This is a genomic window from Leucobacter sp. USHLN154, from assembly GCF_037145595.1.
In the GTDB taxonomy this organism is placed as follows: domain Bacteria; phylum Actinomycetota; class Actinomycetes; order Actinomycetales; family Microbacteriaceae; genus Leucobacter; species Leucobacter alluvii.
Genome location: NZ_JBBCXF010000001.1, coordinates 230,687 through 684,500, shown reverse-complemented (window position 1 = coordinate 684,500; position 453,814 = coordinate 230,687). Strand labels below are relative to the sequence as shown.

Here is a 453,814-nt window from a genome sequence, read left to right as displayed (position 1 = left end):
TGCTCATCGGCGACCGCGACGACCAGCAGCTCCCGACGAACGCGCGCGCAGCTGTGGGCGAAGAGCCGCAGTTCGTCGTGCATCGTGTCGCGCCGCGCCGGCGGCTCCGGCGCACCGCCGCGCAGCCAGCGTTCGAGCGCCGTCGCACCGACCAGCGAGCCGCGCGAACGCAGATTGGGCCATGCACCGTCTTGCACGCCGATCACAGCGACCAGGTCGAACTCGCGGCCGATCGCGCCCTGCGGCGTCGTCACCGTCACCGTCGATCGTTGGCTCCTGCGGGCCAGCGAGTCCTCGGGCACGGCGCTTTCGAGGAGATCTTCGAGCAGCTCCGCGATCGGCTGCGCGCTGTCCTGCTCTTCATGGCGCTGCAGCGCGAAGAACAGTCCCATCACCGCGTCGAGCGAGCGACTCGCCTCGTCGGCCCGCGCGCCGCGCCCCGACAGTGCGTCGTCCTGCCAGCTCGAGGCGAGCCGCGCGCCGTCCCAGATCGCCCAGAGCGTCTCGCGCGGCGTGCCGCCTCCCTCGCGCACCCGCTGCGCCGCCTGCAGCATCAGGCCGATCTTGCGGAGCGCCCGTCCACCTGCGCTGTCGATCATCGGAGAGGTTCCTGGGAACGCGACCGCCTCGACCACGAGCTCGTCGATGCTCACCGGGTCGCGCCCGGCAGCTGCGGCTTCTCGCCGCTCGTGCAGGACGAGGGCTCCGCGCAGTCGGCGAACGGCCACCGGGTCGAGGCCGCCGACAGCACCGCCGACGAGGTGCAGGAGCTCTTGCGCGGATAGGGGCTCGATGCCGAGGGCATGCTGGAGCAGCCGCACCAGTTCACGCACGATCCGGTGCTCGCGCAGTACGATTCCCCCGGCTGCGACGCCCGTGGGAACCTGATGGACGGCGAGTGCGCGGGCCACGCGCGTGGCTTCACCGCGACTGCGGCAGATCACGGCCATCTGACTCCAGGCCGCCGGCTCGCGGCCGCCGAGGCCCAGATGCCGCGCGCGGAAGCGATGCGCGATGACGCCGAGCTGCTCCGCTGCCGACTCGACGCGGGCGAACTGCACGGCGTCGTCGTCTGCACCGCCCCCTCGAGTTCCCGGCGCTGCCGTTGCCTCCCGTTGCGCACCCGCCGCCGACGCACCGATGCGCCGCGTCAGCCCCTGCACGAGCTGACGCACCCGAGCGCCGTGCCGGTGCACGGTCTCCAGAGTCACGAGCGTCTCACGTGCTCCACCGAATCGACCGGCGCCGCCGACGGCAGCGGAGGGCTCGCGGCGGGCCAGTTCTCGGACGATCCCGGCGAGTATGCCCGTGCGTTCGCCGTGAAAGGCCCCCGTCGCGATGTCGGGATCGCCGAACGCGCGGATGCGGCTGCCTCGTGCGGCGCACGCCGCGAGCAGCGCGAGAGCCCCCTCGCCGAGCTCTTGCGCGTCGTCCACCAGGATGAGTCGCGGCACGGAGAACCCGTCGCCTGGCTCCGCGTCCGACCGCACCCCGTGATCGCGCACCGCTGCACTTGCCGCGCGAAGGATCGCACTCGGGCTGAGCTCCCCCGGCCGCTCTGCCGCTGCTCGCCGCATGGCCGCGCCGAGCAGCTCGAGCGCCGCCCGCCAAAGCCCGGCGAGATCGTCGCCCGGCCCCTCGGACACGGCGCGCGACGCCGCAGCTGCACGAGCCGCGTCGACCTCGGCGGCGAGCGCGGTCGGCGAGCGGTCGAAGTCGTCCAGCACGCGCCACAGGTCACGCAGCTCGGCGCGGAAGGCCGGTGTCCCGAGCACGTCAGCGCTGATGCCAACCGAACGCGCGAGAGCCGCGGCACTCCCCTCGGAGATGACATCTGCGAGGAGCTCGTCTTGCACCGTACCTGTGAGCAGACGCGGGGCGTCGGCACCCGCGAGCGCGTGTTCCCGCGAGAGCACCGCGAAGCCGAGCGACGCCGCCGTGCGCACGGGAGTTCCGCCGATCGCGCGTCCGACGGCGCGCTCGATGTGCCCGCGGAGGTCGGTGGCGGCGAGGCGACTGGGTGCGAGTGCGATCACATCCTGCTCCCCCCAGCCGGGCAGGTCGATTGCGCGCCGATACGTCTCGACCAGCACCAGCGTTTTCCCACTGCCCGGAGCACCGATCACCCGAGCGTGCGCGTCGACGTCGAGCGCGAGCGCACGCAGCTGCGACGAGTCGAATGAGGTCATATCGTCAGCCTACTGACGGCCGCAGACACTGCGGGCCTCGCGCGCCCCCTCCCCGCCCCGCGTGCGCTGCTGGCGAACGCGACGGCTCCGCACGACCCCGGGCCCCGCGGCGGCCGTAGACTCGACAGCGATTCGACCCGTGGCCGTGCGCCACTGAACTCAGGAGGCCCCGTGGAAATCCGCATCGGTATCAAGCATTCGCCCCGCGAACTCGCGTTCGACACGGACTCGAGCGCGGCAGACGTGCGCGGCGTGATCGAGGAAGCGATCGCGAACGACGCCGCCCTCGTCACCCTCTCCGACGTGAAGGGTCATCAGTACCTCGTCAACACCGAGTCCATCACGTACATCGAACTCGGCGGCGAAGGCGGTCGGAAGGTCGGCTTCATCAGCTGATCCACCGCTCCTCCACGCAGCCCCGCGATCCGATCAGGATCTCGGGGCTGCGTCGTTCTCGGGCAGCACGAACCTGAGAACCGCTCAGGAGTCCAAGGTCTCGCGCACCACGTCGAGCAGCGCATCCGCGACGACCCGCTTCGTGCCGCTCGCCACCGTCGCCGGGCGACCGTCGCTCGAGAGCACGTGCAACGTGTTCTCCCCCGCTTCGAAGCCCTCCGACCAGCTCACCGCGTTCACCGCGAGCAGGTCCGCGCCCTTGCGCGCGAGCTTTCGCCGCCCGCGTTCGACCAGCTCGTCCTCGTGCTCCACCGTCTCGGCCGCGAATCCGACGATCACCTGGCCCGGCCGTCGCTGGTGCACCAGCCCGACCAGGATGTCGGGATTCTCGACGAGTTGCAGTACCGGCGCCGCTCCGGCCGAGTCCTCCTTGCGAATCTTCTGCTCCGCCACGTCCTCCACGCGGTAGTCGGCGACGGCTGCAGCCATGATGATGACCTCGGCTCCGGCGGCGGCAGCTCGTGCGGCGCGTTCGAGTTCGGCCGCCGTGCCGACGGGTACCACGCGCACGGCGGCGCGATCCTGCACCTCGGAGAGCACCGCGGAGTCGATGTTCGCCGCGAAGAGCACCACTTTCGCCCCGCGGTCGGCCGCCGCAGCTGCGATCGCCACCCCCTGTCGCCCGCTCGATCGATTGCCGAGATAGCGCACCGGATCGATCGGTTCGCGTGTGCCGCCTGCCGTCACCAGGATGCGGAGCCCGGCGAGATCGGGCTCTCGCGCTGCGCCTCCCGTGTCCGCGCGAACGGAGTCGAGAGCCTCAGCAGCAGCGGTCTCCAACGGCACGTCGCCGGCTGCAGCGTCCTCGGCCTGCCGTGTCTCGTCGACAGGCCGCACCTCCTGGCCCGGGTGGCCTTGCGCGGTCTCCGGTTCCTCGCTCTCGAGCAGCGCGCGCACCCGTTCGGCAATGGTCTCCGGCTCGCTCATGCGCCCCGGACCGGTGTCGGCGCCGGTGAGCCGCCCCGATTCGGGGCCGACGAAATGCACGCCGCGCGATCGCAGGATCGCCACGTTGTCCTGGGTCGCTGGGTGCTGCCACATCTCGGTGTGCATCGCCGGGGCGACCAGCACCGGCGCACGGGTGGCGAGCAGGGTGGTGCCCAGCAGGTCGTCGGCGAGGCCGGCGCTCATCCGCGCGAGAGTATTGGCCGTCGCCGGAGCCACGACGATCAGGTCGGCTCGCTGACCGAGCCCGACGTGGCGCACCTCCGGCACGTCGTCGTGCACCGACGTGGTGACGGGGTTCCGGCTGATCGCCTCCCAAGTCGGCTTGCCGACGAAGCGCAGCGCCTCTGCAGTCGGAACGACATGCACGTCGTGCCCGTCCTCGACCAGGGTGCGGGCGAGCTGCACGACTTTGTATGCGGCGATGCCGCCGGTCACTCCGAGCACGATGTTCATGGGGACATCTTCCCATCACCGCGGCGAATGCGCGCGCCGCTCCGCGACCTCGATCAGACTCGGCGCTCCAGCAGCACCATGACCTCCAGATGGCGGGTGTGCGGGAACATGTCGAACACCCGAGCGCCGCGCACGCGCCAGGACGGCATCGCCGCGAGGTCGGCGGCGAGACTCTCCGGGTTGCAACTCGAGTAGATGACGCGGTGCGCCGGGGCGCGCTCGATCCAGGCAGCCAGGTCGGCACCGACGCCGCGTCGCGGCGGGTTGACGATGACGGTGTGCGGCGTCTCCTCCGCGGGAGCCCCAAGCGCGTAGGCCGTCGCGTCGGCGGCGACGAACTCCGCCGCGATCCCGGCGTCTGCCGCGCTGCGCCTGGCCGATTCGACCGCGCTTTCGCTGATCTCCACCCCGAGCACGCGCGGCATCGCGGCCGCTCCAGTGCGCGCGGCGGCGGCGGCGCAGTGCAGCGCGAACCCCCCGACTCCGCAGTACAGGTCCCAGATCGAATCGGGGCCTTCCGCGGCGACCCAGTCGGCGGCCTGCGCGTACAGCGCCCGCGCGACGGCGGTGTTCGTCTGGAAGAAGCTCTGCGGTCGCAGGTGCAGCGAGACGTCTCCCAGCTCCATCTCGAGAGATGACCCGAGCAGCAGCTCCTCTCGTTCCCCTTCCAGCACCGCCTTGTGCTCTGGCAGGAGGTTCACCGATACGACGGCGGCGCGCGGCACGCGTTCCAGCAGGTCGGGGAGCGCCTTCCGCAGCACGTGCAGCGCTTGCTCGGTGCGCGTCACGAACCGCAGCATCAGGTCGCCCGAGGGCGCGAGGGTCAGGTGCACGAATTTCAGCTCGCCCCGACGGCGCGGCACATCGTACGGCGCGAGCCCCGTCGCCTCGATGAACGCGGCGAGCTGCGGGATGGCGTGTCGAATGCCCGGCTCCTGTATCAGGCAGTCGCGCAGGTCGATCCCCTCGCCGTCCCGTCCGAGGATGCCGAGCGTCACCGAACCGGGCCGCCCGCCGACCACGAGCTTCGCCTTGTTCCGGAAGTCGGCGGTGCCGCCGCGCACACTCGGCAACCACAGCGCCTCCGGCACCTGGGGCAGCAGCTGCCGGCAGCGCCGCTCCTTGTCGGTGAGCTGCGCGGGATACGGGGTCTCGATGAGCACGCACGACCGGCAGCGCCCCGCCTCGAAGTACGCGCAGTGCGGAAGAGTCGACATCGGCGGCCTCAGGCGGTCAGCCCCAACCCGTCCATGCGGCGGATGTGGTCGGCGATCAGCTCGGTGAACACCGGTTCGACCTCGCTCGCGTCGAACTCGCGATGCTCGCTCAGCGAGAGGACGGCGCGGGAGACGAGCAGGGTGTCTCCGACCAGGCGCCTGCCCCAGACGGCGAGCCAGCTCGAGAGGAGTTCGTCGGCTGCGAGTGCATCCTCGAGCAGTGTCTTGAGCTCGGGTCGGCCCGTATCGTTGCGCAGGATCGCCGTCGCCTCACTGCGGTAGCCGTCCTTCAGCCCGCCGGCGAGGCTGGCGAAGAAGTCGTCGAAGAGCCCGCCCACCAGGTACAGGGAGAGCACGTGCTGATGCCAGTCGCCCGTGTCGATGCGTTCGACGTAGGAATCGATGACGGGCGAGAAGGGTTCCATGACGATGTGCGGCTCGTGCCCGCGTGATCGGATCTCGCCGGTGAGCTGCTGGTGCTTCGCGAGCGTTTGCCCGGCCACGCGAGCCAGCACGTCTTTCGCCTCGAGCGACGGCGCTCCCGAGACCGCGCGCGTTGCGGCTTCGTACAGCTCGAGCTGCAGGTAGGCGGTCAAGCCGAGGAACGGCATGATCCCCGGAGCGAATTCGGCGAGCTCGACCCGCTCGGCCTCAGCGGCGTCTCCGCGCGAGCGCATCTTGCGCGCGGGCGCGTTCTTCCGGCGCAGGCCCTTGATCCACTCGAACACCCTGCCAGCTTACCGTCGTCGCGCGTCCGCCTTGGAATAGACTGGCGCCGAACGTACATCACCGCCGGAGCCATCGGAGCGCCGGCCGCTGCGCCTACTTCGATACGCGCGCGCAGCACCGCACCCATCGAATAGGACGCACCATGACCACATTCCTCGAACTCGGCGTCGACCAGGACATGGTCGACTCTCTGACGGATCAGGGCATCATCGACGCCTTCCCGATCCAGGAGCAGACGATCCCCCTCGCCTTGTCGGGTCAGGACATCATCGGCCAGGCGAAGACCGGCACCGGGAAGACCTTCGGCTTCGGATTGCCGCTCCTGCAGCGCGTCGGGGCCGACCCCGTCGACGGGGTGCAGGCGCTCGTCGTCGTACCGACTCGTGAGCTCGCCGTCCAGGTGTACGAGGATCTGGAGCTCGCCGCCAAGAACCGGGCCGCGACCGTGGTTCCGATCTACGGCGGCAAGGCGTACGAGGGCCAGATCGAGCAGCTCAAGGCGGGTGCTCAGGTCGTCGTCGGTACCCCCGGCCGTCTCCTCGACCTCGCGAACCAGCGGCTGCTCGATCTGAGCAAGGTCCGCGAGATGGTGCTCGACGAGGCCGACAAGATGCTCGACCTCGGCTTCCTCGCCGATATCGAGAAGCTGTTCTCCCTCACGCCGCCAGTGCGCCACACGATGCTCTTCTCCGCGACGATGCCGGGAACGATCGTGACGCTCGCGCGTCGCTTCATGTCGAACCCGATCCACATCCGAGCGACCGACCCCGACGAGGGCGCGGCGCAGGCGAACATCGAGCACATCGTCTATCGCGCGCACTCCCTCGACAAGGACGAGGTGATCGGGCGCATCCTGCAGGCCGAGGGCCGTGGAAAGACCGTCGTCTTCATGCGCACGAAGCGCGCTGCGGCGAAGCTGCAGGAAGAGCTCGTCGATCGCGGTTTCTCCGCTGTGTCGGTGCACGGCGACCTGAACCAGGAGCAGCGCGAACGAGCCATGGCGACGTTCAAGGCCGGCAAGAAGGACATCCTCATCGCGACCGACGTCGCCGCCCGCGGCATCGACGTCGACGACGTCACCCACGTGATCAACCACACGGTTCCCGATGACGAGAAGACCTACCTGCACCGCGTGGGGCGAACGGGCCGAGCCGGACGCACCGGCATCGCCGTGACGTTCGTCGACTGGGACGACATGCACAAGTGGGCGCTGATCAACAAGGCGCTCGAATTCGGGATTCCCGAACCCCTCGAGACGTACTCCTCGTCGCCGCACCTGTTCGCCGACCTCAAGATCGCGGAGGGCACCAAGGGCCGACTCAAGGCGACCCCGGTGAAGGATCGCGCCCCTCGCGAGCGCTCCGAGTCGCGCGGCGGCCGTACGGGTGGCGCCGATCGCGCAAGCAGTTCGGGAGCGAGCGGTTCAGGAGCGAGCGGTTCGGGAGCGAGCGGTTCGAGAGCGAGCGGTGAAGGCGCCGGAGACGGCGCCCGCAAGCGCACTCGTCGACGCACGCGCAGCGCGAATCCCCTCGGGCAGGGCCGCCACGAAGCGCACGGACACGAGCAGCACGGCCACGACGCCGAGGGCGGCGGCGAGCCCGGCGCCCCGCTGACCCCGGCCGACGCGCTGGCAGCATCGGGCGAGACCGCGCCGCAGAAGCGCCGCCGCCGTCGCCGTCGTGGCGGCTCGGGCTCTGGTGAGAGCACAGCTTCGGTGACGACTGCGGACGCGACCGACGCCGAGGCGAAGCCCGGCGACGACGCCCCCGTGCAGGCGGGCGTCTCGGCCGAGTAACCCCGCCGGGCTGCGGGAGGGCTTTCGAGCTTCGCCCGCTGCCCGCGCGAGCGACCTCGATGCGGTCGGTGACCACCGGTCGCCGCCCGCATCGCGCCCGCGAAGCGCTACCGCGGTACGGCGAGCCCCTCGCGCAGACGGGCCACCGTATCGAGCTCCGTCACCTGCTGTCCGAGGAGGTTCGGTTTCCCGGCTCCGTGGTAATCGCTCGAGCCCGTCGCGACGAGGCCGAGCTTCGATGCAGCTGCGATGATGGGCGGGAGCCAGTCCTCGCGGTGCTCGGGGTGCCGCAGCTCGACTCCGAACAGACCGGCGTTCGCCAGATCCGCGAGCTCGCGCGGCGCGACCGGAGTGCGCTGCCGGAACGCTGCGGGATGCGCGAGCACCGCCCCACCGCCCGCCGCCCGCACCATGCGTATCGCATCGATGGTCTCGATGGCGTCCGTGCCGAGGTAGTAGGGCGAACGCGGGTGCAGCAGCTCGGAGAACACGGTGCTGCGATCCGGGAAGTAGCCAGCGGCCACGAGGGCGTCTGCGATGTGGGGGCGTCCCACCGTGCGCGCGTCCTCCTCCCCCATCACGGCTTCCCAGGTGATGGCGTAGTCGGCTGAGACGAGGCGCACCATCTCCCGCGCCCGAGTCAACCGGGAGCGGCGCACCTGCGCGAGCGCGTCGAACAGTTCGCCGGCGAGCGGAGCGATGCCGTAGCCGAGGAGGTGTCGTGACTTGCCGTTGTGCTTGGTCGTGATCTCGATGCCGGGGAGAAAGTCGATTCCGGCCGCCTCCGCGGCATCGCGCGCCTCGTCCCAGCCGTCGATCGTGTCGTGGTCCGTGAGGGCGAACCCCGCGAGCCCGAGGTCGGCGGCTTCCCGGGCGATCTCGCCCGGCCTGGTCGTGCCGTCGGAGAAGACCGAGTGCGTGTGCAGATCGAAGCCGGCCTGCGCCACCACGGATTCCGTCATCCTGTCATCTTACGGCTCGGCCGGAGGATGAGAGGATGGACGCATGACCGACAGCGCGCAGTCCACTCACGAGGTGGAGATCGACAACAGCAACCGGAGCACCACGCCGCAGAGCGACGCGTTCGTGGAGTACCTCTCGACGCAATGGGCCGATCGCCCGGAGACCCTCCCGGAGGCTTGGCCGGTGGCCGTCCACGCGGCAGCGCGGCGGCGGGCGTTCTCAGCGCACTTCCCCGGTGAGCGCGTCGTCGTCGCCGCCGGCGCCATGAAGCAGCGCTCGAACGACACCTTCTACCAGTACCGTGCGCACAGTGCGTTCGCGCACCTCACCGGCTGGGGCTCGGCGAGCGAGCCGGGCGCCGTGCTCGTGTTCGAACCGCGCGACGGCGGGCACGACGCCACGGTGTACTTCCGTGAGCGAGCGGGACGCGACAGCGACGAGTTCTTCGCGAATCCCGAGATCGGCGAGTTCTGGATCGGCCCGCGACCGTCATTGGAACAGGTCGCAGCCGCTCTCGGCGTGACCACCGCACCGCTCGACGCCTTCCTGGCGGGGCGCGATGACCGCACGCTGGACGACCACGAGGTGGCCCGTGTCGCCTCCGAGCTGCGCCTGGTCAAAGACGCGTACGAACTGGCGCAGATGCAGTCCGCCGTCGACGCGACCGCGCAGGGCTTCGACGACGTGCTCGCCGCACTGCCGAGGGCGAGCGCGCATCCGCGGGGCGAGCGCGTCGTCGAAGGCGTGTTCAACCAGCGAGCCCGCCTCGAGGGCAACACGGTCGGATACGAGACGATCGCGGCCTCCGGCCCTCACGCGTGCACGCTCCACTGGATTCAGAACGACGGCGCCGTGCGCGAGGGCGACCTGCTGCTGCTCGATGCCGGCGTCGAGCTCGACAGTCTGTACACCGCCGACATCACGCGCACGGTTCCGATCTCGGGAGCCTTCACCGACGTGCAGCGCCGCGTGTACGATGCGGTGCTCGAGGCTGCCGATGCTGCGCGCGCCATCGTACGGCCCGGTATCCGATTCCGAGATGTGCACGCCGCCGCGATGGAGGTCGTCGAGCGCCGCACCCGCGAGTGGGGATTCCTTCCCGAGGAGGACGGCACTGCCTACTACCGCCGGTACATGGTGCACGGAACGAGCCATCACCTCGGCATGGATGTGCACGACTGCGCGCAGGCCCGCCGCGACATGTACATGGACGGCATTCTGGAGCCCGGCATGGTCTTCACGATCGAGCCGGGGCTCTACTTCCAGCCCGACGATCTCACCGTGCCCGAGGAGTACCGCGGTATCGGCGTGCGCATCGAGGACGACATCGTCGTCACCGAGAGCGGCTGCATCAACCTCTCCGCTGGGATTCCCCGCACGGCGCGGGAGGTCGAAGTCTGGGTGCAGGGATACCGCGGATCGGGCAGCTAGACTCTGTGCCCATGGCTTCCGGTTCGGCGCACTCGGGCGATGCGCGGCGCACCCTCACTCGCTCCGCAGGCGCGACGATGACCGCGGCGCTGCTGCTGGGCACGACCGCCCTCGCCCCGTTCTCGATGACGGCGGCGTTCGCCGACGCCGGGGCGCCCGGCTCGGCCGCCCAGGAGCACGGGCAGTCGCTCGATTCGACAGTCGGGGTGAGCGAGACCCCGGCCGTCGGCGTGGACGTACCGGTGTCGGAGACCGCGCCGGCAGCTCAGGAGAAGCGCGGAACGGCCGAGAAGGCCGAGCGATCGGCGCTGTTCACCCTGGAGCAGTTCCTCTTCAGCGGAGTGATCAACTGGGGCGGGTACCGCTTCACCTTCTACAGCCAGAAGGTGCTCCCGGGGTCGGGTCTCGCGATTCCCGGTCGTCACGTCAACGAGGGCGGATACGTGAGCGACGCCGACGGCTACATCGTGCTCGCCGGCGACGCCCCCAAGGGGACCGTGTTCGAAACGCCGTTCGGGTACCAGGGCAAGATCTACGACCGCGGTACGGTCGGCAACCATCTGGACGTCTACATCGAGTGATGCCGCACCCCCCGACACCGCGCACGAACCACGGCGTCCTGGTGCGTTACAGCATGTCGCCATCCACGTAGACCCAGCGGTGATCCGGACCGGATCGGCGGAACCGGCTGCGTTCCCGCAGTTCGATCCGCCCCTCGGGCCCGCGCGCGACCGCCGTGTACGTCACCAGACCGGTGTCGTCGAAGGGTCCGCCGCCCGTCGTGTGCTCGACGAACAGCCGTTGCCAGACCGTATCGTCATCGAGATCCAGCGACGCCGGTCGGGTCGACGGGTCCCACGTCGTGAGCAGGTACTGCGCGTCTCCGACCGCGAAGGCGCTGTATCGCGAACGCATCAGCCGTTCCGCGGTCGGCACGCGGTCGCCCGCGAGCAGCGGTGCGCAGCATTCGGCGAAGTCGACCCCTCGGCCGCACGGGCAGGGCTGCGCCGTCACCCGCCGAGCCCGCCCCGCAGCGCCCGCTCGAGCGTGTCCAGCCGTACGCCGCCGAGCGCGAGGGCGTCGCGGTGGAAGGCGCGGATGTCGAAGGTCTCACCAGCGGTCGACGCGCGAGCGGCGGCTTCGTCGCGCAGGCGCTCCCAGATCCGTTGCCCCACCTTGTACGACGGCGCCTGACCGGCCCATCCGAGGTAGCGCAGCACTTCGAAGCGCACGAAACCGTCGTTCATGTTCACGTTGTCGGCGAGGAACCCGAAGGCGTACTCGCCATCCCATGTGCCCCCATCCGGGCGCCGCTTGCCGAGATGCACCCCGATGTCGAGCACGACACGCGCCGCACGCATGCGCTGACCGTCCAGCATGCCGAGGCGATCCGCGGGGTCATCGAGGTAGCCCAGCTGCTCCATGAGCCGCTCGGCGTACAGCGCCCATCCCTCGGCGTGCCCGGAGGTACCGGCGAGTTGGCGGCGCCACTCGTTGAGGGAGCCGCGATTGACGACCGCCTGGCCGATCTGCAGATGATGGCCGGGTACGCCCTCGTGGTACACCGTCGTCAATTCGCGCCAGGTGTCGAATTCGGTGACCCCCACCGGCACAGACCACCACATGCGGCCCGGGCGCGAGAAATCGTCGCTCGGCCCCGTGTAGTAGATGCCGCCCTCCTGCGTGGGCGCGATGCGGCATTCGAGGGTGCGGATCTCGTCGGGAACCTCGAATTGCGTACCGGCGAGTTCGGCAACGGCGCGGTCGCTGGTCTCCTGCATCCACCGCTGCAGAGCGGCCGTTCCGTGGAGCTTGCGAGACGCGTCTCGATCCAGTTTCGCAATGGCTTCGGCAACGATGCCAGGCCTCGGCACCCCGCCGACGATCTCGGCGGCGGCTCGCTCCTGCTCGGAGACCATTCGAGCGAGTTCATCGAGACCCCACGCATACGTCTCATCGAGGTCGATCTTCGCCCCGAGGAACGCCTCCGAGGCGAGCTCGTACCGGTCACGACCGAATGCGTCGTTCTCGGGTGCGTGCGGTGCGACCTCCCGCTCGAGGAAGTCTGCGAGTTCCGCATACGCGCTCGCTGCGCCCGCCGCCGCCGCTGCGAGTTCGATCGCCGATTCCGCGGGCGTGGCCGACGACCCTGCGAGTCGGCCGAAGAAGCCGAGGTCCTCAGGAGTCCCCGCCGTGCGTCGTGCCTGCGCAGCGACCTCCTCGACCTGGCGAACCGCCGGCACGAGACCCTGACGCACGCCGTCCGCGAGCGCTTCGCGGTATCCCGCGAGCGCCGCTGGCACCTCGCGCAGGCGGCTGGCGACGTGCGACCAGTCGGCCTCGGACTCGGTCGGCATGAGATCGAAGACGTCTCGAATGTTCTGCGACGGCGACGCGATGACGTTGAGGTCGCGGAGGTGCTCGCCGGCGTCGTGCTGCGTCAGCGCCAACCGCAGCTCGGCCTCGAGGTCGGCGCGGGTCACGGCGTCGACGGCATCGGCAGGGGCGACGGCGACGAGTTCTGCCAGTGCGCGGCGCTGGTCGGCTGCCAGGGCGTCGTGCCCGGCCGGGGAGAGATCGGGCAGACCATCGCCCGGCCGGCCGATGTACGTGCCGACCGTCGGGTCGTGCTCGACGAGGATGTCGACCCACCCCTCGGCGATGCGGTCGATCGCGGTCTGCTCGCGTTGTTCAGTCATGCTTCTACGCTAGAGCGTCACCCTCCGCTTATTCCGTACGACGCGGCGGTCGGGCGCGAACCCGTCCGGCCCTCACGCTAGACTGGTTGCATTCGCCGCGCAGCCGCGCGCCCGCACGCTTGAGGAGTATTCGTGAAGATCCGCACCCGCATCGCCACCGCCGTGACTGTCGCGCTCGCTTCGGTCTTCTTCGCTGCTCCCGCGTTCGCGAGCGGCGGCGGCGACAGCACCGACTCGATGCTGTCGAGTGCCGGAGATCCCGTGAACATCGCGGGGATCGCAGCCGTTGGCATCGTCCTGCTGCTCATCGTGCTGGTCAGCTCGAAGCTCGTGGGCGATCTCTTCGAGAAGAAGTAAGCGGCGACCCAGCCGTAGTCGCCGAAGGGCGGCGGTCCTCAGCGGGATCGCCGCCCTTCGGCGTCTCAGCTTGCGCGACGCGCGACGTTCACGACCGCACGACGCGGATGCCGGACACCTCCGCGTCGACGGCTCCGCGCACGTACCCCGTCGGGGACGCGGCGACGGCGCGCAGGAACGCGACGGTCTCCGCCGTGACCTCCTCTCCCGGCAGCAGGTTCGGAATGCCGGGAGGGTAGGCGGCGAGGGTGTCCGCGGAGACGCGTCCGACTGCTGCAGCTGCAGCGACGACTTCGCTGTCGCCGAAATAGGCGTCTCTCGGCAGCGCGCGGAGCGCACCCGGGGCGGGAAGCTCGGGGAACGGCTCGGCGACCCCCATCGGGTCGGGATCCGCGAGCGCCGCGCCGGCGACCTCATCGAGAGCGATGAGCACGCGATCGACGTCTGGAGTGGTCAGCGCTCCGATCACCGCGACGATGCTCGTCGCGGTCGACATCTCGACGAAGATCCCGTGCTGCTCGCTCAGGCGCGCCCGAACCCAGTGCCCGCTCCGGCCGAGCGCGGAGACATCGATCGGCACGCGCAGTCGGTCCGTCGCGATGATGTCCGGGTAGGCTCCGAACCCGTCGCTGATGATGCCGAACCGGTGGTCGCCGCGCAGACGCTCGCGCATCTCGTCCGCGGCCGCGAGGGCGTCGCCGATTCGGGCTTCCCCGAGCACGAGCGCTCGTCTCGCCTCGTCGAGAGACCCCATGAGGATGCTGCTCATCGACGTGGATGCGGTCATGGAATACGCCCGCTCGACGAGCGATTCGAGCCGATCCGCGAACGGACCGTGGCCGAGATGGAGCATCGCCGACTGCGTGAGCGAACCGGCGAGCTTGTGGGTGCTCGAGACCACGAGATCGGCACCGAGACGGGCCGGCGACTCGGGAAGGCCGGGGTGGAACCCGAAGTGCGCGCCCCAGGCACCATCGACGATGAGTGCTGCGTCGTGGGCGTGGGCGACGTCCGCTAGCCCGGCCACATCGGCCGTGGAGCCGAAGTAGCTGGGTGACACCACGTAGACGCTCGAGACCCTGCGACCAGCCTCCGCTTCGCGCGTCAGGGCAGCGTCGAGTGCGGACGGAGTCAAGCCGTGCGCAATACCGTGGTGCGCGTCGATCCCGGGTTGCACGAACGCCGGGACGAGGCCGGAGAGCAGCACGCCATCGGTGAAACTCGAATGCATGCTGCGCTGCACGAGCACGCGATCTCCGAGTCCCCGTACGGCGATCGCCGCTGTACGGTTCGCCTGCGAGGCCCCGTTCGTCAGGAACCAGGTGCGACGCGCGCCCCACGCGCCCGCCGCCAGCTGCTGCGCCTGAGCGAGCGGGGAGTTCTCTCCGAGGTCGATCCCGTCCAGCATCAGCGGGATGTCGACGGCCGCTGCGCGTTCGCCCAGGAGTGCAAAGAGGTGTTCCGATCCCCGCTCCGCGCCCGTGCCGTGTCCCGGCACCATGAGCGACATCGGCCGCTCATCCGCGAACCGGCGCAACGCGTCCGCGTAGGGTGCAGTCCGCTGCACGTCGGGAATATCCCGCCCGCGATTCGTGGCGCCGAGCGCTGCAGCGGCGCCGCCCGACACGATCGCGCTCGGCGACTCGTTGCCCAGCGGAGAATGACGGGGGTCGACTCGCGAATCCTGATCCAGCATTCCTCCAGACTGGCCGCTCGCGTCCGCGGCGAGAAACCCGCATTCGACTCCCGGGAGTCATAGACTGTATGGATCGAGGCCGGGCACGACACCCGGTGCGTTCCAGAGGATTCGAGGTGCCGGGTGATCGATTTCCGTCAACTGCAAGCGCTCAGCGCGGTCGCATCGGAGGGTTCGGTGGCGCGTGCCGCCAAACGGCTCGGATGGAGTCAGCCCACCGTCGACTATCACCTGCGCAACCTCGACCGGCTCGTCGGCACCGACCTCACGACGCGGAGCACGCGGGGCAGCAAGCTCACGACGGCCGGCCACCTCATGCTCGAGCGCGGGGACGAGATGCTGAGTCTGGCAGACCGCGCACTCACCGACGTGCGCGACCTCGCGCAGCTCGGGAAGATCCGCCTGCGCTTCGGTACGTTTCCCACTGCCGCGTCTCGGCTGCTGCCCGGCATCGCATCTCGCGTCGCCGAGCTCGGCATCGAGCTCGACGCAACGCTCGAGGAGCTGGCACCGCTCATCACACGGGTGAACCAGCACACACTCGATGCGGCGCTCGTCTATGCGGCGGGCGGATACCGGCTGCCGTTCAGGGCGGAAGTGCACACCACGCACCTGTTCACCGACCCCATGCTGCTCGCACTGCCGGCGTCGCATCCCGCGTCCGACCGATCATCGTTCGACCGCCGCAGCCTGCTCGCGCTCTCGGGCGACAGCTGGGTCATGGGCTCCACGCCGGGCGACACGCTCGACGACCTGGTGCGCGAGGTGTTCGAGTCGGAGGGGATCCAGATGAACGTCGCAATCCGCACCGATGACTACTCGGTGGTGCTCGGCCTCATCGCTGCTGGCATGGCGGTCGCCCTCGTTCCCAGCCTCGTGAGCTTCAACCCGCCGGAGGGCGTCGTACTGCGGCCGATCGACGACCCGATGTTCGCGCGCGAGCTCCTGCTCGCCGCGCCGGCCGGGCCCGGCGGCCCCTCAGCGGCCGTGCGTCAACTCGCTGAGGCGGTTCGCCGATCGATCAGCGCGCTCGGGTGAACCGACGCGCGGCGGCCGCCGGAGCTCTCGCTCCGCACGACCGCCGCACGCTCCTCCCCGGGGACGGGTGGCTTGCCGCCGCCTCAGTGCCCGACGTGCGCCGGAGCGTCGTCTTCGACCGGTTTGTTGATGAAGAACGACAGCGCGACCGGCACGAGTGCGATGCACGCTGCCGTGAAGAACGCCACGTTCGCCCCCGGCGCTCCCGCATCTGCGACTGAGAGGCCCTGGGCTTCGCCCGTGTGCAGCGCGCTCGAGTAGATCGAGATCAGTACGGCGGTGCCCGCGGCGCCGCCGACCTGCTGGAGCGTGTTCAGCACCGCAGAGCCGTGAGAGTAGAGCGACCGGTCCAGGGAGCCGAGCGACGCTGAGAACAGCGGCGTGAACGACCCGGCGAGTCCGAGCGACATCGCGATCTGCACGAGCATGAGGAACCACATCGGAGTGTGGGTGCCGACGGTCGAGTACACGAACATCGCTCCCGCAATCAGAATGGTGCCGGGAATCAGCAGGGTACGCGGGCCGCGGGCGTCGTAGACCCGGCCCATGATCGGGCCGAGCACTCCCATGAGCACGGATCCCGGCAGCAGCACGAGGCCGGCGGCGGTCGGGTCGAGCCCTGCGACGTTCTGCAGATACAGCGGCAGCAGCGAGAAGGTGCCGAACATCGCCAGCGAGATGATCGCCATGATGACGACCGCGATGACGTAGTTGCGCGACGCGAACACGCGCAGGTCGAGCAGCGCGTCGTTCTTCTTCTGCAGCATCAGCTGACGCCACACGAAGATCGCCAGGAAGAGCACGCCGATCCCGATGACCAGCGCAGGCGGCAGCCCGCCCGTCGCGCCATGGCCACCGAGTTGACTGAGGCCGAACACGATCCCTCCGAATGCTAGCGCGGAGAGCACGATGGAGAGCACGTCGATCGGCGCGTGCATCGTTTCGCCGAGGTTCGTCATCCACTTCGCTCCCAGCAGCAGCGCGACGACCGCGATCGGCAGGATGATGCCGAAGAGCCACCGCCAGCCGAGGGTGTCGAGCACGACGCCCGACAGGGTCGGGCCGAGCGCGGGCGCGAGGCTGATGACGAGGCCGACGCGCCCCATCATGCGTCCGCGCGAGCGTGCCGGAACGACGTTCATGACCGTGGTCATGAGGAGCGGCATCATGATGCCGGTACCGGCTGCCTGCACCACTCGACCGGCGAGCAACGCGGGGAATCCGGGCGCTACGAGGCAGATCGCCGTGCCGAGCACGAACGTTCCGATGGCCGCGAGGAAGACCTGACGGGTGGTGAAGCGCTGGAGCAGGAACCCGGTCGTGGGAATCACGACAGCCATCGTGAGCATGAAGGCGCTGGTCAGCCACTGGCCGAGCTCGGGCGGAATGCCCAGCGTCTGATTGAGTTCGGGAATGGCGATCGCCATCGTCGTCTCGTTGAGAATGGCGACGAATGCGGCGACGAGCAGCAGCCAGATCACCCGCATGCCTGCGGGATCGATCGGCTCATCGGCGGATTTCGGCAGCCGAATGGATGCGGTATCGGATGTCAAGAGTGAAGACTCCTCGAGAAGACGGACGCTGCCCCGGGCCAGGAGCTCGCGCAGCTCCTCGTAGGCAGACCTCACAGTCTAACGAAGATCTCCCCCGATCCATTCCCGGTTCGAGCAGTGTTTTCCCGTTCCGCTGAGCACGCCTGACCCGTGGCGAGCGCGGCCGGCAGGTCTACGCCGTGAACGGATCACTCAGTCGCGCGAGGAATTCACGCGTCTCCGGCCGCTGCGGGTGCTCGAAGATCTGCTCGGGCGTGCCCGATTCGATGATCACGCCGTCCTTGAGATACACGACCCGGTCGGCCACTCGACGCGCGAACGACATCTCGTGCGTCGCCATCACGATGGTGGAGCCGGCGGCCTTCAACTCGCTGACGAGGTCGAGCACCTCTCCCACGAGCTGCGGATCGAGCGCGCTCGTGATCTCGTCGAGCAGCAGCAGCTCGGGGTTCGTCGCGATCGCGCGCACGATCGCGACGCGCTGCTGCTGGCCGCCGGAGAGCCGGTCCGGGTACTCCCCTGCCTTGTCTCCGAGCCCGATGCGCGCGAGCAGCTCGAGGCCGCGCCGCTCGGCTTCGGCTCGCGACGTGCCGAAGACTTTGCGCATGGCGAGGACGACGTTCGCGAGCACCGTCATGTGCGGGAAGAGGTTGTAGTGCTGGAAGACGACGCCGATTCTGGCGCGCACCGCGTCGACGTCCGCCCGTGGGTCCGTGATGTCGTCGCCGGCGAGCACGATGCGTCCGTCGTCGACCTGCTCCAGCAGGTTGACGGTCTTCAGCAGGGTCGATTTCCCGGAACCGGACGCTCCGATCAGCACCACCGCCTCGTGCTGATGCACGGTGAGGTCGATGCCCCGCAGCACGTGCTGATCACCGAAGCGCTTGTGCACGCCCTGCACCTCGAGCACGGCACGGTTCCCGCGATCCTGCGCGCTCATACGACTCCCCCGATCTGCTCGCGCCGCTGCGCCCGAGCGGTCAGCCAGTCCGTCAACCGGATGAAGGGCAGCGAGAGCAACACGAAGAGCAGGCCGGCGAGCACGTAGGGCGTGAAGTTGTAACTCGACGCGACCTCGATCTGAGCGGCGCGGATCGCATCGACTGCGCCGAGCACCGAGATCAGGCCGACATCCTTCTGCATCGACACGAAGTCATTCATGAGCGCGGGGGTCACCTTGCGCACCGCCTGCGGCATCACGACGAGCCGGAGCGTCTTCGCGTGGCTGAGCCCGAGCGAACGCGCTGCGAGCCGCTGCGACGGGTGCACGGCGTCGATCCCGGCGCGCAGCACTTCCGAGACGTAGGCCGAGTAGCAGAGGATCAGCGCGACCGTGCCCCAGAACTGCGCAGGGAGGCGCCCCGTGAGTTCGAGACCCGGGATGCCGAACCCGACGAGGTAGAGCACGAGCAGTACCGGGATGCCTCGGAACAGGTCCGTGTACCCGGCCGCGACCAGGCGCAGCGGCGTGAAGACCGGCCCCTTGAGCGTCCGGGCGATGGCGAGCAGGGTGCCGAGAATCGCGACCCCGATCGCGGCGACGAAGAGCACCTGGATGTTGAGCCAGAGGCCCTTGATGACGCGAGGGAACGCCTCGACCGCGATAGCCGGGTCGAAGAACGTCTCCCGCACCGCGTCCCAGCCCGGGCTGTTGACGAGCACCAGAGCGAAGACGCCCGCGAACACCAGGGTGCTCGCGATGCTGACCAGGACCGACCGGCGCTTCCGGGCGTGCCGGTACCCGCGCCGCTCGAGCTCGATGGCGCTAGGGACGAATTCCGGTTCGGAGCGTTGCGTCTTCGCGGGAAGAGGGGCGTGGGTCACGTCGGGGCTACTTCAGGACCGGTGCGCCCTGATCGGCGATCCACTCGGCGGCGAGATCGTCGAGCGTGCCGTTCTCACGAAGGGTGTCGACCGCGGCGGAGACGTCTTCGGTCATCGACGAGTCCTTCGGCAGCACGAACGCGAATTCGTCGCCTCCCTCGGCCGAGTCGAGCTGACCCACGATCACTCCATCGTCGAGCTGGGCGTCGCGCACGTAGAAGGCGCCGGGCAGATCCGTGACGAGGGCGTCGATGGTGCCGTTCTGCAACGCGGCGACCGCGTCGTCGACACTGTTGAAGACCTGCAGATCTTCATTCGGCGCGATCACGTCTTCGGCGACGGTGAGCGAGGTCGTACCCGACGCGACGCCCAACCGGGCATCCTTCAGGTCGGCTACGCTCGTTGCCTTCGCCGCGTCGGTGCCGCCGGCGGCGACGACCGCCTGCGTCGTCTCGTAGTACGGAGTCGAGAAGTCGACCGCGCGCGCGCGCTCCTCGCTCACCGAGAACTGCTGGATGTTGAGGTCGAAGTCCTTCGGCCCCGGGGCGATCGCGGCGTCGAAGCTGGTGCGCACCCATTCCACGTCGTCCTTCGCGAAGCCCAGCTCCTCAGCGACGGCGTAGGCGACTGCAGCCTCGAAACCGTCACCGCTCTCCGGTGCGTCGTCGATGACCCACGGGGCGTAGGCCGGTTCGCCGGTCGCAATGGTGAGCTTGCCCTCGGAGACCGGGGCGGCTCCGGCGTCGTCGCCAGCGCCGCTCCCGCCGCTCGTGCACGCCGAGAGCGCGAAGACCGCTGCGGCACCAATGGCGACCGCCGCGGCAAGACGAGATGAACGGGACATGAGACTCCTTGGCTTCGAGGCGAGGGCGCAGGGTCGTGCACCGTCGAACGACGTTCATTATATGAGACATTGCGAGTGCCGATTCGCCGCACGTCATCGGGCGACATCCGCGTGCTGCGAGCGGATGGCTCGATGTCAGCGCCGGAACTTCTCGACGCCGCCGACCACCGTGCGCCGGGCACGACCGGCTCCAGCCTCGACGAGCTCTGCCAGAGACGCATCCGGATCGTGCACCGGCAGATCGAAGAACGCGAGATCGGCCATCGCGCCGACTCCGAGTTGACCGATCCGCCGCTTGCCGACGTGCAATCCCAGCGCTGTCGCTCCGCCGAGCGTCGCGGCCCCCAGAAGACGCTGGTGCAGGTCGTCGCCGCGGTATCCCTGGTCCCGCGCGACGCGATAGAGCTTGGCCACATCTGCGAGCAGGTCGAGCGAGGGAGACGATGACAGCGAGTCCGTGCCCACCGCGATCGCGTTGCCCTCCCGGAGGTAGGCGGCGACAGGAGGCATGTCGAGCCCGATGACCTCATTCGATCGAGGGCAGAGCGCGACGCTCGTGCCGCGGGCGCGGAGCAGGGCGCGATCCTCAGCGCTCACGTAGACGCCGTGAGCGATATGGCAATCCGGTCCGAGCACCCCCAGGTGATCGACGAACTGCGTCGACGAGACGCCGATTCCGTGCGAGCGGAGCGCGCGGAAACTGTCGGCGCCGAGCTCCGGCCAGGCTCCGTGGCCCCCCGGGCCGGCTCCGACGTAGCCGTCGATGCCGTCGAACTCGCGCTCCATGTGCGCTTCCGCAAGGTGGATGTGCAGGCGCAGCCCCTCTTCCCGCACGATGTCGGGGAGCTCGAGCAGCGGCTGGACCTCGAGGGAGTAGGGAGCATGCGGAGATACGCCGGCGCCGGGCGGCGTCGGGATCTGCCGGATCTGCTCGCGCACCGCCGCCTTCGCCTCCGGGGTCCAGTCGGTATTGCTGGCGCCGTACACCTCCCAGTAGGCGATGCCGTGCATCCCGGCATCGTGCAGCGCGCTGAGCGCCTCCCGATCGGTCACCACGTCCGCCGCCGCGGTGACGCCGGCCTCCAGCGACAGCTGCGTGCCCTCGGCGGCGGCGGCCTTCCAGTCGTGGGACTCGCGTGCGTAGACCGCGTCGAACGCGTCGCCCCAGTGATCGAACCCGGTGTAGTTGCGCGCTGCGACCTCGCGCATGCCGGTGTACTGCAAGTGCGTGTGCGCGTTGACGAGTCCGGGCACGAGCACCCCGTCCCAGTGCTCCTCGCGGAACTCCGCGCCGCGTTCGCCGAGCACGTCGAGCACCCACCGGCGGTCGCCGACGTGCAGAATGTGCTCGCCCTGCACCGCGACCGCGCCGTCGACGATGCGCGGGCTGGTGACGGGGAACACGAGTGCGGCGCTGTAGACGACGACGGGGGCTTCGGGGTTCACTCGCAAGAGTCTAGGGCTTCGGCGCCTCAGCGCTCGCCGCGCCCGGCTCCGGGCCCCGTGCGCGGTACCGGTGCACGGTCCAGGGCTGGGCGGCTCCCCCTGCACGCGTCGTTCCGGGCGACGGGTCGACCTCGCCCTGCAGCGCCGCGAGAGCTGCAGCGGCGACACGACGCTCGTCGGTCTCGGAGAGGCGGTGCACTCCCGGCTCCTGGGGGGTCTCGATCAGCCTGGCCAGCGCTGCGAGCTGCGTGGCGAATGAGAGATCCATCACTTCAATGGGGTTGCCCTCCCCCGCCGTGTAGTTGATGCCGCCGCCGCCGGCGAGCACAAGCACCGTCGGGGCGCCGGGGGCTGCCGGAGCGGTCCATGCCGTTGCGCTCGGCGCGATGAGTCGCTCACGCCAGCCGGCATCGCGCATCTCGTCGAGCGCGATCTCGTCATCGATACCGCCGGCGACCGCGACCACCGCGCCGTCGCGCAGCGTCGAGATCGCTGCCGCATCCAGGGTGTGCCAGACGCCCGTCGCACTCACCACGACGTCGGCCTCGGGAAGCGCGGTCGCGCGCGTCGCCGCTTCGTAGCCGTCGTGCAGGGCGGCGAGCGCGCGCACCGGATCCCGCTCCACGACGACGACGTCGGCTCCCAGCGCAGCGGCGAATCGGGCGACCCCCTGGCCTACGGGACCATAACCGAGCACGGCCCAGCGGGTTCCGGCGATTCCCCCGTACGGACGCCGATCGCGGGCGTCGTCGAGCACGTCCGCGATCGCGAACACGCACGATTGCCCGGTGCCCACCAGATTGTCGAAACCTGTCTTCGTGCGGGCGTCGTTGACGGCGATCACCGGAATGCGCAAGTCGCCGAGCGCCTCCATCTCATGCACGGGACGCACGCCGCTCGTGGTCTCTTCCGCCGCGCCTCGCAGCCGCGCCAGAGCCGCCGTGCGCTCGCTGTGCGCGAGACGGATGAGATGGGCACCGTCGTCGATCAGGAACTCCGGCCCCCAGTCGAGGATCCCGGCCGCGTGCTCGGCGTCCAACGATTCCGCGGATTGCTCCCGGTCGGCGGTGCGGGGTGCGAATACCGAGATGCGCTCGTCGCGGGCGAGCTCCTCCGCAACGGTCGGATCCGTCTCTGAGACCGCGCTGAACACCGCCACGGCGCAGCCGGCGTCGGCCAGCACTCTGGCGAAGGCCGCGGTTTTCGGTTCGAGCACGAGGCTCACAGCGACGCGCACGCCCGCGTGCGATCCACCGGCGACGAGGTGCTCCGCAAGCCGGGCGGTGGTCGGCATTCCCGCCGCGGCCCAGGCGATGCGAGACGCCGCGCTTCCGCCCCTCGGTGATCGCACCGAACCGTCCAAGCCCACGACGAGTGTCGGCAACCCGGCTCCCGGCTGGGGCACCGTGCCGAGAGCACTGCGGAGAGCACTGTCGAGGTCGCCCGTGACGCTCTCGACGAAGCTGAACTCCACCTCGTCACCGATGGGCCGCAGCCGGGCTCCCATCGCGCGCAGCGCCGTCACGAGGGCGGTCCGAACCGGACCTGGATCGAGGTCGACGGACGCCGTCGACGCCGCGATGAGGCGGTTTCCGGATCGCGCGGCCAGCCGGATCGCGCGTTCGACCGCCAGAGTCACCTTGGATGCGTTCGGCAGATCGTCGGGTGTCATCGCGTTGCTCCTCCGTCTTCCGCGGTGCCGGCATCGTCGTCGCTCTCCCGCCATGCCGCGCACGCGGCATCGGCGTCGGCCGGCAGGTCGAGCGCCGCACGGGCCTCCGACGCGGCGGCCCCGATGTCGTCCACGCCCTCCCAGCGGTAATCGACCGCCTGCGCGGCCGGGAGCGCGGCGACGCGTTTCGCCTGCGCCTGATCCGCCGCAAGCGTTTCCGCGACCGCGGCCACCGGATCGCGCGCCGCGTCGGGCCAGGTCCGCTCCTCTGAGGTGAGCGACGTCGCCGCGGTGCCGCTCCGCTTCGCCACTTCCGTCATCGATGCGGCGAAGGCGGCGGTGCTGGCCGATTCTCCGCGCGCTTCGGCGAGCCTGAGCCGGTCGAGCTCGACGTCGGCCTCGTCCCAGGCCTCGTTCACCGGGCATACGGCCTCGAGGTAGACGGTGGCGGCGCGCGTCGGGGTGAGGGTTTCCGGCTCTGGCGGCGGCTCCGGAGCGCACCCGCTCACTCCGAGCACGAGCGCGGCGAGGCCGAGCAGGGTCAGGGAACGGCGGGCGGTACGCATCCTCTGAGAATACCGGCGCCCCCTCCAGGTTCCGCCCGTTGCGGGATAGGGTGGCGGCATGGCCAGATATCTGAATGAAGCGCAGGCGGCTGCCGACGGATTCACCATCACGCACGAGCCCGAGCGCAGTCGCTACGCGATCACAGCGAGCGGACCAGACGGCGGGCGCGTCGTCGGCGAAGCCCACTACACCCTGCGGGGCGACGACGTCATCGATTTCGACCACACCGTCGTGGTCCCTGAGCTGCGCGGGACGGGCCTCTCCGGTCTCCTGGCGAACCGCGCCGTCACGGGTGAGGCGGTCGGCCAGCGCCGGGTGGAGGCGTCCTGCTCGTTCATCGACGGCTACCTGCAGCGCCACCCCGAGCTGCTCGGGACGTCAGAGGAGTCGTAGCTGGAGCCTCTGCGCTCCTCTTCGCGTCTCTGCGCGTCTCAGCGTGAGCGGCGCAGAGGAGGCACGAATCCTGCGACGATACGCTGCGATTCCGCGGCTCCGGCCCCACAGCCGCAACACGCACGGCAGTGCGTGTCTCGGTGCGGCGGTCAGAATGGGTGCCACCCAACGTCAGGACTGCTGCGCGCGGCGACGCGGCCCGGGCCCGGTGGCCCGGTCTCCGCGAACCTCACCCGGCTCGGTGGCCGGTCCACATGGGTGCGGCCCGTCGGACTCGTCCAGAGCAGATCCCCGCCACCCTTCTGCCGCACCTTCCACTCCGTGTGGTGCTTGAGCACGTGATGCCCCCGACACAAGTGCGCGAGATTCACCGTCGAGGTCGCACCGCCGCGAGCGGCATCGATGGTGTGGTCGAGATCGCACCGCGAGAGCGGCACGCGGCACCCCGGGAACCGGCAGTGCTGATCCCGGGCCGCGAGCAGGCGCCGCATCTGCTCGCTCGGACGATACCGGTCGACCTGCAGCACCGCCCCCGACTCCGCATCGACCACGACCCGCTCCCACAGCGCAGTCGCTGCGGCGATGCTCCGCGCGGCACTCACCGCGATCGGGCCCGCCCCGGAAAGCTCCGCCACCGGAACCAGGCCCCCATCAGCACGACCCATGCCAGCGCGACCCATGTCAGCGCGTCCCCCGGCAGCACTGCGCTCGGCGGTGACACCACCCGCCTCGGGCTCCAGGGCGGTGACCGGGACGACCACCTGCACCCGGGCACGCACCGCCTCATCCCTCGAGCATGCCACCGCGCTCGGCTCGGCACCGAGCAGCAGCTCTGTGAACACATCCGCCCGGATCTCATCCCGTGCACGCCGCGCCCCAGAACCCTCTACCCCGCCCGCGGCGCTTCCGTCACCCGCGGCATTTTCATCACCAGCGGCGGTTTCGTCGCCCGCAGCGCTTCCGTCACCCGCAGCGGTTTCGGCGCGTTCGACCTCGCGCGCGATCCGCGTCAACCGGTCGTGAATCGCGTACGCCTCCACTGTGGGCAGATACGCCCACAAATCCGACATCCCGTCCTCGCGCTCCTGCACCACCACCCGACGCCTTCGCACCTCTTCACGGTGCCGCTCATCGAGAGACTCCACAGCGTACTGCTCGGCGATCCTGCGCGCGATCGGCCGCAAACGGTTCACGGACTCTTGGCGCGCGAACGAGAGCACCTCGCGCTGATACGCCTCCCGCCGGGCCACGCACTCCGGAGACGACCCCGCCCCGATGCGCTGCCCCGCGTCGACGATGACCCGGGCGTGCGCGGCCGAGATCTCCCCCACCGAGAGCACCTCGTGCGTGATCGCGAACCTCGTGCGCAACGACCACGCCGCATCCAACTGGGACTCCGCGACACGCTCGCTCGCGCCCAGCACCGTTGCGAGCTCTGCCCGCAGCGACCGGTACGCGAGCTCCCGCTCACCCGACCCGGCATCGGCAGTCGCCATCTGGACCGCGGCCGAGAGCAGATCGGTGCGGATGGCGTCGAGCCCGCGCTGCCGGTACTCCAACTGCTCGATCAAGTTCACGACCTGATCGAGGGTGAGCGAATCGGGAACCTCCTCCGGCACCGGCACCCGAGCCAGCAGAGCCTCCGACGCAGAAGCCTCCGACGTAGGCGCCTGCTCCGGCGCACGCACCTGCGCCGGCTCAGGCGCCGGGCCGGATCCGAACGAGAAGGAGACCATGCCCCCAGTCAACTCGCACCCACCGACATTCATGACCCGAACGAGCCGAGCCGACGCAGCCATCAGAGAACCGGCATTGGTGCGAGGATCCGAGGTCGGAGTCAGGACTCCGGCGCGTCCCGGTCCTTGTCCTTGCGCTTGAACTTGCGCACCTTGGCCGGCGCCTCGGTGCGCTGCTGCACCAGAGCAGTCAGGTCCTTCTCGATGAGCTGCTGGATCCGCGCCTCGCGCTCCTCGCGGTACTCGTCGTTGTTGCCGCCGCTGTAGTACGGGTGCTCGGCCCGATCGGCGAGCGAGGTGCCGATCTCATCCCAGGCCATCTCGCGTGCGCGCTCAGCAGCAGCGGTCAGGTACGCGTCATCTGCGGCGCGATTGCGCAGCTCTTCGGCGACCTTCTCGTAGACTTCCTGGCGGTGGCGCAGCGTACGGTTGTCATCGTTGCCGTAATCGGATTCGCTCCACGAGCTCCGGCCCGTGTCGCGGATCTCTCCGCGCATCCGAGAGATGTGCTTCGCGTCGCGCTCCCGCTCCTCGGCGAGATCGATCGTCGTCTCGCGGACCATGTCGATGATCTGATCAGCGTCGTAGTCGACATGCCGTTTCAGCGCATTCATGATGATCGCGTTCTTCACCGTCATGCGCACCGCGACGTCGGCGACGAGCAGTCCCTGCTCCGTGATCTCCTCGACCGGCGCGAGCACGCGTCGAGGCAGTCGCCGTGGTGGGCGCGCTGATCCCCGCTTGCGCTTCTTCAGCCAGCCGAACACCGCACTCCTCTCGGGCCCTGACGGGCACCCCACCATTATCGCCTATGACGGGGCTTCGCACCGATCTGGCTTCTCCCCAGCGCGTGGTGAACCACTCTCGCTGGCTCATCGGGCGACCTGAGCAGCGCCTGGGCACTTCCGCGCTCGGATCGTGCGACACTGAAGACGACCCCGAGGGCAGGGGTGCGGACGAGGGAGCAGTACCCGCATAACGACGACTGCCAGAAAGACCGAACTCATGTCACTGGCATGGATACTGCTGATTCTGAGTGGAATGCTCGAAGCCGTGTGGGCGACCGCACTCGACGCTTCGAGAGGATTCCGCCGCTTCTGGCCGACCGCGCTGTTCGTGGTGAGCTACGTCGCCAGCATGGCGGGCCTGGCCTACGGCATGCTCGAGATCCCGGTCGGCACCGCGTACGCGGTGTGGGTGGGAATCGGCGCGGTACTCACCGCGGCCTGGGCGATGCTCACCGGCGCCGACCGGGCGAGCCTCATCCGCGTGGTGCTGCTCGCCGGGCTCATCGCCTGCGTCGTCGGCCTGAAGGCGGTGAGCTGAGATGGTACGCGCGATCCGCACCGCTTCACGTCGCGAGGCCCCTGCGCGCGCCCCGAAGGTCGCTCGACGAGCGCACTGGATCGTGCTGCTGGCGAGCGCGATCCTCGAATCCGTCTGGGCGCTCGCACTGCACGATTCCCGCGGGTTCACCGAGGTCGTACCGACGATCGTGTTCTTCGTCGCCAACCCGCTGAGCATGGTCGGCTTGGGCTACGCGATGCGCGGCATCCCCGTGAGTACCGCCTACGCCATCTGGACGGGGCTCGGGGCGGCGCTCACCGTCGGCGCGTCCCTGCTGCTCGGCACCGAGGCGCCCTCCGTGCTCAAGCTGGTGTTCCTCGCCGGGATCATCGGGTGCGTCATCGGGCTCAAGTTCGTGAAGGATCCGGCGTAGCCTCGAGCGACACCCAGACCGCTGCCGCCGCGGATGGTCCCAGACTCACGGAACCACCCGCGGCCGTAGCGTCGTCGCCGACGCGCACCGTGACCGTCTCGGAGTAGGGCTCGCCCGGCAGCACGTGCAGCACCGCATCGACGACGACGCCCCGAGCTGCGAAGAACTGCAGCATGCCGTTGTCGGCGTCGGAGATGCGCTCGACGCGCGCACGACTCGGCGCGGGGGCCGCAAGCAACTGCATCGCGTCGGGCCGATGCACGGCACCGGTCGCGCTCGGTATCGGATCACCGTGGGGGTCGCGCGTCGGATACCCGAGCACGCGATCCATGCGATCGATGAACTCGTCGGAAACGGCGTGCTCGAGGCGGTCGGCTTCGTCGTGCACCTCGTCCCACTCGTATTCGAGGTGACGCACGAGAAACGTCTCGAGGAGGCGATGCCGCCGAATCATCGCGACGGCATGGCCTCGACCGAGATCGGTGAGCGTGACGGTGCCGTAGCGGACGTGGCCGATGAGTTCGAGGTCTGAGAGCTTGCGAAGGGCATCGGAGACGGTGGAGAGCCGCACTCCAGCGGACTCGGCGATCGCGGAGTTCGACACGGGGGCGTCGGACCACTCCTGCAGCCCCCAGATCACCTTGAGGTAATTCTGCACGCTCGGAGACAGATCATCGACACTCACCAGCCCAGGATAACCGCCCGCACCTCGTTGCCAGCGCTCGCCGCGGAGCGTGCAGGTGTCTCGTGGGCCTCCGACCCCGCGGTGAGCACCTGCCGAATCGATTTGGCGCGTGTCCGGCGCGAACCATACGCTGGACGTGCACGAGACACCAGCAACCGGAGCGATGCACCGCACCCGAGACCGAGGCCAGATGAAACCCCGCCGCATCACCATCAAGGACGTCGCGAGAGAAGCCGGCGTATCGGTGGCGACCGCCTCCGAGGCGTTGAACGGCAAGGGCCGCGTCGCGGCAGCGACGAGGCAGAACGTCATCGATGTCGCTGAGCGTGTGGGATACACCGCCAACCGGCTCGCCAAGAACCTCAATGCGGGTCGCACGGGTTCCCTCGTGCTCGCGGTGTCGCCCCAGCCGCTCACGGAGGAGGGCTCCGGTCTCCAGCCGGAATGGGACATCGAGTACTACTTCCGAGTGCTGAACGGTGCGAGCCTGCAGGCCTTCCAGCGTGGCTTCCTGCTGTCGATGCTCCCCACGCAGACCTCGTCCCGGGATTTCCTCTCTGCGGCGGACGGCCTCATCGTGGTCGACCCGAGCGATGACGATCCGCTCATCGCCGAGGCGGTGCGCAGCGGCCTGCCCTGCGTGACCGTCGGCCGCAACTCGGGCGATCTCAGTTGGGTCGACAACGATTTCTTCACCGGCACGACATCGGCGCTCGCGCATATCGGCAACGACCGGCCGGCCCGGGTCGCGCTCTTTCTCAGCGAGACCGCTTCTTCATACGTGCGCGATGAGCTCTCCTCGTACCTCGACTGGTGCAGCGCCACCGGCGCCGCACCCATCATCTTGCGCTCCCCCGGCCCGCGCGTCGACGAGGCGGAGCCGGTGATCCACGCGGCGCTCGCTCGCACCGACCGCGAGTTCGACGCCGTGCTGACCACGCTCGACACCCTCGCGCACGCGACGGAGCGGGCGGCGCTGGCGCTCGACCTCGATGTGCCGGGCGATCTGCAGATCGTCAGCCTCGCCGACAGCCGGTATCTCGACTACGGGCTGCAGAAGTCGATCACCGCGCTCGATCTGCATCCCGTGCAGCTCGGAGAGATCGCGGTCGAACTGCTCATCGGCGCACTCGATGGTCACGGCGAGCGGCGCCGCGAGGTCGTGCCGATCTCCCTGAATGTGCGGGAATCGACCCTCGCCGACTGACACGGGCGACGCGGGTGCGGCGCGTGCGGCGCCAGCACCCGCGCCGGTTCACCTGCGTGCGGTTCGCGCGGGAGCGAAGTCCTCGCGATCGTCCTCGGATTCATCGCGCTCGAACACGACGATCGTGGATCCGGTGCTGGCCGCGTGCAGACGCTTGCGGTGCACCCAGGCCTCGATCGCCACGCCGAGCACACCGACCACGGCGACGCCGATCACCGTCGACCAGTCGGTCGCCCACCCGGCTCCCGATTCTCGAGGCCACGCGACGTTCACGATCTGGAACAGCAGCCACACGAGTGCGAGCCACCCGACGACGCGGCCGGCCCGGCCGAGGAAGAGACCGGGTTCGTCCCTCCAGGTGCCGCGAGCGCGTGCGATCGCCCACCCCAGTATCGGGAAGAGGAAGGAGATGAAGAAGCCGACCGACGAGAACGAGATGAGCGCCATCTGAATGCCCTCGCTCTGGAACGGCAGGAACAGCAGCGCTGCGATCACGGCGGTGATGAGAACGGCGGTGCGCGGCAGGCCCGTCTCTCCCGACAGCCTCGTCAGGGTGCGCGCGAACGGGAGCTCCCCGTTGCGCGCCGTCGCCCAGACGATGCGCGAGACGGTGATCTGGATCGTCATGAGGCTCGCCGCGAAGGCGATCACGAACAGCGCCAGGATTCCGCGGAAAATCGGTGCGGGGAATGATGCTGCGATGATCGCCACGGCCGGATCCGCAGCGTTCTCCGGGTCCTGCAGGAACGCGTCGCTCGGAACGGCGAGCGTGAACGCGAGCGTGCTGAGGAGCACGATGATCATGATGGCGAAGAACGAGGCGACCATCGCGCGCGGCACGGCGCGCTTGGGGCGCTGCACCTCCTCGGCGATCGAGCTCGCGCTCTCGAAGCCGATCGCGAAGTAGCTGGAGAAGGCGATCGCCATCACCAGCGGCGCTGAGAAGAACACGCCGCTGTAATCGGCGAGCGATGCCGGGGAGAGGTACTCGAGCGTCTGATGGCGCTCGAAGAACAGGAGCCAGATCGCCACGCCGACGGAGCCGACGGCCTCGGCGGCGATGACCGCGATCATGAGAATCTTGATGAACACCCGCCCCGCCAGATTCACCATCGTCGAGAAGGCGAGGATGCCGATCGCGAGCCAGGTGACCACCTGGTGGCCTGCGGCCGGGATGTCGAAGATCGGCGGGATGAGCACGGCTCCCGCGTACGCCACTGCTGGCAGGGTGATGAGCAACGTGCAGATGTACGTCCAGGAGGCGAACCAGCCGTATCGATGGCCGAGCAGTCGACGCGACCACTGATAGATGCCGCCGGAGTCGGCCCACTTCGATGCCAGCACCCCCAGCGCGAGGACGACGATCAGCTGACCGATGTAGAGGATGAGTCCGCCCCAGATGAAGGCGGGGCCAGAACTGGCGAGGCCGACGCCGAGAACGCTGTACAGCGCGACGATCGGCGAAACGAACGCGAACGCGACTGAGAGCGCGGAAAACATGGTGAATTCTCTCTTCATCACCGGTGGCGCCGTGGTCATGGAAACTCCTTTGCTTCGTGTACGGCGGCGGTTCGCGCCGTCATTGGCGCGAACCGTCGGGGAAGTGCTGCGGGCCACCCGCCGGTGCCCCTGCCCTGCTCGGCGCGAACGGCGAGAACGGCATCCGAGTCGTGCGCCTGCACCGTGCGTCGCCCGCCCGCCCGGATCGGCGGCGACCCGGGCGAGCGAGATCGAACCGTTGGTTCAGCCCACGTAGACCGGTGTGCGAGGCGCTCCGGCGTGCGACGCGAGGGCCTCCAGTGCGATGCGGCCCGCGACGAGCTGGGTCCGCGTCGAGTGGTCGAGCGACGGCGCGGGCTCCGCGATGTCCACCCCGATGAGGCCGGCGGGCGAGATGCCTCGCACGATCTCGATCGCCTCGCGCATGGTCATTCCGCCCGGGGTGGGAGCGCACGTGCCCGGCGCGAATGCCGCGTCGAGTGCGTCGACGTCGAACGTGAGGTAGAACCCCTCCTCGCCGACGCGTTCGAGGATCTGCTCAACGGCCCATGCCGTGCCGCGCTCCCAGATGTCCTCGAGCCAGATGACGCGAATGCCGTGGTCCCGGCAGTACTTGAGCTCGGTCTTCGGGTTCATCCAGCCGCTGATGCCGACGAGCACCATCTTTGCCGGGTCGTAGCCGTTGTCGACGGCCCTCGTGATGGTGCAGCAGTGATTGAGCTCCTCCCCTCCCACATTCGGTGCGGCATCGAGATGGGTGTCGAACTGCACCCACCCGGGGTTCGTCCCCTCCCGCTTGGCGGCCTTTCCGACGGGGATGCTCACGGAATGATCTCCGCCGAAGACGACCGGGATCGCGCCCGCCGCCACGATCTCTGCGATGTCGGCTTCGACGCGCTCGAACGTCTTCGGCGTGTTCCCGAGTGCGACGTGGCAATCGCCCCCGTCGACGAGCGGCAGGTGCGCGAACAGGTCGAAGTCGAACGTGGCTTGGAAGTTGGTGAACTGCACCGACGTCTCGCGAATGGCGCGCGGGCCGTAATTGGCACCGCTGCGGCTGATCGTCGTCGCGTCGAAGGGGAAGCCGTAGACGACCGCTTTCGCGCCGGATGCACAGATCGCCTCCCGGTCGAGCTCCACCTTCGGCACCCCCATGAACGTTCCGCCGAGCCCGCCGTGCAGCAGGCCGTTCCACATGGTCTCGTCGAAGGATCCCGTCGCCGTTTCAGTCATGATTTCTACTTCCCTCCCGCGGCGGACCGCGCGTCATAGTGTCGAAACGTTTAGGAAGCTGCCTGGTAATAACGACTACGCTGCCGAAACGCTTCGGCAATCGTACCCGCTGCATCGCACCGATGTCCAGACATCCGCGGCAGCTCGTCTCAGCGCGCGAGTGCGTCTCAGCGCATGAGCGCGGGTCGCAACGCGAGAGCGCCTGTCGGGGCGGGGCACCGTCGTGATGCCCGCTCGTCACACCTCGTCGAGGATCGCCCGGAGCTGCACGAGTGCCGCATCGAATGCGGCATCATCGTCACCGCCGACACCGATCACGAGGCCCGCCGTGCCGGTGCCGGAACCTGCCCGCTGCCAGTACCGCCCGAGGGCCTGAACACCGAGTGCGTCCACCGCGGGGTGCGCGACCACGGCTGCCTCCCGGCGGCGAGCGCGCTCGGGCTCGCCCGCGAACTCGATCACTGCATGCAGTCCGCCGTCCATGGGCCGTACGCGCGCGGCGCGTGCTCCTGCAAGTCGCTCGGAGACGAGATCGCGGCGAGCAGCGTACCGACGCAGCATCCGAGCGGTATGGCGTCGAAGCTCACCGCTCGCGAGATAGGCGGTGAGCGCCGACTGCACGACGGTCGACACCGTTCCGCCGAGGTCGCGCCGCACCGGCTCGATGAGCGCCCGCAACCCCGCCGGGGCGAGGAGGTATCCGGCGGAGAGCGCGGGCGTGATCGTGCGCGAGAAGGTTCCGAGCAGCACGACGACGCCGTTCTCCGGGTCGTCGAGGGCCGCAAGCGTGGGCAGCGGTGTGCCGGTGTATCGCAGCTCCGAGTCGAAGTCGTCCTCGATGATCACGACCCCGTTGCGCCTGGCCCAGGCGAGAAGGGCGCGTCGGCGGGCGAGCGGCAGCGAACCTCCCAGAGGGTATTGATGGCTCGGCGTCACGATGACCGCGTCGAGCATCCCGTCGGGAAGCCGACCCGTATCGAGCCCGAGACCGTCGGCGGGGAGTGCGACGATGGTCGCGCCCGCCCGGGAAGCGGCCCCGCGCAGAGACGGCAGACCCGGATCCTCGACGCCAACGACGAGGGTTCGCCCGCGCGTCGCGCCGAGCGCCGTGAGCAGCAGCCAGAGCCCGTCGCGCGTTCCGGCGGTGACGAGCACGTCCGCCGCCGAGCGGGAGGTACCGCGCATGCGTCGCAGGTGCTCCGCGATCTCGCCGCGCAGAGCCGGGTCCCCGAGCGGCGGTGCGACCACTTCAACCACCGCCACGTCGGCTGCGGCGGTGCGCCATGCGGCCCGCCACGCCGAGCCGACGACGCCGTCGGTGATCGGGGCGCCCGGGGCGAGGGGGGCGGGGCGTTCAGCGCCGACGGGCGCGTCCGCCGGCATCATCCGCGTGCCGGCCTCTGCCTGGCGGGCCGCGTTGCGGTCGCTGCGACTCGCGCGATCCTCGGTCTCGGTCTGGGTACGCGCCAGGTCCGGATGCACGAGCGTGCCCCGCCCCTGGGACGGCGACAGGTAGCCCTCCGCGATGAGCTGCTCGTACGCCGCGACGACCACGCCTCGCGCGACGCCGAGACGCCGGCTCAGTTCTCGCGTCGCTGGCACGGCCTCCCCCGGGCGCACCAGTGCGGCGTCGATCGCCTCGCGGAGTGCGCTGGCGATCTGCACCGGCAGTGGGAGGTTGGAGGCGCGGTCGATCTGCACCGGCAGACCGCTCGCGGCCCGGTTCCGAGCGAAGCCGTTCGGCTCCCCCGGGGCGCTGGCGGGTGTCTTCGCGCTCACGCGAACACCGCCCCCGTGGCGCTGAGTCGCCCGCGCATGACGTCGAGGGCCTCCGGGTTCTCGTCGATGAGGAGGAACTTGCGCTCGAGTCGCGCCGCCGCATCCCCGGTGGTGCCGCTGCCCGCGAAGGGGTCGAGCACCCAGTCGCCTGGCCGCGTGGACGCCTGGATGATGCGGCGCAGGATCCCGACGGGCTTCTGGGTCGGGTATCCCGTGCGCTCTCCCCCGGTCGGCGACACGATGGTGTGCCACCAGGTGTCGGTCGGAAGCTTGCCGAGAGCGGCCTTCTCCGCTGTCACGAGGCCCGGAGCCATGTACGGTTCGCGATCCACCGCATCGGCGTCGAAGTAGTACCAGTCCGGGTGCTTCGCGTAGACGAGGATGTTGTCGTGCTTGGCCGGCCACCGCCGTTTCGACCGCGCTCCGTAATCGTAGGCCCAGATGATCTCGTTGATGAAGCACTCCGGCCCGAAGAGCGCGTCGAGCAGCACCTTCGCATAGTGCACTTCTCGGTAGTCGAGATGCAGATAGAGCAGGCCGTCGGGCGAGAGGAGGCGCCAGGCCTCCTCGAGACGCGGTTCGAGGAAGTCCCAGTAGTCGGCGAATCGATCGTCGTAGCTGAGCGTCGTCTCGCGCGTCACGCGGTACCCCTGTCCGCGGAACCCCAGCCGGTCGCCCGCAGCGGCCTCGAGCGGACCCGCGACACGGGTGCCCCGGACGCGCTCGGCCTGTCGGGATCGCCCCGTGTTGAACGGCGGATCGAGGTAGGCGACGGCGAAGGCCGCGGTCGGCAGTGAGCGCAGGATCGGCAGATTGTCGCCCTGCATCACTCGACTCGGCCCGGTCGCGTTCCAGGGGTCACTCACCGTCTCAGGCTACCGGCCTTCGGCGGAACGCCGTAGCGTGGGAGGCGGCGTACGACGACGAACGGGGCGGGCATGATCGGTTTGAGCATGATCACGATGGATACGACGGATCCGCGCACGCTCGCGGGCTGGTGGGCGGAGCGCCTCGGCGGCGAGATCGTGCACGAGGCCGACGGGTGGTTCTGCATCGTGCGGGCGCCGCAGCTGCCCGCCGCACTCGGCTTCCAGAAGGTCGACGACCCGGGCGCGGGGAAGAACCGCTTGCACTTGGATTTCGACATCGACTCTTCGGTCGACCGTGCTTCCCTCGTCGATGAGTGGGTGGAGGCGGGAGCGACGCACCTCGGGCGCCGCGGCGAGGCCGGGCTCGCATGGGATACGTTCTCGGATCCCGACGGCAACGAGTTCTGCATCGGCGACCCCCACTAGCCCTGCCGAGGCGGGGAGGCGTGCGGGGTTCATCCACGAGGCCGGTGCACCGGCCTCGCCGCCGCCGGAGGGGTGCCGACCTCCGCTACCGAGTGCCCCGTGCAGTTCTCTCCGGTCACGCTGGCGCGCTCGATGCGAGTCACGGCGAACCAGCGCACGGCGTCGCGCAGACGACACCATCCCACCAGGTACCAGCGTCCGTTCGTCGACGCGAAGAGCACTGGTTCGACGTCGCGGGTTGTGGTGACGCCGTCGCCTGACACGTACGTGATCCTGAGCACGCGCTGATCGGTCATCGCCGCCTCGAGTGCTGAGGTGATGGCACGGGACCCCGCCGTCGGCGTGTCGACCCACACCCGGTGTGCGAGTTCGTCGACCCTCACCCGGGTCCGCGGATCGAGGACGTCGAGGATCTTCTGCATCCCGGCGGCCGCGAGATCGGCGTAGGGCGCGTCGGGTGCCGCCGACACCGCGGCGTGGAGCGCCACGGCCTGCGCCGGGGAGAGCATGACCGGCGGAAGGGAGGCCGCCGCAGCCCACCCGTAGCCTCCGCCCGGGCCTGGCCGGGACCAGATCGGGGCGCCGCTGCGCTCGAGTGCTGCGAGATCTCGCTTCACGGTGCGCACGGAGATCTGGAACTCCCGCGCCAGCCGCTCGGCCGTGCACCCTCGGGATCCGCCGCGCCGCAATGATTCGGAGAGGGCGTGCAGTCGCTCTGCTCGCTTCACGATTGCGCTAGGTTCAGATTCATGACACAAATAGTGACACACTGTTGCCCAGCGCGGGGTCGAGACTGATCGCATGACATCTCATGCAAGCACTCCGACCATCATTCTCATCGCCGGCCACTGGCTCGGCGCCTGGGCCTGGGACGACGTCCGCGCGCACCTCGGCACCGACGATTCGCTCGTCGCCGCGATCACGCTCCCAGGCCTCGAAGCCGGTGACCCCGGACGGACAGAGGCGACGCTCGACGATCAGGTCGAGGCGATCCGAAGGGTGATCGCAGAGCTCGGAGGTTCCCGGGAGCATCCGGTGGTGATCGTCGCTCACAGCGGCGCGAATGCTCCCGTGAGTCTCGTTCTCGACCACGATCCCGAGTTGATTCGCCGGGTCGTCTGGGTCGATTCGGGGCCGGTGGCACCGGGAAGCATCTTCGCTCCCGGACTCCCCGCTGAGGTGCAGGAGCTTCCGCTCCCGCCCTTCGAGGTTCTTGCAGAGCAGGCGAGTATCGCCGGCTTGAGCGCTGACGTGCTCGCGCGGTTCCGCGACCGTGCTGTCCCCCAACCCGGCACCGTGCTCCGCCAACCCGTCGTGCTCGTGAACGACGACCGTCGCAAGATCCCGACGACGCTGATCTGCTGCTCGATCTCGGGCGCGCAGGTGCTCGAACTTGCCCGCGGGGGCAACGCCATGTTCGCGGAGGTCGCGGCGCTGGAGCACTGCGACGTCGTCGACCTTCCGACCGGGCACTGGCCGATGTGGAGCCGGCCGCGGGATCTTGCCGTGGCGATCCGGTCAGCCGCGTCCCGCGTCAGCTGAACGAGGCCGGCGCACCTCCAGGTCGAGCGGTTGCTCGTCTGCGTGCGCCTCGGGGTCGAGGATCCGAGCGAGCACAGCGTCGTCGAGATCCTCGATCCGGGCCGGCGACCATTGCGGGTTGCGATCCTTGTCGATGACCTGCGCCCGCACGCCCTCCGCGAAATCGGGCAGCGCGGCGAGCCTTCCGAGGGTTCGCAGGTCGTCGGCCAGCACGTCAGCGAGCGAGAGCGCGCGCCGCCTGGTCCGGTCGAGCTGAGCGAGCGTGACCGCGACCGATGTGGGACTCATCGTGCGAACGACAGCGGCGAGGCGTCCCGCATCGGCGTCGTCGCTCGCTTCGAGTGCCCGGATCAGGCGGAGCGCGGCTCCTGCCGGATCCTCGGACGCCGGCGGTTCTTGGGCTCCGAACACTGACGCCGCGATGGGTGACCACCAGTCGCGGGCGTCGAGGATCGCCGAGGCCGGTGCTGGCTCCGCCACGCCGTCCACGGCGGCGTGCGGATCGGCCCCTGCGGCGAGCGCCGCCTGCAGCTGCGGCAGCCGCTCCGCAGGCACGAAGACGTCCGCGAACCCGAGGGCGATCGCGTCGCCCGCCGCCATGTCTCCCGCCGAGACGGCGAGCATCTCGCCGAGCCGCTCCGGGGCCGCGGCGAGCAGGAGGTGGCCTCCGACATCCGGCACGATGCCGATCCGCGCTTCGGGCATCGCCAGGCGGCTGCGCTCGGTCACGACGCGGATCGCAGCGTGCCCGGTCAGTCCGATCCCGCCGCCCATGGTGATGCCGTCCATGATTCCCACGACCGGGGTTGCTGAGGTGCTGATCGCGTAGTCGAGCCGGTACTCGTTCGCGAGGATCGTGCGAGCGGAGCCCTGCGACAGTTCCTTGACGTCTCCTCCACCGCAGAACCCGCGATCACCGGCCCCGTCGAGCAGGATCGCCTGCGAGCCGTCGTGCTGCGCCGCTGAGACCGCCGCCGCGAGCCGCGCGAACATGTCGCTGTTCAGGGCGTTGATCGCTCGCGGCCGATTCAGCGTGAGATGCGTGATCGCGCCGTCACGACGCACGAGCACGAGCGGTGTTTCATCGGAATCGAACGGATGCGACTGCGGTGCGGCACTCATTCCAGCACCGTATCACCGCCCCACCCCCGGCCACCGGCTCAGGGGGTGGGATGGCGCGCGTCGTATCGCTGGAATCCGGACGCCGTGCGGAGCAGCACCAGCATGACGCCGAGGATCACGATGCCTCCGAGGAGGGCGGGCGCCCAGAGCGCGACGAGCGTTGCGACGGCGCCCGCGAGCAGATCGCCGACTCTCGGGCCGCCGGCGACCACGACGTAGAAGATGCCCTGCATGCGCCCGCGAACGTCATCGGGGGCTGCCGTCTGGAGAATGGTGGTGCGGAACACGGCGCTGACGTTGTCGGCGGCACCGGTGCCCGCGAGGGCCACGCCGGCGAGCACGATGGCAGGGATGATCGGGTCGTCGCTGCGCTCGGAGATGCCCGAGGTCGACGCCGTGATGAGCAGCACGAGACCGAAGCTCGCGGTGCACGCCCCGAAGGCGGCGATGGCGAGCGTCACCGCGCGTCCCTGCCGCCTCACGGCGCCGAGCGGCCCGGAGAGGAGGCCGCTCAGGAGCGCTCCCGCGGCGAACGACGCGGTGAGCGCCCCCACGGTCACCGGACCGCCGCCGAGCACGAGGGCCCCGGCTGCGGGGAAGACGACGCGCGGGGTGCCGAAGATCATCGCGACGAGATCCCAGATGAAGGTCGCACGCACATTGGGCGCTCGCCTCAGGAACTTCAGGCTCTCGAGCACCCCGCCGAGGCCCGGAGCGCTGCGAGCGCCGTCCGGCGCCATGCGGGGCAGGCTGAGAATACCGACGAAGGCGCCGGTGAACAGCACGGCGTCGAGCAGATACGTCCACGGCACCCCGATGCTCGCGACGAGCACGCCGGCGACTGCCGGGCCGACGGTGATGGCGAGGCCCATCGTGATTCCGCTCAACGCGGCGGCGGCAGGCAGGAGCTGCGGAGGCAGCAGGCGCGGCAGGATCGCACCGCGCGTCGCCCCCATGATGGTGGCAGAAGCCGCGTTGACCGCGGCGAGTGCGTAGTAGGGCCACGTGGCCTGCACGTCGAGGAACGCGATCACGGTCATCGCGCAGATACTGGCCCAAGCCGCGATGGCGGTGACCAGGGCGACGAGCCGTCGATCGAACACATCGGCGAGCGCACCGCCCACGAATCCGGCCACGATCATGGGCCCGAGGGCCCACAGCGCGACGAGGGATACGGCGAGCGTGGACTGCGTGAGCTCGAAGATGTGCAGCCCCACCGCTACGATCGTCACCTGCGCACCGATCTGCGCGATCGACGTGCCCGTCCAGAGCTTCGCGAACGCGGGGCTCGCGCGGAGCGGAGTGGTATCGACGAGCAGCGAGCGCAATCGGGTGCGTCGGTCGCCGGCCTCGGGTGTCACCGCCCCAATCTATCGCGAGCGCCCGGCCACGACCGCGCGCCCGCCGCCGGTCGACGGTTTGCCGAATTTTCTTACGTGGTCTAAAGTCCATCGTGGCAGAAGCTTTGAGCTGCCGATCTTCTAGGGGAGTTCCTTCTCGCGGGCGACGTGTTGCGACACGAGAACCTGCGGGAGGGCATCGGGTGGTGCGATCAGCACGCGCGTGCGGATGTCGCATTGTTTGCAAACGAACCCCCTGGAGTAACTATGAAGTTCAGCAAGAAGCTCGCCGGTGCTGCGGCGATCGGCGCCGTCGCCGTCCTCACGTTCGGCGGCACGGCCGCGAATGCCGCTCAGGGCGACCCGGTCACCCTGACGCCGCAGATCACGCTGGGCGCGGAGTCGTTCACGGTATCGGGCGCCGACTGAGTCAGCCCCGACGGCACTCCCGGTGAGTTCGCCGTGCGCGTCACGGTCGGCTCGACTCAGGTCGCTGAGGCCGGTACGGCGAACGCTGACGGCACCTGGACGACGACCATCGCTTCACCCGCGGAGAGCGGCGTGTACCCCGTCTACGCGGAGTGCGATCAGTACGCCGAGAAGTTCTACTACGCGGCGAACGAAGCACTCGTGAGCAAGGCAGCGGGCGTTCAGCTGGAGGTGGCCGAAGCGAAGCACTTCCAGTACATCGACTTCTCGGGTGCCGGTTACACGCCGAAGGAGAACGTGCGTATCGAGTTCCGCCAGAACGGGGTGGTCATGGATTCCTCGAGCCTCGGAGCTGTGAACGCGGTCGGCGAGTTCGAGGGATGGGTGAGGCTCGGCAACACCCTCGCGGCTGGCGCGTACGACGTCGTCTTCGTCGGTGAGACGAGCGGCGCGGAGTACTCCGCGCCGCTGACGATCACGAGCGACGGCACGAGCAGCGATGATCCCGTCGCTTCGACGGCCGACACGAACAACGCTACCCCCGCCGCGAACATCGACCCGGCCGCCACCGGTGCGAAGGGCTCGCTCGCCACGACCGGTGGCGAGAACCTCGCTCCACTCGCGATCGCGGGTGGCGCCGCTGCGCTGGCGCTCGGTGCTGGCGCAGTCGCGCTCGGCCGCCGCAAGGCGCGCGCTTCCGCCTGACCGACTGCGGGCACTGCGCACGCAGCGCAGCGCCCGCGGCGCGGTCGCCCCGGGCAGACCACCCGTTCTGTCCGGGGCGCTCGCCCGGCCTCCGAAGAGATGTGCCGACGCGACAGAAAGTGAGCCTGAGTGCTTGCTCAATATGTAGCCGCCGTCTACCGTTGACCTAGGCTGACGCTCCAGTGCACCTGCTGTGGCGAACAACTGCGCATCAACGGTGACGTGTTTGCCGGATATGCACGGGAGCGGTGCCGGGAGCAACACCCTCGTATTGCCGTAGTCGCGAAACATCATCACCCCATTACCTCGGAGGCAACATGAAGTTCTCGAAGAAGCTCGCCGGCGCAGCGGCGATCGGCGCAATCGCCGCGCTGACGTTCGGCGGAAGCGCTGCAAGCGCTGCCGAAGGCGACCCCATCACCCTGACGCCGCAGATCACGCTCGGTGCAGAGTCGTTCACCGTCACCGGCGCCGATTGCATCAACCCCGGCGGCACCCCGGGCGAGTTCGCGGCAGTGCTCGCGACCGACGATGTCGAGAACCCCGTCGTGCAGACCGGGATCGCGAACGCCGACGGCACCTGGAGCGCGACGATCGCCTCACCCGCCGAGAGCGGCGTCTACGAAGTTGCGGCGTACTGCAACCTCTACGTCGACCAGTTCGCCTACGCCTCCTCCGATCTGCTCGTCAGCGCCGAAGCCGGCGTGACGCTCGACGTCGCAGAGGCTCAGCACTTCGAGTCGTTCGGGTTCAGCGGCGCCGGTTTCGCGCCCGCTGAGAACGTGCGCGTCGAGTTCCGCCAGAACGGCGCGGTCATCGAGTCGCTCGGCACCGTCGCGGCGAACGAGGTCGGCGAGATCGTCGGAGACATCACCCTCGGAAACACGCTCGCATACGGCGCGTACGACGTCGTCTTCGTCGGCGAGACCAGTGGCACCGAGTTCGCGGCCCCGCTGGCCGTGACCGACGGCACCGTAGCTCCCGGCGCACCCGCCGATCCGGGGAACGTCGGCGGCGGCGTGACGCCTCCCGCCCAGCCGGTCGGCTACACCCCGGGTGCGAAGCTCGCGAACACCGGTGGCGAGAACCTCGCACCGTTCGCGATCGCCGGTGGCGTCGCAGCCCTCGCACTCGGCGCCGGCGCTGTCGCACTGGGTCGCCGCAAGGCACGCGCTGCGGAGTAACAACTGAAGAGCACTGCATCGCGAAACGCCCCCGATCCGGACGGACATTCCCGTCCGCGATCGGGGGCGTTTCGCCGCGCCGCGCGCATCGCCGCAGTCATCGCGCTCGTCGTGGTGCTGGCGCTGGGCGCTGCAGCCGCGGTGATCGCGACGCGCATCGATGCGGTCACGATGCCGCAACTCGACAGCGAGCACCAGGCGCAACGGAAGAGTTCGGGCGACACGGTGTATCTCTTCGTCGGCGCCGACTCGGGTATCGAGCGGGCGGCGACCGACATCCAGCGCGACACGCCGGACGGTCAGGCGCGCGCCGACGCCCTCGTGCTCGTGCGACTCGGCGCCGACGGCACCGCATCAGCGGTATCGCTTCCGAGAGATCTGCTCTCGACGGACGGGTACTTCGGCTCCATCGCACTCGCGCTCCTCGACGGGCCGGATGTGCTGATGGAGAGCGTGTGCAGCACGACCGGTGTCGCAGTCGACCGGTACGTCTCGATCGACGGATCGGGTTTCGTCGAGGCGATCGACGCGCTCGGCGGCATCGAGGTGGACATCGAGTACCCGCTGCGCGATCCCGCAGCCGAACTCAGCATCGACACCGCCGGCACCCAGCGGGTCGACGGGGCGACCGCGCTCGGGCTCGTGCGTTCGCGTCACGGCGAGCAGTTCGTCGACGGAGCGTGGGTGAGCGTCTCCGAGAGCGAGGGCGCGCGGCAGCGCGCGCTCTGGTCGGCCCGTGTGCTCGACGGCGTGCGCTCTGCCCTCAGCGACGCCGACGTCGCCTCGTTGACGCGCGCCGTGTGGTCGGGCAGCGCATCCCTGAGCCTCGGCGGCGGCCTGCATCCCTTCGAGCTCGGACGTCTGGCGCGCGCGGAACTCGACATCCGCGAATTGCCTGCAGAGAAGATCGGTGACGGTCGAGCGCTGCAGATGAATGAGCAGAGCGCGTCCGTCCTCACGGACGCGGGCTTCCGCACGGACTGCTCGCTCGACTGACGGGGCAGGGTGCAGAGCGCTGCGATTCGACGGTCCTCTCACACGCGTGGCCTCGGTCGACAGCGATAAGCTCGATCGCATGTTCGACGACCGATACGATCTCGACCCCGTGGCGCGCATGAAGCCGCGGCGCGGTCCCGTTGAGCGGCGCGACGTGCCGCTCGCGAAAGGACTCGTGCTCGAGCACACCGAGTCCGAGTGGTGCGGAGCCGTCGTCGGTGCGCGCGACGGGCTCGTGCAGCTCGAAGACTTCCGGGGCAAGGTTCGAGCCTTCCCCCTCGCCGACGGGTTCCTGGTCGACGGCAAGCCGGTGCGCCTGGTGCGGCCGACGGCGCCGGCCGGCACGCGCAAGCGCACAGCGTCGGGCTCCTTCGCGGCGCCTCAGCAGCGAGCGCGGGTGGCGATGCCCAGTCGCATCTTCGTCGAAGGCAAGCACGATGCCGAGCTCGTCGAGCAGGTGTGGGGCGACGACTTGCGCGTCGAAGGCGTCGTCGTCGAACTGCTGCAGGGCGCTGACAATCTCGAGCAGGTGCTCGCGGACTTCGCTCCCGGCCCCGATCGCCGCGCCGGGGTGCTCCTCGACCATCTCGTTCGCGGCAGCAAAGAAACCAGAATCGCCGACACCATCGCACGCGGGCCCCACGGCAACCATGTCCTCATCGTTGGGCACCCCTTCGTAGATATCTGGCAGGCCGTGAAGCCCGCCCGGGTCGGCCTGCAGGAATGGCCGACGATTCCACGCAGCATCGAGTGGAAAACCGGCATCTGCCGCGCTCTCGGCTGGCCGAGCGAGGAGCAGGCGGACATCGCTGACGCCTGGTCGCGCATCAGATCGCGCGTGCGCGATTTCCGCGACCTCGAACCCGAGCTCGTCGGGCGCGTCGAGCACCTGATCGACTTCGTGACGGTCGACTGATCGCCTCTCAGTCACCGCTGCACGATGTTCTCGCACCGCGGAACTCGGGCACCCCTCCGAGCCGCGGGCGTATCCTGAGCAGCAGTCGAAGCAGTGAACCTGCGAGGAGGGCGCCGTGGCACACCCAATGTTCTTTCTGATGCCTCAGTGGCAGGGATCGCCCTCTGCTCGGGCGATGCAGCTCGCGGAGGGCGCCGATCTCCTCCGCGAGGATCTGCCGGCTTCCGCGCTGCGCGAGGTGCCCGTGCCTCTCGAAGCCGGTGATGCGATGGGCACGCCCGTGGCCAGGCTCAGCAGCCTCGTGCGAGCCCGCGAGGCGGCTCGCACGGCCATCGAGCCGGCACTCGCCGATGGGCGAGCCCCGATCATTGTGGGCGGCGACTGCGCGACCTCTCTGCCGGGGCTCGAAGCGGCGGCGCGCTCCGTCGACCGGCTCGCCGTACTGTGGTTCGACGCTCACGCCGATCTGCAGCATCCCAGTACGTCGCCGTCGGGAAGCGCATCGGGAATGACCCTGCGGCACGCGCTCGGCGACGGCTCCCCCGACCTGGTCGCAGCGCCCACGATCGCTGCCGACGACGTCACCCTCATCGGAGCGCGGGCGCTCGACCCGGAGGAGGCGGACGAGCTGGAGCGTCTCGGGATCGCAGTGCTGCACGCAGACGCCGCTGAGACGGGTGCCGACTCGCTGCGCTCCGCGATCCTCGAGCGCATCGCGGGAGCCGACGGAGTGTACGTCCACGTGGATCTCGACGTGCTCGACCCTGCCGAGTTCGGTTCGGTGCACTCCCCGGTCCCATTCGGGCTCTCCGTCGCGCAACTCACGGACGCCATTCGCGCGGCCGTCGCCGAGGTGCCGCTCGCCGGCGCCGCGATCTGCGAATTCGCGCCGGCGGACAGTCATCGAGCGGCCGAGGACCTGCCGACGGTGCTGCGCACGCTCGCCGCGCTCACCTCTGGCACCGGATCACGACCGGCACAGGCGGGCGCGGCGTGATGCCGGCGGGTCGCCCCTGGCCGTTCGCTCGCCTGGGATACGCATATGCGACCTGCGTCGGATTCGTGTGGGGCGCGATCTGGAGTCGCGGCCGCATCGAGCGCCACGACGGCCTGTGGGTGTTTCGCGGTATGCCCCGCTGGACCTTCGGACGCGGTGGGAGCTGCGTCGGAGCGTGCTACCTGACGAACCAGAACGTCTCGGCGCGCGTGCTGCGCCATGAGCGCGTGCACTGCGCGCAGTGGCGGCACTACGGGATGGCGCTGCCAGTGCTCTACGCGCTCGCCGGCCGTGATCCTCTGCGCAATCGGTTCGAGATCGAGGCGGGTCTGCGCGACGGAGGGTACGTTCGCACTCCGTAGACTGGCCGGATGACTGCAGCGGCAGCGCCTCCGGCGTCCGACGACGAGTTCCGCTTCCTTGACTTCGACGCTCGGCGGGTCGGACGCGCAGGGCCGCTTCCCGCGGTCGCGCGGATCGCGGCCGACGTCGCGGATCACCGCGCCGTCAGCGGCTTGGCCTTCGACGGTGGGCTTCCGCCGGAGATCGTCGCACTGCACGGCGCGGGCCTGAACGCGCACAGCTTCGATCCGACGCTCCTCGCCCTCGGACGACCGGCGCTGGCCCTCGACCTTCCCGGGCACGGGCGAAGCGATTGGCGCAGCGACGGCGACTATCGGCCCGATGCGCTGGCCGCAGACGTCGTCGACGTGCTCGAGCGCGTCGCCCGGCGGCCCGTCACCCTGCTCGGCCACTCCCTCGGCGGGTTGACCGCCGCGCTCATCGCTGCGATGCGGCCCGACCTCGTGCGACGCGTCATTCTCGTCGACATCACCCCTGGCGTTTCACCCGCTCGAGACACCGGTTCGGTGCGCGAGTTCATTCAGGGTCAGCGCGATTTCAGCAGCATCGATGAGATCGTGCAGCGCGCCCAGCGATTCGGCATCGGCCACGAGCGCGCTGCGCTTGAGCGCGGCATCGCGCTCAACACCCGGCTCCGCCCCGACGGACGTCTCGAGTGGGCGCACCACCTGGCGCACCTGGAGCCGGCGCCGCGCACGGCCGACGGCGAGGAAGCGCAACCGTATGCGCCCATCTGGGGCGCCCTCGAACGACTCCGGTCGCTCGATGTTCCGGTGGCGCTCATCGCGGCGGACGCGGGCATCCTGTCGCGGCAGCACATCGCGGAGTGGGAGGATCGACTCCCGAGCAGCGCGGTCGTCACCATCCACGGATCGCACAACCTGCACGAGGCCGCACCGCTGCGGCTCGCCGAGGTGCTCGACGGCCTGCATGCGAAGCGGAGCGATGCAGCGACCTGACGGTCAGCCGACGAGTCCGCGATCCTCTGCGCGCAGACTGCGGAGAATGGCCTCTCGCAGGTCGACCGGCGGGCAGTTGCTGTCCCGCTCCTCCTCGCACGCCCGCTTCACGACATTCGTGAGCTTCTCGCACGCGTTCCGCTCGTCCTGGCACGACGGGCACGCCGCGATGTGCGCCCGGATCGGCGCTGATTCCTCGGCGCAGAGCTCGCCTCGGAGCAGCTCGTAGACATTCGCCTTGGCCTGCTCGCACTCATTCATCGCGCTGCTCCCTTCTTGGTCGGTTTCTTTCCCGCATTGAGTCCAACGCCCTGCTCGTTCGCGTATTCCCCGAGCGCCTTGCGCAATCGGGCCCGGCCGCGATGCAGGCGGCTCATCACCGTTCCGATCGGCACCTCGGCGATATCGGCGATCTCCTGATAGCTGAACCCCTCGACGTCCGCCAGGTACACCGCGATGCGGAAGTCCTCGGGAAGCGCATTCAGCGCCGAGGTGACCACCGAATCGGGCGTGCGGTCGATCGCCTCGGCCTCGGCCGATTGCGACGACATCGCCGTCGTCGATTCGGCGCCTCCGAGTTGCCAGTCCTCGAGCTCGTCCACGGCGCCGAGGAAGGGCTCCCGCTGCCGCTTCCGGTACGTGTTGATGTAGCTGTTGGTCATGATCCGGTACAACCACGCCTTGAGGTTCGTGCCCTCCTGGAACGAGGCGAATGCCGAGAACGCTTTGAGGAACGTCTCCTGCACCAGATCCTGAGCGTCCTGCGGATTCCGGGTCATCTTCATCGCTGCGCCGTACAGCTGATCGAGCATCGGAAGCGCCTCCGACGTGAAGCGCTGTTCCAGCTTCGCCTGTGCTGCGGTATCACTCACGCCCTCGATCCTACTGTCGAGTGCTGCGGGTAGACTCGATCCCGATGCTGATCGCGAAGATGAACCAGGGCAAAGACGGCGACGAGACCGGCACCGGCGAGGGCGTCGGCGAGGCTGCGGCGCTGTGGCCTGCGCCGCAAGCGGAGCGCGCGATCGACGCGACCGTTCCCCTGCCTGGCTCGAAATCACTCACCGGGCGCGAGCTCGTACTCGCCGCGCTCGCCGACGGACCGAGCACGCTCCACGCTCCGCTCCAGTCGCGAGACGCGGCGCTCATGATCGACGCGCTGCGCGCGCTCGGCACGGAGATCGAGGCGCTCCCGCGCGGCGAGTCGGCGGATCCCGACCTTCGCGTCACCCCGGCGCCCGAGCTGACCGGGTCGACGACCATCGAATGCGGTCTCGCGGGTACCGTGATGCGGTTCGTGCCGGCGGTCGCCGCGCTCGCGCTCGGACCGGTCGCATTCGACGGCGACCCGTATGCGCGCAAGCGCCCCATGCGCCCCGTGCTCGACGCCCTGCGCGCGCTCGGGGCCGACATCGCTGACGAGGGCCGCGGCGCCCTGCCGTTCACGGTGCACGGCACGGGGTCACTGCAGGGCGGGCGGGTCGAGCTCGACGCCTCGCTGTCGAGCCAGTTCGTCTCCGCCCTGCTCCTGGCGGGAGCGCGCTTCGAGAACGGCGTGCACGTGGTGCACACGGGCGAACGCCTGCCGAGCCTCCCGCACATCGAGATGACGATCGCCACCCTCCGTGCGCGCGGCGTGCGGGTCGACTCCCCCGCCGGCGGCGAGTGGATCGTCGCTCCGGGCGCGATTCGCGCCATCGACGTGACCATCGAGCCGGACCTCTCGAACGCCGCCCCCTTCCTCGCCGCAGCGCTCGTCAACGGTGGTCGCATCACGGTGCCGAACTGGCCGAGCTCCACCACGCAGGTGGGAGATTCGCTCCGCACATTGCTCCCCGAGTTCGGCGCTGCGGCGCACCTCGATGACGCGGGAGATCTCACCATCACTGCGACCGGGGCGATCTCGGGCGTCTCGCTGCACGTGCCAGAGGCCGGCGAGCTCGCGCCGACCCTCGTCGGGCTCGCCGCGCTCGCCGCTCACGGCACCGACGGCACCGACGGTGCCGCGAGCACCATCACGGGCATCGGGCACATCCGCCATCACGAGACCGATCGCATCGCGGCGCTCGTCGCCGAGATCAATGCGCTCGGCGGTGACGCGGTCGAGCTCGATGACGGCATCGAGGTACGACCCGCCCCGTTGCACGGCGGCGTGTGGCACAGTTACGCCGACCATCGCATGGCGACGACCGGAGCGCTCATCGGATTGCGCGTCCCAGGAGTCGAGATCGAAGACATCGCGTCCACATCGAAGACGCTGCCCCGATTCACCGAGCTCTGGGCGCGCGCCGTCGCACCCCGCGAGGCGCTCGCCGAATCCTCGCGCGACGGCGTGGACGTCGCGTTCGAGCTCGGCGCCTCGGGCGGCGACGCCGCGGCGCACGACACGTCACTCGGCCAGGCCGCTCGCGGCTTCATCGCGGGGCTGTGAACGCGTGAGCTGGCTCACCCCCGACGAGGACGCCGACGACCCGTACGCCGAGTATGCCGACCTCCAGGTGCGTCAGCGCCCCAATCCGAAGGCGAACCGGCCGCGCACGAAGCGGCGCCCGGAGCACGCGGACGCGGTGACGGGCATGATCACGGCCGTCGACCGGGGGCGCTACACCGCGCTCGTGGAGACCGGCGCCGATCCGCAGGATCCGCGCGAGCGAACGGTTCTCGCCTCGCGCGCCCGGGAACTGCGCCGCACACCGATCGTCATTGGAGACCGCGTGCACCTCGTCGGCGACACGAGCGGCGATACGGGCACGCTGTCGCGCATCGTCGCCGTGGAGGACCGCCGCACGCTGCTGCGACGCAGCGCAGACGACAGCGACCGGATCGAACGGGTGATGGTCGCGAACGCCGACCAGATGCTCATCGTCGTCGCCGCAGCGAACCCCGAGCCGAGGGTGCGCCTCGTCGATCGCTACCTGGTGGCCGCATACGACGCCGGCATCTCGCCGCTCATCTGCATCACCAAGGTCGATCTCGCAGACCCGGAGCCGTTCCTCTCGCACTTCGCGGCACTCGAAGTGCCGGTGTTCCGCTCAGAACCGGATGCCTGGCCGCTCGCGGAGATCCGGGAATCCCTCGCCGGTCGCACGACGGTCTTCGTCGGGCACTCCGGCGTCGGCAAATCGACCCTCATCAACGCGCTCGTACCCGAGGCCGAGCGCGCCATCGGGCACGTCAACGAGGTCACCGGCCGCGGTCGCCACACGTCCTCATCCTCGGTCGCGCTGCGCGCTGCGACCCCCGGTGCCGCGAACGGCGCCGCCGGGTGGGTGATCGACACCCCGGGAGTGCGCTCCTTCGGTCTCGGCCACGTCACGACCGAAGGGATGCTGCGCGGGTTCACGGACCTGGCGGAGATCATCGAGGGCTGCCCGAGAGGGTGCACGCACCAAGACGATGCGCCCGACTGCGAACTGGACGCCGCGATTGCGGACGGCCGCCTCGACGCCGCCGGAGCGGCACGCGTCGAATCGCTCCGCCGACTGCTCAAGTAGCCGGCGTGCGCTGCTGCGCACCCTCCGGGCATGCCGAGGGAGCGCAGCGATAGGCTGGCCGTATGACTGATCGCGTAGTGCTCGAGCCCGGCCAAGAGGCCCCCGACTTCACCCTCCTCGACCAGGATGGCAACACCCGTGCGCTGGCGCAGTACCAGGGCAAGCGGGTCATCCTCTTCTTCTACCCAGAGGCCATGACCCCCGGGTGCACCACTGAGGCCTGCGACTTCCGCGACTCGACGCTGCCGCTCGAGGCCGCCGGCTATCACGTGCTCGGCGTGTCGCGCGACTCGGTGGAGAAACTGCGCCGGTTCGCCGACCGCGACGCACTCGAATACCCGCTCCTCAGCGACCCGGACGCCGCAGTGCACCGCGCATACGGCGCGTTCGGCGAGAAGAACAACTACGGGCGCATCGTCGAGGGCGTCATCCGGTCCACCTTCGTGATCGATGAGCAGGGCAGGATCGCCCACGCGCTCACCAACGTGAAGGCCACCGGGCACGTCGCGCGTCTGCGCAAGCTGCTCGACGTCTGACCCGCACGCGGCTCCTGTTACGCCCCGGAGGCGCCCTCGTCGATGACGGGGCGCTCGTCAGGGCGCGCGAGCACCGCCGCGATGAACCCCAGGAGAGCGCACGCGACGAGGGCGAAGCCGAACTGCCAGGTGCCGATGCCGAGCTGCAAGCAGCCGGTGCCCCCTGCGAAGAGCAGGACGTGGATGGTGAGGGCCGACCCGCGCACCCAGCTCGGACGCCCGCGCAGGGCCGCTACAGCCGTGATCGCCACCCAGGCCAGGGCGAGGACTGCCATGGCGACGATGCTGACGTTCTGCGCCACGGGTCCGACCGAGCCGAATGCCGCTGCGACGGAGAAGATCAGCACCCCGACGAGCAGCGCGCTCTCGAGCACCAGGAGCACGCGGAGCACCGCCCACCCCGCACGTGAACGAGGGTGATCGGGAGATGTCGGGGGCATTGCGGCTCGCTTTCCAGTCAATTGCGGGTTACCTATTGATTTGCATCTATTTCCGTGGAACTATATAACCCGTCGAGTTTCGCGCACGCCGACGTGAGCATTCTCAGCCACGTATTAGGTAGTTACGGCGCGAATTCTAGGCTATCCGGTCTCCGGATTGTTCGCGCGCGTGCGTTACAGAGGAGGACACATGGATTGGCGTGAACAGGCAGCTTGCCTCACCGTAGACCCGGAGCTTTTCTTCCCGGTCGGCAACACGGGGCCTGCGGTCGAGCAGATCGAACGGGCGAAGTCGGTGTGCGCTCGGTGCACCGTGACGGAGATGTGCCTGCAGTACGCGATGGACACCGGTCAGGATTCGGGCGTGTGGGGCGGCCTCAGCGAGGACGAGCGCCGCGCGCTCAAGCGCCGTGCGGCTCGCGCGCGTCGCGCTTCCTGAGCAGCTCACAGAGCCGAACGGCCCGTCCCCTCCTCGGAGGAGACGGGCCGTTTCTGTGTGTCGTGTCGTGGCCGCCGCTCGGGCAGCTCGACTCCCCCGGCCACCCGGCAGCTCACTCTCGTTCGCGCACGCGATCCGGCGTGACGCGGTGCACGCGGCGTGCACGCACCCGCTCCACACCGGATCCCCCGCAGGAGCATGGCGCCCCACGCACGAAGGGCCCATCCGTTCGGATGGGCCCTTCGGAGCTCAGCGGTGCGCGAACTCAGTCGGTGCCGGTGTCGAACGCCGCCGACAGGCCGAGCTCGTCCGCGTCCTCATCGATGCCGCCGACGGCGTTCGCGATCTCAGCCGCGCCGCCCTGCTCGAGCTGACCGACGAGCTCCGCGATGGAGCCTCCGACGAGCCCGAGCTGCGCGTACTGCTCGAGGCGCTGACGCGAGTCGGCGATGTCGAGGTTGCGCATCGTGAGCTGCCCGATGCGGTCGACCGGGCCGAACGCGGCACCGACCGTGCGCTCCATCGACAGCTTCTCGGGGTGGTAGCTCAGGTTGTCGCCCTCGGTGTTGAGGATCGTGTAGTCGTCGCCGCGGCGCAGCCGCAGCGTGACCTCGCCCGTGATCGCAGAACCGACCCACCGCTGCAGTGCCTCGCGGAGCATGAGCGACTCGGGGTCGAGCCAGCGGCCCTCGTACATCAGACGTCCGAGCTTGCGACCGTCCGTGTGGTAACTGGCGAGCGTGTTCTCGTTGTGGATCGCGTTGACGAGCCGCTCGTACGTGATGTGCAGCAACGCCATACCGGGCGCCTCGTAGATGCCGCGCGACTTGGCCTCGATGATACGGTTCTCGATCTGGTCGGAGACGCCGAGACCGTGGCGACCGCCGATCGCGTTCGCCTCCAGCACGAGGGCCACCGGATCGTCGTACACGACGCCGTTGATCGCGACCGGGCGACCGGCCTCGAAGCGCACGGAGACCTCTTCGGTCGCCACCTCGACGTCGTCGCGCCAGGCGGCGACGCCCATGATCGGCTCGACGATGTCGAGGCCGGCGTCGAGGAACTCGAGCTTCTTCGCCTCGTGGGTCGCGCCCCAGATGTTGGCATCGGTCGAGTACGCCTTCTCGGTCGCATCGCGGTAGGGGTACCCGTTGGCGACGAGCCACTCGCTCATCTCGTGGCGCCCGCCGAGCTCTTCGACGAACTGGTGATCGAGCCACGGCTTGTAGATGCGCAGCGCCGGGTTCGCCATGAGCCCGTAGCGGTAGAACCGCTCGATGTCGTTGCCCTTGTACGTCGATCCATCGCCCCAGATGTCGACGCCGTCTTCCTTCATGGCTCGAACGAGCAGGGTGCCGGTGACGGCGCGACCGAGCGGTGTCGTATTGAAGTAGGTCTTTCCGCCCGAGCGCACGTTGAACGCGCCCGTCTGCAGTGCGACGAATCCTTCTTCGACGAGCGGGCGCTTCGCATCGACGTGACGGGCGATCTCTGCGCCGTACTCTTTCGCTCGATCAGCGACGCCATCGATATCGGGTTCGTCGTACTGACCGATATCTGCGGTGTACGTGCAGGGCACTGCGCCCTTTTCACGCATCCAGGCGACTGCGCAGGAGGTGTCGAGACCTCCGGAGAAGGCGATGCCGACGCGCTCGCCCACGGGGAGGGAAGATAGAACCTTGGACATGCCCTCTATCCTAGGGCTCCTCCGAGCCTCCGAATTCCGCGGGTGAGCGCGCGGCGCGCCGGTCGACGCATCACGGGCGCCGTTGCAGCCGCGGGCGGCGACCGCGACCGCGCTCGGCTACGGGATCAGGCCGAGCTCCTGCACCGCGTCGCGTTCGGCGGCGAGCTCCGCGACCGATGCGTCGATCCGCTCCCGCGAGAACGCATCGATATCGAGCCCCTCGACCACGCTCCAGTTTCCGCCTGCGGAGGTCACCGGGAATGACGAGATCAGGCCCGCGGGTACTCCGTATTCACCGCGCGACACGACTGCGGCGCTGGTCCAGTGCCCCGCCGAGCGCTCCCCGGTGCCGAGAAGCCAGTCGCGGGTGTGCTCGATGGCCGCATTGGCGGCCGAGGCGACCGAGGATCCCCCGCGCACCTCGATGATCTCGGCGCCGCGCTGCGCGACGCGCTCGATGTAGGGCCCGCGCGCCCAGGAGGCGTCGACGATGTCGAGGGCCGGCCGCCCCCGAACCGTCGCGTGGCTGAGGTCGGGATACTGGGTCGCCGAGTGGTTGCCCCAGATGGTGACCCCCGAGATGTCGGCGACCGGGGTGCCTGCCTCGGCGGCGAGCAGCCCAACGGCGCGGTTGTGGTCGAGTCGGGTGAGCGCGGTGAAACGCTCCGACGGCACATCGGGCGCGTGCTGCTGGGCGATCAGCGCATTGGTGTTCGCCGGGTTGCCAACGACGACGACGCGCACGTCGTCGGCAGCGCGGTCGTTGATCGCCCGACCCTGCGGCCCGAAGATCGCTCCGTTCGCCGCGAGCAGATCTCCGCGCTCCATCCCGGCGGAGCGCGGGCGCGACCCGACGAGCAGTGCGACGTTCGCGCCATCGAACGCGACATTCGCATCGTCGGTGATCTCGACGCTCGCGAGCGTCGGGAACGCGCAGTCGGCGAGCTCGAGCGCAGCGCCTTCTGCAGCGCGCATGCCCTGGGGAATCTCGAGCAGTCGAAGCGCGACGGGCTGATCCGGGCCGAGGAGGTCGCCGGCCGCGATCCGGAACAGGGCTGCGTAACCGATCTGTCCGCCGGCGCCGGTCAGCGTGATGGTGATGGGTGCGTGGGTCACGTCGTGCTCCTATCGTCCGTCGAACGTGCGCGGATCCGGTCCGAAGTTCGTTCCGGCCTCGTAGGCGTCGATGGCCGCCATCTGCGACGGATCGAGCTCGAAATCGAACAGGTCGGCGTTCTCGATGAGGCGCTCCCGGCGCACGGTCTTCGGGAAGATGATGCGCCCCTGCTGCACATGCCAGCGGAGCACCACCTGCGCCGGGCTCTTGCCGTGGGCTCGTGCGATCTCGAGCAGTTCGGGCCGCTCGAAGAGGTCCGACTTGCCCTGCGCGAGCGGCGCCCACGCCTCGATCGCGATGCCGTGCTCCCTGCAGAACTCGACGAGTTCGCGACGCTGATGCAGGGGGTGCAGTTCGATCTGGTTGACCGCCGGCACCACGCCGGTCTCATCGATGAGCTGCTGCAGATCGGAGATCTCGAAGTTCGAGACGCCGATCGCCGAAGCCCGGCCCGACTCCGCGATCTCGATGAGCGCCCTCCACGCGCCCAGCGCCTCTCCGAACATCGGCTGGGGCCAGTGGATGAGGTAGAGGTCGACCCGATCGAGCGCGAGGCGGTCGAGGCTCTCGGCGAAGGCGTCCGCCGCGCGTGTCTGGTCGGTGTTCCAGAGCTTGGTGGTGACGAAGACCTCGTCGCGCGGGAGGCCGCTGCGCGCGACCGCCCGGCCGACCTCCGCCTCGTTGCCGTAGAGGCTGGCGGTGTCGATGTGCCGGTATCCGACCTCGAGCGCCGTGGTGACGACGTCCTCGGCCTCGCCGGGTTTCACGAGGTAGACGCCGGAGCCGAGCTGCGGGATCGACGTGCCGTTGTTGAGGGGGACATTCGGGATCGGGAGTGCAGACATCGTGCCCTTTCAAGTGGTCTCGCGGAACAGCCGCCGACCCAGCGATCGGCGCGGTCGGCGTCAGTCTACGCTCGGGCGACTGGGCGCGGGATAATAGGAGCATCATGACGTCGCCCCCGCTCCAGATCACGTTCCCAGAGGAGCTTCCCGTCTCGCAGATGCGCGAGGAGATTTCGGAGGCGATCCGTACGCACCAGGTCGTCATCGTCGCGGGCGAGACCGGCTCCGGCAAGACGACCCAGCTGCCGAAGATCGCGCTCGCGCTCGGGCGCGAACGGATCGCCCATACGCAGCCGCGGCGCATCGCGGCTCGCACCATCGCCGAGCGCGTCGCCGAGGAGCTGGGATCTGAGCTCGGCGGTCTCGTCGGCTACCAGGTGCGGTTCACCGATCAGGTGTCGGCCGAGACGCGCGTCCGCCTCATGACCGACGGCATTCTGCTCAACGCGATCCACCGCGACCGCGAGCTCTCCGCCTACGACACGATCATCATCGATGAGGCGCACGAGCGCAGTCTGAACATCGACTTCCTGCTCGGGTACCTGCAGACGCTGCTCCCCCGCCGCCCCGACCTGAAGGTCATCATCACGTCGGCGACCATCGACCCCGAATCCTTCGCGAAGCACTTCGCAGACGCGAAGACGGGCGAGCCCGCTCCGGTCATCGAGGTGTCGGGCCGCACCTACCCCGTCGAGGTGCGGTACCGCCCGCTGGTCGAGCAGATCGAGAAGCCCGATGCGAAGACCGGCGCTCCGAAGGTCACGACGATCGAGCGCGACCTGTTCGAGGGCATCGGCGACGCCGTCGACGAGCTCGCAAAGGAGGCGCCGGGCGACGTGCTCGTGTTCCTCTCCGGCGAGGCCGAGATCCGAGACGCCACCGATGCGCTGCAGGGGCGCCTGCGGAGCTCGGCTCGGAGCGCCCGCACCGAGATCCTGCCGCTGTACGGGCGGTTGAGCAGCGCCGAGCAGCATCGCGTGTTCGAGCGGCGCACGGGCGGCGCTCGTCGCATCGTGCTGGCCACGAACGTTGCCGAGACGTCGCTGACGGTGCCCGGTATCCGCTATGTCATCGACGCCGGCACGGCGCGCATCTCCCGGTACAGCGCCCGCAGCAAGGTGCAGCGTCTCCCCATCGAAGCCGTCTCGCAGGCGAGCGCGAACCAGCGGTCCGGCCGTTCCGGTCGCACCAGCCCGGGCATCGCGATCCGGCTCTACTCGGAGGAGGACTTCGCCTCGCGCCCCGAGTTCACGGAACCGGAGATCCGGCGCACAGGGCTCGCGTCGGTGATCCTCCAGATGCTCGCGCTCGGCCTCGGCGACATCGCCCGCTTCCCGTTCCTCACTCCGCCCGACCAGCGCGGCATCGCCGACGGTCTCGGCCTGCTCGCCGAGCTCGGCGCCGTGGAGGCCGCTCCCGCGAAGGGGCGGAACCGGGGCCGGGTCGGGCCGCGCGGCGGCGAGCGCGGCGCGACCCATCGGATCACGAGGATCGGCCGCGAGCTCTCCCGCCTCCCCATCGAGCCCCGGTTCGCCCGTATGGTCGTCGAAGCCAGGGCGCACGACGTGGTGCCTGAGGTGCTCGCGATCGTCGCCGGTCTCACGGTGCAGGATGTGCGGGAGCGCCCCCAGGCCGAGCGCGGTCGCGCCGATGAGCTGCACGGCCGGTTCTCCGACCCGCAGGGCGACCTCGCGACGCTCCTGAATCTCTGGAACTACCTGCAGGAGCAGCAGCGCGAGCTGTCGTCGAGCGCCTTCCGCAGACTCTGCAAGGCCGAGTATCTCAATTTTCTGCGAGTGCGCGAGTGGATGGACCTGTATCGGCAGCTCGCGAGGATCGCGAAAGCCCCGCGCGATGGCGCCGACCGGGGTGCGACCGGCGGTTCGGGTGAGGCGATCCATCGATCGGTGCTCGCCGGGCTCCTGTCGCAGCTCGGCGTCCGAGACGACCGGCAGGATCGCGCCGCGCCGGCGCGCGGCCGCTCTGCAGCGGGCGCGACGAGGCGCAAGCCGGCGCAGGAGTACCTCGGTTCGCGCGGCGCGCGCTTCGTGCTCTACCCGGGTTCCGTGCTCGCGAAGAAGCCGCCTGAGGTGGTCATGAGCGTCGAGCTCGTCGAGACCTCGCGCCTGTTCGCCCGCTCCAACGCGGTGGTGGATCCCGCGTGGGCCGAGGAACTCGCGGGTCCGCTCGCGAAGCGGCAGATCTCGGAGCCGCGATGGGAGAAGAACCAGGGGGCGGCAGTCGCCTACGAGCGGGTGACGCTCTACGGCGTTCCGATCGTCGACCGCCGGCGCGTGCAGCTCGCCCGGTACGACCAGGAGCACGCGCGCGAGCTCTTCATCAGGCACGCGCTCGTCGACGGGGAGTGGGATTCGCCGCAGGCGTTCGATCGCGCGAACCGCCAGCTGCGGCGCGAGCTCGAACAGCTCGAGGAGCGCACGCGACGCCGCGACATCGTGGGCGACGACGAGGCCATCTTCGAGTTCTACGATGCGCGCATCCCAGCTGACGTCGTTTCGACGCGCAGCTTCGAGGGGTGGTGGAAGCAGAAGCGCGCGACCGACCCGCAGTTCTTGCATCTCCGGCGCGAAGACCTCGTGGAGGACGACGCCGACTCGGTCGACGAGCAGGAGTTTCCGAGGCAGTGGTCGCACGGCGATCAGACGCTCCGCCTGAAGTATCGCTTCGATCCGACCGCTGAAGACGACGGCGTCACGGTGAACGTGCCGCTACCCCTGCTCCCCCGCCTCGACGGATCGGACTTCGAGAAGCTCGTGCCCGGGTTGCGGCACGAGCTGGTCACGGCCCTCATCAAGACGCTGCCGAAGGCCATCCGCAAGCACGTCGTCCCGGCCGCGGATTGGGCCCGGACGCTGCTCGCGACGGTGGGCCCGCAGCTCGACGCCCCGGTGGCGCCTGGCTCGACGCCGCCGGCGCTGACGCAGCTGCTCGCCACCGAGATCCGCCGCCGCACGAGCGTGCCCGTAGCGCCCGCGGACTTCGACCCCGACCGGCTTCCGGCGCATCTCACACCCACGTTCCGGGTCGTCGACGGACGCGGCCGCACCGTGGGAACCGGCAAGAACCTCGCAGAGCTCCAGACGGCGCACCGCGAGCGCGCGACCGAGGGCGTCGCGAAGGTCGCCGCTGCCGCACTGCCGAAGAGCGATCTCGAACGCACCGGTGCGACCTCCTGGACCTTCGGAGATCTGCCCCAGCACGTCGATTCGACGTACGCCAAGGGACGCGGATCCGCTGGCGCCGGCGTGGTGCGCGCGTACCCGGCGATCCTCGACCGTCGCACCGCTGTCGATCTGGTGCTCGTCGCCGATCAGGGCGAGCAGGAGCGCATCTCCCGGCGCGGCATCCGCCGCCTCCTCGTGCTGAGCTCTCCTTCGCCGGCTTCGTACGTGCGCGACCACCTCTCGAACCAGGAGAAGCTGCTGCTCGGCGCTGGACCCTACCGCACGCTCGACCAGGCGATCGCCGACGTGTCGCTCGCGGTCGCCGACCGTGTGATCCGCCGACACGCGGCGGACGGGCTCATCTGGAGAGAAGCCGAGTTCGAGGCCCTGGCCGACGACTACGCCCGGTCGCTCATCGACGAGATCTACGGTGCGATCTCGCTCACCGCGCGCGTGCTCGACGGCGCCCGCCTGGCCCGCAAGGCGATCGACTCGGCGAAGTCGATGCAGGTGCTCGGCCAGGTGGCCGATGCCGCCCGGCAGGTCGACGGCCTGGTGTTCGAAGGCTTCGTCTCGCGAACCGGTCTCGCACAGCTGGAACGCGTGCCGGTGTACCTCGAAGCGGTGCAGATGCGCATGCGCGCCCTCACCGAGCAGCCGGGCCGGGATCGCGCCTGGCAGAACGAGATCGACCGAGCGGCCGCTCTCTACACCGAGGCCGGCGGGGTCGTCCCGCTGCCGGTCGACGCACCGAAGCGGCACGTGCGCGCCCGGTGGCTGATCGAGGAGCTGCGCGTCAGCCTGTTCGCGCAGCAGCTGCGCACCGCGGAGCCCGTCTCGCTGCAGCGCATTCAGAAGGCGCTGCGCGACGAGTGACGCTCGGGCCGACGGTCAGGGCAGATCCCGCATCCGGTCGAGCGAGTAGGGGGCCTCGGCGTAGGGCCCGCCCTGGGGTGCGAGCGGGTCGAACGGGAGCGGGTCTCCCGACGCCGTTGCGTTGTCTTTCGGCGCGAACCCGATCGCCTCCCCCGCCGCCAGATCCCACCAGCGCGCCTCATTTGCCGAAACCGCATAGAACACGACCCCGGGTTCGGTCGTCGTCATCGCCGCGATGAAGGCCAGCACCGCGTCGGCTGGGCTCAGCCAGGTGCGCTGCTCGCGGGCCGACGTCGGCTGATCCTCGTAACTTCCGATGCGCACGGAGGCCGTGCACAAGCCGAACTTGTCGGCGTAGAGCCGGCACAGGGCCTCGCCGGCGACTTTGGACACCCCGTAGAAGCCGTCGGGGCGCGGCGGCATGTCGGGCGACACCATCGTATTCGCCGGGTACATCCCGGTCAGCCGATTGCTGCTCGCGAAGACGACCCGTGGAGTGCCTGCCCGTCGCGCAGCCTCGAGCACGTGGTACGTCCCGACGATGTTGACCTCGGCGAGGTCGTGGAAGTCCGCCTCGTCCGCGATACCGCCGAGATGGATCACGCCGTGGGCGCCTCGCAGCACCTCCGTCAGCGCGGTCAGGTCTGCGAGATCAGCCACCGCGAAGCGGTCGCGATCACCGACGACCTCGGCCCGACGCGCATCGGTCGAGGTCAGTGCGACCCCCCGATCGTGCAGCGCTCGCCGCAGCGTCGACCCGATGGTGCCCGCTGCTCCCGTGACCACCCAGTGACTGTTCTCGATCGCGCCCATGCTCGGATCCTAGCGGGGAGCGGCGCCCGCTCTCGCGCGCCTTCAGGAGCAGCCAGGGCCGCGTCAACCCCGCGACGCGGCGGCGGCCAGCTCGTAAACTGGCGCTGGCCGACCTCCCGTGCGCTCCGCGCCGTCGGATGCGGCCTGCGTCATCCCGACCACCGATCGAGCATTGGAGAGTGCCCCGTGAACGAGACCCCAGCCTCAGACCAGGAGATCGCCGACGCGATCCGCCAGTTCCACGAAGCACGCGCCGAGTCCGGTGACCTGGCGGCACGGGCGCTCTCATCGGTCTCGGCCGACGAAGGCATCGTGAAGGTGGTCTACGACGCGTCGCTCTCGCATCCCGACACCCGCGCCTGGCTCTCCGAGCACTCGATCGAGAACCTCGCCGAGTACGCCTGCACCCCGCTCGCCCAAGCGACGCCGGAGTCGACGCGCATGCGCATGTCGACGGTCCGCGTCGAGACTGAACTCGCGGATGGAACGCCGCTCGGCGCTCTCGAGAACGCCGGCATCCGGGCGCTGAACGGTCTCGAGAAGTAGTTCGGGATCGCGCGGGCCGGGCCTCGGTCCGCGCACGCGCGCTACTTCTCCACGGCCTCCGTGAGCACGCGCCGCGCTTCGTGCAGCAGCTCGGGTTCGGTGATCAGGTCGTATCGCGTCGCGACCATCTGCATCACCGACGAGAAGTCGCGGCGGTTGCGGTTCATCGCGTACGACAGCACGCCGAAGAGCATTCCGAAGCCCGCGCCGATGGCGATGGCCGCGGCGAAGACGCCGAGGATCGCGCCGTTATCCGGCTGGAAGATGAAGAGGAGCAGGCCGAGGAAGAGCCCGAGGTAGGCGCCGGAGAGCGCGCCCATGAGCGCGACACGGCCGTAGGTGAGTCGGCCGGTGACCCGCTCGACGCTGCGCACGTCGTTGCCCACGATGCTGATCTGCCGCACGGGGAAGCTCGCGCGAGCGAGCACGTCGACGGCGTGCTTCGCGTCCTCGTACCGGTCGTACGTCGAGACGATCTCGCCCTTCGGAATCTCGGGGACCAGCGGGAGACGCGACGACCGCATGGGTCCATCAGGAGTGCTCATAGTGCGATTCTCCCATTTTCGGCGACGAACGCGACGGAGGAGTCGGGGAATCTCACCCGGATTCAGCTCCGAGCGTACGAAACGAGGGCCTGCGGGTAGCCAGCGACGGGGAGCGCACGCGTTTCGAGCGAATCGAGTGATACCAGGGTGATGCCGTCCCACCCCTCGTTCCGCGTGTTCCCGCCCGCGACAGCCGCGAACTCGGCGCCCTCGGCGTCTCTCCACACCGCGACCGTCTCATGGGGGACGTCGAGCGGCACGACGCGCTCCTCCCCCGCACCCGCGCCGGTCACGCGGAGCAGCGACAGATTGGGGCCGCTCTGCGCGTTGCCGAACGCGCCGGTGCCGACCGTCATGAGCACGTCGCCAGCGAGCGCCGTGCCGTGGGCGTGGGAGTCCGCCGTGCTCGTGAGCGCGGCGGTCTCCCCGGTGCGAGGGTCGAGCTTGACGACGACCCGCCCCTGGTACGGGAGCAGGATCGCGCCTGCGGCATCGACCGCGCCGTAGTGCGGCTTCTCCCACGAGGCGAGCCCGCCCTCGGTGCCGAACGGCGCGACGGTGTGACTCGTCGGCACGAGTGCGGCCGCATCGACGACGGTCACAGTGAACCCATCGTGATCGATCGTCGCCGCCCACGTGCCGTCCGGCGCGACGACGACGTCGAAGGGGCGGAGCCCGACGGGAACCGAACCGACGAACTCGCCGACGCGCGTGTCGAAGACCTCGAGGGCGTACGCGCCATCACCAGGGGTCACTGCGACATAGACCCGATTGCCGTCGGGCGAGACCGCGAGACCGAGGCCGCCCGGCCGGTACTCGCCGAACTCGACGCGATTCGCCGGGTGCAGGAAGGGCACCAGGGCGGTGCGGGAGGCCGCACCGAGATCGATCACCGCCAGACCTTCGGCGGTCGCCGCGTACCCGGTGCGTCCGTCACCCGCGACGCCGACGCCCCAGGGCGCGGCTCCCACGGTGACGAGCTGCACCGCCTCCGCATCCGAGACGGAGGGGTCGATGATGGCGACGGCGTCGGACTGCGCGAGGGAGGCGAGCAGCAGCATCGGGGCCTCCTGCGGCGCAGACGGGGCGTCACTCTCCGGGGCGGGGGCGGGGTCGGGCGCACGGTCGCCTGGCGAGGTGTCTGCTCGCGGTTCCGGGGCGCACCCGACGAGCAGCGCCCCGGCCGCCGCGAGCGCGCCCCAGGCGGTGAGGCGCACCGCGTCTCTGCGCGACACGCGATGCTCGGTGTCCCTCCGAGTTGGGGCATCGGCTGGCTCCCACGGCGCTGACGGGCCGGAGAGCGAAGACGCTGGGTGCATGCCCTCAGTATCGCCGCACGTCGCTGAGCGGTACCGTAGTGGGGTGAGTACTTCGAGGATCTTCGTCGGTCGGCTCGCCGGTCGCGGCGTGTTCGATCCGGTCGGCGACCGTATCGGCAAAGTGCGCGACGTACTGATCGTCTTCCGGGCGACCAGCGCCCCGCGCGTCGTCGGCCTCATCGTCGAGATTCCCGGGAAGCGCCGCGTGTTCGTGCCGATCGGCCGCGTCACGTCGATCGGTTCCGGTCAGGTCATCACCACCGGGCTCATCAACGTGCGCCGATTCGAGCAGCGCGGGGGCGAGACCCGCATGATCGCGGAACTCATCGGGCGCGATGTGCAGTTGGCTCAGACGAACGCGGGTCCCACGACGACCGCGCGGATCGAAGACGCCGCGATCGAGCGGAGCCGCACGGGCGAGTGGCTCGTCACGGAAGTGTTCGTGCGCCTGCCGAAGCCCGCGGCCCCGTTCAGCCGAGGCGACGCCCGCATCGTGCGCTGGGGCGAGCTGCGACTTCCGAGTTCTGCCGAGGGCACGCGCACCGCCGAGCTGCTCATCCAGACACTGGTCGATCTGAAACCGGCCGACCTCGCGGAGGCGCTGCTCGAACTGCCTCAGCCGCGCATGATCGAGGTGATCGAGGAGCTGCCCGACGAGCGCGTCGCCGACGCGCTCGAAGAGATGAGCGAACAGGATCAGCTCGCCCTGCTCGCGCAACTGCCCTCGGGCCGCACCGCCGATGTTCTCGACCGCATGGAGGCGGACGACGCCGCCGACCTCATCTCAGCGCTGCCGGCCGCGCAGGGCGCCGAGCTGCTCGACCTCATGGAGCCGGAGGAAGCCGAAGACGTGCGTCGGCTGCTCGAGTACGATGCGGACACGGCAGGCGGGCTGATGAGCCCTGCGCCGATCGTGCTGGCCGGGGAGTCGAGCGTTGCCGAGGGTCTCGCGATGATCCGCAGGGCGGAGATCTCTCCGGCGATGGCGTCTGCGGTGTACGTGACGCACCCGCCCTACGAGACGCCGACCGGCGAGTACATCGGCCTCGCGCACTTCCAGCGCATGCTGCGGTTCCCGCCGCACGAGCGCATGGCTTCGCTGCTGGACGCCGAGATCGAGCCAGTGACGGTGCACGCGAGCGCGGCCGAAGTATCCCGCCGCCTCGCCAGCTACAATCTCGTCGCGCTGCCCGTGGTCGACGATCAGAACCGGCTCGTCGGAGTCGTGACCGTCGATGACGTGCTCGATCATCTGCTGCCCGACGATTGGCGGCACGCCGATGACGACGCCCCGGTCAGCACCGGAGCCGCCGGATGAGCGCGTTCAAGCGGGGCGGCGGGCTCGACGCCCCGCGTGCTGCGAGCGCGCGGGTCTCGGCGCGCGGTGAGGGCCGCTCGGGCAACAGCGAGCGCTTCGGCCGGTGGACCGAGAGCATTGCGCGCGGCATGGGTACCCCGTGGTTCCTCTTCGCACTCACCATCGTCTGCGTCGCCTGGCTGCTGTGGAACACCTACGGGCCCGAGTCCTTCCGGTTCGACTCTGCGGCGCTCGGATTCACTGCGCTCACGCTGATTCTCTCCCTGCAGGCCTCGTACGCGGCGCCGCTGCTCCTGCTCGCGCAGAATCGCCAGGATGACCGCGACCGTGTGCAGATCGAGCAGGATCGCCAGCGCGCCGAGCGCAATCTCGCCGACACGGAGTTCCTCGCGCGCGAGGTCGTCGCTCTGCGTCTCGCGCTCAAAGATCTTCCCGACCGCGACTTCCTGCGTGCAGAACTCCGGTCATTGCTCGCCGAGCTCGCCGACGACGAGGCATCGAGCGACGAACCGCGAGATCGCGGCACGAGGAGTCGCGCTCGGCGCGACGCCTCGCCGGAGCGGTCTGCGAGCTCGCAGGATGACTGAACGGCCCGCCGCCGGAACGGCGCGGGCCGTCTGGGATGCGCTCGATCGCGTCAAGGACCCCGAGATCCTCCGCCCGATCACGGAGCTCGGCATGGTGCGCGACGTGACGGTCGATGCGGCCGGGGGCGCCGAGGTCTCGATCCTGCTCACCATCGCAGGGTGCCCGGCGGCTCGGCGCATCGAGGCGGATGTGCGAGCGGCGACGGAGGCGGCGCCGGGAGTCACGGCGGCGGAAGTCATCGTCGGCGTGATGTCGACGCGGGAGCGCCAGGCGTTCATCGAACGCGTACGGGGGGATCGCGGTGCCCGGCCGCAGCAGTTCGGCCCGGACTCGCTCACCCGCGTCATCGCCGTGACGAGCGGCAAGGGCGGCGTGGGCAAGTCGTCGTTGACGACGGGGCTCGCCGTCGCGCTCGCCCAGCACGGCTTGGCGGTCGGACTCGTCGATGCCGACGTGTTCGGGTTCTCCATTCCCGGGTTGCTCGGACTGAGCCGCGACGGGCGCACCGAGCAGCCAACGCGGGTCGGCGAGATGATCCTGCCACCCGTCGCGCACGGTGTGAAGGTGATCTCCATCGGCATGTTCCTCGGTGACGCCGATCCGAGAAGCACGGCCGTATCCTGGCGGGGGCCGATGCTGCACCGCACGATCGAGCAGTTCCTACGCGATGTGTGGTTCGGCGACCTCGACGTCCTGCTCCTCGATCTGCCGCCCGGTACGGGCGACATCGCGATCAGCATCGGCCAGCTGCTGCCGCAGGCCGAGGTGCTGGTCGTCACCACTCCCCAGGAAGCGGCGGCGGATGTCGCCGTTCGCAGTGCGCTCGTAGCCCGGCAGACCGGTCAGAAGGTCATCGGCGTCATCGAGAACATGGCAGGGTTCACCCAGCCGGACGGGAGCGTGCTCGACCTGTTCGGGGCGGGCGGTGGCCGGTTGGTCGCCGAACGACTGAGCGACCCGGAGCACGGCACCGTTCCGCTCCTCGGAAGCGTGCCGCTGAGCCCCGTCTTCCGCGAGGGCGGCGATGCGGGGGCGCCGACCGTTCTCACCGACCAGGCGGACCCGGCCGCGGCCGAGGTGATTCGTATCGCCGCGGAGCTCGCCCGCAGCGGGCGCGGCCTCGCCGGGCGCTCTCTCGGTATCAGCCCGCGATAGCCGGCGCCTCGATGGGCTCGGGCCCGCCGAAGAGGTACCCCTGGAACGCGTCCACGCCGAGGGCGTGCAGGAGGGCGAACTGCTCCTCCGTCTCAACGCCCTCGCCGACGACCTGCAGGCCGAATATCCGGGCGAGGCGCACGATCGTCTCCGCGATCGCGGCCGTGCGATCGTCTTCGACGATCGACGAGACGAACGACCGGTCGATCTTCAACTGCTGCACCGGGAGCCGACGCAGATAGTTGAGCGAGGAGTAGCCCGTGCCGAAGTCGTCGAGCGAGGCGTGCACGCCGTCGGCGCGGAGGTGCTCGAGCAGCGAGATCGTGCGCGCGAGGTCGCTGTGGAGCACACTCTCAGTGAGCTCGAACTTGAGGCGTCCGCGTGCGATGCCGTATCGCGAGATCATCTCGCGCACGCGATCCTCGAATCCGTCGGCGTGCAGCTGGCGCTCGCTGAGATTCACGGCGAGGGTCAGCTCGTCGGTTGCCTCCGAAGCGGCCCAGTGCGCGAGCACCTGGCATGCGCGTTCGAGCGCCCAGTCCCCGATCTGCGTGATCAGGCCCGTCTGCTCGGCGATCGGGATGAACTCATCGGGTGGGATCAATCCGCGGGAGCTGTGCTGCCACCGAATCAGGGCTTCCTTGCCGATCACGCGGCGCTTCCGATCGACGATCGACTGCGCGTAGAGGCGGAGTTCGCCGCGTTCCACGCCCGCTCGCAGTTCGGAGACGAGCACCATGCGGTCGTGCACCTCGTCGAGCATCCGCTGCTCGAATCGCTGCGCGCGCCGTTGCCCGCTCATCCGCTTCGCCCGCTTCCGCGCGATCTCGGAGCATTTCATCACTTCATTGGCATCGTCCGACGCAATGAACGCGTCGGTCCCGCGCTCTGCGTCGACGCGAGCCGGGTCGCCACGGGCGCCGGGCGATGTCCAGAGCACGTGCCCCACGCTGACCCCGGCGCCGATGACGATGCCGGAGAACGTCTCACTGGCTGCTGAGAGCGCTTCGAACATGCGCCCGATGGTGGTCTGCACGGCGTCTTCGGCGGCGCCGAGCTCGACGCCCAGATCCTGCCGCAGCACTCCGTAGGTATGGGAGCCGATTCGGCCGACGCGGGTGACGCCGTCGGCCAGGCCCTTCAGCCGCAGCCCTGCGTCGAGGAGCAGGCGGTCCCCCGCTTCGAACCCGAACGCATCATTCACCGATGGGAGTTGGTCGAGGCTCACGGTCACGAAGGCAGAGAACTCATCGCTCGGCGTCCGACTCGACGTGATGCGCTCGATCGCGCGGAGCATGGCCGCCCGGTTCTCGAGCCCGGTCACCGGATCCACGTAGGCGAGACGTCGCACGGCGGCTTCGGCGTCCCGCCGCCGCTTCGCCTCCGTGCGCAGAGCCACGTAGCTGACCGGCAGGTCGCCGTCTCGCATGAGGGGGATGATGGTCGTATTGAGCCAGTACTTGGACCCGTCGCGAGCGCGGTTGCAGATCTCGCCCTGCCAGATGCGGCCTTCGGAGATCGTGCTCCAGAGGTCGGCGAAGAAGGCGGCCGGATGGTGTCCGGAGTTCACGACCCGGTGCGTGCGTCCGATCAGCTCGTCGCGCCGAAACTGCGAGAGCTCGCAGAAGCGGTCGTTGACGTGCGTGATGCGACCCGTGGCATCCGTCACGGCGACGATCGACCGCTCGTTCAGTGCGATCAGGATCTTGTCGGTGTCGTGCTGCGGACGCGCGACCCGCTCATGCGTGCTGCGCTGTTCATTCGAGATCCCCCCGACGGCACCATTGCCGTCGATCTCGTTCGCGGTCACCCGATGTTCCCGTCCATCACGTCGCTTCTTCGTCGAAATGCAGCACTCCTGCGGCGCCGCTCCCCGAGTCCGGCCTGATTCCGCGTCGGGCTTCGGCGTCGGCCATGTTCGACCGCCGAGCCGCGTCCCTGGCCTCGCGCTCGTCTTCGAGCAGCGCATCCCTGATGATGCGGCGCGGGTCGTACTGGCGGGGATCGAGCTGACGCCAGTCGACGTCGTCGAACTCGGGACCCATCTCGTCGCGCAAGCGATCTTTCGCGCCGTCCGCCATGCGTTTCACGTTGCGCACCAGTTCGCCGAGCTTCTGCGCATAGATCGGGAGTCGCTGCGGGCCCAGCACGAACATGGCGATCACGAGGATCACCAGAATCTTGTCGATCGTCAGGCCCACAACCGCTATCGTAGCGGTCACCACTGATCGCCGAGCCGAATTCTGAGCGGCGTCTCGCGCCCGCTTTCCCGCTGACCCGCGTGTGCTGCGAGAGGGATCGCACGGCGGCCCTACGCTGGTGATTCAGGATCGCTCCGCCTCGCCGTCATGCCGGCACGCCGGGGCGGAGCATCACCGGAGGAAATCGTGAGCAAGCTCGAACGCAACTGGCAGTACGCCGAGCAGTACCCCGGCGAGACGGAGGCGCTCGTCCGCGCCCGCCGCCTGTCCCTCGAGCTGGGCATCGAACCGGTGAGCCGCTCCGTCGGCGCGCAGCTCTCAGGATCGACCGTGCTCGCCCGCGCGCAGGCCATCTGCGAGGTCGGCACGGGTGTCGGCGTCAGCGGACTCTCCCTGCTCCGGTACGCCTCGGAAGCGACGCTCACCTCGATCGAGATCGAACCCGAGCACCTGCGGGAGGCTCGCGGGGTGTTCTCCGATGCGGGGATCGCCGCTGCCCGTCTGCGCCTCATCGAGGGCGACGCTCGGCACGTGATGCCGCGTATGAATCTGGCGGCGTACGACCTCGTGCTCATCGACGCAGAACCGGCCCAGCTGCTGGAGCACTTCGAGAACGCACTCGGAATCGTGCGGCCCGGCGGATGCATCATCGTTCCAGGCGCGTTCGCGCACGGCCGAGTTCCGGATCCCGCTGCACGGGACGAGGACGTTCAGGCGATGCGGGATCTCCTCGCGCTCGTCGCCGAGTCCCCTGCGATCGCTCCGATCCTGTCTCCGGCGGGCGACGGCCTCCTCACCCTCGTGCGTCTCGACGGCGACGCCCCCGGCACGCCGAACCCCCCGCGGCGGTAGCCGCAGGGGGTTCGATCCGGTACCGCTGAACGGGAAGCGAGAACGGCGCCTTAGCCGTCGAGCACGCCGGCGAGCACATCGCGCAGCTGTGCGGCTTCCTGATCGTTCACAGACACCACCAGACGTCCGCCGCCCTCGAGCGGTACACGAACCACGATCAAGCGGCTTTCACGCACCGCTTCCATGGGTCCGTCCCCGGTCCTCGGTTTCATTGCAGCCATGACGCCTCCTTGCAGGTTTGATGCACGGATTCCATTTTATCGGTTTCCGCCCAGGCAGGGCTAATTTCCGCCCCGCGTCGCGATACAGTTCAGCGCGAAATGTCGTGCGTCAACCATTCGCGAAGCGCAGTGGCAGTCGATTCGATCTGCGCGACCGGCACCCGCTCATCGTCCGCGTGCGCGAGCAGCGGATCGCCCGGTCCGAAGTTCACCGCGGGGATGCCGAGCGCCGAGAATCTCGAGACATCGGTCCACCCGAATTTCGCGTTCGGCGCCTCGCCGACCGCGGCCACGAAGCGCTGTGCGAGCGGTGCGTCGAGACCCGGGCGCGCGCCGGGCGCGAGATCGACGATCTCGACACGATCGGCATCGGCGAAGAACTCGCGCACGTAGTCCGCGGCCTCTGCACCGCTCCGGCTCGGCGCGAAGCGGTAGTTCACCTCGAAGGAGCACTCGTCCGGGATCACATTCCCCGCGACCCCGCCATCGATGCGGACCGCGTTCAGCCCCTCGCGGTACTCGAGGCCGTCGACCACGATGCGTTCCGGCTCGAACGCGGAGAGACGTTCGAGCAACGCGCCGGCCCGGTGAATGGCGTTCACCCCCATCCAGCTGCGAGCGGAGTGCGCGCGCTTGCCGTGCACGCTCACTCGAGCTCGGAGCGTTCCGTTGCATCCCCCCTCGATGGTCCCGTTCGATGGTTCGCCCAGAATCGCGAAGTCGGCCTCGAAGAGCCCTGGATGATTGCGCATGGCGCGACCGAGACCGCTCAGATCAGAGGCGACCTCCTCGTGGTCGTACCAGATCCACGTCAGGTCGACCGACGGCTCGACGAGCTCGACCGCGAGCGCGAGTTGCACCGCGACACCGGCTTTCATGTCAACGGTGCCGCGCCCCCAGATCATCGGCTCCGCCGACGCGTCGTCGACCTCGTCCCGCACCGGCAGGTTGTCATTGATGGGGACGGTGTCGAGGTGGCCGGCGATCGCAACGCGACGCTCGCGGCCGAGCTCGGTTCGGGCGACCAGCGTATCGCCGTCGCGCGTCACGGCGAGATGGGGGGCGTGCGACCTGAGTGCCGCTTCGACGGCGTCGGCGATCTCGCGCTCGTCGCCCGAGACCGACGGAATGTTGCAGAGCTGCCGCGTGAGCTCCACGGGACCGAGCGTCGGATCGAGTACGGGGTCGGGGGCGATGGGGGGCGTCGAGTTCGAATCACTGCTCACCCGAACCAGCCTATTGCCTCTCCGGGCGTCCGTGCCCGCGCACCCGATCGCGACGATACGATGGAACCCATGACTGCTTCTCGTTCCGCCTGGGCCGCCGGCATCGCCACGATCGCCGCCGACGGCACCGTTCTCGACGCCTGGTTCCCGTCACCCGCGCTCGGCGCGCGCCCCGACGATCGCGAACCGTGGATCGCCCCCGCCGAGCTCGCCGGGCTCACGGGAACCGACGAGTTGCGCGGCGTCGAACTGCGTTTCGTGGACGTGGAGATCGATCTCGACGCCGCTCCTGCATCGACGGAGGACGCCTACCTCAGGCTCCACGTGCTCTCGCACTGCCTCGTGCGCCCCAATGCACTCAACCTCGACGGCATCTTCGGGCGGCTCCCCAATATCGCCTGGACCACCGCCGGACCGATGCTTCCCGAGCACTACGCCGCCCGGCTGCCGCAGCTCAAGCGCGCCGGCATCACCGCGGTGGGAGTCGATAAGTTCCCGAGGCTCACCGACTACGTCGTGCCGAAGGGCGTGCGCATCGCCGATGCCTCCCGAGTACGCCTCGGCGCCCACCTCGCGCCGGGAACGACGGTGATGCACGAGGGGTTCGTCAACTTCAACGCCGGCACGCTCGGGGCATCCATGGTCGAGGGCCGCATCTCGCAGGGCGTCGTCGTCGGCGACGGCTCGGATATCGGCGGCGGTGCATCCATCATGGGCACGCTCTCGGGCGGCGGCACTGAGCGCATCTCCGTGGGAGAGCGCGCCCTCCTGGGCGCGAACTCCGGTATCGGCATCTCCGTCGGCGACGACAGCGTCGTCGAAGCGGGCCTCTACGTCACGGCTGGCACGAAGGTCGTGCTGCCCCACGGCACAGCCGAGTCGCCCGGCACCGCAGTCGAGGTGAAGGCGATCGAGCTCTCCGGGATCCCGAAGCTGCTCTTCCGTCGCAATTCGCGTACGGGCGCCGTGGAGGCGCTGCCCCGAGCAGGCGCTGGCATCGAGCTCAACCAGGCTCTGCACGCCTAACCGGATTCGGCGCATCACGGCCGCGCTCCTCCGCATCTGAGGGGCGCGGCCGTTGCGCTGCGCTCGGAGACATCGGCGATCGCGACGCGTCGGAGTCGCCCGTTCAATGGGAAGTTCTGGACGAGGCAGTCATGGCCGCGCAACACTGAATCGGTGTGATCCATGTCGCAGGGGGCTGCGTTTATCGCTGTAGTCACCTCACCACACAATGGAGTGCACCTTGAGTACGTCAACCCGCAGATGGGTCATCGGCCTGTGCTGGCTCACCGTCATGTTCGACGGCTTCGACATCGTGGCTCTCGGCGCCACGATCCCGATCATGACCAGCGAGAGTCATGGTCACCTCGGCGTGACGGTCGCCGACATGACCTTCGTCTCCACGATCTCCCTCGTCGGCGTCGGCATCGGCGCCGTGATCATCGGCACCATCTCCGACCGCTTCGGGCGACGCTCGGCGTTGATGGCCTGCATCTTCGTGTTCTCCATCTTCACGCTGGTCTTCCCGGTGATGCCGAACGTCGCATGCATGGGCCTCTCCCGACTGATCGCGGGTGTCGGACTCGGCGGCTGCATGCCGATCGCCCTCACGATGATGCAGGAATCGGCTCCCGACGGCCGGCGTGCCGGAGCCTCGACGTTCATGATGACCGGGTACCACGTCGGCGCAGTGCTCGCCTCCTTGGCGGCATTCTGGGCGCATGAGCACTGGAGCCGGCTCTTCATCTTCGGAGGTCTCCTCGGGCTGGCGACACTGCCGGTCATGTGGTTCAAGCTCCCCGAGACGCACGCGCCGGCGGAGCACGACGCCGGAACGCACGAGCGGGTGTACGGAATCCGCGATCTGTTCACCGAGCGGCGCGCACGCGCCACGGTGGCACTGTGGATCGCCGCCTTCATGGGTCTGCTGCTGGTCTACGGGCTGAACACCTGGATGCCGAAGATCATGGAACTCGCCGGCTACCCGCTCTCGAGTTCGCTCATCATGCTCCTCGTCCTCAACGTGGGCGCCGTAATGGGTCTGCTCATCGGCGGGCGAACCGGCGACGCGCTCGGGATCAAGGGAACGACGCTCGCCTGGTTCGCGGCGGCGGCCGCATTGCTCGCACTGCTCAGCGTGCAGATGTCGAACGTCGTCGCCCTGAATCTCGTGATCCTCGTGACCGGTGTCTTCGTCTTCTGCGCGCAAGTACTCGTCTACGCGTTCGTCGGGTACATCTACCCCCGAGCGCTCCTCGCGACCGGCATGGGCTTCACCGCGGGCGTGGGGCGGCTCGGCGCGATCGCGGGTCCGTGGATCACCGGTGCGCTGGTTTCAGCAGGACTCGCGTACCCAGGGGGATTCTACTTCTTCGCCGGCGTTGCGATCTTGGGGATGCTGGCGGTGGTGGTGATCCCGAGACCGGCACCGCGCCCGGCGGCCGACCGTCGCTCTCGATCGCTCGCAGCGGCGGAGGTCTGAGCGACGTGGAACGCCCCTGCGCTTCGGCTGGAACCCCGCGCACCGCAGCACCGGAGGGAGGCCGACGCCGTGGCGAACTCGGCGAGCGGTGAGTCGATGATCACGCGGATCGTGCGCGTCATCGAGACGTTCTCGGAGGATCGCACCTCGCAGACGGTCAGCGATATCGGACGACGCGCAGGGCTACCGCCCTCGACCGCGCACCGACTGGTCGGCGAACTCGTCGCGAACGGCATGCTCGAACGGGATGACGAGCATCGAGTCCGGCTGGGGCTGCGCCTCTGGGAACTGGCGCTTCGCGGCTCCACCGCGCACCGGCTCCGCGAGGTCGCCCTCCCGCACATGGAGCGGGTGCAGTCGGCGATTCGGGAACACACCCAGCTCGCCGTGCTCGAGCGAGACGAGGCGCTGTGCCTCGAAAAACTCTCGCACCCGCGTGCTGGCGCGAACATCGCGCGCGTCGCAGGCCGGCTGCCCTTGCACGCCTCGTCGTCCGGACTCGTGCTCTTGGCGCACGCCGACCCGAAGTTGCGCGAGCGCCTGCTCGCGGCCCCACTGCGCCGGGTCGGACCCGAGACGATCACCGACCCGGCGCACCTTCGACGCACCCTGATCGAGATCCGCCGCTTCGGGCGGGCGATCGCACCGGGGTCGATCGAGGAAGTCTCCACCGGCGTGGCCGTGCCGCTCCGCCGCGCCGGTGCTGTCGTCGCAGCGCTGTCCGTCGTCCTTCCGCGTGAGCACCCTCCCGAAGCCGCGCTCGAAGTGCTCGTGCGCGCCGCCCGCGGCATCGAAGGCGATCTGCGATCAGAACGCCGCTGATGCGATGCTTCTCACCCCTGCGACTTCACTCGGGCGAACAGGTCGGCGGCCTTCCGATCGAATATCGCCGCACCCCATCGCACGCCGCCCCAGCAGGCCGCGATGCCCGTCACCACGCCGACGGCGAGTGTCACCCACGCCCAGAGCGGTCGCCCTGTCACTCCAGCGGCGATCGTGCAGGCGATCGTCGGCAGCGCGAGTACCGTCAATGCGCCGTACGAACCCGCCATGCCGACCAGGCTCAGCATCCCGGCGCCCGGCTTCGAGGCGAAGGGGTTCTCACCCGCCTGCGGCACCGGCATCACGAAGACGGCGGATGCGACGCTCGCGACACCGAAGCCGCCGAGCGTGATCACGGCGGTCAACCCGGCGAGCGTGGGCAGCTGATCGAATCGGCCGACGAGTGCTGTGGTGACGACCGCGACGACCGCGATGAGCGGCACGGCTACGATCGCGTTGGCCCATACCCGGCCCAGCCGATCGTCGATCCCTCGCACTCCGCGCAGCACGTGCACGCTGAAGGCGGTGCCGTCATAGGAGATGTCCGTGAAGGTGCTGAGGGCGAGCAGCGCCGCGACGAGCACCGTGGAGCCCGGGAGCATGATCGGGAGGCTCGTCGAAGCCGCCATGAACCCGAAGACGATCGGCATGACGAGCACCACGATCAGGCTCTGCAGGTAGCGCGGATCGCGCAGCCAGTACGTGAGCGCGCGAGCAGCGACGGCACCGCGCGGGGAGGCCGGGAAGCGCCCGAGCCACCCCAGGCCCGACCGTGCGCTCGTGCGCGAGCCGCCCGCGACCGAGCCGAGGTTCGCGCGGTACAGTCCGGCCCAGGCGAAGCACAGGGCGACCGGCGTCAGCAGCGCCATGACCAGCTTCATGATCGCCGCCGGGAACGCGCCGGCCGCGATCTCCGCTGGCACCGCCCAGACGGCTCCGAGCGGCGACCACGAGAGCGCATCGGCGATCACCGGCAGGCGGTCGGCGATCGCCGCGACACCCTGGCTCGCGACTGAGAGCAGCGGCCCGACCAGCACGAGCAGCAGGAGCACCAGCGCACCGATGATCTCTCGAAAGCGTCGATGCCCGGCCGCCCGCGAGAACGCGGTCACCGTGAACTGACATGCGAGCACGCAGGTCGCCGCGGCGACCGGAGCGAGCACGACAGCCGCGATCATCGCACCGGGCGAGCGGAACCAGGCGATCGCGGTGCCCGCGGAGAGGAGCAGAGTGACGATCCCGGGGATGCCCAGCAGGCTCGCGACCGCGATTCCCGTCAGCTGCACCGCGGGAGGCATCGGCATCGAGGCGAGGCGCGCGGGATCGAGGGTGCGGTCCATCCCCGTGGAGAGTATCGGTGCGAGCGCCCACCCCAGGATGAGACCGGCTCCGGCGAGGATGAGCACCGTTCTCGCGAGGTCGGCCGCTCCGATGGCAAGAGCGACGAGTCCGAAGAGCACGAGCCCGAGCACGCCGAGCCCGTAGAGGGCGCCGATGATCGCGCCGACCAGCTGCCAGGGGTGACGGCGCACCGTGTTCCACATGACGACGAAGCGCAGTCGTATGAGGGTGCGGATGCGGGCGGCGGCCCCGGTGCGTGCAGCGGGCGCCGCGGGGCTCAGGAGCGGCTCAGCCACGACGGGCCCTCCACGTGCGCGCGACCCCCGACGAGTTCCACGAAGCGCTCCTCCAAGGTCGAGGAACCGCGCACCTCGCTCACGCTGCCTGCGGCGAGCACGCGCCCGGCCGCGATCACCGCCACGTGGTCGCACATGCGCTCGACCAGGTCCATGGAGTGACTCGAGACGATCACCGTGCCGCCGCCTCGCACGAAGCTCTGCAGGATGTCGCGAATGTTGGCGGCCGAGACCGGATCCACCGATTCGAACGGCTCGTCGAGCACGAGCAGCCGCGGCGCGTGCACCAGCGCGCACGCGAGCGCGATCTTCTTCGTCATCCCGGCCGAGTAGTCGACGACGAGCGTCTGCGCGGCGGCGTTGAGGTCGAGCATCGCGAGGAGGTCCGCGCACCGCCGCGCGACGGTCTCCCGGTCGAGGCCGCCGAGCAGCCCGGTGTACGTGATGAGTTGCTCGCCCGTCAGACGATCGAACAGCTTCACTCCGTCGGCGAGCACGCCCACGAGCTGCTTGGCCTCGGTCGGGTGCTGCCACACATCGACGCCGGCGATGCGCACATGCCCGGCATCCGGCCGGAGCAGACCGGTCGCCATCGACAGCGTCGTCGTCTTGCCGGCGCCATTCGGTCCGACGAGGCCGAAGCACGATCCGGTCGGAACGTCGAGGGAGATCCCGTTGACGGCGATCTTCTCCCCGAAGCGCTTGGCGAGTTCGCGGATCTCAAGGGCGGGCACGGTCACGGTCGCTTCCATGCCTTCAGCCTATCGAAATGACGCGGCCCCACGGGATCGCGGATTACCGATCGAGGTGGCGCTCCCCCGAGCCGACGTACAGCTGCTGGGGGCGACCGATCTTCGTCTGCCCGTCTTCGCGAGCCTCGCGCCACTGCGCGATCCAGCCGGGCAGACGCCCGATCGCGAACAGCACCGTGAACATGCGGGTGGGGAACCCCATCGCCTTGTAGATCACGCCGGTGTAGAAGTCGACGTTCGGGTAGAGCTTGCGCTCCTTGAAGTAGTCGTCTTCGAGCGCGATCTGCTCGAGCTCCTGCGCGAGGCCGAGCAGCGGGTCGTTCACGCCGAGTTCCTCGAGCACGCGGGCGGCGCTCTCCTTGACGATGCGCGCACGCGGATCGTAGTTCTTGTAGACCCGGTGCCCGAAGCCCATGAGCTTCACGCCGTCTTCCTTGTTCTTGACCTTCTCGACGAATGTCTCGACGCTCTGGCCCGAGTCCCGGATGCGGGCGAGCATGTCGAGCACGGCCTCGTTGGCTCCGCCGTGCAACGGGCCCGAAAGCGCGTTGATGCCCGCGGAGACGGAGGAGAACATATTCGCACCGGTCGAGCCGACGAGGCGCACCGTCGACGTCGACGCGTTCTGCTCGTGGTCGGCGTGGAGGATGAGCAGCTTGTCGAGTGCGTCGACGAGCACCGGGTTCATGTCGTACTTCTCGGCCTTGTTGCCGAAGTTGAGCCGAAGGAAGTTCTCGACGAAGTTGAGGTTGTTGTCGGGGTAGAGGAACGCCTGGCCGATCGACTTCTTGTGCGCGTAGGCGGCGAGCACGGGAAGCTTGGCGAGCAGCCGGATCGTATTCACCTCGACGAACTCCGGCACCGCCGTGTCGAGTGACGACTCGTAGTACGTCGACATCGTCTGCAGACCACCCGAGAGCACCGCCATCGGGTGCGCCGTGTGCGGCACGCCCTCGAAGTAGTACCGCATGTCTTCGTGCAGCAGGGTGTGCCGGCGGATCTCCTCATCGAACGCGCCCAGCTGATCCGCCGTGGGCAGCTCGCCGTAGATCAGGAGGTAGGAGACCTCGAGGAAGGTGGAGTGCCTCGCGAGCTCTTCGATCGGGTACCCGCGGTAGCGCAGAATCCCCTCTTCGCCGTCGATGTACGTGATCTTCGACTTCGTCGACGCCGTGTTCACGAACCCGTAATCGAGCGCCGTGTGCCCGCTCTGCTTGGTGAACGTGCTGACGTCGATCGCCGAGTGCCCATCGACCGCGTCGACGATCGGGAACTCGGCGGATCCGCCTGGGAAGGCCAGCTTGGCGGTGGCCGGGCCCTGCGTCGATTCGGTCACGTCGTCTCCTCGTGAGGTCTCAATGCTGGCGCTGCGTCGGGTATGACACGGCCATTCCTATCACCCTATCGGCTCCGAGGGGAACCGGGGGCTGCGGCACGGGGGTGCCGCACTCGGCTCAGAATATCTTGATGTGAAGCGAAATGTCGATTCGGACGACGTCATCCCGCGGTCGACGCCGAAGCGCGAATGCGCGCGGCGGCGGCGGCGATATCGGCGTCAGGGGCCGTCAGCGCCAACCGCACGTGCTGCGGCGACCGATCGCCGTAGAAGTGGCCAGGGCCGACGACGATGCCGAGTTCCGCGAACTGCGCGACGGCGTCCCAGGCGTCGGTCCCGCGCGTCGCCCACAAGTAGAGGCCCGCCTCGCTGCCGTCGATCGCGAAGCCGGCCGCTTCGAGTGCCGGACGCAGCATGTCACGCCGCTCTCGGTACCGCGCACGCTGCTCCTCGACGTGCGACTCGTCGGCGAGAGCCGCGAGCATCGCTGCCTGCACGGGCGCCGGAAGCATCAGGCCCGCATGCTTGCGCACGGTGAGCAATCGGGCGACGAGCTCCGAGTCACCCGCGAGGAATGCGGCGCGATACCCGGCGAGGTTCGACTGCTTGCTCAAGGAGTACACGCTCAGCACGCCCCGGTGGTCATTGCCGACGACGCGCGGATCGAGGATGGACGGGATCGAGCGCTGATCCCATGGCGCGTCCCACCCGAACTCGGCGTAGCACTCGTCTCCGGCGATCACCGCGCCCAGTTCGCGTGCCCGCTCCACCGCGGCACGCAGTGCATCGATGTCGAGCACACGGCCGTCGGGGTTCGACGGCGAGTTGATCCAGATCAGCTTCGTGTGCTCGGGCCAGGAGCCGGGATCATCGGAAGCGATCGCATCGGCGCCCACCAGCGCGGCACCCATTGCATAGCTCGGGTATGCGACGGACGGGAAGACGACCGTCTCGCCCGCGCCGATCCCGAGCAGGAACGGCAGCAGAGCGACGAGCTCCTTGGAACCCACCGTCGGCAGCACCGCATCGGCATCGACGGCCACCCCGCGCCTCCGCCCGAACCACTCCGCGATCGCCTCGCGTAGTGCGGACGAGCCGGCGGTCGCCGGATACGCGTGAGCGTCGGTCGCGGAGGCGAGCGCCTCGCGCACGGCGCGCGGCGTCGGATCGACCGGAGAGCCGATCGAGAGATTCAACGCCCCATCGGGGTGCTCAGCGGCCCGCGCAGCGTACGGCTGCATCGCATCCCACGGGTACTCGGGCAGTGCCTGACGCATATCGGGTCTACTCGCCCTGCGGCGGCAGCGCTGCGATGATCGGGTGATCGAAATCGTACGCCCCGGTCTTCGCGGCTCCGCCCGGCGAACCGATCTCGTCGAAGAACTCGACGTTGGCCTTGTAGTAGTCGGCCCACTCCTCCGGCAGATCGTCCTCGTAGTAGATCGCCTCGACCGGGCACACCGGTTCGCAGGCTCCGCAGTCGACGCACTCATCCGGGTGGATGTAGAGCGACCGTTCGCCCTCGTAGATGCAGTCGACTGGGCACTCGTCCACGCACGCGCGATCTTTCACGTCGACGCACGGAAGAGCGATCACGTACGTCACGGGAACCGCCTTTCGCTCGGGAGGCGCCGGGGAGACCCGGCTGCTTCCATCCTACTCTCGGGCGCGGGGCGCCTCGTCGGCGCCCCGCGGTCACCCGTCGAACGGTCGCGTGGGAATTGACGTCGTGACCACCGGGACCTCGAAGGAGAGCTCTGGCACCACGCCGGTGTCGCCCTCGCGGGGCAGCATCCCCGCCGACAGGCCCGCGAACGATCCCAGATTCGGCCCCTGGTCCGGCAGTGCGACCTCGACGGGCGCACCCGCGACGATGCGCACATCCTGCTCCCGCACCCGCACCACCACCGGACCTTCGCCCTCGAGGAGTTCGAAACGGATCCGATCGCGCTCCAGGCGCACCTCGAAGCGCTCCCCCCTCCACTCGAGCCGGAACTCGAGAGAGCCCCAGTGATCCGGGAGCCGCGGGTCGAAGGTCAGCTGGCGCCCGACGTCGCGCATGCCGGCGAAGCCCTGGACGAGCATCATCCACACCCCGCCGGTCGACGCGATGTGCACGCCGTCCGCCGCATTGCCGTGGAGGTTGTCGAGATCGACGCGCAGCGCATGATCGAAGTACCGATACGCGAGATCCCGGTACCCGACCTCAGCCGCGATGATCGATTGCACGACCGCCGAGAGCGTCGAGTCGCCGGTGGTGAGGGCGTCGTAGTAGTCGAAGTCGCGACGCTTCTCATCGAGCCCGAACTCATTGCTCGCGAGCAGCAGCGCCAGCACGACATCCGCCTGCTTGAGCACCTGGAAGCGGTAGATCACGAGCGGGTGGAAGTGCAGCAGCAGCGGCTTCTGCTCGGGCGGCGTGGCCGCGAGATCCCAGACCTCGCGATCCAGGAAGTGCGCGTCCTGCGGGTGAATCCCGAGCTCTGGCGAGTACGGAACGGTCATGCCCTCAGCCGCACGCTCCCAGGCATCGATCTCGTCATTGGTCAGCCCGAGGCGGTCGACGAGCACGCCGTAGTCGTTCGGCGCCTCGGCGGCGAGCCTCCGCGTCACCTCGACCGCGAAGCGCAGATTGAATCGTGCCATGACGTTCGTGAAGAGGTTGTCGTTGACGACGGTCGTGTACTCGTCGGGGCCGGTGACGCCGTGGATGTGGAAGCGATCCACCCCCTCGGGATCGCGCCGCCAGAACCCGAGACTCGCCCACAGGCGGGCCGTCTCCACGGCGATATCGGAGGCCCCGGAGAGCACGTATTCGAGATCGCCCGTCGCCGCGACGTAACGCGCGAGCGCGTAGGTGATGTCGGCGTTGATGTGGTACCCGGCAGTGCCGGCCGCGTAGTACGCGCTCGCCTCCTCGCCGTTGATCGTGCGCCACGGGAACAGGGCGCCGTCCTCGTTCAGCATCGCGGCCCGCATCCGCGCCTGGGGCAGCATTCGCTGGCGGGCGCGGAGAGCGTTGCGCGCCCAGAGCGGCGACGTGTACGTCAGGAACGGCAGGACGTAGATCTCGGTATCCCAGAAGTAGTGACCGCCGTATCCCGAACCCGTCAGACCCTTCGCCGCGATGCCTCGTCCGTCGGCTCGCGCGGATGCCTGGGCGACCTGGAAGAGGTTCCACCGGATGGCCTGCTGCACCCCGGGATCCGCATCGACGCGCACGTCGCTTCGATCCCAGAACGCTTCGAGGTACGCGCGCTGCTTCTCCCACCTCGCGTCGCGCGGCTCGGCATTCGAGCTGTTCAGCGAGTGGATGCAGCGGTCGATCATCTCGGAGACCACCGCCGTCGAAGAGTAGTGGTAGGCGACCGTCTTGACGAGGTGCACGGTGCGCCCCTGCTGCGCGGTGCCCTGGTAGACGTGGCGCACGCGATCCTGCGACTTGTCGATGCGGTGCCGCCAGTTGCCGTCACCGTCTTCGCTGTCGCCGCCGTCGAAGTGGTGCTCGACCCCGACGCCGAGCGTCATCCGCGAGTCGTGCACGCGGTAGCTGAGCACCGACCGCCCGCCGTCGTGGAGCACCTGGCCCGGGTCGAGGATGCGCTCGGTGAACTGCTCGGCCTGGCGAGGGTCCGAGGTGCCCTTCGCGGGCGTCGGCGTCTCCGTGTTGACCCGGCCCAGATCCTGGCGGTTCACGATGAGGCTGCTGACGGTGAGATCGGCGTCGGCATCCAGCACAGTGATGCGCATCTCGATCGTTGCGAGGTGACGATCCGCGAACGAGACCATGCGGCGGGTATCGACCCGGACCCGCTTGCCCGTCGGAGTGAGCCACAGCAGTGACCGCGTCAGCGTTCCGGCTCTGAGGTCGAGGATCCGCCGCATGTCGAGGATGTCGGAGGACTCCAGGTTGAGCCGCTCGTCATCGACGTAGATACGGATCGTCTTCGCGTCGGGCACATTCACGATCGTCTGACCGTGCTCCGCGAAACCGTACGCGTTCTCAGCATGCCTGATCTGCCAGGTCTCGTGCAGTCCGTTGAGGAACGTACCGTGGCTGCCGAGCGGCAGCCCCTCCTCATGGTTGCCTCGCATGCCGAGGTACCCGTTGCCGAGGGAGAAGATCGTCTCGTCCTCCCCCGCGCGCGCCGCGTCAATCTCGCGCACGACGATGCGCCACGGGTCGTCGCCGAAGTCACGGCGCAGTTCTTTCAACGGTCCGTCGAACGACTCGGGGCTCATCCCAGCAACTCCTCAAGATCGGAAACGACGATGTCCGCTCCTGCGGCGAGCAGCGCCTCGCGACCGGCGCCGCGGTCGACGCCGACGACGAGACCGAATCCGCCTGCGCGGCCGGCTGCGACTCCCGACGCTGCGTCTTCGAATACGACGGTGCGCGCCGGGTCGGCTCCGAGCAGCTCGGCGCCGCGCAGGAAGGTATCGGGCGCCGGCTTCCCCGGCAGCCCCTCGCGCGCAGCGACGACGCCGTCGACCACCGCACGGAAGCGGTCGGTCAAACCGGCCGCGCGCAGCACCGGTTCGGCGTTCCGGGAGCTCGAGACCACCGCGAGCGGGGCCCCGCGCTCCGCCAGGTGATCGAGCAAGCGCACCGACCCCGGGTAGGCCGCGATCCCGTCGCGCTCGAGCACCTCGACGAATGCGGCGTTCTTGCGATTGCCAACGCCGCGCACCGAGGTGAAGCCCTCGTCGAGGTCGGCGCCCTGAGGCAGTGCGACCCCGCGTCCGGTGAGCAGCGCTTCGACTCCCGCGAACCGGGGGCGCCCGTCGAGGAACGCGAAGTACTCGCGCCCCTCGTACGGCGCCTCCCCGCGCGATGCGAAGAACGCGTCGAACGTCTCCTGCCAGGCCCGTTTGTGAAGTTCGACGGTAGGCGTGATCACCCCGTCGAGGTCGAAGAGATACGCGTCGTACCGATCGATCACCCGGTAGTTTCCTTCCCGTTGCTACTTTTGCGAGCCGGCCAGGAGCGCCTGCACGAAATACCGCTGGAACGCGAAAAACACTATCAGCGGAACGATCATCGAGAGGAAGGCTCCCGCCGAAAGTACGTCGATATTCGCTCCGAATTGCCTGAGTTGCGATTGGATCGCCACGGTGAGCGGCTGCGAATCGGTATTCGTGAAGATCAACGCCACGAGCATGTCGTTCCACGTCCACAGAAACTGGAAGATGGCGAGCGACGCGATCGCCGGCAGTCCGAGCGGCAGCATGATCTTGAAGAAGATCAACCAGTCGCGCGCGCCGTCGATCCGCGCCGCCTCCAACAACTCCTCCGGCACCTGCGAGAAGAAGTTCCGCAGGAGGAAGATCGCGAACGGGAGACCGAATGCGGTGTGGAAGAGAATCACTCCGACGACGCTTCCGAAGATGCCCATCGCCCCGAAGAGGCGCGCCAGTGGGATCAGCGCGACCTGCAACGGCACGGCGAGCAGCACGATCACCGCGATGAAGAGCCAGTCCCTGCCGGGGAATCGCATCCACGCGAACGCGTACGCCGCGAGCGCGCCGATGATCACGACGAGCAGCGTCGTCGGCACGGCGATGATGATCGTGTTGACGAACGAGCCGGTGATCGTCGGATTCGTGAGGAGATTCCCGTAGTTCTCGAGTGTCAGCTCAGCCGGCTTCGTCAGCACCGTCCACCACCCGCTCGACGCGTTGTCGCCGGCGGTGCGGAACGACGTCAGCAGCAGGCCGATCGTCGGGACGAGCCAGAACACCGCGACGATCACCAGAACGGCATGCACGATACCGCTGCTGGCGACGCGCGCGATCCGCGACCCGAGGCTCTGCTTGCGCCGCTTCACCGGACCATCCGGCTTCGCGCCCGTGCGCCCCTCGGGCCGGACCGCGGCCTCATTGTGCACCTGCGACGTCATCAGCCACGCTCCGCTCTGAATCTGCGTACGTTCACGATCATCGAGGGCAGCACGAGGATCAGGAGCAGGATCGCGAGCGCTGAACCCAGACCCTGGTTGTTGCCGCCGCCGAAGGAGACCGTCCACATCTCGACCGCGATGACGTTCGCCGCCGGTTTCGACGCGCCGGGCGGTATCACGTAGACGAGATCGAAGATCTTCAGCACGTTGATGATCAGCGTCACGAAGACCACGAGGAGTACCGGGGCGAGCAATGGAGCGGTGATCTTCGAGAAGACCTGCCACTCGTTGGCACCGTCCGTGCGCGCCGCATCCTGCAAGGAGCGGTCCATCGCCGACAGACCCGAGGCGATCATCACCATCGCGAAGCCGGCCCAGATCCAGATGTAGGCCAGGATCACGACGACGTTGATCCACGAGGCGCTGAGCCAGGAGACACCGGCCGCGCCCTCGCCGAAGTTCGACGCGGGCAACGCGATGCGGTACGAACTGCCCGCATCCAGCCCGTCGATCGTGTACGTTCCCCCGGCACCCGTAGTGGCGTACCCGCGGATCGATCCATCGACGTCGACGGCGTCGACGCGCACGCCCTCGAGCCCCGTCTTTCCCGCTTCGAGCTCGCCGTCCGTGCCTCCGCCTCCGCGCACGACATCGAGAAAGACCGTGCCGGAGATCTGCGTGTCACCGGGAGCGCTCGCGGCCCGAGCCTCGCTCGAGCCTTCCGGGAGCGCGCTGCGTTTGACTCCGATGAGCGGGAAATCGACGATCTCCCCCGCCGTGACCTCCTGGGTCGAGGCGATGATGCCCTGGTCGGCTTCGATCCCGACGCCCTCGCGAGGCTTCGCGCCCGGATAGCTCGCCTGGTCGGTGAAGATGCTCTGCACCCCGGTGATCGCGGCGTTCACGACTCCGAGCTGCGGGCTCTCCTGGAACATGCCGCGGAAGATGACGCCCGCGGCGAGCATCGAGATCGCCATCGGCATGAACACGATGAGCCGGAAGGCGGTCTTCCACCCGATCTTGTCGACGAGCACCGCCAGCAGCAGACCGATGATGGTCACCGTGACGGGAGCAACGATTACCCACACGAGGTTGTTGCGGATAGCCGTGAACGTCGTGTCGTTCGTGAACATCGTGACGTAGTTCTCCCACCCCACGAAGCCGGTGCCGGAGCGGTCGAACAACGATCTGATGACCGTGTAGACGATCGGGTACACCACGAGAGCGCCGAGGGCGAGCAGGGCGGGGCCGAGGAACGACCCCACCAGCAACCACTGGCGCAGACGGCCCCGGTGGCGCACGCTCCCACTGCGAAGCGCGATGGGGACCGTCTGCGTGCGGCTCACTGCCCGCTACCCGTCGTACGCGGCGGCAGCCGCATCTTCGAGTCGCTGCGCGGCTCCGTCGACGTCATCCGGATTCTGGTAGAACGAGATCATCTCCTGCCAGAACCCCTGACCTGGGGTGCCGCCGAACTCGCTGGGCGCGAGATCGGAGAGATCGAAGCGGAGCGTCTCGGCTCCGGTCAGGGCCTCTGCGATCTGACGCGAGATGTCATCCGGGTACAGCGACGTGTCGACGCCGGTGTTGGGCGAGGTGAGTCCGCCGTTCGGCACCCAGACCTCGGCGGCCTCGGGTGATGCGAGGTAGGCCATGAGCGCCGAGGTGGCGGGATCCTCGTCGAACTGCACGGCGACGTCGCCGCCTCCGACCACCGCAGGAGCGGAGTCGTTGATCGCCGGGAAATCGTAGAACAGTGCGTTCTCACCGACGGTCGAGGTGCCGTCTGCCGTGATGTTTCCGGCGACGAAGTCTCCCTCGAAGACCGTGCCGGCTTGGGGGTCGGTGCCGAACACCTCGGTCACGCTGGTCGGGAAGTCCCGCTGATCTCCGCCGGGCTGCACGAGGTCACTGCCCCACAGCTCGCCCAGCACGGTGAGCGCTTCCTTGACCGAGTCGTCGGTCCAGGGGATCTCGTGGTTGGTGAGCTGGTCGTACTTCTCGGCTCCCGCGGTGCGCAGGTACACGTTCTCGAACCAGTCGGTCAGCGGCCATCCGACGTCGGCCCCCACCGAGATCCCGGCGTATCCCGAGTCGGTAATGAGCTCGAGCTGCTCCATGAAGCCGTCCCAGTCCTCCGGCGCCTCAGCACCCGCCTCATCGTAGATGTCGGCGTTGTACCAGACCGTCGACTTGTTGGCGGCTTTGAACCAGACGCCGTAGAGCTGGTCGTCGACCGTGCCGAGATCCACCCAGTCCTGCGAGTAGTTGTCGCTCACGGCCTGCTGCACGTCTTCGTCGACGGGCATGATGTCGCCGTCTTGGGCGAGCGATTCCATGAGCGCGGGCTGGCCCAGCACTGCGACGTTGGGCGGGGAGCCGCCTTCCAACTGGCCGCTGATGTATGTGGGGCCGTTGTCCCCGAAACTGGTGTACGAGACGGAAGCGCCGGTCTGGCGTTCGAACTCGTCGAGCACCGCTTCGAAGTTCTTCTGCTCTGCGCCCGACCAGGCCGCCGCGACGGTGAGGGATTCTCCGGCGAACTCGTCGCCGGCCGGGGCGTCGCTGCCGCCGTCGCCGCCGTCGCCTGAGCCTCCGCCAGCGCACGCCGTAAGCAGCAGCGCTGCGGCGGCGAGTCCGGTCGTCGCGCGGGTGATCCGAGACCGCGCGAATCGTGTGGTGTGCATGAGTACTCCATCCAACCGATCCGAAGCCGGAGCGGGCACCTCCCGATCCGAGGAACGCAGCGGCGCGAAGCGCGTCGATGCCTCCAGTGTGAATCTATCGATTCTGGACACCGTTCGAAAGGCCTTGCGCCGTCGTCCCCCCAGGGACTAGATGCACGCGATCGTCGCCCACGCCGAGACGAACAGGCATGGCGCGAACGGCACGGCCGACGCTTTCTCGAGCGCTCCGGGGCGACGCCGAGGTCTGCGGACGATGCTCCAGATCGCCGCGGCCGCGAACGCGCCGACGACCGTGAGGGTCGCCGCCGTCCAGCCGCCGGTGAACCCGACCGCGGCCCCGACCAGGGGGCTCAACTTGACGTCGCCTCCGCCGATCCCCTGTGGCGACCAGCGCCAGAGAGCCGCGAACACCGCCCCGAAGGCGGCCGCCACCAGTACGGTGTCCCAGATCAGCCGGCCCGCTGCGTCGCTCGCGATGGCGGAGAGTCCGCCCCTGTGGAACCCGTGGACGACCGCGCTCGCCAGGAGCAGCGGGATCGTCGTGCCGGAGGCCAGCACCAGAAGCCGATTCGGCAGCCGTCGCTCCCGGATGTCGATCACCGACAGCAGGGTCGACCACGCCGCGAACAGCGCGAGCCCAGCGATGGCGGAGGCGGAGGCGACGACTGAGGCGGAGGCGAGAACTGAGTACGTTGCTGTCCCGCTCATCGGCACCAGGGCTCCCGCTTCGCCAGGCGCGGCCGGCTAGGGCGTGACTTCCGTTCCGATTCCGCGTTCCGTGAAGATCTCGAGCAGCACCGAATGCGGTTCTCGACCATCGATGATCGCGGCCTTCGAGACGCCGCCCCGCACGGCGTCGAGGCACGCGTGCATCTTCGGGATCATGCCCGACTCCAGGCTCGGCAGCAGCTCTTCGAGTTCACCGGCCGTGATGGAGGAGACGAGGGAATCGCGATCCGGCCAGTCCGCGTACAGCCCGGCGACATCCGTGAGGATGACCAGTTTCTCCGCGCCGAGCGCGCTGGCGAGGGCGCTCGCGGCCGCATCCGCATTCACGTTGAGCGAGTCGCCCGGCCGGTCGACGTCGGGCGCGATTGAAGAGACCACCGGGATCAGCCCGGCGTCGAGCAGGGCGAGCACCGGTGCCACACGCACATCGATCACGTCGCCGACGAGTCCGAGATCGACGAGTTCGCCGTCCACCTCGATGGGCGGGCGTCGGCGGCCGACGAACAGCCCCGCGTCCTCCCCCGTCGTCCCGGCCGCCAGCGGGCCGTGCGCGTTGATCTGGTCGACGAGTTCCGGGTTCACTTTGCCGGTGAGCACCATGCGCACGACGTCCATCGTCTCCGGCGTCGTCACCCGGTATCCACCGCGGAACTCGCTCTCGATGCCGAGGCGAGCGAGCATCGCGTTGATCTGCGGGCCTCCGCCGTGCACGACCACCGGGCGAATGCCGGTGTGCCTGAGATAGACGACGTCTTCGGCGAACGCCTCCATCAGCCGGTCGTCGATCATCGCGTTTCCCCCGAACTTGATCACCATGATCGCGTCGCGGAACTTCTTCAACCACGGCAGCGAGTCGATGAGCGCTTCGGCGCGAACGGCTGCGTGCTCGTGATCGAGCGTCTTGTCAGTCGTGGACATCGATCCCCTAGCTCGAGTAGGCGCTGTTCTCGTGCACGTACTCGTGCGTGAGATCGTTGGTGCGGATGGTAGCGGTGTGGTCGCCGGAGAACAGGTCGATCTCGACGTGCGTACGACGCGGTGTGAGATCGCACTCCTCCACCGGTCGGTCGGGGGCGCCGGCGTGGCACAGCCGTACCCCGTTGAACGCGACATCGACCTCATACGGGTCGAACGTCGCTCGAGTCGTGCCGATCGCTGCCAGCACTCGACCCCAATTCGGGTCGTTGCCGAAAATCGCAGCCTTGAACAGGTTGTTGCGGGCGACGGATCGCCCCACTTCGATGGCCTCGGCGACCGAAACCGCGCCTCGCACCTCGATGTCGATGTCATGGCTCGAGCCCTCGGCATCGGCCTGCAGCTGAGCCGCAAGGCTGTCGCACACCGCCGCGAGCGCCGACGCGAACTCCGCCTCGTCGGGTGAGACGCCCGAGGCGCCGCTCGCGAGCAGCGTCACCTGATCATTCGTCGACATACACCCGTCGGAGTCGAGCCGGTCGAAACTGGCAGCGGTCGCGTCCCGCAGCGCGCGATCCAGAGCGCCGTCATCCAGTCGCGCGTCGGTCGTGATGACGACGAGCATGGTCGCGAGCCCGGGCGCCAGCATGCCTGCACCCTTCGCCATCGCTCCGATCGTCCACCCGTCGGCGCGATGCACGGCGGTCTTCTCGACGGAGTCGGTCGTGAGGATCGCGCTCGCCGCAGTCGCATCGTCATCGGTGAGCGCGGCGGCGAGCGCCGGCACGTTCTCCACGATCTTGTCGCGGAACGCCTGGTCGCCCGTGCCGATGAGGCCGGTGGAGCAGACGAGGATTCGCTCGGCCTCGTGCTCCCCGATCTCGTGCGCGACGGCCTCGGCGGTCAGGCGCGTCGTGTCGTACCCGAAGTCGCCCGTGAAGCAGTTGGCGCCGCCCGAGTTCAGCACGACGGCGCGCGCCGGGCCTCCGGCGATCGCCGTGCGACTCCAGATGATGGGGTTCGCCTGGGCGCGGTTGGACGTGAACACGGCAGCGCTCGCGCGCACCGGTCCATCATTGACGACCAGAGCGAGATCAGGTTTTCCCGTGCTCTTGAGTCCGACGGCGATGCCTGCTGAGCGGAATCCTCGGGGTGCGGTCACGGTCACGGTGCGACTCCATTCACGGAAAGTCCGGTGCGCTCGGGGAGGCCGAGCGCGATGTTCGCCGACTGGATCGCCGCTCCGGCCGTGCCCTTCGCGAGGTTGTCGAGCGCGGCGACGATGACGACGCGACCGGCGGCCTCGTCGACGACCACGCTCATCAGGCACGTGTTGGCGCCGATGGTGTCAGCGGTGCGCGGCAGCGCCCCGTCGGGGAGCAGCTGCACGAAGGTCTCATCCGCGTACGCGCGCTCCCATGCCGCCCGCACCTCGGCCGTCGAGACTCCGGGAGCGAGGCGTGCGGTCGTGGTGGCGAGGATGCCGCGGCTCATCGGTACGAGGACCGGCGTGAAGCTGATGGTCGGCTCATCGCGCGCGCCAGCAGCCCGCAGCGCCTGCCGGATCTCGGGGATGTGCCGGTGCGAACCGCCGACGGCGTAGGGATTCGCCGTTCCCATGAGCTCGGCTCCGAGCAGATGGGTCTTCGCGGCCTTCCCCGCGCCAGAGGGGCCGACCGCGAGGACCGACACGATGTCGCGCGCCTCGATCACGCCGGAGGCGATGCCAGGAGCGAGCGACAGCGCGACGGTCGAGGCGTTGCACCCGGGCGCCGCGATCCTCGTCGCTCCGACCAGCGCATCGCGCTGGCGTTCGACTGCGCCGCCCTCCCCCGCCACGATGAGCTCGGGAACACCGTACGTCCAGGCTTCGTGATGGTCGCCGCCGTAGAACGCCTCCCAGTCGGCGGCACTCGTGAGGCGATGGTCGGCACCGCAGTCGACGACGAGCCGCACGTGCTCGAGCTGCTCGGTGAGTGCTCCCGATGCGCCGTGGGGCAGGGCGAAGAACACGATGTCGTGGCCGTCGAGCGCCTCGGGCGTCGTCGGCTGCAACGTGAGGTGGGCGAGGGAGCGCAGGTGCGGTTGCGACTGCACGAGCGGTTGACCCGCGGTCGAGTGCCCGGTGACGGTGCGGATCTCGAATTCGGGGTGCCCGCTGAGCAGACGGAGCAGCTCGCCCCCCGCGTACCCGCTGGCTCCCGCAACAGCGACGCTGAATGTCATCGTCTCCCTCTCCCGCGGGCGCTCCGCACGCGTCCTCCTATTCAACCACTCGGCACGGGCACGCGTTCGCCAGGGCAGCATCAAACGTCACAACCTGGGGATTGCGGCGAGTTAGGATCGACTGTGAGCGAGCGGACTGCGAAGGAGAACACGCGATGACGCACGCGTCGAAGCACGCGGTGCAGGTGGTGCATGTGTTCTTCGACGGACCCGGCGGCGGGAATCCGGCGCCGATCGTGCTCGATGCGAGCGGGATGTCGCCGCTCGAGATGCAGCGGATCGCCCAGCAGTACGGCCATGAGAGCGGGTTCGTCGTCGCCGCGCGGGAGCACGAAGATGTCGACTATCACGTCACCTTCTGGACGCCCCTTCACGAGATGTCAATGTGCGGGCACGTCACCGTGGGAGCCGTGTGGCTGCTGCACCGTCTCGGACAGCTCGATGCTCCGACTGTACGCATCGGCACGGCGAGCGGCGTCGTCGAAGCGCGCGTAGATGCCACCGGTGCGGTCGAAGTCGCCCAGCCGGCGGGAACCATCGAGGCGGTCTCGCCCGACGTGGCGGCCTCGATCATCGATGTGCTCGGCATTGCGGAGGACCAGCTCGCGCCACTGCCGATCCGCAATGCGACGACGAGTCGGACCAAGACGCTCGTCCCCCTCGTCTCGACCGACGTCCTCGACGGACTGACGCCTGACCTGGAGCGCATCGAGGCCGTCTGCGCGCTCGCCGAGTCGACCGGTCTCTATCCATACGCCGTGACCGATACCACCGGCCTCGTCTTCGACGCCCGGCAGTTCCCGCGCTCCTCCGGCTACCCGGAGGACGCGGCGACCGGCGTCGCCGCCGCTGCGCTCATCACCAGTCTCGTAGCCGATGGATTGGTGGACCCGACGGCTGCGCGCGCGATCCGGGTGCGGCAGGGGCGCGCGATGGGCAGGCCGTCCGAGATCTCGATTCGCACGCGTGCGAGCGGCGGCGTCTGGCTCGGGGGCCGCGTGCGCTGACCGCCGCCACCGCATCGCCAGGAATCGCGCTCACCCAGGCCGGGCGCGCCTCGCCCGGCCTACCGGTGCCGGAAATCGGGCGTGCGCTTCTCGGCGAAGGCGCGCATGCCCTCCTTCTGGTCGGCGGTCGCGAACGCCGCGGCGAAGGCCTGCCGCTCGAAGCGGAGCCCTTCGGCGAGCGGCATCTCCTGGGCGGCCTGCAGTGCGTCCTTCGCGGCGTACACCGCTGGAAGCGACTTCGACGCGATGGCTTCGGCGACCTTGGCGGCTTCAGCGAGCAGCTCGTCCGCCGGCACGACGCGCGAGACGAGGCCGGAGCGCTCCGCCTCCTCCGCATCCATCATGCGTCCGGTGAGCACGAGGTCCGCCGCCTTGGCCTTGCCGATGGCCCGCGGCAGTCGCTGGGATCCGCCGAAGCCCGGCAGGATCCCGAGCGTGATCTCGGGCTGGCCGAATTTCGCGGTGTCGGCGGCCAGGATGATGTCGCACATCATTGCGAGTTCGCATCCCCCGCCGAGCGCGAAGCCGCCCACCGCAGCGATCAACGGCGTGCGCGTGCGTTCGAAACCGCCCCAACCCGGGAACGGCCCGTCGAGGTACATGTCGGCGTAGCCGAGCTCCGCCATCTCCTTGATGTCGGCTCCGGCGGCGAACGCCTTCGCCGACCCGGTGAGCACGATCGCTCCGATCCCCGGGTCGGCATCGAACCCCTGGACGGCATCGATGAGCTCGCGCACGAGCGTCCCGTTCAACGCGTTGAGCGCCTCCGGGCGGTTGAGAGTGATGGTCGCGACGCGTCCCTGCGCCTCGGCGATGATCGTCGTGTAGTCGCTCATGGCGTCAAGTCTGCCACGTGGCGCTCATCAGGGCCGTCGTACGCCGACAGCGGCCGGATCAGGGCGTTCGACGCGGCCTGTTCCATGACGTGCGCCGTCCAACCCGTGACACGGGACGCGATGAAGAGCGGTGTGAACATCGGGGTGTCGAAGCCGATGAGGTGATAGGCCGGTCCGGAGGGATAGTCGAGATTGGGATGAATCCCCTTGCGCTCCATGAACTCTCGCTCGAGGGCGTCGGAGAGATCGGCGAGATCGCGACGGTCGTAGTGGGCCACGAGCGCGTCGAGCGCGGCGCGCATCGTGGGCACGCGAGAGTCGCCGTTCTTGTAGACGCGGTGCCCGAAGCCCATGATCTTGCGCTTCTCGGCGAGCGCCGCATCGAGCCACGGCACCACGCGCTCCGCCGAGCCGATCTCGTCGAACACATGCATCACCGCCTCGTTGGCGCCACCGTGCAGCGGGCCCTTGAGCGCTCCGATGGCCCCGACGACCGCCGAGTACAGGTCGGAGAGCGTCGAGGTGATCACGCGAGCGGTGAAGGTCGAGGCGTTGAACGAGTGCTCGGCGTAGAGGACCATCGAGCGGTTGAACGCGTCGATGACAATCTCGTCGGGATCCTCGCCGAACGTCATCCAGAGGAAGTTCGCCGCGTAATCGAGATCATCGCGCGGCTCCACGAGCTCTTCGCCGCGTCGGCGCCGTTGCCCGTAGGCGACGATCGCGGGGAGCGCCGCGAACAGGCGCACGGATCGCGCCAGATTCTCCTCGGCGCTGCCCGTCGCGTCGAGCACCGATCCTGACCCAGCGAGATCGATCGCGCCCAGGGCGCTCACCGCGGTGCGCACCTCGTCCATCGGGTGGGCATCGTGCGGGAGGAGATCGATCGCGGCACGCACGGAGTCAGCGAGCGCTCGGTGCTCGCGCTCGGTGCGTCGGAGGTGCTCCAGCTCGTCGGAGGTGGGCAGCTCTCCGTGCCAGAGCAGGTATGCGACGGCCTCGAAGGGCTGCGTCTCGGCGAGCTCCTGCACGGGGTATCCCCGGTAGAGCAGGCTGTTCGTCTCGGGGTTGACCTTCGAGATCGCCGTCGTGTCGACGACGACTCCCGCGAGGCCCTTCTTGATCTCCTGCTCCATGTGCTGCGCTCCTTTGCGATGAACTGCGGTGGTGTACTGGCTGCGGCGACGGCGTGCCGCCTGCGGTGGTGGTGGGCTCCGGCCGCGTTACCGCTCGACCGAGAAGTTGAACACGCTCGTGTCGAAGCGGTTGTAGTCCTCGTAGTCGACGAGCTCGTAGAGGTCGGCCCGGTGCTGCATCTCGTCGAGCTTGCCGGTGAGGTGCCCGACGTCGTTCAGCTCATCGAGCGCTCGCTCGGTCGCACCCATCGCGATCCGCAGCATCGACACCGGCCAGATCACGATGTTCACCCCGACATCGGCGAGCTGCTGCGAGGAGAAGAGGTCGCTTTTGCCGAACTCGGTCATGTTCGCGAGAATCGGCACGTCGAGGGCCGCGCGCATCGCGGCGAACTCCTCGAGCGTGCGCATCGCCTCGGGAAAGATCGCGTCGGCTCCCGCGTCGACGAGGGCCCTCGCACGATCGAGCGCGGCATCGAGCCCGTCGACGGCTCGGATGTCGGTGCGCGCCATGATGAGGAAGTTCGGATCGCGCCGCGCATCGGCCGCCGCCCTGATGCGCTTGACCGCCGTTCCCTCATCGACCACGGCTTTGCCATCGAGGTGCCCGCAGCGCTTCGGGTTGATCTGATCCTCGATGTGCGCACCCGCGATGCCCGCGTCCTCGAGCGTCTGAATGGTGCGCGCCACGTTCATCGGTTCGCCGAACCCGGTGTCTGCGTCGACGATCGCCGGAAGCTCGGTCATGCGCGCGATCTGCTGCGCGCGCCCCGCCACCTCGGTGAGCGTCGTGAGCCCGATGTCGGGAAGGCCGAGGTCGGCGGAGAGCACCGCGCCCGAGATGTACACGCCGTCGAAGCCTTTGCGTTCGATGAGGCGGGCCGAGAGGGGGTTGAACGCTCCGGGAAAGCGCAGCAGCTCGCCGCTGGCGAGGCGCTCGCGAAAGAGGCGCCGCTTCTCGTGGGCCGGGGTCTGGGCGTACAGCATCAGAAGAGTCCCTTCGGTGCGGCGTCGAGTTCGATGAGGCCGCGTCGCGCGGTGATATTGATCTCACGCACCTCGTCGGCCGTGAGCTCGGGCAGCCGCTGCACGAGTTCGAGGAACCGCTCGATCTCGGCAGGTTCGAGCACCGGCGCCGCGAGCAACCGGAATTTCGCGATGTAGTCTTCGCGCGCGAAGGGTCGAGCACCAAGCGGGTGCGCGTCGGCAACGGCGATCTCCTCGACGATGGTGCGGCCGTCGACGAGCTCGATCTCGACGCGTCCGCCGAAGGCCTTCTCATCGGGATCCTCGGAGTGGTACCGGCGCGTCCACTCCGCGTCTACGGCGGTGATGACCTTCTGCCACAGCGCGACGGTGTCGGCGCGGCCCGCGCGCTCGGGAGTGTAGGAGTCGACGTGGTGCCAGCCGCCGTCTTGCAGGGCGACCGTGAAGATGTACGGGATCGAGTGGTCGAGGGTCTCGCGCGACGCCGTGGGATCGTACTTCTGCGGATCGTTCGCGCCCGACCCGATCACGTGATGCGTGTGATGGCTCGAGTGGAGCACCACGCGAGCGATGTTCTCCGGGTCCCCGAGCTCGGGATGCGCGCCGTGCAGCCGGCGGGCGAGGTCGATCCACGCCTGCGCCTGGTACTCGGCCGAGTGCTCCTTCGTGTAGCTGTCGAGGATCGCGCGCTTCGCTTCTCCTGCGGCGGGCAGCGGCACCTCGTACGCCGCGGTCTGCCCGTCGAGCATCCAAGCGATGACGCCGTCCTCCCCCTCGTAGATGGGGGCTGGCGATGTCTGCCCACGCATCGCCCGGTCGACCGCCTCGACGGCCATCTTGCCCGCGAACGCCGGTGCGTGCGCCTTCCAGGTCGAGATCTCGCCCTTCCGGCTCTGACGCGTAGCGGTCGTGGTGTGCAGAGCCTGCGCCACGGCCTGCGAGATCGTGGCGACGTCGAGCCCGAGCAGCGTGCCGATGCCCGCTGCGGCCGACGGGCCGAGGTGCGCGACGTGGTCGATCTTGTGCCGGTGCAGGCAGATCGCGCGAACGAGATCCATCTGGATCTCGTACCCCGTCGCGATACCGCGCACGAGCGCCCGCCCGTCGGCACGCACGTGCTGCGCGACCGCGAGGATCGGCGGAATGTTGTCTCCCGGGTGCGAGTACTCTGCCGCCAGGAACGTGTCGTGGTAGTCGAGCTCGCGCACGGCGACGCCGTTCGCCCAGGCGGCCCACTCGGGGCTCGACAGGATGCCGAACGGCGATCTTGACGGCAGCCCGAAGATCGTGCTGCCCGCACCGCCGTGCGAGACCGGGTGCGCGAGCGCCTGCGCCCGTGCCGCGACGATCGGCGCGCGCGTGAGCGACGCCGCGGCCACTGATGCGTTGTCGATGATGCGGTTGATGATCATGTCGACCACGTCGGCTTCGACCTCGACCGCGTCTGCGGCGACTTCGGCGATCTTCCAGGCGAGCTGCTGCTCGCGGGGCAGCGATTCTTCACTGCGGTGCACACGGACGTGGTGGGTGACGGTCATGCTGTGGCTCTCTCTTCCGAGTCTGCGATGGAGGTCAGGATCGACGCGAGCGCGCGATGCAGGTGGACGTGCGTGGCGTGCGCCGCGAGCTCGGGGTCGCCGTCTGCGATCGCCCTGGCAATGAGGGCGTGTTCGGCGACCGAGGCGCGGAGGCGGGCGTGGTGGTCTCTCGCCAGCCCGCGGGCGCGGGCGAGGTGCGTGCGCACGGGGCGGAGCGCCTGAACCAGGTAGGCATTGGCCACTGCGGCATCGATGGCCGCATCGAACCGGGCGATGAGGGCGTAGTAGTCATCGGCGCTCGAGGTGCCGGCGTCGGGGTGCGCTGCTTCGAATGCGGCCGCGATCTCCGCGAACACGGTCGGGTCTCCGCGGACGGCCGCGAGGCGGGCTGCTGTCTCTTCGAGCGCGCGGCGCGTCTCGAAGAGGGCGCGCACATCGGCTGCGTCGAAGCCCGACACCGTGATCACGCGGGCCGACTGCTGCGTGAGGAGACCGTCTGCGATCAAACGCCCGATGGCTTCTCGCATGGGAGTCCGACTGACGCCCCACCGCTGCGACTGCTCCACTTCGCCGATGACGGTGCCCGGCCGCAGCGCACCGGTCTGGATCTGCTCGAGCAGCGCGCGGTAGACGCGATCGCTCGTGCGCTCCCCGCTCGTTCCCGTGACCATAGCCCCAACGTATACACCAGAGCCGGTGAGCGCAAGGTTCACCCGTGATCCAGCCCCGTGTGTATACGCTGGGCTACCCGATGAGGCTCGGCTGCAGATCCTTCAGAGTGCGCGATCGCATCGTCTTCGCAACGCCCAGCGCCGCGACGAGCACCGCGATCACCAGCACGAGCGCGAGCTTCACCGCCTCGCTCGCGGCATCGGCGAGGTCGCCCCCGTACATCAGCTGTCGCAACCCGTCGACCGCGAACGACATCGGCAGGTAATGATGCAGGGTCGCGAGCGACGGTGGGAGCGTCTGCCAGGGGAAGGTGCCGCCGGCGGTGACGAGTTGCACCACCATGAGCACGAGCCCCAGGAACTGGCCGACGCTCCCCAGCCAGACGTTCAACGCCAGGATGATGGCTGCGAAGGTCGCCGACGCGAGCGCGATCGTCCCGTAGGCGGCGACCGGGTGCGAGAAGTCGAACCGGAGTGCGAAGGCGACGATCGCGAAGAGCGCGAGCATCTGCGTGGCTCCCAGCAGTGCGGGTGTCGCCCAACCGGCGAGGGTGACCCTCAGTGGCGTGTGCAGCGCGGTCACCGCACGGCGCGACACCGGCTTCAGAATGAGGAAGAGCGCGTAGATGCCGATCCACGCTGCCAGGCTCATGAAGAACGGTGCGAGGCCGGCTCCGTAGCTGCCAGCCGAGGTGACCCGGCTCGTCTGCACGTCGACCGGGCTCGCGATGTTCGAGGCCTGATCCCCTCGCAAGTCATCGGAGCTGTCGGGCAGCGCATCGACGCCCTCCGCGAGCGCGTCGCGCAGCTGCCCCGCACCGTTCGTCAGGTCTCCGAGCCCGCTCTGCAGCTCTCCCGAGCCCTCGACGAGCTGCGCGAGCCCGTCATCGAGCGCGACCGAGCCGTCCGCCGCTGTCGCGATGCCGTTCGTGAGTTGGGGCGTCGCGTCGGCGAGCTGCCGTGAACCGTCCGCGACCTGCTGCGCACCACCGGCGAGCGTGTCGAGTTGGGCACTGGCCCCCTGCACCTGCGCGTTGACGCTGGTGAGGTCACCGCCGATGCGATCCATCGCGCCGCTCACTCGGTCGATCACGGCCGGATCGACGTTCGCGTTCGCGAGATCCTGCAGCACCGCGGCTCGGTCTGCGGCCAGCGCATCGATCGCGCGCTGACTGACGTCCGCGGCTTCTCTGCCGTACTGGGCGACGGTCGCATTGCCAGCGGCGACCTGCGCGGCTCCGCCGGCGAGCGTCTCCGTGCTCTGCGGAAGCGACGCGGTCGCATCGCGCAGCTGCGAGAGACCGCTCGCCAGCCGACCCGACCCTTCCGCCGCCGTCTGCGTACCAGCGTGCAGCTCCCCCGCACCATCGCGGGCGGTCGCAGCCCCGTCGGTCAGCTCGCTCGCACCATCGGTCGCCTCGATGAGCGATCCGCGCACCTGAGCGATGCCGTCGAGAAGCGAACGCGCCGCTTCACGGTTCACCGACTGCACGATCTGCTTCTGGATGCGCTGCACCGCCTGCTCGCCGATGGTCGTCGCGAGGTAACTGTTCGCGTCGTTCGTGGTGAGCACCACGTCGGCCCGATGCGGGTCGTCCGTCTGCGACGATTGCAACGCCTCGGAGAAGTCCTTCGGCAACGTCACGGTGAAGTCGTAGACCCCGTTCGCGACGCCGCGCTCCGCATCCTTCGCACTGACACGATGCCAGTCGAAACTGCCGTCATCGATGAGATTCTGCGCGACTTCGTCCCCGATGACCCGCGTGCTCTCGCCCTCTGCGACGCCTGCATCGGACACCACGAGCGCTACGGGAACCTGGTCGAGCCTGGCGTACGGATCCTGGTTCGCCCAGAGATAGAGTCCGCCGTAGAGCAGCGGCACGCACATCAGGGCAGCGAAGGCGAGGCGCGCCATCTTGGTCGCCCAGAGGCGAGCGAACTCGGCCCGAATCATCTGCGGGATCTTCATGCCTGTTCCTCCACTGCTGCTGCGGCGTCGTCCGCGTCCGCATGGTCATGCAGCGGCATGACTTCGCCGGTTCCCCACCCTGCCGGATGCGCCGAGATCGCCGCGCGCGCCGCGCGACCCGCGATGACCAGCACCGCGGCTCCGTCCTCCGCCAGCTCGCACGCGATGCGCCACCAGTCCTCCGGCGCGCCGCCATGGCGATCCGGCGAGACGAGCACGAGCCCTTCGACCTCCGGGCGCTGCAGCGCCAATTCGCAGAGCGCGCGCACCCGGGCATCAGGGGCGAGATCGCCGATCGGCAACCGTGCATGCTCGCGCAGGCCCAAGCGCTCGAGTTCGTGCCGCACCGCGGTCGGCCCGCCGAATCTCCCCGCGAACATCAGCTCTTCTGCGACGACGTCGGAGAGCAGCACGTCGCCGTGCGGTTCGCTCACATCGGGGGCATCGACGAGAGCGAGTCTGCGCCGGAGTGCTTTGGCGTCGGGAGTGCCGTCGATCGAGACCTCCCCGGAGTCGGGCTTCATCCGGCCAGAGACGATGAGGCCGAGCACGGTCGGTCGCTGCGCCGTCTCGGCTTCGACGAACACCGCAGTGCCAGAGCTCATCGACACATCGATCGGCGGGAGCGCCCGCCCACCCGGTCCTTTACTGACCGCCGTCGCCCGCACCCGCATGAGTTCGTCCCCGCCCTACTCGATCCAACCCTGCGAGTGTAGTCCTCCTCTCACTGAACGCCGGGGCCGGTGAACGGGCGTTCGGGATCACAGGTCGTCGATGACGATTTTGTGCATGCCGAGCATGTGCTCGAACGCGTTCGGCCGCTCCATGAGCTCACCCATGTTGGCCGGGACGATCTGCCAGCTCACGCCGAACTCGTCGGCCAACCACCCGCACTGCTCGGCTTCCGGCACCGCCGACAGGGCCTCCCACAGGCGATCGATCTCGACCTGGTCGGCGCAGTGCACCTCGAGCGATACGCCGCACGTGAAGGAGAAATCCTGCTCCACACCCGAGTCCATCACCGCGAAGAGCTGATCCCGGATGCGGAAATCGCTGTACATCAGGGCCTCGGCGGTTGCGGGCCCGGTGGGCTCGCCGTAGGGGAACGATCCGATCAGCGCCGCGTCATCGAACACCTCGATGTAGCGGTCGCGTGCTTCTGCAGCCCGATTCTGGGCGGCTCCCCCGAACATGAGGGAGGGCATGACGAATGCTGCCTCAGCATCGATCTCGTCGTTGACGCTGAGCTGCCAGCTCATGCCGTACCGATCCTGCACCCACCCGTAGTAGGGGCTGAAGGGATACTCGTCCAGAGGCATGAGCACCGTCCCTCCCTGCAGCAGACCGTTCCACACCCGATCGAGCGCCGCGCGCGCGAGCTTCGGGCCGCCGAACCGCGCATCGCCGAACATCAGGAACATCGAGATCGATGGATTCGGGAAGAACTCCTCGCCCGCGTTGATCAGCGTGAGCCGATACCCCGCGAGGTTCACCGCCACGGTCAACGGCTCGCCGGCGAACGGCGCTTGGAAGTCGAGCAGGCCCGTCTGCGGGTACCGCGACTCGACCTCGGTGGTCGTGCCGGGGAAGACGTCCGCATAGAACCGACCGACCTCCTCTGCGTTCCGCTGGCACCAGATGTTGGGCACGATGTACTGGTCGGTCATGACTGCTCCTCTCGCCGGTGAGCTCGGCAGCACTGCCGGGTCCAGTGGTCGCTCGGGCGCCGGCACGGCGCGCCCGCTCTCAGTATCCGTCGCCCTCGCTCGCGCGACAAGAGTCAGGTCGATGACTTTTCACTCCTGCCGGTGCACAATGTCAGCAGAGGGGCCGGTCGCAGCTCCGCGAGCTCCGAGGAGTCCTCATGTCGATCAGCTTGAACCCCTACCTCAACTTCCACGGCAACGCCCGGCAAGCGCTCGAGTTCTACCACTCGGTGCTCGGCGGTGAGATCCGCCTCATGCAGTACGACTCCGTACCCGGCATGATGGGCGACCCCGCCGAATCGGAGAAGATCATGCACGGGCAGATCGACACGGAAGACGGTCTCACGATCATGGCCGCCGACTACCCGGCCTCCATGGCCGAGGCGCCGGACGCTGCATCGCTCGGGCACTCCGTGTGCGTCTCCGGCGACGACGCCGAACGCATCCGGGCGCTCTGGGAGGGCATGTCGAACGGTGCCCAGATCCGTGAGCCGTTCGAGACCGCGCCCTGGGGAGACACCTTCGGCATGCTCGCCGATCGATTCGGTGTTCCCTGGATGTTCAGCCTCGCGCCCTCCAGCCGGGGGTGACGCGCCCGATCCACTGCGAGACGAGCTCGTCTACGCCCCCTCGTAGCCGATCAGCCACCGTACTCCGTACTGATCGACCAGCTGTCCGTCGCTCGCGCCCCAGGCGCGGCGCTCCAGCGGAAGCAGGATGCGGCCGGAATCGGCGAGCGCCTCGAACCACCGGTGGAGTGTCGATGGCGCCGCTGCTCCGAGCAGGGAGAAGAACATTCCTCCGATGTGCACCGCGTCTTCGTCAGCACCGGCGTCAGCCCCGTAGATCGCCACCGGCCCGACGAGCGTGCCGTGCGCGACGGCGTCGTCCGGTCCGTCGACGCGCCCGAAGTCGGCGAAGGTTCGTATCTCCAGCGCACCCCCGAACACGGAGCGGTAGAACTCGAGCGCTTCGCCAGCGTTACCGGGAAACAGGAGGTACGGCGTGATTCCAGTCATCGGTCCTCCTGTCTCCCCAGGTCATCATTCCCGCAGCTTGGCGTCGAATGCGAGCGCCGCGGCTTCGACACCGGCGAGTTTCGCCGCGCTGGCCTCCTCCGCGGTGAGCGTTCGGTCTTCAGCGCGGAAACGCAATGCGAACGTGAGCGCCTTCGAGCCCGCCTCGATCCCGGCGCCGCGATAGTCATCGACGATTCGCGCACCTTCGAGCAGGTCGCCCGCGCCCGCTACGACCACGGCGAGCAGATCGCCCGCCGGAACGTCGTCGGCGACGACGAGGGTGAGATCCTGCGTCGCGGCGGGATAGGTCGAGAGCTGAGCGGTCTCCGGCAGGCGCGGTGCGAGCTCGATCAAGCGGTCGAGATCGAGCTCGAACGCTGCGACTCGGCCGGGCAGATGATGCTCGGCGACCAGCTCGGGCAGCAGTTCGCCCGCGACACCGATCACCACGAGACCGCCCTCGTCGCCGTCGGCATCCGCTCCGTCGTCGGCGACGCGGATGGCGAGCTCCGCCGTGCGGCCAGGGTGGAAGGCACGGTGAGCGCCCTGCGAGACGACGAGCTCCGCCGAGACCGCACCCGCGACCGTACGCGCCGCGTCGAGGGCATCGGCCCAGTCGTAGGCGCGGGCCGGCTCACCCGCCTGCTTCGGCACGGCATCGCCGAGCAGCAGACCGGCGATGCGGCGCGGTTGGTCGGGGATCGATGCGTTGAGTTCTGCGAGAACGGCGTCAGACGGCCGCTCCGCGAGCGGCGGCACCGTATCGGTGCCGAGCAGCGCGTCACCTGCACCGGGCGCGAACACGAGTCCCAGTTCGACGAGCGCGAGGTCGGTCAATCCGCGTGACGCGTTGCGCTGAGCGGCGGTGACGAGCCCCGGCAGCAGCGACCGGCGCAGGTACGGGGACTGCGCGTCGAGCGCATTCGCGAGCGCGATTGCCGCCACGGGCGGCGCCGCAGCACGAGTCGCCTCGCTGTCAGCCTCTGCGGCGTCGCCGGAACCGGCTCCCTCGGCACCCGCTCCGAACGCCTGCAGCTGCGACCGGGAGACGAACGGGTAGCTCTGCACCTCGTCGAGCCCGGCTGCCGTGATGATGTCGGCGACGCGACGGCGCAGGCGCTGGCTCCGCGTGAGTCCGCGACCGGCGGGAGCCACCGGCAGCGTCGAAGGGATGCGATCGTATCCGACGATGCGCGCGACCTCCTCGATCAGATCGGCACTGCGGGTGAGATCGGAACGCCAGCTGGGCGCGGTCACTCCGAGCTCGTCGCCGCCGTCGGCGACGATGGTGCAGCCGATCGTCTCGATCGCGCCGCGGATCTCGCCTTCGCTGTAGTCCGTGCCCAGAAGCCCGTTGACTCGCGCGATCGGCAGCCGCACCTCGATCGGCTCCCAGCCCGCCACGAGGTCCGAGCCGAGCTCGTCCGCCGTGCCGCCTGCGAGCTCGACGAGCAGGTCGACCATGCGCTGCGCCGCGGCGCGCGACACCAACGGGTCGACGCCTCGCTCGAAACGCTTGGAAGCCTCGCTCGGCAGCTTGTGCCTGCGCGCGGTGCGAGCGATCGAGACCGGATCGAACGTCGCCGCTTCGATCAGCACGTCGACGGTCGTGTCGTCAGCCTTGGTCGAGGCACCGCCCATGACTCCGGCGAGGCCGATCGCGCCCGATTCGTCGGCGATCACGAGATCCTCGACGTGCAGCTGGCGCTCCTGACCGTCCAGCGTGACCAGAGTCTCCCCCGGAGCTGCGCGGCGCACCGTGATACCGCCGGTGAGCTTGCGCAGATCATACGCGTGCAGCGGCTGACCGAGCTCGAGCATCACGTAGTTCGAGATGTCGACCTCGAGCGAGAGCGAGCGGATGCCGGCGAGCTGGAGCCGCGCGACCATCCAGGCGGGCGTCGGGCGCGACGGATCGATTCCCCGCACCACGCGAGTCACGAAGCCGGTGGCACCGGCGCGCCCGCGAATCGGAGCCCGGTCGTCGAGCGTGACCGAGAACCCGGTGCCGATCGCGGGCGACACGGCGAGGGCCGGATCGGTGAAGCTCGCACCGGTCGCGTGGGCGTACTCGCGCCCAACGCCCCGCACGGAGAACGCGTAGCCCCGATCGGGAGTCACGTTGATCTCGACCGCGGTATCCGAGAGGCCGAGCAGTGCTCGGGCGTCCGCGCCGACGACGGGATCGAGACCCAGACGGGAGAGCACGATGATGCCCTCGTGATCCTCACCGAGCGACAGTTCGCGGGCCGAGGCGATCATGCCGTCGGAGACGTGCCCGTACGTCTTGCGCGCAGAGATCGCGAAACCTCCGGGCAGCACCGCCCCTGGCAGCGACACGACGACTTTGTCGCCCGCGTCGAAGTTGTGGGCGCCGCAGACGATACCGCGCACGTCGGCTCCGCCGTCGGCGGCCTGCTGACCCTCGGGGGCGACGCGCACCTGGCACCAGTTCACCGTCTTGCCGTTCGAGTGCTCCTCGGGTTCGCGGGAGAGCACCTCGCCGACGACGACGGGTCCGGTCACATCGAAGCGTCGAATCGACTCCTCTTCGAAGCCGACGCGTACGAGGTCGGCGTGCACCGCTTCTGGGGTGACGTCTTCGGGCAGCGAGACGATCTCGCCGAGCCAGCTGAGCGGAATGCGCATTAGACCAGTCCTCCGAACTGACGATTGAATCTGACATCGCCTTCGACCATGTCGCGCATGTCGTTGATGTCGTGGCGGAACTGCAGGGTGCGCTCAATGCCCATGCCGAAGGCGAAGCCCTGGTACTCATCGGGATCGATGCCGGCAGCGGCGAGCAGTTTCGGATCGACCATGCCGCATCCGCCCCATTCGACCCAGCGCGCACCGCCCTTCGCATGCGGCTGCCAGACATCCATCTCGGCCGACGGCTCGGTGAACGGGAAGAAGTTCGGGCGCAACCGGATCTCCGCCTCTGCGCCGAACATCTGGCGAGCGAAGTGCTCGAGCGTGCCGCGCAGATGCGCCATCGTCAGGCCGCGATCGATGGCGATTCCCTCGATCTGACTGAAGACCGGGGTGTGCGTGGCGTCGAGCTCATCGGTGCGGTACGTACGCCCGGGCGCGACCACGTAGACCGGAAGCTCGCGGTCGAGCAGCGAGCGGATCTGCACGGGCGAGGTGTGGGTGCGCAGCACCAGGTGCCGATCGGCCGGTTCGATGAAGAACGTGTCCTGCATCGCGCGCGCCGGGTGATCGGGGTCGAACCCGAGCGCGTCGAAGTTGAACCATTCGTGCTCGACCTCTGGGCCCTCGGCGATCTCCCACCCCATTCCGATGAACACGTCGGAGACCTCGTCCTGCAACTGGGCGAGCGGGTGCCGGCTCCCGGCAGTGCGACGCACCGGTGCCGCAGTCACGTCGACGGTCTCGGCGACCAGCCGTGCCGCGGCCTCCTGCGCCGCGAGCTCCGACTCACGCCCGTGATAGGCGCCCTCGATGCGTCCGCGCGCCTGCCCCATGAGCTTGCCCGTCGCGGCCTTCTCGTCCTTCGGCACCGCGCGCATCTGCGCGTTGAGCTGAGCGATCGCTGAGCCGTCGCCCGCGTGCGCGGTGCGCGCGGCTTTCAGCTCTGCGACGGAGTCTGCCGCTGCGAAGGCGGCGAGCGCGGCCGTGACCGCTGCTTCTGCCGCTTCAGCGGTGATCGGATTCGATTTCGGGGCGCTGTCTGACACGAGTCCCTATCTTACCGGCAGCGGCGGCGGCCGAGGCCGACAGGATGTCGCGCAGCAGGGTCGCCACCGTATCTTCCATGAGGAGCCGCCCGTCGTCTCCGATGTCCGTCGCCGAGAGCCGGTCGAGCGCGGCGGCGAGCGCACCGGGAAGCGTGACGGCGACCCGCTTCCCATCGACTTCGAACGAGAGACGGACGGCCTCGGGAATCTCCGAGCGCGCGTCGGGACGGGAGCCGAGGTGCGGGTCGTCGGGATCGACGGGGACGAACCGCACGTGCGAACCGGGGCGCAGTTGCGCGGCGATATCGGTATCGGCATCGATCACAGTCCCGATGACGGGGTAGCCGCCCGTCACGGGGTGGTCGGCGAGGAAGAGCACGGGAAGGCCATTCGGAGGCACCTGAATGGATCCGCGGACGGTGCCCTCGCTCGGCAGCTCGTCGTGCCGCGCGCGCCGGAGCGGCGTCCCGTCGAATCGCGCGCCGACGCGATTCGACGACGCGCTCAGGCGCCAGCTCTGCGACGTCAAGGCGGCACGAGCCTTCGCGTCGAACCAGTCGCTCCTCGGACCCGGTACGAAGCGGAGCTGCGCCTCGTCGCCGATGGGACGACCATCCGACTCGGGCGAGTGCGCCGCCCGATCTGCCTGTCGAGGATCGTCGATCGCGAGGGCATCGCCCGCCGCGAGCGGAGCCGGGCCGATGCCCGACAGACTGTCGTGACTCGCGCTTCCGAGTACGCGCGGCACCGCGAAGCCTCCCCGTATCGCGAGCACCCCGCGCATTCCGCGCGTGGCCCGCCCGACGCGCAGCACCTCCCCTCGGCGCACGGTGAACGCTTCCTGACTCGAGGGCGGCGTCCGCCGCTCGTCGCCAGCGCCGACGATCTCAGCCGTGGCGTCCGTTCCGGCCAACGCGATAGAGACATCGACGTCGGCGCGCACGACGAGTGCCGCGTTCAGTGTTTCCAGCGCAGCGGCCCCGTCAGCGTTGCCCACCGCCCGGTTGGCGCGGCGCAGCGCAACGCGGTCGGCGGCGCCGGAAGGGCTCACACCGATCGCCGAGTGTCCAGCCCGCCCCGCGTCTTGCACGAGTGTCTGCATCCCCGGGTCGATCACCGTGATGGCGGAGCGCGACGCCGCCTCGGGCGGGACCGGCGACGCGTCCGGTACCGCCGAAGGCGCGTCCGTCGCGTCCGGCGCGTCGGGCACGGGCACGGGCACTGCGAGCGCGACCTGCTCGCGCACGGCGCGGAATGTCACCGTGTCGCCAGGTGCGATCAGCGACGCGCGTTCACGCGTCGCATCCCACAGTTGAGCGGTCGTGCGCCCGATCAGCCGCCATCCTCCGGGAGAGGCCCCGGGGTAGACCGCGGAGAACGCCCCGGCGAGCCCCACCGACCCGGGGGCGACGCGCTCGCGGGGTGACTCGAGTCGCGGCACGCGCAGCGCGGCATCACCGCCGGTGAGGTACACGAACCCGGGAGCGAAGCCGCCGAACGCCGCCGTCCATCGAGAGCCGGTGTGCGCCGCGACCACGCCGGCCGCGCTGAGCCCGGTCATCGCTCCGACCGCCTCGAGGTCCTCGCCGTCGTACACGACGTCGACGATCGCCACACGCGCCGACTCCCCCAGCATCGAGCGCGCGAAGCCCGCGATGCCAGAGGGGAGCCCGGCGATCTCATCGGCGATTCGACGCGCATTGGCGCGGTCGACGCACGTCACCAGGACCGTGCGCGCCGCCGGCACGATATCGATGACGCCGGGAAAGCCTCGTTCTCTGAGGATCGCGGCGAGCCCGAGCACCGTGTCGAGATCCGGCAGGTCGACGATGCACGCTCGATCGCCGACCGCGCGCACCGTGAACGGCGACGAACCTCCAGCCCCCGCCGAGCGCATCCGCTTCGAACCGCCCATCTAGACGAAGCTCCCGATCTCGACGCCGCAGCCCTCGAGCGCCGTGCGAATGTCGCCGGCCAACCGCACCGCTGCGGGATGATCGCCGTGCAGGCAGATGCTGTCGGCACGCACGGCGATCTCCGTGCCGTCGACGGCGAGCACCCGACCCGTCGTCGCGATCCTCATCGCTTGCGCCGTTGCGGCCTCGCCGGTCAGCACCGCCCCGGAGACGGCGCGCGGCACGAGGGAGCCGTCTGGTGCGTACGCACGATCGGCGAAGGCTTCGGAGAAGGTGCGCACTCCCGACTCCTCGGCCACCCGTTCGATCACCGAGTCGGGCGGCACCAGGAGCGGGAGCCCCGTGCCGGATTCGCGCAGGGCGCGCACGACCGCACGGGCCTGTCCCTCGTGATGCGCGATGGCGTTGTACAGCGCACCGTGCGGTTTCACGTACCGCACAGCGGAGCCGACGCTCCGCGCAAGCGCCTGCACGGCGCCGAGCTGGTAGATGATCTCGTCGGTCAATTCGCCCGGTTCGTACTCGATGAATCGACGACCGAACCCGGCGAGATCGCGGTAGCCCGGATGCGCGCCGATCGCCACTCCGGCAGCGTGCGCCGCCGCGCAGGTCGCACGTATGCCGCGCGGATCACCGCCGTGGAACCCGCAGGCCACATTGGCGCTCGACACGGATGAGAGCACCACGGTGTCGTCGCCGAAGGCGTAACTGCCGAACGATTCACCGAGGTCGCTGTTGAGATCGATACGGGGCATTCGCCCATTCTCGCAGGCCGAGTACGGCGGGAGCGCAGACCCGGACCGCGGCGTCTAGCGGCTGCGCTGCGCGAACGCCGTCTCGTAGAGCAGCACGCTCGCCGCCGTGGCGAGGTTCAGCGATTCCGCCGCGCCGTAGATGGGAAGCCGCACTGAGCGATCGGCGAGCACACGGTCGGCCTCGCTCAACCCTCGGGCCTCATTGCCGAACACCCACGCGATCGGACCGTCGAGCGCCCCCTCCGCGCGAGCTTCGAGCACGTCGGAGCCGCGCACGTCTGCCGCGAGTACCGAGAGATCCGATCCTCGCGCGGCTTCCACCGCCTCCTCCAGCGTCGACATCACGAGCACGGGGATGTGGAAGAGCGATCCCGTCGTGGAGCGCACCACCTTCGGGTGGAACGGATCGATGCTCTCCCCCGCGAAGATCACGGCGTCCGCCCCGGCGGCGTCCGCCGCTCGCAGCACGGTACCGGCGTTGCCCGGATCGCGGATCTCGTGCAGGATCGCGACGAGCCGTGCTTCCGCGAGTGCGCCCTCGGTCGGCTCGCCCCACGTACGCGCGACGGCGACGACGCCCTGCGGGTTGACCGTCTCCGACATCGCCGAGATGACTTCGGTGGTCGCTCGCTCCAACCGCACGCCCGCGTCCGAGGCGAGGCTGGCGATCTCGACTTGCCAGGTCTCCGCGCCGAGCGTCGCGTAGACGGTTTCGGTGAGCTCCGGACGATGCACGAGCAGCTCGCGCACCGCCTGCGGGCCCTCCACGAGGAAGCGGCCGTGCGCTTGGCGCTCCTTCTTCCGGGCGAGGGATGCGATTCGTCGCACGCGTTCGGACTTCGTGTTGCTCAGCATCTCGTCGGTCATGAGTTCAGCCTACTGGCGCAGCGGCTCACTCCCCCGCGCCAGCAGAACGCAGAAGACCCCCGCTCCCCAGGGGAGCGAGGGTCTTCGACAGGAAGAACTGCTTACGCGGCCTTCGGAGCCGAGGTGTCCTCGGGCAGCGCCGACTTCGCGACCTCGACGAGCGCGGCGAAGGCTGCGGGCTCGTTCGTGGCCAGCTCGGAGAGCATACGACGGTCGACCTCGACGCCTGCAAGGCCGAGACCCTGGATGAAGCGGTTGTAGGTCAGGCCGTTCGCACGGGCACCGGCGTTGATGCGCTGGATCCACAGGCGGCGGAAGTCGCCCTTCTTCTTGCGGCGGTCGTTGTACGAGTAGACCAGCGAGTGGATGACCTGCTCTTTGGCCTTCCGGTACAGGCGCGAACGCTGACCGCGGTATCCCTCGGCACGCTCGAGGATGACGCGACGCTTCTTGTGGGCGTTGACGGCCCTTTTGACTCTTGCCATTTCAGTTCTTCCTTAGAAAATTCTCAGATGAAAGCTATGCGCTCGCGCCGGTCAGTGACCGAGGAGCTTCATGGCCTGCTTGGCGTCGCCCTTGGCGAGCACCTGCTCGGCGTTCAGACGGCGCTTGCGCTTCGAGGCCTTCACCTCGAGGTTGTGGCGCATGCCGGCCTGCTGCTTCATCAGCTTGCCGGAGCCGGTGAGCTTGAAGCGCTTCTTGGCCCCCGAGTGGGTCTTCTGCTTGGGCATCGATTTCTCCTTGTTGTGTGCGAGCCTCACGGCCGCGGATTGCGGGGTGGCGCTGCGCTCGGCAGCGCACCGCAGTTCATTCGTCGTCCGAGTCCGTACCTGCGGTCTTGTCGGCCCGACGAGTGGCCTTCTCCTCAGCGCGACGAGCATTCAGCTCGGCTTTCGCTTCGGACTTGTTCTTGAGCGGAGCGACGACCATGACCATGTTGCGACCGTCGATGCGCGGGTTCGACTCGACGACACCGTATTCGGCGATGTCCTCGGAGAACTGCTGCAGCAGGCGCACACCCATCTCCGGCCGCGACTGCTCACGGCCGCGGAACAGGATCATCGCCTTGACCTTGTCTCCCTGCGACAGGAAGCCGACAGCGCGCTTCATCTTCGTCTCGTAGTCATGCGTGTCGATCTTCAGGCGGAAGCGCACCTCTTTGAGCACGGTGTTCGCCTGATTACGGCGTGCTTCCTTCTGCTTCTGAGCTGCCTCGTACTTGTACTTCCCGAAGTCCATGATCTTGGCAACGGGAGGCTTCGAGTTCGGGGCAACCTCGACGAGATCGAGATCGGCGTCCACAGCCATGCGGAGCGCAGTCTCGATCGGCACGACGCCGACCTGCTCGCCACTGGGTCCTACCAGTCGCACCTCGGGGACGCGGATTCTGTCATTCGTACGGGGATCGCTGATCGCCGGCTCCTCTGATCTCATGGGTGGGCGCTCCGGAACGGAGCCACGGAGCATCGAGATCAGGACCGCGCACGCGCCATCCCACACCCTTGTGCAGCTGCCGAGTGATCGGCGGGGTGTCAACTACCCGGTAACCTTGAAACGGTGCCGGGTGGGAGAATCTCCACTTCCGTGATCTCGGCAGAACACCGAGAACCGGATCAATCGTAGCACACCTACCGCAGCAGCAGACAGGACGTCATGAGCGAGCACACCGCCGACCAGCCCACCACCCCCGCCGCAGCAGCGGATTCCAGCGGAGACGACATCTCGCAGGCGACGCGGGACATCGCCGACGTCGCCGCCGTCGAGGTCATCACCACCGCCGCCGTGCACCTGCTGAGCGCTGCCGCGGTCAAGGTCGGACTCGCCGACGACCCCGAGACGCAGATCGACCTCGACGAGGCGCGCAAGCTGATCAACGCCCTCGCCGGCCTCATCACGGCGGGCGCTCCGGAGGTGAGCGACATGCATGCGCGCAGTCTGCGTGACGGGCTGCGCTCCGTGCAGCTCGCGTTCCGCGAGGCTTCGGTGATTCCTGATCCGATCGGCAAGGGACCGGGCGAGAAGTACACGGGTCCCGTGAACTGAGAGGATCCGCAGTGCCCCGCCCTCCCTCGGACGCCGCCCCAGCGCGAGCTCCCCGGCCGCCCAGGCGCGCCGAGATCGCTGCCGGCCTCGGCGACTCCTTGGGCGTCGGCATCGGAATACTGCCGCTCGGGGTCGCTCTCGGCGTCCTCGTGGTCCAGGCGGGACTCCCGTGGTGGCTCGCACCGGCGCTGTCGATCGGCATCTTCGCCGGTTCCGTAGAGCTGCTGCTCGTCAGCCTCATCGCTGCAGCGACACCGCTGGTCACCATCGCGATCACCGTGTTCGCGGTGAACTTCAGACACGTCTTCTACGCGTTCTCATTTCCGGTGTCGCGAGTGAGGCGCGGTCTGCCTCGCGCGTACTCGGTGTACGCGATGATCGATGAGGCTTACGCCACATACGTGCTCATGGACGAGAGCCGGCTGACCTCCGCGCGCATGGTCGCCGGGCAGCTCGCGATGCAGACCTACTGGGTCGTCGGCGGGCTCATCGGCGTCGCCCTCGCCACGGCGCTTCCAGAGCCGATCGAGGGATTCGAGTTCGCGCTCGTCGCCCTCTTCGTCGTGATGACGCTCGACGCCGTGCGCACCCGCCGGGAGGTGCCGTCAGCGTTGCTCGCAGCCCTCGCAGCGGCGATCGCGATCGTGACCGTTCCCGAGAGTGCGCTGCTCGCCGCGCTCCTCGTCTTCACTGCGCTGCTCGCGGGCCGGTATGCGGTCACGAGAGCCCGGAGGAAGTCCGTCGGGAGCGATGGGGACGGGCTCCCCGGCACGGACGACCCGACGGGAACGGCGGAGGAACATGCCTGATCTCGGGTACTTGATCGCAGCGGTCGCCGTCGGCGCCGTCATCACCATCGCCCTGCGCGCCCTGCCGTTCGCGATCCTGAAACCGCTGCGCCGCTCGAAGTTCGTGACCGCTCTCGGCCGATGGATGCCCGCCGGCATCCTCTTCATTCTCGCGGTCGTCATCCTGCGCGATGAACTGGCGGCGCGCCCGAGCCACTGGTGGGCCGTGCTCGTCGCCACGGCGGTGACGATCGTGGTGCATCTCGTCGGGCGGCGGCGGGCCGTACTCAGCGTCGCCGCCGGCACCGCTTGCTACATCGTGCTTCTCAATCTCGTGTGACGGGCGCTGCGGGCGCTCCCCGCGGCTACTCGCCCGCGACGGGTCTCAGCGTCAAGGAGTCGACGCGATCCGCCACGACCTCCGATGCTGCGATTCGGGCCTGCAGCGCTTCGAGCACCTCGCGTCGCGCGCCGGCGGCGCCTTCCGCGACCCGCACGAGCACCGTGACCTCCGGCTGGAGCAGGCGACTCTCGAGTTCTCCGGGAACGAGCCAGAGCTCTGCGATGCGCGGGTCGGCGGCACCGAGTCCTCTGAACTCCTCCTGCACTGCGGCGTCCGCCCACGCGGGGATCACGCGCCTTCCCAGGGCGAGGGCCTCGAGCGCGGTGCGACGCACTCCGAATTCACGCTCAGGGGTCCCCGGATCGATGATGATGAGCTCTGTCCCGTCTTGAGCCGCGGCCAAGGCGGTCTGCGCGCCGGGGACAGGAATCGGTCGCGCCTCCGGGTTCCAGCGGTTCAGCGTTGCAACGGAACTGAAGATCGGCAGTGCCTTCCTGCCGTCTGGAGCGGCGACCGCGACGATCGACAGTTCCTGCGATTTCTCGACCGTTCGCCCATCGGGAGTCTGTCCGACATCGCCCGCCTCTGCGAGCATCGGCACGAGAAACCGTTCGGTCGCGAACCCCGCGATCGCATCCGCCTGCGCGTCAGCGACCACGCGCACGGCGTCCCAGTACTCGGCCGAAGCTGCAGCGCTCCGCGCCGCAGCGGCAGCGTCGCGCACAGCGGTTACGAGGGCGATGTGCGTGGGTGATGCGCTTCCATCATCGCCGGAGAAAGCCGTGTCGTGATGGTCGAACGTGCGCCCTGCCCAGGGGAATCCCGCCGAGTCGGAGGCACCGCCGCCGACGAGACTGTCCGGAACTCCGGTGCTGCGGGGCGAATCGCCGGTAGAGGGGAGCTTCTTGATCGCCATGAGTCGCGGGATGTCCGCTCTAGCGCCCTGCGACGTCGAGAGCAGCGGGCAAGGAGAAGGCTCCGTCGTAGAGCGCCTTCCCGACGATCGCGCCTTCCAGACCGTCGTCGACGAGCTCTCGGAGCGCGGCGAGGTCGTCGAGGCTCGACACGCCGCCCGAGGCGACGACCGGGCGGTTCGTCCTGGCGCACACCCGCGCGAGCAACTCGATGTTCGGTCCGCGCAGGGTCCCGTCCTTGGTGACATCCGTCACGACGTACCGGGAGCAGCCCGCCTCCTCGAGACGGTCGAGCACCTCCCACAGGTTGCCGCCCTCTTCCGTCCAGCCGCGCGCAGCGAGCGTCTCTCCGCGCACGTCCAGCCCCACGGCGACTCGCTCGCCGAAACGCGCGATCACCGCCTCAGTCCACTCCGGGTTCTCGAGCGCCGCAGTGCCGAGATTGACGCGCGTGGCTCCCATCTCAAGGGCGGCTTCGAGCGACTCGTCGTCTCGTATGCCCCCTGAGAATTCGATCTTCACATCGCCTGAGCGCTTGATGATCTTGCGCGCGACCGCCACGTTGCTCCCCCGGCCGAAGGCCGCGTCGAGGTCGACGAGGTGGATCCATTCCGCGCCCTGATCGATCCAGTCGAGTGCGGCGTCCACGGGATCGCCGTAGTTCGTCTCGGTTCCGGCCTCACCCTGGGTGAGCCGCACCGCCTTGCCGTCGACCATGTCGATCGCCGGAAGCAGTTCCAGCTTCGGGCGTTCGGCGAGTTCAGTCATGGGGGCTTCTCCTTCTCGGGTGTGCGCGGTCGGGCCGCACCAGCTGCGGCCCGAGCGAGTGGGGATCCGGCCGCGTGAGGTCGGTCTCGATGGACTTACAGAGTGTCGATCCAGTTGCGCAGCAGCCGGATGCCAGCGTCCCCCGACTTCTCCGGGTGGAACTGCGTCGCACTCAGCGGACCGTTCTCCACCGCTGCGATGAACCGCTCGCCGTGCTCGGCCCAGGTGACCAGGGGGCGGGTGGCCGGGGTGCGCCCTTCGATGGACCATTCAGTCGCGGCATTGCTGTGCACGAAGTAAAAGCGCTCGGCTTCGAGACCGGCGAAGAGTCTCGATCCCTGAGGCACGTCGACGGTGTTCCACCCCATGTGCGGGAGCACTGGCGCGTTGATCTGACGCACGGTTCCCGGCCACTGACCGAGTCCCTCGGTTTCGATTCCGCGCTCGATGCCGTGCGAGAACATGACCTGCTCCCCGACGCAGATTCCGAGTACCGGCAGGCCTCCTGCGAGCCGACGGTCGATGAGCTCGTCTCCGCGGACGGCGCGCAGCTGTCGCATCACGGCGTCGAACGCACCGACGCCGGGGACCAGGAGTCCGTCTGCTGCCATGACGGCGCCCGGGTCGCGCGTCAGCTCGACGTCGGCTCCCGCGTGGACGAGCGCCTTCACCGCCGAGTGCACATTGCCAGACCCGTAGTCGAGCACCGCCACCGTCTTGCGCGGCGCGTCGGAGGGAGCGCTCACAGCGCGCCCTTCGTCGACGGCACACCCGAGACGAGCGGATCGAGCGACTTCGCCTCGCGGAAAGCTCGGGCGAATGCCTTGAACTCGGCCTCTGCGATGTGGTGCGGGTCACGGCCGGCGCGCAACTCGAGATGCACGGTCAGCCGTGCGTTCAGCGTCAGGGCCTCGAAGAAGTGCCGCACCATCGAACCCGTGAAGTGACCGCCGATGAGATGGAACTCGAACCCGGCAGGCTCTCCCGAGTGCACGAGGTACGGCCGACCGGAGATGTCGACGACCGCCTGTGCGAGCGCCTCATCCAGTGGGACCAGTGCGTCGCCGTAACGCGAGATCCCGGCTTTATCGCCGAGCGCTTCGAGAATGGTCTGGCCCAGCAGAATCCCGGTGTCTTCGACGGTGTGGTGGACATCGATGTGCACATCGCCGACCGCGTTCACCGTCAGGTCTGTGAGCGAGTGGCGGGCGAACGCCGTGAGCATGTGATCGAAGAACGGAACCCCGGTCTCGATCTGCGAAGACCCCGAGCCGTCGAGATCGACGCTGACACTGATCTGCGACTCGCTCGTGGATCGCTCGAGCGAGGCGGTGCGCGGTGCTGCAGTCATGGTTGTCAGTCTATCTGCGTTCCCCAGGAACCGACGGTACGCCGGGATCGATCAGGCGCCGCCCGGCCCGAGTGCCGTGATCGCCTCGATCACCGCACTCGTCTCGGCCTCCGTGCCTGCGGTGATGCGCAGGTGGCCTGGAATGCTGAGATTGCGGATGAGGATGCCGCGTGCGCGCAGCGCTTCGAACGTGGCCGACGGGTCGGTGAACCCGCCGACGAGCAGAAAGTTGGCTCCCGACGGGTGCACGACGTATCCAAGGGCGGTGAGGGCGTCCGCGAGACGATCGCGTTGCGCACTGATGTCGGCCACCGTGGCGAGCATCGCGTCGGCGTGACGAATCGCAGCTGTCGCGGCCGCCTGGGTGAGCGCTGACAGGTGATACGGCAGGCGCACGAGCCGCAGGGCGTCGACCACTGCCGCGTCGGCGGCGAGGTATCCGAGACGCACGCCCGCGAACGCGAACGCTTTGCTCATGGTCCGCGATACGAGGAGCCGGTGGCGTCCGGGGAGCAGCGACACCGCGCTCTCACGCTCGGTGTCGAACTCGTGATACGCCTCGTCGACGACGAGCATGCCGTCGAACGCATCGTAAGCGGCGAGGATCACCTCACGATCGAGCGACGTGCCCGTCGGATTGTTCGGACCGCAGAGGATCGCGACGTCCGGCTGGTGCTCGCGCAGCGCTTCGGCGACGCCCTCCGGCGTGAGCGCGTAATCTGCGGGACGCTCGACAGCGATCCATTCGGTATCGGTTCCGGAGGCGAGCAGCGGGTACATCGAATACGTCGGCGTGAAGCTCAGCAGTGACCGCCCCGGACCGGCGAATGCCTGCAGCACCTGCTGCAGCACTTCGTTCGATCCGTTCGCCGCCCATAGCTGTTCCACGCTGAGGCCGTGGCCGAGGTACCCCGCGAGGGAGCTCCGAAGCTCCGTGAACTCGCGGTCAGGGTATCGGTTCACACCGGTTACCGCTCGAGCGAGTGACTGAACGATGTCGATGGCGACGTGCTCGGGAATGGGATGCGTGTTCTCGTTGACGTTCAGGCTCACCGGCACCGCGTCTTGCGGGGCGCCGTAGGGCTCCTGGCCGACGAGATTGTCACGAAGAGGGAGGTCGCTCAAGCTAGTCACCCGACCAGTCTAAAGCCGGTGAGCCCCCCGACGATCAGTCGGTCAAGCCCCGAGTTCGTCGCCCGACACCACGCGCGGATGATCTGAGTACCGCAGCGGAACGGCGATCGCATCACCCGCCTGCAGCGATGAACCGTCCAGCTGGTTCAACTGCACAATCTCAGTGATGACATCGCGAGGGTCGGCCGTCGGGTCGAGATCAGTCGCCAGCGACCAGAGCGAGCTGCCCGGCTGCACCACGACGTAATCGAACTGCTCGCCGTTCGGCCCCTCAGCCGCGGCCATCGCCTCCGGAGCCGCGAGTGCCGCCATGAGAGCGAGAAGACCGGCGACGAGCACCGTGGCGAATCCACCGAACACGATGCGCCCGCGCCGGGTCAGGCGGAGCGAGCCCGAAGCTTCGGTCGACTCTCGTGATTCCCGGCCCAGAACAGCAGATGCGCTCATGATGACTTCTCCTTAGTCTTGCGATGACGCGGGCGTGGAGCCCATGCGAACATCTGTTTCGAATATATATTCGATGAATCGAAACCGCAAGCGTCTTTTCGAAGATACGTTTCGCTCTTTTTCCGCGACACTCGAACATATGTTTGTCGGTCTTCGAATGCTGCGGCTAGGGTTTCGGTCAACGGGATCACTGAATCAGCACCCACCGACATTCATGGATCGCGCCCCATCCGCATCGCCCCCTGGGGCCAGAAAGGACAGCGATGAGCGACGCAGCCGCGCCCCGATCCACGAAGCCGCTGAGCGAGAAGCAGCAGGCGATCCTCGAGTGCATCGCGCGTTCAGTGGAGAGCCGGGGGTATCCGCCGAGCATGCGAGAGATCGGCGACGCGGTGGGGCTCTCCTCGCTCTCGAGCGTCACGCATCAGCTCAGCAGGCTCGAGCTGGGCGGCTACATCCGCCGCGACCCCAACCGGCCGAGAGCCCTGGAGATCCTGGTCGAGCTCGCCTCGACCTCGTCGGCGATCGACGACGCCCCCGCGCAGCGCCCCGAAGAGGCGGCGTACGTTCCGCTCGTCGGTCAGATCGCGGCCGGCGTGCCGATCACTGCGGAGCAGCAGGTCGAGGAGATCGTGCCGCTCCCCCGCGCTCTCGTCGGCGACGGACAGCTCTTCATGCTGCGCGTCGTCGGCGATTCGATGATCGACGCAGCGATCTGCGATGGGGATTTCGTGGTGATCCGACAGCAGCGCGAAGCCGAGAACGGAGACATCGTCGCAGCGATGCTCGATGGAGAGGCAACGGTGAAGGTGTTCCGCCGCCGAGACGGGCACACCTGGCTCCTGCCTCGCAACAGCGCGTTCGAGCCGATCCTGGGCGATCACGCGGAAGTACTCGGGCGCGTGGTCGCGGTCTTCCGCTCGGTCTGATCGCAGGGCGCGGCGTCGCCGCGGCGCAGCACCGCTGGACACCGACGCGCGAGTGCTGGCACCCACCCGCAGCCCTTCGCTCGCTGCGGCGGTTGCTTTGTTGAACCGAGTCCATCTACAGTGATCGCATGGCCACTGCGTCGATGCCGATTCCATCCACCCGTTCTCGAACGCCGATGCTCGCGCTCGGATTCCACCCTGATTGCGTGCCGTACGAGCGCGGACTCGAGCTCCAGGCCGAGGCGGTCGACCGCATCGAGCAGGGCCTCGACCGCGGAACGGTCCTCTTGCTCGAGCACCCGCCGGTGTACACCGCCGGTCGCCGCGCCGAGCCGGATGAGTACCCGTCGGACGGCAGTCCCGTCGTCGCCGTCGACCGGGGCGGACGAGTCACCTGGCACGGTCCGGGCCAACTGGTGTGCTATCCGGTCGTCCGGCTGCGGTCCGGCGCCGGCGTCGTCGACTTCGTACGCGCCCTCGAGACGGCGATCATCGACACCGTGGCCGCATTCGGCGTATCGGGCACACGCGTGGAAGGCCGCTCGGGAGTATGGGTGCCCCATCCTGATCGTCCGCCGACGAAGCTCGCACAGATCGGCTTGCACGCCCGCGCCGGCATCATCACCCATGGAATTGCGATCAACTGCTGCAACGACCTCGAGCCGTTCTCCCAGATCGTGCCATGCGGGATTCCAGACGCCGGCGTGACCACGCTGAGCGCACTCGCCGGTCGGAGAATCCCGCCCGAGATCGTGGCACCCGACCTCCAGGTGCACCTCGCCCATGTGATCGCGGAGTTCACCGCATGAGCGCGCGTCGCCTGCCTTCGACCGGCACGCGCCCCGAGCCGGAGGGCCGACCGCTCCTCCGCGTCGAGGCCCGCAACGCCGAGACTCCGATCGAGCGGAAACCGGAGTGGATCAAGACGCGCGCCCGGCTCGGCCCGGAGTACCGCCAGGTGCGCGACCTGGTCGCAGGCGAAGGGCTCCACACGGTCTGCCAGGAGGCCGGCTGCCCCAACGTCTTCGAGTGTTGGGAGGATCGCGAAGCAACGTTTCTCATCGGAGGTTCGATCTGCACCCGGAGGTGCGACTTCTGCATGATCACGAGCGGAAAGCCGCTCCCGCTCGACCGCGACGAGCCGCGCCGGGTCGCAGAATCGGCACGCACCATGGGCCTGAGGTACGCCACCATCACCGGCGTGACACGCGATGACCTGCCCGACACCGGCGCTTGGCTCTTCGCTGAGACCATTCGGCAGGTGCGCGCCATGAATCCCGGCGCAGGCGTCGAGGTGCTCGTCGACGATCTCGGCGGCCGGCCCGAGGATCTCGAGCAGGTGTTCGAGGCGGCTCCGCAGGTGTTCGCCCACAATCTCGAAACCGTGCCCCGCATCTTCCGCCGCATTCGGCCCGGCTTCCGATACGAACGCTCACTGGGGGTCATCACGAGGGCGCACCATGCGGGAATGGTGACCAAATCGAACCTCATCCTCGGAATGGGCGAAACGCGTGCGGAGATCTCCGAGGCGATGACCGAACTCAGAGCCGCAGGGTGCGAGATCCTCACCCTGACCCAGTACCTCCGCCCCTCGGCACGGCATCACCCGATCGCTCGTTGGGTGCCGCCAGAGGAATTCGTCGACCTGCACGACGAAGCGGAGTCGCTCGGCTTCTCCGGCGTGCTTGCCGGCCCGCTCGTGAGGTCCTCGTACCGCGCTGGTCGCCTCTGGGCGCGAACGATGCTGGCGTCCGGCAGAACCGTGCCCGCGGCATTGCTGCACCTCGCGGAGCGCACCGCGGGCTCGTATCCTCAAGCACTTGCGGGCCTGCCGCCCACCGAGACAGGGACCGGACCGGGCGGCGCTCGATCCGCGTGACGGTGAGGGCCTAGTCGACCGGGTTCGGAGTCAGCAGACCCAGCTCTCGGAGCACGGCGAGCACCTGCTCGTGCCGATTGAACGTGTAGAGATGCACGGACGGGGCCCCTCCCGCGAGCAGCTCTCGCGCCAAGGCGACGGTGTGCTCGACGCCGAGTTCGGGTGCGTAGCCGCCCTCTGCGTCCAGTTCACGCGCGAGTTCGATCGGGGCCGGCTGCCCGGCGAGCGATGCGACCTTGCGCAGCTGCGCACTCGTCGCGACGGGCATGAGGCCGGGAAGCACGGGAATGCGAAGTCCAGCCGCGCGTGCGTCCTCGACGAACGACAGGTAATCGTCTGCGCGGAAGAAGAGCTGCGTGATCGCGAGATCAGCACCGCTCTCCTGCTTCGCGACGAGCCAATCGATATCCTCTGCCCGTGAGCGGGAGAGCGGGTGGCCGTTCGGGTAGGCCGCGACCGCGGTACGACCGACGCTGGTCAGCGCCGGTCGCTCCGCTCGGGCCTCTGAGATCAACCGCACGAGTTCGAGCGAGCTCAACGACTCCGAGACCTCCGCGTCGCTCTCCGTCAACCCGCGCGGTGGATCCCCGCGCAGCGCCAGGAAGTCGTGCACTCCCGCATCCATGATCGCGTGTATCGCAGCGCTCACCGCCTCGCGCTGCTCCCCCACCGTCGTGAGGTGGGCGAGCGGCAGCGCACTCGTGTGATCGCGCAAGTAGGTCACGAGGTCGAGCGACGCATCACGGTTCGACCCGTTCGCCCCGTACGTCACCGAGATGAAATCGGGATCCGCGGCGGAGAGGTGCTGCACGGCGTGACCGAGCGCGAGCGCAGCCGCTCCTGAACGCGCGGGAAACACTTCGAACGAGAATCGCGCGCGAGCTGCACCACGACTCGGAAGCAGGAACGAGTTCACCGGCGCCCCTCCTGCCGCTCCACGCCGGGTGCGGCGTCTGCGGAACGGTGCGCGGGACGCGCGGCCGCAACGCCGGTGCGACCGAATCCGGCATACGACGCCGGAGCAGATTCGGCGCCGGAGAACTCCTGCTGCGCGAGCTCGGTGCCGCGCACTCGCGCCGCGATCTTGGCGAACGCGACCTCACGGGCGAAGTCAGGCGTGCCGTGCTTGGGCTTCTCATCGATGAGATACGGCGAGAACCCGCAGTCATCGGTCGAGCCGAGCAACTCGGCGGGAATGAAGCGGGACGCCCGCACCAGCTGGTCGCGCACCTCGGCTGCCGTCTCGAGTTTCGGATTCATCGGATCGGTGACGCCGATGAGAACCCGCGGCACCGTCCCCGCCGCGCGCGAGCGCTGCCGCAGCTGACGGCCGACCAGGCGCGCCACGCGATCAGGATCCTTCTCGCTCGCAGCCTGGATGAGGAAGTACCCCGCTTCGATCTGGAACAGTTCGGGAATGAGAGCGGCGTAGTCGACGTCGGCACTATGGGCGGAATCGTGATCGTTGCCCGGGCAGGTGTGCACGCCCACGGCGCCGCGCTGTTCGGGAGCGAGGTCGGCGAGCACTCGGTTGATGAGATCGATGAAGCCTCCGAGCGCTTCCGGTCCCGCCCACGGGGCACGAAGATCCCGTCGCAGGGCGAGTCTCCCCTCCGTGAAGTCGATGGTGATGCGCGACGCGCCCGCGGCGAAGCTCCGACGGATGTCTTCGACGCAGCCGCTGACCACGTCTTCGAGGAACTGTTCCCGCGAGTACTCGCCGAGACCGTCGGGCGGCACCATCAACGACAGCATCGACGGTGAGATCACCGCTTGCTTCAGCGGCAGGTGCGTCAGGGGCCGCGCCGCGGCGACGTCGTCCGCGGCCCAGGATCGGAACCGGAACGGGCCGCGCGCGAGACTGGGGATCACGCGATGATGCCCGTCGGCGAACACCGCGAACACCGGGCCTGCCCTCACGTCGCCGTCGTCGAACGACGTGCCGAGCGGGTAGCTGGCGAAACTCTGACGGCGCTGCTCGCCGTCGCCCACGAGGGGCGAACCGGTCTCCGCGAAGCGGTCGAGGGTATCGCGCACCGCGCGGTCCTGTTCGCGCAGCAGTTCCTCGGAATCGATCAGCCCGGTTTCGGCGTCGAGCACCGCCCGCTGCAGGCTCGCCGGTCGCGGCAGGCTTCCCACCGCTTCCGTCGGAAGCTCGTCGGCGATCCAGCCAGAGGCGGGAGCGACGTGCCGCGCTGCCTCCGCCTCGATCCCGCCCGACGCGCTCACGCGCCCGCGCGCACCGCGCGAGCCGCGTGAACCAGGTTCGTCAGGCTCGCCACGGTCTCTTCGTAACCGCGCGTCTTCAGCCCGCAGTCCGGGTTCACCCAGAGCTGCTCGCCGGGAATGCGCGCGGCCGCGATACGGATCAGCTCCTGCTGCTCAGCGACGCTCGGCACCCGCGGCGAGTGGATGTCGTAGACGCCGGGCCCGATCCCGCGAGAGTACCCGTGCTCCCCCAGCGGCTCCACGACGTCCATCCGGCTGCGAGCCGCCTCGATGCTCGTGACGTCGGCGTCGAGCCCGTCGACCGCGTCGATGATCTCCCCGAACTCCGAATAGCAGAGGTGAGTGTGGATCTGCACATCGGCCGCGGCTCCACTCGTCGCGAGACGGAACGCTCCCACCGACCAGTCGAGATACGCCGCCTGACGGTCCGCATCGAGCGGCAGCAGCTCGCGCAGTGCCGGCTCATCGACCTGCACGATGCGGATCCCGGCATCGACCAGATCGTCGATCTCGTCGCGCAGCGCGAGCGCCACCTGCGACGCCGTGTCCGCGAGGGGCTGATCATCGCGCACGAACGACCATGCGAGGATCGTGACGGGACCCGTGAGCATGCCCTTGACCGGTCGGTCGGTCAGCGACTGCGCGTACGCCGACCAGGAGACCGTCATCGGCGCCGGCCGGGATACATCGCCCCACAGGATGGACGGGCGCGTGGCGCGGGTGCCGTACGACTGCACCCAGCCGTGCTCCGTGACTGCGAACCCGTCGAGCAGCTCCGCGAAGTACTGCACCATGTCATTGCGCTCGGCCTCGCCGTGCACGAGAACGTCGAGACCGATCTCCTCCTGCAAGCGGATCACGCGTGCGATCTCATCGCGCAGGAAGCCGTCGTACTCCTCCTGGCCGATCTCCCCCCTGCCGAACGCGGCTCGAGCCTTGCGGATCTCGACCGTCTGCGGGAACGACCCGATGGTGGTGGTCGCGAGCTCGGGAATGCCGAGCCCCTGCTGCGCAGCGCGGCGCTCACCCTCGTGATCGCGCTCCCGATCCGCGACGGTGACGGCGTCGACGCGGCCCCGTACCCCATCGACCCGTACACCTGAGGCCTGCGCTCGCGCAGCGAGGATCGCGTCGACCGCTGCGAGCTCCGCTTCGATCGCCGCGCCCCCGTCGGCGAGCCCCCGAGCGAGAATGACGACCTGCTCGATCTTCTGGTCTGCGAAGGCGAGCCAGGAGGCGAGTTCGACGTCGAGCCGGGTCTCATCGCGCACGTCGTGCGGCACGTGCTGCAGGCTGTTCGACGTGCAGGCGACGACGTCGATGCCGGCACGCTGGAGTCGCTCCAGTGCGCCGAATGCTGCGCGCAGATCCGTCTTCCAGATGTTGCGCCCATCGACGACACCCGCGACGAGCTGCGTCTCGGCGAACGCGGACGTGAGCGCACCCGATGCGAGGTCGGCTTCTGGCAGGCTGCCGCGCACGAGGTCTGCGTGCACGGCCTCGACCGGGAGCGACCCGAGTCGCGCGAGCGCGTCCGCCGCGTCGCCGTAGGGCGCCGTGAGCAGGATGCTCGGTCGTGCGGCGGCGCCGCCCAGGATCGAGTACGCCCGCTCCACGAGCGCGATCGTTTCGGATCGGGGCACCGGAAGAGAATCCGACACGAGCGCGGGTTCGTCGAGCTGCACCCAGCCGGCGCCCGCCTCGTTCAGCGCCGCGAGCAGTTCGGCATAGACCCCGACGACCTCGTCGAGACGATCGATCGGGCGGAAGCCTTCGCCGGCGCCGTCCGAAGCCTTCGCGAGCAGCAGATAGGTGACGGGGCCGACGATCACCGGGCGCGACTCGATGCCCTGCTCCGCAGCCTCCGCCAGCTGCGCGACGAGCTGCGCCGGGTTCGCCGCGAGCGGGGTGGTCTCATCGATCTCGGGAACGCTGTAGTGGTAGTTCGTGTCGAACCACTTCGTCATCTCGAGCGGCTGATGGTCTCGGTCACCCCGCGCGAGCGCGAAGTACGTGATGAGGTCGCTGCCCGCGATATCGGCGAATCGCTGAGGAATCGCGCCGAGGGCGAGGGTCGCGTCGAGCACCTGATCGTAGAAGCTGAAGCTCTCCGGTACTGCGCCGCCCTCGGCCGGGAGCCCCAGCTCGACGAGGCGTGCGCGCGTCGCGGCGCGCAGTTCGCCTGCCGTCTCCTGGAGCGCCGCTTCGTCGGTGTGCCCCTTCCAGAAGGACTCGATCGCCCGCTTCAGCTCGCGGCGGCGTCCGAGCCGGGGGTATCCGAGGATCGTCGCGGTAGGCAGGTGCGTCGTTGCGGTCATAGCCGTCCTTTTCGTGGGAACTCAAGGATCGCAGCTGCTGCTGCTCCCCGTGGAACTCCCCCAAGGTATCCAGCTGACGCCCGAACGACGAGCGATGTTGCTCCTTGTTACCCGAACCCAAGGTGGGCTTATGGAACGTATTGCTCCAGCTTCGATGCCATTTCCGCGGTCACGTACGCGCGCACTCGCGTGCCCGTCTCGACGTACTCCGTCTCGAGCACCCGATTGCGCTCGTGCAATTCGGCCACGAGCTCCCCGCGATCGTAGGGAACCACGACGGTGATCTCGCGTTCCGGCACCGGCAGCGCAGCATCGATGCGCCGCTTGAGCTCTTCGATGCCCTCGCCGGTGCGCGCAGACACGAATACCGCATCGGGAACGAGGCCGTGCAGCACGAGCCGCTGCGATTCGTCGAGCAAGTCGGCCTTGTTGAAGGCGACGAGTTCGGTGATGCCTTGCGCGTCGACCTCGGAGATCACGTCTCGCACGGTGCGCAGCTGCGCCTCAGGGTCGGGGTGCGAACCGTCGACGACGTGCAGGATCACCGAGGCCTCGCCGACCTCCTCGAACGTAGAGCGGAACGCCTCGACGAGCTGGTGCGGCAGGTTGCGCACGAAGCCGACCGTGTCGGCGTACGTGAAGCGGCGGCCGTCATCCGTCTCGCCATGCCTGATGGCGGTGTCGAGCGTCGCGAACAGCTGGTTCTGCACGAGTTCCTGCGTGCCGGTCAACCGGTTCAGCAGACTCGATTTGCCCGCATTCGTGTACCCGGCGATCGCGACCGACGGCACCTCGCCGCGCTTGCGATTCGCGCGCTTCGCCTCTCGCGCCGGAGCGAAGCCGGCGATCTGCTTGCGCAGCTTCGACATGCGGGTGTGGATCTTGCGTCGATCGAGCTCCATCTTGGTCTCGCCGGGGCCTCGCGACCCCATCCCAGCCCCTGCGGATCCCACCTGGCCGCCCGCCTGGCGCGACATCGACTCGCCCCACCCGCGCAATCGCGGCAGCAGGTACTGGAGCTGGGCGAGCTCGACCTGGGCCTTGCCCTCGCGGCTCTTCGCGTGCTGGCTGAAGATGTCGAGGATGACGGCCGTGCGGTCGATCACCTTCACCTTCACGACGTCCTCGAGCGCGCGGCGCTGACTCGGGGCCAGTTCGGTGTCGGCGATCACGGTATCGGCCCCCACGGCCGCCACCAGCTCGGCGAGCTCTTGCGCTTTGCCCTTTCCGAGGTATGTCGCAGGGTCGGGGTGCGCGCGGCGCTGGAGCAGCCCGTCGAGCACGCGGGCGCCCGCCGTCTCCGCGAGCGCCGAGAGTTCGCGGAGCGAGTTCTCCGCGTCTTCCGCAGTCCGCTGGGAGTACACGCCGATCAGCACGACGTTCTCGAGCCGCAGCTGACGGTACTCGACCTCGGTCACGTCCTCGAGCTCCGTGGAGAGCCCGACGACGCGCTTGAGGGACGCGCGGTCCTCGCGCTCCATCCGGATCGCGTCGAAGCCTCCCTCGAGACGATCGTGGTCGGCGTCGCCGAGCGCCTGCGCTCCGCTGGTGAGGTCGCGGATCACGGTGGCCGATCCGGCTCCGGCCGCGCGCGCGAGCACGCGGTCGAGGGGATCAGCGTGCGCAGCGGCTCCGGTCGCCGGGGCGTCGCTCACGACGGCGTTCTCGTCTGCGAGCACTGCATCATCTGCGTTACGTTTCATCATCTGGCTTCCAGTGTACGTGGGGTGCGCCCGGGCGCGTCGGCCGTTCGCCCTGGGCGCAGTGCGCGCTCGGAATCGCCGTCGGCGTCGGCCTGGGATACTGGGAGGCGTGACCCAGCACTACTTCTCCGAATCCCCCGACGGCGAACTGCGACCCCGCGAGATCGAGGTCGCGCTCGGGGGCGCACCTCGCACGGTCGTGACGGCCGGAGGGGTCTTCAGCCCGGAGCAGCTGGACCGCGGCACTGCGATCCTGCTGCGAGAGCTCCCCGAACGCGACGCGCTCGGCGCCGTTTCTTCCGGTCCGCTCCTCGACCTGGGGTGCGGCTGGGGCGCGATCGCGCTCGACGCCGCTCTCGACCAGCCGGAGCGCGAGGTCTGGGCCATCGATGTGAACGAGCGCTCGCGCGAGCTGACGCGCATGAATGCGGATCGCCTCGGCCTCCGCCATCTTCGGGTTGCCTCCCCCGATGAGGTGCCCGAGGACGTGCGTTTCGGGGAGATCCGCTCGAACCCCCCGATCCGCGTCGGGAAAGAGTCGCTGCACGGGATCCTGCGCCGATGGCTCCCGCGGTTGGCCGACGGGGGCGTCGCGCACCTGGTCGTGGCGAAGCACCTCGGCGCCGACTCCCTGCAACGCTGGATCGCGTCGGAGTTCACCGACCTCGACGTCGATCGCCCTGCGCGCGACAAGGGGTTCCACATCATCCGCGCGCGGCGCGCGTAGTCGCTCCTGCGCCGGATCAGGCGTCGGGGAGTTCGATCTCGCCCGAGTACACGAGCTCAGCGGGTCCGTTGAGCGAAACGTGCTCGCCCTCCTCCGTCGGGAACATGCGCACCGCGAGGCGCCCGCCGGGAACATCGACTCTCCAGTGGTTCGGCATCCCCTCGCCGCCCCAGTGGCGGAAGGCGAGCGCGGCAGCAGCCGTGCCCGTGCCGCACGACAGCGTCTCCCCCGAACCGCGCTCGTGCACGCGCATGCGGATGCGAGCGACTCCGTCTTTGATGAGCGGGTCCTCCGGAACGACGAACTCGACGTTCGCCCCGCCCTCGGCGACCGGTTCGAGGGCGGGCTCCCGATGCAGGTCGAGCCCGTCGAGCTCCGCCGGATCCGCCAGAGCCGCCACGACGTGCGGATTGCCGAGGTTGATCCCGAGCCCCGGGCGCGCGACGTCGAGTCCCTGCGCTGCGACGAGGCGCTCGCCGGCGAGTCGCCAGCGCCCCAGGTCGACCGTGTAGCCGGCGACGCCCGCGAGCACATCCTTCACCCCGGCGCGCGTGCCGATCGGCAGCGTGTCGCGCCGCTCGGGCGAGACGAGCCCCTGGGTGATCAGGTAGTGCGCGTATACGCGCGCGCCGTTGCCGCACATCTCGGCGGGGGTTCCGTCGGCGTTCCAATAGTCCATGAACCACTCGGCGTCGGGCTCCTCCGCGAGGCACGCGGCCCCCTCTGGGATGGATCGCGAACGCACCGCACGGATCACGCCGTCGGCGCCGACGCCGAACCGGCGGTCGCAGAGGAAGCGGATCTGCTCGGGAGTCAGGGTGCGCTCACCGTCGGGGTCGGAGAACAGCACGAAGTCGTTGCCCGTGCCATGGCCCTTGGAGAACGCGAGCGTCGTCATACGCCCAGTTTACGCGGGCATCTCCCCGGGATTCAGCCATTCGACCTCGGCGTACCGTTTGAACCAGCTCACCTGTCGCCGAGCGTATCGACGGGTCAGCACCCGCGTCTCCTCGATCGCCTCGACCTGCGTGAGGCGACCGTCGAGATGCCCGAGCGCCTGCGCGTAGCCGATCGCGCGGGACGCTGTCGGGCCGTCGCCGATCCCCTTCGGTATCAGGGCGCGCACCTCGTCGAGGAGACCGGCGCTCCACATCTGCTCGACACGTCGATCGAGTCGCTGCACCAGAGTGGTGCGGTCGACCTGCACGCCGAGGATGCGGGTTCCGCCGGTCTCATCGCCCTGCCAGAGCCGGGGCTCCGTCGGCAGCGTCACCTGCGCGTCGCCGCCCAGAAGCGCCACCTCGAGTGCACGCACGACCCGCCGGGGATTGCGTGCGTCGACGGCCGCGGCGGTCTGGGCGTCCAGGGCGCGCAACCGTTCGAGCAGCGCATCGACGCCGTCGCGTTCCGCTGCTGCTTCGAGCTCTGCGCGGAGCGCGTCGTCGCGCGGGGGGAATTGGAAGTCGAACAGCACGCTCGATACGTAGAGACCGGATCCCCCGACCAGGATCGCGTCGGCGTCTCGCGCGTGAATCCGCCGGATCGCGGCTCGCGCCTCGGCCTGGTACCACGCGACGGTGGCCTCCTCCCTCGGTGCGAGCACGTCGATGAGGTGGTGCGGTACTCCTCGGCGCTCGCGCTCCGGCACTTTGGCCGTGCCGATGTCCATGCCCCGGTACACCTGCATGGCGTCGGCGTTCACGATCTCAGCCGCGCGTCCGCTTTCGGCCAACCGCTGCGCGAGATCGAGCGACAGCTCTGATTTGCCGGTGCCCGTCGCTCCGACGACGGCCCAGAGCTTCGGGGGGCGCTGCTCGAGCGTTGACGAGCGTGCGCGGGCGGTCACGCGCTCGCGCTGGGCCGGGGTTCCGCGGTCAGCGGTCATCGGGGCCGGATCGCCGGGAGTCCGAGACTCACGACGCGCGGGGCGGTGTCCGCTGCTGCTGGGGTTGCCGGCACGCCGCAGCTCTCGGCCTGCCTTCGGTCCCATGCGTCACCGGCTCTCGTGCGTCGCACTGCGAAGAGGGGCGCACGGTCGAGGGCGAGCGCCGAGTCGGCGATGAGGAAGTGCGGGGCGGCGGCGGTGACGGCGACCGTGACGACGTCGCCGGGCCGAGGCTCGGCACCGCCTTCTGGCACGGCGAAGTGCACCAGCCGATTGTCCTCGCTGCGTCCGGAGAACCGCCGCGTGGCGGCATCCTTCTTCCCCTCGCCCGCTGAGACGAGCACCTCGACCGTACGCCCGATCTGCGCCTGGTTCTCTTCCAGTGAGATGCGCTCCTGCAGCGCTTGGAGGCGCTCGTAGCGCTCTTGCACGACTGCCTTCGGCAGCTGACCATCCATCTCGGCTGCCGGCGTGCCGGGCCGGATGGAGTACTGGAATGTGAATGCGCTCGCGAATCTCGACTCCTCGACGACGCGAAGCGTGTCTTCGAAGTCTGCGTCGGTCTCACCCGGGAACCCGACGATGATGTCGGTCGTGATCGCGGCGTTCGGGATGCGCTCGCGCACGGCGTCGAGGATGCCGAGGAACTTCTTCGACCGGTACGAACGGCGCATCGCCTTCAGCACGGCGTCGGAACCGGACTGCAGCGGCATGTGCAGCACGGGCATGACGTTCGGCGTCTCTGCCATTGCAGCGATGACGTCTTCGGTGAACGCCGCCGGGTGCGGGCTCGTGAAGCGCACGCGCTCGAGCCCCTCCACTCCTCCCATGGCGCGCAGCAGTTTGCCGAACGCCTGACGGTCGCCGAACTCGACGCCGTATGTGTTGACGTTCTGCCCGAGGAGCGTGACTTCGATCGCGCCGTCGTCGACGAGCGCCTGCACTTCGGCGAGGATGTCGCCCGGGCGACGGTCCTTCTCCTTGCCGCGGAGGGACGGCACGATGCAGAAGGTGCAGGTGTTGTTGCAGCCGACCGAAATGGAGACCCAGCCGCTGGAAGCGGAATCGCGTTTCGTGGGCAGGGTCGACGGGAAGACTTCGAGCGATTCGAGGATCTCGATCTGAGCTTCAGCGTTGTGTCTGGCCCGTTCGAGGAGGGCCGGGAGCGACCCCATGTTGTGCGTGCCGAATACGACGTCGACCCAGGGCGCCTTCTCGACGATGGCGCCCTGGTCCTTCTGCGCGAGGCAGCCGCCGACGGCGATCTGCATTCCGTCTCGCTCTCGTTTCACACCGGCGAGGTATCCGAGGTTGCCGTAGAGCTTGTTCGCGGCGTTCTCGCGCACGGCGCACGTGTTGATGACGATGACGTCAGCAGACTCCGGCGCCTCCGCTGCGATGTAGCCGGCGGCTTCCAATGAGCCGGAGAGCCGTTCCGAATCGTGCACGTTCATCTGGCATCCGAGTGTGCGGATGGAGTAGCTGCGCGGCGTCCCGTCGTGCCGCATCGCAGCGGGCGAGAGCGCGATCTCAGTGGGTTCGACAGCAGTGAGACTCATGAATTCAGTCTATCGATGAGCGCCGTGATCAACGCGCGATGGTGCGCGGCGCCACCGCGTCTGCGCGTCACGCGCCGCGGCGGCCCTCGCGCTGCAATGCTTCCACTACTGGAATCGCACGCCGGAACCGCCGCGGGGCCCTCGGGGACCCTTGGCCGCCCCGTCGAGGGCGTCTTTCACTGCACGAGTGGCGGGCTCGCCCGACCAACCGCGGCGGGCGAGGAAGCCGAGCAGCCGGCGTTCCGCCACATGGCGTTCGAGCCCGCCGAGCTTCGCCGCGCGCTCCCGTGCGGTCTGCCGCAGCAGCTCGAACTCTTCATCGGAGTCGAGTTCGCCGAGGGCGGCTTCGATCACGTCGTCGGGGAGCTTGCGCGACCTCAGCTTCACTCGGATCTGCGACCGACTCGCCCGTTTCGACTCGCGGAGCTTCTCCGTCAGTGCACGCGCGAGACCGAGGTCGTCGAGGTACAGCCCGGCGGTGAACTCCTCGATGACCCCTTCGATGTCGTCGGCTCCGTGGTCGAGCCGCGCGAGCTCCTCTCGGAGTTCACCGCTCGAGCGGGCTCGACGCGCGAGCAGACGCACACCGTCTTCGTGCACCGAGCGCTCAGCCGCCGCCGCATCGTCTTCGGTCGCAGCAGCGTCCTCCGCTGCAGCATCCGGTGCTCCGGTCTCGGCTTGCTCGACGACGTCGCTCCCAGCGCGGGAGCCGGAAGCGTGGTCGGCGAAGTTCGCATGCACGACCGGACGCACACCGCTATCGATCACTGAGGCGATGCCGGAGTCGATGAGCCTCGCCAACTCCTCGCGCGTCGCTTCACGCGGTTCGCCTTCGACAGGGTTCACGCCATCGCGATCGTTCGCTTCAGTGCGTTCGTCACTCCCTGAATCGGCGCCCGGACCGCGGCGACCCAATTGAGAGCGGAGCTGGATGACCTCGGCCAGGTCGCCCCGGTCCTCCGACCGCGACGCAGAACCTTCTTCGGGCGGAGGGAGGAACCGGACGGCCATATCAGGCGCTCGCGCGCTTCTCGGGCTCGACCGCAGTCGCTGTCTTGGTCGCAGGCGCCGCAGCCTTCGCTGCCGCACCAGATTTCGCCGGTGCAGTCTCGGCGGCCCCTTCGGGCTCCGCTTCCTTCCGACCGTTGACGCCGAGCTTCGTCAGAATCTTCTCTTCGATCTCGAGCGCCACATCCGGATGATTGATCAGGAATCGGCGGGCATTCTCCATGCCCTGGCCGAGCTGGTCGCCGTCGTAGGTGAACCAGGCGCCGCTCTTCTTGATCAGTCCCTGCTCCACGCCGTAATCGATGAGCGACCCCTCGCGCGAGATGCCGATGCCGTAGAGGATGTCGAACTCCGCCTGCTTGAAGGGCGGCGCCATCTTGTTCTTGACGACCTTCACACGGGTCCGGTTTCCGACCGCGTCGGTGCCGTCCTTCAACGTCTGAATGCGACGGATATCGAGTCGCACTGACGCGTAGAACTTCAACGCCTTTCCACCGGAGGTCGTCTCCGGGCTCCCGAAGAAGACCCCGATCTTCTCACGCAGCTGGTTGATGAAGATGGCGGTCGTCTTGGTGGAGTTCAGGCTCCCCGTGATCTTGCGCAACGCCTGAGACATGAGGCGCGCCTGGAGTCCGACGTGGCTGTCGCCCATCTCTCCTTCGATCTCCGCCTTCGGCACCAGCGCCGCAACGGAATCGATGACGACGAGATCGACGGAGCCGGAACGAATCAGCATGTCGGCGATCTCCAGAGCCTGCTCACCCGTGTCGGGCTGGGCGACGAGCAACGCGTCGATGTCGACACCCAGCTTCTGCGCATAATCGGGATCGAGCGCGTGCTCGGCGTCGACGAAGGCGGCGATACCGCCGGCGCGCTGCGCATTCGCGATCGCGTGCAGCGTGAGCGTCGTCTTCCCCGAGGATTCCGGGCCGTAGATCTCGATGATGCGACCACGGGGAAGGCCACCGATGCCCAGCGCGACGTCCAACGCGACGGAGCCGGTCGGAATCACTTCGACGGGAGCGCGCTCCTGGCTGCCCATGCGCATGATCGCGCCCTTGCCGAAGTTCCGGTCGATCTGCGCGAGTGCGGCTTCGAGTGCCTTTTCGCGGTCTTTCGGTGCTGCCATGGTCTTGCTCCTCATCACGTGCGCGGCGTGCCGCTGGGTGTGCTGCCTGCATACTGTCTCGACCCCGGTCGGGGCAGACAAGGCATCGGTGGTCGTGCACTGTTCACCCTAGAATCAGCCTCCGACATTCATGGCCGGAGGTACTGAACTGTGGATGGATCGAGCGCTGCACCACCTGTAGACGAAGATAACACCATTCGAACACAGTTTCGAATATCGCTGCGGCGTGTTCGCGCAGATCCCCTCGGGCGCGGCGCGGCCGAGGGACCTGCTCCCGTCAGTCGCGCGGGTCGGGAAGACCGCGGCCGTGACGCCGAGCGACCGGCACCCCGAGATCGACGCAGAGCGCCTCCCAGACCTGGCGCGGCGCCACACCGCGCTCGATGGCGTCGTTCGCCGTACCGGCCAGAGGCGCGAGCCAGTGATCGCGCAGGAGCACAGGCGCGTAATCCTCACCGAACTCCGAGACGCATGCGCGCCGAAACTCACTCAACCGCATCGCTCATACTCATTTCGTATCATCGCCGACAGAACGGCGAAGCGCCCGAACCGGAACCGGTCGGGCGCTGTCATGCCGATCAAACGGCGCAAGTCGGGAGACGCTTACGAGACCAGCTCGGGCGTGAACCCCGACACCAGTTCCGCCGGGACCGTGTCCGGAACCCGATGAGCCATCGGAAGCGACAGGCCTTCGACGACCGACAGACGCTCGCTCACCTCGCCCATGATGACCGAGAGCGGAGTGTCCAGTGCGTCAGCGACTGCTGCGAGGATCTCACTCGATGCTTCCTTCTGGCCGCGCTCGACCTCGCTCAGGTACCCGAGCGCAACGCTCGCCTCCCCGGCGACCTGCCGCAGCGTGCGACCCTTCTGCAACCGGAAGTCACGCAGTACATCGCCGATCTCTTGACGCATGAGCACCATGTGAACCCTCCTCCACGTGCACAACCCGAGTCGTGCTTTCCACCATACCCGCTCGTCGACAGGGTGTCGCTGCGGGAACGCCGACCGTTTTCCGATCGTCGTACTGGGAACAACTGAGAGCATAGCCGCTGTATTCCTGAAATCTCACTGAACTTGAGCCGGGCTGACTCAAGTTCAGCGAAGTTTCAGGATGTGCACCGAAACACCGTCACAAGACCTTCGACAGGAACTCCTGCGTACGGGCATGACTGGGGCTTCCGAAGACCTGATCCGGAGCACCCTCTTCGATGACGGTGCCCTCGTCCATGAAGACCACGCGATCGCACACCTCGCGAGCGAAACCCATTTCGTGGGTGACGAGCACCATGGTCATCCCCGACGCGGCGAGATCGCGGATCACCTGGAGCACCTCCCCCACCATCTCAGGGTCAAGCGCCGACGTCGCCTCGTCGAACAGCATGATCTTGGGCTCCATGGCGAGCGCACGAGCGATCGCAACGCGCTGCTTCTGCCCGCCCGACAGCGACGCGGGCCGCGCGTCCGCTTTCTCGGACAGACCCACGCGCTCCAGCAGCGCGAGGGCGGCCGCCCGAGCCTCGCTCTTCGACTTCTTCTTGAGGTCCACCGGCGCGAGCATGATGTTCTCGAGCACCGTCATGTTGGGGAACAGATTGAAGTGCTGGAACACCATGCCGATGTTCTGCCGGACGACATTGATATCGGCCTGCGCAGACGTCAGCTCCATGCCGCTGACGATGACGGATCCCCCGCTCGGCTCTTCCAGGCGGTTGAGGCAGCGCAGGAGCGTCGACTTGCCCGATCCCGACGGGCCGATCACGGAGACGACCTCGCCCTCCGCGACCACCAGGTCGATGCCGTTGAGCACCTCGTTGCTGCCGAAAGACTTGCGCAGGCCCGCGACCTCGATCGCGGGAGTGGCCGTCTGCGATGCCGTGTTCTCGGTCACTTGTTCACCTTCTTATCAACGATGTTCGCGAGCCAGGTCAGCAGCGTGATGACGATGAAGTACATCACACCGACGATGATGAGCATCTCGGTCGTACGGAAGTTCGCCGCGTAGATCTGCTGCGCCTGGTAGAGGAGCTCGGCGAAGCCGATGGTCAGCAGCAACGAGGAGTCCTTCAGCGTGATCACGAGCTGATTGATGATGGACGGCATCGAGATCTTGACCGCCTGCGGCATCACGACGCGCTGCATCGACCGGCCCCACCCGAGACCCAATGATCGAGCGGCTTCCATCTGCCCCGGATCGACCGACTGGAGACCGCCGCGGACGATCTCGGTGAGATACGCCCCGGCGTTCAGCGCGAGTGTCGCGACGCCCGCGAGGAAGACATTGCCGGGAGCGCCGGTGAGCTGCGGCAGACCGAAGTAGAAGAGGAATGCCCACACCAGGATCGGAGTGCCCCGGAAGATGGAGACGTACACCGTCGCGATTCCGCGCACGATGCGGGACGAGGAGATCTTCATGAACCCGAATACGAACCCGAGCACCAGGGCGATCACGAACGAGACCACGGTGATCGATACGGTGTTCCACAACCCCTTCGAGAGAGCCGGCCAGCTCTGGCCGACCAGCTCGAAGATGTTGCCGTTGGCGCTCTTCGCTTCCGAGTCACCGAGATAGGTGTTGAGAATCTCGTCGTAGGTGCCGTCGGCCTTGAGCTTCGCCAGCCCATCGTTGAAGGCGGCGAGGAGCTCGGAGTTCTGCCCCTTCGCCACCGCGAAGCCGTATTCGCCGCCCGGAATCTTCTCCGTGACGACCTTCAATCCGTTGCCCTGATCGATGCCGTAGGCGAGCACGGGGTAGTCGTCGAAGACCGCCACCGCGGATTGGTTCTTCACCGACTCGTACATGGTCGCGGACTGGTCGAGCGCCTTGACCGTGAACCCGTACTCCTCTGCGAGTTTCTCGGCCTCCGCGAGTCCCTCCGAACCCGACTTCGCGACGACCGTCTCGCCCGCGAGGTCCTCGTATCCGGTGATCGAATCGTCGTTCGCGGCGACCGCCATCTGCACGCCGGACTCGAAGTACGGTTCTGAGAAGTCGAAGATCTCCTTGCGCTCGTCGGTGATCGACATGCCGGCGATGACCCCGTCGGCCTGACCCGACTGCACCGCGGAGAGCGCGGCCTGGAAGCCGAGCGACCGAATGTCGACGCTGAAGCCCTCCTCCTCCGCGATGGTATTCATCAGGTCCATGTCGATGCCGACGAGGTCGCCCGTGGAAGGATCACGGAACTCGAACGGGGCGAACGTCGTGTCCGTCGCGATGACGAATGACTCTCCCTCGGCCTGGGCGGGCACGACGGCCGCCGCCGCAGCAGTTCCCAGCAGCAACGTCGCTGCGAACCCTGCCGCGAGACCCGCGCGCACGCGGGTCCAACGTCTGTTCTTCTGCACTCTCTATTCCCCTTTGCGGAGCAAGATCGCCGCGATCTGCGATGATCGATCGCCCTCCAGCGTACCGAGGTCAGCGAGGCTCCGACGCACGCTCGCTTTCGAGGCGCTCCCACAGCAGCTGGATCGCCGCGGCGACGGCATCCGCACGAATGCTCGAGCGGTCGCCGTCGAGGGAGAGCAGCCGCGACTGCGTGCGTTCGCCAGAGCTCACGGCGATCCAGACCGTTCCGGCCGGCTGACCGGTCTGCGCGTCGGGGTCCGGCCCTGCAACCCCCGTGGTCGCGACGCCGACATCAGCCGGGACAACGGGTCCACTCCCCCTCGGCGTCGCACAGGCTCGCCGCACGCCCTCCGCCATCTGGCGCACCACCTCGTCATCGACCGGGCCCCGTTCGCGCAGGAGCTCGGCGTCCACGCCGAGCAGTGCATGCTTGAGCGCGGTGTCATAGGCCACCACGCCGCCGCTGAACACGCGGGAGGCTCCTGGCACCGAGACCACGGCATCGGCGAGGAGCCCGCCGGTCAAGGACTCCGCGACGGCGAGCCGGAGCCCGCGCGACGCTGCGCGCTCGATGATGCGGGCGACGAGGTCGCGGTCAGCACCGGACTTCACCGCGCCGACCTCCGCGCGCGGAGGTACCCGACCACGTAATCGATGCCGCTGTACATCGTGAGCACGAAGGCGATCGTCATCGTGATGATGTTCACCCAGACGACGACAGGCGCTGCCGGTCCGACGACGGCGGCGAGCGGGAGCAGGGCGAGCGTGATGGCGACGGATTGCGCGACGGTCTTCAGTTTGCCGGCCCATGCGGCCGCGAGCACCACATCGTGCGCCACGAGCAGACGGTGCACGGTGATCCCGATCTCCCTGAGCAGAATCAGGATCGTGACCCACCACGGCAGCTCCGCGAGGATCGAGAGACCGACCAGTGCGGCACCGGTGAGGAACTTGTCCGCGATCGGGTCGAGCAGTTTTCCGAGGTCCGTGATGAGGCCTCGCGATCGCGCGATGTGGCCATCCCAGGCATCGGTCGCGATCGCGAGCACGAAGAACACCGCCGACGCCCAGCGCCATGGCCCGTCTGCGCCGCCGTCGGCCAGCAGCATCCAGAGGAAGAAGGGGGTGGCAATGATGCGCGCGCCCGTGATGATGTTCGGAGCGTTCCAGTTGCTGGGCGCCGCGGAGGCGGGTGCGTTGCCGGTCATGCCAGCAGCCTACTTGAGTGGCCGCAGCGGGGTTCTAGTACGGGTAGATCGCCACGTCGAGCCCATCTGCTGTGGGGGTCACCTCGACGTCGGCCGAGGATGCCTGGAGATCGATCTTCTCGGTGATCTCATCACCACTAGCGTCTCGTCCGGTGTAGGTGGCCCGGAACGAGCCTCGATCTTCGATCTCCATCCACGTGGACAGCTCATCACGGGCGCTGACCGTCGGAGCTTCCGTCATCTCAACGGATACGTCTACCGCGGGGCTCGAAGAGAATTTGGCGCTCGGCTCCTCGGCGGCGATGCCGCAGGACTGCAATTCCCACACATCCGTCTGCTCGGCGCACTCCTCGTAGGCGATACCGACCTGCCGTCGCACCTCCGCCGCGTAGTCGGCACCGGGAACGATCCAGTCGGACGCGAAGAGCGCGTCAGCATTCGATGTCACGGCGACGCGCGCGTCATCCGTGGTTTCGAAGAACGGGTTGTGCGAGATGAGCGCGTACTCGCCCGCGTACACAGTGATCGACGGGGCGTCGGACGGGAGCGGATCGTCCGCGCCCCGGAGTCCGAGCGCACCTCCGCCCGACGCGTCGATCGCGAGTTGGTACTTCAGGCCGGATGTGACGCGCCACTCGTCGTCAGCGGTGCGGCGCAGCTCGAGCTGATCGGAGTACGAGGAGCCGCCGAGTTCGTATGAGACTTGCCCGGAGGCGCGGCCGGCCTCGAAGTCGACGCGGATGCGCCCGAGCTCACTGTCGCTGATGTGCTCAGCTGACGCGAACGCAGCCGGATCCGGGGCTGCGTTCGGACGCGCGGATTCGGTGTCGTTGGAAAGCCGCTCCGCGCCGTTCGCGTCGCCAGCGGCGACGGCCTCCACGTACTCCGCTGCGACGGCGCGAACTGCTGCGCTGTTGTTCGATTGGGCGTCGACGGCGACCACTGCTCCAGCGGCCCCGAGCACGACCACCGCGAGAGCACCGGTCATTCCCCAGATCCAGGTCTGGCGCTGCGGACGACGACCTGCCGTCTGCCCGTTCGCGGCATACGGAGAGGTTCCGTCCGGGTGCGTCATGCTCGTCTCCTCTGTCGTACGTCTCAGGGTTCACATCGTGTGGTGCGCACGCGCGGCACCTGGAGGGCTTTCGCAGCTCAGTCGCGCCCCGTGAGCTGCCACGCATCTTCGTCGCCGTCGTCTTCGACTTCTTCGAGCGTCGACTGATGCTGCGCGATCGGATCGTCGTATCGCGAGTCGCCGAACCCCAGTGCGGGGTCGAGCGGGTCGATGACATCCGTCACGGCATCCTCGCGAGCGGAGGCGGACGGGGCGGCGCTCACTGCGGAGGCGCCGACCGCCGCAGCGGCGACGCCCGGTGTCGCAGCAGCCGGGGGCCGCGGCGGTTCGAACGCTGGAGCCGGGGCCGACGGGCCACCGGTCACACGCGCCAGCACCTCCGCGAGCTGCTCCGGGCTGACCAGCACGTCACGTGCTTTCGACCCCTCAGAGGGGCCGACGATGTCGCGCGACTCCATGAGGTCCATCAGTCGCCCGGCTTTCGCGAACCCGACGCGAAGCTTGCGCTGCAGCATCGACGTCGATCCGAACTGCGAGGAGACGACCAGCTCGATCGCGGCGACGAGCACTTCGAGGTCGTCGCCGATGTCCTCGTCGATCTCCTTCTTTTCGACCACCTGAGCGACGTCAGCGCGGTATTCAGGCTGCGCCTGCGCCTTCACGTGCGCGACGACCTGCGCGATCTCTGCCTCGCCGACCCACGCGCCCTGCACGCGGACCGGCGACGATTCGCCGTTGAGCAGGAGGAGGCCGTCTCCCTGTCCGATGAGTCGCTCAGCGCCGACCTCATCGAGGATGACGCGCGAATCGGTGCCGGAGGCGACGGCGAAGGCGTACCGGCTCGGCACGTTCGACTTGATGACGCCGGTGACGACGTTCACGGAGGGACGCTGCGTCGCCAGCACCAGGTGGATCCCGGCGGCGCGCGCCAGCTGCGTGATGCGCTGGATCGAGTCCTCGACGTCGCGCGGGGCGACGAGCATGAGGTCGGCGAGCTCGTCGACGACGACGAGCAGGTACGGGTACGGCTTGAGCACGCGCTGGCTTCCCTCGGGAAGCACGATGCCGCCCGAGCGCACGGCTTCGTTGAAGTCGTCGATGTGGCGGAAGCCGAAGCTCGCCAGATCGTCGTACCGCATGTCCATCTCCTTCACGACCCACTGCAGCGCTTCCGCCGCTTTCTTGGGGTTCGTGATGATGGGCGTGATGAGGTGCGGCACGCCCTGGTACACGGTGAGCTCGACGCGCTTCGGGTCCACGAGCACCATGCGGACGTCGGACGGCGTAGCGCGCATCAGAATGCTGGTGATCATCGAGTTGATGAAGCTCGACTTGCCGGAGCCGGTGGCTCCGGCGACGAGCAGGTGGGGCATCTTCGCGAGGTTGGCGACGACGAAGCCTCCCTTGACGTCTTTGCCGACGCCGATCGTCATCGGGTGCACGCTGCGCTGCGCCTTGCTCGATCGCAGCACGTCGCCGAGTGCGACGTTCTCGCGGTCCTGATTCGGGATCTCGATGCCGATCGCGCTGCGGCCGGGGATCGGAGACAGAATGCGCACCTCGTTCGACGCGACCGCGTACGACAGATTCTTCGAGAGCGCTGTGACCTTCTCCACTTTCACACCGGGGCCGAGCTCGACCTCGTACTGCGTGACCGTCGGCCCGCGCGAGAAGCCGGAGACCCGCGCATCGACCTTGAACTCCTCGAAGACCCGCGCGATGGCCGCGGTGATCAGGTCGTTGGCTTCCGTGTGGGTCTTGGGCGCGTCGCCAGTCGCGAGCGCATGCTGATCCGGAAGCTGGTAGGCCGCCTGATCGGCGGGACTGTGCGGGGGCGCGACGACGAACGGCTCGGATGCGGGCGCGGCAGCGGGCTGGTCAGCGGCCGTCTCCGGCGCTGACGGCGCGAAGTCGTCCCAGGAATCATCTCCGAGACCAGAGGCCGGAGTCGGCGCGGCAGCCTGCACCGCTGCTTCTGCCTGCTCGAGGTCGTCGAAGAGGTCGGAGGGGAAGACGCCGGTCTCCGGTTCGGGTGCCAGCGCGGACTCGAAGGCGCCGCTCCGTTCGGGCTCGGGAGCGGGCCCGCCGAGGGCGGAGTCGAGCGCCGAACGATCGGCTGCGTACTCCGGGTCCTCCTCACGGCCCGACGCGTTGCGACGCCACCAGGGCATCGCGTCTCCGTCGCCTTCCTGCGCCTCGAGATCGAACAGCGCCTGCTCATCGGCGCGCGCCTGCTTGCGACTGCGCTTGGGGGCCGGCGGCTCCGCGGGCGCTTCGGGGTCGCCGCTGACGCCGAACAGGAACACGTATGCCTCCCGCATGCGCTGCGCGATGCGGGATGGCGGCGTCTTGAGAACGATGAGCAGAGACATCAGAATCAGGATCGACAGCACCGGCACGGCGACCCACATCGTCAGATAGCCGAGCGTTCCCCCGACGAGCCAGCCGAAGACACCGCCTGCGGCGCTGAGGCGCTCCGGGTTCTCCCACGGGTTGGGCATGCCGCCGTACAGGTGGCAGATGCCGGCGATGGAGAGCACCGCGAGCGTGAGCCCGGTGGCGATGCGGCGGTTGTCGTGCACGCTCGAGGGATGGTTGAAGAGCCAGAGCGCGAACCCCGCCATGATGATCGGCAGGCCGAAGGCGACACGACCGAACAGGCCTCCGAACGACCACGCGTCGAGTGCGACCGCGAAGGTCTGACCGATGAAGAACCACTCGATCACCGCCCCGACGATCGCGAGCAGCACGAGCAGGAAGGGGACCCCGTCTCGGCGGTCCTCTGGAGCGAGCGGTTCGACCCGGAAGGCGCGCGCGGCGGCCCCGAAGGCGTGCGCCAAGCCGTTCCAGGCGCGGACGATCACGCCGTCGGTCGGCTCAGGCTCGGCGAGCACCTTCGTTTTCGCGGTCGCCCGGGTATCCGCGGTACGGGCACCCCGTGTCGCGGTCTTGCCCGCGTTCTGGCGCGACGAAGCTTTACTGGCCATGGTACGAGGGTACGTTCGACCGCCGACATTGGCGAGTTGACGCTCCGGGCCCACCCGAATCACCCGGAGAGCGAAGCCCGCGCTCCCCGGCTGCGCCGGACCTCAGCGGCGCTTGAGCGCCCGCACCGCTCGCTTCGCGAGCGGCAGCCCCTTGGTCCACAGCGCATAGCCAGCGCCCGGGCGATCCCAGCTGCCCGCGAGCAGGTTCTCGTGCGACGCGAACCCGGTCTTGAACGTCGTCACTCCGTCGTTGATGAGCCCGCCGAAGTCGTAGCGCTCGATGCCGAGCGACTTCATGTGCCTGATGACGTGCCATTTGAGCGCGTAGTTCGCCCGCAGGCGCTGACCCGTCTCGTCCATCCCGCCGTAGAGCTCGAAGGCGGTGCGGCCCGATTTCGCCATGAACAGGAATGCGACCGGCCGATCCTCGACGTAAGCAGCCCAGACGGGTGCGTCGTCGCCCAGCATCGTGAACACGTCATGGTAGTACGAGTCTTCATGCAGGCCGAAGTCCGCGCGCTCGCTCGTCTCCCGGTAGACCTCCAGGCAGACGTCGAGCTGCTCGAGCGATTCGACGGGGCGGATGTGGATCGCGTCCTCCCTGCCCGATTTCCGAATGTACTGACGATGCTTCTTCGACATGTCGGCCAGAAGCTCGTCTTCCGACCGCCGGAGATCGAGAATCAACGTACGGGCCGGGAGCACGGGCGTCTCGGCTGCACGCCACGATTTCGAGAGCGGGAATTCCCCCGCGTTCTCGTCCGGCTCGATCGAGAGCGCCACCGCCCGCCGTGATCCGTGCACGTAGTCGGCGATCGCGTCTGCCACGGCCGATGGCGCCGGCGCCTTCGCGGGGCGCTCGCCGTCCGCGGGGTCTCGCGCCAGCACGGGCCCGCGGGGCGCGTAGACGAAATCTCCGAGCGGACCTGGCAGGGTTCGCGTCAGGAGCTGGCAGGCGCCGACGACCACGGCCCCCTCCTGACGCCCGGAGCGCACCAGCACGCGCTCCGCCTTCCAGCGGTGGGCGGATTTCACGTCGCCCCAGCCCCAGAGCTGCAGCGGGTGGCCGCCGAGTTCTCTGACGGTGGCGTCCCACTCGGCACGATCGGTGCACGGGGTCACGAAGAGGGAGGTCACGAACGATTCCTTCCGAGAATACGAGAGACGGTGCCGACGATATCCGAAACTTCGGACGATCTGAGGAGTCGGAGCACCAGGAAATACACGATGCCGACGATCACTGCTTCGACGGCCGCGAACGGCAGGGCCTGCCAGACGCTGAACTCCGGGGCGATGATGCGCCCGACGTGCGTCGCGACGAGCCCGACGGCAATCGCCGGCACCGCCGCGATGGCGTACTTGGTCAAGCTCTGCGCGATCCTGCGCCCGTCGATCGAGCCGATCTTCCGCCGGAGCAACCAGGTCGCGATCACGGTTTCGACGATGGTGGCGAACGACCAGATCAATGCGAACGAGAATCCGATGTGGCGGGGCGCGACGAGCACGGGGAGCAGCAGGGAGAGCGCGATCACGATCACCATCTGGATCGTCGTGAACACGAAGGGCGTGCGCGTGTCGGAGAGGGCGTAGAACGCCCGCTGCACCACGAAGAGGAAGCTGTACGCAGCAAGGCTGACGGAGTAGGCCATCAGAGCTTCGCCGAACATCTCCACCTGCTCTGGCAGCGCCCCGAAATTGATGACGCGGCCGATGAATGGAGCGGCCGTTACGAGAATGACGGCCGCGTAGACCATGACGAGCGCGATCTGGCGCACCGAGGCCGAGAAGTCGCTCTTGAACTCCGCCATCCGGCCCGACTGCCCCCATTCGGCCAACCGCGTGAAGTAGGCGGTCGCGAGGGATACGGCGATCACCGAGTGCGGCATCATGAAGATGAGCCACACGTTCTGCATCGCGCTCGTCGACGGCCCCTCCCCCGACCCGATCGCCACGATGCGGTTCGTCACGATGCCGCCGACCTGCATCACGACGACCATGGCGAGCGTCCAGGTCGCGAGTCTCGCGGTGTGGCCGAGTCCGACGCCCCGCCAGGCGAAGTCGGGACGGAATCGGATACCGGCATTGCGCCATGAGACGAACAGGATCAATGCCTGCGCGACGATGCCGAGGGTCGCGCTGCCGCCGAGCACCGCGATCATATCGGCGCTCCAACCGGTGACCGCGAGACGGCCCTCCGGATCCGCTCCGAACATGGCGATGAAGACGAGGATGCCCGTGATCGCGATGAGGTTGTTGAGCACGGGCGCCCAGGTGAACGGGCCGAACCGGCTTCGCGCGTTCAGCACCTCGCCCATCACGGTGTAGATGCCGTAGAAGACGACCTGCGGCATGCACCAGTACGCGAAGGCGGTTGCGAGAGCCAGCTGGTCCTCGCCCCAGCCTTCGACCGTGATCCGCACGATCCACGGAGCGGCCGCCATCGCGAGACCCGTGATGATGACGAGCGCGGTCGTGACGAGCGTCAAGATCTTGTTGATGTACCCGGCGCCGCCGTCGCTGTTCTGCGCCGCCCTGACGATCTGCGGCACCAGCACCGCGTTCAGGACGCCGCCGATCAGGATCATGTAGACCGTGTTCGGCAGCAGGTTGCCGTTGGCGAACGCGTCGGCGGAACGGGCCCCGACCGAGCCGATCGCGTATGCGAGGAGCATGGCCTTGACCAGGCCGAGCACGCGCGAGACGATCGTGCCCGAGGCCATGACCGCGCTCGCGCGTATGAGTCCGGCAGCCATCAGTAGTAGGGATCCTTCCGAATGGCGAGCGAGGCGCGCCGCGCGAGCCGGTCGCCGAGCGCGCCCCAGACGCGATACGCGAGCGGCCGCAGCGGGAGATCGAAGGCTCCCGCGTAGTCGATGATCCGGGGCGAGAACGATCGCTTGAACTGTCCGACGCCGAACAACGGGTGCTCCCGATCGTCCACCCGGTCGGAGGGGGGCGCACCGCAGAGGTCGTGGACGGTCGCGCCGCGCTCGTTGGCCCAGCGGATCACCTCCCACTGCAGCGCGTGAGACGCACCGTACGCGGTCTTCGCGCGCACGGAGGCGCCGTCCTTGTAGGTGGTCTTCTCACCGAGCGCCATCGCGTACGCTCCGGCAACGAGCGCGCCGTCGCGGTGGGCGAGGAACATCTGCCCCGCTCCGGCACGCGCGAAGCTCTGCCAGAACTCGCGGTAGTACTGCTCGGATCGCAGCACGAACCGCCCCTCTGCGGTCTCCTGGAGCAGCCGGTACAGCGCAGCGCTGTGCTCCGCCGTCGGATCGACGCGCGTCACGACGATCCCGTCTCGCCCCGCACGATTGACGGCGTTGCGCGCCTTCTTGCCGAGACGCGCGAACACCTCCTCTTCCGTTCCGGAGACGTCCACGAGAATCGTCGACGGATTCGGGATGATGCGAACGGCATCCCGATACCCCGCGGCGCGGATCTCGGGAATCGCGTCTCGACCGAGACGCGGCTCGATCTTGAGGAGAAACGCTCCCGATGACCGGGCGAGTCTCGAGACGGCAGCCGCCACCTCGAGCACGTCAGCGGCGCTCTCGCCCTCGGGACCTGCGGGGAGATGCCACCACGAGCCGAGGAGCGGCACCCGCTTCGCGAGCACGCCGACGGCGATCGTCGCCCGCCCGGCGCGCTCGACGATCACCCGAAGATCGCGGTAGCCGTTCTGCGTGCGCTTGACCTGCAGGTACTCCTCGCCGGCCCATACCTCGCCGCCCCCGGGGTTCGCGGCGATGCGCGCATCCCACTCGGAGCGCTCCGCGTCCGTGGCGAACCGGGCGACGGCCGAAGCCGAAGCGGTCGCCATGAGCTACACCACGACCACGACAGGAACGATCATCGACTTGCGACGGAGCTTGGTGCCCACCCACCTGCCGACGGTGCGACGCGTGATCTGCTGCAGCGCATGCGGGTCGGTCACGCCGTCCTTCATCGCCTGCTCGAGCGCGTCGGCGATCTGCGGCTTGATCTTGTCGAACACGCTGTCGTCCTCGGCCACGCCCTTGGCGTGGACCTCCGGCCCCGAGACGATCTGGCCGAGACTCGTCTCCACGACGGTGATGACGGAGATGAACCCCTCCTCCGCGAGCGTGCGGCGGTCTCGGAGGTCTTCGTCGGTGACACGGCCGACGCTCTTGCCGTCGACGTAGATGAAGTCGATCTCGAGCTGGCCCACCTTGCGGGCGACGCCGTCGACCAGGTCGACGACCGTGCCGTTCTCTCCGATGATGGTGCGATTCTGCGGCACACCCGTCTGGATCGCGACGCCCGCGTTCGCGATGAGGTGGCGGTACTCCCCGTGAATCGGCATCACGTTCTTCGGGCGGACGATGTTGTAGCAGTACATGAGCTCGCCCGCGGAGGCGTGACCCGAGACGTGCACCTTGGCGTTGCCCTTGTGCACGACGTTCGCACCGAGCTTCATGAGCCCGTTGATGATGCGGTAGACGGAGTTCTCGTTGCCGGGGATCAGGCTCGAGGCGAGGATCACCGTGTCGTTCGCACCGATCTCCACCTGGTGCTCCTGATTCACCATGCGCGCGAGCACCGCCATCGGCTCACCCTGGGATCCGGTCGACATGTACACGATGCGCTCGTCGGGAATATCGCCGCTCTTCTTGAGGTCGACGAGCACGCCCTCCGGAACCGTGAGGTATCCGAGATCGGAGGCGATCTTCATGTTGCGCACCATCGACCGGCCGAGGAGCACCACGCGGCGGCCGTTCTTCTGAGCGGCGTCGAGCACCTGCTGCACACGGTGGACGTGGCTCGAGAAGCTGGCGACCACGACCTTGCCCGGCGCCTTCTCGATGACGCGTTCGAGCACCGGACCGATGTCCTTCTCGAGCGCGGTGAAGCCCGGCACCTCGGCGTTGGTCGAGTCGGTCATGAAGAGGTCGACGCCCTCTTCCCCGAGACGGGCGAACGCGCGCAGGTCCGTGATGCGGCCGTCGAGGGGCAGCTGATCCATCTTGAAATCGCCCGTGCCGATGACGAGCCCGGCATCGGTGCGGATCGCGACTGCGAGCGCGTCGGGGATCGAGTGGTTGACCGCGATGAACTCGAGGTCGAACGGACCCGTCGTGATGCGATCGCCCTCGGCGACGACGCGCGTCTCCGGGCGGATGCGGTGCTCCTTGAGCTTGGCCTCGACGAAGGCCAGGGTCAGTTTCGAGCCGATGAGGGGGATGTTCTCCCGCCGCTTCAGCAGATACGGAACCGCGCCGATGTGGTCTTCGTGGCCGTGCGTGAGCACCACTGCGACGATGTCGCCGAGGCGGTGCTCGATCTTCGAGATGTCGGGCAGGATCAGGTCCACGCCCGGCTGGTGCTCCTCTGGGAAGAGCACGCCGCAGTCGACGACGAGCAGCTTGCCGTTGATTTCGTAGACCGTCATGTTGCGGCCCACCTCGCCCAGGCCGCCGAGCGGCGTGATGCGAAGGGTGCCCGCTTCGAGAGCGGGCGGTGTGATTACGGGGTTGGGCACTGAGCCTCCTGTTATTAGCGGGTGGTGCCTGCGATCTGGGGCAGGGCACCGCCGGCAGCCGCATTGCGGTCCGGCCTGAAGTTCGAAAGGTCGATGCCTGGGGCATCGGTGATGAGAGCGAGCTCGTCCTCGATGAGGGCGGCCTCCCACTCTTCGGGACCGACGAGCGGCAATCGCACGCGCGGGCTACTGATACGGCCGAGGCCGTGCAGAATGTACTTCGCGGCGACGGTGCCGGGAACGTGGGTCATGACCGCGCGAACGAGCGGCTCGAGCTGCTGATGGACCGCGCGCGCCGTATGCAGGTCGCCCGCGTTGACGGCGTCGACGATGGCGCGGTACGGCGCGGCGGCGATGTTCGCTGTGACGCCGATCAGGCCGGTGGCGCCGATCGAGAGGTGCGGCAGCGCATTCGCGTCGTCTCCCGAGAAGTACATCAGGTCGGTCTGGTTCAGCACCCGGCTGACCTCGCTGAAATCGCCCTTGGCGTCTTTCACGGCGAGGATGTTCGGGTGCTTGGCGAGCCGCAGCAGCGTCTCGTACTTGATCGGCACCCCGGTCCGGCCCGGGATGTCGTACAGGATGACGGGGAGATCCGTCGCATCGGCGACCATGCGGAAGTGGGTGAGGAGGCCGGCCTGCGTCGGCTTGTTGTAGTACGGGGTGACGATCATCACACCGTCGGCTCCGGCCTTCTCACTGGCGCGGTAGAGCTCGATCGCGTGCGCGGTCTCGTTCGATCCGCCGCCGGTGATGATCTTGGCGCGGCCACCGGAAACCGACTTCGCGACCTCGACGAGCTTCAGCTTCTCAGGGTCGGTCAGCGTGCTCGTCTCGCCGGTCGTACCGGTGACGACGATGCCATCCGCGCCGCTCGAGATGCAGTCGTCGATGTGCTTCTCGGTCGCAGCCCAATCGACTTCACCATCAGCGTGGAACGGCGTGATGAGTGCGACGAGGACCTGACCGAAAGGATTCTCTGGGTGTGCCACGAGACTAGGCTACCGGACGTTCTCCCTGCGAAGCCCCCATGCGCCACCGCTCGAACCGATACTCGAGCCCGGTCCGCGACGTTTCCGGCGTCCCCGGGTCGACCAGCGTCCATTCAGGACCGATCTCGGGAGCGAAGGTATCGGCGTCCGGCACATCGAGTCCGATCCTCGTCACGACGAGTTCGTCGGCGAACGGCATGCCCGCCCGGTAGAGCTGGCCTCCGCCCATGATCCACACGCGATCGTGCGGCCCGCTGTCGCGGGCGAGCTCGTCGAGCACGCTCTCGAGCGACGGCACCACCGTCGCTCCGGGCGCGTCGTACGATGCCGTGCTGGTCACCACGAAGTTCTCACGGCCGGGGAGCGGCCTGAAGCGAGCGGGAAGGGACTCCCAGGTGCCGCGCCCCATGATGACGGGATCGCCGAGGGTCTGCTCCTTGAAGAACGCCGCGTCCTCCGGCAGGCGCCAGGGCATCTCGCCGTCGCGGCCGATCGCCCCTCCACGGGCCTCCGCCCAGATCATGCCGAGAATCATGTCAGACCGCGACCGGTGCTTTGATGCCCGGGTGATGCTCGTAGCCGACGACCTCGAAATCGTCGAGCGTGTACGCGAAGATCGAGTCGGCCTTGCGGATCTCGATGCTCGGGTACGGGAACGGATCGCGCGCGAGCTGGCGCTCGACCTGCTCGACGTGATTGTCGTAGATGTGGCAATCCCCGCCCGTCCAGACGAACTCGCCCGGTTCGAGACCGGTCTGCTGCGCCACCATGAGCGTGAGCAGCGCGTACGAGGCGATGTTGAACGGCACCCCGAGAAACATGTCAGCCGAGCGCTGGTAGAGCTGGCACGAGAGCTTGCCATCCGCGACGTAGAACTGGAAGAACGCATGGCAGGGCGCCAGCGCCATGTCGCCCAGGTCGGCGACATTCCATGCCGAGACGATGATGCGCCGCGAGTCGGGGTTCGTGCGCAGCTGATCGATGACGTTCGCGATCTGATCGATGTGCTCGCCGCTCGGCGTCGGCCAGGAGCGCCACTGCACACCGTACACGGGGCCGAGGTCTCCGTTCGCGTCTGCCCATTCGTCCCAGATGCTGACGTCGTGCTCCTTCAGGAAGGCCGTGTTGCCCTCGCCGCGCAGGAACCACAGCAGTTCGACTGCCACCGATTTGAAGTGCACCCGCTTCGTCGTGATGAGCGGGAAGGACTCGGCGAGGTCGAAACGGATCTGCCGCCCGAAGAGGCTGCGCGTACCGGTGCCGGTGCGATCAGATTTGGCGGTGCCGTGCTCGTACACCTCTCGCAGCAGGTCTTCGTACGGGGTCGGGATCGCGTTCGCACTCACACGCGAGAGTCTACCGCGGCTCGTGCTCGGAGCTCCCGTGCGGCTCGGCATCGCCTTTCCGATTCCGTTTCGCCCCCAGCATTTCGAGGTCGGCTCGCGAGATGAAGGCATCGGGCGACTCCCCCGGCACCCACTCGGCGATGCCGTAGGACCACTTGACCGCGTCGAGCTCGCGATGCAGCCGCTCGGCAATCGACCGCGCGAGCGACGCGTCGGCATCGATGAGGAGCAGTGCGAACTCGTCGCCGCCGAACCGCGCGAACACGTCTTGCGGGCGGCAGTTCTCACGCATGTGCTGCGAGAACTGCCGGAGCACGCGATCGCCCTCGAAATGGCCGTAGCGATCGTTCACCTGCTTGAAGTCGTCGAGATCGACGTACAGCATCGCGAGGGGCCGCCCCCCGCGGTAGGAGGCTGCGACCGCGCGATCGAGCAGCGCGCGGAACCCGGTCGCGTTCCACACGCCGCAGAGCGGATCGGTCACCGACGCCCGTTCGAGTCGTCGTTTGAACAGTCCGATCAACTCGCCGAGCACCAGACCCGTCACGGTCAACGTGACGAGCACCGAGAGCATCGACGGCCCGAACCTCATCAGGATGAACGCATCCACCAGGAGGATCCACGGGTACCCGAGCAGCCGCGCGAACCACATCGGCAGGAACCAGACGAGGTACAGGAAGAACGGGAGGAAGAGCAGCCCGGTATTGATCGACCGGATCGCTTCGGGAGCGAGGAGCACCGAGGGAACCACGACGATGAAGACGAGGGCCATGAGGACCCCGGCTGCTCGCGTGGAGAACCGGCTGCCGGCCGCGAACACGCCGCCGGCGGCGGCGAGGCAGGCGATCGCGACCGCGACGAGATCGGGTCGCTCGTCCCCCGGAGGCAGGAACACGGTCGAGTTGGCGAGCGCGAAGAGCATGCCGGCGACGAAAAACGCCGCAGTGGCGAGCGAGCGGTCGTTCTGCCGCTCGAACAGCTCCCCGATTATCGCCCGCATCTCCACCCGATCTCAGAGACTTGAGCATACGCGACGGTCAGCGGGAGCGCAGCACAATGCTGGGCTCCCCTCGCCGACCGTCACGAACCGAGAGCTACGAGCCGAGCCCGTCGTCGAACACCGGCATCGCCGAAGTGTCCTCCGATGCGTCCACGCGCGCGAGCACGCGGCCGCGGAAGAACTCGGGTGACGCCTTCGCCTGCAGGAGCATGAGCACGACGCCGATGCCGAGCACCGCGACGCCGATGATGCCGACGAGGCCGACGCCGGCGATGTTGCTGCCCGATCCAGCGTCCGGGCTCATCGCATCGATCGTGGTCTTGACGAACACGATCAGCAGCAGCACGCCGCCGAGCCCCGGGAGCACGATCTTCGAGATGATCGAGCCGACGCCCTCGCGCACAGCAGTCTTGCGGAAGTACCAGGGACTCGCGAGCGCAGTGATGCCGTAGTAGAAGCACACCATCATGCCGAGTGCGGTGATCGTGTCCCACAGCACGTCCTCGCTGATGAAGCGCATCACCGCGTAGAAGACGGACGCCACGATCGACGAGAGCATGAGCGCGACGTGCGGCGACTTGTACTTCGGGTGCACCCGCTTGATCGCGGCGGGCAGTGCCCGGTAATGCGCCATGGCGAGCAGTGTGCGGGCGGGTGAGATAGCGGTCGAGTTGATCGACGCCATCGCGCTCACGAGAATGGCGAGCGAGAGCAGGATCGCGGCAGGACCCATCACCGGGTGCGCGAGCGCGGCGAAGACGTTCTCCACGATGGCCGAGTTGCCGAGGCCTGTGGGTCCGTCGCCGATGCCGGCGAATGCGACGGTGGCGGTGGCGGTGCCGACGTAGAGCACGACCAGGATCCCGACCAGGATCATCGCCGCCTTGCTCTCAGTGGACAGTCGGCCCTTCGACGGCTTCGTCTCCTCGCCCATCGTGAGCACCGTGTCCCAGCCCCAGTAGACGAAGATCGATACCGCGATGCCCGCGGCGAACGCACTGAAGCTGCTGACCTCGAAGGGGTTGAACCAGGAGAGCTGAGGTACCGTGCCCTCGGGGTTCGCGGGGTCGCCCGCTCCGACGAACATGGCGACGATGAACCACACCATGACCGCCATCTGGAAGACCACGGTGATGTACTGGAACACCTTCGTCGAGGTCATCCCGCGGTAGGAGATCAGCGTCGCCAGGGCCATGAACCCGAGGCAGACCGCGATATTGATGAACTTGTTGTCGGCGATGTCGGCGATCGACGGATCATCCATCGCGATGCTGATCGACTGGAACAGGAATTCGACCGCGATTCCCGCGAGGTTCGACAGCACCAGCACGGTGGCTGCGATGAGTCCCCATCCCGCCATCCATCCGATCCACGGGCCGAATGCGCGCGTCGCCCACGTGAACGAGGTTCCCGAATCGGGCATCGCCGAATTCAATGCGCGGTATCCGAGAGCGACGAGCAGCATGGGGATGAAGCCCATCAAGAAGATGGCGGGCGTCTGATACCCGACCTCGCTCGCCGCCGGGCCCACCGCTGCGGTGAGCGTGTATGCGGGGGCGCACACCGACAAGCCGATTACGAGAGCGCCGAGCACGCCCACCGTGCCCGACGGCAGACCCTTCTTGCTGATGCCGCTGACGGAGTCGAGTGTCCGTGTCGCGGGCTCCGGAGCGTTGAGGTCGTACTTCGCCATGTCACCTTTCCAGACTGGGGCGTCGAAGCGACCCAGAAAGTTCCGGTCGTGGCGGCCCGGGCATTGATTCTATGCACGCGGCGAGGAAACCACGAATCGATGGGGGCTATGCCCGAAGATCCTGCCGTTCGCAGGCGATCGCTCGTCGAATTGCACCGCGAGCGCGCTTTCGGTCTCCGCACGCGTCGTAGACGATTCCGAGTCGCATCCACGCCCGCCACGAGTCTGGCTCCGCCTGGACCGCGTCGCGGTACTTCGGGAACGCCGCGTCGGCGTCCGCCCGATCCGGTCTGCCCGAAGGCGTCTCCGAGACCGGCTCCTCCGGCAGCGCATCCTCCGCCTCAAGACGATCGGCCAGGCGAGTCGCCTGACTGCCGAAGAGGATCTCGCGCAGCAGCGCCCAGGCACCGATGAGCGGCAGCACGAGCATCGCGACACCCATGATGATCGCGATCGCGTCGCCAGAACCGAGCAGCGCGACCGCTCGAATGCCGACGAACACGAAGTAGAGCACGAGCACGGCGCTCATGATCGAGACGCCGATGATGGCCCGCGTGCGCGCACTCACCGCGCATCACCGGCTGCTGCCGCACCGCTCAGACCGAGCAGGGCGTCGAGCCCGACCGTGAGGCCGCGAGCATCGGCGATGGCTTCGAGGGCGGCCTGCACCCCTGCGCGATACGCCTCGTTGGAGTGGGTGTCGTGCGTCACCGTGAGCACTTCTCCGGGCCCGCCGAAGCGCACCTCCTGCTTGGCCACCACTCCGGCGAGTCTCAGGCTGTGCACGGGGATGCCCGCAATGAGCTCCCCGCGGGCCGGCTGCTCCGCGAACGGCGCATCGACCGGTCGTCCGCGACGCGCTTCCGCCATCAGCTCAGCGGTGCGCACGGCCGTGCCGCTCGGCGAGTCGACTTTGCCGGGATGGTGCGCTTCGACCACCTCCACCGCGTCGAAATAGGGCGCGGCGATACGAGCGAGCGCGGTGCCCAATACGGATCCCAGCGAGAAATTCGGCACGACGATGACGCCGCGCGCCGGCGTCCCCGCGAGCCTCGACTCGAGCGCTTCGAGCAGATCGGCGGACCAGCCGCTGGTGCCGACGATCACCTGCTGGCCTCGCGAGATCGCAGCATCGACGATCGCCGGCGAGACGTCCGGTCGGCTGACGTCGACGAGGATATCCGCGTCTGCCCCGTCTTCGGGACGGGAAGTACTGCGCAACCGGGCGACCAGCTCGAAGTCCGGATGCTGCTCGACGACCTCGCACACGAGTCGTCCCAGCCGCCCGGTCGCACCGGAGACCGCTACACGATTCTTCATTCCTCCAGGGTAGCGTTCGCCGGAGGCACCGATCACTCGCGGGATTCGAGCGAGGATCGCGATGCGTCGCCGACGGCGACCACGGTGAGCGGGCGCGCGGCGAGCGTGGCGGCGACCTCCTGGATGTCCTCCGGAGTCACTGCGGCGAAGCGCTCGAGCGAGGCGTCGAGGTCGAAGAGCTCCCCGCTGCCGAGCTCGGCGCGCGCCAGGCGACCCATCCGGGTGTCGGAATCCTCGAGCGCGAGCGCCGTCGATCCTGCGATCTGACCGAGGGCCCGCTCGAGCTCCTCCCCCGAGATCTCGGCGTCGGCGAGCTTGCGCAGCTCCACCCGGCTGAGCTCGACGACGTCGGCCGCCTTCTCCGGAGCGGTACCGGCGTACATCGCGAAGAGGCCTGAATCCGAGTAGCTCGCACCGAAGGAGTACGCCGTGTACGCGAGCCCGCGCTTCTCGCGGATCTCTTGGAACAACCGACTCGACATGCCCCCGCCGAGCACCGAGTTCATGATCCCGTAGGCGAAGCGACGCGGGTCGTTGGCGCTGAAACCGTGCGTGCCGATGAGCAGGTTCAGCTGCTCTGACGGGCGCTCGGTGATCTGCACGCGAGGTTCGCGGGCCATCGCCGAGTCGAGGGTCGGCGCTTCCAGCGTCGGGAGATCGGGCTGGGCCGCATCGATCACCTGGCGTCGCCGCACGGGCGTCGCGCTCCCGTCGGTGTGCCAGCGCCCTTCCGGTGACGCATTCAGCGCCGCGACCACCTGAGCGACGAGCCTGTCGTGATCGACGGCGCCCGCCGCCGTCACGACGAGGGTCGATGGATCGTACCGATCGCGGTAGTGGCGGTCGACGTCGACGCGTCGCGCCTCCTTGATCGTGTCGGGCCAGCCCCCGATGGGGCGGCCCAGCGGATGCTCGCCGAGCACCGCTTCGAAGAAGCGCTCGTTGGCGACATCGGCGAGATCATCGGCCGCCATCGCGAGCTCTTCGAGGATCACCCCGCGCTCGATCTCGAACTCATCGGCATCGAGCGTCGAATTCGCCACCATGTCGCTCAGCATGTCGACCGCGACATCGAGGTCGGCGTCGCGCACCTTCGCGTAGTAGCAGGTGTACTCCTTCGCGGTGAGCGCGTTGTGCTCGGCTCCGATGCGGTCGAACTCCGTCGCGATGGAGAACGCGTCGCGAGTCGGCGTGCCCTTGAAGAGCAGATGCTCGAGGAAGTGGGTGGATCCCAGGCTGCCGGGCGCATCCGCTCGTTCAGCCTGCTCGTCGCGGGAGCCGACGCCGACCCAGAACCCGATCGAAGCGCTTCGAGCCCCTGGCATGCGCTCCGTCAGCACGCGGAGCCCGCTCGGATGCACGGTGCGGCGAACCAGCCCGCCTCCCAGATCCGCGGTCAGTTCGGCTTGATCGAGGGGCAGTTGGATCGGTTCGCGCATGCCCTCAGCCTAGGGCCTCGCCGCTCCGAGCTTCCCGCGCGGTGGGCCGCCCTCCTCCGCCGGCCCGCATTCCCCGCGCCGCGCAACGCAGAACGCCCGCCGCCCCGCGCGATGCGGGACGACGGGCGTTGAATGCGGCGGACCGCCGCACTGCCGGAACTACTCGGCTGCGGGAGCCTCGGCAGCGGCTTCGGCCGGAGCCTCAGCTGCCTGCTCCTCGAGCACGGGCTCGAGTGAGAGCTTGCCGCGATCGTCGGTCTTCGTGATCTTCACGAGGATCTTCTGACCGACCGAGAGCACGTCGTCCACGCTCTCGATGCGCTTCCCACCGGCGAGCTTGCGCACCTCGGAGATGTGCAGCAGGCCGTCCTTGCCCGGGAGCAGCGAGATGAACGCGCCGAACGCCGCGTTCTTCACGACCGTACCGAGGTACTGCTCGCCGACCTCGGGGTTCTGCGGGTTCGCGATGGCGTTGACCTGCGCGCGCGCAGCCTCCGCCGCCGGACCGTCGGTCGCGCCGATGTAGACGGTGCCGTCGTCATCGATCGAGATGTCGGCGCCGGTCTGATCCTGGATCCCGTTGATCGTCTTGCCCTTCGGCCCGATCAGTTCGCCGATCTTGTCGACGGGAATGTTCACCGTGATCACGCGAGGCGCGGTCGGCGCCATCTCGTCGGGCACGTCGATCGCCTGGTTCAGCACGCCGAGGATCGTGAGGCGGGCCTCATGAGCCTGAGTCAGCGCGCCCTTCAGCACCGATGCCGGCAGGCCGTCGAGCTTGGTGTCGAGCTGAATAGCGGTGATGAACTCAGAGGTACCGGCGACCTTGAAATCCATATCGCCGAGCGCATCCTCAGCGCCCAGGATGTCGGTGAGGGCTGCGTACCGCGTCTCGCCGTCGACCTCGTCGGAGACGAGACCCATCGCGATGCCGGCGACGGGCGCGCGCAGCGGCACGCCGGCGTTCAGCAGCGACAGGGTCGACGCGCAGACCGAGCCCATCGACGTCGAACCGTTCGAGCTCAGCGCCTCTGAGACCTGGCGAATCGCGTAGGGGAACTCCTCGCGGCTCGGCAGCACCGGTACGAGCGCGCGCTCGGCGAGGAAGCCGTGCCCGATCTCGCGACGCTTCGGCGAACCGACGCGGCCGGTCTCACCGGTCGAGTACGGCGGGAAGTTGTAATGGTGCAGGTAGCGCTTGCTCGTGATCGGCGACAGCGAGTCGATCTGCTGCTCCATCTTGAGCATGTTCAGCGTGGTGACACCCAGGATCTGGGTCTCGCCGCGCTGGAAGATGGCGGAGCCGTGCACGCGAGGAATGACCTGGACCTCGGCGTCGAGCGCACGGATGTCGCTCGTTCCGCGGCCGTCCATGCGGACGCCCTCGGTGAGCACGCGGCTGCGCACGATGTCCTTCGTGACCGACTTGTACGCGGCGGAGACCTGCGCGTTGGCCGAATCGGGAAGGGTCCCGGCCTCAACCTGCGCTGCGATGCCCTCCTTGACGCGCGCCTTCAGCGCGTCGTCTGCGGCCTGGCGCTCCTGCTTGTCGGCGATCTGGTAGATCGGCGCGAGCTCGGTGCGCGCGAGCGCGTCGACGGCCGCGAGCACCTCATCGGTGTACGGCAGGAAGACCGGGTAGTCGGCGATCTCCTTCGCCGACTGCGCGGCGAGCTCGGACTGCGCCTTGCAGAGCTGCGCGATGAACGGCTTCGCGGCATCGAGGCCCTCGGCGACGACTGCCTCGTTCGGCTTCTTCGCGCCGCTGCGGATGAGCTCCCAGCTGTGCTCGGTGGCCTCTGCTTCGACCATCATGATCGCGACATCATCGTTGCCGTTGGCATCGGTCACGACACGGCCGGCCACGACGAGATCGAAGACGGCGTCCTTCAGCTGCTCGGCAGTCGGGAACGCGACCCACTGATCGCCGATGAGTGCGAGACGCACGCCCGCGATGGGACCGGAGAACGGCAGACCGGAGATCTGCGTCGACGCGGAAGCTGCGTTGATCGCGAGCGCGTCGTAGAACTCACCGGGCGCGATCGAGAGCACGGTGATGACGACCTGGACCTCGTTGCGCAGACCGCTCACGAAGGAGGGGCGCAGGGGCCGGTCGATGAGACGGCAGACGAGGATCGCCTCGGTCGAGGGACGGCCTTCGCGCCGGAAGAACGAACCGGGGATCTTGCCGGCGGCGTACGAGCGCTCTTCGACGTCGATGGTCAGCGGGAAGAAGTCGAAGTGATCCTTCGGCTGCTTCGATGCGCTGGTCGCCGAGAGGAGCATCGTCTCCTCGTCGAGGTACGCGGCGACCGCGCCCTGGGCCTGCTGCGCGAGCCGGCCTGTTTCGAATCGGATGGTGCGCTTGCCGAATGTGCCGTTGTCGAGCACAGCTTCGGCGAACTTGATTTCAGGACCCTCCACGGGTTCTCCTTACTCACGAGAGCACGCGACGGACAGTCCGGATCGCGCCGGCGTATGCTGCGGTCGATCGCGGATGCTGATGTTCAGTAGACGACCACCCTGCGCACCGCTCCGCGCGGAACCAGAGGGATCCACCACCGAAGACCAGCCCGCCAATCGGCGTGCTCGGTTCTTCGTTTTGACACGGGCAGACGCCCGCTCTCACAGGATAGCACCGAGGGCCTGGCAGCACGCAGGGTATCCGGGTCTGCGGCGCACGCTCAGATGAGCTGTCAGACAGATTACCGAAGCGGACGAAAACTCAATATTCTGGTGCGAGTAGATCCGCACCGACGCCGACACTCGACCTGCGAGCCCGCGTTGCGCTCCCGAAAGGTCCCGCCCATGGATTCCCCCGTCAAGCGCGTCAGCGCGACCGAGGCCGCGTTCCGCGCGATCCGGGATCTCATCGACAACGATGCGGTCGTTCCCGGCGATCGTCTGCCCGGAGAGCTGACCCTCGCCAAGCAATTCGGCGTGAGCCGATCCGTCGTGCGGGAGGCACTCCACGCGTGCTCGACGCTGGGGCTCACCGAGACCCGCAGCGGCAGCGGCACCTACGTCGTCTCGAAGACTCCGTCCGGCGTGTCCGAGTTCGGCGGGTTCGACCCAGACCACCTCATGGAGGCGCGTATCCACGTCGAGGTGCCCACCGCGGGCCACGCGGCGCAGCGGCGCACTGAGATCGAGCTCGAAGCGATGCGCAGACTCCTCAGCCGCATGCTCGAGACGACGGCGCTGCACGAATGGGTGCGCCTCGACCGCGACTTCCACACCCTCATCGCTGAGGCGAGCCACAACTCGGTGCTCCTCAGCATCACCGCGTCGATGCGGCGCTCGCTCGATCTGCAATCCGAGTTCTTGAACATCACGCAGGCGCGTCAGCTCGATTCCGACGTCGAGCATGCGACCATCTTCGCCGCCATCGAGGCCGGCGACCGGGTTGCGGCTGAAGAAGCCGCGCTGCAGCACATCGACGCCGTCGCCTCGGCGATCCGAGCCGGGCGGTAGCGGCGGGGCGGATCCTGCACGCACGGAGCCCCCTCCGCCGAGATCGCGGAAGGGGCTTCGTGGTTCGGCGCCTAGAGGGCGTCGATGTCGATCGTGTGCATGTGCTCGGCGCCGATCGCGCCGCGCAGTGCGCCGATGAGCGTCTCCTCGACCGGCGCGTCAACCGAGAGCACCGACAGGGCGGTGCCCCGCTTCTCATCGCGAGCGATCTGGAGACCGGCGATGTTCACGCCGGCCTCGCCGAGCACGCCGCCGTAGGTCGCGACGATGCCGGGACGGTCGACGTAGCTGAAGACGATGAGGTGCTCCGGAACCGGCAGCTCAACCTCGTATCCGTTGATCTCGACGATCTTCTCGACCTGCTTCGGGCCCGTCAGTGTGCCCGAAACCGAGATGGAGGTGCCGTCGGTGAGCGCGCCGCGGATGGTGATCACGTTGCGGTAGCTCTCCGAGAGCGAGTCGACGGTGAACCGAACGTCGATGTTGCGCTGCTCCGCGAGCAGTGGCGCGTTGACGTACGAGACGGGCTCGCTGACCACCTTCGAGAACAACCCCTTCAGGCCGGCGAGTCGCAGAGCCTGCACGTTGTGCTCGGCGAGCTCGCCGTGCACCTCGATGTCGACCGAGGCGATCGCGCCGTCCGCGAGACCGGCGAAGACCTGGCCGAGCTTCTCCGTCAGCGGCAGGCCGGGGCGCACGTACTCGTCGATGGCGCCGCCCGCGACATTCACCGCGTCGGGAACGAGATCGCCGGCGAGGGCGAGGCGCACCGACTTCGCGACCGAGACGCCCGCCTTCTCCTGGGCCTCATCGGTCGACGCACCGAGGTGCGGCGTCACGTTGACGTTCGGAAGCCCGGTGAGACGCGTGTCTGCGGGCGGCTCCTGCACGAAGACGTCGAGCGCCGCGCCGGCGATCTCGCCCGACGCGAGCGCCTCGGCGAGCGCGTCCTCGTCGATCAGGCCGCCGCGAGCGACGTTGATGACGAACGCGGTGGGCTTCATGGCCCGCAACTGCTCGGCGCCGATCATGCCGAGCGTCTCCGGCGTGCGGGGCATGTGGATCGTCAGGAAGTCCGCGCGGCCGACGAGCTCGTCGAGCGAGACGAGCTGCACGCCCAGCTGCTGCGCGCGCGCCGCGGTGATGTACGGGTCGTACGCGATGAGCTCGACGCCGAAACCGCGCAGGCGGTCGGCGATGAGCGCACCGATGCGTCCCAGTCCGATGATGCCGACGGTCTTCTCGAACAGCTCGATCCCGGTGAACGACGAGCGCTTCCATTCGCCTGCTGACAGCGACGCGTGCGCGCGGGGCAGGTGTCGCGCGAGACCCAGGATGTGCGCGACCGTCAACTCGGCGGCGCTGATGATGTTGGACGTCGGCGCGTTGACGACCATCACACCGGCCTGGGTGGCCGCCTTGATGTCGACGTTGTCGAGACCGACGCCGGCACGGGCCACGACCTTGAGCTTCGGCGCCCAGCCGAGCGCCTCCGCATCGATCTGCGTGGCGGAGCGGACCAATACCGCGTCAGCGGAACCGAGCGCCGAGCGCAGCGCATCGCGATCCGTTCCGTCGACGTGCACCACCTCGAAGTCGGGGCCGAGAGCGGCGATGGTTGCGGGCGAAAGTTGTTCGGCGATCAGCACGACCGGCGCAGACATCAAGCAGATCCTTCGGGTTGAAAACGAGGACAATACGCGCAGCGCACGCAGGGCACCAGTCTAGCCCCGCAGGGGTCGGCTGCTCCCGGCTACGCGAAATATGACGAGTCGGGCACGACGTGCATGATGTCGATCTGCCAGGCGGCGACCAGCGCCACGCCAGCGGCGAGCAGCAGGATCCTGGCGCCCGCTCCCCGTCGTCTTCCGAGCAGGAGCGCGAGCGCGAAGACGACCGCCGGCATCACCACGCCGACGACGAGCCAGAAGCGACCCGACCCGGTGAGGCCCGTGCCGAGCGCCGCGCTCATGCCCATGACCCCGACGAGGTTGCCGATGCCCGCGACGATCGCGTACAGGTAGAGCAGCCCGAGCAGCACCCCGGCCGACCATGCGGAAATGAGTTTCGCCATGCCTCAGACGCCTCTCTCGATGAGCATCGGCAGCGGTACGAGCACCACGGCGCCGATGAGCAGCAGGATCGTCAGGAGCTTGGTGCGGCCTCCGCGCCCGAAGACGAGCGCCGTGAAGAACCAGAGGGGCGCGGCGAACGGCGCAGCCCAGAAGACGACCTGCTGCAGCACGCCGCCGATGATGCCGCTCCCCGCAGCGGTGACCGAATTGTTCTCGGAGTAGGCCTGCGCCACGATGAACCAGCCCCAGGTGTAGAGCAAGTAGAGTCCGCCGAAGACTCCCAGCACGACGAGTGCGCCGTTCGAGATCTGGGATCGCTCAGGTGCATTGGCGTCGACGACAGCGTCGATCGCGTCGCTCTCGGACTGCGCCTGCGGTCGCGCTCCCTCGTCGCCGACGCGCGACGGCGCACGTTGCACATCCGTCGCATCCGCCCCGACACCAGGAGGCGGATCGCCGCGCACTGCATCCGGATCACCGGCTGCGGCCGGCTCCCCGGCGACGGTCCATCCGCTCGCGAGCGAGCTCTCCCGAGGTTCCCGCGACGCGCGGCCCGGCTTCTGCTTCATCCCTCCAGGGTATCGCTCGACGACTCCACGTCTGCCGGGAGCGGCATCGCGCGGCACCCGAGGCGGCCGACCGCGAGCACGAACTGCGCCGGCACCGGCCGCGGCGCAGAGCCGGGCACCGCACTTCTACACTGGAGGGATGCCCCATCGCTTCGATCTCGCCGCCATCGGCGCCGGGCTCGTCGTCGCGAACGAGGCTGAAGCGCTCGTGGCGGCTCTCGCCGGCGGCGTCGCGGTCGTGACGGCTCCCCCTGGCACCGGGAAGACCACCTTCGTGCCTCCGCTCGTCGCAGACCTGCTGAGCGAGACGTCTCCGGGCGGCGATGCCCCATCGCGGTCGAGCGGCCGGGCCCCGACGGTCTTGCTCACGCAACCGCGACGGGTCGCAGTGCGCGCGGCAGCGGCCCGGATCGCCCAGCTCGACGGCTCCCCGCTCGGCCGCGCGATCGGGTTCACCGTTCGCGGTGAACGCGTGCTCGATCCCGCGCACCGCATCGAGGCGCTCACTCCCGGGGTGCTGCTGCGCCGCCTGCTCCGGGACCCGGACCTCCCCGGTGTCGGCGCGGTGATCCTCGACGAGGTGCATGAGCGCTCGCTCGACGGCGACCTGCTGCTCGGCATGCTGGCCGAGGTCCGCGCGCTTCGCGATGATCTCATCGTGGTCGCGATGTCGGCGACGCTCGATGCGCGTCGTGTCGCCGACCTCCTCGGCTCCGACGAGGCACCGGCTCCGATCGTGGACGTGCCCTCGGCGCTGCACCCGCTGCGCGTCGACTACGCCCCGTTCGACCGCCCGAGGCTCGACGATCGAGGGGTCAGCCGGGAGTTCCTCGCGCATCTCGCGGGAGTAGCAGCGGAAGCGCAGCGCTCAGAGGGGTGCGATGCACTCGTTTTCGTTCCCGGCGCCCGCGAGGTCGATGAGCTCGTCAGCCTGCTGCGCTCCCGAGTGCCGGGACACGGGACCTCGGCGGTCGATGTGCTGCCGCTGCACGGTCGATTGGAGCCTCGGGCGCAGGATCGCGCGGTGCGCGGGCGGCTTCACGGCGATCCTCCTCGCATCGTCGTGAGCACCTCGCTCGCCGAGAGCTCGCTCACCGTGCCGGGGGTGCGCCTCGTCGTGGACGCCGGTCTCTCGCGGGAGGTTCGACGGGATCGAGCTCGGAGCATGACGGGGCTCGTCACGGTGAGCGCATCCCGCTCGAGCGTCGTGCAGCGCGCCGGTCGCGCGGCGCGCCTCGGACCCGGTCGCGCGGTGCGCGCTTACTCCGAGTCCGACTTCGCGCGCATGCCGGCCGACGCCGCTCCTGAGATCGCGGCTGCCGACCTCACGGACGCCGCACTCGTGCTCGCCGCCTGGGGCACGCCTCGTGGTGAGGGCCTGGCCCTGCCGACGTGCCCGCCCGCTGCGGCGATGCGTGAGGCGGAGCACGTACTGCGCACGCTTGAGCTCGTCAACGACACGGGCAGCATCACGACACTCGGAGCGCGCGTCGCTCAACTCCCGATCGGCGCCCGTGAAGCGCGAGCCCTGCTCTCCGGGAGCACCGCCCTCGAAGACCGGACTCGAGTGGCGGAGATCGTCGCCGCCATGACGGGAGATCACCGCGATGCGGGGGCCGACCTCGCACGGGTGCTGCGCGAGCTCCGCGCCGGGCGCTCCCCCGGTGCGGCGACGTGGCGCCGAGAGTCCCAACGGCTGCGCAGGATCGTCGATGCCGAGTTCGAGACGACCTCCGAGGCCGCAGCCGACACCCGCGCGCCCGGCACGACGGCGACGGCGACGGCGACGCAGCATTCCAACGCCGGAGCCTCGCCAGGGCCCGTCGTGGCGCTCGCCCGGCCCGAGTGGATCGCGCGGCGAGTCGCATCCGGCTCCCGAGCGTACGTGCTGGCGAGCGGGACGCGCGCGGCACTGCCCGAGGGGAGCCCCCTCCTCGGCTCGGAATGGATCGCCGTGCGAGAGGTGCAACGCGCCGACGGTCGCGCTGCCGACGGCACCGGCGCGGTGATCCGCCTCGCCGCTCCCCTCACGGATGCCGATGCACGGCACTTCGGCGCGTCCCTGCTCGCCGAGCAGCGATCGGCGCAGATCGTCGACGGCCGCGTCCAGGTGCGGGAGGAGCGGCGCCTCGGCGCGATCCTGCTCGCTTCGACTCCCGTCGCCGCGACACCGGCCGATTCCGCGCCCGCGATCGCGCGCCTCGTGCGCGACGACGGGCTCGGAGCTCTGACCTGGTCGGACGCGGCGAAGGCGCTGCGCGGACGGATGGCGCTGGTGCATGCTCAGCTCGGGGCGCCCTGGCCCGCCATGCACGACGCCGCGCTGCTCGCCTCGATCGATGATTGGCTCGGCCCCGACCTCGCGCGGCTCTCAGGTCGCGCGAGCCTCCGCTCCCTCGACCTCGCCGCCGCATTGCGTCGCCTCCTGCCCTGGCCCGAGGCCGCCCGCCTCGACGAGCTCGCCCCCGAGCGACTCCCCGTGCCGTCCGGCGGCAGCGCGCGCATTGCATACCCCGATGTCAGCGACGAAGAGGGCCGGCCGGTCGTCGCAGTGAAACTTCAAGAGCTATTCGGCCTCGCCGTCACGCCCCGGCTCGTCGACGGGCGGGTTCCGGTGCTCTTCCACCTGCTCTCCCCTGCCCGCAAGCCGCTCGCGGTGACCGACGATCTCGAGTCGTTCTGGAACGGGCCGTACCAGCAGGTGCGCAAGGAGATGCGCGGGCGGTACCCGAAGCACCCGTGGCCGGAGGATCCGTGGACGGCGCCCGCGACGGCGCGCACGAAGCGCGCTTCCGCCCGCCCCTGAACCGCACCCGCCGGCGCCGATGGCGATGCCGATGCCGCCGATGCCGATGCCGGCGCCGCGAGCACGAGGGCTCACCCTGAACCTGAGCGCATTTCGGCGATCAAAGCCTCGGGTTCACGTTCAACCCTCCGGTTCGGCGCCGGCACGGCCGCCGAAACAGCAGAACGCCCACCGGGAGCGGATCCCGGTGGGCGTTCAGAACTGCGTCGGATCAGCGAGCCGCTGAGCCGTCGACGTAGTCCGAATCCTGCTGCTGCCATGCGAACAGCTTGCGCAGCTCGCCACCGGTCTTCTCGATCGGGTGCGATTCCTCCTTCTTGCGCAGCTCCTGGAACTCGGGGCCGCCCTTGTCCTGGTCCTCGATGAAGCGCTTCGCGAAGGCACCCGACTGGATGTCGGCGAGCACCTCCTGCATGTGCTCCTTGACCTCCGGGCCGATGACGCGCGGGCCCGAGACGTAGTCGCCGAACTCTGCCGTGTCGGAGATCGACCAGCGCTGCTTGGCGATGCCGCCCTCCCACATGAGGTCGACGATGAGCTTCAACTCGTGGAGCACCTCGAAGTACGCGATCTCGGGCTGGTACCCGGCCTCGGTCAGCACCTCGAAGCCGTACTGCACGAGGTGGCTCGTGCCGCCGCAGAGCACCGACTGCTCGCCGAAGAGATCGGTCTCGGTCTCTTCGGTGAACGTCGTCTTGATGACGCCGGCGCGGGTGCCGCCGATCGCTTTCGCGTACGACTTCGCGGTGTCCCACGCGGTGCCCGACGCGTCGACCTCGACGGCGATGATGTCGGGGATACCGCGTCCCGCCTCGAATTCGCGGCGCACCGTGTGGCCGGGAGCCTTCGGAGCGACGAGGATCACGTCGACGCCGGCGGGGGCCTCGATGTAACCGAAGCGGATGTTGAAGCCGTGGGCGAAGGCGAGCGTCTTGCCCTCGGTGAGCTGATCCTTGATGGATTCGTTGAAGATGGTGCGCTGGTGCTGATCGGGAGCGAGAATCATGATGACATCAGCCCACGCCGCTGCGTCGGCCACGGTCTTGACCGTGAACCCCGCCTCTTCAGCCTTCTGAATCGACTTCGAGCCCTCCTTGAGGGCGATGACGACCTCGACACCCGAGTCGCGAAGGTTCATCGCGTGGGCGTGGCCCTGCGAGCCGTAGCCGACGACGGCTACCTTCTTGCCCTGGATGATCGACAGATCGGCGTCGGCGTCGTAGTACATCTCTGCCACTTGGGACTCTCCTTAGTTGTGATGGTTCGTTACAGCTCGTGCGGAAATCGGGTGTTCCGCTAGTTCTTGAAGACGCGCTCGGTGATCGATTTCGATCCGCGACCCATTGCGATCAGTCCCGACTGCGCGATCTCCTTGATGCCGTAGGGCTCGAGCACCTTCAGGAAGGCGTCGATCTTTCCCCGGTCTCCGGTCACCTCGATCGTGAGGGCGTCGGGCACGACGTCCACGACTCGCGCCCGGAAGAGCGTGACTGCTTCGAGTACGTGGGATCGCGACTGGTTGTCGGCGCGCACTTTGATGAGCACGTGCTCGCGCTGCACCGAGGTGGCGCTCTCCAGTTCGACGATCTTGATGACGTTGACCAGCTTGTTGAGCTGCTTCGTCACCTGTTCGAGCAGCACCTCGTCCTGGTCGACGACCACGGTGATGCGCGACAGGCCCTGCATCTCGGTCGGTCCGACCGCGAGGGATTCGATGTTGAAGCTGCGACGGGCGAACAGCCCGGCGACTCGGGTCAGCAGACCCGGCTTGTCCTCGACGAGGAGGCTCAGCACGTGACGGCTCATGGTTACTCCACCTCCCACTCGGGACTGTGTTCGAGGGCGTATTGGATGTCGCTGTTCGAGGTGCCTTGACGCACCATCGGCCACACCATCGCATCCGCACTGACGACGAAATCGATGAGTACGGGGCGGTCATTCGTCGCGAGGGCGAGCTGGATCGCCTCGTCGATCTGGTCCTCGCGCTCAACGCGGATCGCCAGGCAGCCGTAGGCCTCGCCGAGCTTGACGAAGTCGGGCACGCGCTGGGAGCCGTGACCCGTGTTCAGTTCCGTGTTCGAGTACCGGCCGTCGTAGATCAGCGTCTGCCACTGACGCACCATGCCCAGCGAGGAGTTGTTGATGACGGCGACCTTGATCGGAATGTTGTTGACGACGCAGGTCGCGAGCTCCTGGTTGGTCATCTGGAAGCAGCCGTCGCCGTCGATCGCCCATACGATGCGGTCGGGCTCCGCCACCTTGGCACCCATGGCGGCCGGAACTGCGTACCCCATCGTGCCGGCGCCGCCGGAGTTGAGCCATGCGCCGGGTCGTTCGTACTTGATGAACTGCGCGGCCCACATCTGGTGCTGGCCGACGCCCGCGGCGTAGACCGCCTCGGGTCCGGTGAGCTCTCCGATACGCTCGATCACCAGCTGCGGCGACAGCAGCCCGTCGCTCGTCGGGTGGTGCCCCAACGGGAACTTCTGCTGCAGCCCGCGGAGACGCTCCCACCACGGGCTGATGTTCTCGCACTCGCGGCTCACCTGGGCGGTCGACATCGCGGCGATGAGATCCGCGATCACGTCGGCGGCATCACCGACGATCGGCACATCCGCCGCGCGGATCTTGCCGATCTCCGCGGGATCGATATCCGCGTGGATCACCTTCGCGTCTGGCGCGAAGAGCGCCGCCTTGCCGGTGACCCGGTCATCGAAGCGCGCGCCGAGCGTGATGAGCAGATCGGCTTCCTGCAGTGCGAGCACGGCCGGGACCGTGCCGTGCATGCCGGGCATGCCGAGGTGCTGCGTGTGCGAGTCGGGGAAGGCTCCGCGAGCGGTCAGCGTCGTGACCACCGGAGCGCCCACGAGCTCGACGAGTTGCAGCAGCTCCTCTGAGGCTCCTGCGCGCACGACTCCGCCGCCGACGTAGAACACCGGTCGCTTCGCGTCTGCGATGAGGTCGGCGGCGGCCTGAATCTGCTTGCTGTTGGCCTTGGTGATCGGGCGGTACCCGGGGAGGTCCGCGCGCTCGCCCCAGACGAAGTCGAGCTCGCCCTCCTGCGCGTCCTTCGTGATGTCGACGAGCACCGGGCCGGGGCGACCAGTGGATGCCAGGTAATAGGCGGCCGCAATCGCCTCGGGTACGTCTTCGGCGCGCTTCACGAGGAACGAGTGCTTCGTGATCGGCATCGTGATCCCCACGATGTCGGCCTCCTGGAACGCGTCGGTTCCCATGAGGTGCGAGTAGACCTGCCCGGTGATCGCGAGGAGCGGCACCGAGTCCATGTAGGCATCGGCGATCGCCGTGACGAGGTTCGTCGCACCGGGGCCCGAGGTGGCGATGCAGACGCCGACGGTGTTGCTCGCCGTGGCGTAGCCCTCGGCAGCGTGGCCGCCGCCCTGCTCGTGCCGCACCAGGATGTGGCGAAGCTTCTCCGCGTCCATCAGGGCGTCGTACAGCGGAAGCACCGCGCCACCCGGAAGGCCGAAGACGTCGGAGACGCCGAGCGCTTCCAGGCTGCGGACGACGGCCTGCGCACCGGTCATCCGTTCGCCGCGTTGAGCCGCATGGGGTGATGGGAGTGCACTCGATTCCGAGTTCATGTCCAGCTTTCGTGATCGGAGGTGATATCGCGGGACGCGGCCGGTATGGCCGACGGCGTGCCGAACTCGTCTACCGGATCAACCGGTGACGGCGCCGTGGGACGCCGACTTGACGAGCTTCGCGTACTTCGCCAGCACACCGCGCGTATATCGCGGGGGAAGCGGGGCCCAGTTTTCTCGTCGGGCCTCAAGCTCTGAGGGATCTACCAGCAGATCGAGCGTTCGTGCGGCGATATCGACCCGAATCAGGTCTCCGTCGCGGACCAGAGCGACCGGACCGCCGTCCGTTGCTTCTGGTGCAATATGGCCGATGCACAGGCCGGTTGTGCCGCCTGAGAATCGTCCGTCCGTCAATAGTAGTACATCTTTGCCGAGGCCCGCGCCCTTGATGGCGGCGGTGATCGCGAGCATCTCGCGCATGCCCGGCCCGCCCTTCGGGCCCTCGTATCGGATGACGACGATGTCGCCCTTGCCGATACGCCCCTCGGTGAGGGCATCCATCGCGGCGCGCTCGCGATCGAAGACCCGCGCCGGCCCCTCGAAGAGCTCGGCGTCGAAACCGGCCGTCTTGACGACGGCGCCTTCCGGGGCCAAGGTGCCGTGGAGGATCGACAGGCCGCCCGTCGCGTGGATCGGATCGTCGAGGTGATGAATCACGGTGCCGTCGACCGGGTCCGGATTCAATTCGGCGAGGTTCTCCGCCATCGTCTTTCCGGTGACGGTGAGCGCGTCACCGTGCAGCAGCCCAGCGTCGAGCAGCGCCTTCAGCACGACGGGCACGCCGCCCTGACGGTCGATGTCCGCCATGACGAACTTGCCGAACGGCTTCATGTCGGCGAGGTGCGGAACCTTCGAGCCGATGCGGTCGAAGTCCTCGAGCGTCAGGTCGACTTCGGCTTCGCGCGCGATCGCGAGGAGGTGGAGCACCGCGTTCGTCGATCCCCCGTACGCCATGAGCAGCGTGATGGCGTTCTCGAACGCGTGCTTCGTCAGAATGTCTCGCGCGGTGATCCCCAAGCGCAGCATGTTGACGACCGCCTCACCCGACCGGTGGGCGAAGTAGTCCCGTCGTCGATCCGCGCTGGGCGGAGCCGCAGAGCCGGGAAGGCTCATGCCGAGCGCCTCCGCGATCGACGCCATCGTGTTGGCCGTGTACATACCGCCGCACGCGCCCTCGCCCGGAGCGATGGCGCACTCGATGCGCTTCAGATCCTCTTCGCTCATCGTGCCGGCCTTGCAAGCGCCGACCGCTTCGAAGGCGTCGATGATCGTGACTTCCTTCTCCGTGCCGTCGGTGAGCTTCACCCAACCGGGAGCGATCGATCCGGCGTAGAGGAACACCGAGGCCAGGTCGAGACGGGCCGCCGCCATCAGCATGCCGGGCAGCGACTTATCGCACCCCGCGAGCAGCACGGATCCGTCGAGCCGCTCCGCCATCATCACGGTCTCGACCGAGTCGGCGATGACCTCGCGTGAGACGAGCGAGAAATGCATGCCTTCATGGCCCATCGAGATCCCGTCCGAGACCGAGATCGTGCCGAACTGCAGCGGGTACCCACCACCCGAGTGGACGCCCTCTTTGGCGCCCTGAGCGAGGCGATCGAGGCTCAGATTGCAGGGGGTGATCTCGTTCCACGAGCTCGCAATGCCGATCTGGGGCTTGTCCCAGTCCGCATCACCCATGCCCACCGCACGGAGCATTCCCCGGGCCGCGGCCTTCTCGATTCCATCGGTGACGTCGCGGCTCCGCGGCTTCATGTCAATCTCTGCCATAACGCCATTCTAAGGGCTGACGCATGCGCGAACCGGCGCGTTGGCGGGCGGGCTCCGCGGGAACGCGAAAGCGGGGCCGGAGGAGCGCCCTCCGACCCCGCCCACGGAGCGCGTTACTTGCCGCTGATGGGCAGCAGCGAGAACGGGAGCGCGAAGCCCAGGCTGGCCGCGGCGAGGCCGCCCGCGAACGTCCACAGCTCGGCCGCGCCGAGTTCCGGGTTCACGCCGTAGCTCATGATGACGAACCCGCCCAGCACCAGCACGATCGAGATGACGAATACGATCGCCGTCACAGCGCTCACGGCTCCCTGCGAGCTCTCCTCGAACAGCGCGCCCGTCTCCTGCTTCGCCATACCGGCTTCTCCTTCATCGATCAGTGGTGACCCCGCACGCGCGAAGCCTGTCTCAGCCAGGCTACCGCAACCCCCTCCGCTCCGCGCACCCTCCCACTAGGCTGAAACCGTCATCATCACCGACCGCAGGGAGGCACCGTGTCTATCGGCAAGTACGTCACCAATCCCGGAGTGATCGGCGCCGCGTTCGGCGCCATGAGCACCGCACGCCGCACCGGCTCCATGCGCAAGGACTGGCGCCGCTATCTCGTGTGGGGCGCCTGGCTCGCGGGCCTCGCGCTCGCCATCGCCACCGTTTCCATGCAGGAGCAGGATGCGGAGGAGCAGGCCGGCCGCAAGCGTCGCTGAGCCGAACCGGCGCGATCGGGCCGCGACGCGCGCGGGATCCCGCCGTCGATTTGAACGGCCTCTCTCGATCGTGCTAGAGTTTCATCCGTTGCTCAGCGAGGCAAGACCTCGGAACAGCGATATGCGCCTTTAGCTCAGTTGGTAGAGCAGCTGACTCTTAATCAGCGGGTCCACGGTTCGAGCCCGTGAGGGCGCACAGATGGAAAGCCCGGTATCTCATACCGGGCTTTTCGCGTATCTGCACGGTGGTTCCCGCTCATGGAAGGTGTGTCAATGACCCGAGCGCTCCCCTCTCCCGACCTCGCGTTCGCCCTCGATCTGGCGGACATCGCGGACGGGATATCGCTCCCCCGCTTCCGTGCCGCTGACCTCGCGGTCGACACGAAGCCCGATCGCACATTCGTGACGGATGCGGACACGGCGGTCGAGCGCGCGCTGCGCGCCCGTATCTCCGCCGAACGTCCGGGTGACGGATTTCTCGGCGAGGAATCCGGGCGGGAGGATCGGGGCGAGCGGCGATGGATCATCGACCCCATCGACGGCACATCCAACTTCCTCCGCGGCGTGCCCAACTGGGCCACCCTCATCGCACTCGAGATCGACGGTTCGCCCTCCGTCGGCGTGGTCTCGGCGCCCGCATTCGGCGCTCGATGGTGGGCGGAGACCGGGCACGGAGCCTGGGGCCGGCAGCAGGGTGCCGATCCCCGTCGACTGCAGGTGTCAGCCGTCGCAGAGCTCGAGCACGCGTCCCTCAGCTTTCAGAGCATCGAGCAGTGGGATCTCGCCGGGTACCTGGATCCACTCATCGCGCTCAGTCGAGCGGTCTGGCGGGACCGGGCCTACGGCGATATGTGGTCGTACATGCTGCTGGCCGAAGGCCTCGTCGACATCGTCGCCGAGTTCGACGTGAAGCCCTATGATCTTGCTGCGCTCGTGCCCATCGTGCGCGAGGCCGGTGGGCGATTCACCGACATCGAGGGCGCTGAGAGCGCCTGGAACGGCAGCTCGCTCGCCACGAACGGTCGCCTGCACGGCGCGGTGCTGGATCTCCTCGAGCGCTCGCGAACGGAGTCGCAGTCATGAGCTCGTCGGCCCGAGAGCCAGCCGAGCGCTCCGCTTCGAAGCCACTCCGCTCAGCCGCCCTGGCGCTCGGAATCGATCTCGCGCTCGTTCTGCTCTTCGCCGGAATCGGCCGGAGCAGTCACGAGCGGGCGGCGACCGTGCTCGGACTCCTCGATACGGCGTGGCCCTTCATCATCGGTCTCGGCGTCTCGTGGCTCGCCGCACGAGTCGCTCGGCACCCGATGGCGATCATCAGGGCCGGCCTTCCGATCTGGGTCGGCTCCGTCGTCATCGGCATGCTGGTGCGAGCGGCCACCGGTGCGGGCACCGCCGTCCCGTTCGTCATCGTCGCCACCATCACTCTCGGCGTCTTCCTCATCGGCTGGCGCGCGATCGCAGCGCTCGTGATGCGCCTCCGCACTCGCACAGCGGTGTGAGCACGGCACTGGCCCCTCTCGAATGAACGGGAGGGGCCAGTGCGAGTGCTCTTCGACTCAGTCGGCGAGCGTCGCGAGCACCTGAGCGGCGCGGTTCGAGAATCCCCACTCGTTGTCGTACCAGGCGGTCACCTTGACGTGCTTCCCGTCGGCGTACGTGAGCTCGGAATCGAAGATGGAGCTGTGCGGGTTCCCGACGATGTCGGAGGAGACCAGCGGCTCTTCCGAGTATTCGAGCACCCCGGCCAGCGGTCCGTCGGCCGCGGCGCGGTATGCGGCGAGAACTTCATCCCGCGTCACCTCCCGAGACACCACCGCGGTGAGCTCGACGATCGAGCCGACCGGAACCGGTACGCGGAGCGACCCTCCGACGAGCTTGCCGTCGAGCTGGGGCAGCACCTGGCCGATCGCGGTCGCGGCCCCGGTCGAGGTCGGCACAATGTTCAGGGCGGCGGCGCGGGCGCGGCGCAGATCGGAGTGCGGCGCATCCTGCAGACGCTGGTCGGCGGTGTAGGCGTGCACGGTCATCATCGTGCCCCACTCGATGCCGGCGAGCTCGTCGAGCACCTTCGCGAGCGGTGCGAGCGCGTTCGTGGTGCACGATGCGTTCGAGACGATGTGGTGCTGCTCGGGATCGTAGAGGTCGTCGTTGACGCCGACGACGAGTGTCAGGTCGGCGCCCTTCGCGGGAGCGCTCACGAGCACGCGCTTCGCTCCGGCCTCGATGTGCTTCCTCGCATCGGCCGCCTTCGTAAAGAAACCGGTCGATTCGAGCACGACGTCGACCTGCAGCTCGGACCACGGCAGTTTCGCGGGGTCGCGCTCGCCCAGAATCTCGATGCGGCGGTCGCCGACCACGAGCGTCGTGCCGTCGACCGACACCGGCTGCTCGAGCTTGCCGTAGAGCGAATCGCGGGAGAGCAGATGCGCCAGGGTCGGCGCGTCTGTGAGGTCGTTGATGGCGACGACCTCGAGGTCGTTCTGCTGCTGCAGCAGAGCGCGCAGGACGCCCCGGCCGATTCGTCCGAATCCGTTGATGGCTACCCGACGGGTCATGGGTTCTTCGATCTCCTTCGCAATGATGTGCATGGTGGTCTGATTCCAGACTGGTACGTGAGCGGCGCTCACGCCAGTGGCCGCATTGCCATCATTCGAACGAATCCTGCCAGGATCTCGCAGCCGCGGAACACGGGTGCGAGCCGCATCATCCCGACTGCGAGAACGTGCGCCGATACGCGGTCGGAGCCGTGCCGAGCACCTGTCGGAAGTGCCGGCGCAGGTTCGTCGCGGAGCCCAGTCCGACGGCGGCCGAGATCGCGTCGACGCCGAGTTCCGTCTCCTCGAGGAGCTCCCGCGCGCGATCCACCCGGGCGCGCATCACCCACTGCATCGGCGTATAGCCGGTCTCATCGAGGAACCGTCGGGAGAAGGTGCGCTCCGACACGCGTGCGTGCTGGGAGAGACGGGCGATCGTCAACGGCTCGTCGAGGTGGCGGAGCGCCCACTCCCGCGTCTGCGTGAACCGCTCGCCGATCGACTCCGGCACGCTGTGCGGGAGATACTGCGCCTGACCACCGCTGCGGTAGGGAGCGGCGACGAGTCGCCGAGCCGCATGATTCGCGACCGCCATGCCGGATTCGCGGCGCAGCAGGTGGAGACAGAGATCGATTCCAGAAGCGGCCCCCGCTGAGGTCAGCACCGAGCCCTCGTCGACGAACAGCACCCGGTCATCGACGCGCACCTTCGGGAACTGCTCGGCGAGGCGCCGCGCGTAGTGCCAGTGCGTCGTCGCCCGCCGACCGTCGAGCAACCCCGTGGCGGCGAGCGCGAACGCTCCGGTGGAGATCGCTGCGAGAATGGCGCCGCGATCATGTGCGGCGCCGAGCGCCGTGATGAGCGCCGCCGGCGGCGGCTCACGGTCGGGAAACCGGTATCCCGGCACGAAGATCAGATCGGCAGTCGCAAGCGACTCCAAGCCGTGCTCGACGTGATAGGAGAGACCGTCTCCCCCGGTGATCAACCCCGGCCTGACGCCGCATACATCAACCGTGAACGGCATGCTGGCACGGTGCGTGAAGACCTGCGCGGGGATTCCGACGTCCATCGGCTTGGCGCCCTCGAGCACGACGACCGCGACCCGCTTCATGGGTGCCAGCCTACCGGGAGGCTCGCATCGCGCCGCCCTCACTCCGAGACGGCGCACGGCCGGCAGCAATAGCCTCTGGCACGGTCAGTGCTGGGCCAGGTGACGCGCCCACGCTTCCGGAAACGCGTCGTTGAGGGTCGAGAAGAACGCCATGCTCGTACCGACTGCGCAACGGAGGTGCTGTGCGAGTTGCTCGTCGGTGACGCCGGGATCGTAATCGACCGTGTGCTCGGCGTTCAGCCGGAGCGACCCGTCGTCGTCGCGCCCGACGAACGTCTTCGGCCAGAGCCTGTCGGCATTCCACAGGTTGCAGAGCTCGAGCGCCCGGGAGTACTCCGACGCTCCGAGGCGTCCGCGCCAGTAGCCTCGCACGCAGAGCAGTGCGTCGGCTTCATCGTCGACGAGGAAGAAGAAGGACCCGCACTCCCAGCCCCCGCGGATGTCGCCCTCGTCGTCGACGGTGTACCGCCACCCGATGGATTCGAGGACTGCTGCGACCCGCTCCTTCGTCAGCCGTGCCAGCACCGCGTCGTCACCTGCGACTGCAGCGGTCCCCTCACCGGAGTACTCCATCTCGAGCGCTCCTTTCCGGTCGTTCGTCCAGATTATCCGGCGCGAGCGGCTCCCGAAAGCGCAACGCCGAGCACGCGATCCTGTTTCTACTCCGACGCACGCGTTCGCTCGCGGGAGAACCCCGGTCAGGGCGCCGCTGCTACCATCGGGAGCGTCCATCGAACTCTGGAGCCGCATCGTGACCACCATCCGCACTCGGCGTACCGCGCAGGGCACCGCGGTGCGTACGGCGCTCGAATCCATGGCCGGGTTCATCTCGGCGCAGGAGCTGCACCGGCGGCTCGCCGACGGGGGCTCGAAGATCGGCATCGCGACCGTGTACCGGCAGCTCAACACCCTGGTCGAGAATCAGGAGGCCGACGCGATCTCGACCCCCGATGGGCAGTTGTATCGGGCCTGCGAGGATCCGCAGACGCACCATCACCACATGGTCTGCACGAGCTGCGGCACGACGATCGAGATCGAGCCGCCTGACGAAGCATGGTTCACCTCCGTGGCCCGCACCCACGATTTCGAGATCCACTCCCACACGCTCGAGGTGTTCGGCATCTGCGCTGCATGCCGCGCCGCGTCCTCGCAGTGAGACCGGATCGGGTCGGTGTCCGACGCTGACCCCGCAGGGGATGGAGCTGCCCCGACACGCGAGCAACGGTCAGGACCGCGCAGAGCCCCGCTTCTATACTGAGAACGATTATCGGCCCGGCGCTTCGAGATTCCCCCCTCGTCCCCTGCGGCCGCATCGGCTCGGATCGGATCGGAGACAGCATGGAGGCGGTGAGGCACCGCTCGCGCGCCTTCGCACTCGCCGGTCTCGCAGCACTCACACTGCTCGCAGCCGTCGCACTGCGCGCAACCACGCATCACGCGGGCGAGGCCCTCGCCCTGCCCACCGCCCTCGCCGATTTCGTCGCGCTGTCGCTCAGCGTCTTCATCGAGTCCCTCCCGTTCGTCTTCCTCGGAATTCTGCTCTCCACCGTCGTGCAGGTGTGGGTGCCCCAATCGGTCATCGACCGGGTGCTCCCGCGGCGCCCGGCCCTGAGACGCGCGGTGCTCTCGGTCACCGGGGTGCTCCTCCCGGTCTGCGAATGCGGCAATGTTCCCCTCGCACGCGGGCTCATGATGCGCGGCTTCACGGTGTCGGAGGCGGCGACCTTCTTGCTCGCTGCTCCGATCCTGAACCCGGTCACCATCATCACGACCTACCACGCCTTCGGGTGGAGCGACGGCATTCTGGCGGCACGCGTGATCGGCGGGTTCGCGATCGCGAACCTCGCCGGGTGGCTGCTCAGCCGCTCGGCGAGTCAAGCAGCGCTGCTCACCGACGATTTTCGCACGCACTGCGAGCACGCGCACGAACGCCGACCCGGCGACCGGGTGCAGCGCAGCCTCGTCGGCGTCGCTGAGGAGACGAGTGCCCTGATGCCCGCGCTCATCATCGGATCGGCGCTGGCGGGAGCGATCCAGGTCGGCGCCCCTCGCGATCTGCTGGTCGCGCTCGGGGCCCACCCGCTCTGGTCGGTACTCGCCCTGGTGCTGCTCGCATTCATCATCTCGATCTGCTCGAGTGTCGATGCGTTCTTCATCCTGTCGCTCAGCGCCACGTTCCTCCCCGGCAGTATCGTCGCCTTCCTCCTCTTCGGAGCGATGATGGATGTGAAGATGCTCGCGCTGCTGCGCACCACGTTCACCGTCCGCGCGCTCGCACTGCTCACGAGCCTCGTGGCACTCTGCTGCCTGGTCATCGGTTGGGGTCTGAACCTTGTCGCGTGAGCAGTTCGATCGGTACTGGCGGGGTCTCGTGCTCAGCGGCCTGGGAATCGCGGCGATCATGTGGCTCGCATCAACCGGACGCCTGGGCTGGTACGTGCATCCACGGTACTTCTGGTTCACCGTCACCATCTGCGGGATCGCGGCGATCGCACTGTGCGCAGCCGTGCCCGTGCTGCATCGCGCCTCTCGTGCGGCGCGCGCGGAAGATCACGACCACGAGCACGACCACGGACCCGATGCGCCCCCAGCCCGAGCGCGTCGCTCTCCCGTGCAGCGTGCGCTCCCGTCGATCGGTGCCGCACTGCTCATCGCGTCGACCGCAGCGGCGCTGCTCATCGCACCCCCGACGACGCTCTCCGTCGCAGCTGCCCAGCAACGCCAGGTCAACTCCGGGAGCGGCCCGGCCGACGGCTCCCCGGTCACCGGAGAGGACGCGGATCGCGACGCGCGAGACTGGGCGATGCTGCTGCGCCAAGGCGGTGGAGCAGAGGCCCAGGGACGCACGGCGAACTTCATCGGATTCGTGCTTCCCGGCATCGACGAGCCGGGCGACGTGTTCTTCGCAGCGCGCTTCGTGGTGTCGTGCTGCGCCGTCGACGCGCAGCCGCTCGGCGTACCCGTGCTCATGCCCGGCTGGGAGCGGGATCACCGCGAGGGAACCTGGGTGCAGGTCGAGGGCGTCTTCGTCGCGAACCCGGATGTGGCGAGCGACCAACCCGTCGTCCTGCGCCCGTTCAGCGTGACGCCGATCGATGAACCGGAAGATCCGTATGTCTACTGAGCGCCGGGCGAACCGGCGCATGCGGATATCGAGGATCACCGTCTTCGCGATCCTCGGCCTGCTCGCCGCCGGTCTCGCCGGAGCGAATCTGGTGCAGCCTCCGCGCCTCAAAGCACTCGATGCGAACACGGCGCTGCTCGTCTCCCGAACGGACCAGCGCGTGCAACTGCATCTGAGCCAGCCGATCGACGCCGTCGCCCCAGATGCGGTCTCCGTCACCCCGGCGACCCCTGTCGACGTCACCTCGGATGGCAGTTCGCTCACGATCCGATTTCTCGAGATGCTCGACACGGGAACGGAGTACCGCATCGAAGCCCGGGTACGGGGCGCGGCGACCGGCAGCGACGGCGTGATCACGGCACCGGTGCGCACCCCTGATCCTGCGACGTACACGGTGAACCGATCGGATGCAGGCGATCGGCTGCTCGAGCACCGCCTGCAGAACCCGGGCGCGACGCGCGCCGTCTTCACCGCGCCGCGGATCCAGGAATATGCACGCACCGCAGCAGGGCTCGCCGTGGTCTCCCGCGACGAGACCGGGCGGGCCGCTCTCTCGATCCATTCGGAGACCGGCGGTGGTGCCGAGACGGGGAGCTTCACGGACCCCGATCCGTTCCGCATCATGTCTGCGGGGCATCTCGGTCAGCTCCGCAGCGAATCGAACAGCGGAGTGATCGGAGTCGTCGCCTCGGGCGTCGGCGACGACAGCACCGAATACGACCGCACCCTGCTCGTGATCGACCCGGCCACCGTCATCGTCTCGACCGTGACCGACGTCGAGGGAGCAGCGATACCCGTACGCGACTGGCGGTTCATCCCCGGCACGACGTCGCTCGTGTTCCAGAGCCCGGATGGACGACTGTTCGGCTGGGAAGCGGTACCCGAACCCCGCGTCTTCGATCTCGGGCTCGCGGCAGATCTGCTCGACTTCATCCCCGGCACCACGACGCTCGCCGTCGCACGCGACTCCGGCGCGGCACTCGTCGACCTCTCGGGAGCGGTGACGGGCACGCTCGATGCGCCCCTCTCGCCCACCCCTATCGAGCCCCCGGAGGAATCCGCGGGCTCGGACCCCTCCGCTGTGCTCGCCGTCAGCTCCGACTCGACGCTCGCTCGACTCGCCCCGTCGGGGGCCGAGACTCACGCGACCTCGGAGAATGTCGACCACCGCTCGGCGGGCTCTCCGCTCGGCGACGGCTCGCTCGCCGTCGGCGGCAGCGTGGAGGTGCAGGAGGACGGGAAGGCGCGCACGATCTTCACCCCCGCTGCCCAGTCGACCCGGATCGGGCGTGTATGCCTCTCCCCCAACGCAGAGTTCGCGGCGATAGAGACCGTCTCGGCTGGCGGCACCGCGGACGGCACGCCGGTGTCGCTCGGCTTCACCCAGACGACCACGAACTACGTGCGCACCGACTCCGGCGAAACGGTGCGCTCCGCGATCGGCGGCCTCAGCGATTGGTGCGATTGAACCGCGGAGGCGTCGCCGCCCAGGCAGTCAGCCCTGGCGCCTCTTGGAGCGCGGATTGAGTGTGTTGATGACGTACACGCGGCCGCGTCGACGTACGACCTAAGCTCCGGGTTGCCGCTGCAGTGACTTGAGTGATGCTCGAACCTTCATCGGATGCTCCTCAGATGTTAATGATAAGGATTATCACTATAGTTGGTCGTGGGCGCTCGGCGCCGTCACGAGAGGAACCCATGGAGACCATCGAAATCACGGCCGTCGTCGGCGCGTGCTCACCGGAGCGCCGCGCCTTCGCGCAACGACGCGCGACGCAGATCGGCGCACCCCTGCTCACCGCGGCGCGGCTCTCCGCGAGCGCGGATCCCGTGCTCGAGGCCGTCACCGTCGCACCGTGGTTCGGGTCGTCGGGAGCCGTGGTGATCGAACTGCCGGCCGACGTGCGCGCGACCGACGTGATCCGCGCATTCTCCGAGGACTCCGAACGAATCCGTCTGACACATCTCATCTGCGTCGTCGACGCAGCCCACCTCCTCACCGACGTGATGCGCGACGACTACCTGCCGCAACGGGGCGACGCGCTCTTCGTCGCGCGGGCGGAACTGCTCATCACTCAGATGGAGCACGCGTCGCAGATCGTGCTCGTGAACTGGGAGTCGCAGGCGACAGCGCAGCTGGCCGCCCTCATGGCACTCGTCCACCACCTCGCCCCCCGGGCTCGCCTGCGACTGCAGCAAGACGGTTCCGACCCGATCGCCCCGCCCACCGCGCTCTCACGATCGCAGGATCGGACCGGCTGGATCGCGGTGCTGAACGATGAACTCGACCCGTACATGACGGACACGCGGGTCACGGCATTCCGGTACACGCACGAACGGCCGCTGCACGCCGGCCGCCTGCAGGCGCTGCTCGACCATCGCATCGAGCCCGGCGAATTCGGCTTCGTCGTGCGCTCAGCCGGGTTCTGCCGCCTGGCCAGTCGACCCCGAACCATCGCGAGCTGGGATCACGTCGGCCGAGTGATCTCGTTCGAACCGATCGGAGCCGGCGGGATCAGTCCTGCCGCCGAACTCCTCGCGATCGGCCAAGACCTGGCGTTCATCGGACTCGACCTCGACATCGCTGGGATCACCGCGGCGCTCGACGCGGTAGCCCTGACGGATGTCGAATTCTCGGCGGGGCCGGAAGCCTGGCTTCGACTTCCGGACCCCTTTCCCGAGTGGGCCACCGCCGAGGAGTCACCGGGGTAGCGTCAGGGTTCCGACCGCGGTCGTCGCAGAATGATGAAGGCCGCAGCGGCTACGGCGATCACGGCGAAACCGCCGACTCCGACTCCGATCCAGAGTCCGCTCACCGGGCTGCGGGTCTCGTCTGACCGGGACTCCTCCGCGGCATCCCCGGCGCCCGCTCCATCGGGGCCGGGCTCGACACCGGGGCTCGCGGCAACGGCTCCGCCGCAGAGCGGGGTCTCCGATCCCGCCCCCTCAGCGACACCGCCCCCGGGCGCATACGTGAACGAGTAGTTCTCGGCGATCGGGTGGCCGTCGGACGACACCACCCGCCACTGCACCTCGTACTCGCCCGGGGCGCCGAGCTCGACCGGCGCCGATACGACGGGACCGGCGAGCGTGGGGCAACCGGTCTCGTAATAGCGCCCATCCGGGCCGATGACCCGCACCAGGTTGCTGTTCTCGAGTCCGAGCGGCGCATTGTTGAACTGCAGCGCGATCTCCTCGAGCGCATCGACCGATGCCCCGTCGACCGGGTCGGCGCTCACCAGCTGATCATGCGCGTTCGCCGCAGTCGAGACCAGCGGGAGGGCGGCGAGCGCCAGCAGGGCGCCCGCCGTTCCTGCCAGAGCCTTGCGCGTGAGGGTCACGCCGATGCCTTCCGCGTCCGTGAGAGCGCGACCGCCCCGAGCAGCACGCCACCGGCGGCGATCACGAGCGCAGCGATGCTCAGTCCGAGGGTGACCCCGCCCGCGTCAGCTGAGGCTTCCGGGGCTTCCGCGGCGGCACCGGCGGCAGCGTCCTGGTCGCCCGAGCCGGCATGATGATCGTCGGCCGGAGGTGCGTCGTTGACCCAGAGCACGGGCGCTGGGTCGAGGGTATCGTCTCCCTCGATCTGCTCCGGAGTCGCGGCCCATTCAACCACTGTGCCATCGCTGTACGTCTGGGTGACGGGGATCGCGATGCTCCCCGTGTCGGCTACGGGGCCGACCGAGAGCGTGAACATCTGCACCTGCCCGGGCGCGATCCCTCCGCCTTCCGCCGTGTACACGACCTCGGTCGGCGCCTCGCTCACCTCGTTTCCGAGCACATCGACGGGCTCTGGCAGCGTCTCTTCCGTGACCTCGGCCGTCCATCCTGCGACGGGCTGATACGAGACGTGCGTGAACGGCGTGTCCTTTGGCAGGTGGAATTCGAGCTTCGTGGTGCTCGCCGTATCCGATTCGGTCGGAGCCCGGAAGGTGAGGTACGACCATCCTCCCGCTTCGACCTGATCGGGGGTGACCGTGACGTGGGCGGAGGCCGCGAGGGGCGCCGCGATCGCGAGAAGCGCTCCCGCGCCGATGCCGACGGCCGCGCGCGTGAATTTCTGGGTACGGGTGTGCTGCATGAGATGATCTCCGTTTGACTGCGTGCGGGCGTGACGACGTCGCGCCCGCGATGAAGGTGGGTGGGGTCAGGCCGCGCGCGGCGGACCCCTCCGTCGCATCTCAGTCAGGCTGGTCAGGCGCGGGGCGATGAAGCGCCACGCCGCCAGCACGGGCCGAGGATCGCCCTCGGGTCTCGGGGACCAGTCGAACAGCGCAGCGACGCGCTGCAGCCTCGCAAGGCCGAGAATCGCGACGAGCGCGCGTTCGCCGACGCCGATCGCCAGCACGGTCAGCACTGCGGCGCACGCGTGGGCGATCCACATCGCGTGGCCTCCGTGCTCGAGGTGCACTGCGGCTTCCGCACCGCCGAACGGCAGGACCTGGGCAGACTGGGCGAGCTCGTGCTGATGCCCACCAGCTCCGAGTGCGAAGGATCCCCCGCCGAGCCCGAGGCTCAACAGACCGTGGAAGGCGAACTGGCTCGCTCCGACTGCGAGCGCGAGCCGCGTCCACGAGAGCCTGCGGCCGGCGAGCGCGATGCAGACGGGCGCCGAGAAGACCAGGGCGAGCAGCAACCCGAGCACCGGAACGGAGCCGCCATCAGCCACCGCGTGCGAGAAGACCGCGATGAACGACGCAATCGCCGCGACGACGAGCCCCCGGCTCGTCCGTTCGGCTCGCGATGACGTCACACTCTGATCCTACCTCGGCGTCACCGCAGCGGAGGAACGAGGCGGGCGCCCACTGCGAGACGGCGGTCAAAGGCCCAGAGCGCGATGCGCAGGTCCGTGAGTCCGCTCAGCGTCATCGGATCTCGCCCGGAGACCTCTCGAATGCGCCCCAGCCGGTGACGCACGGTATTGACGTGCACGAAGAGCGCATCGGCGGTCCGCTGGACGTGCTGGTCCGCTGCGACGTAGGCCCGCAGGGTCGACAGCAGATCGCCTCGAGAGGAACCATCGGCGTCGATGATCGGCGCAAGCAGGCGCTCGACGAATCGCCGTGATACATCGGTCGGCAGTTGTTCGAGGAGAGCCTCGAGCGAAACCAGATCGCGCGGCCCCGCCACTCCTCCGCGGCTTCTCGCCAGCGTGAACGCAGACCATGCCTCCGAGATCGCCGAACGCAACTGCGGCAAGCCGACGCTCGAACTGTATCCGCACACGAGCCCGAGACTCTGCGTCTCCGACTCCGGCATCGGAGCGGTGATCATGGTGACCGTGCGCGCAGTCGTACCAATCACCGCCTGGGGCCAGCGCTTCGTCACAGCGTCAGCACTCCCCTCCGGCCAAGCCGACACCTGCAACGGCCCGGCGCCGAGGCCGCGTGCGTCGAGTTCCGGCACGAGCGCTCCCGCATGCGCCAAACCCTGTTCCACGAATTCGATGAGCTGGCCCACGCGCACCCGTTGTTCGACGGCTGCGCGCTCGACTTGCACGCGCGCGATCTCGATGATGCTCGCGAACTGTTCGGCGAACTCGTCGCTCGGCCCCGGTTTCGCGAGCGGCGCCCGCACCGAAGCGACGCCGCGCGGCTCCTCGGAGGCGCCGCCGGAGAGCGCGAGCGATGCCTCCACTCGAAGCTGATCTTCCGTCGCCCCAGAACGCGCGCGGTGCAGCAGGTCGCTGAGCACAGCGGTCTCCACACGACGCGCTTCGGTCTCCGCTTCGCTCCGCCGACGCAGGATTGCGTCGTTGACCGCGAGAAAGGGGGTGCCGTGGGGGATCACCAGGAGCGGCAGCCCCCATATTCGGCACGCAGCGATGAGCTCCGCCGGCGGATCGAGGTGCACCTCCCCCACCCCGATCCCCACGCACGCCACCGATGCATCCGCGAGCGCCGCGACGAACGCCTCCGATGCGCGCGGGTTGATGAGCGCGCTGCCCAGCGTGCAGACGAATTCACGCGGACGCAGGTGCGGTCGTGGATCGACCTGCTCCGTCGCGTGGGCCCACGTGACGTGCGCGTTCGCATCGGAGTCCGCGATCACGACGGGCACCAGGCCCAGCGTCGCGTCCGCGAGCAAGTCCCCGATGGTCACGCGCGGCCCTGCACCGAGCGCACCGATATCGTTCACCATGCTCGAATTGTAGCTTCCTCCAACGGCCGTGGCGCCGGAGTGGAGCTTGCTCCCTGAAATTGGCTGTTTGATTGGAGAAGCGTCAATACTGGAACGAATCTATCCGTCGGCCGAAGGAGTCCACGTTGACCGTCCCATCGACGCAGCCGGAGCGCGCGGCTACTACATTGAAACGCGAATTCAGCTTTGGTGCCGCGTTCGCCTTCGCCTTCGCGTTCATCTCGCCGATCGTCGCTCTCTACGGCATCTTCGGTCTCGCGATCAGCGCCGCCGGGCCGTCCTTCTGGTGGGGATTTCTCGTCGTCTTCGCCGGACAGTTCTTCGTCGCCCTGGTGTTCGCGATGCTGGTCTCCCGGTGGCCGCTCGAAGGTTCGATCTACCAGTGGACGAATCGCATGCTCGGAGCCGGCTTCGGCTGGTTCGCCGGCTGGTTCTACATCTGGACGCTGACGATCGCGATGGCAACGGTCGCGCTCGGCGCCGCTGGGTTCATCGCGAATATCATCGGCATGCACGGCGCGAGCGGAACGCAGATCGCCCTCATCGCCTTCATCGTCCTCATTCTGGGAACACTCATCAATTTGGCGGGACGCGCGGTCTTGCAGGCGTTCATGCTGGCGAGCATCGTCGCTGAGATCGTGGGATCGATCGGACTGGGCGTCTGGTTGCTCGTCGCCCATCGGGAGCACGACTTCTCGGTCCTGTTCGACGGCGGTCGCAGCGTGGGCGCCGAGGAGGGGTTCTTCTCGCTCGGCGGGCCCTTCTTACTCGCCGTCGTATTCATCGGCTTCTCCTTCGTCGGGTTCGAAAGCGCCGGGTCGATCGCCGAAGAGGTGCACGAGCCGCGGAAGAATCTGCCCCGCGCCGTGCTGTTCTCGCTTGCCTTCATCGCATTCGTCGTGATGTTCTCAAGCCTCGCGGTGATCCTCGCGACGCCGGAGAATGCAGCAGATCTCCCCGGGTACGACTCCGACCCGGTGTACGCGGTCCTCACGGCACAGCTCGGATCCGCCATTGCGCTCCCCCTCCAGGCACTGTTCGCGATCGGCTTCGTCGCCAGCTTCCTCGCGCTGCAGACCTCTGCGTCGCGGCTCATCTGGGCGAAGGCGCGCGATCGGGCCCTCCCCTTCTCCGTGTCGTTGTCGCGTCTCAGCAGAAAGCAGCGGCAGCCGGTCGGCCCGATTCTCATCACCACCGTCATCGGAACGGCACTGTTCCTGTTGAGCAACGTCGCGGAGAATCTCTACACGCTCATGGTGAATTACACGTCCGGCGGCTTCTACCTGAGCTTCCTCTTTCCAGTGGCCGCCTTCGCGGTGACGGTGCTGCGGCGTCGCTGGAAGGCCGGCGCCTTCACGATCGGCGCCTGGACGCCCATCGTGGCCGTCGTCGCACTCACCTGGGTGACCCTCGAGCTCATCAATATCGCATGGCCCAGGGAGATCACTGGCAACGCCTGGCTCGATTGGTCTGTCGTCGTCGGCACCGGCGTGCTGACCGTGGCCGGAGCCGCTATCTATGCTCGCGTGCGCAGCCGCATCGAAACCGTGCCGACTGAGACCATCGACCTCGACGATGCGGCGGAGACCACCACCGCGAGCGATCGGGAGCAGCGCTGATGCGGGCGGTGATCGTCACCGGTTCCGGCGGAGGCATGGGGCGTGCGATCGTCGCCCGCCTGCAGCACCGCGGCTTGCGCGTGGCTGGATTCGACCGGGCCCCCACCCCCGAGGCCGATCACTCCGAAATCGTCGACCTCACGGATGCCGGGAGCACCGCTGAGGCCGTATCTCGAGCGAGTGCCGCCCTCGGGCCCATCGACGGATTCGTCAGCGCGGCAGGTCACTACGCCAGCATCCCGTTCACCGACGTCACAGATGCAGAAGTCGCCGGGATGCTCGACGTTCACCTCGGGGCTTTCTTCCGCGTAGCGCAGGCGCTCCTCCCGGGAATGGTGGATCGCGAGCACGGCTCGATCGTCGCAGTGGCGAGCGAACTCGCCGTGGGCGGTGGTGAGCGAGACAGCCACTACGCGGCCGCGAAAGGGGCAGTGCTCGGCGCGGTCAGGAGTCTCGCGGCCGAGGTCGCGCACGCTGGTGTGCGCGTCAACGCCGTCGCGCCGGGGCCGACCGACACACCGATGCTCCCCTCGGATTCCCCGTGGCGGGACCCCGAGTATCTTCGCGAGCTGCCCACTCGGGCGCTCGCCTCCCCCGATGACGTCGCTCGATGCGTTGAGTTCCTCATCTGCTCTGGCACGTTCGTCACCGGAGAAACACTGCACCCGAACTCCGGGGCGGTGATCTGATGTCGAAGCCGCACATACATCCCACAGGGCGACGAATCGCACTCGTCACCGGCGCTGCTGGCGGTCTGGGAACGGCTCAGGTCGAGGCGCTCTCGGAGGCGGGCATGCTGGTCGTAGCTCACGCGCGCACCGCGAGCCGTCGTCTCGATGCACTCGTCGAGCGCACTGGAGCAATCGCGGCCGTACGCGACCTCGACGATCCGGAGGCCACGCGCTCACTCGTGCGCGAGACCGTCGCTTCCACAGGCCGTCTTGACGTGTTGGTCGCCAATCACGCGACGATGTCGATGTCGGCACTGGCCGACGCCGACGCCGCCGAGTGGTGGCGGGTCGTGCGCACGAACCTCCTCGGAACGTTCGCGCTCACGCAAGAGGCCGCGCGGGCGATGCGTGCGCACGGAGACGGCGGCAGGATCGTCATCATCTCCAGCGAATGGGGCGTTACGGGATGGCCGAACGCCTCAGCGTACGCTGCGTCGAAGGCCGGACTCGTCAGTCTCGTGAAGTGCCTCGGGCGAGAGCTCGCTCCTGAGGGGATCCTCGTCAACGCGATCGCACCCGGCGTCATCGACACCCCGCAGTTACAGGTCGATGCCGACGACGCCAGCGTCGACCTGCAGACGATGCGCAAGCGCTACGCCGAAGGCATCCCGCTCGGTCGAGTTGGTCGCGCGACCGAGATCGCAGAGGCCGTGCAGTTTCTCGCCGACCCGGCACTCGCCGCCATGGCCGGTCAGACCATGCAGATCAACGGCGGCGCGACCCGCGGCCGCGTGTGACCAGACCATCCCGATTCAAGGAGAACCCGTGAACGACCGCCCGATCATCCCCCCGACCGACGGACAGGTATCACCGCGCTACGCCGGTCTGACCTCCTTCGCACGTCTGCCCCGCCTGGAAGACGTCACGCAGCACGACCTCGCGATCGTGGGTGTGCCCTTCGATTCTGGCGTCACGTTCCGACCCGGTGCGCGATTCGGGCCGGGCGCGATTCGAGAGGCTTCGCGATTGCTGCGCCCATACAACCCCGCACTCGATGCCGCTCCCTTCGCCGCCGGTCAGGTGGTCGACGCAGGCGACATCGACTGCAACCCCTTCGACATCAGTACCGCGCTCACCCAGATCGAAGCTGGAATCTCCGATCTGGCCAGGGGCGGCCGCCCTGTCATGGTGCTCGGGGGCGATCACACGATCGCGCTTGCTTCACTCCGCGCATTGCACAAGGTGCACGGCCCGCTCGCGCTCGTGCACTTCGATGCGCATCTCGACACCTGGGGGCCGTACTTCGACACCCCGGTCACGCACGGCACGCCGTTCCGCGTCGCCATCGAAGAGGGGCTGCTGCTCAAATCCCATTCGGCGCACGTGGGCATTCGAGGTTCGCTCTACAGCGCCGATGATCTGCATGACGATGAGGAATTGGGCTTCACCATCGTGCACGCGCGAGAATTCCATACGACCCCATTCCTCGACATCATCGAGAGAATCCGCACTCGGGTCGGAGACGCTCCCCTGTACATCTCGATCGACATCGATGTGCTCGATCCCGCGCATGCACCCGGCACCGGGACGCCCGAGGCCGGCGGGCTTACCAGTCGCGAGCTCCTGGAGCTCGTTCGCGGTCTGGCCGGGAGCCGTCTCGTTGGCGCCGATGTCGTGGAGGTTGCCCCCGCGTATGATCATGCGAGCATCACCGCCGTCGCCGCAGCGCACTGCGCATATGATTTGGTGACGATCATGGCGCAGCAACTGCACGGAGAGCGAGAGAGATGAACGGAGAGACCCACGAGGCCCCATTCTCGGACTGGCCGGCGTCTGCGACGTGCGCGGCCGCCTTCACCTTCGACGTAGACGGCGAATCTGCGGTGCTCGCTGCGGATCCGCAAGCACAGCGGAGTCTGAGCGTCATGACGCATCAGGCCTACGGTCCCGCCGTCGGCGTGAGGCGACTGCTCGATGTGCTCGAGCGCACCCGTACGCGCAGCACCTTTTTCATTCCGGGCTACACGGCAGATCTCCATCCGGGCGTTGTACGCGATATCGCGGCGGCGGGGCACGACATCGCCCACCACGGGTATCATCATGTGCGCCCCGCCGGACTCTCGCTGGATGAGCAGGCCGAGCAACTCGATCGGGGCATCGACGCGCTCCAGCGCCTCACCGGCGAGCGCCCACAGGGCTACCGAGCCCCGATGTGGGACCTCTCCTGGGACATGCCGTCCTTGCTCGAGGAACGGGACTTCGCATATGATTCGAGCCTCATGGACGACGACGGCCCGTATCTGCTCAGCACCGGATCGGGCGCACCCCTTGCCGAGATTCCGATCCACTGGACTCTCGATGATTGGGAGCAGTACTGCTTTCTCCCCGGCGTGAGCGAACTCGGACCGATCCAGACACCCGCGCACGCCATCGAGTTGTGGACCGCCGAGCTCGAGGGTATGCGCCGCTTCGGCGGCTGCTGGGTACTGACGAACCATCCGTTTCTCAGCGGGCGGCCCGGCCGCGCCGCGGCTCTCGAAGCCCTCATCGCGTCCGTCAGCGAAATGCCGGACGTGTGGGTGGGCGCTCTCGACGAGATCGCCGGCTTGGTGCACGCTGCGCGTCCGACCCCGCGAAGTCCCATCAGCATCGTCCCCTGAGGCGGGCGCGGGGTATCACGGACGCCCGGCCCGCCACTCCACTGCCGACCGCCGCTCCTGAGCCGCCTTCGCGATGTGATCCGCACGCAGCCGCGCATGCTCCGGGTTCTTGCGCAACAGGAGATATCCGATCCCCACGACGATGAACCACACCGGCGTGGCGATGAGCCCGATCAGCGTCTCGGGATCCTGCGTGAACGCCCACAGCAGGAAGACGAAGAACGCCATCACCACGTACGGCATCGATCGGCCGAGGGGCATCCTGAACGCGCTCGCCGCGTGCTCGTGCGGACGACGACGGCGATAGACCAGATAACTGATGAGGATCATCGTCCACACGAACATGAAGCAGAGCGACGAAATGGTCGTGACCACTGAGAACCCGGCCGATTTGTCGAGCCCGGTGAGCAGCAGCACCAACGAGCTCAGCAGCAGCACGCCGGTCAAGAACAGCGCGTTGCGCGGCACCTTCGCGCGCGTCAGCTTGGCGAACACCCGCGGCGCATCGCCGCTCGTCGCAAGGGTGTACACCATGCGCGAGGTCGAGTAGATGCCCGAGTTCGCCGACGAGGCCGCCGACGTGAGCACGACGAGGTTCACGAGATGCGCCGCCGCACCGATGCCTGCCAGCGAGAAGAGCATGACGAAGGGTGATTCGTCTTTGCTGAACGCGACCCAGGGCACGACCGAGATGAGCACGACGAGCGATCCGACGTAGAAGAGCAAGATGCGGATCGGAATCGCCTTGACCGCCTTGGGCAGGTTCTGCTCCGGATTGCGCGTCTCGGCCGCGGCGGTGCCGACGAGCTCGACGCCGACGAAAGCGAAGACCGCGATCTGGAACCCCATGATGAACCCCATGAACCCGCCGCCGAAGAAGCCGCCGCCGATGGTGAAGAGGTTCATGAGCGACGCAGTCCCCTCGATCGTCTCGCCCGTGTGGGTGTCCGTGTACTGGTTCGTGAAGCCCGTCGCGATGAGCACGATGCCGGCGATGATGAGCGCGACGATCGCCACGATCTTGACCATCGCGAACCAGAACTCCGTCTCGCCGAATCCGCGCACCGACGGCAGATTGAGGAGCATCAGCAGCACGATGACGGCGACCGCCGGAATCCAGGTCGGCAATACGGGCAACCAGTACTTCACGTAGACGGAGGCGATGACGATGACATCGGCGACACCCGTCACGACCCAGCAGAACCAATACGTCCAGCCGAGGAAGAAGGCCGCTGCCGGCCCGAGGATGTCTCCGGCGAAATCGGCGAAGTTGCGGTAGTCGGTGCGGCTCAGGAGGAGCTCGCCCATCGCCCGCATCACGAAGTACAGCATGAAGCCGATGATCATGTATACGAGCACGACGGACGGACCGGCCACCGAGATCGTCTTCCCGGACCCCATGAACAGCCCGGTGCCGATCGCTCCGCCGATGGCGATGAGCTGGATGTGCCGGTTGCTGAGGGCCCGCTCGAGCCCGTGTTCGCGAGGGAGCTGCGCCCCAGATTTCAACATGTCCCGCTGCATTCCTTTCCTGCGCCGCCTCGATGCGGCATCGGGCTCAGAGCCCCCGATCCACCGTATCGCGTCTTCCGCGCATGAGCGCGCCGCGCCCGCTGAGCGGGATGCGGCGGGCGCGTGCGCCCGGTGCGACCCGGCGCAGGCGATGCAGTCGTCGACCCGAGCGCGCTCCGAGGATCGGGGCGGACGAGCCACTCGTGCTGCGTCGAGCATCGAACTCGACACCCCAGTGCATGATGCGAACGTATCGGTGGAGCCGCGGGGAATTGAACCCCGGTCCACTTCGACGATTCCGTGCCTTCTACGAGCGTAGTTCGTGAAAACGTTCTACTCGGCCCCGCACTTTGCCACGAACACCTAGTGCGACAGGCCCAGCCTCAGAAAAAGTCCCGATACGCCCTGAGACTCGACGTACCAGCAAGCTTCCTAGATGACGCCAGAAAAACGGGGCGGAAGCTCACCCGATCTGACGGACTCGGTCTCGTGCTTAGGCAGCGAGAGCGAAGTCGGTGCGCTTAACGTTGGCACCTATGGTTTGCGAAGGGCGTTTACGAGATAACTCCGCGTCCTCGGCCCGCTTCTCACAGTCTCAAAATCGACGTGTCGAAACCGATCGGCCCCGTAGGTGCACCGGATTAACCGGTGCGGTCGGGACGTTCGCATCATGCACTGTGGACTTGTCAGTTCCGGCGCGAAGGCCGGTTCCACCGGTGGATCACCGGAACGTCCAGTCTACCAGCTCGGGCGACGCGGGGCGAGTCTCTCCCCCTCCGCTCATTCCGCTCGCAGCGCACGCGGGTCGACACCGAGGCTCCACCCCGCGACGTCGGCCACGAAATGCCGGAACGCGGGATGCTCGAAGGGTGACGCGTTGTTCGCATAGACGCCGATCGCGTCGACCGCCATGTAGATGCGGGTGCTCGCCCCGACCGGGTCGGTCGTCTGGAATGCACCCGACGCAACTCCCGCCTCGATCAGCGCGACCATCCGCGCCCGGTCGAGGGATTCCTGCTCGTCGATGGCGACGGCGAGGTTCGGAACCGCCCGCGCGAGGTGCCTCGCATTGAGCCACAGACGGCACAGCTCGACGGCCTCCGGGCTCTCGGCTCGCCGAACGAACCCTGACATCTGCGCCAGCGGCGCATCCTCCTCGCCGAACAGCCAATCGCGCTCGGCCGTCACTGCGAGCACGAACGCTTCGATGACGAGCACCTCGACGGCGGAGAAGTAGTGGCTGATCAAGCCGGGACGAACCCCGAGCGGCTCGGCTACCGCGCGGAGCGTCACGCGCTCGAGGCCGTCACGGCGGGCGATGGCGGCGGCCTCCGCGAGAATCTCAGCCCGACGCACCTCGGCCGACTTGCGCACCCGCGACGGGGAAGCATCGCCTCCCACGCGCGTCACTCGCCCATGCGGTTGCGCTGGCGCATGGCGCGCTCGGCTTCGCGCTTGTCCTGCTGCTCGCGCAGCGTCTGCCGCTTGTCGTACTCACGCTTACCGCGAGCGAGCGCGACCTCGACCTTCGCGCGGCCGTCCAGGAAGTACATCTTCAGGGGGACGATCGTCATGCCGCCCTCACGCGTCTTCTGCCACAGCTTGTCGATCTCCTGCCGGTGCAGCAGCAGCTTCCGCTTGCGGCGCGGCGCGTGATTCGTCCACGAACCGTTCAGATACTCGGGAATGTACGCGGCATCGAGCCACGCCTCACCGTTCTCGATGAAGACGTATCCGTCGACGAGCGAGGCGCGCCCCATGCGGAGGGACTTCACCTCACTGCCGGTGAGCACCATTCCAGCCTCGTAGGTGTCGAGGATCTGGTATTCGTGCCGAGCCTTCTTGTTCGAGGCGATCAGCTTCTCGCCGGTCTCCTTGGGCATGGCACATCCTCTCTCTCGCGCGGCCGGACCTCCCAGCATAGCGCGATGCGCACCGCCAGTACGCAGGCGATCCGCGTTCTGCGAGGCCGCACGCGGGCGCGGCAGGGTGCGGAACGCGGATCGCTGGGCCGATCTCCGGCTTGCCTACACCCGCAAGTAGCGGGTGATCGCAATCTTCGCGGCGATGGCAGAGAGCACCACGCCGACGAGTATGAGTATCGGCGGCACCACGAGCGATTGCTCGACCGTGATGTAGCTCGTGAACGGCACCTCGGTCGCCAGGAATCCCTGGACGAAGAACTTCACGATCGCGACGGATGCGGCGCTCGCGAGCACCGCGCCGATGAGCGCGGCGATGATGCCCTCCAATATGAAGGGCGTTTGTATGAACCGGTTCGAGGCGCCGACGAGGCGCATGATGCCGATCTCCCGACGGCGTGAATACGCCGACAGTCGGATCGTGGTCGAGATGAGGAGCATCGCGGCGATGAGCATGAGACCGGCGATGGCGATGGCGGTGTAGCTCGCGACGCCGAGGAACAGGAAGATGCGATCCAGCAGACTGCGCTGATCCGAGACGCTCTGCACGCCGGGGATGCCGGCGAAGGTCTCCTGGATGATGTCCGAGCGCGACGGGTCCTTCAGCTTGATCCAGAACGTCTGGTTCAGCTGCTCCGGTCTCGTGATCTCGACGATCGGGTTGCCCTCGAACTGCTTCGTGAACTCCTCGTACGCCTGATCGTGATCGACGAAGAACGAATCGTCGATGTAGGGAGCGAGCGTGTCGGAATCGAGCGCGGCCTGCACGGCGGCGATCTCCTCCTCCCCGGCATCCGTCCCCGAGCACGTCGCACTCTGGTCGTAGTCGGTGCACAGGTAGACCGCGACCTGAGCGCGGTCGAACCAGAACGTCTTCATCTGCTGGATCTGCAGCTGCATCAGAATCGCTGCGCCCACGAACGTGAGCGATACGAAGGTGACGAGCACTACCGAGATCACCACGGAGAGGTTGCGACGGAAGCCGCTCCAGACCTCTCCCAGTACCAGTCCCACCCTCATCGCACGGGCCCCACATCTGTCTGGTCGTCGTCCGGTCGTTTCAACCCGAGGCGTTCGGCGAGGCTCCCGGTCTCCGCCATCTGCACGGGGTCGAGGGGCTGGGCCGGCTCGAGGAAGCTCGGGATGGCGCGACCGTGCGGGCCGTCCGCGTGCACCGTCTCATCGATGTCGTCGTCATCCGCGTCATCGTCGCCAAACGGGTGGGGCTCCTCGAATACCGAGGCCTCCTTCGGGCGCTCCACGGGCGGAGCGACGGGATCGTGCCGCTCCTCGATCTCCGGATCGGGGGCTGCCGCCGCGACGACCTCTGCGGCGGCGTCGACGAGTGCCGGATCGCGTTCCGCGCTTCCCTGCACCGCCGTCGACCGCGCGGCCTCGTCGAGCATTTCGGGCGCGAGTGCTGCACGCACCACGGCCTCGGAGGTGCGCAGCACCTGCACGCTCGCGTCCGAAAGATCTGCGATGGGGATGGAAGCGGTCTCGCCGTAACCGCCGCCCACTTCGTCGCGCACGACGACGCCCTGCGAAAGCTCGACGACGCGCTGCTGCATGATGTCGACGAAGGTCGCTTCGTGCGTCGCCATGACCACCGTGGTGCCAGCGGCGTTGATCGCGCGCAGGAGCTGCATGATCCCGAGGCTGGTCGCGGGGTCGAGGTTGCCCGTCGGCTCGTCCGCCATCAGGATCGCCGGCTTGTTGACGATGGCGCGGGCGATGGCGACGCGTTGCTGCTCACCGCCGGAGAGTTCGTGCGGGAACCGCTTCGCCTTATTGGCGAGACCGACCATCTCGAGCGTGTCGGGTACCGCCTCCTGAATGAAGCCGCGCGACTTGCCGATGACCTGCAGCGTGAAGGCGACGTTGTCGTAGACGGTCTTGTTCGTGAGCAGACGGAAGTCTTGGAAGACGGTGCCGAGATTGCGGCGGAAGTACGGGACTTTGCGCGAGGAGATCTTGCTGAGGTCCTGCCCCAGCACGTGGATCTTCCCGGCACTCGGCTGATCCTCGCGCAGGATCAACCGCAAGCAGCTGGATTTCCCAGAACCGGAGGCGCCGACGATGAAGACGAACTCGCCGCGGTCGACCCTGAGGTCGATACCGTCGAGCGCGGGTTTCGCGGTGCCCCGGTATTTCTTGGTGACGTTCTCGAAGAGGATCATGACGAGACGACTGTACGCCCTGACGCCCGGGGCGATGCTGAGGCGCGCTGGTGCGGCCTCGCTTCAGGTGAACTCCCAGTCGCGGTCTCAGTCGTTCTTGGAGAGCGAGCGCCACCGGATTCCCGCAGCGATGAATCCGTCGAGATCGCCGTTGAAGACGGCCTCCGGCTGCGAGGCCTCGTGCCCCGTGCGCAGATCTTTGACGAGCTGCTGCCCGTACAGGAAGTAGGAGCGGATCTGGTCGCCCCAGCTCGCCGTGATGCTGCCCGCGAGTTCTTTCTTCTTCGCGGCCTCCTGCTCGCGCTGCAGCAGGAGCAGTCGCGTCTGGAGCACGCGCATGGCGGCGGCGCGGTTCTGGATCTGTGACTTCTCGTTCTGCATCGAGACGACGATGCCGGAGGGGATGTGCGTGATGCGCACGGCGGAGTCCGTGGTGTTGACCGACTGGCCGCCCGGGCCCGAGGATCGGTAGACGTCGACGCGGATGTCGCTCTCGGGCACCTCGACCTCCGTCGCCTCCTCGAGCAGCGGAATGACCTCGACGCCCGCGAAGCTCGTCTGGCGCTTGTCGGCCGAGCCGAACGGGCTGATGCGGGCGAGGCGATGGGTGCCGGCCTCGACCGAGATCGTGCCGAAGGCGTACGGCGCGTCGATCTCGAAGGTCGCGGACTTGATGCCGGCGCCCTCCGCGTACGAGGTGTCGAGCACCTTCGTCGGGTAGTCGTGCTGCTCGGCCCAGCGCAGGTACATGCGCAGCAGCATCTCGGCGAAATCAGTGGCGTCGTCGCCGCCTGCGCCGGAGCGGATCGTGACGACTGCGGCGCGCTCGTCGTATTCGCCCGAGAGCATCGTCTGCACCTCGAGATCCTGGATGACCTTCTCGAGCGCGACGAGCTCCGCCGCGGCCTCCGCCGCCGAATCGGCATCGTCGGCCTCTTCGGCGAGCTCGATGAGCACCTCGAGGTCGTCGAGGCGCTGCTCGACGCTCCGCACGCGCTTCACCCGCGCCTGGCGATGGGAGAGGCCGCTCGTCACCTTCTGAGCGGCTGCGGGATCGTCCCAGAGGTCGGGGGCCGCGGCCTGCTCCTCGAGCTCAGCGATCTCCCGATCGAGCTTGGGCAGATCCAGCACCGCAGCGATGTCTGCGTACGTCGAGCGGAGTGCGCGGATGCGGGCGGAGAAGTCGAGATCGAGCATGGTGCTCAAGCTTACTCGCCGGATCGCCAACGCTGGTGGTCGCAGTTCTGCGCGGCTGAGGATCCGGGGGCCGGTATTCGGGCTCGAGTCAGATCACGGCCTCCGTGAACGGCCGCGCCGCCGCACCGCCCGCCCCGCTGCGCCACGCGCGCGCGAGACGATCCACCGCCTCATCGAGCGTCGCCTCCGGCGCCGAGAACGGCAGGCGCACGAACCGTTCGAATGTGCCCGGGCTCCCGAAACGCGGGCCTGGCGGCAGATGCAGGTCGAGCGCGGCCGCGGCTCGACTCAACCGGGAGCTCGCGCGCTCGCCGATGTCGACCCAGACGCAGACTCCGCCCACCGCCGGCGAGGGCGTCCACTCCGGAACGCGCTCCGCCAGCCGTTCGACGAGGAACCGATGGCGGGCTGTGAGCTGGTGGGACCGTTCGACGAGGATGTCGTCGTACTGCTCGAGCGCGTGGAGTGCGAGCACCTGCTCCCACGTTCCGGTGCCGAGGTCCCCGATGCGGCGCGCCGCCTCCAGGCGTCCGATCAGATCGGGAGCAGCCCGAATCCAGCCCACGCGCATGCCGCCCCAGACCGTCTTTCCGACCGATCCCACCGTGAGAATCGCATCGTGATGATGCTCCTGCTCGGCATGCGCCGCAAACGGGACGATGGGCACCGGCTCCCCCAGCGAGAGTTCAGCGGTGGTCTCGTCGGCGATGATGTACGCACCCTGACCGGCGAGCGCGGTGATCAGGCGCGACTTCAACCCGACCGGCATGCGGAGGCCGGTCGGGTTGTGGTGATCCGGAATGAGATAGGCGAGTTTCGGCGACGTGCGCTCTGCGATCTCCAGCATGCTCGACGCGTCGTACCCGTCGTGCGAGCCGATGCCGCCTCCACCGACCGGCAGCTCGGCGAGCAGCGCACCCGTCGCCGCGATCGCCTCTCTTGCGTGCGGATAGCTGGGCGATTCGACGAGGCTGCGATCCCCGCGTCGCAGCAGGGTGCGGGCGATCAGGAAGATGGCGTGCTGCGCGCCCAGTGTCACCATGATCTGCTCCGGCGTCGTGGGGAGGCCGCGCGCGGTGTACCGTTCCGCCAGCGAGGCGCGCAGCTCCGGGAGCCCGAGTGTGTCGTAGCCGATGAGCCGAAACGCGGCAGCGTGCTCCGTCGCGGCGCGCGCATTGAGTTCCGCGAGCCCGCTCCACGGCTCGGGGCACGCGCTCGACAGGTCGATTCCGCCGATCGTGCCAGCCCAGAGTCCCTCCCGCGTCGTTCCGCTGCCGCGCACGACGGTGCCGGAGCCGCGCCGGGAGCGCACGACCGCGGTCTCGCGCAAGCGCTGGTACGCCGCGGCCACCGTGGTGCGGCTCACCCCGAGCGACTCCGCGAGCGGGCGTTCGGCCGGCAGCGTGGTGCCCGGCACGATGCGGCCGTCGCGCACGAGCAGCGTCACGCTGTCCGCCAGTTCGAGGTATCCGTGCCCCGCCCCGCGCCAGCGTCCGAGCAACTCGGTCAGTCGGCGCGCGCTGAGGCGCTGCCCGGTCCACGTCTCGTTCATGAGGCCACGCTATGCGAATTGGCCTCTTGCTGGCAATGCCAATATGAGGTGGACTGCTCGCATGCTCCGACGATTCGCGCGCCTCATCCCCGGCCTCCTGCTCTACGGCGTCGCCGACGCATTCATGATCCGCGCAGCACTCGGCGTCGACCCGTGGACGGTCTTCGCGCAGGGGCTCTCGATGCAGACCGGTCTCGGAATCGGCATTCTCACCAACATCATCGGGCTGCTCGTGCTGCTGCTCTGGTGGCCGCTGCGCCAGAAGCCCGGCATCGGCACGCTGCTCAACATCATGCTCGTCGGGCCCGGCATCGAGCTCGGCCTGTGGCTGCTCCCGACACCCGGATCGTTCTGGCTGCGCGTCGCCTACTTCTCCATCGGGCTGCTCCTGCTCGCCGTCGCGAGCGGCATCTACATCGGCGCGAATCTCGGGCCGGGCCCGCGAGACGGCCTCATGACGGGCATCCACCTGCGCTTCGGCACGCCGATCTGGATCGGCCGCACCGCCGTCGAAGTCACCGTTCTGCTCATCGGCTGGTCGCTCGGCGGAAACGTCGGCGTCGGAACCATCGTCTTCGCCGCGCTGATCGGCCCGCTCTGCTCTATCACGCTCCCCCTCTTCGGCGGCCGCGCGATCCGGCGTCGCGACACGAGCCCCCGCACGACGAAGCCCGCCGCGTCGACCGAGGAGGAATCCCTCTCGGCCTGACACGACGGGCTCCGCCCGCACCGGAGTCAGTCGTCGACCGACACCTTGTTGAAGCCGGTAACGGGCTGGCTCTCGTCGAACGATGCCACCTTCTTCTGGAATCCGCGCGTGATGACGAGCAAGTAGACGAAACCGAGGCCCGTCCAGATCAGGCCGCCGAGCAGCGCGTGCCCGTCGAGGTTCACCCACAGGAGGCCGGTGAGCAACGTACCGATCACCGGCATCACGATGTAGTTGAAGATGTCCTTCGGGGTGCGGCGACGCCCCTTGCGAATCGCGAACCAGGCGATCACCGACAGGTTGACGAAGGTGAAGGCGATCAGAGCGCCGTAGTTGATGTACGCGGCGATCATCTCGAGCGTGAAGGCGATCGCGAGCAGGGAGATGGCGCCGGTGAGCACGATGTTGAAGGTCGGCGTGTGCGTGCGCGGGTTCACGTATCCGAAGAACTTCTGCGGCAGCACGTTGTTGCGGCCCATCACGAGCAGCATGCGCGACACCGATGCGTGCGACGCGAGACCCGATGCGAGCGTCGCTGCGAACCCGGCCGCGGTGAGCACCGCGGAGAGCACCGTGCCGCCGACGAGGTCGCCGATGATCGGGAGCGTGCTGTCCTCCACGTACTGCATGTCGCCGCCCGGGGCGAACTCGTTCCAGTCCGGGAAGCGCTGCTGGGTGAAGTACCCGGCGATGAGGAAGATCGCGCCGCCGATGACCACGGTGAGCAGAATCGCCTTCGGCATGATCTTCGGCGTCTTCGCCTCCTCCGCGTACATCGTGACCGCGTCGAAGCCGATGAAGGAGAAGCAGACGATGGTCGCCCCGGCGAGCACCGCTCCGAACTCGACGCCGTTGTGGAAGAAGGGCTTCACGGTCACGACGCCGTTCTCGCCGGCGCCGCCGGCGAGCTGCACGATCACCATGAAGACGAAGATGGCCATCACGACGATCGAGAAGATGAGCAGCAGCATGTTGACGTTCGACGTGCCGCGCATCGTGAGGTAGATGACCGTCGTGACGAACAGCACGTAGACGATGACCCAGACGGCGCCAGGGATGCTCGGGAAGAACGCCTCGAGATAGCTGCGCACGATGAGGCAGTTCACCATCGGCAGCAGCATGTAGTCGATCAGCGCCGTCCAGCCGACCAGGAAGCCGACGTTCGGGTGCATCGACTCCCGCGCATACGTGTAGGCGGACCCGGCGCTGGGGATCGCTCCCGCCATCTTCCCGTAGCTGACCGCGGTGAAGATCATGACGATGAGAGCCACGGTGTACGCGAGGGGCACGACGTTGTTCGTGTCGCGCGCCACGAGACCGAACGTGTCGAAGACCACCGTCGGGGTCATATAGCCGAGGCCGAGGCCGACGATCGCCCAGAGCCCGAGGCTCCGCTTGAGGCGAGCACCGTTCGACGAGGCCGGTGCAGACAAAGCGGTCATGTTCTCTCCTTCAAGAACGCAGCTGCGTCGCACGACCAGAATCCGCTCGGCAGCCCTATTGCGGCGACGAGGAATTCGCCAAGCACACATCCTGCACCCGCGCGGTGCTGTCGCGCAAGCCGGACGTGCGAATTGCACGCCCGGCCCGACGGCTACACCCGAGCGAGTCGCTTCCGCTTGGAGATGTTCACCATCTGGACGACGATCACGAGCAGCAGCGCCGACACGAACACGATCGACGCCAGCACGTTCGCCTGGGCGGGCACCCCCTTGAGCGCCGACACGTAGATGAACTTCGGGAACGTCGTCGCCGTGCCCGAATTGAAGTTCGTGATGATGAAGTCGTCGAAGGAGAGCGCGAAGCTCAGCAGCGCGGCGCCGATGATGCCGGGCGCCAGCATCGGCAGTGTCACGCGCCAGAACACCTGCCCGGGCGACGCGTAGAGATCGCGCCCGGCCTCCTCGATCGCCGGGTCGAGGCTCGCCACTCTGGCCTTCACCGCGACGACGACGTACGAGATGCAGAACATCGTGTGAGCCAGGATGATCGTGCCGACGCCCTTCTCCACTCCGGCGAGGAGGAACTGCGCTGCGAGCCCGGCCCCCAGCACCACCTCGGGCGTCGCCATCGGGGTGAAGAGCAGCAGACTCACCGTCGATCGTGCCCGGAAGCGGTAGCGCACGAGCGCGATGGCGATCATCGTGCCCAGTGCTGTGGCCGCGATGGTGGCGACGACTCCGATGAGAATGCTGTTCCCGAAGGCGGTGCACACCTGCGGCGCACCGCACGGGTTCTCCCAGTTGCGGAGCGTGAAGCCGCGCCAGAGGATGTTGTTGCGGCCGGAGTCGTTGAAGGAGAACACGATGACGTGCAGGATCGGGAGCAGGAGGTAGATGAGGACGATCGCGCTCATGACGGGCACGAACGCCCTCCCCAGACTGAAGTGCTTCACAGCAGATCCTCCGCCCCGCTCTTGCGCACGTACGTGGCGACGAACACCAGGATGATCACCATCAGGATGATCGAGAGCGCTGCTGCCATCGGATAGTTCTGCGTTTGCAGGAAGTTCGACTCGATGACGTTGCCGATCATGGTCGTGGAGGTGCCGCCCAAGAACTCGCGGGATGCGTTGACGTAGTCGCCCGACATCGGGATGAAGCTGAGCAGGGTCCCCGAGACGATCCCCGGCATGGAGAGCGGGAGCGTGACCCGGCGGAACGTGGTGAGAGGCGACGCGTAGAGGTCGGACCCGGCTTCGAGCAGCCTGAGATCGAGCGCTTGGAGCGAGGCGTACATCGGCAGCACCATGAACGGGATGAAGTTGTACACGAGCCCGAAGATGACGGAGAAATGGGTTCCCACCAGCTCGCTCGGCAGGATCGCCTTCCACGCGAGCGTGCGAAGCAGGAAGCTGATGAAGAACGGCGCGACGACGAGGATCAGCAGGATCCCCTGGAGCATCGGCCGCGAGCGCACCTTCACGCCGATCAGGTACGCGAGCGGATAGCTGATCAGGAGGCCGATGATCGTCGCAGAGATCGCGTAGACGAACGATCGCGCGAGGTGCGGCCCGTACTCCTGCAGCGCGGTCCAATAATTCGAGAACTGGGCGGCAGCGACGTACTGCCCGATCCCGCCGGCGTCGGCGGGAGCTTGGAGCGACGTCAGCGCGAGCTGGAAGAACGGGGCCACGAAGAAGAGCAGCATGTAGGCGACGCCCGGTGCGAGCAGCACCAGCGCGACCCAGCCGCGCTTCCGGGGGGCCTGATCGGCCTGCTTCGCGCTCGTCGAGAATGCGGTGAGAGCCACGATCGGTCCCCTACTCTGCGAGAGCGGCTCGGGACGCGATGGCTCGCGTCGACAGGCCCGCATCGACGATGCCGGCGTCGAGCGGATCATCCAGCAGTCCGAACGTGTGCTCGACGCGCCAGCTCAGCCAGACCTCGTCGCCCAGCGCGGCGGTCGGGCCGGCCTGCAGATTCTGAGCGAAGACCTGCACGTCGCCGGCGCCGGGCACCGCTACGGTGTACTGGGTGCTCACGCCGATGAACGACACATCGGTGACCCTCCCCGGGCCGACTGCGTTGGTCAGCGCGTCGGGTTCGGGCTCCGCATGCGCAAGCGTCTGCTTCTCCGGCCGCACGCCGATCGTGATCCGACCGCTGTCGCGCTCGCTCCGGTTACGGGGCACCGAGAGCCTCATGCCGCGGAACTCGGCGTGCAGCACCTGGTCCGTCGTTCCTGCGACCTCCACCGGGAAGAGATTCGACTGACCGAGGAAGTTCGCGACGAAGACGGTCCGCGGCAACTCGTACAGCTCTTCCGGCGCCCCCATCTGCTCGATTCTCCCCTGGTGCATCACCGCGACCGTATCGGCCATCGTCATGGCCTCCTCCTGATCGTGGGTGACATGCAAGAACGTCAGCCCGACCTCCTGCTGAATCTGCTTGAGCTCCTGCTGCATCTGACGCCGGAGTTTCAAGTCCAGCGCGCCGAGCGGCTCATCGAGCAGGAGGAGCGCCGGCCGGTTCACCACCGCTCGCGCCAGCGCCACGCGCTGCTGCTGCCCGCCCGAAAGCTGGGCGGGCTTCCGATCCGCGACGTGGTCGAGTTCGACCAGGCGCAGCGCTTCGTGCGCCTTGGCGGCGGCGTCGGAGATGCGACGTCGGCGCAAGCCGAACGCGACGTTCTCGAGCACCGACATGTGCGGGAAGAGGGCGTAGGACTGGAACACCGTGTTCACCGGTCGCCGGTGAGGGGTCAGAGCGGTCACGTCCTGTCCGCCGATGAGGATGCGCCCGGCCGTGGCATCCTCGAGACCCGCGACGAGACGCAGCGTCGTCGTCTTGCCGCAACCCGACGGACCGAGCAGCGCGAAGAAGGAGCCCGCCGGAATCGTCAGGTCGAGATGTTCGATCGCAGTGAATCCCGGAAAGCGCTTCTGAATGCCGACGAGTTGGAGATCCGCCCCCGACTCAGCGAATTTCCTGTGGTCCCCCACGCTCACAGCCCCAGCACGTTCTGGAACTGGGTGGAGTACTGCTTGTCCTCCTCGGCCGTGAGCGTGCGGAACGGGCGAAGGTGCTCCCAGTCCTGCTCCGTCGGGAAGATGAGGGGATTGTCGGCGTTCTCAGGATTCACCTGCTGCATGGCTTCCTGCGTCCCCTTCACGGGCGGCACGAACGTCACATAGTCGGCGACCTGCGCCATGACTTCAGGGTCGTAGTAGTAGTCGATCATCTCCTCGACACGCGCCTTCGCCTCTGGCGTCGTGCCGTTGGGAACTGTGAAGGAGTCCGAGGCGATCATGCCGCCCGACTCGGGGATCTCGAGCGTCCACTGGTTGTCGTTCTCGGCGTTCAACATGATGACGTCGCCCGACCACGCCATCGCGGCCCAGGCGTCGCCAGTGATCAGATCCTGCGTGTAGCTGTTGCCCTTCACGTTGCCGATCTGCCCGCTCTGCAGCGCATCGTCGAGCCACGCCATCGCGGCGTCGAACTCGGTGTCGCCCCAGTCGCCAGCAGGATCGTGCCCCAGACCGGCGAGGATCATGCCGACGGTGTCGCGCATCTCGCTCAGCACGACGACCTTCCCCTTCAGGTCGGGAGCGAGGAAATCGTCGAGCGTCTTGATGCCCTTCGGCACGGCCTCCGTATTCCACACCCAGCCCGATGCGGGGAGCTGCCACGGAACCGAGAACTTGCGCCCGGGATCGACGTCGAGCGCATCCCACTGCGCATCGACGAGGTTCGCCGTGACGTTCGGGAGGTTCTCGTAATCGAATTCCTGCACCTGATTCGCCGTGATGAGACGCCCGTTCATCCAGTCGGTCATCGTGATCGTGTCGTAGCCGGTGTGGTCGCCGAGCTGCAGCTGATCCTTGATCTTGCCGTAGAACGTATTGTTGTCGTCGATGTCCTCGACGTACTGGACGTCGTAGCCGGCCTGTTCGACGAAGGCGTCGAGCGTCGGATACGAGCCGGTCGCGTCGTCGAAATCGAGGTAGTACGTCCAGTTCCCCCAAATCACACCGTCACCGCCACCACCACCGCCGCCGCCCGAGCACGCGCTCAAGCCGAGTGCCCCGAGGCCCGCCGCTCCCACCGCGACGCCCCGGAGGAGCTGACGGCGGTCGAGCTGCTTTCCTCTGATCATCCCGACGATGCTGCGGACGATCGGATCTTCTGGTTGACGAAAGACCATGAGATATCTCCTTTGATTCTCATAACGACGGCACGCCACCAATCGGGCGACAGTGCCAGGGGTGCCTCGAATATGTCATAGACCCGAGTTCCCTGCCAAGGAACCGCTCCGAGTGATTCGCATTCGTCATCGAACGGTTACCGTCGCGCGACCTGGCATCGGACGCCCGCATCCACAGGGTGACCGGAGGAGCGACCTGCCGCCGCTGCACTCATGCGAGAACGTGGAAATACGCTGAATCATGATCGGTCTACTTCGGATTCCTTTGCGTTTTTATGGTTTGACTGCAAGAATCAGAAGCGTGAGCAGCAAACGCAATGCGCCAGCGCTCGATTCCACGTCGAAAGCGATCATCGAGCAACTCCAGCGCGATGGCCGCCGATCGTACGCCGAGATCGGGAAGGCGGTCGGCCTCAGCGAGGCCGCCGTGCGCCAGCGCGTGCAGAAGCTCACGGATGCCGGGGTCATGCAGATCGTTGCCGTGACCGACCCGATGCGCTTGGGCTTCACTCGCCAGGCCATGCTCGGCATCCGCGTTTCCGGCGACACCAGGGTCGTCGCCGATCGCCTCGCTGAAATGTCGGAGATCAGTTACGTCGTGCTCAGCGCGGGCTCCTACGACATCCTCGCCGAGGTCGTCTGCGAGGACGACGATGGGTTGATCGAATTGCTCAACGAACAGATCCGAAAGATCGAAGGCGTTGCATCGACCGAATCCTTCGTCTACCTCCAACTCACCAAACAGAAATACGACTGGGGAACACGATAACCATGTCTTACGATCCCACTGCAGCGGTAGACACTGCCGCGCTCCAGGCCTCGGCCAAGAAGCACATGTGGCCGCACTTCACCAACCGCAAGGTGCTCAATGACGGCATCCCCGTCATCACGCGCGCCGAGGGCCACCACATCTACGACTCCGCCGGCAAGCAGTACATCGACGGCCTCGCAGGGCTCTTCGTGGTCAATGCCGGCCACGGTCGCGAGCGCATCGTGCAGGCTGCGGCCAAGCAGATGCAGCAGCTCGACTTCATGCCGATCTGGTCGTACGGCCACCCGGCAGCGATCGAGCTCTCCGAGCGTCTCTCGAGCTACGCGCCCGGCGACATGAACAAGGTCTTCTTCACCACCGGTGGTGGCGAAGCTGTGGAGTCGGCGTTCAAGCTGGCGAAGCACTTCTGGAAGATCAAGGGCCAGCCGATGAAGCACAAGGTCATCTCGCGCTCGGTCGCCTACCACGGCACCCCGCAGGGCGCGTTGGCCATCACCGGCATCCCCGACATGAAGAAGTTCTACGAGCCGCTCACCCCCGGTGGTCACCGCGTGCCCAACACGAACTTCTACCGCGCCGACGAGATGGGCGCCCCCTCCGACGACCTCGAGGCCTTCGGCCAGTGGGCGGCGAACCGCATCGAAGAGGCGATCCTGTTCGAGGGTCCCGACACCGTCGCGGCCGTCTTCCTCGAGCCGGTGCAGAACTCGGGCGGCTGCTTCCCCCCGCCCCCCGGATACTTCAAGCGCGTGCGCGAGATCTGCGATCAGTACGACGTGCTGCTCGTCTCGGACGAGGTCATCTGCGCCTACGGCCGCATCGGTGAGTTCTTCGCCTCGACCGCTCTCGGGTACGAGCCCGACATCATCACCTCGGCGAAGGCGCTCACCTCGGGCTACGTCCCGCTCGGCGCGATGATCGTCTCCGACAAGGTGTCGGAGCCGTTCAACTCGACCGACAACACCTTCTACCACGGCTTCACGTTCGCCGGTCACCCGGCCGCGGCGGCTGCCGCGCTCGAGAACCTCGACATCTTCGAGGAAGAGGACCTCAACGGGCGCGTTCGCGAGAACAGCCCGCTGTTCCGCGCCGAGCTCGAGAAGCTGCTCGACATCGACATCGTCGGCGACGTGCGCGGTGAGGGCTACTTCTTCGGCATTGAGCTGGTGAAGGACAAGGCGACCAAGGAGACGTTCACCGAGGAGGAGTCGGACCGACTGCTTCGCGATTACCTCTCCCCCGCACTGTGGGAGGCCGGCCTCTACTGCCGCGCCGACGATCGTGGAGACCCCGTCATCCAGCTCGCTCCGCCGCTGACCATCGGTCCGTCGGAGTTCGCGGAGATCGGCGGCATCCTCCGCAGCGTCCTCAAGGACGCGTCTTCGAAGATCTAAGTCGCGTTCCCGGATACGGGTGTGGCCCTCTCGCGCAAGCGAGGGGGCCACACCCGTATCCGGGGCCTCCCGCACCGCTCCAGCCCTCTGCCTGCTCACTCGCCGATCGCGAGGGTTCCTGCCGAGCTCGAGCCTTGCGCGTTGTCCACAAGCACTGGGAGACGGCGCTCCTGCGGGTGTGTATGCGCCCACTGTGAGCGATCAATCGGCCCGGCCCGTCGGCGCAGGCGTTCACATCGCTCGACATCGAGCACCCGACTCCGAGGGTGTGTGCCGAACGCGAGCGATTCTCCGGGCAATCTTCGCTCACCTTCGGCCCTCACCCTCGAGGTCGGCGAGATCGAAGCGACCGGGTTAGGCTTCACGCTATGAGCAGCTTCGATCCGCACCAGCCCGCGCAGCCGGACCAGTCCGCGCAGCCGCACCAGCAATACGCGCAGCCGCAGTACGCCCAACCACAACAGCCGCAGGCGCCGCAACCGCCGCAGCCCCAACAGCAATACGCGCAGCCGCAGCAACCCCAATACGCGCAGTCGCCGCCGTACGCGGCGCCTCATCACGCGCAGCGCGCGCCGGGCGGACTGAATGTGCCGGGCATCATCGCCCTGGCGGTCCTGCTTCTGACCTCGTTGATTCCGCTGTTCACGCCGGTGATCTACAGCACCGCGTCCAGTTCGGGCTCGTTCTCGGCGGTGTCGACAGTCATTTCGATCGTGCACGTGCTGCTGCTGCTCATCGCGGGGGCGCTCGCCGTCATGGGCCTGCTCGCGAAGCATCTCTCGCGCTGGCGCTGGGCGGCCATCGGCGCGGCAGTATCGACGGCGCTCGGCCTCGTCTCGTTCGTGCTCTCGTGGTTCGGTGGTCTGCTGCTCAGCATTCCCGGCATGTACTGAGAACCGTTCCCCGATCTGAGACGCCCGGCCGAGCCTTCACGGAAACGCAGAAGCGCCCGCCACCGTGAGGTGACGGGCGCTTCGCAGATGGTGCTTCCGGCGATCGCCGGAGGACCTGCAGATTAGCGGCGCAGACCGATGCGCTCGATGAGCGAACGGTAACGCGCGATGTCGACGTTCTGGAGGTACCCCAGAAGACGACGGCGCTGGCCGACGAGCAGCAGGAGGCCACGACGCGAGTGGTGGTCGTGCTTGTGCTCCTTGAGGTGCTCGGTCAGATCCTTGATACGACGGCTGAGCATCGCGACCTGAACCTCAGGGGAACCGGTATCGCCAGGCTTTGTCGCGTATTCTTCGATGATCGCCTTCTTGACATCTGCTTCAAGTGCCATAGGGATCCCCTTCCTCTTGCTGCGCGGCGCCTTCAGCGGGATGCTGGGGCTCTCTTTATCCGCGGCCGTTCGAACGGCAACCTGTACAGCTTAGCACCGATCCGACGCCCACGCCCGTTCGCCGGGATCGGCGCACGCGCAGCACCCGCGCACGCGCACCGCGAGCGCTCCGCCCCGGCGTCTCGACGCCTGCGTCACCGGAACGAAACACACACGGCACGCGACCGAAATCGCAGCGAGACGGTCGCGAAACAGCCGCGGCGCACACTGGTTCCACTGTGGCGGCCACGGCCCGCTCGAGAGAAAGGCACCAGCATGGAACTCACTCCTTCTGACGTGTGGACGCTTACGAGCGCAGCCCTCGTTCTGATCATGACACCGGGGCTCGCCCTGTTCTACGGCGGTCTCGTTCGCGTGCGATCGGTCGTCAACATGATGCTCTTCAGCGTCAGCGCGATGGGCGTCGTCGGGGTCCTGTGGATCCTCTTCGGCTACAGCATGAACTACTTCGCGGAGGGAGAGAGCGGATTCGCCGGGAGCCCCTTCAAAGATTTCGGCTTGATCAACACCGACCCGGCGAGCTTCATCGGCGTCGGCTTCGGCGCAGTGTTCGCGATGATCACGACCGCGCTGATCTCGGGCGCGATCGCCGACCGCGTCGGGCTCGGTTCGTGGGTGCTCTTCTCCGGTGTGTGGGCGACGTTCGTGTACTTCCCGGTCGCAGCCTGGGTGTGGGGCGGCGGCTGGATCCAGAATCTCGGCAGTGCGCTGGGCCTGCCAGACGTCATCGATCTCGCCGGCGGCACCGTGATCCACATCAATGCCGGCGCTGCGGCGCTGGCATTGGCGCTCGTCGCGGGCAAGCGCATCGGCTTCGGGAAGGGTTCGCATCAGCCCCACAGCATCCCGCTCGTCACCATCGGCGCAGCACTGCTCTGGTTCGGCTGGATCGGCTTCAACGGCGGTCTCGCGACGGAGACCGGTGAGGCCGGCCTGATCCTGGTCAACACGCTCGCGGCCCCTGCCGCAGGTATCGTCGGCTGGATCCTCGTCGATGTGATGCGCGGCAAGAAGCCCGGCGTGATCGGCGCGGCATCGGGTGCGGTCGGCGGTCTCGTCGCGATCACTCCGGCAGCCGCAAGCCTCTCTCCGGTGTGGGCGCTGCTGCTCGGCGTGATCGCGGGAATGGCGTGCGCTCTCGCCATCGAGTGGAAGTACCGGCTCGGATACGACGATTCGCTCGACGTCGTTGGGCTGCACCTCGTCGCGGGCGTGATCGGCTCGCTCTACCTGGGGTTCTTCGCCTTCTCCGACGGCCTCTTCACCGGAGGCGACGCCGGACTGCTGCTCGTGCAGTCGATTTCGGTGGTCTCGGTGATGGTGTACTCCTTCGTCGTCTCCCTGGTCATCGCACTCGGCGTAAAGCTCGTCACCGGGCTCCGCGTTCCGCCGCAGGTCGAGGAGGCCGGCATCGACTTCGCCGCGCACGGCGAAGAGGCGTACGCGTACGCCTCCCCCGAGGTGGTCTCGGCGCCGACGCGCTGATTCCCCCTCCCCAGAACGCGGGGCCCGGTCGATGACGCTCGGGCCCCGTTCTGCTGTCCGGATCCGGCCCCGTTGCCCGGCCGGCGCTCCCCGCTGCTGCACCGGCCTCGACTAGGCTCGGGAGCATGATCGACTCCCCCGCAGCTGCACCGACCGCCCACGACCCGAAGGGTCTCGCCGCGATCGCTGCGAGGATCGCCGAACGAGCTGCCGCGCGCATCCTCGAGCTTCGCGCCCAGGGCGTCGACGTGGCTGCGAGCAAGTCGAGCGCCACCGATGTGGTGACCGCCGCTGATCAGGAGTCGGAGCGGCTCATCGTCGCGGCGATCCAAGACGTACGGCCCGGTGACGGCATCCTCGGCGAGGAAGGAACCGGCATTGCCGGCACGAGCGGCATCACCTGGGTCATCGATCCGATCGACGGCACGGTCAACTACCTGTACGACCTCCCGGCCTACTCGGTGAGCATCGCCGCCACCGTCGCCGATGAGACCGCATACGGAGACGGCCGCCGCGCCATTGCGGGCGCCGTGTGCAACCCGCGAACGGACGAACTCTTCGTCGCCTGGGAGGGGGGCGGAGCGACTCGCAACGGCGAGCCCATCCGCATCACGGGCCAGGACGACCTCTCACTATCGCTCGTCGCCACCGGTTTCGGTTACACCGCGGAGCGCCGCACCGAGCAGGCGGAGATGGTGGCGCGAGTGATCCCCCGAGCCCGTGACATCCGGCGCTACGGATCGGCAGCCTACGATCTCTGCATGCTCGCCGCCGGTCGGCTCGACGCCTACTACGAGCAGGGGCTGCAGCCCTGGGATTATGCGGCCGGAGTCTTGATCGCGAGCGAGGCCGGTGCGACGCTGATCGGCCGCGACGCCGCGACGCCGCCGGGAGAATCGTTCATGGTCGTCGGGGCGGCCGGCCTCGTCGAGGAGCTCCGCTCGCTCGCGCTCGGCGAATAGCACCGTTCGGCGGCGGCTCGCGCGCCGACCCGGCGCACCGCCGGCGGCCGAGTCACTCCGAGTCGGTTCGGTCGGCTTTCCACGCGGCTGCGCGATCGGTGAGCTGATCGGCGAGCGACTGCAGTCGTGCCGGATCGGTCTCCCCCGACCGACCGTACGCGACGCCCAGCAGAAACGTCGAGAGCGGTGCCGCTGGCCGGGCGACGTCATGGGCGACGTCGCGGGCGACGTCGAGCACGGTTCCGATGCGCACGGTCTCGGGATCGACATCGAGCTCGGCGGCGGCGGCGGCGAGCCAGGCGTCCAGGGCCTCCGGCGGGAGATGGTTCGACTGCGGCATGGTTCCTCCATGGGTGTTGGATGCTGATCCGGTGGGTGCGGCCGAGCCGGCTTCAGCGAGCGACCCCGGCGACGACCGCGCCCATGCGAGGTCAGCGGGTGTGTCGATGTCGGCGACGGTCGAGGCGTCTGCGTCCAGCCAGCGGATCTCGAGCGCGGCCGTGACGCGTCGGAGCGGCTCGTCGGCGACGGCACCGTCGAGCGCCGCGATGGCGCGAGTCAGCGCCGCTACGCGATAGCGGCCCGCGAGCCACTGCGCACGGCCGTCGGGATCCCGCAGCAGTGTCGCGTCTTCGCCGCCCGCGGGCGCGTGGTCGCGCAACCGTGCGACCACGAGGTCCGGTCGCACGAGATCGCAGGCGAGCAGCAGCACCTCGTCGACCGAGCGGTCGATCGCCGCGAGGCCGGCGGCGAGCGCGGCGAGCGGCCCGGAGTACGGGGGATGCTCGCGCACTGCGACGCAACCGCGCGGCGTCGCGTCAGTCGCGCCGACCACGACGGGGCGCATCACTCCGATACCCCGCACGGCGGCGACGACCCGATCGATCAGGCGCACTCCCCCGAGTTCGATCACCGCTTTGTCGACTCCGCCGAGCCGGGATCCACGACCTCCGGCGAAGACGATCGCGCCGAGGCCGCCTGAGTCGTTCACCATGCGACGATCACCGTCTCCACCGTCTCTCCCGCGCTCACGTCGCCACGACCGGGCTCGACGATCGCGTAGCCATCGGCCGCCCCGTGCCCGCCGACGGCGTGCGAGTATCCGCGCGCGTCGACCGCGGGCGAGCAGCGGAGCCCGTGCGGCGTGCTGCGGATGCGGACGGGGAGCACCTGCGTCCGTTCCGCGCTGCCCCGCCACCCGTGGTCGGCGACGGCAGGAACGCTCGGACGGTGCAGGCGTCCGGCGCCCTGCATGCGGAGGAGCGCCGGACGCACGAAGAGCTCGTAGCTGACGGCGGCGCTGACGGGGTTGCCGGGAAGCGCGAAGATCATCGCCCCGCCTCGGAGGCGCCCGAAGCACTGCGGTTGCCCGGGCTTCACGGCGACCCGCACGGCACGCACGTCGGGTTCGATCGCGAGCGCGATCCTCACGATGTCGTGCAGTCCCGGGCCGACGCCTCCCGTGGTGATCACCGCGTCGACTTCTCCCGCGAGTTCGGCGAGTCTCGCGGCGAACCCCTCGGCATCGTCGTCGCACACGGAGACCGACACCGGCTCAATCCCCTCCTCCGCGAGGAGCCCGGCGATGAGCCCGGAGTTCGACTCGGGGATCTGACCGCGCTCGAGCGGCCCGCTTCCGGTGTGCAGCTCGGCTCCGGTCGCGATCACCGCGACGCGCGGTCGGCGTCGCACGCTCACCTCTGAGACCCCCGCGGCGGCGAGCGCCGCGATTCGGCGCGCGCCGAGCCGTTCGCCGGAGTGCGCGAGGAGACTTCCGACCGCTGCGTCCTCGCCGCGGCGGCGCACGTGGGCTCCCGGCACGACCTCCCGCTGCACCAGCACACGGTGTTCGGCCCACGCAGCTCCGACGACGTCGGCGACCGTCTGCTCGACGGGAATCACAGCATCGGCCGAGCTCGGCACGGGCGCACCCGTCATGATGCGCACCGCGGTGCCGCGCTCCAGTCGCGGATCGACGCCGTCGCCGGCCGCGACTTCTCCGATGATGCGCAGCTCCACGGCCGAGCCGGGCGCAGCCCCAGCCGTGTCAGCCGCTCGCACCGCGTAACCGTCCATCGCCGAATTGTGCCAGAGCGGAAGGGCGACGGCGGTGGCCACGTCGTCGGCGAGGTACAGGCCCGTCGCCTTCCGGAGCGGCACGGCCATGTCGGGAAGCTCGGACGCGGCGTCGAGCACGGCGCGTCGGTGCTCGTCCACCGGGACCGGTGTGCTCGCAGGCGCTGCGACGGTGCTCCGGCTTGCCGCACCCATGCCACCACGCTCCCGAATTCGGTGTGCGCCGGTACGGCGCCTTGCTCCCGATCACCTTCGATGATATCCAAGAGGTGTGTCACGTATCGCAGCGCGTCGAAGAGTGACCCGCCTCACCGTGGGCGGATCCCGAGTCCGACGAGCCGATTTCCTCGCAGTCGAAGAACCGCTCGAGATCCGCGTCGGTGGAACGCCGCTCGCGGTGACCATGCGCACCCCTGGACACGATGTCGAGCTGGCCGCTGGGTTCCTCGTCTCCGAGGGTGTGATCCACCAGCAGCACGACTTCTCCGCGGCGATTCACTGCGCGAGTGACGGAGAGCCGAACACGTACAACGTGCTCGACGTCGCCCTCGGGCCGGGAGTCGCACCGCCCGATCCGAGTCTCCAGCGGAATTTCACCACGACCAGTTCGTGCGGTCTGTGCGGCAAGGCGACGATCGACGCCGTGCACACGCGCTCCCGCTTCGACGTCGCAGAGGACCCGCTCCGCATCGACGCCGCCATGATCATCACGTTCCCCGATCAGCTGCGCGCCCAGCAGGCCGTCTTCGAGCGAACGGGCGGCCTCCACGCCGCCGCCCTCTTCGACGGGCGGACGGGCGAGATGCTCGTGCTGCGCGAAGACGTCGGTCGCCACAACGCGGTCGACAAGGTCATCGGCTGGGCCCTCCTGCAGGGGCTGCTGCCCCTGCGATCCGTGGTGCTGATGGTCTCGGCTCGCGCGAGCTTCGAGCTCACGCAGAAGGCTCTCATGGCGGGGGTTCCCATGCTGACCGCCGTCTCGGCCCCCTCGTCGCTCGCGGTCGAGCTCGCCGAGTCGTCGGGAATCACCCTCGTCGGCTTTCTGCGCGGGGAATCGATGGTCGTCTACAACCGCGACGACCGCATCACCGACGTCGCGCACGAATCACCAGATCCAGCCGGCAGTGCCGTCGGCCCCCTCGAGAAAGCAGTGCATCCATGAGCCCCAAGGCCCCCCGCGACGACTTCTCCGACGCCGACATCGAAGTCACCGAGCCGAAGGACTATGCCGCGGGGCTCGGCGGCGTCTTCCACTCGATGGAGCCGGCGGTCAAAACACTGGGCCTCGCGAAAACCGCGAAGCTCATGACGAAGATCAACCACAAAGACGGCTTCGACTGCATGAGCTGCGCCTGGCCCGACCCCGAGCACCGCAAGATCGCGGAGTTCTGCGAGAACGGCGGCAAGGCGGTGACCTGGGAGGCGACGCCCGTGACCGTCCCCCGCTCGTTCTGGAAGGAGCACTCGCTCACGTCGCTCGAGGACAAGACCGAGTACTGGCTGGGCATGCAGGGGCGGATCACCGAGCCGGTCTACAAGCCGGCGGGCTGCGATCATTACGAGCCGGTCAGCTGGGACCGGGCCTTCGACATCGCCGCGGGGCACCTGAACGCGCTGGATCACGCGGATGAGGCGTCGTTCTACACGAGCGGCCGCGCGTCGAACGAGGCGGCGTTCATCTACCAGCTGTTCGCTCGCGTCCTCGGCACGAACAACCTGCCCGACTGCTCCAACATGTGCCACGAGTCGACGGGCACCGCGATGACGTACACGGTCGGCATCGGCAAGTCCACGATCGCCTACAACGACTTCCTCGAATCCGACCTGATCATCATCATGGGTCAGAACCCGGGCACGAATCATCCCCGCATGCTCACCGCTCTCGAGGAGGCGAAGGAGAACGGGGCGAGCGTCGTCGCGGTGAACCCGCTGCCCGAGGCCGGCCTGCTCGGGTACAAGGACCCGCAGAAGGTGCGGGGGTACGTCGGAAAACCGCTGCAGATCGCCGACCAGTTCCTCAAGATCCGCTCCGGCGGCGACGCCGCACTGCTACAGGCCGTGTCCAAGCGCGTCATGGAGGCCGAGCGACGCGCCCCCGGCACCGTGCTCGACCACGAGTTCATCTCCGAGTACTGCGACGGCTTCGAGGAGTTCGCGGAGCACATCGTGCACGTGGACGACGCGGCGGTGGAGCGCGCGACCGGGCTCTCCTCGGCGGAGATCGACGAATTCGCCGAGCGGTACGTGCGCGCCGGTCGCGTGATCATCTGCTGGGCGATGGGCATCACGCAGCACCGTCGGAGCGTCGACACCATCAAGGAGATCATCAATCTGCTGCTGCTCCGCGGCAACATCGGCAGGCCGGGAGCCGGCGCGTCTCCCATCCGCGGCCACTCGAACGTGCAGGGCGACCGCACGATGGGCGTCTGGGAGCAGATGCCCGATTCCTTCCTCGATGCGCTCGGCGCGGAGTTCTCCTTCGAGCCTCCGCGCGCGCACGGGGTGGACGCCGTGCAGGGGATCCGAGCGCTCGACGAGGGCAAGATCAAAGTGTGGTTCGGACTCGGCGGCAATCTGCTCGGCGCGATCTCCGACACGAATCTCGCCGAATCGGCGATGCGTCGCACGCGGCTCAGCGTGCAGCTCTCGACCAAGCTCAACCGCTCGCATGTGATCACCGGCGAAGAGGCGCTGATTCTGCCGGTCCTCGGGCGCACCGAGGTCGACGTGCAGCTCAGCGGGCCCCAATACGTCACCGTCGAGGACACGGTGTGCGCGGTGCACGCCTCGCACGGGCAGGTGCCGCCGATCTCCGAGCAGGTGCGCTCGGAGATCGCGATCGTCGCCGGGATCGCGCACGCGACGCTGGGCACTCGTCACGGGATCGACTGGCTCGCCATGATCGACGATTACGACGTGATTCGCGATCACATCTCCCGCGTCGTCCCCGGGTGCGCGGATTACAATGCGAAGACGCGACGGAAGGACGGCTTCCTGCTGCCGAACGGACCTCGCGACGAGCGCCGGTTCGATACCGCAACCGGCAAGGCGCGCATCACGGTGAATGAGCTCGAGCACGTGGAGTGCCCGCCCGGACGCCTGATCCTGCAGACCATTCGTTCGCACGACCAGTTCAACACGACGATCTACAGCCTGAACGACCGCTACCGCGGCATCAAGAAGGGGCGCTCGGTCATCTTCGTGCACCCCGACGATCTCGCTGAGCTCGGGTTGGCCGACGGGCAGACCGTCGACATCTTCAGTGAGTGGAAGGATCAGCCGGACCGCGTGCTCCGCGGGTTCCGCACGGTCGCGTTCCCCACGGCACGCGGGTGCGCGGCAGCGTACTTCCCGGAAGCCAATGTGCTCGTGCCGCTCGACAGCACCGCACTCGAGAGCAACACACCGGTGTCGAAGGCGGTCGTCGTTCGGCTCGAACCCTCGAACACCCCGGTGGGCGTCGGGCGCCCGGTCACCGTGTGACACGCGGCCAGCGCCCGCTTCCGCCTCGTGAGACGGGAGCGGGCGCTGGCCCGGCCTGGTCAGGCTGCGGCGCGCGGCGCACCGATTCCCGGGTCGATCTGCGTGGGCCCCGCCTGCGACGGGCGCGGGTCGAAGTCGAAGATCTCGGTCGGCAGGTACACGGTGGAGCAGGAGTTCGGAATGTCGACGACTCCTGAGAGGCGCCCCTCGATCGGAGCGGCTCCGAGCAGCAGATAGGCCTGCTCCGGGCTGTAGCCGAACTTCGTGAGGTAGTCGATGGCGTGCAGACAGGCTCGCTGGTACGAAAGGTGCGAGTCGAGATAGCGCTGCTCGCCGCCGAGAGTCACCGACGTGCCAGAGAACGCCAGCCAGTGGCTGTACTGCGGTTCGACGTTGCCCGGCATGAAGATCGCGTTCTCGTGCACGCCGTAGGTCTCCATGCCGCCCTTGATGAGATCGACGCGCAGATCGATGAACCCGCCCATCTCGATCGCACCGCAGAAGGTGATCTCCCCGTCGCCCTGCGAGAAGTGCAGGTCGCCGACTGAGAGGTTGGCGCCGTCGACGAACACGGGGTAGAACACGCGAGAGCCCTTGGTGAAGTTCTTGATGTCCTGGTTGCCCCCGTTCTCGCGCGGCGGCGCGGTTCTCGCCGCTTCGCCTGCGACGCGCGTCCAGTCCTCACTCCCCAAGCCCCCCAGCACCGCGTGATCGGCCTCCGGCGGAAGCGCGAGCGGCGGAACGCGATCCGGGTCGGTGGCGATGAGCGCCGCCTCGCGGGCGTTCCATTTCGAGAGCAGCCCGGCCGATGGCGCCGTGCCCATCAACCCGGGATGAATGATGCCGGTGAACGAGACGCCCGGGATGTGCCGGGATGTGGCCGTCTGCCCCGAGAAGTCCCACACCGCCTTGTACGCATCCGGGAACTGATCCGTCAGAAAACTGCCGCCGTTGCGCTTCGCGAAGATGCCGGTGTACCCCCATCCCTGGCCGGCGAGCGGCCCCGAATCCTCTTGCGGGATCGGGCCGACGTCGAGGATGTCGACGATGAGCAGGTCGCCCGGCTGAGCCCCTTCGACGCGGAACGGCCCGCTCAGGGTGTGGACGGTTAGGAGCGGTGCATCGAGGATGTCTTGCGCGGAGTCATCGTTGACGATCGCGCCGTCGAACCACTCCCGGCAGTCGACGCGGAACGCATCTCCGGGCTTCACGGTGGCGACCGGAGGGATCTCAGGGTGCCAGCGGTTGTGGCCGACCTTTTCCTGCTCGGTGAACTTCTTCGACGAATCCAGTTGGAATACATGTTCGGGCATCAGCTCGTCCTCTTTTCCTGTAGCGGGTGGTACGGATCTCTCAGCTATGGCTTCGGAAGTTTTGCGTGGAGCGGGTTTCGGGTAACCGGCTGCCGCGACGCAGCGCCGCGAGCGGGGAGACGATCCACCGTCTGCGGATCGTGCGCGCTGCGAGAGCTTCGTTCGAGCAGGCCGTAGGCGCTGCTGCCCGCAGCCGAAAGGTGCGGTGCGGTGATCGCACGAGTGGCGGTCGCACCGCATTTCGTGCACGCCGTCTGCCGAGGCACCTCGCTCATCGAGTACATCGCGTCGAAGGCGCACCCCTCGGTGCAGCGAAAGCTATAGTTCGGCATCGGTTCGACCTCCGGTCATGGTGCCGGCCGCGACACGGCCGGATCTCTGCTGGCGGGGGCGACCGAGCACCCACGCCGCGGCGAAGCACGCTGCGAACACCGCGGCCGCTGCGAGCGCCGGAGCTGCGCCCGTGACGTAGGTTCCGGTCAGGAGCATGAGGGCGGGCACGGCGCCCGTGCCGATGCCGAGCAGCAGGGTGAACCACCCCGTGACGCGCGTCAGCCGATCGCGTCCGCGGGCGAGCACGAGGAAGAAGAGCAGCCAGAGCACCGCCCAGGACCACCAGATCACGCCGAAGACGGGGTCGCCCAGGTGCGTGAACTGCACGATGCCGTAGACGACGGCGCAGGCCGCGACGAAGATGGAGAACCAGCCGAGCCCCTCTCCGCTCGCGCCGGTCAACGTGTTCCACGCGACGTAGAGGTAGGTGAACCCGAAGAGGTACAGGCCCGATGCACCGAGAATCACCGATGCGTGACCATCGGCCTGCGCGATGATGATCGTCGGGAACACCACCTGCATGCCCCCGACGAACAGGTTCATGGCCGCTGCCGCACGTGCGGGAACGACGTCGAGCAGCATCAGACCGTTGATGAACAGCACGGCTCCGACGTAGAGCAATCCGACACTGCTCATTGCGTTCTCCTCTCGCTGCACTGCGTGAAGAGCGACCGGGAACGTACCTCGGTCAGGCTCGGCGGCTGCGCACGAATGTGGACGACCGCTCTGCTCCAGAAGCTAGTGCGAGTTCCAAAACAAGTCAACAGCGCACGGTGTCCACCGGCGCCGGAAGCCGCGGTCGCCGACGGCACATGCGGAGGTCGGGGCTGACCCTTCCCGCACCTGCGGAGATAGACTCTCAGCCATGACGCATTTCAGGATCAGCGAAGCGGCGGTGCTGCTGGGTGTCAGCGACGACACGGTCCGCAGGTGGAGCGCGGAGGGCCTCCTCGAAGCCGGCGTCGATGCAGCGGGCCGACGCACCGTCAGCGGCGCCTCGCTCGCCCGACGCGCCCTCGATCTCGCGCCGGGCTCCGCCGCACCGGGCACGACCCGGCAGAGCGCACGCAATCGCTTCACCGGAATCGTCACCGGCGTGCAGCGGGAGGGTCTGGTGGCGCAAGTCGAGTTGCAGTGCGGTCCGAACCGCATCGTGTCGCTCATGACCGCCGAGGCGCTCGACGATCTCGACATCGAGGTGGGGTCGAGAGCGACCGCCATCGTCAAAGCCACGACCGTCATGATCGAAACCGAGCGCTGCTGACGCAGCGCCCCTGATTCGAGGAATCTCCGTGCCCCGCCGCATCTCCCCCACGCGCCAGCAGGCGCGCGCCAGAACGACCGCAGCCGTCGCCGTCTGCACCGTGATCCTCGCCCTCGCCGGCTGCGGCGCCCCCGGCGCGCCCGGGACTGCACCGGCAGCTGATGCCGACGACCCTGGGCTCTCCGGCCGGCTCACCGTCGCCGCAGCGGCTTCGCTGCAAGATGTCGTCACCGAGGCCGCAGAAGCCTTCACCGCCGACCATCCGGATGTCGCCTTCGACGCGCTGACCTTCGACGGTTCCTCGGTGCTCGCCACGCAGATCATCGGCGGCGCCCCCGTCGACGTCTTCGCATCTGCCGACGAGCGCACCATGTCGAGCGTCGACGATGCCGGGTTGCTCGCCGCCGAGCCCGTGCGGTTCGCGACCAGTGTTCTCGAGATCGCGGTGGCTCCGGGAAACCCCCTCGCGATCGACTCACTCGAAGACCTCGCCCGGCGCGGAGCCGACGCGCGAAGGCCGACGGTCGTGGTGTGCGCCGCTGAGGTTCCCTGCGGCGCTGCCGCTCAGCAGTTGCTCGAGCGCGACGGAGTATCGCTGCAGCCCGCGAGCGAGGAGCAGAACGTCACGGCGGTCATGACCAAAGTGGCTTCCGGGGAGGCCGACGCCGGATTGGTCTATCGCTCTGATGTGCTGCGCACAGCGGGCAGGGTCGAGGGCGTCGAGATCCCGGGTGCGGGCGACGCCGCTGGGAGCTATCTCATCGCCCCGATCGCCGGGTCGCGTTCCGAGGCGGCTGCGCGTGCGTTCGCCGACTCCCTCCTCGCCGCCGGCGTCCAGTCCCGGCTGGCCGAACTCGGTTTCGGCACGGTGGACTCCCCGTGAACGGCGGATCGCGCACGCGACACGCGCCCGCCCGCGCATCGCAGCGACGCCGCCGGGAGGTTCCCGGCGTGGTGATCGCTCCCGCGCTCCTCGGCGGCGCGCTCCTCGTGCTGCCGCTCGTGGCACTGCTCGTCCGCATGAACTGGTCGGCTCTCCCCGCGACGCTCGCCGATCCGGCGACCGGCAGTGCACTGGCGCTCTCACTCATCACCGCGGCCTCCGCCACGCTCTGCTGCATCGCGCTCGGTGTGCCACTCGCCGTGGTCCTCTCCCGAGCGAGCGGCTGGTGGTCCGTCGCCCTGCGCGGCATCGTCACGCTCCCGCTCGTACTGCCGCCGCTCGTGGGCGGTCTGGCACTCCTCTCACTGCTCGGCCGCGGCGGAGCGCTCGGCGATGTGCTCGCGGAGGCGGGAATCCGCATCCCGTTCACCACAGGCGCCGTCGTCATCGCGCAGACGTTCGTGTCGCTCCCGTTCCTCGTCATCTCCGTTGAGGGGGCGCTGCGCGCGCTCACCCCGGCGTTCGGCGACGCCGCGGCCACGCTCGGCGCCACGCCCGCGACAGCGCTCTTCCGCGTCACACTGCCCATCATCCGCCCCGGCCTGACCGCCGGGATCATTCTCTGCTTCACCCGTGCGCTCGGGGAGTTCGGCGCTACAGCTCTCTTCGCCGGGAACGCCGGCGGTACGACTCGGACGGTGCCCCTCGCGATCTACACGGCGTTCAACGGTGCCGGCGTCACGCAGGACACGGCGCTGACGCTGTCGCTGATCCTCATCGCGATCGCGCTCGTCTCACTCGCGCTCGTGCAGGGGCGAACGGCCGCACGCGCGATGTAGGGCTCCCCGGCGGGGGCCGGGGAGCAGCTGCTAGGGTGGCGCGCAGGAGGTGCCGCGATGCTGATGAAGCTGAGGCCCGTTTCGCGGGCCACCGGGCGCGCGCAGCGATTGCCCTCCGTCGGTCTCCCCGACGCTCGGGGGCGCGCGCTCCGCGACCTGCGCATCTCGATCACGGATCGCTGCAATTTCCGCTGCGTGTACTGCATGCCGAAGGAGCTCTTCGGCAGCGACCACCAATTCATGGAGCGCGACGAACTGCTGAGTTTCGATGAGATCGTGCGCGTCGCAGGCAGCGCCGTCGACCTCGGCGTCGACAAGCTGCGCCTCACCGGCGGCGAGCCGCTGCTGCGGCGGGGCATCGAGGAGCTCATCTCCAGACTCGCAGCACTGCGCACCCCAGACGGACGAAAACCGGATCTGGCGCTCACGACGAACGGCTCCGCGCTGCGCGTCAAAGCCGCCGCCCTGCGCGAGGCCGGACTCGACCGGGTGACGGTCTCAGTCGACTCGCTCGATGAGACGCGATTCCAAGCGATCAACGACGTGCGGTTCCCGCTCGCCAGAGTCTTCGACGGCATCGCTGCGGCCAACGCGGCCGGGCTCGGCCCCGTGAAGGTGAACGCCGTCGTCAAGCGCGGCGTGAACGACGACGAGATCGTTCCGCTCGCGGAGCATTTCCGGGCGGAGGGCCAGATCCTGCGCTTCATCGAGTACATGGACGTCGGCGCGAGCAACGGCTGGGTGCTCGACGACGTCGTGCCGTCGGCGGAGATCATCGAGCGCATCGACGCGGTGCACCCCCTCGTACCGATCGCGGAGACCCGAGCGGGCGAGACCGCCAAGCGCTGGCGATACCTCGACGGGTCAGGCGAGATCGGGGTCATCTCGAGTGTCACGGGCGCCTTCTGCGGAACCTGCACCCGTGCGCGCGTGTCGGCCGACGGCAAGCTCTACACCTGCCTGTTCGCGTCGCGCGGCTTCGATCTGCGCGAGTTGCTGCGCTCAGGGGCCGACGACGACCAGCTGCGAGGTGCCCTCGCAGACGTGTGGTCGGTGCGAGACGATCGATACTCGGAGCAGCGCGCGCAGCTGGGCGATGCGGCTGCGGATCGCGAGCGGATCGAGATGTCGTATATCGGAGGGTGATCGAGCTAGAGCCCGACCCACTCGCTGATCCCGTCGGCGAAGTGCTGGCGCTTCCAGATCGGCACCTCGTGCTTGATGCGCTCGACGAGTCGCTCGATGGCCGCGAAGGCTTCGGCCCGGTGCGGCGCAGAGGCCGCGGCGACGAGCGCGGCGTCACCGATGCTCAGTTCACCGACGCGGTGCACGGCGGCCAGTCGCAGCCCCGAGCGCTCCTGCTCCGACGCGACGCACGCGGCGATGAAGCGCTCGGCCTCCGGGTGCGCCCGATAGTCGAGCGCCGCCACATCTCGGCCCCCATCGTGATCGCGCACGATCCCGTGGAAGGTCACCAGCGCGCCGCACGTCGGATCGTCGACCGCGGCGACCACCTGCTCAGCGTCGATCGACGTATCGGTGATACGGGCGAATATCTCAGTCATGCGTCCTCCTCGGCCCGCGCGTCGGATGCACGCGCGCCTGCTTCCCCTCTGACGATCAGATCGGGTGCGGCGCTCGCGAGTCGCGAGATCCCGCCGCGCACGAAGCGAACCTCGTCGATCCCCTGCGACACGAGCGCTGCTGCCGCGCGAACGGAACGGGGATCGCGCTCGCAGTACACCCAGATCGGCCCATCGGCACCGTTCTCGAGCATGCCCTCCAGGCTCTGGATATCACCGGTCTCGATATCGTCCACCGAGAGCCGAACCGCGCCGCGCACGCGACGTTCAGCGAACTCCTCGGCGGACCGCACATCGAGCACGCGCGACGGCTCACCCGTGCGCAGCGTCTCCGCGAAGGCTTCGGCACTGACCCCCCGTGACTCCGGCAGCGTCGATGACGGAGTCGTTCCGCAGAACATCTCGTAGTCCACCAGACCGGTGATCGGCGCCGCGAGCGGATCCCGGTTCACCGCGATCTCACGCGTACGGGCCGCGAGTGCGTCGTAGAGCAGCACCCGCCCGATCAGCGGCTCCCCGATGCCCGCGATGAGCTTCAGCGCCTCGGTCGCCATGAGCGTGCCGATGGTGCCGCAGAGGCCCGGAAGCACTCCCCCGACCGCGCAGTTCAGCACGCTCTCCGGCGCCGGCGGGGCGGGGAACAGATCGCGGTACCCGGGACCGAAGCGGTGCCAAGCGACGCCCACCTGCCCGGAGAACTGCAGAATCGCTCCCCACACGAGCGGAGTTCCGGTGAGCTCCGCCGCGTCGTTCGTGAGATAGCGGGTGGGAAAGTTGTCGCTGCCGTCGAGCACGAGATCGTACGCCTCGAACAGGTCGAGCGCGTTCGTCGCGCTCAGCCGCACACGATGGCGATCCACCGTGATACTCGGATCCAGGGCGAGCACGGTCTCCGCGAGCGCATCGACCTTCGCGCGCCCGATGTCGGAAGTACGATGCGTGGTCTGCCGGTGGAGGTTCGACATCTCGACGACGTCGTCATCGAGCAGCCCGATGCGGCCCACGCCGGCTCCGGCGAGAAACGGGACGCTCGCGCACCCCAAGCCGCCCGCGCCGATGACGAGCACCTTCGCATTCGCGAGTCGCCGCTGCGCTTCGTCGCCGAACCCCGGCAGCACGATCTGGCGCTGCGCGCGAATCGCGGCTTCTGCGGGGAGCGCCTCGACCGGAGCCACGAGCGGCGGGCGCCGGCCGGCGCCGCGTTCCGGTTCCGGTCGCGTCGCACGAGAATCACCGACCCCAGACATGGCACTCATTCTACGAGCCATGCACGCCGGCGCACGCACGAGGGTTCGCTAGCATGGCGGTATGCCTCGCATCACTCTGAGATACTTCGCAGCCGCGGCGGAAGCCACGGGCCGCGAGGAAGAGCTGTGGGAGACGACGGGTGATGCGACGCTCGCCGCACTTCGCACCGAGTTGGTCGAGCGCTACGGCGACGACATGCAACGGGTGATCCGCTCGGGTTCCTTCCTCGTGGACGGCACGGTGCGATGCGATGACGGGAAGATCGTCGGCGACGTCGTCGACGTGCTCCCCGCCTTCGCGGGAGGATGACGATGCGCAGCCACGCCGAGCACGCAGCGGTCGTCGCCGAGCTCATGCTTCCGCTGCTCGAAGATCTGGCGCTGCGCGCGCCCGAGCTGATTCTCATCGACGACGGTGCGCTCTCGGGCCGAGTGGCCGCCCACGACATCGCCGCCGCTCTCGCGCTGCCGCCCTTCGACAACTCGCAGATGGACGGCTATGCGGTGCGCACCGCAGATTTCACCGGTGCTCCGCCGTTCGTGCTGACCGTCGGCCCCACAGCCGCGGCGGGCGACCCGCCGTTCATGTGCCCGCCGGGCGCCGCCTGTCCCGTCATGACGGGTGCCGCTGTTCCGTTCGGAGCCGACGCCGTGATCCCGATCGAGCAGGCGGATCCGCCGCGATTCGGGCGGTTGCACCGCCCGACCGGCACGCCGCTGCCTCTCGCGCCGCCCGAGGAGACCGTCGCCTTCGCCGAGGCTCCGTCCGCCGGTGCGTTCGTGCGGGAGCAGGGATCCGATCACCGGCCCGGCGCACCACTGCTGCGCGCCGGGACCCGGCTGCGCCCGACATCGATCGGTCTCCTCGCGAGCGCAGGGGTCTCGACGGTCCCAGTGCGTCTGCGTCCGCGCGTCCTGCTGCTCTCGACGGGCGACGAGGTCACCGCCCCGGGTGAGCCGCTCGGGCCCGGGCGCATCTACGACGCGAACGCGCCGATGCTGGCGGCTGCCCTGCGCGAGGCGGGAGCCGACGTCACCACGCGACGGGTCGCCGATCACCCCGAAGCGCTTCGCGCATGCATCGAAGCCGCGGGGACCCACGATCTGCTGGTCACCTCTGGCGGCATCAGCGCCGGGGCCTTCGAGGTGGTGCGGGATGCCTTCGGCGGCGATTCCGATGCTGCGCGCTCGACGGGCGATATCAGCTTCACCGGGATCGCGATGCAGCCAGGAGGTCCGCAAGGCGCCGGTTCCATCGTCGTCGACGGGCGGCGACTCGTCACCCTCTGCTTCCCCGGAAACCCTGTGAGCTCCGCCATCTCCGCAGAGCTCTTCCTCCTGCCGCTGCTTCGCGCGTACGCCGGAGCGCCGGCGCACGGCGAGCGCTCGACGGCCGTGCTCGCGCACGACGCGGATTCGCCCGAGCACAAGCATCAAGTGCGTCGCGGTCGCTTCCTCGACGATGGCACGGTAGCCCTGACGCCGCCGAGCTCGCACCTGCTTGCGGACCTCGCCCGCGCCGAGCTGCTCGCCCACATCCCCATCGGAGTCGCCCATCTCGAGGCCGGCTCCCCGATCGAGATACAGAGGTTCGATGTCTGAGAACGCTCCCCGACCGACCGCTGCAGATGCAGGAGAGCTCACTCACCTGCGCCCGGACGGCAGCGCGCACATGGTCGACGTCAGCGATAAGGCCGTGACGAAGCGCACAGCGACCGCGGAGGCGTACCTCGAGACGCGCGCCGATGTGGTGGAGCGTCTCGCGACGGGTGACCTGCCGAAGGGAGAGGCACTCGGTACGGCGCGCATCGCCGGCATCATGGCGGCCAAGCGCACCCCCGACCTCATTCCGCTCTGCCACCCGCTGCCGCTCTCGAAGGTCGCGATCGACTTCGAGTGCGAGTCCGATCGGGTCCGCATCACCGCCTCTGTGACGACGCGCGGTGTGACGGGCGTCGAGATGGAGGCGCTGACCGCGGTGAGCGTCGCCGCCCTGACCCTCTACGACATGATCAAGGCGGTCGACCACCACGCGGTCATCACGAGCACTCGTGTGCTGGCCAAAGCTGGCGGCAAGAGCGGCGACTGGGAGATCTCGTGAGCGAAGCTCCGCGTGCGGCGCGCGTGATCGTCGCGTCGACGAGTGCGGCCGCCGGGAAAGCATCGGACACCACCGGTCCCCTCATCGCCGAATGGCTGCGCGAACACGGCTTCACCACCGGTGACCCCTCCGTCGTCGCCGACGGTGACGACGTGGCGCGCGCCGTGCGATCCGCGCTGGCCGAAGCGCCAGCGGTGATCGTGACGACCGGCGGCACCGGGGTGTCCCCCAGCGATCGCACCCCGGAGGCCGTCGAGCCGTTGCTCGAGGTGCAGGTGCCCGGGCTCATCGAGGAGCTGCGGAGACGAGGAGTCGCGACGCTCCCCGCCGCGGTGCTCACCCGGGGTGTGGCAGGGTTCGCCGGATCCTCGTTCATCATCACGCTCCCCGGCTCGGCCGGCGGCGTGCGCGACGGTCTCGCCGTGCTCGAGACGACCCTCGAGCACGTGCTCGCGCAGCGCTCCGGCGGAACGCGATCCCACGACGGGCACGCGCCGCGACGCTGACCGCCGCATTCCGCGCCCGAGCGAGGACTAGACGCCGAGCGCCGCCTCGATCGGCCCGCGCGCGAAGAACAGCACGAAGCCGGCCCCGACGACCCACAGCAGCCAGTGCACCTGCTTCGCTCGCCCGGAGAAGGCGTGCACCAGCACCCAGGCCACGAAGCCGGCGCCGATGCCATTCGCGATCGAGTAGGTCATCGGCATGACGGCGACCGTCAGGAATACCGGGAGCAGCACACGGAAGTCGGTGAGGTCGATGTGCTTGATCTGCGCCATCATCAGCGCGCCCACGATCACCAGCGCTGCTGCGGCCACCTCGGTCGGCACGATCTGCGTGAGCGGGGTGAAGAACATCGCGAGCAGGAACATGAGGCCCGTGACGATGTTCGCGAACCCGGTGCGCGCCCCTTCGCCGATGCCGGCCCCCGACTCGATGAAGACCGTGTTCGACGATGACGACGTCAAACCGCCCGCGATGGCGCCGACGCCCTCGACGACGAGCGCCGACTTCAGACGCGGGAAGTTGCCCTGCGCATCGGCGAGTCCCGCCTCGCGCGACAGGCCCGTCATCGTGCCCATGGCATCGAAGAAGTTCGTGAAGAGCAGCGTGAAGACGAGCATCACGATGGTGACGATGCCGACGCGCCCCAGATCGAAGCTGACCGCTCCGACGAGCCCGAGGTCCGGGATGCCGAACGGCGCTCCGTCGAGCGCCGGCACTGTGAGCCCCCAGCCGCCCGGGTTCTCCGTTGCGGCACCGAGATTCCAGATGGCTTCCACGACGACCGCGATGACCGTGCCGGAGACGAGACCGATCAGCAGGCCGCCCTTGACCTTCGCCGCGACCAGCACTCCGGTCAGGATCAGCGTGACCACGAAGATCAGCGTCGGGACGGTGACGACCGAGCCCCCGATGCCGAGCCCGACGGGCGGAGACGCGCTTCCCGTCGCCGTGACGAACCCGGAGTTGACGAAGCCGATGAAGGCGATGAAGAGACCGATGCCGACCGTGATGGCGAGCTTCAGCTCGACCGGCACGGCATCGAAGATCATGCGGCGGAGGCCCGTCGCGGCGAGCAGAACGATGAGCACGCCGTTGATGACGACGAGCGCCATCGCCTCCGGCCAGGTGACCTGGCCGACGACGGAGAAGGCGAGGAACGCGTTGATGCCCAACCCCGCTGCGAAGCCGAACGGAAGCCGCGAGACGATGCCGAACAGGATCGTCATGACCCCGGCCGTCAGAGCGGTGACGGCACTGACCGCCGGGAACGAGAGCGTGTTCCCCTCGACGTCAACGCCGCTCGTCAGGATGATCGGGTTCAAGATGACGATGTAGGCCATCGTCACGAAGGTGACGAGCCCGCCGCGTATCTCGGTTCCGAAGGATGAGCCGCGCTCGGTGATCTTGAAATAGCGGTCGACACCTCCCCACGCACCGGTGGGTTTCCGCTCGTCCGTCACCTGCTGCGCCTCCGTCACGGGCAGCTCCTCTCCGTCACACTGGGTGTTCGCTGAACACGGAAACGCTACCACCGCATGCGTGCCAGGTCGTCCCGAAACGACAACGACCGAGGATCGCTCGCGAGAAGGAGCGATCCTCGGTCGAAGGATCGGCGTGCTGTCAGCTGCTCAGTTCTTCAGCTGCTCAGCCGACGGTGCGTCGAACGATCAGCTCACACCGAGCAGATCGATCACGAAGATCAGGGTCTTGCCCGACAGGGGATGCCCGCCCGACGTGCCGTACGCCTGAGCGGCGGGAACGATGAGCTTGCGACGCCCGCCCACCTTCATGCCCGGGATCCCGACCTGCCACCCCTGGATGAGCGCGCGCAGCGGGAAGTTGATCGATTCACCTCGGCCCCACGACGAATCGAATTCCTCACCCGAGTCGTACTCGACTCCGAGGTAGTGCACGTCGACGGTCGAGCTCGCGAAGGCCTCCTCGCCGGTGCCCTCCACGATGTCGACGATCTGCAGTTCAGTCGGCGCCGGTCCCTCGGGGAACTCGATCTCGGGCTTCGTCTGCGGTGTTTCAGTCATGCCCTCATTCTCGCGGATTCTCCGCTGCCGCCGCCTCCGAGTTCGCCCACAGGGGAACTGCGTGCGGTCGTCGAATATGGACGACGCGAACAACGGGCCAGGCTTCCGGTAACCTTTCACTGTGAGATTCGCACACTTGATCCCTGCTCCGGCCGCTGCCCCAGAGCTGGTCGTCGTCGACGACAGCCGCTACCTCTCGCTGCGCGCAATCGGCCAGCCGTACCAGACGCTGCAGCAGCTGATCGAGGGCGGCGACGATGCCCTCGCCCAGGTGCAGAGCGCCGTCGCAGCGGCCGACGACGACGCCTGGGCGCGACTCGAGGGGGCCACGTACGCTCCGGCCGTCATCGGCGCTCCGATCGTTCTCGCGGTCGGCCTGAACTACGACGAGCACGCGAGCGAGCTCAGCCTCGACAACGACTCCGGCCCCGTGCTCTTCTCCCTCTTCCCGAACTCGCTCGGTGCGCACCTCGGTCAGGTGCCGCTGTCGAGCGACGTGAGCACCGAGGTCGATTACGAGGGCGAGCTCGGGGTGATCATCGGCAAAGCGGCGAAGAACGTCTCGCCGGAAGACGCTCTGGAGCACGTGTTCGGCTATACGGCGATCAACGACGTAACGGCGCGCGATATCCAGTTCCAGGAACCGCAGTGGTCGCGCTGCAAGTCATTCGACGGCTTCACACCGATCGGCCCGGTCGTCGTAACCGCGGACCAGATTCCCGACCCCCAGGCGCTGCATCTGACGACCGACGTCGATGGACTGCGCGTGCAGGACTCCACGACCGGCTTCATGATCCGCACCGTTGCGCAGCTCATCTCCTCGATCTCTCAGGAGTCGACGCTGCTGCCCGGCACCGTCATCTCGACCGGTTCCCCGGGTGGTGCCGGTCGCTCGCGCAAGCCGCCGCTCTACCTGCGCCCCGGCACGGAAGTCACCGTGACGATCGAGGGCATCGGTTCGCTGACGTCGCACTGCGTCGAGGCGTAAGCGCTCGGTCGGCGCGCAGGCGTTCAGGGCTCTCTTCGGCGAGCACCGCGACGGACCGCCTGGGTGACACACGCAGAACGGCCGGTGGAATCCGAGGATCCCACCGGCCGTTCTGCGTGTCCCGTCTACTTCGCGGGCTTCTTCGACACCTGGGTGCCCTCGCCGTCCTCGATCTTCTCCGGTGCGGGGATCGCCGCATCGCTGATCACATCGATCACGTCGGTCTCGGGCGCGAGCCCCGCGAGCTTCGACGGCTGCAGAATCTCGTCGAGCTGCGCCTGATCGAGCAGACCGCGGGACGTGACGAGCTCCGATACCTTCTCGTTCGTCGCGAGCGCCTCCTTCGCGAGCTTCGCGGCGGCAGCGTATCCGATGACCGGCGCAAGCGCGGTGATAACGGTCACCGAGCGCGACACCATGTCTTCGAGGCGCTCCTCGTTCGCCGTGATGCCGTCGACGCAGTTGACGCGCAGCGTCTGACAGGCGCGCTCGAGCCACGTGATCGACTGGAAGAGAGAGTGCGCGATGACCGGCTCGAATGCGTTCAACTGCAGCTGCCCGGCCTCGACCGCCATCGAAACGGTGACGTCGGCGCCGGCGACGGAGTAGGCGACCTGCGTGACCGCTTCGGGGATCACCGGGTTCACCTTGCCCGGCATGATCGACGAACCGGCCTGGCGGGCGGGAAGGTTGATCTCACCGAACCCGGCCTGCGGACCGGAGGAGAGCAGTCGGAGATCGTTCGAGATCTTCGAGAGTTTCAGAGCGCTGCGCTTGAGTGCTCCGGAGAAGGTCACGAACACGCCCGTATCGCTCGTGGACTCCACGAGATCGCCCGCGGTCTCCAGCTCGAGCTCGGTGATGTCGCGGAGGTGTTTGATCACCGTCTCCTTGTACCCCTTCGGCGCATTGATGCCCGTGCCGATGGCGGTCGCGCCCATGTTGACCTCGCGCAGCAGCGCCACGGCCTCGCGCAGCCGATCGATGTCCTCACGCAGCGTCACGGCGAAGGCGTTGAACTCCTGGCCGAGCGTCATCGGCACCGCGTCCTGCAGCTGCGTGCGGCCGACCTTGATGATGTGCGAGAACTCACGGCCCTTCGCGGCGAACGACTCCGCGAGCAGGCCCAGCTCGTCGAGCAGGCTCCCGAGCGAGAACGCGAGCGCGATCTTGATCGCGGTCGGGTAGGTGTCGTTCGTCGACTGGCTGTGGTTCGTGTGGTCGTTCGGGTTGATGAACCCGTAGTCGCCCTTGGCGTGGCCCGCGAGCTCGAGCGCTCGGTTCGTGATCACCTCGTTGGCGTTCATGTTCGTCGACGTACCTGCGCCGCCCTGGATCACGCCGACCACGAACTGATCGTGCAGCATGCCCGTCTTGATCTCTTCGCAGGCGCGATCGATGAGGGTGGCGCGCTGCTCGTCGAGCGCCCCGATCTCGAGGTTCGCGCGCGCCGCCGCCTGCTTGACGCACGCGAACGCGCGGATGAAATCGGGGTAGACCGATACCGGGCGGCGCGCGATCGGGAAGTTCTCGTGGGCTCGTGCCGTGTGCACCCCCCAGTAGGCAGACGCGGGAATCTCGACACTGCCGAGAGAGTCCGTTTCAGTGCGTGTCTGTGCTGACAAGAAGTCGCTCACCGGGAATCATGGCTCCATACTCGTGGAAAGGCGGGCCTGCCGCCAGGACGGTCTCAGCCTACCGCTCAAACGTGCACGGCGACGAAGGATCGCGTGGCCGCCGAACAATCATCGATGACCGCCCGCTCTGCTCTGCGCGACCGTGAACCGGTAGCGTGAGCGTATGCGAATCGTCGTGGCTCCGGATAAGTTCAAGGACGCTCTTGACGCCCGGAGCGTGGGCGATGCTTTGGCCGACGGCATCCGCTCCGTAGAAGCGGATGCCGACATCAGTGTGGTGCCCATGGCGGATGGCGGCGAGGGCACCCTCGACGCGGCCATCGCCGCAGGGTTCGCCGTGTCGCGGGTGACCGTGACCGGACCGCTCGGCGCTCCGGTCGACGCCGAGTTCGCCCAGCACGCCACGACGGCGGTCATCGAGCTCGCCCGGGCGTCGGGCCTGTCCCTCGTAGCGCCCGGCCATCGCGATGCGCTCGGAGCGTCGTCGCGCGGCACCGGCGAGCTGATCGCTGCGGCGCTCGCGCACGGTGCGACATCGATCATTCTCGCAGTCGGCGGGAGCGCATCGAGCGACGGCGGAGCCGGCATGCTCGCGGCGCTCGGCGCACGGCTGCTCGACGCTCAGGGCGAGCCGCTGCCCGACGGCGGCGGCGCGCTGCGCGACCTCGAGCGCATCGAGCTCGACACCCTCGACCCGCGTCTCGCCGATACCCGGTTCGTCCTCGCGAGCGATGTCGATCATGTGCTCCTCGGACCCCAGGGTGCCGCGAGCGTCTTCGCGCCGCAGAAGGGAGCGAGCGTCGCGCACGTCGCACAGCTCGAGCTCGGTTTGACCCGTTTCGCCCGCATCCTCCGCGCCGAGCTCGAACGCCGCGCTCCCCGCGACCGGGTCAAGGACTTCGCGCAGCACGCCGGCGCAGGAGCCGCCGGGGGTGTCGGTTTCGCCGCCCTCGCCGTGCTCCGCGCATTGCAGCGGCCTGGGGTCGATGTGGTGTGCGAGCTCACGCGACTCCGCGCGCATCTCGCGGGAGCCGACCTCGTCATCACCGGAGAGGGCTCGTTGGACGCCCAGAGCCTCGGTGGCAAAACACCCGTCGGAGTGCTTCACGCCGCCGCATCGCTCGGCATCCCGACGGTCGCCGTCTGCGGGCAGTCGTCGCTCGAAGAGTCCGAGTGGCGCGCGGCCGGCTTCAGTGCGTGCTACGCCACGATCGATCGCGCGCCGGATCGCGCGACGAGCATCCGGAACGCACGCGTGTATCTCACTGAGATCGGTGCTGAGATCGCCGCAGCGGTTGCCGCGCGACGCGACTGATCAGACGCTCGGTCGCCGGCCCGAAGCCCGGCCGTTACCGTCTGCGTCGTCCTCCGGCGAGTTCCGCCCGCGCGGCGTCGGTCCGCCTCCGCTGTCGGAGTCCTCGGTCAGATCGTTGATCGAGATCGCTCCCGTTGCCGACGTGCTCGACCCCTCCTGAGGCGCCGACTCCCCCGCCCCCATCACGGGCGTCGAACTGCGTCGCAACACCGAGATCGGCGCGGTGAGGGTTTCGAGCTGCGCACCGGGATCGTCGTCGAGGCCCGGTCGACCGCGGTGCGTCACTCGGAGCTGCAGCCCGTCGCGGTGGAAGCGCAAGCGGCGTTCGGAGAACAGCCAGGTGAGCCCGACCGCGAACGCGAGCAGACCGGCTGCGGCGCTGATGAAGAGGGTCGACCGCGGTCCGAGCACGTCGGCTGCCGCTCCGACCAGCGGTGCACCGATCGGCGTCCCGCCCATCAGGATCGCCATGTACAGCGCGAGCACTCGCCCTCTCACCGCAGGTTCCGCGGTCGTCTGCACGAACCCGTTCGCGGTCGTGAGCATCGTCGAGATCGCGAACCCGAAGAAGACGAGGGTGACGGCGAAGCTCCAGAACGTCGGCATGACCGCAGCGATCAGGCTCATAACGCCGATGCCCCCGACGGAGACGATCACGATGCGCATGCGCGCCGATGGTCGGCGAGCCGAGAGCAGGGCCCCGGCCAACGACCCGATGGCGAGCACCGATGACAGCAGGCCGTAGTCGCTCGCCCCACGGCCGAACTCGAGCGACATGGTCGACGAGATCACCGGGAAGTTCATGCTGAAGGCGCCGACGAGGAACACCATGACGAAGATGACCAGCAGGTCGTGTCTGCCGCGCACATAACGGAACCCCGCGGAGAGCTGTCTCCACTGCGACTCCCGCGCGGACTCCGGAGGTGCGCTTCGACGCGTGCGGATCATCAGCAGGGCCCCGAGCACCGCCACGAACGACACCGCGTTGATGATGAACACCCAGCCGGAGCCGATCACCGCGATGAGCACGCCCGCCACAGCCGGCCCGATGAGACGCGCCGAGTTGAAGGAGGCCGAGTTCAAAGCCACGGCGTTCGAGGTCTGTCCGAGGCCGACGAGATCGGAGACGAAGGCCTGCCGTGCGGTCGTATCGAACGCGTTGACCACTCCGAGCGCCAGAGCGAAGCCATAGAGATGCCACAGTTCCGCCTGCCCGGTGATGAGCAGCACGCCGAGCCCCGCCGCGAGGAGCATGAGCAGTGACTGGGTGACGAGGAGCACCCGGCGCCGGTCGAAGCGATCCGCCACAGCGCCGCTGAACGGCACGAGCAGCAGCTGCGGACCGAATTGCAGCGCCATGGTCGTTCCCACCGCGGCGGCGTTCGTCTCGGTGAGCTCCGTGAGCACCACCCAGCTCTGCGTGGTCGCCTGCATCCACGCGCCGATGTTCGATACCAGCGCCCCGAAGAACCAGATGCGGTAGTCACGAACGGAGAGCGAGCGGAACATATTGGACACGGTTGGGGCGACCTCCTTGGCTACCCTCTAACACTACGCCTCTGCGCGCCCGACATGCGCGGACCGGAGCGGTGCCGACGCCCCGGACGCCTCCCAGCGGCCCTCAGCTAGAACTTGCCGCCCATGTCGAGGAGACGGCGGATGCGCTCCGGGATCGGCGGATGGGTCGCGAAGAGTCGCTGCACCACTCCCGGCTTCAGCGGATCCGCGATCCAGAGGTGCGCCATGCTCGACTGCTGCCGCTGCAGCGGCTGGCCGTGGGTGGAGAGCTTGTGCAGCGCACTCGCCAGCGCCTCCGGATGACGCGTGGTGAGCGCGCCCGTGGCGTCGGCGAGGTACTCCCGCTGGCGGGACACCGCGAGCTGCACGACACTCGCGACGAGCGGAGCGATGAGCATTGCGACGAGCCCGAACACGAGAACGATCGGGTTTCCGTTGTTGTTGCTCCTCCCGAAGAAGGCCATGCGCACGAGCACGTCCGCGATCATCCCGACCGCGACGACGAGACCGTACACGATCATGGAGACGCGGATGTCGTAGTTGCGCACGTGGCCGAGCTCGTGCGCCATGACCCCTTCGAGCTCGGGATCGGTCATGAGGTCGAGCAGCCCGGTTGTGGCCGCGACCATGGCGTGCTCGGGATCGCGGCCCGTCGCGAAGGCGTTCGGCGCTGGATCGTCGATGATGTACACCTCTGGCATCGGCGTACCCGTCGTGATGGCGAGGTTCTCGACGATGCGGTACAACCGCGGATGATCGGCTTGAGTGATGCGGCGCGCGCCACTCATCGAGATCGCCTGGCGCCCGGCCATGAAGTACTGGATCACCGCATAGATCGCCGCCACCGCGACCACTGTGATGACGATGCCGGGAGAGCGGTAGATGTAGGCGGCCAGGTAGCCGAGGCCTCCGACGATGCCGAGAAACAGCAGGATGATGAAGAAGCTGTTGACCTTGTTGCGGCGAATTGCCCGGTACACGGCCCTCCCCGGTTAGAACTGGATGCGCGGCGGCTCCGAGATCGACGCGATGTCCTCGACCTCGAAGAAGACGCGCTCGGTGAAGCCCATGGGGCGAGCGAAGAGGGTGTTCGGGAACACCTGGATCTTCGTGTTGTACTCGCGCACTCCCCCGTTGTAGAACCGGCGCGACGCCTGAATCTTGTTCTCGGTGTCGACGAGCTCGCTCTGCAACTGCAAGAAGTTCTGACTCGCCTGCAGCTGCGGGTAGGCCTCCGCCACAGCGAAGATGCTCTTCAACGCCTGCTGCATGTGGTTCTCAGCCGCAGACGCCTCGGCCGGACCCTCGGCGGAGATCGTTTCAGCGCGCGCCCGCGTCACGTCTTCGAAGACGCTCTTCTCATGCGCCGCGTACCCCTTCACGGTGTCGACGATCGTGGGGATCAGGTCGGCCCGTCGCTTGAGCTGGACGGTGATGTCGCTCCACGCCTCGTCGACGCGCACGCGCAGCGTGACGAGCGAGTTGTACGTCACCCACACGTAGCCGATCAGCAGGACGAGCACTCCGACCACGACGAGCGTGGCAATCAATCCACCAGACATGCTCTGCATCCTAGCGTCGGAGACACGGAATCAGCTGGGATCGCGCGGTTTGTCGGCCGATGCTGGGAGGGCGGCGGCGCCGTCGAACCGCGCCGCCCGAGCGGCTGCGGCTCTGCGCGCAGCACGCGCTCGCTCCCGGCGCAACCGAGCAGCTCGCAACCGCATGAGTACCGCCAGCACGATCACGACGAGGATCGTCATCACGAGCACGAATTTGGCGAAGACCACGGCACCCACTGTAACCGCTCCGAGTTCGCCGGCATCAGGTCGAGCCGGGTCTCCGCGCGTTACGCTGAGCCCATGCCCTTCGCCGACCGACAACGCTCACAACTCAACTGGGTGGTTCGGAAGATGCTGAGCTACTTCGCCGCGCCCCGACTCAACATGCGCGAGGACTACGAGAAGGTGCGCCGCCGGCAGCGCCAGCTCGCCGTGCTGCCCCACCCGAGCTATCACGCGCTCGATGTGGAGATCATGTCGGCCGACGGCGACCACCCGATCCCGGTCCGCGTGTTCCACCCGCGAGAGCGCCAGCGCGATGAGGTCCTGCTCTTCTTCCACGGAGGCGGCTGGGTGACCGGGGATATCGAGAGCTACACGCCGGCGTGCGCGACCATGGCGGATCTCACCGGGTGCGTCGTCGCATCGGTCGACTACCGGCTCGCCCCCGAGCACCCGTTCCCGGCCGGCCTTGAAGACTGCCTGCGCGTCGCCCAACTCTTCCTCGCCGACCCGACGCGCGCCGGAGCCGAACCCGACGACGAGGTGATTCTGATCGGAGACTCGGCCGGGGGCAATCTGACCGCTGCCGTCTCGCTCGCGCTGCGCGAGCGCGGAGAGCCGGGGGCCAAACGGCAGATCATGCTCTACCCCGTCACCCACTGGGATCACGATCCGAGCACCTCGCCATTCGCGTCCGTGCGCAACCACGGCGACGACTACCGCCTCACCAACACGGAGGTGCAGGACTACTTCGACCTGTACGTCCCGGATCGAGCCGAACGAGCGCAGCCGCTCGTCGCTCCGCTCATGGCGGGAGATCTGTCGGGGCAGCCGGACACGTTGATCATCACCGCGGAGCTCGACCTGCTGTGCGACGAGGGCGAGGCCTACGGCAGCGCGCTCGAAGCGGCGGGCAACGTCGTGCGCGTGCACCGCGTGAGCGGCGCGCTCCACGGTTTCATCGCGCTCCCCCGGTTCTCGCGGTCGCTGCGCGAGGCGTACGAGCACATCAATGCGTTCCTCGACGGACGCGAGGAGCATGCGGCGAGCGCGACGGCGGCGGAGACGACGTGATGCCGGCGTCGTGGGTGCGACTCGACAACGCCTCGAACATCTTCCTCGCTGCGAGAAGCGACGCGGATCCCAAAGTGTTCCGCATCAGCGCCGAGGTCGACCACGCCGTGGAGCCGCGCCTGCTGCAGCAGGCGCTCGAGGCGACGTACGAGCGGTACCGCCTCTATCATGCAGTGCTGCGGGGCGGCATGTTCTGGTACTACCTGCAGACGAGCGACCTGCGTCCCACCGTCTCCCCCGAGCACCTTCCGACGTGCGCCCCGATCTATCGGGAGGATCGCAGAAACCTGCTCTTCCGCGTCGCGTATCGGCGGCAACGGATCATCCTCGAGATCTTCCACGCGCTCTCCGACGGCACGGGCGCGCTCTGGTTCCTCACGGACCTCGTCACGGCATACCTCCGAGCGCAGGGTGCCGGTGCCGCCGGAGCGGACGGCGGCGAGACGGCGCTGCCGGCCGATCCTGCATCGCAACCGGTCGAAGACGAACCGCACCCCGCCCACGAACTGATCGCCGACAGTTTCTCCCACTACTTCCACCGCACCCGGGAACCATTCGCCCCGGCCGACGCTGAATCGGAAGCACCCCGCACCGCGCCGCTGCGCACTGCTGCGACGGCTGCGCTGCGGATCCCTCGGTGGCTCCGAGCGCCCCGCACCCGGGTCCACCGGATTCGCGGCACCCGCACCCCGGACAACCGCACACGCGTCGTCGAACTCACCATGCCAGCCCCGGCCGTACTCGCGCTCGCACGCGCGCAGCAGACGTCGCTGACCATCTACCTGACGGCGCTCTTCTTCCGAGCGCTGCGCGAATCGATCGGGCCGCTCGGGCATGCCAACACGCTCGCGGCGTCCATCCCCATCAACCTCAGACAGTTCTTCCCATCAACCTCGGCGCGCAACTTCTTCGCCACGGTGCGCGTGGAGCACGCGTTCGACGCCGACGGCGCCGGCGACGACCTCGGATCGATCTGCCGCGAGCTCGAAGCCCAGTTCAAGCCGAAGGCGACACCGCAGGCGCTCGAGCGGAAGCTCCGGCGACTGATCCGCTTCGAACGCACACCGCTCCTGCGCATCCTGCCCAGAGTGCTGAAGGACGCGATCCTCCGCCTGATCAACTGGGGCAACAACCGCGGGCTCAGCGTCGCAGTGTCCAACCTCGGTCGCGTCGTACTCCCAGAGCCGGCGGGGTCGCGGGTGGGCCGCATGCTGTTCCACGTCTCCGCGGTGCGACCGCAGTTCTGCGCGATGTCGCACGCAGGACTCCTGACGATCAGCTTCACCTCCCCCTTCGTCGAAACCGATCACGTGCGCGCATTCGTGCGAATGCTCACCGACAGCGGCGTCGATGTCTCAGTGGCAGCGGCCCGCGTAACGGAGGACGAACTCGCACCGCAGGAGCCCGGCGCATGAGGCGCTGCGAGGAGTGCGCGGTCACCATCGAGGGCACCTGGACCACGTGCCCGCTCTGCCGGACCGCGCTCATCGGCGACGCCTCCCCCGATCCGCTGCCCAGCGTTCCCCTCACCTTCTCGAAGCGGCGCATCCTGAAGGCGCTCTTCTTCGCGTCGCTCGCGGTGATCCTCGTCTCATTCGTCGTGCAGCTCTTCTTCGCCCGCGACCTCGACGGCATCGGCGTCTGGCGATCCATCTGGCTCGGCGTCACCGCCATGTGGCTCGTCGTGCTCATGGCGGTGCGCAAACGCCGCAACGTGGCGAAAGGCACCGTCTACCTGGTGGCGCTCATCGGACTCGTCTGCGTCTACTGGGACTACCTCGGGGGCTGGCAGCGCTGGTCGCTCACCTACGCCGTACCGATCGTCTGCGCGTCGGCCATCATCGCCCTGCTGATCACCGTGCAGCTCCTCCGCATCGACGTCGCCGAGCACCTCGTCTACAGCGGGCTCACCGTGCTCCTCGGCCTCGCGCCGTTCGTCTTCCTGGTCTTCGGCTGGGTGAACAATCCCTGGGCGTCGTGGAGCTGCATCGTCGTCAGCCTCGTCGCGCTGGGCGACGTGCAGATTCTGCGCGGGCGCGAAATGCGCCTCGAACTCGCGAAGCGCTTTCACCTGTAGTGGGGGGCGGGTGCCGCAAGGGAACGCTCGCGACTCTGGCGCGGTGTCATCCATCGTGGGTAGAGTGCTGGCAATATCCCCGTTGAAAGGAACTGCGCGATGACTGATTACGCGAACGCTTGGGATTTGCTCGCCGACGCAATCGGTGCAGCGAAGAACGAGTCATCAGGGGCCATTGCAGACGTCGCACATCTCACGATCGACCAGAGAATTGAGGTCGCGAAGGTCGCCGCGCTGCTCTCGATCTCGCAAGAATTGAGCGGCCTCCGTCAGGGTGAGGGCGCGGGGCCGGAGAAGATCGAGGCCCATCTGAGCCGGATCGCGATGCACCTGAACGGGGAGACGCCGCCCGTGGAGTTTCGAAGCTTCGATCTCTAACCCGAGGTCCGGGGATGTGATGGTCCCCCCACAGGGATTCGAACCCTGACTGTGCCGATCCACCGGGCCGAAAGAATGGCGGAATCTAGCTAATCGGGATGAGTAGAGACACTTCGGGATGAATCGAGCCGAATGCGCCGCTGATCTGGAGTAAGAGCCGCTGCGCATTCGATATAGATGGGTCATTGTCGGCATAGGTCGAATTGCCATGATGTCCGCTAAGCGACAGGCTTGAGCGCGCTCCGTCGCTCCGGTCGAGCGCTTCCTCGCGGTGCCTCGTGACCGCGGCAATCACGTCATCGAGGCGATCCGGCCAGAGATGCGCGTACATCCGGATCGTTTCCTTCGCCGTCTTACGCCCGAGCAGTGTCTGGATGACGAGAGGGTCGGCGTCGGCTGCGATCGCCGCAGACGCGGCCGTGTGCCTGAGCTTGTGCGGGGTCAGGCCGCGCCGTCCGAGGCCTGCTGCTTCGAGGGCCGGGATCCAAACGCGACCGCGCCAATTCCTCTGGTCGATGGCAGCACCGCCGCGCTGCATACGGAAGAGCCACGCATCCGACTCTTGCTCCTCCATGAGCGGCGCGAGCTCGTCGAGCACGTAGTCGTGCAACGGGATCGCGCGAGTCTCCCACGTCTTCGGCGGCCCGACTGCGCGGGCACCCTTCGTAGTCGTCGTCCAAGTGCGTCGGATGTCAGCGCGTCTCGCGTCGACCCGGATGTCGCCGACGCGCAGCGCGGTAGCCTCACCGATTCGCGGTCCCGCCGAGGCGAGCAGGTAGATCAGCGCGCGGTCGCGGTGCTCGCCGGAGATCTCCATGCAGGGCGAGGCGCTCGACTTCCGCGTACGTGAGCACCGCTTGGTCGTGCGAGCGCTCGATGCGGGGAAGCTCGACGCGAAGCATCGGGTCACGCACGATCCATCCTTCGTCACGCGCGTACCCGAGCACACTGCCGAACGTGCGCGCGACGACGTCGTTGAGTCGAGAGTGCGAGAGCGCGGTGATCGCGCGCCCTTCGGATCGCCCGGTGTAGGTGCGGGGCGCCGACTCGTTCAGCAGTGCCTCGACCCACTCCTCGATCGACTGCCGCGTGATCTGCGAGATCGGCACGCTTCCCCAACGCGGGAGTATGTGCACGTCAAGGTCGGTGCAGTAGGCGGCGGTCGACACCTCCTTGGGTCGCTTCTTCAAAGCGAGCCATGTCTCGGCGAGTTGACGGAATGTATGCTCGGTCAGCTCGGGCGGCGCGTACCTGCCGGCGCGGAGGTTGTCCTCGAGTTCAGCCTCGTAGGCTTCGGCGTCCGTCTTCGTCGTGAACAAGCGGCCGCGCTCGCTGCCGTCGGGTTCGTACCAGCCGCCTCGTCACGGCGACCCGCGGCCGTAGCGCACAGTGCGGAAGTGGTCGGGCAGCGCTTTGAGGATGCGGAGTTCGGTCGCCGCCGGCGAGATTCGCACCTTCGACCTATCGGGCATGAGCGCGACGGCATCCTTCACCCACAGGTCGGTGATCCACACCTTCGCCATTCGAGCCGGTCCTCAGGGTGGTTCAGGCGCGCAGAGTATAGTCCGATCCCCATCTGGGAGGCGACGTAGACGTCTTCATCGAGGCGCTCGAGGCAGCATCGGAAGACCTCGATGCAGCGGTTCGCGACGCCGAGGTCGTGGGCAATGCTCGGGACATGGCCTTCGTGCAGCGCTTCGGTCTCGCGGTACTGCTTCGGGTCGACGAGGTGAAGCGCGGCCGACTCGTCGACGCGACGCTCCTGACGAATCACAGCGGGCCGGACGCACGAGTTCGACGCGGCCTACCCGCACGAGATCAACCGGCTCGGGGCGCGCGGCGTTCAGGCGATGCAATTCGCTGAGATCGTGCGTGACCACGGGGAACGACGGAAGCTGCACGAGTCGGCGATTTCGATCTCATCGCCCGCAGCTTCGGGCATCGCCGAGGGTGACATCGTTGAGAAGGCGGCGGTTATCATCGCCGACCTGCGCGACGGCACGCTTCGCCAGTCGTGCCCCTTCGGGTCGGTGTTCGGTGAGCTCGTCGAGGAGATGAGCACGCGGGCGCCGTTTACGCCGACGCCGTGGGTGTCGCTGAACGCGATGATCGGCGGCATCCGCCCCGGCTCGCTCTACACGGTCGCCGCGCGCTCCGGCGGGGGTAAGTCGATCTTCGGGCTGCAGCTCGCCCTGCACATCGCCGAGCTCGGGAAGCGCGTCGGCTACGTGTCGCTCGAGATGACGGAGACGGATCTGCTCATGCGGCTGATCTCGATGATGCAGGGCATCCACCAGGGCGCGCTGCAGAACCATCAGCTCACGAACGACGGGTGGGAGTCGGTGAAGGCGGCCGAGTCCGCGATCGGCGCGCTCCCGCTCGAGGTGTTCGACCGGGCGGGCACCCGCTGGGAAGACATCGTCGGGTTCGCGAACGCCCTGCACCGCAAGGGCGACCTCGGCCTGATCGTGATCGACTACCTCGGCCTCGTGAAGAGCCCGGCGGAGTCGAAGTCTCGGCAGCAGGATCTCGAGGACTGGGCGAACGCGGGCAAACAGCTCGCGAAGCAACTCGGCTGCTCGGTGCTGATCCTCGAGCAACTCAACCGCAATATGACGAACCGCCCGAATCCGCGCCCGATCATCTCAAACCTGCGTGGGTCCGCCGGCCTCGAACATGCCTCTGACGCGGTGGTGCTCATGCACCGCGGCGAGAAGAAGCACCAGGGCCGAGTCATCAAGACCTCGGACGTCGATTTCATCGTCGCGAAGAACCGGCAGGGCGAGTCGGGCACGCGCACGCTCCGGTTCGAGGGGCAGTACGCACGCATCACTCAGAAAGCACACGAAGACACGGCTCTGATCGAGTCGGGAGAGGTATATATCATGGCCGGAGAGCCGATTGTCACCGTAGTTGGAAACCTCGTCGCAGACCCCGAACCGCGAGTGTCCCAGGCGGGCAAGTCGTGGGTCACGTTCCGCATCGCGTCAACCCCGCGAGTACGCGATCGCCAGTCGGGCGACTGGGCGGACGGGGAAGCGTTGTGGCTCGGGTGCCGCGCGTACGGCGAGTACGCCGACAACATCGCCGCGTCGCTCACGAAGGGCATGCGCGTGATCGTGCAGGGCCGCCTCACGCAACGCTCGTACACCGGCAACCAGGGGCAGCAGCGCACGAGCCTCGACCTCGAAGTCGAAGAGGTCGGCCCCTCGCTCCGCTTCGCGACCGCCGCGGTCTCGCGCGCCGGCAGCGGCCCCGCAGGTGGCGGGTACGCGAAGACCGGGAACGGGTCGCAGCCCGCCTACGGGCAGACCGAGGGCGGCGGGTACGCGCAGGGACAACCCGCATGGGGACAGTCGGCGGGAGGCTTCGACGATGAGCAGCCCTTCTAAACCCGAGACCGCACAGACAGGCGCGGTAGCGCTGGAAGGCCCGGAAATCTCGGATACGTCAGCGTTCCGGGCAGGTTCTGACCACGACACCACGCACGGGGAATGCGGGAAGACGTGGCGGCAGCGCGGAAACCGCACCGGGCACTGCTCCGGCTGCCACGAGACGTTCGAGGGCGAGGCCCTGTTCGATGCACACCGCACCACCCTCCCCGACGGCTCACGCGGATGCCTCGACCCAAACGAGATGAAGTTCCGAGGCATCACTCCCCGACTTGAAAACGGCTCCTGGCGGGGGCCGAAGATGAGCGCCGCAGCACGCGACGCATACCGGAAGGACGGCCAGTAATGGCTATCAGAGAACAGATCACGATCGACATCGCGACCGTCGACATGAACGACGAGTACCGCGTCGAACTGACGCAGCTCAGGCCCGCGCAGGACTACTCCCCCGAGCAGGCCCGCGCTCTCGGCGCCGAGCTGCAGCAGATCGCTGCGCTCGCCGAGCAGGCGCTCAAGCACGACGAGGCCGAACGGTTCGAGCGCATGCGCGACGCGACGCCGCGCGCCGTCACCGGAGAGGCCGTGCTGTGAGCACCGCGACGACCCGCACCTGCATGCAGGCACCCATCGAACGCGGCGCCTACTGCGGGCGCCCCGGCGCGACCATCGTCGCGGCGACCGCCGCGACGTGCACGAACTGCAAGGCCGCGTTCCGCGCCGACGAGAGGACAGCGAAGTGAACCCCGTCACCGCGCTCGACGTGTTCGCCGGCGTCGGATGGGGCGTCGCCTGCGAATGGCTCGGAGTCCGCGAGTACGGCGTCGAGATCGCGAAGTCGGCGATCCGCCTCCGCACCGCGAACGGGATGCGCACGATCTACCGCGACGTGTGGTCGGGCCTGTCCCACGAGCACCTGGTGCCCGAGCACGACCTCTACATCGCGTCGCCGCCCTGCCAAACGTTCAGCATGGCGGGAAAGGGTGAGGGCCGGAAGGCGCTCGACGACGTACTCGACGCGATCGCGGCCGACCTGTACCGGCACCCGGCCGACCTCGAGCGTCTCGAAGACCGCGTAGACCCGCGCACCGCCCTCGTGCTCACCCCGCTTGCGCACATCTTCCGGCACCGGCCGCGCCTTGTCGCGCTCGAGCAGGTACCCGAGGTGCTGCCGGTCTGGCACGCGTACGCCGCCGTGCTGCGCAGCTTCGGCTACTCGGTGTGGACCGGGATCATGCGCGCCGAGCAGTACGGCGTACCTCAGACCCGGAAGCGCGCGATCCTCATGGCTCGCCTCGACGGCAAGGTGCAACCGCCCGCACCGACGCACTCCCGCTACTACTACACCGACTCGGGCCGACTCGATCCGGGCGTTGAGAAGTGGGTGAGCATGGCCGAGGCGCTCGGCTTCGGACTCGCATCACGGCCGTCGCCGACGATCACGGGCGGCGGAACCGAGACTGGTGGCGCCGAACCGATCGCGAAGCTCGCACGCTACACCGAGAGCGACGACTGGGTGCTGCGCTCGCAATACGGTGCCGGCGGCGACCCGAACGAGCGCGGAGAGCGGCCAGTGCACCACCCCGCGTCGACCATCACGAGTAAAGCGGGGAGCATGAAGTGGTTCATCGGAAATCAACGCCCGGGTGGCGGTAATTTCTATCAAGAGCGGTCGACGAACCATCCTGCGCCTACGATCACCTCGGTCGCGAACAAGGGCGGACTCTCCAACGAACCTCGCGTCTCGTCGTTGGAAGGTTTGCAGCGACTGACTCACCTCGAGGCAGCTGCCCTGCAGTCGTTCCCGCGGGACATCGTCTGGCCCGGCAACCAGGGCGAGAAGTTCCTCGCGATCGGGAACGCGGTCCCGCCGCTCATGGCTGCCGCGATCCTCGGCGCTCTCCTCGCCCGGCCCGCCGAGCGCGACGCGTGGGATAACGTCTTCGCGGCGGTGGCCGGATGAACCGTATCGTGCAGGTGTTGACCCCTGTCTACTGGGTGTTGGGAACGTTCTCAGAGAGAAGCTTCACAAACCGCTGGTTGCACTTCTCTCTGGCATCTTTTCCCGCAAGCTGGCCTCGGTACCACTCCTGCAGAGTCTTCTGTACTGCGGTCAGCATGAGTCGCGCTTCGTCTTTGGATAGAGAATTCACCATCGTCGACGTGATCGCCTCGATGTCAGAGTCCTTATCGGCAAGCTGTAACACGATTTTTGCGCTGATGACCCCGGCGGCAGCCTGGTACGGCCCCAGAGGTTCCTTCCTTGCGCGTGGACCGAACGAGTCGGAGCATGCCTTCAAGAATTCCGCGATGTCCTCGGCCAACTGTGTTCGACGCGCGCGTTCGAGATCTCGCTTATGTGATTGGCGTGCCCCGAATGTCGCGGCGAGAGCGCCGATTGCAGCCGCCCACAGCGGTGTTGTGACATCAAAAAACGCGAGTATCGCGGGCCACACAGAGTCCATCCACGAACTATATATGGCCCCGGAACAGTCCCGGCTCTCCACAACGGATTTGAGCGCTCTCGCCCGGCTCGGTGTCCCCCGAACATCACTCGACCTCCCGAAGGAGAACACCACCATGACGAGCCAGGAGACAACGGACCCACGAGCGCTCTCGCAGGCCGAGCTGGACGAGTACCTCGATCGCCTCGTGGACGAGGGCAAGGAAGATACCGCGGAGTTTCACCGCGCCTACGCAGTCTGGGAGGACATCGCATGACGAACCAGAAGACGAACCGGTCGTCGCTACTTTCTGTTGCGCAATGCGCGGAGGAGCGCGATCAGACCCATGGTCATACCAGCAATGACGAACACCCCGGTAATGATCGAGAAGACAGGATCCATGGTGACATGGTAGCCAAGGGTGCCTCAGCGCCTGCGCCCACCAATCCAGCGGACGAGCGCCACGATGGCGAGGAGGCCGAGGCCGAGGCCGAGTCCGAGGATCATGCAGCAACGCTGACAGGCGATGAGAACCGAGAGGGTGTCCGACAGCTCACGTCGACGTCTTCAACGTCGTTGTCTTTGCCAAACGTTTCTGGCCGTGATGAAGACGATCGCCCCGAATATGGATTGGGTAATCACGCCGAAGAGGGTCAGCCCGCCAATGGCGAAGAAAACGCTCCAGTTCACGGTGAGATCGGCAACCATCACCAGGACGGCTATCGGAACCGCAGCCCGCGATCGCAAGATGAGAAGGACCACAACGAGAGGATCGAGCACGGTGAGCGAGATCCAAAACCATCTCACGGGCATCGGAAACCCGGCGTAAACGTTGAGCCCGCCGGCCACCAGATCGATAGCATGCGTGATCGTTCCGACGGTGAAGCCGATAACCCACACAGCGACGATCAGTCCGGTTCTGGTGGTGATCTGCACGCCGCAAGTGTATGTGCTGTGGAGGCCACGCCGGACCATGTAAAGCGCGAATTGCTCGGTAACCCGGGGGGCGCTCTCGCCGGCCCGGTCGCAGCGGGCAACGGCCACGAGAAGCTGATCGCGCAGGCGAACGAGTTTCGGGGCTCCGGCGAACGAGTTTCGGGGCTCCGGCGAACAGTACGTCGATCTGATTATCGAGCTGGGCGACGCTCTTGCTGCCGCGGTCGAGGTAGACAAAGCGACCGGCAACATAGCAAATATTGACGTTGAATATGGCCTCGCTCTCGACTCCGAGTCGCTCGATCCCGTGGTGGCCGTATCCAACGACGAGGCCGACCCTGCCGAATTGCAGCAGTGGGTAGCGGGCAGCGTCGTCGTGGAACGCACAGTGACTCGCTCCGAATGGCTGCGAGGTGAGGGGCGATGAATGCCGCTCCTCGATTATCGGCGAGTCGGGATGACCTCTATGGAACGGGCGACAGTCAGCCGGGGCCCGTCTGCATACTCGACCCAGGTGACTTCGAGTACAGCAGACGTTGCGTAGGGATCGTCGTTTCGGAAAACGATCTCCTCACTCTCGCCTTTCCGGATCTCCCGCCATCGCAACGCCGATTCAATCTGCACAAACCCGGTGCGCTCGACCGCGTCGACAGAGTAGGCGTTCCCTGGCCCCTCGTTTATGAGCATGTATTTGCCCTCTACCCGCTTGAGCACGAAATTGGCGGGGTCATGAGTGACAGGAGCGGTTTGACGTTTCGCGGCCTCTGTTTTCAATCGCTCTTCAAGATCCGTTTCGAAGCTTCGAAATGCGGTCTCGACATCTTCCGCTTTTTGCCTCGCACTAGCGGCGTAGACCCAAGCGCCAACTCCGACCACGAGACCTGCAACTCCGAGGAGAAGCCCGACCCAAGAATCCCATCCGATATCCCACCACATAGACCGAATCTACCGAGGAGCAATGCATGAGCACCACTGAGCACACGTGGTCGGGCTCGTTCAAGTGGCACCTTGAGCAAGTGCCGTTCCAGCTGCTGCACATGCGCGCGCTCGCGGAGTCCACGCTCGCCGCGCAGGACACCACCGCTGTGCGCGTCTCAGGGGGCAGCGAGAAGGCACGACTCCCCTACCGCGTCGCTCCCGCGGATGATGCCGACCTGCTCTACGCGACGCTCGTCATCTTCGGGCGTGAGGTCGCGGAGAAGATCGGCGGGTCCTCCCCGAAGCCGCTCCGCACCCGCATGTGGACCGGACGCGACGAACCCCAAGGACTCCCCGTCTGCACCCCACAGGATGCGATGGGGCTCGCTGCGGAAATCTGCCGGTGGCTCATCGCCTGCACGCACCAGATCGCGCACGACGAAACCCTGCACGACGCCCCCGAGTCACTGATCGAACTCATCCGGGACATACGGCGCCGGTACCCGCAGGCAGCACCGAAGTTTCAGGCGTACCGACCCCGGCCGTGCCCGACATGCGGCGAGCGCACCATTAGACCGCTTTGGGGAGTCTCTGGCCTCACTGGAGCCGTATGCGACGGTTGTGGTCAGTTTTGGTCCGCTGGATGAGTAGTGCCACCGTGATCGCGGATGAAACAGTAGACACAGTCTCGGTGACGGTCTGCCGCGATCACGCGAAGTTTCTTCTCTCGCGCTCGAAATGCATCTTGCAAACTGCCCTTATCACGGTAGATCTTTTCGAAGACTCCTGCTGCCAAATCGTTGAAACTCGACCAATAAACGAGGGCAATGTCGATGCTTTCCCCTGAATCTCGATGGTGTGCCCTCCGAACGACCTTGGCAATGTCGTGTACAAGGCCCGACGTACTGATCACGAGACGACTAATTTCCGTGGTCTCAACCAGCAGATCAACCTTAGGTTCTTCGCCCGGGAAGTGCTCTTTGAGCATCTCGGGGTGTTCACGTTTCAAATGATTGAAATCGTCAACTGCCTGTCGGCGCGGGATGCCTTCCTGGGACACCCATTTCATGAAATCGACTACTGCTTCTTGAGTGCGTTCTTCATCCGCCTTCTTCCGAGACAAACGGTAGACGATCCAGCTTCCGAGGAAAGCGAAGAGGGCGCCGACGATCGTGGCGAGAAGCGTCTCCCAGAAGGACCCTGCCGGCGAACTTTGAACCGTAACGACTACCTCATCAGCTCGATTTTGCGACAGCGCGATTGCTAGAAGGCTCATGAAAAATGAATCTATCCCACAGTCGTGGCTAACCTATTCAGAAGCCGCGAGGAGAGTACACCGTTCTCGGCGCACACTGAAACGGTGGCGCCGAGAAGGGATGGCGATGACTTTCGACGAGTGGGGGCGCCGCATCGTCGAGGAGCGTGTCCTGCTCGCCGAGTATCGAAAACGTCTCGCAGCGGATCCTATACACCAGCAGCGAATTCGCTCCCTGAAACGCGACACGCCAGCAGACGAGCTACTTGACCTGTTGTCGGTGTCACCCCCTACATTGATGGTTGAGTAAGTGGGCGGGAACGCGAAAGCGACCGGCCCTTTCTCATTCCCTACGTAGTAAGTGCGCGCCTTGCATCCCGCGAGCCGCGCACTTACTGCGTCAGTAACTCCTCGAGCCTCACGAGAAGAACGACGGCAGTCGCTGTCACTGCCCCTGCCGTAACCGTGCGCGCCGCAATATTCACCTTGTCCTGCCATGAGCGCTTGCCTTCAATAAGGACAGTCCTCGCGTGAAGTTTGGTGACGAGGTGAGCAAGTACGTCATCGAGCTTCGTCGCCGTCAGTGAAGCGGGATCGAGATTCCCCCGCGCCCCTGCGAGACGCTCGATCCTTCGCGAAAGTTCGCGATCCGAGATGACCTGCACGACCAGAGCGATGAGGGCCACGCCGCCTGTGATCATCGCCCCGATGATTATTCCGTCCATGAGAAACGACACTACCGCGGCCGACAGCTGCCGCTATCTTGGATCCATGACCTCAGAGGCCCCCGTTCAAGAGCCACCAACTCCCCCCGCAAAGCCGGGGAAGAATAAGGCTCTGATCATCACGGTCGCGATCATCGGCACCCTCGCGATCATCGCCGCAATCACACTCGTGATCATCGGCGTCCTCAATGACCAGCACGACCGCGCAGAGTCCGACCGCCGGCAGTTCTTCCTCAGTGCCCGAAGCGCATGCGACATCGCACCGTCTGACACCGAAGTGATCGACGACTACAACACCATCGTGTTCGAACGCGTCACCAAGTACGACGGAGCCACAAGCGAGCAAGTCTTCTGCTTCCTCAACGACATCGGCGCCCCCGAGTCACTCGCCACCAAGATCGAGAACACCCGCTCACTCGACGGAACCCGCGACCAAACCTGGAACGGCTTCCGCGCCGAATGGACCTACCACCCAGACGACGGACTCTACCTACTCGTAGAACGCACCCAGTAACACCCACACCCACCAAGGGCCCGCATCCACACCGGATGACGGGCCCTTTCTCATGCCCGCACCACACACCGGGCACCGTGAACGGGAGGACACCCGAACATGGCCCACAACGCCGCCCGACCAGACGCCCAGCAAACGCGCGCCCGCGTCGCCGACCTTCACACTCAGGGGCTTTCTCGGAACGCGATTGCTCGGGAGATCGGGTGCTCGCCGTCGACGGTGTCAAAGCACGCGAAGTTGCTCGGGCTGTCGTTCGATCGCACGGCTACGGCGGCGGCCGTCGCGGCGCAGACGGTTGATCTCGCGTCGCGCCGTGCGGCTCTGGTCGATCGGATGATGAAGCTCGCCGAGGACACACTGGATGAGATCGAGGGTGGCGAGATCGAGCAGGTCGCGATCACGCAGCGCGGCGACGTCGTGCGCACTACGCGGAAACCTGACATGACTGATCGGCGCAACGGCGTGACGATCTCGGGCATCGCTGTGGACAAGGCGACGAAGCTGCTCGACCGCGATTCCGGTCTTGAGACGGCGACGTCGACGCTTGACGCTCTCGAGGCTGCGGTCGGAGCGGCTGCACGCACGCTGCTCGACGGCGATCAGACCACCGACTGACTTTGGGCGACGGCTAGTCGCCCCGCTATACACGTGAATCTATTTGCTGAGAGCTCGCAGCAGAGCGCGGTGAAACTCTTCATTCTTCTGATTACTCCGACGAGCTTGCAGAGCGAGGATATCTAGAGGGGCTTCATAGATCGAGGACACCGCCCAGGGCTCTAAGTCGAGTACTTGTACCTCCTCGAAATGCCCGTCCGTGTCCGTTTGCGGCCAGTACTTGACCTGAACTTCGTACCGCTGAGGAAGGTTGGTGTCGTCCGCCATCATTCCGCTGGTCGTATCGAGAACGTAGACGAGCTTCTGACCAGGGGCGAGGTAATGGAACACGTAGTTGCCTGAAAACTTCTCTTGAAGAGCCCCAATGACTGGATCCGGTTGCCCCTCCGGCACGCCGTCACCGCTCGTTTGGAGTTCAGGTGTCGAACGCAGAGTCATATTTCGGGCGGCCGTGCGCCCCACATTTTCGATGACTAGCAGAACAAAACCACTAGCGGCAGTCGCTGTCGGGCTACTCGGGATTGCCGCTTGTAGTTCAAAACGCACGATTACGTAAGGTCTGGTTGTTGCGATCTCAGCTTCGGCCGCACGCTGGTTGCTTTCGCTTGCGCGGTCGTTCGCATCCCGCATCGCCCTCAGCTGGCCGTAGGCAGCGATACCAGCCCACACGGCCGCTATCAACGTCGCCGCTGATAACAATGCCTGCCATTCCTCAGGGTTCGGGGCAAACCCCCAGTGCCACCACTTGCTCGCGTACATGGAAGTCAAAGCTACCGGGAGGTTCGGACAATGCCGATAGGCACCCAACCCCTCAATGGTGTCTTCTCCCCGAGACAGATCCGATTCCTCGGCACCTGGGCGAAGGGCCCGAAGCACACGATCCTCTCCGGCGCCGTCTCCGCCGGTAAGACGTTCATCAGCCTGTGGGCGCTGCTCATGTACATCAAGTACATCCCGACCTCCGGGCAGATCATCCTCATCGGGCGCACGCTCGGCACGCTCAACACGAATGTGATGCAGCTGCTCATGTCCGAGCAGATCTTCGGCCGCATCGCGCAGCAGGTGAGGTACACGCCGGACGCGAAGACCGCGACCATTCTGGGCCGCACCGTCTACCTGTACGGGGCTGGCGACGCGAACGCCGAAACGAAGATCCGCGGCATGACCGTCGCATTCGCGTACGTCGACGAAGCAACGCTGCTGCCCGAAGCGTTCTGGAACATGCTCGTCACCCGTCTGCGCGTGCCCGGTGCTCGGCTGCTCGCCACCACGAACCCCGGCTCGCAGAACCACTGATTCCATTTCAGCACGAGGAACCGCGCTTCGCCTCCCGTGTCGGTGATGCGGGTGACGATCGCGGTCGGGTGATCGGTCGCGTTGCGCATGATCGCCCACGTGTCGGCATCGAGCCAGATCGGTGCAGGTCTGGTCAGGCGCAGAATCGTACGCTCGCGCACCGACAATCTTTCGTGGCCGCGGATGCCATGCTGTCCCAGTGCTGTCCGCACCCCTGTTGGAGCGCGTTCTCGTGCAACGAAAAAGGCCCCTACTTCCGCGCAATTCTGCGGAAGTAGGGACCAATTTTCGTCCCCCCACAGGGATTCGAACCCTGACTGTGCCGATTTTAAGTCGGCTGCCTCTGCCAGTTGGGCTATGGGGGGCCGTTCGATTCTCGCAGATCGCGGCCGTGTGGTGAGCCAGGCTGACACTCGGCGCCTGATGCGCACCGATGGCCGCGAAGGGTGACGAGCACGCGAACACGAACGCGAACAGAAAAGAGTAAGCCCCGCCATTGGGCAGAACGGCGGGGCCTACGGTCTATGGGGCGTCAGCGGTCACCGACGCGGCGCGATCACGCGGCGCCGAGGCGCTGGCGCAAACCTTCGAGCTGTCCGCTCAGCGCAGCCGGCAGACGATCGCCGAACTGAGCGAAGAACTCCTCCGTCAGATCGGCTTCCGCGAGCCACGATGCCGGATCGATCGAGAACAGTTCGGCGAGATCGCTCTCGGGCACCTCGATGCCGTCGAGGTTGAGCTCACCGTCGGCGGGAATGGTGCCGACCGCGGTCTCGTGCCCTTCGACGGAGCCTTCGACACTGCGGATGATCCAGTCGATCACGCGCGAGTTCTCCCCGAAGCCGGGCCACAGGAACCGACCGTCGGCGCCCTTGCGGAACCAGTTGACCTGGAAGATCTTAGGCGCCTGGTCACCGAGGGTGCGGCCCATGTCGAGCCAGTGTCCCCAGTAGTCAGCCATGTTGTATCCGCAGAACGGCAGCATCGCGAAGGGATCGCGTCGCAGTTCGCCGACCGTTCCCTCCTGGGCTGCGGTCTTCTCGGAGGAGATCGTGGCCCCGACGAAGACGCCGTGCTCCCAGGAGAGCGACCGAGCCACGAGGGGCACGTTCGTCGCGCGACGCCCGCCGAAGAGGATCGCGTCGAGAGGAACGCCGTTCTGCTCGTACCATTCCTGAGCCAGCGTCGGGGTCTGTTGGATCGGCACGGTGAAGCGCGAGTTCGGGTGCGCCGCAACGCGGCCGCTCTCGGGGGTCCACTCATTGCCCTGCCAGTCGATCAGGTGAGCGGGAACCTCGTCCGTCTTGCCCTCCCACCAGACGTCGCCGTCGTCGGTGAGCGCGACGTTCGTGAAGATCGTGTTTCCCCACAGGGTCTCGACCGCGACCGGGTTCGTCGATTCCCCCGTACCCGGGGCGACACCGAAGAAGCCGGCTTCCGGGTTGATGGCGTAAAGGCGCCCGTCGGTGCCGGGGCGCAGCCAGGCGATGTCGTCGCCGATGGTCTCGACCTTCCACCCCGGAATGGTCGGCTGGAGCATCGCGAGGTTCGTCTTGCCGCAGGCCGAGGGGAACGCTGCGGAGAGGTGGTACGACTTGCCGCTCTCGGTGTTCGTGAGCTTCAGCAGGAGCATGTGCTCGGCCAGCCAGCCCTCGTTGCGACCCATCACGCTGGCGATGCGCAGGGCGAAGCACTTCTTGGAGAGCAGGGCGTTTCCGCCGTATCCCGACCCGTACGACCAGACCTCGAGGGTCTCGGGGAAGTGGGTGATGTACTTGGTCTCGTTGCAGGGCCAAGCATCATCGCTCTGGCCGGGCTCGAGCGGAGCACCAACGGAGTGCACCGTGCGCACCCATTCGCTCCCGGGCAGAATGCCGTCGAGAGCCGACTGCCCCATGCGGGTCATGATCCGCATGTTCAGCACCGCGTACGGCGAATCGGTGATCTCGATGCCGAGCTGCGTGATGGCGCCGCCCACCGGACCCATCGAGAACGGAACGACGTACATGGTGCGGCCCCGCATGGATCCCTTGAAGCGGGGCATGAGCTCGGCCTTCATCTCATCCGGAGCCATCCAGTTGTTCGTCGGCCCGGCGTCCGCTTCGTCGACGGAGCAGATGAAGGTGCGGTCTTCCACACGGGCGACGTCATCGGGGTGCGAACGGGCGAGGAAGCTCCCGGGCCGCAGATTCTTGTTGAGCGGGATCAGCGTTCCGGCTTCCACCATTTCAGTGGTGATGCGGTTCCACTCGGCCTGCGAACCATCGCACCAGACGACCTCGTCGGGTTCCGTGAGCTCAGCGACCTCGGTCACCCATGCGAGCACTTCTTCATTGCTCGTGGTCGCGCCGTCGCGAACGATCTCAGCGAAGGTCAGCTCGGTCTCAATGGTCTGCGTGAGTGCCATGTCGTTCTCCTCGGAGTTCCCGCCGCCGGGTGAAGAAGCGGCGACATCTCCATTGTGAATGGGGTGTTCACGTCGCATTCACTCTTTTGGCTGGAAAATTTGGCCATTTTTGACGTATAGTCAAGAGATGAACGCTGAGCCAGTCCCAGTGACCGCCGGATTCGACGAGGCCGAACTCGATCGCCTGATTCTTGGAAAGCGGATCAGACACTTCCGCACCCAGGCGGGCCTCACCCTCGAGCAGCTCGGTGAGCGCGTGGGCGTCGTCGCGAGCCAGCTCTCCCTCATCGAGAACGGCCGGCGGGAACCCCGGCTCGGGCTCCTGCAGAGCGTCTCCCGCGAACTGGGCATCGAAGTCGCAGAGCTCCTCAAACGCGAGGCTCCGGATCGCCGCAGCACGTGGGAGGTCGAGCTCGAACGCGCGCAGGCCGCTCCCACATATACCCGCCTCGGGCTCCCCCACGTGCGCACACCCCGCGCCTTGCCGGACGACACGTTGGAGGCCCTCGTCGGACTGCACCGCGAACTCGCCCGGCGATCCCGAGCGGCTGCGACCACGTCAGAGGAGGCCCGGCGCGCGAACACCGCGATCCGCATGCAGATGCAGGCGCGCGACAATTACATTCAGGACATCGAGCTCGTGGCCTCCGACCTGATGCGACGCATCGGTCATTCGCTCGGCGCCGTCACGCACCGCGAGGTCGCCATGCTCGCCGAGCTGCTGGGCTTCGACCTCATCTTCGTCGATGACCTGCCCTCGAACACTCGCAGCATCACCGACCTCGAGAACGGGCGCATCTATCTGCCGCCGGCCTCGATTCCGGGCGGTCACGGCCTGAGGTCGCTGGCACTGCAGGCGATGGCGCACCGCGTGCTCGGCCACTCCGAACCGGCGAGCTACGCGGAGTTTCTGGAGCAACGCCTGCAGATCAACTACTTCGCGGCGGCCTGCCTGATCCCCGAGGCCGGGGCAGTGGAGTTTCTGCAGCAGGCCAAGCGCAATCGCAACCTTGCGATCGAAGATTTCAGAGACGCATTCGGCGTCACGCACGAGGCCGCTTCGCACCGATTCACCAACCTTGCCACGCAGCATCTCGGCCTGCGAGCGCACCACTATCGTGCGGACGGAGCCGGGGCGATCGTGCGCGGCTACCAGAACGATGGCCTGCCGTACCCCGCGGACGACACCGGGTCGATCGAGGGCGAAGTGCTCTGCCACAAGTGGGGTGGCCGCACGTCGTTCAATCGCACGAACCGTACGAGCGAGTTCTACCAGTACACCGACACGCCTGCCGGCACGTTCTGGTCGAGCGTGCAGACCGGGGATGCCGAGCAGGGCCCGTTCGCGATCGCGTGTGGGGTCGCCTTCGATGATGCGAAGTGGTTCCGTGGGCGGGATACGACGGAGCGCCAGGTGTCGACGTGTCCGGATCCGGCGTGCTGCCGCACGCCGAAACCCGAGCTGTTGGCGCGCTGGGAGGGCAAGGCGTGGCCGAGCGCCCGCATGCACGCTCACGTGCTGTCTCCGTTGCCGACGGGAACGTTCCCGGGCGTCGACGACACGGAGATGTACCAGTTCCTGGCGAAGCATGCGCCGGAGGCTTGAGGCGAAAGCGACGCTTTCGCTGCCTCCGGCGCGGGCCCTACAGGGTCCGGAGAATTAGGACGAAAGCTGAGCTTTCGTCTTCTCCGGCCCGGGCACTACGGGGCCCGGAGGCTTGAGGCGAAAGCGACGCTTTCGCTGCCTCCGGCGCGGGCCCTACAGGGCCCGGAGAATTAGGACGAAAGCTGAGCTCTCGTCCTCTCCGGCCCGGGCCCTGCAGGGCCCGGAGGTTTGATGAACCTCCCATTCAGTGCAGTTATCGCCTCGTAAGCGCACTCTTTTGGCGGTTCGTCCGGTTCTCCGGTACTCCCGTCCCGCGCGAGCGCAGAGCACCTGCCCCGTAACGCGAGAACCCCCGCAGCGCGTGCTGCAGGGGTTCTCGTTGTGGAGCGCTCGATCAGGCCTTGGGTCGCGAGGCGAACTCTTCGAAGACCGCCCGCGGCTGCTGCACGGCCTCGATGTTGACCGTGTCGCGTCCGAGGAAGAAATGGCCGACCCATCCGCCGAACACGCGCCACTTGCGCTCCCACGAGGGGATCGCGAGGCCGTGGTAGAAGCGGTGAGCGAGCCACGCGAAGTAGCCCTTCATCGCGAACTTGCCCGACTGGAACACGCCGGTGTTGACGCCGAGGCCGGCGACGGCTCCCATGTTCTTGTGGTTGTACTCTGCGATGCCCTCGCCGCGGAGGTCGGCGACGATGTTCTTCGCGAGCAGCTTGCCCTGGCGAACGGCGTGCTGCGCGTTGGGCACGCAGAAGCCGCCGGGGCCGGGAGTCGCTGAGATGTCGGGGGTCTGCGACGTGTCGCCAGCGGTCCAGGCGCCTTCGAGCGCGACACCGTCTTCCGTGGTGATGCGCAGCGAGGGGCTGCCGATGACGTGCCCGCGGGGGCCGATCGGCAGATCCGTTCCGCGCAGGAACGGGCGAGGCATGACGCCGGCGGTCCAGACGATGAGGTCGGACTCGTAGTTCTCACCGGTCGACAGCTCGATCTTGCCGTCCAGCGCCGAGGCGAGCTGCGTATCGAGGTGGATCTGCACCCCGCGACGCGTCTGATCCTTGACGACCCAGTCGGCGGTCTCCTGCGACACCTCGGGCATGATCCGCCCCATGGCCTCGACCAGGTGGAACACCGTCTCGTCGAACGAGATCTCGGGGTAGCGGCGCAGCAATGCGGTCGCGAACGAACGGAGCTCGGAGATCGTCTCGATGCCCGCGAATCCGCCGCCGACGACGGTGACCGTCAGCAGACGAGCACGCTCGGGGGAACCCTTCGGCAGGGTCGCGGCGCGCTCGAAGTTGCCCACGAGACGATCGCGCACGGCGACCGCTTCTTCGATGGTCTTCATGCCGATCGCGTTGTCGGCGATGCCGGCGATCGGGAAGGTGCGCGAAACCGAACCGGTCGTCACGACGATGTGGTCGTAGGCGAACTCGAACGGTACGCCCACGTTCGGCGTGATGGTCACGCTCTTCGTCGCGTGCGAGATCGCGGTCACCTTACCGGCGATGTTCGCGGTGCTCTCCAGGTGGCGACGGCGCGCCACGACCGCGTGACGCGGCTCGATCGATCCCGAGGCGACCTCGGGAAGGAACGGCAGGTACGCCATGTACGGCAGCGGATCGACGATCGTGACCTCGGCCTCGCCCGCACGAAGCAGCTTCTCGAGCTTCCATGCGGTGTAGAAGCCGGCATAGCCGCCACCAACGATCAGAATCTTCTTCGCCACGAAGCGATCTCCTTGCAGCAATCAGGGTCGGACCCGCACCGCGGGCACAGAAAATAGCGGGCGAAACACCCGCATCGAAAGCTTACCGCGTTTTCTCAGCTCCCGAGAACGCCGATGTGCTCGTCAGCCTGTCCATCCGCTGCGCTCGAGCGCGAGGTCACCGATGGGATTGACCCCCGGCCCGGCAGCGAGAGCGTGGCCCATGAGCGCGTGCAGGCACTTCACCCGTGTCGGCATGCCGCCGGAGCTCACGCCCGCGACTTCCGGTACCTCTCCGACGCTGTCGCGATCCGCGATGAACTGCTCGTGCGCGCGCTGATACTGCTCGCGCACCGCCTCGTCGCTGGCCAGTAGCTCGTTGAACTCGTTCATCACCCCCGCCGCTTCCAGGCGGGATGCGGCCGCGACCGCTTCCGGGTGGCAGAGGTAGTAGAAGGTCGGGAACGGAGACCCGTCGGGAAGCCGGGGCGCGGTGGCGACGACCGCCGGGCTGCCGTCCGACGCGCGCGCCGCAATGCCCACGACTCCGCGCGCTTCGCGCCCGAGTTGCTCGGTCACTGCGGCGATGTCTGCTGCGGTCGGTTCAGGATAGGGCGGGCGGGTCATTGCGGTGTCTCCTCGGCAGGGGCTTCGGGCGATGCGGGATCGACGGATTCAGTCGTCGAGTCAGCGCCGTCGGGTTCGGGTTCGTTCTGGGCGTCAGCGGGCGCTTCCACCGGAGGAGCATCCGTCGTGCCAGCGCTCAAGAACGATGCTGACAGGCTCCGGGCCCAGTTGCTCGGCATGCGGGACAGCTCGGGATCCGGCTCTTCGTCCGACTCGATGGGCATGACGATGTCATCGATGACGTTCAGCTGGGTCTCCCCCGGCATGACGTAGAACAAGCGGTCTCGGGCTTGAGATCGGACGTAGACCGGGTCTTTCCACTTCGCGCGCTCGGCGTCGATCTCGTTGACCGCCTCCTGGCTCTGCCGCACGCTCTCGCGGAGTTCGGCGATCTCGCGCCGCTGCTGCACGAACGTGGAGAGGCTCGGGCTCACGATGACGATTCCGGCGAGCACGAGCACGACGACGACCACGGTGAAGCCGCTGAACCGCAGGCTCGAGGCCCACGTTCCGACATCATCGATCCAGCGCTTCACCGTGTCGTCGTCTTTCAGTGGTGGTCGGGTTACGCGGTGAAGCGCGGGAAGGCCCCGCGACCCGCGTACTTCGCCGCACCGCCGAGCTCTTCCTCGATGCGCAGCAGTTGGTTGTACTTCGCCACGCGCTCGGAGCGGGCCGGCGCACCGGTCTTGATCTGACCGCAGTCGGTCGCGACGGCGAGGTCTGCGATCGTCACGTCCTCGGTCTCACCCGAGCGGTGCGACAGGATCGCCGTGTACCCGGAGCGCTGCGCGAGCTGCACGGCGTCGAGCGTTTCGGTGAGCGTACCGATCTGGTTCACCTTGACGAGCAGCGAGTTGGCCGCGCCCTGGGCGATCCCGTCGGCGAGGCGCTCGGGGTTCGTGACGAAGAGATCGTCGCCCACGAGCTGCACGCGATCGCCGAGTTCGTCGGTGAGGTGCTTCCACCCCTCCCAGTCGTCTTCGGCCAGCGGATCCTCGATCGACACGAGCGGGTACCGCTCGAGCAGGTCGGCGTAGTAGGCCGACATCTCAGCGGCGCTGCGCTGCTGCCCCTCGAAGGTGTAGACGCCGTTCTCGAAGAACTCGGTCGATGCCACGTCGAGCGCTACCGCCACGTCACGGCCCGGTTCGAGCCCGGCGCGCTTGATGGCTTCGACGATGAGGTCGAGCGCGGCGGCATTGTGCGGCAGGTCGGGCGCGAATCCGCCCTCATCGCCGAGCGCGGTTGCGAGGCCCTGCTCCTTGAGCAGCGCCTTCAGCGCGTGGTAGACCTCGACGCCCCAGCGGAGGCCCTCCGAGAACGTCTCGGCGCCGAGGGGCACCGCCATGAATTCCTGGATATCGACGCCCGTGTCGGCGTGAGCGCCGCCGTTGATGATGTTCATGAGCGGCACGGGGAGAGTGCTCGCGTTCGGGCCGCCCAGGTAGCGGTAGAGCGGCAGCTCAGCCGCGGAGGCGGCGGCGTGCGCCACGGCGAGACTCACGCCGAGGATGGCATTCGCCCCGACGCGCTCCTTGTTGGGTGTGCCGTCGATCTCCTTCAGCGTCGCGTCGATGATGCGCTGATCGTCGGCGGCGAGGCCCTCGATCGCGGGCGCGAGCTCGTCGAAGACGGCGTCGACGGCGCGGGTGACGCCCTTGCCGAGGTAGCGATCTTCGCCGTCGCGGAGCTCGTACGCTTCGAATGCTCCGGTCGAAGCGCCCGAGGGAACGGCGGCGCGGCCCACAGAATCGTCGGTCAGGCCGACCTCGACCTCGACGGTCGGGTTGCCACGCGAATCGAGAATCTCTCGGGCGATCACTGCGTCGATAAATGCCACTATGCGCTCCTTGAAGGGGTCGGATGCCGGGTCAAGCAAAGGGTGCGGCGGGCCGTGCCCGCCGCACCCCAGTCTAGGGCACGGCGGCTTGGCGATCCGGGGCGCAAAACGGCCGTCAGCGTGCAGGCGGGCCTGAGCCAGGGCGCTGCATGGCGCGGCGGGGCGGCAGGCGAAGCACCGCCGAGGCGCCAGCCGGATGCAGGCTCCGGGAACGTCCGAGATGCGGCGTCCGTGAGACGTTCAGGCCCGATCCGACCTCACCGACGCTGAATCTCTCACCGAGCACCGCTGTTCGGCGCCGTCCGGACTCAGTCGGCGAGCTGCCTGAACTCCAGTTCGCCGAGATCCGACATCCCTGGCCGCACGTTGGCGACGCGGCTGAAGCCGTCTGCTGCGATCCGCGCGAGCAGCGTCTTCATGTTCTTCTGGCGCTTCTCGAGGCGCACCCGGTGCCCGCGCTCGACGAGCGCGCGCTTCAACGCCAGGAGATCCGCCGGGACCACGTCGACATCGGCGATGAGCGCCACCGCGTCGGGTCCGGTCGGCTCCGGCAGTGCGAGCAGGTCGACGACGCGTTCGAACCCGATGGAGAACCCGACGGCCGGCACGTCCTGCCCCAGGAAACGGCCGACCATGCCGTCGTACCGTCCCCCGCCGCCGACCGAGCTGCCCGACCCGGGGTGCGCCACCTCGAAGATGGTCCCCGTGTAGTACCCCATGCCTCGCACGAGCGTCGGGTCGAAGCGCACGGCGACGCCCTCCGGCAGCCCGCCCTCGAGCGCCTCCCCCAGCGCGGCGAGGCTCGCGACACCGTCCTCAGCAGCCCCATCGGGCAGCACGCCTGCGATGGCTTCACGCGTGAGCGGGATGCCGAAGCCCGCTCCATCCGCGTTCAGTGCCGGCTCGACGCCCGCGAGCACCGCACCGATGCGGTCGGCCGCATCCGGATCGATCTCGCGCAGTTCCTCGACGACGCCACTCGCACCGATCTTGTCGAGCTTGTCAATGGTGATCAGCGCCCGGTCGTGCGTCTCGGCAGCGAAGCCGCAGTGCGCGAGCAGACCGAAGAGGATCCGCCGGTCGTTCACGCGGATGACGCAGTCGGCGAGGCCGAGTGCCGCGAGCGCCTGCGAGGTCGCCGTGATGAGCTCGATCTCCGCGAGCAGCCCGGATTCGCCGATGATGTCGATATCGGCCTGCACGAACTGACGGTAGCGCCCTTTCTGCGGGCGTTCGGCCCGCCAGACCGGGGCGATCTGGATGGAGCGGAACACGGGCGGCAGCTCGGCGCGGTGCGTTGCGAAGAACCGGGTGAGCGGCACCGTGAGGTCGAAACGCAGGCCGAGATCGGCGAGCTGCTCCGCGTCGCCGGCCTCAGCGGCTGCGGCGAGCGCCTCGGGGCGGATGCCGCGCTTCAGGATCGAGAAGCTCAACTTCTCGTTGTCGCCTCCGAGCCCGGCGTGCAGCCGCGCGTAGTCCTCGACCACGGGCGTCTCGATCTCGTCGAAGCCGTGGGAGCGGTAGACGCCCCTGATGATCCCGAGCGCGTGCTCGCGACGCGCCTTGTCGGCGGGAAGGAAATCGCGCATGCCGCGCGGCGGGTTCACGGGTTGGGCCATGGTTCACCATTCTTCCACGGCTCGCACTCGCTCGCCCGCCGCCTGGCGAGGCGCTCAGTGCTGCACGGGCGGCTCGGCGCCGTATCCGGTCAGCGCGCGCACCTCCATCTCTGCAGCCAGCTTCTTCGACTCCTTCCGCGAACTCGTCACAGAGCCGAGCCAGCCGAGCAGGAAGCCGAGAGGAATCGACACGATGCCGGGGTTCTGCAGCGGGAAGATCGCGAAGTCCACGTCGGCCCCGAGCATGGCGGTCTCCGACCCCGAGACGACCGGAGAGAACGCGATGAGCACGACCGCCGAGAGCAGGCCGCCGACCATCGACCAGACGGCGCCGCGGGTGGTGAACTTCGACCAGAAGAGCGAGTACAGAATGGTCGGCAGGTTCGCGGAAGCTGCGACCGCGAACGCGAGCGCGACGAGGAAGGCGACGTTCTGCCCCTGCACCCCGATCCCGCCGAGGATCGCCGCAGCGCCGATCACGAGCGTCGTGACGCGGGCGACCTTCACCTCCTGCTTCGCCGACGCGCGTCCCTTCTTCAGCACGCTGTTGTAGATGTCGTGCGCAAATGAAGCCGATGCGGTGATCGTGAGGCCGGCGACCACGGCGAGGATCGTCGCGAAGGCCACGGCCGAGATGAACCCGAGCAGCAGGGGCCCGCCGAGTTCTGCTGCGAGCAGCGGTGCGGCGGAGTTCTGGCCTCCGGGCGCATTGGCGATGGTCTCGGGGCCGACCAGCGCGGCCGCACCGTAGCCGAGCACCAGCGTGAACAGGTAGAAGATGCCGATCAGCCAGATCGCCCAGACGACTGATTTCCGCGCATCCTTGGCCGTCGGCACCGTGTAGAAGCGCATGAGGACGTGCGGGAGACCAGCAGTGCCGAGCACCAGGGCGAGCGCGAGCGAGACGAAGTCGATCGGGTTGGCGCCGTACTGCAGCCCGGGCGCGAGAATCGCGGCACCGTTCGCGTTCTCGGGGTGCTGCACGGCCGCATCGAGCACGGCGGCGAAGTTGAAGCCCTTGAGCGCGAGGACCCAGATCGTCATAGCGGCCGCTCCGGCGATGAGCAGCACTGCCTTGATGATCTGCACCCAGGTCGTCCCCTTCATCCCCCCGATGAGCACGTAGCAGATCATGACGACGCCGACGACGGCGATCACCAGTGATTGGCCCAGTGCGTCGCTGACTCCGAGGAGCAGCGAGACGAGGCCGCCGGCTCCCGCCATCTGGGCGAGGAGGTAGAAGAACGACACGGCCAGCGTGGTCAGCGCCGCCGCCATGCGCACGGGGCGTTGCTGCAGCCTGAACGAGAGCACGTCGGCCATCGTGAACTTCGCGGTGTTGCGCATGAGTTCCGCGACGAGCAGCAGGGCGACCAACCAGGCGACCAGGAACCCGATCGAGTAGAGAAATCCGTCGTACCCGTTGATCGCGATCGCTCCGACGATGCCGAGGAACGACGCCGCGGAGAGGTAGTCGCCGGCGATGGCCACACCGTTCTGGCGACCCGAGAACGAGCGCCCTCCCGCGTAGAAGTCGGCGGCGCTCTTGTTGTCGCGGCTCGCGCGGATGACGATCACCATCGTCACCGCGACGAATGCGAGGAAGATGGCGATGTTGAGCACCGGGTTCTGCTCGGCGCCGGTCGCCTGAGCGGGGAGGATCGTCGCGATCATCGGGCGTCCCCCTCGAGCCTCTCGAGCGCCTCGAGTTCGGACCGGAGCGCCGTGGTGCGCGGGTCGAGCCTGCGGTTCGCGAACCGCACGTACGCCATCGTGATCGCGAACGTCGTGACGAATTGCGCGAGCCCGAGCCAGAGCCCCACGTTCATCCCGAGCAGGGGTGCCGCCATGAGATCGTGCGCGAATGCGGCGAGCACCACGTAGAGCAGGAACCAGAGCATGAAGGCGACCGCGAGCGGGAAGACGAAGCTGCGGAACCGGTGCTTCAGCTCCCGGAAGTCGGGTCTGGCCTGAAATGCGACGTAATCGACGGGCTCCCACTGATTTTCATGCGTAGATGCTGATTCGGTCACTCGTTTCTCCCTTGAACTCAAGTTTCCTCGTCGCAGCGCTGCGACGACTCATGCTGATCCTAGAAAACGAGTGTTAGCGTGAGCTACCTCCGAAAGTGGGTAGAACTCGTGCAACGAATGGATGAGGATCACGTGCAGCGCATCTTGCGCGAAGCAGTGGACGCGTTCGCTCGAGAGACCCGGTTCGACGTCGCCTTCGGCGGATTGGAGCGAGCCGGAGTGACGATGCTCACCGCGATCTCCGGTGCCGCGAACGACGCGAATGAGGGCGTGCTCGTGCGCACGGACCAGGGCCTCGGCGGGCGGGCGCTGCGCGAGCGTCGACCGCGGATCGCCGCGGACTACGTGGCGAGCCGGCAGATCACGCACGAGTACGATGCGCACATCCGCGGCGAGCGCATCGTCGGACTGTTCGCGATGCCCGTGCTGGTCGACGGCGAGGCGCGTGCCGTGCTGTACGGGGGAACGCGCCGGTCGATGATGCCGGGAACGAACTTCGCGCGCATCGCCGCCGGTGTTGCGCGGGATCTCTCGCGCGAGTTGCGCATCGAGGATGAGGTCGCTCGGCGCGTCAAGGCGCGAGGCGGCGCCCGTGCGAGTGACTGGACCTCCGACCGATCTCAGCTCCTCCCGCTCCCCCCGCACCTCCCGCACCTCCCGCCCGCGATGGTCGAGACGCTGCGCACCGTCCACGCCGGACTTCGCGGAGCGATCGCGGAGGCTCCCACTCCGAGGCTGCGCGAACGACTCCTCGACGTCGAGCGGCAGCTCACAGGGCTTTCGGCGGCTCCCCTGGCTCCAGGGCATCACGCCCGAGTCCGGGTGCCGGTCCAGCTCTCTCCGCGGGAGATCGATACGCTCACGCAGGTCGCGCTCGGCGCGACGAACGCGGAGACCGGCGAGATGCTGGGTCTCACCGAGAACACCATCAAGAGCTATCTCAATGCGGCCATGACGAAGCTCGACGCGTCGACCCGGCACGCTGCCGTGTCGCGTGCACGGTCGCTGGGCTTCCTCGTCTGAAGGCGGCGCGTCACCGGTCGTCGTGCAGCACGCGCGCCGTGAGACGATCGATCGCGAGTCTGAGCGCGCGGTCGGGATCCACTCCAGCGCGATTCGCCCGCATCAGCATCGCGAGCATCGCATCACCGATGCCGAATTCGGCCAGTCGCTGCTCATCTGGACCGATCAGCGCGGCGAGCGGATCCTCGGGGTACGCGTCCCCCGCACCCGGATCGATCAGGCCGGCCCGCTTCAGGCGCTCGATGACCTTGGCGGCGCGGGCAAGAGTCGGCATGCCAGCGGGGATGCCCTCGAGCGGGCCGCGCGACCCCCGCTCCTCGCCAGCAGCATCCTCTTTGAGTCGCTCCCACTCGGCGTGCAGTTCTTCCACCGTCATGTAGCCGCGATCCCCGAAGACATGGGGATGCCGGCGCACGAGTTTCTCGTTCAGCGCCGCAGCGATGCTGTCGAAGTCGTATCCCTCCGAATCGCGCTCCGCGATCGCGGCGTGAAACAGGACCTGGTACAGCACGTCGCCGAGCTCCGACTGCACCTCTGCAGGCGGCAGCTCGCGCTCGACCGCATCGATGAACTCGGCCGTCTCCTCGACGAGGAACTGGGTGAGCGACTCGTGCGTCTGCACCTCGTGCCACGCGCAGCCGCCCGGCGCGACGAGGCGGCGCACCGTGGAGATCAGAGCTTCGAACGGACGTGGATCACCGGCTGCGTCGGTACTCATACTCACCCACCCTATCGGGCACCGCGACCCTGAAAAGCGCCTGATAGCCTGGTGCGGCCCCGGGGACATCGGCGGGGCAACCACGCTTACGAGGGGGAATCTCATGACGGATACGAAGTCGCTATTCAAGATCGCCGGCATTTTCGGCGCGGCCGCGCTGACACTCAGCCTTGCTTCCTGCTCGGGCGGACAGAGCGTTGCAGACGCCTGCAAGATCGCTCAGGATTCGATGACGGATGTCGTCGCGCAGTCCCAGACCGACGCGCAGTCGGCGCTGCAGAGTGCGATGTCGGGTGAAGAGACAGATTTCGCCGCGATCTTCACCCCGGTGGTCGATGCGCTTGAGGACACTCAGGGCAAGGTCACCAACGAGGACGTCAAGGGGCCGCTCGACAACTTCGTGACGGAGTACAAGTCGTTCGTCGAGACGTTCGATGGCATCGACCTCTCCGCGATGCAGGAGATTCAGGAGATGTCGCAGCTCGACATGACCGACCCCGCCAACCAGGCGAAGCTCGAAGAGCTGCAGACGAAGTCCGAAGAGCTGCAGCAGCAGTCGCAGGAGCTGCAGACGAAGCTGCAGGACAGCCAGTCGACGCTCATGGACGCGAGCTCCGAGCTCAACGACGTCTGCTCCGCGGGCTGACCCACCGCGCGATCAACGCAAGACCACGGTCTTGTCCACTCGCTGCGCGTGTGCGGCCGGCACCCGGCCAGCACCACGCGCAGCGAGTTCTTCTCAGCCAGCCGCGGGCGATTCCTCCTCGAGGAGGGTCGCCAGCACGCGCCCCGTCCAGGCCACGATGTCGTCTTCGTCGCCCACGTGCTTCTGCCCCACTCCGGAGAGCGGACTGCGCGATGACGCGGTGCCACCCGGAAGCGGGATCTGCAGGCTCTTCGACGCCTCGACGTAGCGAGAGCCCGGGTACATCCGGTTCATGCGCATGCGCCGGGAATCGAGCAGCTCGACCGGTTCGATGCGCAGCGCTGGGCCCGCGGCGACGACCTTCGCGAGACCGAGGCGCGACGCCCGACGGCGCAGCGCCGATACTGCGGCGAGGCGTTCGACCTCGACCGGCGGCGCTCCGTAGCGGTCGGTGAGCTCCTCGAGCACGAGTGATACGTGCTCGGCAGGCGCCTGCGGGTGGGCAGCGGCGGAGAACTTCTGATACGCCTCGAGTCGGAGCCGCTCGCTCTCCACGTACTCCTCGGGGATGTGCGCGTCGACGGGCAATTCGAGCACCAGTTCGGTGGTCCCAGAGATCTCCTCGCCCTTGAACGAGCTCACGGCCTCGCCGATCATGCGCAGGTACAAGTCGAACCCGACGCCCGCGATGTGACCCGATTGCTCTCCGCCGAGCAGGTTTCCGGCTCCGCGCAGCTCGAGGTCTTTCAGGGCCACTTGCATGCCCGAGCCGAGCTCGTTGTTCGTCGCCAGGGTGTCGAGGCGCTCGTGCGCGTGCTCGGTGAGCGGCTTGTCCGGGTCGTAGAGGAAGTACGCGTATGCGCGCTCACGACTGCGCCCGACGCGCCCGCGCAGCTGGTGCAACTGGCTCAAGCCGTACTTGTCGGCGTTGTCGATGATGATCGTGTTCGCGTTCGCGATGTCGAGGCCGGTCTCGATGATCGTCGTCGACACGAGCACGTCGAACTTGCGCTCCCAGAAGTCTTGCACCACTTGCTCGAGCTGATGCTCGCCCAGCTTGCCGTGCGCCACCGCGACGCGCGCCTCCGGCACGAGCTCCGCGATCTGATTCGCGACCCTCGTGATCGATTGCACGCGGTTGTGCACGAAGAAGACCTGCCCCTCGCGCAGCAGTTCGCGCCGGATCGCGGCGGTGATCTGCTTATCGCTCCGCGGTCCGACGAACGTGAGAATCGGATGGCGGTCTTCAGGGGCGGTCGCCAGCGTCGACATCTCGCGGATGCCGGTTACCGCCATCTCGAGCGTGCGCGGGATCGGGGTGGCGCTCATCGCGAGAATGTCGACGTTCGTCTTGAGCTTCTTCAGGGAGTCCTTGTGCTCGACGCCGAACCGCTGCTCCTCGTCGATCACGACGAGCCCGAGGTCTTTGTAGTGCACGTTCTCAGAGAGGAGCCGGTGCGTGCCGATGACCACGTCCACCGTTCCCGCCGCGAGACCCTCGATCGTGTCTCGCGATTCCTTGTCGGACTGGAATCGGCTGAGCGGACGCAGGCGCACGGGGAAGCCGGCGAAGCGATTCTGAAAGGTCTCCAGGTGCTGCGTCACGAGCAACGTGGTCGGCACGAGGATCGCGACCTGCTTGCCGTCCTGCACAGCCTTGAAGGCTGCCCGCACGGCCACCTCGGTCTTGCCGAAGCCGACATCGCCCGCGATGAGGCGATCCATCGGGATCGTGCGCTCCATGTCCCGTTTGACCTCGTCGATCGTGGTCAGCTGATCGAGGGTCTCGGCGTAGGGGAACGCTTCTTCGAGCTCGTGCTGCCACGGCGTATCGGAGGAGAACGCGAAGCCCTTCGATGCGACGCGCGCCGAATAGAGCTTCACCAGCTCCACTGCGATGTCGCGCACCGCCTTGCGCGCCTTCTTCTTGGCAGTCGCCCAGTCGCTGCCGCCCATTTTCGAGAGGGTCGGCGCCTCGCCCCCGACGTATCGAGAGAGCTGGTCCAGCTGGTCGGTGGGCACGTAGAGCTTGTCGCGGGGCATTCCCCGCTTCGTCGATGAGTACTCGAGCACGAGATACTCGCGCAGCGCCTTCGTCGCGTCGCGCCCGATGCCAGTGGGAACCATGCGCTGCGTCAGCTCGACGAACTGCCCGATGCCGTGCGTCTCGTGCACGACGTAGTCGCCGGCGACGAGCTTCAGAGGATCCACGACGTTCTTGCCGCGGCGCTTCGCGAGCTTCTGCGAGGAACCGGCCTGCGATCCTGCCGATCGCCCGAAGAACTCGGCCTCGGTCGCCAGCAGCAGGCGGGCTTCGGCGCTTTCGAAGCCCGACCAGGCGGTGCCTGTGACGAGGTAGACGATGCCGTCCTCCCAGGCCTCCGGCAGTTCGTCGACGATGCGCGCGGCAGCTCCGGCGTCGGCGAGCACGTCGCGCGCGCGCTCCACGAGGCCGACACCCTGAGCGGAGACGACCGCGTGCCATCCGTCTCGCAGCCGCTCGCCGATCAGTCGTATCGCCGCGCCCGTCGCGTCGCCCGCCTGCAATGGCTTGGGGAAAGCACCGCCCTGCACGGCGATCACCGCTGGGTCGCCGGGCACGGCCGCATCGACGCCGCCAGCGCCCGCTTCGTCACGCACGAAATTGGAGACCGACCACCACGGCCTCCCCTGCGAGGCTGCGCGCAGCTCTCCGAGGGCCAGCATGCCGCTGTCTTCGACGGGCACCGGCGCATCGGCTCCAGCGGTCGCCGCCTGCCATGCGGCTTCGAGGAACTCTCGATTCGTATCGGCGAGGCTGACGGAGCGGCTGGCAACGCGCTCCGGTGAGACGACGAGGACGGCACCGCCCTCCGGAAGCAGGGAGGTGATGGGCGCAAGGCCTGGAACGAGTTGCGGCAGAAGGCTCTCCATGCCCTCGACGGCGATGCCCTCGCTCATCTTCTCGAGCAGCGATCCGAGTGCCGGGAAGCGTGGCAGCAGCGCCGCAGCGCGCTCGCGCACATCGTCGGTGAGCAGCAGCTCGCGCGCCGGCCAGAGCTCGATCGCATCGAGCGGATCGCCTGCGCTGCGCTGATCGGAGACCGCGAAGCGCCTGATCTGATCGATCTCGTCGCCGAAGAAATCGACGCGCACCGCCTGATCCGCGGTCGGCGGGAAGACGTCGAGAATCCCACCGCGGACCGCGAATTCGCCGCGTCGCGTCACCATGTCGACACGCGTGTAGGCGTACTCGACGAGGCGCCGCGCGATGGGATCGAGACCCTTCGTGGTGCGCCCCGAGGTCAGCTCGATGGGCTCGGCGGTGGCGGCGTGCGGCGACACCGGCTGCAGCGCGGCGCGGACCGATGCGACGATCACGAGCGGCACCTCGCCGTCGTACTCGCGGAGCAGCCGCAGAGACTCAGCTCGGCGGCCGACCGTCTCCGCGCTCGGGCTGAGTCGCTCATGCGGGAGCGTCTCCCACGCGGGGAACTCGGTCGTGATCGCTTCGGGGAGGAGCGATGCCAGGGCCGAGCGGATCGCGTCGGCCTCGCGGCTGGTCGCTGCAATCACGAGCAGCGCGCCGCGGTCGCCGGCGGCGCGGCGTCTGCGGAGCAACCCGGCGATGAGCGGTGCGCGCAATCCCTCGGCGATCGAGAATTCCGTGTCGGTCGAGCTGGCATCCAGTGCGGCCGCGAACGACTCTGACGACTCGAGCAGACGGTCGAGCCCCCGCAGCGTCACTGGGCGCTCCGACCGTGGAAGCGCTGCTGAGCGGCGAGCAGCCCCTCGTCGACGAGGGACTCGGCCGCGTCGGCGGCATCCTCGAGCAGGACGGGGAGCGCGCTGCGCTCCGACGTCGCGAACGGCTTCAGCACGAAATCGGCGGGGTCCTGCTGACCCGGCGGACGACCGATGCCGATGCGCACGCGCAGGAAGCCAGGGGTGTCGAGCGCCTTCGCGATGTCGCGCAGGCCGTTATGACCGCCGTGCCCGCCACCCTGCTTGAGCTTGACGGTGTCGAACGGCACGTCGAGCTCGTCGTGGAGCACGATGACGCGCTCGGCCGGGATCGCGAAGTACTTCGCGAGTGCAGAGGTCGGCCCGCCCGAAGTGTTCATGAAACCGTTGGATTTGGCCAGGATGAGCTTCGGCCCCCCGGCGCGGAGTCGCCCCTCGGCGACGCGTGCGCCGGCTCGATGCGACGAGAAGCGGCCTCCGATGCGAGCGGCGAGCACATCGAGCGCCATCTGCCCCACATTGTGCCGCGTCGCCTCGTAGTTCGCCCCTGGGTTGCCCAGACCGACGATGAGCCAAGTGTCATCCGACACGGGATCCTCCGCTTTCTTTCGCTTCCACAACATCCGTTCCCCCTTCGGCGTCCATCATCGCAGCCGCCGCCGACACTCGCCCCAACAGACGAACGGCCCGTCGGCCGGCGACGCATCGCCGCGCCGACGGGCCCGTAATCGTGTGGAGCTTACTCGGCTGCTTCTGCTGCCTCGTCCTCGTCCTCGGCGGTGCCGCGCGGCACGACGATGTTGACGACGAGCTGCTCGGGATCGCCGAGGAGCGTCGCGCCCTCGGGGAGCTCGATGTCGCCCGCGTGGATCTGCGCGCCTTCCTCGAGACCCTCGACGCTGACCTCGACGCTGTCGGGGATCGATGCCGCGGGAGCGCTCAGGTGCAGGCTGTTGAGCTCCTGCAGGGCGTTCGTACCCGAGAACGACTCGCCGGTGACGTGCACGCGCACCTCGACCTCGACGGTCTCGCCCTGCTTGATCACGATGAGGTCGACGTGCTCGATGATCTGGCGCACCGGATCCTTCTGCACGTCCTTGACGAGCACGAGCTGCTTCTCGCCGGCGACGTCGAGCTCGATCAGGGCGTTCGCCTGACGGATGATCAGGCTGAGCGGGTGCGTGTCGACCGCGACGTGGATCGGGTCGGTGCCGTGACCGTACACGACGGCCGGGGTCTGACCGGCGGCGCGAAGCTTGCGCGCCGCTCCCTTGCCGAAGTTCTCGCGTGCGTGGCCGACGAGCTGGCTGGTCTCGCTCATAGTGGTTTCTCCTTGCGGGCTCTCGCCCAATGAGGGCGGTCTGGCCGCCGGATTGGTGTCTCGCACTTGCGTAAATCACGCAGCAAGATGGCCCGCTGAGGCAGTCCGTCCCGCGTCGATCACGGGCTCGCAGGCCCCTCGCCGAAGTACAGCCTCCGAGTTTACACCATTCACGAGGAAGCCCGGCGCCCGTGGATCCTCGCCGACAGCGTCTCCGCCGCCGCGTGCACCTCTGAGGCGAGCGCCGCGGCGACCTCCGGCTCGACCGCGCCCTCCGGGTACGTCACCGCGATCGCCGCGACGGGCCACCCGCGGTGATCCAGCACCGGCACCCCGATCGAGGAGAGCCCCGCCGTCACCGAGCCCTCCTCCAGCGCGTAGCCGCGCGTCCGCGTCGCATCCAGCACGCTCCGCAGCCTCGAGTACCGGTCGATCCCGCCCGGGTCGACGTGACGGTGGACGAAGGACTCGCGGTCGGGGAAGAGCGCCCGCACCTGCGCCTTCGGAAGCGCGGCGAGGATCGCCCGACCGCTCGCCGTGAGCTGCATGGGGAGCCGCACATCGACGTCGGTCACGAGCGGCGGGGAGCCGGGTGCGCGCTCCTCCACCACGTAGAGCACGTCGCGTCCATGGGGCACCGCGAGGTGGCCGCTCAGGCGCACTCGATCGACGAGCGCGGCGAGCAGGGGCCGCCCGATCCTCGCGAGCGGCTCCTGGCGCGCGTAAGCCGAGCTGAGGTCGACTGCGGCGATACCGAGACCGAAACGGCGCTCCTCCGGCAGGTGCATCACGAACCCGTGCTCCTGCAACGCGTCCAGCAGATGGTAGACCGTGGAACGAGGCAGATCGAGCTTGCTCGCGATCATGCTCGCCGCGAGCGGCCCGCGGGAGCCCGCGAGCAGGCTGAGGATCCGCAGCGTCTGATCCGCGGCCGGAACCTTCGGGGTGCCCACGCTCCGCAGCCTATCCGGTCGGCGTCCGCTGCGACTCAGTCGAGCGGCGCGCCGAGCGCCCCGGTGAGCGCCGAGTGCACCGCTCCGCTCACGATCAGCTCGTGAGCGGCCGTGATCGTCGGAGACAGGAAGGTGTCGGTCTCCGGCGCGGGAATCCGGGTGCGGAAGAGCGCGTGGATCGCCGCCGTCGCGGGCGCCGGTTCGCCGAGACCGGAGGCGGCACGGAAGTCGAGCGCGCGCGTCGATGCGAGCAGCTCGATGCCGAGCACCCGCGCGAGCCCGTCGATGGAGCGCCGGAGCTTGCGGCCCGCCGCCCAGCCCATGGAGACGTGGTCCTCCTGCATCGCCGATGACGGGATCGAGTCGACCGAGGCCGGCGCGGCGAGCCGCTTGAGCTCGGAGACGATCCCCGCCGCGGTGTACTGCGCGATCATGAGACCGGAGTCGAGGCCAGCGTCCGCCGCGAGGAACGGCGGGAGGCCGTGATTGCGCGCCACGTCAAGGAAGCGGTCGGTGCGGCGCTCCGAGATGCTCGCGACGTCGGCGACGGCGATCGCGAGGAAGTCGAGCACGTAGCCGACGGGTGCGCCGTGGAAGTTGCCGTTCGATTCGACGCGGCCGTCGGGCAGGACGACCGGGTTGTCGATCGCCGAGACGAGTTCGACGCTCGCGACCCTGGCTGCGTGCGCTGCGGTGTCTCGGGCGGCGCCGTGCACCTGAGGGGCGCATCGGAGCGAGTACGCGTCTTGCACGCGCGTGAACTCGCCCTCGCGCGGCCGCTGCACCAGCTGGGAGTTCTCGAGCACGCGCAGCATGTTCGCGGCCGAGGTCGCCTGACCGGGGTGCGGACGGAGCGCGTGGAGATCCGCCGCGAAGACGGCGTCGGTCCCCGTGAGTCCCTCGATGGAGGCTGCGGCCGAGACATCCGCGATCGTCAGCAGGCTGGCGAGGTCGGTGAGGGCGAGGCAGAGCATGCCGAGCATGCCGTCGGTGCCGTTGATCAGCGCGAGCCCCTCCTTCTCGGCGAGCACCAGCGGCTCGATGCCCGCCGCTGCGAGCGCGGTCGCGGCCGGCACGGTGGGCCCGTCGGGCTCTGCCGCCGTGCGCACGTGGCCCTCCCCCATCAGCGTGAGCGCGCAGTGCGCGAGCGGGCTCAGATCTCCTGAGCACCCGAGCGAGCCGTACTCGTGCACCACCGGGGTGATGCCGGCGTTGATGATCGCGGCGTACGTCTCGACGACTTCGAGGCGCACGCCGGTCCGACCGCTCGCGAGCGTGTTCAGACGCAGGAGCATCAATGCTCGGACGACTTCGCGCTCGACCTCCGAGCCGGTTCCGGCGGCATGCGATCGGATCAGGCTCCGCTGCAGTTGCTGACGCTTCTCCACGGGAATCTGGACGTTCGCGAGAGCACCGAACCCCGTCGAGATCCCGTAGTGCGGTCGAGTGTCGTTCGCGAGATCCTCGATGACCCTGCGGCTCGCCGCGACGCGCTGGCGGCTGGAGTCGGAGATGGTGATCCGTGCATCGTGGCGGGCAACCGATACGACGTCGGCGACGGTGAGCGGAGCGTCGCCGAGCACGACGGTCGCTGGGTGGGAAGCTGTCATGCATCGATCCCACCGCACGAGCGGCACCGCGGCCAGCTCGGGCAGTCCATCGGTGTCCGGGATCCCGGACGTCGTCTCGATCCGGGATCCCGGACGCGCAGCTCGCTCCTCGTGCTGCGCGAGAGCAGGGAGACGCTCCACACTGGGAAGCAGCACCGCTGCTCGCGCGGTGCGTCGCAGCACCCCTACGATCACGAGGAGACGCCCATGGCACCCGGTCTGCCGCACGATCCGTCCTGGCCGCGCACGGGAGGATGGCCGTCTCCCGACCCCGATGGACCGGCGGATCTCGCACTCATCGGCGTACCGACCTCGCGCACCTCGCTCTCGCCGTCGAACGCGCACGAGACCCCCGCAGCGGTGCGCGAAGCGCTGCAGCGGTATTCGAGCCACATCGTCGGATCCGCACTGCCCGACGATCGCGGCGACGAGTCCGAGATCGTGCTCGACGAGGCCCTGCGCATCGTCGACGCGGGCGACTGCGTCGATCCCGACACCGAAGACGGAGAGCTCGCGGCGGCGTCGGCGATCGCGGCTCTCGCCGCTCGCACCGAACTCGTCGTCGCGCTCGGCGGTGACAACGCGCTGACCGTGCCCGCCGCACTCGGCATCGCGGGATCCGACCTCCCCCAGGCGGGCCTCATCACCTTCGACGCGCATCACGACCTCAGAGACGGTCGCAGCAACGGGTCGCCGGTGCGTCGCCTCATCGAGGCGGGTCTCGACCCGCGGCGCATCGTCCAGGTGGGGATCGCCGACTTCGCGAACTCCCGTGCGTATCGACGACGCGCGAAGGAGCTCGGCGTGACGGTGATCCATCGCGATGAGCTCCACGACCGACCCATGCCCGACGTCATCGCAGAGGCGCTCGACATCGCAGGCGCAGGAGGCGGGCCGGTGCACGTCGATCTCGACGTCGACGTGTGCGATCGCTCCGTCGCTCCCGGCTGCCCGGCCTCCATCCCTGGCGGCCTGCAGGCGCACGAGATCCGTCGTGCAGCCCGACTGCTCGCAGCCGATCCGCGCGTGCGCGGCATCGACATCGCGGAGGTCGACGCCGCCGCAGACGCACCCGACGGTCGCACCGTGCGACTCGCCGCCCTGCTCGTGCTCGAAGCCGCGGCCGGGCTCGCACGACGGCTCGGTCGGTAGCCCCCCCCCCCGCCCTCCCGCACGGCAGCACTCCCCGCGACACGGGTCCGTCGAGTGCGCCCGATTCCACAGAATCCGTTCGACGACGAAAGGATGTTCTTCATGACCACGACCGATTCCGGCCTCCGGCGCGGCCTCACCGCTCGGCACATCAGGTTCATGGCCCTCGGCTCAGCGATCGGCACGGGGCTCTTCATGGGCTCCTCCGGCGCGATCCAGACCGCGGGCCCGTCGGTGCTCATCGCCTACATCATCGGCGGCGCCGCCGTATTCATGGTGATGCGGGCGCTCGGCGAGATGGTCGTGCGGCACCCGGTGTCGGGATCGTTCGGCCAGTACGCGTCGCGCTACATCCACCCGTTCGCCGGCTTCCTCGTCGGTTGGACCTTCGCATTCGAGATGTTCCTCGTCGCGGTCTTCGACGCGACCGCGATCGGCGTCTACATGCGGTTCTGGTTCCCCGACGTGTCGCAGTGGGTGTGGGTGTTGGCCGTCGTCTGCTTCATCGCGGCCATCAACCTGCTCGGCGTCCGCGTCTTCGGCGAACTCGAGTTCTGGTTCGCGCTCGTGAAGATCGTCGCGATCGTCGCGCTGATCGTCGCGGGCGTCGCCGTCATCCTGTTCGGCTTCGGCGTCGCCGGCCACGATCAGATGGGACCGCAGAACCTGGTCGAGCACGGCGGGTTCATGCCGCACGGCATCTGGGGTGTGATCGCTTCGTTCACGATCGTGATGTTCGCCTTCGGCGGCATCGAGATCATCGGCGTCACCGCCGGCGAAGCCCAGAACCCGAAGCAGGTGCTCCCGAAGGCGATCAACTCGGTGCCGATCCGGATCCTGCTCTTCTACGTGCTGACCCTCGGGGTGATCATGTGCATCCAGCCCTGGGTCGACATCACCGGCGAGACGAGCCCGTTCGTCTCGATCTTCGAGTCGATCGGGTTCCAGGCCGCGGCAGCCGTGTTCAACGTGATCCTCATCACCGCGGCGCTCTCAGCCATGAACGCCGACATCTTCGGTGCGGGTCGCATGCTGCACGGTCTCGCCGAACAGGGCCAGGCTCCCCGATCATTCACACGCACGACGCGCAACGGCGTACCCATCATGACGGTGCTCACGATGATCATCGGCCTGCTCGTCGGTGTCGTGCTCAACTTCTTCTACCCCGACCAAGTGCTCTTCCTGCTCGGAGCGCTCGCCACGTTCGCGACGGTGCTGGTTTGGCTCGTGATTCTCGTCGCCCACATCCGCATGAAGGCGGAGATCGCGCGCGAGCACCGGCTCCCCAGCGAGTTCCCGGTGCCCCTGTGGCCGGTCGCATCGTGGCTCACGGTCGCGTTCATCGTGGGCGTCATCGTGCTCGTCGGAATCGTTCCCGACTCGCGCCCGGCGCTGTGGGTGGGACTCGTCTGGGTCGCCGGTGTGACCGCGTGCTACTTCGCGTGGGTGCGCGGCGACGGGCGTCAGCCGTACCACCTCGTCGATCAGACCGAGCCCATCGGAGTGGTCCCCGCCGAGCGCTAGAAGAGCGCTGGCTCGACCGGGGGCACGGACCAGTCGACTGGTTCGGCGCCCTGCATCCGGAGCGCAGCGTTCGCACGGCTGAAGGGGCGGGAGCCGAAGAACCCGCGCGACGCCGAGAGGGGGGACGGATGCGCGCTCTCGATGCAGGGCACTCCGTCGAGCAGGGCCCCGAGCGTCTGGGCTGGCTTCCCCCACAGGATCGCGACGAGCGGCCCGCCCCGCTCGGCGAGCGCCGTGATCGCGTGAGCGGTGATCTGTTCCCAGCCCTTCCGCTGGTGGGAACCGGCGTCACCGGCGCGCACCGTGAGCACGCGGTTGAGCAGCAGCACGCCGCGATCGGCCCACGCGGTGAGATCCCCGTGCTCGGCCGGCGGAACGCCGAGGTCGTCTGCGAGCTCCCGGTAGATGTTCCTGAGGCTCCGCGGGATGGGGCGCACATCGGCGGACGTCGCGAACGACAGTCCGATCGGATGCCCCGGGGTGGGGTACGGATCCTGCCCGACGATGAGCACCCGGACGTCCGCCATCGGCCGCTCGAACGCCGCGAGCACGCGATCGGGGCTCGGGAGCACCTCGACGCCGGCGGCGCGCTCCGACTGCACGAAGCGCTCGACGGCGGCCAACTGCTCCGCGACGGGGTCGAGGGCCGTCGCCCAGTCGGTCGCCATGCCGTCGGTCGAAAGCGGGCGCACCGGTCAGTCGTCCCGCGCTGCGAGCTCGCCCCGGTGCGTGTGGAACACGCTCGTCTGCGCGACCGGCCTGAGCACGATGAGGTCTTGATTCACGTGCGGAGGCTGCTCGAAGGCGCCGACCAGCACCCGCGCCACGTCCTCCGCTTGCAACGGGATCACGTCCGCGTACGGTCTCTGCGCCGCCTCCGCGTCCCCTCGGAGCCGGTTCAGCGTGAACTCCTCGGTGTGCACGAGTCCCGGTGCCAGCTCCATGACCCGGATCGGCTCGCCTCCGAGCTCCAGGCGCAGCACCTGCGTCACGGCGTGCGCCGCGTATTTGGCGGCGTTGTACCCGCCCCCGCCGGGGTACGCGTCATGCCCGGCCGTCGACGTCAGGTTGAGGATCGACGCCCATCCCGACTGCCGCGCGCCCTCGCGCAGCACCGGCAGGAGTGCCGCCGTCACCGAGCGCAATCCGATCACGTTCACCTCGAACATACGGCGCCAGTCGGCATTCGAGGCGTGTTCGACGGATTCGGTGCCCCAGGCGCCCCCGGCATTGTTCACGAGCCCGGTCGCCCCTCCGCTGTCCGCCACCTCGGCCGCGAGGCCGGCGACCTGCGCTTCATCCGTCACGTCGCACGCGATCGCTCGCGCACCGGTTTCGGCGGCGAGCGCCTCGAGACGGTCGAGCCGCCGCGCAACGGCGACGGTCTCCCAGCCGAGCTCCGCGAACCTGCGCACCGTCGCCGCTCCGATTCCGGAACTCGCCCCTGTGACCACGACCCGACGTTGCATGCGTTCCTCTTCCGCTCGGCAGTACGTGCTCCGAGCCTAGCGAGGCGTCGCGGCTCGCAACAGACGGGTCGACGCGCGCTGACGAGGCGCGAATCACGTTACGCAATACGACTCGCTCCGTTGCCGCCGCGGCACGCGTCTCGTACGCTCGGACCGCACCGCAACTTCATCTCGCACCGCAGCTTCACTCGCACATCGCAATCTACTCACCGAGGAGTCATCATGACCGACCAGAGCGCCTGGGGATTCGAAACCCGGCAGATCCACTCGGGCCAGCAGCCCGACGAGACCGGGGCTCGCGCCGTTCCGATCCACCAGACCACCTCGTTCGTGTTCGACGACACGACCCAGGCTGCGAACCGATTCGCGCTCGCGGAGCTCGGCCCGATCTACACCCGCATCACGAACCCGACCCAGGCCGTCGTCGAAGAGCGCATCGCCGCGCTCGAGGGCGGAAGCGGCGCGCTGCTGCTCGCGAGCGGGCAGGCGGCGTCGACGTTCGCCGTGCTGAACATCGCGAACTCGGGTGATCACATCGTGTCGTCGGCGTCGATCTACGGCGGCACGTACAACCTGTTCAAGTACTCGCTCGCGAAGCTCGGCATCGAAGTCACCTTCGTCGAGGATCAGGACGACCCCGCAGCGTGGCAGCGCGCCGTCCGCCCCAACACCAAGCTCTTCTTCGCCGAGTCGATCGCGAACCCGCGCTCCAACGTGCTCGACATCCGTGCGGTCGCCGATGTCGCCCACGAGAACAGCCTGCCGCTCATCATCGACAACACCGTAGCGAGCCCGTACCTGGTGCGCCCGTTCGAGCACGGCGCGGACATCGTGCTGCACTCCGCCACGAAGTTCCTCGGCGGGCACGGCACGACCCTCGGAGGCGTGATCGTCGACGGAGGCGTCTTCGAGTGGTCGCAGCACGCCGACAAGTTCCCCGGGCTGACGGAGCCCGACCCCTCGTACAACGGCGTCAGCTACACGGGAGCCGTCGGCGACGCGATCGCGTACATCATCAAGGCGCGGGTGCAGCTGCTGCGCGACCTCGGGGCGTCGATCGCCCCGCTCAGCGCCTGGCTCCTGCTGCAGGGCATCGAGACGCTGTCGCTCCGCGTCGAGCGCCACGTGCAGAACGCCCAGGAGGTGGCTGAGTGGCTCGATTCCCACGATGACGTCGCGACGGTCTACTACTCGGGCCTGCCGTCGAGCCCGTGGTACGCCGCAGCGAACCGCTACGCACCGAAGGGCGTGGGAGCGGTGCTCGCGTTCGAGCTCAAGGGCGGGGTCGACGCAGGCCGCGCGGTCGTGGAGAACGTCGAGCTCTTCAGCCACGTCGCCAATATCGGCGACGTGCGCAGCCTGATCATCCACCCGGCCTCGACGACGCACTCGCAGCTGACACCCGAGCAGCAGCTGACGGCGGGCGTCACGCCCGGGCTCGTGCGTCTGTCGGTGGGCCTCGAGCACATCGACGACATCAAGGCCGATTTGGAGCAGGGATTCGCTGCGGCTCGCAAGGTCGTGGCCGAGTCGACCGCGAACGCCTAGACGGTGCGGTGCGGGGGCGGACGCAGCGCGTAACATTCGCCCTCGCACCGGCTGCGCACGACAGAATGGGTGCTCATGGACTGGCAGACTCCCGAGGACTCGTTCCCGACCGATTTCATCACCGATGCGCAACTGCGCGCGCTGATGGGGCGGCCGCCGATCTCGGGCGGATGGCGGGACGGCGATGCCGTCGGCGAGCGCTCATTCGTGTCGGTCGGAGAACTCGAGACCGAAGCCGGCAGTGTCATTCCCCACGTGCGCATCGCATACGAGACGTTCGGCGCGCTCAATGAGCGGCGCGACAACGCGATCCTCGTCTTTCACGCCCTGACGGGCGACAGCCATCTCGTGGGCCCCGCCGCGGCCGGGCACCCGACCGACGGCTGGTGGTCTGAGATCGTCGGCCCGGGCAAACCCCTCGACACCGATCGCTTCTGCATCATCGCCCCCAACGTGCTCGGAGGGTGTCAGGGATCGACCGGGCCCGGCTCCCTCGACCCGTCGGGCCTGGAGTGGGGCGGGAGGTTCCCCTACCTCACCATCCGCGATCAGGTCACCGCTGCCGGCCGTTTCGCCGACGCCCTCGGCATCGAGCGGTTCGAAGCGGTCATCGGGGGCTCCATGGGCGGAATGCACGCCCTCGAGTGGGGCATCTCGCACCCGGATCGCGCGGCGCGGATCGCGGTCATCGCCGCTCCCCCGGTGACCACCGCCGACCAGATCGGCCTCAATCTCGTGCAGCTCGAAGCCATCCGCTCAGACCCGTTCTACCGCGGCGGCAACTACTACGACGCCCCCGACGGGGTCGGACCCCACCACGGCCTCGCCACCGCGCGCAGGCTCGCCCTGCTCAACTACCGGAGCAATACCGAGCTCGACGAACGGTTCGGTCGCGCGTGGCAATCCGCGGTGAGTCCGCTCGGCGGCGGCGGTCGCTTCGCCGTCGAGTCGTACCTCGACTTCCACGGCAACAAGTTCACTCGACGGTTCGACGCGAACAGCTACGTCACGCTCGTGCAGGCGATGAACTCGCACGACGTCGGCCGCGGCCGCGGCGGCGTGCGCGCCGCACTCTCCACGATCGACGTGCCGACGCTCGTGCTCGGCATCCCGAGCGATCGGCTCTTCACGCTCGAAGGCCAGGATGAGATCGCGCGGCACACGCCAGGCAGTCTCGACGGGTCGCGCGCAACGCGCATCGATTCGCCGTTCGGCCACGACGCGTTTCTGATCGAGTTCGCGCGCGTCGGCGCTCAACTCCGACGACTGCTCGCTGCCTGAACGGCCTCGCAGCAGCCACTCGGGGGCCTCCCACCTTTGCGCCGTAGTCTCTCCCCATAACCTGACCGGCGCGTCCGCCCGAGTCTCTGCGTCACCGGAAGAGGAGCATCAGCTTGACTATCGTGCACGCGCGTTCTTCTTGGCGCGCTCTGGGTGTGGTCGCATCCGTCACCGCCGTGATCCCGCTCTGCCTCGCGGGCTGCGCCCCGGCGGTGGAGAGCGACGCGAGCGCCGCCGAGCTCCGCGCCGCCCCGGATTCGAACCTCATGACGGTTCCGGTGGATCGCACGTACGACGTCACCGAGATCAACCTCATCGCGCCCCTCGGCGCCTCCTCGCTCCACGAAGCGCTCGGCGAGCGCATCTCGTCCACGGGCACCATGGTCGTGCGCGACGGCATGATCATGTCGGCCGACCTCCAGGTGGTCATCGACGACATGCCTGAGGCCTCCTTCGTGCAGACCCGGCCGACGATGCTCGTACGCGACGACATCGAAGAGACCGTGACGTCCGTCGGCACTCTCTCGGTCGGGGGCCTCACGCAGCCCAACACGAGCGTCGAGCTCAAGCCGACCGAGCTCGGCGAGGATCAGGCGCAGTTCGACGTGACCTTCGCCATCCCCGACAATCTGCTCGTCTCGACGGCCGGGCTCCCGTTCGACGAGATCTCGGCGCACCTCGTACTCACGGCGCAATAGCGCCGCGCCGCGCGTCGCTTCGGCACGCGCCGTGGACGCCCGCCCGCCTCAGGCGAAACGCTGTCGGCGAGTCGCGTCGTGGATCTCGCCGACGAGCTCTTCGATGACGTCTTCGAGGAAGACGACCCCGAGGACGGATCCCGCGTCGTCGTGAATGCGAGCGAGATGAATGCCCCTGCCCTGGAGCCGGGCGAGCACATCCTCGAGTTCCGTCTTCGCATGCACCGATTCCATCTCGCGAATGCGCTTCGCCGGGATCGGCTGCGCAATGCGATCCTCGCCCAGTCGCACCAGGTCCTTGATGTGCACGTAGCCGACGAGCTCGCCGCTCGCGTCGGCGATGGGATACCTGGAGAAGCCGTGCCGGGCGACCGCGGCCTCCACGTCCTCCGGCGTCGACCCCTCAGGGAGCACGACGAGGCGGTCGGATGCGACGAGCAGGTCCTCCGCTCGCTTCGTCGTGAACTCGAAGGCGGCGGTGAGCGCACCGCTGCGGTCTTCCAGCACGCCCTCGCGCGTCGAGTGGCTCACGATGCTCGCCACTTCTTCCAGCGTGAACGTGCTGTTCGTCTCCGACTTGGGCTCCACGCCGAAGAGACGCAGCACGCCGTTCGCGACGGCGTTGAGCGCCGCGATGATGTGCCGGAGCAGGCGCGAGATCGCGACGAGCGGCGGCGCGAGGAGCAGCACGGCGCGATCCGGCATGGAGAACGCGGCGTTCTTCGGGACCATCTCGCCGAACACCACGTGCAGATACGAGACCCCGACGAGCGTGAGCACGAACGCCGCGATGGTCACCGCCTGCTCGGGAATGCCCGTCCAATGCAGCGGCCCCTCGAGCAGGTGGTGGATCGCCGGCTCGGAGACGTTCAGGATCAGCAAGGAGCACACGGTGATGCCCAGCTGACTCGTCGCGAGCATGAGCGTCGCATGCTCCATGGCGTAGAGCGCTGTCTGCGCGCGCTTCGACCCTGCCTCCGCGCGCGGCTCGATCTGCGACCGCCGAGCAGAGATCACGGCGAACTCGGCGCCGACGAAGAACGCGTTGGCGGCGAGCAGCACCACCAACCACAGGATTCCGACCCAGTCGCTCATGCGCTCTCCCCCTCGGCCGCCGATGGCGCCGCTGGCGCGCTCGTGTACTGCAGACGGGCGATGCGCCGACCGTCCATGCGCATCACGCGCAGCGTACCGCCATCGGGCAGTTCGACGGCGTCGCCGGCCTCGGGAATGCGACCGAGCTCGTGCAGCACGTACCCGGCCGCGGTGTCGTAGGCGTCGTCTTCCGGGATCTCGACTCCCGTCTGCTCGCGAACCTCGTCCGGGCGCAGATCGGCGGGGAAACTCATCTGCTCAGCAGTTCCCACCACGCCGGCGGCCGCCCGGTCGTGCTCGTCGGCGACCTCGCCGACGATCTCCTCGACCAGGTCTTCCAGGGTGACGATACCCGCCGTCCCGCCGTACTCGTCGGCGACGATCGCGAGCTGGAACCCGCTCGCCCGCAATTCCTCGAGCAACTGGTCGAGGTGCATCGTCTCGGGCACGCGCACCGCATCCTCCATGAGCGCCGCCACCGGGACGTCCTCGCGCTTCGCTCGGGGCACGGCGACCGCCTGCTTCACGTGCACGACACCGACGATGTCGTCGCGATCCTCATCGATCACCGGGAAGCGGGAGAAGCCGGTGCGACCCGACAACTCGAGCACGGCCTTCGCGGGTTCGAGTCGCTGCAGACTCTCGACTTTCAGGCGCGGTGTCATCACGTCGCCAGCGGAGAGCTCCGAGAAGCGCAGGGTGCGATCGAGCAGGGTCGCGGTATCGGCCTCCAGCAGTCCGGCGCTCGCCGAGTGACGGACGAGTGACGAGAGCTCCTGCGCGGACCGGGCGCCCGACAGCTCCTCCTGCGGTTCGATGCCGAGCGTGCGCAGAATACCGTTCGCGCTCCCGTTCAGCACCATCACCGCTGGCTTCAACGTGGTCGTGAACGCGGCCTGGGCCGGCATCACGAGCCGAGCGGTGGCCAGCGGGTTGGAGATCGCGAAGTTCTTCGGCACGAGCTCGCCCACGATCATCGAGAACACCGTGGCGATGGCCACCGCGATCGGAGCGCTGATGGCGCGTCGCAGATCCTCGGGCACCCCGACCGCGGCGAGCGGGCCGCCGAGGAAGGTGCTCAGCGCCGGTTCCAGCGTGTACCCCGCGAGCAGCGTCGTCAGCGTGATGCCCAGCTGGGCGCTCGAGAGATGCGTCGACGTGCGAGAGAGACCTCGGATCACGCGGTCGAGCCCGCGCTCCCCGGCGCCGCGACGGCGCTCCAAGTCGTGCCGGTCGAGTGCCACGAGCGAGAACTCGGACGCCACGAAAACACCCGTCCCGAGCGTCAGCACGACGCCGATGAGCAGGAGGAGCCAGTCGTTCATCCACGACTCCGGGAGAAGACGATCTGCCGCGCCTCAGCGCGGCCGGTACTCGGAGGGTCGGAAGGTCTTCGAGAGTCAACGTCCATAGCCCTCCGAGATTACCACCAGAACCCGGAATCTGCGCTGAGAGTATTCGGGCACCGGCGCCGAGATGGGCGTAGGCTTGTTGCCGGTACGGCTCAGGAGCCATTACCTCCGACTACATCAATCTTGCAGGCATTGCACGAACGAGAGGAAGTCGCTTTGGCGGAGCGCACGGAGACCACCAATCAAGCTGGTCCCGCAGGAGATTTCGGCGCGAATGCGTGGCTGGTGGACGAACTCTGGAAGCAGTTCCAAGTCGACAAGAACTCGGTAGACCGGTCATGGTGGCCCGTTCTCGAGAAGTACGGCGCCGGTCAGGCGGGTGAGGCGACGACGCCGGCTCCCTCCGGCGGTGCGGCCCCCGCGACGAGCCCGATCACCACTCCGACGCAACCCGCGAGGACGACGAAAGCGGCGCCGCGCGTCGCTCCGATCCCGGCCGACGCCCCGAGCACGGCGCGCAACACGAACGCCGAGCAGGAGGCGCCCGAAGCCGATCAGGTGACCCCGCTCAAGGGCATGGCGCGAACGCTCTCCAAGAACATGGACCAGAGCCTGGCGGTGCCGACGGCGACGAGCGTGCGCACGATCCCCGCGAAGCTGCTGATCGACAACCGCATCGTCATCAACAACCACCTGCGCCGCAGTCGCGGCGGCAAGGTGTCGTTCACCCACCTCATCGGCTGGGCCCTGATCCAGACGCTGAAGGAGTTCCCGAGCCAGAACGTCAGCTACGCGGAGGTGGACGGCAAGCCCTCGATCGTCACGCCAGCGCACATCGGGCTCGGCATCGCGATCGACGTGCCGAAGCCCGACGGCACCCGCTCGCTGCTGGTCCCGTCGGTGAAGCGAGCCGAATCGCTCAACTTCAACGAATTCCTCTCCGCCTACGAGGACCTCGTGAAGCGAGCCCGCGACAACAAGCTCGCGGCCGGGGACTTCCAGGGCACCACGATCTCGCTCACCAATCCCGGCGGCATCGGCACGGTGCACTCCGTCCCCCGCCTCATGCAGGGCCAGGGCAGCATCATCGGCGCCGGCGCCCTCGAGTACCCCGCTGAGTTCCAGGGCGCGTCGCAGGAGACGCTGAACCGGCTCGGCATCTCCAAGACCATCACGCTCACGAGCACCTACGACCATCGGGTCATCCAGGGCGCCGGTTCCGGCCAGTTCCTGAAGCTCGTGCACGAGCGCCTGATCGGCAAGCACAACTTCTACGAAGAGATCTTCGCCGCACTGCGCATCCCGTACAAGCCGGTGCAGTGGGCCTCCGACATCCATGTCGACATCGTCGGCGCGGTCGACAAGTCGGCGCGCGTGCAGGAGCTCATCAACTCCTTCCGCGTGCGCGGCCACCTCATGGCCGATGTGGATCCGCTCGAGTACGTGCAGCGCACCCACCCCGACCTCGAGATCGAGTCCCACGGACTGACCTTCTGGGATCTCGACCGCGAGTTCGCCACCGGAGGCATCGGCGGCAAGCGCACCATGCCGCTGCGCGACATCCTCGGCGTGCTGCGCGACTCGTACTGCCGCAAGATCGGCATCGAGTACATGCACATTCAGGATCCCGCGCAGCGGCTGTGGTTGCGCGATCAGCTCGAAGTGCCCTACGCGAAGCCGAGCCACGACGAGCAGATGCGCATCCTCGAGAAGCTCAACGAGGCCGAGGCCTTCGAGACCTTCCTGCAGACGAAGTACGTCGGACAGAAGCGCTTCAGCCTGGAGGGCGGCGAGACCGTCATTCCGCTGCTCGACGCGATGCTCATCGATGCGGCGGAGGACGGCGTCGACAGCGTCGACGTCGGGATGGCGCACCGCGGCCGTCTGAACGTGCTCTCCAACATCGCGGGCAAGACGTACGGACAGATCTTCCGCGAGTTCGAGGGGGCGCAGGCGCAGAAGGCCGGTTCGGGCGATGTCAAGTACCACCTCGGCACTTCCGGCGTCTTCACCGCCCCCAACGGCACGCAGGTGCCGATCCATCTTGCGGCGAATCCGTCGCACCTCGAAACGGTCGACGGCGTACTCGAGGGCATCGTCCGCGCGAAGCAGGACTTGAAGCCGATCGGCTCCTTCACCACCCTGCCGATCCTGATCCACGGCGACGCGGCGATGGCCGGCCAGGGAATCGTGTACGAGACGATGCAGATGTCGCAGCTGCGCGGCTACCGCACGGGCGGCACCATTCACATCATCATCAACAATCAGGTCGGTTTCACGACGCTCCCACTCGATTCCCGTTCGACGGCCTACTCCTCGGATATCGGCAAGGTCGTGCAGGCGCCGATCTTCCACGTGAACGGGGACGACCCGGAATCGGTCGTGCGCGTCGCGAAACTCGCCTACGAGTTCCGTCAGCGCTTCCACATCGACGTCGTCATCGACCTCGTGTGCTACCGCCGTCGCGGCCACAACGAGGGCGACGACCCCTCGATGACCCAGCCGCTCATGACCGACCTCATCGAGGCGAAGCGCTCGACGCGCCGCCTGTACACGAGCGCCCTCGTCGGACGCGGTGACATCACCGAGGAAGAGTACGACAAGGCGAAGCAGGATTTCCAGGATCGGCTCGAACGGGCGTTCCAGGAGACCCATGCCGCTCAGACCGGATCGATCCCGGTCATGGACACGAGCGGCATCGCGGAGGTCTCGGAATCCGGCGGCCGCTCCGAGCAGCAGCTCGAAACCGCGGTGGATCGCACGGTCATCGAGCGGATCGGCGATGCGCACGCCAACAAGCCAGAAGGCTTCATCGTGCATCAGAAGCTGCAGCAGCTCCTCAACAAGCGTCTGGAGATGAGCCGGGAGGGCGGCATCGACTGGGGCTTCGGAGAGCTGCTGGCGCTCGGCTCGCTCCTCATGGAGGGCACTGCGGTGCGCTTCGCCGGTCAGGATGCGCGGCGCGGCACCTTCGCCCAGCGGCACGCGGTGTTCCACGATCGCGCGAACGGACAGGAGTGGATTCCGCTGCTCAACCTGTCCGAGGAGCAGGCGCGGTTCTGGATCTACGACTCGCTGCTCTCCGAGTACGCCGCGCTGGCCTACGAGTACGGGTACTCGCTGCAGCGAGAGGATGCGCTCGTACTCTGGGAAGCGCAGTTCGGAGACTTCGCGAACACCGCGCAGGCCGTGATCGACGAGTACATCGCCGCTGCCGAGCAGAAGTGGGGCCAGCAGTCCTCCGTCGTGATGCTGCTCCCCCACGGCTACGAGGGTCAGGGACCCGACCACTCCTCCGCGCGCATCGAGCGGTACCTGCAGCTGTGCGCTGAAGACAACATGATCGTCGCCCGCCCGTCGACGCCGGCGAACTACTTCCATCTGCTCCGGCGACAGGCGTACGCCCGTCCGCGCAAACCGCTCATCGTGTTCACGCCGAAGTCGATGCTGCGCCTGCGCGGAGCGACGTCGAAGGTGGAGGACTTCACCGAGGGCTCGTTCCAGCCAGTGATCGACGACCCGGCGATCACCGAGCCCACGAGCGTGGAGCGCGTGCTCCTCGTGTCCGGCAAGGTCTATTACGACCTGCGATCCGCTCTCGAAAAGCGCCCCGACCCGCGCGTCGCGGTGGTTCGCGTCGAGCAGTTCTACCCGATTCCGGCGACGCAGCTGGGTCGCGTGCTCGCGCAGTACCAGGGCGCCGAGATCGTCTGGGTGCAGGACGAGCCCGAGAACCAGGGCGCGTGGCCGTTCATCTCGCTCGAGCTCTCCAAGAAGCTCGCGAACGACCGCATCCGCGTGGTTTCGCGTGCGGCGTCGGCAGCGCCCTCGACGGGCTCGGCCAAGGTGCACGCGGTGGAGCAGGAGGAGCTCATCTCCCGCGCGCTGCGCTTCGACGGCGACGCCTAGGAGTTCCAGTGCACCAATCGCTGATCGGGGACTCGCCGAGTGCGACCGGCGGCTCGGTGAGCCCCCAGATCAGCGGTATCGCGCAGAAGATCGCGTCCGCGATCTCCGTCGGCATGCTCAGCGTCGGAGAGCGGCTGCCCCCCGAGGCCGATCTCGCCGGGCAGTTCGGCATCGCCGTCGCGACGCTCCGGAAGGCGCTCGCCGAGCTGCGCGCCGAGGGCATCGTCGAGACGCGGCGCGGGCGGAATGGCGGCACGTTCGTCGTGCAATCCCCGTTTCCCTCGCCTGAAACACTGACCGCGTCGCTCATCCGTACGAGCACGACGGCGCTTCGCGACTTCTTCGACGAGCACGCCGCAGTCTCGGGCATGGCCGCGTATCTTGCTGCTGAGCGCACGTCGCCGGATTCGCGGACGCGCCTCGCCGAATTCGCGTTTCTGGCGCGGGAGGCGCGGACCGTGCGCGACCGGTCGCACGCTGACAGTCGGTTCCATTTCGAGGTCGCCGTGCTCAGCCAGTCGCAGCGCCTGCTCACCTCTGAGCAGAGACTGCAGTCGGAGCTCTCCCCGTTCCTCTGGTGCGGGCAGATCTGTCGAGCGTCCGCGCAGGGCGCGTTCACCGAGCACCTCGACATCGTGATGGCGATCGAACAGCGCGCACCGGACCGAGCGCGAGAACTCGCCGTGGCTCATGTGCGCGGCAACATGAAGCTGATCATCGACGGAAAGATCGCGCTCAATCGCCTTGCAGCGGCGAACGAGCCGAGCGGGGCGAATCAGGAGGCGGGCCCGCGGTGATGCCCGAGACAGAAATCGTCGACGAGGTGATTCAGCGGGTCGATGCCTGGTTCTCACGGCGCTTCGATCGACTGGCCCGACTCGCGACGCAGTTGATCGACGTAACGGCACTCGATGCTGACGGCCACATCGAGATCACCGAGGCGGCCCGGAAACGACTCAAATCGGTCGCCGTCCGATACCTCGCCGAAGACGAAGCGGTCGACGGGTGCGGACTCATCATCGCGCAGTCCGCATTGGGCACAGAGATCGGGGATCTGGAGTGGTGGGTGCGCGAGGAGGAATCGCGCTTCGCCCGGTACTCGTTCGGCGTCGTCCCCGGTGCCGATCGGTATTACGACTACTCGCACCACGAGTGGTTCACTCGCGCATTCGTCGACGGCGAGACGGCGATCGTCGGGCCGTACATCGACTACCTCGGCATCGAGGCGTACGTGGTGACGATCACCGTTCCCGCAGAGATCGACGGCACTCGCATCGGAGCCGTCGGCAACGACCTCCAGGTCGCAGATCTCGAAGCCGCGCTGCTCCCCGAGCTGCTTCGCGCGCCTGCGGAGATCGCACTCATCGGCGCGCGCGGCACCGTGCTCTTCGGCACGTCTTCCCGGTTCGTGTCAGGCGATTACGTAGCGCCCGAGCTCGATGGGTTCCGCAGCGTCGCCGTCGGTCCATCGGGCGCGGGCCTTCGCATCGTCGTTCCGTCCGCCTGACGCGATCGCAGCACCGCACCTCATCCGGTCCGCTGTGCGCGCACCCGGGCGTCCACGATCCCGGCGAATCGCCCGGCGACTCCGCCCCACACGCGCTGCAGCTCTGGCTCGGCGGCGGTGACCTTCGACACGATCGATGCGGCATCGAGCGCGAGCTGTTCGAGGTTCTCGGCGTCTTCGATGACCCAGTCGGCGGCCGACACCGACGAGGCCTCGGGGTGAAACTGCACGCCCCAGGCAGCTCCGCCGAGCGCGAAGACCTGATTCGGGCAGCGATCACTCGAGGCCAAGCGTCTCGCGGCGCTCGGGAGTGCCGCGACCGCGAGGTAATGCCACTGCACGACCGGCACGGAGGCACCGGCGAAGGGCCCGAACAGCGGGTCCTCCTCGCCGGGCGTCGCGCCGCGTCCCGCGAACGTGACGGTGTCCAGCCCGATCTCCGGCCCGTGCGCCATCGGGGTGATTCGACCGCCGTGCGCGACGGCCAGCAGCTGCGCTCCGAGGCAGATGCCGAGGGTGGGCACGCCAGAGGCGACGCCCTCGCGCAGCAGCTCGCGCACGCGGGAGAGCCACGGGGCCACGGCGTCGTCCTCGGGCCCCATCGAGCCTCCGAGCACCACCAGGCCGTCGAATCCGGCGAGGGTCTCCGGTATGGCGCCCGGATTCTCGGCACTCCGGACGTCGACTCGCGCTGCTGCCGACTCGAATGAGCTCGCGATCGCTCCCAACCCCGCGTTCGACTGGTGCTGAATGACGAGGATGCGCCCCTGGCTCGTGCTCTCGGCCGACGACACTGGGGCGGACTGGCTCATCGTCGTCCTCGGCGTCATGCCGCTCTCCCGCTCGACGCGGTGGAACCCTCATGAGGAATCGCGTGCAATGCGGCTCGACGGATCAGCCAATCGAAGAGCGCCTGCTGCTGCGCGTCGCCCGCAGCGGTGTCTTCGGGGTGCCACTGCACCGCGATGAGGTCAGCACCCGGCACTTCGACCGCTTCGACGATGCCGTCCTCGGCGCTCCCCACCGCACGAAGACCCCTGCCCAGCCGATCGATCGCTTGATGGTGGTAGGACGACACTGAGATGGTCGTCATTCCGAGCACCTCCGCGAGCGATGATTCCGGCGCGATCGCGACGGGATGCGCGGCGTTGCGGTGCCGGCTCTCGATGGGGAGATCCTGCACCAGCGATCCGCCGTACTCGACGTTCAGCAGCTGGAATCCCCGGCAGATCGCGAGCACCGGCACCCCGCTTCGCATCGCCGCAGCCATCATGTCAGCTTCGAACTGATCCTGCGCGGCGAAATCGGCGGGCACCGTCGCGGGGTCAGATACGCAGCCGTACCGGGCAGGATCGACGTCGGCGCCGCCCGGAACGAGCAGGCCGTCCAACCCCTCGAGTCGTTCCTCCGCCGACAGCGCACTCTCGGCGAACAGCATCATCGGCTCCCCTCCGGCCCGCACCACCGAGCGAAGCACGGCAGTGGACACGGCGCTGCCATCGAACCTCAGGCCGTGAATGCGGTTCGACCACATTCCGGTGACGCCGATGCGCGGCGCCCTCACCGTCCCGCCCCACTGCTGAGCGGGAACGGCAGCAACGGCATCCACCGCTGCCAGATGCGCTCCAACTGCCCGTCGGCGATCGCCGACTCGAGGGCCGCATCGAGCTCCGAGCGCAGCGCGTCGTTTCCGGGTGCGACGCCGACCCCCCAGCGATTGCCGGTGCGCACGGTGAACGCCTCGACGAAGTCGGGATCCTCTTCCGCGAGGGGCACCATCACCACGTCGTCATCGACGAATCCGTCGATGCGCCCGCTTCGCGTCGCCTCGATCATGTCGCCGAACACGTCATCGCTCGCGCCGAAGCTCACGAGTTCGACGCCGGCAAAGGTCTCAGCCAAGCGCATGTTCGTCGAGTGAGCGATTGCGCCGATGCGGTACCCGCCGAGATCATCGGCGGAACGAGCGGGATCATCGGCGCGCACCAGGAGCGTCTCGTTGAACACGGCGTACGGCCGCGTGAAGTCCACGAGAGCCGCTCGTTCGGCCGTCTCCCCTTGGCCGCACCACACGGCGTCGGCGTCTCCGCGACGCACCGCCGGAATCATCTCCTCCCAGGGCAGCATCACCCACTCGACGCTTGCGCCGATCCGCTCGGCGATCGCCGACGCGACGTCGGGTTCGTAGCCCGAACGCTCGACCCCGTCCGGGCTCTTGGCGAAGAGCGGCAGCGCTTCCGCGTCGATGCAGGCGAGCCGAAGCACTCGCGCGCTCACGGGATCGCCTCCCAGTACTGATCGAACTCCCACTGGGTGATCTGGCCGCAGTACCGCGCCCACTCATCCCGCTTCAGCTGCAGGAAGATGCGCGTGAGTTCTTCCGGCATCGCGCCCATGAGGTAGGAGTCGGCTTCGAAGGCATCGATCGCGCTTCCCAGGGTGTTCGGAACCACCACGTCCTGCAGCAGGGCGCTCGGCGCTCCGGGCTCGCCCGGTTCGAGCCCGGCTTCGATGCCGTGCTCGATCGCTGCGAGAAGATACAGGTGCGAGAGGTACGGGTTCACGCTCGCGTCCGGGAGGCGGTACTCCATGCGACCGTTCGCGGAGATTCGGATGGCGACGCCACGGGTGTCGAGGCCCCAGTCGGCGCCCGACGGCGCGAACTGCCCGGCGTCCCAGTAGCGCTTGTAGGAGTTCACGGTCGACCCCATGACGAGCATCGAACCCGGCGTGTGCAGCAGCATGCCCGCGATCGAGCGCCGCGCCGTCTCAGTCGCGTGCAATTCGACGCGGCCGTCCTCCACCACGTTCTCCTCGCCGTCGGCGCCGGCTCGCCACAAGCTCAGGTTGTGGTGGCACCCGTTGCCCATCTTGCCGTTGTACGGCTTCGCCATGAAGCTCGCCTGCAGGCCGAGTTCCCGTGCGACCTGCTTGCAGATCTGCCGGTACGTCGTCATTCGTTCTGCGGTGAGCTCGGCGCGGTCGTACTCCCAGTTGAGCTCGATCTGGCCGGCGTCTTCGTAGTCGCCCTGAATCATCGTGAATCCGAGCGCCTGCGCGTAGGAGATGATCTTCTTGTAGACGGGCCGCATCTTCTCGAGGTTCTCCACCTGGTACGCCGGGCTCTGATCCTCCTTCGACACCACTTCGAGGCCAGGCCCGGTCCAGGTCATCTCGGGTTCGAGTCCGCTCCTGAGTTCGAGACCGGTGCGTTCCGTGAAGCCGCGGTGCGCCGCGGCGAAGAGCGCGCGCGTGTCGAGCGGGATGAGCCGCCCGCCCGATGGTCCCAGGTGCGGTGGATCGTAGGCGGTGCAGAAGATGCGTCCCACCTCGCCGTCCCATGGAAGCGCCTGGAAGGTCTCCGGTTCGGGGAGCGCCCAGAACTCGTGCGCTGAGACTCCCCCGCCGATGAGCTCGCCCTCGCGACTCGTCTGCAGATCGGTGAGCGCCGTGCGGTGGAACGCGATGCCCTTGCGCAGCATGCGCTCGTAGTGCTCCGCGGGTACGACCTTCGCGACCGTGCGGCTGCCGAGCGTCGGAATCATGTAGTAGATGTACTTGACGCCCGTCGCCCGAATGCGCTCGGCGAGCGCTTCCACGACCTCCGGGCGCAGGTTCGCCTGCTGATGGCGTTCGAACGCGCTGGTGTCGTCGAGCAGTTCGCGCAGCGCAGCGCCGAACCGACCGCCGGTCTCCCATGAGGTCGCGGAGGTCTGGCGACTCGCGCTCACTGGCTCGTCGAGTTCGGAGGGATGCAGCCGGTCGGCTGTCAGGTGGGTCATGGTGGTCCTTTCGACATTGGAAGGGTGAAGCGCGACCGCGGATGGTGTCATCGCACGGTGAAGGTGATCGGCAGAGCGATCGGGCCGTGATTTCCGGAATCCGGCAGCCACGAGTCTCCGCCGGGGCAGGAGACGTCGGTGAACGCCTCTGCGAGCATCGGGAGCGCGACGCTCATGTCGGCGCGGGCGATGAAGTGACCGATGCACTTGTGCACGCCGCCGCCGAAGGTGTGATGCTGCTTCCGCCCGCTTACCTCGATATCGATCTCCGGATCGGGGAATGCCTCCGGGTCGGTGCCGCTCGCCATCGTGAAGAGGTGCACCGTCGTGCCCTCGGCGATGCTCAGGCCCTTGAATTCGAAGTCCTCGTTGGCCTCCCGCGTCACCCAGCGAGTCGTCGGATTGACGCGCAGGGCCTCCTCGAGCGCGGGGCGCGTCAGCTCTTTGGGCCGTGCGGCGAGCTTCTCCCATTGATCGGGGTTTCGCATGAACGTCTGCAAGATGAGCCCGAGCTGGTTGCGCGTCGTGTCCATGCCACCGAACAGCATCAGGACCAGCGCGTTTCGCAGTTCTGCGTCACTGAGGCTGTCGCCGTCGCCCTGGCTCACCTGCAGCAGTTTCGACACCATGTCGTCGCTGGGATCGCGACGACGCTCTTCGATGAGTTGCTCGACGAAGTCGTAGAGCTCCCGCACCGCGACATCGACGCGCTCGATGTCCTCCTTGATGGTGACGCTGAGCGCGTACCCCACGGTGTTCGCACGGGATGCGATGAAGGGCCAGTGCTCGTGCGGCAGCCCCATCATCGCGCAGAGGGCCCGTGTGGCGAACGGCTCGGCGAAGTGGGCGACGAAATCGACCTGCTCTCCGCGCTCGTCTCGCGCGATCATCTCGGAGATGAGTTCCTCGGCGATCGCGGCGAACGCCGGTTCGAGTCGTCGCGCCACCCCTGGCGAGAACGCAGGGTTGAGCAATCGGCGTATCCGGTCGTGCTCGGTGCCCTCGAGTACGAGGAGGTTCTTCTCCCACCACTCGTAGAACACCCCGGAGTGGACGCCGTGGTGATCGGGCCACTGGGCGCTGCCCTGATTCAGGCTCGGGTGCTTCAGCAGCTCGGTGACCTCCTGATACCGCAGCACTCCGAAACCGTAGTTCGTCCGGGCGTACCAGCTGCGCTCTCGAGCCGCGCGAACCGCTTCCGAGTTCATCGCGAAATCGGGAGCGGCGATGTCGAGGTAGGGCGCCTGCTCGGTTTCCAGCTGTGCGGTCATTCGTACTCCTTCGTCGAATTCGCTTCGCTGACGTGCGACGCAGCGAGTGCTAATAAGTTACTTATAAATGTTTTAATGCGCAAGCGACCGCGTGAAACTCTCGGCTCATACTGCATCGATCGACGTAAAACATTCTCTCGTCATCTTTTTTCAGATACACTTGCCGAACAGTTCTGACGAGCACCGCAGCTCGCCATCCCGAAAGCGTGGAAAGGAGCCGCAATGACGCCGCAGCCGAGCCCCCAGGTCGCGATCATCGGCAGTGGGCCAGCCGGGTGCTACCTGGCGCAGGCGCTGCACCGCGCCCTTCCCACCGCCGAGTTGACCATCTTCGACCGCACCGCAGCGCCGTACGGGCTCATCCGCTACGGCGTAGCCCCCGATCATCAGCACACGAAGGCGATCACGCGACAGTTCGATCGCCTGTTCCAGTCACCCGACGTGCACTTCGTCGGCGGCGTCGACGTCGACGTCGACGTCACGCTCGCCGAACTGCGCGAGCTGTACGACGTCGTGGTGCTCGCGACCGGCCTTCAGCGAGACCGTGCGCTCGATGCACCCGGGGCACAACTCCAAGGCGTCGTCGCGGCCGGAGAGATCATCCGGTCGCTCAATGCGCACCCGAAGGTCGATCCCGAGGGCTTTCCCCGCCTCGGCAGCGATGTCGTCGTGATCGGGGCGGGCAACGTCGCACTCGACGTGGTGCGCTTCCTGGTCAAAGATCGCTCCGGATTCGTCGGCAGCGATGTGGACGACGCAGCACTCGAGCAGTACCTCGCCGCGCCCGCGCAACGGATCACGGTGCTGAGCCGCGCCGCGGCAGCCGATTCCAAGGGCGACCCGCAGATGCTGCGCGAACTCGCGGCACTCCCGCGCGCCACGTACACCGTGACCGATTCGGCGACGACGACGAGTGCCGCGCCGCAGTCGCCGGATGATCGGACGCGCGCGGCGCGCCTCGCCTCCGTCGCTGCCCTCGACGAGCGCCAACGGGGCGCATTCCCCGGCCCCGCGGTCTCGTTCTGCTTCGGAGCTCGGCCGTCCCGCATCCTGGGCGACGAGCACGTGAGCGCGGTCGAGTACACGCTCGCGGGGCAGAACGTGACGGTGCCGGCCAATGCGGTCATCACGGCCATCGGATTCGATCCTCACGCGGCACCCGGCGCAGCGAGCGAAACGACCGCGGCCGGAATCATCGCTTCGCTGCCACCGGACCTCGACTCCGGTCGGATCGCTCCAGCGCTCTACCGCACCGGCTGGGCGCAGCGCGGATCACGCGGTGCCATTCCGGAGAATCGTTCTTCGGCGAAGCTCGTCGCCGAGGAGATCGTGGCCGATCTCGCGGACGGCGCACGGATCACTCGCAATCGCGCAAGCGGCGGATACCAGGCACTCGATGCCGGGCTTCGCGAGCGGGCCGTCGATTTCTCCCAGTGGCTCGCACTCGATGCCCACGAACGCCGAACCGCGCCCGAGGGCCGCGTGCGACGCAAAGTCGTATCGCACGAACAGATGATCGACATCGCGCGGCGCACCGCCCCCGCGAACCAACCCTGATTGAAAGGCACCCCGTGAAGTTCTCCATCCTCTACGGCACCGAATCCGGAAACTCCGAACTCATCGCGGAAGACCTCGGCGACCATCTGCGCACCGACCACGACGATGTCGTCGTGCAGGACCTGCAGCACGCCGACCCGGCGGAGATCACGCCTGATCGCTTCTACCTGGTCGTGTGCTCGACGCACGGCTCCGGCGATCTGCCGAACTCGGCGGTTCCGTTCGCCCAGGCGTTCGACGAGAATCCGCCGGCACTCGCGGGCGTGCGATACGCGATGTTCGGCCTCGGCGATCTCTTCTACGAGGAGACGTACTCGCAGGGCAGCGAGCACCTGGATCGGCGCTTCACGGCTCAGGGCGCTGAACGCGTCGGACCGTACGGTCGCCATGACGCTTCTTCATGGGAGGTTCCGAGCGAAGCGGCACTCGAGTGGCTGCCGCAGGTGCTCGAGGCCGCTTCGGTGTCAGCCTAGATCCTCGCCCCGTCCGGGGCCGCGGCTCCGCTCGAGTCGCGACCCCGGGGAACTCCGTTCGCGCGGCCGCGCGCGCGAGCAACCAGCTCGCCGAAGATCGCGGCGCGGTCTTCCACATCCGCCTGCGGTTCCTCCGGGTGCCACTGCACCCCGATCGCCCAAGACGCCGTGCGGTGCTCCGTGCCCTCGACCAGGCCGTCCACGGCGCGCGCGCTCACCCGCAGCTGCGATGCGACACGGTCGACGGCCTGATGATGCCCATTGCGCACCGATATCTCCGTGCGCCCGAGAATCCCGGCGATCCTCGAATCAGGATCGAGGCGAACGGGCTCATCGACGAACAGCGGCGAGCCCTCAGCCCCGTGATGCGGCGAGAAGTCCAGGATGTCGGGGATGAGCGTTCCACCGAACGCGACGTTGAACAGCTGAGAGCCGCGACAGATCGCGAGCACCGGGAGATCCTGACGCACCGACTCCTGAATCAGATTCACGCAGTACTGATCGGCGCGCCTGTCGACTCCGTACTCGTTCGCGGGCGGCGGGCCAGGATAGTCGTAGCAGCGAACGTCCACGTCGCCGCCGCCGAGGAACACGACCCCGTCCGCACCGTCGAGCGCAGCGCCGACATCGATCAGCTCTTCCGCGGCCGAGTCCACCAGCGCTGGAACGCCGCCGGCCGCGCGCACGGCATCGAACGCGATTCTGGTGAACGACTCCTGCAGGTCATGAGCTGCGCGGTCCATGCCGGGGAACGTGAGCGACACCACCATTCTGATGTCGGGACGCGGAGCAGCGCTGTCGGGGCCGGGATCCGGGTGGAGCTCGGAGAACGCTCCCGGATCGACTCGCAAGTCGCGCATTCGGATTCCTTCGTTTCGCCGCGGATCCGGGCGACCGCTCTCGCGGGCGCCCGGATCCGTGTGTGCCGATGATGGTGTTCGCGCGGACTCAGACGGCGGTGCTGATGCGAATGGGTCCGCTCGCGTCGCCCGCGGGCGCGTCGCCGCGCAGGTACGCGCGCGAGGCCAGCATGTAGATCCAGCCGACCCCGACGACGCCGACCGTGGTCAGGATGAGGAGGTAGTCCTCGGCCCAGCCGCCGCCCGTCGGTCGCGGCCACAGGATGTTCACGACGGCGGCGACGCCCCAGACGAGCGCGATGAGGTTGACCGGGTACGCCCAAGCGCCGAGTCGGAATCTTCCGGCCGGCTTCCACCCGAGCACTCGAGCTCGCAGCGCCGCGAACACCACCATCTGGAAGCCGATGTAGATGCCGACGGTGCCGAATCCGACCATTGCGGTCAGCGCATCTTCGAGCAGGAGGGAGAGCACGATCACGATGGCCGGGAAGAGCGCCGCGGCGATCAGGGCATTGCTCGGCACGTGGCGGCGTTCGTTGAACGTCGCCAGGAAGCGAGAGGCGGGAAGGAATCGGTCGCGTGCCATCGAGTAGATCAGGCGGCTGGCGGCCGCCTGCAGGCTCGTGATGCACGAGATGAAAGCGATCGCGATGACGAGCATGACGAGCGGGAAGATCGGGCCGAAGGCCTCGGTCAGCAGCGCGCCGATGGGATCAGCGACGGCACCCGATGCCACGGCGGCGAAGTCCGGCACCGCGAGCACGAGCGAGAAGGCGAGCAGGTTCGCCGCGAATCCCCCGATGTAGAGGGTGAGGCGCATCGCCTTCGGCACGCGGACGCCCGGGTTCTTCACCTCTTCGGCGACGTCTCCATTGGCTTCGAAGCCGTAGTAGGCGAACATGCCGATGAGTGCGGCCGCCGCGAATGCACCGAAGTACCCGCCCGGGGCTGTGTCGCCGATGCCCTGGTTGTCGAAGAGCACGCTCCAGTCGTGCTGACGCCCGAACAGCAGCAGGTACCCGCCGATGACCACGGCGCCGAGCATCTCGGCGACGAGGCCGACGGTCGCAGCCAGACTGAGCACTTTCGTGCCTGAGAAGTTCAGGAACGTCGCCACGACGAGGGTGCCGAGGGCGACCAGCACGGTGCCGCCGGCATCGAGCGTGGCGCCGAATACCGAGGCGACGAACGGAGCCGCGCCGTACGCGACTGCGGCGATGGTGCCGATCAAGGCGACGACGTAGATCCAGCCGTTCATCCACGCCCACTTCCGCCCCCAGAGTCGCCGGGACCAGGGGTAGACGCCTCCGGCCACCGGATAGTTGGAGACGACTTCGCCGAAGATGAGGGCGACGAAGAACTGTCCGACGAGAGCGATGACGAGCGCCCAGACCATCGGCGGCCCGGCTTGGCTCAACGAGATCGCGAACATCGAGTAGACGCCGGCGATCGGCGACAGGTAGGTGAACCCGAGGGAGACGTTTCCCCAGAAACTCATCTCCCGTTTGAAGGTGGTGTCGTAGGTGTAGCCGAGCGACGCGAGGTGCGCGGCGTCCGCATCTTCTTCGACAACGGAATGGTGCTTTGACATGGTCGCTGGTACTCCTTCGTACGTCGACAGCAATCGCGCATCTCATCCCGAGACGCGTGACAAGAACCTACTCCTACATGTTTTATTCATCAAGTATGAACTTGCAAGTTTCTCGAGCAATCGCGAATATTCCACGTATTCATTCATTCATGAATGAATTACTCGGGCGCGCCCGACGCGTGCGCGCGCCCCAGCAGCAGCGGCGGCGTAGCGGCTCACCGGTACTTCCGGAGCCCTCGTGGGAAGATGAGGGTCCGACCGTATGAACGGCGTGCGCACTGCGCCGCTCTGGACTCCGAGGAGCCCGCATGCCCACCCCTGACGCCGAGCACGAGCGCGATTCGTCGCTCGTCCCCCTCAAACGACCCCTGAGCCTTCGGGAGACGGTGCTGGAGCAGTTGCGCACCGCGATCATCACCGGCCGCCTCGCAGAGGGCGAAGTGGTTTCGGCCCCGGCGCTCGGCGTCACCCTCGGCGTCTCGGCGACGCCGGTCCGCGAGGCGATGATGGACCTGGCCCGCGAGGGGCTGGTCGAAACCCTGAAGAACAAGGGATTCCGCGTCACCACGATGAGTGAGAGCGACCTCGACGACCTCGCGCAGATCCGACTCCTGCTCGAGCCGCCCGCCATGCGACTCATCGCCGGCCGCGTTCCCGAGGCGGATCTCCCCAAGCTCCGGAGTCTCGCCGACGCCTGCTTGGAGGCGACGGATCGCGGCGACCTCGAAGAATACCTTCGCTTCGACCGGGAGTTCCACGCGCTCGTGCTGAGCTATACCGGAAATGCCCAACTCGTGGAACTCGCCACTTCCCTGCGGCGCAGAACCCGCCTGTACGGCATCGGCACGCTCTCGCGCGAGGGGCGGCTGGCCGACTCCGCCAGAGAGCATCACGAACTCATCGACCTCCTCGCCACCGGCGATGGCGCCGGCGCCGAGCGCGTGCTCGCCCGGCACGTCTCTCACGCACGCACGCTGTGGGCGACGGGACGCGATCAGCCCTGATCCCGTTATTGGTCAGGTGCCCATTAGACTGGGGCGACGTCATTTTTTCGCACACGAGGGAGTATCGATGACCACCTGGCGCATGCCGATCGAGGGACACGAGCAGGAGCGACTCTGGTTGGCCTGGCCGACCAGCGGGTACACCCTCGGAGACACCGAGGCCGAAGCCGAAGAGGCCCGCACGACCTGGGCGGCCGTCGCGAACGCCGCGAGCGAGCATGAGGCGGTGACGGTCGTCGTGAACCCGGGCGATGAGGCCGTTGCGGCCCGCTACCTCTCCTCCCAGATCGAGCGCATCGTCGCACCCTTGAACGACGCTTGGATGCGCGACATCGGGCCGAGCTTCGTCATCGGAGACGATGGTCGGCTCGGCGCCGTGAACTTCGTCTTCAACGGCTGGGGCGGCCAGGAGTGGGCGCAGTGGGATCACGACCAGCACATCGGCCGCATCGTCGCGGAAGCAGCCGGCGCGGAACTCATCGACTCCGAGATGACGAACGAGGGCGGCGGCATTCAGGTCGACGGAACCGGCCGCGTGGTCATCACGAAAACCGTGCAGCTCGATCCCGGTCGCAACCCGGGTTGGACGCAGGAGCAGGTCGAAGCCGAACTGGAGCGCACGATCGGCGCGACCAGCGCGCTGTGGCTCCCCCGAGGTCTGACCCGGGATCACGACACCTTCGGCACGCGCGGCCACTCGGACATTCTCGCCGCATTCACGAGCCCCGATCTCCTGCTCATGCACCGACAGGATGCCGAGTCGCACCCCGACCACATCATCGCGCGCACGAACCGCGACGTGGCCGATCGCTATCGCGACGACACGTCGGCGGGCTTCGACATCATCGATCTCCCCGCACCGGAGACGCTGCAAGACGGCGAAGGCTACGTCGACTACAGCTACATCAACCACGTCGTCATCAACGGCGCGGTGCTCGCCTGCGCATTCGATGATCCGGCCGATGATCGCGCCCTGGCGATTCTGCGCGAAGCCTACCCGGGACGCGAGGTGATCGGTCTCGACGCGCGCCCGCTCTTCGCTCGCGGCGGCGGCATCCACTGCATCACGCAGCAGCAACCGAAGACGAAGTAGCTCCGAAGGCGGTGCGGGATGGGGCGTCCGACGCATGCCCCTCCCGCACGCCTCACGGCGCAGCCGTGCGCGAGTGCCCTCCCCCCGATTCGAGCAGCACCGCCTCCTCGCGAAGCGCATCGCGCACGGCGGTGAGCGCAGGGTGCCCGTGCGCCGAGGCGCGGGCCGCCGTGAACACCGTTCGTTCGGGGTCGTCGGCCAGGTCGACCAGACGCATGGCTCGTGAGGCCCCGGCATGCAGCAGGCCAGGAAGCAGCGCCACCGCGTTTCCGGTCTCGATGAGACGCACGTGGGCCTGCATATCCGCCGTCTCGTATCGCACGTCGGGCTCGAAGCCGGCGCTGCGACAGGCCTGCAGCGCCCAGTGCCGCGATGCGGCTCCCTCGGGCTCGAGCACCCACGGCAGTGCGGCGGCATCGGCCAACCGCTCGACGTCGTCGAACGCGGCGACGCCGACGCCCGGCAGCGGCAGCCCCAGGCGAATGCGGTCCGTCACCAGCGGTTGCCGGTCGAGCCCGGGGAAACGCGGAGCGGCGTGCCCCGGGTACTGCTCGGCGATCACGAGATCGAAGCCGCGGGTCCAGGTCTCCTCGAGACCGGCCTCGGGTTCGTGCTGCACCATCTCGACCCGCAAACTGGGGTGCGTGTCGCGCAGCCGCCTGAGCACCTGGGGCATGAGCGCGAGCAGTGCGGTCTGGAACACCGCGACACGCACGGTGCCGCCGACCTCCGCGTGCGCGCGGTGCAGCGCGGCCTCCGCGCGCTCGAGCCCGGCGAGCAGTTCGTGCGTCTCGCCGATTAGCGCTTGAGCGGCCGGCGTGAGCTCGAGCGTCCGACCCGTCCTGCGCAGCAGCGGCACGCCGGCTTCACGCTCGAGCAGCGCCAGCTGCTGCGATATCGCAGAGGGGCTGTAGTTCAACGCCTCGGCCACCGCGGCGACGGTGCCCCGGGAGTCGAGCTCCCACAGCAGGCGCAGCCGTTTCATCTCGAGCACGGGCACTCCTCGGAATCGGAAGTTGTGCTTCACACTATTCCACAGAAACCGTTGCTGTACTGCACGCTTCCCGCGCGGGAGACTGGACGGGACGAGCCCAGAGCGCCGCATCGACGCGACGCCGCGTCCCATTCCCCGTCCAGAGAGGCCGACCATGAGCACCGCCGACGACATTCGCCCCCAGGAACTCGCGGATGAGGCGATCTCGCTCGTCCGACGCTGGCTGGCGGAGGCCGCGGAGATCCCGACCGACGCAGCGGCAGCGCGCCTCGCAGGCGTGCTCCGCGACCCGAACGGGCTCGACTTCACGGTCGGGTTCGTCGACGGCGTCGTGCGCCCGGAAGATCTCGCCGTCGCCGCGAAGAAACTGCGCGAGCTCGTGCCCATGACCCCCTCCTTCCTGCCCGCGCCGATGCGAGGAGCGATCGGCGCCGGCGGCGCACTCGCCGTCCCGCTCCCGGGCGTCGTGGTGCCGATCGCGCGGCGCGTGCTGCGACAACTCGTGAGCCACCTGATCATCGATGCCAGCGACGCGAAGCTGGGGCCCGCGATCAGCAAGATCACCCGCGACGGCGTGCGACTGAACATGAATCTGCTCGGCGAGGCCATCCTCGGCCAGGGCGAGGCCGAACGTCGCCTGGCCGGCACGCATCGACTGCTCGCCCGCGACGACATCGACTACGTCTCGATCAAGGTCTCCGCGACCGTCTCGCCGCACAACCACTGGGCGTTCGACGAAGCGGTCGATCACATCGAGCAGCAGCTGCTCCCGCTCTTCGAACGCGCGGTTCACGCTTCCCCGCAGAAGTTCATCAATCTCGACATGGAGGAGTACAAGGACCTCGATCTCACCCTCGCGGTCTTCACCCGCCTGCTCGACCGGCCCGAATTCGCGCACCTGGAGGCCGGCATCGTGCTGCAGGCGTACCTGCCCGATGCGCTGGGCGCGATGATGCGGCTGCAGCACTGGTCCGCCCAGCGCGTAGCGCGCGGCGGTGCTCCGATCAAGGTGCGCGTGGTCAAGGGTGCGAACCTCCCGATGGAACTCGTCGACGCCGCGATCCACGGCTGGCCGTCGGCGACCTGGCCGACGAAGCAGGCCTCGGATACGGGATACAAGGCGGTGCTCGACTACGCGCTCCACCCGGACCGCCTGCGCAACGTGCGCATCGGCGTCGCCGGCCACAACCTCTTCGACGTCGCACTCGCCTGGCTTCTCGCGCAACGTCGTGGCGCGACGGAGGGCATCGAGTTCGAGATGCTGCTGGGCATGGCCACGGGACAAGCCGAAGCCGTGCGACGCGAAGTGGGGCATCTGCTGCTCTACGTGCCGGTCGTGCACCCCGAGGAGTTCGACGTTGCCATCGCCTATCTCATCCGTCGTCTCGAGGAGGGAGCGAGCACCGAGAACTTCATGTCCGCCGTCTTCGAGCTGCACGACCGTGCGGAGCTGTTCGAGCGCGAACGAGAGCGCTTCTCGGCCTCACTCGCAGATCTCGAGGCGATCACCGCAGACGGAGATCCGGAGCATTACCGGGTGCCGTCGCCGAATCGCACTCAGGATCGCGGCGCCGAGTCGGACGCACCCGTGCCTGAGCGTCTCGCCGATCCAGCGACCACCGCACGCATCGAGCAGCGAGTGGCTGCGGGCGCCGAGGGATTCCGCAATACACCAGACACCGACCCAGATCTCCCCGGCAACCGCGCGTGGGGTCGGTCGATCGCCGAACGCATGATCGACTCCGACCTGGGCTCGGCGACGGTCGCGGCTGCGCGCATCACCGACGCCGGTGCGCTCGACGCCGCGGTCGAACGCGGGCGCGCGGCGTCATCCGGGTGGCAAGCGCTCGGCGCCGACGAGCGGGCGCGGATCCTGCACCGCGCCGGCGAGGCGCTCGAGGCGCGACGCGGCGAACTGCTCGAAGTCATGGGCGCCGAGTGCGGCAAGACGCTCGACCAGGGCGATCCCGAGGTGTCGGAGGCCATCGACTTCGCGCACTACTACGCGGCGCTCGGTCAAGACCTCGAACACGTCGACGGCGCCCGATTCGTGCCGCAACGACTCGTCGCGGTGATTCCGCCGTGGAATTTTCCGGTGGCCATTCCCGCAGGAGGAGTGCTCGCCGCGCTCGCGTCGGGTGCGAGCGTCATCATCAAGCCTGCGGCGCAGTCCGCGCGCTCGGGCGCGGTGATGGTCGAAGCGCTCTGGGAGGCCGGAGTGCCGCGCGATGTGCTGCAACTCCTGCAGTTCGGCGACCGCGAACTCGCATCCAGCTTCGTCTCCGACCCGCGCGTCGATCGGCTGATCCTGACCGGCGCGTACGAGACCGCCGAGACCTTCCGCGCCCTCCGCGAGGACCTCCCGATCCTGGCCGAGACGAGCGGCAAGAACGCCATCATCGTCACGCCGAACGCGGACCTCGATCTCGCCGCCCGCGACGTCGCCCAGTCGGCGTTCGGGCACGCCGGCCAGAAATGCTCGGCCGCCTCACTCGTCGTACTGGTCGGCTCCGTCGCGCGATCCCAGCGATTCCGCGGGCAGCTGCTCGATGCGGTGCGATCGCTGAAGGTCGGCACCCCCGATGCGCTCACCAGCCAGATGGGGCCGCTGATCGGCGCGCCGACGGGCAAACTGCTGCGCGGACTCACGGAACTCGAACCCGGCCAGCGCTGGGCCATCGAACCGAAGCCGATCCTCTCGGATCACCCGCTCGCCGTGGATCGACACGGCGACGCCAAGCTCTGGTCGCCTGGAGTGCGCGACGGGGTGCAGCGCGGCAGCGAATACCACCTCACCGAGTACTTCGGCCCGATCCTCGGCATCATGACCGCTGAGACGCTGGAGGAAGCGATCGACATCGTCAACGACATCGAGTACGGGCTGACGAGTGGACTCCACTCGCTCGACCGCGACGAGCTCGAACACTGGCTCGCCCGCATCGAGGCGGGCAACCTGTATGTCAATCGCGGCATCACCGGGGCCATCGTGCGGCGGCAGCCCTTCGGGGGCTGGAAGAAGTCGGCGATCGGTGCTGGCACGAAGGCCGGCGGCCCGAGCTACCTCTACGGCCTCGGCGACTGGGTCGATGCTGCGAGCACGGCACCGCTTCGCGCTCCACTCCCGGCCGCGGCTCGCCTGGTCACCGCTGCCGAGCAGGCGGGAATCTGCGGCGCTGACCTCGCCTGGCTGCGAGCCGCACTCGGTTCGGACGCCGCGGCGTGGGAGCAGGAATTCGGCGCTCGCCGCGACGCGTCCGGCATCGGCGTCGAGCGCAATGTGCTGAGATATCTGCCGACCTCCGTCGTGATCCGCGCGGCCGCCGATGCGCAGCCCGCGCGGGTGCTGCGCGCGGTCGCCGCGGGAATCGGAGCCGGGGCGAAGCCGCAGCTCAGCACACCGGTCGCCCTCCCCGCCCCGATCGTCGCTGCGCTCGAAGCAGTGGGAGTGCGCATCGCCTTCGAGGACACCGCCGCTTGGAAGGCCCGCGTGGCCGCGCTCGCGGCGCGACGGGGCCCGCATTCCGGCGCGCGGGTGCGCATCGTCGCCGAGGAGTCGCGAGCGGACGTCGTCCGCGAGGTCGCAGCCGCGGCTCAGGGCAAGCCCGACATCGCGGTCTACGGGGGGCCCGTCGTGGGCGCCGGGCGAGTCGAGATGCTGCCGCACCTCCGCGAACAGGCCGTGTCGATCACCGCGCACCGTTTCGGTACGCCCAGCCGGTTGAGCGAGGGGGTCATCTGATGCCGAACGGAATCGCGACGACCGACTATCACACGGCCGGAGAACCGTTTCGCATCGTTCACGCCGATGCACCGGTGCCGGACGGAGTGACGGTCGCCGACCGTCGCATCGCCGCGATGGCAGACGATGCGGGGGCCGACCGCGTGCGCGGGCTCCTCTGCAGGGAGCCCCGCGGCCATGCCGACATGTACGGAGGATTCGTCGTCCCGCCAGACCCGGCCGATCAGGATGCAGCGCACTTCGGTGTTCTCTTCTGGCATCAGGACGGCTTCTCGACCGCGTGCGGTCATGGATCCATCGCGCTGGGGGTCTGGGCGACCGATACCGGGCTCGTGGAGAGCGATCCGGATGGTGTGACCGACGTGCGGATCGACGTTCCGTCGGGGCGTGTCGTGACCTCGGTCGAGCGTTCGGAGGGGCGTCTCGTCCGTGCGACATTCCGCAACGTCGCGTCGCACGTCATCGCACGCGACGTCGAGATCTCGACCTCGCGAGGACGCGTTCGAGTCGACCTCAGCTTCAGCGGGGCGATCTACGCGTCCGTGCGTGCGTCCGACGTCGGCCTGTCGGTCTCACCCGAGCACTACTCCTCCCTGATCGATTTCGGGCGAGAGGTCAAATGGGTGCTGAACGATGCCCCGGAGGCCCAGCACGCAGCCGATCATCGGCTGTCGGGCGTCTACGGAACGATCCTGTGGGACGATCTCGGCCACGGCGATGCCGGGCCGCGACAGCGAAACGTCACGGTGTTCGCCGACGGCGAGGTGGATCGTTCGCCGTGCGGTTCCGGGACGGGCGCGCGAGTCGCCTTACTCGCGGCGTCAGGCGAACTCGCCGCGGACGAAGTACTCGAGCACCGCTCCATCATCGACACCGCGTTCGAGGCGCGATGGGAACCGGCGATGGATCACCCCGAGGCCGTCATCCCGCTCGTATCGGGCACGGCGCATCGCACCGGTGAGCACCGTTTCTTCCTCGACTTCGACGACGACCTCGGCCGAGGCTTCGTGCTGCGCTGATCGCAGCTACGCGACTCTGCCGCACCCGTCCGGATCCGCCCCCGGCTCCACCCCCGGCGGAAATCGCAGTTGACGGACCCGCACCCGAGCATGGTACCGTGTGCAATGTCACACTGCAGTGACTCGATCGCAGCCCGAAAGGACCCCCATGACCGAGCAGAAGCCCTGGCACGGCGTCATCGTCGCCACCGCACTCCCCTTCACGGACGACCTCTCGGTCGACTACGACGCCTATGCCGAGCACGTCGCCTGGCTCGCCGAGAACGGCTGCGACGGCGTCGCCCCGAACGGCTCCCTCGGGGAATATCAGAACCTCACCGAAGCCGAACGCGCGCAAGTCGTCAAGACCGCCGTCGAAGCAGCACCCGAGGGCTTCACCGTCATGGCCGGCGTCGGCGCCTACGGCGCCCTGCAATCGGCCCACTGGGCCGAGCAGGCCGCCGAGGCGGGCGCTCAGTGCGTGATGCTGCTCCCGCCGAACACCTACCGAGCCAACCACGAACAGGTGAAGCACCACTACGCCACGGTCGGCAAGGTCGGCCTGCCGATCGTCGGGTACAACAATCCGATCGACACCAAGGTCGACCTCGTGCCCGAACTCATCGCCGACATCCATGCCGCCGGCAACATGGTGGGCGTCAAGGAGTTCTCCGGCGACCCCCGCCGCATCTACGAGATCAAGGAGCTGGCCCCCGAGATCGACATCATCATCGGCACCGACGACACCGTGCTCGAAGTGGGGCTCGCCGGCGCCGTCGGCTGGGTGTCGGGGTACCCGAACGCGATTCCGCAGTCGTGCGTCGAGCTCTACCGACTCTGCACGTCGGGCGACTACGCAGACCTCGAGCGCGGCCAGCAGATCTACCGCGACCTGCACTCGCTGCTGCGCTGGGATTCGAAGACGCAGTTCGTCGAGGCGATTAAGCTGTCGATGGACATCGTGGGTCGCAAGGGCGGCGCGAGTCGCCCCCCGCGCCTCGCGCTTCCACAGGATGTCGCGGACCGGATCGTCGCCGATACCCGGGCCGCCATCGCCAACGGCTACGACAGGTAGCGCGAGGCGGGCACGCAGTTCCAGGGGCAATGCGGCCTCGTTCACTGAAAGGGCGCACATGCGTACGAGTCACGTCTATCACGCCGTCGATTCGCATACCGAGGGCATGCCGACGCGGGTCATCACCGGGGGCGTCGGCGTGCTGCCCGGTGACACGATGGCCGAGCGGCGACTCTGGTTCATGGAGCATCGAGACGACGTGCGTCAGCTGCTCATGTTCGAGCCGCGCGGGCACGCGTCCATGAGCGGCGCGATTCTGCAGCCGCCGACGCGCCCCGACGCCGATTGGGGCGTGCTCTACATCGAGGTCTCCGGGTGTCTGCCGATGTGCGGGCACGGCACCATCGGTGTCGCGACCGTGCTCGTGGAGACGGGAATGGTCGACGTCACGGAGCCCACGACGACGATCCGGCTGGATACCCCGGCTGGTCTCGTCGTCGCAGAAGTGGCCGTCACCGACGGGCACGCCGACCACGTCACGATCACGAACGTGCCGTCGTTCGCCGAGCGCCTCGGCGCGATCGTGGCGGTGCCCGGCCTGGGCGCGGTCGGCTACGACCTCGCCTTCGGCGGCAACTTCTACGCCATCGTCGAGCTCGAACGGCTCGGCATCGAGTGGCATGAGGATCGCCGCAACCAGGGCGAGCTGCTCGCCGCAGGCCTGTCGATCATGGATGCCATCAACGCGACGGCCGAGCCCGTGCACCCCGAGCGCCCCGACATCCGCGGGGTGCACCACGTCTACCTGCAGGCACCCGGTTCGACGGCGCAGCACTCCCGCCACGCGATGGCGATCCACCCCGGCTGGTTCGACCGCTCCCCCTGCGGCACGGGAACGAGCGCCCGCATGGCGCAGCTGCACGCCCGCGGCGAGCTGCCGCTCGACACGGAGTTCATCAACGACTCCTACATCGGTTCCCGTTTCCACGGCACGCTCATCGCAGAGACCGAGGTCGGCGGTCGCCCCGCGGTCATCCCGACGATTCGAGGTCGCGCCTGGGTGACCGGCACCGCCCAGTACTTCCTCGACCCCAGCGACCCGTTCCCGAACGGCTTCCTCCTGTGAGCGGCGCATCGGCAGCGCTGCCCTACTTCACGGCTGCGGACATCACGCGGCTCCTGCCGTTCCCCGACGCCATCGCGGCACTGCGCGCTGCGCTGCGCGACGACGTCGATCCCGAGCGCGACGCGCCGCGCCTGTTCAGCGAGTTTCCCGGAGGCGAGTTCTTGCTGATGCCCGCCCAGGGAACCCGATTCAGCGGGTTGAAAGCCCTGACCGTGGCGCCTGAGAACCCCGCTCGCGGTCTCGCGAAGATTCAGGGGGTGTACATCGTGTACTCGTCAGACACCGCTGAGCCCCTCGCGATCCTCGAGGGAGCCTCCCTCACGGCGATCCGCACCCCCGCGGTCGCGCTGCTCGCGGTGCAGCATCTCGTGGCGATCGCGCCGCCCGGAGGTGAGCCCGCGCCTCATCCGCGCATCCTCGTGTTCGGCGCCGGAGTGCAGGCGTCAGCGCACATTCGGGCCGCCGCCACCGCGTTTCCCGACGCGACGTTCGACGTGGTCGGCCGCCGACCGGCGCGAGTGGATGCGATGATCGAAGCACTCTCGGGTGCCGGCGAGACCCGCGGAGTCTCCATCCGCAATCGCACCGGCAGCGCGGAGGCCGCGGTACCCGAGGCCGACATCATTCTGTGCACCACATCGACGAGCACGCCCCTGTTCGACGGCGCTCTGGTCGCCGAGCACGCCGTCGTCGCCGCGAACGGGACCCACGGCACGGACAAGCGCGAACTCGATGACGCGCTGATCGAACGCTCCGATCTGGTCGTCGAAGGCCGCGCGTCCGCGCAGCGGGAGAACGGAAATCTCACCGCCCTCGACGCAGAGGTGTGGGGCAGCGCCAGTGCGCCCGCCAACCTGCGGGATCTCGTCACCGGCGACATGCGGCGCACCCCCGGCCGCCCCGCGGTGTTCACCGGCGTCGGCATGGCTTGGGAGGACTTGATCTGCGCGTCTGCGGTGCTCGACTCCGCCGCCCGGAGGGACGCGGCGCCTCCACGGGCCGAGGGAGCGTCGTGATGCCGACGTCCGATCCCGCCGTCGCCGTTCGCTCGACGCCCGCCGTCGAGCGCGTCGCGCGACCCCGGTACCTCCGCGAGACGGTCCTCGAACGGCTGCGCACGGCGATCATCACCGGAGAGCTCGCCGAAGGCGCGCTCTTCTCAGCGCCGATGCTCGGGCAGGCACTCGGCGTGTCCGCCACTCCCGTGCGCGAGGCGATGATGGATCTCGCCCGTGAGGGCCTCGTGGAGACCGTGAAGAACAAGGGCTTTCGCATCACGCGCATGTCGGAAGACGACCTGGACGACCTGGCCCAGGTCAGACTGCTGCTGGAGCCCCCCGCGATGCACCTCGTCGCCGGTCGCGTCACCGACGTGGAGCGCACGGCACTCCGCGAGGTCGCCGAAGCGTGCGCAGCGGCGGCAGAACGCGAAGATCTGCAGCAGTACCTGCAGCTCGATCGCGCATTCCATGCCCGACTGCTCTCCCTGACGGGGAATCAGCAGCTCGTCGTTCTCGCGACCGAGCTGCGTCTGCGCACCCGCATGTACGGGCTCATCGCCCTTGCACGGGACGGACGGCTCGCAGCCTCGGCGCAAGAGCATCACGATCTCGTCGAGCAGCTGCACCGAGGTGATGCGGACGCAGCCGAGCATCTGCTCCGTCAGCACATCGGTCATGCACGGGCGCTGTGGGCGACGGGGACGGAGAGCGGCCCGAGCGCCGACGAACTGACGCGGAGGCGGGACACGTGACGCGGGGCCCATCCGACGTGCTCATCATCGGAGCGGGAATCATGGGGTGCGCCACGGCGTATTTCGCAGCCCGAGCCGGCCTCTCGGTGACCGTGCTCGAACGGGAGCTCCCGGTCAGCGGTTCGACTTCCCGGTGCGAGGGCAACATCCTCGTGAGCGACAAGGAGCTCGGCCCCGAGCTCGAGCTCACCCACTACTCACTCGACATCTGGCGCGGCGAACTCGCCGAATTCGGGCGCTTCTGGGAGTTCGAGGCGAAAGGCGGCATCATCGTCGCTTCTCGCGAGTCCAGCCTGGCCTCGCTCGAGCGCTTCTCCGCCAGTCAGCGCGCGTTCGGGATCCGGTCGGAGCGTCTGGATCCCGGAGCACTGCGCGAGTACGAGCCGCTCGTGACCGAGAGTGCGCTCGGAGCCGCGTACTACCCGGACGACTGTCAAGTGCAGCCGATCCTCGCGGCTTCCACCTTCCTCCGGCTCGCCCGCGGCCTCGGCGCCGAGCTGGTCACCCGCGCGCCGGTGACCGCGCTGCTGCGCGATGGCGACCGGGTCGTGGGTGCTCGAACCCCCAGGGGGGATTTCAGCGCGGCCCACATCGTGAACACGGCGGGCGCCTGGGCCGGCAGCATCGGCGACCTCGCAGGAGTGCGGGTGCCCGTGCTGCCACGACGGGGATTCGTTCTGGTCACCGAACCGCTGCCGCCCCGCGTGCACCACAAGGTGTACGCCGCCGAATACGTCGACAACGTCGGAAGCGCGGACGCCGGCCTGCAGGCCTCACCCGTCGTCGAGGGCACTCCGGCGGGCACGATTCTGATCGGTTCGAGTCGGGAGCGCGTCGGGTTCGACCGAACCGTCAGCGTGCCGGCGCTGCGCTCCATCGCACGGAACGCGATCGAACTGTTCCCCTTCCTCGCAGGTACGCGCATGCTGCGGCACTATCACGGGTTCCGGCCCTACTGCCCCGATCACCTGCCCGTGATCGGCCCTGATCCTCGCGCGCCCGGCCTCTGGCACGCCGCAGGCCATGAGGGCGCCGGCATCGGACTCGCCGCTGGCACCGGAAAGCTCCTCGCCCAGGCGCTCTCCGGCGACGCTCCCGAGCTCCCCCTGCACCCCTTCCGCCCCGAACGCTTCGATGAGGAGGTATCGGCATGACCCGGCGAGCCCGTCGCGCCGCAGCCCGCCCCGATCCCGCTCCCGAGGAAGCGGCCGGCGATGTCGTCGCCGCGTTCGACGGTGCCCCGATCTCCGCGCCCCGCGGCGCGAGTATCGCTGCTGCCCTCATCTCCTCCGGCCGTACGTCGTGGCGCAGCACGCGCGACGGCGAGCGCCGGGGCATCTTCTGCGGCATCGGCGTGTGCTTCGATTGCCTGGTCGAGGTCGACGGGGAGTCGGGACAACGCGCCTGCATGATCCCCCTGCGCGCTGGCATGGACGTCCGCTCGGCCACCGGAGCATCGACTCCCGAATCGGGCGGAGAGGCACCCGCGGGGCTTGACGCCGCTCCGCCAGCTGACACGCGCACGGCCGGCGGAGGACACGCATGAGCGACCAGAGCGGACTCGCGGGAAGCGATCCGATCGCGCCACCGCTGCGCCGCACGGCATCGCAGCCGCACGCCGACGTCGTCGTCGTGGGAGCGGGACCCGCCGGGCTCGCTGCGGCTGCCACCGCGTCCGAGTCGGGGGCATCGGTCATCGTGATCGACAGTGCTGAGCAACCTGGAGGCCAATACTGGCGGCACCGCAGTGAGGCCGCCGGTGACGACGACGGCGCGCTGCATCACGGCTGGCAGGAGTACCTCGCGCTGCGCGCGCGGTTCGACGCTGGAATGGGTGCCGGGGCGATCCGCTACATTCCCGCGACGAGCGTATGGATGGTGCAGCGGATGCCCCCGGCTTCGCCCGATGCGGCGCCCTGCTTCACGCTTCGGCTGGCTCCCTCGTACGGGCCGGGCGCGGGCGCCGCGACCACCGTTCGGGCGCGCACGCTCGTGCTCGCGACCGGAGGGTACGATCGGCAGATCCCGCTTCCCGGCTGGCACCTCCCGGGCGTCATGGCAGCCGGGGGCATACAAGCCTTCATCAAGCAGAACGGCGCCTTGCCGGGTTCCCGTTTCGTCATCGCAGGCACTGGCCCGTTCCTCCTGCCCGTCGCTTTGAACATCGCGCACTCGGGGGGCCGCGTCACGTCCGTCCTCGAATCATCGTCGCTCGTCGGCTGGCTCCCTCGAGCGCATCGCGCAGTCGGCGTCCCCGCAAAGGGCGCCGAAGGGGCGGAGTACATCGCCACCTTCCTGCGTCGACGCATTCCGTATCGACGCCGCACGGTCATCACCGAGATTCTCGGAGACTCCCATGTGGAGGCCGTGCGCACCGCGCGGATCGGGCGGTCGGGGGAAGTAGAGCCGAAGAGCTCCCGCATCATCGAGGACGTCGACGCCGTCGGCCTGGGATGGGGCTTCACCCCGCAGCTCGAGCTTCCCGTGCAATTGGGGGCCCAGACGAGGCTCGACGCGGACGGCTCACTGGTGGCGGTCGTCGACCAGAACCAGCGATCCTCCGTGCCGGGGCTCTTCCTCGCGGGTGAACTGACCGGGGTCGGCGGCGCAGTGCTCGCGGTACTCGAAGGCACCGTCGCCGGCCGGGCGGCCGCCGCAGACGCAACCGGTGAAATCGGGAGCGCGACGACGGCGGAGCTTCGGGCGATGCGGCGTCAACGCTCGTTCGCGGAGGCGATGCATCTCGCGCATCCGGTACCCGAGGGCTGGGAGCAGCGCCTCCACACCGACACGATCGTCTGCCGATGTGAGGAAGTGCGCTACGGCGCCCTCTCCCACGCCCGCGAAGTGCTCTCGGGCGAGGACTCCCGCACGCAGAAGGGTGTGACGCGCGCCGGGATGGGCTGGTGCCAGGGTCGTGTCTGCGGATACGCAGTCACCTGCATCGCCGGAGCGCCCGCTCCCACTCGGGCGGGCGCACGGGATTCCGCCGCGTCTCTTGCACAGACGAATCACCGGCCGATCGCGCAACCGATCCCGCTCTCCGCACTCCTCGACGTCGAGGAGTGAGCGGGATCGGCCGCGCCCAGCGCTCCTAGGCCCCCAGGTACGCCTCGATCACTCTCGGGTCGGCGGCGAGTTCCGCCGCCGACCCCTGCATCGTCACGCGCCCTGATTCGAGCACGTAGCCCCGATGCGCGATCTTCAGAGCCGCCCGCGCGTTCTGCTCGACCAGGAGCACCGTCGTGCCCTGGGCGTTCACGCGCTGCACGATCTCCATGACCTGCTTCGCGATGAGCGGCGCCAATCCCATCGAGGGTTCGTCGAGCAGGAGGAGCTTCGGTCCGCCGACGAGTGCCCGCCCGAGCGCGAGCATCTGCTGCTCACCGCCGGAGAGCGTGCCGCCCTGCTGCCCGCGACGCTCGGCGAGCCTCGGCATGAGCTCGTAGGCCTCCTCCGCTCTCCGCGCGATGACCTTCTGGTCTTTCACGAGGTAGCCTCCGAGCAACAGGTTCTCGTCCACCGTCATCGTGGAGAAGATGCGCCGCCCCTCGGGAATGTGGAGCAGCCCGGCTCCGACCGCATCCCAAGGCTGCATGCGCAGGAGGTCGTGATCCCCCCAGCGCGCCCGGCCCGTCTTGGCGCGCACGAGACCGGAGATCATCGACAGGGTCGACGTCTTTCCGGCTCCGTTGTTCCCGAGGAGCGACACGATCTCTCCCTCGCGCACGGTCAGACTGAGGTCGCGCAGCGCGTGCACGCGGTGGTAGTACAGGTCGATGTTCTCGAGCACCAAGTCGCTCATGCGTCCTCCTCTTCGCCGAGATACGCGGCGATCACCGCGGGGTCTTGCTTGATCTGCTGCGGGGTGCCATCGGCGATCTCGGTGCCGTAGTTCAGCACGACGATCCGCTCAGAGACCTGCATCACGAGCCCCATGTCGTGCTCGATCAGCACGATGCTCACGCCGAGATCGCGAATCCTGCGGATCAGGTGCATCAGTTCGATCTTCTCGCTGTGGTTCAGGCCGGCGCCGGGCTCGTCGAGCAGCAGCAGCTTCGGCTGGGTCGCGAGCGCCCGCGCGATCTCGACGCGCCGCTGCTCGCCGTACGGCAGCTGGGTCACCAGCAACTCGTCGTCCGCCCGAAATCCCACGAAGTCGAGCCAGCCGCGCGCATCCTCCGCGCACTGCGCTTCGCTGCGGGTGTAGCGCGGCGTGTGCAGCATCGCGTCGAAGACGTTCTGACGCAGATGCGCGTGCATCGCGGTCTTCACGTTGTCGAGCACGCTCATCTCCTTGAAGAGCCGCACATTCTGGAAGGTACGAGCCATTCCGAGCTGCGTGACCGCCGACGGCTTGCGCCGCGCGATCGACTCTCCGTCGAAGACGACCGTGCCCCGGTCGGGCCGGTAGAAGCCCGAGATGCAGTTGAACGCGCTCGTCTTCCCCGCTCCGTTCGGCCCGATCACGGAGACGATCTCGCCCTCTTGCACGGAGAACGAGAGACCGTCCACGGCTTTGATCCCGCCGAACGATACCGCGAGGTCGGCGACTTCGAGCAGCACCCGCGCGTTTCCGCTCGGCCGAGCCTCTGGCTCGGTCAGCTGTGAGGTGTCGCTCATCGTCGTCCCTCCTCGTCATTCGGTGCTGTTGCAGGGTCGCTGGCGGGGCTGCCGGTCGTGTCACCCGCGTTCTCGACGACGCCCACCACGCCGACGCTCTCCGTCGGCGGCACCTCTGGAATCTGCCGCTTCTTCAAGAACGGCAGTACGGCGTTCGCCGGCCAGATGCCCCGCGGGCGGAAGATCATCGCGACGACGAGCAGCACGCCGAACAGGAGGAAGCGCCACTCGCTGAACTCGCGGAGGAACTCGGGGGCGAGCGAAACGAAGAGCGCCCCGATGATGACGCCGGGCGTCGAGCCCATCCCGCCCAGCACGACAGCCATCAGCACGAGCGCCGAGTAGAGGAATTCGAAGCTGTTCGGGGCGATCGCCGAGAGATGGCCGGCCATCAGCGTTCCGGCGAACCCGCCCCACACCGCGCCGATGATGTACGCGAGCAGCTTGGTCGCATACCCGTTGATCCCCATCGCCTCGCTCACGTCTTCGTCGTCTCGCACCGACTTCCATGCGCGGCCGAGCTTCCCTCTGCCGAGGCGCGAGACCGCCACAACGGCGATCCCGATGCCGACGAAGAGCACGAAGTAGTAGAACAGCACCTTGGCATTGAAATGGATCCCGAGGATGTCGAGGCCGTCGGAGAACGACCACCCGAAGAACGACCACGTCGGGATGCCGTGGATGCCGCTCGGGCCGCCCGTGATCTGCAGATTGTTGGCCGTGATCCGGATGATCTCACCGAACCCGAGCGTCACGATCGCGAGATAGTCGCTCCGCAGGCGCAGGGTCGGGCCCCCGATGATGACGCCGGCGAGGATGCAGGCGATCACCACGAATGGGATCGTCTCGAGCATCGAGAGCCCGAACTGCGTCGTGAGGATCCCGCTCGTGTAGGCGCCGACGGCCATGAACGCGATGTACCCGAGATCGAGGAGTCCCGCGTAGCCGACGACGACGTTCAATCCCATCGCGAGGACGATGTAGATGAAGGCCGAGGTGAGGATCGAGATGATGTACGGCGTCGCGGTGACGAACGGGAGGATCGCCGCCGCGGCGAAGAGCACGATCCCGAGCACCTTCATGAAGCGTTCGGGAGCGAGAAGCCCGCGGATGGCCGGCGGGCGTTCGAGCGTGGGTTTCGGCGCCTGCAGGCGCGGAGTCTTCGGTCGGGCCATGGTCATACCCTCTCCACGACGCGCTCGCCGAGAATGCCGGTCGGTTTGAATACGAGGAACAGGATGAGGAAGCCGAATGCGAAGACATCGCGCCACTGACCTCCGAGAAAATGAGTGCCGAAGGATTCGAGGAGCCCGAGCACGACGCCGCCGAGCATCGCGCCGTAGAGGTTCCCGATGCCGCCGATCACCGCCGCGGTGAACGCTTTGAGGCCGATGACGAACCCCATCAGGAAGTCGATGGTGCCGTAGTACGCGGCGGCCATCACCCCCGCGGCTCCCGCGAGCGCCGAACCGATGAAGAATGTGCGGGAGATGACTCGGTTCACGTTGACGCCCATGAGCAGGGACGCCTTCTGATCGAGGGCGATCGCGCGCATCGCGCGGCCCTCCCGCGAATGCATGACGTAGCGTTGCAGCAGGAACATGAGGATCGCGGCGACCAGCATCAAGACGAGCTGCGGCATGGTGATCCGCGCGCCGAGGACTTCGACGGGGGCGCCCTGGAGCCGGATCGGGAAGACGAGCGGGCTCGCCCCGAAGATCTGACGCACGGCGTACTCGAGGGTGAACGAGACGCCCACCGCCGTGATCAGTGCGGCCAGGCGCGGACTGGACCGCAGCGGACGGTAGGCGATGCGCTCGATGAGCACGCCGATTCCGCCGGTGAGCAGCATCGTGATGAGCAGCACGAGCAGCAGGATGGGGATCGAGCCGAGGCCGAACAGCCCCGTGAAGCCGCCGAGCACCACGAACGCGAGGAACGAGCCGAGCATGTAGAGATCGCCGTGCGCGAAGTTCAGGAGTTTGATGATGCCGTAGACCATGCTGTAGCCGAGTGCGACGAGCGCGTAGAACGAGCCGACGAAGAGCCCGTTCCAGATGAGTTGGAACATGAATGCCTTCCCTGGGTTGCCGATGCGTGATGAGCCGGACGAACGGCGCACCGTCCGTCCGGCTGCTCATCGCTAGCCCTGCAGGTCGTCCTTCAGCACGAACGCGCCACCGTCACCGGTCGGCTCGACGATGACGAAGCCGCCTCCCTCTCGGGAGCCGTCGTCAGCGAACGTCAGGTCGCCGGTGAGCAACGGGAATCCCTCGAGCTCATCGAGCGCGGTCGTCACGGCTTCGAATTCGGTACCACCGGCCTCGGTGAAGGCCTCGGCCATCGTCTTCACCGCCTCATAGGTTTGAATCGAGTACGGCCCCGGAGCGGCCCCGCCCGACACCTCCTCGTAGTCGGCGATCCACGCGTCGCCGCCCTCGAGCATGTCGGGGGTCTTCGTGAACGTGCCCACCACGTTCTCGATGCTCTCGTCGCCGGCGATCGCGGCGAGCTGCGCGTCGACGGAGCCGTCGCCGACGAGGATCGGACCGTCGTAGCCTGCGCCGCGGAGCTGATTCACGAGCAGACCGCCGGCCTGGTAGTACCCGCTCCACACGATGAAATCGGGGTCCGCACCCAGCACGCTGTTCACGTTGGCCGAGAAGTCCTTTTCGTCAGGATTGACCGACTCCCGCTTCGCGATCTCGAACCCTTCGGCCTGCTCCTCGACGGAGTCGGCGAGGTCGACCGAGTAGTCGGTATTGTCGTCGATCACTGCGACACGGGCGGCACCGACCGATTGGATGTACTCCACGGCTGCTTCGGCCTGCTGCGCGCCGGTCCCGTTGATCATGAAGGCGCCCTGTCCGACGAGCTGGTTCGAGTTCGCGGCGGGGATCACCATCGGCACCTGCGCGTCGGTGAAGACCGGGATCGTGGGCAGTGTCGCACCGGAGCAGTATCCGCCGACCGAGCCCTTCACTCCCGCGGTGACCAGCTTGTTGGCCGCTGCGACAGCCGCTGTCGGATCGCAGCCGTCGTCTTCGGTGACGAGCTCCAGATCACGACCATCGATGCCGCCATCCCCGTTGACCTCGTCGATCGCGAGCTGAGCCCCGAATTTCATGTAGTCGCCGAATGCGGCCTCCTGACCGGAGAACGGTGCGAGCATACCGATCTTGATCGGACCATCCTCGCTCCCGCCGTCGTCGCCGCTGCCGGCGAGACCGCCCGAGCAGCCGGAGAGCGCGAGCCCGAAGGCGAGCGTGAGAGCCCCGGTGGCGGCGAGCCGTGCTGATGCTGAACGTCGTGAAGACATCAAGACTTCCTTTCGTGGATACGTCATTGAATCGCTGAAAGTGCAGACGACGTCACCTTCGACGTCCTGTACAATTTTACATTGTATAGTCGGCGCCGATGCGGCACAGATCACGTTTCGAACACGATCGCTGATGCCCCTCCCGCACGGTAGACCGGTCATCGACTGTGCACGAGAGACGGCACGACTCGACGTCGCGCCTGAAAGAATGGCAGCGGTTCCCGCAAGCACTGATGCCCCGACAACGAAGGATCGATGCATGACTCACGAAGCGCTTTCTCCTGATCTTGAGGCCGTCATCGCACGCGCCACCACCGCCGCACCCCACCTCGCCACCACCACCGCCACCCAACGAGCACGAGCCCTCGTCGCCATCGCCGACGCCCTCGAAACCGCATCACCCGACCTCGTACACATCGCACTCCGCGAGACCGGCCTCACCCAAGCCCGACTCACCGGCGAAGTCACCCGCACCGCCGTCCAACTCCGCCTCTTCGCCGACACCATCGTCGACGGCGGCTACCTCGACGCCCGCATCGACCCCGCAGACCCCGACTTCGCCCTCGGCCAACGCCCCGATATCCGCCGCACCCACATCCCCCTCGGCCCAGTCATCAACTTCTCCGCCTCCAACTTCCCCTTCGCGTTCTCCGTCATGGGCGGCGACTCCGCAGCGATCCTCGCAGCAGGATGCCCACTCATCGTGAAAGCCCACTCCAGCCACCCAGACCTCTCCGACGCCACCGCGGAAGTCGCCACACGCGCACTCACCCAAGCAGGCATGCCCGAAGGCACCTTCCAACTCATCCACGGCCGCGAAGCCGGAGTGCAGGTCTTGCAGGACCCCCGCATCAAAGCCGGATCCTTCACCGGCTCCATCCGCGTCGGCCGCATCCTCGCCGACATCGCCGCGAACCGGCCAGCACCCATCCCGTTCTTCGGAGAACTCGGCAGCGTCAACCCCGTCTTCATCACCGCCGACGCCATCACGGAACGCGCCGACGAGATCGCCACCGGCTACCTCGCCAGCGTCGCAGGCTCCGCCGGCCAGCTCTGCACCAAGCCCGGCTTCGCATTCATCCCCGCAGGCAGCGCACTCCCCCAGGCCATCACCCACAACGCGACCGACGTCCCCGAGCATCGCCTCCTCGACCCCCGCATCGCGAAATCCTACGACGAACGCCGCACCGCCGTACTGGGCACCGCCGGAGCGAACCCGCTAATCCCCGGCGGCATCCGCTTCGACGACGACGGACAGGGCTGGGCCACCCCCACCATCATCGCGATCAGCCTCGACGACTTCCGAACCGGACGCGACACCCTCCTCGAAGAATCCTTCGGCCCGCTCTCCATCCTCGTCGAAACCCCCACCGGCACCGACCTCGCAGCCCTCATGCCCGAGTTCTACGAAGGCAACCTCTCCGGCACCCTCCACATCAGCGAAGCCGAAGCCACCGGAGAAACCGACAACGCCCCCCAACTACGCGCCCTCATCGCCGCCCTCGCGAACCAAGTCGGCCGCGTCCTGTTCAACGGCTGGTCCACCGGCGTCGCCGTCACCCCCGCCCAACAGCACGGCGGCCCCTGGCCCGCGACAACGAACGACTCCTCCACCTCCGTCGGCACCGCAGCCATCACCCGCTTCCAACGACCCGTCGCCTACCAGAACGCACCCCAAGCACTCCTCCCCGAAGCACTCCAAGACACCAACCCGCTAGGCATCCCCCAACACATCAGCCCAGCAGGCCAATCACACCACTGGGGCACACGCTGGCACTAACCCCCACCGCAACCGACCCGCACGAACCCGAATCCACCGCGCGACGGGCGCAAACGGACCCGCCGGCACACAGCAAGACCCCCGAGAGGCTCAGCCTCCCGGGGGTCTTCGTTCATCGACGATCAGTGCCAGAGCACGGCGAGCACCACGTTCACCACCGACAATCCGGCGATGGCGCCCAGGAATCCACCCGGAACGGGCTGCTTCTTCCGGCCGATGAGCACGACTGCGATCAGTACGAGCAGCACGACGAGCTTCACGCCGATCTTCGCGTTGTTCGGCTGGCCTCCGGTCGCGTAGACCATGCCGACGAGCAGCAGGCCGGTCGCCAGCAGCAACCACGCGCCGTGCAAGATGCCAGGAGTGATACGAGCGCGTGCTTCCTTCACCGCCGACAACTGTGCGAGCGTGCTGCCGAACACCGCGCCGAATCCGACGATGTGCAAGACGATGAGTATTCCCTTGACGATTTCCACGTCTCGATTCTCCCGGGGCGAGCACCCTGCCGCAACGTAGGCGAGGCTTGCTCACACCAGATGAATGAAGGAAAAAACCGCAGATCAGAGGATCAGTGGAAGAAGTGCCGCTCGCCCGTGAAGTACATGGTCACGCCTGCTGCCTGAGCCGCATCGACGACCTCGGGGTCTCGGACCGACCCGCCCGGCTGCACGACCGCGCGCACGCCGGCGTCGAGCAGTACCTGCAGGCCGTCGGCGAACGGGAAGAACGCGTCGGAGGCGGCGACCGATCCGCGCGCGCGGTCTCCCGCGCGCTCCACCGCGAGGCGGCAGGAATCGACGCGGTTGACCTGGCCCATGCCGACACCGACCGAAGCACCCCCCTGCGCGAGCAGGATGGCGTTCGACTTCACGGCGCGGCTCGCACGCCACGCGAACTCGAGATCTGCGAGCGTCGCGGCATCAGCGGGCTCGCCCGTCGCGAGCGTCCACTCGGATGCCGGTGCGAAGGAGCGATCGGAATCCTGCAGCAGGAACCCGCCGGAGACCTGACGCAGCTCCACGGGGTTCGGCTGGTAGTCGGCCGGCAGCACCAGCAGTCGCACGTTCTTCTTCTGCGTGAGCACGGCGAGGGCGTCGGGCTCGAAGCCGGGAGCGACGATGACTTCGGTGAAGATGCCGGCGACGGTCTCTGCCATCGCCTTCGTGACGATGCGGTTCGCCGCGATCACGCCGCCGAACGCGGAGACAGGGTCGCACGCGTGCGCGAGTTCGTGAGCGGCGGCGATCGGGTCGGCCGCGCCTTCTGGCGCGACGGCGATGCCGCAGGGGTTCGCGTGCTTGATGATGGCGACGGCGGGGCGCTCATGATCGAACGCGGCGCGGAGCGCGGCGTCGGCATCGACGTAGTTGTTGTACGACATCTCCTTGCCGTGGAGCTGCGCGGCCTGTGCGATGCCCGATCCTTCGTTCTCCGTGAAGAGTGCGGCCCGCTGATGGCTGTTCTCGCCGTACCGCAGCACCGATTCGCGGAGCCCGAAGACCTCGTAGCCGACGTACCCCTCGGTGGTTTCGAAGATGCTGTCGATCGACGCCTCGCTCGAATCGGCTTCGGCGGCAGGCGCCTCTCCCCACTCGGCGTCCTCCTGCTCGAGGAACCAGTTCGCCACGGCGGCATCGTACTGCGCCGTGTGCACGAACGCCTCAGTGGCGAGCGAGCGGCGCTGGGCGAGCGTCGTTCCGCCGGCCCGCACGGCGGCGATGATCTCGTCGTAGCGTCCGGGCGAAACGACGATCGCCGCGTTCGCGTGGTTCTTCGCGCTCGCCCGCACCATCGCGGGGCCGCCGATGTCGACGTTCTCGATGACGTCGGCTGCCGGCTTGCCCGATGCGACCGTCTCTTCGAAGGGGTACAGGTTGACGACCACGAGCTCGAACGCCGCGTAGCCGAGCGCGTCGAGCTGCGCGCGATGGTCGGCGAGGCGCAGGTCGGCGAGCAGGCCGGAGTGCACGGCGGGGTGCAGTGTCTTCACGCGGCCGTCGAGGGCCTCCGCGAATCCGGTGACCTCGGAGACATCGGTGACGGCGTGGCCCGCCTCGCGGATCGTCGCAGCGGTCGAACCCGTCGAGACGATCTCGACCCCGTTCTCGGCGAGCGCGCCGGCAAGGTCGAGCAAGCGCGTCTTGTCGCTGACCGAGATCAGCGCGCGCCGTACGGGCACGACGTCGCGGTGCTCGTAGAGGCTGGGGTCGTGGCTCTGAACTGCCATGCGGCGGGACTCCTTAGGTCGGTGTTCGCAGTCTGGATACGATTCGGGTGCTGAGGCGCTGATCGAGCGCAGGATCACCGCGCGCCGGGCAGCGCGAGCTCTCCGAGTGCGATCTCTCGCACGGTCTGCACGAGCAGGGGGCGTTCGAGCTGCTTGATCCGCTCGTGGAGCTCGGCTTCGGTCTCGCCGGGACGGACGTCGACGGCGGCTTGTCGCAGCACCGGGCCGGTGTCGACGCCCTCATCGATGACGTGCACGGTGACCCCGGTGCGCTCGGCGCCGGCGGCGAGCGCGTCGCGCACCGCGTGGGCCCCGGGGAATGCGGGAAGCAGTGCCGGGTGCGTGTTGATGAGGCGGGGACTGAAAGCGCGCACGAAGCCCGGGGGAAGAATACGCATGAGTCCGGCACTCACCACGAGACCGGGGTGCGGGCCGGTGCCGACGTGGTGCTCTTGGATCGCCGCGGCGAGCACCTCGCCCCACGCCTCCCGAGAGTCCGAGTCGCGGGGTCGCACGACGAATGCGGGGATCCCTGCGGCGCGCGCGTGCTCCAGGCCGGGCGCGTCGGTGTCCGAGCCCACGCAGGCGATCTCTGCCGGGAAATCGGGGTCGGCGGTCGCGTCGATCAGCGCCTTGAGGTTGCTGCCGCCACCGGAGATGAGAACCGCGATTTTCAGCACCGCATCAGTTTACGCGACGGCCGTCACCCGTACCGCCGAGCGACCGCTGAGCATGCGGGACACCGGGCAGCGCTCGTGCGCGGCTGCGGCGAGCGCGTGCGCCTCGTCGAGCGGTACGCCGTCGAAGCGCAGTTCGGCGGCTCCTGAGAATTCGAACCCCTGGTCGGCCCGCGGGTGCAGCGAGATCTCCACGGTTGCTTCGACGTCGGTGCCCGGCCCCGCGACGACGCGAGCTGCCGCGTTCAGGCATGTCGCCCACGACAGGGCGAGCAGTTCCTCCGGGTTCGTGGCTCCCGCCCGGTTCTCCGCGGTCGGCGACGCGACGCGCACGCGCAGGCCGCCGTCGACGAAGCTCTCCCCGCTGATGCCGTCGGAGTTGCGGGCCACTGCGGTGTAGATCGGTGGCTCGGGTGTTCGGTGCGTCGTTTCGCTGCTCGGCATGGTGCTCCTGACGTGACTTGCGGTTGCGGGCTGCGCACTCTATGTTAGACCCAGTCTAATTAATATGTTTCATGAAAGCACTGTGGTGAAGAGCTGATGAGCGACGCAACGACCACTTCGACGGCGGTCGTCTTTGACGGCGTGAGTCGTCGCTTCGTTCACGGTGAGGCGGAGGTCGACGCGCTCTCCGATGTCAGCCTCGACATTCCTCGCGGTTCGATCTTCGGAGTGCTCGGCGAGAGCGGCGCGGGGAAATCCACGCTGCTGAGACTCATGAACGGTCTCGATCTGCCGACCAGCGGACGCGTGATCGTCAGCGGTACGGATCTCGCCGCGCTCGGCCCTCGAGAGATGCGCGCCATGCGGCACCGGATCGGCGTCGTCTTCCAGCACTTCAACCTGCTCGGCAATCTCACGGTGCGCGCGAACATCGCCCTCCCGCTGCGCCTGCAGCATCGCCGCGACCCCGCGCGCGTGACCGCCATGATGGAGTTCGTCGGGCTCGCAGGGCTCTCCGACCGCTATCCGGCTCAGCTCTCCGGGGGGCAGCAGCAGCGAGTGGCGATCGCCCGCGCACTCGTCACCGACCCTGAACTGCTGCTGTGCGATGAACCCACGTCCGCGCTCGACACGCACACGACGGCGGAGATTCTCGAACTGCTGCAGGCGACCCGGGCGGAGTTCGGAACGACGATCGCACTGGTCACCCACGAACTCGACGCGGTGAAGGCCGTGTGCGACGCCGCAGCGGTCTTCGAGCGAGGACGCCTGCTCGACATCGTCGAGGTTCCCCGAGTCGCACAGCACCGGGAGCCCCGATACCTCGATCACGTGAAATCGAGGCTCGCATCTTGAACTTCTGGAACGAGCTCGACCGTGTCTTCGGGGAGCACGGCGGAGAGATCGCCCGAGCACTGGGCGAGACGGGCTACATGGTGCTCGCGTCGATCATCGTCGCGGTCGTCCTCGGCACTCCGCTCGGCATCGTGATCACCCTCACACGACCGGGCGGCGTCATGCCGAGACGTGCGATCTGGAGCGCGGCCAACGCGTACGTCACCATCGTGCGCTCCTTCCCGTTCCTGCTCTTCGTCGTCTTCATGATTCCCCTCACGCGCCTCGTCTTCGACACGAGTTTCGGCACCGTGGCCGCGACCTTCCCGCTCGGCTTCGTCGCGGTCGCCATCTACGCCCGCCTCACCGAGCAGATTCTGCTCGAACTGCCGAGCGGATTGCTGCTCGCGGCGGAGTCGATGGGCGCGAGCATTCCGCAGACCGTGTTCCGCTTCCTCCTCGTCGAGGGGCGATCCGGTCTGGTCTACGCACTCACATCGGCGACCATCAGCTTCGTCTCCTACTCCACCGTGCTCGGCGTCGTCGGCGGAGGCGGCATCGGCGACTTCGCGATGCGGTACGGCTACCACCAGTACGACTTCACTCTCATGTACGTCACGATCGCGCTCATCGTCGCCTGCGTCATGCTGCTGCAGAGCGTCGGCACACGCGTCTCCCGCGCGATCGATCACCGCTGAGCGGTGCGGACGACCCTCCCCCTCGATCCCCCATCCTCGACAGAAAGCACCCCATGCGCCATCGCCTGATCATCACCGCCACTGCCGCCACCGCCGCTCTCCTGACCCTCGCCGGCTGCGCCACTGGCCCAGACGCTGCCGATGGCTCGGGCGCAGGAGGAGGCCAGGAGACGCGGACGCTGAAGGTCGCGGCGACCACCTCTCCGATGACTGACGTCGTGGAGGCCGCAGCCGAGGCGATTGAGGCACCGTACGAGATCGAGCTCGTCGAGGTCGCCGATTACGTGCAGCCCAATTCGATGCTGCAGCACGGGGAGCTCGACGCCAACTTCGTGCAGCATCCGCCGTTCATGGAAGAGTTCAACGCGGGCAACGACGCGTCGCTCGTGGTCATCGAGCCCGTGTATCTGACCGTGGTCGGGATGTACTCGAGCACGCACGCGAGCATGGACGAAGTGCCGGAAGGAGGCCGCATCGTCATTCCGCAGGACACCTCGAACGCCGCCCGGGCACTGCAGATGGTCGCGAAGGCCGGACTGATCGAGCTCGACGCAGACGCCGACACCTGGTCGGTGACGGTCGACGACATCACGAAGAACCCCAAGAACCTCGATTTCGTGGAGGTCGACATCATGCAGCTCTCGGCGGCGTACCCTGAGGCCGACGCCGTATTCCTGCACGGCACGTTCGCCCGCCAGCTGGGCCTCACACCGGATGAGGATGCGATCGCCGTGGAGCAGGACCCTCAGTTCGCCGTTTCGCTCGTATCCCGCGAGGACAACGCCGATTCGCCGGAGGTCGCCGCACTCGCAGAGGCGTTCCACAGCGACGAGGTGCGTCAGGCGCTCGAGGACGCAGAAGTCCCGGTGGCCTTCTAATCACCCGATCGGGTCGTCGCAGGCGGAGATGGTGATCGTACGATCGGCGAGCTCCCACGGACGGTGCCAGGCGTACAGCTCCTCCTCCTGGGCGGCCCAGCGGTCCCAGTGCGGGGCGTAGACCTCACCATCGCGTGCGAGCGCGCGGCGCTTTCGCGTCACCGCCTCGACCTCGAGCCAGACGCTGCGCACCCGAGGCAGTGCCGCTCCTGCGGCGGCGGCCCAGTTCTCGGCCGCTGCGAGGTTCTCAGCGGTAATCGCACCGCATCCCTCGATCACGAGTGGAACCCGCGGTTCGATGCGCTCGCGGGCACCGAATGCAGCCGCGATCCAGTCGTACGCACGGTAGCTGCTCGTTCGCAGCGCGGCCGCGAGCGCGAGCGACCCGGCGGCGAGCCCATCCCACCCCGGGTACAGCGCCTCCACGTGCAGCACCTGCGCAGGCCGGCGCAGGTCCGCGAACGTCTGCACCATACGCTCCGCGAGATGCGTCTTCCCCGAGCCGGAGCGGCCGTCGATGAGCAGCACGTCGCAGTCGGCGAGCTCCTCGAGATCCAGATCCACCATCAGAACTCCCGGTTCCCGTCCGTGCGCCAGCGTTCGGCCGCCAGCATGATGCCGGCAGTCAGCACGCCGAGCACGACCGCCCCCGCGAGCCCGGCCCCGTAGCTCTCGGGTGCCTGATGGCCGATCAGCGCGGCGACCACGACCGGGAGCGTCTGCTCCCCGGGTCGCACGAGGAAGGACGTGGCTCCGAATTCCCCCAGCGAGGTCGCACAGGCGAAGCCGAGCGCGAGCCCCGCGGAACGTCCGAGCAGGGGCAGATCGATGGTGCGCAGCATCGCGAGCGGGCCGGCGCCGAGCGACGACGCCGCGTCGCGCAGCTCGGTCGGGATTCCCCGGAGCACGGGCAGCAGCGTGCGCACGACGAGCGGCAGCGCGACGAGGGCCTGAGCGATCGGGATCAAGACAGTCGAAGTTCGCAGATCGAACCCGATGCCGAGCGGCCGATTCATGGTCAGGAGCAGACCGAAGCCCAGTGTCACTGCTGATACGCCGAGCGGCAACATCACGAGCGCGTCGAAGGCCTCGATGCCCCGTCGGAGCGATCGGGTGCGAGGGCGACGGGAGAGGACGAGGGCCAGCAGCATGCCGAGCACGATAGCGATGAGGGCAGCCACCGCGGCGATGCGGAGCGAGGCTCCGATGGCCTCGAGCACCGTGCCATCGATCGGCAGCGCTTCCGGCGGATCTGCGAGCGCGGCGTAATTCGCCAGCGTCCACCTCCCTTCCCGGTCCCTCAGCGAGCGCGTCACCAGAGCGGTGAGCGGGAGCACGTGCAGCAGCAGCAGCGTCGCCCCCACCAGCGTCAGCACCGGAGCATCGACTCGCCGTGGAGGCGTTCCGCGCCCCCGCTCCTCGCGCAGCACGACCGCGCGCTCTCCGGCGCGGCGCAACTGCGCCGACACGGCGAGCGCGGCGGCCACGATCGCGAACTGGGCGATCGACAGCACCGCCGCGCCGCGGAGGTCCAGGAACTGAACGGTGAGCCGGTAGATCTCCGTCTCCACGTTCGCGAAGGCGGTGCCGCCGAGAATGAGCACGATGCCGAACGAGGTGGAGCAGAAGAGGAACACGAGCGCCGCGGCGGACGCGATGGCGGGGCCGAGCGCGGGGAGTGTCACGATGCACCAGGCGCGCACCCGTGATGCGCCGAGCACTCGCGCGGCCTGCTCGGAGGTGTCGTCGAGGCGGGCCCAGAACCCGCCGACCATGCGGGCGACGACGCCGACGTTCGGAAATGCGAGTGCGAGTACGACCGCGGCGAAGCTCTGGTCCAGCCCCCACGATCCCAGCGGCCCTCCCGGTCCGAGCAACGCCGAGAAGGCGACGCCGACAACCACCGAGGGCAGCACGAACGGCACCGTGAGCACCCCTTGCAGCACCCGCTTGCCGCGAAAATCGAGACGGTAGAGCGCGTAGGCGGCTGGCACCCCGAGCGCGAGGGAGAGCGCAGTCGCGAGCCCCGCTTGGGCGAACGTCTGGCCGATGACCCGCCAGGTGCGTTCGGCGCCGAACACCTCTGGCAGACCGCTCAGATCGAGTCGTCCCCCGTCGACGAACCCTGTCGCGACGAGCGAGAACACCGGCCAAACGAAGAACAGGGCGAGGAACGCGAGCGGCAGGGCCGCCGCCAGCGTCCACGCTGCAACGCCCCACGGGCCGAGAGCGGCACGTGGGGCGCCTCGGCCAGTCGGGCGGATGATCAGAGGCCGATCTGCTCGCTCAGGGCTTTGAGCCAGTCCTCGCGACCCGACTCGATCTCGCGGGAGCTGAGGTCGTGCGTCCGCCCCGGCGCGGGCGACGGCGCGAATTCCGTCCATGCCGAGGGCAGTTCCACAGCCGCATCGACGGGGTTCATGTACATCGCGTCCGGAATGGTCTGCTGGAACTCCTGCGACACGAGATAGTCGACCACGGCCTCGGCGCCGGCCTCGTTCTGAGCACCCCTCAGCACCCCTGCGTACTCGACCTGCCGCGTGCACGTGTCGAGCAGCGCGGCAGTGCTCGACGCCGTGCCAGCCTCGTCGACCGTGAAGGCCGGAGACGAAGCGTAGGAGACCACGATCGGCCGCGTACCCGCTTCGCCGCCCTGGGTGAACTGACCGTAATACGCGTCGCTCCACCCCTGCTCGATGCGCGCTCCATTGTCGACGAGCCGCTGCCAGTAGTCCGCGAAGCCGTCCTCCCCGAATTCGGCGACGGTGCCGACGAGGAACGAGGCCCCCGTCGACGAAGCGGTCGGGTCGAGCAGCACGGTGAGATCGCGATACTCCGGCTTCGCCAGGTCGTCGTAGGTTCGCGGCTCCGAGATCCCCTGATCCGCGAACCAAGCGGTGTCGATATTGATGCAGGTCGCGCCATGGTCCACGGCGACGAGGCCGGAAGCCGGATCGCCGTCGACGGCGAACTGCTCAGCGCCCTCGGGCAGCTGCGCTGGAGCGTAGTCGGCGACCACGTCGTTGTCGATGAGACGCGAGGCGAAGATGTTGTCGACGCCGAAGAACGCATCGGCGATGGGCGCACCCTGGGTGAGTACGAGCTTGTTCGTGAGCTCTCCCCCGTCGCCGGCCGAGACGACCTGTACGTCGTACCCGGTCGCTGCGCTGGCGGCCGCAGCGAAATCATCGTTCGGGAACGAGTCGTGGACGGCGAGCGTCACCGTCTTCGTATCCGGCGCTTGCCCCGCACCGCTCGCGCATCCGCTCGCTCCGAGGCAGAGCAGTGCCCCGAGCGCGAGCGCGGGCAGTGCGCGGTGCCGCACACGATGAGAATTGGGCGTAGGCGTCATTGAGGCGTCCTTCCTCCGCTGGCATGAACCAGATCAGGTGAACGGTCGGAGCTCGCGTGCTCCCTCTCAGCCCCGCGCGCCGGGACTCCCGTGGATTGCCCTCTTACCCTAGTGCCCTCGCCCCGGCCACCGCCAACCCGATCGACGTTCGGGCTTCGGCTCCTCCGCCGCGTCGTCGCTGGGCGTCGCCTCCGCGTCCCACGAATAGGCCTGCACGAGTGTCGCCTCGTCGATCAGCTCGTCGGAATCGCGACGGGCGTCGGGTCGTGACTCCGCCTCGCCCTCGTCCGAGGCATCATCGACTGTCGGCTCGTCGGAGCCGGAACGCAGCGGTTCGGCCGGCACGAAGGCCTCGGTATCGAACGCCTCGGTATCGAACGCCTCCGTGTCGAAGGTCTCGGTGTCGAACGTCTCGGTGCCGAACTCTTGACCGTCGCTCGCCTCGGCACGGGTCGGCTCAGTGCCGAATGCTTCGGCGTCGAAGGCCGCAGTGTCGAACGCGTCGGTTTCGTCACCTGCGGTACGCATCGCGTCGATCTCGTGCATGTCGGCGGTCGCGTCTTCGACAGCGCGCCGTCCTCTGGCGGCATCTCGATCCGCGGCCAGGACGAGTGCCTCGTCGACCGTCGTCTCGAAGTCGACGTCGTCGCGGTCGCCACCGGCGTCGGCACCGGCACCGACGCCGGCACCGGGAGCAGGGTCTGCGGCTGCTGCTCGGCCAGGCAGCAGACCGCCCGACGCAACCGCCGCTGGAACGACGGATGGCAGCGCGGCGCGGAACTTCGCCGCGTCAAAGCGTCCCGCGATGACGCCGATGAGCAGGCCCCCGCCCACCTCGAGCGCGATGAGCCCCCCGGTGAGCCAGGGGTCGGGGCCGTTCGACGCGAGGCGATCCGGCCCCATCGACCCGCGCGCAAGGGCGCTCAGGCCGGCGACGGAGAGTCCTGACAGCACCGCGGCGAGCACCGTGATCGACACGGCGGCCTGCCACGAGGCCCGGCGCATCCCTGGTCGGCGCGCGAAGAGCACGCCGAGAGCGAGCGCGGCGATGACCAGTACTCCCGGGGCCAGCGCCCCGCGCTCACCCCAACCGTCGGGAAGCACGCCGAGCATGGGCAAGGCTGGGAGCGGGCCGAGCAGCGTTTCGAATGGGGTGACCGAGCTTCCGGCGCCGATCTCGAAGCCGGCTCCCGACATCCACGCGAGGCTCCACACGATCGCCAGCGGCACGAGCGCCAGTTGCGCGAGGAACAATGTGAGCGACCCGATGGGATCGAGCTGCAGACTCTGCGCCAGCGCCGTGACATCGGCATAGCCGACCGCCACAGCGACGGCGAAGCCCAGCGCGGCGATACCGAGCATCAGCGCGAACGCTGCCGCCGCGAGACGAAACATCTCGGCCGCACGGCTCGGCAATGCTGCTCCGAACCGGACCCCCAGGTATTCGAGCCCGCGCAACGCGATCCTCACGCCCGACTCCCACCACGGGTGCCCGTCGCGCCCGGCACGCACCAGGAACGCCGCGCACGACGCGGCACCGTACACGGCGGCGGCGCTGAGCGCTGCCTGGACCGCTGAGCCTTCGATCAGGGGCGCGGCGAGTGCCGCTGCGGCGAGGGCGACGGCCCCGAATCCGACGGCGCCGCCGAGCACGCCCATGGCGCCGACCCCGCCACGGCCGGCGAACCGCCATCCCGCGCGCAGTGCGAGCAGCACCGAGATGAGCGTGATGCCGAGAGGAACGAGCGACAGGGTGAAGCTGAGCGCTTCCGGCGCGAGCCCCAGGCCGAGCGCCGTCTCCGCTGACAGCGAGAAGTGCAGCGGCACGAAGTGCGCCAGCAGCCAGATGCCCGTCACGTCGGCCGCGACCGACGCCGGTTCGGCCGCGAGGCCGAAGGTGATGACCCAGACCAGCACTGCGGGAACCGCGACGACGGCGATTCCGGCGAGCGCCACGGCGACCGCCTCGATTGCGGCGATCACCGCGGTCACCAAAGATCTCATTGCCAGAATCTTACTCCGAGCGGTGCCCCGGATTCCCTGGTCCCACTGCCGTAGGGTGAGGGGTCAGCTCTCGAATCGCGCACGGGAAGGCCGGGCACTCATGCCGCACGCTCCGCTCCAACGCTCGGCCGACGCACCGCAGGGGCGGGTCGTGATCACCGGAGCGGGCGGCTTCATGGGCCGATATCTCGCGGACCGGTACCGAGATGCCGGGCGCGACGTCATCACGGTGGGTCGGTCCGGATCGAACATCAGCTGGAACGACGCCGCTGCACTCCGCGACGCAGTGGACGGCGCGTCGCTCGTCGTCGGCCTGGCGGGCAAGAGCGCGAACTGCCGCTACACGGCTGCGAACCGCGCCGAGATCATGCGATCCCGCGTCGTCACCACGCAACGGCTCTCGCGGGCCATCGCTTCGGCCGCCGACCCTCCGCCGGTCTGGTTGAACGCCTCCACGGCGACCATCTACCGGCACGCCGATGACCGCCCCATGACCGAGGCCGGCGGCGAGATCGGTTCGGGCTTCTCGGTCGGCGTCTCGCAGGCGTGGGAAGCGGCGCTGATGCGCGATGCACTGCCCCGCACGCGTCGCGTCGCACTGCGCACCGCGATCGTGCTCGGCTCCGGTGGGGTGCTTCCGACGATTCGCGCTTTGGCTCGCCTCGGTATGGGCGGATCGCAACTCGACGGCCGCTGGCCGGTGACCCGGGCTCGTCGGCTCGCGGGCACTGCGCACCGGTTCGCTGCGCGCGGCGGTTCGCAGATGTTCAGCTGGATCCACATCGAAGACGCCGCGCGGGCCCTCGATTTCCTGGAACAGCGTCCAGAGCTCGACGGCGCCGTGAACCTGAGCGCACCGAACCCGGTCGACAACCGCACCTTCCTGCGCACGGCGCGCAGCGTACTCGGGGTCGCGATCGGCCCGCCGCTGCCCCGCTGGGTGCAGGAGGTCGGTGCGATCGCGATCCGCACCGAGACGGAACTCGTGCTCAAGAGCCGGTGGGTGCTGCCCGAACGATTGGGCCGGTCGGGGTTCACGTTCCAGTACCCCGAGCTCGAGCCCGCGCTGCGTGCGGCGTATCGCAGGTGACCGCTGCTATTCGGCGCCGTGGATCAGCCCGAGGATGCGGTCTTGCAGATCCTGGAACTCGACGGTGCGCTCGGACGCCAGGGTGCGCGGCCGCTCGATCGGCACGTCGACGATCTGCTGCACACGGCCCGGACGCGGACTCATCACGATGACGCGATCGCTCGTCACTACGGCTTCACCGATGTCGTGGGTCACGAGGAGCACGGTGATGCGGTGCCGTTCCCACACCTCGAGCAGCAGTTCTTGCATGGTGCGGCGCGTGAGAGCGTCGAGCGCCCCGAACGGCTCGTCCATGAGCAGGATCTCCGGTCCGTAGCTCAGCGAGCGCGCAAGTGCGACGCGCTGCTGCATGCCGCCCGAGAGCTCGACCGGCCGTGCGCGTTCGAAGCCGTCGAGGCCGACGAGGCCCAGGAAGTCCCGAGCCCGATCCGCCCGATCGGCCCGGGAGAGGCCCCGCTCGCCGCGCAACGCGAATTCGACGTTCTGCTGCACCGTCAGCCACGGCATGAGCGTCGCGTGCTGGAAGACCACACCGCGGTCTCTGCCCGGCCCCGTGATCGGAGCACCGTCCACCTCGAGCGTGCCGGACGTCGGTTCCTCCAGACCGGCGATGAGCGACAGCAGCGTCGACTTGCCGCAGCCGGAAGCGCCGACGATCGAGACGAATTCGTTCGTTCCGACCTCGAGGTCAACGCCCTCCAGAGCCGTGACGCTCCCGAATCGCTTCACGATGCCGGCCGCCCGCAGTTTCGGCGACGCGGGGTGCTGAGCGCTCATGGGCGACCCTCCTGATACGCGAACATGCGCCGACCGGCCGCGCGCATGGCCTGATCGAGAATCAGCCCGAGCACACCGAGCACGAACACGTACCCGATGATCAGGTCGGTCTCGAAGAATCGCTGCGCCACCGTGATGCGGTAGCCCATGCCACTTGAAGCGGCGACGAGCTCTGCGACGACGAGCCAGGTCCAGGCCCACCCGAGCGTGATTCTCAGCGCGTCCCAGATGCGCGGCATCGCCGACGGCACGACGATCCGCACCAGCAGTTGCCCCCAGCTCAGCCCGAGGGTCTCCCCCAGACTCACCAGCGTCCGCGGGGTGCGCCGCACCGCGTCGGCCACCATGAGCACCTGCTGGAAGAAGGTGCCCATCCAGATGATCAAGAACTTCTGATTCTCGTCGATGCCGACCCAGACGATCGTGAGTGGAACGAATGCGACGACCGGCATGTACCGGATGAAATCCATGAGCGGCTCGAGCGCGGCTTCCACCCGGGCGTTCACACCCATGAGCGTGCCGACCGGGATCGCCATGACGGTCGCGATCACGAAGCCCATGAGAATGCGGAAGGAGCTGACCCCGACGTCGCTCCACAGCTCGCCGTTCGCAACCTGCCGGCCGAGAGCCTCAAGCACCGCGCCGGGGCCAGGAAGGAACATCGGGTCCGCGAGACCCGTCGCGCCGGCCGCCCACCACACGGCGATGAGCAGCACGAACGTCGTGCTCGCGATCGCGAGGTACGCCGGGCGCCCGATCGGTCGTCCGATACGCGCACGCCGACGCCGCAGCGCCGGAACGGTGTTCACGGGTCCCGCCATGATTGCCGGTTACTCCCCGAGGAACTCGGCGCGGATCGCGCTCGTCGCGTCGACATCGCCCGAGATCAACCCGATGCGCTGCGCCACCTCGGCGAGAGCCGGCAGCGTCTCGTCGGCGTAGTCGCCCGAGAGCTGATCGCGGTTCTCGGCGAGCGAGTAGTAGTGCACGCCGGCGAAGGCGGTTTCAAGATCGGCAGGGTCGGAGCCCACCCCTGCGGCGATGATGCCCTGCGCGGCCTCGGTGTCGCTCTCGTAGTACGCGACGGAATCGTCCCACGCGGCGAGCACGTCGCGCACCTCGTCCGGACGCTCGTCGAGCACGTCGTTGCGCACGACCAGCACGTCCGTGATGAGCCCGGGGAACTCTCCGGCGGTCACCACGGCTTCGGCTCCGGCGTCCGAGCCGAGCGCCTCGCTGATGTACGGCTCGTACGTCACCCCGGCGTCCACGCGGCCGGCGAGCAGCATGGGCGTCACCTTGTCAGCAGACGCCTCGACGACCTCGATGTCGTCGAAGTCGAGGCCGGCCTCCTCGAGCGCTTCGGCGATCAGGATCTCGCTCGTGGCGCCCTTCTCAAACGCCACCGTCTTGCCCTTGAGCCCCGCCACATCATCGATGCCCGAAGTGCTCAGGATCGCGTCGGCTTCAGTGGCCGAGTCGAGCATGAGCACGATCGAGACGTCCACGCCCTCCTCGATGAACTGCAGTGCGGCCTGAGCGCCCACGTTCGCCATGTCGAGGCGATCGGCGGCGAGCGCGGCGTTCACGTCGGAGTCGGCGTTGAAGCTCGACAGCTGCACGTCGACTCCGCGGTCCTCAAAGAAGCCCTGGTCCTCGGCGACGTACCACTGCCCGTATCCGAGCCAGGGCTGCGTGCCCATGCGCAGCGCCTCGCCGGACGCTTCGTCGGACGAGCCGCCCGACTGCGTCGAGCAGCCCGTGAGTGCGAGGGCGATCGCTGCCGTTGCGGCGGCGGTGAGGGAGAGCGTGCGGGGGAGGCGGGTCACGGCGGTCCTTTCGAAGTGGCGCGGCCGGGGGGGGGGGCGCGCGGAGGCGCGACTTCGCGCACAACCTCTCCAGTTTACGGGAGACTGCGCGGATTCGTCCCGTGCTCCTTCCGAACGCGAGCGGGGCGGTCTCCCAAAGGAGACCGCCCCGCGCTGGCCGGGTTGCGCCGGTGCTTACAGTGCGTTGAACGCCTCGCGCAGCAGGTTCGCCGTTTCAGTCGGCGTCTTGCCCACCTTCACGCCTGCAGCCTCGAGGGCCTCCTTCTTCGCCTGCGCCGTTCCGGCCGAACCGGAGACGATCGCACCTGCGTGGCCCATCGTCTTCCCCTCGGGAGCCGTGAACCCGGCGACATAGCCGACGACGGGCTTCGTCACGTTCGCCTTGATGTAGTCGGCGGCGCGCTCCTCGGCGTCGCCGCCGATCTCGCCGATCATCACGATGGCGCGGGTTTCGGGGTCGGCCTCGAACGCGGCGAGCGCGTCGATGTGCGTCGTACCGATCACCGGGTCCCCGCCGATGCCGATAGCCGTCGAGAAGCCCAGGTCGCGCAGCTCGTACATCATCTGGTACGTCAGTGTTCCCGACTTCGAGACGAGGCCGATCGGGCCCTTGCCGGTGATCGTGGCCGGCGTGATGCCTGCGAGCGCCTCGCCCGGGGTGATGATGCCGGGGCAGTTCGGGCCGATGATGCGCGTCTCGTTGCCGGTCGCCTGGGCGTGCGCCCACAGCTCGGCCGAGTCCTTCACCGGCACGCCCTCAGTGATGATGACGAGCAGGCCGATTCGGGCGTCGATGGCCTCGATGGCGGCGTCCTTGGTGAAGGCCGGCGGCACGAACGCCACCGATACGTTCGCCCCGGTGGCCTCCATCGCCTCGGCGACCGAGGCGAAGACGGGAAGCTCGACGGTTGCGCCGTCGGCGTCGACGTGCGAGACGGTGGTGCCGGCCTTGCGGGCATTCACTCCCCCGACGACGTTCGTCCCTGCGGCGAGCATGCGCGCGGTGTGCTTGGTGCCCTCGCCGCCGGTGATGCCCTGGACGATGACCTTGGAATCCTTGTTCAGGAAGATCGACATGGTGGTTCTCCTACAGTCTTTCGTCTCGGCTCAGCGGGCGTTCGCGAGTTCGGCGGCCTTGTCGGCGCCCTCGTCCATCGTGGCGGCCTGCGTCACGAGCGGGTGGGCAGCCTCGTTGAGAATCGCGCGGCCCTCTTCGACGTTGTTGCCGTCGAGACGCACGACGAGCGGCTTGTTGGCGGCGTCGCCGAGCTTATTCAGCGCGCCGACGATGCCGTTGGCGACCGCATCGCAGGCGGTGATTCCGCCGAATACGTTGACGAACACCGACTTCACCTGCGGATCGCCGAGGATCACGTCGAGTCCCGCCGCCATGACCTCTGCAGACGCGCCGCCGCCGATGTCGAGGAAGTTGGCGGGCTTCACGCCGCCGTGGTTCTCGCCCGCGTAGGCGACGACGTCGAGCGTCGACATGACGAGCCCGGCGCCGTTGCCGATGACCCCGACCTCGCCGTCGAGCTTCACGTAGTTCAGGTCCTGCGCCTTGGCCTTCGCCTCGAGCGGATCCTCGGTCGACTTGTCGGCGAGCTCAGCGTGCTGCGGCTGACGGAAGTCGGCGTTCTCGTCGAGGGATACCTTGCCGTCGAGGGCGATGACGTCGCCGGCGCCGGTGAGTACGAGCGGGTTCACCTCGACGAGCGTGGCGTCTTCGCCGACGTACACCTCGTAGAGCTTCTGGAAGACGGGAACCACCTTCGGGATGAGCTCCTCGGGGAACTTCGCGGCCCGGGCGATCTCCTCCGCCTTCGCAGCGTCGATGCCCACGATCGGGTCGACGGCGATGCGCGCGAGCGCTTCGGGCTTCTCCACCGCGAGCAGTTCGATCTCGACGCCGCCCTCGACCGAGGCGAGCGACAGGTACGAGCGGTTGGCACGATCGAGCAGCACGGAGAAGTAGAACTCCTGCGCGATGTCAGCGCCCGCGGCCACCATGACGCGCTCGACGACGTGTCCCTTGATGTCGAGTCCGAGAATCGACTGCGCCGCCTCGAACGCCTCATCGGGGGTCTTCGCGACCTTCACGCCGCCGGCCTTGCCGCGGCCTCCGGTCTTCACCTGCGCCTTCACGACGACGACGCCGCCGAGCTTCTCGGCAGCCGCGCGCACCTCTTCCGGGGTGTCGGCGACGATGCCGGCCAGTACCGGCACCTCGTATCGTTCGAATAGATCTCGTGCCTGGTACTCGTACAGATCCACGTACTGTCCTTTGCTTGGGAGTCGGGGTGATCCGAGGCAGAAAAATGTCTCGATGTCGAGGTAACTCGACCGGTGCTCAGCCTATCATCGCGTGATGGGCGTCCCTCGACCGCCTCCCGGCTTCGCGCGATACAGCTCGGCGTCCGCCCGCGCGAGCACCGCGTCGAGCGGTTCGCCCGCGCGGGCCGTCGCGATCCCCCACGACCATGAGAAATCGGAGTCCGTCCGAAGCCTCCCGAGCTGCTCCTCCACTGCGGCTGCGTCGCCGCGGAAGACCAGCGCGAACTCGTCCCCGCCCAGCCGCGCGACGAGCCCGCCTCGACGCGCGGTGTTGCCGCGGCGGCCCACCAGCTCGTTCCACGCATCCACGCTCGCCGAGAGCGCGGTATCGCCGGCCAGATGCCCACCGGCATCGTTCACACCCTTGAAATCGTCGAAGTCGAGCATGGCGACGGTGACGGGTTCGCCGCTGCGGGCCGCTCGGCGCCGCACGACCCCGGCGAGTTGCTGCAGCCCGCGACGATTCAGCGCCCCGGTCAGGGAATCGAGTCGCGCCTCCTTGCGCAATTGACGCTGCACGGTTCTCGCCCCTTCGAAGCAGAACAGCGCGACGAGGATCGCGTAGCCGACCATCATCCTGGGGTCGGATACGCCGTTTCCGAGGTCGGGATTGAGGTGCAGGATGAACAGGAGGCGCACGACACCGAGCCCGATGAGGGCGCGACCGAGCAGCGCAGGGTAGAACCACCCGATGTACAGCGCGATGAGCGGAAGCTCGAGGAGAGCGTTGATCTCGGCGTGCACATGGATCGAGGCGAGGAGGAAGTAGGTCGACAACGACTCGATGCCGGCGAACATGACGAGCCCGGCCCAGAGCGGGTACCGGCGCCCGAGCACCAGCGGCAGCACGGTGGCCACGATGTAGAAGGTGAGCCACAGCGAGACTGCAGATCGGTTGAGGTGCGGGTGGGGCAGGAGGAGATCGAAGACGAAGACGGTTGCGAGCAGCAGCGGGACGGCTGCGCTCATGTACGAGAACGGCGTCTGCCTGCGGTCGAAGCGCTCCCACGCGTCGCGCACGACAGCTCTCGCGCTTACGCGGGGCCGGCGGCTATCCATGCGGCACCTGCCGCTTCAGCCGCTTCTGCGCGTACAGCGCCGCGTCGGCGCGCTGCAGGAGTGCGGCGAGGTCGTCGCCGGCGGCGTACTCGCTCGCACCCCACGACCACGGGTGCGTGGACGCGGCCTGCAAACGCTCGACGATGGCACTCGTTTCCGCGCGATCCGTATCGGGGAGGAGGATCGCGAACTCGTCGCCGCCGAGCCTACCGATGACGTCGCTGCTGCGCAGTTCGCTTCTCCATGCGCTCACGGTCGTTTCGAGGGCCCGGTCGCCGGCGGCGTGACCGTGCGCGTCGTTGACCTGCTTGAAGCCGTCGAAGTCGATGGCCAGCAGCGACATCGGAGTGGTGCGGCGTCGCAGCCTGACCGCTGCCCGCTCGAAGAACGGGGCCCGGTGGAGAGCTCCGGTGAGCGCATCGGTGGCATCGACGCGTTTCGCTCGACGCCAGAGATAGTTGCCTGCGATGTAGCAGAAGAGCAGACTCAGCAGGCCGTGCACCGCCACGGGGGCGCCGATGCGTCCCTCGGGGTTGAAGAGCGGGTTGGAGACCATGACCATCCCGAACACTGCCATGCACAGCGCGATCAGCGGCAGGGCGAGACGCGGCCGCACGAACCAGCCGAGGTAGAAGGCGACGATGGGCAGCTGCTGCAGCGCGGAGATCACCGTTTGCGGGTCGTCGGCGAGGCTCAGGAAGTAGGCCTGGGCCGCCAGGAAGATGAAGACGGCGACGATGCCCACCCACCGCGGGAGGCGCCGTCCCAGGAAGAGCGCCGTCACGGCACTGGTCAGGGTGATGACGAGCAGCGCCCAGTTCAGCGCGCGATGCTCGATGTAGTCGGGGAAGAGCAGGTCGACCGCGAGCGTGAGCGACATGATCACGGCGGCGAAGGTGATGTACCACGAATGCGCGTCGTGTCTGCGGAGGAATGCCGTCGCCGAGGGCATACTCCGCCCTCCCTTCGATGCGGTGCGCATCCCCCGTCTTCCCCAGCCGTCCGGGTATAGGGTACACACTTCCGCGATCGGGGCATATGGCGAGATTCTCGGTTCGATGCAACATTCGCCGTACATCTTCCGTTCTCTCAGCGATGAAGAATACACTCGATCGCGCTACGGCCGCCGGCCTCCCCGCTCCGGGGCGGGTATTCGAGTCGGCGCGGCAGGAGAGAAGTCACGTGAGCACTACGGAGGAGGCCCGCCCCGAGGGCCTGCGAGCACGCAAGCGCCGGCGCACCGAGAACGCCATCGAGTCATCGGCGGTGCAGCTCGCCCTAGAGCTCGGCGTCGAGCACGTCACGGTCGATGCCATCTGCGAACGCGCCGATATCTCTCGGAGCACCTTCTTCAACTACTTCCCGTCCCGAGACGATGCGATCGTCGGGCGAGCGATCGACATCCCGGACGGCGAAGCCGCGTTCGCCGTGCTCGACAGCACGCCGGACGATCTTCCGCTGGGTCTCTTCCGTCTGCTCTTCGCGGCCATCGGCCACCGCAGCGTCAATGCCGACATTGCGCGGGATCGAGGCCGTCTCGTCGCCGAGCAGTACGAGGCCGGGCGTTTGATGATGATCTCGATTCTGGAATCGGGCTACCAGCTCGACGCGGTCGCGGTGGCGTGGCTTCGGGCGCACCCGGAGCACGCGAAGCTGGACTCGCCGCAGCGAGAGTCGGCGCTGGCCCTCGCGCTCGTGCATGGCGCGATGACGGCGCAGATGGCCGAGTGGACGGCGGGGAGCGGCGACGTGAGCGCCGACGAGTCGGACTTCTTGCGCATCGCGGCCGACTTCCGCCGACTGCTCGGCGCGAACGCGGCGTAGGCGTAGGCGTAGGCGTAGGCGCCGCGTTCCCTCGCGCCGCAGCGTTCTAACGTGCGTCGCCCAGGTATTCAACGAGCGGCGCCTACTTATTCGACGACCTTCTCGATCGGTGCGAGCTTCACGAGCAGCTTGCGCTCTCCGACGGTGTCGAATACCACGTGGGCGATGCGCTTCGTTCCGGAGCCCGAGATTCCCGTGACCCTGCCGTCGCCGTACTCGTCGTGCCGAATGCGGTCTCCTGTTGCGAGCTCGAGGTCGCCGTTGTCTCTCACCGAACCGCCGACGAGGTTCGGGAAGCCACCCCCGCTCGCTTGAGCCTCCTTCGCAAGTCGCTTCCGTTCGCGCCACTTGTCGAGCGCGGATTGCATGTTCCCGCTCGCGGGCTCGCTGACTGCGGCCGATCCAGACCCTCCTCCGCCTCCGGAGAACGACACTGCGGAGTCCGTACGGGTGCGCGACCAGGATCCGTTCGATCCCGGTGAGCGGGGTGCGTTCAGCGCGCGCGAAGCGGTCCCGCCCCGTCCGGTCACCTCGCCCGGCGACTGCCGCCAGTCGATGAGCCCTTCGGGGATCTCCTGCAGGAACCGCGACGGCATTGCGACGGAGACGTCGCCGAACGTCGCACGGGTCGAGGCGAGTGTGAGGTACAGACGCTCGCGCGCTCGCGTGATGCCGACGTACATCAACCGGCGTTCCTCATTGATGCCACCGATCTCATCGACAGACATCTGGTGCGGGAGGAGTCCTTCTTCGACTCCCGTGATGAAGACGGCTGCGAACTCGAGGCCCTTTGCCGTGTGCATCGTCATCAGCGACACGGTGCCGCTCGAATCGTCGAGGTCGTCGGCGGCGGCGACGAGACTCACCTCGGTCAGGAATGCGAGCAGACCCGCGCCGGGCTGCTTCACGTCGAACTCGCGCGCCACGGCGAGGAGTTCCTCGAGGTTCTCAGCGCGCGCATCGTCTTGCGGGTCGCGCTTCGCCCGCAGCTTCTCGATCATGTCGGTCTCGTCGAGCACCAGCTTCATCACGTCGCCGACGGGGGCTGGGACGGCGTCTTCACCCGCAACGTCGGTCGCACCGCCACCGGCGGCCATCCGTGATGCCCGCACGAGCATCTCGCCCAATCCGCGGACGGTCGCGCGGATCTTCGGGCCGATCGCCGTGACCTCCTCCGCTCGCAGCATTGCTTCGTGGAACGACAGGCCGTTGGCTTCCTGGAAGTTCGCGAGATGGGCCTCCGCCATCGCGCCGACCCCGCGCTTCGGAGCGCCGAGGAGGCGCGACCACGCGATGGGGTCGTACGGGTTCGCAATGCTCGTGAGGTACGCCATCGCGTCTTTCACCTCGGCGCGCTCGTAGAACTTCGTGCCGCCGAGCACGCGGTACGGAATGGCGGATCGGATCAGCAGCTCTTCGAGGGCGCGCGTCTGGGAGTTCGTGCGGTAGAAGACGGCGATGTCGCTGTAGGCGACGCCCGCGCGGTGCAGGTCCTCGATCTCCTCCGCGACGAAGCGTGCTTCATCGTGCTGCGAGTACCCGGTGAAGCCGACGATGCGCTCGCCGTCGCCCTCCGACGTCCACAACCGCTTCTCCTGGCGGTCGAAGTTGTTGCCGATCACGGCATTCGCCGCTGACAGGATGTTCTGCGTCGAGCGGTAGTTCTGCTCGAGTTTCACGACCTCGGCGCCGGAGAAATCGCGCTCGAACTCGACGATGTTGCGAATGTCGGCGCCGCGGAACGCGTAGATCGACTGATCGGAGTCGCCGACGACCGTCAGGCTCGCGGCGGGGATGCGGCCGGAGGCGTCGAGCTCGCGCTCGCGCGCCGGCGGCACGAGACGCTCGACCTCTTCCGGTTCGATGGGCCGCGTGAGCTCGCGGATCAGCGAATACTGCGCGTGATTCGTGTCCTGATACTCGTCGACGAGAATGTGACGGAAGCGGCGCTGATAGATCGCCGCGACATCGGGGTGCGAACGGAACAGGTGCACGGTCTGCCCGATGAGGTCGTCGAAGTCGAACGCGTTCGCACGCTTCAGCTCCTGCTCGTACATTCTGAAGATCTCGACGAACAGCCGCTCACGAGGGTCGTTCTCGTTCATCGTCGCCGCGTGCGTCGCGGCGTCGACCAGCTCATTCTTGAGTTTCGAGATCTTCGAACCCGAGTTCGCCGGAGTGAAGCCGTACGTGTCGGCGTCGAGCTCCTTGATGATGCGCTTCAGCAGCGCACGGGAATCGGCGGAATCGTAGATCGTGAAGCCGGACACATAGCCGAAGCGCTCAGCCTCGCGACGCAGGATGCGCACGCACGCCGAGTGGAAGGTCGAGACCCACATGCCCTGCGATGCGTCTCCGAGCAGCCCCTCGATGCGCTCCCGCATCTCGGCCGCGGCCTTGTTCGTGAACGTGATGGCGAGGATCTGGCTCGGCCATGCCTCGCGCTCGCGAATGAGATGCGCGATGCGATGCGTCAGCACCCGGGTCTTGCCCGAGCCTGCTCCCGCGACGATCAGCAACGCGGGTCCACGAGTCGTCACCGCTCGCGCCTGCGCGGGGTTGAGACCGTCGACCAGGGGGTCGTCGGCCGTGCCGTTCGCGCCGGTTCCGCCGCCGACCGGGAGACCTGAAGGGTCGAGAAGTTCGAAGTCGCTCATCGTGCCCCCAGTCTACGAGGCGCCTCGGACATTCGGCCTCGCTGGCCCGGCGCACGGCCAACGCCCTCCGATCCCGCAGAATAGGAGTTATGTCATCCTCCGCCACTCGGCGCCCGTCCGTGCTCGTCTTCGCCACCGGTGGAACGATCGGCATGCGTCGCACCGACAGCGGCCTCGCGCCCGATCCCGAGTTCCCCGAGATCCTCGAAGACCTCGTCGCGCGCATCTGCCTCCCGCTCGGCGTCGAAGCCCGCGTCAACCATCTCTCACCCGCGATCGACAGCGCGAACGCCGACGCCGATACCGCTCCGAAGATCGCACGCGCGGTGCGCGCCCGCGTACGCACTCAGCGCCCCCGCGGCGTGGTCATCACCCACGGCACCGACACCCTCGCGTACACAGCGGCCCGGCTCGCGTTCGAGCTCGGCGATCTCGGCGTGCCGGTGGTCGTCACCGGCAGCCAGCTGGCCCACGGCGAGGAGGGCAGCGATGCGATCGGCAATCTCACGCTCGCCATCCGCGCTGCGGTGAAGGCCGCGCCCGGTTCACCGGCCGCGGTTGCGTTCGGCGGCGACCTGATCCCGGCTGTGCGGGCCACCAAGCACGACAGCGTCGCGCTCGCAGCGTTCCGCGCAGAGCTTCCCCTCGCCGCGGGCGCCGCCGGCGTGCCAGCGCCACCGCCCGTCGACGCCGGATCCGCAGTGCCGAGCGCGCCATCGCGCGTACTCGCGTTTCGATTCGTTCCCGCCGTGACCTCCGATGATCTGCGCGCTTCGGTGGGCGGACGCCCGCAGGGCCTCGTGCTGGAGTGCTACGGCAGCGGCAACGGCCCGATGGCTCGCCCCGGCATGCTCGGCACCCTCCGAGAGCTCTGCGCCGCAATGCCCATCGTCGCGGTGACGCAGTGCACGACGGGCGGCGTCGACCTCAACCGCTACGCCGTCGGCCGTGAGCTCGCCGCGGCCGGCGTCATCGACGGCGGCGATATGACGCTCGAAGCGGCTGCGGGAAAGCTCGGCTTCCTCCTCGACCGTCGCCACAGCGATGCCGACCTGCGCGCCCTCATGCTGCAGAATCTCGTGGGCGAGCGGACGAGCACGCCCGCCTGAACCGCCACGCTCGGCTCAGGCCAGCACGCTGCGCACGTCTCAGGCCGCCGCGCCGTCGCGCATGGCGACGCCCAGATCGGGGTGGTCGACGAACACGCCGTCGACGCCCGAGCTCGCAATCATCGAGAACTCGGCGAGCCAGTCGCCCCACTGCGCCGTGGCCTCCGGTTCCTCCCCCGTGCGCTGAGCATGACTGCGGAAGGCCCGGTTCAAGAAGCGGTTCTCCGGACGCAGCGTCCAGGTGAACACCCGGAGCCCCCTCGCGTGCGCTCGCTCAACCAGATTGGTCGGCCCGAGAGCCTGGCCGAGCACGCCGACGCGCAGCAGATTCGCCTTCGCGACGCTGATGCCGTCGACCCGCCCCGCGAGGAGGTCGAGCCCCGCGTCGCTCCGATACCACGCATAACTGCGCGGCGGCGCCTCTCCGACCGGTTCGTCGGCCGGAGACCCGAAACGCTCCGCGAGGAACACGAAGGCGGCCTGCACCTCCGCAGCACGCAAACGATCGAGCACGCCCAGTTCGAACGACTCGATCACCAGCAAGCCTGCGCGATCCGCCCAGCCGCACGCAGCGAGCTCCGCGTACAGCATCTCTGCGAGATCGATCCCGCGATCCTCATAGAAGCGCGCGTGCTTCACCTCGACCACCACGCCGATGTCACGGCCGGACTCAGCACTGTGCGCATCGACGATCGCGAGCACGTCGCGCAGGCGCAGGATTCCCTCGGCGCCGTCGAACACCGTGTTGTCCGGGCGCACCTGCGGAAGGCGTTCGCGACTTCCGAGCACGGCGAGCTCGTCCCAGGTGAAGTCCTCGGTGAACCATCCGGTCAGCCGTTCACCGTCGACCGTCTTGGTCGTGCGGCGGTCGGCGAACTCGGGGCGATCAGCGACATCGGTGGTGCCAGAGATCTCGTTCTCGTGCCGCACGACGAGCACGCCATCACGCGTCGCGACGATGTCGGGCTCCACGAGATCCGCCCCCATCTCGCACGCGAGACGATAGGCCGACGCCGTGTGCTCGGGGCGGTACCCCGACGCCCCGCGATGGCCGATGATGAGCGGGCGGCGTTCCAGGCTGACCATGGCTTCAGCCTAGGGCAGGCGACCGTTGCGCTCTCGGTGAACGGCGTCCAAGAGTCACAGCCGATCCGAAGCGCCGACTCGATACACTGAGTCAGACCCATACGCCTGGAAAGGATCCTGACGCATGAGCAACCCGGCTCTCAGCAACAACCCGGCACTCAACGGTAAGACACTTACCGCCGATGAGTTGCGCCGCATCTACGAACAGCCCGCTGCGCAGACCCAGCGTCCGGGTGTCGATACTCCCGCGGCGAAGGCGTCGTACGGGGGCATCCAGCATCCCCCGGTCGCACCATCCGACAAGCCGATGACGTACGAGAACACGATCTCGAAGACCGTCATGCTCTTCGTCATCGTGCTCGCCTTCGGTGCCGTCGGATGGTTCATGCCGGCTCTCGCACTCCCGGCCGCGATCATCGGCCTCGTTCTCGGTCTCGTGAACTCGTTCAAGAAGCAGCCGAGCGTGCCGCTCATCGTCTTGTACGCGGTCTTCCAGGGCGTCTTCCTCGGGGGCATCTCGGGCATCTTCGAATCGCAGTGGTCGGGTATCGTCTCGCAGGCGATCATCGGCACCCTGGCCGTCTTCGCGACGGTCCTGATCCTGTTCCGCAACGGCAAGGTGCGCACCAGCCCGAAGATGAACAAGATCTTCATGGTCGCGATCTTCGGGTACCTCGCGTTCTCCCTCGTCAACGTCGTGCTCATGCTCACCGGCGTGAACCAGGACCCCTGGGGCATGCGCAGCGGCCCGCTGGGCGTCGCGATCGGCGCGCTCGCCGTGCTGCTCGCCTCCTACTCGCTGGTCATGGACTTCGAGCTCATTCAGAACGGCGTCAAGAATCGCGTCCCCGAGAAGTGGGCATGGTCGGCCGCATTCGGTCTGATGGTCACGCTGATCTGGCTGTACGTGGAGATCCTGCGCATCCTCGCAATCCTGCGCGGCGACTGACCAGTTCTTCGATACGCACGTCACACGAACGGGCTCGGCGCTTCGGCGCCGGGCCCGTTCGTCTATCTTGGCCTGGCGGGCGCCGCGACCGGGAGGGGCTTTCGGGCCTCCGGCTTTCCCATCTTCGCGCCTTCCGGCATTCGACCTTCAGCGCATGGGCCCTTCCGGCATTTCCGGCCTTACTCACTCGAGCGAGAGCGCAGTTCGTGCGCACGCCGGGCAGAGCGCGGTGCCGAACTGCGCTTTCGCGACCCTGTCGCACCCCTGCTCACCCCACGCAGCCCCCGAGCATCGGTCGCCGCCACTCGATCGCCGGCGATCGAGTACCACCCTGCGCACTTCCACTCCCGCGAGCAACAGAAAAGCCCGGCCGAAGCCGGGCTGCTCTGCTACTCCCACTCAATCGCCGGCGATCGAGTACCACCCTGCGCACTTCCACTCCCGCGAGCAACAGAAAAGCCCGGCCGAAGCCGGGCTGTTCTGCTACTCCCACTCGATGGTTCCCGGCGGCTTCGACGTGACGTCGAGCACCACCCGGTTGACCTCTGGGACCTGATTGGTGATGCGGTTCGAGATGCGCGCCAGCACGTCGTACGGCACGCGCGTCCAGTCCGCGGTCATGGCGTCCTCTGACGAGACCGGGCGCAGCACGATGGGATGTCCGTAGGTGCGGCCGTCCCCCTGCACCCCCACGGAGCGCACGTCGGCGAGCAGCACCACGGGGCACTGCCAGATCGTGTTGTCGAGGCCGGCGATCGTGAGCTCTTCTCGCGCGATCGCGTCAGCCTCGCGCAGCACCTCGAGGCGCTCCCGCGTCACCTCGCCGACGATCCGGATGCCGAGGCCGGGCCCCGGGAACGGCTGGCGCCCGACGATGGCTTCGGGGATGCCGAGTTCGCGGCCGATCGCGCGCACCTCGTCCTTGAACAGCGCACGGAGGGGTTCGATCAGCTCGAAGTCCAGGTCCTCGGGCAGGCCGCCGACGTTGTGGTGCGACTTGATGTTCGCGGTGCCCGATCCTCCGCCCGACTCGACCACGTCGGGGTAGAGCGTTCCCTGCACGAGGAACTTGATGGGCTCGCCCTCCGCTTTGGCCTCAGCGACGAGGTCGAGCTGCACCTGCTCGAACGCGCGAATGAACTCGCGGCCGATGATCTTTCGCTTCTGCTCCGGATCCGTCACGCCCGCGAGGTGGCCGAGGAAGGTGTCAGCGGCTTCGACGGTGACGAGACGCACGCCCGTGGATTCGACGTAGTCCTTCTCGACCTGCTCGCGCTCACCCTTGCGGAGCAGCCCGTGATCGACGAACACGGCCGTGAGCTGGTCGCCGATCGCCTCGTGGACCAACGCCGTCGACACAGCCGAGTCGACGCCGCCCGACAGCGCGGAGATCACGCGGGCGCTGCCGACCTGTTCGCGGATGCGCGCGACCTGCTCGGCGATCACATTGCCGGCGTTCCAGTCCGGCGCGATCCCGGCGACGTGGTGCAGGAAGTTCTCGAGGATCTGCTGCCCGTGGTCCGAGTGCTTCACCTCGGGGTGCCACTGCACGCCGTACAGCTTGCGCTCGGCGGAACCGAACGCGGCGACGGGCGTCACCGCGGTCTTCGCGAGCACCTCGAATCCTTCGGGCGCCGCCTGAACCGCGTCTCCGTGACTCATCCAGACGTTCTGAGCATTCGGCTGCCCGCCGAGAAGCGCCCCGCCGTCACCGACGACGTGCGCATCAGTCGCGCCGTACTCGCGGTCGCCGGTGTTGCCGACGGTGCCGCCGAGAGCGCGGGCCATCACCTGGAAGCCGTAGCAGATCCCGAGCACCGGAATGCCGAGATCGAAGACGCTCGCGTCGAATGCGGGGGCGCCTTCCTCGTACACCGACGAAGGACCGCCCGAGAGCACGATGCCGAGCGGGTTGCGCGCCTGCACGTCCGCAGCAGTGATGGTGTGGGGCACGAGCTCGGAGTAGACGCCGGCTTCGCGCACGCGTCGCGCGATGAGCTGCGCGTACTGCGCGCCGAAATCGACTACGAGAACCGGACGGTGATCCGTCTCCGGCTGTTCTGACAGTGTCGCCATTATCGCTCCAGTGAGCCTTTCGAGGTGGTGGCGGACGATGCCGCAGCGGTCGGGTGTGAAGTGTCGGGCGCGAGCGCGCTCTCGCGAGAATCGAGGAAGCCGTCGACCTCGCGAACGATGCGGGCTTCGAGGAAGAACGACATGAACGGGATGACTCCGCCGAGCGCGATGAGAAGGAACCGCATGAAGCCCCAGCGCATCGGGCTCCACAGCAGGAAGTCGGAGATGAGGTAGACCACGTAGAACCAGCCGTGCGCGATGAGGATCGCCTTGAACAGGTCGAATCCGCTCGCCTGGAAGTCGGATTCGAGGCCTTCGGGCGCGAGCTCGTAGAAGTGCGCGAAGCCGTCTTCGGTGAAGAGGTACAGCTGCACGTTGAACGCGTACTTCATCACCATGACGGCGCAGAGCATCAGCAGCATGACGCCCGTGACCACCGAGGTCACCTTGTAGAAACTCAGGGCTTTGCGAATACGGGGGTAGTCGGCGGGCTTGGGCTGCAGCTGCATGGCTTCCATTCTACGGCGGGCGAACGACACCGATGACCGAGGTGCCGTGGGAGGATCAGGGGGTGGTTTCCGCTTCGAGCAGGAGCATCTCGTGCTCCTTCTCCCACGCGTCTCTCGCGAGGCGATACCAGAAGAAGACGGCGAAGCCGCCGAACACGAGCCATTCGATCGCGTAGAACACGTTCAGCCAGTTCACGGCGTCGGCCGGCAGCGGAGCGACGGAATCGATCGCCTCGAGCGCCGCATCGTCGAGGACGGCGGCTGATCCTGCATCGTCGTGCAGCACCAGGTAGCCGGAGTAGACAGGCCCGTCCACGGAGCCCCAGAGGTTCGCGAGCGCGGCGGGCACCATGGCGTGCATCGTCATCGGGTCTTCGTCCGCGTCGGGCACTCGGGGGGCTTCGGGTGGCATGTACCTGCCCGTGAGTTCGAGGGTCTCTGCCGTCTGGTCGCCGTCGGCGAGCGCATCGGCGGCCCGCTCGGCCTCTGCAATGGAAGGAGCCCACCCCACGGCGACGGCGAGGTGCGCGCCCGGCTCCGCGTCGGGCCCGTCCGTCACCAGGTTGCCGACGACCCACGCCCCGCTCGCACCGCCGTTCTCGCGCGGTGACACGACGGAGAAGTCGTCAGCGACGAACGTCCCGTCGAGATGCACGATGACGCCTGCTGCGGCGTCGGTGACCCCCTGCTCGAAGGAGGTCACGCTCGCGAGCGGCCGCTCCGACTCGGTGTCCACCTGGTCCTGCTGCTGCGACTGGACGGCGATGCCCGCCTGCCACTGCGCGAGCGCTGCGAACGCGACGGCGACGCCGAGCGCCAGCAGGAGGGCGAGGATCCAGCTCGGCCGACGCATCACCTGGGCGAGCGTCGGCTCACCCAGGTATTCCAGCTTGCGCGAAGACACGGTGCGGGGCTTAGCGCTCGGCGTAGACGACGCCGACGCGCTGGAACTCCTTGAGCTCCGAATACCCGGTCGTCGCCATCGCGCGGCGCAGTGCGCCGATCAGGTTCGCACTGCCGTCGGCCACGTTCGCCGGGCCGTTCACGATCTGGGCGAGCGGCGCGACCGAACCGACCTGCACCCGCTTGCCGCGCGGGAGGTCCTCGTGGTGCGCCTCCTGGCCCCAGTGCCATCCGCGACCGGGTGCGTCAGACGCCTTCGCGAGCGTGCTCCCCAGCATCACCGCATCGGCGCCGCAGGCGATCGCCTTGATCAGATCTCCGGAGGTGCCGAGGCCGCCGTCGGCGATGACGTGCACGTAGCGGCCGCCCGACTCGTCGAGGTAGTCGGAGCGCGCACCGGCGACATCGGCGATCGCGCTCGCCATCGGTGCGCGAATGCCCAGTGTGGCGCGCGTCGTCGACGACGCTCCCCCGCCGAAGCCGACGAGCACGCCGGCCGCACCGGTGCGCATGAGGTGCAGCGCCGACTGGTACGTCGCGGCCCCTCCCACGATGACGGGAACGTCGAGCTCGTAGATGAACTGCTTCAGGTTGAGGGGTTCGCGGCCCTCCTGCGAGACGTGCTCCGCCGAGACGGTGTTCCCGCGGATCACGAAGAGGTCGACGCCAGCGTTCACGACGGTCTCCGTGAATTGAGCCGTGCGGTGCGGTGACAGCGCACCGGCGACCGTGACTCCGGCGTCGCGGATCTCGCCGAGCCGCGCGGTGATGAGCTCTGCTTGGATCGGAGCCGCGTACAGCTCGCGCATCCGCGCCACCGCCGCGAGTTCGTCGTCGATGGTCGCGAGTTCCGCGAGGAGCGGCTCGGGATCCTCGTGACGCGTCCACAGACCCTCGAGGTTGAGGACGCCGAGACCGCCGAGCTCGCCGAGCGCGATGGCCGCGGCGGGAGACATGACGGAGTCCATCGGAGCGCCGAGCACCGGGATGTCGAATTGGAAGGCATCGATCGACCACGCGGTCGAGACGAGCTCCGGGTCGCGGGTGCGCCGCGTCGGCACGATGCCGATCTCGTCGAAGGTGTACACGCGCCGTGCACGCTTACCGCGGCCGATCTCGATCTCGTTACTCACCCGCCCAGTCTATCTGGCGGCGGCTGAGCATGCCGAGCGCGCGGGCCGCGTCTACCTGCTGCCGGAGCCGGGCGAGGTGCATTCAGCGGCCGAGACGTGCCCTGCACACGCAGAAGGGCCCGGATCGAAACCGACCCGGGCCCTTCGACGTGCACGTCTCAGCGCTTGTAATTCGGCGCTTCGACGACCATCTGCACGTCGTGCGGGTGCGACTCCTTCAGCCCCGCCGACGTGATGCGCACGAAGTTGCCGCGCTCCTTGAGGTCGGTGATCGAACGGGCGCCGACGTAGAACATCGACTGACGCAGGCCGCCGATCATCTGGTGGCTGACGGCTCCGACCGGTCCGCGGTAGGGCACCTGCCCTTCGATGCCTTCAGGAATGAGCTTCTCATCGCTCGGCACGTCCGCCTGGAAGTAGCGGTCCTTCGAGTACGACGTGCGCTCGCCGCGCGTCTGGAGAGCGCCGAGCGATCCCATGCCGCGGTAGTTCTTGAACTGCTTGCCGCCGACGAAGACCAGATCCCCGGGGCTCTCATCGGTACCGGCGAGCAGGGAGCCCATCATGACCGAGGACGCACCGGCGACGAGCGCCTTGGCGATGTCGCCCGAGTGCTGCAGACCGCCATCGGCGATCACGGGCACACCCGCAGGGGTCGCGGCTTTCGCCGCTTCGTACACTGCCGTGACCTGGGGCACACCGACACCCGCGATGACGCGCGTCGTGCAGATCGACCCTGGGCCGACGCCGACCTTCACCGCGTCTGCGCCGGCATCGACGATGGCTTTGGCGCCCGCGTACGTCGCGACATTGCCGCCGATGACGTCGACGCCAGCGAATGCCGGGTCGGCCTTGATCTTCGCGATGATGTCGAGCACGCCCTTGCTGTCGCCGTTCGCGGTGTCGACGACGAGCACATCGACGCCGGCCTCGACGAGGGCGCTCGCGCGCTTCCATGCGTCGCCGAAGAACCCGACGGCGGCTCCGACGCGCAGCCGACCTGCTTCGTCTTTGGTCGCGAGCGGGTACTGCTCTTCCTTGTCGAAGTCCTTCACCGTGATGAGGCCAGTGAGACGACCCTCTTCGTCGACGAGCGGGAGCTTCTCGATCTTGTGCTTGCGGAAGATCGCCGCCGCGTCTTCTCGGGAGATCCCGCGAGGCCCGGTGATGAGCGGCATGCGCGTCATCGCGTCCTCGACCCGCACCTGGGAGCGGTCCTTCGGATCGATGAATCGCATGTCGCGGTTCGTGATGATGCCGAGCAGCACATCGTTCGAGTCGACGACGGGCAGACCCGACACGCGATACTCACCGCAGATCGCATCGACTTCTGCCACAGAAGCGTCGACGGAGGTCGTCACAGGGTTCGTGATCATGCCGGCTTCGCTGCGCTTCACCCGGTCGACCATCTCGGCCTGATCCTGGATCGACAGATTGCGGTGCAGGATGCCGAGACCGCCGTTGCGCGCCATGGCGACCGCCATGCGGGTCTCCGTCACCGTGTCCATCGCCGCCGAGATCAGCGGGATCTGGAGCCGGATGCGCCGGGTGAGCTGGGTCGAGGTGTCCGCCTCGCTGGGGATGACGTCGGTGTGCGCGGGCAGCAGCAGCACATCGTCGTAGGTCAGACCGGTGAACGCGAAGGGGTCACGCTGTTCCATGGAACCTCTATCTGTGTAGTGGGTGGGGCTCTCAGAGATTCGCGGGCGACCGGGATGCGGCGCCCGTACCGTCTCTCAGTCTAGGGGAATCGGGGCCGTGTTGACCTGCGCCGTCGGCGAACGCCGGAGTTGCAGCACCATGTCGACGATCAGGATCACGAGCGCGATCCAGACGCCGATGAAGCCGATCCAGCGTCCTGTCGTGATCTCCTCCTGCGAGACGAATGCACCGTAGAAGAATCCGAGGATCGGCGTCAGGAACTGCAGGAATCCGATGTGCGCGAGCGGCAGCCGTCGGGTGGCTTCGCCGAACAGGATCAGCGGGATGGCGGTCACGATGCCGCTGAACAGCACCAGCGTGGTGATGCCGGTGCCGAACGTGAAGGCCGTCAACCCGGAGGTCGCCGCGATCAGGCCGAGCTGCACCGCGGCGACCGGAAGCGTGGCGAAGGTCTCGATCGTGAGCCCGGTGATGCCGTCCACCGTTTCGCCCGCGTGCTTGTGCACGGCCCCGTAGAGACCGAAGGAGAGCGCGATGCCGAGGGCGATCCAAGGGAAGGAGCCGTACGCGATTGCTGCGATCAGCACGCTGACGCCCGCGATCATCACCGCGATCCACTGCAGGCGGCTGAGGCGTTCCTTGCGGAACACGACTCCGATGAGAATGGTGAACAGCGGATTGATGAAGTAGCCGAGCGACGTCTCGAGCACATGGCCGGTCATGACGCCGATGATGAAGATCTGCCAGTTCGCATACAGGAAGAGCGCGGAGAGCGCGAACCATCCGAGCAGTCTGGGAGTGCGCAGGATCACCGCGACTCGCTGCCACCGCCGTGTGACGGTGACGAGCAGTACGCAGAAGATCAGCGTGGTCGCGACCCGCCAGGGCACGACCTCGAGGGGGCCGACCATCGCGATGAGTCCGAAGTAGAAGGGGAACGCGCCCCACCAGAGATATGCGCCGAGACCGAATCCGAGTCCCGCACGTGTCCGCTGCATCGAAGCAGTCTACTCCCGACGCACCCCCGGGTACGACAGCGGCCCCGCCGATCCCGGAGGATCGGCGGGGCCGCTGCGGAAGCGCCGCTGTTAGCGGGTGACGACGGCGAGGATGTCGCGAGCGGAGAGGACGAGGTAGTCCTCACCGCCGACCTTGACCTCGGTGCCGCCGAACTTCGAGTAGATCACGATGTCGCCGGTGGCGACGTCGAGCGGGATACGGGTGCCCGAGTCGGAGACTCGACCGGGACCCACCGCGACAACTTCGCCCTCCTGGGGCTTTTCCTTGGCGCTATCGGGGATCACGAGACCGGAAGCGGTGGTCTGCTCTGCCTCGACCTGCTTGATAACGATACGATCCTCGAGCGGCTTGATGGCGACCGACACGGTTGACCTCTTTCCAATGTCTGAAGTGTTTCCGCGCCCGCCCCATGCGAGCGCGTCTACCCAGAGTCTATGGCTCCCGTTGGCACTCGTGCAAGGGGAGTGCCAGCGTCGCGGCACGGAATCGCCGACAGCGAACAGTGCGCCGTGCCTAGAATGGAATCACGCCCTGGACTGGCATCGCCAGCGGGTCCGCGGCTCGCACCCGCTTGATTCGACGCCAACCGATGGAGGAGCAATGTCCACGCCTCAGTACCCCGAGCAGCCCACCACTCCCCTGCCGCACCTGGACCAGGACGCGACCCCGGGCCAGCAGGGCCAGACCCCGCCCCAGACGAGCGCTCCGCAGCCCCCCGCGTACCAGCCGCCGCAGAGCTACAGCTCGCAGGCGTACGGCTCGCAGGGGTACGGATCGCGGTCGACGGCGCCCATCCCGACGGGGACCACCCTCGACAAGACGAACACGTTCGCGTTCCTCTCGATCATCTTCGCATTCCTGAGCCCCGTCGCCGGAATCGTTTTCGGGCACATGGGGCTCAGCCAGATCAAGCGCACGGGTGATTCGGGCCGCGGCATCGCGCTGACCGGGCTCATCATCAGCTACGCCTACTTCGTGCTGCTCGCACTCTTCATCGTCGTGTACATCGGCTTCCTCTTCACCATCTTCGCGGCTCTGGGAAGCTCGCTGTCAGGTTTCGATTCCTACTCCTCGTACTGACATGACTGATGCGCCGAGCGCATCGGGGCGGCCTCGGAGCGTGGCTCCGGGGCCGCCCCCATTCGTCGAGCCCCCGCCCGGTTGGGAGTTCCTCCTCACCGATCAGGGTCTCGCCGCTCTCGCCGAGGCGACCCTCGAACTCGAGAGCGGCACCGCACCGGACGCGATCAATCGCCGCCTGAGGACGCTCGGGCGAGCGCCCGAGGAAGCAGCTGCCCTCCTCACGCAGGCGCAGTTGCGCGAACGGGCGCGTGCGAAGTTCGGTCCCCTCGCGAGCGAACTGCTGTTCACTCCGGCTGGGCTGGAGCAGGCGAGCAGGATCTCGGTGTCGCGCGGACATGCGGCCCGGTTCAGCGACGCCGGATGCGAACGGGTGGCCGACCTCGGCTGCGGCATCGGCACGGAATCGATCGCGATGCTCGAGCAGGGCATCGCTCCCGAGGCTGTGGAACTGGATGGGTTCACCGCTCGACTCGCCGAGCACAACCTCGCGACCGTCGCCGCCCGGCGCGGGAGCCGCGCCCCTCGCGTGCGCACGGCTGACGCCGTCGATGTCGACCTCTCGGGAATCGACGGAGCGTTCCTCGATCCCGCGCGGCGCACCGCTGGACACCGCGAGACCCGCCGCCTCTCCTCCCCCGACGACTATTCGCCGTCGCTCGATTTCGCCTTCGGCATCGGATCTCGGATGCCGACGGGCGTCAAACTGGGTCCGGGCCTCGATCGAGACCTCATTCCAGGAGAGGCAGAGGCCCAGTGGGTCTCCGTCGACGGGCATGTCGTCGAGACCGCGCTCTGGTTCGGCGCGCTCGCGAGACCAGGGATCGCTCGCGCGGCACTGGTGCACCGGGGCGGCGAGATTCACGAGATGACGGCGTCTGGCGATGCTCCCGATGTCGACGTCCGTTCGATGGGCGAGTATCTCTACGAGCCCGATGGGGCCGTGATTCGCGCGCGTCTCATCGGTGCGCTTGCAGAGCCTCTGGGTGCTGGCATGATGAGCGCCGGCATCGCGTATCTCACCGGAGACGAACTGGTCGCAACGCCGTTCGCGCAGACCTTCCGCCTGCTCGAACGGCTGCCCGTCAAGGAGAAGGCTCTGCGAAGGGCGCTCGCCGCGCGGGGCATCGGCACGCTCGAGATCAAGAAGCGCGGCGCCGACGTCGATCCCGCGGCCTTGCGGGCGCGACTGCGCCTGCGCGGAGCGGAGCACGCCACCCTGCTGCTCACGCGTGATGAGACCGGAAAGCACTGCGCGCTCCTCGCGGAGCGCTGCTGATCGCATCCTGTGCAACGCACGGAAGGCCCGAGGCGGATGCGCCCCGGGCCTTCGCACATGCAGCGGACTCGTTACTGGTCCAGCTGCTCCAACTGCTGCTGCAGGTTCGGGTCGTTCAGCGCGGCGCCGATGACGAGCGCAACGACGATCATCGCGATGATCGAGATGACGATGGCGAGGGCGCCGGTGATGATGCCGGTGAGGGCCATCCCCTTCGGCTGCCCCTTCTTCCGCGCCACGATGCCGAGCACCAGCGCGACCACGCCGCCGATGATGCCGACGATGCTCACCGGCCACGAGATCAGGAGGCTCACGATGCCCACGATCATCGACGAGAGCGCGAGCCCCTTCGGCTGAGCAGGACCGCCCGAGTATGCCGGAGCGCCGGGGTTCGTCGCTGCGGGGTCGTACGCCGGAGCGCTCGGCGCGGTGTGCGCGTTCGGAGTGTGCGCGTTCGGGGTGCCGGACGGCGCGGGCGGGGGCGGAACCGGGTTCGAATTGCGGTCGTTGCCTGGCAGATTGTCGGACATGATTCTCCTTCGATCAAACGTCGATGAGGCGCATTCCCCCATTCTTCCTTCAAAGATAACGTTCAGCTTCAGCGAATGGCGAGTTTTCTCCCGGACCTGAAGCGGCCTTGACAGGCGGCTTCTCCGTCAGAGCACCTGCACCTGCTGCACCGGAAGCGTCGAGTCGGCTCCGAAGGAGAGCCCGGACGGCTCGTGCCCGCTGGCTACGAGCTGAGCGCCGAGGGAGGCGATCATCGCACCGTTGTCGGTGCAGAGCGACAACGGCGGAACGCGCAGTTCGATCCCGGCCGTCGCAGCTCGCTCCGTCGCCAGCTCGCGGACGCGCACGTTGGCGACGACACCCCCGCCGAGCAAGAGGCGCGGCACCCCGAGGTCGCGGCAGGCCGCGAGCGCCTTCGTCAGCAGCACGTCGGCGACGGCCTCCCGGAAACTGGCCGCCACGTCCGCCACCGGCACCGATTCCCCGGCCGCCACGCGCTTCTCGACCCATCGCGCGACCGATGTCTTCAGTCCCGAGAACGAGAAATCGTAGCGGTGACGCTCCAGATCCTTCGGCAGCGTGAGGCCGCGCGGGAAGCGAATCGCGTGGGGATCACCCGCCGCAGCGACCCGGTCGATCTCGGGGCCTCCCGGGTACGGCAGACCGAGCAGGCGTGCGACCTTGTCGAACGCCTCACCTGCGGCATCGTCGATCGTCTCGCCGAGCATCTCGACGTCGGACACGAGATCGCGCACGAGCAGCAACGAGGTGTGGCCCCCGGAGACGAGCAGGGCGATCGTCGGAAGCTCGAGCTCGCCGACGGCGCCCACGGCTCCGCGCAGTCCGTCGCCGTGCAGCAGGTCGGCGCCGACGTGGCCGACCAGGTGGTTCACCGCGTACAGCGGCTTGTCGAGCGCCACCGCCAGAGCTTTCGCAGCTGAGACTCCCACCATCAGGGCGCCCGCGAGCCCCGGGCCCGAGGTGACCGCGATGGCGTCGAGCTCTTCGAGCGCAACGCCGGCAACCGTCAGGGCGCGCTCGATCGTCGGGGTCATCGCTTCGAGGTGCGCTCGCGCAGCGACCTCCGGAACGACGCCGCCGTATCTCGCGTGCTCGTCCATGGACGAAGCGATCGCATTGGCGAGCAGCGTGCGCCCGCGCACGATGCCCACACCGGTCTCATCGCAACTCGTCTCGATGCCGAGAACGAGCGGGTCCGTGCTCGTCATGCCTGATCCTCCATCGCCCGTCCGCTCCGTGTGCGCCCGCCCATCGCGAGCCGCATCACAATGGCATCGACGCCTTCGGGTTGGTAGTACCGCGGTCGCGTGCCGATCCCTTCGAATCCGAGGCTCTCGTAGAGCTTCTGCGCCACCGGGTTGTCGGCGCGCACCTCCAGAAACACCTCGTTCACCCCGCGCGCTTCGGCCCCGTCGAGCAGCGCATCGATGAGACGACGGCCCTGCCCGGTCCCGCGCACGTCCGGATGCACGGCGATGGTCTGAATATCCGCTTCCGCTCCGAGCGCCAGCATGCCGGCGTACCCCAGCACCCGACCGCGCCCGTCGACGAGCACACGGTAGTCGCGGTGGTCGCCGACGAGCTCTTCGCGCATCATCGAGCGGCTCCAGGCTTCGGCGCCGAACACGGATGTCTCGAGCGACCAGACGGCATCGAGGTCATCCAGAGTCGCGCTGCGCAGCACCGGGCCGGCGGCCGCCGGGCTCGTGTCGGGCGCGCTCATGTCGAGACCCGCTTCGGCGCAGTCGGTTGCGCGACATCCGGGGCCCGGAGGTAGAGCGCACGGTCGTCGTCGAACGGACGGTTCGACGCGAGGCGGCGGGCCGCCACCCGCACGAGCGAGGCTGCTGGAATGCGCTCGGGCCAGATGTCGCCCGGACGCTCGACGTATTCGGCACGGGTCAGCAGAGACGGGCCTGCGGTGGCGACGGGCAGTCCGGCCTCGTCGAGCGCGGAGAACTCCGTCACGAAGAGCTCGCGCCTGCGCGCGTCCTGCACCACGCGCAGATGCTCGGGAGCGCCCTGTTCGAACGCGTCGAGCGCGACTGCGGCGTGGCCCTGCACGGGGAGCACTGGGACGCCTCGCCCCAGCGCGAATGCGTGGGCGGCCGCGATGCCCACCCTGAGTCCCGTGAACGGGCCCGGCCCGATTCCCGCGACGACTCCCGTCACCCGGGCAGGATGCGTGCCGGTCGCGCGGAACACCTCGTCGAGCAGTCGGCCGATGGCCTCGGCGTGCCCCCTGGGGTCATCGCTCACCGCCACGCGGATGCGACCGCTCGCTCCGAGTGCGACGGTCGTACCGATGGCCGTATCGATCGCGAGCAGCACGTGCTCCCCGAGCTCCGGCGCGTTCACGTTCATCCCAGCACTCCTCCGGCCCAGCGCGGACCGTACCCGCTGACGGTGATCCGACGCGGTTCGATCAGCGTCTGCGACCAGTCTTCCATCTCAGCATGCGCCCCCGCGTTCGGGGCGTTGCCTTCGAACACGGGATCCGGATCGTCGGCCCCGACCGGGCGCTCGATCACGATCTCGATCCAGTCCGTTCTGGTGTCGACGATGCCGGCGCCCCACTCCGCGACCACAACGGATCCCTCGAAGTCGAGGTCGAGGTCGTCGAGCTCATCGGGACCGTCGAGCCGATACGCATCGACGTGCACGAGCGGCGCACCCCCGACGAGCGAGGGGTGCGTTCTCGCGAGCACGAAGGTCGGGCTCTGCACGGGACCGCGTACTCCGAGCCCTTCGCCGATTCCACGGGTCAACGTCGTCTTCCCCGCGCCGAGCGGGCCGGTGAGGATCACGAGATCGCCTGCGCGCAGCACCCGTCCGAGTCGCGCGCCGAGCGCTCCCATGGCATCGGGATCGGAGACGTGATGCAGTTCCTCGACGCTCTTCTCGACCGTCACCGCGTCGCTCCCGCCGTCCGCCCTTCGACGACGACGAACGCCGTCGCGAATCCCCCGTCGTGCGTCATCGACACGTGCGGCAGTGCGGCGCGCCTGCGTTCGAGCACGGCGAGCAGCGGTCCCGTTCGCACGAATGAGGGCGCGCGGTCGTCCGCGCGCTCGATCTCCATGTCGTGCCACCCCAGACCATCGGAGCCGCCCAGCGCCTTGATGAGCGCCTCCTTCGCGGCGAACCGCGCCGCGAGCGAGCGCACGGGTCGGTCGCGCTCAGCCCCGGTGAAGAGGCGCGCACGCAGCCGCGGCGTACGTTCGATGGTGCGCTCGAACCGAGCGATTTCGACGGTGTCGACGCCGATTCCGAGTATCATCACGCTCCTCACACGTCGAAGCTCTCCGGCCCCGGCGCCCCCTGCTTCGCCCTGCTCGTCCGATCGTCTACTCGACCGTGACCGACTTGGCGAGGTTGCGCGGCTGGTCGACGTCGAGCCCCTTCGCGGTCGAGAGCTCGAGAGCGAACCACTGCAGCGGAATGACCTGCAGGAGCGGCTCGAAGAGGGTGTCGGCCAGCGGCAACCGCACGACGTCGTCCGCGTAGGGCAGCACTGCGGTATCGCCCTTCTCGACCACGGCGATGACCCGTGCGCCACGGGCGCGGATCTCCTGGATGTTCGAGACGACCTTCGAGTGCATGATCGGCGACGTCCGCGGGCTGGGAACCAGCACGAACACCGGCTGACCATGATCGATCAACGCGATCGGGCCGTGCTTGAGCTCCCCGGCGGCGAAGCCCTCTGCGTGGATGTAGGCGATCTCCTTGAGCTTCAAGGCGCCTTCGAGTGCGATCGGGTACCCGACGTGACGGCCGAGGAAGAGCACGGACCGCGTGTCCGCCATCCAGTGCGCGAGCTGTGCGATCTGGTCGCGTGTCTCGATCGCCTCCGCCACCTTCGCGGGCAGCGCCTCGAACTGCTCGACGGCTCGCGTCTGCTCCTCAGCGGAGAACGTTCCGCGAACACGCGCGAGATGCAATCCGATGAGGTAGATCGCAGTGATCTGGGCGACGAACGCCTTGGTCGAAGCGACCGCGACCTCGGGGCCGGCGTGGGTGTACACCGCAGCGTCCGACTCGCGCGGAATGGTCGCGCTCTGCGTGTTGCAGACCGAGATCGTCGTGACCCCGCGCTCGATGGCGTACTTGACCGCCATCAGGGTGTCCATGGTCTCGCCCGACTGACTGACCGAGATGACCAGCGTGCGGTCCGAGAGCACCGGGTCGCGGTACCGGAACTCGTGGCTGAGCTGCACCTCGACGGGAACGCGCGCCCACTGCTCGATGGCGTAGGAACCGACGTGCCCCGCGTACGACGCGGTGCCGCAGGCGATGATGATGATGCGGTCGATCTCGCGCAGGCGGTCGTCGCCGAGCGCTGTCAGCTCGGGAATCTCGACCCCCGCGCTCGAGATGCGGCCCCGGAGCGTGTTGCCGACGGCGTCCGCCTGCTCGTTGATCTCCTTCGCCATGAACGACGACCAGCCGCCCTTGTCGGACGCGTCAGCATCCCACTCGACCTCGAACTCCTCGAACTCGACCGTGTTGCCGGAGAAGTCGGTCACGCGCACCTCGGCGGGCGTGATGATCGCGATGCTGTCTTCTTCGACTGCGACGGCGCGCTTGGTGAACGACACGAAGGCGGCGACGTCCGATCCGAGGAAGTTCTCGCCATCGCCGAGGCCGATCACGAGCGGTGAGTGATGGCGAGCCGCGAGGACCTTGCCCGGCTCGTCGCGGTGCATCGCGAGCAGCGTGAACGTGCCGTGCAGGCGTGCGACCACGGCGCGGAAAGCCGTTTCCAGATCGCCCTGACGTGCGACCTCGAGGCCGAGCAGCGCCGCGACGACCTCGGTGTCCGTCTCGCTCAGCAGCTCAACGCCCGCCGACTCCACTTCGCTGCGCAGCTGCGCGAAGTTCTCGACGATGCCGTTGTGGATCACCGCGAGCTTGCCCTCGTCGCCCAGATGCGGGTGAGCATTCACATCGGTGGGTCCGCCGTGGGTCGCCCAGCGAGTGTGGCCGATGCCGGTGCCCGAGGCGTCGAGGGGACTCGCCTCGAGGAGGTCCTCGAGGCGCGCGAGCTTGCCCGAGCGCTTCCGCACGGAGAGCGATCCGTTCGTATCGACGACGGCCACGCCGGCGGAGTCATAGCCCCGGTATTCCAGACGTCGAAGCCCGTTCAGCAGTACCTCGACCGTGTCGTTCGGGCCGACATATCCAACGATTCCACACATGCGGCCTAGTTTAGTGGCACCATTGATGCACGATGACCCAGAACATCTCCCCTCCCGGTGCAACCGTCACGACCGACACGCACCCGCTCATCCGCCCCGAGTTCACTTCTCCGTTCACGGAGATCGGCCGCGACGAGTGGGCCCGGTTGGCCGGAGAGACTCCGATGCCGCTCAGCGAGGGCGAGATCGCAGCGTTCCGCGGCCTCGGAGAACCGCTCGACATGGCGGAGGTGTCTCAGGTGTACCGCCCGCTGAGCCGGTTGATCAACCAGTACGCGATCGCCGCGCGCGAGATGCATCAGCGCACCCGGGGGTTCTTGCAGCGCGGCGGGGAGCGCCAGAGCCCGTTCGTCATCGGCATCGCGGGGTCGGTCGCCGTCGGCAAGTCCACTGTGGCGAGGATCCTTCGGGATCTGCTGGCGCGCTGGCCTGAGACGCCGCAGGTGGAGCTCATCACCACCGACGGCTTTCTCTACCCCGCGGCAGAACTCGAACGACGCGGCATCGCCCACCGCAAGGGTTTTCCGGAGTCCTACGACCGGCGCAGTCTGCTCCGCTTCGTGTCGCAGGTGAAAGCCGGCGTCGATGAGGTCAGGGCGCCCCACTACAGCCACATCGTCTACGACATTGTTCCCGGCGAATACACCGTCGTACGCCGGCCCGACATCCTGATCGTCGAGGGACTGAACGTGCTGCAGCCCGCATCGATGGCTCATCCGCTCGCCGTCAGTGATCTCTTCGACTTCTCCGTGTACGTGGACGCCAGATCCTCCGATATTCAGCGCTGGTACCGGCAGCGGTTCCTGAAACTGCGGGAGAGCGCCTTCGCCGACCCCAGCTCGCACTTCCGGCGCTTCGCCACCATCGATGACGATGCGGCGCTCGCGATCGCCGACGAGTTCTGGAACAACATCAATGAGCCCAACCTCGTCGAGAACATCAGGCCGACGCGGGCGCGGGCGAGTCTCGTGCTCCGCAAGGAGTCCGATCATCGCGTGCAGAAGGTGCTGCTGCGCAAATTGTAGGTGGAGCCCCTCGCGGCTCGGCAGGCTCCGGCGCCCCGGCATCGTTTACGCTGGAGGCTATGCGTCATCATCGTTCCATTCGTGGCACCCTGATCGCGGGGCTCGCCGCTTCGCTCGTGCTCGCGGGAACGATACCGGCGATCGCCGTCGACGGCAGCGCGAGCGACTACCCCACGTGGTCGGAGGTGCGGGCGGCGCAGGACTCCGAAGCCGCCGCCGAAGCCGAGTACGCGCGTCTGCAGCGTGCACTGCAGCAGTCCAGCGATGAAGCGACAGCCGCGACGTCGGCTGCAGCGAGTGCCCATGGCCGCGCGAGAGAGGCGCGCGAGGCGGTCGACGCAGCGGTCGCCCGTGAAGCGGCATTGCAATCGCGCATCGAGCAGGCCGAGCAGTCGTTCGGCGACAATGATGAGGCGGTCGGCCGAATGGTCTCCTGGATGTACACCAACGGCACGGGGCTCGCGAGTGCGAGCGCGCTCGCGACCGCGTCCGATCCCGAGGAGTTCATGGCGAAGTTCAGCATGTCGTCTCAGGTATCAGGCACCTGGAACGGCATCGCGGAACGTGCGAAGACGGAGGTCAATTCGGCGGCATCCCTCCACGACCAGGCTGCGGACGCGAAACGCGAGCGGGAGCGTCTGGCCGACGAGGCCGAGGCTGCCGCTGCATCGGCGGACCGGGCGCAGCAGGATTCGGACGCCGCAGTCGCACGCGCGGGTGAGCGGAGCGAGACGATGTACGCCCAGTTGGCCGCCCTGCGCGGTACGACGGCTGAAGCGGAGCGTCAGTATCAGATCGGCTTGCAGGTGGCCGAGCAGGCCGCAGAGCAGGAGCGGCAGCGCGAGGAGGCGGCGCGGCAGCAGGAAGAGCGCGACCGCACTGCGAATCCCCCGGCGGAGCCTCCTGCGGGCGGGTCGGAGTCACCCGGGGGCACCGATCCCGGCACGGGCGGCGGCGATCCGGCCGGCGGTGTCGGCGTCGACCCGGCCGGCGCCCAGGCCCACGCTCGTTCGTCACTCGGCGCCTACGGTTGGGGTGACGACCAGTTCTCCTGCCTCGTCCCGCTCTGGAACGGGGAATCTGGCTGGCGCGCCGATGCGCTCAACCCCTACAGCGGCGCGTACGGCATCCCCCAGTCTCTGCCTGCCGAGAAGATGGCCGCTGCTGGCCCCGACTGGCAGACGAACGGCAACACGCAGGTGGACTGGGGTCTCGCCTACATCCAGGCGGCGTACGGGAGCCCGTGCGCGGCCTGGGGCGCTTGGCAGGCGCGAGATCCGCACTGGTACTGACGCGGCTCCGACCGGCGCTGCGCGGGTGCGCCGAGGCCCGCTCAGCAGAAACGCCGGCGCCCGGACCCCCGGAGGGGTCGAGCGCCGGCGTTGTGCGAAGCTTCAGACGGCGAGGCGTTCGAGCACGATGCCCGCGAGATCATCGGCGAGTCGCTGTGCATCCTCCGCATGCTCGGCTTCCACCATCACGCGGACGACCGGCTCGGTGCCGGAGGGGCGAAGGAGCACCCGTCCGTTGCCCGCGAGCGCGATCTCGGCCTGACGCACCGCCTGCTGCAGCACCTCATCGCCGTGCACACCGGTGCGATCGACTCCGCGAACGTTCACGAGCACCTGCGGGTACACCGTCATGCAGGTGGCGAGCTCCGCAAGCGACTTCCCGGTGCGCACGACCTCTGCGGCGATGTGCAGACCGGTCAGGATCCCGTCGCCCGTCGTCGCGTGATCGCTCATGATCACGTGACCCGACTGCTCCCCGCCGAGGGAATACCCCTCGGCGTTGATCGCCTCGAGCACGTACCGGTCGCCGACGCCCGTCTCGACCACGTCGATGCCGTTGTCTGCCATCGCGAGCTTCAGGCCGAGGTTCGACATCACTGTGGCGACGAGCGTGTTGCGGACGAGCTTTCCGCGGCGCGCCATCGACAGTGCGAGGATCGCCATGATCATGTCGCCGTCGACGACCTCGCCGGCAGCGTCCACGGCCAGGCAGCGATCGGCATCGCCGTCGTGCGCGATCCCCAGATCGGCGCCGTGCTCGATGACCGCGGCGGCCAGCGGCTGGAGATGCGTGGATCCCACGCCGTCGTTGATGTTGAAACCATCGGGGTCGTTGCCGATGACGGTGACGCGCGCCCCAGCATCGGTGAACACGTCGGGCGAGATGCCGGCCGCTGCGCCGTGCGCGCAGTCGAGCACGACGTGAACTCCGTCGAGGCGCGTACCCTCGAGCGTCCCGAGCAGATGCACGAGGTATCGATCCTCCGCATCCGCGAAACGGCGGATGCGTCCGACCTCCCGGCCAGTGACGGCCACGACCGGACCGTCCATCGCGGATTCGATCTCGTCCTCGACGTCATCCGCGAGCTTGCGACCGCCCTCGGCGAAGAACTTGATCCCGTTGTCCGCTGCCGGATTGTGCGAGGCCGAGACCATGACGCCGAAATCGGCGCCGGTGTCTGCCACGAGATAGGCCGCCGCCGGAGTCGGGATCACGCCGGCGTCGAGCACGTCGACGCCGGCAGAAGCGAGACCGGCAGAGACTGCCGCGGAGATGAACTCGCCGGAGACGCGCGGATCGCGCGCAACGACGGCCACAGCACGACGGCTCTCGCCCCGGGCAGAACGCCCGAGAACGAGAGCCGCAGCGCGAGCGAGGCTGAGGGCCAGCTCGGCAGTCACATCGACGCCAGCCAGCCCTCGAACCCCATCGGTGCCAAATAGGCGTCCCATGTGTTGGAAGCCTCGATTTAGCGCTTCGAGTACTGCGGCGCCTTGCGGGCCTTCTTGAGACCGGCCTTCTTGCGCTCCTTGATGCGCGCATCGCGGCTCAGGAAGCCGGCCTTCTTCAGGGTCGCGCGGTTGTGCTCTTCGTCGATCTCGTTCAGCGCACGAGCGATCGCGAGACGCAGCGCGCCAGCCTGGCCCGAGGGGCCGCCGCCGCCGATGCGAGCGATGATGTCGTACGAGCCGTTCAGCTCGAGAGCGGTGAACGGATCGGTGATGAGCTGCTGGTGCAGCTTGTTCGGGAAGTACTCCGCGAACTCGCGTCCGTTCACCGTGAAGGTGCCCGAACCGGGGATGAGGCGCACGCGGGCGATGGCCTGCTTGCGGCGGCCCACTGCTGCACCGGGAACGGTGAGCGCGGGACGGGGCGACGCGACGGCGGCCTGGCCGGCCGGCGTCTCGGTGGTGTAGCTCTCGGTGGCCACGGTCTGCTCTTCAGTCACTGTGAATTCTCTCTCTGAGGTCTCGGGGCGCGATTACTGCGCGACCTGGCCGAAGGTGTAGGGGGTGGGCTGCTGAGCAGCGTGCGGGTGCTCAGCACCTGCGTACACCTTCAGCTTGCGGAACAGATCGGCGCCGAGCGAGTTCTTCGGAAGCATGCCGCGGATGGCCTTCTCGACCGCGCGCTCCGGGTTCTTCTCGAGCAGCTCGGTGTAGCTGACCGAACGGAGACCGCCCGGGTAGCCCGAGTGACGGTAGGCGCGCTTGTTCTTCGCCTTGTTCCCGGTCAGCACGACCTTGTCGGCGTTGATGATGACCACGTAGTCGCCCATGTCCATGTGGGGCGCGAAGGTGGTCTTGTGCTTGCCGCGGAGCAGAGCCGCTGCGTGCGAGGCGAGGCGACCGAGCACCACGTCGGCTGCGTCGATGACGACCCAATCGTGCTTCTGCTCGGCGGCCTTCGGTGAATACGTGCGAGTCACTTGTGTGCTGCTTTCTGTCGAATTGGAGGAGTTCGTGAATCCCACTCCGGTGCGTGGTCCCCGAGGGGTGCGCGCGCGGCTGGAGGGCTCAACAAATCGGGTGCTTTCGCACCAAAGATCAACACTAGCACAGAACGGACGCCGAGGCCCGCTCAGTCGATCGAGCTGCGGCGTGCTCGTGTCGCCGCGGCGCGCGCCTCGAGAGCATCGTTCGGCGGATACGCGATCTCCTCGAGCGAGAGCCCGTGTGCCGGCATCACCGTGAAGCGGCTCGTCCGCGCGCGCGCATCGCGGAGCGCGACGAGCTCCTCGTGATCGATGCGTCCGCTTCCGACCGCGACGACCGCGCCGATGAGCGCACGCACCATCGAGTGGCAGAATGCGTCGGCCTCGATCCGAGCGGCGTACGCTCCGTCTTCCGCGCGCCTCCACTCGAAGCGCAGGAGGTCGCGCACGGCCGTCGCCCCCTCGCGGGCTTTGCAGAACGTGGTGAAGTCGTTGAGACCGAGCAGCTCGTCTGACGCGCGTTGCACGGCGTCGAAGTCGAGGGGGCGTGGAACCTCGGCCGTGTACCGCGCGACCAGAGGATCCTTCCGCATTCCAGCCCCGATGAGTCGATACTCGTACCTGCGCCTGAGCGCGGAGAAGCGGGCATCGAAGGCCGCGGGGACGACGTGCGCCGAGTGCACGACGACGTCCGGGGCTGCACGGCTGACGATCCCGGTCAGCTTCCGCGCGCGAAGGCGGGCGAGCTCGGGGGATTCCCAGGCGGGTTCCTCAGGTCGGCGCCGCGCGGTCCATTTCTCGAGTTGCGCCGGGGTGACGTCCATATGCGCCACTTGACCACGCGCGTGCACTCCTGCATCGGTGCGCCCACCGACGGTGAGGCGCACGGAGGCGGGGTCGTCGACCCGCAGCAGCATTGCGAGGGCGCCTTCCAGGCTCCCCTGCACGGTGCGCAGGCCCGGCTGTGCGGCCCAACCCGAGAAATCGGTGCCGTCGTACGAGAGATCGAGCCGCAGGCGTACCGAAGCAGAGTGGTGCATGCATCGATCCTGCCAGATGCCTCAGCGTGCCGGTCAGGGCGCAACGTACACTGGATGCCCGAGGCGCCCCGGCCGGGACCGCGCCGCACTCGACACTATGACTCAGACTCCTCCGACACGTGCACTCCCCCGCGCCGACCGGCTCGGGGGGCTCGACGGACTCCGCGCCATCGCGGTCGGCCTCGTGCTCTGCTACCACCTCTTCCCCGGTCCACTGCCCGGCGGGTTTCTGGGCGTCGACATCTTCTTCGTCATCAGCGGCTTTCTGATCACCACGCTGCTGCTGCGAGAGCATGCGAGCACGGGGCGAATCCGGCTCGGTCACTTCTGGCGACGTCGCGCTCGACGTCTGCTCCCCGCGCTCGGGCTGGTGCTCGCGGTCTCGACAGCCGTCGCGGTGCTCGTCGACCGCGACCTCCTCGTCGGAATCGGACGTCAGATCGCGGGCGCCGCATTCTTCGTCGGCAACTGGACTTCGATCGCGGCCGGCGCCGACTACTTCGCGCGAGACGCTCCCGAGCTCTTCCGCAACACCTGGTCCTTGGCGATCGAGGAGCAGTACTACATCGTTCTCCCGCTCCTGCTGCTCGTCATCGTCAGGATCCGGGGCCGCGTGCTGCGCGCGCTCCCCCTCGTCGCGCTCGGCACGGCCTCCGCGTTCCTCATGATCGCGCTCTCCGCTGGCGGTGCTGAGCCGACCCGGGTGTACTTCGGTTCCGATACGCACTCGTTCGGGCTCGCATTCGGCGCGGCCCTCGCGCTCCTCACGACAGGAAGGTCGTCCGAGCTGCCGCACCGGGGACCGGGCCGGTTCGCCCAGCTCGCGTTGACCGGTATCGCCCTGGCCGGGCTCGGCGTACTGGGCTGGCTCGCGGTGACCCTGCAGGAGGGCGGCGAGCAGAGCTTCGCCTGGGGCTTCCAGCTGGCTTCCCTCGCCGCACTCCTGACCGTGTGGGCGGTGACGAGGCCGGGCGCATGGATCGGTGCGGCGCTCGACGCACGGCCTTTGCGGTGGATCGGAGAGCGCTCGTACGGCATCTACCTCTGGCACTGGCCGTTGCTGCTGCTCGTCGCAGCGGGCCTCGGAACGGGATCGCCGTGGATCGTTGGCGTCGTGACGTTGGCGCTGACGCTCATCACGGCGGCGCTCTCGTTCCGATACATCGAGGAGCCCGTGAGACGGTTCGGCCTCAGGCGTTCACTCATGCTCCTGGCGCGGCCCGACCGGGCGGTCCGAGGCCGAAGGATTGTTCCGGCCGTGGTGGCTGCTGTGCTGGTCCTCACCGTGCCGGCCACGGTGTTCGCCGTCGCCACGGCGCCCGCGCAGACCTCAGCAGCAGATGCTGTAGAACGAGGCGCAGCCGCGCGCGATGCGTCGCAGTCGGAGGCGTCTGAGGCAGCGGGTGCCGACGACGGACCGGACGCGAGCTCAGGTGCTGCCGCCGCGGGCGAGAGCTCGCCGAAGCCCGACGAGCCGATCGCCGCCGCCGGTGCCGACATGAGCGCCATCGGAGACTCGGTGATGCTGGCGAGTCTCCCCGAGCTCGAGGAGCGTTTTCCAGGCATAGCGATCGACGCATCCGTATCGCGCAGCATGGGAGCCGGCGTCGCACTCGCATCGGAGCAGGCGGGTACCGACGTCCTGCGCCCCGTGCTCCTCGTCGGCCTCGGGACCAACGGGCCCGTGCGACCCGAAGAACTCGACAGCCTGCGACAGTCGGCTCGCGACCGGCTCATCGTGCTCGTCAACGCGCACGCGGATCGCGAGTGGGTTCCGGGCGTCAACGACGCTCTCACGGCCTACGCCGACACTCATCGCGGTGTCGTCGTCGCCGATTGGGACGGGACGATCTCCGCCGCCCCGCCGTCCGCGCTCGCGGGCGACGGGATCCACCCGAACCCGAGCGGCGGCGAGCTCTACGCCGACTGCGTGGAGAACGCTCTTGAAGAGCTGCAGCGCCCCGGCGAGGGCATCGGCTACGCGTTGCCGCGCCGCTGACCGAACCGCCGTCGCGGGAGATACGGCAACCGGCGCCCCTGCAACACGAAAGCCCCCGGTGCGCAGAACGGCAACGGGGGCTTTCGAACAGTCGAACGAGGAGGCTACTCGGCCTTCTCCTCGGCGGGTGCCTCGGTGGTCTCCTCGGCGGGCGCCTCGGTGGTGGTCTCCTCAGCGGGCTCTTCTGCAACCGGAGCGGCGGGCTTCTCAGCCTTCGGCTTCGGCGTGACCGGCTCGAGCACGAGCTCGATCACGGCGAGCGGGGCACGATCGCCCTTGCGGAATCCGGTCTTGACGATGCGGGTGTACCCGCCCTCGCGGTTCTCGACGAGCGGTGCGATCTCCGTGAAGAGCTCGTGGACAACCGACTTGTCGAGGATCTGACGCATGACGCGACGACGCGAGTGCAGGTCTCCCCGCTTCGCGAAGGTGACGAGGCGCTCGGCGACGGGCTGCAGGCGCTTGGCCTTCGTCTCCGTCGTCTGAATGCGCTTGTGCTCGAAGAGCTGCGAAGCCAGCTGGTTCAGCATCAGACGCTCGTGTGCGGGGCCGCCTCCGAGGCGGGGGCCCTTGTTGGGCTTGGGCATTATTTACTCCAGTAAGTGTGCGGTCGGGCGGACAGTGCCGAACCGTTAGTTGTTGTCGTCTTCGTAGCTGTAGAACTGCGCACCGTCGAACCCGGGCACCGCGTCCTTGAGCGAGAGGCCCATCTCGGTGAGCTTGTCGCGCACCTCGAAGACCGACTTCTGGCCGAAGTTGCGAATGTTCATCAGCTGCGCCTCGGAGAGCGCTACCAGCTCGCTCACCGTGTTAATGCCCTCGCGCTTAAGGCAGTTGTAGCTGCGCACCGAGAGATCCAGATCCTCGATCGGGATCGAGAGCTCACCCTCCGCGACGACCTCGACCGGCGCGGGGCCGATCTCGACGCCCTCGGCCGCGGTGTTCAGCTCGCGCGCGAGCCCGAAGAGCTCGACGAGCGTCGAACCTGCAGACGCGATCGCGTCGCGCGGGGAGATGGCGGGCTTCGACTCGACATCGACGACCAGGCGGTCGAAGTCGGTGCGCTCGCCGGCTCGGGTCGCTTCGACGCGGTACGTGACCTTCAGCACCGGCGAGTAGATGGAGTCGACCGGGATACGGCCGACCTCAGCGTCCTCGTTGCGGTTCTGAGCGGCCGAGACGTATCCGCGGCCGCGCTCGATCGTCAGTTCGAGTTCGAACTGAGCCGAGTCGCTGAGCGTTGCGATGACGAGCTCGGGGTTGTGCACCTCGACACCCGCCGGAGCCGAGATGTCGGCGGCGGTGACCTCGCCGGCGCCAGTCTTCCGGAGGTACGCGGTGATCGGCTCGTCATGCTCGCTCGAGACGACGAGATCCTTGATGTTGAGGATGATCTCGGTGACGTCCTCGGTCACGCCCGGGATGGTCGTGAACTCGTGGGCGACGCCCTCGAAGCGCACGCTCGTGACCGCGGCGCCGGGGATGGACGACAGCAGGGTACGACGCAGCGAGTTGCCGAGCGTGTAGCCGAAGCCGGGCTCAAGCGGCTCGATGGCGAAACGCGAACGGAACTCGGAGATCGATTCTTCAGTCAGAGTGGGTCGCTGTGCAATCAGCACGGTGTGTGATCCTTTCGCTGGAGTCCGCTATATGACTCATGCGGTATCGGGATTGAAGTGGGCTGAAGCACCGGGGAGAGCCGGTGCTGAATACGACGGATCGCCGCCACTGGGGCGGCAGTCGCGCCGGCTCGCGCCGGCGCGACCTTCCGATCAGACGCGGCGACGCTTCGGCGGACGGCAGCCGTTGTGCGTCTGCGGCGTCACATCGTTGATCGAACCCACCTCGAGGCCAGCGGCCTGCAGCGAGCGGATCGCGGTCTCGCGGCCCGAGCCCGGACCCTTGACGAAGATGTCGACCTTCTTCATGCCGTGCTCCTGCGCCTTGCGCGCAGCGGACTCAGCGGCGAGCTGAGCGGCGAACGGGGTCGACTTGCGCGAACCCTTGAAGCCGACGCCGCCTGAGGAGGCCCAGCTGATCACGGCACCGGTGGTGTCGGTGATCGAGACGATCGTGTTGTTGAAGGTCGACTTGATGTGGGCCTGGCCCACGGCGACGTTCTTCTTGTCCTTGCGACGCGGCTTGCGAGCCGCGGTCTTTGGTGCAGCCATTGAGTGTTCTCCTGAAAAGCTCTGTGTGTAGGTCTAACGGACCGGCGTTACTTCTTCTTGCCGGCGACGGTGCGCTTCGGGCCCTTGCGGGTACGAGCGTTCGTCTTGGTGCGCTGACCGTGCACAGGCAGGCCCTTCCGGTGGCGGAGCCCCTGGTAGCTGCCGGTCTCCACCTTGCGGCGGATATCGGCTGCGACCTCGCGGCGAAGATCGCCCTCAACCTTGAAGTTGCCTTCGATGTAATCGCGAAGCGCGACCAGCTGCTCATCCGACAGGTCCTTGACGCGGATGTTGCCATCGATGCTGGTGTCGGCGAGCGTCTTGAGCGCGCTCGTGCGCCCGACGCCGTAGATGTAAGTGAGTGCGATCTCAACGCGCTTATCGCGTGGGATGTCGACTCCTGCGAGACGTGCCATGTTGGCTCTCCTTGCGGATCGTGGAGGTGTGGTGCGCATCGGGGGTTCGGGCCTCCGGCCCGAGGTGTCCCCTGCTCGAAATGAGGCGGGCTGGTGAGCTCACCGCGGATCTCTCACGGACGCTGCGCGTTCCGATTCCATGAGATCCGCGCAGGTTCTTCGATGCGCTGGATCAGATATTCAGTTGTGTGTTCTGCAGAGCCGCCGGCGACGGCAGGGACTCAGCCCTGGCGCTGCTTGTGGCGCGGGTTGCTCTTGCAGATCACCATGACGCGTCCGTGGCGGCGAATGACCTTGCAGTGATCGCAGATCGGCTTGACGCTGGGATTGACCTTCATGATGGTTCCTTCGTGTGTATCGCTGTCCTCGTACTCGCGGAGTGCCGCAAGTCGTTACTTCCCAGCGACCTACTTGTAGCGGTAGACGATACGGCCGCGGGTCAGATCGTAGGGCGTCAGCTCAACGATCACGCGATCCTCGGGAAGGATGCGGATGTAGTGCTGACGCATTTTGCCTGAGATATGAGCGAGCACTTTGTGTCCATTGGTCAACTCGACGCGGAACATCGCGTTGGGCAGAGCCTCGACGATGTGTCCCTCGATCTCGATGACGCCGTCTTTCTTCGCCATAGCCTCACTATCGCTTGCGTAGGTGTACTGGTCATGCGAATGCTCAGCTTCTGCGTCTCCGACCGCGGTCCGACTACGGTCGGCGCGAACGCAAACGCAGGCGCAAAGCACCAAAGATCAAGAGTACTCGGCGTGTCGCCTTTTGTAAAGCTCGCCGAGTGTCGCGTCGTGGCGGACGCGATTCCTGCGTCCCTAGACGAACGGCACGGGCCGGACGCCGAGCGGCTCGAGACCGCTCGCTCCCCCGTCGGGTGCGGTGAGCACCCAGATGCCGCGCTCGTGCACGGCGACGCTGTGCTCCCACTGCGCGCTCATGGATCCGTCGGCGATCGTCACCGTCCAGTCGTCGTCCTCGACCACGGTGTCGATCCCGCCGGCCGAGATGATGGGTTCGATCGCGACGACGAGCCCCGGCTTCACCTCCGGTCCGCGTCGGCGCGTCGGCACGTTGAACACCGGAGGATCCTCGTGCATGCTGCGACCGATGCCGTGACCGATGTAGTCCTCGAGCACCCCGAAACTGCTGTGGGCTCTGACGTAGGCGGCGACGGCTTCTCCGACCTCTCCGAGGTGGGATGCCGAAGCGAGACGCGCGATCCCCCGCCACATCGCCTGCTCGGTGACATCGCTGAGATGCTGGTTGGCCGACGTCCGCTCCGGGTCGGCGTGGTCGGGCAGCACCGCTGTGAATGCAGCGTCTCCGTGCCACCCGTCTACCACCGCCCCCGCATCGAGAGCGACGATGTCGCCCGCTTCGAGCGGACGATCTGTCGGGATCGCATGAACGACGTGCTCATTCACGTTCGCGCAGATCGTGTGGCGGTACCCGGGCTCCAGCATGAAGTTCGGAGATCCGCCGTGCTGCCGGACGGCGCGCTCAGCGATCGCGTCGAGCTCGAGCGGGGTGATTCCGGGAGCCACCTCTGCCCGCATCGCGGAGAGCGCGGCCGCCGTGGCGCGACCGGGAGCGATCATCTGGCGGAGCTGCGCCGGCGTCTTGTAGATCGAACGTCGCAGCAGGCCTCGACGCGCCAAGGGCTACTGCCCGACTCGCGCGTTCAGCTGCGCAGCGAGGCCCTCAGCGATCCGCTCCGACACCTCGTCGACGGAGCCGAGCCCGTCGACGGAGACGAGGATGCCCCGCTTGGAGAACAGATCGATGAGCGGTGCGGTCTGCTCGGCGTACACGTCCTGGCGATGACGAATGACCTCTTCGGTGTCATCGGAGCGCCCCTCGACCGCCGCTCGCTTGAGCAGACGTGCCACGACCTCCTCTGGGTCCGCTTCGAGCAGCACGACGGCGTCGAGCGACGAGCCGTTGAGCATCCCGTCGAGCGCGTGCACCTGGTCGACTGTTCGCGGGTACCCGTCGAGCAGGAATCCCGAAGCCGCGTCGTCCTGCGAGAGGCGATCGGCGACAATGCGGTTCGTGAGCTCGTCTGGCACCAGCTCGCCCTGTTCGATGATGGCCTGCACCTGCTGCCCCAGTTCCGTACCGCCCTGGATGTTGGCGCGGAAGATGTCACCGGTGGAAATCGCCGGAACCTGGTAGCGCGCTGCGATCCGACCGGCCTGCGTGCCCTTGCCGGCTCCGGGCGGGCCGATAATCAGCAGTCGCGCGGTCGTCTCTGCGGTCACTTGAGGAGCCCTTCGTAGTGGCGCTGCTGCAGCTGCGCGTCGATCTGCTTCACGGTCTCGAGCCCGACACCCACGATGATGAGGATCGATGCACCGCCGAACGGGAAGTTCTGGTTCGCCCCGAAGAACGAGAGCGCGACGAGTGGAAGCAGTGCGATGACACCGAGGTAGAGCGATCCTGCGCTGGTAATGCGGGTGAGCACGTAGTTGAGGTACTCCGCGGTCGGCCGACCGGCGCGGATGCCCGGGATAAACCCTCCGTACTGCTTCATGTTGTCGGAGACTTCTTCCGGGTTGAACGTGATCTGCACGTAGAAGAAGGTGAAGCCGATGACGAGGAGGAAGAAGACGAGCATGTAGAACGGCTGGTCGCCGTAGACCAGGTTGTTCTGGATCCAGACCACCCACGGCTTCGGCTCCTCGCCGATCTGCGGTTGGTTGAACTGCGTGATGAGCATCGGCAGGTACAGGATCGCCGAAGCGAAGATCACGGGGATCACGCCCGCCATGTTGACCTTGATCGGGATGTAGGTACTGCTTCCGCCGTACGTACGGCGCCCGACGACGCGCTTGGCGTACTGCACCGGAATGCGACGCTGCGACTGCTCGACGAAGACGACAGCCGCTACCACCAGCAGGCCCACCCCGAGAACTATGAAGAACACTTCCCAGCCGCGCGACTCCTTGATGACCCACATGGCGCCGGGGAAGGTTGCCGCGATCGAGGTGAAGATGAGGAGCGACATGCCGTTGCCGACGCCTCGCTCGGTGATCAGTTCGCCGAACCACATGATGAGGCCGGTACCGGCCGTCATCGTGATGATCATGATCAGCACCGCCCACCATTCCTGGGAGACGAGATTCTGGCACGCCTGGTTGGCGGCGGCGCCAAAGAGCTGTCCCGAACGCGCGACGGTGATGAGCGTCGTCGACTGCAGGATTGCGAGCGCGATGGTCAGGTAGCGCGTGTACTGCGTCAGCTTCGCCTGGCCGGCCTGGCCTTCCTTGTGGAGCGCCTCGAAGTGCGGGATCACGACGCGGAGCAGCTGCGTGATGATCGATGCCGTGATGTACGGCATGATGCCGAGCGCGAAGATCGACAGCTGCAGCAGTGCTCCACCGCTGAAGAGGTTGATCATGTCGTAGAGGCCCGAGCTGCCCTGGTTCTGGTTCGCCACCAGGCACGCTTGAACGTTGTTGAAGTCTACGAACGGTGCTGGGATGAATGACCCGAGCCGGAACAACGACACGATGGCGAGCGTGAAGACGATCTTCCGCCGCAAATCGGGTGTCCGGAAGATCCGTCCGATGGCGCTGAACAAAATCTGCCTCCTGGAACGTCGTAAGGGGCTTCGCCTACCGACGAGAACCAATTGCTCCAGCCTACACGGCGTGTGACGCGTGACCGAGCCATCGCCGTGATTGGCGGATGAAACAAGACAGCGGGGGTGGGCGGGAACGGCATGAATGCCGTCCCCGCCGAGCCCCCGCTACTCGGGAGATCCCCGAGGGTGTTGCTGGTCCGAACGGACCGTTACTTCACTGCTCCGCCTGCGGCGACGATCTTCTGCTCAGCGGAGCTCGAGACCTTGTCGACCTGCACGTTGAGCTTGACCTGGAGGTCGCCGTTGCCCAGCACCTTGACGGGCTGGTTCTTGCGAACGGCGCCCTTGGCCACGAGATCCTCGACGGTGACGTCGCCACCCTGGGGGTAGAGCTCAGCGAGCTTCGCGACGTTCACCACCTGGTACTCGGTGCGGAACGGGTTCTTGAACCCGCGGAGCTTCGGGGTGCGCATATGCAGCGGCATCTGTCCACCCTCGAAGCCGACCTTGACCTGGTACCGAGCCTTGGTGCCCTTGGTACCGCGGCCTGCGGTCTTGCCCTTCGATGCCTCGCCACGACCCACGCGGGTCTTGGCCTTCTTGGAACCGGGAGCCGGACGGAGGTGGTGCGCCTTCAGCACCGACTCACGCTCCTCGTTGTTCTCGCTCATACGTCGATCTCCTCAACCACTACCAGGTGAGCGACCGCGCGAATGTAGCCTCGGTTGGCCTGAGTGTCTTCACGAACGACCGACTGGCCGATCTTTTTGAGACCCAAGCTCCGCAGCGTGTCGCGCTGGTTCTGCTTTTCACTGATGACGGACTTCGTCTGCGTAACCTTCAGGCTCTTCGCCATTACGCACCTGCCTTTGCCTTCGCGGCAGCGTCGGCCGCGGCCTTCGCCTCAGCGCGCACGATGCGGGCCGGAGCGACGCGGTCGAAGTCGAGGCCGCGGCGAGCTGCGACGGAGCGGGGCTCCTCGAGCTGCTGCAGTGCCTCAACGGTCGCATGCACGATGTTCAGGGTGTTCGACGAACCGAGCGACTTGCTCAGCACATCGTGGATGCCGGCGCACTCGAGTACGGCGCGCACCGGGCCACCGGCGATAACACCGGTACCTGCTGCTGCCGGACGCAGAAGTACGACACCGGCTGCGGCCTCGCCCTGCACGGGGTGCGGGATGGTGCTGCCGACGCGGGGCACGCGGAAGAAGTTCTTCTTGGCCTCTTCGACACCCTTTGCGATGGCGAGAGGCACCTCCTTCGCCTTGCCGTAGCCGACGCCGACGGTTCCGTTGCCATCGCCCACCACGACGAGCGCGGTGAAGCTGAAGCGACGGCCGCCCTTGACGACCTTCGAGACGCGGTTGATGGTGACGACGCGCTCGAGGAACTGGCTCTCGTTGCGGTCGCGGCCGCCGCGCTCGTTGCGGGTTCCGCGATCGCGGCTCCCGCGACGCTGCTCGCGCGGCTCGTTGCGGTGATCCTGAGCCGGAGCGGCCTGCCCGGCCGTCGTCTCAGACTGGGCCTCTGCAGACACTTGCTGCTCCTTCGTTTCGTTGCTCACAGGGTCAGCCCCCCTTCGCGAGCGCCATCGGCGATCGCTGCGACGCGACCGGCGTACTTGCTGCCGCCGCGGTCGAATACCACAGCGTCGATGCCGGCGCCCTTGGCGCGCTCAGCGACGAGTTCGCCGACCTTGCGGGCCTTGGCGGTCTTGTCGCCGTCGAACGAACGCAGATCGGCTTCCATGGTCGAAGCCGAAGCGAGGGTGAGACCCTTCGAGTCATCGACGACCTGTACGAAGACGTGGCGGGATGAGCGGTTGACGACGAGACGGGGGCGAACCTCCGTGCCGACGATCTTCTTGCGCAGGCGGGTGTGGCGGCGAACGCGCGCAGCCGACCGACCCTTAGCCCGGGATACTGAAGCGGCCATGGGTTACTTACCAGCCTTTCCTGCCTTGCGACGGACAACCTCGCCCGCGTAGCGAATGCCCTTGCCCTTGTAGGGCTCCGGCTTCTTCAGCTTGCGGATGTTGGCTGCGGCCTCGCCGACAGCCTGCTTCGAGATCCCGCTGACGGTGATCTTGGTGTTGCCCTCGACCGCGAGCGTGATGCCCTCGGGGGCGTCCACGTTGACCGGGTGCGAGAAGCCGAGCGCGAGCTCGAGGCCGGTGCCCTTCTGCTGCACGCGGTATCCCGTGCCGACGACCTCGAGCTGCTTGGTGTAGCCCTCGGTGACGCCGATGATGTTGTTGTTGATGAGCGTGCGGCTGAGGCCGTGCAGCGCTCGGGAATCGCGCTCGTCGTTCGGGCGGGTGACGAGCACCTGACCGTCCTCGAGTGCGACGCGGATGGGATCTGCGACGACGAGCGAGAGCTCGCCCTTCGCGCCCTTGACCGTGACCTTCTGGCCGTCGATCTTGACATCTACACCGCCGGGAACGGCGATGGGAAGCTTACCAATACGTGACATGACGCCTTACCACACGTAAGCGAGGACTTCCCCGCCAACGCCCTTCTGCTCAGCCTCGCGGTCAGTCAACAGACCCGAGGAGGTGGACAGGATCGCGATGCCGAGTCCGCCGAGCACGCTCGGGATCTCGGTCGAGCCCGCGTACACGCGAAGGCCGGGCTTGGAGACCCGCTTGATGCCCTCGATCGAACGCTCGCGGTTCGGGCCGTACTTCAGCGACATGGTGATGGTCGTGCCCACGCGTGCGGCCTCGACCTTCCAGTCCTGGATGTAGCCTTCGCGCTTGAGGATCTCAGCGATCCGCTCCTTCAGCTTCGAGCCGGGGAGCGAAACGTCGTCATGATGCGCAGAGTTTGCGTTGCGCAGCCGGGTCAGCATATCTGCTACCGGATCAGTCATCGTCATGAGTGACTCTTTCTTTCTCGCCTGGTTTCATACGCCGGTACACCGACGCATGACCTGGGTGACACACGGATTGGGTGCCCGGGGATTCCCGAGCACCCTCGCCGTTTGGACTATTCAGTTATTCCGACTTGAAGGGGAAGCCGAGCGCGCGAAGCAGCGCACGGCCCTCATCGTCGGTCTTCGCGGTGGTCACGACAGTGATGTCGAACCCACGCACGCGATCAATCTTATCCTGATCGATCTCGTGGAACACACTCTGCTCGGTCAAACCGAAGGTGTAGTTGCCGTTTCCATCGAACTGGCGCGGCGAAAGGCCACGGAAATCGCGGATACGGGGCAGAGCCAGGTTCACCAGGCGGTCGAGGAACTCCCACGACCGATCGCCACGGAGCGTGACGTGAGCACCGATCGCCTGGCCCTCGCGCAGCTTGAACTGCGCGATGGACTTGCGAGCCTTGGTGACCATGGGCTTCTGACCGGTGATCTTCACGAGATCGGCGATCGCGCCCTCGATCACCTTGCTGTCGCGAGCGGCTTCACCGACACCGGTGTTCACGACGACCTTGACGACGCCGGGAACCTGCATGATGTTGGCGTAGCCGAACTCTTCGCGCAGCTGCGGAACGATCTCGGAGCGGTACTTCTGCTTCAGGCGGGGCTGAGCGGTGGTCGCTGCAGTCTCGGTCATGCGAGATCCTTCCCGGACTTCTTCGCGAAACGAACGCGAACAGTCTTCTTCTTGCCGTCTTTCTCGACTTCCTCGACGCGGAACCCGACGCGAGTCGGCTTCTTCGTCTCGGGGTCGACGACTGCGACGTTGGACACGTGGATCGGAGCCTCGACGGTCTCGATGCCACCCTCGCGGGTGCCACGGTCCGACTGGCCGACGCGCACATGCTTGGTGACGAAGTTGACGCCCTCCACCACGATGCGATCGGTTTCGGACAGGACCTCGATTACTCGACCCTGCTTGCCCTTGTAGCCGCCGCGTTCCTGCGACGGGCCAGAGATGACCTCGACGAGGTCACCCTTCTTGATCTTTGCGCCCATAGGACTAGATCACCTCCGGTGCGAGCGAGACGATCTTCATGAACCGCTTGTCGCGGAGTTCACGTCCGACCGGCCCGAAGATGCGGGTGCCGCGGGGCTCCCCGTCGGCCTTGAGGATAACGGCGGCGTTCTCGTCGAACGCGATGTACGATCCGTCACCACGACGGGTCGACTTGCGAGTCCGGACGATGACGGCCTTGACCACATCGCCCTTCTTGACGTTGCCACCGGGGATCGCGTCCTTGACGGTCGCGACGATCGTGTCGCCGAGACCGGCGTAACGACGCTTCGAGCCACCGAGGACACGGATCGTGAGCAACTCCTTGGCGCCGCTGTTGTCGGCCACCTTGAGTCGGGATTCCTGCTGAATCACTTGCTACTCCTTCACTGAGTAAGCCCGAGGGCTTACTTCGCCTTCTCGAGGACCTCGACCAGACGCCAGCGCTTGGAAGCGCTCAGCGGCCGGGTCTCGTGGATGAGCACGAGATCGCCGATACCGGCCGTGTTCTGCTCGTCGTGGGCCTTGACCTTCGACGAGCGGCGGAGCACCTTGCCGTACAGCGGGTGCTTCACACGGTCCTCGACCTCGACAACGATGGTCTTCTCCATCTTGTCGCTGACGACATAGCCGCGGCGGGCCTTACGGTAGCCGCGCTGTTCCTTCTCGACCTCAGCCATGTCTAGGCCTCCTTCGTCTCAGCGGCGGCATCCGCCTGCTCGGTCTTCTTGCTGCTCTTCTTCGCCTTTGCGGGCGCAGCAGCAGGGGTGGCACGAATGCCGAGCTCACGCTCGCGCAGCACGGTGTAGATGCGAGCGATGTCGCGCTTCACCTGACGAACGCGGCCGTGGCTTTCCAGCTGGCCGGTAGCCGACTGGAAGCGAAGGTTGAAGAGTTCGCCCTTCGCCTTCTTGAGCTCTTCGGCCAACCGCTCGTTCTCGAAACTATCGAGCTCGGTGATGGCCAGTTCTTTGGTACCGATCGCCATTACGCGTCGCCCTCCTCGCGCTTGATAATGCGGGCCTTGAGGGGCAGCTTGTGGATGGCGCGGGTGAGCGCCTCGCGTGCGAGCTCCTCATCGACACCGGCGACCTCGAAGAGGACGCGGCCCGGCTTGACATTGGCAACCCACCACTCGGGCGAGCCCTTACCCGAACCCATGCGGGTTTCCGCAGGCTTCTTGGTCAGGGGACGATCGGGGTAGATGTTGATCCACACCTTGCCGCCACGCTTGATGTGACGCGTCATGGCGATACGAGCGGACTCGATCTGACGGTTGGTCACGTAGGCGGGGGTCAGTGCCTGGATACCGAACTCGCCGAAGGCGATCTCGTTACCGCCCTTGGACTGACCGGTGCGGCTCGGGTGGTGCTGCTTGCGGTACTTGACTCGACGGGGAATCAGCATGCTTACTTCTCCGCTCCTGCTGCAGCGGGTGCAGCCTCGGCCTGTGCACCACGGGGTGCACGGCGGCGGTCGCCGCGGTCGCGCGACGGCTTCTGGGCCGCCTGCTCACGAGCGAGTTCCTTGTTGGTCAGGTCGCCCTTGTAGATCCAGACCTTCACGCCGATACGACCGAAGGTGGTCTTCGCCTCGTAGAAGCCGTAGTCGATGTTCGCGCGGAGCGTGTGCAGCGGCACACGGCCTTCGCGGTAGAACTCCGAACGGCTCATCTCGGCGCCGCCGAGGCGGCCGGAGACCTGGATGCGGATGCCCTTGGCGCCGGCGCGCTGAGCGCCCTGCAGACCCTTGCGCATCGCACGGCGGAACGCCACGCGAGCAGCGAGCTGCTCGGCGATGCCCTGTGCGACGAGCTGAGCGTCAGCCTCGGGGTTCTTGACCTCGAGGATGTTGAGCTGGATCTGCTTGCCGGTGAGCTTCTCGAGGTCAGCGCGGATGCGCTCGGCCTCGGCGCCGCGACGACCGATGACGATACCGGGACGTGCCGAGTGGATGTCCACGCGAACACGGTCACGGGTGCGCTCGATCTCCACGCGGGACACGCCGGCACGGTCGAGCTGCTTCGTCAGGTGCTGACGGATCTTGATGTCCTCGGCGAGGTAGTCAGCGTAGCGCTGCCCGGCCTTCGTCGAGTCCGAGAACCAACGCGACACGTGATCGGTGGTGATCCCGAGGCGGAAGCCATAGGGATGAATCTTCTGGCCCATACCTAGGCTCCCTTCTTCACGGCGGCGAGCTCATCAGCCGTCTGCAGCACGACAGTGATGTGGCTGGTGCGCTTGTTGATACGGAATGCGCGGCCCTGAGCACGGGGGCGGAAACGCTTGAGCGTTGCGCCCTCGTCCACGAATGCACGAGCTACGACGAGCTCGTCCTCGTTGAGACGCAGGTTCTCCTTGTCGGCCTTGACGCGCGCATTCGCGATCGCCGAAGCGACGAGCTTGAAAATCGGCTCCGCTGCGGCCTGCGGGGCGAACTTCAGGATGGCGAGTGCCTCCTGAGCGTTCTTCCCACGGACCAGGTCAATGACACGACGGGCCTTCTGGGGGGTGATGCGGATGTGACGCAGACGTGCGGTCGACTCCACCATTTCTCTTCCTCCTTCACGTCACCGCTTAGCGGCGACGGCCCTTCTTGTCGTCTTTCACGTGACCGCGGAAGGTACGCGTGGGCGCGAATTCGCCCAGCTTGTGACCGACCATGGTCTCCGTTACGAACACGGGGATGTGCTTCCGACCGTCGTGCACCGCGATGGTGTGTCCCAGCATTGCCGGGATGATCATCGAGCGGCGCGACCAGGTCTTGATCACGTTCTTGGAGCCAGCTTCGTTCTGGACAATCACCTTGTTCAACAGGTGGTTATCGACGAAGGGGCCCTTCTTGAGACTACGAGGCATCTTCTACTCTCTCCTACCTGTCGACTAACGCTTCTTGCCAGCGTTGCGGCGACGCACGATGAGCTTGTCGCTTTCCTTGTTCGGATGGCGCGTACGGCCTTCCTTCTGGCCCCAGGGGCTGACCGGGTGACGACCACCGGAGGTGCGGCCTTCGCCACCACCGTGGGGGTGATCCACCGGGTTCATGACGACACCACGCACGGTCGGGCGGACGCCCTTCCAGCGCATGCGGCCGGCCTTGCCCCAGTTGATGTTCGACTGCTCGGCGTTGCCCACCTCGCCGACGGTCGCGCGGCAGCGCGCGTCGACGTTGCGGATCTCGCCCGACGGCAGACGCAGCTGGGCGTAGGGGCCGTCCTTCGCCACGAGGCGAACCGACGCACCTGCGGAACGAGCGAGCTTCGCTCCCCCGCCCGGCTTCAGCTCGATCGCGTGGATGACCGTACCGGTCGGGATGTTGCGCAGCGGCAGGTTGTTGCCGGGCTTGATGTCAGCACCGGAACCCGACTCGACGACGTCGCCCTGCTTGAGCTTGTTCGGCGCGATGATGTAGCGCTTCGTGCCGTCCACGAAATGCAGCAGCGCGATGCGCGCCGTGCGGTTCGGGTCGTACTCGATGTGCGCGACCTTGGCATCCACGCCGTCCTTGTCATGACGACGGAAGTCGATGACGCGGTACTGGCGCTTGTGGCCACCACCGATGTGACGGGTGGTGATCCGGCCCTGGTTGTTGCGGCCGCCGGTCTTGGGGAGCGGACGGAGCAGCGACTTCTCAGGCGTCGAGCGGGTGATTTCAGCGAAATCAGCAACGCTCGAGCCACGACGACCCGGGGTCGTCGGCTTGTACTTGCGAATTGCCATGATGTGTTCCTCTTCGCCCCTTCTACAGCGCAGCCGTGAAGATGTCGATGGAGCCCGACTTCAGGGTGACGATGGCGCGCTTCGTGTCCTTGCGCTTGCCCAGACCGAACTTCGTTCGACGGGACTTGCCCTTGCGGGTCAGCGTGCGGACCTTGGCGACCTTCACATTGAAGACCTCCTCGACGGCGAGCTTGATCTCGGTCTTGTTCGACTCGGGCTGCACCTCGAAGGTGTACTGGCCGTTGGCGTCGATGAGACCGTAGCTCTTCTCCGAGACGATCGGGCGGATGATGACGTCGTGTGCGGACTTGTTCAAGCTCACTTCGTGTCCTCCTGAGCGGCACGGCCATCGACGAATGCGTCGAAGGCGGCCTTGGTGAAGACGAGATCGTCGCTGACGACCACGTCGTAGGCGTTGAGCTGATCCTGGAACAGCACGTGAACGTGCGCCAGGTTGCGAACGCTGAGCGCCGTCAACTCATCTTCACGGGTGATGACCACGAGCACGCGCTTGCCCGGCGCGACCGACGCGAGGAACTCGCGAGCAGCCTTCGTGCTGGGCTTGTCGGCGATGCCGAACGTCTCGACGACGTGCAGACGGTTCGCGCGGGCGCGATCCGACAGCAGGCCGCGAAGCGCAGCGGCGATCATCTTCTTCGGGGTGCGCTGAGCGTAGTCGCGCGGCACGGGGCCGTGCACGACGCCGCCGCCGCGGTGCTCAGGAGCGCGAACCGAGCCCTGACGAGCGCGGCCGGTGCCCTTCTGCTTGAACGGCTTGACACCCGAACCGGAGACCTCGCCGCGGTTCTTGGTCTTGTGCGTACCCTGACGCGCAGCTGCGAGCTGAGCGGTGACCACCTGGTGGATCAGCGGGATGTTGGGGTCGACACCGAAGATGGTCTCGGGAAGGTCAACCGACCCGGCCTTCTTGCCCTGAGCGTCGAACACCTCGAGCTTGGTAGCGGTAGCCATGAACTACGCCCCCTTCACTGCGTTGCGAACGAATACGAGACGACCGCGCGCTCCGGGAACCGCACCCTTGACCAGGATGAGACCCTTCTCAGCGTCGACCGCCTGAACGGTGAGGTTCTGCACGGTGACGCGCTCGCCACCCATGCGACCGGGCATGCGCTGGCCCTTGAAGACACGACCGGGAGTGGCAGCGCCACCGATCGAGCCGGGCTTGCGGTGGTTGCGGTGCGCGCCGTGCGACGCGCCAACGCCCTTGAAGTTGTGACGCTTCATGGCGCCGGCGAAGCCCTTGCCCTTCGAGGTGCCGACGACGTCGATCAGCTGACCGGCTTCGAAGGTGCCGTCGACGGTGAGCTCCTGACCGAGCGCGTACTCCGACGCATCGGAGGTGCGGACCTCGGTGAGGTGACGGCGCGGCGTGACGCCGGCCTTCTCGAAGTGACCTGCGGTCGGCTTGTTCACCTTGCGGGGGTCGATCTGACCGGCGGCGATCTGCACGGCGCTGTAGCCGTCGACCTCTGCGGTGCGGATCTGGGTGACGACGTTCGGTGCCACCTCGATGACGGTCACGGGAACGACGTTCCCATTCTCGTCCCATACCTGCGTCATACCGAGCTTGGTGCCCAGAAGACCCTTCACGTTACGTACTACTGACATGTCCGGATCCCCCCTTAGAGCTTGATCTCGATGTTGACGTCGGCAGGCAGGTCGAGACGCATGAGCGAATCGACAGCCTTCGGGGTGGGATCGACGATGTCGATGAGACGCTTGTGCGTGCGCTTCTCGAAGTGCTCGCGGCTGTCCTTGTACTTGTGGGGCGAACGGATCACTGCGATCACGTTCTTCTCCGTCGGGAGCGGCACGGGGCCGATCACGGTCGCACCCGCGCGGGTCACCGTGTCGACGATCTTGCGCGCGGAGCTGTCGATGACCTCGTGGTCATACGACTTCAGTCGGATGCGGATCTTCTGTCCCGCCATGTGACTCTCTACTTTCTACTTGCGTCGTACCACCACCCGGAGGTCGTGGCATTGGACGTCTTACGTACCAGCGCCCTGGCTGCAGCGCTTTCGCGCTTCGTGCTGGGTCTCTGTTCACCTGTCAAAACCGGCCGGCCCGTATGGACGGGCGAGGCGGCCCCGCGCGCACGAAAGCGGCCGGACTCACGTCTGGCCGCCGAACGGCGTGCAGGTCTCGTTCGCTACCCGCGGCCTAACCGGAACCCCGAGCGAGCGGGGCGGTTATGCACTGCCTGGCAGTGATCCGCACCGAGGCGCGGAGTACTGAACCTGTCTATTCTCGCACGGGGGACGCCGCCGTGCAACCCGGGCGTGTCGCGCTCGTCAGCCGCGACGCGGCAGGAGTCTCGGGAGCAGCAGGTAGAGCACCAGGACGGCGAGACCCGCACCGAACAGCGCGATCGCACCCGCCGTACTGGTGAACACGGACCCGAGTCCGAGCAGCGAGGTGGCGAGTGTTGCGCCGGCCGTCATCGCAGAGGCCTGCACGTGCGAATATCCCAGCTGCTGAATCCGCTGGTACGTATGCTCCTTGTGCGGTTCATCCCAGCGGCGCCCGGCCCGCACGCGCTTCACGAGCGTCACCGCGACGTCGCCGAAGTAGATCACCATGGGCCCGATCGTCGCCAGCAGCGGAACCCCGGCCACCAGCGCAGCGAAACTCGTGATCGCCGTCGCACCGCCGAGCAGATAGCTCCCGACATCGCCCAGGAACGCTCCGGGTTTCGTCAGGTTCCACGGGAGGAAGCCGCCGAATCCGGCGGCGAGCACGAGGCCGGCCGCGAGTAGCCAGGGAAGCCCGAGGAACCAACCTGCTGCCGCGAACGTCAGACCTGCGATGACGCCGTGGAACCCGCTGATGCCGTTCAATCCGTCCATGAAGTTCGCGACGTTGATGTAGCTCGAGATGAAGAGCACCGCGTAGATCGCCAGGAGCAGCGCTCCCCAGAGCGGGAGGCCAGGACCGGCGAGAACGAGGATCGCGACCGCTGAAGTGAGTGCGATCACCAGCAGCAGGACGCTGCGGACCCCCACGCTCAGCCCCCAGAGATCTTCGGCGAATCCGAGCAGCCCTGCAGCGAACGAACCGACGACGACCGTCAGCAGGAGCCGCGTGTCCCCCGCTCCGGTGTGCTGCGCGACCACCGCGAACCCGCCGGCCGCGCCCATCGCGATGAGCACGGCCAACCCGAGGCCGCGCAGCACCGGGCGCTCGTGAGAGGAGCGCTCGTTGGGGATGTCCATGATGCCGAGCCGCACGAGCATGGGCCGCACGAGGTACGGCAGCAGGATGCTCAGGACGAGTGCAAGAACGCCCGCCACCAGGGCGATCGCGAACGGCGTCACTGCACCCGCTCCTCAGCCGCCGCGGTCAGGTCCATTCGCGCGACCCATCCCTCGTGATCGAGCACCGCAGGCGAAATGGAATCGACCCTCGCGTGGGAGATCTTCGGGTGATAGGGGCGCTCATCGCCCTCTCCCTCCCCGACCAGCTCCTCGTGCAGCTTCTCGCCGTGCCGGAGTCCAGTGAAGACGATGTCGACGTCGCGGCCGGACTGCGCGATCATTCGCTTCGCCACGTCGAGAATGCTCACCGGCTCCCCCATGTCGAGGATCAGCACTTCTCCGGGGCGACCGATGCCGCCCGCCTGCACGACCAACTGGCACGCCTCAGGGATCGTCATGAAGAACCTGGTCACGTTCGGATGCGTCACGGTCACCGGGCCACCGGCCTCGATCAGCTTCCGGAATGTCGGAAGCATCGATCCGCGGCTGCCGATCACGTTCCCGAAGCGCACCGAGAGGTACCGCTGACCCGTGTGCTCCGCCATCCAGGCGGTCAGCTTCTCCGCCACGCGCTTCGAGTGTCCGAGCACGCTCGTCGGATTCGCAGCCTTGTCCGTCGAGATGTTGACGAACGTCCCGACCTCTGCCGCCTGCGCCGCGCGCAACACGTTCAGCGTTCCGAGCACGTTCGTCTTCCACGCCTCATCCGGGTACTGTTCGAGCATCGGCAGATGCTTGAGGGCCGCGGCGTGGAAGACCACCTCCGGTCGCCGTTCGCGGAACAGGCGCTCGAGGGCTCCGGCGTCTCGGATGTCGGCGAGCACCACGTCCTGGGTATCGAGCAGACCGTGACCGCTGATCGACAGCTGCGTCTCCTGCAGCGCCGTCTCGTCTCGGTCGAGCATGATGAGTTCCCGCGGCGCGAATCGAGCGAGCTGCCGGCAGAGCTCGGACCCGATCGACCCGCCAGCCCCTGTGACCAGCACCCGCCGATCCTGGAGGTACGAGGCGATCGACTCGGTCTCGAGCCGTACCGGGTGCCGGCCGATGAGATCCTCGATGGAGAGCTGCCGCACGTCGGAGATCACCGAGTTGTTTCGGAGGATCTGGTCGAGCGGCGGCAGCACCATCGCCGTCATCCCCGCGCGGTTCGCGGCCTCATCGACGCGGCGCATCAGACCCGCGTCGGCGTCGCCGATGCAGATGATGAGCTTCGTGGCACGCGTGAGCCGTGCGACCTCCGCCAGGTCGTCGAAGCCGCCGAGTACCCGCACGCCGCGCACTTCCTGCCGGCGCTTCTTCGGGTCGTCGTCGATGAAGCCCACCGGGAGCGCCGAGCCCTTCGCGTCCGTGAGCAGGCGCTTCGCGGTCTGCACGCCGAGATATCCCGCGCCGTACAGCAGTGTGCGCTCCGCCTCCGAGCCGGGCAGCATCTGGCGCTCCTGGTACAGGCGCATCACGTATCGCGCGACCCCCATCAGGCTGAAGGTGATCGGCGCCGCGATGAAGAGCGTGCTGCGCGGAATGCCGTTTCCGTACCCGACCAGGTACGCGAACAGCCATGCGACGACCATCACCGCGGTGATATCGAGCACGAGCACCCGCACCTCGTCGAAGCTGCCGATCTGGTATCGGTTGCGGTACAACCAGGAGAGCCAGCCGACGACGAGCTGGAGCAGCACCGTGACGCCGATGACGACGAGCGTCCACCCCCAGTGGATCCTCATCAGGTTGAAATCGAACCGCAGCACGAGCGCTGCAAGGATTCCGACACCCCACGCTCCGGCGTCGGCGAGGAACAGGACGCCGTACTGCCGGGCGAAGTGGCCGATTCGGCCCGCGGCGGACTGCGGCACGTGGGCTCCCTTCGTTCCGCCCGAATCCGGTGACATCGGGCGTGGATCAGCTTCGAGAATACCGCGCGGCACCTGCGCAGAAGCGGAGGCCGCGCGGGCGGGCGGGAACGGCAGAACCCCCGAGGACGGATCCCCGGGGGTTCTGGTACTCCACGGTCAGACCATGGGTACGGGTAGTGCTACGAGACTTACTCGACGACCTTGGTCACCGTGCCGGCGCCGACGGTGCGGCCACCCTCACGGATCGCGAAGCCGAGGCCCTCTTCCATAGCGATCGGCTGGATCAGCTCGACCGACATGTCGGTGGTGTCACCGGGCATGACCATCGGCTTGTCCTCGGGAAGGGTGATGACACCCGTCACGTCCGTGGTACGGAAGTAGAACTGCGGACGGTAGTTCGTCTCGAACGGGTTGTGGCGGCCACCCTCATCCTTCTTGAGGATGTAGGCGGTGCCCTCGAACTTGGTGTGCGGGGTGATCGAGCCCGGGGCCACGACGACCTGGCCGCGCTCGACATCTTCGCGCTTCGTGCCGCGGAGCAGCAGGCCACAGTTCTCGCCGGCCCATGCCTCGTCGAGCTGCTTGTGGAACATCTCGATGCCGGTGACAGTGGTCTTCTGCGTCGGGCGCAGACCCACGATCTCGACCTCGGAGTTGATCTTCAGCGTGCCGCGCTCGGCGCGACCCGTGACGACGGTGCCACGACCGGTGATCGTGAAGACGTCCTCGACGGGCATCAGGAACGGCTTGTCCTTGTCGCGCACGGGATCCGGGATGCTCTCATCGACGGCTTCCATGAGCTCGACGATCGAGTTGACCCACTTCTCGGTGCCCTGAAGCGCCTCGTAGCCCGACACGCGGACGACGGGGACGTCGTCTCCCGGGTAGCCCTGCTTGGAGAGCTCCTCGCGGACCTCCATCTCGACGAGCTCGAGGATCTCCTCGTCGTCGACCATGTCGCTCTTGTTGAGGGCGACGAGCAGGTAGGGAACGCCGACCTGCTTGGCGAGCAGGATGTGCTCCTTGGTCTGAGCCATCATGCCGTCGGTCGCTGCAACCACCAGGATCGCGCCGTCCATCTGGGCGGCACCGGTGATCATGTTCTTGATGTAGTCAGCGTGACCGGGTGCATCGACGTGAGCGTAGTGACGCTTGTCGGTCTCGTACTCAACGTGCGAGATGTTGATGGTGATGCCGCGCTGGCGCTCCTCGGGAGCCGAGTCGATCGTGTCGAAGTCGCGCTGCACGTTCACGTCTGACGGGAACTTGTCGGCGAGGGTCTTCGAGATCGCCGCAGTAAGAGTCGTCTTACCGTGGTCGACGTGACCGATCGTTCCGATGTTTACGTGCGGCTTGGTCCGCTCGAACTTGGCCTTCGCCACTATGGTCCTCCTCAGGACGTCGAGTACCGTTTTCCTCCGACGGTTTCGGAGGACACGAATACGGGGTTGGTGTCACTATGTTACAAGCTCAGCGCTGTGATCGCGACCTGAGCGGGCCGGCCGGCGGTGATGCGAGGCACCTCCGCCGACCGGCGGGCGAAATTACTCGCCCTTGGCCTTCTGGATGATCTCTTCGGAGACGGCCTTCGGAACCTCGGCGTACGAGTCGAAGGTCATCGAGAACACCGCACGACCACTGGTCTTCGACCGGAGGTCGCCGATGTACCCGAACATCTCGGAAAGCGGGACGAGGGCGCGCACGACCTTGACGCCGCTCGCATCCTCCATCGACTGGATCTGACCGCGACGCGAGTTCAGATCGCCGATGACGTCGCCCATGTACTCCTCGGGAGTACGCACCTCGACCGCCATGAGCGGTTCCAGCAGGACGGGCTGCGCGAGACGCGCGGCCTCCTTGAACGCCATCGAACCGGCGATCTTGAACGCCATCTCCGAGGAGTCGACGTCGTGGTACTGGCCGTCGAGCAGCTGCGCGCGCACGTTCACGACCGGGAAGCCGGCCAGGATGCCGTACTGCATCGCGTCCTGGATGCCCGCGTCGACCGACGGGATGTACTCGCGAGGAACGCGACCACCGGTCACCTTGTCCTCGAAGAGGTACACCTTGTCGTCTTCGTTCTCGAGCGGAGCGAGCGAGATCTGCACCTTGGCGAACTGACCCGAACCACCGGTCTGCTTCTTGTGGGTGTAGTCGTACTTCGGCACCTCGCGACGGATCGTCTCGCGGTATGCGACCTGCGGCTTGCCGACGTTCGCTTCGACGTTGAACTCGCGCTTCATGCGATCGACGAGGATGTCGAGGTGGAGTTCGCCCATGCCCGCGATGACGGTCTGGCCGGTCTCGGCGTTGAGGCTCACGCGGAACGTGGGATCCTCTTCGGCGAGCTTCTGGATGGCGACGCCGAGCTTCTCCTGGTCGCTCTTCGTCTTCGGCTCGATCGCGACCTCGATGACGGGCTCGGGGAACGTCATCGACTCGAGGACGACCTGGTTCGCGGAGTCCGACAGCGTATCGCCCGTCGTGGTGTCCTTGAGACCGATCACCGCGTAGATGTTTCCGGCGGTGAGCTCGTCGACCGGGATCTCCTTGTTGGCGTGCATCTGGAAGATCTTGCCGATGCGCTCCTTCTTGCCCTTGGTCGAGTTGACGACCTGGGTGCCAGAGGGAACGTTGCCGGAGTACACGCGGACGTAGGTCAGACGACCGAAGAACGGGTGTACAGCGATCTTGAAGGCGAGCGCCGAGAAGGGCTCGCTGGCCGACGGCTTGCGCTCGATGACGATCGACTCGTCACGCGGGTCGTGCGCCTCGATCGAGCCGACGTCGAGCGGGTTCGGCAGGAAGTCGACGACCGCGTCGAGCATCGGCTGGATGCCGCGGTTCTTGAACGCCGAGCCGCAGTACACGGGGTAGATCTCGTTGTTCACGACGAGCTTGCGGATTCCCGCCTTGATCTCGTCGATGCTGAGCTCTTCACCCGCGAAGTACTTCTCGAGGAGAGCATCGTCAGCTTCGGCGACTGCCTCGACGAGCTGAGCGCGGTACTCCTCGGCCTTCGCCTGCAGATCGGCGGGGATCTCCTGCGTCTCGTAGGCAGCGCCCAGCGAGACGTCGCCCTTGGCGTCGCCTTCCCAGACGAATGCCTTCATCGAGAGGAGATCGACGACGCCGATGAAGTCGGACTCGGCGCCGATGGGCAGCTGCATGACGAGCGGCTTCGCGCCGAGTCGGCTGACGATGGTGTCGACCGTGAAGTAGAAGTCGGCGCCCATCTTGTCCATCTTGTTGACGAAGCAGATGCGGGGCACGCCGTACTTGTCTGCCTGACGCCAGACGGTCTCCGACTGGGGCTCGACGCCCTCCTTGCCGTCGAACACGGCAACCGCGCCGTCGAGCACGCGGAGCGAGCGCTCCACCTCGACGGTGAAGTCGACGTGGCCCGGCGTATCGATGATGTTGATCTGGTTCTTGTTCCAGAAGCACGTGACGGCAGCGCTGGTGATGGTGATACCGCGCTCCTTCTCCTGCTCCATCCAGTCAGTCGTCGAGGCGCCGTCGTGCGTCTCACCCAGCTTGTGGTTCACACCCGTGTAGAACAGGATGCGCTCGGTGGTGGTGGTCTTGCCGGCATCGATGTGCGCCATGATGCCGATGTTGCGGACCTTACTCAGGTCGGTGAGCACGTCTTGTGCCACAGGGTTCTCCTCCGGGGTGGGGGTGAAGTATCGGGAGATGTCGACTCGGCTGCCGAACTGCGCCGTCCAAGTCGCGGGGCGAGGCCCCGGGTGCGGCGGAGGGATGCGAACGCGCATCCCTCCGCCGCGAGGGTTCTACCAGCGGTAGTGAGCGAACGCGCGGTTCGACTCGGCCATCTTGTGCGTGTCCTCACGTCGCTTCACTGCGGCACCGAGGCCGTTGGAAGCGTCGAGGATCTCGTTGGTGAGGCGGTCGGTCATCGAGTTCTCACGACGAGCCTTCGCGTAGCTGGTGAGCCAGCGGAGGGCGAGCGTGTTCGCACGGTGAGGCTTGACCTCGACGGGCACCTGGTAGGTGCTGCCGCCGACGCGGCGCGAGCGGACCTCGAGGGTCGGGCGCACGTTGTCGAGCGCCTTCTTGAGGACCGTCACGGCATCCTGACCGGACTTCTCGGCAACGGTCTCGAGTGCACCGTAGACGATGCGCTCGGCGAGACCCTTCTTGCCGTCGAGGAGGATCTTGTTGACGAGCTGGCTGACTACGGGCGAGCCGTAGACGGGATCAGCGACGACGGGGCGCTTGGGAGCGGGACCTTTACGGGGCATTACTTCACCTTCTTTGCACCGTAGCGGCTACGAGCCTGCTGGCGATCCTTGACCGCCTGCGTGTCGAGCGCGCCGCGCACGATCTTGTAACGAACACCGGGGAGGTCCTTCACACGACCACCGCGCACGAGCACCAGCGAGTGCTCCTGCAGGTTGTGGCCCTCGCCCGGGATGTAGGCGGTGACCTCGGTGCCGTTGCGGAGCTTCACACGGGCAACCTTGCGCATTGCCGAGTTGGGCTTCTTCGGAGTGGTGGTGTACACACGCGTGCATACGCCAGCCTGCTGCGGGTTCGCCTTCAGAGCGGGCGCTTTGGTCTTAGTGACCTTCGGCGACCGGCCCTTGCGAACCAACTGCTGAATGGTAGGCAATAGTTCTCCTCATTTGTCCTGCACGGTGACAGGAATGCTTCAATGGATGAGCATGTGCGACCGCTTGCGCGACCGCTGACCTGCTGTTCCGCAGAGCGGAACCGAGTGCAGGTATGCCGTGGGGGCCCACTTCTCGCGAAGCGTCCGACCCTGTGGCGCAGTCCCCCGAAACCTCCGTGCAGGCACGACGGAGTCGGTGGAACACACCAGCACACAACTATACGCCGAGGATCCTGCTTTGGCAATGAGTGAGAGCCGGGACCTCAACTCGGCGGTTCGAGGTTGCGACTCAGATCGTCGAGCATGCTCTGGACCTGCGGCTCGACGAAGCGATGCACCGCCGTCTCGATCCGTGCGCGATGCGCGACGAGCGCGAAGCAGACCTCCTGGCCGACCGCGTCAGCCTGCGCATCGGCGAGTTCGATCTCCCGGCGCAGCCGGAGCTTCTCATCCGGATTCAGCGGCGGCCTCGGCAACGGGGGCGCCGGTCGCGATTCCTCTGCGAGGCCGGCGAGGGTGAAGAGGAACGGCTGCGCATCGTCGCCTGGCTCCGGATCGGGATCGAGCCCGTCGTACTCCGGTTCGAGCCCGTCGGCCGGATCGTATCCGCCCGCTTCCCAGATTTCAGCACCCTCCAGCTCCGCGTGCAGGGCGGGGAGCCGCGCCGCTGTGAACTCCTCGACGCGCTTGTCGATGATGCGCTGCAGGCGCGATACCAGCGCGTGCGCGACCTGGTGCGGGACGTCGTCGGTGAGCCCCGCAGCGGCGAGCATGGGCGACCCGGTGCAGCGCCGGCAGACCCGTGAACGGCCGCGGTGCGTGCCCGGGCTCCACCGCGGCACCCAGCGCAGCCAGGAGTCGACGGCGGCGTCGACGCGGTTCTCGATGCTTGTCGCCACGATCAGTCGGTCTCCTCGTCGCGTTCCCACGGCCACCGAGGCGGAGGCCGGTCCGTGTAGACCCGCCTCGCGAGCACTGCCCAGAACAGCAGCGCAGCAGCGGCCCAGATGACCGGAAGCGCGGCGGCGAACGGGCTGAGCCAGGTCTCCGCCACCGTCATCCCCGCGAGCATGCCGAGCAGCCCCCACCAGAGATAGATGCCGGCGGCGACGGCGATGATCGACGACCAGGCGGGCTCTCGCCTGCCGCGCAGCAGCGTGATCGCGTGACGCCACAGCCCAACGGCGAGCAGCGCGAGACCGCCGACCAGCATGAGCGGCGCGATGGAGGACGGGACGCCGGGAGAGGTCACGGGGTCCCGGTCGAGCATCAGCGCGAGACCGCCCCATACGGCGACGAGCAGCGCGGTCGCGACGATGACCGCTGCGCCGATCAGCGCCGCGACGTAGCCGCGGGTCACTCCGCGACGCGGCTCGTGGGTCATGCCTGAGCGGAAGCCTTCGACTCTGCGAGGGAGGCCTCGTAGTCGGCGAGCTCACGAGCATTGCGCTGCTTCATCCGGCGTCCACGACCGCCGATCCAGGCCCCGAACCACACCGTGACCTCGCGGGCGACGAGTGCCGCACCGAGGGCGGGAACGGTCAATCCGAATCGCGTGACGAGGGTGTGCAGGTCGCCCGACCACCCGCGCGTCCCGCCGAGCATCTCTCTCGGGCTCTCGAACGGCGTTCCGAAGTACGCGAGACCGAGGGTGACCGCCGCCCAGACGAGCGCAGCGACGAAGAATCCGCCCAGCACGTACGCCCACCAGCCGGCACGGCCCGCGATGAGCACGAGCAGCACGAGACCCACGAAGAACGCGACGGCCCCGGCGATGACCGGCCACGAGGTCAACCACGGGACGAGGCCGTCAGTGAGGAACGACGAGGGCGGGAACATCGGCGCCAGCCAGAGCGCGAGCACACCGGCCAGCACGGCGGCGAAGCCGACCGTCGCGAGGATCGCGATGAGTACGCCGGCGCCGCGGTTCCCCTTGATGTCCGGAGGCATCGGCGTCTGCACGTAGAGCCCGGCCATGGGATGGTCGGAGCTGATCCGGATCTCGCCGTCGCGCTCGCGCGTCGTCGACTCGTCGGCGGCGGTGGGGAGGTCGTCGAGTGCCGGCAGCGCCGCAGTCTCCTCCCGCGTGAGCGTCGCCGATGAGGCTGCCCGCTCCGTTGGCGGCTCCATGTCGAGTTGCGTGTCTACCAGCGATGCCTGCTCGCGGCGAGCTCGCTCAGCGTCCTCCTCGACTCCCGGAGCCGACTCAGGCTCCCCGGCTTCGCGCGCGACGACGTCTGTCTGCGTGGACACGTGCTGCTCCCCCGCACCCTCGTCAGTGCTCGAGGTGCGCGAGCGCTGCACGGCGCGGAGCACCTCCGTGCGGCTCGCCTCCGTCTCTTCAACCGGGGCCCCCGGATTGCCGGCGGTCTCGGGGGTTTCCGCCGCCCTCGACGCGGATCCCTCGCGCTCGTCGCTCATCGCTTCACCTCTCGTAGCGGATCGGGATGTCCGGCGCAGATTTCGCGCCTGACACGATCATGTGCGGCAACAGTACAAGGTGGAGGCGCCCATGCGGGTTTCCCGCGCCGCGATGCGGGAAGACGCGGAATGCGAAACGGGCGCCCGCACCCGGAGGTGCGGACGCCCGTGACGCTGGCCGAGCCGACTAGCTGTAGTTGCCCGGGTTGAACTCGTCAGCCGTGAAGCTGTCGAAGTCCACGAACGAGAGGTCGTTCTCGTCGAAGGTGCCCTCGGTCGCGAAGAGGCGGTTCGGGTAGCGCTCCGCCTTCGCCTCCTCGGTCGCAGCCACGTCGACGTCGCGGTAGACGCCGAGGCCGGTACCGGCGGGGATCAGCTTTCCGATGATCACGTTCTCCTTCAGACCGATGAGCGGATCTCGCGATCCCTCCATCGCAGCCTGGGTGAGCACGCGCGTCGTCTCCTGGAAGGAGGCGGCGGAGAGCCACGACTCGGTCGCGAGCGACGCCTTGGTGATACCCATGACCTCAGGTCGCGCCGTTGCCGCACGCTTCGTGTCGAGCAGCGCTTCGCGGTTGATCCGCTGGTAGCGCGCACGATCGACGAGCTCGCCCGGGAGCAGCTCCGTCTCGCCGTGATCGACGACGGTGACCTTGCGCAGCATCTGGCGCACGATGACCTCGATGTGCTTATCGTGGATCGGCACGCCCTGCGAGCGGTAGACGCCCTGCACGCCCTCGACGAGGTACTTCTGCACCGCGCGCTCGCCCGGGATGTGCTTGCCGCCCTCGGTGGAGCCGACCTGGAGGATGTCCTTCGGGTCGAGCGTTCCCGCGAGGAAGGGCTGACCCAGCTCCACGTGATCGCCGTCTTCGACGAGCAGCGTCGAGCGCTTCAGCACCGGGTATGCCTTCTCCTCGGTGCCGTCATCCGGCGTGAGGAGAATGCGACGGCTCTTCTCGGAATCGTCGATGACGACGCGACCCGCAGCCTCGGCGATCGGCGACGCACCCTTCGGGGTACGAGCCTCGAAGAGCTCCTGCACACGGGGCAGACCCTGCGTGATGTCGTCCGCCGATGCGGAACCACCGGTGTGGAAGGTGCGCATCGTCAGCTGCGTGCCGGGCTCACCGATCGACTGCGCCGCGATGATGCCGACGGCCTCGCCGATATCGACGCGCTGACCGGTCGCGAGCGAGCGGCCGTAGCAGGTCGCGCAGACGCCGACGGCCGACTCGCAGGTGAGCACGGAGCGCACCTTGATCTCGGTGACGCCGCCATCGACGAGCTTCTCGATGAGCACATCGCCCACGTCCTCGCCCGCCTGGGCGACGACTGCGCCCTCGCCGTTCACCGCGTCAGCGGCGAGCGTGCGGGCGTAGACCGAGTTCTCGACGTTCTCGTCGCGCACCAGCACGCCGTTGGCGTCAGGGGCGGCGATCGGGAGATCGAGACCGCGACGGGTGCCGCAATCCTCTTCGCGGATGATGACATCCTGCGACACGTCCACCAGACGACGGGTGAGGTATCCCGAGTCGGCGGTGCGGAGCGCGGTGTCGGCCAGACCCTTTCGAGCACCGTGGGTCGCGATGAAGTACTCGGCGACCGACAGGCCCTCGCGGTACGAGTTGATGATCGGGCGAGGAATGATCTCACCCTTCGGGTTCGACACCAGGCCGCGCATACCGGCGATGTTGCGGATCTGCAGCCAGTTACCACGAGCACCGGAAGACACCATGCGGAAGATCGTGTTGTCCTCCGGGAACTGCTCGCGCATGGCGGCGGCCACCTCATCGGTCGCCTCCGTCCAGATCTCGGTCAGCGCCTTCTTGCGCTCGCTGTCCTGGATCATGCCGCGCTCGTAGTCGCGCTCGACCTTCGCCGCGCGCTTCTCGTGCTCGGCGATGATCTCACCCTTGTTGGAGGGCGTCACGACGTCCGAGAGCGAGACGGTCACACCGGAGCGCGAAGCCCAGTGGAAGCCCGCGTCCTTGATGCGGTCGAGCGTCGCCGCGACCTCCACCTTGGGGTAGCGCTCGGCGAGATCGTTGACCAGGCTCGAGAGCGTTCCCTTGTCTGCGACGCGCTCGAAGTAGGCGTAGTCGGCCGGCAGCGCCTCGTTGAAAATCGCTCGTCCGAGCGACGTCTCCACGAGCACCGGCTTCTCCGACGTCACGCCGTTCTCGTCGGTGTACCCGATCAGACGGATCTTCACGAGCGCGCCGAGGTCGAGGGTGCCCTCGTCCATCGCGAGAATCGCTTCGGCGATCGATCCGAACGCACGGCCGGTGCCGACGGAATCGCGCTTGATCGTCGTCAGGTGGTGCAGGCCGATGATCATATCCTGCGACGGCAGGGTGACCGGGCGCCCGTCGGAGGGCTTCAGGATGTTGTTCGACGCGAGCATGAGCACGCGCGCTTCGGCCTGGGCCTCCACCGAGAGCGGCAGATGGACTGCCATCTGGTCGCCGTCGAAGTCCGCGTTGAACGCAGCGCAGACGAGGGGGTGCAGCTGGATGGCCTTGCCCTCGACGAGCTGCGGCTCGAACGCCTGGATACCCAGGCGGTGGAGCGTCGGTGCGCGGTTGAGCAGCACGGGGCGCTCGCGGATGATCTCCTCGAGCACGTCCCACACCTCGGAGCGCGCGCGCTCGACCATGCGCTTCGCGGCCTTCACGTTCTGCGCGTGAGACAGATCCATGAGGCGCTTGATGACGAACGGCTTGAACAGCTCGAGCGCCATCTGCTTGGGCAGACCGCACTGGTGCAGCTTGAGCTGCGGGCCGACGACGATGACCGAACGCCCCGAGTAGTCGACGCGCTTGCCGAGCAGGTTCTGACGGAAGCGACCCTGCTTGCCCTTGAGCATGTCGCTCAACGACTTGAGGGCGCGGTTGCCGGTGCCCGTCACGGGGCGACCGCGACGGCCGTTGTCGAACAGTGCGTCGACGGCCTCCTGCAGCATGCGCTTCTCGTTGTTCACGATGATCTCCGGCGCGCCCAGGTCGAGCAGGCGGCGCAGGCGGTTGTTGCGGTTGATCACGCGACGGTAGAGATCGTTGAGGTCGGAGGTCGCGAAGCGGCCGCCGTCGAGCTGCACCATCGGGCGGAGCTCGGGCGGGATCACGGGAACCACGTCGAGCACCATCGCGGCCGGGCTCGCACCCGTCTGCAGGAAGGAGCTGACCACCTTGAGGCGCTTGATCGCGCGGATCTTCTTCTGGCCCTTGCCCTCGGCGATCTGCAGGTGCAGGGTCTCCGATTCGGCGGCGAGGTCGAACGACTCGAGACGCTTCTTGATCGCCTCGGCGCCCATGTACGCCTCGAAGTAGTCGCCGTAGCGATCCTGCAGGTCCGCGAACACCGCGTCCTCGGGCTTGAGGTCGCCGACCTTCAGGTTGCGGAAGTCCTCCCACACGCGCTGCAGACGAGCGATGTCGTCGTCGAAGCCCTTGCGGATGGCGGTCATCTCCTTCTCGGCCGAAGCCTCGGCGCGACGGCGCTGATCGGCCTTCGCCCCTTCGGCTTCGAGCGCTGCGAGGTCGGATTCCGCCTGCTGCTGACGCTGCGCGATCGAGATGTCGCGCTGATCCTCGAGCGCCTTCAGCTCGAGACGCAGCTCGGCTTCCAGTTCGCCCAGGTCCTCGTGACGGCCCTCTTCATCGATGTCGATGATCATGTACGCCGCGAAGTAGATGACCTTCTCGAGGTCCTTCGGCGCCATGTCGAGCAGGTAGCCGAGACGCGACGGCACGCCCTTGAAGTACCAGATGTGCGTCACGGGCGCAGCGAGCTCGATGTGGCCCATGCGCTCACGACGGACGCTGGACTTCGTCACCTCGACGCCGCAGCGCTCGCAGACGATGCCCTTGTAGCGGACGCGCTTGTACTTGCCGCACGCGCACTCCCAGTCGCGGCTCGGCCCGAAGATCTGCTCGCCGAACAGACCGTCCTTCTCGGGCTTCAGCGTGCGGTAGTTGATGGTCTCCGGCTTCTTGACCTCGCCGAACGACCAGCTGCGGATGTCTTCAGCCGTGGCGAGACGGATCTGCAGCTCGTTGAAACTCGTACCCTCGAGCAAAATGTTCTCCTTGGGGATTTCAGTAAAAGTGAAGGTGACGCCGGCTTAGATCTCGTCGATCGACGAGGATTCGAAGCGGGTGGAGAGATTGATGCCGAGCTCTTCCGCGGTGCGGTGCGCCTCGTCGTCGTTGTCGCGCAGGTTGACGGCGTTGCCGTCAGCGTTGAGCACCTCGACGTTCAGGCAGAGCGACTGCATCTCCTTCATGAGCACTCGGAAGGACTCGGGCACACCGGGCTCGGGGATGTTCTCCCCGCGCACGATCGCCTCGTACACCTTCACGCGCCCGAGGATGTCGTCGGACTTCACGGTGAGCAGTTCCTGCAGCGCGTATGCGGCGCCGTACGCCTCGAGCGCCCACACTTCCATCTCACCGAAGCGCTGTCCGCCGAACTGCGCCTTGCCGCCCAGGGGCTGCTGGGTGATCATCGAGTACGGACCGGTCGAGCGCGCGTGGATCTTGTCGTCGACGAGGTGGTGCAGCTTCAGGATGTACATGTAGCCGACCGAGATCGGGTACGGGTACGGCTCGCCGGAGCGTCCGTCGAACAGGCGCGTCTTGCCCGAGGAGTCGATGAGGCGATCGCCGTCACGGGTGACGAGCGTCGAATCGAGCAGGCCGGCGATCTCCGCCTCGGAAGCGCCGTCGAACACCGGCGTTGCCACCTTGGTGTTCGGTGCTGCCTCGAGCGCCTGCTGGGAGAGCTTGGCCGCCCACTCAGGGGTGCCCTCGACCTTCCAGCCCTGCTTCGCGATCCAGCCGAGGTGGACCTCGAGGACCTGACCGAAGTTCATGCGGCCCGGGATGCCCAGCGGGTTCAGGATCACGTCGACGGGCGTGCCGTCTTCGAGGAACGGCATGTCTTCGACCGGGAGGATCTTCGAGATGACGCCCTTGTTGCCGTGACGACCGGCCAGCTTGTCGCCCTCGGTGATCTTGCGCTTCTGAGCGATGTAGACGACCACGCGCTGGTTCACGCCGGAGCCGAGCTCGTCGTCGTTGTCGTTCTCGGCGTCGAACACCTTGACGGAGGTGACGGTGCCCGAGACGCCGTGCGGCACCTTGAGCGACGTATCGCGCACCTCGCGGCTCTTCTCGTTGAAGATCGCGCGGAGCAGGCGCTCTTCGGCGGAGAGCTCGGTCTCACCCTTCGGGGTGACCTTGCCGACGAGGATGTCGCCGGGGGTGACCTCGGCGCCGATCCGGATGATGCCGCGCTCGTCCAGATCCTTCAGCGCCTCCATGCTGGCGTTCGGGAGGTCACGCGTGATCTCCTCCTTGCCGAGCTTGGTGTCGCGGGCATCGACGTCGTACTCCTCGATGTGGATCGACGAGAGCGTGTCGTCCTTCACCAGGTTCTGGCTCAGGATGATCGCGTCCTCGAAGTTGTGACCCTCCCACGACATGAACGCGACGAGCAGGTTCTTGCCGAGCGCGAGCTCGCCGTTCTCCGTCGCGGGACCGTCGGCGATGACCTCGCCGGCCTCGATGCGCTCGCCTGCCTTGACGATGACACGGTGGTTGTAGTTCGTGCCCTGGTTCGAGCGGTCGAACTTGCGCATGAAGTAGCTCTTCGAGCCGCCTTCGTCCTCCTGGATCGTGACGAAGTCCGCAGAGACCTCCTCGACGACGCCGGACTTGGCCGCGGTGATCACGTCACCGGCGTCGATGGCCGCATAGCCCTCCATACCGGTTCCGACCACGGGCGACTCGCTGCGCACGAGCGGAACGGCCTGACGCTGCATGTTGGCGCCCATGAGCGCGCGGTTGGCGTCGTCGTGCTCGAGGAAGGGGATCAGCGAGGTCGCGACCGACACCATCTGACGGGGCGAGACATCCATGTAGCCCACGCGCTCGGCGTCGACCATGATGACCTCTGAGCCGCGGGGGCGCGCGAGCACCTGCTTCTCGGCGAACGTTCCGTCCTGGGTGAGCGGTGCGCCGGCCTGCGCGATGAGATACTCGTCCTCTTCGTGCGCGGTGAGGTAATCGACCTGGTCGGTCACCTTGCCGTCGACGACCCGGCGGTAGGGCGTCTCGATGAAGCCGAACGCGTTGATGCGCGCGAACGTCGCGAGGGCGCCGATCAGGCCGATGTTCGGGCCTTCAGGGGTCTCGATCGGGCACATGCGGCCGTAGTGGGACGGGTGCACGTCTCGCACCTCGACGCCTGCGCGGTCGCGGGAGAGACCGCCCGGGCCCAGCGCGGAGAGACGGCGCTTGTTGGTCAGGCCCGCGAGCGGGTTGTTCTGATCCATGAACTGCGAGAGCTGCGACGTTCCGAAGAACTCCTTGATCGCGGCCAGCACGGGTCGCGTGTTGATCAGGGTGTTCGGCGTGATCGCCTCGATGTCCTGCGTCGTCATGCGCTCGCGCACGACGCGCTCCATCCGGCTGAGGCCGGTGCGCACCTGGTTCTGGATCAGCTCGCCGACAGCGCGGATGCGACGGTTGCCGAAGTGATCGATGTCGTCGGTCTCGAGGCGCAGATCGACCGGCTTGCCCTCGCGGGTGCCGGGGAGGGTCTCGGTGCCGGCGTGCAGTCCGACCAGGTACTTGATCGTCGCAACGATGTCTTCGAGCGACAGCACCGAATCGGTGATCGGCGCATCGACGCCGAGCTTGCGGTTGATCTTGTACCGGCCGACCTTCGCGAGGTCGTAGCGCTTCGAGTTGAAGTAGCTGTTGTCGAGCAGTGCACGCGCGGCCTCGATGGCCACCTGCTCGCCCGGACGCTGCTTGCGGTAGATGTCCTTGAGCGCCTCTTCCTGCGTGACGATCGCGTCCTTCTCCAGGGTGAGTGCGATCGACTCGTAGCCGGCGAACTCCTCGAGGATCTCCTCGCTCGTCATGCCGAGCGCCTTCAGGAAGACCGTGACCGACTGCTTGCGCTTGCGGTCGATGCGCACGCCGACCTGGTCGCGCTTGTCGACCTCGAACTCGAGCCACGCACCGCGGCTCGGGATCACGCGGGCGGTGAAGACATCCTTATCGCTCGTCTTCTCCTGCGCGCGCTCGAAGTACACTCCGGGGCTGCGGACGAGCTGCGACACGATGACGCGCTCGGTGCCGTTGATGATGAAGGTGCCCTTGCCGGTCATGATGGGGAAATCGCCCATGTAGACCGTCTGGCTCTTCAGCACCTGCGTCTCGGTGTTGTAGAACGCCGCCTCGACGTACAGCGGCGCGGCGTAGGTCTTGCCGCGCTCCTTGCACTCCTCGATGGTGAACTTCTGCTCGTCGAGAATCGGGTTCTCGAACGACAGCTGCATCGTTCCGGCGTTGTCTTCGATCGGCGAGATCTCATCGAAGATCTCCTCGAGGCCGCTCTTGAGCGCGATGTCATCGCGCCCCTGAGCTTGCGCCTCGACGACACGTGATTTCCACGTGTCGTTGCCGACGAGCCAGTCGAAGCTCTCGAGCTGCAGTGCCAGCAGGTTCGGCACCGACAGCGTGTCGGAAATCTTGGCGAAGGACAGCCGCTGGTGATCGCGGCCGTTCTTCGGGTTCTGGGTGGACGATGCGTTGCGCGCAGCAGCCAAGGAAACTACCTCCGTGGGCCCCGTCGGGCCGGTTGACCTGGTCTTGCGAGAATTGCTTCAGGATCACGCAATCGAGGCTCATCTGCGCTTTCGCGCCAGCTCCCGGGGCCTACCGATATATGCAGGCACACTCGTGTCCGTAGTGCAACTGTCAACTGTAACAGCATCGTTATCGCATGTCCAGTGCCATATTCCGAATCGCGACGTCATGGGGATCACGCCTCGGATTCGCCTCGGTCGGCCGTTCGCGGAGGCGCTCACAGGCGTCTCGATTACCGTATCGGAATGGCCCCCTCCGACAGCGCTCCCGCTCCTCGACCGCAGCCGTCGGCAGCAATCCGACGCACTCCCCCGCCCGCCGCAGTGGCGGCGTCCATCGCCACCGTGCTCCTGATCGCGGCCTTCGGCGCTTACCAGCGCTTCGCACAGACGAGCGTCTTCGCGATCGACACCTGGTGGGCCGACACGGTGTCGATCGAGCGCGGATCGGCCCTCTTCGCGGTCGCCGTGTTCCTCGCACAGGTCGGCGACGGGATCGGAGCGGCGGCGTGCGCCGTGATCCTCGGAGCGCTCTGCTTCGCGCTCCGCAGACCGAGAGACGGGGCCGCGATCCTCACCGCGGCGGTACTCGGCGTCATCGCGTCGGAGGCCGTCAAAGCGCTCACCCTGCGCACGAGACCGACCGGCCAGCTCTTCGAGAGCTTCGGCGCCTCATACCCATCCGGGCACTCCATGGGCGCCGCCGCGCTGGCCGTCTCGGTCGTGCTGGTCGTCATCGGCTCCGAACGCATCGATGCGCGACTACGAAACTGGATCATCGTCGCGGCGGCGCTCTGGATCGTCGCCATGATGTGGAGCCGCACGGCCCTGCACGTGCACTGGCTCACCGACACCGTCGCCGGCGCTCTGCTCGGCATCGCCGCCGCGGTCATCGCCCGCCGGCTCTGGTTCGGCCCGGCATCCGCTCCAGCGATCCGTCGTTGACATGGCGCCGAGGCCGGTGCCTCCGACGGGGCGTAGGCTGGACCGCATGAGCGACGCGCCGGCCGACCACCCGCAATCCGCAACGGAGACCGTGATCTTCGGAGCCGACTGGTGCGGGGACTGCCGCCGCGCCAAGCTCATCTTCGATCGCTCGTCGGCGCCGTATCGCTACATCGATCTCGTGCAGGATCCGGCGGCCGCGGAGGTGGCCCGGGATATCAGCGGGCGCACCAACATTCCCGTCATCCTCTATCCCGACAGCAGCCACCAGGTCGAGCCGTCCAACGCCGACATGCTGCAGAAGATCGCCGAGCTCCGGCTCGGGCAGCCGTGACCCAGCTTCCGGCGGCGGTAACCCTGTCGTCGGGCCTGCGAGCCGAAGTCGAGGAGGATCGCTGGGTGCCGGGAGCCGTGCAGCTGCTCGTCGACGGCACACCGCAGTCCCATGTGAATCTGGGCGATCCCTCGGAGCTGTTCTTCGAGTACATCCGGCGCATCGGCCATGTCATCGACCTGTTCCGCCCCGGCGGGAACCCCGTCTCCGCCCTCCACCTGGGCGGAGGAGCATTCACCCTGCCCCGCTACATCGAAGCCACGCGGCCCGGAAGCCGCCAGCAGGTCATCGAGCTCGAAGGCGCGCTCGTCGATCTCGTTCGCGAGGCGGCCCCGCTGCCGAAACGAGCGAGCATCCGGGTGCGCCGCGGTGATGCGCGCGAGGTGCTGGGTCGGCTGCCAGACGGGATGCGGGGAGCGATGGACCTCGTCGTCGTCGACATCTTCGCCGGCGCACGCACTCCGGCGCACGTCTCGAGCACCGAGTTCTACTCCTTGCTGCGGCCGTTTCTCGCTCCCGGCGGCCTCATCGTGGTCAACGCCGCCGACGGAGCCGGTCTCCCGTTCGTGCGCGGGCAAGCGGCGACGCTCGCGAGCCTCTTCGCGTCGACGGCCGCGGTGGCCGAGCCGCAGGTGCTGAAGGGCCGCCGCTTCGGCAACGTCGTCTTCATCGCCTCCGACACCGACCTCGAATCCCTCGATTGGCTGCCGCGGCTGCTCGCGGGCGGCCCGCATCCCGCGCGCATGCTCGTCGGGCGGGAGTTCGACGACCTTGCACGCGGCACGTCCCCGGTGACGGACGAGACGGCGGTCGACTCCCCCGAGCCGGCGCGGGCGCTCTTCGAGCGGAACTGAGCGCGTGGCGGATCTCGCGCGCGTGCGCGTGTGGGCGGACGCGCTCATCAGGATGCACCTCTCGTCGGCAGATCGCACCGAGCAGCGGTGGTCTTTCGCGTTCGACAACGCCAAGCGGCGCGCCGGCCTCTGCAATTACACGGAGCGGCGCATCACGGTGTCGCGGTATCTGGCGGAGAAGTTCGACGACGACGAAATCCACCAGGTGCTGCTGCACGAGGTCGCGCACGCGCTCGCGGGGCCCGCGGCTGGCCACGGCGCCGCCTGGAAGGCGATCGCGCTGGAGATCGGGTACGTCGGCGGCGTCACCCATCACGGCGAGATCGCCCACGAGCGAGCCCCGTGGGTGGGGCTCTGCTCAGCGGGGCACGAGCACTTCAGATTCCGCAAGCCCACGCGCGTGCACTCCTGCGGCAAGTGCGCGAAATCGTTCTCGCCCAGCCACGTCATCACCTGGCGCAGACGCTGAAGCTGACGACGCAGGATCGGGGGCGAGCCAGAGTCAGCAGCTGATCGAAGACAGCGCCTGACGCAGCAGCGCGCCGCGGCCGTTCGAGAATTCCTCCAGCGTCGCCGGAGCCGTCGCCTCCTCGGGCGCCATCCACGTCACCTCGAGCGCATCCTGACGGGGGTTGCACGTGCCGGTGACCGGTACGACGTAGACGAGCGAGACAGCGTGCTGCCGATCATCGACGAAGGGCGAGATCCCAGGCATCGGGAAGTACTCCGCCACCTGTGCCGGCACGAGCGCGGCTGGCATCTGCGGGAAGGCCATCGGCCCGAGATCATTCTCGAGGTGGCGGAAGAGCGCTTCGCGCAGCGTCTCGCCGTAACGGACCCTGCCGGACACGAGCGATCTCCGCATCACGCCTTCGGGGGTGCTGCGGAGGAGGAGACCGACTTCGACCACCTGACCGAGCCCATCGAGCCGCACCGGCACCGCCTCAACGTACATGATCGGCATCCGGCCGCGCACGAAGCTCAGCTCGTCCTCACTGAGCCACCCGGGGTTGCCCGGCGGCGTCGGACGATCCTCTGGGCCATCGGGATCGGGGAACTCGGCCGTGTCGATCGTCATTCCTTCACCCGTCCCGTCGTGGTCGCCGCCCGGGTCGCGGCGCGACCGAGCACGTCCCATCCTGCCACGCCGGTCTCTCCTGACGTACGTGGCGCGCCTCGCCTAGGCTGTGAGACATGCAATCGCACCCCGACTCCGCGCACTCCGGCTCCCGACGCGTCGCCATCGCTCAGATCGCGAGCCCCGACGACGAGACGCCGCAGGAACGCATCGAACGCGTCGAAGAGCTGCTGCGGCGATTGGAGCACGTCGATCTGGTCACGCTGCCCGAGCTGTGGAGCGCCGGGTACTTCGCGTTCGACCGGTACGCTGAGCGCGCTGAGTCCCTCGATGGTCCGACGGTTCGGATGGCGCAGCGGGTGGCCCGCCATCTCAGCAGCGAGGTTCATCTGGGGAGCATCGTCGAGCGGGGCGCCGACGGGCAGCTGCACAACACGGCCGTGCTGGTCGACGCGAGCGGCCGTGTCGTTCAGACCTATCGCAAGATCCACGTGTTCGGCTATCAGTCGCAGGAATCTCAGCTGCTCACGCCGGGGCACTCGCTGAGCGTGACCGCAGCAGCACTCGGCGCCACAGCGAGCACGACGTGCTACGACCTCCGATTCCCCGGGCTCTGGCAGGAGCTCAGTGCGCGCGGAGCGGAAACTGCGATCGTTCCAGCGGCTTGGCCCGCCGCGCGACGCGAGCACTGGCGGCTCCTCACCCAGGCGCGAGCCGTGGAGCACCAGCTCTGGGTCATCGCCACGAACGCGTGCGGCAGTCAGGCCGGAGTGGAGCTCGGAGGATTCAGCCGGGTCGTCGACCCCTCAGGGCGCGTCGTCGCCGAGTGCGGCGACGGTGAGGAGGTGCTGATCGTCGATGTCGACCCTGCGCAGGTCGGCACGGTGCGCGCCGAGTTCCCGGTGATCGACGATCGACTCGGCATCGACGACTACCGCGCGCTCTCCGACTGACGCGGGGCGCGCGAGCGCCGCTACTCGGGAACGATGGCGACGTCGGGACCGAGGATCGCCGCCGACGCCTCCATCTGCTGCTCGGCCGTCACCCCGAAACGCGTCGTCGCGAGCAGCTCGCCCGATTGGGCGAGCGGCGTGATCGAGAGGTTCGTGCGCGCGAGCAGGTCGCCGGCGGCCTCCTGCTCCGCGCTCCAGTCGTAGTGCATGTACGTGAGGATCGCCGTGGGATTCTCGATGGCGACCGCCCCCGATGCCGGATCGCGCACCGCTTCGAAACCCGCGATCACACCGGTGCGCTGGGCGAGTTCGAGCTGGGTGTTCAGCATGTTGCCGACCGAGTACCACACGAGTGCGCGCCCGCCGTAGGACCGGTCGAGCCAGGCGACCGGCTGCAGCACGTGGGGTCCGGTGCCGATGATGACGTCGGCGCCGAGATCGGCGACCCGCTGCGCGAACGCGGTTTGCTGATCATTCACCTCGTGCGAATCCTCCGTGCCCCAGTGAGCCGACACGACCACGACGTCGGCGAGTTCGTTCGCCTGCGTCATCAGATCGTTCACGAGGGCGTCATCGCTCATCATGTTCAGCGACACCCCGTCGATGGGTGCATTCGAGTACTCGGCGAAAGAGACCAGCGCGAACGTCATCCCGCCCTGTTCGAATACGGGAACCACGCGCTGCTCCTCGGCGCTCCGGTTCGCACCGTCGACGGCGGCGGGCGTCAACCCGTCCCAGACGCCTCGGGTGCCGGCGATGCCAGCAGCGCCGAGATCGGCACTGTGGTTCGTCGCGAGATTCACGAGGTCGCAGCCCGCCACTCCGTGCAGTGCTCCGGCGAACTCCGGGGGCGCGTTGAACGTCGGGTAGCCGCTGACGCCGAAATCTGCTCCGGCACTCGGCACCTCCTGGTTGCAGAATGCGACGTCTGCGGCTTCCAGCTGCGGGGCGATGCCAGAGAAGAACTGTCCGTAGTCGTATGCGCCATCGGGCTGGAGGGCATTCGCATTGACGGAATCGTGCGGAAGCATGTCGCCCATGGCGATCACACGCACACGCCCGTCCTCCTCTTCCCCTGCGGCGGGATCCGGTTCGGTCGCCCCCTCCGGCTCGACGGTCGGTGACGGGTCAGGGGTCGGCGACGCATCCTCGGCCGTGCTGGGTGCACCGGGTTCGCGATCGGGGCCCCAGACGAGCGCCGCCGCGGTGCCGCCGAGCCCGAGCACGACCACCACGACGGCCGAGATGGCGATGATACGGCGCGTGCGACGGGGGAAGCGTCGCTTTCCGGTGACCGCGATCGGGGTGTATGCCGCCGGCATGCCCGCCTGATTCTCCCTGCCGTCCTGCATGGCACCAGCGTAGCCGGGACGAGCCGGGCCTCCTCCGCGCCGCTCCGGGCGAAACGAGTCAAGGCTATGCGCCGCGGCAGTCGGCGGCACCCGCCCCGGTAGCATGAACGCATGGCCCCGAGACAGTTCAGCACGGTCCTCGCGGTGCTCTCCATCTCAGCGGCAGCGATCGCACTCGCGGGTTGCGCACCCGAGCCGGAGAGGTCGCCGCAGACGGATACTGGTGATTCCCCGGCCCCGACGGCGTCCCGGGAGCCGAGTGCCGACGGATCGGGTGCGCCCGAATCCGCCGCATCCGAGTTCGATGCGAGCGCGCACTCGCTCGATGACCCCGCCTCGATCTGGGTCGTCACGAACAAGACGCGCCCGCTCCAGCCGATCGATTTCGCGCCCGACGATCTCGTGATGCCTGCGGGGGTGGAGAACGAGTTCGCCCAGCCCTTGCGCGAACCGGCCGCGCGCGCCGTGGAGTCTCTCGTCGCCGCGGCCGCCTCGGCCGGCATCGACGTGCGCATCATCAGCGCGTACCGGGACTACGCCACGCAGGTCGCGCTCTACGACGGATACGTGTCGCGCGACGGGGCGGATGCAGCGGATACCTATTCCGCACGCCCCGGGCATTCCGAGCATCAGACCGGTCTGGTCGTCGACTTCGACGATCACGGGGAGTGCTACCTCGCCGGATGCTTCGGTGATACGCCGGCCGGCGTCTGGCTCGCCGAGCACGCCGCCGAGCACGGGTTCATCGTGCGCTATCCCGATGGCAAGCAAGACGTCACGGGGTTCATGCCGGAGCCCTGGCACTTCCGGTACGTCGGCACCGAACTCGCCGCAGAGATGCGCGAGAGCGGTGTCACCACGCTCGAAGAGTTCTTCGGTCTCCCGAGCGCTCCGGGGTACGTCCCGTGAACGGCGCGGAGGCCCGCACGATCCGGGTGAGCGCCGTCGTCATGCGCGACGCCGACGGCCGCGTGCTCAACGTGCGCAAGCGCGGCACCGCCTCGCTCATGCTCCCGGGAGGCAAGCACGAGCCGGGCGAACTCGCGATCGACACAGCTGTGCGGGAGTTCGGTGAGGAACTCGGTGTCTCGCTCGAGCGCGATGCCCTGCGTCTGATCGGCGTGTTCCGAGCACGTGCGGCGAACGAACCGGGGCACGTCGTCGAGGCGACGGTGTTCGAGCACCCCTTCGTAGCCCCAGCAGGCTCAGCGAGACCTCACGCCGAGATCGAGGCGCTCGAGTGGGTCGATCCACGGGATCGGCGATCCGACATGGCTCCGCTCAACACCGACGTCATCTTTCCGAAGCTGATCGGCGATACGGCACCCCGCTCGCCCTGAGCCCTCTGGCTCCGCAGCAACTGATCACCGCGCGCTGGAGGGCGTCGCGATGTCGAGTCCGAGGAGCGCATTCTCGGCGACCTCCATGAGCGCCGGATGAATCCAGTACTGGCCTCGCGCCGCGGTGTGCGCATCGATGCCGAAGCTCATCGCCGAGATCATCACCTGGATCAGGTTGGACGCCTGGTACCCCATCACGTGGGCTCCGAGAATGCGCCCGTCCCTGCGGTCGGCGATCACCTTGAACACGCCAGAGCTGTCCTCGAGCGCCCAACCATAGGCCGTGTCGCCGTACGCCTGCAGATACGAGGTGACGTGCTCCGCTCCGAGAGCGGTGACGGCCTCCGCCTCCGTGAGCCCGACCTGCGCAACCTCCGGGTCGGTGAAGACTGCGGACGGAACGGCGTCTCGCCGCGACTCGCGGAGATCGTCCGGGTGCTCGAGATTGTGCGCCACCACGCGCGCCTCGTGATTCGCGACATGCTTGAGCTGAGCAGCCGAGCTGATGTCGCCGAGCGCGTAAAGCCCACGCACCGGCTTGCCGCCGGAGAGCACGCGCTGGAAGGAGTCGACGGCGATGCGGCCATCGGGGTGCAGATCGAGGCCGGCCTCGGCCGCTCCGACACGGTCGGAATTCGGCCTGCGGCCCGTGGCGACGAGCACGATGTCGGCAGCGACGCGCTCTGCACTGCCGGGCTCTGCGTGGAGTGCAGGCGAGCCGCTCGGAGCGAGGTCCGCGATCACACCGCCGTCATCGGCATGACGGATCGCGGTGACATCTCGATCGAGCCTCAGATCCCACTGCCGCGCCGCTTCCGCGGTGAAACGCGAGGCGATATCCGCATCCGCCCGCTTGAGCAGCTGGGCACCGCGGTGCACCTGCACGACCTCGGAGCCGAACGCCGAGAACACGTTCGCGAACTCGGCGCCGATGTATCCGCCGCCGATCACGAGCACGCGTTTCGGCAGCTCCGCCAGCCGCATCACCGTGTCCGAGGTGTGCACGTGCGGCAGATCGATGCCGGGGATCTCCGGCAGGACGGCGCGGGACCCCGCCGCGATGACCAACTGCGCGGCGTCGACGCGTGCACCATCGGAGCTCTCGAAGCTGTGCGTGCCCGTGAGCCGCACCTGCTGGGAAATCAGCTCGACATGGTCGAGGTCGTCGCGACGATAGCGCTCTCCGGCAGCGGAGATCGCGTCGATGCGACCGAAGATCCGGTCCCGCATGCCGGGCCAGTCGACGGACTCCGTGCGTTGCACGACCCCCAGACGGGCAGCCTCCTCCGGCACCCGGGCGAGGGCGGCGGGCCGCACGAACATCTTCGTCGGGATGCAGCCGACGTTCAGGCAGGTCCCGCCGAAGACGCCCGCTTCTGCGATGACCACGCGGCGCGAGTCCCAGAACGGCGTGATGAGGGAGTTGCCCGAACCGGAGCCGATGATCGCCAGGTCAGCCGCAGAATTCTCCATACCGAGATCCTACGGCTGACCCGGTGAGCCCCGTGCCGCCGCCCCGCGCCGGAGCATCGACCTTAGAAGGACTGGCCGTCGAGCCATTCCTTCGCGATGTCGGCAGCCGAACGCTCATCGTTCACGCTCTGCCCGTTGAGCTCGACGAGGTCCTCCGGGCTCAGCGCCGCGTCGACCTCGTTGATCACGCTCTCGGCCTGATCATCGATCTTCTCGCTCGCGATCGGCACGACATGCGAGGCGAGGAAGATGCCCTTCGTGTCTTCGAGGGTGACGAGGTCGTTCGCGGCGAGCGACGGATCCGCGGAGTAGATGTTCGCGAACTGGATCGCGCCGTCCTTGAGGGCCTTCACCGTCAGCGGCCCACCGCTGTCCTCGATCGGCGTGAACTGCACGCCTTCGATGCCGTAGGTCTCGGCGAGCCCGGCCGGACCGTACGGCCGCGTCTCGGCCTCCGAGTTGGAGCCGAACGTCAGCGGGTCGGTGACGTTCCCCAGGTCCTCGACCGTCTCGAGATCCCACTTCTCTGCGAACTCGCGGGTCACGACGTACGTGTCCTGATCCGTGGCGGGAGACTGCTCGAGCACGCGCAGACCCTCTGGCATGGCTTCCACCAGCGCGTCGTAGACCTCGTCCGATACGCGCTCCGGCGCGTCGGCCTCGAAGTACTGGAGCAGGTTTCCGCTGTACTCGGGGAACAGGTCGATCTTACCGCTCTCGATCTCGGGCAGGTAGACCTCGCGCTGCCCGATGCGGAACTGGCGATCGACGTCAAACCCGTCGGCTTCGAGCGCCTGTGCGTAGATCTCTGCGATGATCTCGTTGGAGTAGTAGTCCTGCGAGCCGACGACGATCGTGCCGCCCTCGGCGGAAGCGGTGTCGCCTGCACCCCCGTCCTCGGAGAGCGGGTCGCTGCTCGAGCAGCCGGTGAGTGCCGCGGTGAGCGCGATGGCTCCTGCGGCGAAGGCGGCGCCCCATCGGGCGGAGCGCAGTGCGGGTCGACGTTGCATGGTCGGTTCCTCTCGGTCGGGAGTGCGTTCGGTGGGGTGGGGAGTCGTGGGCGGGTCAGCCCGTGGCTTCGGGCACGCGTGCGATCCGGCGACTCGCCATGCGTTGGAACAGCGCCAGCAGAATCTCGAGCAGGAGCGTCAACGCGATGACGAGGAGCGCACCGGCGAGCATGAGCCCGTAGTCCCGCGACTTCAGCCCGGAGAACAGATACCGGCCGAGGCCGACGTCGGAGGTGTACGCGGCGAGCGTCGCCGTCGACACCACCTGCAGGGTCGCGGCGCGCACGCCGCCGATCATCACCGGCAGCGCGAGCGGGAGCTCGACCCGCAGCAGCACCTGCACCGGGCTGAACCCCACGGCTTTCGCGGCTGACGGGATCGATGGCTCGATCGCGCTCACTCCCGCGTACGCCCCGGCCAGCAGGGACGGGATTGCGAGCACGATCAGCGCGAGCACGGGCGCGGTGATGCCGATCCCGAGCGCGAGTCCGAACAGGGTGAGCACGCCGAGCGTCGGCAGCGCGCGCGCGGCGCCCGCGAGTGCGCCGACGGCGCCGGCCCCGCGACGGGTGTGCCCGATGACGGCGCCGAGCGGGAGCGCGATGATACTCGCGAGCAGGAGCGCTCCGAGGGCGAGGGCGAGGTGCTGCAGCAGTCGCGCGGGGATGCCCCCGTTTCCGCTCCAGTTCGCGGGGTCGGTCAGCCAGGCGATTGCGTCGGCGAAGAGGTTCACGCGCGCTCCCCCGTCTCTGCCGCGGCAGCCGGACGGTGCCGATCAGCCGAGCGCTGCGATACCCGGCGGGTCCACGGCGTCAAGGCCCGACCGATCGCGAGCACCACGACGTCGAGCAGCAGCGCGAGCAGCACGGTCGCGATGACGCCCGTCCAGATCTCGGCGAAGATGCCGCGCTGAAACCCGTCGGTCAGCAGGGTGCCCAGGCTCTGCACCCCGATGAGCGCACCGAGCGTGACGAGACTGATCGTCGACACCGACACCACGCGGATGCCTGAGATCAGCACGGGTACCGCGAGCGGCAGATCGACCCGCCAGAACAGCCCGCGAGGCGCGAACCCGATCGCCAGCGCAGCGTCGCGGAGCTGGCCGTCGACCGAGGCGAATGCGTCGCATGCCGTGCGCACGAGCAGGGCGACGCCGTACACGCTCAGAGCGGCGACCATCGTCTGCCACGAGCGCAGCGAAGTGCCGATGACCGCCGGGATGATGATGAGCAGGGGAAGCGCGGGAATGGCGTACGCGAGGGAGGCGACCGAGAGCAACGGGCCGCCGAGCCGTGGCTTGCGGAACGCCAGGCGCCCGATCGGCACCGCGATGATCACGCTGATGAGGATCGCCGGAACACTCAGCAGGAGGTGCTTGACGGCGAGTTCGAGCACGAACTCCCAGTTCGCAATCGGCCAGTTCACGGTTCGAGCACTCCGACGGGACGACCGGTCGCGTCGACGGCGAGGCGCTGGCCGCCGTCCTCGACGATGTGCAGGCGACGCTCGCCGCGGTCAGCGCCCACGAAATCGCGCACGAAGTCGTTCGCCGGGCTGCCGAGAATCTCGGCGGGGGTGCCGCGCTGCGCGATCCGGCCGCCGGCTTCGAGCACGACGACCTCGTCTCCGAGCAAGAACGCTTCGTCCACATCATGCGTGACGAAGAGGATGGTCTTGCCCAGCTCGGCCTGCAGTCTCAGCAGTTCTTGCTGCAGCTCGCGACGCACGATCGGGTCGACAGCCCCGAACGGCTCGTCCATGAGCAGGATATTCGGATCGGAGGCCAGTGCGCGGGCGACGCCGACGCGCTGCTGCTGGCCTCCGGAGAGCTGCGCCGGGTATCGCTCGGCAAGCGCCGGATCCAGCCCGACTCGTTCGAGGAGCGCACCCGCAGCCCGACGCGCTTCGCGGCGCGAGGTCCCGGTGAGCACGGGGACCGTCGCGACGTTGTCGGCGACGGTGCGATGCGGTAGCAGGCCGCCCTGCTGCAGTACGTACCCGATGGAGCGCCGCAGATCGACGGCGTTGCGATCGCGCACGTCTTCACCGTCGATGAGCACCCGGCCGGAGGTCGGTTCGACCATCCGGTTGACCATGCGCATGAGCGTGGTCTTGCCCGATCCGGAGGAACCGACCAGCACCACCGCGCGATGCGACGGGACGGTGCACGAGAACTCGTGGACAGCGGTCGCACCGCCTGGGAACACCTTCGAAACCCGTTCGAACTCGATCACGTGGCCCCCTCGGTGCTCGCGCCGAAGGCGGCGCCGTGCTTAAACCCTAGTCCTCCAGGGGTGGAGGTGTACAAGCCCTTGTGATCGAATCGTGCTCTCCGTTATGCGCCCCGACGGCCCGCGCCTGGAGCGAGTCCAGTGCTCGTCCCGCTTCAGACCGCGAGGGCCGCGGCGAGCGCTTCGCGCACCCGGGCGATACCGCGGTCGAGCTCCTCCGCGGTGATGGTGAGCGCCGGCAGGAACTTGAGCACCTCGTCTCGGGCACCGGACGTCTCGATGACCACGCCCCGAGCGAACGCCTCCTGGGAGACGGCACCGGCGAGCTGAGGTCGAGACGGCGACGCGAGCCCGTACATCAGCCCGCGGCCGCGCACGGTGAACCCGGCGGACGGGAATTCCTCGGCGAGGCGTTCCAACGCTGCGCGCAGTTGCGTCTCGCGCTCGGCGATCGCATCGGTGAAGGCGGTGTCGGCCCAGTACGTTTCCAGAGCAACGCGTGCAGAGACGAAGGCGAGATTGTTCCCGCGGAACGTGCCGGTGTGGGCGCCCGGCTTCCACACGTCGATCTCCGGCCGCATTAGCAGGATCGCCATCGGCAGGCCCGACGCTGAGATCGACTTCGACACGGTGACGAGGTCGGGAACGATGCCCGCCTGCTCGAAGCTGAAGAACGCACCGCTGCGCCCCACGCCCGACTGGATGTCGTCGACGATGAGCAGAATGCTGCGCTCCTCGGTGATCGCGCGGAGACGCTGCAACCACTCGGCACGTGCGACGTTGATGCCGCCCTCCCCCTGAATGGTCTCGACGATCACCGCAGCGGGGAGGTCGAGACCCGAACCCGGATCGTCGAGCATGCGCTCGAGCAGGTCGAGGGTGTCGATGCCGTCGCCCAGGTACCCGTCGTACGGCAGTCGTGCAACGTCTCCGAGCGAGACACCGCCCGCTGCACGGTACTTCTCGTTCCCGGTTGCGGCGAGCGCACCGAGGCTGAGGCCGTGGAAGCCGTTGGTGAAGGCCACCACATTCTGTCGCCCGGTCGCCTGGCGCGCGAGCTTCAGCGCTGATTCCACCGCGTTCGCCCCCGTCGGGCCGGTGAACTGGATCTTGTAGTCGAGGCCGCGCGGTGCGAGCACCAGACGCTGGAACGCTTCGATGAAGTCGCGTTTGGCGGATGTCGCCATATCGAGGCCGTGGATGATCCCACCGCTCTGCAGGTACTCGACCAGCGCACGCGTGAACGCCGGATTGTTGTGCCCGTAGTTGACGACGCCGGCACCGCTGAAGAAGTCGAGGTACTCGCGGCCGTCTTCTGCGGTGAGCACCGAACCCTGCGCGCGTTCGAAGACGACGGGGAATGAACGAATGTACCCGCGCACCTCGGACTCGTACTGATCGAACACTGCAAGGTCGCTCATGGATCCAGCTCTCTCTTCTACCTTCGCGATGCGCGGGGGTACCGCGCCGGCCTCGATCCGGCGCGGGGTGAAGCGCCGATCTCTTCCTACCGAGGATAGGCGGTTTCCCGAGCTCTGCGGGCCAGGCGGGCGGCGAGAGGTGCGAACCTCTGAAATGAGTGGAGGATTGGCCGCGTCTTCGCGTAGGGGCGTGAACCGAGGTTCTCGAGCGGCCAATCCTCCAGCGAGGTGCAGGACACCTCGGCAGCTGCATGCTCCCAGTCGCTAGGGGGGGTGGGTGGTCCTGCGAGCATGTGCTGCACTGCAATACTCGCTCGCCGGTGCTCTCATGAGACGCCCGTGCCGGCACAACCCGGAGCGCGGGCCTGCTTTGCAGTATCCGGAGCGGTGGGCTCCGCATTCGTCGAGTCCTTCGACAGCATCCGCCTGGCGTGCCTGCGTATCGTCCGTGTCGGGGGTTGTCATGCAGAATGCTCTCATTCGGCTCGGGCAACGACGATGCGGTCCCCGCTCGTGCGACGCTGACTGAGCGAGTGCGGCTTCTGGGGCCGTTCAGTTGGGCGGCCCTCGGCGCACTTCGAACTCATGATGGTCGCGTTGCGGCCTCTTCGACACCCCGCTCCTGATGCGCGCGCAGCACGCAGCGATCGCGCCCTCCCCTGGGTTGTCAAGGGGTGCTGGAAAATGTCCGCCTGCGTTTGACTGAGACGACTTGGGCATTTCTTGTCAGGGGACCTTCCTCCGCTACCTGAGGTGAAGTCAGGAGCTGGTATGGGATCGATACGCTACGACGGACTCACGACCCACTTCGAGGATCGACTCCTCTCCCACCTGCAGATCGTCATCGTGCAGAAACTCATGCGCGAAGAGTCTTTCCTCATGTCGTGGAAGGACAGCGCGAACGCCGGGGACGGGCGGAGTTCGATCTGGCTCTCGCCGGACGTCTCCATCACGTTCAAGTTCTTGGGAAGTCGAGTTCCCGAAATCAACACGGACTGGCTCCTGCGCCTCGGTGAATCCGCCAATGCCACCACGGGTCTCCTCGTGACCAAGGAGGATGGCTCGCTCGCGGAAGCGGAAGCGGAGGGGAACCAGTACCCGGGGAACCTGCGCGAGCATCGGTAGGCGTTCACGGAGCGGCGGTGCCGCGTCGGTGGGACCCGTCAGTTCAGGAGTGCGCTGGCACCGAGTTTCGCCTCGAGCGAGTCTCGGCTCGTCACGCCCAGTTTGCGCATGATTCGATACATGTGGCTGTCCACGGTGCGGACGCTGACCACCAGTCGCGACGCGATCTCGTGGTTGCTGAGGCCGTTCACCGCGAGCGTCGCGACTTCTTTCTCCCGCTTCGAGAGGGCCATGCCCATGCCCCCGAACCGAGTGGTGTTGAAGACCCGGCCACTGAACCGAGCGCGGAGCTTCCGTTCGTCTCCCAAGGCTTCGTCGCGACGCTCGAGCCGCTGCTCGTCGGCGAACAGTTCAGCGGCCCGGCCGTAGGCGGCCAGCGCCATGCCGGTTCGGCGGTACCGCTCGAGAGCGCGTGCGGCTTCGAGCATGGCATCGGCGTCGCCCTGCAAGCCTGCCTCGAGATACCGCCCCTGCGCTGCGAGCACCACCGCCTCGGGGTGCTGATGGAGCAGGTGCAGCGCCTCTGCGAGGCGATCGGCGTCCATCTTCATCTCCAGCGAGGCGAGCATGCCGATCTGCGCAGCGAAGACCGCCCCGCGATCGCGCAGCGCTGTCGACGCTTCCCACAGCACATTGGCCGCGCTCTCGGCGTCGCCGTCGAGTATCTTGACCTGCGCTTCGGCCCAGGCCGCGCTCTGCATCGGCAGCGCAAGATCTTCGGTATGCCCCGACCGCAAGAGATCGGCGTACTTCGTGCAGAGCGCCACCTGGCCGCGCGCCGCCGCGAGAATGCAGGCCGAGATGAGAACGGTGGCGCGGCTTCCCGGCGGCAGCGGAGCGAGGTCACCCGTCGAGAGCGCGACGTCCAGGAGCTCTCCATGCGCCCGCAGATCACCGCTGTGCAGATGCGAGAACGCGACGGCACCGGCGAAGGTGCGGAACGAGTGCACGTCGAGGTTTCCCCGCGCCTCGTCGAGCCCGTTGTTGAGGTCTCGACTTCCGGCTTCGTAGGCCCCCTGCGCGAGCAGGCTGATGCCCTGCGCCGAGCGAGCCGCGGCGCGTTCACCCTGCGGATCGAGGCGGCGAAGTTCGTCGTACACCCGATTCCCGTCTGACAGTCGACCGGCGATGATCAGGACGCGGAGCTGCGTTTCGAGGAGCGCGGTCTGCACTGGCACCGGCAGGTCATCGGTGACTTCGAGTACGATCTCGAAGCCTTCGGGGACGGAACGGAAATCGGCGAGGATGCTGATCCGCTTCGCGTCGAGCATCCTGCCGTAGCTGGCGAGTTCGCGGGAGTTCACGTCCAGGTACGCGAGGGCCTCATCGATCTGACCACGGCTGTAGGCGAGCCAATCGGCCCGGCGGGAACAGTACTCGGCCCTGGCCGCGATATCGCCGCTTCTCTCGTCGGTCTCGGCGAACACTCGCGCGATGCTCGGCTCTGAGGCGGCCATTCCGGCCTGCGTCAGGATGTCGACGTATGCGTTCGCGGTGTGAACGTCTGCGTTCTTCTCCCACTCGTACCCTGCTACGAGCTGCCGGGTCTTGAGTGATTCGCGCAGCATTCCGGCGAAAAGGGCGTCCTGTTTCTCGCCGGCGCCGTCCAGGTCGTTCCAGGTGCGCTCGAGCTCGAAATTGAGCGACGCACTTCCAAGAGTCGAGAGAATCTTCTCCGTCAGCCGGATGCGTCGCGCTGACAGCGGATCGTGCCTGAAGTAGCTGGTGAACAGCGGCGGCACGACGGAGACGTAGTTGTTCCGCGTCCCCTGCGCGAAGGCGATCATCGCCCGTTCCTCGAGCACCTCGAGCGTCGACCAGTCCACGAGCGTGCGCACCGTCTCGACGTCGGCAAGACCCACCATCGCGATGGTCTCCAGAGCATCCCGGGATGTCGCGTCGAGGCTCTCCAGGTGCATCTCCATGACGGCGCGGAGCGCTGGGCTCCACAGCTCACCGGTCGCGGTCCAGAGCCGACCATCGATCCGCACCAAGCGGTTCTCGCGCACGGTCACGTCGACCAGGGAAAGCGCGAGCCCGACGTTGCCGCCGGTCTTCGTGTAGAGACGTCTCGAGGTCCCGGGTTCGATGTCGGCACCGAGGTATTCGCTCATGACTGCGTCGAGATCTTCGAATCTCAGTGGGAGCATGTCGATGACGTACGTCGGCGACAGCGTCGAAGCCGGAAGCCCGCTCGAGGTGTGCCGGGCACGGAGGCCCTGCAGGCGCGAGATCACGATGGGCCCCCGGTCGTGCGCCGGACGTATTCGATCACGCCCCACGAGACCTCGTCGAGATCGTCCCAGTCGTCCAAGAAGTAGGCGCTTCGCGCGTTCGCGACCTGCTCGGTCAGCTGGCGCCCGACGTCTTCGATGACCGCGTCGATGCGTCGCGTCGGCGACAACTCGGCGATGCCGGACAGCGCGATCGCCGCAAACGGGTTCGACTTGAGCGAGGCGACCCCGCGAATGCGGTGCACCGCCCATCCGGCGTGTTCGAGTTTCGTCGCGAGGGCCTCCATGAACGCCGTGCGCCCACTCCCCCTGCTGCCGACGATGTCCACGCTCAAGCCGTTCTCAACCAGGCTCTGCGGCTTCGCGAGGCTGCGATCTCGACCTTTCACCGGGAGATCCCCTCTCCTCATCGACCACACCGTCCGAGGCCAACGGTAACACGCGAGCGGTCTCCGGCGTGAGGGAGAACATCGAGGTTGGCATTCGAGTGCATGCCGAGGACGGGGGCGAGCCAGCGGAACGATCGCGATGTAATCCGTGCATGTCTCGTGCGGCTGGCGTGCATGACTCCCCCTACGTTCCCTAGGCGAAATTGAAGCCTATGATTCCGAAGACGGGCGCTCGCGCAATAGCGCTGAGTTCCAGCGTCAGGCGGAATGTTTCACGCACGAAGCAACCGGTCGATAGGTAGCCGGCTCAGCCGATGCAGTACTGAAGCCGTGCGGGAAGTACTGGGAATGCTCCCTCGTTGCGCAAGGAGGGAGGACGACGAAGGCCGGCGAGAGGAGTCCTCTCGCCGGCCCGTGAGGCGCGCTGACTGCGAGCGCCAGCGCGTCACCGTCGCAGAATCAGGCGTCGACCGTCGCCGCTACCGCCTCGACTCCAGCCTCCAGATTGCGACGCAGGGCAGCACCGAGCTCGGCGTCGACCTGGCTCCAGTACCCGATCGCCCGCTCCCGAATCTCGGGGCTCTGCACACCGCCGACCGCACCGGTGATGGTTTCGAGGAAGCGCGCTCGAGCTGCAGCGTCGAACACCTCGCGGTACAGCGTGCCGGCCTGGCCGAAATCGTCGTCCTGCGCGTGCAGCGTCGCCGCCGTGCGCACGAGCTCGCCGTCAGATTCCCATGATCCGACGCCAGCAGCAGCCGCATCTGCACGCGGTCCGCCCTTCGAGTTGGGGGCGTAGACCGGCGTGCTCGGCGAGTTGAAGCCGTGGCGCTGCGCGCCATCCTGCGAGTAGTTGGCCACCGGGGCGATCGGGGCGTTCACCGGGATCTGGTTGTAGTTCGTGCCGACGCGGTACCGCTGCGCGTCGGGGTACGAGAAGACACGAGCCTGCAGCATGCGATCGGGGCTGATGTCGATGCCGGGCACCGTGTTCGCCGGTGAGAATGCGGCCTGCTCGATCTGGGCGAAGAAGTTCTCCGGGTTGCGGTTGAGCGTGTGCACGCCGACCTCGATCAACGGGTAGTCCGCGTGCGGCCACACCTTGGTGAGATCGAACGGGTTGAACCGGTACGTCTTCGCTTCCTCGTACGGCATCACCTGGACCGACACCTTCCAGGACGGGAACTCGCCGCGCTCGATCGCGTCGAACAGGTCCCTGCGGTAGTAGTCGGCATCTGCGCCGGCGATCGCCTCGGCCTCCTCGCTCGACATCTCGACATTGCCCTGCAGCGCCTCGAAGTGGTACTTGACCCAGAAGCGCTCGCCGGCCGCGTTGATCCACTGGTAGGTGTGCGAGCCGAAGCCCGGCATGTGGCGCCAGGAGCGAGGCAGACCGCGGTCGCCCATGAGGTAGGTGACCTGATGAGCCGACTCCGGCGAGAGCGTCCAGAAGTCCCACTGCATATCGGCGTCGCGCAGGCCCGAGCCGGGCAGGCGCTTCTGCGAGTGGATGAAATCGGGGAACTTGATGCCGTCGCGGATGAAGAACACCGGAGTGTTGTTCCCGACGATGTCGTAATTGCCCTCCGACGTGTAGAACTTCACCGAGAAGCCGCGAACGTCGCGCCACGTATCCGGCGATCCCTGCTCACCCGCGACCGAGGAGAAGCGCTGCACGGTCTCCGTGCGGGCGCCGGGCTGGAACAGCGCGGCACGCGTGTAGGCCGAGACGTCGCCGGTGACGACGAACTCGCCGAACGCGCCGCCTCCCTTCGCATGCACGATGCGCTCCGGAATGCGCTCCCGGTTGAACTGCGCGAGCTTCTCGACGAGGTAGCGATCATGCAGAGCGATCGCGCCGTCTCGCCCTGCGGCGAGCGAGTGCTCGTCGCTCGCGACAGGCGTTCCGGTTTGGGTCGTGGTGTCGGGTGTACTCATGTTGCTCCTCGGGAGTTTCGCGCATGACGAACAGTGCCCCGAACTCGAGGCGATCCTGCGTATTCGACTATGCGGCCGAGGCGGCGCAGCCGGGGCAGATGCCCCAGAACGTCACCTCGGCGGTCTGTACGGTGAAGCCCCCCGTCTCCGACGGGGAGAGGCACGGCGTGTGACCGACGACGCAATCGACGTCGGCAATGGCTCCGCACTGGGAGCACACGACGTGATGATGGTTGTCGTTCACGCGCCGCTCATAGAGCGCCGCGGATCCTGCCGGCTCCACGCGTCGGGTCAGCCCCGCCGCGGTCAGGTCCGCCAGGATGTTGTGCACTGACTGGATCGATGTCGTCGGCAGCGCACTCGCGACCACTCGGAACACATGATCCGCGTCCGAGTGAGGCATGGAGGCGAGCGCATCGAGCACGGCCAGGCGGCCTGCGGTCGCTCGCAGACCGACGCCGCGCAGCGCTTCCTCCGTGCTCGTCTCCATACCGATCACCCTACGCGCTTATTTTGAGTTATTCAAATAAAGGGTCGCGTGTCGCGCGGTTCGCGGTCAGGAACGGGCTCGAATGGCCTCGGCGATGGGAGTTGTGCCGGTATTGAAGCGGATCGTGCGGCGAATGGTCGTGTCGTCGGCCAGCACCGCAGCGATCGTCGCAGCGACGTCGGCTCGCGCCACCGTCTCGCCATTCTCGGCGTCGACGTCGATGGCGCCCGCCGGCGGATCGAGCGTCAGGCCGCTCGGGCCGAGCACCGTCCAGTCCAGTTCAGACTCCCGGAGATGCTCGTCAGCCTGGGACTTCGCCTCCGCGTAGGTGTAGAAGGCGTTCTCCGGGTCGACACCGTGGTCGCGAGACGCGCCGAAGTAGGACACCATCACGTAACGCGGCACTCCAGCGCGAGCCGCGGCATCCATGGTGCGGATCGCCGCATCCCGATCAACGGCCATCGTGCGCGCGGCGTCGCCGCCCCCGGCCCCGGCCGACCACACCACCGCGTCATGGCCCCGGACGACGTCGACGAGCGCGTCCACGTCGAGGTGTTCGATGTCGGCGACCCGCGGCTCGGCGCCGGCAGCGCGCACGTCCTCCGCCTGATCCGGATTGCGTATCACCGCCGTCACCGCGTCGCCTCGCTCCGCGAGGAGCGGCTCCGTCAGAAGCGCGATCTTGCCGTGTCCGCCGAAAATAATGATGCTTGCCATGCTCCCCACACTACGCTCGCCGGCACACGGTTTCTCCAGGAGCGGAACCGGTGGCAACGCCCGCCGTGAGCGCACGGTCTGCGCGCGTCTAGCGCCCTGTTCGGCCGCGTGCAACGGGGTGCCGGGCTCGACCGAGATACGGGAGGCTCGAGACGTCGGCCCGGAAACCGGGTCTCGACGGACGACGAACTCCCGAACCCAGGAGGTTTATTCATGTCACATCTCACCGGCAAGCGCGTAGCGGTTCTGGCAACCGACGGCTTCGAGGACTCAGAGCTCACGGAACCCATCTCCGCAGTGCAGGAGCACGGCGCGGAGGTCATCGTGGTGTCCACGAAGACCGGTTCGATCACCGGCAAGAACGGCCATGAGCAAGAGGTCTCGCTCACCTCGGCCGACGCGAACGCGAGTGAGTTCGATGCGCTCGTTCTGCCGGGCGGCGTCGTGAACGGCGACCAGATCCGGCTCGATGCCGATGCGGTCGCCTTCACCAAGGACTTCTTCGCGCAGCACAAGCCCGTCGGCGCGATCTGCCACGGCGGGTGGATTCTCGCCGACGCCGATGTGCTCAATGGCCGCACCGTCACCTCGTACGCGAGCCTGCGCACCGACCTCCAGAACGCAGGTGCGACCTGGGTCGATGAGGAGGTCGTCGTGGATCAGGGTCTCGTGACGAGTCGCACTCCCGATGATCTGCCCGCCTTCAACGCGAAGCTGGTCGAGGAGATCGGCGAGGGAGAGCATCCCGGCCAGACGGCGTAGGCCGCAGGCTCTGCACCGCACAGCGATGCCGCCAGCACCGGGCTCTTCCAGGAGCGCAACGGTCGCGGGCGGCATCGCTGCATGTTGCCTGCGGAGGGTTGCCTGCCGCGAGGATCAGGTGCCGCAGAACGTCACGTGTGCCGGGCCGCCCTCGGGCGCCGGACGCTCGAACCGCTCGAAGCCCTCCCGAGCGGTGTACGGGCGCTCCAGCACCGACAGCAGGTGTGAGAAGGGCTCCATGCCTCCCTCGGACGCAGCCTCGAGAGCCTCCTCGACGAGATGGTTGCGAGGGATGTAGATCGGATTGACCCGATCCATCGCAGCGGGATCGGGTGCGGCCTGGAGCCAGCGATCGACCCAGCCCCCTGCCCCCTCGGAGCGCGGGAGCACGTCGTCGAGCGCGGTGGTATCGCCCGAGCCGGCTCGCGCGAGCGCCCGGAAGAAGCTCGTGTAATCGATGCGATGCCGCTGCAGGTCGGTGAGCATGTCGGCGGTCAGTTCCGCGAGCGCACCGTCGTCGACGGCCGCGCGCCCGGCGGAACCCGCCAATCCCAGCTTGGCCCGCATCCCATCCATCCAGGCGTCGTTGTACGCCTCCCCGAAATGGTCGAGCGATGCGACGGCGACCGCTTTCGCGGCTTCGGCATCCGGCGCGAGGAGGGGAAGGAGCGTCTCGGCGAAGCGCGTCAGGTTCCACAGAGCGATCGACGGCTGATTGCCGTACGCGTACCGACGCTGGTGGTCGATCGAGCTGAATGCGGCCGCCGGGTCGAATGCGTCGATGAACGCGCACGGACCGTAATCGATCGTCTCGCCGGAGATCGTCATATTGTCGGTGTTCATCACGCCGTGCACGAATCCGACGAGCACCCAGTGCGCGACGAGCCGCGCCTGCGCAGCGACGACCGCGTCCAGCAATCCGGCGTAGCGATCGGGCTCCCCCGAGAGCTCCGGCGCGTGCCGCTCGACCGCGTAGTCGGCGAGGCGGGCCAGCAGGGCTGCGTCGCCCTGCGCGCGGGCGAACTGGAAACTCCCGACTCTGAGGTGGCTGCTCGCCACACGCGTCAGCGCCGCCCCGTCGAGCAACTCGCCGTCGCGCGGAACGCTCCTCCCCGTGGCGACTACACCGAGCGCGCGGGTCGTCGGTACACCGAGCGCCGCCATCGCCTCACCCATGAGGTATTCCCGAAGCATCGGCCCCAGCGCGGCGAATCCGTCCGCCCGCGCGAAGGGCGTGCGTCCCGATCCTTTGAGGTGCAGATCGCGCAGCCGCCCCGCCGGATCGCGGATCTCCCCGAGCAGCAGCGCGCGGCCGTCGCCCAAGCGGGGCGAGTACCCGCCGAACTGGTGCCCGGCGTACGCCTGAGCGACGGGCTCGCTTCCTTCTGGCAGCGCATTCCCGAGGAGGAAGCGGACGAGGGAATTCCCGGTGAAGCGGTGCGCATCGATGCCGAGTTCTTCTGCCAGGGCTTCGTTCCACACGACGGTACGCGGCGATTCGGGGCGGAACGCGTTCCACGGCACCGATAGTTCGGGGAGCCGGGATGCGAACCCATGTTCGAGGGTGACGCCGGCTGCGCTTGGCAAGGGATCGAACGACGTTTCGGCGCCGCGAGCGCTGTCTGCGCGCGTCGGATCAGTCGAAACAGCAGGGGCCGGGATGCGAGGCGATTCTGGCATGTGGCGAGTCTACGGAGCGGGCGCTCATCAGGAACGGGCTGGACAGCGGCGCCGAGACGTGGCACGCCGAATTTCGACTTCATAAAGCCCGCCGCACCCGCTAGAGTTTCACTAGCTTAGCTAGATACTTTCTTTGGGAGATTGTAGAAGAATGTCTGAACACCACGCGTCACCCGCTCACGCCGCGCAGCCGGCAGCACCCCGGCCTCGACGCCGGTGGCTTCGCATCCTCCTGCCCGCCGTACTCATCGTGCTCTGGTTCGCCGGCGCCGGCGCCGGTGGTCCGCTCTTCGGAAAAGTCGACGAGGTGTCGTCCAACGACCAGACGACGTACCTCCCCTCATCAGCCGATGCCACAGCGGTGCGCGATGTGCAGGGCGATTTCCTCGGGGACGACTCCATTCCTGCCATCGTGGTGTTCTCCTCGAACGACGGAACCGAACTCACCGACGATCAGCTGCAGGCCATCGACACGGCGGCCAGCGACGCGACCTCCCTCAGCGGTATCGGCGATGAGAGCTCTCCCGCGATTCCATCGGAGGACGGACAAGCCGTTCAGCTCTTCGTACCCATCGATGCCGACGCGGAAGTCACCGACGTCGTCGCCGAGCTCGGCGAGACGCTGCGCGACGACGCTCCGCCCGGCGTCGATGTGCACGTCACCGGGCCTGCCGGCTTCACCGCAGATCTCGCAGCCGGCTTCGCCGGCATCGACGGCATCCTCCTGCTCGTGGCGCTCCTCGCAGTGCTCGTCATTCTCGTGATCGTCTACCGGTCGCTCCTCCTCCCGCTCATCGTGCTCAGCACGAGCCTGTTCGCGCTCTGCGTCGCGCTCTTCGTCATCTGGCATCTCGCCGACGCCGGAGTGCTGCTGCTGAGCGGCCAGACTCAGGGCATTCTCTTCATTCTCGTGATCGGCGCCGCGACCGATTACTCACTCCTCCTCGTCGCGCGCTTCCGCGAGGAGCTGCGTGTGGCGCAGGATCGCGGAGCCGCCGTGATCGCGGCCATCAAGGGCTCGTTCGAGCCGATCCTCGCATCGGGCGGAACGGTGATCGTCGGACTGCTCTGCCTGTTGCTGAGCGATCTGAAATCGAACAGCACGCTCGGGCCCGTGGCCGCGATCGGCATCGTGTTCGCCATGCTCGCAGCGCTCACACTGCTCCCGGCGCTGCTCTTCGCATTCGGTCGGGCCGCGTACTGGCCCCGGCGCCCGAAGTTCGAGCCGGAGGTCGTCGCGGCGGAGAACGGCATGCCGACGCGGGGCATGTGGCGCCGGCTCGCCGAGTGGATCCGACGCCACCCGCGCCCCATCTGGATCATCACCACGGTCGTGCTCGCACTGGGCGCAGCCGGAGTCACGCAGTTGCAGGCGACCGGCATACCGCAGTCCGACCTCGTCGTCGGGCAGTCGGAGGCTCGCGACGGTCAAGCCGTGCTCGGCGAGCACTTCCCCGGCGGCTCCGGCAGCCCGGCTTACGTGCTCGTCGATGAGGATCGCCTGCAGGAGACCGCAGACACCCTGCTCGCGCAGACCGGCGTCGACAGCGTCGCAGTGACGGCAGCGGACTCCCCGAGCGGCACCGCGACGTTCACGGAGGACGGCATCCAGGCCTTCGGTCCGCCCGGCACACCGGCCCCCGAGGCGACGGTGAGCGACGGCAAGGTGCTGCTGCAGGCGACCCTCGCAGACGCGGCCGATTCCGAGGCCGCGGCACAGACGATCACCGGCCTGCGCTCCGAGCTCGATGGAACATCGGCGCTCATCGGCGGCGTCACGGCGACCGCGGTCGACACCAACCAGGCATCGATCCACGACCGGAATCTCATCATCCCGCTGGTGCTCGCGGTGATCCTCGTGATCCTCATGCTGCTGCTCCGCTCGATCCTCGCCCCCGTCCTGCTGATCCTCACCACGGTGCTCTCGTTCGGCACAGCGCTCGGCGTCGCGGCACTCGTGTTCAACCACGGATTCGGATTCCCCGGAGCGGACCCCGCCGTCCCGCTCTACGGCTTCGTCTTCCTCGTCGCTCTAGGCATCGACTACAACATCTTCCTGATGACCCGGGTGCGCGAGGAATCCCGAAGGCACGGCACTCGAGAGGGAGTGCTCAGAGGACTGACGATCACCGGCGGAGTCATCACGTCCGCCGGCCTCGTGCTCGCCGCGACATTCGCCGCACTCTCGGTCATCCCGATTCTGTTCCTCGTGCAGATCGCATTCATCGTCGCCTTCGGCGTGCTGCTCGACACCTTCATCGTGCGCTCGCTGCTCGTTCCCGCCCTCGCAACCGACATCGGGAAGGCCATCTGGTGGCCTTCGAAGCTGTCGCGCATGGAGAATGGGGAGCGATGACGACCTCCGACACCTCACCCCAGGCCGCACCCGCCCCACCGCGGGTGGTGATCAGCGGCGCCTCCGGCCTGATCGGAGACGAGCTCGCACGATCGCTCGGCGCCGACGGCATCGCCGTCACGCGGCTCGTGCGCCGCGCTCCGCGCAGCACGGACGAGGTCGAGTGGCGCCCCGGCGAGACCCCGCTCGATCCCGCAGTGCTCGCGGGCGCCCTGGCCGTCATCTGCCTGAACGGGGCCAGTATCGGCAAGCTCCCGTGGACGCGCCGCTATCGGGAGACGCTGCGCGAATCGCGCCTCGCGCCGACGCGCACCATCGCCAGCGCCATCCGTGAACTCGGCCCGGACGCTCCGACCCTGCTGAGCGCCTCTGCCGTCGGCTTGTACGGCGATCGCCCGCACGAGCGACTCACCGAGCGCAGTGCGCCGGGGCGCACGTTCCTCGCCGAGCTCTGCGTCGCGTGGGAGGGTGCGGCGCTCGAAGCCGGGCCACAGGCCCGCGTCGTGCTGCTGCGGACGGCGCCGCTGATCGACCGGGGCGGGGTGCTGAAACCGCTGCTCCTCCTGACCCGGCTCGGGATCAGCGGGCCCCTCGGAGGCGGGCGACAGCACTGGCCCTGGATCTCGCTCGCCGACGAGGTTCGCGCGATCCGCCACCTCATCGACAGCGATGTCTCTGGCCCCGTGAACCTGACGGGCCCCGCACCCGCCACGGCCAACGACACCGGGCGCGCGCTCGCGAGAACACTGCGCCGCCCGTTCGTCGTGCCCGCCCCGGCGTGGGCGTTGCGCCTCGCCCTCGGAAGCGACGCCGCAGACGCACTGCTCCTCTCAGACGCCGTCGTCACTCCGGACGTGCTGCTCGGCTCGGGATTCCGGTTCACGCATCGCACGGTCGAAGAGGCCGTCGACGCCGCTCTCACCCGCGACCGTTAGACGTCGAGGTCGATCGCCGCGCCCATCGCCCGAAAGGCGCGCTCCGCGATCGCAAGCTCCTCGACCGAGAACCCGGTCATCGCCTCCCGCATCGCGACCAACTGCGGCGCGAAGCGGCGGAAGAACTCGTGGCGCGCCGCATCCGTGAGCTCGATCACCCTGGCACGGCGATCGCTCGGATGCGGAGCACGGCGCACGTGCCCCGAAGCGCTGAGGCGATCCAGCAGCTTCGTCGTCGACGCGGTCGAGATGCGCAGGTGCGTTGAGAGATCGCGAGGGCTGACCGGACGCCCCTCCTCCTCGCGGATGATGAGGAGGCGCAGCGCGGCGAGGTCACTGGCGTTCATCGCCATGCCCTGCTTCATGCCCGCCGACATCCGATCGTGGGAGTCGCCGAATCCGCGCACCGCGCGCATCAGGGAGAGCACGAGGGCGTCGCGCTCATCGTCGCCATGCATCGTTCGCCGTCACTCCTGATCATCCCGATCGCCGGGCGCGACGACATCGCCGCATCGGAATAATACCGCCTCCGGCACGCGCGGAACCGCAGGTCAGAGGATGAGTGCGAAGAGCAGTACGAGGATCGCGAGCAGCGGGAGCGCTCCCTGCTTCACCGCTGCTCCGCGCTTGTCGGGCGACGTCGCGAACAGCACGACCGCGGCCGCGAGCATCGACCCCGTACCCGCGAAGGCCAGGGCGTACCCGACAGGCCCGCCGACGAGGAGCGCGAGGCCGACTCCGACCAGTGCGATCAGCGCCAGGAAGAGGTTGTAGAACCCCTGGTTGAACGCCATCTCCTTCGTCGCTTCCGCTTGTTCCGCGGTCAATCCGAAGGTGGCTCGAGTCTTCGCGCTCGTCCAGGTGACGGATTCCATCCAGAAGATGTAGACGTGCAGCAGTGCGGCCAGAGCGGCGAGCACCAAACCGAATACGACCATGACTGCACCTTCATCCGTCAGTGACCCGTGTGTGTCGGAATTCAGACTACCGGCGATGGCCGGGGCGGGCGCGATCGCTCCTCGCCCGAGATCATCATGCCGGCAGTTCAGGGCGCTCTCGGAGCACCCCGTGCGCGTCGATCTCGATGACCGTGTCGATCCGGAGTGTGTTGAGGAACGCGATGTCGTGACTCACGATGAGGATCGCCCCGCGATACGCGTTCAGCGCGTCGGTGAGCTGACCGATGCTCGCGAGATCGAGGTTGTTCGTCGGCTCATCGAGGATCAGCACCTCGGCGGGCGGATCTGCGAGCAGGAGGCGCGCGAGCGACGCCCGGAACCGTTCACCGCCTGAGAGCGAGCCGACCGGCCGATCTGCACTCGAGCCGCGCAGAAGGAGTCGCGCGAGACCGTTGCGTATGGCTCCGGGTGGGGTGGCTGGCGCGACGGCCTGCACGTTCTCGAGCGCACTCGCCGTGTCGATGAGCCCGTCCAGACGCTGCGGCAGATACCCGAAGCGATTCGTCAGGAGCCGCCCGGTCGGCCCGGCACCGCTGCTCCCGCGCACCAGGCGCTCGAGCAGCGTCGACTTGCCCGTGCCATTCGCGCCGACGAGTGCGACTCGCTCTGGGCCCTGCACCACGATCGGATGATCGGCGCCGTCGAATTCGATGAGGCGGCGCCCCCGGGGCACCGAGGGGTCTGGCAGATCGACGGAGATGCGTTCATCTCGGCGCACCCGGGCATCGGCGTCGTCCACGGCGGCCTGCGCGGCCCGGACGTGCGCATCGAGCGACGAGCGCATCGAACCGGCCGCGACCTGTGCGCTGTTCGCCCGGCGGCCGGCGAGGATCTTCGGGATGTCACCGCTCAGCTGCGTCTTTCGACCCGCGCGTTCACGGCGCGCCAGCTTCGTCTCCGCCTCGACGCGTTGGCGCTTCTCGACCTTCAGCGCCTGCTGCGCTGCGCGCGCCGCCTGCTCTGCCGCTGCCTGCTCCACTTCGCGGTGCTCCCGCCATGCGCTGAACGGCCCGCCGAACGTGCTGAGCGCACCGTCGTGAATCTCCGCCGTGTGCTCCATGCGTTCGAGCAGTTCGACATCGTGGCTGACGACGATCAGCGTGCCAGGCCAGTCGTCCACGAACTCTCCCAGTCGTGCGCTCGTCGACCGATCGAGATTGTTCGTCGGCTCGTCGAGCAGGGTGATCGGCGCACGACGCAGCCGCAGGCCCGTGATCGCGATGAGCATCGCCTCCCCGCCCGAGACGGTCGCCACGCTGCGGTCCAGATCAGCGGTCGAGAAGCCGATGCGATCCAGCGCCTCTGCGGCCCGGGATTCGATATCCCAGTCGTCGCCGACCGCATCGAAATGGCGCACGTCGACGTCTCCGGACTCGATGGCGCGAAGTCCGTCGAGTGTGCGCTCGATGCCGAGCAGCGCCGCGATCGTCTGGTCCCGGTGCAGCGTGAGCAACTGCGGCAAGGCGGCGACATCTCCGACGGCCGAGATGGAGCCGGAGGTGGGTGTGAGCGTCCCGGCGATCAACTTGAGCAGGGTCGACTTGCCGGCGCCGTTTCTCCCGGTCAGGCCGGTGCGACCCAATGGGAACGTTCCCGAGACGTCGACGAGCGCCGGGGAGCCGTCAGGCCAGTGGTATGAAAGTCGATGCAGCGAAATCGCTGATGATGCGGACATGCAGACTCATTTCAGGTTAACCCGGCGACCGCCGAACGGTGCGGCGCGCAAACGGGGCGGGAACAGAGGGATCTCACCTGATCCGCTCGACGCTCAACGGCGTCGTGCGGCGGCGGATGAAGTTCTGTCGACCTCGATATCCATGTGAGGAATTCTACCCGAACGCGCGTTTCCCGCTACCCCCGGCGAAGCCGCATGACGCAGGCGACACCGGCGAACACGATCACCACGGCCCCGTACCCGAAGGCCACCGGGGTGAGCCCGACGAATTGCACGAGCAAGCCGGCGAGCACGGTGGGCACCCCGAATGCGAGATATGAGACGAGGAAGATCACCGCGAAGACGTCAGCGCGCTGGGTCGCGGGAATGTGCGGCGCGAGCGAACTCACCACGCCGAAGAACGCGGTGCCGAACCCCGAACCGGTGATGGCCACCGCAACGAGGTATCCGGGAAGGGAGCCTGCGGCGAGCGCGACCAGCGAGCACGCAGTGCCGATCGCGAGCGCAGCCGCGCCGTACACCGCGATCACCCGAGCCGAGCGCCTCCGGAGCAGGAATGCGGCGACGGCGCCGGCCCCCGCGAGCACGCCGACCGAGAGCCCTTGCCAGACGTGCGCTTCTCCCCCGAGCTCGACGTGCACGATGCTCGCCCCGAGCGAGAGGAACAGGCCGCCGGTCGCCCAGCCGGCGAAGATCGCCGGTGCGCCCTGCATGAACTCGACGCGCATCTCGCTCGGCACGGTGAGCCGGAACTGGAGAGACCGCAGGGCGCCCGGTGAGCGAGGCGCGGTCTCGGGCACGAACCGGAAGAGCACTGCCAGCACGACGTAGATCGCCGAGAGCGGGCCGAAGATCGCGGTCATCGCGTTCTCGGCGGCGTCGAGTGCGATTCCTGCTGCCAGAGCGCCGATTCCGAGCCCCAGCATCGGCGCGACCGCGTTCCACACGGCCGCAGAGCCTGGACGCTTCGGGGATTCGAGGTCGGTGATCGCTGCGGAGACGGCCGAGAGCAGCAGGCCACTCGCGATCCCCTGCAGCACGCGAGCGATGACCAAGAGCGGCACGGATTCCGCGTGCCAGAACACGACGATGCTCGCCGCGAGCAAGAGCAGGCCGACGCTCGCAACCGGACGTCGGCCGACGTGGTCGGAGAGGGAGCCGGCAGTGAGCAGCGTGCAGAGCAGCGCGAGCGCGTACACCGCGAAGATCGCCGTGGTGACGAGCGCTGAGAACCCGATCGTCTCGGCGAGCACGGGGTAGAAGGGAGACGGCGCACTCGCTCCGGCCATCATGGCCGTGATGCTCGTGATCGACAGCGCGAAGCCGAATCGTCTCCGGCGAAGTGGATCGCCTGCGCCAGGAACTCGAGCGGTCACGCTTCCCCCGTTCAGTTCGAACAAGCTCGAACTGAACGAGCCTAGTCGCTTTCGGATCGAACTTCGCGCCGTGCGCCGTTCGTGCTGCCTCGAGTCGTCGCACGAGCGGCGTGCTCGACCGTCGGAGCGCGCTTCTCGGTCACATCGAACTCCTCGCGGTACGCGCCGATGAGCAGCCGGTACTGCGCCACCAGGGCGCTCGCGGTGTTGTAGCAGAGGAGCGTGACGGGGAGCAGCACCCACTGGGCGAGCATGCCGAAGCCGCGCAACCGGGAGACGCCGGGCGGGCGCTCGGGAGTCAGCAGCAGCGTCAGCACGACCGTCACCGCGACTCCGACGAGAGCGAAGCGCTGCACCGCGCCGATCATTCCCGGGAGTTCAGCGGCGAGTTGCGCCACGGAGAACGGCGGTGTCGCCACGATGTGCTGCAACGGGTTCGGGCCGGCGAACGCTGATCCCCGCACGGCTTCCACGGCTGCGGAGAACGGGATCCCGAGGGCGTGCGTGGCCCACGCCGCACCGTTGGCACTCGCGCTCCCGGCCTCCCGCAGCACCATCGCGAGGGGCGTCCCCGCTCCGCCCGAGATGCTTCCGACGATGATCGGAATCCACGCCCCGAACGCGACCATCGGCGCGATGCACGCGAGTGTCACGTGCGAGTCGAGCAGCGTCGCGAATCGGAAGAGGGTTGTTCGGAACGGCGCCCTGCGATCCTTCGCGAACAGCCGCGTTCCGACGAAGGCGATATCCGATGCCCCGTACGCCCACCGGCACAGTTGCGTGAACTGGGCGCGCAGGGTGCGGGCGAACGACGCGCCGAGCACCGCGTCCTGCATGATGGGCAGGTGGATGGGCGTCACCCCGTACCGTCCGTCGAAGTGGAAGTAGCTGCGCCAGTACTGGTGTCCGTCCTCGACGATGGTGCGTCGGCTCCAGTAATCCATCCCGATGAGCGCGCTCAGAGGTTGCGAATGCGACGCGAAGTTGCGCAACGTGCGCGGTCGGACGGTGGAGATGAGGTTCCAGAGCGTGTTGCCGGCCGCCACGACTCGCGTGGGCGCCGGTGCGTGCCAGAGGTTGTTGACGAAGGTCGAAATCGGCTGATACGAACGCCGGGCGCGATCAGGGTCGAGCACGAACGCGTACGTGACGTTCTCGAAGTAGTTCGGGTGCACGCGGTTGTCGCAATCGAGCGTGGTGACGACGACCTCGGCGGCCGGGATCTCGCGCCGGTGCAACCAGATGCGGAGCTGCCTGGCGGCATACGTGATGTTCGCCCCCTTGCCCGCGATCTCGTCAGCGAGGCCGGCTGGATGCTCCACTGCGAGAAAACCCGCGAAGCGGTCGGCATACTGCTCGCGCAATCGCATGGCGCTCGCACGCACGTCTGCACCGCCCCGCTCTTCATAGGCGAAGACGACGACCAGCCGCTCAGCCCCTGAAGCGGCCGCGAGCGACCGGAAGCTCGATGCGATCACCTCGAACGGCTCGTTGTAGGCGGCCACGATGACCGCATGCACGACACTCGAAGGCAGCGGGAAATCTTCCGGATGAGCCGACACCCGTCGCAAGAACCTCCGATGCGCTGCGGCGAACGGCTCGGGCAGGCGTCGAACCGCTGGCCCGGCGATGCGCTCCAGCGACCCCGTCGGCCGCATGCGCGCAAGCCGGACCGTGGTCTCGGTCTCGATCACCAAGCCAGCCCAGTCGATCTGTTCGGCGCAGTGCAGACGCCGAAACCCGCGAAGCGCGTCGACACCGCCGCGCACAGCGCGAACCAGCGTGGTCGCGATGAACGCGATGACGAAGAGCATGCCGAGACGGAGATCGATGCAGGAGAGCAGGATCGCCAGCACGGGCACGCTGAAGCTGAGGAGCGCCGGCAGCATCTCGAAGAATCGGTAGCGGGCGCTTCGACGGCCCCGCGGGATCTCGTTGCGGAGGTCAGCCTCAGGGGTGACCTCCGGCTCGAAGCCAGCGTCAGGGAACTCGAACCGAGGAGTGGAAACGCACCTGCTCACCGAACCGAGTGTATGGTCTGCTGACCGGGAAAAACGGCCTGCTCACGCGCTGTTCACCCGGCGTTGATCGCGCGTTCGCGGACGCGTTCATGCGCGTTCGAGACGGCTTACAGGAGATCCGGATTCTTCTTCGCGTACGCGACCGCATCGTCCTCTGAGATGACGACCAGGCCCCGAGGGGTGTGCGAGAGCGCATTCATCGTCCTGACCCAGGCGACGTTCAACTCGGGCGGACGGCTCCCGGAGAACCGGAATCCCACGGTGATGTACGGGGACAGCCAGACCGACACGCGCCCGCTCCCCTCCTCCGGCGTTTTCGTCCAGCTCAAGAAGAAGCACTCCTGCTTCTTCAGCTTCTGACCGATCACCGTCTTCAAGTGCGCCAGCAGGCGATCCTCGAACTCGTACTCGCTTTTCCCGTGAATCAAAAACCCCATGCCCCCATGCTGCCAGCCGATTCGCGCGGTCGGCCGCGCTCCAGTTCCCGCCACGCTGACCCGTACAATAGACGAAATCCCCGTTCGCTCGAGCTACCCTTTTGCGTCGTTTCGCGGCCCCAATCGTCGCTTCTCGTCTGAAACCATCTGCGATCCAGACCGGCTCTTCTGGAACTCGGGTACAACTGCACAGGTCGGAAGAGCACGCGTGCGCGCGCTCCGGAATGAAAGTCAGGTTCGGTGGCACCCATGGAGATGCGGCGGTTTCGCTCGACGAATTCCGAGACGGTTGCGGAGACGTGGCACGAATTCGCGCCGTCCTCCCGTTTGCTCGGCGTTGACCCAGAGCAGTGCAAGCTGGAGTGGTTCTCCGCGACCGTCGACGGGTTCTCGCTCATCCGATACGAACTCACGGCGAACATCGAGTCCTCGATCGCGCCCGAATCCCAGTTGTTCTCGTGCAGCGTGCAGGCTCCCCGCGGCGGCACCATTGCAGGGCGCCGCCCGCTTCCAGCCGGAAGCCCGTGGGCCACTCACGGAACACCGGTCAGCGCGCGATGGGAGGACACCGCCGTGGTGCGCGCCATGGTATTCGATCGCGACTACGCAGAACAACTCGCGCGTCAGATGTCGGGCGACGACGGGCTCACGCTCCAGCTGCGCACGCCAGAAGCTTCGGGCGAGCGAGAGGCGGCGCAGTGGGAGCGCACGTTCAACTACCTGGCCGCTTCCGTGCTCGCAGGTGATGCCACACTCGACCCGAGCACCATCGTCGGGACGGGCCTCCTCCGCCACGCCCTGTGGACCGTGCTGACGAGTTTCTCGACGAGCTTCTCGAATACGCGCGACTTCTCACCCCAGCGTTCCGCTGCCCCCGGCACCGTGCGCCGCGCCCTCGCATACATGGACGAGCACGCGCAGGAGCCGATCTCCGTCGACGACGTAGCGAAAGCGGTGCACATCTCCACCCGGGGACTGCAGTACGCGTTCCGGCGGTCGCTCGATTTCACGCCGAGCGAGTACCTGCGACGCGCCAGACTCGCAGGCGCCCACCACGATCTTGCTGCTGACCCCGATGCCATCGTCGGCGAAGTCGCGCGACGATGGGGATTCACCAACGTCTCGCGCTTCTCCGCTGCCTATCGCACCGAATACGGAACGCATCCGGGTCAGCCACGCCGAATATGACGGATCGGAGCGCACAGGGCCTGTGCGAGGCCGCCCCACCCCGCTAGGGTCGAACCATGGCTGATCTCGAGGAGTTCCACGTCGACGAAAGCGTCATCGCCCTCACCGGCGCCCGCGGTACCGTGTGCGACGTGCGGCAGATGACGAACGGCGCCACCGTCTACGGCGTCGTCGACACGACCGGAGCCGTGCGCTACTACACCGCAGACAGCATCAAGCGCGTGCTGTGAGCTGAGCTTGATGCTGGCCGCGGTGTAGGTACTGCTCTTCCGAGCCCCCTTGCTCCCGCCTCAGCGCGAACTCAGGGACGAGACCTCAGCCCTCTTCGTCGGGGGTGGGCGTCTCTTCGCCCGTGGAGGGGCGCCGAATGAGCTCCGGGTTCTCCTGACCGTACCGAGGGTTCTTCTCCTGGCCCTCCTGGCCGTAATCCTCGGTCGAGCCGTCCAGCACCGGGCGGTCCAGGGTGTCGCCTTCACGCGGGGTACTGACGGTGCCTTCCCCATTCGAGGCCTCGTGCTCGCTCGCGTGGTGCGGTTCGTTGTGTGATGCATTCATGAGTTACTCCTTCCCGAAGTAATTCTCACGTTAGCCAGGTTCACTCGCCTCCGGCTACCCCGGTGCGGCTCGGCGCGCATTCGTGGTATCTCCCACTCCCGCTCCCGGCAAGAATGTCTGAGCCGTCGCGTAACATCCATGTCAGCGAAGGGGGCCACATTGGGAATCAGAGAAGAGCACACGCTCGCCAACGGATATTCGCGTTTCGACGCCGCCACGGCCGAGGAGACGCTGCGAGAGCTCGAGGCTCAGTTCGAGGCGGGCGAGCTCAGCCGTCACGCGTACTTCGAGAAGAAGCAAGCGCTGGTGCGACTCTTCGTGAAGTCGACCACGTCTCCCAGGCGCAAACGTCGCGACACGGATTACGACGCGGAGCAGGCGGGTCGCTAGTCCTTACGCCTTGCGGTACTGCGCGGTGATCGGGCAGTCGAACGGATCGCGTGCCGCCAGGCCGACCCGGTTCAGGTAGTCCACGACGATCGCATACGAGCGCCACAGCGACGTCTCCGTGTACGGCACGTCGAGGGTGCGGCAGTGCTCGCGCACGATCGCCCGCGCTTTCGACAGGTGCGGGCGCGCCATGCTCGGGAAGAGGTGATGCTCCACCTGGTAGTTCAATCCGCCCATGAGCCAGGTCGCCCACCATCCGCCGCGAATGTTGCGCGACGTGCGCACCTGCTTCGAGAAGAAATCGAGCTTCGCATCGTGCGCGATGACCGGCATGCCCTTGTGGTTGGGCGCGAACGAGGCTCCCATGTACACGCCGAAGACGGCGAGCTGCACGCCGAGGAAGGCGAACGCCATACCGATGGGGAGCATCAGGAAGACGGGCACGAGCACGATGGCGAAGCGCGCGAAGATGATTGCGAGCTCGGTCCAGCGCCCGTTGACCGGCTCCTTGCTGAACAGGTACTTGAAGCTGTGGAAGTGCAGGTTCAAGCCTTCGAGCGTCAGCAGTGGGAAGAAGAACCAGCCCTGACGCTTGGTGATCGCCCGGACGAACCCGCGCGCCTGCACGGCATCCTCCTCGATGAACGAGATCGTGTCGACCTCGATGTCGGGATCCTTGCCGACCTTGTTCGGGTTCGCGTGATGCCTGCTGTGCTTCGAGTCCCACCAGGAGTAGCTCATGCCGATTGCTCCGGCGAGCCAGCGTGCGAGCCGATCGTTCGCCGGGCCGGACGCCAGGATCTGGCGGTGCGCCGCTTCGTGCGCGAGGAAGGCGATCTGCGTGAAGATGATGCCGAGAGCGCCCGCGATGAGCAGCTGGAACCAGCTGTCGCCCAGCAGGATGAACCCGGTGACGGCCCCGCCGAGGGCCACGGTGATGGCCAGCGCCACGGAGGCGTAGAACCAGTGCGCGCGGCGCAGCAGCCCTGATTCGCGTACGACCTGCGATACTCGCGTATACGCCTTGGCGATCGGAGGGAAGTCGGTCGCGCGAGCCCGCGTCGGCTGCAGTCGACCCATTCCTTCGAGGGTACGGGTATTCGCTGTCGTCATCGTCGGCACCGGTTCCGTTCCGAGCCATTCAGATACTGGCCCTTGTTTCGCCACAGGCCGTTTGCCGATCGCTGACTTCACGCTAGCGGGTTGAGCATGCGATCCGCTGCATACGCTCGAGCTGCACAGCGCACGCCCAGGTGCCCCTCAGGAGCGACGCGCGATCCTCGTCGCCACGATGCAGGATCGCGAGGGGCTAGGAAGCGAGCGTCTCGGCGCGGCTCAACTCGAGCAGCTCGCGCAGCACCGTTCGATCCACCTTCGAGAGTCGGGTGATGTACAAGCACGCCTTGCTCGCCCGATGCGGCCCGAGCGCCTCGAGCGCTTCGGGCCACCGTTCGGCGAAGTCGCTGACGAGGTAGAGCGTGTGCTTCGTCGCGCCGGAGGCGAAGGCGAGGACCGGCATCGTTCCCGAGTGCCCGCTCTCGTACTCGTAGCGCTGCTCGCCGAAGCCGATGATGCGATTCGCCCAGACGACGGGCGTCTCACCGCTTACCTCCTGGTGCAGGGCGAGCAACTCATCGGCCTCCGCGCGACGCGCACCGGTCACGCGGTCGAGCACGGAAGCGACCGAAACCTCGGACGGCGACATCGCCGGGGTGCGCGCAGACATGTTCGCTCCTTCAGTCGGGTTCTACGTCACTGTGACGCGCTCGGTCGTACGCGGCGAGGGCACGCGCGCGGGTCGCGCGGAGGTCGACGATCTCGGGGAACAGCACACTGTCGTTCGCCCACAGGTTGACATAGTGTCCGTCGGGATCGAACTTCTTCTGCTGGGTCGCCGGGTTGAAGATGCGGAAATAGGGTGCGGCGTCGGCTCCGCACCCGGCCACCCACTGCCAGTTGAACGGGTTGCTCGCCGTATCGGCATCGACCAGTGTGTCCCAGAACCAGGCTTCGCCGATCCTCCAGTCCGTGAGCAGGTTCTTCGTCAAGAACGACGCGGTGACCATGCGCACCCGATTGTGCATGTAGCCGGTGTGCCAGAGCTCGCGCATTCCCGCGTCGACGAGGCCGTATCCTGTCTTCCCTTGCTCCCACGCCTGCAACTGGTCGGCGTCCGGCTCCTTCCATGGGAAGCGGTCGAACTGCGGATTGAGTCCGTGCAGATGCAGCGGCGGATTGTGGAAGGTCGTGTGCCAGGCGAACTCGCGCCACCCGAGTTCCGAGAGGAACGTACCGACGTCGGCGCCCGAAGCGAGCGACCGGTGCCACACCGTACGCGGGCTGATCTCACCCCAGCGCAGGTACGGGGAGAGCCCCGAGCAGACGTCCTCCGCCGGGAAGTCGCGGCGACTTGCGTACGCGTTCGTCGGACCGGAGAGGAAGCGCTCGAGCTGCTGCAAGGCCTGCTGCTCCCCCGGCTGCCAGCGCTCGGCGATCCCTGTAGCCCAATCTGGGTGAGTCGGCTGCAGCTGCCAGTCGTCGAGTGAGTCACTCGGCAGTGAGATATCGGCACCGCGCAGCTCTTCGGGGATCGGGAGAGGCTTCGACGGTTCGGGCATCGAGAGGCACGCCCGCCAGAACGGCGAGTACACGCGATAGTGGCCGCCCGTCTGCGTCTCGATCGTCCAGGGCTCGAAGAGGAGCCCGCCGATGAACGAGTGCGCATCGATACCGCTATCCCGCAGCCGCTCCTTGATGCGCGCGTCGATGTGCCGCTCGGCGCCGTAGCGCCGATTCCAATACACGTGATCGGCGCCCGTTTCAGCCGCGACGTCGAGCACCACCTGCTCCGCAGCCCCGCGCCGCAGCACGAGCGGCACTCCGTGCCCCTGCAGAGCCTCGGCGAGTCGGGAGAGCGACTCGTGCAACCACCACTTCGCGGCACCGCCGAGGGCCCGTGTCTCCACTGATTCCTCATCGAGGACGTAGAGCGCAACCGCACCGTCCGGATCGGCGGCGCCCGCCGACAACGCTGCGTGGTCGGCAAGTCGCAGATCATCGCGGAACCAGATCAGTGCGGTCATGTGCCCATCGTAGGGTTCCCCGCCGATCGCCTGCCCGGCCTTGCCTTGGCGCTTCTGCTTCTCGGTAAAATCAAGGGGGTTCCAGTATTTCTGGAGTGCGTGCACACTCAGGTCTGTCGTTCCCGCTGAACCGTGTACCCCATGCACTTGCGAGTCACCGACGCGTCGTCCCTCCCTCTGATTGTGCAGGGAGGGGCGACACTTCCGCGTTCGCCGAACCGCAAGTCACCCCGGCGCGCACGAGTCTCCTCAGCCGCGCGACTGCGCGTATCTGACGCCGAGTTCGAAGCGCGACGACACTCCGGCCGCGGCCATCGCGTCGGCGATTCGCCTGCTCACAGTGCGCATGGAGAGCCCGAGAGACTCCGCGATTCTCAGATCCGTCCAGCCGAGCGACATGAGTTCAAGCACGTCGGAAGCGCCCCTCGTGTACGACGTCCACGGGATAGCCGAGCGCCAGTGATCATCGAACACCTGTTGGAGTGGCGCCACGATCGACGGGCGTCGCGTCAAGAAGTAAGCCTCATCGTGCTGATTCTCGCGTTCGGAGATCACCGCGGCTGTACCCCGGTACACGGCGAAGAGGAACGGAGAGGATCGCACCCGAACTTCGAAACCGCTTCGTTCGATGAGCGCGGCAAGCTCGGCGAGCCCGCCTTCCGGTTCGCCGGGCGGAATTAGCACGCGAAGCCGCAATGCACCCGCCTCCGTGACGCCGCGCAGTAGGTCCGCTCGAACATCGAGAGTCCAGTTTCGTCGGTGCACTTCTGGAACGTCGGGCAGTACGACGTCCATGCAGAGCGGGTGTTCAGTCTGCTCGTGCAGCAGGTTCCACCAGTGCTGCCAGAACCCGCTGTGCCCGTAGAGCACCTGTTCGCCGGTACTCAACTGCTCAGCGTGCAGCCATTCGACGTAAGAGTTCTCGAGCAGGCTGAGTTCCTCAGGGGGGAACGCTTCGACACCGTAAGCCGGCCGCTGCAACGTCAGGTAATCACCCTCGTAGAAGGCGAGTTGCGCTTCGACGAGACGCTCGACGCTGCTGAGCAGAACGGGATCGGTGGGCCGACGCCGCAACCCCGCCTCGCATACCCTCACGTAGTCTTTGTGGAGTTCTATGCGTTCCGCATCAAGAGAGTCCACGTTCAGAAGATAGCACAGAGGCCGAACATGGATGGGCGAGGCGCTGCCCCCGCCCATCCATATTCCATTCACTCCGCGTCGACCGCCCGTGCTGCTCTGCGGTTGCGGTGAAGGAGGAGGATCCCTGCCGCGGCGAGCACTCCACCGAGACCGAAGAGGATCCCTCCCCCGCCGCCGCCGGTGTGCGACAACTCCGGTGTCGTCGTGCTCGAATCATTCGCGTGGGAAGCGGCTGGAGAGGAGTCCACTCCGCCCGTACCGCTCGGCGCGTCCTCCGCGCCGCTATCGGCGCTGCCTCCCGAACCATCAGCAGGCTCATCCAGCACGGAAAAGCGCACCTCCTCAGTCGAACTGCCCACCGAATTCGCGGCTGCGACGTTCAGCACGTAGTGCCCGGGTTCGACGGGCACCGCATCGATCTCGATCTCCGAGCTGAGCGTTCGGACAGCGTCGGCCCACGGGAGCGCAGTGGGATCCCCCACTCGGTGCACGCTCGCGCTCAGCTCGTCGGCGTCGGTGGCGGTCGCCTGCCACGAGACGCGGCTGCCCGGGCGGATCTCGGTCGCTTCATCACTCTCCAGGATGCGCTCGATGACGATGCCGGGCGCGGTCGAGGGCGCGACCGGCTCACCCTGACCAGATGAACTCGCGGGAACCACCTGGAGCCTAAAGTCATGCGAGGTGACTCGAGCGTCGCCAGCAGCGTGGTGCGGGCTCACTTCGGTGATGCGAACGACGACGACGGTCGCGGACGCGGGCGTACCGGTGAGGAGAGGAGCGCCCGAACCATCGAGTCCGATACGAACGCCATCAGGCAGAGCCACTCCAGAGCCGTCCGCTCCGAACGTCTCGACACGGTAGCTGGCGTCCGATCCTCGCTCATCGACCAGGGGGATCTCGAGCGGAGTTCCGGTTTCGACCGTAGCACCGAAGTCCATCGAAAAGCGCGTTGGCGCAGGGTCGACGTGCAGCGTCAGACCAACTGCGGCTCCGTGCTCGTCAGAGAGCGGGAATGTGAAGATGCCGGGTTCCGCAGCCACTCCCGCAAGGATTCCAGTGTCCGGATCAAACGTGAGACCACGGGGCAGCGACGCCGGGTTCACCTCGACGCGCCCGCTCACGCCCAGGGCATTCGCAAGCGAGACTTCGTAACTCCTGCCGTGAATCGCTTCGGGGAGCTCGAGCGTCTCGCCGGCAGCTGCGAGGTCGTCGGTCAAGACCGGCGCGCTCTGCTCCGATTCCAGCGTCTGGCTCTCGAGGCGCATGCTTCCGCCGCTCTCGTAGGTGCGGAACTGCAACTTCTTCCCGACCATGCCGCTTGTCACCTGCAGCGTGCTGAGCGTCTGACCAGAGATCGGCCGGTCGTCGGCGTACCACTGGTACTTGATGTCGAGCGGAATGCCGCTCTGCGGATCGATGAACGGCGCCACGGCGGTCAGGGTGTCTCCGACGTGCGGGGCGAGACGTCCCTCCGGCAGGTCGATCGTCGGGGTCACACCGGCGGGCATCGACGTTTCTGCGCTCGCGCGACACGATTTCCGTTCGTGCGAGTCGATGTGCGCGAGCACGGTTCCACTCGGTTCGCCCCGGTTGTTCTTCAGGGCGACGGTCGACATTCCGTTGAACTTCCACGGCCGATCCAACTCCGTGCCGGTCATCCAGTTGCCCAGCGTGCTCACCGAGGGGGTGGTCGCGACGGCCATACCCCACATGCCCGGCGGCACTGACATATTGATGCTTTGGGAGTTGGTCCGAGCGGTGCTCCAGCTCTTATTGATGCTGCCACTCACTTTCACGGAGAACTTCCCCTTGAGGAAGAGGATCGATCCTTCAGCCTCATGGCCGACCTCGAGGCCGGCGGACCAGCCGAATTCGTCGGTCTTCTGCTGTCCCGACGTCACCTGCTGGTCGAGCGGAGTCAACCCGCGCGTATTGTCGATTCCCCACCACCAGCTCCCCTCGTAGCAGCCGTCGACGGAGGAGGTTCGAGAGACTACTGCGCCCTCCTTCACGGGATCGATCTCAACGGCGCCCGGGGCAAAGAAACCACCCGCTGCGGCCTTGCGCTCGAGTCCGACATACTCTCCATCGGTGCTCATCGGTTTGACCCAGAGGTTCTCGCCGCGGAACATTCCCTGGGCTCCGCGTTCGTACATGGCGATTGCTCCGACATGCATCTTCCTGCGCAGAAACTCCCACTCGTCTTTCGCGCTGTTGTCGTTCACGATCGCGAAGTGCATGGTCGACGCGGGGTGAAGGCCCGACATCGAGCCGAGCGCCGTGCTCGTCGCGTCGCAATCGGGAGTGGTGCCGCTGGCGCCCCCGTTCAACCCCGCTTTCGAGCTGTACAGACAATGTGAGGGGTATCGGTAGCTGCGAACGATGAATCTAGGCTGCTCACTGGCCTTCGCGATGTTGACCGCAGCGACGGTGTCATCGTCGGCATCGTGCAGCGCAACGTCGTTGGTGCTCGCATGCATCGGCTCGACCACCCAGTTCTTGCTCGAATGACCGTTGCACCCCGTCCACTGCACCTTGGTCGACTTGTGCTTATCGGTGCCGCCCTTCGTGGCGAGACACAGCCCATCGCTGGCGCGGACGAAGCGGACGGTACCCGGGTACTTCGTGCTGGTCTCGATGTGCACCGCGCTCGCCCCGTGCGTCGAGAACCCGTCATGCGCGACAGCGATCATGACGTTCTTCCCGTCGCCCGTCCCGTCGGCCGCCTGCGCGGGATCTGCACTCCCCGTCGCGGCGGCCGATACGACGAGCACCCCGCACACCGCAATGGCCATCCAACGCGCCATGCTCCTGCTGAATCGTCCCTGCACCGTTTTCACAGTTCTCCTACTCTCGGCATGAGTTCCAACTTCACGATCGTAGAGAGCAGTCGGGCCCGTTCTCGGCGACTGGCGAAGACTCGCCAGTCGCCGGCCTCTGAAGTACGATCCCACCCGCCCATGCCTCCTTACACTGGCAACATGCAGATTCAGACTCCGTCGAAATTGGGCGTATGGCGCACGACCACCGCCCTCCTTCGCGAGGCGTGGGCGCTCGTTCGTGCGGGGAACTCCCGACTTCTCGGCCTGATTCTCGCCTCGCAGCTCATCATCCTGGGCGTCGCCATTCCCGTGCTCGGATGGCTCTTCCGGGAGGCGCTGCGCGCGGGCGGTATGACCGGCCTCGACCTCGGGGCGCTCGGCCCCCAGCGCGGCTTCACGCTGACGCTCGCACTCATCCTCGTGATCGTCACCCTCGCGTTCTGGCTGATCTCGCTGCAGTTCACCGCGCTGCTGGTGATGCTGCAACGACCGAGCATCGGCCTGCGCGATCTCGCCCGTGAACTGGGTCGTGTCGCCCGCAAGCTGCTGCGCCCCGGTTCGCTCTCGCTGGTGCTCTATCTCTTCCTGCTGCTGCCGCTGAGCGGATTCGGGTTCACCTCCGCACTCACGCGTGGCATCGCCATACCGTCGTTCATCTCGGGCGAGCTGCTCAAGAGCACATCGAGCGCCATCGCACTCGCCGTGTTTCTTCTCGTACTCGCATGGCTCAACCTTCGTCTCGCTCTCACCGTGCCGATCTTCGTGATGACGCAGGGGCGCCGCGCCGCGCGCTGGAGCTGGCGTCTGACCCGAGGGTTCCGCACGTGGTTGCCGCTCGTGCTCGCGATCACCGCGGTGCTCGTGCTGGGAGGCTTCGGTGCGACCGCGCTCACCCTCATCTCGGTACTGCCGATCCTCCTCTCGGATGCGATCGCTCCCGCCGCCTCGCACGTGATCGCGGCCTACTCGCTGGGCGCCGCACAGGTGCTCGGCATCCTCCTCAACGGCGTGGTGACGGCAGCGGTCGGCGGGATCCTCATCGCGAAGGTGCGATCCGTCGCGGCCAGCACCCCGGAGTTCCCTCCGCTCGTGCACGCCCTCGCACTGCCGACCGCGGCGGCAGCGAGCACCCCGCTTCGTCCGGACGGCGCGCCCCGCACATCGCGTCGCCCCGCCCTCGCCGTCATCGCACTCGCGATCCTCGCGACGATCGGGTTCGGAACCTCGGCGGTCGATACGCTCCAGCGGCTCTCGAACGCCCCCGCCACCCTCGCACTGGCGCACCGGGGCTTCTCAGACGGCGGCGTCGAGAACACGATCAGCGGCCTCGAGGCTGCGCACGCCGCTGGCGCCGACCTCGTGGAGATGGACGTCATGCAGACGAAGGACGGTCGATTCGTCGCCATGCACGACGCAACGCTCGGGCGCCTCGCCGGGCGGCCCGACGCCGTGAAAGACCTCACGTTCGACGAGCTCACAGCCATCACGGTGCATGACGCGCACGGGCATGAAGACCGTATTCCGGCCTTCGCCGACTACGTCACCCTAGCGAAGCAGCTCGGCATGCCTCTCCTCATCGAGATCAAGCTCGGAGGAGCGGAAACACCCGATCACGTGGAGCGCCTCGTCGACGAGCTCGAGCAGCTCGACGCACTCGAGAGCAATATCTATCACTCACTCGACCCGGTGAGCGTCGACCGGTTGAAGCGGCTGCGCCCCGACCTCGCGGTCGGCTACACGATGGCCTTCGCGGCCGTCGCGGCGCCCGAAACTCCTGCCGACTTCATCGTCCCCGAGGAATGGAGCGCCACTGAGCAGTTGCAGCACTCTGCCGACCAGGCCGGCCTCGCCTTCATGGTGTGGACTGTGAACGACGAGCCGGGCATGCGCGAACTGCTGCGACGCGGCGTGGACGGGATCATCAGCGACCACCCCGACAGGGTGATGGACCTCCGCACCGGAATGCAGCAGGAGGCCGGTCTCGCCGGCATGCTGGTCGACGCGGTCAGCCGTTTCGTGACGATCGTGTAGAGCGGCGCGCGTCGACGACGCTCTTCGCGCAGCCGGAAAAATAAGAACCCCCGCGTGTAGAAGCCACGCGAGGGTTCAGTGGCTCCGACGGGCGTCGATCCCGTGACCTCTCGATTTTCAGTCGAACGCTCTACCAACTGAGCTACAGAGCCAGGCACTCACCTTAGGCGACCGCCGGAGACGAAGAAGCCCTTCCGAGGAAGGGCTCTTCATCCAGCGACCCTGACGGGACTTGAACCCGCGACCTCCGCCGTGACAGGGCGGCGCGCTAACCAACTGCGCTACAGGGCCATAATGTGTTGCTATTCAATTGTGTTTCGGTAAGAGTGACCCCAACGGGATTCGAACCCGTGCTGCCGCCGTGAAAGGGCGGTGTCCTAGGCCGCTAAACGATGGGGCCGAAGCGATTTCTCGCTTGCTACCGAGATGAAATCTTACGGGGGTTCTCCACTGCGGCGCAAATCGAGCCCGCGATCGCGGTATCTCTGGCGTGTCGCGGCGGGAGCTAGAACGCGTGAGCGGTCAGTAAGGTGCACTTCAGGCGCGAATAATGCACCTCACTGACCGCTCGCCCGCACCGCCCCTACCAGTGCCGGTGCTCGTGCGATCCCGACAGATCGGTGCGGTAGTCGGGCCAGGGCAGGTCGATCGGCGGCTCGAAGTCCGCAGGCAGGAGCGGCGGCACCGGATCGGCGGCCGTGCGCTCCGCGAATTCCCGTCGCGCCTCGGCGAGCACCTCCGGCTTCGTGAGCAAGTCGAGGAAGGTGCCGGCGACGGTCTTCCCGGCGGTCACGATCGTGGGGGCGATCGTCTCCGGGATCCCCCCGAGTGCGTTCATCACCCACGAAGGGTACGGTCCGGCGCCCGGAACGGATTGCAGCGCGGGGCGCGACACGTAGAAGCGCACGAGCGGCGCGTAGTGACTCATCTCGACGTAGTCGTCGCTCGTCCAGTTGCGCTGCCAGGCTGGCATGTGCTCGCGCAGCCCGCGTTCCGCCTCCTGGGGCGTGATGAGCTGCTCGGTCTCGGCGAGGAAGGGCCGTTCGCTCGGCTCCAGCCCGAGCGAACGCTGCACCTCCTGCGCCACAGCGACCGCTTCCGGTCCGTAGCTCGGCGCCCCCACCTCTGACAGGTTGTCGAAGAGCACCGTTGCCATCGCGTGATTCGTGCGGCCGGGGCGGCTGCGGGCGATCCAGCGCTCTTCGAGTTCGCAGTGCCCCATCGAGGCCGCTGCCGCAGCGTTGCGGTCGAGCACCTGCAGAATGTGCTCGGCCATCTCGATGTCGGGCGTGCGCCACGAGAACTGCACGCGAGCGACGCGCTGGGGCAGGTTGTCGGCGGTGGCCTGGCCATCGGTCAGGATCGCATCGGAGAAGCTCCATCCACCCGTCGCGGGCAGCATCGCGTCGAGCATGCTCCGCGATGCAGAGTACATCTGCATGAGCGACAGGTTCGCGCCGGGGGCGCGTGCGGCCGAGTGCGACGCCGGGATGGGCGAGTTCGGATCGGCGCTCGACAGCTGCCACTGCTCGGGGTGGTCGCAGATGAAGCTGTACACCTTGCTGTAGTACGCGCCGCACTGGGTGTCCCAGCGAGCCGTGTTGCACAGCGGCAGCATGTAGAAGGGGTGGAAGGAGACGATCGCGTCGGCGTCGTCGTAGTACCCGCGCAATCCGTGCACGACCTTCGACCCGTGCATCTTCTCCGCGGGCTCACCCGTGTAGTGCAGGGTGCCGGCGATATCGTGCTGACGCATCGCGTGCTGCGTCGCGAGCACTCCTGCGAGTGTCGAAATGCCGAGTACGGAGTGCGGGTCGGTGTGCCCTGGCGCGAACCGCGAGAGGCCGTCTCGCGGCGCCTCCGTCGTCGCAGCGGCCTGGCTGTTGCCCGGCACGGCGTCGTACTCGGCGTAGGTGAGGAGCGTCGGGCCGTTTCCGTTCGACCAGCGGGCGCTGAATGCGGTGGGCATGCCTGCCGAGCCGTCCTCCACGGTGAAGCCCTCGGCGCGGAGCCGTTCGACGTACCACTGCTGCGAGCGGTACTCGCGCCATGCGGGCTCCGCGAGCTCCCAGATATGGGTGTGCCACTCGGTGAGCTGCTGCAGGTGCTCATCGATCCAGGCCTGGGCGGTGCGCTTGGCCGCTGCGGTGAGTTCGGTCACGATCGCGGTGTCCTTTCTGCTGCGGCGAGCGCGCGCACTGCGTGCTCAGCCGGCCGGTTGACGGGTGAGTCGGGTACTCCGTTCTCGGCGAACGACGCCCCGTTCTGCGCTTGGATGCGGACATACTCGATCTCGGTGCGCGCCGAGAAGTACGCGATGTGCGGTGTGAGCACGACGTCGCGGCGCCCGACGAGCGGGTGCCCATCGCTCGGCGGCTCTTCCGAGAGCACGTCGAGCGCCGCTGCCGAGAGCTGCCCGGCGTCGAGCGCTGCGGCGAGCGCGGGTTCGTCGATGAGCGCGCCTCGCGACACGTTCACCAGTACAGCGCCCCGCGGCATCTCGCCGATGAACTCGGCGTCGACCATGCGCTCCGTCTCAGGTGTGAGCGGCAGGTGCAGCGAGAGCACGTGCGAGGATCGCCGCACCTCGTCGAGGTCGGTGCGCGTGACCCCGAGACGCTCCAGATCGGCACGCACCTCGGCGGTGTCCGGGAGCAACGGGTCGTACCCCAGCACGCGCCCGAACAGCGGGCCCGCGAGCCTCGCGAGTTCGCGACCGATCTTTCCGAGCCCCACGAGCCCCAGCGTCGTCTCGCTGAGACGTGCCGGTGCGACCGCGGCGCGAGAGTTCCAGTCGCGCGGAGTGGCGGAGTCGAGGTAGAAGGGCAGTTGGCGAACGGCGTGGAGCAGGATCGCCAGCGCGTGCGTCGCCACCTCCTCGGTCGCGGCGCCGGGAACGTTCGTCACCCACACGCCTCGCTCCGTCGCGGCGTCGATGTCGACGTAGTCGAAGCCCATCGACATGAGTGCGATCACCCGCAGGTTCGGCAGCGCCTCGATGATCTCGCGCGTGACGCTCGCGTACCCGGGCAGGAGCACCTCGGCGTCGCGCGCCCCCGCGATGATCTCCGCGGCATCGCGGGTGCCGAGCACTCGGACGGTGTAGCCCGCGGCTTCGAGCAGCTTCACCCCCGGCGTGATGTCGGAGTCGTCGGCGTCGGTGTAGACGGCGACGGGGGGCGCGCTCCGTGTGTTCGTCGTCATCGCTGCACCTCTTCCGCGTCGAGTGCGAAGGTCGCCTGATCGATGTGGATCAGTTGCAGACCGCCACCCGCGACCGCAGCGTCGACGGCCGTCGCGAGCTCCGCGCCGTTCGTCGCACGGTGCCCGGCGCCGCCGAAGGCCGCAGCCACTGCCACCCAGTCGGGCTGCACGAGATCGACGCCGACCGGGGCGATGCCAGCGTCCACTTCGTTCTGCTTGATCTCCGCGTACCCACCGTTGTCGACGACGATGACCGTGACATCGAGGCGCTGCTCGATCACGGTGATGAACTCCTGCATGGAGAACATGAGCGCACCATCACCGGTCACCACGAATGCCGGCCGTTCCGGCGCAGCGATGCGCGCGCCGAGCGCCGCCGGCAGGCCGTACCCGAGCGTCGCGTAGGTCGCCATGTACGGCGTCGAGTTCGGCTCGGAGACGCGCAGCGTGTTCAGCAGCCCCCAGTAGGCGATCTGCGACGAGTCGGTGGCCACGATCGCCCGCTCGGGCAGCGCCTCGGCGATGCTCTCCGCAAGCGCCGTGTTCGCGGCCGAGAGGTCGGCCGATTCGGCGCGTACGAGCTCGCGCGTCTCCGCGACCGACGCCTCGGCCCGCTCGCGGCGGGCGATCGCGGCAGCCGCATCGGCTGGATGGGCTTCGAGCGCGGTGAGGATCGCGGCGAGCGCCTGCGATGCGTCCGCGACGATGCCGACCTCGGCGCTCTGATTCTTCTCGATCTGAGAATCCAGCAGGTCGATGCGGATCACGGCGCCCTGCGCTTCGAGGCGGTCCACCCAGAGCTCGGCCTCGCCGAGCTTCGAACCGACGACGAGCAGCACGTCAGCCTGCTGCGCGCGTGAACGGGCCGCAGCGAGCCGCAGACTCGACCCGATAGCGAGCGGATGGTGCTCGTCAAGCACTCCCTTGGCGTTCAACGTCGTGACGACCGGTGCGGACAGCCGCTCGGCGAGGGCGCGCAGCTCTTCGGAGGCCCCTCGGGAGCCGCCACCCGCGAGGATCACCGGCTCACCTGCCTCAGCGAGCAGCCGCGCGGCAGCGGCGACGCGCTCCGCATCGGGAGTGTTCACCGGCGAGAAGGTGCGCGGCGCGAGGGCTGCGGCTGGGATATCGGCGACCTCTTCGAGCAGGTCGAGCGGGATCTCGATGTACACCGGCCGAGGTCGCTTCGTGGCGAAGAGCTCGAACGCGTCGTGCACCGCCGCGACGGCTTCATCCGCGGACTGCACGCGGCGACCCCACTCGACGATGGCGGAGGCGGCGGAGAGCTGATCCTTCGTCTCGTGGAGCGTGCCGACATCGGCGAACTCGGCGCCGCGCGCGGGCCCTGGCGACACGATGATCATCGGACGCGACTCGCAGTAGGCGGTGCCAGCGGCCGAGAGGGCGTTGAGCAGCCCGGGGCCGCTCGTCGTGATGACGACACCCGGCAAGCCGGTCTGCAACGACCAGCCGTCAGCCGCGTAACCCGCGCCCTGCTCGTGGCGGGTAGTGACCGGGCGGATCCCGAGCGCGCTGAGCGGCCGGTAGAGCTCGAGGTTGTGCGTGCCGGGAATGCCGAAGACGGTGTCGACGCCGTAGCCGCGGAGAGTTTCGATGACCACCCAGCCGGTGGTGCGTCGGGTCTCGGTCGTGGTGACGCCGCTCATCAGCGCGCCTCGTCTGCCGCGAAGCGGCGGCTGCCGTCGACCCAGGTCTCGTGCACCGTGATCGCCGCGATGTCGCTCCCCGCGACCTCGAGCGGATCGGCTCCGAGTACGACGAAGTCAGCGCGCTTGCCGACGGTGATCGAGCCGAGCTCGCTCTCGCGGCCGAGCGTGATCGCTCCCTCGAGGGTGTGGCCGCGGAGGGCGGCCTCCGGGCTGATCCGCAGGGAATCCGGTCCGAGCTGCGCGCCACGACGCGTGATGCGCGTCACCGCGGCTTGGATCGCCTCGAGCGGACGCGGCTCGGCGACGGGCGCATCCGAAGAGATGGTGACGGGCACACCGGCGGCGACGAACTCGCCGAGCGGGTTGAAGCGCTCACCGGGCGTGCCGATGGCCTGTTCCACGCCCTCGCCCCAGTTGTAGTAGTGCTGGGTCTGGTTGACGGGGCGGATGCCGAGCTCGGCCATGCGGGTGATCTCCTCCGGCGTCGGCAGGCCGCAGTGCTCGATGCGGTGCCTCGCGTCGGCGTCGGGGCGCTCGCCGAGCGCCTGCTCGATCGCGTCGACGACGAGCTTGATCGCGGTGGGCGACTGGGCGTGCGTCGCAGTCTGCAGACCGGCGGCGTGCGCCTTGCTCACGAGCTCCGTGTACTCGCGCGGCTCGTGGTAGAGCTGACCGGTGCGGCAGGGATCACCGACGTATCCTTCCGGGAAGTACGCCGTCCACCCGCCCAGCGTTCCGTCGGCGTAGAGCTTGATGCCCGTCGCCGAGAGGAACGGGTTGCCGAACGGGCCGGTGAGCCCGAGGTCGAGCACCTGATCGAGCAGGTGTGAGAGGAAGTACATCGAGACGCGCATGTCGAGCGCACCGCGATCCGCGGCTTCGAGGTACGCCGCGAACTCGCGCTTCGACACCTGCGCATCGCCGATCGCCGTCACTCCCCCGCGCAAGAACTCGCGCTGCACCAGGTCGAGCTGGCGCTGGTGCTCCGCTGGCTCGTCGCCCAGGTGGAAGTTCGGCCCGTGATGCCCGATCTTCACGCCGTGCAGCCCGGTCAGCACGTTGCACGCGGCATCCGACAGCTCGCCCGTGAGCTCGCCATCAGCATCCCGGAAGAACTCGCCGCCCTCGGGGTTCGGCGTATCGCGGGTGATGCCGAACTTCTCGAAGGTGAACGTGTTCACGACACCGCCGTGACCGGAGGCGTTCATGATGTACACCTCGCGATCCGTCGCGATCTCGTCGAGCTCCTGACGGGTCGGGTGGCGGCGCTCCACGAGATTGCGCTGCTCGTACCCGTAGCCGCGGATGGGCGTTCCGGCAGGCAGCTTCTCGGCGCCCTCGCGCATGCGGGCGACGATCTCAGGGATCGATCCGGCCTGAGCCGGCGAGATGTCGATCCAGGTGAGCATCTGGCCGTACATGAGCGGGTGCGCGTGCGGATCGATGAATCCGGGAATGATCGTGGCCTCGGGGTACTCCGCCCGCTCGGGCGTCAGCCCTGCGGCGACAGCCGCCGCCTCGACGTCGGCTGCGCTCCCCACGGCGAGAATTCGCCCGCCGGCGCTGAGGAACGCCTCGGCCTCCGGGGTTTCGGCGTCGACGGTGAGGATGCGCTTCGCGGTCACGATCGTGGGGATCGAGTCGCGGGCGTCGTAGGTGGCGAGCTGTCGCACGGTGCTGCTCCTTGAGTGAGGTGGTGGTTATTTCCGGGCTGCTGAGCGGCCGGAAGTGGAAACGGCGGTGGTATCGAGGCGCGCCTTGAGCGAGCCCGTCGCCGGAGCCGTGTCGGAGTGCTGCGGCGCGAACACCGTGCCGAGAATCGCGAGCAGTGCGAGCAGTCCGAAGAACGCGATGACCGACCAGAAGTTGCCAGTCGCTACGAGCAGGCCGGTGGCGATCGCGGGCGACAGACCGCCCCAGACTGCGGCGCCGATGCCGTAGGAGAGCGACATCGACGTGTAGCGGGCCTGCGGCCGGAACATCTGAGCCATCAGTGTCGAGAGGGGAGCCCAGGCGCCGCTGAGCGTGAGTCGCAGTACCGAGACGAAGAGGTAGATCATCGCGACGTTGTGCGCGTCGATGAAGAGCACGAGCGGAATCACCGTGACGAGCGACAGTCCGGAGCCGAGGATCATGATCGTCTTCGCACCGATCTTGTCACCGAGCAGGGCGAGCGGCAGCGTGACGAGCGTCTCGACGAACGCGGCAACGGTCATCGCTCCGAGGATGATGTCGGCGTCCAGGCCGATCTCGGGGCTCGTGGCGTAGCTCTGCACGAATGTGGTCGCCAGCACGTATCCGCCCGAAGCCATCGCGATGATGCCGAAGCCGAGCAGCATGGGCCACCAGTTGTTCTTCAGTGCGAAGAGAATCGGGGTCGACTGCTCGTGACCCTCGATCTTCGCCTCGAAGACCGGCGTCTCCTCGACGCGGTAGCGCACCCAGAAGCCGACGCCGATGAGCACGATGCTGAACAGGAACGGGATGCGCCAGCCCCAGGTGAGGAGCACGTCGTCGCCCATGAGGGCGAGGATCCAGAATGCGCCGGTCGACATGAGCGCGCCGAGCGGGTTGCCGATCTGCGTGAAGCCGCCGTAGAAGGTCTTGAACTTCGGGGGTGCGCTCTCGACCGCCATGAGGCTCGCACCGCCCCATTCGCCGCCGACCGCGAGGCCCTGCGCGATGCGGAGCACGATGAGCAGGATCGGGCCCCAGATGCCGATCGTGTCATACGTCGGGAGTGCGCCGACGAGCGTCGTCGCGATGCCCATGAGCAGCAGCGTGATCGTCAGCGCCGGTTTGCGGCCCAGCTTGTCGCCGATGTGGCCGAAAATGATGCCGCCGAGCGGGCGGGCGAAGTACGCGACCGCGTACGTGCCGAACGAGGCGAGCGTGCCGAGACCCCGATCGAGCTCCGGGAAGAACACGACGGGGAAGACGATCGCGGCAGCCGTGGCGTAGACGTAGAAGTCGTACCATTCGATCGTGGTGCCGACGGCTGCGGCGAATCCTGATTTGAGCGCTCGACGGTGAGTGTTCACCGGGGCGGTGGCGGTAGACATACGGAAGCTCCCTTGCTTGAGGACAGCGCGATGCGCGCAACTGGAACGACTGTAGGCCAGCCGACGCGCTCGTGCACGGAAAGCGTTCGTCGATGCCGGGTGTTTCACCGCCGATTTGCAGCCGCGAAACCTCGATATTCCGATTACGCTTGCAGAAGACCAAATATCGCCGCGTTCTTGCGGGCCGCTCGACTCAGATCCGCGTATTTCGAGAAGCCCTGAAGCGACGCCCGCTCACACCCAGAGGAGACGTTGCCGTGCAGCCGATCACCCGTCGCACGAACGCGCCGCGCACGCCGCAAGGCGCGGCTGATCTCGACGAGTTCGACGCCGCCCTCATCCGCGCCCTCCAGGCCGACGGGCGCGCCAGCATTCACGATCTTGCGATCCAGCTCGGCGCGAGCCGCGACTTCGTCGCCCAGCGCATGCACTTGCTCACGCACGGCGGGGGCCTGCGCGTCGTCGCGGCACTCGACCCCGGGTTCGTGGGACACCACGTGCTCGTGCACGCCAAGGTCGAGGTCGACGGCCCGATCGCCCCGATCGCGGAAGAAGTCATCCAGCTCCCTGACGCGGTCTTCGTCTCCATGACGAGCGGCCCGCTGCCGCTCGTTTTCGAGTCCCGGCACGGCGACGGCCACGAGTTGCTCGACGTGCTCGATCATGTGCGGCGCCTGCCCACGGTGCGGCGCGTGCTGGTCTCCACGTACGTCGAAGTGCTCAAGGGATTCTTCGTCTCGCACGGGCAGACCGACATCGTGCTCGATCGGATCGACTACGAGCTGATCGCCGTGCTGCAGCAGGACGGGCGCACCAGCTACCGAGCGCTCGCCGACACCGTGCACCTCTCCCCCTCGTCGACGCGGGCACGCGTGCAGCGGCTCATCGACGCCGGCGTCATCCGCATCGCCGCGATCAAGTCCGGGAGCTTCTCGCGCAACCGTCTCGCAATCGGCGTCGGCATCACCATTGACGGCCCTCCAGACCCCATCAGGGAGTTCGTCATGGAATCGCCGTACATCGATTTCGCTGTGCGTTGCCACGGAAGCTACGACTTCATCGCGACGCTCGTGTCAGCGTCTTCCTCGCAACTGCTTCCCGCCATGGACGCGATGCGTGGACTTCCGGGCGTCAGTGCGCTCGACTCGTGGACGCACTACGACATCGTCAAAGAGGACTACGCGCGAACGCTCGGCCGAGTGCTCGTCAGGGAGTGAGCGCGGAACCGGGCAGACGTGGCTCAGTCGCCGCCGAGCGCGCGCTGCACTCGGCTGAGCGAGATGTTCTCGTGCAGCATGACTCCGGAGCTCGTGCGCTGCTCGAAGTGGTAGCCCATCCGGCCCTGACGGAGCAGTCCGATCAGGTGCGGTTCGGCTGCGTTCCACATGATCCAGGTGGGAAGCCCCTCGGAGTTCTTGCCGAGGTAGGTGATTTCGATATTGCGCGACCCGATGCGCTGCACAACGGGCATCAGCTTATTCTTCGACAGGGCGACGCTGCCGGTATCCGCCTGCTCCATCTCACTCATAGCACGATCCTAGCGAATTAGGCGTGTCTCGGGCACCGAAACGGCCGATGAGGCGCGGATGTGTTGACCGATTCGTGCGTCGGGGGGATCAGCCGCCCGCAGAGCCGCTGGGCGGCCGATCCCGGCGCTGCATCTGCTCGGCTACGCGTGCGCGAAGAACGCGCCCGTGATCTTCGCGAGCCCGTGCAGGTCGTCGACGTGCGCGAGCTCACGTGCCGAGTGCATCGAGAGCAGGGGCACGCCGACGTCGACGGTGCGGATGCCGAGGCGGGTGGCGGTGATCGGGCCGATGGTCGAACCGCAGGGCACCGTGTTGTTCGAGACGAACTCCTGTGTCTCCACTTCTGCTGCTGTTCCGAGCCGGCTCCACAGCGCGGCGCCGTGAGCGTCGCTCGCGTACCGCTGGTTCGCATTGATCTTGAGCATGGGCCCGCGACCCGCGAGCGGTCTCACTCTGGGATCGTGCTTCTCGGAGTAGTTCGGGTGCACCGAGTGGCCGGCGTCGGCCGACAGGCACCAGGAGGCCGCGAGCGCGCGAGCCGCGTCTTCTCCGGTCGCGTGCAGCCCGCCGCGAAGTCGCTGGAGCACGTCTGCGAGGAAGGGACCAGCGGCACCCGAGCGCGTGTTCGATCCGAGCTCCTCATGATCGAACGCCGCAACCATCGAGATGGTGCCGGGATGCGGCTCGGTCTCGATGAGCGCCGCGAGGCCGGCGTACGTGGAGCTCAGGTTGTCGAGGCGGGGCGATGCGAACAGTTCGGCATTCGCACCGATGCGCTGAGGCCCGTGCGTGTCGTACAGGCGCACGTCGACGCCCGCGAGGTCGTCGGGCGTCAGCGCGGCACGCGCAGCGGATCGGGCTGCAGCGCGACCGCGGCCCGATCCCGTGCGCCCGCCGCCGAGCTCCCGCACGAGCAGTGCGAGTATCGACACCTCTTCACCGGCCAAGCCGATGATGGGCTGCGTGTGCCGCTGCCGATCGAGGGTCAGATTCTTGTTGGCGTCGCGGTCGAGGTGGATCGCGAGCTGCGGGATGCGCGCGACGGCGCCCGTGCGGACCAGGTGCTCGGCCCCGTCGCGCGTGACGACGCGGCCGGCGAACCCGAGATCGCGGTCCAGCCACGAGGTGAGCAGCGGGCCGCCGTAGATCTCGACGCCGACCTGCGCCCACCCGTCCGACTCGAAGTCGGGCCGCGGCTTCACCACGAACCCCGGCGAGTCGGTGTGGGCGCCGAGCACCCGCACGGGGCTGGTCGCGTCGACGTCGGCTCCGGCCCGCCACGCGATCACGGCGCCGTCGCGGCGCACGAATCCTCGACCCGAGGCCTCGAGCGGTGCCCACGCGGCCGTCTCATCGTGCTCTGCGAATCCCGCCTTCGAGAGGGTCTCGCCGAGCGCCCCGGCCGCATGGTACGAACTGGGCGACGCCGATACGAAGTCGCCGAACGCTCCGATGTAGGCGTCGCGATTCTGCAGCAGTGAACGGGACACGGGTGTCAGGCTCCTTCGCCGGCGGCTGCCGAAGGGGTGAAGTTCGTGGCGTACTCGGCGAGCAGTCGTGCTCCGAAACCCGTTGACCCGACGGAGCGCCACAGGTCGTCGCTCTCCGACTGCATCGTTCCTGCAATGTCGAGGTGGCCCCAGGGAGTGCCGTCGACGAACTCGTTCAAGAACAGCCCGGCGAGAATGACGCCGGCGTACTGCCCGCCGATGTTCGAGAGATCGGCCACATTTGATTTGAGCTGCTCGCGGTACCGGTGGTCCAGCGGGAAGCGCCAGATGTTCTCGTCGGTCGCGTCGGCGGCGGCCTGGAGCTGCGCCGCCACGGCGTCGTCGTTCGCCAGCATGGCGGCGGTGCGCGTGCCGAGCGCGGCCATGGCGGCCCCGGTCAGCGTGGCGATGTCGACGATCGCGTCGGGGCGGCGCTCGTCGATCGTGCGATCCTCGGTCGCGAGTACGAGGCCGTCGGCCATCACCAGTCGCCCCTCGGCGTCGGTGTTCTTGACCTCCACCGTCTTGCCGCCACGGATCGTGAGCACGTCGCCGAGCTTCGTCGCACTGCCCGACGGCATGTTGTCGGTGCACATGAGCCAGCCCGTGACCGCCGTCTTCGCGCCGAGGTCGCGCAACGCGATCATCGACGAGAACACCGATCCGGCGCCCATCATGTCGAACTTCATGGCGGCGTGCATCGCGTTCGACGGCTTCAGGCTGATGCCGCCCGAGTCGTACATGATGCCCTTGCCGATGAGCGCGAGGTGGCCCTCCGGATCGGCCGGCCGATAGGAGATCTTGATCATGCGGGGCTCTTCCACGCTGCCGGCGTTGACGCCGAGCAGCCCACCCGCGCCGAGCTCGATGAGCTGCGCACGGTCGAAGATCTCGGTTTCGAGCCCGAACTCGGGCGCGAGCCGCTCGATGACCTCGGCGAACTTCTCCGCGCTGAGGTGACGCGGCGGGGTGTTCGCGAGATCCCTGGCGACGCTCGCCGACCGTGCGAGGATCAGCCCGCGGTTCACGCCGTCGCGCGCCGCTTCGGCATCGGAGTCGGAGACTGCGATTTCGAGCGAGGCGAGCGCGACCGTGTTCGGTTCGCCCTTGAGTGCGTCGTAGCGGTAGCGGGCCAGCATCGCGCCCTCGGTGGCGGCGAGTGCCGCGTCTGCGACTGAGAGCCCGTCGCCCTGGGATACGACATCGCGCAGGTCGACTGCGAGGTCGGCGACCTCTCGAGCCGCACGCGTGAATGCGGCAACGGCATCGCGCAGCTGCGCGGTCGAAGCGATGCCGTCGCCGGTTCCCACGAGCACCTGCAGATGCGCTCCCGGGAGCACGAGGGTCTGGTTCTTCGCGGCGGTGAAGCCTGCTGCGGCGAGCGCTTCGCGGTCGACCGACCCGAGGCCCTCGGGCAGATCGCCCTCGCTCGATACGAAGCGGGCGACGGCAGCAGCCGCGTCTCCTTCACCCCCTGTCACGACGCGTACCGAGGCCTGGGCGGCGAGGGAGGGGACGGGATCGAATGCAGGGTCAATCACAACGCTCATGGCGTCCAGACTAGCCCTGACCGCAGACATCGCTGCGCTCAATCCGCTGCGAGCGCAGCGACGGGCGAGAGCCGGATCGCGCGTCGTGCCGGCACTGCGGCCGCGCCCACCGCGAGCACTGCGCCGAAGACGACGACGCCGAGCAGCACGGGCCACGGAACCGTGGGAGGGGCGAGCCCGACCTGCGACCCGAGGAGTGACTGAGCGGCCACCCAGCCGTATCCGATGCCGAGCACGAGGCCCAACCCGAGCGCCGCGATCGTCATCTGCGCGCTCTCCGCGATGATCATGCGCCGAACCTGCGCTCCCGTGAAGCCGAGCGTGCGCAGCAGCCCGAGCTCCCGTGTGCGCTGCAGCACCCCCAAGGAGAGCGTATTCACGAGGCCGACCGCCGCGATGACGGCCGAGAAGCCGACGAGACCCGTGAAGATGCCCGTCGTGATGCTGAGCGTCTGATCCAGTGCACGGGCCATGGCTGGATCGAGCTCGAACGCGAGCAGCGTCATCGATCGGTAGCTGTCGAGCGCCACAGCGAAGAGCGTCACGAGCGTGACCCCGATCACGAGCCCGATCGTCGAGCGCGCGCTCCGTTCCGGGTAGCGCACCGCGTTCGCGGCAGCCAGCGCGCCGGTCGGCCCCCGCCCCACGATGCGACCGGCCAGACGCAGCACGGGAGGCATGATCAGGTGTGCGCCGAGCGCGATCCCCGTGAACGAGGCCAGGCCGCCGACGAAGGCCACGAAGAGTCCGAGCGGGGTGAGGAACCCGAGCACCAGGCCGAGGGCGAGCAATGCGCAGCCCGAGACGATCAGGATGACCGCCCACACCGACCGCCCGGAGCGACCGCGCGCCGCCT

General features: G+C 67.8%; 440 protein-coding genes, 5 tRNA genes, 1 other RNA gene, 2 pseudogenes and 1 riboswitch (2 of these 449 cut by a window edge). Of the genes and pseudogenes, 144 read left to right on the top strand and 304 right to left on the bottom strand.

Translation table 11 applies throughout. The features are described 5' to 3' along the window. Window positions 1-2,189 carry the 5' portion of a PD-(D/E)XK nuclease family protein gene (locus tag WFH23_RS03255; RefSeq protein WP_336661554.1) on the bottom strand. Its footprint begins 1,087 nt before the window's first position, so the window shows 2,189 of its 3,276 coding nt (coding positions 1-2,189); its start codon is at window positions 2,187-2,189; its stop codon lies beyond the left edge, outside the window. Between the two features lie 171 nt (window positions 2,190-2,360). Between WFH23_RS03255 and WFH23_RS03250 the strand changes: the two genes are divergently transcribed. Continuing rightward, complete coding sequence (locus WFH23_RS03250; RefSeq protein WP_090148145.1) at window positions 2,361-2,585, top strand: DUF3107 family protein; 225 nt, start codon at window positions 2,361-2,363, stop codon at window positions 2,583-2,585. Between the two features lie 84 nt (window positions 2,586-2,669). Here the strand turns inward: WFH23_RS03250 and WFH23_RS03245 are convergent, their stop codons facing one another. From WFH23_RS03245 to WFH23_RS03235, 3 genes are read right to left on the bottom strand one after another with little or no spacing between them, the layout of a single operon-like run. Beyond that, the gene (locus tag WFH23_RS03245) at window positions 2,670-4,046 is read right to left on the bottom strand and encodes a bifunctional phosphopantothenoylcysteine decarboxylase/phosphopantothenate synthase (RefSeq protein WP_200329335.1); all 1,377 of its coding nucleotides are present in this window, start codon (window positions 4,044-4,046) and stop codon (window positions 2,670-2,672) included. 53 nt (window positions 4,047-4,099) lie between these two features. Further along, window positions 4,100-5,263: a methyltransferase domain-containing protein gene (locus WFH23_RS03240; protein ID WP_336661553.1), complete on the bottom strand. Its 1,164-nt coding sequence runs from the start codon at window positions 5,261-5,263 to the stop codon at window positions 4,100-4,102. An 8-nt stretch (window positions 5,264-5,271) separates the two neighbouring features. Continuing rightward, window positions 5,272-5,991: a ferritin-like fold-containing protein gene (locus tag WFH23_RS03235; RefSeq protein WP_090148137.1), complete on the bottom strand. Its 720-nt coding sequence runs from the start codon at window positions 5,989-5,991 to the stop codon at window positions 5,272-5,274. A 143-nt stretch (window positions 5,992-6,134) separates the two neighbouring features. Here WFH23_RS03235 and WFH23_RS03230 point away from each other — a divergent pair, with 143 nt between their 5' ends. Then, window positions 6,135-7,787, top strand: a complete 1,653-nt coding sequence (locus WFH23_RS03230) for a DEAD/DEAH box helicase (RefSeq protein WP_336661552.1) — start codon at window positions 6,135-6,137, stop codon at window positions 7,785-7,787. A 107-nt stretch (window positions 7,788-7,894) separates the two neighbouring features. Here WFH23_RS03230 and WFH23_RS03225 read toward each other — a convergent pair whose 3' ends face one another. Next, the gene (locus tag WFH23_RS03225; protein ID WP_336661551.1) at window positions 7,895-8,749 is read right to left on the bottom strand and encodes a PHP domain-containing protein; all 855 of its coding nucleotides are present in this window, start codon (window positions 8,747-8,749) and stop codon (window positions 7,895-7,897) included. 43 nt (window positions 8,750-8,792) lie between these two features. Between WFH23_RS03225 and WFH23_RS03220 the strand changes: the two genes are divergently transcribed. Both WFH23_RS03220 and WFH23_RS03215 read left to right on the top strand, forming a co-directional pair. After that, window positions 8,793-10,181 carry an aminopeptidase P family protein gene (locus WFH23_RS03220; RefSeq protein WP_336661550.1) on the top strand — a complete coding sequence of 463 codons (1,389 nt, stop codon included), beginning with the start codon at window positions 8,793-8,795 and terminating at the stop codon, window positions 10,179-10,181. A gap of 11 nt (window positions 10,182-10,192) precedes the next feature. Then, on the top strand, window positions 10,193-10,762 hold the full coding sequence (locus WFH23_RS03215) for a hypothetical protein (RefSeq protein ID WP_200329345.1): 570 nt from the start codon (window positions 10,193-10,195) through the stop codon (window positions 10,760-10,762). A gap of 46 nt (window positions 10,763-10,808) precedes the next feature. Here WFH23_RS03215 and WFH23_RS03210 read toward each other — a convergent pair whose 3' ends face one another. Together WFH23_RS03210 and WFH23_RS03205 are read right to left on the bottom strand one after the other, a co-directional pair. Then, window positions 10,809-11,195 (bottom strand): YchJ family metal-binding protein, encoded by a 387-nt coding sequence (locus tag WFH23_RS03210; protein WP_141653217.1) that lies wholly within the window; start codon window positions 11,193-11,195, stop codon window positions 10,809-10,811. Next, window positions 11,192-12,880 carry a DUF885 domain-containing protein gene (locus WFH23_RS03205; protein ID WP_336661549.1) on the bottom strand — a complete coding sequence of 563 codons (1,689 nt, stop codon included), beginning with the start codon at window positions 12,878-12,880 and terminating at the stop codon, window positions 11,192-11,194. Before WFH23_RS03205 ends, WFH23_RS03210 begins: the two co-directional genes overlap by 4 nt. 132 nt (window positions 12,881-13,012) lie before the next feature. Here WFH23_RS03205 and WFH23_RS03200 point away from each other — a divergent pair, with 132 nt between their 5' ends. Further along, the gene (locus tag WFH23_RS03200; protein ID WP_090148117.1) at window positions 13,013-13,237 is read left to right on the top strand and encodes a hypothetical protein; all 225 of its coding nucleotides are present in this window, start codon (window positions 13,013-13,015) and stop codon (window positions 13,235-13,237) included. An 88-nt stretch (window positions 13,238-13,325) separates the two neighbouring features. On the opposite strand, the gene WFH23_RS03195 is transcribed toward WFH23_RS03200, so the two are convergent. Next, window positions 13,326-14,933: an aminotransferase class I/II-fold pyridoxal phosphate-dependent enzyme gene (locus WFH23_RS03195; RefSeq protein ID WP_336661548.1), complete on the bottom strand. Its 1,608-nt coding sequence runs from the start codon at window positions 14,931-14,933 to the stop codon at window positions 13,326-13,328. A 123-nt stretch (window positions 14,934-15,056) separates the two neighbouring features. Between WFH23_RS03195 and WFH23_RS03190 the strand changes: the two genes are divergently transcribed. Beyond that, complete coding sequence (locus tag WFH23_RS03190) at window positions 15,057-15,971, top strand: LysR substrate-binding domain-containing protein (protein WP_090148111.1); 915 nt, start codon at window positions 15,057-15,059, stop codon at window positions 15,969-15,971. Between the two features lie 83 nt (window positions 15,972-16,054). Here the strand turns inward: WFH23_RS03190 and WFH23_RS03185 are convergent, their stop codons facing one another. The 7 genes from WFH23_RS03185 to WFH23_RS03155 form a co-directional block, all read right to left on the bottom strand. Further along, on the bottom strand, window positions 16,055-17,524 hold the full coding sequence (locus WFH23_RS03185; protein WP_336661547.1) for an MDR family MFS transporter: 1,470 nt from the start codon (window positions 17,522-17,524) through the stop codon (window positions 16,055-16,057). A gap of 172 nt (window positions 17,525-17,696) precedes the next feature. Beyond that, window positions 17,697-18,464, bottom strand: coding sequence for an amino acid ABC transporter ATP-binding protein (locus WFH23_RS03180; RefSeq protein ID WP_090148109.1), 768 nt, complete (start codon window positions 18,462-18,464; stop codon window positions 17,697-17,699). Beyond that, a complete protein-coding gene (locus tag WFH23_RS03175; protein WP_090148106.1) occupies window positions 18,461-19,348 on the bottom strand; it encodes an ABC transporter permease subunit in 888 nt (295 codons plus the stop codon). The genes WFH23_RS03180 and WFH23_RS03175 overlap by 4 nt, the downstream gene beginning before the upstream one ends. 7 nt (window positions 19,349-19,355) lie before the next feature. After that, entirely contained in the window at window positions 19,356-20,192 is an 837-nt protein-coding gene (locus WFH23_RS03170) for an ABC transporter substrate-binding protein (protein ID WP_336661546.1), read from the bottom strand. Window positions 20,193-20,327: 135 nt separating this feature from the next. Further along, window positions 20,328-21,638 (bottom strand): amidohydrolase family protein, encoded by a 1,311-nt coding sequence (locus tag WFH23_RS03165; RefSeq protein WP_090148101.1) that lies wholly within the window; start codon window positions 21,636-21,638, stop codon window positions 20,328-20,330. Between the two features lie 10 nt (window positions 21,639-21,648). After that, entirely contained in the window at window positions 21,649-23,310 is a 1,662-nt protein-coding gene (locus tag WFH23_RS03160; protein WP_336661545.1) for an adenosylhomocysteinase, read from the bottom strand. Beyond that, window positions 23,307-23,876, bottom strand: coding sequence for a hypothetical protein (locus tag WFH23_RS03155; RefSeq protein ID WP_336661544.1), 570 nt, complete (start codon window positions 23,874-23,876; stop codon window positions 23,307-23,309). The genes WFH23_RS03160 and WFH23_RS03155 overlap by 4 nt, the downstream gene beginning before the upstream one ends. Before the next feature lie 58 nt (window positions 23,877-23,934). Between WFH23_RS03155 and WFH23_RS03150 the strand changes: the two genes are divergently transcribed. After that, a complete protein-coding gene (locus WFH23_RS03150; RefSeq protein ID WP_200329361.1) occupies window positions 23,935-24,270 on the top strand; it encodes a GNAT family N-acetyltransferase in 336 nt (111 codons plus the stop codon). Window positions 24,271-24,419: 149 nt separating this feature from the next. Here the strand turns inward: WFH23_RS03150 and WFH23_RS03145 are convergent, their stop codons facing one another. Together WFH23_RS03145 and WFH23_RS03140 are read right to left on the bottom strand one after the other, a co-directional pair. Next, on the bottom strand, window positions 24,420-26,006 hold the full coding sequence (locus WFH23_RS03145) for an HNH endonuclease signature motif containing protein (protein ID WP_336661543.1): 1,587 nt from the start codon (window positions 26,004-26,006) through the stop codon (window positions 24,420-24,422). Between the two features lie 101 nt (window positions 26,007-26,107). Further along, window positions 26,108-26,773, bottom strand: a complete 666-nt coding sequence (locus WFH23_RS03140; protein WP_336661542.1) for an asparagine synthase — start codon at window positions 26,771-26,773, stop codon at window positions 26,108-26,110. Between the two features lie 238 nt (window positions 26,774-27,011). Between WFH23_RS03140 and WFH23_RS03135 the strand changes: the two genes are divergently transcribed. Both WFH23_RS03135 and WFH23_RS03130 read left to right on the top strand, forming a co-directional pair. Further along, window positions 27,012-27,332: a DMT family transporter gene (locus tag WFH23_RS03135; protein WP_090148089.1), complete on the top strand. Its 321-nt coding sequence runs from the start codon at window positions 27,012-27,014 to the stop codon at window positions 27,330-27,332. 1 nt (window position 27,333) lies between these two features. Next, complete coding sequence (locus WFH23_RS03130; RefSeq protein WP_090148087.1) at window positions 27,334-27,726, top strand: DMT family transporter; 393 nt, start codon at window positions 27,334-27,336, stop codon at window positions 27,724-27,726. On the opposite strand, the gene WFH23_RS03125 is transcribed toward WFH23_RS03130, so the two are convergent. After that, window positions 27,701-28,411 (bottom strand): iron dependent repressor, metal binding and dimerization domain protein, encoded by a 711-nt coding sequence (locus WFH23_RS03125; RefSeq protein ID WP_200329369.1) that lies wholly within the window; start codon window positions 28,409-28,411, stop codon window positions 27,701-27,703. The genes WFH23_RS03130 and WFH23_RS03125 overlap by 26 nt on opposite strands. A 109-nt stretch (window positions 28,412-28,520) precedes the next feature. On the opposite strand from WFH23_RS03125, the gene WFH23_RS03120 reads away from it, so the two are divergent. Continuing rightward, window positions 28,521-29,618 (top strand): LacI family DNA-binding transcriptional regulator, encoded by a 1,098-nt coding sequence (locus WFH23_RS03120; protein ID WP_336661541.1) that lies wholly within the window; start codon window positions 28,521-28,523, stop codon window positions 29,616-29,618. A gap of 48 nt (window positions 29,619-29,666) precedes the next feature. Here the strand turns inward: WFH23_RS03120 and WFH23_RS03115 are convergent, their stop codons facing one another. The 4 genes from WFH23_RS03115 to WFH23_RS03100 all read right to left on the bottom strand — a co-directional run bounded on the left by WFH23_RS03115 (window position 29,667) and on the right by WFH23_RS03100 (window position 34,957). Further along, entirely contained in the window at window positions 29,667-31,157 is a 1,491-nt protein-coding gene (locus WFH23_RS03115) for an APC family permease (RefSeq protein WP_200329373.1), read from the bottom strand. 204 nt (window positions 31,158-31,361) lie between these two features. Beyond that, window positions 31,362-32,351 carry an agmatinase gene (gene speB, locus WFH23_RS03110; RefSeq protein ID WP_336661540.1) on the bottom strand — a complete coding sequence of 330 codons (990 nt, stop codon included), beginning with the start codon at window positions 32,349-32,351 and terminating at the stop codon, window positions 31,362-31,364. Window positions 32,352-32,588: 237 nt separating this feature from the next. Continuing rightward, window positions 32,589-34,130, bottom strand: coding sequence for a MocR-like pyridoxine biosynthesis transcription factor PdxR (gene pdxR / locus WFH23_RS03105; protein ID WP_336661539.1), 1,542 nt, complete (start codon window positions 34,128-34,130; stop codon window positions 32,589-32,591). Beyond that, window positions 34,127-34,957, bottom strand: coding sequence for a DNA-methyltransferase (locus tag WFH23_RS03100; protein WP_200331004.1), 831 nt, complete (start codon window positions 34,955-34,957; stop codon window positions 34,127-34,129). Before WFH23_RS03100 ends, pdxR begins: the two co-directional genes overlap by 4 nt. Window positions 34,958-35,068: 111 nt before the next feature. Here WFH23_RS03100 and WFH23_RS03095 point away from each other — a divergent pair, with 111 nt between their 5' ends. Next, window positions 35,069-35,425 (top strand): VOC family protein, encoded by a 357-nt coding sequence (locus WFH23_RS03095; RefSeq protein WP_090148082.1) that lies wholly within the window; start codon window positions 35,069-35,071, stop codon window positions 35,423-35,425. A 29-nt stretch (window positions 35,426-35,454) separates the two neighbouring features. Here the strand turns inward: WFH23_RS03095 and WFH23_RS03090 are convergent, their stop codons facing one another. Further along, the gene (locus WFH23_RS03090; protein WP_336661538.1) at window positions 35,455-36,153 is read right to left on the bottom strand and encodes a helix-turn-helix transcriptional regulator; all 699 of its coding nucleotides are present in this window, start codon (window positions 36,151-36,153) and stop codon (window positions 35,455-35,457) included. A gap of 73 nt (window positions 36,154-36,226) precedes the next feature. On the opposite strand from WFH23_RS03090, the gene WFH23_RS03085 reads away from it, so the two are divergent. Further along, a complete protein-coding gene (locus WFH23_RS03085) occupies window positions 36,227-36,967 on the top strand; it encodes an alpha/beta fold hydrolase (protein ID WP_336661537.1) in 741 nt (246 codons plus the stop codon). Here WFH23_RS03085 and WFH23_RS03080 read toward each other — a convergent pair. Both WFH23_RS03080 and WFH23_RS03075 read right to left on the bottom strand, forming a co-directional pair. Next, complete coding sequence (locus WFH23_RS03080; RefSeq protein WP_336661536.1) at window positions 36,944-38,089, bottom strand: enoyl-CoA hydratase/isomerase family protein; 1,146 nt, start codon at window positions 38,087-38,089, stop codon at window positions 36,944-36,946. The two genes, WFH23_RS03085 and WFH23_RS03080, sit on opposite strands and share 24 nt — an antisense overlap. A 38-nt stretch (window positions 38,090-38,127) precedes the next feature. Next, the gene (locus tag WFH23_RS03075; protein WP_336661535.1) at window positions 38,128-39,450 is read right to left on the bottom strand and encodes an MFS transporter; all 1,323 of its coding nucleotides are present in this window, start codon (window positions 39,448-39,450) and stop codon (window positions 38,128-38,130) included. Window positions 39,451-39,696: 246 nt separating this feature from the next. Here WFH23_RS03075 and WFH23_RS03070 point away from each other — a divergent pair, with 246 nt between their 5' ends. The 8 genes from WFH23_RS03070 (at window position 39,697) to WFH23_RS03035 (ending at window position 45,978) form a co-directional block, all read left to right on the top strand. Further along, window positions 39,697-39,858 carry a hypothetical protein gene (locus WFH23_RS03070; protein ID WP_336661534.1) on the top strand — a complete coding sequence of 54 codons (162 nt, stop codon included), beginning with the start codon at window positions 39,697-39,699 and terminating at the stop codon, window positions 39,856-39,858. 33 nt (window positions 39,859-39,891) lie between these two features. Further along, complete coding sequence (locus WFH23_RS03065) at window positions 39,892-40,563, top strand: hypothetical protein (protein ID WP_336661533.1); 672 nt, start codon at window positions 39,892-39,894, stop codon at window positions 40,561-40,563. Between the two features lie 317 nt (window positions 40,564-40,880). Continuing rightward, window positions 40,881-41,747, top strand: coding sequence for an LPXTG cell wall anchor domain-containing protein (locus tag WFH23_RS03060; RefSeq protein WP_336661532.1), 867 nt, complete (start codon window positions 40,881-40,883; stop codon window positions 41,745-41,747). A gap of 111 nt (window positions 41,748-41,858) precedes the next feature. After that, window positions 41,859-42,743, top strand: coding sequence for an LCP family glycopolymer transferase (locus WFH23_RS03055; protein WP_090148065.1), 885 nt, complete (start codon window positions 41,859-41,861; stop codon window positions 42,741-42,743). A gap of 79 nt (window positions 42,744-42,822) precedes the next feature. After that, window positions 42,823-43,659 (top strand): DUF3097 family protein, encoded by an 837-nt coding sequence (locus WFH23_RS03050; RefSeq protein ID WP_336661531.1) that lies wholly within the window; start codon window positions 42,823-42,825, stop codon window positions 43,657-43,659. 115 nt (window positions 43,660-43,774) lie between these two features. Continuing rightward, a complete protein-coding gene (locus WFH23_RS03045) occupies window positions 43,775-44,656 on the top strand; it encodes an arginase family protein (protein WP_336661530.1) in 882 nt (293 codons plus the stop codon). Further along, on the top strand, window positions 44,656-45,018 hold the full coding sequence (locus WFH23_RS03040) for a Fe-S oxidoreductase (RefSeq protein WP_336661529.1): 363 nt from the start codon (window positions 44,656-44,658) through the stop codon (window positions 45,016-45,018). Before WFH23_RS03045 ends, WFH23_RS03040 begins: the two co-directional genes overlap by 1 nt. A 9-nt stretch (window positions 45,019-45,027) precedes the next feature. Further along, a complete protein-coding gene (locus WFH23_RS03035; RefSeq protein WP_336661528.1) occupies window positions 45,028-45,978 on the top strand; it encodes an alpha/beta fold hydrolase in 951 nt (316 codons plus the stop codon). Window positions 45,979-45,981: 3 nt separating this feature from the next. Here WFH23_RS03035 and WFH23_RS03030 read toward each other — a convergent pair whose 3' ends face one another. Both WFH23_RS03030 and WFH23_RS03025 read right to left on the bottom strand, forming a co-directional pair. Continuing rightward, on the bottom strand, window positions 45,982-46,239 hold the full coding sequence (locus tag WFH23_RS03030; protein WP_090148037.1) for a zf-HC2 domain-containing protein: 258 nt from the start codon (window positions 46,237-46,239) through the stop codon (window positions 45,982-45,984). Next, entirely contained in the window at window positions 46,236-46,850 is a 615-nt protein-coding gene (locus WFH23_RS03025; protein ID WP_090148034.1) for a sigma-70 family RNA polymerase sigma factor, read from the bottom strand. Before WFH23_RS03025 ends, WFH23_RS03030 begins: the two co-directional genes overlap by 4 nt. Window positions 46,851-46,894: 44 nt before the next feature. On the opposite strand from WFH23_RS03025, the gene aroA reads away from it, so the two are divergent. From aroA to bcp, 3 genes are all read left to right on the top strand, one after another. Continuing rightward, window positions 46,895-48,409: a 3-phosphoshikimate 1-carboxyvinyltransferase gene (gene aroA / locus WFH23_RS03020; RefSeq protein WP_336661527.1), complete on the top strand. Its 1,515-nt coding sequence runs from the start codon at window positions 46,895-46,897 to the stop codon at window positions 48,407-48,409. Between the two features lie 4 nt (window positions 48,410-48,413). Then, window positions 48,414-49,472: a ribosome small subunit-dependent GTPase A gene (gene rsgA, locus WFH23_RS03015; protein ID WP_090148029.1), complete on the top strand. Its 1,059-nt coding sequence runs from the start codon at window positions 48,414-48,416 to the stop codon at window positions 49,470-49,472. A gap of 62 nt (window positions 49,473-49,534) precedes the next feature. Further along, entirely contained in the window at window positions 49,535-50,008 is a 474-nt protein-coding gene (bcp, locus tag WFH23_RS03010) for a thioredoxin-dependent thiol peroxidase (RefSeq protein WP_090148026.1), read from the top strand. A gap of 17 nt (window positions 50,009-50,025) precedes the next feature. On the opposite strand, the gene WFH23_RS03005 is transcribed toward bcp, so the two are convergent. Then, entirely contained in the window at window positions 50,026-50,448 is a 423-nt protein-coding gene (locus tag WFH23_RS03005; RefSeq protein WP_336661526.1) for a hypothetical protein, read from the bottom strand. Between the two features lie 190 nt (window positions 50,449-50,638). Here WFH23_RS03005 and WFH23_RS03000 point away from each other — a divergent pair, with 190 nt between their 5' ends. Next, window positions 50,639-50,887: a WhiB family transcriptional regulator gene (locus tag WFH23_RS03000; RefSeq protein ID WP_010156721.1), complete on the top strand. Its 249-nt coding sequence runs from the start codon at window positions 50,639-50,641 to the stop codon at window positions 50,885-50,887. A 265-nt stretch (window positions 50,888-51,152) separates the two neighbouring features. Here the strand turns inward: WFH23_RS03000 and argG are convergent, their stop codons facing one another. The 3 genes from argG to WFH23_RS02985 form a co-directional block, all read right to left on the bottom strand. After that, window positions 51,153-52,574, bottom strand: coding sequence for an argininosuccinate synthase (argG, locus tag WFH23_RS02995; protein ID WP_090148024.1), 1,422 nt, complete (start codon window positions 52,572-52,574; stop codon window positions 51,153-51,155). A 117-nt stretch (window positions 52,575-52,691) separates the two neighbouring features. Next, a complete protein-coding gene (locus WFH23_RS02990; protein WP_336661525.1) occupies window positions 52,692-53,690 on the bottom strand; it encodes a malate dehydrogenase in 999 nt (332 codons plus the stop codon). A 9-nt stretch (window positions 53,691-53,699) separates the two neighbouring features. Beyond that, complete coding sequence (locus WFH23_RS02985; RefSeq protein ID WP_090148021.1) at window positions 53,700-54,536, bottom strand: aldo/keto reductase; 837 nt, start codon at window positions 54,534-54,536, stop codon at window positions 53,700-53,702. 104 nt (window positions 54,537-54,640) lie between these two features. On the opposite strand from WFH23_RS02985, the gene hrpA reads away from it, so the two are divergent. Beyond that, complete coding sequence (gene hrpA, locus WFH23_RS02980; RefSeq protein WP_336661524.1) at window positions 54,641-58,597, top strand: ATP-dependent RNA helicase HrpA; 3,957 nt, start codon at window positions 54,641-54,643, stop codon at window positions 58,595-58,597. Between the two features lie 15 nt (window positions 58,598-58,612). Here hrpA and WFH23_RS02975 read toward each other — a convergent pair whose 3' ends face one another. Beyond that, window positions 58,613-59,410 (bottom strand): NAD-dependent epimerase/dehydratase family protein, encoded by a 798-nt coding sequence (locus tag WFH23_RS02975; protein WP_336661523.1) that lies wholly within the window; start codon window positions 59,408-59,410, stop codon window positions 58,613-58,615. 186 nt (window positions 59,411-59,596) lie between these two features. Between WFH23_RS02975 and WFH23_RS02970 the strand changes: the two genes are divergently transcribed. After that, window positions 59,597-59,956 carry a hypothetical protein gene (locus tag WFH23_RS02970; protein ID WP_336661522.1) on the top strand — a complete coding sequence of 120 codons (360 nt, stop codon included), beginning with the start codon at window positions 59,597-59,599 and terminating at the stop codon, window positions 59,954-59,956. A 41-nt stretch (window positions 59,957-59,997) separates the two neighbouring features. On the opposite strand, the gene WFH23_RS02965 is transcribed toward WFH23_RS02970, so the two are convergent. Beyond that, window positions 59,998-60,501 carry a general stress protein gene (locus tag WFH23_RS02965; protein WP_234037075.1) on the bottom strand — a complete coding sequence of 168 codons (504 nt, stop codon included), beginning with the start codon at window positions 60,499-60,501 and terminating at the stop codon, window positions 59,998-60,000. Window positions 60,502-60,563: 62 nt separating this feature from the next. Further along, window positions 60,564-61,820, bottom strand: a complete 1,257-nt coding sequence (locus tag WFH23_RS02960) for a YncE family protein (RefSeq protein WP_336661521.1) — start codon at window positions 61,818-61,820, stop codon at window positions 60,564-60,566. A gap of 43 nt (window positions 61,821-61,863) precedes the next feature. Between WFH23_RS02960 and WFH23_RS02955 the strand changes: the two genes are divergently transcribed. The 3 genes from WFH23_RS02955 to WFH23_RS02945 are packed head-to-tail and all read left to right on the top strand — an operon-like array spanning window position 61,864 to window position 64,881. Continuing rightward, complete coding sequence (locus WFH23_RS02955) at window positions 61,864-63,138, top strand: magnesium transporter MgtE N-terminal domain-containing protein (protein WP_200329402.1); 1,275 nt, start codon at window positions 61,864-61,866, stop codon at window positions 63,136-63,138. Continuing rightward, a complete protein-coding gene (locus WFH23_RS02950) occupies window positions 63,135-63,725 on the top strand; it encodes a DUF1003 domain-containing protein (protein ID WP_234037077.1) in 591 nt (196 codons plus the stop codon). Before WFH23_RS02955 ends, WFH23_RS02950 begins: the two co-directional genes overlap by 4 nt. Then, window positions 63,718-64,881 (top strand): Mrp/NBP35 family ATP-binding protein, encoded by a 1,164-nt coding sequence (locus WFH23_RS02945; protein ID WP_336661520.1) that lies wholly within the window; start codon window positions 63,718-63,720, stop codon window positions 64,879-64,881. Before WFH23_RS02950 ends, WFH23_RS02945 begins: the two co-directional genes overlap by 8 nt. Here the strand turns inward: WFH23_RS02945 and WFH23_RS02940 are convergent. Beyond that, window positions 64,868-66,691, bottom strand: a complete 1,824-nt coding sequence (locus WFH23_RS02940; protein WP_336661519.1) for a putative bifunctional diguanylate cyclase/phosphodiesterase — start codon at window positions 66,689-66,691, stop codon at window positions 64,868-64,870. The two genes, WFH23_RS02945 and WFH23_RS02940, sit on opposite strands and share 14 nt — an antisense overlap. 16 nt (window positions 66,692-66,707) lie before the next feature. Further along, window positions 66,708-67,082, bottom strand: a complete 375-nt coding sequence (locus tag WFH23_RS02935) for a twin-arginine translocase TatA/TatE family subunit (RefSeq protein WP_090147998.1) — start codon at window positions 67,080-67,082, stop codon at window positions 66,708-66,710. Between the two features lie 186 nt (window positions 67,083-67,268). Here WFH23_RS02935 and WFH23_RS02930 point away from each other — a divergent pair, with 186 nt between their 5' ends. Continuing rightward, window positions 67,269-67,934 (top strand): class I SAM-dependent methyltransferase, encoded by a 666-nt coding sequence (locus tag WFH23_RS02930; protein WP_090147996.1) that lies wholly within the window; start codon window positions 67,269-67,271, stop codon window positions 67,932-67,934. Window positions 67,935-67,984: 50 nt separating this feature from the next. Here the strand turns inward: WFH23_RS02930 and WFH23_RS02925 are convergent, their stop codons facing one another. Next, complete coding sequence (locus WFH23_RS02925; RefSeq protein ID WP_090147993.1) at window positions 67,985-68,155, bottom strand: DUF3117 domain-containing protein; 171 nt, start codon at window positions 68,153-68,155, stop codon at window positions 67,985-67,987. A gap of 89 nt (window positions 68,156-68,244) precedes the next feature. Beyond that, complete coding sequence (gene dapE, locus WFH23_RS02920) at window positions 68,245-69,381, bottom strand: succinyl-diaminopimelate desuccinylase (protein ID WP_442918672.1); 1,137 nt, start codon at window positions 69,379-69,381, stop codon at window positions 68,245-68,247. A gap of 69 nt (window positions 69,382-69,450) precedes the next feature. On the opposite strand from dapE, the gene dapD reads away from it, so the two are divergent. The 3 genes from dapD (at window position 69,451) to WFH23_RS02905 (ending at window position 72,688) form a co-directional block, all read left to right on the top strand. Continuing rightward, entirely contained in the window at window positions 69,451-70,407 is a 957-nt protein-coding gene (dapD, locus tag WFH23_RS02915) for a 2,3,4,5-tetrahydropyridine-2,6-dicarboxylate N-succinyltransferase (RefSeq protein WP_200329408.1), read from the top strand. 220 nt (window positions 70,408-70,627) lie between these two features. Continuing rightward, on the top strand, window positions 70,628-71,866 hold the full coding sequence (locus tag WFH23_RS02910; protein WP_336661518.1) for an MFS transporter: 1,239 nt from the start codon (window positions 70,628-70,630) through the stop codon (window positions 71,864-71,866). A 69-nt stretch (window positions 71,867-71,935) separates the two neighbouring features. After that, window positions 71,936-72,688 (top strand): IclR family transcriptional regulator, encoded by a 753-nt coding sequence (locus WFH23_RS02905; RefSeq protein WP_336661517.1) that lies wholly within the window; start codon window positions 71,936-71,938, stop codon window positions 72,686-72,688. A gap of 11 nt (window positions 72,689-72,699) precedes the next feature. On the opposite strand, the gene WFH23_RS02900 is transcribed toward WFH23_RS02905, so the two are convergent. The 14 genes from WFH23_RS02900 to argC all read right to left on the bottom strand — a co-directional run bounded on the left by WFH23_RS02900 (window position 72,700) and on the right by argC (window position 88,870). Then, complete coding sequence (locus WFH23_RS02900; protein WP_336661516.1) at window positions 72,700-74,325, bottom strand: transporter; 1,626 nt, start codon at window positions 74,323-74,325, stop codon at window positions 72,700-72,702. Then, a complete protein-coding gene (locus WFH23_RS02895; RefSeq protein WP_211648007.1) occupies window positions 74,307-75,077 on the bottom strand; it encodes an ABC transporter ATP-binding protein in 771 nt (256 codons plus the stop codon). Before WFH23_RS02895 ends, WFH23_RS02900 begins: the two co-directional genes overlap by 19 nt. Window positions 75,078-75,120: 43 nt before the next feature. After that, window positions 75,121-76,413: a citrate synthase gene (locus WFH23_RS02890; protein WP_336661515.1), complete on the bottom strand. Its 1,293-nt coding sequence runs from the start codon at window positions 76,411-76,413 to the stop codon at window positions 75,121-75,123. 161 nt (window positions 76,414-76,574) lie between these two features. Next, the gene (gene dapC / locus WFH23_RS02885) at window positions 76,575-77,690 is read right to left on the bottom strand and encodes a succinyldiaminopimelate transaminase (protein ID WP_336661514.1); all 1,116 of its coding nucleotides are present in this window, start codon (window positions 77,688-77,690) and stop codon (window positions 76,575-76,577) included. A gap of 7 nt (window positions 77,691-77,697) precedes the next feature. Continuing rightward, on the bottom strand, window positions 77,698-78,018 hold the full coding sequence (gene fdxA / locus WFH23_RS02880) for a ferredoxin (protein ID WP_053353380.1): 321 nt from the start codon (window positions 78,016-78,018) through the stop codon (window positions 77,698-77,700). 90 nt (window positions 78,019-78,108) lie between these two features. Continuing rightward, entirely contained in the window at window positions 78,109-80,655 is a 2,547-nt protein-coding gene (locus WFH23_RS02875; RefSeq protein WP_336661513.1) for a glycoside hydrolase family 65 protein, read from the bottom strand. Then, complete coding sequence (locus WFH23_RS02870) at window positions 80,652-81,356, bottom strand: beta-phosphoglucomutase family hydrolase (RefSeq protein WP_200329423.1); 705 nt, start codon at window positions 81,354-81,356, stop codon at window positions 80,652-80,654. Before WFH23_RS02870 ends, WFH23_RS02875 begins: the two co-directional genes overlap by 4 nt. Before the next feature lie 21 nt (window positions 81,357-81,377). Continuing rightward, window positions 81,378-82,313, bottom strand: a complete 936-nt coding sequence (locus WFH23_RS02865) for a carbohydrate ABC transporter permease (RefSeq protein WP_249290665.1) — start codon at window positions 82,311-82,313, stop codon at window positions 81,378-81,380. After that, the gene (locus WFH23_RS02860) at window positions 82,313-83,659 is read right to left on the bottom strand and encodes a carbohydrate ABC transporter permease (RefSeq protein ID WP_336661512.1); all 1,347 of its coding nucleotides are present in this window, start codon (window positions 83,657-83,659) and stop codon (window positions 82,313-82,315) included. The genes WFH23_RS02865 and WFH23_RS02860 overlap by 1 nt, the downstream gene beginning before the upstream one ends. A 6-nt stretch (window positions 83,660-83,665) precedes the next feature. Then, window positions 83,666-85,000, bottom strand: a complete 1,335-nt coding sequence (locus WFH23_RS02855; RefSeq protein ID WP_090147963.1) for an extracellular solute-binding protein — start codon at window positions 84,998-85,000, stop codon at window positions 83,666-83,668. A 147-nt stretch (window positions 85,001-85,147) separates the two neighbouring features. Next, entirely contained in the window at window positions 85,148-85,708 is a 561-nt protein-coding gene (locus WFH23_RS02850; protein ID WP_336661511.1) for an A24 family peptidase, read from the bottom strand. A 36-nt stretch (window positions 85,709-85,744) separates the two neighbouring features. Beyond that, window positions 85,745-86,647 (bottom strand): acetylglutamate kinase, encoded by a 903-nt coding sequence (gene argB / locus WFH23_RS02845; protein ID WP_090147958.1) that lies wholly within the window; start codon window positions 86,645-86,647, stop codon window positions 85,745-85,747. A 7-nt stretch (window positions 86,648-86,654) separates the two neighbouring features. Continuing rightward, a complete protein-coding gene (argJ, locus tag WFH23_RS02840) occupies window positions 86,655-87,812 on the bottom strand; it encodes a bifunctional glutamate N-acetyltransferase/amino-acid acetyltransferase ArgJ (protein WP_336661510.1) in 1,158 nt (385 codons plus the stop codon). Beyond that, a complete protein-coding gene (gene argC, locus WFH23_RS02835) occupies window positions 87,809-88,870 on the bottom strand; it encodes an N-acetyl-gamma-glutamyl-phosphate reductase (protein WP_336661509.1) in 1,062 nt (353 codons plus the stop codon). Before argC ends, argJ begins: the two co-directional genes overlap by 4 nt. A 155-nt stretch (window positions 88,871-89,025) precedes the next feature. On the opposite strand from argC, the gene WFH23_RS02830 reads away from it, so the two are divergent. Further along, window positions 89,026-89,877: a PhzF family phenazine biosynthesis protein gene (locus WFH23_RS02830; RefSeq protein WP_336661508.1), complete on the top strand. Its 852-nt coding sequence runs from the start codon at window positions 89,026-89,028 to the stop codon at window positions 89,875-89,877. A 59-nt stretch (window positions 89,878-89,936) separates the two neighbouring features. Here WFH23_RS02830 and WFH23_RS02825 read toward each other — a convergent pair whose 3' ends face one another. From WFH23_RS02825 to WFH23_RS02790, 8 genes are all read right to left on the bottom strand, one after another. After that, on the bottom strand, window positions 89,937-90,713 hold the full coding sequence (locus WFH23_RS02825; RefSeq protein ID WP_090147947.1) for an enoyl-CoA hydratase: 777 nt from the start codon (window positions 90,711-90,713) through the stop codon (window positions 89,937-89,939). Continuing rightward, on the bottom strand, window positions 90,710-91,849 hold the full coding sequence (locus WFH23_RS02820) for a bifunctional 2-methylcitrate synthase/citrate synthase (RefSeq protein WP_336661507.1): 1,140 nt from the start codon (window positions 91,847-91,849) through the stop codon (window positions 90,710-90,712). The genes WFH23_RS02825 and WFH23_RS02820 overlap by 4 nt, the downstream gene beginning before the upstream one ends. Before the next feature lie 87 nt (window positions 91,850-91,936). Further along, window positions 91,937-92,836, bottom strand: coding sequence for a methylisocitrate lyase (gene prpB, locus WFH23_RS02815; RefSeq protein ID WP_336661506.1), 900 nt, complete (start codon window positions 92,834-92,836; stop codon window positions 91,937-91,939). Next, window positions 92,836-94,374, bottom strand: coding sequence for an MmgE/PrpD family protein (locus WFH23_RS02810; RefSeq protein ID WP_336661505.1), 1,539 nt, complete (start codon window positions 94,372-94,374; stop codon window positions 92,836-92,838). The genes prpB and WFH23_RS02810 overlap by 1 nt, the downstream gene beginning before the upstream one ends. Beyond that, window positions 94,371-95,045, bottom strand: coding sequence for a GntR family transcriptional regulator (locus WFH23_RS02805; protein ID WP_211647991.1), 675 nt, complete (start codon window positions 95,043-95,045; stop codon window positions 94,371-94,373). Before WFH23_RS02805 ends, WFH23_RS02810 begins: the two co-directional genes overlap by 4 nt. A gap of 73 nt (window positions 95,046-95,118) precedes the next feature. Continuing rightward, window positions 95,119-97,014, bottom strand: coding sequence for a YhgE/Pip domain-containing protein (locus tag WFH23_RS02800; RefSeq protein ID WP_336661504.1), 1,896 nt, complete (start codon window positions 97,012-97,014; stop codon window positions 95,119-95,121). After that, entirely contained in the window at window positions 97,011-97,619 is a 609-nt protein-coding gene (locus tag WFH23_RS02795) for a hypothetical protein (protein WP_336661503.1), read from the bottom strand. Before WFH23_RS02795 ends, WFH23_RS02800 begins: the two co-directional genes overlap by 4 nt. 156 nt (window positions 97,620-97,775) lie before the next feature. Then, window positions 97,776-98,681, bottom strand: coding sequence for a VOC family protein (locus tag WFH23_RS02790; RefSeq protein WP_336661502.1), 906 nt, complete (start codon window positions 98,679-98,681; stop codon window positions 97,776-97,778). 197 nt (window positions 98,682-98,878) lie between these two features. Here WFH23_RS02790 and WFH23_RS02785 point away from each other — a divergent pair, with 197 nt between their 5' ends. Next, window positions 98,879-99,310: a VOC family protein gene (locus WFH23_RS02785; RefSeq protein WP_090147924.1), complete on the top strand. Its 432-nt coding sequence runs from the start codon at window positions 98,879-98,881 to the stop codon at window positions 99,308-99,310. Window positions 99,311-99,340: 30 nt separating this feature from the next. Here WFH23_RS02785 and WFH23_RS02780 read toward each other — a convergent pair whose 3' ends face one another. The 9 genes from WFH23_RS02780 to infC form a co-directional block, all read right to left on the bottom strand. Beyond that, window positions 99,341-99,739, bottom strand: coding sequence for a VOC family protein (locus WFH23_RS02780; RefSeq protein WP_090147922.1), 399 nt, complete (start codon window positions 99,737-99,739; stop codon window positions 99,341-99,343). Between the two features lie 24 nt (window positions 99,740-99,763). Next, the gene (pheT, locus tag WFH23_RS02775; RefSeq protein ID WP_336661501.1) at window positions 99,764-102,388 is read right to left on the bottom strand and encodes a phenylalanine--tRNA ligase subunit beta; all 2,625 of its coding nucleotides are present in this window, start codon (window positions 102,386-102,388) and stop codon (window positions 99,764-99,766) included. Further along, entirely contained in the window at window positions 102,388-103,440 is a 1,053-nt protein-coding gene (gene pheS, locus WFH23_RS02770; RefSeq protein ID WP_211647986.1) for a phenylalanine--tRNA ligase subunit alpha, read from the bottom strand. Before pheS ends, pheT begins: the two co-directional genes overlap by 1 nt. After that, window positions 103,400-105,355 (bottom strand): urea amidolyase family protein, encoded by a 1,956-nt coding sequence (locus WFH23_RS02765; protein WP_336661500.1) that lies wholly within the window; start codon window positions 105,353-105,355, stop codon window positions 103,400-103,402. Before WFH23_RS02765 ends, pheS begins: the two co-directional genes overlap by 41 nt. Beyond that, the gene (locus WFH23_RS02760; RefSeq protein WP_336661499.1) at window positions 105,356-106,111 is read right to left on the bottom strand and encodes a LamB/YcsF family protein; all 756 of its coding nucleotides are present in this window, start codon (window positions 106,109-106,111) and stop codon (window positions 105,356-105,358) included. It lies immediately after the preceding gene. Between the two features lie 54 nt (window positions 106,112-106,165). Then, complete coding sequence (locus WFH23_RS02755) at window positions 106,166-106,978, bottom strand: TrmH family RNA methyltransferase (protein ID WP_336661498.1); 813 nt, start codon at window positions 106,976-106,978, stop codon at window positions 106,166-106,168. Window positions 106,979-107,079: 101 nt separating this feature from the next. Continuing rightward, window positions 107,080-107,463: a 50S ribosomal protein L20 gene (gene rplT / locus WFH23_RS02750; RefSeq protein ID WP_010156663.1), complete on the bottom strand. Its 384-nt coding sequence runs from the start codon at window positions 107,461-107,463 to the stop codon at window positions 107,080-107,082. A gap of 51 nt (window positions 107,464-107,514) precedes the next feature. Next, window positions 107,515-107,709: a 50S ribosomal protein L35 gene (rpmI, locus tag WFH23_RS02745; RefSeq protein ID WP_010156662.1), complete on the bottom strand. Its 195-nt coding sequence runs from the start codon at window positions 107,707-107,709 to the stop codon at window positions 107,515-107,517. Window positions 107,710-107,785: 76 nt separating this feature from the next. Continuing rightward, window positions 107,786-108,412: a translation initiation factor IF-3 gene (gene infC, locus WFH23_RS02740; protein WP_090147910.1), complete on the bottom strand. Its 627-nt coding sequence runs from the start codon at window positions 108,410-108,412 to the stop codon at window positions 107,786-107,788. Window positions 108,413-108,631: 219 nt separating this feature from the next. Here infC and WFH23_RS02735 point away from each other — a divergent pair, with 219 nt between their 5' ends. The 3 genes from WFH23_RS02735 to WFH23_RS02725 are packed head-to-tail and all read left to right on the top strand — an operon-like array spanning window position 108,632 to window position 110,149. Then, window positions 108,632-109,021, top strand: coding sequence for a DUF1844 domain-containing protein (locus tag WFH23_RS02735; RefSeq protein ID WP_200329456.1), 390 nt, complete (start codon window positions 108,632-108,634; stop codon window positions 109,019-109,021). An 11-nt stretch (window positions 109,022-109,032) separates the two neighbouring features. Beyond that, window positions 109,033-109,830 (top strand): AzlC family ABC transporter permease, encoded by a 798-nt coding sequence (locus tag WFH23_RS02730; RefSeq protein WP_211647982.1) that lies wholly within the window; start codon window positions 109,033-109,035, stop codon window positions 109,828-109,830. Further along, window positions 109,823-110,149 (top strand): branched-chain amino acid transporter permease, encoded by a 327-nt coding sequence (locus WFH23_RS02725; protein ID WP_090147905.1) that lies wholly within the window; start codon window positions 109,823-109,825, stop codon window positions 110,147-110,149. The genes WFH23_RS02730 and WFH23_RS02725 overlap by 8 nt, the downstream gene beginning before the upstream one ends. Before the next feature lie 25 nt (window positions 110,150-110,174). Here WFH23_RS02725 and WFH23_RS02720 read toward each other — a convergent pair whose 3' ends face one another. The 6 genes from WFH23_RS02720 to WFH23_RS02695 all read right to left on the bottom strand — a co-directional run bounded on the left by WFH23_RS02720 (window position 110,175) and on the right by WFH23_RS02695 (window position 114,766). Continuing rightward, complete coding sequence (locus WFH23_RS02720) at window positions 110,175-111,068, bottom strand: SseB family protein (protein WP_211647980.1); 894 nt, start codon at window positions 111,066-111,068, stop codon at window positions 110,175-110,177. Window positions 111,069-111,087: 19 nt separating this feature from the next. Further along, a complete protein-coding gene (priA, locus tag WFH23_RS02715; protein WP_090147899.1) occupies window positions 111,088-111,834 on the bottom strand; it encodes a bifunctional 1-(5-phosphoribosyl)-5-((5-phosphoribosylamino)methylideneamino)imidazole-4-carboxamide isomerase/phosphoribosylanthranilate isomerase PriA in 747 nt (248 codons plus the stop codon). A 95-nt stretch (window positions 111,835-111,929) separates the two neighbouring features. Continuing rightward, window positions 111,930-112,580 carry an imidazole glycerol phosphate synthase subunit HisH gene (gene hisH, locus WFH23_RS02710; protein WP_090147896.1) on the bottom strand — a complete coding sequence of 217 codons (651 nt, stop codon included), beginning with the start codon at window positions 112,578-112,580 and terminating at the stop codon, window positions 111,930-111,932. Then, a complete protein-coding gene (gene hisB, locus WFH23_RS02705; protein WP_090147893.1) occupies window positions 112,577-113,185 on the bottom strand; it encodes an imidazoleglycerol-phosphate dehydratase HisB in 609 nt (202 codons plus the stop codon). The genes hisH and hisB overlap by 4 nt, the downstream gene beginning before the upstream one ends. A gap of 51 nt (window positions 113,186-113,236) precedes the next feature. Beyond that, on the bottom strand, window positions 113,237-114,319 hold the full coding sequence (locus WFH23_RS02700) for a histidinol-phosphate transaminase (RefSeq protein ID WP_336661497.1): 1,083 nt from the start codon (window positions 114,317-114,319) through the stop codon (window positions 113,237-113,239). Between the two features lie 42 nt (window positions 114,320-114,361). Further along, complete coding sequence (locus WFH23_RS02695) at window positions 114,362-114,766, bottom strand: LysM peptidoglycan-binding domain-containing protein (RefSeq protein WP_090147888.1); 405 nt, start codon at window positions 114,764-114,766, stop codon at window positions 114,362-114,364. Window positions 114,767-115,008: 242 nt separating this feature from the next. On the opposite strand from WFH23_RS02695, the gene lexA reads away from it, so the two are divergent. The 3 genes from lexA to lipA all read left to right on the top strand — a co-directional run bounded on the left by lexA (window position 115,009) and on the right by lipA (window position 117,574). Beyond that, window positions 115,009-115,695 (top strand): transcriptional repressor LexA, encoded by a 687-nt coding sequence (gene lexA / locus WFH23_RS02690; protein WP_370567934.1) that lies wholly within the window; start codon window positions 115,009-115,011, stop codon window positions 115,693-115,695. Between the two features lie 128 nt (window positions 115,696-115,823). Beyond that, window positions 115,824-116,504 (top strand): lipoyl(octanoyl) transferase LipB, encoded by a 681-nt coding sequence (gene lipB / locus WFH23_RS02685; RefSeq protein ID WP_336661496.1) that lies wholly within the window; start codon window positions 115,824-115,826, stop codon window positions 116,502-116,504. Beyond that, a complete protein-coding gene (lipA, locus tag WFH23_RS02680; RefSeq protein WP_336661495.1) occupies window positions 116,501-117,574 on the top strand; it encodes a lipoyl synthase in 1,074 nt (357 codons plus the stop codon). The genes lipB and lipA overlap by 4 nt, the downstream gene beginning before the upstream one ends. Before the next feature lie 10 nt (window positions 117,575-117,584). On the opposite strand, the gene WFH23_RS02675 is transcribed toward lipA, so the two are convergent. From WFH23_RS02675 to hflX, 4 genes are all read right to left on the bottom strand, one after another. After that, window positions 117,585-118,490, bottom strand: coding sequence for a methylenetetrahydrofolate reductase (locus WFH23_RS02675; RefSeq protein ID WP_200329465.1), 906 nt, complete (start codon window positions 118,488-118,490; stop codon window positions 117,585-117,587). Further along, window positions 118,487-119,803 carry a hypothetical protein gene (locus WFH23_RS02670; RefSeq protein ID WP_336661494.1) on the bottom strand — a complete coding sequence of 439 codons (1,317 nt, stop codon included), beginning with the start codon at window positions 119,801-119,803 and terminating at the stop codon, window positions 118,487-118,489. The genes WFH23_RS02675 and WFH23_RS02670 overlap by 4 nt, the downstream gene beginning before the upstream one ends. Beyond that, a complete protein-coding gene (gene metE, locus WFH23_RS02665; RefSeq protein WP_336661493.1) occupies window positions 119,800-122,121 on the bottom strand; it encodes a 5-methyltetrahydropteroyltriglutamate--homocysteine S-methyltransferase in 2,322 nt (773 codons plus the stop codon). The genes WFH23_RS02670 and metE overlap by 4 nt, the downstream gene beginning before the upstream one ends. Window positions 122,122-122,249: 128 nt before the next feature. After that, window positions 122,250-123,827, bottom strand: coding sequence for a GTPase HflX (gene hflX, locus WFH23_RS02660; protein WP_336661492.1), 1,578 nt, complete (start codon window positions 123,825-123,827; stop codon window positions 122,250-122,252). A gap of 106 nt (window positions 123,828-123,933) precedes the next feature. On the opposite strand from hflX, the gene WFH23_RS02655 reads away from it, so the two are divergent. Beyond that, on the top strand, window positions 123,934-124,551 hold the full coding sequence (locus WFH23_RS02655; RefSeq protein ID WP_336661491.1) for a class I SAM-dependent methyltransferase: 618 nt from the start codon (window positions 123,934-123,936) through the stop codon (window positions 124,549-124,551). Between the two features lie 16 nt (window positions 124,552-124,567). Here the strand turns inward: WFH23_RS02655 and dapF are convergent, their stop codons facing one another. The 26 genes from dapF to WFH23_RS02525 form a co-directional block, all read right to left on the bottom strand. Continuing rightward, window positions 124,568-125,449 carry a diaminopimelate epimerase gene (dapF, locus tag WFH23_RS02650; RefSeq protein WP_336661490.1) on the bottom strand — a complete coding sequence of 294 codons (882 nt, stop codon included), beginning with the start codon at window positions 125,447-125,449 and terminating at the stop codon, window positions 124,568-124,570. Between the two features lie 9 nt (window positions 125,450-125,458). Further along, the gene (miaA, locus tag WFH23_RS02645) at window positions 125,459-126,436 is read right to left on the bottom strand and encodes a tRNA (adenosine(37)-N6)-dimethylallyltransferase MiaA (RefSeq protein ID WP_336661489.1); all 978 of its coding nucleotides are present in this window, start codon (window positions 126,434-126,436) and stop codon (window positions 125,459-125,461) included. Then, window positions 126,433-127,995: a tRNA (N6-isopentenyl adenosine(37)-C2)-methylthiotransferase MiaB gene (gene miaB, locus WFH23_RS02640; RefSeq protein WP_336661488.1), complete on the bottom strand. Its 1,563-nt coding sequence runs from the start codon at window positions 127,993-127,995 to the stop codon at window positions 126,433-126,435. The genes miaA and miaB overlap by 4 nt, the downstream gene beginning before the upstream one ends. A 105-nt stretch (window positions 127,996-128,100) precedes the next feature. Then, the gene (locus WFH23_RS02635) at window positions 128,101-128,841 is read right to left on the bottom strand and encodes a regulatory protein RecX (RefSeq protein WP_336661487.1); all 741 of its coding nucleotides are present in this window, start codon (window positions 128,839-128,841) and stop codon (window positions 128,101-128,103) included. Window positions 128,842-129,007: 166 nt separating this feature from the next. Then, window positions 129,008-130,132 (bottom strand): recombinase RecA, encoded by a 1,125-nt coding sequence (recA, locus tag WFH23_RS02630; protein WP_090147861.1) that lies wholly within the window; start codon window positions 130,130-130,132, stop codon window positions 129,008-129,010. A 277-nt stretch (window positions 130,133-130,409) separates the two neighbouring features. Continuing rightward, a complete protein-coding gene (locus WFH23_RS02625; protein ID WP_090147858.1) occupies window positions 130,410-130,631 on the bottom strand; it encodes a DUF3046 domain-containing protein in 222 nt (73 codons plus the stop codon). Between the two features lie 104 nt (window positions 130,632-130,735). Then, on the bottom strand, window positions 130,736-131,056 hold the full coding sequence (locus tag WFH23_RS02620) for a helix-turn-helix domain-containing protein (RefSeq protein ID WP_010156636.1): 321 nt from the start codon (window positions 131,054-131,056) through the stop codon (window positions 130,736-130,738). A gap of 208 nt (window positions 131,057-131,264) precedes the next feature. Continuing rightward, complete coding sequence (locus WFH23_RS02615) at window positions 131,265-132,023, bottom strand: ATP-binding cassette domain-containing protein (RefSeq protein ID WP_090147856.1); 759 nt, start codon at window positions 132,021-132,023, stop codon at window positions 131,265-131,267. After that, a complete protein-coding gene (locus WFH23_RS02610; RefSeq protein WP_336661486.1) occupies window positions 132,020-133,480 on the bottom strand; it encodes an amino acid ABC transporter substrate-binding protein/permease in 1,461 nt (486 codons plus the stop codon). The genes WFH23_RS02615 and WFH23_RS02610 overlap by 4 nt, the downstream gene beginning before the upstream one ends. Before the next feature lie 70 nt (window positions 133,481-133,550). Continuing rightward, entirely contained in the window at window positions 133,551-134,093 is a 543-nt protein-coding gene (locus tag WFH23_RS02605; protein WP_090147852.1) for a nicotinamide-nucleotide amidohydrolase family protein, read from the bottom strand. After that, window positions 134,090-134,689, bottom strand: a complete 600-nt coding sequence (pgsA, locus tag WFH23_RS02600; protein WP_336661485.1) for a CDP-diacylglycerol--glycerol-3-phosphate 3-phosphatidyltransferase — start codon at window positions 134,687-134,689, stop codon at window positions 134,090-134,092. The genes WFH23_RS02605 and pgsA overlap by 4 nt, the downstream gene beginning before the upstream one ends. 34 nt (window positions 134,690-134,723) lie before the next feature. After that, window positions 134,724-135,764 (bottom strand): hypothetical protein, encoded by a 1,041-nt coding sequence (locus tag WFH23_RS02595; protein ID WP_336661484.1) that lies wholly within the window; start codon window positions 135,762-135,764, stop codon window positions 134,724-134,726. Between the two features lie 77 nt (window positions 135,765-135,841). Next, window positions 135,842-138,751 carry an FtsK/SpoIIIE family DNA translocase gene (locus WFH23_RS02590; protein ID WP_336661483.1) on the bottom strand — a complete coding sequence of 970 codons (2,910 nt, stop codon included), beginning with the start codon at window positions 138,749-138,751 and terminating at the stop codon, window positions 135,842-135,844. Between the two features lie 102 nt (window positions 138,752-138,853). Next, window positions 138,854-139,888, bottom strand: a complete 1,035-nt coding sequence (locus tag WFH23_RS02585) for a peptidoglycan bridge formation glycyltransferase FemA/FemB family protein (RefSeq protein ID WP_200329487.1) — start codon at window positions 139,886-139,888, stop codon at window positions 138,854-138,856. After that, the gene (murJ, locus tag WFH23_RS02580; protein WP_211647958.1) at window positions 139,885-141,504 is read right to left on the bottom strand and encodes a murein biosynthesis integral membrane protein MurJ; all 1,620 of its coding nucleotides are present in this window, start codon (window positions 141,502-141,504) and stop codon (window positions 139,885-139,887) included. Before murJ ends, WFH23_RS02585 begins: the two co-directional genes overlap by 4 nt. Then, entirely contained in the window at window positions 141,504-142,577 is a 1,074-nt protein-coding gene (locus WFH23_RS02575) for a lipid II:glycine glycyltransferase FemX (protein WP_336661482.1), read from the bottom strand. The genes murJ and WFH23_RS02575 overlap by 1 nt, the downstream gene beginning before the upstream one ends. 3 nt (window positions 142,578-142,580) lie before the next feature. After that, window positions 142,581-144,257 (bottom strand): RNase J family beta-CASP ribonuclease, encoded by a 1,677-nt coding sequence (locus WFH23_RS02570; RefSeq protein WP_090147838.1) that lies wholly within the window; start codon window positions 144,255-144,257, stop codon window positions 142,581-142,583. Between the two features lie 14 nt (window positions 144,258-144,271). Then, the gene (dapA, locus tag WFH23_RS02565) at window positions 144,272-145,249 is read right to left on the bottom strand and encodes a 4-hydroxy-tetrahydrodipicolinate synthase (protein ID WP_090147837.1); all 978 of its coding nucleotides are present in this window, start codon (window positions 145,247-145,249) and stop codon (window positions 144,272-144,274) included. Between the two features lie 4 nt (window positions 145,250-145,253). Next, window positions 145,254-145,772, bottom strand: a complete 519-nt coding sequence (locus tag WFH23_RS02560; RefSeq protein WP_336661481.1) for a dihydrofolate reductase — start codon at window positions 145,770-145,772, stop codon at window positions 145,254-145,256. Window positions 145,773-145,785: 13 nt separating this feature from the next. Continuing rightward, the gene (locus WFH23_RS02555) at window positions 145,786-146,595 is read right to left on the bottom strand and encodes a thymidylate synthase (protein WP_336661480.1); all 810 of its coding nucleotides are present in this window, start codon (window positions 146,593-146,595) and stop codon (window positions 145,786-145,788) included. Window positions 146,596-146,605: 10 nt separating this feature from the next. Beyond that, window positions 146,606-147,595, bottom strand: coding sequence for a GGDEF domain-containing protein (locus WFH23_RS02550; RefSeq protein WP_336661479.1), 990 nt, complete (start codon window positions 147,593-147,595; stop codon window positions 146,606-146,608). Window positions 147,596-147,689: 94 nt separating this feature from the next. Continuing rightward, the gene (locus WFH23_RS02545; protein ID WP_090147831.1) at window positions 147,690-149,288 is read right to left on the bottom strand and encodes an APC family permease; all 1,599 of its coding nucleotides are present in this window, start codon (window positions 149,286-149,288) and stop codon (window positions 147,690-147,692) included. Window positions 149,289-149,394: 106 nt separating this feature from the next. Further along, a complete protein-coding gene (locus WFH23_RS02540; RefSeq protein WP_176698303.1) occupies window positions 149,395-149,856 on the bottom strand; it encodes a tetratricopeptide repeat protein in 462 nt (153 codons plus the stop codon). After that, window positions 149,853-150,608 carry a 4-hydroxy-tetrahydrodipicolinate reductase gene (gene dapB / locus WFH23_RS02535; protein WP_336661478.1) on the bottom strand — a complete coding sequence of 252 codons (756 nt, stop codon included), beginning with the start codon at window positions 150,606-150,608 and terminating at the stop codon, window positions 149,853-149,855. Before dapB ends, WFH23_RS02540 begins: the two co-directional genes overlap by 4 nt. A 32-nt stretch (window positions 150,609-150,640) precedes the next feature. After that, window positions 150,641-152,047 (bottom strand): M16 family metallopeptidase, encoded by a 1,407-nt coding sequence (locus tag WFH23_RS02530; protein WP_336661477.1) that lies wholly within the window; start codon window positions 152,045-152,047, stop codon window positions 150,641-150,643. A 159-nt stretch (window positions 152,048-152,206) separates the two neighbouring features. Next, window positions 152,207-154,471: a polyribonucleotide nucleotidyltransferase gene (locus tag WFH23_RS02525; protein WP_090147825.1), complete on the bottom strand. Its 2,265-nt coding sequence runs from the start codon at window positions 154,469-154,471 to the stop codon at window positions 152,207-152,209. Window positions 154,472-154,855: 384 nt separating this feature from the next. On the opposite strand from WFH23_RS02525, the gene WFH23_RS02520 reads away from it, so the two are divergent. Beyond that, the gene (locus WFH23_RS02520; protein ID WP_211647944.1) at window positions 154,856-155,521 is read left to right on the top strand and encodes a FadR/GntR family transcriptional regulator; all 666 of its coding nucleotides are present in this window, start codon (window positions 154,856-154,858) and stop codon (window positions 155,519-155,521) included. 71 nt (window positions 155,522-155,592) lie between these two features. Here the strand turns inward: WFH23_RS02520 and serA are convergent, their stop codons facing one another. From serA to WFH23_RS02505, 3 genes are all read right to left on the bottom strand, one after another. Further along, window positions 155,593-157,185, bottom strand: a complete 1,593-nt coding sequence (gene serA, locus WFH23_RS02515; protein WP_336661476.1) for a phosphoglycerate dehydrogenase — start codon at window positions 157,183-157,185, stop codon at window positions 155,593-155,595. An 89-nt stretch (window positions 157,186-157,274) separates the two neighbouring features. Further along, the gene (locus WFH23_RS02510) at window positions 157,275-157,595 is read right to left on the bottom strand and encodes a hypothetical protein (protein WP_090147818.1); all 321 of its coding nucleotides are present in this window, start codon (window positions 157,593-157,595) and stop codon (window positions 157,275-157,277) included. A 3-nt stretch (window positions 157,596-157,598) separates the two neighbouring features. Beyond that, the gene (locus tag WFH23_RS02505) at window positions 157,599-158,165 is read right to left on the bottom strand and encodes a hypothetical protein (protein WP_336661475.1); all 567 of its coding nucleotides are present in this window, start codon (window positions 158,163-158,165) and stop codon (window positions 157,599-157,601) included. A 139-nt stretch (window positions 158,166-158,304) separates the two neighbouring features. Between WFH23_RS02505 and hrpB the strand changes: the two genes are divergently transcribed. Continuing rightward, window positions 158,305-160,971, top strand: coding sequence for an ATP-dependent helicase HrpB (gene hrpB, locus WFH23_RS02500; protein WP_336661474.1), 2,667 nt, complete (start codon window positions 158,305-158,307; stop codon window positions 160,969-160,971). Between the two features lie 211 nt (window positions 160,972-161,182). Here hrpB and ilvC read toward each other — a convergent pair whose 3' ends face one another. The 5 genes from ilvC to WFH23_RS02475 all read right to left on the bottom strand — a co-directional run bounded on the left by ilvC (window position 161,183) and on the right by WFH23_RS02475 (window position 166,702). Beyond that, window positions 161,183-162,199 (bottom strand): ketol-acid reductoisomerase, encoded by a 1,017-nt coding sequence (gene ilvC / locus WFH23_RS02495; protein ID WP_234037261.1) that lies wholly within the window; start codon window positions 162,197-162,199, stop codon window positions 161,183-161,185. Window positions 162,200-162,267: 68 nt separating this feature from the next. Continuing rightward, window positions 162,268-162,777 (bottom strand): acetolactate synthase small subunit, encoded by a 510-nt coding sequence (gene ilvN, locus WFH23_RS02490; RefSeq protein ID WP_090147814.1) that lies wholly within the window; start codon window positions 162,775-162,777, stop codon window positions 162,268-162,270. A gap of 2 nt (window positions 162,778-162,779) precedes the next feature. Further along, window positions 162,780-164,576 carry an acetolactate synthase large subunit gene (locus WFH23_RS02485; RefSeq protein ID WP_090147812.1) on the bottom strand — a complete coding sequence of 599 codons (1,797 nt, stop codon included), beginning with the start codon at window positions 164,574-164,576 and terminating at the stop codon, window positions 162,780-162,782. A 78-nt stretch (window positions 164,577-164,654) separates the two neighbouring features. Further along, window positions 164,655-166,349, bottom strand: coding sequence for a dihydroxy-acid dehydratase (gene ilvD / locus WFH23_RS02480; protein ID WP_090147809.1), 1,695 nt, complete (start codon window positions 166,347-166,349; stop codon window positions 164,655-164,657). 113 nt (window positions 166,350-166,462) lie between these two features. Continuing rightward, window positions 166,463-166,702 (bottom strand): hypothetical protein, encoded by a 240-nt coding sequence (locus WFH23_RS02475; RefSeq protein ID WP_090147806.1) that lies wholly within the window; start codon window positions 166,700-166,702, stop codon window positions 166,463-166,465. Between the two features lie 138 nt (window positions 166,703-166,840). Between WFH23_RS02475 and WFH23_RS02470 the strand changes: the two genes are divergently transcribed. From WFH23_RS02470 to WFH23_RS02455, 4 genes are all read left to right on the top strand, one after another. Next, a complete protein-coding gene (locus tag WFH23_RS02470) occupies window positions 166,841-167,050 on the top strand; it encodes a hypothetical protein (protein WP_090147803.1) in 210 nt (69 codons plus the stop codon). Window positions 167,051-167,173: 123 nt separating this feature from the next. After that, window positions 167,174-167,246: transfer RNA gene (locus tag WFH23_RS02465), tRNA-Lys, on the top strand. A 77-nt stretch (window positions 167,247-167,323) separates the two neighbouring features. Then, window positions 167,324-168,133, top strand: coding sequence for an inositol monophosphatase family protein (locus WFH23_RS02460; protein WP_336661473.1), 810 nt, complete (start codon window positions 167,324-167,326; stop codon window positions 168,131-168,133). Continuing rightward, window positions 168,130-168,549, top strand: coding sequence for a DUF3054 domain-containing protein (locus WFH23_RS02455; protein WP_336661472.1), 420 nt, complete (start codon window positions 168,130-168,132; stop codon window positions 168,547-168,549). The genes WFH23_RS02460 and WFH23_RS02455 overlap by 4 nt, the downstream gene beginning before the upstream one ends. Before the next feature lie 57 nt (window positions 168,550-168,606). Here WFH23_RS02455 and gap read toward each other — a convergent pair whose 3' ends face one another. From gap to WFH23_RS02440, 3 genes are all read right to left on the bottom strand, one after another. Further along, a complete protein-coding gene (gene gap, locus WFH23_RS02450; protein WP_336661471.1) occupies window positions 168,607-169,605 on the bottom strand; it encodes a type I glyceraldehyde-3-phosphate dehydrogenase in 999 nt (332 codons plus the stop codon). A gap of 148 nt (window positions 169,606-169,753) precedes the next feature. Beyond that, window positions 169,754-170,695, bottom strand: a complete 942-nt coding sequence (locus WFH23_RS02445) for a DJ-1/PfpI family protein (RefSeq protein WP_090147795.1) — start codon at window positions 170,693-170,695, stop codon at window positions 169,754-169,756. A gap of 84 nt (window positions 170,696-170,779) precedes the next feature. Continuing rightward, window positions 170,780-171,268: a YbjN domain-containing protein gene (locus WFH23_RS02440; RefSeq protein WP_336661470.1), complete on the bottom strand. Its 489-nt coding sequence runs from the start codon at window positions 171,266-171,268 to the stop codon at window positions 170,780-170,782. Window positions 171,269-171,446: 178 nt separating this feature from the next. Here WFH23_RS02440 and WFH23_RS02435 point away from each other — a divergent pair, with 178 nt between their 5' ends. The 4 genes from WFH23_RS02435 (at window position 171,447) to WFH23_RS02420 (ending at window position 175,287) form a co-directional block, all read left to right on the top strand. Further along, on the top strand, window positions 171,447-171,851 hold the full coding sequence (locus tag WFH23_RS02435) for a transcriptional repressor (RefSeq protein WP_090147790.1): 405 nt from the start codon (window positions 171,447-171,449) through the stop codon (window positions 171,849-171,851). A gap of 182 nt (window positions 171,852-172,033) precedes the next feature. After that, window positions 172,034-173,038: a permease gene (locus WFH23_RS02430; protein WP_200329521.1), complete on the top strand. Its 1,005-nt coding sequence runs from the start codon at window positions 172,034-172,036 to the stop codon at window positions 173,036-173,038. After that, window positions 173,028-173,819 (top strand): TIGR03943 family putative permease subunit, encoded by a 792-nt coding sequence (locus WFH23_RS02425; RefSeq protein ID WP_336661469.1) that lies wholly within the window; start codon window positions 173,028-173,030, stop codon window positions 173,817-173,819. Before WFH23_RS02430 ends, WFH23_RS02425 begins: the two co-directional genes overlap by 11 nt. Next, window positions 173,809-175,287: a hypothetical protein gene (locus WFH23_RS02420; protein WP_336661468.1), complete on the top strand. Its 1,479-nt coding sequence runs from the start codon at window positions 173,809-173,811 to the stop codon at window positions 175,285-175,287. Before WFH23_RS02425 ends, WFH23_RS02420 begins: the two co-directional genes overlap by 11 nt. A gap of 27 nt (window positions 175,288-175,314) precedes the next feature. On the opposite strand, the pseudogene rpmJ (WFH23_RS02415) reads toward WFH23_RS02420, so the two are convergent. Continuing rightward, window positions 175,315-175,437: pseudogene (gene rpmJ, locus WFH23_RS02415) on the bottom strand (50S ribosomal protein L36). An 80-nt stretch (window positions 175,438-175,517) separates the two neighbouring features. Between rpmJ (WFH23_RS02415) and WFH23_RS02410 the strand changes: the two are divergent. After that, window positions 175,518-176,531, top strand: coding sequence for a GTP-binding protein (locus WFH23_RS02410; RefSeq protein ID WP_336661467.1), 1,014 nt, complete (start codon window positions 175,518-175,520; stop codon window positions 176,529-176,531). A gap of 2 nt (window positions 176,532-176,533) precedes the next feature. Here the strand turns inward: WFH23_RS02410 and WFH23_RS02405 are convergent, their stop codons facing one another. The 4 genes from WFH23_RS02405 to WFH23_RS02390 form a co-directional block, all read right to left on the bottom strand. Then, entirely contained in the window at window positions 176,534-177,160 is a 627-nt protein-coding gene (locus tag WFH23_RS02405) for a copper resistance CopC family protein (protein ID WP_336661466.1), read from the bottom strand. Continuing rightward, on the bottom strand, window positions 177,157-177,900 hold the full coding sequence (locus WFH23_RS02400) for a YcnI family copper-binding membrane protein (protein WP_336661465.1): 744 nt from the start codon (window positions 177,898-177,900) through the stop codon (window positions 177,157-177,159). Before WFH23_RS02400 ends, WFH23_RS02405 begins: the two co-directional genes overlap by 4 nt. 66 nt (window positions 177,901-177,966) lie before the next feature. Then, window positions 177,967-178,572, bottom strand: coding sequence for a hypothetical protein (locus WFH23_RS02395; protein WP_090147771.1), 606 nt, complete (start codon window positions 178,570-178,572; stop codon window positions 177,967-177,969). A gap of 20 nt (window positions 178,573-178,592) precedes the next feature. Further along, the gene (locus tag WFH23_RS02390) at window positions 178,593-179,960 is read right to left on the bottom strand and encodes a PucR family transcriptional regulator (RefSeq protein WP_336661464.1); all 1,368 of its coding nucleotides are present in this window, start codon (window positions 179,958-179,960) and stop codon (window positions 178,593-178,595) included. Between the two features lie 125 nt (window positions 179,961-180,085). On the opposite strand from WFH23_RS02390, the gene WFH23_RS02385 reads away from it, so the two are divergent. From WFH23_RS02385 to WFH23_RS02365, 5 genes are read left to right on the top strand one after another with little or no spacing between them, the layout of a single operon-like run. Next, window positions 180,086-181,579, top strand: coding sequence for an APC family permease (locus WFH23_RS02385; protein ID WP_336661463.1), 1,494 nt, complete (start codon window positions 180,086-180,088; stop codon window positions 181,577-181,579). Then, window positions 181,579-182,268: an SDR family NAD(P)-dependent oxidoreductase gene (locus tag WFH23_RS02380; protein ID WP_336661462.1), complete on the top strand. Its 690-nt coding sequence runs from the start codon at window positions 181,579-181,581 to the stop codon at window positions 182,266-182,268. Before WFH23_RS02385 ends, WFH23_RS02380 begins: the two co-directional genes overlap by 1 nt. After that, window positions 182,268-183,047 (top strand): SDR family NAD(P)-dependent oxidoreductase, encoded by a 780-nt coding sequence (locus tag WFH23_RS02375; protein WP_336661461.1) that lies wholly within the window; start codon window positions 182,268-182,270, stop codon window positions 183,045-183,047. Before WFH23_RS02380 ends, WFH23_RS02375 begins: the two co-directional genes overlap by 1 nt. Before the next feature lie 28 nt (window positions 183,048-183,075). After that, window positions 183,076-184,041: an agmatinase gene (gene speB, locus WFH23_RS02370; RefSeq protein WP_336661460.1), complete on the top strand. Its 966-nt coding sequence runs from the start codon at window positions 183,076-183,078 to the stop codon at window positions 184,039-184,041. Then, on the top strand, window positions 184,038-184,910 hold the full coding sequence (locus WFH23_RS02365) for a polysaccharide deacetylase family protein (protein ID WP_336661459.1): 873 nt from the start codon (window positions 184,038-184,040) through the stop codon (window positions 184,908-184,910). The genes speB (WFH23_RS02370) and WFH23_RS02365 overlap by 4 nt, the downstream gene beginning before the upstream one ends. A 15-nt stretch (window positions 184,911-184,925) precedes the next feature. Here WFH23_RS02365 and WFH23_RS02360 read toward each other — a convergent pair whose 3' ends face one another. From WFH23_RS02360 to yczR, 9 genes are all read right to left on the bottom strand, one after another. After that, entirely contained in the window at window positions 184,926-186,422 is a 1,497-nt protein-coding gene (locus WFH23_RS02360) for an amino acid permease (protein WP_336661458.1), read from the bottom strand. A 46-nt stretch (window positions 186,423-186,468) separates the two neighbouring features. Next, window positions 186,469-186,663 carry a hypothetical protein gene (locus tag WFH23_RS02355; protein WP_200329538.1) on the bottom strand — a complete coding sequence of 65 codons (195 nt, stop codon included), beginning with the start codon at window positions 186,661-186,663 and terminating at the stop codon, window positions 186,469-186,471. 13 nt (window positions 186,664-186,676) lie between these two features. Then, window positions 186,677-187,049, bottom strand: a transfer-messenger RNA (tmRNA) gene (gene ssrA / locus WFH23_RS02350). A 153-nt stretch (window positions 187,050-187,202) separates the two neighbouring features. Next, complete coding sequence (locus WFH23_RS02345; RefSeq protein WP_336661457.1) at window positions 187,203-187,832, bottom strand: TetR family transcriptional regulator; 630 nt, start codon at window positions 187,830-187,832, stop codon at window positions 187,203-187,205. After that, window positions 187,829-188,305 (bottom strand): SsrA-binding protein SmpB, encoded by a 477-nt coding sequence (gene smpB, locus WFH23_RS02340; RefSeq protein ID WP_090147763.1) that lies wholly within the window; start codon window positions 188,303-188,305, stop codon window positions 187,829-187,831. The genes WFH23_RS02345 and smpB overlap by 4 nt, the downstream gene beginning before the upstream one ends. Before the next feature lie 144 nt (window positions 188,306-188,449). After that, window positions 188,450-189,364 carry a permease-like cell division protein FtsX gene (gene ftsX, locus WFH23_RS02335; protein ID WP_090147760.1) on the bottom strand — a complete coding sequence of 305 codons (915 nt, stop codon included), beginning with the start codon at window positions 189,362-189,364 and terminating at the stop codon, window positions 188,450-188,452. Next, on the bottom strand, window positions 189,361-190,524 hold the full coding sequence (gene ftsE, locus WFH23_RS02330) for a cell division ATP-binding protein FtsE (RefSeq protein WP_336661456.1): 1,164 nt from the start codon (window positions 190,522-190,524) through the stop codon (window positions 189,361-189,363). The genes ftsX and ftsE overlap by 4 nt, the downstream gene beginning before the upstream one ends. 87 nt (window positions 190,525-190,611) lie before the next feature. Further along, entirely contained in the window at window positions 190,612-191,721 is a 1,110-nt protein-coding gene (gene prfB / locus WFH23_RS02325) for a peptide chain release factor 2 (RefSeq protein WP_090147755.1), read from the bottom strand. An 88-nt stretch (window positions 191,722-191,809) separates the two neighbouring features. After that, complete coding sequence (gene yczR / locus WFH23_RS02320) at window positions 191,810-193,273, bottom strand: MocR-like transcription factor YczR (RefSeq protein WP_336661455.1); 1,464 nt, start codon at window positions 193,271-193,273, stop codon at window positions 191,810-191,812. 61 nt (window positions 193,274-193,334) lie between these two features. Between yczR and yczE the strand changes: the two genes are divergently transcribed. Further along, on the top strand, window positions 193,335-193,982 hold the full coding sequence (yczE, locus tag WFH23_RS02315) for a membrane protein YczE (RefSeq protein WP_090147748.1): 648 nt from the start codon (window positions 193,335-193,337) through the stop codon (window positions 193,980-193,982). 26 nt (window positions 193,983-194,008) lie between these two features. On the opposite strand, the gene WFH23_RS02310 is transcribed toward yczE, so the two are convergent. The 5 genes from WFH23_RS02310 to WFH23_RS02290 form a co-directional block, all read right to left on the bottom strand. After that, window positions 194,009-195,424 (bottom strand): APC family permease, encoded by a 1,416-nt coding sequence (locus WFH23_RS02310; protein WP_090147747.1) that lies wholly within the window; start codon window positions 195,422-195,424, stop codon window positions 194,009-194,011. A 152-nt stretch (window positions 195,425-195,576) separates the two neighbouring features. Then, window positions 195,577-196,377, bottom strand: a complete 801-nt coding sequence (locus tag WFH23_RS02305) for an ABC transporter permease (protein ID WP_336661454.1) — start codon at window positions 196,375-196,377, stop codon at window positions 195,577-195,579. Next, the gene (locus WFH23_RS02300; RefSeq protein WP_090147742.1) at window positions 196,374-197,234 is read right to left on the bottom strand and encodes an ABC transporter permease subunit; all 861 of its coding nucleotides are present in this window, start codon (window positions 197,232-197,234) and stop codon (window positions 196,374-196,376) included. Before WFH23_RS02300 ends, WFH23_RS02305 begins: the two co-directional genes overlap by 4 nt. Before the next feature lie 10 nt (window positions 197,235-197,244). Further along, complete coding sequence (locus WFH23_RS02295) at window positions 197,245-198,432, bottom strand: ABC transporter ATP-binding protein (RefSeq protein WP_336661453.1); 1,188 nt, start codon at window positions 198,430-198,432, stop codon at window positions 197,245-197,247. Further along, window positions 198,429-199,631 carry an ABC transporter substrate-binding protein gene (locus WFH23_RS02290; protein WP_200329540.1) on the bottom strand — a complete coding sequence of 401 codons (1,203 nt, stop codon included), beginning with the start codon at window positions 199,629-199,631 and terminating at the stop codon, window positions 198,429-198,431. The genes WFH23_RS02295 and WFH23_RS02290 overlap by 4 nt, the downstream gene beginning before the upstream one ends. A 301-nt stretch (window positions 199,632-199,932) precedes the next feature. On the opposite strand from WFH23_RS02290, the gene WFH23_RS02285 reads away from it, so the two are divergent. From WFH23_RS02285 to WFH23_RS02275, 3 genes are all read left to right on the top strand, one after another. Continuing rightward, on the top strand, window positions 199,933-200,400 hold the full coding sequence (locus WFH23_RS02285; RefSeq protein WP_090147736.1) for an AsnC family transcriptional regulator: 468 nt from the start codon (window positions 199,933-199,935) through the stop codon (window positions 200,398-200,400). A gap of 2 nt (window positions 200,401-200,402) precedes the next feature. Continuing rightward, window positions 200,403-201,797, top strand: coding sequence for an aspartate aminotransferase family protein (locus WFH23_RS02280; protein ID WP_090147733.1), 1,395 nt, complete (start codon window positions 200,403-200,405; stop codon window positions 201,795-201,797). Window positions 201,798-202,165: 368 nt separating this feature from the next. After that, entirely contained in the window at window positions 202,166-202,690 is a 525-nt protein-coding gene (locus WFH23_RS02275; protein ID WP_336661452.1) for a hypothetical protein, read from the top strand. Between the two features lie 122 nt (window positions 202,691-202,812). On the opposite strand, the gene rpsO is transcribed toward WFH23_RS02275, so the two are convergent. Next, the gene (rpsO, locus tag WFH23_RS02270) at window positions 202,813-203,082 is read right to left on the bottom strand and encodes a 30S ribosomal protein S15 (protein WP_090147728.1); all 270 of its coding nucleotides are present in this window, start codon (window positions 203,080-203,082) and stop codon (window positions 202,813-202,815) included. A gap of 315 nt (window positions 203,083-203,397) precedes the next feature. On the opposite strand from rpsO, the gene WFH23_RS02265 reads away from it, so the two are divergent. Further along, the gene (locus WFH23_RS02265; RefSeq protein WP_090147725.1) at window positions 203,398-204,627 is read left to right on the top strand and encodes an ammonium transporter; all 1,230 of its coding nucleotides are present in this window, start codon (window positions 203,398-203,400) and stop codon (window positions 204,625-204,627) included. Window positions 204,628-204,752: 125 nt separating this feature from the next. Beyond that, entirely contained in the window at window positions 204,753-205,589 is an 837-nt protein-coding gene (locus WFH23_RS02260; protein WP_336661451.1) for an inositol monophosphatase family protein, read from the top strand. A 52-nt stretch (window positions 205,590-205,641) separates the two neighbouring features. Here the strand turns inward: WFH23_RS02260 and WFH23_RS02255 are convergent, their stop codons facing one another. Together WFH23_RS02255 and WFH23_RS02250 are read right to left on the bottom strand one after the other, a co-directional pair. Further along, window positions 205,642-206,583 carry an NTP transferase domain-containing protein gene (locus WFH23_RS02255; protein ID WP_336661450.1) on the bottom strand — a complete coding sequence of 314 codons (942 nt, stop codon included), beginning with the start codon at window positions 206,581-206,583 and terminating at the stop codon, window positions 205,642-205,644. Beyond that, on the bottom strand, window positions 206,577-207,860 hold the full coding sequence (locus WFH23_RS02250; protein ID WP_336661449.1) for a molybdopterin molybdotransferase MoeA: 1,284 nt from the start codon (window positions 207,858-207,860) through the stop codon (window positions 206,577-206,579). Before WFH23_RS02250 ends, WFH23_RS02255 begins: the two co-directional genes overlap by 7 nt. A gap of 76 nt (window positions 207,861-207,936) precedes the next feature. On the opposite strand from WFH23_RS02250, the gene fdhD reads away from it, so the two are divergent. Together fdhD and WFH23_RS02240 are read left to right on the top strand one after the other, a co-directional pair. Next, the gene (gene fdhD / locus WFH23_RS02245) at window positions 207,937-208,827 is read left to right on the top strand and encodes a formate dehydrogenase accessory sulfurtransferase FdhD (protein ID WP_211647892.1); all 891 of its coding nucleotides are present in this window, start codon (window positions 207,937-207,939) and stop codon (window positions 208,825-208,827) included. Beyond that, window positions 208,824-211,148 (top strand): FdhF/YdeP family oxidoreductase, encoded by a 2,325-nt coding sequence (locus WFH23_RS02240; RefSeq protein WP_336661448.1) that lies wholly within the window; start codon window positions 208,824-208,826, stop codon window positions 211,146-211,148. Before fdhD ends, WFH23_RS02240 begins: the two co-directional genes overlap by 4 nt. A gap of 59 nt (window positions 211,149-211,207) precedes the next feature. On the opposite strand, the gene fmdA is transcribed toward WFH23_RS02240, so the two are convergent. Genes fmdA through WFH23_RS02225 form a run of 3 tightly spaced genes read right to left on the bottom strand, consistent with a single transcriptional unit; the run spans window position 211,208 to window position 213,430 of the window. After that, the gene (gene fmdA, locus WFH23_RS02235) at window positions 211,208-212,461 is read right to left on the bottom strand and encodes a formamidase (RefSeq protein WP_336661447.1); all 1,254 of its coding nucleotides are present in this window, start codon (window positions 212,459-212,461) and stop codon (window positions 211,208-211,210) included. A 44-nt stretch (window positions 212,462-212,505) separates the two neighbouring features. Then, a complete protein-coding gene (locus WFH23_RS02230) occupies window positions 212,506-212,736 on the bottom strand; it encodes a zinc ribbon domain-containing protein (RefSeq protein ID WP_234037265.1) in 231 nt (76 codons plus the stop codon). A gap of 43 nt (window positions 212,737-212,779) precedes the next feature. Next, on the bottom strand, window positions 212,780-213,430 hold the full coding sequence (locus tag WFH23_RS02225) for an AmiS/UreI family transporter (protein ID WP_336661446.1): 651 nt from the start codon (window positions 213,428-213,430) through the stop codon (window positions 212,780-212,782). A gap of 229 nt (window positions 213,431-213,659) precedes the next feature. Here WFH23_RS02225 and WFH23_RS02220 point away from each other — a divergent pair, with 229 nt between their 5' ends. The 4 genes from WFH23_RS02220 to moaA all read left to right on the top strand — a co-directional run bounded on the left by WFH23_RS02220 (window position 213,660) and on the right by moaA (window position 216,926). Continuing rightward, window positions 213,660-214,058 carry a TOBE domain-containing protein gene (locus tag WFH23_RS02220; RefSeq protein WP_090147699.1) on the top strand — a complete coding sequence of 133 codons (399 nt, stop codon included), beginning with the start codon at window positions 213,660-213,662 and terminating at the stop codon, window positions 214,056-214,058. Between the two features lie 28 nt (window positions 214,059-214,086). Next, window positions 214,087-214,941: a molybdate ABC transporter substrate-binding protein gene (gene modA, locus WFH23_RS02215; RefSeq protein ID WP_336661445.1), complete on the top strand. Its 855-nt coding sequence runs from the start codon at window positions 214,087-214,089 to the stop codon at window positions 214,939-214,941. A 68-nt stretch (window positions 214,942-215,009) separates the two neighbouring features. Next, window positions 215,010-215,780 carry an ABC transporter permease gene (locus tag WFH23_RS02210; protein ID WP_336661444.1) on the top strand — a complete coding sequence of 257 codons (771 nt, stop codon included), beginning with the start codon at window positions 215,010-215,012 and terminating at the stop codon, window positions 215,778-215,780. Window positions 215,781-215,837: 57 nt separating this feature from the next. Next, complete coding sequence (gene moaA / locus WFH23_RS02205; RefSeq protein WP_336661443.1) at window positions 215,838-216,926, top strand: GTP 3',8-cyclase MoaA; 1,089 nt, start codon at window positions 215,838-215,840, stop codon at window positions 216,924-216,926. Between the two features lie 5 nt (window positions 216,927-216,931). Here moaA and WFH23_RS02200 read toward each other — a convergent pair whose 3' ends face one another. Then, window positions 216,932-217,345 (bottom strand): molybdenum cofactor biosynthesis protein MoaE, encoded by a 414-nt coding sequence (locus tag WFH23_RS02200; protein ID WP_090147694.1) that lies wholly within the window; start codon window positions 217,343-217,345, stop codon window positions 216,932-216,934. Then, window positions 217,342-218,610 (bottom strand): ThiF family adenylyltransferase, encoded by a 1,269-nt coding sequence (locus WFH23_RS02195; protein ID WP_336661442.1) that lies wholly within the window; start codon window positions 218,608-218,610, stop codon window positions 217,342-217,344. Before WFH23_RS02195 ends, WFH23_RS02200 begins: the two co-directional genes overlap by 4 nt. Window positions 218,611-218,671: 61 nt before the next feature. Between WFH23_RS02195 and WFH23_RS02190 the strand changes: the two genes are divergently transcribed. From WFH23_RS02190 to WFH23_RS02175, 4 genes are read left to right on the top strand one after another with little or no spacing between them, the layout of a single operon-like run. Further along, entirely contained in the window at window positions 218,672-218,920 is a 249-nt protein-coding gene (locus WFH23_RS02190; protein ID WP_090147690.1) for a MoaD/ThiS family protein, read from the top strand. 2 nt (window positions 218,921-218,922) lie between these two features. After that, the gene (locus WFH23_RS02185) at window positions 218,923-220,212 is read left to right on the top strand and encodes a molybdopterin molybdotransferase MoeA (RefSeq protein WP_336661441.1); all 1,290 of its coding nucleotides are present in this window, start codon (window positions 218,923-218,925) and stop codon (window positions 220,210-220,212) included. Further along, window positions 220,205-220,711: a cyclic pyranopterin monophosphate synthase MoaC gene (gene moaC, locus WFH23_RS02180; RefSeq protein ID WP_336661440.1), complete on the top strand. Its 507-nt coding sequence runs from the start codon at window positions 220,205-220,207 to the stop codon at window positions 220,709-220,711. The genes WFH23_RS02185 and moaC overlap by 8 nt, the downstream gene beginning before the upstream one ends. After that, entirely contained in the window at window positions 220,708-221,217 is a 510-nt protein-coding gene (locus WFH23_RS02175; RefSeq protein ID WP_200329571.1) for a molybdopterin-binding protein, read from the top strand. The genes moaC and WFH23_RS02175 overlap by 4 nt, the downstream gene beginning before the upstream one ends. Window positions 221,218-221,244: 27 nt before the next feature. Here the strand turns inward: WFH23_RS02175 and WFH23_RS02170 are convergent, their stop codons facing one another. Together WFH23_RS02170 and WFH23_RS02165 are read right to left on the bottom strand one after the other, a co-directional pair. Further along, window positions 221,245-222,696, bottom strand: coding sequence for a solute carrier family 23 protein (locus WFH23_RS02170; protein WP_176698300.1), 1,452 nt, complete (start codon window positions 222,694-222,696; stop codon window positions 221,245-221,247). A gap of 189 nt (window positions 222,697-222,885) precedes the next feature. Beyond that, window positions 222,886-223,257 (bottom strand): FKBP-type peptidyl-prolyl cis-trans isomerase, encoded by a 372-nt coding sequence (locus WFH23_RS02165; RefSeq protein ID WP_090147678.1) that lies wholly within the window; start codon window positions 223,255-223,257, stop codon window positions 222,886-222,888. 121 nt (window positions 223,258-223,378) lie between these two features. Here WFH23_RS02165 and WFH23_RS02160 point away from each other — a divergent pair, with 121 nt between their 5' ends. Then, window positions 223,379-224,245, top strand: coding sequence for a fumarylacetoacetate hydrolase family protein (locus WFH23_RS02160; protein WP_090147675.1), 867 nt, complete (start codon window positions 223,379-223,381; stop codon window positions 224,243-224,245). A gap of 125 nt (window positions 224,246-224,370) precedes the next feature. Here WFH23_RS02160 and WFH23_RS02155 read toward each other — a convergent pair whose 3' ends face one another. Continuing rightward, window positions 224,371-225,882 (bottom strand): aspartate ammonia-lyase, encoded by a 1,512-nt coding sequence (locus tag WFH23_RS02155; protein ID WP_090147672.1) that lies wholly within the window; start codon window positions 225,880-225,882, stop codon window positions 224,371-224,373. A 163-nt stretch (window positions 225,883-226,045) separates the two neighbouring features. Between WFH23_RS02155 and WFH23_RS02150 the strand changes: the two genes are divergently transcribed. Beyond that, the gene (locus WFH23_RS02150) at window positions 226,046-227,197 is read left to right on the top strand and encodes a glycerate kinase (protein ID WP_336661439.1); all 1,152 of its coding nucleotides are present in this window, start codon (window positions 226,046-226,048) and stop codon (window positions 227,195-227,197) included. On the opposite strand, the gene WFH23_RS02145 is transcribed toward WFH23_RS02150, so the two are convergent. From WFH23_RS02145 to WFH23_RS02130, 4 genes are all read right to left on the bottom strand, one after another. Beyond that, entirely contained in the window at window positions 227,198-228,706 is a 1,509-nt protein-coding gene (locus tag WFH23_RS02145) for an MFS transporter (RefSeq protein ID WP_336661663.1), read from the bottom strand. A 116-nt stretch (window positions 228,707-228,822) separates the two neighbouring features. Beyond that, a complete protein-coding gene (locus WFH23_RS02140) occupies window positions 228,823-229,695 on the bottom strand; it encodes a M48 family metallopeptidase (RefSeq protein WP_090147666.1) in 873 nt (290 codons plus the stop codon). Between the two features lie 12 nt (window positions 229,696-229,707). Then, the gene (locus WFH23_RS02135) at window positions 229,708-230,277 is read right to left on the bottom strand and encodes a LemA family protein (protein ID WP_336661438.1); all 570 of its coding nucleotides are present in this window, start codon (window positions 230,275-230,277) and stop codon (window positions 229,708-229,710) included. A gap of 30 nt (window positions 230,278-230,307) precedes the next feature. Then, window positions 230,308-230,505 (bottom strand): hypothetical protein, encoded by a 198-nt coding sequence (locus tag WFH23_RS02130; RefSeq protein WP_090147662.1) that lies wholly within the window; start codon window positions 230,503-230,505, stop codon window positions 230,308-230,310. A 72-nt stretch (window positions 230,506-230,577) separates the two neighbouring features. On the opposite strand from WFH23_RS02130, the gene WFH23_RS02125 reads away from it, so the two are divergent. The 4 genes from WFH23_RS02125 (at window position 230,578) to WFH23_RS02110 (ending at window position 234,028) form a co-directional block, all read left to right on the top strand. After that, a complete protein-coding gene (locus WFH23_RS02125; RefSeq protein WP_336661437.1) occupies window positions 230,578-231,573 on the top strand; it encodes an alpha/beta hydrolase in 996 nt (331 codons plus the stop codon). Next, window positions 231,573-232,988 carry an alcohol acetyltransferase gene (locus WFH23_RS02120; protein ID WP_336661436.1) on the top strand — a complete coding sequence of 472 codons (1,416 nt, stop codon included), beginning with the start codon at window positions 231,573-231,575 and terminating at the stop codon, window positions 232,986-232,988. The genes WFH23_RS02125 and WFH23_RS02120 overlap by 1 nt, the downstream gene beginning before the upstream one ends. Continuing rightward, window positions 232,985-233,650 (top strand): DUF6320 domain-containing protein, encoded by a 666-nt coding sequence (locus WFH23_RS02115; RefSeq protein ID WP_336661435.1) that lies wholly within the window; start codon window positions 232,985-232,987, stop codon window positions 233,648-233,650. Before WFH23_RS02120 ends, WFH23_RS02115 begins: the two co-directional genes overlap by 4 nt. A 99-nt stretch (window positions 233,651-233,749) precedes the next feature. After that, entirely contained in the window at window positions 233,750-234,028 is a 279-nt protein-coding gene (locus WFH23_RS02110; protein ID WP_090147651.1) for a hypothetical protein, read from the top strand. 85 nt (window positions 234,029-234,113) lie between these two features. On the opposite strand, the gene WFH23_RS02105 is transcribed toward WFH23_RS02110, so the two are convergent. Genes WFH23_RS02105 through WFH23_RS02095 form a run of 3 tightly spaced genes read right to left on the bottom strand, consistent with a single transcriptional unit; the run spans window position 234,114 to window position 235,551 of the window. Then, window positions 234,114-234,845 carry a tyrosine-type recombinase/integrase gene (locus WFH23_RS02105; RefSeq protein ID WP_336661434.1) on the bottom strand — a complete coding sequence of 244 codons (732 nt, stop codon included), beginning with the start codon at window positions 234,843-234,845 and terminating at the stop codon, window positions 234,114-234,116. Then, a complete protein-coding gene (locus tag WFH23_RS02100) occupies window positions 234,772-235,347 on the bottom strand; it encodes a hypothetical protein (RefSeq protein ID WP_336661433.1) in 576 nt (191 codons plus the stop codon). Before WFH23_RS02100 ends, WFH23_RS02105 begins: the two co-directional genes overlap by 74 nt. Window positions 235,348-235,389: 42 nt before the next feature. Beyond that, on the bottom strand, window positions 235,390-235,551 hold the full coding sequence (locus WFH23_RS02095; protein WP_336661432.1) for a hypothetical protein: 162 nt from the start codon (window positions 235,549-235,551) through the stop codon (window positions 235,390-235,392). A gap of 345 nt (window positions 235,552-235,896) precedes the next feature. On the opposite strand from WFH23_RS02095, the gene ssb reads away from it, so the two are divergent. The 5 genes from ssb to WFH23_RS02075 are packed head-to-tail and all read left to right on the top strand — an operon-like array spanning window position 235,897 to window position 239,380. Further along, a complete protein-coding gene (gene ssb, locus WFH23_RS02090) occupies window positions 235,897-237,420 on the top strand; it encodes a single-stranded DNA-binding protein (protein WP_336661431.1) in 1,524 nt (507 codons plus the stop codon). Continuing rightward, window positions 237,404-237,766, top strand: coding sequence for an FDXHR family putative zinc-binding protein (locus WFH23_RS14090; RefSeq protein ID WP_442918670.1), 363 nt, complete (start codon window positions 237,404-237,406; stop codon window positions 237,764-237,766). Before ssb ends, WFH23_RS14090 begins: the two co-directional genes overlap by 17 nt. Then, entirely contained in the window at window positions 237,766-238,011 is a 246-nt protein-coding gene (locus tag WFH23_RS02085) for a hypothetical protein (protein WP_336661430.1), read from the top strand. The genes WFH23_RS14090 and WFH23_RS02085 overlap by 1 nt, the downstream gene beginning before the upstream one ends. Further along, a complete protein-coding gene (locus tag WFH23_RS02080) occupies window positions 238,008-238,160 on the top strand; it encodes a hypothetical protein (protein WP_336661429.1) in 153 nt (50 codons plus the stop codon). Before WFH23_RS02085 ends, WFH23_RS02080 begins: the two co-directional genes overlap by 4 nt. After that, window positions 238,157-239,380: a DNA cytosine methyltransferase gene (locus tag WFH23_RS02075; protein ID WP_336661428.1), complete on the top strand. Its 1,224-nt coding sequence runs from the start codon at window positions 238,157-238,159 to the stop codon at window positions 239,378-239,380. Before WFH23_RS02080 ends, WFH23_RS02075 begins: the two co-directional genes overlap by 4 nt. 28 nt (window positions 239,381-239,408) lie before the next feature. On the opposite strand, the gene WFH23_RS02070 is transcribed toward WFH23_RS02075, so the two are convergent. Continuing rightward, window positions 239,409-239,882, bottom strand: coding sequence for a hypothetical protein (locus WFH23_RS02070; RefSeq protein ID WP_336661427.1), 474 nt, complete (start codon window positions 239,880-239,882; stop codon window positions 239,409-239,411). 115 nt (window positions 239,883-239,997) lie between these two features. Here WFH23_RS02070 and WFH23_RS02065 point away from each other — a divergent pair, with 115 nt between their 5' ends. Next, on the top strand, window positions 239,998-240,138 hold the full coding sequence (locus tag WFH23_RS02065) for a hypothetical protein (RefSeq protein ID WP_336661426.1): 141 nt from the start codon (window positions 239,998-240,000) through the stop codon (window positions 240,136-240,138). A gap of 290 nt (window positions 240,139-240,428) precedes the next feature. Here WFH23_RS02065 and WFH23_RS02060 read toward each other — a convergent pair whose 3' ends face one another. Both WFH23_RS02060 and WFH23_RS02055 read right to left on the bottom strand, forming a co-directional pair. Continuing rightward, complete coding sequence (locus WFH23_RS02060) at window positions 240,429-240,797, bottom strand: hypothetical protein (protein WP_336661425.1); 369 nt, start codon at window positions 240,795-240,797, stop codon at window positions 240,429-240,431. A 441-nt stretch (window positions 240,798-241,238) separates the two neighbouring features. Continuing rightward, window positions 241,239-241,733 carry a hypothetical protein gene (locus WFH23_RS02055; protein WP_336661424.1) on the bottom strand — a complete coding sequence of 165 codons (495 nt, stop codon included), beginning with the start codon at window positions 241,731-241,733 and terminating at the stop codon, window positions 241,239-241,241. Between the two features lie 26 nt (window positions 241,734-241,759). Here WFH23_RS02055 and WFH23_RS02050 point away from each other — a divergent pair, with 26 nt between their 5' ends. Continuing rightward, window positions 241,760-242,362, top strand: coding sequence for a hypothetical protein (locus tag WFH23_RS02050; protein WP_336661423.1), 603 nt, complete (start codon window positions 241,760-241,762; stop codon window positions 242,360-242,362). On the opposite strand, the gene WFH23_RS02045 is transcribed toward WFH23_RS02050, so the two are convergent. Further along, complete coding sequence (locus tag WFH23_RS02045; protein WP_336661422.1) at window positions 242,341-242,991, bottom strand: hypothetical protein; 651 nt, start codon at window positions 242,989-242,991, stop codon at window positions 242,341-242,343. The two genes, WFH23_RS02050 and WFH23_RS02045, sit on opposite strands and share 22 nt — an antisense overlap. A gap of 371 nt (window positions 242,992-243,362) precedes the next feature. After that, window positions 243,363-243,695, bottom strand: a complete 333-nt coding sequence (locus tag WFH23_RS02040; protein WP_336661421.1) for a hypothetical protein — start codon at window positions 243,693-243,695, stop codon at window positions 243,363-243,365. A gap of 46 nt (window positions 243,696-243,741) precedes the next feature. On the opposite strand from WFH23_RS02040, the gene WFH23_RS02035 reads away from it, so the two are divergent. From WFH23_RS02035 to WFH23_RS02030, 3 genes and pseudogenes are all read left to right on the top strand, one after another. Then, window positions 243,742-244,209 (top strand): hypothetical protein, encoded by a 468-nt coding sequence (locus WFH23_RS02035; RefSeq protein ID WP_336661420.1) that lies wholly within the window; start codon window positions 243,742-243,744, stop codon window positions 244,207-244,209. A gap of 99 nt (window positions 244,210-244,308) precedes the next feature. Beyond that, a pseudogene (locus WFH23_RS14085) lies at window positions 244,309-244,428 on the top strand (helix-turn-helix domain-containing protein); the annotation flags it as partial. Continuing rightward, entirely contained in the window at window positions 244,429-244,824 is a 396-nt protein-coding gene (locus WFH23_RS02030) for a hypothetical protein (protein WP_336661419.1), read from the top strand. It abuts the pseudogene before it with no gap. 39 nt (window positions 244,825-244,863) lie between these two features. Here the strand turns inward: WFH23_RS02030 and WFH23_RS02025 are convergent, their stop codons facing one another. Then, window positions 244,864-245,583, bottom strand: coding sequence for a hypothetical protein (locus WFH23_RS02025; protein ID WP_336661418.1), 720 nt, complete (start codon window positions 245,581-245,583; stop codon window positions 244,864-244,866). Window positions 245,584-245,613: 30 nt separating this feature from the next. On the opposite strand from WFH23_RS02025, the gene WFH23_RS02020 reads away from it, so the two are divergent. Continuing rightward, window positions 245,614-246,120: a terminase large subunit domain-containing protein gene (locus tag WFH23_RS02020; protein WP_336661417.1), complete on the top strand. Its 507-nt coding sequence runs from the start codon at window positions 245,614-245,616 to the stop codon at window positions 246,118-246,120. 291 nt (window positions 246,121-246,411) lie between these two features. Here WFH23_RS02020 and WFH23_RS02015 read toward each other — a convergent pair. Both WFH23_RS02015 and WFH23_RS02010 read right to left on the bottom strand, forming a co-directional pair. Next, a tRNA-Leu gene (locus tag WFH23_RS02015) sits at window positions 246,412-246,485 on the bottom strand. Window positions 246,486-246,676: 191 nt separating this feature from the next. Next, entirely contained in the window at window positions 246,677-248,527 is a 1,851-nt protein-coding gene (locus WFH23_RS02010) for a phosphoenolpyruvate carboxykinase (GTP) (RefSeq protein WP_336661416.1), read from the bottom strand. A gap of 127 nt (window positions 248,528-248,654) precedes the next feature. On the opposite strand from WFH23_RS02010, the gene WFH23_RS02005 reads away from it, so the two are divergent. Beyond that, complete coding sequence (locus WFH23_RS02005) at window positions 248,655-250,133, top strand: helix-turn-helix domain-containing protein (RefSeq protein WP_090147649.1); 1,479 nt, start codon at window positions 248,655-248,657, stop codon at window positions 250,131-250,133. 394 nt (window positions 250,134-250,527) lie between these two features. Here the strand turns inward: WFH23_RS02005 and WFH23_RS02000 are convergent, their stop codons facing one another. The 7 genes from WFH23_RS02000 to WFH23_RS01970 all read right to left on the bottom strand — a co-directional run bounded on the left by WFH23_RS02000 (window position 250,528) and on the right by WFH23_RS01970 (window position 257,960). Next, window positions 250,528-251,859, bottom strand: a complete 1,332-nt coding sequence (locus WFH23_RS02000; protein ID WP_200329638.1) for an FAD-dependent oxidoreductase — start codon at window positions 251,857-251,859, stop codon at window positions 250,528-250,530. 123 nt (window positions 251,860-251,982) lie between these two features. After that, entirely contained in the window at window positions 251,983-252,465 is a 483-nt protein-coding gene (locus WFH23_RS01995; RefSeq protein WP_200329640.1) for a DUF501 domain-containing protein, read from the bottom strand. Continuing rightward, complete coding sequence (locus WFH23_RS01990) at window positions 252,462-253,001, bottom strand: FtsB family cell division protein (RefSeq protein ID WP_336661415.1); 540 nt, start codon at window positions 252,999-253,001, stop codon at window positions 252,462-252,464. Before WFH23_RS01990 ends, WFH23_RS01995 begins: the two co-directional genes overlap by 4 nt. Before the next feature lie 29 nt (window positions 253,002-253,030). Continuing rightward, window positions 253,031-254,308, bottom strand: a complete 1,278-nt coding sequence (gene eno, locus WFH23_RS01985; RefSeq protein WP_090147645.1) for a phosphopyruvate hydratase — start codon at window positions 254,306-254,308, stop codon at window positions 253,031-253,033. Window positions 254,309-254,616: 308 nt separating this feature from the next. Next, the gene (gene hisS, locus WFH23_RS01980; protein WP_336661414.1) at window positions 254,617-255,927 is read right to left on the bottom strand and encodes a histidine--tRNA ligase; all 1,311 of its coding nucleotides are present in this window, start codon (window positions 255,925-255,927) and stop codon (window positions 254,617-254,619) included. A 54-nt stretch (window positions 255,928-255,981) separates the two neighbouring features. After that, the gene (locus WFH23_RS01975; protein WP_336661413.1) at window positions 255,982-257,601 is read right to left on the bottom strand and encodes a solute symporter family protein; all 1,620 of its coding nucleotides are present in this window, start codon (window positions 257,599-257,601) and stop codon (window positions 255,982-255,984) included. Beyond that, complete coding sequence (locus WFH23_RS01970) at window positions 257,598-257,960, bottom strand: DUF485 domain-containing protein (protein ID WP_090147640.1); 363 nt, start codon at window positions 257,958-257,960, stop codon at window positions 257,598-257,600. Before WFH23_RS01970 ends, WFH23_RS01975 begins: the two co-directional genes overlap by 4 nt. A gap of 78 nt (window positions 257,961-258,038) precedes the next feature. Between WFH23_RS01970 and WFH23_RS01965 the strand changes: the two genes are divergently transcribed. Then, a complete protein-coding gene (locus tag WFH23_RS01965; RefSeq protein ID WP_336661412.1) occupies window positions 258,039-258,983 on the top strand; it encodes a LuxR C-terminal-related transcriptional regulator in 945 nt (314 codons plus the stop codon). A gap of 10 nt (window positions 258,984-258,993) precedes the next feature. On the opposite strand, the gene WFH23_RS01960 is transcribed toward WFH23_RS01965, so the two are convergent. After that, a complete protein-coding gene (locus WFH23_RS01960; protein WP_336661411.1) occupies window positions 258,994-259,701 on the bottom strand; it encodes a MazG nucleotide pyrophosphohydrolase domain-containing protein in 708 nt (235 codons plus the stop codon). A 103-nt stretch (window positions 259,702-259,804) separates the two neighbouring features. On the opposite strand from WFH23_RS01960, the gene WFH23_RS01955 reads away from it, so the two are divergent. Continuing rightward, entirely contained in the window at window positions 259,805-260,347 is a 543-nt protein-coding gene (locus tag WFH23_RS01955; RefSeq protein ID WP_200329648.1) for a hypothetical protein, read from the top strand. Window positions 260,348-260,440: 93 nt separating this feature from the next. Here WFH23_RS01955 and mfd read toward each other — a convergent pair whose 3' ends face one another. From mfd to hutH, 5 genes are all read right to left on the bottom strand, one after another. After that, window positions 260,441-264,073, bottom strand: a complete 3,633-nt coding sequence (gene mfd, locus WFH23_RS01950; RefSeq protein WP_336661410.1) for a transcription-repair coupling factor — start codon at window positions 264,071-264,073, stop codon at window positions 260,441-260,443. Then, window positions 264,070-264,693: an aminoacyl-tRNA hydrolase gene (gene pth, locus WFH23_RS01945; protein ID WP_336661409.1), complete on the bottom strand. Its 624-nt coding sequence runs from the start codon at window positions 264,691-264,693 to the stop codon at window positions 264,070-264,072. The genes mfd and pth overlap by 4 nt, the downstream gene beginning before the upstream one ends. Window positions 264,694-264,809: 116 nt before the next feature. Continuing rightward, window positions 264,810-265,391 carry a 50S ribosomal protein L25/general stress protein Ctc gene (locus tag WFH23_RS01940; protein WP_090147625.1) on the bottom strand — a complete coding sequence of 194 codons (582 nt, stop codon included), beginning with the start codon at window positions 265,389-265,391 and terminating at the stop codon, window positions 264,810-264,812. Window positions 265,392-265,561: 170 nt separating this feature from the next. Further along, the gene (locus WFH23_RS01935; protein ID WP_200329654.1) at window positions 265,562-266,344 is read right to left on the bottom strand and encodes an IclR family transcriptional regulator domain-containing protein; all 783 of its coding nucleotides are present in this window, start codon (window positions 266,342-266,344) and stop codon (window positions 265,562-265,564) included. A 35-nt stretch (window positions 266,345-266,379) separates the two neighbouring features. Further along, window positions 266,380-267,954: a histidine ammonia-lyase gene (gene hutH, locus WFH23_RS01930; protein ID WP_336661662.1), complete on the bottom strand. Its 1,575-nt coding sequence runs from the start codon at window positions 267,952-267,954 to the stop codon at window positions 266,380-266,382. 207 nt (window positions 267,955-268,161) lie between these two features. Here hutH and WFH23_RS01925 point away from each other — a divergent pair, with 207 nt between their 5' ends. After that, window positions 268,162-269,106, top strand: a complete 945-nt coding sequence (locus WFH23_RS01925) for an arginase family protein (RefSeq protein ID WP_090147620.1) — start codon at window positions 268,162-268,164, stop codon at window positions 269,104-269,106. A 102-nt stretch (window positions 269,107-269,208) separates the two neighbouring features. After that, complete coding sequence (locus WFH23_RS01920; RefSeq protein ID WP_336661408.1) at window positions 269,209-270,630, top strand: amino acid permease; 1,422 nt, start codon at window positions 269,209-269,211, stop codon at window positions 270,628-270,630. Here WFH23_RS01920 and WFH23_RS01915 read toward each other — a convergent pair. Both WFH23_RS01915 and WFH23_RS01910 read right to left on the bottom strand, forming a co-directional pair. Then, entirely contained in the window at window positions 270,627-271,298 is a 672-nt protein-coding gene (locus WFH23_RS01915; RefSeq protein ID WP_336661407.1) for a uracil-DNA glycosylase, read from the bottom strand. The two genes, WFH23_RS01920 and WFH23_RS01915, sit on opposite strands and share 4 nt — an antisense overlap. Window positions 271,299-271,325: 27 nt before the next feature. After that, window positions 271,326-272,099 carry an SDR family oxidoreductase gene (locus WFH23_RS01910; RefSeq protein ID WP_336661406.1) on the bottom strand — a complete coding sequence of 258 codons (774 nt, stop codon included), beginning with the start codon at window positions 272,097-272,099 and terminating at the stop codon, window positions 271,326-271,328. A gap of 222 nt (window positions 272,100-272,321) precedes the next feature. Here WFH23_RS01910 and WFH23_RS01905 point away from each other — a divergent pair, with 222 nt between their 5' ends. From WFH23_RS01905 to WFH23_RS01895, 3 genes are all read left to right on the top strand, one after another. After that, entirely contained in the window at window positions 272,322-273,647 is a 1,326-nt protein-coding gene (locus WFH23_RS01905) for a bifunctional o-acetylhomoserine/o-acetylserine sulfhydrylase (RefSeq protein WP_336661405.1), read from the top strand. A 75-nt stretch (window positions 273,648-273,722) separates the two neighbouring features. Next, window positions 273,723-274,928 (top strand): homoserine O-acetyltransferase MetX, encoded by a 1,206-nt coding sequence (gene metX, locus WFH23_RS01900; protein WP_336661404.1) that lies wholly within the window; start codon window positions 273,723-273,725, stop codon window positions 274,926-274,928. A gap of 113 nt (window positions 274,929-275,041) precedes the next feature. Then, window positions 275,042-275,626: a hypothetical protein gene (locus WFH23_RS01895; protein ID WP_141653214.1), complete on the top strand. Its 585-nt coding sequence runs from the start codon at window positions 275,042-275,044 to the stop codon at window positions 275,624-275,626. A gap of 48 nt (window positions 275,627-275,674) precedes the next feature. Here the strand turns inward: WFH23_RS01895 and WFH23_RS01890 are convergent, their stop codons facing one another. Then, window positions 275,675-276,721 carry a hemolysin family protein gene (locus WFH23_RS01890; RefSeq protein ID WP_090147604.1) on the bottom strand — a complete coding sequence of 349 codons (1,047 nt, stop codon included), beginning with the start codon at window positions 276,719-276,721 and terminating at the stop codon, window positions 275,675-275,677. Then, the gene (locus WFH23_RS01885) at window positions 276,718-278,046 is read right to left on the bottom strand and encodes a hemolysin family protein (RefSeq protein WP_090147601.1); all 1,329 of its coding nucleotides are present in this window, start codon (window positions 278,044-278,046) and stop codon (window positions 276,718-276,720) included. Before WFH23_RS01885 ends, WFH23_RS01890 begins: the two co-directional genes overlap by 4 nt. A 243-nt stretch (window positions 278,047-278,289) precedes the next feature. Here WFH23_RS01885 and WFH23_RS01880 point away from each other — a divergent pair, with 243 nt between their 5' ends. From WFH23_RS01880 to WFH23_RS01870, 3 genes are read left to right on the top strand one after another with little or no spacing between them, the layout of a single operon-like run. Continuing rightward, window positions 278,290-281,982, top strand: coding sequence for a multifunctional oxoglutarate decarboxylase/oxoglutarate dehydrogenase thiamine pyrophosphate-binding subunit/dihydrolipoyllysine-residue succinyltransferase subunit (locus WFH23_RS01880; RefSeq protein WP_336661403.1), 3,693 nt, complete (start codon window positions 278,290-278,292; stop codon window positions 281,980-281,982). An 8-nt stretch (window positions 281,983-281,990) separates the two neighbouring features. Beyond that, window positions 281,991-282,779, top strand: a complete 789-nt coding sequence (locus tag WFH23_RS01875; RefSeq protein WP_336661402.1) for a FadR/GntR family transcriptional regulator — start codon at window positions 281,991-281,993, stop codon at window positions 282,777-282,779. Next, entirely contained in the window at window positions 282,779-283,489 is a 711-nt protein-coding gene (locus WFH23_RS01870; protein WP_336661401.1) for a cache domain-containing protein, read from the top strand. Before WFH23_RS01875 ends, WFH23_RS01870 begins: the two co-directional genes overlap by 1 nt. A 20-nt stretch (window positions 283,490-283,509) precedes the next feature. Here WFH23_RS01870 and WFH23_RS01865 read toward each other — a convergent pair whose 3' ends face one another. From WFH23_RS01865 to WFH23_RS01845, 5 genes are read right to left on the bottom strand one after another with little or no spacing between them, the layout of a single operon-like run. Continuing rightward, window positions 283,510-284,301 carry a type 1 glutamine amidotransferase gene (locus tag WFH23_RS01865; protein WP_336661400.1) on the bottom strand — a complete coding sequence of 264 codons (792 nt, stop codon included), beginning with the start codon at window positions 284,299-284,301 and terminating at the stop codon, window positions 283,510-283,512. A 14-nt stretch (window positions 284,302-284,315) separates the two neighbouring features. Further along, entirely contained in the window at window positions 284,316-285,053 is a 738-nt protein-coding gene (locus tag WFH23_RS01860; RefSeq protein WP_336661399.1) for a gamma-glutamyl-gamma-aminobutyrate hydrolase family protein, read from the bottom strand. Then, complete coding sequence (locus WFH23_RS01855; RefSeq protein ID WP_336661398.1) at window positions 285,050-285,766, bottom strand: substrate-binding periplasmic protein; 717 nt, start codon at window positions 285,764-285,766, stop codon at window positions 285,050-285,052. The genes WFH23_RS01860 and WFH23_RS01855 overlap by 4 nt, the downstream gene beginning before the upstream one ends. Further along, a complete protein-coding gene (locus WFH23_RS01850) occupies window positions 285,763-287,271 on the bottom strand; it encodes a glutamine synthetase family protein (protein WP_090147592.1) in 1,509 nt (502 codons plus the stop codon). Before WFH23_RS01850 ends, WFH23_RS01855 begins: the two co-directional genes overlap by 4 nt. A gap of 47 nt (window positions 287,272-287,318) precedes the next feature. Then, window positions 287,319-288,542, bottom strand: a complete 1,224-nt coding sequence (locus WFH23_RS01845) for a cytochrome P450 (protein WP_336661397.1) — start codon at window positions 288,540-288,542, stop codon at window positions 287,319-287,321. Between the two features lie 222 nt (window positions 288,543-288,764). On the opposite strand from WFH23_RS01845, the gene WFH23_RS01840 reads away from it, so the two are divergent. Next, window positions 288,765-290,099 carry an FAD-dependent oxidoreductase gene (locus WFH23_RS01840; protein WP_336661396.1) on the top strand — a complete coding sequence of 445 codons (1,335 nt, stop codon included), beginning with the start codon at window positions 288,765-288,767 and terminating at the stop codon, window positions 290,097-290,099. A 14-nt stretch (window positions 290,100-290,113) separates the two neighbouring features. Beyond that, window positions 290,114-290,572 (top strand): flavodoxin domain-containing protein, encoded by a 459-nt coding sequence (locus WFH23_RS01835; protein WP_336661395.1) that lies wholly within the window; start codon window positions 290,114-290,116, stop codon window positions 290,570-290,572. Here WFH23_RS01835 and WFH23_RS01830 read toward each other — a convergent pair. After that, window positions 290,569-291,432, bottom strand: a complete 864-nt coding sequence (locus WFH23_RS01830) for a gamma-glutamyl-gamma-aminobutyrate hydrolase family protein (protein WP_336661394.1) — start codon at window positions 291,430-291,432, stop codon at window positions 290,569-290,571. The two genes, WFH23_RS01835 and WFH23_RS01830, sit on opposite strands and share 4 nt — an antisense overlap. An 88-nt stretch (window positions 291,433-291,520) precedes the next feature. Then, window positions 291,521-293,023 (bottom strand): APC family permease, encoded by a 1,503-nt coding sequence (locus tag WFH23_RS01825; RefSeq protein WP_336661393.1) that lies wholly within the window; start codon window positions 293,021-293,023, stop codon window positions 291,521-291,523. 308 nt (window positions 293,024-293,331) lie between these two features. Here WFH23_RS01825 and WFH23_RS01820 point away from each other — a divergent pair, with 308 nt between their 5' ends. Then, the gene (locus tag WFH23_RS01820) at window positions 293,332-294,027 is read left to right on the top strand and encodes a GntR family transcriptional regulator (protein WP_090147577.1); all 696 of its coding nucleotides are present in this window, start codon (window positions 293,332-293,334) and stop codon (window positions 294,025-294,027) included. Window positions 294,028-294,094: 67 nt separating this feature from the next. Then, the gene (locus WFH23_RS01815) at window positions 294,095-295,120 is read left to right on the top strand and encodes an agmatine deiminase family protein (protein ID WP_336661392.1); all 1,026 of its coding nucleotides are present in this window, start codon (window positions 294,095-294,097) and stop codon (window positions 295,118-295,120) included. Window positions 295,121-295,172: 52 nt separating this feature from the next. On the opposite strand, the gene WFH23_RS01810 is transcribed toward WFH23_RS01815, so the two are convergent. Further along, window positions 295,173-296,114: a LysR family transcriptional regulator gene (locus tag WFH23_RS01810; protein ID WP_336661391.1), complete on the bottom strand. Its 942-nt coding sequence runs from the start codon at window positions 296,112-296,114 to the stop codon at window positions 295,173-295,175. Window positions 296,115-296,268: 154 nt separating this feature from the next. On the opposite strand from WFH23_RS01810, the gene WFH23_RS01805 reads away from it, so the two are divergent. The 9 genes from WFH23_RS01805 to WFH23_RS01765 all read left to right on the top strand — a co-directional run bounded on the left by WFH23_RS01805 (window position 296,269) and on the right by WFH23_RS01765 (window position 307,814). Further along, window positions 296,269-299,853, top strand: coding sequence for a bifunctional proline dehydrogenase/L-glutamate gamma-semialdehyde dehydrogenase (locus tag WFH23_RS01805; RefSeq protein ID WP_336661390.1), 3,585 nt, complete (start codon window positions 296,269-296,271; stop codon window positions 299,851-299,853). Next, a complete protein-coding gene (locus WFH23_RS01800; protein ID WP_336661389.1) occupies window positions 299,853-300,872 on the top strand; it encodes a proline racemase family protein in 1,020 nt (339 codons plus the stop codon). Before WFH23_RS01805 ends, WFH23_RS01800 begins: the two co-directional genes overlap by 1 nt. Window positions 300,873-301,020: 148 nt before the next feature. Beyond that, a complete protein-coding gene (locus tag WFH23_RS01795; protein ID WP_336661388.1) occupies window positions 301,021-301,926 on the top strand; it encodes a dihydrodipicolinate synthase family protein in 906 nt (301 codons plus the stop codon). Between the two features lie 58 nt (window positions 301,927-301,984). After that, window positions 301,985-302,992: a proline racemase family protein gene (locus WFH23_RS01790; protein WP_336661387.1), complete on the top strand. Its 1,008-nt coding sequence runs from the start codon at window positions 301,985-301,987 to the stop codon at window positions 302,990-302,992. Then, window positions 302,989-304,008, top strand: a complete 1,020-nt coding sequence (locus WFH23_RS01785) for an ornithine cyclodeaminase family protein (protein ID WP_336661386.1) — start codon at window positions 302,989-302,991, stop codon at window positions 304,006-304,008. The genes WFH23_RS01790 and WFH23_RS01785 overlap by 4 nt, the downstream gene beginning before the upstream one ends. Then, entirely contained in the window at window positions 304,008-304,745 is a 738-nt protein-coding gene (locus tag WFH23_RS01780; protein WP_090147559.1) for an FCD domain-containing protein, read from the top strand. Before WFH23_RS01785 ends, WFH23_RS01780 begins: the two co-directional genes overlap by 1 nt. Then, the gene (locus WFH23_RS01775; RefSeq protein ID WP_200329714.1) at window positions 304,742-305,899 is read left to right on the top strand and encodes an FAD-dependent oxidoreductase; all 1,158 of its coding nucleotides are present in this window, start codon (window positions 304,742-304,744) and stop codon (window positions 305,897-305,899) included. The genes WFH23_RS01780 and WFH23_RS01775 overlap by 4 nt, the downstream gene beginning before the upstream one ends. Next, complete coding sequence (locus WFH23_RS01770; RefSeq protein ID WP_090147555.1) at window positions 305,896-306,291, top strand: (2Fe-2S)-binding protein; 396 nt, start codon at window positions 305,896-305,898, stop codon at window positions 306,289-306,291. Before WFH23_RS01775 ends, WFH23_RS01770 begins: the two co-directional genes overlap by 4 nt. Next, window positions 306,288-307,814: an FAD-dependent oxidoreductase gene (locus WFH23_RS01765; protein ID WP_336661385.1), complete on the top strand. Its 1,527-nt coding sequence runs from the start codon at window positions 306,288-306,290 to the stop codon at window positions 307,812-307,814. Before WFH23_RS01770 ends, WFH23_RS01765 begins: the two co-directional genes overlap by 4 nt. Window positions 307,815-307,839: 25 nt before the next feature. On the opposite strand, the gene WFH23_RS01760 is transcribed toward WFH23_RS01765, so the two are convergent. The 5 genes from WFH23_RS01760 to WFH23_RS01740 all read right to left on the bottom strand — a co-directional run bounded on the left by WFH23_RS01760 (window position 307,840) and on the right by WFH23_RS01740 (window position 312,687). Further along, window positions 307,840-308,550, bottom strand: coding sequence for an ABC transporter ATP-binding protein (locus WFH23_RS01760; protein WP_336661384.1), 711 nt, complete (start codon window positions 308,548-308,550; stop codon window positions 307,840-307,842). Then, a complete protein-coding gene (locus tag WFH23_RS01755) occupies window positions 308,547-309,368 on the bottom strand; it encodes an ABC transporter ATP-binding protein (RefSeq protein ID WP_336661383.1) in 822 nt (273 codons plus the stop codon). The genes WFH23_RS01760 and WFH23_RS01755 overlap by 4 nt, the downstream gene beginning before the upstream one ends. Then, on the bottom strand, window positions 309,365-310,549 hold the full coding sequence (locus WFH23_RS01750; RefSeq protein WP_336661382.1) for a branched-chain amino acid ABC transporter permease: 1,185 nt from the start codon (window positions 310,547-310,549) through the stop codon (window positions 309,365-309,367). The genes WFH23_RS01755 and WFH23_RS01750 overlap by 4 nt, the downstream gene beginning before the upstream one ends. Further along, the gene (locus tag WFH23_RS01745) at window positions 310,546-311,439 is read right to left on the bottom strand and encodes a branched-chain amino acid ABC transporter permease (protein WP_090147548.1); all 894 of its coding nucleotides are present in this window, start codon (window positions 311,437-311,439) and stop codon (window positions 310,546-310,548) included. The genes WFH23_RS01750 and WFH23_RS01745 overlap by 4 nt, the downstream gene beginning before the upstream one ends. 72 nt (window positions 311,440-311,511) lie before the next feature. Further along, window positions 311,512-312,687: an ABC transporter substrate-binding protein gene (locus WFH23_RS01740; RefSeq protein ID WP_090147545.1), complete on the bottom strand. Its 1,176-nt coding sequence runs from the start codon at window positions 312,685-312,687 to the stop codon at window positions 311,512-311,514. A 259-nt stretch (window positions 312,688-312,946) separates the two neighbouring features. Here WFH23_RS01740 and WFH23_RS01735 point away from each other — a divergent pair, with 259 nt between their 5' ends. Then, window positions 312,947-314,467, top strand: coding sequence for an aldehyde dehydrogenase (NADP(+)) (locus WFH23_RS01735; protein WP_336661381.1), 1,521 nt, complete (start codon window positions 312,947-312,949; stop codon window positions 314,465-314,467). 122 nt (window positions 314,468-314,589) lie between these two features. Here WFH23_RS01735 and WFH23_RS01730 read toward each other — a convergent pair whose 3' ends face one another. From WFH23_RS01730 to WFH23_RS01715, 4 genes are all read right to left on the bottom strand, one after another. Beyond that, window positions 314,590-314,943 (bottom strand): hypothetical protein, encoded by a 354-nt coding sequence (locus WFH23_RS01730; protein WP_090147223.1) that lies wholly within the window; start codon window positions 314,941-314,943, stop codon window positions 314,590-314,592. Window positions 314,944-315,035: 92 nt separating this feature from the next. Further along, window positions 315,036-316,694: a bifunctional phosphoribosylaminoimidazolecarboxamide formyltransferase/IMP cyclohydrolase gene (gene purH / locus WFH23_RS01725; RefSeq protein ID WP_090147221.1), complete on the bottom strand. Its 1,659-nt coding sequence runs from the start codon at window positions 316,692-316,694 to the stop codon at window positions 315,036-315,038. Window positions 316,695-316,768: 74 nt separating this feature from the next. Beyond that, window positions 316,769-317,374, bottom strand: a complete 606-nt coding sequence (gene purN, locus WFH23_RS01720) for a phosphoribosylglycinamide formyltransferase (protein ID WP_090147218.1) — start codon at window positions 317,372-317,374, stop codon at window positions 316,769-316,771. 9 nt (window positions 317,375-317,383) lie between these two features. Then, the gene (locus tag WFH23_RS01715; protein ID WP_336661380.1) at window positions 317,384-317,815 is read right to left on the bottom strand and encodes an OsmC family protein; all 432 of its coding nucleotides are present in this window, start codon (window positions 317,813-317,815) and stop codon (window positions 317,384-317,386) included. Window positions 317,816-317,911: 96 nt separating this feature from the next. Here WFH23_RS01715 and WFH23_RS01710 point away from each other — a divergent pair, with 96 nt between their 5' ends. From WFH23_RS01710 to WFH23_RS01700, 3 genes are read left to right on the top strand one after another with little or no spacing between them, the layout of a single operon-like run. Next, window positions 317,912-318,670 carry a methionine ABC transporter ATP-binding protein gene (locus tag WFH23_RS01710; protein ID WP_336661379.1) on the top strand — a complete coding sequence of 253 codons (759 nt, stop codon included), beginning with the start codon at window positions 317,912-317,914 and terminating at the stop codon, window positions 318,668-318,670. Further along, window positions 318,667-319,347 carry a methionine ABC transporter permease gene (locus WFH23_RS01705; RefSeq protein ID WP_090147210.1) on the top strand — a complete coding sequence of 227 codons (681 nt, stop codon included), beginning with the start codon at window positions 318,667-318,669 and terminating at the stop codon, window positions 319,345-319,347. Before WFH23_RS01710 ends, WFH23_RS01705 begins: the two co-directional genes overlap by 4 nt. A 53-nt stretch (window positions 319,348-319,400) precedes the next feature. Beyond that, a complete protein-coding gene (locus tag WFH23_RS01700; RefSeq protein ID WP_336661378.1) occupies window positions 319,401-320,225 on the top strand; it encodes a MetQ/NlpA family ABC transporter substrate-binding protein in 825 nt (274 codons plus the stop codon). Here WFH23_RS01700 and WFH23_RS01695 read toward each other — a convergent pair whose 3' ends face one another. The 4 genes from WFH23_RS01695 to WFH23_RS01680 form a co-directional block, all read right to left on the bottom strand. Further along, on the bottom strand, window positions 320,226-320,792 hold the full coding sequence (locus WFH23_RS01695) for a hypothetical protein (RefSeq protein ID WP_336661377.1): 567 nt from the start codon (window positions 320,790-320,792) through the stop codon (window positions 320,226-320,228). Beyond that, on the bottom strand, window positions 320,792-322,372 hold the full coding sequence (locus WFH23_RS01690; protein WP_336661376.1) for an ABC transporter permease: 1,581 nt from the start codon (window positions 322,370-322,372) through the stop codon (window positions 320,792-320,794). The genes WFH23_RS01695 and WFH23_RS01690 overlap by 1 nt, the downstream gene beginning before the upstream one ends. A 119-nt stretch (window positions 322,373-322,491) precedes the next feature. Continuing rightward, the gene (locus tag WFH23_RS01685) at window positions 322,492-323,577 is read right to left on the bottom strand and encodes a thiamine ABC transporter substrate-binding protein (protein ID WP_336661375.1); all 1,086 of its coding nucleotides are present in this window, start codon (window positions 323,575-323,577) and stop codon (window positions 322,492-322,494) included. After that, window positions 323,571-323,679: riboswitch (TPP riboswitch) on the bottom strand. Its footprint overlaps the gene before it by 7 nt. A 6-nt stretch (window positions 323,680-323,685) precedes the next feature. Then, window positions 323,686-325,581 carry a cell division protein PerM gene (locus WFH23_RS01680; protein ID WP_336661374.1) on the bottom strand — a complete coding sequence of 632 codons (1,896 nt, stop codon included), beginning with the start codon at window positions 325,579-325,581 and terminating at the stop codon, window positions 323,686-323,688. A gap of 100 nt (window positions 325,582-325,681) precedes the next feature. Between WFH23_RS01680 and WFH23_RS01675 the strand changes: the two genes are divergently transcribed. Continuing rightward, complete coding sequence (locus WFH23_RS01675) at window positions 325,682-326,671, top strand: epimerase (protein ID WP_336661373.1); 990 nt, start codon at window positions 325,682-325,684, stop codon at window positions 326,669-326,671. Window positions 326,672-326,677: 6 nt separating this feature from the next. On the opposite strand, the gene WFH23_RS01670 is transcribed toward WFH23_RS01675, so the two are convergent. From WFH23_RS01670 to WFH23_RS01640, 7 genes are all read right to left on the bottom strand, one after another. Further along, complete coding sequence (locus tag WFH23_RS01670; RefSeq protein ID WP_336661372.1) at window positions 326,678-327,448, bottom strand: ABC transporter ATP-binding protein; 771 nt, start codon at window positions 327,446-327,448, stop codon at window positions 326,678-326,680. Continuing rightward, entirely contained in the window at window positions 327,445-328,257 is an 813-nt protein-coding gene (locus WFH23_RS01665; protein ID WP_336661371.1) for an ABC transporter permease, read from the bottom strand. The genes WFH23_RS01670 and WFH23_RS01665 overlap by 4 nt, the downstream gene beginning before the upstream one ends. Window positions 328,258-328,278: 21 nt before the next feature. Next, complete coding sequence (locus WFH23_RS01660) at window positions 328,279-329,277, bottom strand: aliphatic sulfonate ABC transporter substrate-binding protein (protein WP_336661370.1); 999 nt, start codon at window positions 329,275-329,277, stop codon at window positions 328,279-328,281. A gap of 174 nt (window positions 329,278-329,451) precedes the next feature. Continuing rightward, on the bottom strand, window positions 329,452-330,354 hold the full coding sequence (gene sucD / locus WFH23_RS01655) for a succinate--CoA ligase subunit alpha (RefSeq protein ID WP_090147185.1): 903 nt from the start codon (window positions 330,352-330,354) through the stop codon (window positions 329,452-329,454). A 30-nt stretch (window positions 330,355-330,384) separates the two neighbouring features. Further along, on the bottom strand, window positions 330,385-331,551 hold the full coding sequence (gene sucC, locus WFH23_RS01650; protein ID WP_090147183.1) for an ADP-forming succinate--CoA ligase subunit beta: 1,167 nt from the start codon (window positions 331,549-331,551) through the stop codon (window positions 330,385-330,387). 84 nt (window positions 331,552-331,635) lie between these two features. After that, window positions 331,636-332,631: a GGDEF domain-containing protein gene (locus WFH23_RS01645; RefSeq protein WP_336661369.1), complete on the bottom strand. Its 996-nt coding sequence runs from the start codon at window positions 332,629-332,631 to the stop codon at window positions 331,636-331,638. Between the two features lie 31 nt (window positions 332,632-332,662). After that, window positions 332,663-333,622, bottom strand: a complete 960-nt coding sequence (locus tag WFH23_RS01640) for a GGDEF domain-containing protein (RefSeq protein WP_336661368.1) — start codon at window positions 333,620-333,622, stop codon at window positions 332,663-332,665. Window positions 333,623-333,852: 230 nt separating this feature from the next. Between WFH23_RS01640 and WFH23_RS01635 the strand changes: the two genes are divergently transcribed. Then, window positions 333,853-334,494 carry a TetR family transcriptional regulator gene (locus WFH23_RS01635; protein WP_200329782.1) on the top strand — a complete coding sequence of 214 codons (642 nt, stop codon included), beginning with the start codon at window positions 333,853-333,855 and terminating at the stop codon, window positions 334,492-334,494. An 86-nt stretch (window positions 334,495-334,580) separates the two neighbouring features. On the opposite strand, the gene WFH23_RS01630 is transcribed toward WFH23_RS01635, so the two are convergent. Next, a complete protein-coding gene (locus WFH23_RS01630) occupies window positions 334,581-337,151 on the bottom strand; it encodes a UvrD-helicase domain-containing protein (protein ID WP_090147173.1) in 2,571 nt (856 codons plus the stop codon). An 89-nt stretch (window positions 337,152-337,240) separates the two neighbouring features. Here WFH23_RS01630 and WFH23_RS01625 point away from each other — a divergent pair, with 89 nt between their 5' ends. Then, on the top strand, window positions 337,241-338,260 hold the full coding sequence (locus tag WFH23_RS01625) for an asparaginase domain-containing protein (protein WP_336661367.1): 1,020 nt from the start codon (window positions 337,241-337,243) through the stop codon (window positions 338,258-338,260). Between the two features lie 39 nt (window positions 338,261-338,299). On the opposite strand, the gene WFH23_RS01620 is transcribed toward WFH23_RS01625, so the two are convergent. Further along, complete coding sequence (locus WFH23_RS01620; protein WP_336661366.1) at window positions 338,300-339,346, bottom strand: glycerophosphodiester phosphodiesterase family protein; 1,047 nt, start codon at window positions 339,344-339,346, stop codon at window positions 338,300-338,302. A gap of 124 nt (window positions 339,347-339,470) precedes the next feature. On the opposite strand from WFH23_RS01620, the gene WFH23_RS01615 reads away from it, so the two are divergent. Beyond that, the gene (locus tag WFH23_RS01615) at window positions 339,471-340,295 is read left to right on the top strand and encodes a Bax inhibitor-1/YccA family protein (RefSeq protein WP_336661365.1); all 825 of its coding nucleotides are present in this window, start codon (window positions 339,471-339,473) and stop codon (window positions 340,293-340,295) included. 483 nt (window positions 340,296-340,778) lie between these two features. Here WFH23_RS01615 and guaA read toward each other — a convergent pair whose 3' ends face one another. The 7 genes from guaA to groES form a co-directional block, all read right to left on the bottom strand. Beyond that, a complete protein-coding gene (gene guaA / locus WFH23_RS01610) occupies window positions 340,779-342,362 on the bottom strand; it encodes a glutamine-hydrolyzing GMP synthase (protein ID WP_090147490.1) in 1,584 nt (527 codons plus the stop codon). 8 nt (window positions 342,363-342,370) lie between these two features. Next, the gene (locus WFH23_RS01605; RefSeq protein WP_200329788.1) at window positions 342,371-342,880 is read right to left on the bottom strand and encodes a DUF3817 domain-containing protein; all 510 of its coding nucleotides are present in this window, start codon (window positions 342,878-342,880) and stop codon (window positions 342,371-342,373) included. A 55-nt stretch (window positions 342,881-342,935) separates the two neighbouring features. Further along, window positions 342,936-343,784 (bottom strand): SURF1 family cytochrome oxidase biogenesis protein, encoded by an 849-nt coding sequence (locus WFH23_RS01600; RefSeq protein WP_336661364.1) that lies wholly within the window; start codon window positions 343,782-343,784, stop codon window positions 342,936-342,938. A gap of 10 nt (window positions 343,785-343,794) precedes the next feature. Then, complete coding sequence (locus WFH23_RS01595; protein WP_090147161.1) at window positions 343,795-344,916, bottom strand: GuaB3 family IMP dehydrogenase-related protein; 1,122 nt, start codon at window positions 344,914-344,916, stop codon at window positions 343,795-343,797. A 158-nt stretch (window positions 344,917-345,074) separates the two neighbouring features. After that, window positions 345,075-346,577 carry an IMP dehydrogenase gene (gene guaB, locus WFH23_RS01590; RefSeq protein ID WP_090147159.1) on the bottom strand — a complete coding sequence of 501 codons (1,503 nt, stop codon included), beginning with the start codon at window positions 346,575-346,577 and terminating at the stop codon, window positions 345,075-345,077. 75 nt (window positions 346,578-346,652) lie between these two features. Beyond that, window positions 346,653-347,576 carry an EamA family transporter RarD gene (gene rarD, locus WFH23_RS01585; protein ID WP_090147157.1) on the bottom strand — a complete coding sequence of 308 codons (924 nt, stop codon included), beginning with the start codon at window positions 347,574-347,576 and terminating at the stop codon, window positions 346,653-346,655. Between the two features lie 90 nt (window positions 347,577-347,666). After that, window positions 347,667-347,963 carry a co-chaperone GroES gene (gene groES, locus WFH23_RS01580; RefSeq protein ID WP_090147154.1) on the bottom strand — a complete coding sequence of 99 codons (297 nt, stop codon included), beginning with the start codon at window positions 347,961-347,963 and terminating at the stop codon, window positions 347,667-347,669. Between the two features lie 235 nt (window positions 347,964-348,198). Between groES and WFH23_RS01575 the strand changes: the two genes are divergently transcribed. Next, window positions 348,199-348,678: a DUF4190 domain-containing protein gene (locus WFH23_RS01575; RefSeq protein ID WP_090147152.1), complete on the top strand. Its 480-nt coding sequence runs from the start codon at window positions 348,199-348,201 to the stop codon at window positions 348,676-348,678. A 1-nt stretch (window position 348,679) separates the two neighbouring features. After that, window positions 348,680-349,957 (top strand): THUMP-like domain-containing protein, encoded by a 1,278-nt coding sequence (locus WFH23_RS01570; protein ID WP_336661363.1) that lies wholly within the window; start codon window positions 348,680-348,682, stop codon window positions 349,955-349,957. A gap of 71 nt (window positions 349,958-350,028) precedes the next feature. On the opposite strand, the gene WFH23_RS01565 is transcribed toward WFH23_RS01570, so the two are convergent. The 7 genes from WFH23_RS01565 to glmS all read right to left on the bottom strand — a co-directional run bounded on the left by WFH23_RS01565 (window position 350,029) and on the right by glmS (window position 355,686). Next, window positions 350,029-350,487: a DUF4190 domain-containing protein gene (locus tag WFH23_RS01565; protein WP_090147149.1), complete on the bottom strand. Its 459-nt coding sequence runs from the start codon at window positions 350,485-350,487 to the stop codon at window positions 350,029-350,031. 126 nt (window positions 350,488-350,613) lie between these two features. After that, window positions 350,614-351,696, bottom strand: coding sequence for a tRNA (adenosine(37)-N6)-threonylcarbamoyltransferase complex transferase subunit TsaD (tsaD, locus tag WFH23_RS01560; RefSeq protein ID WP_336661362.1), 1,083 nt, complete (start codon window positions 351,694-351,696; stop codon window positions 350,614-350,616). Then, entirely contained in the window at window positions 351,693-352,211 is a 519-nt protein-coding gene (gene rimI, locus WFH23_RS01555) for a ribosomal protein S18-alanine N-acetyltransferase (RefSeq protein ID WP_336661361.1), read from the bottom strand. Before rimI ends, tsaD begins: the two co-directional genes overlap by 4 nt. Then, the gene (gene tsaB, locus WFH23_RS01550) at window positions 352,208-352,852 is read right to left on the bottom strand and encodes a tRNA (adenosine(37)-N6)-threonylcarbamoyltransferase complex dimerization subunit type 1 TsaB (RefSeq protein ID WP_176698285.1); all 645 of its coding nucleotides are present in this window, start codon (window positions 352,850-352,852) and stop codon (window positions 352,208-352,210) included. The genes rimI and tsaB overlap by 4 nt, the downstream gene beginning before the upstream one ends. Continuing rightward, window positions 352,849-353,400, bottom strand: a complete 552-nt coding sequence (gene tsaE, locus WFH23_RS01545) for a tRNA (adenosine(37)-N6)-threonylcarbamoyltransferase complex ATPase subunit type 1 TsaE (RefSeq protein WP_336661360.1) — start codon at window positions 353,398-353,400, stop codon at window positions 352,849-352,851. The genes tsaB and tsaE overlap by 4 nt, the downstream gene beginning before the upstream one ends. Beyond that, window positions 353,397-353,768 carry a holo-ACP synthase gene (locus tag WFH23_RS01540; protein ID WP_090147144.1) on the bottom strand — a complete coding sequence of 124 codons (372 nt, stop codon included), beginning with the start codon at window positions 353,766-353,768 and terminating at the stop codon, window positions 353,397-353,399. Before WFH23_RS01540 ends, tsaE begins: the two co-directional genes overlap by 4 nt. A 67-nt stretch (window positions 353,769-353,835) precedes the next feature. Further along, window positions 353,836-355,686, bottom strand: a complete 1,851-nt coding sequence (gene glmS / locus WFH23_RS01535; protein ID WP_090147143.1) for a glutamine--fructose-6-phosphate transaminase (isomerizing) — start codon at window positions 355,684-355,686, stop codon at window positions 353,836-353,838. Window positions 355,687-355,718: 32 nt separating this feature from the next. On the opposite strand from glmS, the gene coaA reads away from it, so the two are divergent. Together coaA and WFH23_RS01525 are read left to right on the top strand one after the other, a co-directional pair. Continuing rightward, complete coding sequence (gene coaA / locus WFH23_RS01530; RefSeq protein ID WP_200329800.1) at window positions 355,719-356,711, top strand: type I pantothenate kinase; 993 nt, start codon at window positions 355,719-355,721, stop codon at window positions 356,709-356,711. A 59-nt stretch (window positions 356,712-356,770) separates the two neighbouring features. Then, window positions 356,771-358,003, top strand: coding sequence for a coiled-coil domain-containing protein (locus tag WFH23_RS01525; protein WP_336661359.1), 1,233 nt, complete (start codon window positions 356,771-356,773; stop codon window positions 358,001-358,003). A 102-nt stretch (window positions 358,004-358,105) separates the two neighbouring features. Here the strand turns inward: WFH23_RS01525 and glmM are convergent, their stop codons facing one another. The 4 genes from glmM to WFH23_RS01505 all read right to left on the bottom strand — a co-directional run bounded on the left by glmM (window position 358,106) and on the right by WFH23_RS01505 (window position 361,478). After that, complete coding sequence (glmM, locus tag WFH23_RS01520) at window positions 358,106-359,455, bottom strand: phosphoglucosamine mutase (protein WP_090147139.1); 1,350 nt, start codon at window positions 359,453-359,455, stop codon at window positions 358,106-358,108. Window positions 359,456-359,472: 17 nt separating this feature from the next. Beyond that, a complete protein-coding gene (rpsI, locus tag WFH23_RS01515; protein ID WP_090147138.1) occupies window positions 359,473-359,952 on the bottom strand; it encodes a 30S ribosomal protein S9 in 480 nt (159 codons plus the stop codon). A 33-nt stretch (window positions 359,953-359,985) separates the two neighbouring features. Further along, window positions 359,986-360,432 (bottom strand): 50S ribosomal protein L13, encoded by a 447-nt coding sequence (gene rplM / locus WFH23_RS01510; RefSeq protein ID WP_010156429.1) that lies wholly within the window; start codon window positions 360,430-360,432, stop codon window positions 359,986-359,988. Between the two features lie 152 nt (window positions 360,433-360,584). Beyond that, complete coding sequence (locus WFH23_RS01505; protein ID WP_336661358.1) at window positions 360,585-361,478, bottom strand: tRNA pseudouridine synthase A; 894 nt, start codon at window positions 361,476-361,478, stop codon at window positions 360,585-360,587. 97 nt (window positions 361,479-361,575) lie between these two features. Here WFH23_RS01505 and WFH23_RS01500 point away from each other — a divergent pair, with 97 nt between their 5' ends. Further along, window positions 361,576-363,477 (top strand): acyltransferase family protein, encoded by a 1,902-nt coding sequence (locus WFH23_RS01500; protein WP_336661357.1) that lies wholly within the window; start codon window positions 361,576-361,578, stop codon window positions 363,475-363,477. 104 nt (window positions 363,478-363,581) lie between these two features. On the opposite strand, the gene rplQ is transcribed toward WFH23_RS01500, so the two are convergent. From rplQ to rpoB, 40 genes are all read right to left on the bottom strand, one after another. After that, window positions 363,582-364,064, bottom strand: a complete 483-nt coding sequence (gene rplQ, locus WFH23_RS01495) for a 50S ribosomal protein L17 (RefSeq protein ID WP_090147135.1) — start codon at window positions 364,062-364,064, stop codon at window positions 363,582-363,584. A gap of 45 nt (window positions 364,065-364,109) precedes the next feature. After that, a complete protein-coding gene (locus WFH23_RS01490; protein WP_058594071.1) occupies window positions 364,110-365,096 on the bottom strand; it encodes a DNA-directed RNA polymerase subunit alpha in 987 nt (328 codons plus the stop codon). A 153-nt stretch (window positions 365,097-365,249) separates the two neighbouring features. After that, window positions 365,250-365,648 (bottom strand): 30S ribosomal protein S11, encoded by a 399-nt coding sequence (gene rpsK, locus WFH23_RS01485; RefSeq protein WP_010156423.1) that lies wholly within the window; start codon window positions 365,646-365,648, stop codon window positions 365,250-365,252. 47 nt (window positions 365,649-365,695) lie between these two features. Beyond that, on the bottom strand, window positions 365,696-366,064 hold the full coding sequence (rpsM, locus tag WFH23_RS01480; protein WP_090147134.1) for a 30S ribosomal protein S13: 369 nt from the start codon (window positions 366,062-366,064) through the stop codon (window positions 365,696-365,698). A 221-nt stretch (window positions 366,065-366,285) separates the two neighbouring features. Further along, complete coding sequence (gene rpmJ, locus WFH23_RS01475; RefSeq protein ID WP_005050492.1) at window positions 366,286-366,402, bottom strand: 50S ribosomal protein L36; 117 nt, start codon at window positions 366,400-366,402, stop codon at window positions 366,286-366,288. Between the two features lie 69 nt (window positions 366,403-366,471). Beyond that, the gene (infA, locus tag WFH23_RS01470) at window positions 366,472-366,693 is read right to left on the bottom strand and encodes a translation initiation factor IF-1 (protein WP_010156420.1); all 222 of its coding nucleotides are present in this window, start codon (window positions 366,691-366,693) and stop codon (window positions 366,472-366,474) included. A 192-nt stretch (window positions 366,694-366,885) separates the two neighbouring features. Beyond that, window positions 366,886-367,728: a type I methionyl aminopeptidase gene (map, locus tag WFH23_RS01465; protein ID WP_336661356.1), complete on the bottom strand. Its 843-nt coding sequence runs from the start codon at window positions 367,726-367,728 to the stop codon at window positions 366,886-366,888. A gap of 3 nt (window positions 367,729-367,731) precedes the next feature. Next, complete coding sequence (locus tag WFH23_RS01460) at window positions 367,732-368,331, bottom strand: adenylate kinase (protein WP_090147131.1); 600 nt, start codon at window positions 368,329-368,331, stop codon at window positions 367,732-367,734. Continuing rightward, window positions 368,328-369,653 carry a preprotein translocase subunit SecY gene (secY, locus tag WFH23_RS01455; RefSeq protein WP_336661355.1) on the bottom strand — a complete coding sequence of 442 codons (1,326 nt, stop codon included), beginning with the start codon at window positions 369,651-369,653 and terminating at the stop codon, window positions 368,328-368,330. Before secY ends, WFH23_RS01460 begins: the two co-directional genes overlap by 4 nt. A gap of 212 nt (window positions 369,654-369,865) precedes the next feature. Continuing rightward, window positions 369,866-370,327: a 50S ribosomal protein L15 gene (rplO, locus tag WFH23_RS01450; protein ID WP_090147125.1), complete on the bottom strand. Its 462-nt coding sequence runs from the start codon at window positions 370,325-370,327 to the stop codon at window positions 369,866-369,868. After that, window positions 370,324-370,512: a 50S ribosomal protein L30 gene (gene rpmD / locus WFH23_RS01445; protein WP_090147122.1), complete on the bottom strand. Its 189-nt coding sequence runs from the start codon at window positions 370,510-370,512 to the stop codon at window positions 370,324-370,326. Before rpmD ends, rplO begins: the two co-directional genes overlap by 4 nt. Next, on the bottom strand, window positions 370,512-371,222 hold the full coding sequence (gene rpsE, locus WFH23_RS01440) for a 30S ribosomal protein S5 (protein ID WP_090147120.1): 711 nt from the start codon (window positions 371,220-371,222) through the stop codon (window positions 370,512-370,514). Before rpsE ends, rpmD begins: the two co-directional genes overlap by 1 nt. Next, a complete protein-coding gene (gene rplR, locus WFH23_RS01435) occupies window positions 371,219-371,593 on the bottom strand; it encodes a 50S ribosomal protein L18 (protein WP_010156412.1) in 375 nt (124 codons plus the stop codon). Before rplR ends, rpsE begins: the two co-directional genes overlap by 4 nt. A gap of 3 nt (window positions 371,594-371,596) precedes the next feature. Further along, window positions 371,597-372,133 (bottom strand): 50S ribosomal protein L6, encoded by a 537-nt coding sequence (gene rplF, locus WFH23_RS01430; RefSeq protein ID WP_090147118.1) that lies wholly within the window; start codon window positions 372,131-372,133, stop codon window positions 371,597-371,599. 6 nt (window positions 372,134-372,139) lie between these two features. Further along, window positions 372,140-372,538: a 30S ribosomal protein S8 gene (rpsH, locus tag WFH23_RS01425; protein WP_010156409.1), complete on the bottom strand. Its 399-nt coding sequence runs from the start codon at window positions 372,536-372,538 to the stop codon at window positions 372,140-372,142. Window positions 372,539-372,656: 118 nt separating this feature from the next. Continuing rightward, on the bottom strand, window positions 372,657-373,226 hold the full coding sequence (gene rplE / locus WFH23_RS01420; RefSeq protein WP_010156408.1) for a 50S ribosomal protein L5: 570 nt from the start codon (window positions 373,224-373,226) through the stop codon (window positions 372,657-372,659). Further along, window positions 373,223-373,588, bottom strand: a complete 366-nt coding sequence (rplX, locus tag WFH23_RS01415; protein ID WP_090147116.1) for a 50S ribosomal protein L24 — start codon at window positions 373,586-373,588, stop codon at window positions 373,223-373,225. Before rplX ends, rplE begins: the two co-directional genes overlap by 4 nt. A 4-nt stretch (window positions 373,589-373,592) precedes the next feature. Then, window positions 373,593-373,961, bottom strand: coding sequence for a 50S ribosomal protein L14 (rplN, locus tag WFH23_RS01410; protein ID WP_058594067.1), 369 nt, complete (start codon window positions 373,959-373,961; stop codon window positions 373,593-373,595). A gap of 32 nt (window positions 373,962-373,993) precedes the next feature. Next, on the bottom strand, window positions 373,994-374,266 hold the full coding sequence (rpsQ, locus tag WFH23_RS01405) for a 30S ribosomal protein S17 (RefSeq protein ID WP_010156405.1): 273 nt from the start codon (window positions 374,264-374,266) through the stop codon (window positions 373,994-373,996). Window positions 374,267-374,268: 2 nt separating this feature from the next. Then, window positions 374,269-374,574: a 50S ribosomal protein L29 gene (gene rpmC / locus WFH23_RS01400; protein WP_010156404.1), complete on the bottom strand. Its 306-nt coding sequence runs from the start codon at window positions 374,572-374,574 to the stop codon at window positions 374,269-374,271. After that, window positions 374,574-374,993 (bottom strand): 50S ribosomal protein L16, encoded by a 420-nt coding sequence (rplP, locus tag WFH23_RS01395; protein WP_090147114.1) that lies wholly within the window; start codon window positions 374,991-374,993, stop codon window positions 374,574-374,576. The genes rpmC and rplP overlap by 1 nt, the downstream gene beginning before the upstream one ends. A 2-nt stretch (window positions 374,994-374,995) precedes the next feature. Further along, on the bottom strand, window positions 374,996-375,754 hold the full coding sequence (gene rpsC, locus WFH23_RS01390; protein ID WP_053352794.1) for a 30S ribosomal protein S3: 759 nt from the start codon (window positions 375,752-375,754) through the stop codon (window positions 374,996-374,998). Window positions 375,755-375,756: 2 nt separating this feature from the next. Next, window positions 375,757-376,137: a 50S ribosomal protein L22 gene (gene rplV, locus WFH23_RS01385; RefSeq protein WP_090147112.1), complete on the bottom strand. Its 381-nt coding sequence runs from the start codon at window positions 376,135-376,137 to the stop codon at window positions 375,757-375,759. 25 nt (window positions 376,138-376,162) lie between these two features. Next, window positions 376,163-376,444: a 30S ribosomal protein S19 gene (gene rpsS / locus WFH23_RS01380; RefSeq protein ID WP_010156398.1), complete on the bottom strand. Its 282-nt coding sequence runs from the start codon at window positions 376,442-376,444 to the stop codon at window positions 376,163-376,165. Window positions 376,445-376,468: 24 nt separating this feature from the next. Further along, window positions 376,469-377,305, bottom strand: coding sequence for a 50S ribosomal protein L2 (rplB, locus tag WFH23_RS01375; RefSeq protein WP_090147110.1), 837 nt, complete (start codon window positions 377,303-377,305; stop codon window positions 376,469-376,471). A gap of 22 nt (window positions 377,306-377,327) precedes the next feature. After that, a complete protein-coding gene (rplW, locus tag WFH23_RS01370) occupies window positions 377,328-377,627 on the bottom strand; it encodes a 50S ribosomal protein L23 (protein WP_010156396.1) in 300 nt (99 codons plus the stop codon). Then, window positions 377,624-378,277, bottom strand: coding sequence for a 50S ribosomal protein L4 (gene rplD / locus WFH23_RS01365; RefSeq protein WP_010156395.1), 654 nt, complete (start codon window positions 378,275-378,277; stop codon window positions 377,624-377,626). The genes rplW and rplD overlap by 4 nt, the downstream gene beginning before the upstream one ends. Window positions 378,278-378,280: 3 nt before the next feature. Continuing rightward, on the bottom strand, window positions 378,281-378,934 hold the full coding sequence (rplC, locus tag WFH23_RS01360) for a 50S ribosomal protein L3 (protein ID WP_090147108.1): 654 nt from the start codon (window positions 378,932-378,934) through the stop codon (window positions 378,281-378,283). A gap of 14 nt (window positions 378,935-378,948) precedes the next feature. Then, on the bottom strand, window positions 378,949-379,257 hold the full coding sequence (gene rpsJ, locus WFH23_RS01355) for a 30S ribosomal protein S10 (RefSeq protein WP_010156393.1): 309 nt from the start codon (window positions 379,255-379,257) through the stop codon (window positions 378,949-378,951). A 363-nt stretch (window positions 379,258-379,620) separates the two neighbouring features. Continuing rightward, window positions 379,621-380,643 (bottom strand): UDP-phosphate alpha-N-acetyl-D-fucosaminephosphotransferase, encoded by a 1,023-nt coding sequence (locus WFH23_RS01350; protein WP_336661353.1) that lies wholly within the window; start codon window positions 380,641-380,643, stop codon window positions 379,621-379,623. Continuing rightward, a complete protein-coding gene (locus WFH23_RS01345) occupies window positions 380,640-382,439 on the bottom strand; it encodes an SDR family NAD(P)-dependent oxidoreductase (protein WP_090147476.1) in 1,800 nt (599 codons plus the stop codon). Before WFH23_RS01345 ends, WFH23_RS01350 begins: the two co-directional genes overlap by 4 nt. Before the next feature lie 188 nt (window positions 382,440-382,627). After that, complete coding sequence (gene tuf, locus WFH23_RS01340) at window positions 382,628-383,821, bottom strand: elongation factor Tu (protein ID WP_090147100.1); 1,194 nt, start codon at window positions 383,819-383,821, stop codon at window positions 382,628-382,630. Between the two features lie 162 nt (window positions 383,822-383,983). Next, window positions 383,984-386,098: an elongation factor G gene (fusA, locus tag WFH23_RS01335; protein WP_090147097.1), complete on the bottom strand. Its 2,115-nt coding sequence runs from the start codon at window positions 386,096-386,098 to the stop codon at window positions 383,984-383,986. Between the two features lie 135 nt (window positions 386,099-386,233). Continuing rightward, window positions 386,234-386,704: a 30S ribosomal protein S7 gene (rpsG, locus tag WFH23_RS01330; protein WP_010156386.1), complete on the bottom strand. Its 471-nt coding sequence runs from the start codon at window positions 386,702-386,704 to the stop codon at window positions 386,234-386,236. After that, window positions 386,704-387,075, bottom strand: a complete 372-nt coding sequence (gene rpsL / locus WFH23_RS01325; RefSeq protein WP_010156385.1) for a 30S ribosomal protein S12 — start codon at window positions 387,073-387,075, stop codon at window positions 386,704-386,706. The genes rpsG and rpsL overlap by 1 nt, the downstream gene beginning before the upstream one ends. 263 nt (window positions 387,076-387,338) lie before the next feature. Next, window positions 387,339-387,974: a spermidine/putrescine ABC transporter substrate-binding protein gene (locus tag WFH23_RS01320; RefSeq protein ID WP_090147094.1), complete on the bottom strand. Its 636-nt coding sequence runs from the start codon at window positions 387,972-387,974 to the stop codon at window positions 387,339-387,341. A gap of 2 nt (window positions 387,975-387,976) precedes the next feature. Then, window positions 387,977-388,459 carry a hypothetical protein gene (locus tag WFH23_RS01315; protein WP_090147091.1) on the bottom strand — a complete coding sequence of 161 codons (483 nt, stop codon included), beginning with the start codon at window positions 388,457-388,459 and terminating at the stop codon, window positions 387,977-387,979. Then, window positions 388,456-389,496: a hypothetical protein gene (locus WFH23_RS01310; RefSeq protein ID WP_200329815.1), complete on the bottom strand. Its 1,041-nt coding sequence runs from the start codon at window positions 389,494-389,496 to the stop codon at window positions 388,456-388,458. Before WFH23_RS01310 ends, WFH23_RS01315 begins: the two co-directional genes overlap by 4 nt. A gap of 187 nt (window positions 389,497-389,683) precedes the next feature. Beyond that, window positions 389,684-393,577, bottom strand: a complete 3,894-nt coding sequence (rpoC, locus tag WFH23_RS01305; RefSeq protein WP_090147087.1) for a DNA-directed RNA polymerase subunit beta' — start codon at window positions 393,575-393,577, stop codon at window positions 389,684-389,686. 45 nt (window positions 393,578-393,622) lie between these two features. Then, complete coding sequence (rpoB, locus tag WFH23_RS01300) at window positions 393,623-397,120, bottom strand: DNA-directed RNA polymerase subunit beta (protein ID WP_200329817.1); 3,498 nt, start codon at window positions 397,118-397,120, stop codon at window positions 393,623-393,625. A 285-nt stretch (window positions 397,121-397,405) separates the two neighbouring features. On the opposite strand from rpoB, the gene WFH23_RS01295 reads away from it, so the two are divergent. Genes WFH23_RS01295 through WFH23_RS01280 form a run of 4 tightly spaced genes read left to right on the top strand, consistent with a single transcriptional unit; the run spans window position 397,406 to window position 399,761 of the window. Next, entirely contained in the window at window positions 397,406-398,104 is a 699-nt protein-coding gene (locus WFH23_RS01295) for a phosphatase PAP2 family protein (protein ID WP_336661352.1), read from the top strand. A gap of 46 nt (window positions 398,105-398,150) precedes the next feature. Continuing rightward, window positions 398,151-398,438, top strand: coding sequence for a glutaredoxin domain-containing protein (locus WFH23_RS01290; protein ID WP_200329821.1), 288 nt, complete (start codon window positions 398,151-398,153; stop codon window positions 398,436-398,438). Then, on the top strand, window positions 398,435-399,292 hold the full coding sequence (locus WFH23_RS01285; RefSeq protein ID WP_090147079.1) for a fused MFS/spermidine synthase: 858 nt from the start codon (window positions 398,435-398,437) through the stop codon (window positions 399,290-399,292). Before WFH23_RS01290 ends, WFH23_RS01285 begins: the two co-directional genes overlap by 4 nt. Before the next feature lie 4 nt (window positions 399,293-399,296). Then, window positions 399,297-399,761, top strand: coding sequence for a SprT-like domain-containing protein (locus WFH23_RS01280; RefSeq protein ID WP_336661351.1), 465 nt, complete (start codon window positions 399,297-399,299; stop codon window positions 399,759-399,761). Between the two features lie 33 nt (window positions 399,762-399,794). On the opposite strand, the gene WFH23_RS01275 is transcribed toward WFH23_RS01280, so the two are convergent. Then, window positions 399,795-400,370, bottom strand: a complete 576-nt coding sequence (locus WFH23_RS01275) for an NUDIX hydrolase family protein (protein WP_090147474.1) — start codon at window positions 400,368-400,370, stop codon at window positions 399,795-399,797. A gap of 116 nt (window positions 400,371-400,486) precedes the next feature. Between WFH23_RS01275 and WFH23_RS01270 the strand changes: the two genes are divergently transcribed. After that, complete coding sequence (locus tag WFH23_RS01270; RefSeq protein ID WP_336661350.1) at window positions 400,487-401,323, top strand: carbon-nitrogen family hydrolase; 837 nt, start codon at window positions 400,487-400,489, stop codon at window positions 401,321-401,323. 20 nt (window positions 401,324-401,343) lie between these two features. On the opposite strand, the gene WFH23_RS01265 is transcribed toward WFH23_RS01270, so the two are convergent. After that, window positions 401,344-402,675: a CapA family protein gene (locus WFH23_RS01265; RefSeq protein ID WP_336661349.1), complete on the bottom strand. Its 1,332-nt coding sequence runs from the start codon at window positions 402,673-402,675 to the stop codon at window positions 401,344-401,346. A gap of 111 nt (window positions 402,676-402,786) precedes the next feature. On the opposite strand from WFH23_RS01265, the gene WFH23_RS01260 reads away from it, so the two are divergent. Further along, on the top strand, window positions 402,787-403,584 hold the full coding sequence (locus tag WFH23_RS01260) for a M15 family metallopeptidase (protein ID WP_336661348.1): 798 nt from the start codon (window positions 402,787-402,789) through the stop codon (window positions 403,582-403,584). Further along, window positions 403,581-404,015: an NUDIX domain-containing protein gene (locus WFH23_RS01255; protein WP_090147068.1), complete on the top strand. Its 435-nt coding sequence runs from the start codon at window positions 403,581-403,583 to the stop codon at window positions 404,013-404,015. The genes WFH23_RS01260 and WFH23_RS01255 overlap by 4 nt, the downstream gene beginning before the upstream one ends. Window positions 404,016-404,039: 24 nt before the next feature. Here WFH23_RS01255 and WFH23_RS01250 read toward each other — a convergent pair whose 3' ends face one another. From WFH23_RS01250 to ectB, 6 genes are all read right to left on the bottom strand, one after another. After that, entirely contained in the window at window positions 404,040-405,488 is a 1,449-nt protein-coding gene (locus WFH23_RS01250) for a mycothione reductase (protein WP_336661347.1), read from the bottom strand. Window positions 405,489-405,550: 62 nt separating this feature from the next. Then, on the bottom strand, window positions 405,551-406,498 hold the full coding sequence (locus tag WFH23_RS01245; RefSeq protein WP_090147064.1) for an ABC transporter substrate-binding protein: 948 nt from the start codon (window positions 406,496-406,498) through the stop codon (window positions 405,551-405,553). Window positions 406,499-406,553: 55 nt separating this feature from the next. Beyond that, window positions 406,554-407,231 carry an ABC transporter permease subunit gene (locus tag WFH23_RS01240; protein ID WP_090147062.1) on the bottom strand — a complete coding sequence of 226 codons (678 nt, stop codon included), beginning with the start codon at window positions 407,229-407,231 and terminating at the stop codon, window positions 406,554-406,556. Beyond that, window positions 407,228-407,923, bottom strand: coding sequence for an ABC transporter permease (locus WFH23_RS01235; protein WP_336661346.1), 696 nt, complete (start codon window positions 407,921-407,923; stop codon window positions 407,228-407,230). Before WFH23_RS01235 ends, WFH23_RS01240 begins: the two co-directional genes overlap by 4 nt. Continuing rightward, on the bottom strand, window positions 407,920-408,732 hold the full coding sequence (locus tag WFH23_RS01230; RefSeq protein WP_090147058.1) for an ATP-binding cassette domain-containing protein: 813 nt from the start codon (window positions 408,730-408,732) through the stop codon (window positions 407,920-407,922). The genes WFH23_RS01235 and WFH23_RS01230 overlap by 4 nt, the downstream gene beginning before the upstream one ends. Window positions 408,733-408,884: 152 nt before the next feature. Further along, the gene (gene ectB, locus WFH23_RS01225; protein WP_336661345.1) at window positions 408,885-410,150 is read right to left on the bottom strand and encodes a diaminobutyrate--2-oxoglutarate transaminase; all 1,266 of its coding nucleotides are present in this window, start codon (window positions 410,148-410,150) and stop codon (window positions 408,885-408,887) included. A 771-nt stretch (window positions 410,151-410,921) separates the two neighbouring features. Here ectB and WFH23_RS01220 point away from each other — a divergent pair. Beyond that, window positions 410,922-411,275 (top strand): DUF7882 family protein, encoded by a 354-nt coding sequence (locus WFH23_RS01220; protein ID WP_090147053.1) that lies wholly within the window; start codon window positions 410,922-410,924, stop codon window positions 411,273-411,275. Between the two features lie 38 nt (window positions 411,276-411,313). Here WFH23_RS01220 and WFH23_RS01215 read toward each other — a convergent pair whose 3' ends face one another. The 5 genes from WFH23_RS01215 to WFH23_RS01195 all read right to left on the bottom strand — a co-directional run bounded on the left by WFH23_RS01215 (window position 411,314) and on the right by WFH23_RS01195 (window position 417,043). Beyond that, a complete protein-coding gene (locus WFH23_RS01215) occupies window positions 411,314-413,512 on the bottom strand; it encodes a LuxR C-terminal-related transcriptional regulator (RefSeq protein WP_336661344.1) in 2,199 nt (732 codons plus the stop codon). Continuing rightward, window positions 413,509-413,898, bottom strand: coding sequence for a hypothetical protein (locus WFH23_RS01210; protein ID WP_336661343.1), 390 nt, complete (start codon window positions 413,896-413,898; stop codon window positions 413,509-413,511). The genes WFH23_RS01215 and WFH23_RS01210 overlap by 4 nt, the downstream gene beginning before the upstream one ends. Before the next feature lie 459 nt (window positions 413,899-414,357). Continuing rightward, window positions 414,358-415,836, bottom strand: coding sequence for a catalase (locus tag WFH23_RS01205; RefSeq protein WP_336661342.1), 1,479 nt, complete (start codon window positions 415,834-415,836; stop codon window positions 414,358-414,360). 67 nt (window positions 415,837-415,903) lie between these two features. Further along, entirely contained in the window at window positions 415,904-416,326 is a 423-nt protein-coding gene (locus tag WFH23_RS01200; protein WP_090147045.1) for a Fur family transcriptional regulator, read from the bottom strand. A 66-nt stretch (window positions 416,327-416,392) separates the two neighbouring features. After that, the gene (locus tag WFH23_RS01195) at window positions 416,393-417,043 is read right to left on the bottom strand and encodes an SDR family oxidoreductase (RefSeq protein ID WP_336661341.1); all 651 of its coding nucleotides are present in this window, start codon (window positions 417,041-417,043) and stop codon (window positions 416,393-416,395) included. A gap of 213 nt (window positions 417,044-417,256) precedes the next feature. Here WFH23_RS01195 and WFH23_RS01190 point away from each other — a divergent pair, with 213 nt between their 5' ends. After that, window positions 417,257-417,805: a type 1 glutamine amidotransferase domain-containing protein gene (locus WFH23_RS01190; protein ID WP_336661340.1), complete on the top strand. Its 549-nt coding sequence runs from the start codon at window positions 417,257-417,259 to the stop codon at window positions 417,803-417,805. 114 nt (window positions 417,806-417,919) lie between these two features. Here WFH23_RS01190 and WFH23_RS01185 read toward each other — a convergent pair whose 3' ends face one another. Continuing rightward, complete coding sequence (locus tag WFH23_RS01185) at window positions 417,920-419,392, bottom strand: protein adenylyltransferase SelO (protein WP_442918681.1); 1,473 nt, start codon at window positions 419,390-419,392, stop codon at window positions 417,920-417,922. Window positions 419,393-419,636: 244 nt separating this feature from the next. Here WFH23_RS01185 and WFH23_RS01180 point away from each other — a divergent pair, with 244 nt between their 5' ends. Both WFH23_RS01180 and WFH23_RS01175 read left to right on the top strand, forming a co-directional pair. Then, complete coding sequence (locus WFH23_RS01180) at window positions 419,637-421,841, top strand: MMPL family transporter (RefSeq protein ID WP_336661338.1); 2,205 nt, start codon at window positions 419,637-419,639, stop codon at window positions 421,839-421,841. After that, window positions 421,838-422,776 carry a TIGR01777 family oxidoreductase gene (locus WFH23_RS01175; protein WP_336661337.1) on the top strand — a complete coding sequence of 313 codons (939 nt, stop codon included), beginning with the start codon at window positions 421,838-421,840 and terminating at the stop codon, window positions 422,774-422,776. The genes WFH23_RS01180 and WFH23_RS01175 overlap by 4 nt, the downstream gene beginning before the upstream one ends. On the opposite strand, the gene WFH23_RS01170 is transcribed toward WFH23_RS01175, so the two are convergent. From WFH23_RS01170 to WFH23_RS01145, 6 genes are all read right to left on the bottom strand, one after another. Then, a complete protein-coding gene (locus WFH23_RS01170) occupies window positions 422,773-423,234 on the bottom strand; it encodes a MarR family winged helix-turn-helix transcriptional regulator (protein ID WP_090147035.1) in 462 nt (153 codons plus the stop codon). The genes WFH23_RS01175 and WFH23_RS01170 overlap by 4 nt on opposite strands. Before the next feature lie 93 nt (window positions 423,235-423,327). After that, on the bottom strand, window positions 423,328-423,714 hold the full coding sequence (locus WFH23_RS01165) for a DUF1304 domain-containing protein (RefSeq protein WP_200329858.1): 387 nt from the start codon (window positions 423,712-423,714) through the stop codon (window positions 423,328-423,330). 94 nt (window positions 423,715-423,808) lie between these two features. Beyond that, complete coding sequence (locus tag WFH23_RS01160) at window positions 423,809-425,410, bottom strand: ABC-F family ATP-binding cassette domain-containing protein (protein ID WP_336661336.1); 1,602 nt, start codon at window positions 425,408-425,410, stop codon at window positions 423,809-423,811. A gap of 176 nt (window positions 425,411-425,586) precedes the next feature. Continuing rightward, window positions 425,587-426,810, bottom strand: coding sequence for an MFS transporter (locus WFH23_RS01155; RefSeq protein WP_336661335.1), 1,224 nt, complete (start codon window positions 426,808-426,810; stop codon window positions 425,587-425,589). A gap of 17 nt (window positions 426,811-426,827) precedes the next feature. After that, complete coding sequence (locus tag WFH23_RS01150; protein ID WP_336661334.1) at window positions 426,828-428,807, bottom strand: glycosyltransferase; 1,980 nt, start codon at window positions 428,805-428,807, stop codon at window positions 426,828-426,830. Window positions 428,808-428,914: 107 nt separating this feature from the next. Further along, window positions 428,915-429,244 (bottom strand): DUF7882 family protein, encoded by a 330-nt coding sequence (locus WFH23_RS01145; RefSeq protein ID WP_090147031.1) that lies wholly within the window; start codon window positions 429,242-429,244, stop codon window positions 428,915-428,917. A gap of 249 nt (window positions 429,245-429,493) precedes the next feature. Here WFH23_RS01145 and WFH23_RS01140 point away from each other — a divergent pair, with 249 nt between their 5' ends. Further along, entirely contained in the window at window positions 429,494-430,432 is a 939-nt protein-coding gene (locus WFH23_RS01140; protein ID WP_336661661.1) for an AraC family transcriptional regulator, read from the top strand. A 56-nt stretch (window positions 430,433-430,488) separates the two neighbouring features. Further along, on the top strand, window positions 430,489-430,662 hold the full coding sequence (locus WFH23_RS01135) for a hypothetical protein (RefSeq protein ID WP_176698282.1): 174 nt from the start codon (window positions 430,489-430,491) through the stop codon (window positions 430,660-430,662). 85 nt (window positions 430,663-430,747) lie between these two features. On the opposite strand, the gene WFH23_RS01130 is transcribed toward WFH23_RS01135, so the two are convergent. Beyond that, a complete protein-coding gene (locus WFH23_RS01130; protein WP_336661333.1) occupies window positions 430,748-430,987 on the bottom strand; it encodes a hypothetical protein in 240 nt (79 codons plus the stop codon). Between the two features lie 159 nt (window positions 430,988-431,146). Here WFH23_RS01130 and WFH23_RS01125 point away from each other — a divergent pair, with 159 nt between their 5' ends. Next, on the top strand, window positions 431,147-431,377 hold the full coding sequence (locus tag WFH23_RS01125) for a hypothetical protein (RefSeq protein ID WP_090147025.1): 231 nt from the start codon (window positions 431,147-431,149) through the stop codon (window positions 431,375-431,377). Window positions 431,378-431,380: 3 nt separating this feature from the next. On the opposite strand, the gene WFH23_RS01120 is transcribed toward WFH23_RS01125, so the two are convergent. The 5 genes from WFH23_RS01120 to WFH23_RS01100 form a co-directional block, all read right to left on the bottom strand. Further along, on the bottom strand, window positions 431,381-432,457 hold the full coding sequence (locus tag WFH23_RS01120; protein WP_211650490.1) for a fatty acid desaturase family protein: 1,077 nt from the start codon (window positions 432,455-432,457) through the stop codon (window positions 431,381-431,383). A gap of 229 nt (window positions 432,458-432,686) precedes the next feature. Continuing rightward, window positions 432,687-433,103: a DUF1801 domain-containing protein gene (locus WFH23_RS01115; RefSeq protein WP_336661332.1), complete on the bottom strand. Its 417-nt coding sequence runs from the start codon at window positions 433,101-433,103 to the stop codon at window positions 432,687-432,689. A gap of 10 nt (window positions 433,104-433,113) precedes the next feature. Then, the gene (locus WFH23_RS01110) at window positions 433,114-434,460 is read right to left on the bottom strand and encodes a cryptochrome/photolyase family protein (RefSeq protein WP_090147017.1); all 1,347 of its coding nucleotides are present in this window, start codon (window positions 434,458-434,460) and stop codon (window positions 433,114-433,116) included. Window positions 434,461-434,709: 249 nt separating this feature from the next. Next, a complete protein-coding gene (locus WFH23_RS01105) occupies window positions 434,710-435,555 on the bottom strand; it encodes a helix-turn-helix transcriptional regulator (protein WP_336661329.1) in 846 nt (281 codons plus the stop codon). 113 nt (window positions 435,556-435,668) lie between these two features. After that, on the bottom strand, window positions 435,669-438,407 hold the full coding sequence (locus WFH23_RS01100; RefSeq protein WP_336661327.1) for a putative Ig domain-containing protein: 2,739 nt from the start codon (window positions 438,405-438,407) through the stop codon (window positions 435,669-435,671). Window positions 438,408-438,581: 174 nt separating this feature from the next. Between WFH23_RS01100 and WFH23_RS01095 the strand changes: the two genes are divergently transcribed. Then, complete coding sequence (locus tag WFH23_RS01095) at window positions 438,582-440,453, top strand: glycerophosphodiester phosphodiesterase family protein (RefSeq protein WP_336661325.1); 1,872 nt, start codon at window positions 438,582-438,584, stop codon at window positions 440,451-440,453. Between the two features lie 79 nt (window positions 440,454-440,532). Here WFH23_RS01095 and WFH23_RS01090 read toward each other — a convergent pair. The 8 genes from WFH23_RS01090 to WFH23_RS01055 form a co-directional block, all read right to left on the bottom strand. After that, window positions 440,533-440,605 (bottom strand) — tRNA-Phe (locus WFH23_RS01090). 65 nt (window positions 440,606-440,670) lie between these two features. Further along, window positions 440,671-440,744: transfer RNA gene (locus WFH23_RS01085), tRNA-Asp, on the bottom strand. A 36-nt stretch (window positions 440,745-440,780) separates the two neighbouring features. After that, window positions 440,781-440,853: transfer RNA gene (locus WFH23_RS01080), tRNA-Glu, on the bottom strand. 183 nt (window positions 440,854-441,036) lie between these two features. Next, window positions 441,037-442,614 (bottom strand): amidohydrolase, encoded by a 1,578-nt coding sequence (locus WFH23_RS01075; protein ID WP_336661323.1) that lies wholly within the window; start codon window positions 442,612-442,614, stop codon window positions 441,037-441,039. Further along, window positions 442,611-443,657: a C-terminal binding protein gene (locus tag WFH23_RS01070; protein ID WP_336661322.1), complete on the bottom strand. Its 1,047-nt coding sequence runs from the start codon at window positions 443,655-443,657 to the stop codon at window positions 442,611-442,613. The genes WFH23_RS01075 and WFH23_RS01070 overlap by 4 nt, the downstream gene beginning before the upstream one ends. Further along, window positions 443,654-445,324: a thiamine pyrophosphate-dependent enzyme gene (locus tag WFH23_RS01065; protein ID WP_336661320.1), complete on the bottom strand. Its 1,671-nt coding sequence runs from the start codon at window positions 445,322-445,324 to the stop codon at window positions 443,654-443,656. Before WFH23_RS01065 ends, WFH23_RS01070 begins: the two co-directional genes overlap by 4 nt. Then, a complete protein-coding gene (locus WFH23_RS01060) occupies window positions 445,324-447,000 on the bottom strand; it encodes an amidohydrolase (protein ID WP_336661318.1) in 1,677 nt (558 codons plus the stop codon). Before WFH23_RS01060 ends, WFH23_RS01065 begins: the two co-directional genes overlap by 1 nt. A 27-nt stretch (window positions 447,001-447,027) precedes the next feature. After that, the gene (locus tag WFH23_RS01055; protein WP_200329878.1) at window positions 447,028-448,389 is read right to left on the bottom strand and encodes an MFS transporter; all 1,362 of its coding nucleotides are present in this window, start codon (window positions 448,387-448,389) and stop codon (window positions 447,028-447,030) included. Window positions 448,390-448,646: 257 nt separating this feature from the next. Here WFH23_RS01055 and WFH23_RS01050 point away from each other — a divergent pair, with 257 nt between their 5' ends. After that, complete coding sequence (locus tag WFH23_RS01050) at window positions 448,647-449,606, top strand: AsnC family transcriptional regulator (protein WP_090147004.1); 960 nt, start codon at window positions 448,647-448,649, stop codon at window positions 449,604-449,606. Window positions 449,607-449,629: 23 nt separating this feature from the next. Here the strand turns inward: WFH23_RS01050 and WFH23_RS01045 are convergent, their stop codons facing one another. The 4 genes from WFH23_RS01045 to WFH23_RS01030 form a co-directional block, all read right to left on the bottom strand. Beyond that, window positions 449,630-449,917 carry a hypothetical protein gene (locus WFH23_RS01045; protein WP_336661315.1) on the bottom strand — a complete coding sequence of 96 codons (288 nt, stop codon included), beginning with the start codon at window positions 449,915-449,917 and terminating at the stop codon, window positions 449,630-449,632. Window positions 449,918-450,058: 141 nt separating this feature from the next. Further along, window positions 450,059-451,408 carry a M18 family aminopeptidase gene (locus WFH23_RS01040; RefSeq protein WP_336661314.1) on the bottom strand — a complete coding sequence of 450 codons (1,350 nt, stop codon included), beginning with the start codon at window positions 451,406-451,408 and terminating at the stop codon, window positions 450,059-450,061. A gap of 5 nt (window positions 451,409-451,413) precedes the next feature. After that, on the bottom strand, window positions 451,414-452,958 hold the full coding sequence (locus WFH23_RS01035) for a leucyl aminopeptidase family protein (protein WP_200329880.1): 1,545 nt from the start codon (window positions 452,956-452,958) through the stop codon (window positions 451,414-451,416). A gap of 38 nt (window positions 452,959-452,996) precedes the next feature. Beyond that, on the bottom strand, window positions 452,997-453,814 hold the 3' portion of the coding sequence (locus WFH23_RS01030) for an ABC transporter permease (protein ID WP_336661313.1). It continues 589 nt past the right edge of the window; the window shows 818 of its 1,407 coding nt (coding positions 590-1,407); the start codon falls outside the window, past its right edge; its stop codon occupies window positions 452,997-452,999.

Excerpts from the sequence above, each read along its gene's own strand:
- WFH23_RS01270 (WP_336661350.1), top strand. The coding sequence starts at position 400,487 with ATGCAATCGCACCCCGACTCCGCGCACTCCGGCTCCCGACGCGTCGCC.
- WFH23_RS02950 (WP_234037077.1), top strand. The coding sequence starts at position 63,135 with ATGAGCGCGTTCAAGCGGGGCGGCGGGCTCGACGCCCCGCGTGCTGCG.
- WFH23_RS01200 (WP_090147045.1), bottom strand. The coding sequence starts at position 416,326 with ATGGAGACGAGCACGGAGGAAGCGCTGCGCGGCGTCGGTCTGCGAGCG.
- aroA (WP_336661527.1), top strand. The coding sequence starts at position 46,895 with ATGCTGATCGCGAAGATGAACCAGGGCAAAGACGGCGACGAGACCGGC.
- WFH23_RS01740 (WP_090147545.1), bottom strand. The coding sequence starts at position 312,687 with ATGTCTTCACGACGTTCAGCATCAGCACGGCTCGCCGCCACCGGGGCT.
- WFH23_RS01260 (WP_336661348.1), top strand. The coding sequence starts at position 402,787 with ATGGCCCCGAGACAGTTCAGCACGGTCCTCGCGGTGCTCTCCATCTCA.
- WFH23_RS01065 (WP_336661320.1), bottom strand. The coding sequence starts at position 445,324 with ATGAGCGGCGTCACCACGACCGAGACCCGACGCACCACCGGCTGGGTG.
- miaA (WP_336661489.1), bottom strand. The coding sequence starts at position 126,436 with ATGACCGCTGACCGCGGAACCCCGGCCCAGCGCGAGCGCGTGACCGCC.
- WFH23_RS01095 (WP_336661325.1), top strand. The coding sequence starts at position 438,582 with ATGCAGATTCAGACTCCGTCGAAATTGGGCGTATGGCGCACGACCACC.
- WFH23_RS03030 (WP_090148037.1), bottom strand. The coding sequence starts at position 46,239 with ATGAATGAGTGCGAGCAGGCCAAGGCGAATGTCTACGAGCTGCTCCGA.
- ftsX (WP_090147760.1), bottom strand. The coding sequence starts at position 189,364 with ATGAGGGTGGGACTGGTACTGGGAGAGGTCTGGAGCGGCTTCCGTCGC.
- WFH23_RS01310 (WP_200329815.1), bottom strand. The coding sequence starts at position 389,496 with ATGAGCGACGAGCGCGAGGGATCCGCGTCGAGGGCGGCGGAAACCCCC.
- lipA (WP_336661495.1), top strand. The coding sequence starts at position 116,501 with ATGAGCGCGCGTCGCCTGCCTTCGACCGGCACGCGCCCCGAGCCGGAG.
- WFH23_RS02755 (WP_336661498.1), bottom strand. The coding sequence starts at position 106,978 with ATGACCGACGAGATGCTGAGCAACACGAAGTCCGAACGCGTGCGACGA.
- WFH23_RS01675 (WP_336661373.1), top strand. The coding sequence starts at position 325,682 with ATGCCGCACGCTCCGCTCCAACGCTCGGCCGACGCACCGCAGGGGCGG.
- WFH23_RS02720 (WP_211647980.1), bottom strand. The coding sequence starts at position 111,068 with ATGGCGATCAAGAAGCTCCCCTCTACCGGCGATTCGCCCCGCAGCACC.
- WFH23_RS02410 (WP_336661467.1), top strand. The coding sequence starts at position 175,518 with ATGGAGACCATCGAAATCACGGCCGTCGTCGGCGCGTGCTCACCGGAG.
- WFH23_RS01805 (WP_336661390.1), top strand. The coding sequence starts at position 296,269 with ATGAGCACCGCCGACGACATTCGCCCCCAGGAACTCGCGGATGAGGCG.
- WFH23_RS02260 (WP_336661451.1), top strand. The coding sequence starts at position 204,753 with ATGATCGACTCCCCCGCAGCTGCACCGACCGCCCACGACCCGAAGGGT.
- WFH23_RS02530 (WP_336661477.1), bottom strand. The coding sequence starts at position 152,047 with ATGCGCGAACCGATCCAACTGCCCCTCGATCAAGCCGAACTGACCGCG.
- WFH23_RS01170 (WP_090147035.1), bottom strand. The coding sequence starts at position 423,234 with ATGCATGGCGACGATGAGCGCGACGCCCTCGTGCTCTCCCTGATGCGC.
- WFH23_RS02485 (WP_090147812.1), bottom strand. The coding sequence starts at position 164,576 with ATGAACTCGGAATCGAGTGCACTCCCATCACCCCATGCGGCTCAACGC.
- gap (WP_336661471.1), bottom strand. The coding sequence starts at position 169,605 with ATGACCCGTCGGGTAGCCATCAACGGATTCGGACGAATCGGCCGGGGC.
- lipB (WP_336661496.1), top strand. The coding sequence starts at position 115,824 with ATGGCCACTGCGTCGATGCCGATTCCATCCACCCGTTCTCGAACGCCG.
- murJ (WP_211647958.1), bottom strand. The coding sequence starts at position 141,504 with ATGGCTGCCGGACTCATACGCGCGAGCGCGGTCATGGCCTCGGGCACG.
- rplV (WP_090147112.1), bottom strand. The coding sequence starts at position 376,137 with ATGGTGGAGTCGACCGCACGTCTGCGTCACATCCGCATCACCCCCCAG.
- rplE (WP_010156408.1), bottom strand. The coding sequence starts at position 373,226 with ATGACCGAGACTGCAGCGACCACCGCTCAGCCCCGCCTGAAGCAGAAG.
- WFH23_RS02355 (WP_200329538.1), bottom strand. The coding sequence starts at position 186,663 with ATGCACTGGGGTGTCGAGTTCGATGCTCGACGCAGCACGAGTGGCTCG.
- WFH23_RS02625 (WP_090147858.1), bottom strand. The coding sequence starts at position 130,631 with ATGCGGTTGAGTGAGTTTCGGCGCGCATGCGTCTCGGAGTTCGGTGAG.
- WFH23_RS02065 (WP_336661426.1), top strand. The coding sequence starts at position 239,998 with ATGACGAGCCAGGAGACAACGGACCCACGAGCGCTCTCGCAGGCCGAG.
- WFH23_RS02050 (WP_336661423.1), top strand. The coding sequence starts at position 241,760 with ATGAGCACCACTGAGCACACGTGGTCGGGCTCGTTCAAGTGGCACCTT.
- WFH23_RS03115 (WP_200329373.1), bottom strand. The coding sequence starts at position 31,157 with ATGACCACGGCGCCACCGGTGATGAAGAGAGAATTCACCATGTTTTCC.
- WFH23_RS02045 (WP_336661422.1), bottom strand. The coding sequence starts at position 242,991 with ATGAGCCTTCTAGCAATCGCGCTGTCGCAAAATCGAGCTGATGAGGTA.
- WFH23_RS01825 (WP_336661393.1), bottom strand. The coding sequence starts at position 293,023 with ATGTCAAAGCACCATTCCGTTGTCGAAGAAGATGCGGACGCCGCGCAC.
- WFH23_RS01100 (WP_336661327.1), bottom strand. The coding sequence starts at position 438,407 with ATGGCGCGTTGGATGGCCATTGCGGTGTGCGGGGTGCTCGTCGTATCG.
- WFH23_RS02805 (WP_211647991.1), bottom strand. The coding sequence starts at position 95,045 with ATGGTCACGGGAACGAGCGGGGAGCGCACGAGCGATCGCGTCTACCGC.
- WFH23_RS02695 (WP_090147888.1), bottom strand. The coding sequence starts at position 114,766 with ATGAGCGCATCTGCTGTTCTGGGCCGGGAATCACGAGAGTCGACCGAA.
- WFH23_RS01275 (WP_090147474.1), bottom strand. The coding sequence starts at position 400,370 with ATGACGATCGACACGGCCGAGTTCCCCGATCCCGATGGCCCAGAGGAT.
- fmdA (WP_336661447.1), bottom strand. The coding sequence starts at position 212,461 with ATGCCCGAACATGTATTCCAACTGGATTCGTCGAAGAAGTTCACCGAG.
- WFH23_RS01070 (WP_336661322.1), bottom strand. The coding sequence starts at position 443,657 with ATGACGACGAACACACGGAGCGCGCCCCCCGTCGCCGTCTACACCGAC.
- WFH23_RS03100 (WP_200331004.1), bottom strand. The coding sequence starts at position 34,957 with ATGCAGGGCGACAATCTGCCGATCCTGCGCTCACTGCCGACCGCGGCC.
- WFH23_RS01815 (WP_336661392.1), top strand. The coding sequence starts at position 294,095 with ATGACCACCTGGCGCATGCCGATCGAGGGACACGAGCAGGAGCGACTC.
- WFH23_RS02760 (WP_336661499.1), bottom strand. The coding sequence starts at position 106,111 with ATGCCCCGTATCGATCTCAACAGCGACCTCGGTGAATCGTTCGGCAGT.
- WFH23_RS01745 (WP_090147548.1), bottom strand. The coding sequence starts at position 311,439 with ATGTTCCAACTCATCTGGAACGGGCTCTTCGTCGGCTCGTTCTACGCG.
- WFH23_RS01500 (WP_336661357.1), top strand. The coding sequence starts at position 361,576 with ATGACTCAGACTCCTCCGACACGTGCACTCCCCCGCGCCGACCGGCTC.
- WFH23_RS02010 (WP_336661416.1), bottom strand. The coding sequence starts at position 248,527 with ATGGCACTCACGCAGACCATTGAGACCGAGCTGACCTTCGCTGAGATC.
- WFH23_RS02115 (WP_336661435.1), top strand. The coding sequence starts at position 232,985 with ATGAGGCGCTGCGAGGAGTGCGCGGTCACCATCGAGGGCACCTGGACC.
- WFH23_RS02575 (WP_336661482.1), bottom strand. The coding sequence starts at position 142,577 with ATGGCGACCGCTTCGGCTTCGGCCGTCGCCCGGTTCGCCACGGACGCG.
- WFH23_RS01140 (WP_336661661.1), top strand. The coding sequence starts at position 429,494 with ATGGAGATGCGGCGGTTTCGCTCGACGAATTCCGAGACGGTTGCGGAG.
- WFH23_RS01525 (WP_336661359.1), top strand. The coding sequence starts at position 356,771 with ATGCGTCATCATCGTTCCATTCGTGGCACCCTGATCGCGGGGCTCGCC.
- WFH23_RS02275 (WP_336661452.1), top strand. The coding sequence starts at position 202,166 with ATGAGCAGCTTCGATCCGCACCAGCCCGCGCAGCCGGACCAGTCCGCG.
- ilvN (WP_090147814.1), bottom strand. The coding sequence starts at position 162,777 with ATGAGCCGTCACGTGCTGAGCCTCCTCGTCGAGGACAAGCCGGGTCTG.
- WFH23_RS01715 (WP_336661380.1), bottom strand. The coding sequence starts at position 317,815 with ATGCCGAGCAGCGAAACGACGCACCGAACACCCGAGCCACCGATCTAC.
- WFH23_RS02550 (WP_336661479.1), bottom strand. The coding sequence starts at position 147,595 with ATGCGGGCGATAATCGGGGAGCTGTTCGAGCGGCAGAACGACCGCTCG.
- yczE (WP_090147748.1), top strand. The coding sequence starts at position 193,335 with ATGCTCCGACGATTCGCGCGCCTCATCCCCGGCCTCCTGCTCTACGGC.
- WFH23_RS01145 (WP_090147031.1), bottom strand. The coding sequence starts at position 429,244 with ATGGGGTTTTTGATTCACGGGAAAAGCGAGTACGAGTTCGAGGATCGC.
- WFH23_RS03095 (WP_090148082.1), top strand. The coding sequence starts at position 35,069 with ATGATCGGTTTGAGCATGATCACGATGGATACGACGGATCCGCGCACG.
- prpB (WP_336661506.1), bottom strand. The coding sequence starts at position 92,836 with ATGCTGTACGCCCAGACCCCGGCCCACGAGAAGCGGCGCCTCTTTCGC.
- WFH23_RS02185 (WP_336661441.1), top strand. The coding sequence starts at position 218,923 with ATGCGCAGCCACGCCGAGCACGCAGCGGTCGTCGCCGAGCTCATGCTT.
- WFH23_RS02440 (WP_336661470.1), bottom strand. The coding sequence starts at position 171,268 with ATGGAGTACTCCGGTGAGGGGACCGCTGCAGTCGCAGGTGACGACGCG.
- WFH23_RS01640 (WP_336661368.1), bottom strand. The coding sequence starts at position 333,622 with ATGCCCTCGGCGACGGCATTCCTCCGCAGACACGACGCGCATTCGTGG.
- WFH23_RS03215 (WP_200329345.1), top strand. The coding sequence starts at position 10,193 with ATGGCTTCCGGTTCGGCGCACTCGGGCGATGCGCGGCGCACCCTCACT.
- WFH23_RS01165 (WP_200329858.1), bottom strand. The coding sequence starts at position 423,714 with ATGGTCGTATTCGGTTTGGTGCTCGCCGCTCTGGCCGCACTGCTGCAC.
- WFH23_RS01115 (WP_336661332.1), bottom strand. The coding sequence starts at position 433,103 with ATGTCTGCGCGCACCCCGGCGATGTCGCCGTCCGAGGTTTCGGTCGCT.
- WFH23_RS02825 (WP_090147947.1), bottom strand. The coding sequence starts at position 90,713 with ATGAGCGACTACACGACGATCATCGCCGAGGCGCAGGGACGCGTCGCG.
- WFH23_RS02510 (WP_090147818.1), bottom strand. The coding sequence starts at position 157,595 with ATGGCGAAACTCATTTCCGCATGGTCGGCCGGGGTGCTGCTCGGGCTG.
- WFH23_RS03035 (WP_336661528.1), top strand. The coding sequence starts at position 45,028 with ATGACTGCAGCGGCAGCGCCTCCGGCGTCCGACGACGAGTTCCGCTTC.
- WFH23_RS01850 (WP_090147592.1), bottom strand. The coding sequence starts at position 287,271 with ATGACCCACCTGACAGCCGACCGGCTGCATCCCTCCGAACTCGACGAG.
- rpsS (WP_010156398.1), bottom strand. The coding sequence starts at position 376,444 with ATGCCTCGTAGTCTCAAGAAGGGCCCCTTCGTCGATAACCACCTGTTG.
- rplC (WP_090147108.1), bottom strand. The coding sequence starts at position 378,934 with ATGTCAGTAGTACGTAACGTGAAGGGTCTTCTGGGCACCAAGCTCGGT.
- WFH23_RS01180 (WP_336661338.1), top strand. The coding sequence starts at position 419,637 with ATGTCTGAACACCACGCGTCACCCGCTCACGCCGCGCAGCCGGCAGCA.
- WFH23_RS01605 (WP_200329788.1), bottom strand. The coding sequence starts at position 342,880 with ATGCAGCTGCAGCCCAAGCCCGCCGACTACCCCCGTATTCGCAAAGCC.
- moaC (WP_336661440.1), top strand. The coding sequence starts at position 220,205 with ATGTCTGAGAACGCTCCCCGACCGACCGCTGCAGATGCAGGAGAGCTC.
- WFH23_RS02165 (WP_090147678.1), bottom strand. The coding sequence starts at position 223,257 with ATGACTGAAACACCGCAGACGAAGCCCGAGATCGAGTTCCCCGAGGGA.
- WFH23_RS01755 (WP_336661383.1), bottom strand. The coding sequence starts at position 309,368 with ATGAGCGACACCTCACAGCTGACCGAGCCAGAGGCTCGGCCGAGCGGA.
- WFH23_RS02005 (WP_090147649.1), top strand. The coding sequence starts at position 248,655 with ATGAACGCTGAGCCAGTCCCAGTGACCGCCGGATTCGACGAGGCCGAA.
- WFH23_RS01685 (WP_336661375.1), bottom strand. The coding sequence starts at position 323,577 with ATGACGCCTACGCCCAATTCTCATCGTGTGCGGCACCGCGCACTGCCC.
- ftsE (WP_336661456.1), bottom strand. The coding sequence starts at position 190,524 with ATGATCCTCTTCGAGAACGTCACCAAGAAATACCGGGGCACCGCGAAA.
- coaA (WP_200329800.1), top strand. The coding sequence starts at position 355,719 with ATGACCCAGAACATCTCCCCTCCCGGTGCAACCGTCACGACCGACACG.
- WFH23_RS01290 (WP_200329821.1), top strand. The coding sequence starts at position 398,151 with ATGAGCGACGCGCCGGCCGACCACCCGCAATCCGCAACGGAGACCGTG.
- WFH23_RS01250 (WP_336661347.1), bottom strand. The coding sequence starts at position 405,488 with ATGGAGAATTCTGCGGCTGACCTGGCGATCATCGGCTCCGGTTCGGGC.
- hrpB (WP_336661474.1), top strand. The coding sequence starts at position 158,305 with ATGCCCCATCGCTTCGATCTCGCCGCCATCGGCGCCGGGCTCGTCGTC.
- rplD (WP_010156395.1), bottom strand. The coding sequence starts at position 378,277 with ATGGCTACCGCTACCAAGCTCGAGGTGTTCGACGCTCAGGGCAAGAAG.
- WFH23_RS02795 (WP_336661503.1), bottom strand. The coding sequence starts at position 97,619 with ATGAGCTCTGGCACTGCGGTGTTCGTCGAAGCCGAGACGGCGCAGCGA.
- WFH23_RS01695 (WP_336661377.1), bottom strand. The coding sequence starts at position 320,792 with ATGGTGGATCTGGATCTCGAGGAGCTCGCCGACTGCGACGTGCTGCTC.
- WFH23_RS03160 (WP_336661545.1), bottom strand. The coding sequence starts at position 23,310 with ATGACACCCGACGATCTGCCGAACGCATCCAAGGTGACTCTGGCGGTC.
- WFH23_RS01205 (WP_336661342.1), bottom strand. The coding sequence starts at position 415,836 with ATGAGTACACCCGACACCACGACCCAAACCGGAACGCCTGTCGCGAGC.
- bcp (WP_090148026.1), top strand. The coding sequence starts at position 49,535 with ATGACTGATCGCGTAGTGCTCGAGCCCGGCCAAGAGGCCCCCGACTTC.
- rpsJ (WP_010156393.1), bottom strand. The coding sequence starts at position 379,257 with ATGGCGGGACAGAAGATCCGCATCCGACTGAAGTCGTATGACCACGAG.
- WFH23_RS01750 (WP_336661382.1), bottom strand. The coding sequence starts at position 310,549 with ATGACCATGGCCCGACCGAAGACTCCGCGCCTGCAGGCGCCGAAACCC.
- WFH23_RS03130 (WP_090148087.1), top strand. The coding sequence starts at position 27,334 with ATGGTACGCGCGATCCGCACCGCTTCACGTCGCGAGGCCCCTGCGCGC.
- WFH23_RS02020 (WP_336661417.1), top strand. The coding sequence starts at position 245,614 with ATGCCGATAGGCACCCAACCCCTCAATGGTGTCTTCTCCCCGAGACAG.
- WFH23_RS01840 (WP_336661396.1), top strand. The coding sequence starts at position 288,765 with ATGACGCCGCAGCCGAGCCCCCAGGTCGCGATCATCGGCAGTGGGCCA.
- WFH23_RS14090 (WP_442918670.1), top strand. The coding sequence starts at position 237,404 with ATGAGCAGCCCTTCTAAACCCGAGACCGCACAGACAGGCGCGGTAGCG.
- rplP (WP_090147114.1), bottom strand. The coding sequence starts at position 374,993 with ATGCTGATTCCCCGTCGAGTCAAGTACCGCAAGCAGCACCACCCGAGC.
- WFH23_RS03000 (WP_010156721.1), top strand. The coding sequence starts at position 50,639 with ATGGATTGGCGTGAACAGGCAGCTTGCCTCACCGTAGACCCGGAGCTT.
- rplX (WP_090147116.1), bottom strand. The coding sequence starts at position 373,588 with ATGGGCGCAAAGATCAAGAAGGGTGACCTCGTCGAGGTCATCTCTGGC.
- WFH23_RS02430 (WP_200329521.1), top strand. The coding sequence starts at position 172,034 with ATGGAGGCGGTGAGGCACCGCTCGCGCGCCTTCGCACTCGCCGGTCTC.
- WFH23_RS03205 (WP_336661549.1), bottom strand. The coding sequence starts at position 12,880 with ATGACTGAACAACGCGAGCAGACCGCGATCGACCGCATCGCCGAGGGG.
- WFH23_RS02095 (WP_336661432.1), bottom strand. The coding sequence starts at position 235,551 with ATGGCGAAGGTGTGGATCACCGACCTGTGGGTGAAGGATGCCGTCGCG.
- WFH23_RS02545 (WP_090147831.1), bottom strand. The coding sequence starts at position 149,288 with ATGGCGAAGTACGACCTCAACGCTCCGGAGCCCGCGACACGGACACTC.
- WFH23_RS02520 (WP_211647944.1), top strand. The coding sequence starts at position 154,856 with ATGGATTCCCCCGTCAAGCGCGTCAGCGCGACCGAGGCCGCGTTCCGC.
- WFH23_RS01190 (WP_336661340.1), top strand. The coding sequence starts at position 417,257 with ATGTCACATCTCACCGGCAAGCGCGTAGCGGTTCTGGCAACCGACGGC.
- rpsQ (WP_010156405.1), bottom strand. The coding sequence starts at position 374,266 with ATGGCTGAGGTCGAGAAGGAACAGCGCGGCTACCGTAAGGCCCGCCGC.
- WFH23_RS01575 (WP_090147152.1), top strand. The coding sequence starts at position 348,199 with ATGTCCACGCCTCAGTACCCCGAGCAGCCCACCACTCCCCTGCCGCAC.
- WFH23_RS02455 (WP_336661472.1), top strand. The coding sequence starts at position 168,130 with ATGAGCTCGTCGGCCCGAGAGCCAGCCGAGCGCTCCGCTTCGAAGCCA.
- WFH23_RS01760 (WP_336661384.1), bottom strand. The coding sequence starts at position 308,550 with ATGAGCGACTTGGTGCTCGAGAACATCGACCTGTACTACCACCGCGTG.
- WFH23_RS03240 (WP_336661553.1), bottom strand. The coding sequence starts at position 5,263 with ATGTCGACTCTTCCGCACTGCGCGTACTTCGAGGCGGGGCGCTGCCGG.
- WFH23_RS01295 (WP_336661352.1), top strand. The coding sequence starts at position 397,406 with ATGGCCCCCTCCGACAGCGCTCCCGCTCCTCGACCGCAGCCGTCGGCA.
- WFH23_RS01910 (WP_336661406.1), bottom strand. The coding sequence starts at position 272,099 with ATGCAACGTCGGGTCGTGGTCACAGGGGCGAGTTCCGGAATCGGAGCG.
- moaA (WP_336661443.1), top strand. The coding sequence starts at position 215,838 with ATGCTGATGAAGCTGAGGCCCGTTTCGCGGGCCACCGGGCGCGCGCAG.
- WFH23_RS02255 (WP_336661450.1), bottom strand. The coding sequence starts at position 206,583 with ATGGTGAACGACTCAGGCGGCCTCGGCGCGATCGTCTTCGCCGGAGGT.
- WFH23_RS02230 (WP_234037265.1), bottom strand. The coding sequence starts at position 212,736 with ATGAGCGAGGTGCCTCGGCAGACGGCGTGCACGAAATGCGGTGCGACC.
- WFH23_RS01110 (WP_090147017.1), bottom strand. The coding sequence starts at position 434,460 with ATGACCGCACTGATCTGGTTCCGCGATGATCTGCGACTTGCCGACCAC.
- WFH23_RS02145 (WP_336661663.1), bottom strand. The coding sequence starts at position 228,706 with ATGTTCCGCTCGCTCTCCGTTCGTGACTACCGCATCTGGTTCTTCGGG.
- sucD (WP_090147185.1), bottom strand. The coding sequence starts at position 330,354 with ATGTCGATCTTCCTGAACAAGGATTCCAAGGTCATCGTCCAGGGCATC.
- WFH23_RS03080 (WP_336661536.1), bottom strand. The coding sequence starts at position 38,089 with ATGAGTGCCGCACCGCAGTCGCATCCGTTCGATTCCGATGAAACACCG.
- tsaB (WP_176698285.1), bottom strand. The coding sequence starts at position 352,852 with ATGAACGTGAACGCGCCGGAGCTCGGGGAGCACGTGCTGCTCGCGATC.
- hisS (WP_336661414.1), bottom strand. The coding sequence starts at position 255,927 with ATGGCCCAACCCGTGAACCCGCCGCGCGGCATGCGCGATTTCCTTCCC.
- WFH23_RS02895 (WP_211648007.1), bottom strand. The coding sequence starts at position 75,077 with ATGGAAGCGACCGTGACCGTGCCCGCCCTTGAGATCCGCGAACTCGCC.
- WFH23_RS03050 (WP_336661531.1), top strand. The coding sequence starts at position 42,823 with ATGTTCGACGACCGATACGATCTCGACCCCGTGGCGCGCATGAAGCCG.
- WFH23_RS01045 (WP_336661315.1), bottom strand. The coding sequence starts at position 449,917 with ATGAGTGAGATGGAGCAGGCGGATACCGGCAGCGTCGCCCTGTCGAAG.
- WFH23_RS01195 (WP_336661341.1), bottom strand. The coding sequence starts at position 417,043 with ATGGCAAGCATCATTATTTTCGGCGGACACGGCAAGATCGCGCTTCTG.
- tsaD (WP_336661362.1), bottom strand. The coding sequence starts at position 351,696 with ATGACGAGCACGGACCCGCTCGTTCTCGGCATCGAGACGAGTTGCGAT.
- WFH23_RS01245 (WP_090147064.1), bottom strand. The coding sequence starts at position 406,498 with ATGCAACGTCGACCCGCACTGCGCTCCGCCCGATGGGGCGCCGCCTTC.
- WFH23_RS03170 (WP_336661546.1), bottom strand. The coding sequence starts at position 20,192 with ATGTCCCGTTCATCTCGTCTTGCCGCGGCGGTCGCCATTGGTGCCGCA.
- WFH23_RS01940 (WP_090147625.1), bottom strand. The coding sequence starts at position 265,391 with ATGAGCGAGACCAGCCAGCTCGTCGGCCACGCACGCGAGAACTTCGGC.
- rpmI (WP_010156662.1), bottom strand. The coding sequence starts at position 107,709 with ATGCCCAAGCAGAAGACCCACTCGGGGGCCAAGAAGCGCTTCAAGCTC.
- WFH23_RS02785 (WP_090147924.1), top strand. The coding sequence starts at position 98,879 with ATGTCGATCAGCTTGAACCCCTACCTCAACTTCCACGGCAACGCCCGG.
- WFH23_RS02790 (WP_336661502.1), bottom strand. The coding sequence starts at position 98,681 with ATGACCGACCAGTACATCGTGCCCAACATCTGGTGCCAGCGGAACGCA.
- rplQ (WP_090147135.1), bottom strand. The coding sequence starts at position 364,064 with ATGCCCAAGCCCAACAAGGGCCCCCGCCTCGGAGGCGGCCCCGCACAC.
- purH (WP_090147221.1), bottom strand. The coding sequence starts at position 316,694 with ATGGCAGTTCAGAGCCACGACCCCAGCCTCTACGAGCACCGCGACGTC.
- WFH23_RS02735 (WP_200329456.1), top strand. The coding sequence starts at position 108,632 with ATGAGCGAGCACACCGCCGACCAGCCCACCACCCCCGCCGCAGCAGCG.
- dapF (WP_336661490.1), bottom strand. The coding sequence starts at position 125,449 with ATGACGACGCTCGCGTTCTCCAAGGGCCATGGCACGGGCAACGACTTC.
- WFH23_RS02110 (WP_090147651.1), top strand. The coding sequence starts at position 233,750 with ATGACTGATTACGCGAACGCTTGGGATTTGCTCGCCGACGCAATCGGT.
- WFH23_RS02360 (WP_336661458.1), bottom strand. The coding sequence starts at position 186,422 with ATGTTGAAATCTGGGGCGCAGCTCCCTCGCGAACACGGGCTCGAGCGG.
- WFH23_RS02865 (WP_249290665.1), bottom strand. The coding sequence starts at position 82,313 with ATGACGTCGCAGGTGCACAATGAGGCCGCGGTCCGGCCCGAGGGGCGC.
- serA (WP_336661476.1), bottom strand. The coding sequence starts at position 157,185 with ATGTCTGCGCCGGTCGTGCTGATCGCCGAACAACTTTCGCCCGCAACC.
- ilvD (WP_090147809.1), bottom strand. The coding sequence starts at position 166,349 with ATGGCAGAGATTGACATGAAGCCGCGGAGCCGCGACGTCACCGATGGA.
- ectB (WP_336661345.1), bottom strand. The coding sequence starts at position 410,150 with ATGAGCGACCTTGCAGTGTTCGATCAGTACGAGTCCGAGGTGCGCGGG.
- WFH23_RS01135 (WP_176698282.1), top strand. The coding sequence starts at position 430,489 with ATGGCTGATCTCGAGGAGTTCCACGTCGACGAAAGCGTCATCGCCCTC.
- WFH23_RS01055 (WP_200329878.1), bottom strand. The coding sequence starts at position 448,389 with ATGTCTACCGCCACCGCCCCGGTGAACACTCACCGTCGAGCGCTCAAA.
- WFH23_RS02830 (WP_336661508.1), top strand. The coding sequence starts at position 89,026 with ATGACGCACGCGTCGAAGCACGCGGTGCAGGTGGTGCATGTGTTCTTC.
- rpsK (WP_010156423.1), bottom strand. The coding sequence starts at position 365,648 with ATGGCTGCACCAAAGACCGCGGCTCGCAAGCCGCGTCGCAAGGACAAG.
- WFH23_RS01765 (WP_336661385.1), top strand. The coding sequence starts at position 306,288 with ATGAGCGACCAGAGCGGACTCGCGGGAAGCGATCCGATCGCGCCACCG.
- WFH23_RS02985 (WP_090148021.1), bottom strand. The coding sequence starts at position 54,536 with ATGTCTGCACTCCCGATCCCGAATGTCCCCCTCAACAACGGCACGTCG.
- prfB (WP_090147755.1), bottom strand. The coding sequence starts at position 191,721 with ATGCTCGATCTCGACTTCTCCGCCCGCATCCGCGCACTCCGCTCGACG.
- WFH23_RS02390 (WP_336661464.1), bottom strand. The coding sequence starts at position 179,960 with ATGGTGAACGATATCGGTGCGCTCGGTGCAGGGCCGCGCGTGACCATC.
- WFH23_RS02250 (WP_336661449.1), bottom strand. The coding sequence starts at position 207,860 with ATGGGTGCGGCAAGCCGGAGCACCGTCGCAGCGCCTGCGAGCACACCG.
- WFH23_RS01540 (WP_090147144.1), bottom strand. The coding sequence starts at position 353,768 with ATGATACTCGGAATCGGCGTCGACACCGTCGAAATCGCTCGGTTCGAG.
- WFH23_RS01565 (WP_090147149.1), bottom strand. The coding sequence starts at position 350,487 with ATGTCCGACAATCTGCCAGGCAACGACCGCAATTCGAACCCGGTTCCG.
- guaB (WP_090147159.1), bottom strand. The coding sequence starts at position 346,577 with ATGGAACAGCGTGACCCCTTCGCGTTCACCGGTCTGACCTACGACGAT.
- WFH23_RS01680 (WP_336661374.1), bottom strand. The coding sequence starts at position 325,581 with ATGAGATCTTTGGTGACCGCGGTGATCGCCGCAATCGAGGCGGTCGCC.
- WFH23_RS02445 (WP_090147795.1), bottom strand. The coding sequence starts at position 170,695 with ATGAAGCGGGTCGCGGTCGTCGTGCTCGAGGGCGCCAAGCCGATGGAC.
- WFH23_RS02875 (WP_336661513.1), bottom strand. The coding sequence starts at position 80,655 with ATGAGCCCCGAGTCGTTCGACGGACCGTTGAAAGAACTGCGCCGTGAC.
- WFH23_RS01630 (WP_090147173.1), bottom strand. The coding sequence starts at position 337,151 with ATGAGCGACTTCGAACTTCTCGACCCTTCAGGTCTCCCGGTCGGCGGC.
- rpsH (WP_010156409.1), bottom strand. The coding sequence starts at position 372,538 with ATGACGATGACTGATCCGGTAGCAGATATGCTGACCCGGCTGCGCAAC.
- rpmJ (WP_005050492.1), bottom strand. The coding sequence starts at position 366,402 with ATGAAGGTCAATCCCAGCGTCAAGCCGATCTGCGATCACTGCAAGGTC.
- WFH23_RS01615 (WP_336661365.1), top strand. The coding sequence starts at position 339,471 with ATGAGCAACCCGGCTCTCAGCAACAACCCGGCACTCAACGGTAAGACA.
- hisB (WP_090147893.1), bottom strand. The coding sequence starts at position 113,185 with ATGACTGCAGCACCGCGCACCGCCTCGCTCGAGCGATCCACGAGCGAG.
- smpB (WP_090147763.1), bottom strand. The coding sequence starts at position 188,305 with ATGCCCAAGGAGACCGGCGAGAAGCTGATCGCCTCGAACAAGAAGGCT.
- WFH23_RS01265 (WP_336661349.1), bottom strand. The coding sequence starts at position 402,675 with ATGCAGGACGGCAGGGAGAATCAGGCGGGCATGCCGGCGGCATACACC.
- WFH23_RS01870 (WP_336661401.1), top strand. The coding sequence starts at position 282,779 with ATGCCCGAGACAGAAATCGTCGACGAGGTGATTCAGCGGGTCGATGCC.
- speB (WP_336661540.1), bottom strand. The coding sequence starts at position 32,351 with ATGACTGAAACGGCGACGGGATCCTTCGACGAGACCATGTGGAACGGC.
- rpsG (WP_010156386.1), bottom strand. The coding sequence starts at position 386,704 with ATGCCCCGTAAAGGTCCCGCTCCCAAGCGCCCCGTCGTCGCTGATCCC.
- WFH23_RS02380 (WP_336661462.1), top strand. The coding sequence starts at position 181,579 with ATGCGGGCGGTGATCGTCACCGGTTCCGGCGGAGGCATGGGGCGTGCG.
- WFH23_RS01710 (WP_336661379.1), top strand. The coding sequence starts at position 317,912 with ATGAGCGACGCAACGACCACTTCGACGGCGGTCGTCTTTGACGGCGTG.
- WFH23_RS02280 (WP_090147733.1), top strand. The coding sequence starts at position 200,403 with ATGTCTTACGATCCCACTGCAGCGGTAGACACTGCCGCGCTCCAGGCC.
- WFH23_RS02725 (WP_090147905.1), top strand. The coding sequence starts at position 109,823 with ATGCCTGATCTCGGGTACTTGATCGCAGCGGTCGCCGTCGGCGCCGTC.
- WFH23_RS03180 (WP_090148109.1), bottom strand. The coding sequence starts at position 18,464 with ATGAGCGCGCAGGATCGCGGGAACCGTGCCGTGCTCGAGGTGCAGGGC.
- WFH23_RS01885 (WP_090147601.1), bottom strand. The coding sequence starts at position 278,046 with ATGAACGACTGGCTCCTCCTGCTCATCGGCGTCGTGCTGACGCTCGGG.
- rpmC (WP_010156404.1), bottom strand. The coding sequence starts at position 374,574 with ATGGCGATCGGTACCAAAGAACTGGCCATCACCGAGCTCGATAGTTTC.
- WFH23_RS01915 (WP_336661407.1), bottom strand. The coding sequence starts at position 271,298 with ATGGCGACCGACTGGGCGACGGCCCTCGACCCCGTCGCGGAGCAGTTG.
- WFH23_RS03195 (WP_336661548.1), bottom strand. The coding sequence starts at position 14,933 with ATGCTGGATCAGGATTCGCGAGTCGACCCCCGTCATTCTCCGCTGGGC.
- WFH23_RS03135 (WP_090148089.1), top strand. The coding sequence starts at position 27,012 with ATGTCACTGGCATGGATACTGCTGATTCTGAGTGGAATGCTCGAAGCC.
- WFH23_RS03005 (WP_336661526.1), bottom strand. The coding sequence starts at position 50,448 with ATGCCCCCGACATCTCCCGATCACCCTCGTTCACGTGCGGGGTGGGCG.
- WFH23_RS01905 (WP_336661405.1), top strand. The coding sequence starts at position 272,322 with ATGACCGACCAGAGCGCCTGGGGATTCGAAACCCGGCAGATCCACTCG.
- WFH23_RS02595 (WP_336661484.1), bottom strand. The coding sequence starts at position 135,764 with ATGACGCACCCGGACGGAACCTCTCCGTATGCCGCGAACGGGCAGACG.
- WFH23_RS02505 (WP_336661475.1), bottom strand. The coding sequence starts at position 158,165 with ATGAAGCAGAAGCCGGGCCGCGCGTCGCGGGAACCTCGGGAGAGCTCG.
- rplB (WP_090147110.1), bottom strand. The coding sequence starts at position 377,305 with ATGGCAATTCGCAAGTACAAGCCGACGACCCCGGGTCGTCGTGGCTCG.
- WFH23_RS01820 (WP_090147577.1), top strand. The coding sequence starts at position 293,332 with ATGCCCACCCCTGACGCCGAGCACGAGCGCGATTCGTCGCTCGTCCCC.
- WFH23_RS02590 (WP_336661483.1), bottom strand. The coding sequence starts at position 138,751 with ATGGCCAGTAAAGCTTCGTCGCGCCAGAACGCGGGCAAGACCGCGACA.
- WFH23_RS02265 (WP_090147725.1), top strand. The coding sequence starts at position 203,398 with ATGGAACTCACTCCTTCTGACGTGTGGACGCTTACGAGCGCAGCCCTC.
- WFH23_RS02400 (WP_336661465.1), bottom strand. The coding sequence starts at position 177,900 with ATGCAGCACACCCGTACCCAGAAATTCACGCGCGCGGCCGTCGGCATC.
- WFH23_RS01995 (WP_200329640.1), bottom strand. The coding sequence starts at position 252,465 with ATGACCCGCCCGCCCTATCCTGAACCGACCGCAGCAGACATCGCCGCA.
- argG (WP_090148024.1), bottom strand. The coding sequence starts at position 52,574 with ATGTCCAAGGTTCTATCTTCCCTCCCCGTGGGCGAGCGCGTCGGCATC.
- pth (WP_336661409.1), bottom strand. The coding sequence starts at position 264,693 with ATGTTGTGGAAGCGAAAGAAAGCGGAGGATCCCGTGTCGGATGACACT.
- hflX (WP_336661492.1), bottom strand. The coding sequence starts at position 123,827 with ATGATGAAACGTAACGCAGATGATGCAGTGCTCGCAGACGAGAACGCC.
- WFH23_RS02965 (WP_234037075.1), bottom strand. The coding sequence starts at position 60,501 with ATGAGCACTCCTGATGGACCCATGCGGTCGTCGCGTCTCCCGCTGGTC.
- WFH23_RS02800 (WP_336661504.1), bottom strand. The coding sequence starts at position 97,014 with ATGAAGATCCCGCAGATGATTCGGGCCGAGTTCGCTCGCCTCTGGGCG.
- dapB (WP_336661478.1), bottom strand. The coding sequence starts at position 150,608 with ATGAAGAATCGTGTAGCGGTCTCCGGTGCGACCGGGCGGCTGGGACGA.
- argB (WP_090147958.1), bottom strand. The coding sequence starts at position 86,647 with ATGTCCACGACTGACAAGACGCTCGATCACGAGCACGCAGCCGTTCGC.
- WFH23_RS01920 (WP_336661408.1), top strand. The coding sequence starts at position 269,209 with ATGACCACGACCGATTCCGGCCTCCGGCGCGGCCTCACCGCTCGGCAC.
- rarD (WP_090147157.1), bottom strand. The coding sequence starts at position 347,576 with ATGCAGCGGACACGTGCGGGACTCGGATTCGGTCTCGGCGCATATCTC.
- WFH23_RS02190 (WP_090147690.1), top strand. The coding sequence starts at position 218,672 with ATGCCTCGCATCACTCTGAGATACTTCGCAGCCGCGGCGGAAGCCACG.
- WFH23_RS01865 (WP_336661400.1), bottom strand. The coding sequence starts at position 284,301 with ATGAGCCAGTCCGCCCCAGTGTCGTCGGCCGAGAGCACGAGCCAGGGG.
- WFH23_RS02120 (WP_336661436.1), top strand. The coding sequence starts at position 231,573 with ATGCCGGCGTCGTGGGTGCGACTCGACAACGCCTCGAACATCTTCCTC.
- WFH23_RS02855 (WP_090147963.1), bottom strand. The coding sequence starts at position 85,000 with ATGCACACCACACGATTCGCGCGGTCTCGGATCACCCGCGCGACGACC.
- rplT (WP_010156663.1), bottom strand. The coding sequence starts at position 107,463 with ATGGCAAGAGTCAAAAGGGCCGTCAACGCCCACAAGAAGCGTCGCGTC.
- WFH23_RS01130 (WP_336661333.1), bottom strand. The coding sequence starts at position 430,987 with ATGAATGCATCACACAACGAACCGCACCACGCGAGCGAGCACGAGGCC.
- WFH23_RS01770 (WP_090147555.1), top strand. The coding sequence starts at position 305,896 with ATGACCCGGCGAGCCCGTCGCGCCGCAGCCCGCCCCGATCCCGCTCCC.
- WFH23_RS01570 (WP_336661363.1), top strand. The coding sequence starts at position 348,680 with ATGACTGATGCGCCGAGCGCATCGGGGCGGCCTCGGAGCGTGGCTCCG.
- dapC (WP_336661514.1), bottom strand. The coding sequence starts at position 77,690 with ATGCGTCAGGCACTGCCCGAGTACCCGTGGGATGCGATGCAGCCGTAC.
- WFH23_RS03230 (WP_336661552.1), top strand. The coding sequence starts at position 6,135 with ATGACCACATTCCTCGAACTCGGCGTCGACCAGGACATGGTCGACTCT.
- WFH23_RS02820 (WP_336661507.1), bottom strand. The coding sequence starts at position 91,849 with ATGGAGCAGGAGATCAAGAAGGGCCTCGCGGGAGTCGTCGTCGACACG.
- WFH23_RS02975 (WP_336661523.1), bottom strand. The coding sequence starts at position 59,410 with ATGGGCGCGATCGAGAACAGTCACTGGGTGGTCACGGGAGCAGCGGGC.
- WFH23_RS01790 (WP_336661387.1), top strand. The coding sequence starts at position 301,985 with ATGCGTACGAGTCACGTCTATCACGCCGTCGATTCGCATACCGAGGGC.
- WFH23_RS01800 (WP_336661389.1), top strand. The coding sequence starts at position 299,853 with ATGCCGAACGGAATCGCGACGACCGACTATCACACGGCCGGAGAACCG.
- WFH23_RS02195 (WP_336661442.1), bottom strand. The coding sequence starts at position 218,610 with ATGTCTGGGGTCGGTGATTCTCGTGCGACGCGACCGGAACCGGAACGC.
- WFH23_RS03245 (WP_200329335.1), bottom strand. The coding sequence starts at position 4,046 with ATGAACATCGTGCTCGGAGTGACCGGCGGCATCGCCGCATACAAAGTC.
- WFH23_RS02780 (WP_090147922.1), bottom strand. The coding sequence starts at position 99,739 with ATGACTGGAATCACGCCGTACCTCCTGTTTCCCGGTAACGCTGGCGAA.
- glmM (WP_090147139.1), bottom strand. The coding sequence starts at position 359,455 with ATGGGACGCCTATTTGGCACCGATGGGGTTCGAGGGCTGGCTGGCGTC.
- WFH23_RS01175 (WP_336661337.1), top strand. The coding sequence starts at position 421,838 with ATGACGACCTCCGACACCTCACCCCAGGCCGCACCCGCCCCACCGCGG.
- WFH23_RS03085 (WP_336661537.1), top strand. The coding sequence starts at position 36,227 with ATGACATCTCATGCAAGCACTCCGACCATCATTCTCATCGCCGGCCAC.
- WFH23_RS01120 (WP_211650490.1), bottom strand. The coding sequence starts at position 432,457 with ATGGGTCGACTGCAGCCGACGCGGGCTCGCGCGACCGACTTCCCTCCG.
- WFH23_RS01735 (WP_336661381.1), top strand. The coding sequence starts at position 312,947 with ATGACTCACGAAGCGCTTTCTCCTGATCTTGAGGCCGTCATCGCACGC.
- WFH23_RS02035 (WP_336661420.1), top strand. The coding sequence starts at position 243,742 with ATGACCTCAGAGGCCCCCGTTCAAGAGCCACCAACTCCCCCCGCAAAG.
- WFH23_RS02070 (WP_336661427.1), bottom strand. The coding sequence starts at position 239,882 with ATGGACTCTGTGTGGCCCGCGATACTCGCGTTTTTTGATGTCACAACA.
- WFH23_RS02420 (WP_336661468.1), top strand. The coding sequence starts at position 173,809 with ATGTCTACTGAGCGCCGGGCGAACCGGCGCATGCGGATATCGAGGATC.
- WFH23_RS01625 (WP_336661367.1), top strand. The coding sequence starts at position 337,241 with ATGTCATCCTCCGCCACTCGGCGCCCGTCCGTGCTCGTCTTCGCCACC.
- WFH23_RS01220 (WP_090147053.1), top strand. The coding sequence starts at position 410,922 with ATGGGATCGATACGCTACGACGGACTCACGACCCACTTCGAGGATCGA.
- WFH23_RS02085 (WP_336661430.1), top strand. The coding sequence starts at position 237,766 with ATGGCTATCAGAGAACAGATCACGATCGACATCGCGACCGTCGACATG.
- WFH23_RS02375 (WP_336661461.1), top strand. The coding sequence starts at position 182,268 with ATGTCGAAGCCGCACATACATCCCACAGGGCGACGAATCGCACTCGTC.
- WFH23_RS03155 (WP_336661544.1), bottom strand. The coding sequence starts at position 23,876 with ATGCGTACCGCCCGCCGTTCCCTGACCCTGCTCGGCCTCGCCGCGCTC.
- WFH23_RS02810 (WP_336661505.1), bottom strand. The coding sequence starts at position 94,374 with ATGACCGTCACCCACCACGTCCGTGTGCACCGCAGTGAAGAATCGCTG.
- WFH23_RS03220 (WP_336661550.1), top strand. The coding sequence starts at position 8,793 with ATGACCGACAGCGCGCAGTCCACTCACGAGGTGGAGATCGACAACAGC.
- rpmD (WP_090147122.1), bottom strand. The coding sequence starts at position 370,512 with ATGGCGAAGAGCCTGAAGGTTACGCAGACGAAGTCCGTCATCAGTGAA.
- yczR (WP_336661455.1), bottom strand. The coding sequence starts at position 193,273 with ATGAACGAGACGTGGACCGGGCAGCGCCTCAGCGCGCGCCGACTGACC.
- WFH23_RS01620 (WP_336661366.1), bottom strand. The coding sequence starts at position 339,346 with ATGGTCAGCCTGGAACGCCGCCCGCTCATCATCGGCCATCGCGGGGCG.
- WFH23_RS03150 (WP_200329361.1), top strand. The coding sequence starts at position 23,935 with ATGGCCAGATATCTGAATGAAGCGCAGGCGGCTGCCGACGGATTCACC.
- WFH23_RS01160 (WP_336661336.1), bottom strand. The coding sequence starts at position 425,410 with ATGTCCGCATCATCAGCGATTTCGCTGCATCGACTTTCATACCACTGG.
- hrpA (WP_336661524.1), top strand. The coding sequence starts at position 54,641 with ATGACGTCGCCCCCGCTCCAGATCACGTTCCCAGAGGAGCTTCCCGTC.
- WFH23_RS01700 (WP_336661378.1), top strand. The coding sequence starts at position 319,401 with ATGCGCCATCGCCTGATCATCACCGCCACTGCCGCCACCGCCGCTCTC.
- rplO (WP_090147125.1), bottom strand. The coding sequence starts at position 370,327 with ATGAGCGAGAACAACGAGGAGCGTGAGTCGGTGCTGAAGGCGCACCAC.
- WFH23_RS03060 (WP_336661532.1), top strand. The coding sequence starts at position 40,881 with ATGAAGTTCTCGAAGAAGCTCGCCGGCGCAGCGGCGATCGGCGCAATC.
- rimI (WP_336661361.1), bottom strand. The coding sequence starts at position 352,211 with ATGAGCGCGCCCGACACGAGCCCGGCGGCCGCCGGCCCGGTGCTGCGC.
- WFH23_RS02365 (WP_336661459.1), top strand. The coding sequence starts at position 184,038 with ATGAACGGAGAGACCCACGAGGCCCCATTCTCGGACTGGCCGGCGTCT.
- WFH23_RS02150 (WP_336661439.1), top strand. The coding sequence starts at position 226,046 with ATGCGAATCGTCGTGGCTCCGGATAAGTTCAAGGACGCTCTTGACGCC.
- rpsM (WP_090147134.1), bottom strand. The coding sequence starts at position 366,064 with ATGGCACGTCTCGCAGGAGTCGACATCCCACGCGATAAGCGCGTTGAG.
- infA (WP_010156420.1), bottom strand. The coding sequence starts at position 366,693 with ATGGCGAAGAAAGACGGCGTCATCGAGATCGAGGGACACATCGTCGAG.
- WFH23_RS01830 (WP_336661394.1), bottom strand. The coding sequence starts at position 291,432 with ATGCGCGACTTGCGAGTCGATCCGGGAGCGTTCTCCGAGCTCCACCCG.
- glmS (WP_090147143.1), bottom strand. The coding sequence starts at position 355,686 with ATGTGTGGAATCGTTGGATATGTCGGCCCGAACGACACGGTCGAGGTA.
- WFH23_RS02040 (WP_336661421.1), bottom strand. The coding sequence starts at position 243,695 with ATGGACGGAATAATCATCGGGGCGATGATCACAGGCGGCGTGGCCCTC.
- WFH23_RS02925 (WP_090147993.1), bottom strand. The coding sequence starts at position 68,155 with ATGGCTGCAATGAAACCGAGGACCGGGGACGGACCCATGGAAGCGGTG.
- WFH23_RS01315 (WP_090147091.1), bottom strand. The coding sequence starts at position 388,459 with ATGACCCACGAGCCGCGTCGCGGAGTGACCCGCGGCTACGTCGCGGCG.
- WFH23_RS02475 (WP_090147806.1), bottom strand. The coding sequence starts at position 166,702 with ATGGCGAAGCAGGAGACGGGCGCGCTGTTCGAGGAGAGCTCGCAGGGA.
- WFH23_RS02960 (WP_336661521.1), bottom strand. The coding sequence starts at position 61,820 with ATGCACCCAGCGTCTTCGCTCTCCGGCCCGTCAGCGCCGTGGGAGCCA.
- WFH23_RS02025 (WP_336661418.1), bottom strand. The coding sequence starts at position 245,583 with ATGTACGCGAGCAAGTGGTGGCACTGGGGGTTTGCCCCGAACCCTGAG.
- priA (WP_090147899.1), bottom strand. The coding sequence starts at position 111,834 with ATGACTGAACTCGCCGAACGCCCGAAGCTGGAACTGCTTCCGGCGATC.
- WFH23_RS01780 (WP_090147559.1), top strand. The coding sequence starts at position 304,008 with ATGCCGACGTCCGATCCCGCCGTCGCCGTTCGCTCGACGCCCGCCGTC.
- WFH23_RS02620 (WP_010156636.1), bottom strand. The coding sequence starts at position 131,056 with ATGGTGCTCATGCGTCAAGAGATCGGCGATGTACTGCGTGACTTCCGG.
- pheT (WP_336661501.1), bottom strand. The coding sequence starts at position 102,388 with ATGCGCATTCCGCTCAGCTGGCTCGGCGAGATCGTCTCGCTGCCCGAA.
- WFH23_RS02135 (WP_336661438.1), bottom strand. The coding sequence starts at position 230,277 with ATGTCTGGTGGATTGATTGCCACGCTCGTCGTGGTCGGAGTGCTCGTC.
- WFH23_RS03070 (WP_336661534.1), top strand. The coding sequence starts at position 39,697 with ATGAAGTTCAGCAAGAAGCTCGCCGGTGCTGCGGCGATCGGCGCCGTC.
- WFH23_RS02310 (WP_090147747.1), bottom strand. The coding sequence starts at position 195,424 with ATGACCGCTTTGTCTGCACCGGCCTCGTCGAACGGTGCTCGCCTCAAG.
- WFH23_RS01955 (WP_200329648.1), top strand. The coding sequence starts at position 259,805 with ATGACGGATACGAAGTCGCTATTCAAGATCGCCGGCATTTTCGGCGCG.
- WFH23_RS02560 (WP_336661481.1), bottom strand. The coding sequence starts at position 145,772 with ATGATCTGGGCGGAGGCCCGTGGAGGGGCGATCGGCCGCGACGGCGAG.
- WFH23_RS02765 (WP_336661500.1), bottom strand. The coding sequence starts at position 105,355 with ATGGGCGGTTCGAAGCGGATGCGCTCGGCGGGGGCTGGAGGTTCGTCG.
- ilvC (WP_234037261.1), bottom strand. The coding sequence starts at position 162,199 with ATGTACTACGACGCCGACGCCGATCTGTCGATCATCCAGGGCAAGAAG.
- infC (WP_090147910.1), bottom strand. The coding sequence starts at position 108,412 with ATGAGATCAGAGGAGCCGGCGATCAGCGATCCCCGTACGAATGACAGA.
- metE (WP_336661493.1), bottom strand. The coding sequence starts at position 122,121 with ATGACCGCAACGACGCACCTGCCTACCGCGACGATCCTCGGATACCCC.
- WFH23_RS02125 (WP_336661437.1), top strand. The coding sequence starts at position 230,578 with ATGCCCTTCGCCGACCGACAACGCTCACAACTCAACTGGGTGGTTCGG.
- WFH23_RS02460 (WP_336661473.1), top strand. The coding sequence starts at position 167,324 with ATGACCCGAGCGCTCCCCTCTCCCGACCTCGCGTTCGCCCTCGATCTG.
- WFH23_RS01035 (WP_200329880.1), bottom strand. The coding sequence starts at position 452,958 with ATGAGCGTTGTGATTGACCCTGCATTCGATCCCGTCCCCTCCCTCGCC.
- WFH23_RS02850 (WP_336661511.1), bottom strand. The coding sequence starts at position 85,708 with ATGAGCGGGACAGCAACGTACTCAGTTCTCGCCTCCGCCTCAGTCGTC.
- rpsC (WP_053352794.1), bottom strand. The coding sequence starts at position 375,754 with ATGGGCCAGAAGATTCATCCCTATGGCTTCCGCCTCGGGATCACCACC.
- WFH23_RS03225 (WP_336661551.1), bottom strand. The coding sequence starts at position 8,749 with ATGACGGAATCCGTGGTGGCGCAGGCCGGCTTCGATCTGCACACGCAC.
- WFH23_RS02225 (WP_336661446.1), bottom strand. The coding sequence starts at position 213,430 with ATGAGCAGTGTCGGATTGCTCTACGTCGGAGCCGTGCTGTTCATCAAC.
- WFH23_RS01845 (WP_336661397.1), bottom strand. The coding sequence starts at position 288,542 with ATGACCGCACAGCTGGAAACCGAGCAGGCGCCCTACCTCGACATCGCC.
- argC (WP_336661509.1), bottom strand. The coding sequence starts at position 88,870 with ATGACATTCAGCGTCGCTGTTGCGGGAGCCAGCGGGTACGCGGGGGGC.
- WFH23_RS01890 (WP_090147604.1), bottom strand. The coding sequence starts at position 276,721 with ATGAGCGACTGGGTCGGAATCCTGTGGTTGGTGGTGCTGCTCGCCGCC.
- WFH23_RS03145 (WP_336661543.1), bottom strand. The coding sequence starts at position 26,006 with ATGGTCTCCTTCTCGTTCGGATCCGGCCCGGCGCCTGAGCCGGCGCAG.
- WFH23_RS02220 (WP_090147699.1), top strand. The coding sequence starts at position 213,660 with ATGACGCATTTCAGGATCAGCGAAGCGGCGGTGCTGCTGGGTGTCAGC.
- miaB (WP_336661488.1), bottom strand. The coding sequence starts at position 127,995 with ATGAGTCTCACTGCTGTCGAACCCACTGAGATCGCGCTCTCGCCCGCT.
- recA (WP_090147861.1), bottom strand. The coding sequence starts at position 130,132 with ATGGCAGCACCGAAAGACCGCGAAAAGGCACTCGAAGCCGCACTCGCG.
- WFH23_RS01975 (WP_336661413.1), bottom strand. The coding sequence starts at position 257,601 with ATGATCGCGACGATCCTCCCCGCTCAGGCGACCGGCGCCGAGCAGAAC.
- WFH23_RS01925 (WP_090147620.1), top strand. The coding sequence starts at position 268,162 with ATGGCACCCGGTCTGCCGCACGATCCGTCCTGGCCGCGCACGGGAGGA.
- WFH23_RS02200 (WP_090147694.1), bottom strand. The coding sequence starts at position 217,345 with ATGACTGAGATATTCGCCCGTATCACCGATACGTCGATCGACGCTGAG.
- WFH23_RS01960 (WP_336661411.1), bottom strand. The coding sequence starts at position 259,701 with ATGAGTACCGACGCAGCCGGTGATCCACGTCCGTTCGAAGCTCTGATC.
- rplR (WP_010156412.1), bottom strand. The coding sequence starts at position 371,593 with ATGGCCGCTTCAGTATCCCGGGCTAAGGGTCGGTCGGCTGCGCGCGTT.
- pgsA (WP_336661485.1), bottom strand. The coding sequence starts at position 134,689 with ATGACCGGCAACGCACCCGCCTCCGCGGCGCCCAGCAACTGGAACGCT.
- WFH23_RS01670 (WP_336661372.1), bottom strand. The coding sequence starts at position 327,448 with ATGAGCGCTCAGCACCCCGCGTCGCCGAAACTGCGGGCGGCCGGCATC.
- hutH (WP_336661662.1), bottom strand. The coding sequence starts at position 267,954 with ATGACAGCTTCCCACCCAGCGACCGTCGTGCTCGGCGACGCTCCGCTC.
- WFH23_RS02055 (WP_336661424.1), bottom strand. The coding sequence starts at position 241,733 with ATGTGGTGGGATATCGGATGGGATTCTTGGGTCGGGCTTCTCCTCGGA.
- WFH23_RS02105 (WP_336661434.1), bottom strand. The coding sequence starts at position 234,845 with ATGGAGATCTCCGGCGAGCACCGCGACCGCGCGCTGATCTACCTGCTC.
- rpsO (WP_090147728.1), bottom strand. The coding sequence starts at position 203,082 with ATGGCACTTGAAGCAGATGTCAAGAAGGCGATCATCGAAGAATACGCG.
- WFH23_RS02240 (WP_336661448.1), top strand. The coding sequence starts at position 208,824 with ATGAGCCCCAAGGCCCCCCGCGACGACTTCTCCGACGCCGACATCGAA.
- rplF (WP_090147118.1), bottom strand. The coding sequence starts at position 372,133 with ATGTCACGTATTGGTAAGCTTCCCATCGCCGTTCCCGGCGGTGTAGAT.
- WFH23_RS01795 (WP_336661388.1), top strand. The coding sequence starts at position 301,021 with ATGACCGAGCAGAAGCCCTGGCACGGCGTCATCGTCGCCACCGCACTC.
- dapD (WP_200329408.1), top strand. The coding sequence starts at position 69,451 with ATGACTGCTTCTCGTTCCGCCTGGGCCGCCGGCATCGCCACGATCGCC.
- WFH23_RS01505 (WP_336661358.1), bottom strand. The coding sequence starts at position 361,478 with ATGCACCACTCTGCTTCGGTACGCCTGCGGCTCGATCTCTCGTACGAC.
- WFH23_RS02290 (WP_200329540.1), bottom strand. The coding sequence starts at position 199,631 with ATGGTCTTTCGTCAACCAGAAGATCCGATCGTCCGCAGCATCGTCGGG.
- metX (WP_336661404.1), top strand. The coding sequence starts at position 273,723 with ATGGACTGGCAGACTCCCGAGGACTCGTTCCCGACCGATTTCATCACC.
- WFH23_RS02945 (WP_336661520.1), top strand. The coding sequence starts at position 63,718 with ATGACTGAACGGCCCGCCGCCGGAACGGCGCGGGCCGTCTGGGATGCG.
- WFH23_RS03040 (WP_336661529.1), top strand. The coding sequence starts at position 44,656 with ATGCCGGCGGGTCGCCCCTGGCCGTTCGCTCGCCTGGGATACGCATAT.